Below are 453,643 nucleotides of genomic sequence, written 5' to 3'. Positions count from 1 at the left end.
TTCATTTTGCAGCGAACAGTCAGGAGCCTATCCAGCTCCTGATTCCGCGGTCAACCCTCGCCGGGAAACCCGGGCCCATCGTCCGCTCCGCCGCCCGCGACCGGGGGAACGAGAGCGGGCGGTTCGTTCGAACCGCCCGCACTCCCTGTATTCGCGCGCGCGATTGTCCGCGCGCGTGCCGGGGCCGAGATCGTCGAAGAGGCGCCGGCTCAGCAGTCGAGATGACGCGAATCGTCGCTTCCCGCCCGCAAATACCGACAAGTTGCGTCCTCTCGACGGAAGGCGAGCAGAGCGAACACGCGAACAGGGCGAACACGCGAACAGAGCGAACACGCGAACGGGACGAACACGGGAACGGGCCCGGATGCCACGCGGCATCCGGGCCCGTTCGGGCAGGGCTTCGACTACGCCGCGGCGCCGTCGGCGACCGCCGTCGCGTGCGCGGCGCGGAGCGCGGCACCGAGGTCGGCGTCGACGTTCGTCCAGTACTGGAAGAACCGCTCGCGGATCTCGTCGATCGTGATCGAGGCCGCCTGGCCGGCGAGCGTCGCCTGCAGGCGGAGCTTCGCCTCGGCCGAGTAGACCTCGCGGTAGAGCGTGCCCGCCTGGCCGAAGTCGCTGTCGTCCGAGCGCAGCGTGTACGCGGCGCGCACGAGCTCGCCGTCGCTCTCCCAGCCGCCCTCGGCAGCCGCCTCGGCCGACGCCACGGGGCCGCCGAACGAGTTCGGCGCGTAGACCGGCGTGGTGGGCGTGTTGAAGGCGTGACGCTGGGCGCCATCCTGCGAGTAGTTGGCGACGGATGCCGCGTGCGGCGCGTTCACCGGGATCTGGTTGTAGTTCGTGCCCACGCGGTAGCGCTGCGCGTCGGGGTAGCTGAACACGCGCGCCATCAGCATCTTGTCGGGGCTGATCGCGATGCCGGGAACGGTGTTCGCGGGCGAGAACGCGGCCTGCTCGATCTCGGCGAAGAAGTTCTGCGGGTTGCGGTCGAGGGTGAGCGTGCCGACCGGGATCAGCGGGTAGTCCGCGTGCGGCCAGACCTTGGTGAGGTCGAACGGGTTGAACCGGTAGGTCTTCGCGTCGTCGTAGGGCATGACCTGCACGTGCAGGTCCCACTTGGGGTGGTCACCCGCCTCGATCGCCTCGTGCAGGTCGCGGCGGTAGTAGTCGGCGTCGGCACCGGCGATCGCCTCGGCGCTCTCGGCGTCGAGGTGCAGGTCGCCCTGCTGCGAGCGGAAGTGGTACTTCACCCAGAACTTCTCGCCCGCGGCGTTGATCCACTGGTAGGTGTGCGACCCGAAGCCGTGCATCTCGCGCCACGACTTCGGCAGGCCCCGGTCGCCCATGAGGTAGGTGACCTGGTGGGCGGACTCGGGCGAGAGGGTCCAGAAGTCCCACTGCATGTCGGCGTCGCGCAGGCCCGACCCCGGCAGGCGCTTCTGCGAGTGGATGAAGTCGGGGAACTTGATCGCGTCGCGGATGAAGAACACGGGGGTGTTGTTGCCGACGATGTCGTAGTTGCCCTCGGTCGTGTAGAACTTCACCGAGAAGCCGCGCACGTCGCGCCAGGTGTCGGGCGAGCCCTGCTCACCGGCGACGCTCGAGAAGCGCAGCAGCGTCTCGACGGTCGAGCCGGGCTGGAACACCGCGGCACGCGTGTAGGCCGAGACATCCGCGGTCACCTCGAAGCGACCGAACGCGCCGCCGCCCTTGGCGTGCACGATGCGCTCCGGAATCCGCTCGCGGTTGAACTGGGCGAGCTTCTCGACGAGGTAGCGGTCGTGCAGCACCGTCGCGCCGTCGGCGCCGATCGTGAGGGAGTGGGCGTCGCTGGCGACCGGGGTTCCGGTCTGCGTCGTGGTGGGCGTCGTGGTGGGTTCCGACATGGCGTCCTTCTCTCTTCGTTCTTTCTCTGGGGTCGCCGGCCCGGGGGCCGACGGGGCGCTGGTAGGGAAGCGCCCGAGTTTCAGGGCACGCCGGATCGACCCGGCGCGGGGTGTGGAGTGTCGACTGCGGGTGCGAGGGTGCCGGTGCGACCGGCGATGGTCAGCTCAGCGCGCCGCTCGCGCTGCACTCGGGGCAGAGGCCCCAGAAGGTGACCTCCGCGGTGGCGATGCTGAAGCCGTGCGTCTCGCTCGGCGTGAGGCATGCGGCCTCGCCGACGACGCAGCCGACGTCGAAGACCTTGCCGCAGCCGGTGCAGACGAGGTGGTGGTGGTTGTCGCCGACGCGGGTCTCGTAGAGCGCCGGCGAACCGGCCGGCTCGATCTTGCGGAGCAGCCCGGCCTCGGCGAGCGCGCCGAGCACGCCGTAGACGGCCTGCCGGGACGTCGTCGGCAGTGGCCCGGCGACGCGCGTGAACACGTCGTCGGCATCGAGATGCTCGCCCGGCCGGAATGCGTCGAAGACCGCGAGACGCGATTCGGTGACCTTGAGCCCTGCACCGCGAAGGCGTGCAGCGACCTGCTCGCGCTCCTCGGTGGCGTTCGTGCTCATGTCTCGAGCGTAGCAGTTGTCTTGATTCAATCAAAACAACCGAGCCGTCGTCAGCTCTTCCCCCGACCGCGCGAATGCCGCATGATGGCTTCCACCCGCAGATCGAAGGAGATCGCAGCATGGCCCGGAGCACGTACCCCGACCTCACCGTTCCCGACACGTCGATCTACGACTACCTCTTCGGCGGGCTCACCGACGCCGAGCTCGACCGGGTGGCGCTCATCGACGGCACGAGCGGCGCGGAGACGAGCTATCGCCAGCTCGTCGGCCAGATCGGGCTCCTCGCCGGGGCGCTCGCAGCCCGCGGCGTCGGCGTCGGCGATGTGGTCGCCCTGCTCTGCCCCAACGTGCCCGCGTTCGCCACGGTCTTCCACGGCATCCTGCGCTCCGGCGCCACCGCGACCACGATCAACTCGCTCTACACGCCCGAGGAGATCGCCAACCAGTTGACGGATGCCGGTGCCACCTGGTTCTTCACCGTGTCCCCGCTCCTCCCGGGCGCGAAGGCCGCGGCAGCGCGCCTCGGCATCGCCGACGACCACCTCGTGGTGCTCGACGGCGCCGAAGGGCACCCGTCGCTGCGCGACCTGCTCGGCGAGGGCAACCCGGCGCCCGAGGTCTCGTTCGACCCGGCGACCCACCTCGCCGTGCTCCCCTACTCCTCGGGCACGACCGGGCGCCCGAAGGGCGTCATGCTCACGCACGCGAACCTCGTCGCGAACATCGAGCAGGCGCGCGGCTCCATCGGTCTCGTGGCCGACGACCGCGTGCTCGCGGTGCTGCCGTTCTTCCACATCTACGGCATGACGGCCCTCTTGAACTACGCCCTCAAGCTCCGGGCCGCCCTCGTGACGATGCCGAGGTTCGACCTCGTCGAGTTCCTCCGCATCATCAGCGAACACCGGGCGACCTGGGTGTTCATCGCGCCGCCGATCGCGGTGGCGCTCGCGAAGCATCCGCTCGTCGACCAGTACGACCTCTCGAGTGTGCGGGTCGTCTTCTCGGGTGCGGCTCCGCTCGACGGCGCCCTCGCCGAGCTCGTGGCCTCCCGCATCGGCTGCACGGTCGCCCAGGGATACGGCATGACCGAGACGAGCCCCGTCACGCACGTGATCCCCACCGACCGCGACGACCTCGACCGCTCGTCCATCGGCTTCCTGGTGCCGAACACCGAGGCGCGCCTCGTCGACGTCGAGACGGGCGTCGACGTCGAGACACCGGCCGACGACGGCACGAGCGAGCCCGGCGAGCTCTGGATCCGCGGCCCGCAGGTGATGCAGGGCTACCTCGGCAACGCCGCGGCGACCGCCGAGATGCTCGACGACGACGGCTGGCTGCACACGGGCGACATCGCAACGGTGACCGCCGACGGCGTCTACCGCATCGTCGATCGCCTCAAGGAGCTCATCAAGTACAAGGGCTACCAGGTGGCGCCGGCCGTGCTCGAGGCGGTGCTGCTCGGCCACCCGGCGATCGCCGACGCCGCCGTCATCGGCGTGCTCGACGCCGACGGCCAGGAGGTGCCGAAGGCCTTCGTCGTGGTGCAGTCCGGCGCCGACCTCGACGCCGACACGGTCATCGCGCACGTGACAGCACACGTCGCGCCGCACGAGAAGGTGCGCGTCGTCGAGTTCATCGAGGTGATCCCGAAGTCGAGCGCCGGCAAGATCCTGCGCAAGGACCTGCGGGCGCGCGAGCAGGCGGCCACCGCCTGAGCCGTGAGCGAGCGGATGCCTCGTGCTTCGGTGGGCGCGCGGCATCCGCTCGCTCGCGCGCTCGCCCGACGACCCCGATCGCGCCGACGACCGCGATGATGGAACGATGACCGCCACCCTCTCCCCCGAGCTCGAAGCGACGCTGCGCGAGATCTTCGAGCGCCGCGACCGCGCGAACATGCAGCCGACGATCGACGAGTTCCTCGCCGTGCTCGCCGACCACCCCGGCGACCCGTACGTGCTCTACGAGGTCGGCGGCTCGTACGACACCGCGGGCGAGGAGGAGACCGCGCTCGGGTACTACGAGCAGGCGCTGGCCGCCGGACTCGCCGGCGACCCGCTGCGTCGGTGCCTGCTGCAGTACGGCAGCACGCTGCGCATCCTCGGCCGCATGGACGACTCCCTCGCCGCGCTCGACCGGGCGCGCGCCGAGTACCCCGACTCCGAGTCCGTGCGCCTGTTCCACGCGCTCGGGCTGCACGCCGCGGGCCGCAGCGACGCCGCGGTCGGCGAGCTGCTCGCCTTCGCCGCCGATACGGTGCGCACGCCCGACGTGCTGCGGTACGAAGCCGCACTGCGCGGCAACGCCGGGTACCTGCTGGCACTCGACGAGGAGCGCAGCGGGGCCTGATCGACAGAGCCCTGTGCGCAGACGGCCGACGTAGGGTGGGAACGAGTACCGCCCGAGCTCAGAGGAGGTCGTCGTGGCGACGATGACAGCACCGCAGGCCACCGTCGGCGAGGTCATGGCCGACCTCGCCGCCCTCGAAGACCCCAAGGTGCGGGCGGTGAACGAACGCCACGGCGACGACCACGGCGTGAACCTCACCAAGCTGCGCGCGGTCGCCAAGCGGGTCGGCACGCAGCCCGAACTCGCCCGCGATCTCTGGGCGACGGGCGACACCCCGGCCCGACTCGTGGCGCTCCTCATCAGCCGCCCGAAGCAGTACAGCGCGGCCGAGCTCGACGCCATGCTCCGCGAGGCCCGCGTGCCCAAGGTGCACGACTGGCTCGTCAACTACATCGTCAAGAAGAACCCGCACGTCGAAGAGCTGCGCGTCGCCTGGTTCGACGACGCCGACCCCGTCGTGGCGAGCGCCGGATGGGCGCTGACGACCACCCGCGTCGCGAAGTCGCCCGAGGGGCTCGACATCCCGGGGCTGCTCGACCTCATCGAGGCGCACATGAAGCAGGCTCCCGACCGCCTGCAGTGGGCCATGAACGAGACCCTCGCGAACATCGGCATCCACCACCCCGAGTACCGCGCACGCGCGCTCGAGATCGGCGAGCGCCTCGAGGTGCTGAAGGACTACCCCACCCCGCCGAACTGCACCTCGCCGTTCGCGCCGATCTGGATCAACGAGATCGTCCGTCGGCAGACTCGCTGAATCGGGGGCACGGACAGGCGGCGGGAACTAGTTCGCGTCGGTCGGCCCGAGAGCGGCGCGGGCGGCGAGGACCGCGGGGACGTGTTCCTCGGCCCATTCCCTCACGGCGCGGAGCGGCACCAGCAGCGAGCGGCCCAGCTCTGTGAGCTCGTACTCGACATGAGGGGGGTTCTCGTCGAATACGGTTCGGGAGACCAGGCCGTCTTCCTCCAGAGACCGGAGCGTTTCCACGAGAACCTTCGGTGTGATCCCCTGGATTCGGGTCGCCAGCGCGGTGAATCGCATCGGCCCGTGTTCGAGCGCGTTGACGATGAACACCGTCCATCGTGCGCCGATGCGCCGCAGCACGATACGCGATGGGCAGCTCGCGGACATGATGTCGTACGCCATAGGGAACCCCTCCGGTTACGTTGAAGTCACCAGTTACCTTTCCATAGCGTCGAGTGCATCACACCCGATCGGAGCAGAACATGACTGGAAGATTCGCCAACGACACCGTCCTCGTCATCGGCGGAACCCACCGCTTGGGCGCTGCCATCGCGGCGGCCGCAGACGCGGAAGACGCACGCGTGACCGTTTCATCGCACGCGCCACGTGACGAGAGCACACTGCACATCGACCTGCGCGACGAGGCGTCCGTGGCTGCGGCCGCGCAGCGCATCGGCCCCATCGATCACCTGATCTCGACCGCCAGCATGACCTACAGTGCGCCGATCCGCGAGATGGAGCTCTCGCGGGTGCAGGAGGCGATGGCGGCGAAGATCACCGGCCCCCTCCTGCTGGCCAAGCACTTCCAGATCCGGCAGTCGCTCACCCTCTTCTCCGGCCAGGTCGCGTGGCGTCCCGGTTCCGGGAGTTACGCCACTGGAATCACCAACGGCGCCATCGCGTTCGCAGCCCAGCACCTGGCCGCCGAACTCGCTCCGGTGCGCGTGAACGCGATCTCTCCGGGGATCATCGATTCAGGTCTGTGGGATGCCCGCGGTGCGGAGAAGGCGGCGTTCCTCACGGCAGCCGCCTCCAGGACGCTCGTCGGTGGCACCGGAACCGTCCAGGACATCGTCGATGCCGTGCTGTGGATCATGTCGGCCCCGTTCTTCACCGGCGAGACCCTGCGGCTCGACGGCGGACGCCGGTGACGCTCGCCGCTCCAGCTGCACCGGAGCGGGCCGCTTCAGCGCTCGGGGCCGTGTTCCGTCGGTTCGGGCAGCACCCAGCGCTTGGGGCGATCGTCTTCGACCGGTTGCGCCCGGCCGCGGATGTAGAACATCACGAGGGATGCCGCGATGAGCGCGGTGCCGAGCGGCAGCACGAGCTGCCGGATCACGTTCAACACGAGCTCGACGATCGAGAGGAACGTCTGCCCGACCTCGGGCTCGGTCTGCGGCGAGACGACCGAGTACATCAGTGGTGGCACGAGCAGGATCATCAGCGCACCGCCGACCGACAGCCCGATCCCCCACCACAACGTTCGCTTCGGCATGCTGTCCTGCATCGGACCTCCTCGTTCGGTGGCACACGCTACCAAGGAATGTCCACGACGCCCGCGACGGTTCCACAGGTCGCGGATGCCGCGGCATCCGCTCGCCCGACGGCCCCTCAGTACTGCAGCAGCGAGAAGATCTCGTAGCGGTCGCCGAGCGCCTCGCGGCCGCCGAGTCCCTCGAGCTCGAGCGCGACCGAGATGCCGGCCACCTGCCAGCCCGCCCGTTCGACGAGACGGGCCGCGGCGGCGACGGTGCCGCCGGTCGCGAGCACGTCGTCGACGATGAGCACGCGGGAGCCCGGTGGCAGCTCGCCCTCGTGCACCTCGAGCGCCGCGGTGCCGTACTCGAGCGCGTAGTCCTCGCGCAGCACCGCGCGCGGCAGCTTGCCGGCCTTGCGGATGGTGAGCACGCCCGCACCGCAGATCGCCGAGGCGGCGCCCGCGATGAGGAACCCGCGCGCCTCGACGCCGCCGATGTCGTCGAACCGGCCGGCGAACGGCTCCGTCAGCGAGGTGCCGAGCGCGTGCAGTGCCGGTCCGCTGGCGAACACCGGGGTCAGGTCGCGGAACGTCACGCCGGGTTCGGGGAAATCGGGGATCGACGCGATGAGGCTCGAGACGAGCTCGCGTGCAGACTGCTCGGTCACCGCCCAAGGCTACCGCGGAGCGCTGGTGCGGGTTGAGCCTGTCGAGGCCGGGGACGGTCTCGACCGGCTCGACCCGCAGGGGAATCGCTCGACCCGCAGGGGAATCAATCGTTCGTTCGATGCCTCGGCTCAGGAGCGGCTGCGAGGATGGAACCATCCCCCGAACTCTGGAGCATTCCGTGTCACCGAAACGCCTCTATCGCGCCCTGGCCTTCGCCGAGGCCGTCACGTGGACGATCCTGATCGTCGCGATGATCCTGAAGTACGCCGCCGGCGTCGAGTGGGCGGTGCTGGTCGGCGGGTCGATCCACGGCTTCGTGTTCCTGTCGTACGCGCTCACCGCGGTCATCGTCGGTGTCAACCAGCGCTGGAACGTCGGCCGCATCGCCTTCGCCGTGCTCACCGCGATCGTGCCCTACGCGACCATCCCGTTCGACCTGTGGCTCGTGCGCAAGGGCCACCTCGAGGGCGACTGGCGCCGCGAGAAGACCGACCACCCGGCCGACTCCAACTGGGTCAACGGGCTGCTGCGCTGGTTCCTCGCGCGCCCCGTGCTGCTCATCTCGCTCGCCGTCGTCGGCATCGTCGTGGTCTTCGCGGGCCTCCTCGTGATCGGCCCGCCCGGTGGCCGCGAGGCCTGACCCGTTCCGAGAGCGCAGAATGGTGACATGCCCATCCTCAACAAGGACATGTCGGTCTGCATCTCGCTCGCGGGCCGGCCGTCGAACCTCGGCACCCGGTTCCACAACTTCCTCTACGACGAGCTCGGGCTGAACTTCGTCTACAAGGCGTTCACGACCGACGACATCGAGGGAGCAGTGCGCGGCGTTCGCGCGCTCGGCATCCGCGGATGCTCCGTGTCGATGCCGTTCAAGGAGGCGGTCATCCCCCTCGTCGACGTCGTCGAGCCCTCGGCCGCGGCGATCGAATCGGTCAATACGATCGTGAACGACGGCGGCGTGCTGACCGCGTCGAACACCGACTACGAGGCGATCGCGCAGCTCATCGCCGAGAACGAGCTCGACCCGGCGCAGCGCGTGCTCGTGCGCGGCTCGGGCGGCATGGCGAAGGCCGTGGTCGCGGCCTTCCGCGGCGCCGGCTTCGACGACGTCACCGTGCTCGCGCGCAACGCGTCGCTCGGCCCGGCGCTCGCCGAGCAGTACGGCTACGCGTGGACGGCCGCCGACCCCGAGCCCGGCGCCGACGTCATCGTGAACGTCACCCCGCTCGGCATGCAGGGCGCGGATGCCTCGGCGCTCTCGTTCTCCGAGGAGCACCTCGCCGCGGCATCCGTCGTCTTCGACGTCGTCGCATTCCCGGCCGAGACGCCGCTGGTGTCGGCCGGTCGGGCCGCCGGCAAGCTCGTGATCAGCGGCGCCGAGGTGCACGCGATGCAGGCCGCCGCGCAGTTCGAGCGCTACACGGGGGTTGCGCTCACGCGCGAGCAGATCGAGCGCGCCGCCGCGTTCTCACGGGCGGAGTAGCCCGCCGCGCGGGTCGAGGAGACGGCGCCGGCGCCGTCTCCTCAGCCTGCGGTGCGGTCAGTGGTGCACGCGGTTGACCAGCGCCGTCCAGACGAGGGCGGTCGTGGAGCACACGAGCAGCGCCACGAACACCCACGGCAGGCCGCCGAGCCCGATCACTCCGAAGAGGATGGCGCCGAGGAGCGCCCCGCCGCCGATGCCGGAGTTGAACGCCGTCGTGTAGAAGGAGGCTGCGGCGTCGCGGATGCGCGAGGACGCCGAGTGCAGCAGGCGCGTGTTGAGCATCGGCGGGAGGGCGCCGAACGCCGTTCCCCACAACAGGAAGCAGGCGATGCCCACACCCGGCACCTGCGGGAAGAGCGCGAGCCCCGCGACGCCGAGCATCGTCGCGACGAGCGCCACCACGAGGCCGACCGTCGGGCGACGACCGAGCACGGTGCCGGCGAGCAGCAGGCCGACTGCGCCGGCGATGCCGTAGGCGAGCAGCATCGGGCTGATCGCACTCGGCGCCATGCCCATGACATCGGTGATGAACGGCGCGACGTACGTGTAGAACGTGTAGGCGCCGACCATCGTGACGGCGGTGATGAGGCAGACGACGAGCACCGGCACGAACGTGGCATCGCTGCGCAGACGCAGGGGCGCGGCATCCGCTTCACCGGCGTGGTGACGCACGGGAGGCAGGAAGCGCCACACGAGCAGCGCCCCGAGCAGGGTCAGCGCGCCGATGCCGGCGAAGGCGAGGCGCCAGCCGAACGCCTGGCCGAGTGCGGTGCCGAGCGGCACGCCGAGCACGAACGCGAGCGAACCGCCCGCGACGCTGATCGAGACGGCGCGGGCCAGCTGTTCCTTGGGCACGAGGTGACCGGCGTAGGCGCCGACGACCGACCAGAAGAGACCGTGGGCGGCGCCGCCGAGGATTCGGGTGGCGAGCACCGTGCCGTAGTTCGGCGCGAGCGCGGTGAGCACGCAGCTGACCGCGAGCACCGCGAGGCTGATGACGATGAGCGTGCGGCGCGGCACCCGCTTCGTGAGGCTCGCGAGCGGCACGGTGAGCACCACGACGGTCGCCGCGAAGACGGTGACGAGCAGGCCGATGAGCGGCTCGCTGACCTGGAGCTCGCGACTCATGTCGGGCAGCAGGCCGGTCGGGATCATCTCGATCGTGACCGAGAGGAAGACCGCTGCGGCGAGCACGATGAGGCCCAGCCAGGGGAAGGGCGGCATCACGGCCGGTGTGGAGGAGGTGGAATAGAACGGAGTGGACGGCGTCATGGGATACCTGAACGAAGGGCGTTCCCGCGGGCGCGGGGCGGGGCTCCGCGAGCGCAACGGCGGGTCGACTGCGCGCTGATGTGCGCGCCCAGGGCCGCCGGGAATGCGACGACCACTCAGCATTCTACCGGTTCGCCGTTCAGCAGCACAGGATGCCCCGTGGCATGCGCCGGTTCAGCCCAGCAGGGTGCCCGTCGGCGACTCGACCGGGGCGCCCGGCCCGAAGCCCGTGCCGCGCAGCGCCAGCTCGGCCGCGAGCCGATCGACCGGTCCGACGCCGATGCCGAGCACGCCCAGCAGGTCGCGCAGCATCGTCGCGGATGCCACGGGGCCGTCCGCCACCGATCGTGCGCTGCGCACCACCGTCGTCAGCGCCCGGACCTCGAGCGCGCGGGCGCCCTGCGACCGTGCGATCGCGAGCGACTCGTCGAGCAGGGCATCGGCCGCCCGCGTGAACCCGAGCCGCCCCGACGGATGCTCCGCGGCGAGCGTGAGCAGTGCCTCCGCTCGACGGCGGAGGAGCTCGGCGAGGTACCACCGGTCGCCCGTCGAGGCGACCGCGGCGAGTGCGGAATCGATGATCACGACCGCTCGCTCCGTGTCGCCGCAGGCGGCGGCGCCCTCCGCTGCCAGACCGAGGTGGTACGGCCGCCCGAAGCCCATGCCGTCGGCGAGCAGGCGCTCGACCGACTGCTGCACCTCGGCCGCCGCCGGCGCGGGATCGGGTTCGTCGAGCCGCGCCCATGCGTCGAACGCCCGGGCGATCGCCGCCCAGCGCGGGTGCTCGAACTCGGCCGCCCCGGCCAGCTCGCTCGCGTGATGCTGCACCCGTCGCCGTTCCCCGCGAAGCTGGTGCACCGCGACGACGGGCCAGAGGCTGCGGCAGACGACGCCTGCCGTGCCGGTCTCGTGCGCGAGACGGAGTCCGTCGTGCGCGAAGCGCTTGGCATCGTCGGCCGAGCCGACGAGCCAGCTCGCGACCGCCGCGCTGGATCGACCGAGCACCGCAGCCTCCGAGCGTCGGTGCGGCCGCTCGCCGCTGGCCGAGTCGGATGCCGCGGAGGAGGCGGTCACCGCCGCCACCCGGCCGGCCTCGAGCGCGAGCGCCGGCGAGCCTTCGGCGAGCAGCGTCAGTGCACGGGCATCCGCGAGCTGGAGAACGAGGGCGGGATCCTCGACGCCGACAGCCGCCTCCTCCACCGCGACGAGTCGCGCGGAGGCGGCGAAGAAGTCGCCCGCCATGAACGCGACACTCCAGAACAGGTGGCGCGCCAGGACGACCTCGGGGCCGCGACCGACGGCATCGGCGAGCACCTCCGCGGTGTCGACGGCATCGGCGACCACCGATGACGTGGGCCCGTGCTCCTCGAGCAGCGCCGCCACGAGGCAGAGCTGCAGTCCGAGCCGTGCTGATGCCGGCACGACGGCCCCCGCCGAGTCGGCGACGGCGATGCCCCGGCGCGCGAGGTCGAGCGCCGTGCCCGGGGCGAGACGGCGGCGCGCGGCATCAGCGGCTCGCACGTAGTGCACGACGGCGCGCGCGGGATCGCGCCCGAGCTCGAAGTGCTCGGCCGTTGCCCCGGCCCATGCGACGGGCATCGCCACCGCCTCGTGCCGCACCCCGATCGCGCGGTGCACGGCCACCCGGGCCGCCCCGCCGAGCTGATCGTGCACGACGTCGCGCACGAGCCCGTGAACGAATCGGTAGCGTTCGCCGATGCTGCCGTCGGCCCAGCTCATCGGCTCGGCCTCGACGATGATGCCCGTGCGGTCGGCGAGGTCGGCGAGCGCGAGCGCGACATCGACCTCGCCGACCACCCCCCGGTGCGCGGCGGCCGCGAGCGCCACGAGCCCGGCCGCGACCTCGACGACCGCGAAGTCGACGCCGCACGCGGCGGCGGCATGGAGCAGGTCGAGGTCGCCCGGCCGCAGCTGCCAGAGCCGATCGGCGATCAGACGCCGCACCCCGTCGGGGATTCCGAGAGCGGCGATCGGCGCGCTCGTCTGCAGCATGCCGTCGGCTTCGCGCAACGCCCCCTCGCTGACGAGCCGATCGGCGAGCATCGTGACGAACAGCGCATTGCCCTCGGTGCGTTCGAGCACCTCCGCTGCGAGTGCGGCCGACGGCACGCCGGGCGAGAGTCGCGCGGCGAGCACGCTCGTCACGGCGGTGAGACCGAGCGGCGGGAGCTCGAGGTGCTCGCACCGCCGCAGTGCGCTCAGGCTGCCGATGACGGCGCCGAGCGAATCCCCGGAGGCGCCCGTCGGTGCCGGGCGATAGGTGGCGACGAGCAGCAGCCGTGAGCGGGTCGGCCGCTGCGCCAGGTGCGCGAACAGGTCGATCGTCGAACGGTCGCCGGAGTGGAGGTCCTCGATGACGATGACGACGGGGGCGACGACCGCCATCGCGTCGAGCACCTCGGCCGCCTCTCGCATGAGCCGGCCGGCCGGCCGGTCGGACACACGACGCCGGAGCGCATCGAGCGCCGACGACTCGACGATGCCCGACATCTGCAGCAGCCAGGTCGGCGCGAGCTTCCACAGGAGGTCGCGGAACCGTGCACCGTTCGGGCCGCGGCAGATCGCGGAGAACGCGTCGAGGAACGGCAGGTACGGCTCGCCGCCTCGCCCGTCGACGCACCGGCCCTCGCCGATGGCGACCGGGTCGTCCGCTGAGCGTCCGTCGATCGCGCGCATCCCCGCGAGGAAGTCGTGCACGAGGGTCGTCCTGCCGGCACCGGCCTCGCCTGCGACGAACCCGACCGTGCGAGCGCCCGAGCGAGCGGAGTCCCACCATCGCGAGAGCTCGGCGAGTTCGATCGCGCGGCCGGCCGCAACGGGCTCGACGTCCGTGGACTGCGGAGAGGTCGTCACCGGCGCCGTGAACCGATAGCCCCGCCGGTGCACGGTCGCGATGCAGCGCGGGTCGCTCGGGTGCTCGCCGAGTGCACGCCGCAGTTCGGCCACGCACACCGCGACCGACTCGTCGCTCGTCGTGCCGTCCCACACCTCGTCGATGAGCTCGGCCTTCGTCACGACCTCACCGGCTCGCCGGAGCAGCAGGAGGAGGACCGCGGCGGTCTTCGGCCGCAGCCGCAGCCGCGCCTCACCGCGGATCAGGCGGCCGCTCGGCGGTTCGAAGCGGTGCTCGGCGAAGTAGTACGCAGCGGGCGTGACGAATGACGCAGGTTCGCCGAGCTGTCCGGTCATGCGCCATCCGTTCGTCCGCGCGGATTTCCGAAACCGTCTGCTTGAAGGGTAATTGAAGGTTTCCTTCAGGACACGGCACCAGTTGTGGGGTCGACTTGGGGTGGCCCGGTGCGTCGCAGCACCCGCCGCCTACCCGAGTGATGACGGAGGACCGCCATGTCTGCAGGACGCACCACGGTGAAGACGGTGGCGGTCGTCGCCGCACTGGCGCTGGTCGCGACGGGAGCGATCGCCGCGACCGGTGGATTCGGCGGGGGCGCGGAACCCGGTGAACCGCTCGCACGCGAGTCGATGCTCACGCCCGACGAACTCGGCGACGGCACCTTCGACGGACTGCAGTACGCCGATCCATCCGACGGGCTCGCGCTCATCGACGCCCCCGAGGCGTCCAGCGACGGCAGCGCCCAGCTGTCGTACCCGATCCTCGTGCCGCAGGGTCGCGGCATGACCCCGGAGCTCTCGCTCGACTACACCTCCGCCACCGACTCGAGCTGGGCTGGCGCCGGGTGGGACCTCGGCGTCGGCACCGTCGAGGTCGACACGAGTTTCGGCGTGCCCTACTTCGATCCGGCCAAGGAATCGGAGTCGTACTCGCTCGACGGCTCGATGCTCGTGCCGAACGCGCTCGGCGACACGTGGGAGAACCGGATCGCCGACCGCCAGGACTTCACCCGACAGGTCGAGACCGAGTACGAGCAGATCATCCGCCACGGCGACGGCCCGAAGAACTACTGGTGGGAGGTCCGCGACAAGATGGGCGGCATCCGCTGGTACGGCGCCGTGCCCGACGCCGGCGGCCCCATGGGCGGCCCCCTCGGGGTCACCGACGGCTCCGAGGACCCGGGCCCCAACACCAGCGCGCTCGACCCCGACTCCGTCGTCGTCGACGACGACGGCAACATCGTCAAGTGGCTGCTGTCGGCGCAGCGCGACGTCGGCGTCAACATGTTCCGCTACGACTACGACCTGCTGACCTATCGATTCGACGAGGCCGACGGCGTCTGGGTGGCGGATGCCGCGTGCGTCGACGACGTCGACACTCTCTGCGCGCGCCACACCTACCTGCGCAGCATCTTCTACACCGAGGCAGCAGAGGCGTCCGACGAGAACCACCCGGTCGAGGGGTACCACGAGGAACCGCCGTACGAGATCCGCTTCGTCCGGATGACGGAGCGCACGAACCCGTCGACGAACCTGCCGTACGGGCTGCGCATGGACACCACGATCGACGCGACGGGGCGCTACCTCGACCTGCTCGCCGAACAGCTCGCGAGCGTCGAGGTCTGGCACGGCGACCTCGAGGTCGACGGCGGGCGCGTCTACGACAAGCTCGCCACCCGCTACGACCTCGGCTACGCGACCGGACCGTTCGGCAAGACCCTGCTGTCGACCGTGACCCAGGGCGCCGGCACCGCCGCCGCGGTCACCCACACCTTCGAGTACTTCAACGAGGTGCAGGACGGCCCCGATTCGTACGCGGGCTTCGCGACCGACCCGACGTGGGACACGGGCGCCACCGGCGATGCCGACGACATCGGCGACCGCGCGTTCCTCGACGAGAACATCTCCGGCGGCGCACTCGGCGGCGCGGAGTCGAACTCCGCCGAGGGGCACGTCTACATCGGCTTCAACCCCGCAGTGCCGCAGAAGGTCGGCTCGTTCGGCGCCTCGATCCAGATCGGCGGAGGCCAGACCGACGGCATCGAGGAGCTCATCGACCTCAACGGCGACGGGCTGCCCGACAAGGTCTGGAAGCAGGACGGCCAGGCGACCGCGAGTTCGGTCTGGTACCGGCTGAACCTCGGCGGACCGAGTGGCGAGCAGAAGTTCAGCGAACCGATCGCGCTGACCACCCTCAGCGGCAAGGGACTCTCGCGCGACCACGAGTTCCAGCTCCAGGTGGCCCTCGAGGCCCACATCATCGTGACCGCCTCGTTCGGCGTCGGCGGAGCCGTCGCGTGGGGCGACGTGTACTTCACCGACGCGAACGCCGACGGGCTGCCCGACCTCGTGCACGAGGGCGCGGTGTACTTCAACCGGCTGACGAGCGGGGTTCCCACGTTCCTCGCCGGCAGCACCGGCACCCCCGTGCCGCTGGCCGACGGCGGCATGGCGCCCGAGGTGAACAGCACCGAACTCGATCTCCTGCAGCAGCGCCTGCAGGCGGCATCCCCGCCCATCGACACCGTGCGCCGCTGGATCGCGCCGTTCGACGGCACGGTCTCGGTCGAGGGCGCCGCCGTACTCGACCCCGCCGAGAGCGCGGAGACCGACGACGGCGTGCGCGTTGCCATCCAGCTCAACGAGGGGCAGGAGTTCGCCGAGACCCTCGCCGCTGCCGGGGACCAGGCATTCGACACGCCGACCGCGCTCGACGTGCAGCGCGGCGACCGCATCTACTTCCGCGTCGGTTCGCTCGACAACGGTGCCCACGACGAGGTCGCCTGGTCGCCGCAGGTGGTCTACACGGCGATCGACGGCGCCGCCGTCGTCGACGAGGGCTCGGTCGACCCGGTGCCCGACGACACCACCGAGATCCCGCTCGATGTGAACGGACTCTCGCAGACCTCGTACAACGCCACCGCCGACTTCACCCTGGCGGGCCGGCCGAACACCCGCGTCGTCATGCCCTACGACGGCACCGTGCGGTTCACCACGACCGTGGTGAAGTCGAAGGCGACGAGCGACGACCTGCGCCTCGTGCTCGACCGCACCGATGCGGACCCGCTGGAGGTGATCGAGGTCGACATCCCCGATGCCACCGGCACCCCCGAGGGCGGCGGCGCAGCCGTGCCCATCGTCGACGGCGTCATCCCGGAGGACTTCGTCGGCACCATCGAGTTCCAGGCGGATGTCTCGGTGTCCGGCCCGGTCGCGGCCGACCCCGACGTCGCCGGCGACGAGCCCGAGACCGACAGCCTGCACACGCACCTCGCGGTCGACTCCACCATCGACCTGACCGCGATCTCGTGGAATCCGGCGATCCACTACACCGCCGCGACCGACGAGGACGGCGACCCGATCGAGGTGCAGAAGACGATCGAGGGCGTGCTGACCGACACCAAGCGCGTCGAGCTCGCCCCCGAGATCGAGCAGTACCCGAACCGCTCGACCGCGCAGGTCTCCACCGGCTGGGCGGCCGACGAGACCGCCGGCTACGACGAGCTCCGCATCGAGCACGCCGTGCTCACCCCGGTCGCCGACGAGCTGCCGAGCCGTGACGTCGTGCTCACGATCAAGACCCGCGACGGGCTGGGGTGGAAGAAGTCGGTGACGCTCGCGGCGTCGGCCGAGGAGACGGTCGTCGACCTCACGGATCCGTTCGGCGACGACGACACGATCGGGCTCGAAGACGGCGAGGAGTACTGGTTCGAGCTGAGCGCGCGCGAACCCGCGCTCTCCGACTCCCTCTCGCAGGAGGCCATCACGGTCACGCTCGGCGAGGACACGGCGTCCCCTGACGTCGTGACGCCCCCGGTCGCACTCACGTGGACCGGCCGGCAGGGCATCTTCCCGCTCGCGTACCGGGGCTGGGGCGTCGCCGGCTACACGGCGAGTGAGGCTTTGGCGACCACCCTCATCGACGAGGACGCCTTCGTCATCGACGAGGACGCGCAGCAGGCCACCGAACCGGCCGGCGGTTTCGACGACCTGTGCACCGGCTCGGTCACCGAGTGCGAGGCCGAGCCCGACATCGACCCGTCGTACGCGTACCTGCCGCTGCTGAACCCCGATTCGCTCGGCGCCGAGGCCGACCCGATCGACGCACCGCAGTGGCGCGGAACGCGCGACAACCTCGCCGCGTCCGCCGACCGGATGCGCTCGTCGCGGCTCGCATCCGACACCGTCACGCTCGGCCTCGACGAAGGCGGGGCCGCCGACGGCGTCACCCGCATCTCGGTCACCGGCCCCTCGCTCTCGCTCGCCTTCGGATTCGGTCCGCTCGGCGGGTCGGTCGGCGTCGGCCCGAGCTGGAGCCTCGTCGACTACGAGGACCTGAACGGCGACGGCTACCCCGACGTCATCACGCCCGAGCAGGTGCAGTACACGAGCCAGCGCGGCATCCTCTACAAGTCCGTGGACGGGCCGAGCGAGCGACGCGACCTCGTCAACCAGGACCTCACCATCAACGCCTCGGGCGGCCTCGACGCCGGCCTCGTCGACATCGCGGCCAACAACAAGGGCAAGACGAACACGACGCAGGGCAACGCCGCCTCGAAGGGCGGCAAGGCGGCCGACAGCGACCCGGGACTCGGCGCCGGCTTCGGCCTGAGCATCGGCGGCGGCTTCGACCTCGGGTTCACGAACCCCAACGAGTCGGGCCCCTCGGGCGGGCCGCTCTCGGCGGACTACGGCCCACCCGCCGAGGCATCCGAGATCCCGCAGAGCGGCGACGACACCGCGCCGATGTCGCAGGAGCTCGCCGACGTCAACGGCGACGGGCTGCCCGACGTGGTCTACACGAACCCGAGCGGCGTGTTCGTGCGCTACAACCTCGGCTACGACTTCGCCGATGCGGCGCTGCCGCTCGCGACCGGCGGGTTCAATACCCAGGAGTCGATCGGCGGCCACGCGTCGGCCGGCTTCTCGACGCCGTGGGGCGAGTTCTCGGGCGGGCTGTCGTTCAACTGGAACTACGACATGGCCCGGTTCGCGTGGATCGACGTGAACGGCGACGGCATTCCCGACCGGCTGCACAAGGCATCGGCCGGCGGGCAGCCGACGGTCGAGTTCGGCACCGGCTCGGGCCTCGCTCCGGCGGTCGACTTCGGCGACTTCGCGCAGGCGTCCGGAGTCGGCGTCGCGGATCTTGGCGCCTCGCCGCAGGTCTCGTACGACCGCTCGCAGGGCATCGGCGGCGGTGTCGACTTCACGGTCTACGCCGGCCCCCTGTGCTTCGTCGCGTGCTACCTGGTCGTCAACCCCGGCGCGTCGTACCAGAACTCGGTGAGCTTCTCGGAGGTCACGCTCGAGGACATCGACGGCGACGGCTTCGTCGACTCGCTGGCCTCGACCGACGACCACGAGGTGAGCGTGCAGCGCAACACCACAGGCCGCACCAACCTGCTCTCCGCAGTCACCAACCCCCTCGGCGGCACCGTCAGCCTCGACTACGAGCGCTACGGCAACACCGTCGACCACCCCGACTCCACCTGGGCGCTCAGCCGCGTCGAGGTCGACGACGGGCGCACGGGCGACGGCGTGGATGTCTCGGTCTCGACCTTCGACTACGAGAACCCGCGGTTCGACCGGCTGTTCCGCCAGAGCCTCGGCTTCTCGAAGGTCACCGAGCGGGAGCTCGACCCGAGCGACGCCGCCCAGCGGATCACCGAGACCGAGTACCTCAACGACAACGTGTTCGTCGCGGGCCTGCAGACCTCGATGACCGTGCGCGACGGCAGGAACGACACGAAGCTCCGCGCGGCGACCCTCGACTGGGGCATCCGCGACGTGCAGGGTGTGCCCGGCGGCTTCGACCCGCTCGCCGAGGCCGATCTCGTCGACGTCGCGACGGCGATCCCCGCGTTGAGCGGCACCGAGTCGCTCACCTGGTCGTTCGCACCGCTCGTCACCGACAGCGAGGAGCGGTACTTCGCGGCCGACGGCACGACCGTCGGCAACGAGACGAGCGTGAGCTTCGTCTACGACGGCCTCGGCAACGTGCTCGAGCAGCTCGACGAGGGCGAACTCGAGACCGACGCCGACGACGTGCTCACGGTCACCGACTACTCCGACTGCCTGATCTCGGCCTCCGAGGTCGAGCTCGACGGCAACGGCGACTACGACACGGGCGTCGGATGCTTCGGCGAGACCCCGTTCTACCCGATGCCGACCGAGGAGCAGGCTTCGCCGATCTTCTCGCCCGACGTCTGCCCGACGTGGGTGAGCGTGCCGGCCGTCATCACGATGTACGACTCCGACGGCGGCATCCTCCGGCAGCGCGACGGGCGCGACTCGGTCTGCGACAACCAGTCGGTGACGCTCCTCGAGGAGCGCATCAGCGACGACGAGTCCGCCGTGACCGAGTTGCAGTACGACGCGTGGGGCAGCTACAACCGCATCGTCTACCCCGAGGGAGAGGGCGGCGTGCGCTACGCGGTCGAGTACATCTACGACACGAATGTGGGCCATGCGAACATCGCCGAGGTCACCGAGTACGACTTCGACAGCCAGGACGAGGTCGACGTGTTCCTCGACTACGAGGCGGACACCGACCCGGATCCGCTCCGCACCGGCATGACCTCGTTCGCGACCTTCGACTGGAGCTCGGGCAAGGTGGCGAGTCGCACCGATGCGAACGACAACACGACGTCGTACACCTACGACGACCTGTCGCGTCTCGCGTCGATCAGCAACCCGCTGCAGGCCGGCGCCGTGACGTTCGAGTACCACCCGAGCGCCCCGGGCTACGGCTATGCGATCGCCCGGCACGCCGATGCGTTCAACGACGACCCGATCGAGACCGTGCAATTCGCCGACGGCATCGGCCGGATCACCCAGCAGAAGCGCGACGCGCGGGCCGTGAACGCCCAGGGGGTCCCCCTCGAGGGCCGGGTGGTCAGCGGCGCCGTCGTGTACGACCTGTTCGGCCACGAGGCGGAGGTCTACCGGCCGACGTTCGACACGGTCGCGCAGACCGTGTACGAGACGGCGACGTCGCCCGCCCCGACGAAGACGACGCACGTGTTCAACCTGCTCGACCAGGAGACCGAGCAGATCGAGCCCGGCGCGCGCGTGACGGCGACGACGTACGGATTCGGCGACGCCGAGCTCGGCGGTGACGCAGTCGCCGTGCAGCAGGCCGCGAGCACCGACCCCCGCGGCCGGGTGACGACGACCTTCACCGACATCCGCGGCAACGAACTGCAGATGGACGACCAGCCGCTCGACCCGGCCACGCCGAACCCGCTCGACCTGCTGCCGCCCAAGACGGCGACCTACGAGTACAACCCGCTCGGCGAGCTGCTCCAGGTCGTCGACGTGGCCGGCAACCCGACCACCCACACCTACGACGGAGTCGGCAACAAGCTGACGACCGACACCCCCGACGGCGGCCTGGTCGAGACCTGGTTCGACACCGAGGGCAAGGTCATCAAGGAGGTCTCGCCGACCCTGCGGGAGGAGGACGTCAAGACGACCTACCACTACGAGCTGCAGAACCTCGTGAAGGTCGACTACCCCGAGGACACGCCCGACGTGACGTACACGTACGGCGAGGCCGGAGCCGCCGGCAACGGCGCGGGCAGGATCGTGCAGATCGACGACGCCGCCCGCGTGGTGACGCTCGAGTACGACGCGCTCGGCAACACGACCAACCAGCTCAGCGAGATCAAGCTGCACAACTGGCAGGCGGGCGACGAGAAGTTCCAGTGGACCACCGAGTGGGTCTACGACGGGCTCAGCCGCATCTCGACGATGACCTATCCCGACGGCGAGGTGCTGACCTACGACTACGACGCCGGCGGTCTGACGAAGTCGGTCGTGGGCGACGAGCCCGGCCTCGTGCGGGTGCCGCAGCTCGACGCCGACGGCAACCCGATGTTCGATGCCGACGGCAACCCGCTCTACACCGACGAACCGACCACCTGGCACTACGACTACGTGACCGACCGTCGCTACGACGAGTTCCTCGCGCCCGCGGCGATCGACTACGGCAACGGCGCGACCACGTCGTGGACGTACGAGCCGCTCACCCGCTGGCTCAGCAACGTGCGCACCGTCTCGGCGGATCGCCCGTTGAAGGGCAACCCCGTCGCGTACCGCGAGGTGCAGGATCAGTCCTACGGCTACGACGCGGTCGGCAACCCGAAGACGTACTCCAACAACGTGCCCCCGACCGTGACGAACCTGTTCGGCAGCCCGGTCTCGATGACGTACACGTACGACGCGTACGACCGGCTCACCTTCACTTCCGGCTCCGCCGCGGTGTGGAAGAACACGCGCAGCTTCACGTTCGACCTCGATTTCGACGACGCAGGCAACGTCGAGCGGAAGATGCAGGTCGACAAGCTCGGCAGCAAGGTGCAGGCCGACACCTCGTACTCGTTCACCCGCACCTTCGATGCCGACGGCCCGCACCAGGTCAGCACCCAGGGGCAGGACACCTTCCACTACGACGCCGACGGCGAGCTCATCCAGATCGTCAACGGCACCGGCAAGAAGGCGAAGATCACCCGCGAGATCACGTGGAACTGGGCGGGCAAGATGGAACTCGTCGACGAGTACGGCGAGACGACGGAGTACGCGTACGACGATGCCGGCCGGCGGGTCATCGAACGCGGCCCGAACGGCGAGACCGCGTTCATCAACCCGTGGGTCACCGTGCGCAACGGCAACGAGCTCACGAAGCAGATCTGGATCGACGACGAGTTGATCGCGCAGCAGCGCGACCCCGGCGACGACCCGTACTCGGCCGAAGGGCAGCGGTACTTCCTCCACAAGGACCTGCAGGGCAGCACCAACGTCGTCACCGACGCGATCGGCCAGGCGTTCCAGCACCAGGAGTACTTCCCGACCGGCGAGGTGTGGATCGACGAGCACTCCACGGTGTACCGCACCGCGTACCAGTACGCCGGCGCCTACACCGACGAGCGGCGGAGCCTGATCGACTTCGGCGAGCGCTGGTACGACGCCAGGCGTGAGCTGTTCCTGACGGTGGATCCCGCGTTGAGCGAGCCCTTCAGCATCATCGAGGCTCCCGAACTGCAGGCCTCCTATGCCTACGCGGGGTCGAACGCGATCAGGTACACCGACCCGAGCGGTGCGCTCTTCACCATCGCGAAGGCCAACGACATCGTTCGGGCGGCGTGGGACAAGAGCGACGCCGCCGGCAAGATGTCGGGCTTCGGCGCTCTCGGACCGGTCGGCTCGTGGATCGACGCCGGCACGGCGAACCACCTGCCGACATCGTTCGCCACGCTCGGAGCGGGCATGGACCGGGCAGCCGCGAAGAAGTGGCAGGACACCGCCGAGATGTTCGAACCGAACCCGCTCATCGACATCGATCCGGGCGAGGGCACGGTGAAGTTCGGTGCGCCCTACGGCAAGCGGGCGAAGTTCGGCGGCACGGATGCCGCGGCCGCCGCGACCCCGGTCGGCACCGCCACTGGCAACGCGACGTCGGGCGGCACTCCGTCGGTCAACAGCAGCCAGAGTTCGAGCGCGGCGGGCACCTCGAGCGGCGCCGGCGGCATCGCGAAGGCGTCGGGCACGCCCAAACCGCTGCCGGCAACGCCCACGAAGGCGAAACAGAGCGCACCGACGAAGAAGGCGCTGCCGACAGCGCCGACGAAGAACGGCACGCAACCCTCCGCACCGAACTCGACCGGCAGCTGAGCGGCGACTACGGGGAGGACCCACCGGCCGTGCTCGACTGAGCACGGCCGGTACACTTGCAGGGTCAGGCATTCGCCCCGCGGCATCCGCCCGCCGCCGTTCTCTGGAGCTCGCCACTCGTGACCACTGAAGCCACCGCCTCCCCCGCTGCTCCGACGACTCCGGTGCTCGACACCGTCGAGGTCGCGGCGACCACTCCCGAGAAGGAGCAGCCGTACGCCGCCCTGGGCCTGAAGCCCGACGAGTACGAGCGCATCCGCAACATCCTCGGCCGTCGCCCCACGAGCGCCGAGCTCGCGATGTACTCGGTCATGTGGAGCGAGCACTGCTCGTACAAGTCGTCGAAGATCTACCTTCGCCAGTTCGGCAAGAAGGTCACGCCCGAGATGAAGAAGAACCTCATGGTGGGCATGGGCGAGAACGCGGGCGTCATCGACGTCGGCGAGGGCTGGGCGGTCACGTTCAAGATCGAGAGCCACAACCACCCGAGCTACATCGAGCCGTTCCAGGGCGCCGCGACCGGCGTCGGCGGCATCGTGCGCGACATCATCTCGATGGGCGCCCGCCCGGTCGCCGTCATGGACGCGCTGCGCTTCGGCGCCATCGACCACCCCGACACCGCGCGCGTCGTGCACGGCGTCGTCTCGGGCATCAGCTTCTACGGCAACTGCCTCGGCCTGCCGAACATCGGCGGCGAGACCTGGTTCGACCCGGTGTACCAGGCGAACCCGCTCGTCAACGCCCTCGCGGTCGGCGTCATGCGCCACGAAGACCTGCACCTCGCCAACGCCAAGGGCGCCGGCAACAAGGTCGTGCTCTTCGGCGCGCGCACGGGCGGCGACGGCATCGGCGGCGCGTCGATCCTCGCCTCCGACAGCTTCGACGAGGGCGGCCCGACCAAGCGCCCCGCGGTGCAGGTCGGCGACCCGTTCGCCGAGAAGGTGCTCATCGAGTGCTGCCTCGAGCTCTTCGCCGGCGACCTCGTCGAGGGCATCCAAGACCTCGGCGCGGCCGGCATCTCGTGCGCGACCTCCGAGCTCGCGTCGAACGGCGACGGCGGCATGGCCATCGTGCTCGACGACGTGCTGCTGCGCGACCCCACGCTCACGCCCGAAGAGATCCTGATGAGCGAGAGCCAGGAGCGCATGATGGCGATCGTGCGCCCCGAGAAGCTCGACGGCTTCCTCGAGGTCGTCGAGAAGTGGGATGTCGAGACGAGCGTGCTCGGCGAGGTCACCGACACCGGCCGCCTCTCGATCATGTGGCACGGCCAGGAGATCGTGAACGTCGACCCGCGCACCGTCGCCGTCGACGGCCCGGTCTACGAGCGCCCCGTCGCCTACCCCACCTGGATCGACGCCCTGCAGGCCGACACGGCCGCGAAGCTCGACCGCCCGGCGACGCCCGAAGAGATCCGCGAGCAGTTCCTGAAGCTCGTCGGCTCGGCGAACCAGGCGGACGCCGCGTGGGTCACCAACCAATACGACAAGTACGTGCTCGGCAACACCGCGCTCAGCTACCCCGACGACGCGGGCATGGTGCGCGTCGACGAGGAGTCGGGCCTCGGCGTCTCGGTCGCGACCGACGCCAACGGCCGCTACTCGCAGCTCGACCCGCGTCAGGGTGCGAAGCTCGCCCTCGCCGAGGCGTACCGCAACGTCGCCGTCTCCGGCGCGGTGCCCGCCGCCGTCTCCGACTGCCTGAACTTCGGCTCCCCCGAGAACCCCGAGGTCATGTGGCAGTTCTCCGAGACCGTCGAGGGCCTCAGCGACGGATGCCTCGAGCTCGGCATCCCCGTCACAGGCGGCAACGTCTCGTTCTACAACCAGACCGGCGACGTGCCGATCCACCCGACGCCCGTGATCGCCGTGCTCGGCGTGATCGACGACGTCGCCCGCCGCATCCCCTCGGGCTGGCAGGACGACGGCCACAACATCTACCTCCTCGGCGACACCGCGCTCGAGCTCGACGGCTCCGCGTGGGCCGGCGTCGTGCACGGCCACCTCGGCGGTCGCCCGCCGGCGGTCGACCTCGCCGGCGAGAAGCGCCTCGCCGAACTGCTGAACGCCGCGGCGATCGAGGGCCTCATCGACTCGGCGCACGACCTCTCCGATGGCGGTCTCGCGATCGCCCTCGCCGAGGCGGTCGGCCGCTTCGGTCTCGGCGCCCGCGTCGTGCTCGACGAGGTCGCCGGCGACGCCGGCATCGACCTCGCGACCGCGCTCTTCTCCGAGTCGACGGGCCGCGTCATCGTGACGGTGCCGCGCGAAGACGACGTGAAGTTCCGCGGCCTCTGCGACGGACGCGACTACCCCGTGCGCCGCATCGGCGTGACCGACGCCACCTCGGGCGCGCTCGAGGTGCAGGGCCTCTTCACGGTCTCGATCGACGAGCTGCGCGGCATCAACCGCGCGCCGCTCGCCGACGCGTTCGGTCCGATCGTCGGCTACTGACGCCGGTCGAACCGCTCGTCGAGTAGCGAAGCGCATCGAGACCCCATGACCGAGTCCGAGTCGTACACCGAGGCGTACGCGGCATCACATGGCCGCTTCGCGGTCATCCCGGCGGCGTATGTCGTGCTCCGGCGCGGCGACGAGGTGCTGCTGCAGCTGCGCCGCGGCACGGGCTACTTCGACGAGCACTGGGCGTGCGGAGCGGCCGGCCACGTCGAGCAGGGCGAGTCCCTGCTGGCCGCCGCCGTGCGCGAGACCCGCGAAGAGCTGGGGGTCGAGCTCGACGAGTCGGCGCTCACCGTGCTGACCGTCATGCACCGCACCGGCGGCGCACCGCACCGGGCGATCGAGGAGCGCATCGACGTCTTCTTCAGCGCGACCGCGTGGCGCGGTGAACCGACGCTCATGGAGGACAAGGCGGTCGAGCTCACCTGGTTCCCCCTCGAGGCCCTGCCCCACCCGGTCGTGCCGCACGAGCTCGCGGTGCTCGAGGCGCTGCGCGACGGCCGCCTCTCCCCCATCACGCCGTACGGGTTCTGATCGTGGCATCCGAATCGTGGCCGCTCGCACTCATCTGGGTGCCGGTCGCGGTGTTCGCGCTCGCGATCGTGATCGGCATCGTCGTGCGCTGGATCCGCGCGCCGCGCGGTACCCGCTCGCGCCTGCGGCATGCGCTCGGGCCGCTCATGAGCGCCGGCGAGAAGTACCAGGAGCTGCACACCGGCCAGCGCGGGCTGCAGGACTCGATCATCGAGTCGATTCAGGAGCAGGAGTCGCACGGCTCGGGGCGCGGTACGGGTGACGACGATCAGCCGGGTCTGCGAGCACCATGAGGAGCCGGAGCATCGGTCATGGCGAGCGGGACCGTGTCGCACTGCGCCCGGTGCTCCGTGTCGGCGTGAGCGCGAGCGGATGCCGCGTGAGTCGCGGTAGCCTGTCGGCCACGGGTCGGTGCAACGACTGACCGACGGACGTATGGGAGCGAGACGATGGACGGATTCTTCGGATGGAACCTGCTCGCACTCATCGTCGGCATCGCCTACCTCGCCGCCATCGTCTGGGTCGTATCGCTGATCTTCCGGAGCGATGAGTTGAACGAACTCGAGCGCTGGGTCTGGGTGATCGCGGTGATCTGCTTCCCGCTCGTCGGCTCCATCGTGTGGTTCGCCGCCGGGCCGCACCCCTTCGGCATCCGCATCAGCCGCGACCTGCGATAACCCATGGAGTTCGACACTGTGCTGCCGCGTTCGGCGAGCGCCGGCGTGCTTGCGGAGATTCTGCGGCTCGCCTCACCGAACAGAGTGAGTGCGACGGGAGTTTCGCAGCATGGAGACCGCCATTTCCAGTTTCACGCGGAACTCGATGTCCATGCACGAGAGTGGCAGATGGTATCCAGCTTCGGCAAGGTCTATTCGTACCGCAACGGAACCGTGTCAATGCCGCCTGACCCTCCCCGCCAATTCGAGTTCGGGCGCGGTATGCCCCATGAGATTGGGATCCTGTGCCCCGACCAGCTGCTGCTTTGGGGGCGTCGAAGCGAGAGCTTCTACCCGGTGCTGGCGCAGGAGATCGGATCGCACTCGATTCTGCTCACGTTCGAGCACATCGATGACCCCGCATTTCGCTCCACGATGGTCATCGACCGTCGACTCGGCGTGATCCGTAAGACCGCCATGCTCGGCGACCTCACCATCCTCACCGATGTTCGGATCGACCAACCCATGACCTGGGCGACGAACTTCCAGTTCGCTCCGATCACGGACTGGATCCGACCCGACTACTGAGTGGCGCCGCTCCCGCTCGCTCGACGTCACTCACCCTCAGCGGGCACCGGCCACCGCATGCGACGGAGGACCTACATTCGACCCAGCTGGTCCGGGCTCAGCAATGCCGGCACAAGGATCAATCCGGACACCAGCAGGATCGAACCGACAACCAGCCATTGGACGCCACGAGTTCGGACCTCTGCGCGCGTCTCGTTCGGAAATGCGGAGCTGTCCTCCGCCCGCCCAGCCGTCGCAATGCGCACCGAGCCACGGGCCACCGCCACGAGCCCTGCCACCGTCAGCAGGATCGTCAGCACCCATTCGGCCCAATCCTCGATCACGCGTCCACCCTGCACTGTTCAGCTGAGGCTTCGCTGATCTCGGTCTCGGTCTCGGTCTCGGTCTCGGTCTCGGACGATCCCGGCGGGTGGTCCCATCGGCATCGGCGTCACCCGCGACCTCCGGGAGCCCCGCGCACGCCGGTCCAGAGGGCGGCCCACTGCGGGCCGGTGAGCCGGCTCGGCAACACATCCGCGGCAACGCCGACGGAGTGCAGCAGCGCGCGAACCCGCTCCGCGGGCACCGGCCGCGAGGTGCGGCGGAGGATCTGAGCGAGCCCGCGCCCCTTCCCCCGGTAGACCTCGGCGACGAACGCCTGATACGCGGCACGGTCGGCAGCCGGCACAAGCGGCTCGGAGCGCCGCTCGATCGTGAAGACCCCGCCGTCGACCGACGGTGACGGCTTGAACGCCCGCGCCGGCACGCGCTCGTGCAGCCGGAACGTGAACCACGGGTCCCACTGCGCCGTGAGCAGGCTCGAGCCGCCGACCCCGCAACGACGCCGCGCGACCTCCCACTGGGTGAGCAGGATCGCGTCGGTCCAGCCTCCCCGAGCGAGGAGGGAGCGCATGATCGCCGTCGTCAGGTGGAACGGCACGTTGCCGACGACGGTGTGCTGCGCGGAGGGATACCGCCACGCGAGGGCGTCGGCCTCCACGATCGACACGTGCGCTTCATCCCCGAACTCACGACGGAGCGAGTCGGCCCGGCGCCGGTCGATCTCAAGCGCGGTGAGGGGCCTGCCGAGCGCGGCGAGTTCGCGCGTGATCGCACCGCTGCCGGCGCCGAGCTCGACGATCGGGCCGCGCGTCGCGGCCGTCAGCGCGACGAACCCTTCGACGACGCGGCGATCGACCAGGAAGTTCTGGCCGAGTTCGTGCCGGCCGCCGAACGCCGGCGGGGCGAGTGAGGAGGCCGGAGCCGGCGCTCGACGGGAGCGGGCGGACCGCCCGGAACGGGAGGCAGAAGACGAGAAGGGAAGGGAAGAAGGGTTGTGCGTACGCAATGAGAACTCCGCTGGCGAGGATCGTCAGCCGGGCGCGCCGAAGGGGCACCGCGGCCAGGGTCTTTGGCCGAGGCGGAGGGACGCGTGAAGGTTCGGTCGCTCCGCCTCAGGCGGTGCGGGGCCGAATGATCAGAGCGGAGAAATTGCAGGACACGATCGTCGACACTAGCAAACGGTGCCGTTCAGCGCAGCAGTGAACTGCTCAGGCCCCCGACGGCGGATCCGCGAGCAGCTCCACCCGGTCGGCGAGAGAGCGACCGAGCGGCGGATCCACCTCGGAAACGGGGTGGTGAATCTGCCGCCCTTCGCCAAGCGCCGAGACGGCTTCACGAACGGCGAGGCGTCCGTACGGAACATGAGTGACTGCCTCAGGTCCCGCACGGACGCCTCCGCCTGCCGCTAGCGCGCGTTCAGCGTGAACCGCACGGTCGTGGCGTTGCCCGAGACGTCGTACACCACGAGCGTGTTCTCCCCGCTCACCGCACCGAAGACACCGGGCACCACGAAGTTGAGGTCGGACCAGGCGTTGTTCGTCAGATCCTTCGCGACCCCGTTGAGGGTGAGGCGGTCGACCTTCCCCGCATCGTTCAGCTTGAACGACACCTTGCCGTAGGTGCCGTCGGCGCCCACCGTGAACTCCTCGCCCGACTTCACCGTCACCGTAGGAGCAGTGGAGTCGAGGATGAACCGCACGGTCGTGGCGTTGCCCGAGACGTCGTACACCACGAGCGTGTTCTCCCCGCTCACCGCACCGAAGACACCGGGCACCACGAAGTTGAGGTCGGACCAGGCGTCGTTCGTCAGATCCTTCGCGACCCCGTTGAGGGTGAGGCGGTCGACCTTCCCCGCATCGTTCAGCTTGAACGACACCTTGCCGTAGGTGCCGTCGGCGCCCACCGTGAACTCCTCGCCCGACTTCACCGTCACCGTAGGAGCAGTGGCATCGACGACAGCAGGCGTGACCGTGAGGTCGCGGAGCCGTCCGAAGTTGTCGAACGACCCGAAGCCCACTCGGCCCTTACCGAACGTGAGATCGTTCGCGGTCAGCAACGGCGTATCAAGCCCGTCGACGTAGACGGCGATGTCGCCGCTGTCCGCACATCGAACGACACGGACGTCGTGCCACTCCTCGTCGGTGACGGCCGGCGGCGCGCCGATCGAGCCATCCCACTGCTGATCGATCCGCTCGCGATCGGCGTTATCGACCTTGAAGATGCCGTTGTGGGCATAGATCGTATTGTCCTGCGAGAGGTGGGCGTAGTAGTACTCCGTGTCGGACTGCCAGCCGAACACCACGATGACATCGCGGTTGTTCACCGACGCCGGCGCATCGAGCCGCACCTGCGCAGCGAGATCGAACGAACCGAGCTCCGGGCCCTCGCTGAGCACGGCGTACTCGAATGGGCGACGGATGCCGTCGTTCGGGTTCGTACCGGCCTCAGCGAGGATGACCTCGTCGCCGGGGAACTGCCACTTGGCGGGAGTCCGTGGCGCCCAATCGTCCGCAGAGGTCACATCGGTGATGGGAGTGCCGGCAGGTGCGCACGTGGGCGGAGCCGGAGTCTCGGGCGGTGTGGCGGCGAACAGCGCGTACTGCGCGGCGATCTGCTCGGCTGTCGGCACCACGTCGAGAAGCATCACGTTGTCCATCCGTCCGTTGAACGGGTTGGCCTCTCGGGTGTTCTGGGGAAAGCTCCCGCCGATCTTGATGCCTGCTGGCGCGGTGTCTGACGTGGGTCCCGATCCCCATGGGTTGGACGCCGTGTAGTCGCCCTCGAGTTCCTCTCCGTTCATGAACAGCCGCATCTCACCCGCGGCGAAGTCGAAGGTCGCGGCGAGGTGAACCCACTTCCCCTTCTGCAGGATCTCGTCCCACGGTTTCTCGGCCGCGAACGTCCATGAGCCCGCACCGTCGAGGCGACGACCGAGCGCGACCAGCTTGAGCTCGCCGTTCACGGTGATCACCTCCAGAAGGGCGCGCACAGCGTGGCCGTCCGACGTGCCGGTGAGCACACCCGCCAAGCCGATCGCGTTGTAGCGGTCGTCCGGGTTCGCGCTCCCCGAGTTCAGCGCCGGATGATCGCCGGTGGGCTTGAACCATCCCATGACGGCGGCCTGGTCGGTGCCCGCGAGCGCTTCGAGCGTCTGCACGCCGGAAGCGTCGTACACGCCGGCCTTCCAGTCGTCGTTCGACGAGGTTCGCGGGCTCATCTGCTGGGTCTGCAGTGCCTCGCCCGCCCCCGGGTATGCCCGGTCGGCGACTCGCATCTCCACCCCGCCGTTGACGAGCGAGATGTTCGTCCCCGACCATCCCTGGTCGGCCTCGACCGTCGGGTCACCGGCGGCGGGGTGATCGAAGTCATAGTGCGCAACGAGGTTCGGGGCGAGTTCCGGAAGGGCGAAGGGCGACGACGGTCCGATGTTCCTGGCACCCGTGACCTTCCAGATCTTTCCGTTCGCCTTCGCCACCAGGTAGAGCTCCCCATCGGCATCCGCGCCGAATCGCAAGTCGACACGCGTGTCGCCGACCAACTCCTGGAACGTCGTCTCCTGACCGTCGTGGAAGACGCGCAGCTCCTCGATCGTCGCGAGGTCCGCGATGTCTCCGTCGTTGCGCACCATCTGATCGGCCTGTGCCGACAGCACCCATCCGCGAACGAGGTCGGTGAAGAGGTAACGACCCCGCAGTTCGGGGATGTCGCCGCGGTATACGAAGCCGCCGTTCACGGCGACGCCGGCGTCGCCGGTCTGCCCGGGGTCGCGGTTGTGGTCGTATGCGGCCACCGGGTAGGTGTAGCCGTACTGTGCGTCGTCAGCCGGCAGCGGGAAGATCTGCCGGTTGTCTGCGAGGAACGAACCCTCGCGCTCGGACCAACCGAAGTTGTCCCCCGGTTCGACCGCGTACACGGACTCCACCTGCCATTCGCCGATGTGAGCGAGGTACATCGTGTGGTCACCGGCCGGGTCCCAGCTGATCCGGTGCGGGTCGCGCATGCCGATGGCGTAGATCTCCGGCAGGGCACCGGCCTCGTCGACGAAGGGGTTGTCGCCCGGCACGCCGTACTCGCCGTTCGCGCTGCTGTCGCCGGAAGGGTTGATGCGCAGGATCTTGCCCTGCGGCGTCGCGAGATCCTGCGGGTTGCCGTTGCCGACGCCATTGCCGCCGTCGCCGACGAGCACGTAGAGGTTGCCGTAGTCCGCGTCGCCTGGGTCCACAGTGGGGTTGAAGGCGATCTGCTGCACGGTGTGCACCCGACCGGCGAACGGGATGCGCATGACCTCCCGATGGGTGCCCTCGAAGGTCGCCGCCGACGGGTCGTTCGCCGTCCACTCGGTGATCACACTGTGGAAGGCAGTGTTGCCGAACCCGGGGAAGTCGGGCGTGTCCTCCGTGAGGGCGCTGCCGCCCTCGGTGTGCACGGTGTAGAAGAGGCCGTTCTCGCCGAAGTCCGGGTGGAACTCCGCCGCCCCGAGGCCTGTGCCCAGTCCGGCGCTGTTGTGGAAGTTGTCGATGAACTGGTCGCGGACGTTGAGATAGGGGACGTACTCCCCGGTCTCCTTGTCGACCAGGTAGAGGATCGCGTTGTTGTCGGGCACCATCAGGCGGCCTGAGCCGTCCGGCACCTCGTCGAGGTGCGTGATCCTGTTGTGCCGCACCAGTCGCTGGTCCTGCGTCGCGGGAGTCGTCTGCGACGGTGGAAGCTGCGCGAGCTCGGTCACCTCGATGCCGAGCACGGAGCGCGCGGGATCGGGGAGGGGGTTGAGCAGCGGATCGGGGGCCTGCGTGCCGCCGGGGGCGCAATCGGCGGGGTTGCCGGTCGCGATTGCGAGGTTCTCGCGGGCAGTGTCGATGGCGACGTCGTCGAGCATGAGCCGTCCGGCGCTCGACGCGCCGTTCTTCCAGAAGAACCGGTCGAGCGCCCCGTTCACCGCCTGACGGAATCCGAACTGCTGCTCGGTGCCTTCGGGGAGACGGGTGACCTCGGTGTACGGTCCACCCTGGCTGTAGACCGTGACCTTGTCGGCCGCGTTGTCGGCGACGATCCAGACGCACTGCCACGTGTCGCGCGACCAGGCTCCGACGGGCTTGAAGGCGCCCGCGTCGCGGACGAGCATGACGTCGCTGTTCTGGTTGTTGATGTACGCCCGGCTGTTCGGGTAGTCCGTCGGCGCGTCCACGTCGGTGAGCCCGAACGAGGTGTCCACGCTGCCGGTGCGCATGAAGCGGAAGAAGAGGGTTCCGGTGGCGCCTTCGGCGATCGGGGGGATGGCTCGATACGCCTGCTGCGTCCCGCCGACGGACTCGAGAACCTGATTGTTCCCGTTGAGCGGATCCGCGATCACTCGTGGTGCACCGGATGCCGTCCAACCGTCCTGACCGTGGAGCGCGGTGCGCTCGTACTGCTCGAAGTCGAGCACTTCGGTGAACGGCTCCGCTGCCGAGGCTGGGCCGCCGGTCAGCACGGAACTGAAGACGGCCATCGCTGCGACGACTGCGACGGCCCGTCGCGCACCTGCCGATCCGGAGCGTTTGGCTTTCGACGGCCTGCTCATGTCTGTCCATCGCATGGTTCGTTCGTGCATCAGAGACCTCTCAACGTCGTCGTCGGTGGCGTGCCGATGTGATGTCGTGCCACTCGCCCGGGCGGCACTGCAACGGACGAGATGTGAGACAGTTGTGCACGCGGCTACGAAAGCGCTTACGTAACCGCTTTCGTCAACCTACAACGAAGAGAGTGAAAGTGGCAAGGATCGCCGCCTTCGCGCGTGCGATCAGCGGGCGGCGAGCGACCTCGCAAGCGAAGCGCCCGCGGCGTGCAGCCATCGCGCCGGTTCGGCGAGCGCGGCCGAGGTGGAACCAGCGAGCTCGGAGAGCGAGACGGATGCCGCGAACGACGAGGTATCCGCGTCCGGGGTGATGCGACCAGCGACGAGGAGGGCCGTGGCACCTGCTGCACGGGCGGATGCCGCGACGTGCGACGGCACCTTGCCGGCGGCGGACTGACGATCGAACGAGCCCTCCCCCGTGACGACGAAGGATGCGTCGGCCAGGGCCGTGTGCAGGCCGACGAGTCCTCCGACCTCCGCCGAGCCCGCGACGAGCCGCGCTCCCCATGCGAGCAGCCCGAACCCGGCGCCACCCGCCGCACCCGCTCCCTCGGCGAAGGGGTCTGCAGGCAGGAGTGCGGCGAGGCGCGCGAGTCCCGCATCGGCGCGCACGACCTCGCCGGAATCCAGCCCCTTCTGCGGGCCGAACACGGCGGCCGCGCCGCGCTCGCCGAGGAGAGGATTCGTCACGTCGCTGAGGACGATCGCACCTGCGGCCGGCAGCGGCAGGAGGCCGCTCAGATCGACCGCAACCACGTCCGCCAGGCCTCGGGCGCCTTGGACGATGGCATCACCCGCCGCATCGGTGAACCGGGCACCGAGCGCCGTGAGGAGCCCTGTACCGCCATCGGTCGAGGCGCTCGAACCGATGCCGAGGACGACGCGCGACGCCCCCGAGCCGAGCGCCGCACGAATCGCCTGGCCGAAGCCGAGGGTGTGGGCGTCCATGCCAGCCCGCCGGATGCCCAGCATCTCGATCCCGCTCGTCGACGCCAGCTCGACGACCGCGGTACCGCCCGGCGCATCCGGCGTCGCCGGTAGCAGGAGCCATGAGGCGGCGGTCGCCCTCCCGTCCGGGCCCGTCACGACGACCGGCACCCGGATCGCACCGTCGACCGCCGCGGCGAACGCATCCACGGTTCCTTCTCCGCCGTCCGCCATGGGCCGGAGCATCACGCGATCGGCTGGGAGGACCGACGCCCAGCCCGCGGCGAGCGCGGCGGCGGCATCGGCGGCCGCTATCGAGCCCTTGAAGCTGTCGGGCGCGAACACGATCGATGTCAGCGACATCCGGCGCCGGCTCGGGTTCCCACGCACGCGCGGGCCATCAGTCGGCTCGGGCCGAGCCGCCGGCACGTGCCAGTGAAGGCGAGATGGTCGTGGCGAAGGCGTCCGCCGTGCGGCGCACGACGGACGCCGCGTCGGCCGCCCAGATGTCGGCGTTGAAGATCTCGACCTCGATGTCGCGGTCGTACCCCGTCGCGATGACTGCCGCCGTCAAGGTGCTCAGGTCGATGACGCCGTCACCGGGATAGTGCCGGCTCAACAGCACGTCCGCCGGAAGCGGCGTCTTCCAATCGCAGACCTGGTACGTGGCGATTCGCCCCTCGCGTCCCGCCCGGCTGATCTGCGCGAGCACGTCGGGATCCCAGAAGATGTGGAAGGTGTCGACGGTGGCACCCACCACGCGCGGATCGAAGTCGGCGGCGATGTCGAGCGCCTGGCCGAGGGTCGACACGACGCAGCGGTCGGTCGCGTACATGGGATGCAGCGGCTCGATCGCGAGCGTGACACCGGCGGCGGCGGCATCGGGCACCAGTTCGCCGATCGCGTCGCGCACCCGCTCGCGCGCGCCGGCGAGGTCACGCGAGCCGTCGGGCAGCCCACCCGCGACCAGCACGAGAATCGCCGTCGACCCCTCGGCACCGGCCGCCGCCAGGGTCGCGGCCTCCTCGATCGCGACTCGGTTGTCGGCGAGCGACGCACGACGCGCCGGCCCCTCTGGCATCGTGAAGAACCCCGACCGGCAGTGGGTCGTGAAACGCAGCCCGGAGTCGGACAGCATGGATGCCGCCGTGGCGAGGCCGACCTCCTGCACCGGCTCGCGCCACAGGCCGATCGCCTGCACCCCGGCCTCGGCCGTCACACGGAGGGCGGTCGGGAGATCGGCGTGCTTGATGGTGGCCTGATTGATCGACAGGCGCGGGTCGACGGCGCCGTCGTGGGATGCGCTCATGCGGATGCCCCCGGGGTGTCGACTCCGTTGCAGCGCAGCATCCCGTGCCAGCGGGCGGCCGCGAGTTCCGGCCGCTCGAGCGCACCCGTGGCATTGGCGAGTTCGACGATGCGCGAGAGGTGCGGCAGGCTCCGTGCGGAGTGCAGACCGTTGACCATCTGGAACGCGGCCTGGTGGCCGTTGAGCCACGAAACGAAAGCGACACCGGTCTTGTAGTAGAACGTCGGTGCGGCGAAGATCTGTCGGCTGAGTTCCTCGGTGGGACCGAGAATGGCGAGGTAGCGGTCCGAGTCGCCTGCGTCCAACGCCTGGATCGCCGCCGAGGCGACCGTGGTGAGGGCGGCGAATGCGCCGAGCAATGCATCGGAATGCTGTCGGGGCGAGGCGGGGTCGCGCTCGGGCTGTGGTGCATCGGGCACGTCCGAGCCGCCGATGAGGCCCACGTAGTTGAAGTCGTCGCCCGTGAACATGCGCACGCCCTCGGGGAGACGCTCGCGCACCGACACTTCGGATGCAGCATCCAGCAGGCTCATCTTCACGCCCGAGATCTTGTCGGCGTTCTCCCCGATGATCTCGAGAAGCACATCCGCCGCGACGCGCCGATCGGACGAACCGAAGTAGCCCTCGAGCAGCGGGTCGAATGCGGTGCCGAGCCAGTGCAGGACGACCGGCGTGGTGGCCGAAGCGAGCACGCCGCGGTACACCCGGCGGTAGTCGTCGGCCGACTGCGCTGCACGTGCGAGGTGGCGCGATGCCATCAGCACCGGCCCGGCGCCCTGTTCCTCGGTGAAGTGCAGTTGCGTCTTGTAAGCGTCGATCACGGCGCTCACCGAGATCCGCTCGTCGTCGATGTGGTCGGTGTTGACCCCGACGACGACCGAGCCGCCCTCCTCACGCGCGACCTGCGCGGAGCGCGAGATCAGCTCGCGGGTAGCCGCGGCATCCAATCCCATGTTCCGCTGCGCGGTGTCCATCGCATCCGCGACGCCAAGGCCCCACGAGTACACGTGCCGACGGAACGCGAGTGTGGCGTCCCAGTCCACGTCAGCGGGCCGGCCCGGAGTGTTGTCGGCGAAGACCCGTGGCACGACGTGTGCCGCGGCATACGCGACGCGGCTCCGCAGTGCGCCCGTGGGCTTGGTGTGCCCGGGGGCCTCCGCGAGAGGGACCGCGGAGGTCGCGCCGTTGGAGGAGATCAGCGTGAGGTTCGTCATGCGCGTCAATCCAGCGAGAGCACGGTCAGCTCGACCTTGCGTCCCTCACGCGCCGACTGCAGGCCGGCTTCGGCCAGCTGTACACCGCGGGCGCCGGCGAGCAGGTCGAACTCGTAGTCGGTGCCCAGGACGTAGGACATGAGGAACTCCTCCCATTGCTGGCGGAACCCGTTCTGGAAGACGTCGTTGGTGGGGACGTTCGCCCAGTCCGCGTCGTAGTCGTGATCGTCGGCGAGGTCGGGGTTCCACACCGGCTTCGGGGTGGCGTTGCGATGCTGGATCTTCGCGCCGAACAGCCCGACGACCGCCGACCCGAGCGTGCCGTCCACGTGGAACTCGACGAGCTCGTCACGGTTGACCCGCACGGTCCACGACGAGTTGATCTGCGCGATCGTGCCGCCCTCCAGCTCGAAGATGCCGTATGCCGCATCCTCGGCGGTGGCCTCGTACGGCTCGCCGTTCTCGTCCCAGCGGGTCGGAATGTGCGTCGATGCCTGCGCGTAGACGGTCTCGACCTTGCCGAACAGGTTCTCGAGCACGTAGTTCCAGTGCGGGAACATGTCGACGATGATGCCGCCGCCGTCTTCGGCACGGTAGTTCCAGCTGGGGCGCTGGGCGGGCTGCCAGTCGCCCTCGAAGACCCAGTAGCCGAACTCGCCGCGCACGCTCAGGATGCGGCCGAAGAAGCCGGAGTCGATGAGGCGCTTGAGCTTCTGCAGGCCCGGCAGGTAGAGCTTGTCGTGCACGACGCCGGTCTTCACGCCGGCCTCGCGGGCAAGACGCGCGAGCTCGAGCGACTCGTCGACGGATTCGGCCGTGGGCTTCTCGGTATAGATGGTCTTGCCGGCGGCGATCGCCTTGCGCAACGCGGTGGCTCGAGCCTTGGTCACCAGGAAGTCGGCATAGATCTCCCAGCGCGGGTCGGCCAGCGCGGCATCCAGATCCGTCGTGTAGTCCTCGATGCCATGCTTGGCGGCGAGTTCGGCGAGCTTCCCCGGGCTACGGCCGACGAGCAGCGGCCTGACCGTGACCTTCGTGCCGTCGGGGAGCTCGATGCCACCCTGGTCGCGAATCGCGAGGATCGAGCGCACGAGGTGCTGACGGTAGCCCATGCGGCCCGAGACGCCGTTCATGATGACGCCGATCTCGCGCGTCTCGGGAAGGGATGCCTCGGTCGAGGCTGTGGATGGGACTGACATGTCGTTCCGTTCTTCCGTCGTGAATTGATGTTCGGGGGCGCTACAGCGCCGCGCCGGGCTGCTCGGTGACGTCGCTGCGGGCTGAGGGCTGACCGCCCAGGTAGAGATCGGCGAGATTCGGATCCGCGAGCAGCTGGGGCGCCGGGCCTGAGATGTGCACGCGGCCGAGGTCGAGGACGCAGCCGATGTCGGCCGTCTCCAGTGCCCGGCGTGCGTTCTGCTCGACGAGGAGCACGGCCGTACCGGCATCACGCATGCGAGCGACCTGCTCGAAGACCTTCGCCGTCGTCTTCGGGTCGAGGCCCATCGACGGCTCGTCGAGCAGCACGACCTTCGGGCTCACCATGAGTGATCGGGCGAACTCGACCTGCTTCTGCTGGCCTCCCGAGAGGAGTCCTGCGAGCTGCTTCCATCGTTCCCCCACGATGGGGAACAGATTCTGGACGAACTCGACGCGCTCCTGCACGACGATCGGGTCCTTGACCGTGAACGCCCCCAGCATGACGTTCTCGCCGACGGTCATCTCTCGGAACACGCTGTGCCCCTGAAGGACGTGGGCCAGCCCATTCTGCAGCATGGTCTGCGGCCCGTCACCCGTGACATCCTGCCCATCGATGCGGATGCTTCCCGACCGGGGGATCAGCATGCCGCTGGCCACCTTCAGCACCGTCGACTTGCCGGCGCCGTTCGGGCCGACGAGACAGACGACCGAGGCAGGGGGCACTTCGACTGTCAACCCGCGCAGGACGAGCGCGGCGCGGCCGTAGCCCGCCTCGATGTCCCGCAGTTCGAGAAGGTTCTTCGACTCAGACTCCAAGGTAGGCCTCCAGGACTCGCGGGTCGCGCTGGATGATCGCGGGTGCGCCTTCTGCGATCGGACGACCGCGGTCGAACACCACGAGGTGATCGCACAGGCTCATGACCATCTCCATGTTGTGCTCGACGATGATGAAGGTCTTGCCCTCGGCGTTGAGCTCACGCACGAGGGTCGAGATGCGCCCGATGAGCGCGGGGTTGACGCCTCCCGCGGGCTCGTCGAGCATGATCGTGTCGGGATCGCCCATCAGGACGCCCGCCAGCTCGAGCAGCTTCTGCTGGCCATAGCTGAGGTTGCGCGCTTCGGCATGCTCGAGGTGATCGATGCCGACTCGCCGCAGCCATCCCCTCGCCCGTTCGAGCTCCTCCGGATCATGGGCGGAGTGGAGTTGGCGCGCGATGTTCGTGTGGCGCACCGCGACGAGCAGGTTCTCCATGACCGTCATGCGGGGAAAGATCCTGCACAGCTGGAAGCTGCGTCCGATCCCGGCGCGCGCGATGCGATCGGGCGACTGACGCGTGATGGCACGGCCGCGATACGTGACGATTCCCGCATCAGGCTTGATCATGCCCGTCACGCAGTTGAAGAAGGTGGTCTTACCGGAGCCGTTGGGTCCGATCAGGCCATTGACCTTCCCCTCCTGGAACTCCACCGACGCGCCATCGACGGCGGTGACGCCTCCAAAGGACTTGGTCATCTCGATGGTGCGCAGGTTGCCTTTCGTGGCCGCCTGGTCTTCTTGACGGGCGTTCATGACGTCTCCTCTCCGGACGCGTCGGGGGTTCGGGACTCCTGCTTCGCGCTGCGAGCGCGATTCTGATCGAGCAGTTCTGCGGCGGTGACCTCGCGGATCGAGGCCTGCGAGGACGACCGCGTGAACAATCCCTTCACGGCCGGGATGATCCCATCCGGCATGAAGAGGACGACGATGCCGAGCAGGAGTCCGGTCGCGACCAGGTGGAACTGCGTTTCGCCGAACTCGAGTTTGAAGTACTCGAGCGCGAGGCCCACGACCACGGCACCCAGCAACGGCCCGAACAGATTCCGCACGCCTCCGAGCAGCGCCATGAGCACCATGTACGAGCCGATCAGGATGGAGAACTGGAAGATCGGATCCAGATCGCCGAACCACAGTGCATAGAGTCCTCCGCCGAGCGCCACGAAGACCGCTGACAAGACGTAGGCGATCAGCTTGTAACGCGTCGTCGGAACGCCGAGCGACTGAGCCTTGTCCTCGTCCTCGCGAATCGACTTGAGCGCGGTCCCGAACTTCGAGCGATCGATGATCCACCAGACGACGAGAGCCAGGGCGAGGAGTGCAGCGAACAGGTAGTAGAAGACGCGATGATGCTCCGGCCGAAGAAGGTCGGGGAATGGGCGCGGAACGTTCAGGCCGTCAGAGCCGCCCGTGACCTCACGCCAGCCCTGGAACACCAGGAGCATGATGAGCACGAACGCGATCGACACGATCACGAATGATGCGCCCCGCACTCGCAAGGCCGCGATGCCGATCGGAATCGCGATGATCGCGACCAGCAGCGACGCGACGATCCAGGCGACGAAGCTCGGAAGTGCCAGGTACTTGATCGCCAGCGCGGTCCCGTAGGCACCCAGCCCGAAGTAGGCGGCGTGCCCGAGGGAGATGTAGCCCGTGAACCCTCCCATGAAGTTCCAACCCGTCGACAGCACGGCGTAGTTGAGGATCACGACGCCCGCGGACAGGATGTACGGATTCGGTGCGATCGAGGGGAATGCCAGGACGAGGGCTGCTCCGACGAGCAGGAGCGCGACGCTCACCCACCGTGACCAGGTGGGTCGCACGGGGGCGGATGGTGGGATCACGACCGTTTCGGTGATCACGGGGCCTGAGCTAGAAGCGCTGGGCAAGTCGACCTCCGAAGAATCCTTGCGGGCGGAACATGAGGGTGAGGAACAGCGCGACGTAGAAGACCGTCTGCGCCCACGTCGACCCCAGAGGAAGCTGAAGCAGGCTCTGCGCGACGCCGAGGACGAGAGCCGCGATCGCGGCGCCGGGGATGCTGCCGAGACCGCCGACGACGATGATCGCCATCAGGGGCCCGATCCAGTGCCAGTGCAACGAAGGGTAGATCGTGGCGTCGAGCGAGAGTGCGGTGCCACCGATCGCGGCAGTTGCGAGACCGAGGCCGAAGCCGTACCCCGCGACGCGCTCGGTGTTGATCCCGACGAGCCGCGCAGCCTCCGGATGCTGGATGGTCGCCCGCAGGGCCTGTCCGAATCGCGTGTACTTCAGGACGACGAAGAGCAGTGCGAGCGACAGCGCCGCCAGTCCGAAGGCGATGAGCTTGACGACCGGCACCTGCGCGCCGAAGAAGTTGAGGCTCTCGCTCGCGTAGGGCAGGGGGATGCGCCGCTGGGTTCCCGAGAAGATGAACCCCAGCCCTCCCTCGATCACGAGGGCGACAGCGAACGTGAGGAGCACCGACATCATGGTCAGGGTGAGGGGCTTGAGCCTCGAGACCAGCAGTCGCTGCGTCAGGAGACCGGCGACGAAGAACAGGGGCACGGTGACGATGAGCGACACGAGCGGGTCGATGCCGGTCTCGCGGTTGAACCACCATGCGAGGTAGGCGGCGAGGATGAGGAAGGCCGAGTGCGCGATCATGACGACGCGCATGATGCCGAAGTAGAGCGTGAGGCCCGCTGCCAGGAGGGCGTAGAGCCCTCCCAGCAGCACGCCGAGGATCACGCTTTGCAGCAGGAGGGATCCACTCACGATGCGCCGGTCACCAGGTCGGCTTCGGGAAGAGGAAGTCCCCTTCCTTGACGTCCTCGGGGAGGACGATCAGGATCTCGCCGTCGATCCACTGCTGGATGAGGTGAGCGCCATTGGGCTTGCCTGTCTCGTCCCAGCTGAGCGGTCCGACGACCGTGTCGACAGTGTTGTCGTGCAGCCAGTCGATGAGTTGCTGCTGGCACTCGCCCTGTTCGGCGCAGCCGACGGCTTCCACCGCGGCGGCGACGACCTGGCCGGTCGTGTAGGCGTTCGCCTCATCCTCCGCCGGCGGATTGCCGTGCATCTCGGTGTACTTCTCGACGAATTCGACGTTGCTCGGGAACTCCGACGTCGGCGAGTATCCGGTCGGCGCGAGGATGCCCTCGGTCGCGTTTCCGATGGCGGCGGCGAACTCCGGGTTGGTCGGCGCAGTGGAGAACGCGGCGAGCTCGGGCTGATAGTCGAGCTGCTGCAGCGCGATGATCAGGTTGACGGCATCCTGATACTGCGTCCCGCCGATCACCATGTCGGCGTCGGACTGGGCGATCTTCGCCGCGATGGTGGAGAAGTCCGTCGTGTTCGGGGGGTAGACCTCGTCGACCAGGACCTCGACGCCGCCTGCCTCGAGCTTGTCTCGAAGCCCGTACGCCGTGCCCTGTGCGAACGGGTCGTCCATCGCCGCGACGGCGACCGTCTCGGGGCGCTCCGTCTCGGGAAGTGCGAGCAGGTAGTCGGCGAGGTTGTTGTAGTGGTCGTCGGCCACGGCCGGCGCAGCATAGAAGAGGTTGTCGAAGCCCTGCTCGAAGACCTCGGCGGCAGCGCCGGCAGGCTCGACGAACAGCATTCCGTACTCCTGGGCGACCCGCGCCGACGGGACGACGAGGCGGGTCGAGAACGGTCCGAAGACGAGATCGACGCCGTCCTGCGCGATCAGCGACTCGTAGTCGGAGACCACACGGTCGGCGTTCGACTGGTCGTCGAGGATCTTCAGCTCGACCTGACGGCCGAGAAGGCCACCGCTCTCGTTGACGATGTCGCGCCAGGCCTCATAGCCTCGCTCCACCCCCTTGCCCGGCTCGGAGAAGTCACCCGTGAGCGGCAACGAGATTCCGATGACGATCGGGTCCTCGGAACCTCCCCCTTCCGGCTGCTCACTCCCTCCGGAGCAAGCCGAAAGTACGATTGCGGCAATCGATGCCATGGCAATCGCCGCGGCGATCTTTCGACCGTGAAGTGGTGCGGTCATCCGAGCCTCCTACGTCATCGTAGCGAAAGCGCTTGCGTAAGCGCTTTCGTCACTATAGTTGGAGGAAAGAGCGAGAGCAACCCGCAGCGCATCACTGCTTCGGTTCGCTCCACGGAGGGGGTTACGTGAAGCGTGCAGGCGCGCCGCGGCTGATAGACGTGGCCAATGCTGCGGGGGTCTCCCTGGCGAGCGCGTCGCGCGCCATGACCGGCAGCCCGGGTATTTCGCCCGAAGGCGCCGCCCACGTCCTCCGCGTCGCCGAGCGCCTCGGCTACGAGCCCAACCTGCACGCCCGGGGCCTCGCGGGCGGGCTCGTGCCGACGATCGGTCTCGTCGTGCACGAGATCGGCGATCCGTACTTCGCCGACATAGCCAGCGGCGTGATCCGCAGCGCGACGCTGGAGGCCCGGTCCGTCCAGATCGCCCAGGCCGAGCGCACTCCCGCCAGCGAACTCGCTCAGGTGAAGGCTCTGCTGCACCAGCGCGTGGGGTCGATCATCATCGCCGGCTCGGGCTACTCCGACTTCGCCCGGGAACGACCGATGGCGCAGGTACTCACCGACTTCACGCTCGCGGGCGGCCGAGTCGCGGTCATCGGGCGCCACCACCTCCCGGTGGACTCCGTGCTTCCCGACAACCACGGCGCGGGTGTCTCGGTGGGAAGGCACCTGGCCGAGCTCGGCCACCGCCGGATCGGCGTCGTCGCCGGGCCGCTCGACCTGAACACGGTCGCCGATCGCATCGCGGGGCTCCGCGAAGGCACGCGCCTCGCCGACGTGGAGCTGACCGTCGTGTCCCACGAATTCACCCGCGAGGGCGGCATCGCCGGCGCTCGCGAGCTGCTCGACACCGATGTCACCGCGATCGTCGGACTGAACGACGCGATGGCGATCGGCATCCTCCGCGAGCTGCGCCAGCACGAGATCCGGGTCCCCGAGGATCGATCCGTCGTCGGATTCGACGACATCTCCGTCGCCGCAGACGTGGCTCCCGCGCTCACGACCGCGCGCATCCCCATGTTCGACATGGGACGCCACGCCGTCGCCCTCATCGTCCGCGCGGCAGGCGACGAGCCGCGCACGATCTCCACCACGCACGAACTCATCGTCCGCCGGTCGTCGGGGCCGCCGCCGGGATCGTGAGCGCGGGGCGGAATCGCGACGGCGACAGGAACCGCCCATCAGCGCGAAACTCTGAAAGGCGGCACTCACGCACCCGACGGCGGGTTCGCGAGCAGCTCGACCCGGTCGGCGAGGTAGCGGTCGAGCGGAGTGAGCGAATCGGGCAGCGACGGGCTCCAGCGCACGAACAGTTCGTCGTCGACCACCACGAGCGGTCCGGATGCCCCTGCGCGCACGAGCTCGGCCGGGTCGACCGGCACGGCGCCGAAGTTCACGGTCTCACCCTCGGCGAAGCCGCCCTTCACGGCGGCTGCGGCGTAGGCGCGCTGCTCGGCGATCGCCGCGGCCGGGGTGCTGCGCCTCACGGGGCGTTCGGCGCGCACGACCCGGCCCGTCGCGAAGAGCTGCCCGTCGGCGTCGACGAGCAGCACCCCCAGGCGCCACACCCGGCCGATCGGCGTCATCCGCGCCGCGCGCGGGATGCCGAGGGTGCGCCGCTCGGGCACGTACTCGGCGAGCGCCTCGTCGCGAGCGCTGTGCCTGCCGAGTTCCGCCGCTGCGGCAGAACCGGCAGCGGCGAGCGCCTGCAGCACGGCCGACGACGGCGACGAATGAGCCGGCACGGGCGCCGGGGCATCCGTCATCGTGATCGCCCGATCAGCTCGAGCAGGGCGAGTCCGTACGCCTCGGCCACGTCGGGATGCTCGAAGCGGCGCGTCTCGCCGCCGAGCTCGATCTCGACCTCGAACGCGTCGTCGAGACGTCGCAGCGCGCGGAACGCCCCGCGCAGCAGTTCCCGCAGCTGGTCTTCGCGCGGCAGCCACACCGCGTCGCCGACGGACACCGAGTCGAGCGCCCATTCGGTCGTGCCGTTGAAGCCGAGGATCGTGTCGGTCGGAAACTCCTGCGGCTCGATCGTCATCTCGCTGACCGTGAAGACGTCGGCCTCGATCTCGGACTCGACGGCGCCGGGCACGTGGAGCTGGAACCGGTCGCCCGACTCCGGGTCCCACGCGAGCCCGGCCTCCCGCAGCGCGAGGGCGAGCTCGCGACCGATCACGAGGCGCTCGCCGGCACCGCGACGCTGTAGTCGGCGTCGACGAGGATCGGCATGTGGTCGGACGACCCGCGCGCGAGCGTCTCGACGCCGGCGATGTCGAGCCCGACCGACGTCGCGAGGTCGAAGTGCCCGCGGAAGAACTTGTACCTCGTGTAGGTGCGCTTGTCGCTGAGCGTCAGGTCGTAGCCCGAGTCGCGCACCTTCTCGCCGAGGTTCTCCTTGAAGATCGGGTAGTTGTAGTCGCCGACCATGAGCGTCGGCAGACCCGGACCGAGGAACTGCAGCTCGCCGAGCGCCGACTTGATCTGGTGCCGCCGCAGCGAATTCAGCGCGGTCAGCGGCGCGGCATGGAACGAGGCGACGATCAGCTCGCGCTGCGCCTCGTTGTCGTAGAGGCGCACGCCGATGAGGCGCTCGTGCGCGGGCTGCAGCAGCCGGTCGTGCAGCGACTTCTTGAGCGCGAACGCCTGGATGCGCACGGCCCGGAACCGCTCGGCGTCGTAGTAGAGCGCGAGGCCCAGCCGGTTGCGCTGGGTCGCGTCGGCGAGCTGCAGGTCGTGGATCTGCTGCGGCAGGTCTTGCGTGTCGCACTCCTGCAGGCACAGGATGTCGGGCGCATAGCGCTCGACGAGCCCGACGAGTTCACCGCTCGCCCGGTGCTTGCGAAGGTTGTAGCTGATGACGCGCATGATTCGATCAGCCTACGTCTCCCTGCTCCTCAGGTCTCCAGATTTCCGGATCAGATGGGCCGACGTCCCGGCGCGACCCCGACGCGCACGTGCAGGCCGGTCGCGGCCTCCTCGAGCGCGAGGTCGAGTTCGGCGAGCGGATGTGTCACACCCACGAGTTCGTCGAACGGCAGCGACTGCCACGACCGCTCGAGGAACCCGACCGCACGCTCGAGCTGACCCGCCGTGTAGTTGTGCACGCCGGTCACGGTGGCGAGTCGGCGCACGATCGTCTCGGGGTCGAGTGTGACCTCGGAACCCGGTGAGACGCTGCCGACGAGCACGGCGACACCGCCGACTCCGACGACGTCGAGCACGGTGCGCACCGCCGCAGCGCTTCCGGATGCCTCGATCGCGACGAGCACCTCCGGCAGGCCCCGCTCGGCGAAGCCGGCGAGCACGGTGTCGAGTCGTTCGGGTGCGGCGCCCCGCGCGAGCGGGTCGGCCGTGACGACGCCGAGCCGTCGGGCGAACGCCCGCCGCGAGGCATCCGGATCGGCGACGACGACCTCGGCGCCGGCCTCGACGGCCATCGCGGCGACGGAGAGTCCGATCATGCCGGCCCCGGTGACGAGCACGAGGGCGCCGTCGAGCTCGACCTTCGCCTCGGCGGCGTCGAGGGCGGCGACCGCGGTCGCCGTCGCGCACGAGGCGGGCGCCGCGATGGCCGCCGGCAGCGACTCGCTGACGCGCACGGTCGCGGTGCCCTCGCGCAGCTGCACGTGCGTGGCGAACCCGCCAGACAGCTCCCAGCCGCGGTGCACGCGCTCGTGCCCGTACTTCGCGAGCGTGCGGCACTTCTGCGTGAGCCCCCTGCGGCATCGGTCGCAGTCGCCGCAGCTGACGGTGACCGACCAGACGACGCGGTCGCCGAGTTCGAGCGGCGACCCGTCGGCCCGCACGGCGCCGTCGCCGACGGCGACGACGCGGCCGACCTGCTCGTGCCCGAGCACGAGCGGCGCGGGGGCCGAGCGGTGGCCGCTGACGGTGTGCACGTCGGAACCGCAGACGGTCGCGAGTTCGACCTCGACGAGCGCCTCCCCCGGCGCGAGCCGCACGCCTGGCGCCGCGAGCGCCTCGTGCGGGCGCCCGGGTTCGTACCAGACCATGGCGACCGGTGAGGGCTTGACGATGACGTCGAGGTCGCCGACCCGCACGACGGTGTGCATCGACATGGCGCTACTCGCCGCGGAGGCCGAGCAGCGCGGGCAGCTCGACGATGGACTCGATGACGGCGTCGGCGCCGGCCGCCTCGAGGGCGTCGCGGTCGTGGGCGCCGCTCAGGACGCCGACCACGAACCCGGCGCCCGCGTTGACGCCCGATGCGATGTCGCTCACGGTGTCGCCGACGACGACCATCGCGTCGACCGCGCTCGCCCCCGTGCGCAGCAGCGCGGTGAGCGGCATGTCGGGGTGCGGGCGACCGCGACCGGCATCGGCCGGCGACAGCAGCAGGTCGGCCAGGTCGTGCCAGCCGAGCGCGTCGATGATCGCGGTGCGCGTCTCGGGCGAGAACCCGGTCGTGAGCACGACAGATGCCCCGGCACCCCGCAGCTCCCTGATGACGCCGGCCGCACCCGCGATCTCGGCGACGCCCTCGCTCGCGACGAGCTCGGCGTACGCGCCCTCGAAGGCGGCGTTGCCCCGTTGCGCGGCGTCTTCGTCGCCATCGGCGAGCACGCGGAACACCTCGATCTTCGACTGGCCCATCGTGTCGCGCACGTACTGCAGCGCGGCGTCGAAGGCATCCCCGGTGGCGATGCCGCTGCGCTCGGCGGCCAGGGCGAACGCCCGCTCGACGACTCCGTCGTCGGCGACGGTGGTGCCGGCCATGTCGAGCACGATCAGCTCGATGTCACCGGACTCCTCGTCGTCGTCGAAGTCGTCGTCCTCGAACTCTTCGACCTGTTCCTCGAGCTCCTCGGCGGCGAGCGCACGTGCGTCATCCGCACCGTTCTCGGCGAGTTCGGCCAGCTCGTCGCGCTCGGCGAGTTGATCGTCGGAGAGGTCGACGGAGGTGTTCGCGGTCATGATGCGCCTTTCTGCAGGGTGATCGTGGGTGCCGAGGCGAAGCCCGGCTCGTCGGCGGTGATCGTGACGTCGCCGGAGAACCCGGCGACGACGTGCTCCGACAGCCCGAGGCCCGTCGTCATGCCGATGCCGGTGGTCGCGCTTGCGAGGTGCACGCCGGGTTCGACCTCCTCGATGAGGAAGTCGTCGGGCCCGCTCGCGTAGACGCCCTGCCACCGTTCGACGACGCGCAGCTCGTCGATGCCGAAGAGCAGGCGGGTCTCGTCGAGCATCGACTCGAAGGCGAACTCGGGCTGGAAGGGAGCGACGGTGGCGCCCCGGGAGTGGGTGTCGCCCACGATGAGGGTGCCGTCGGGAAGCCGCGTGTACATCTGGTTCAGGTCGAGCGCTGCGAGGTCGGGCCGCTCGGCGTGCAGCCGCGCGCGGAGCGCCGCGGCCGCCGGCGTCGCCGAGAAGGCGCCGTAGCGCACGAGCGACCACCCGGTGAGGAGCGGCGCGGCCAGCGGCATCCGCAGTTCGGCGGAGACCCGCATCATGTCGAGCGAGCACCGCACGATGCCGTGGCGTTCGGCGACCTCGGGGTAGAGCAGGTCGATGTCGTGGTTCACCGCCACGACGACTCGGCCGACGTCGATCGGGCCGCGGCTCGTCTCGACCCGGCCGGGGCGCACGGCGCCGACCGTGGTGCGACGGCGGAACTCCACGCCCTCCCGTTCGAGGTGCGCGGCGAGTGCGGCGACGGCCTGACGGGGGTTCGCCTGCAGGTCGCGCGGGAGGAACGCGCCGCCGATGGCCGTGCCCGGGGCGAGCGGCATCCGCGCTTCGGCCTCGACCGCCGTGAGCAGCTCGACCTCGTCGCCGCGCGTGCCCGCAAGATCGCGGAGCACGGCGAACTCGTCGTCGCGGCGAGCGGCCACGAGGGTGCCCGACTCGCGCAGCCACACGCCGGCATCGAGGGCGAGCCCGAGCCACAGTTCACGAGAGGTGAGCGCGAACTCGCGGGCGAGCCCGGCCTGCGGGGTGAAGCACAGGTGACCGAAGTTGCGCACGGATGCCCCGGACGGCTCGCTTCCCCGCTCGATCACCACCACCCGCTGCCCGCGACGATGCGCGGCGAGTGCGGCCCCCAGGCCGACGATCCCCGAACCGACGACGGCGACGTCGAAGCCCGCCGCGCCTGCCACGGCGCTCACCGGAACACCCGCCGCATCCACATCGCGATGCCCTCGACGATGAGCACGGTGACGAGGATCATGAGCACGATCGCGGTCACGACCGCGTAGTTCGAGCCCTGGCCGGCGTTCAGCAGGTAGTAGCCGATGCCGCCGCCGCCCACGATGCCGAGGATCGTCGCCGCACGGATGTTGGTGTCGAGCAGGTAGAAGCTGTGGCCGATGAGCGCCCGCGTGCCCTGCGGCAGCGTCGCCGACGCGTAGACCTGGCCGCGGCTCGCGCCGGTGGCGTGAAGCGCGCGCTCGGGCCCCGACTTCACCTCTTCGAACGAGTCGGCGATGAGCTTGCCGAGCAGGCCGATGCCTCCGAACGCGAGGGCGAGCGTGCCCGCCTGGCTGCCGAGGCCGGTGATGACGATGAGCACGATCGCGAGGATCACCTCGGGGATGCCGCGGATGACCACGAGCAGGAGCCGCATCGAGGTGCGCACGGTGCCGTTCGGGGCGACGTTGCGGGCGGCGAGCGAACCGACGAACACCGAGACGACGAAGGCGAGCAGGGTCGCGGCGAGCGCGATGCCGATGGTCTGCGCCATCGCGCCGAACATGGTGGCGGCGTCGTAGTTGCCGAAGCTGGGCGGCCAGAACTGCACGGCGATCGCGGGGACCTTCGCCCAGAACGTGACGAGGTCGCCCCACTGGATGTTGCAGACGAGCACGCTGCCGACGACGACGGCGAGCGCGACCCAGCCCCAGACGGTGTTGCGGATCCGCACGGCGTCCCACGGGCGGCGGAGCGCCGCCTCGAGCTCCGCCGGGCGAGGAGCCGACGATCCCGCCGGTCGAGTAGCCGACGAAAGAGGCGTGTCGAGACCCGCCGACGAGGTCTCGATACGGCGCTGCGCGCCTACTCGACCGGCGAAGCGCACGACCCGGTCGCCGAGGCCGCGCCCCGTCGGCGTGCCGCCGAGCATGGCCTGCCGCACGACGCTCGAGACGATCTCCATCACGACGCAGAGCGCGAACATCACGAGCGCGATACCGAGGCCCTCGGAGTAGTTCAGCGACTTGAATGCGAACGACATCTCCATGCCGAGGCCGACGACGCCGACGTAGCCGAGCACGACCGAACCGCGCAGGTTGATGTCGTTGCGGTGCAGCACGGTCGCGACCCACGACGGGAGCACCTGCGGCAGGATGCCGCTCGTGAACTCCTGCAGCTTCGAACCACCGGCGGCGCGGATGGCGCGGCGCGGGCCCTCGTCGATCTGCTCGATGGCGTCGGCGAAGAGCTTGGCGATCATGCCGATCGAATGGATGCCGATCGCCAGGATGCCCGGCAGCGAACCGAGCGAGAACATGAGCACGAAGACCATCGCGAGCACGACGTCGGGGATCGCACGGGTCAGCACCGTGACGAAGCGGCCGAACGCCTGCCAGCCCCGGCCCGGCGTCGTGTTCGACGCGGCGAGGTAGGCGACGGGCACCGAGATGACCGCGGCGAGCAGCGTGCCGCAGAGCACGAGCCCGATCGTGAGCGCGGTCAGGTAGAGGAGCTCCCCCGGCTCGGGGAAGGTGATGGGGCCGACGCGGGCGAAGAACCGCTCGGCGTTGCCCCAGCTGTCGATCATGCTCGGGATCGAGATGCCCGAGTCGGCGAGGGCGATGACGGATGCCACGACGATCGCGCCGAGCGTCAGGATCGCCGCGATGCGCTCCGGTGAGACGCGGCGGCGGGGCGCCCGTTCGGCGATCGAAGGCGAGGGCGGCGGTGCCGACGGGGTCGGCGGCGTCGCGGTGGCGAGGCTCATGAGCGCAGCGCGCCGTCGGCGAGGCGGGTCTCGGCAGCGGCGTCGACCGCGGCATCCGTGAGCTCGATCTCGATCGCCTCGAGCTCGGTGGTCGACGTGGCGACCCGGCCGTAGATCTCCATGACCTGGGCCTTGGAGAGCCCCTCGGCGGGGGTGTCGAGCACGACCTCGCCGTGGCGGAGGCCGACGATGCGGTCGCCCCACGAGAGCGCGAGGTCGACCTGGTGCAGGCTGCAGACGACGGTGAGTCCCTCGTCCATCGCGATCTCGCGGATGAGCGACATGACCTGCTCGCTCGACTCGGGGTCGAGTGAGGCGACGGGCTCGTCGGCGAGGAGGATCTCGGGGCCCTGCATGAGGGCGCGTGCGATGGCGACGCGCTGCTGCTGGCCGCCCGAGAGGGTGTCGGCGCGCTGGTAGGCCCGGTCGAGCAGGCCCACCCGGTCGAGATGGCCGAGCGCGGTGAGCTTCAGTCGCCGCGGGTAGCTCCAGAGGCCGATGCGCGGCCCGCGGAGCTCGGAGAGCGCGCCGGTCAGCACGTTCTCGAGCACGGTGAGCGAGGGCACGAGGTCGAACTGCTGGAAGACGAAGCCCATGCGGCTGCGCAGGGCCCGGAGGCGCCGCCCCGAAAGGCGCGGCACCTCCTGGCCGAGCACGCGCACGGAACCGGAGGTCGGGCTCTCGAGCCCGTCGAGATGACGCAGCAGCGTCGACTTGCCCGATCCCGAGAGCCCGAGGAGCACCACGATCTCCCCCCGCGCGACCGTGAGCGACGCCCCCTGCAGCGCCACGGTGCGGCCGAACTCCTTCGTGAGTCCGGTGACGTCGATGACGACTCGATCCTCGATGCCGACTGGGGTGCTCATGCGGTGCTCCGTGTTCCCTGTTCCGTGCTTCTTCGACCGTGGTCAGTGCCGAGGCGTCAGCCCTGGCACTGCTCCGCGTTGGTCTGCTCGCAGATGTCGCGGATGGTGTCGTAGTACGCGTCGTCCACCGGCGAGGTGGCGAAGAAGACGCTGCGGAACGCATCGCTGTCGGCGCTGTCGATGCCGGCGGCGATGATCTCGTCGATCGTGACCTCGCCGAGGATGTCGGTCAGCTGGGTCTGCAGCTCTTCGGGAAGCGTGTTCGAGAGCACGATCGGAGCGCCGGGGACCATGGTCTCCGCGACGATCTCGACCTTGTCGCTCTTGGCGACCTCGCTGTCCTCGGCGAAGCCGGCCTCGCACTCGACGCCCTCACCGGTCTTGGTGACCGAGACGTCGTGCTTGCCCGCGAACACCGGGGTGACGTCGGTCTCGGGGTCGATGCCCTCGTTCAGCAGGTTGTAGCTCGGGAACAGGTAGCCCGAGGTCGACGACGGGTCGACGAAGCAGACCTTCTTGCCCTTGAAGCCGGCGAGGTCGGTGATGGCGCTGCCCTTGGGCACGATCGCCTGCGAGAAGTAGCCGGGCTCCTGGCCCTCTTCGGTGATGATCGAGGAGATCGGGGTGAGCGCGGCGCCGTTGTTCGTGGCCGTCACATAAGTGAAGCCCGAGAAGGAGGCGACGTCGATCTTGCCGGCGACGGCGGCCTCGATGAGCGCGGCGTAGTCGGTGGACTCGTGGTACTCGACCGTCTTGCCGGTCTCCGCCGCGATGTAGTCCATGAGCGGCTGGTAGTTCGTCTCGGTGTCGACCGAGTCGGGAACGACGCCGAAGACGAGCGTGTTCTCGTCGACGGCGAACGTGCCGCCCGAGGCATCCGCTACGGCGTCGTCGGCCGTGGAGGGCGACGAACAGGCGGCGAGGCCGACGGTGAGCAGGGCCGCTGCGGCGATCGCGGGCCAGGCCTTGGTGTTGAGCTTCATCGGAAACCTTTCGTGACCGCTGCGCCCGGTGCAGGCGCATGCTGTGTGTTCCGATGGCTCAACGTAGGCAGCTGCCGCCAACACCGGGCGGCGGCGTGGTTACCGGAAGGTGAACCGCGCGCGGCGTTCTCGGGACGGCATCGGCCGCGCCCGACTGCTCGTCGTGTGACGATGCGTTGCGCCCGGTGACGCGGGCGCGAGCAGCCGACCTCCATCGCCCCATATCGTGCGGGCATGACCCTCCTCGACGACACCACCACGACCGCCTTCCCGCCCGCCGAGCGCGCGGAGCGACTCGCCGCAGCCGGCGCAGCCTGGGCCGACCGCATCGAGCGCAACCCCGATGCCGCCAACCTCACCTACACCGTCACGGGCCGGGGCACCGGTGCCGTCGCGAGCGCGATCACGGCCGGCCGCCACCGCTTCGAGGTCGACGAACCCGCCGCGCTCGCCGGCGACGACGTCGCCGCGAGTCCGGTGGAATACGCCCTCGGCGCGCTCATCTCCTGTCAGATCGTGGTCTACCGGCTGTACGCCGGCGCACTCGGCATCCAGCTCGACGACATCGAGATCACGGCCGAGGGCGACCTCGACGCGCGCCGGCTGTTCGGCATCGACGAGTCGGTGCGGGCCGGCTTCAACCAGGTACGGCTCACCGTGAAGCTCCACGGCCCCGAGAGCGCCGAACGCTACGAGACGCTCCGCGAGACCGTCGACGCGCACTGCCCGGTGCTCGACCTCTTCGCCAATCCGGTGCCGACGACCGTGGTGCTCGGCTGAGCGTTCGCGAAGCGCGCTCGCCTCAACGGCGGATGCGTCCCGGCCCCATCGCGGCGCCGAGGCCGACGACGATGATGCCGGCGAAGAGCCACCCGTAGCGGCCCGAGACGACGCCGATCACGGCCAGCACGATGCCGACGGCGACCACGATGCGCGACAGGATGCGGCGCACCTTCGGCCGGGCGAAGAACCGAGGCTGCTCGGCGGGCTCGCTCATGCGCCGACGGTGAACGTCGTGCCGGTGGCGTCTTCGGCGAAGGCCCAGAAGCGGGCGCCGATCGCGGCATCCGTCGACGTGCGCGTGGGGGTCTGCAGGGCGGGCGGGCCCTTCGTCGTCCAGCGTGGCCCCCAGAACTGGCCACCCTCGACGCCGGGCGCGGTGAGTGCGTGCAGCGGCACCTCGGCGCCGCGATGCTTGCCCTGCGCCCACGCCGCCTGCAACGCGTCGCGGAACCGCTTCGCGGTCGACGGCTCGTTCACCCCCGGCACGCGCGGCGTTCTGCCGCCGGTCGAATAGCCGGGGTGGGCGACGATGCTCGCGACAGGTGCATCCGCTGCTCGAAGCCGCCGGTCGAGCTCGAAGGCGAAGACCTGCGTCGCGATCTTCGACTGCGCGTAGGCGCGCCAGGAGTCGTAGCCGCGCTCGAGCTGCTGCAGGTCGTCGATGCGGAACGTCGAGAGCCGGCTCGACAGCGAGCCGAGCGTGACGATGCGCGCGCCCGGTGCGAGGTGCCCCAGCACCTGCGCGAGCAGTGCGAAGTGACCGAGCACGTTCGTCGCGAGCACGAGCTCGTTGCCGTCGGGCGACTCGAGCCGGGTGGCCGGTGTGTGCACCATGCCCGCGTTGGCCACCACGCCGTCGAACGACGGGCGGTGCAGCAGGCGAGCGGCGCCGGCGCGCACCGAGGCGAGCGAGGCGATGTCGATGACGAGCGGTTCGACGGATGCCTCGGGGCGCGCGCCGCGGATCGCGGCCATCGCCGCCTCGAGCCGTTCAGGGCTGCGCCCGGCGAGCACGACGTGCGCGCCCGCGCCCGCGAGCCGCGCCGCCGTGAAGAAGCCGAGCCCGGCATTCGCGCCGGTCACGAGGTACCGTTTGCCCGCCTGCGACGGCATCGCCGCCGGGTACCAGCTCACAGCCCGGGGCTCACAGCTCGTCGGCGGTGTCCGAAGCCGCCGCGCCGTTGGCGAGCTCTTCGTGGTGCTGGATCACCTCGGCGACGACGAAGTTGAACCACTTCTCGGCGAACGCCGGGTCGAGGTGCGCGTCGATCGCGAGGTTCCGGAGCCGGGCGATCTGGCGCCGTTCGCGGTCGGGGTCGCTCGGCGGCAGACCGTGCGTGGCCTTCAGCCGGCCGACCTGCTGGGTGAACTTGAAGCGTTCGGCGAGCAGGTGGATGAGTGCCGCGTCGATGTTGTCGATGCTGGATCGGATGCCGAGCAGCTCGCTCATGGCAGCATCACGTTCGTCGAAGGCCCCGTCACTCATGCTTCGAGCGTACTTCCATCCGAACCGCCCGGTCCTCCAGGTAGTGCTGCTCGATGAGGTTGCCGGTCATCGCCGCGGCCGCCCGGAACTCCTCCCCGGCGAGCTCGTGGTCGCCCGCGCGCCCCAGGAGGTGGGCGCGAACCGCACGCACCCGTCCGCTCACAAGCGGATCCTCCGAGAGCCCGTGATCCCGGTCGAGATCGTCGAGCAGGGCGAGGCCGCGTTGCGGGCCGTAGGCGTGCGCGACGGCGACGACCCGAGAGAGGCGCACCGGGGCCGTGGGTTCGAGCTGTTCGAGCCCGAGGTAGAGCGCGGCGATCTGCGGCCAGTCGGTCGCGTCGTCCGAGGCGGCCTCGACGTGCACGGCGGCGATCGCGGCCTGCAGCTGATAGGTGCCGATGCTGCGGCGGCGCCACGCGCGCTCGATGAGCGCCTTCCCCTCGGCGAGCATGTCCCCGTCCCATCGCCCGCGATCCTGCTCGGCCAAGGGCACGAGCTCGCCAGACGCACCCGTCCGCGCCGCTCGTCTGGCCTCGGTGAGCAGCATCAGCGCCGTGAGCCCCTCGGGCTCGGGTTCTCCCGGCAGCATCCGCTGCAGCATCCGGGCCAGGCGGATCGCCTCCTCGGTCAGGTCGCGGCGGCCGAGCTCGTCGCCGGAGCTGACGGTGTAGCCCTCGTTGAAGATGAGGTAGAGCACCCGCATGACCGCCTCGATGCGAGCACGGCGGTCGCCGTCGGGCGGCAACTCGAACCGCGCCCCCGCCCGCTTCAGCTGCTGCTTCGCCCGGCTGATACGCACGGCCATGGTCGCTTCGGAGACGCCGTAGGCGTGTGCGACCTCCGCCGTCGTGAGGCCGCCGACGGCGCGCAGCGTCAACGCGATCTGCGAGGCCGCGCTGAGCGCCGGGTGACAGCACAGCACGAGGAGATGCAGGCTGTCGTCGTGATCGACGACCGCGGGCCCCGGCGCGGTCGGGTCGACGAGCGAGGGGTCGGATGCCGCGGCCGCCTCTTCGCGGCGATGCGCAGCCTGCTCGGAGCGGAGCAGGTCGATCATCCTGCGGTAGGCGACGCGGATGAGCCAGCTCCGGGGTTCGTCGGGAACGCCCTCGGCCGGCCACTGCCGGCTCGCGGCGATGAGCGCCTCCTGCACGGCGTCCTCGGCCACGTCGAAGCGGCCGAATCGTCGCACGATCGCGCCGAGCACCTGCGGCGCCTCGGAGCGCAGCAGGTGCTCGACCTCCCGGTCGCGTGTCATCAGGCGAAGTCGTCGCCCATGATCGGGCGGATCTCCATCGGCTCGCCGAGCATCTCGACCATTCGGCTGACGATGTCCCGCGCGCGTTCGAGGCTCGCGACGTCGATGACGGCGAAGCTCGCGAGCACCTCCTTCAGCTCGGCGAACGGCCCGTCCGTGGCGACGACGCCAGACTCGGTCTTCCGCACCGTGGTGGTGACGGCGGGATGCCCGAGGCCCTCGCTCGTGACGAACTCGCCGGTCGCCCGCAGTTCGGCCTCGAACTCCTGGTAGATCGCGAACGCGGCGAGCGCCTCCTCGGTCGGGGCATCGGCGGTCGCCGCATCCCAGCTCGCGGCCGGGGTGTAGCTCAGCACGAGGAACTTCATGATGTGTCCTTCCAGACGGCGCGGTCGACGCCACGCTATTCGAATCGATGATGGGGATCGAGGGGTCACGCGGCACGTCGGAGTCTCAACGCGACCACCGTCGTCCATGTGAAGGCGACGACGCCGGTGAGCGCGACCTGCACGCTCGCACTCTCGGGGGTGACGGGCAGCAGCATCACCAGTGCGGTCACGCCATTGCCGATGGCGGGCCAGACGGCGCGGCGACGGATGTCGCGAACGAGCAGCACGATGCAGGCGACCGCCAGGGCGGTGAACGCGATCGCGGCGGCCGCCGAGTGCACGACCGAGTGCCACGACATCGGCACGATTCCCTGCGGCGCTCCGAGCGGGAAGCCGAGCTGCGGATCCATCGTGAAGCACCCCGCCGCGATGAACCCGGCGCCGAAGATGCCGATGAAGAGCGGCGCGGCACGCCGGCCCAGCCCCTCGATGACGACCCGGCGATGCACGACCGCGAGGGCGATCACGCCGAGGCCCGTGAGCACGAACGTCGCGATCTGGATCCACCCGAGCGACCCGGTGGAGAGCTGGCTGATGGGGTGCTGCCGGAGGTCGAAGCCGGGGCGCGTGAGCATCTGGATGATCGCCGAGGCGTAGAAGAGCGGACCGGCGAGCGCGGCGGCCACGGCGAGGCGGCGAGTGGACTCGCGGCGAGCAGCGGTCGGCGACTCGGTGCGTGCCTGGTGATCGAGGTGTGCGGTCATGGTGTCCTCCCGGTGTGTTCGGAATCGTTCCTGTACCGCTACCTCGGAGCCACCGGCACCGTCTTGACATCGCCCGGGGAGATTCGTTTCGGGAAGATCTCGGGCTCGGATGTCAAGGCCGGGTCGCCGGCTCCGAGGTATCCGTGACGGCGCAGACCGATGCGCCGCGAACGAGAGGAACGACCATGGACGACGACACTGCGACCTCCGACGCGAGCGACATCGACGCCTTCGGCCTCGTCGAAGAGCAGGAGCCCTCGCTCGTGGTGCGAGCGCTCGACCGACTCGTCGGCACCTGGACGGTGACCGGCGGCGCAGAGGGCACGGTGCGCTACGAGTGGATGCCGGGCGGCCACTTCCTGCTGCAGCACGTCGAACTCGCCCAGTTCGGGCTGCCGATCACGGGCCTCGAGGTGATCGGCCACCTGCACCCGTTCGGCGAACCCGCCGGCGCCGACGTCGTCTCGCGCTTCTACGACTCGGCGGGCAACACGCTCGACTACGTCTACGAACTCGTCGGCGACATCCTGACGATCTGGGGCGGCGCGAAGGGCAGCCCCGCCTACTTCCAGGGCACGTTCAGCGCCGACGACCAGGTCGTCGACGGCGCCTGGGTCTACCCGGGCGACGGCGGCTACCCCTCGACGATGACGCGCGCCTGATCGCGCACTGCGGGTTGAGCCCGTCGAAACCCATCCCGGGTCTCGACAGGCTCAACCCGCACCGGGCTGGGACCGCAGCGGCTCAGGCGCCCGCCGCCGCCCGCTCGAGCATCGGCTTCGTCGCGAGCAGCCCGAGCCACACGACCCCGATGCCGGCCGCGAGCACGCCGGCGATGACCGCGAGCGAGAGCGGCGCGACGATGATCGCCGCGCCCGTGAGGGGCAGCATCACGACGGCCGCGGTCACCGCGGAGCCGATCGCGGTGATGCGCAGCGGCGACATGACCGCTCGACGCCGCGCCGAGTCCATGGTCGGCGTCGGCATGCCGAGCATGTCGAGCGAGCGGTAGAGCTCCCCGCGATCGAGGATGCCGGCCGCCTGGTTCACGCCGACCGAGCTCGCAACCATGAGGAACGAACCGATCACCGTGATGAGGATGCCGGTGCGGATGTCAGCGAACAGCTGCATCGACTGGGCGTCACCGGTCTCGCCGAACGAGCCGAGCAGCGCGATGCCGGTGCCGGCGAACACGGCCATGAAGCTCGTCATCGCGACGCCCGAGACCTGGCGCCATGCCGCCTTCGGCGACTCGAGCACCGAGCGTGCCGCGAGGAGTCGCGCCGGCGTCTTCGCGCGTCGTGCCTGCGACTGCGCGACGAGGCGGATCACCCACGGGCCGATGAGGTTCAGCACGGCGATGGTGCCGCCGAACGCGAGCCCGAGCATCGCGAGGATGACGAGCACCGAACCCGCCACCTGCAGCACGGCCATCATGAGGAACGCGAGCGCGATGACCGCGACGCCGATGACGATGCGCAGCCAGTGCAGTTTCGGGGCGTCCTGCTTCGTGCGCACGCCGAGCGGCGAGATGACGACCTGGCGGAGACCGAGCACGGCGCTCGCCGCGGCGAGCAGCACGACGCCCGTGAACACCGCGGCGAGCGCGGGCAGGCCGAGCAGCACGCCGTCGACACCGAGCGCCTCGCCGCGGAACGGGATGAGCGCGATGAGCGGCACGAGGAGGAAGTACAGCACCACGCCGGCGAGCGCGCCGACCGCGGCGAGCACGACCGACTCGAGCACGGCGAGGGCCGAGACGGTCGCCGGGGTCGCGCCGAGCAGACGTAGGGTCGCGAGCCGGTCGTCACGGCGGCGGGCCGAGAGCCGAGCGGCGGCGCCGCCGAGCGAGGCGAGCGGCACCACGAGCAGCACGAGGGCGATGACCGCGAGCGCCTGGTAGGTCACGCCGAAGTCGTCGGTCCACGTCCAGAACGTCTGGGCGCCGCCGAGCACGACGAGCAGCAGTGACGTGACGATCGCGAAGGCGGTGACGGGCAGGAGGCTCGCCGCGGCGCCGGCGGATCCGGGCCGGGCGAGCAGCCACGCGACGCGGGCGATCACGCGGCGACCCCGGGCACGCGCTCGCCCACGATGCGGCCGTCGCGCATGTCGACGATGCGGGAGCACCGCCCCGCGACATCCGCGTCGTGCGTGACGACGACGAGGGTGCGGCCCTGACCGGTGGTCGAGTCGAGCAGCGCCTGCATCACCTCGGCCGAGGTGGCCGAGTCGAGCGCGCCGGTCGGCTCGTCGGCGAAGACGACGGATGCCCCGGTCACCTGCGCCCGCGCGATCGCGACGCGCTGCGCCTGGCCGCCCGAGAGCTGGCCGATGCGGCGGTCCTCCATGCCGGCGAGGCCGAGGGCGGCGAGCCAGCCGCGCCCGTACTCCTCGGCGCGGGCGCGCGGCATGCCGTTCAGCATGAGGGCGAGCGCGACGTTCTCGACCGCCGTGAGCTCGGGAATCAGGAGTCCCTGCTGGAAGACGAAGCCGTACGCCTCGCGGCGCAGCCGCGAGCGCTCGCGCTCGCTGAGGGCCGTGACGTCGACCCGCCCGGCGCCCGACTGGAAGCCGACCGTGCCGGCATCGGGGCGGGTGATGCCGGCGAGGCAGTGCAGCAGTGTCGTCTTGCCCGAGCCCGAGGCGCCCATGATGGCGATCGCCTCCCCGGTGCGCACCTGGAGGTCGACGCCCGCGAGGGCGTGCGTCTGGCCGAACGACTTGCTGAGGCCGGATGCCTCGATCACGAAGGAACTCATACTCTCGAGCCTGCCGGGGCGGGCCGGGGCGGCGCGTCGGTCGCGCGCCGTATTCGCGCGGCCCCGCGTCATCCTCCCGGATGACGGCGCCCGCCGGGCAGACGGATGCGGCGCGGCATCCGACCCCCACCGGATGCCGCGCCGCGGCTTGATGCCCGTTCGATCAGCGGGGCGTGGCCCGCCGGATCACGAGGTACCCGCCGATGGCGCAGACCACCGCCAGCCCCAGGACGATGCTGAAGCCGCCCACGATGCCGATGCTGCCGAACCATTCGAACAGGGCCATCCAGCTGCCGCTGAACGTGAAGATCGCGATGAAGGCCAGGAACAGGGCGATCGCGCTGAACGTCACGATCATCATGCCCCGCATGCGCCAGCGCATGTACACCGTCGTGACACTCGCGCCGATGAACAACACGAGCAGCTGCATCGCCAACGTCGAATAGAAGTCGGTGAGCCACCCCTGCTGCCCGTACCAGAGCGAGTCGAACATGGCGATGCCGATGCCCCAGCCGTTCGTCGCCTTCTCGATCTGCACGAGCGTGGCGATCGCAACCGCGTTCAGGAACGAGACGATGCCGAACATGGCGCTCGTCCCGAGCCAGAAGTCGCGTCGGGTCGTGCCGAAGCCCAGTGCGAACGAGAACGTCAGGCCGATCGCCTGAACACCGACGACCACGAGGTACCACTGGGGCGAGAGCACCGCCCAGCTGTAGCGCATGCCCCTGGCCATGTCGTCGGCCGGCCCGCCCGCACCCGTGATGATGAGCCCGACGATCATCATGACCGCCCAAGCGGACCCGAGGATGATCCACGGGATCCCGAAGAACACCGAGGGGTTGATGGCGTGCAGGCGAACGATGCGCCAGATCTCGTGGGCCCGCGAGCGGGCTTCGGTGCGCACGATCGGCTGATCGATGACGGCACTCATGCTGCGACCTCCCGGTCGGTCGTGTCGGCACTCAGGTCGGTGCCGGTCATGTGGATGATGAGCTGCTGGAGCGAGACGGGTGCGAGTTCGAGTCCGAGCTCAGCGGCCTTGATGCGCTCGCCCTGGTCGAGACGGCCGTCGATGGTGGCGGATGCCAGTCCGCCGAGGCCTTCGCGCCCGATGACGGGCCGATCGGCCACGAACGACTCGACCGCGGCTCGCGGACCCGCGACGGTCGTCGCCGACCCGCGCAGTTCGTCGGCGTCGCGATCGAAGAGGATGCGGCCCTGGTCGATCAGGATGACGTGCTCGAGCAGGTTCGCGACCTCGTCGATCAGGTGGGTCGAGAGCACGATCGTGCGCGGGTGCTCCGCGTAGTCCTCGAGCAGGCGATCGTAGAAGATGTGGCGGGCCACGGCGTCGAGCCCGAGGTAGGGCTCGTCGAAGAACGTGAGCGGCGAGCGGCTCGCGAGACCCACGATGACGCCGACGGCTGAGAGCTGGCCGCGCGAGAGCTTCTTGATGTAGCGGTTCAGCGGCAGGCGGAAGTCGGCGATGAGCTGCTCCGCGAACGCGGCATCCCAGTTCTCGAAGAACCACGGCGCCGCCTTGAACACGTGCGCGGCCTTGAAGCTGTCGGGGTAGCGCTGCGACTCGGCGATGAAGCACATCTGGCGCAGCACGTCGGCGTGTTCGGCGGGCTCGCGGCCGAAGACGTCGAGCGTGCCCCCATCGGGGAACAACTGGCCGGTGAGCAGCTGCATGATCGTCGTCTTGCCCGCCCCGTTCCGCCCGAGGAGGCCGTAGATGCGGTTCTCCTCGAGCGTGAAGTCGACCGCGTCGACGGCCGTGAACGAGCCGTAGCGCTTCGTGAGGCCGGTGGCGCGCACCACTGTGCCGGTCATGAGTTGATCCTTTCCGCGCGGAGCATGCCCGCGAGTTCGTCGATGCCGATGCCGAGCTTCTCGGCCTCGATGATGAGTGGTCTGAGGTATTCGGCGGCGAAGCCCGCCCGCCGGCGCTCGATGAGCCGTTCGCGGGCGCCGGTCGTCACGAACATGCCGATGCCCCTTCGCTTCTCCACGATGCCGTCGTCGACAAGGCGGGTCACCCCCTTCAATGCGGTGGCCGGGTTGACGCGCAGGAACGCCGCGAACTCGTTCGTCGAGGGGATCTGGCCACCTTCCGGCAGCGTGCCCTCGATGATGTCGTTCTCGATCTGTTCTGCGATCTGGATGAAGATCGGACGCGATTCGTCCATACCCGCCCAACTGTCTGCCGTGTTCCTGCTGCGCCGAACCTTGGTTGGTTCATTACTTGTGTAACTAACCAACCATGCTCGTGCGCGCCTGTCAACCCCGAGTTCTGTCGTGCAGGCACGCGCGCCAGCCCGCCAGCCGGTCGAGTAGGCGCGCCAGCGCCGTATCGAGACCGCCACGTGGTCTCGATACGCTCCTGCGTCGCTACTCGACCGACGAATTTCCCGCCCGGCGCGGCAGGCGCAGGCGGCCCTGCGCGAGCAGGATGCCGAGGAGCACGAGCACGGCCCCGATCGGCTCGTGCCACGAGAAGCGCTCGCCGAGCAGCAGCACCCCGAGGGCGACGCCCACCACGGGCGTGACGTACGTGACCGTCGACGCGTTCGTCGGGCCCCAGGCCCGCAGCACGTTGATGTTCCAGATGTAGGCGAGCCCGGTGCCGAGCACGCCGAGGGCGAGCAGCGAGCCGACGATCGCGAGGTCGAGCTCGACCGGCTGCCAGGCGATCACGGGGGTCAGCACGAGCATGATCGCGCCCGCGATGCCGATGTTGAGGAAGGCGAACGTCGCCGGCGCGATCGGCCGCGTGCTCAGGAACTTGCGGGTGTACCCGAACGTGAAGCCGTAGCAGACGGCCGCCCCGAGGCAAGCGAGCTGACCGAGGAGGCTGCCGGTGAGCGCGGCGTACTGCCACGGACCGATGATCACGACGACGCCCGCGATGCCGACGAGCACCCCGGCCCACTGCGCGGCGGCGAGCTTCTCGACGCGGAACGCGAGGGTCGCCATGAGTGCCGTCGTGATGGGGGTGACGGCGTTGTAGATCGAGGCGAGGCTCGACGAGACGTGCAGTTCGGCCCAGGCGAAGAGCATGTGGGGCACGACGCATCCGCTGATCGCGATGACCGCGAAGTGCAGCCACACGATCGGCTGCCGCGGCAGCACCGGCCCGCGCTCCCCCGCCGGCGACGTGACGCGCGGCCGCATGACGAGCACGATGACCCCGAGCGTGAGGCCGCCGAGCACGAGTCGCGACCATGCGACCTGCGTAAAGGCGACCCCCTCGAGGGCGACCTTCATGAAGAGGAAGCTGGCACCCCAGACCACGCCCATGCCGAGGAACTGCAGCCACGTCGACAGCCGGTTCGGCTGCGACGAAGCGGATGCCGCGGCGACGGCGTTCGGTGCGGTGCTGGTGCTCACCGGTCGAGCGTACGCCCGGCCACCGACCACCCGACACGGCTGCCGGGGTGCTTGTCCGGAATCCGCCGAAGCTCGGCAGCCGCGGCATCCGCCCTCGGTCGCCCGCCCGGATTCCCCGGTGCGTCGGCACCGTCGCGACCCTAGTCTGGAAGCCATGACCAGCCATTTCGATGTCGTCGTCCTCGGCGCGGGTCCCGGCGGCTACGTCGCCGCGGTGCGCGCCGCCCAACTCGGCCTGAGCGTGGCCGTGATCGAGGAGAAGTACTGGGGCGGAGTCTGCCTCAACGTCGGGTGCATCCCCTCGAAGGCGCTGCTGCGCAACGCCGAGCTCGCCCACATCTTCCACGACCAGGCCGCCACGTTCGGCATCTCGGGCGACGTGCACTTCGACTTCGGCGTCGCGTTCGACCGCAGCCGCCAGGTGTCGGAGAAGCACGTCAAGGGCGTGCACTTCCTGATGAAGAAGAACGGCATCACCGAGTTCGACGGGCGAGGCTCGTTCACCGGCCCCAACGCGATCGACATCGCGAAGTCCGACGGCACGACCGAGCAGGTCACGTTCGCGAACGCGATCATCGCGACCGGCTCGCGCGTGCGCCTGCTGCCCGGCGTGCAGCTCTCGCAGAACGTCGTGACCTACGAGTCGCAGATCCTCACCCGCGACCTGCCCCGCTCGATCGCGATCGTCGGCGCCGGGGCCATCGGCATGGAGTTCGCCTACGTGCTGAAGAACTACGGCGTCGAGGTCACGGTCATCGAGTTCCTCGACCGGGCGCTGCCGAATGAAGACGTCGAGGTCTCGAAGGAGATCACCCGCCAGTACCGCAACCTCGGCGTGCCGATCCTCACGTCGACGAAGGTCGGGTCGGTCGTCGACAACGGCGCGTCCGTCACCGTCTCGTACACCGCGTCCAACGGGCAACCGGGCACGCTCGAGGTCGACAAGGTGCTCATGGCCGTGGGCTTCGCGCCGAACGTCGAGGGCTTCGGCCTCGAGGCGGCCGGCGTCGCCCTCACCGAACGCGGCGCGATCGGCATCGACGAGCGCATGCGCACGAACGTTCCGCACATCTTCGCGATCGGCGACGTCACCGCGAAGCTCATGCTCGCCCATGTCGCCGAGGCGCAGGGCGTCGTCGCCGCCGAGACCATCGGCGACGCCGAGACCATGGAACTGGGCGACTACCGAATGATGCCGCGCGCCACGTTCTGCTCGCCGCAGGTCGCGAGCTTCGGGCTGACCGAACAGCAGGCCCGCGACGAGGGCTACGACGTGGTCGTCTCGAAGTTCCCGTTCAGCGCCAACGGCAAGGCGAACGGGCTCGGCGAGCCCATCGGGTTCGTGAAGCTCGTCGCCGACGCGAAGCACCTCGAGCTGCTCGGCGGCCACCTCATCGGGCCCGACGTCTCCGAACTGCTGCCCGAGCTCACCCTCGCGCAGAAGTGGGACCTCGGCGCGCTCGAGCTCGCACGCAACGTGCACACCCACCCCACCCTGTCGGAGGCACTGCAGGAGACGTTCCACGGCCTCGCGGGGCACATGATCAACATGTAGAACCGGGTGATCGCCAGTCGCTGCTCGCCGAGGAACACGGGGCGCACTGGTCAGTCCGCCTTGCAGGACGACCTCGACCAGGTTCGGCACTGTATCCGTGCCGCACCAGTGTCGGACACGACGGCACTACCTCCCATTCGCGGCCGACGTCACACGGCTCAGGCAGCCGGTACGGTTGCGCCTATGGAACCCGACCAGCAGATCCTCCTCATTTCGATCGCCAGCTGGGCCGCGGCCGCGCTCGGCCTCCTCATCGCTCTGCTGCTGACGTACGTCGTCATCAGGCAGGGAGTGTTCCACGGGCTCCGGGCTCACACGCGCTGGATCGACGAAGGCAAGCGTTGACCGCGGGCGCGAGCCTCGAAGCCTACCCGTGACGTGCCGGTCGAAAGTCCACGTGAAGCGACGAGTTGGCCTCGCGTCAAGCCGGAACGACGCCGGACCAACCCAGGTCCTGTCGCGCTAGCCGAGGCGGAGGCCGAACTTGTCAGCCTCACCCGCGACAAGGAACGGGCGGCCGCCCGGTTTGTCTTTTGGCAGGTTGATCCAGCCCCAGAGTATGAACGATGCGCCGGCAAGATCGGCGATGTCATCGATCTTCTTCGCCGTCATGACCTGCTCGAGCACCTCCTTGGTCATCAGAAGGTTCGGTAGCCCCTTGGCGGTGTACAGCCACGCGCCGCCTCGGTCGTCGGCTTCGCCTGCGAAGAGCACGGTTCCCCAATAGAGATGCCGGCGACGGTGGTGTTGCTTCGTGACCTGGTTGAGCTCGACGCAGTAGCGGTGCACAGTCGTCGTCGTGTTGTCCTCGAGCCTCAGCTCGTAGTCGCTGTCGGCGAAGTCGGGTCGGTGGAGGAGTGCACCGAGGAGGCTGCTCATCTGGATCGTTCCGAGCGTGCGTCCCGCCTCGCCATCCTTGCTGTAGCGCCGCGCGTTCCCGGCGCCTTCCTCGGCTTCAGGATCATGTTCGACGTGGTCCTGAGCGGCACCCCGGGAGCGATCCGGCACCAGACGAACGATGCCGTCCTCTGCTTCGCGTCGTGCCGCTTCAGCGAGGTCGGCATGATCCGTCTCGCCGGCGCTTGTCGCGAGCGTGCAGCCATCCTTGTGTGGGCGCGCGCCGAAATAGTACGAGGTTCCGCTGAGGCGCTTCCGAACGAAATAGGCGGCGGCCTGACATTCTTCGCACTCGAGCTCGCCACGGTACCGGGCAAGCACGGCGGTCGGAAGCTTCGCGAACTCCTCAGCCCCGTAGCCGCGCCCGGTCGGTGTGTGCTTCGCGCGATCCATGTGTCTGAGCTACCCCCATGTTCATGTCCCCTGCCTGAACGTGCCAGCATGCCACCCACCACCGACATGAGGCTCGCCGCCGGCGGCTCGAGCAACGACGAATCGCCCCCTTCTCGGCTTGCGGCAAGAGCGATCGCGTGTCGCGACAGCCGGCGCATGTCGATGCCACGGCGCCGCGTTCCGGCGTTGCGCCGCGGCATCCGCTCGGTTCGACTGAGATCATCGGCCCATGTCGTCAGTGGCGGGCCTGCTCATTCCGGACAACCGGCGGAACCCTGCGGTCGAGCTGCTCGACCAGCTCGACCTCGATCACGGCGACGTGCGTGCCAAGCGCACGGGCTTCGTGATCATGCTGCTCCTCTCGGCGGTCATCGCGATCGCGGGCATCATCGGCGACTCCACGGCCACGGTCATCGGGGCGATGATCATCGCCCCGCTCTCGACGCCGATCCTCGGCATCGCGGCGGGCATCGTGACGGGCCGGGCATCACTCGTCGGCCGCTCGGTGCTCTGGCTCGTCGGCGGCATGGTCGCCGTCGTCGTGCTCGGCATGCTGCTCTCGTACACCCTGCCCGACCCCCAGCAGCTCACGACGAACCCGCAGGTCACGAGTCGCACGGCGCCAACCCTCATGGACCTGCTCGCCGCGTTCGCGACCGGCCTCGCCGGGGCGTTCGCGATGTGCCGGCGCGACCTCAGCAACATCCTGCCGGGCGTCGCGATCTCGATCTCGCTCGTGCCGCCGCTCGGCGTGGTCGGCGTGAGCCTCGGCCAGGGGCAGTTCGACGCGGCCTTCGGCGCCTCGATGCTGTTCCTCTCGAACGTCGTCGCGCTCATCATCGCCGGGTCGCTCGTCTTCACCCTCGCCGGCTACCCGCGCGACCCCGAGGCCGTCGTCGACGCGAACCGCCGGCGCGCGTACACGATCGTCGGGGTGCTCACCGCGGTGGTCGCGATCCCGCTGGTCGTGAACTCGCTCATCATCGCGTTCGTCGCCTCGTGGACCGTGACCCTGCACTCCGTCACGAACGACTGGCTCGACGGCACGAAGGGCGCCTCGATCACGGGCGTCAGCTGGAACGGCCTGCAGGCCACGGTCGGGGTCGAGAGCCCTGGCGGCGAACTGCCGCCGCTCGAGACGTACAAGGACGATCTCGCCGGCAAGCTGCCGTCGTACGTCTCGGTGAGCCTCGACGTGAAGTCGGGCAGCCAGGTCGAGGTGCGCTGAGCGGGGCTTCACCCCCGGCACGAACGACGAGGGCGGATGCCGCAGCGTGCTGCTGCGGCATCCGCCTCTTCATCGACGACACGGCACGGGCAGGCGTTCCCGCCGCGTCGAAGTGGGTTCCCGGCGACGAGTGGGACTTCTCGCCGCCGGGAGGTTCTCAGTGCTGCGTCGCCTTCTCGGCTCCCACGCCGGTGAGCGAGCGCACCTCCATCTCGGATTGCTTCGCGGGGTCCTCCTTCTTCTTGTCGAGCACCGTGCCCAGCCAGCCCAGGAAGAAGGCCAGCGGGATCGAGACGATGCCGGGGTTCGAGAGCGGGAAGATCGCGAAGTCGATCGACTCGGTCTTCAGCATCGACGTCTCGGAGCCCGAGACGACCGGCGAGAAGATGATGAGGATGATCGCCGACGCGAGGCCGCCGTACATGCTCCAGAGTGCGCCCTGCGTGGTGAAGCGCTTCCAGAACAGCGAGTAGACGATCGTCGGCAGGTTCGCGGATGCCGCGACCGCGAACGCGAGCGCCACGAGGAACGCCACGTTCTGGCCGTTGGCCCCGATGCCGCCGATGATCGCCACGATGCCGATGATGACGACCGTGCGACGAGCGACCTTGACCTCGGCGCCCGGTGCCGGCTTGCCCTTCTTCACGACGCTCGCGTAGATGTCGTGGGCGAAGGAGGCCGCCGCCGTGATCGTGAGGCCCGCCACCACCGCGAGGATCGTCGCGAACGCGATCGCCGAGATGAGGCCGAGGAGCAGCGGCCCGCCGAGCTCGAACGCGAGCAGCGGGGCTGCTGAGTTCGGGCCGCCGGGTGCTGCCGCGATGACGTCGGCGCCGACGAGGGCCGCTGCGCCGTAGCCGAGCACGAGGGTGAACACGTAGAAGATGCCGATGAGCCAGATCGCCCAGACGACCGACTTGCGGGCCTCCTTCGCGGTGGGCACCGTGTAGAAGCGCATGAGCACGTGCGGCAGGGCCGCGGTGCCGAGCACGAGCGCGAGGCCGAGCGAGAGGAAGTCGACCTTCGCGATCTCGGAGACGCCGTACTTCAGGCCCGGGTTCAGGATCTCGGGGTTGCCCGTCGCGGCGACCGCGTTGTCGAGCAGGGTCGAGAAGTTGAAGCCGTTGATCGCGAGCACCCAGACGGTCATCACGCCGGCGCCTGCGATGAGCAGGATCGCCTTGATGATCTGCACCCAGGTGGTGCCCTTCATGCCGCCGATGAGCACGTAGAGGATCATGAGCGCGCCGACCACGGTGATGACGAGCGCCTGGCCGAGCTGGTCTCCGACGCCGAGGAGCAGCGAGACGAGACCGCCGGCTCCGGCCATCTGGGCGAGCAGGTAGAAGAAGCAGACGACGAGCGTCGTGGTCGCCGCCGCGATGCGCACCGGCTTCTGCTTCAGTCGGAACGAGAGCACGTCCGCCATCGTGAACTTGCCCGTGTTGCGGAGCAGCTCGGCGACGAGCAGCAGTGCGACGAGCCACGCCACGAGGAACCCGATCGAGTAGAGGAACCCGTCGTAGCCCGTGATCGCGATCGCGCCGACGATGCCGAGGAACGACGCCGCCGAGAGGTAGTCTCCGGCGATCGCCGAGCCGTTCTGACCACCCGTGAACGAGCGGCCGGCGGCGTAGTAGTCGGCAGCGGTCTTGTTGTTGCGGCTCGCGCGGAACACGATGATCATCGTGATCGCGACGAAGGCGCCGAAGATGGCGATGTTGAGCCAGGGCTCGCCGGGCGAGGAGCTCGCGGCTTCGAAGTGCAGCATCAGCGGGTCGCCTCCTCTGCGGTGAACGTCGCGCCCGTCTCGATCTCATGGCGGATCTCCTCGGCGATGGGGTCGAGCTCCTTGTTGGCGTAGCGCACGTACCAGGTGGTCACGGCGAAGGTCGTCACGACCTGCGCGAGACCGAGCAGGATCGCGACGTTGATGCTGCCGAACACTGGCGTCGACATGAAGTCGTGCGCGTAGCCGGCCAGCAGCACGTACGCGAGGTACCAGACGAGGCATGCGGCCAGCACGGGGAAGACGAACCTCCGGTGCTTCGAACGCAGTCGCTGGAACTCTTCGGATTGTTGCACCGCGCGGTAGTCGACGGGTGGGGCCGTCGCGGTCTCCGCGCTCAGGGCTTCGTTGCCCATGGCGAGTCTCCTTCGGGGTCGTGGCGGGGCGGGGGCCCGGCCGCCTGCAGGATGCAGTGGGGCAACTCTCGCGCGCTCGCGCGTCGGCGTGGGGTCGGTACCGTTCGTCGTCGCCGAACGGCGTTCACGGTGCGACGAACGGCGGATGCGCGACGACGAGCGAGCGGCCGGGCGCGAGCGGTTACGCTGTCGTGCATGTCCGAGTCGATGCTGCTCGCCGCCGCCCTCGGCGTGGTCGGCGGGGCACTCGCGGTCGGACTCGTCGTGTTCCTGCGCCGCATCGTGCTGAGCTCGAAGGAACTCGGCACCGACGCCGAGCAGGCGACCTACCAGACGCTGCACCTCGCCTCGCAGGCGGCGAAGCACCTGCGAGGCGGCATCGACGAACTCGACGCGGCACGGGCGGGCAAGCACCTCCGTGCGCTGCTCGGCTGCGACAGCCTCGCGATCGTCGACCGTTCGGGCACGATCGCGATCGACGGCGATGAGGCCGTGCGCGCCGTCGCCGAGCGGCTCGCCGCCGCGGCCATCGCCGGAGGACGTCAGCAGGTGCAGCGCCGCATCCCGATCGGCGCATGGGAGACGGATGCGGTCGTGGCTCCCATCCTCGGCAGCACCGGCGCACTCGGCGCGATCGTCGCCTTCGCCTCCCCCGTGCGGGCCGGCCTCGTGCGTGCGACCGGCGAGGTCGCCGACTGGGTGGCCGCGCAGGTCGAGCTCGGCGAGCTCGACGCGTCGCGCGCCGCTCTGGCGGAGGCCGAGGTGCGGGCGCTGCGCGCGCAGATCAGCCCGCATTTCATCTACAACTCGCTGAACGCGATCGCCTCGTTCATCAACACCGACCCGGCGCAGGCGCGCGAACTCGTGCTCGAGTTCGCCGACTTCACCCGGTACTCGTTCCGCCGGCACGGCGACTTCACGACCGTCGCAGAAGAGCTGCGCTCCATCGACAGCTACCTGCGCCTCGAGCGCGCCCGCTTCGGCGAGCGCCTGAAGGTCACCCTGCAGATCGCCCCCGAGGTGCTCTCGACGGTGGTGCCGTTCCTCTCGATCCAGCCGCTCGTCGAGAACGCCGTGCGGCACGGGCTCGAGTCGAAGGAAGGTGGCGGGCGCATCACGATCACGGCCGCCGACTCCGGCGCGTTCGCCGAGATCACCGTGGAGGACGACGGCGTCGGCATCGACCCTGAGGTGCTCGCCGCAGTGCTCGCCGGCGGCCCGGCGGACGCCGAGCACGTGGGGCTCCGCAACGTCGACGCACGCCTGCGACAGGTCTACGGCGACGAGCTCGGACTCGTGGTCGAGACGGGCGTCGGCGTCGGCACGCTCGTGCGCATGCGGGTGCCGAAGTCGGGGCCGCGACGCCCCTCGTCGGCCGGAACCCCCGATGGGAGACTTGAGCCATGATCTCCGTGCTCATCGCCGACGACGAGCAGCCCGCCATCGACGAGCTCGCCTACCTGCTCGGGCAGGACCCGCGCATCGGCGTGATCCACCAGGCATCGTCGGGGTCGGAGGCGATCCGCCTGCTGACGCGCGAACCGGTCGACGCCGCGTTCCTCGACATCCACATGCCCGGGCTCACGGGATTCGACCTGGCACGGGCGCTCGCCAGGTTCGAGCACCGCCCCGTGCTCGTCTTCGTCACCGCCGATGAAGAGGGCGCGCTCGAGGCGTTCGACCTCGCCGCGGTCGACTACCTGCTGAAGCCCGTGCGAACCGAGCGGCTGCACCGCTCGGTCGGCCGCATCGTCGAGGCGCTGAAGGCGGGGGCCGCCAGCCAGACCGCGGCCGGGGCGACGCCCGAACCCGAGATGATCGCCGTCACGCTCGGCGGCACCACCCGCATGATCCGCCGCGACGATGTGCGCTACGTGCAGGCGCAGGGCGACTACGCCCGGCTGCACACCGAAGAGGCGAGCTACCTCGTGCGGGTGCCGCTCAGCGACCTCGAGCGGCAGTGGGCCGACTCGGGCTTCGTGCGGGTGCACCGCTCGTACCTCGTGTCGCTCGCGCACCTCAGCCGCATCCGGCTGGGCTCCGACCACCCGAGCGTCACGGTCGGCCAGGCCGAGCTGCCCGTGAGCCGGCGGCTGCTGCCGGCGCTCCGCGACCGGCTCGACCAGACGATCATCCGCCCGAGATCATGAACGACGAGCCCGCACCCGGACGGGTTCGCGTCACCGCTCCGCGACCGGGCGGGGGCGGGGCATCCGCTCGCCCATCTCCGCCGCACGGCGCCGGGCCGACGAGCGACATCGCGGGGGTCTACGTGCGCTCGCTCATCCGCTCGCAGTTGCGGCTCGCGGTCGTCTTCGCCATCGGCTTCGCGGCGGCCACCGCGCTCTTCGTGCTCGCCATCGCGCTCGTGCCCGACCTCGACTCGAGCTTCGTGTTCGGCGTGCCGGCGTCGTGGCTGCTGCTCGGCGTGGGCATCTACCCGCTGACCCTGACGGTCGCCGGCCTCTACGTGCGCGCGGCCTCGCGGAACGAGTCGCGCTACCGCTCGCTCACGGAGGCGGAGTGAACCCCGTCATCGGCTACGCCGCGATCGCCGCCGTCGCCCTCACCTCGGCGCTGATCGGCTTCTACGGGCTGCGGGTCTCGCGCACGACGAGCGACTTCTACGTCGCCTCGCGCACCGTGCGGCCGTGGTGGAACGCCTCGGCCATCGGCGGCGAGTATCTCTCGGCGGCCTCGTTCCTCGGCATCGCCGGACTCATCCTGCTGCAGGGCGCCGGTGGGCTGTGGTTCCCGATCGGCTACACGGCCGGATACCTCATGCTCCTGCTCTTCGTGGCGGCGCCGCTCCGCCGTTCGGGGGCGTACACGATCCCCGACTTCACCGAGGCACGCCTCGAGTCGACGACGGCCAGGCGCGTGACCTCGACGCTCGTCATCGTGATCGGCTGGTTCTACATCGTGCCGCAGCTGCAGGGCGCGGCCCTCACCGTGCGCATCACGACGGGACTGCCCTCGTGGGTCGGCTCCGTCGCAGTCGCCGTGCTCGTCGCGGTCATCGTCGCCGCGGGCGGCATGCGCTCGATCACCTTCGTGCAGGCCTTCCAGTTCTGGCTGAAGCTCACCGCGCTCGCGGTTCCCGTCGTGGCGTTGCTCCTCATCGTCGGCGGGGGCGAGCCGCCCGCCCGGCTCACGCCCGCCGAGGCGTTCCCTCCGGCCGCCGGCCCGGGCGACCTCGACGTCTACCGCACGGTCTCGCTCATGGTGGCGCTGCTCCTCGGCACCCTCGGGTTGCCGCACGTGCTCGTGCGCTTCTACACGAACCCCGACGGCGTCGCCGCCCGCCGCACGACCGTCATCGTGCTCGCCCTGCTCTCGGTGTTCTACCTGTTCCCGACCGCGTTCGGTCTGCTCGGGCGGGCCTTCGCCCCCGACCTCGCGGCGCCAGGCGAGGCCGACGCGCTCATCCTGCTGCTGCCCGGCCGACTCGTGCCGGGCATCTGGGGCGAGCTGCTCACGGCTCTCGTCATCGCGGGTGCGTTCGGCGCCTTCCTCTCGACCTCGTCCGGGCTCGTCGTCTCGCTCGCCGGCGTGATCAGCCAGGACCTGCTCGGCGGCAGCGTGCGCGGCTTCCGCATCGCGGCCGTCGTCTCGTCGCTGATCCCGCTCGTCGTGGCGCTCTCAACGGAGTCGGCCGGTCTCGCCGGCAGCGTCGGGCTCGTCTTCGCGTTCACGGCGTCGACCCTCTGCCCCATGCTGATCCTCGGCATCTGGTGGCGAGGGCTCACCGCGCGAGGGGCGATCGCGGGCATGCTCACGGGCGCACTGCTCTCGGGGGCCGCCATCCTCGGCGGCCCGCTGCTCTCGGCTGCGGTGCCCGCGCTGCGCCCGTTCCTCGAGCAGCCCGCCGCATGGACCGTGCCACTCGCCGTGCTCGTGACCGTGCTCGTCTCGCGCGGCGACCACCGGGGCATCCCGCGCGGCACCGACGCGTTCCTCACCCGACTGCATGTTCCGGAGCGGCGCGTGCACTGACTCCGGCGACCGAGGCACCGACGCGTGCGCCCGATCCACGCCGCAGCACGAGCAGGTGCGCTGACCGACCTCGCCGAATATGCTGGTCGCCATGCTTCGGGGGAATCGCATGCTCATCGCCGGTCTCACCGGCCTCATCGCCGCAGCCGTCATGACGACGGTCGCAATCACACCGGCGTCGGCCGCCACGACCGCGAGTTGGGCGGCCTGGGCGCCGCTCACCGGCGCCGGCGGTGCCTTCCAGACCACGATGACGCTCGCGGGGCAGCCCGCCCTCGCCGCCTCGGTCACGAGCGACTCACGGGCCGGTCAGGTGGGGGTCATCTCCGGAGCATCCGCTTGGCTCTCGCAGGGCACGCCTGTCGGCGCGAAGTACGGGTCGAGCCAGAACCAGCCCTACCTGAACCTCCGCCCGAAGGCCGACACGCCTGCGGGCGCCTCGACCACGACGTACTCGTTCCCGACGCCGACCCCGTCGTCGAACTGGACCTTCGTGCTCGGCGACATCGACGCCGACCAGGTGCGCATCGCTGCCGTCGGGGCCGACGGTGCGGCGCTCACGGCCGAAGAGCTCGGGTTCCAGGGCGGGTTCAACTACTGCGCTCCGGGCGTCGTCGGCAAGCCCTCGTGCACGGGCGACGCGACCGACGTTCCGAGCTGGGATCCCGCGAAGCTCACGCTCACGGGCAACGCGGCCGCCGCCGACACGAGCGGGGCATCCGGGTGGTTCGAGCCCTCCGTGCCGATCAGCTCCCTCTCGTTCTTCTTCACGCGTCGCTCCGGCCTGCCGGTCTACCAGACCTGGTTCGCCTCGCTCGCGCGCGACATCACCGGCACGGTCACCGACGCCGGCACGGGTCCGGTCGACGGGGTCGCCCTCAACCTGATCGATGGCGATGGCACCGTCGTCGGCACCACGACCACGGCCGGCGGCGGCCTCTACGACTTCCCGGGCTTCTTCGCGACCGACGGGTACACCGTCGAGGCGGTGCTGCCCGCCGGCAAGATCGCGGTCGACGCCTCCCGCAAGCCGGCCGATCTGTCGACCGCCGACGCCGTGGTCGACTTCGAGATCCGCGACATCGTGCCGGTCGCCGTCTCGGGCAACGTCTCGGATTCCGAGGGCAACCCGATGTCAGGCGTCACCGTCTCCATCGGCGATGTCACGACGACGACCGACTCGAACGGCGACTACCTCTTCGACACCGTGCCGCTGGGCACCTACACGGCGACGATCACGACGCCCGAGGGATACACCATCACGACGAGCCCTCCGCCGTTCGCCGTGCCCGACGGCGTCGAGACGCCGATCACCGATGTCGACTTCGTGGTCGCCGCGAACCCGTCGCTCTCGGGCACCGTCACCGCCGCAGGTGCCGGAGTGCCCGGCGTCACCATCACCGCGACCGGCCCGGGCGGCACCCTCTCGACCGTCACCGGCGCCGATGGCAGCTACCGCTTCCCGCTCCTTCCGGCGGGCGAGTACACGATCGAGATGACGACGCCCGATGGCTCCATCGCGGTGGGGCCCGCGACGCGAAGCGAGTCGGTGGCGGCAGATGACGTGACCGGCGTCGACTTCGCCCTCGCGAAGACCGGCAGCATCGAGGGCGCGGTCGCCACCGACGACGGCACCCCGTTCCCCGGCGCGACCATCACGATCACCGGCCCCGACGGGTCGACGCCGATCTCGAGCGGGCCCGACGGCACCTACGCGGCTGACGCGCTGCCGCCGGGCGAGTACACGTTGACCATGACCGTGCCCACCGGATACACCGCGGTCGGCCCCACGACGCTCACCGTCACCATCACCGAGGCCGGCGAGGTGTTCAGCGACCGGGACTTCGTGCTGCTCGCGGATGCGCCGACCCCGACCACGCCGCCGACCCCGCCGCCCAGCACGCCGCCGGCAGGCGGCTCGACGCCCGCAGGCACGCTGCCGGCCACCGGCGTGGACCCCGCCTTCGGCCTCGCGGCTTGGATCGCCCTCGGCGCCCTCGCCGCCGGTGCCTCGGCGATGGTGACGCCCCGCCTGCGCCGCCGCACGATGCGCTGAGCCGAGCGCCCGCCCGAGAGACGACGAGAGCCCCCGGGTAGACTCGCCCGGTGCTCCTCGCCGTCGCCGTCTCCGTGCTCGTCGGCGCACTGGCCCAGCGCATCACGGGAATGGGCTTCGCGCTCATCGCCGCACCCGCGCTCGTGATCCTGCTCGGCCCGTTCGACGGCGTCGTACTCGTGAACCTCTGCGCCGTGCTCTCCTCGCTCCTCATCCTGCCGAGGGTCTGGCGACACATCGAATGGCAGCGATTCGGATGGCTCGTCGTGCCGGCGCTCGTCGGCACCGCTGTCGGCGCGCTCGTCGCTGCGCGCCTGCCGGGGCCGGTGCTCCAGCTCGGTGTCGGCGTGCTCGTGGTCGTGGCGCTCACCGTGTCGCTCGCCGTCACCCGCACCGACCACGTCGCGACGGGTCCCGTTCCGGCGATCGTGGCCGGCGCGGCATCCGGATTCATGAACGCGTCGGCCGGCGTCGGCGGCCCGGCGCTCAGCGTCTACGCGGTCGCGACGCGCTGGCCGCAAGCGGGGTTCGCCGCCACCGCCCAGCCCTACTTCGTCGTGATCGGGGTGGCCTCCCTCGTCGGCAAGCTCGGCGCCACCGGCTGGGCGCTGCCCGAACTCGAACCCGGCGCCTGGCCGCTCGTCATCGGCGCACTGCTCGTCGGCCTCGGCCTCGGCGAACTCCTGCACAAACGCATCCCCCACCACGCGGCGCGCATCGCCGTGATCGTGATCGCCTACGCCGGCGGCATCGCCGCGATGGTCGACGGTGCGCTGAAGCTCTGGGGCTAGCTGCGCTCACGCACCTCGACCGGCCGGTCGCCGTATTCGGCGAGTCGCGCCTCGAGACCGGCCCGCACCTCGGGCCATTCGTCGATGATGACGGAGTAGACGGCACTGTCGCGCCAGCTGCCGTCAGCTCGGCGCTTGTGCCGTCGCAGCACCCCGTCGAGCCGGGCCCCGAGCCGCTCGATCGCGGCGCGCGAACGCGCGTTGTTCGCATCGGCCTGGATCTTCACCCGGCCGAACCCGCTGCGGAACGCGAGGTCGAGCAGCAGCAGCTTCACCTCGGGGTTCACCGCCGTGCCCCAGACGCCCGGGTCGTACGCCGTCCACCCGATGTGGGCCGACTCGTTCGACAGGTCGAAGTCGGCGAGCTTCGTCGCCCCGACCACCCGCCCGTCGTCTGGGCCGCCGCGCAGGCGCACCGTCCACGGCATCGCCGCCTCGCCGGCCGAGTAGTAGTCGCGCGCGAACGTGTCGTAGGCGTCGGCATCTGCGGGCTGCCCTGCCGGGCCGCCACCGTAGCCTCCCGCGAAGACCTCGGGTCGGCAGAGCGCTCGGTACAGCTCGGGGATGTCGGCGACATCGAACGGGCTGAGGCGGATGAATCGGCCGACGAGCTCGTCGGCGGTGGGGCGCTGCGCAGTCACCGTTCGAGTGTGCCACGCGCCGGTAGCGCGCACGTGACCGGTCGGCGACGACATCGTCGCCCTGGGTCGCAACCCTTCCCTTCGACTTGAGCCGCCCCTACGATGACGGGAGCAAGACCACGACGAACGAAAGGTGGGGGGCCATGGGTTCTCTGGACGACATCACGAAGAAGGCGCAAGACTTCATCGAGGAGAACAAGGACAAGATCGCCGACGCGCTCGACAGCGAGCAGGCGGAGGACATCAGCGACAAGCTGCTCGACGGGGTCACGGAGGCCGCGAAGAAGGTCGTCCCCGAGGAGCACCACGACAAGATCGACGGTGTTCGCGAGAACATCGACGGGGCCGTCGGCACCGAGAAGTAGTCGACCGGGTTCGAAGGGGGCGGATGTCACGGACATCCGCCCCCTTCGTCGTCCCCGCCCGGCTCGGCGACGCGCCGGAGTGCGCGCTCGCTTGCCACCCGGTGGCCGGGTTGCCACGATGGAGAGGGCGAACAAGCCCACGAAGGGGGAACTTCACTCAATGGACCACAAGCCGGCCACGGACACCATCCGGGCACAACAAGCGGCGGCACTCGCGCAGCTGCCGTTCGACGACACGCGCGACTTCGACGATGCCGATCGCGGCTTCATCGCCGCCCTCGAGCCCGGTGTCGTGCGAAACGACGCCGGCGAAGTCGTGTGGGACAACGACAGCTACGCGTTCCTCGAGGGCGAGGCGCCCGACACGGTGCACCCGAGCCTCTGGCGGCAGTCGCAGCTCGTCGCGCGCCAGGGTCTCTACGAGGTCGTCGAGGGCATCTACCAGCTGCGCGGCATCGACCTCTCGAACATGACGATCGTCGAGGGCGACACGGGCATCATCGTGATCGACCCGCTCATCTCGACCGAGACCGCGGCCGCCGCACTCGCGCTGTACCGCGCGAACCGCGGCGACCGCAAGGTGGTCGCCGTCATCCACACGCACTCGCATGTCGACCACTTCGGCGGCGTGTTCGGCGTGACGTCGCAGGCCGAGGTCGACGCGGGCACCGTGCAGATCATCGCCCCCGAGGGATTCGTCGAGCACGCGGTCGCCGAGAACGTCTACGCCGGAACCGCGATGGCCAGACGCGCCGGCTACATGTACGGCGCCGCGCTCGAGCGCGGGCCGCAGGGCGCCGTGGGCGCCGGCCTCGGCCAGACCACGTCGACCGGTGTCATCGGCATGATCGTGCCGACCCTCGAGATCACCACGACGGGCGAGACGCACACCGTGGACGGCGTCGAGATCGAGTTCCAGATGGCGCCCGGCACTGAAGCGCCGTCGGAGATGCACTTCTACTTCCCGCGCTACCGCGCACTCTGCATGGCCGAGAACGCCACGCACAACCTGCACAACCTGCTGACGCTGCGTGGTGCGGTCGTGCGCGACCCGCACGTGTGGTCGCAGTACCTCACCGAGGCGATCACCCGCTACGCCGACCGCACCGACGCCGTGTTCGCGTCGCACCACTGGCCGACCTGGGGCCGCGAGAACATCGTCGAATTCCTGTCGGTGCAGCGCGACCTCTACGCCTATCTGCACGACCAGACGCTGCGACTCGTCAACAGCGGCTACACCGCTGCCGAGGCGGCCGAGATGTTCGAGATGCCGCCGGCGCTCGATCAGGCCTGGCACACGCGCGGCTACTACGGCTCGGTGAGCCACAACGTCAAGGCCATCGTGCAGCGCTACCTCGGCTGGTTCGACGGCAACCCGGCACGCCTCTGGCCGCACCCGCCGGCCGCGATCGCCACCCGCTACGTCGACGCGATCGGCGGCATCGACCGTGTCGTCGAGCTCGCCCAGGCGGCGTACGACGCCGGCGACTTCCGCTGGGCGGCGACCCTGCTCGACCACGCCGTCTTCGTCGACGAGCACCACGAGGCCGCTCGGGCGCTCTACGCCGACACGCTCGAGCAGCTGGCCTACGGCTCCGAGAACGGCACGTGGCGCAACTTCTTCCTCTCGGGCGCGACCGAACTTCGCGTCGGAAACTTCGGCACGCCGACGAAGACCAGTGCCCCGTCGATGGTGGCCCAGCTCAGCCCCGAACAGCTGCTCGACTCGATCGCGATCAAGGTCGACGGCCCCAAGGCCTGGGGCCTCGACCTCGCGTTCGCGATCGTGCTGACCGACCTCGACCGCCGGTTCCGGGTCACGCTCCGCAACGGCGTGCTGATCTACCTCGAAGACGGCGCGGGCGACGTCGAGCTGACCCTCAGCCTCACCAAGGGCCGCCTCCTGGCCCTCCTCGGCGGCGACTCCACCTCGGGGGGCGTCTCGACCGAGGGTGACACCTCGGTGCTCGAGCGCCTGCTCGGAGTCATCGACCCGGGCGACGAGGCATTCGCCATCGTCACCCCGTAGTACGCGCGACGAACGACGAGCAACGCCCGGCCGGGACATCCCGGCCGGGCGTTCTTCGTTCCGCCGCGTCAGCGAGTGCCGTGCCTCAGCGGGTGCCGAGCCTCAGCTCGGCTCGGCTCCGTCGCCGGCGCACGAGCACGAACGCCACGAGCGCCAACCCGCCACCGGTGAGGAGCAGCGCCCACGTCAGGCGAGCGGCGAGCGCGTCGCCGTCGAAGCCCGTCGCGGGCAACGGCGGGGCGAAGCGGTTGTCGACCGTGATGGTCACGATCTCGTCGCCGCCCACAACCACCGGCGTCGCCTCGGTCGCGCTGACCGTGACCTCGACCGCGCCGCCGTCGTCGACCTCTTCAGCCCAGCACTCCGCGCCGACCGGCAGTTCGTCGAAGCGCTTCGTCTCGCCGGCGGTGATCGTCACCAGTTCGGCGTCGAGCGCGACGTACGGGTCGTTCGCCCCCCGATCGAGCACGCAGGTGAGCTCGATCTCGAAGGACTTGCCCGCGGCCTGGTCGACCGCGCCGCTCACCGTCTTCTCGAGCTCGATGCTGCCCGAGTCGAAGGTGTTGGTCGCCGTGATCGTCAACAGCTGCGCCGTGTCGGATGCCTCGACGATCGCCGCGTTCTCGTATGAGTCGAAGTCGACCGCCGCGCTCGACGCGCCGCCCGCATCCGTCTCGGTCGCGAAGCAGTGCGTGCCGCCCGGCAGGTGCACGGGATCGCCGTTCGCGTCGACGACCTCGATCGTCTCACCGGCCGTGATCTCGATCGCGCCGTCGTAGAGGGTGACGAGCTCGCCGTCGACCTCGACCTGGCAGGTGAGCTGCACCGTGAACACCGCATCGGCGACGTACTCGGCATCGGCCGCTTCGCCGTCGACCTCCTTCGCGAGCTCGACGGTGCCGAGCGAGAACTCGTTGACGAACCCGGCGGTGACGACGGTCTCGACGCCCGCCTCGGCCTGGTCGGCGATGGTCACCGTCACCGGCGCCGCCGGGTCATCCGCGTGGCCCGCATCCGTCTCGGTGACGACGCACTCCGCTCCCACTGGGATGCCGGTGATCGTCTGACTCCGGAACGGCCCGTCGCCGCCGTCGCTCACCACGACGAGCTCCTCGTCGACCACGGTCGTGTCCTCGTAGGTGCAGACGACCTCGAAGACGTACTCGCCCTCGGAGAAGTCGCCTGCTCCGGGGCCGGACATCGACTTCAGCACGTCGAGCGACCCGGTGCGGAACTCGTTGTCGATGTCGACCCGCACGGGGTCTTCGGCGGAGGCGTCGCCGACGACGATCGGCATCTCGGGCGACACCGACGACGCGGTGGCACCGCCGTCGTCGATCTCGGTGACGTCGCACTCGGCCCCGGTCGGCAGGTTCTCGACGAGCCACACGTCGCCCGGGGCATCCTTCGTCAGGGTGTGCGTGCCGTCGTAGACCGTGTCGGGGTCCGCGGCCGGAAGGGTGCAGACGAGCCGCACCTCGAAGTCGCCGAAGCTGCCGCCCCATGCGTCGGCACCGGTGCCGGTGACCGACTTCACGATCTCGACCGAACCGACGGAGTAGCTGTTCGTCACGGCGACGAGGGTGACCGCCTGGCCGGTCTCATCATCGGGCAGCACGGTGAACTCGGCCGTCGTGACGTCGCCGAGATCGTCCTCCACCCCGTCCTGCGTGACGACGATCGACGAGTCGGCCCCGGCCTGATCGGTCTCCTCGACCGTGCAGACCGAACCCACCGGCAGCGGCTCGAACGGCAGGGACTCGCCGGCCGTCAACTCGAAGTCGACGTCGAACACCGTCTCGCCCTCGAACACGCAGCTCGCGTTGAAGCGGTAGACCGTTTCGTAGACGATCTCGTCGCCGTCCTGGTTCTCGGCGCCGCCGTTGTCGACGGCCTTGCTGACGGTGAACCCGCCGAGCTCGTAGGTGTTCGTGACGGTCACCTGCTCCAGCTCCGCGCCGTCGGGCGCCGGGTGATGGATGTCGGTCCGGGACGTCAGGTCTCGGCGCGCCGTCACCTCGCCCGAGCGGCCGTCGGCACCGGCTGGGTCGTACGTGACCGTCGAGCCCTGTGCCGCGATCTCCTGCACGGTGCACTCGGAGTACATCGGCAAGTTCGTGCCCTCGCCGAAGACGACCTCGGTACCATCGGCCGGCACGGTCACCGGAGACGGAGCGTTTCCGTCGCCGTCGCCGAGCGTGACCGGTTCACCCCCCGACGTGCACTGCACGTCGAAGTCGTATGAGGCGGGCAGCGGCCACTCGGCGGGCCAGTCGTCGGGGACGACGACCTCCTTCTCGAGTGCGATGTCACCGGTCGGCACGGCCACGCCCGAACGCACCGGCTCGACCGGACCCTGGTAGATCTCCTCGGCATTGAACTCGGCACGTGAACCGGCCGCGACCGCGTTCCACGCGATGGGGAGGCCGCCGTCCACCGCGGCGGGGTTCGAGTACGGGGTCTGCGTGTCGAAGGTGAGCCCGCCGGACGCCCGCGGCGAGAGACCTCGCCCGTCGGGCCAGCTGACGACGACCTTGATCGCCCTGGCCTGGGCGAGCTCGGCCGCCGGCGTGGCGTCGGTGAACTCGATCCAGTCGCGCGTGCTCACATCGCCGTAACAGGGGTCATCGGTCGGCATCGACGTCGTGCGCGTGCTGAACTCGATGTCCGCCGCGTTGCAGGCGGTCGCGGGAACCGTCGTCAGGTAGTAGCTCCTGAACGAGATGGTGGGGTCGAGGACGGTGACGTTGCCGAGGAAGACCGGCGACCATTCGGAGCCGCGGTTCGTGCCGATGGTCACGCCGGTGTCACCGATCGCCGGCAGCACGTCGATTCCGCCGATCGACTCCACGGGGACGTTGCCGAGGTTCGTGAAGGCGATGGCCCACCGTTCGATGCCGCCGGGGCGCGTGATCGGAACGCAGTTGCTGAGGTAGAAGCCGGGGATCAGGGCGTTCGGCTGGGCGCATGCGTCGGCCGAGTCCGGGTCGGTCGTGTCGAGCACCCCGAGGTCGTCGTAGTTCGGGTCGCCCGGCGCGGCCCCCGGTACTCCGGCACCGAGGCCTCGCACGCCCTTCTGCAGCGCGATCGGGGCCGCTGCGGACGGGTTGACCGTCGTGTTCGCCGCGCAGTCGTCGACGACCTGCGTCGCGGGCACCGGCTGGGCGAACGCCGTCGATTCGCACGTGTCGAAGGTGCGGTCGCTCGTCGCCGAGATCGTGTTGCCGACCGGGGTCCCCGGCGCGAGGCCGGGTCGGAACTGCAGTGCGGCCGAGATCACGAGCACGTCGCCCGGTTCGAAGACGAACCCGTCGGGCACCGTGATCGTCACGACGCCGGTGGTGGTGTCGAGCTCGCCCGAGAACCCGCTCGCGTCGAGCTCGGTTCCGTCGCCCGCCGTGAGCGTGAACCTGAACACCGGGTCGGCACCCGGCACCGCGACGAGCATCGAGCCGGTGGCGTCGGTCGCGACCTGGTCCGTGAGCTCGAGACCGGTCATCGGCCAGTCGCCGGTGTTGGTGACGGTCATGCGGTACGGGATGGCTCCCGTGGGCGGGAACTGCTGCGACGCCGCGCCATCCGAGCCGTTGCCCGGGGTCTTCTCGACCTTGATCGCGTTCTGCAGGTGCAGTAGTTGCGTGACGTCGGAGGCGTCGTCATCGGCCTCCCAGACCGTGCCGCCGTCATCGATCCAGGCTCCCGTGCCGTGCACGTCGACGACATCGGTCATGGTGCCCGCTGCGTCTTCACCCGGGGCCGTCGGCTGGCCCGGTTGCGTCGTGGGCACCGGCACGGTGTCGACCTCGCCGGCCGGCCCGTGATGCAGGAATTCCAGCCGGTCTGCCGTGAAGGCGATCGGCACGACCGGGTTGATCGGGTTCTCCCAGTTCGACGAGTCGGCGTCGACCCGCACGTCGAACCGGAGCCCACGCACCTCGGCGTTGGAGACGCCGCCCGGGAGCACCGGGTCGACCGTGCCGTCGGAGGCCGCATTCTGCCACTCGCCGACGACCCAGCAATCGGTGAGATCGGCTGAGCCGTCACAGGTGTAGCCGAGCTCGCCGGTGCCCGCATCGAGCGCCCAGTCGACCCCGGCGAGTGCCGAGACCCGCAGCTGGTGCAGGTTCGGCGGAAGCGTCTCAGTGGGGAACGAGGCGAACTCGAAGGCGTTCCAGAAGGTCGCCTCCGCATCTGTGATCGTGAGCACCTTCGTGCGCACGTTCCCTGTCGGCTGGCCGGTGAGCGTCACGGTGTAGCCGTCGCGCGGCTCGTTCTCGTAGCGCGAGGCTGGGTCGATGCTCTTCTGCGCGACCACGCCGTAGCTCGCCGCGACGAACGGGAGGGTGTCGGTGGCGGTGCCGGATGCCTCGTCGATGGCGGGGTTGTCGCCCGGCCGCGTGACCTCGGCCCCGGCGACGTTGGTGGCGAGGTCATCGGTCGTCACCGGGTCGGCGGGAGCGCTGCGCTCGAACCTGCGGAGCTGGTAGGTGAGCACGACCGTGCTCTGCTCCGTGCTCAGGATCGAGACGCCGTCGGGGTCGGTGTGCAGCACCTCGATGCCGATGACGTCGGTGAGCTGACTGTGCCCCAGCGCGAGCGCGTCCTCGATCGAGATCGGCGGGTCGACGATGCCGCCCTCGCGCGTGAGCGTGACCGTCGACTGGGTCGCCTCTGCCGGCACGGAGATCGAGGCGATGCGGTAGAGGTTGAGGTACTCGTACGCGTCGGTCGCCGAACCGGGTGCCGGGTCGGAGATCTGCAGGGTCGCCACTGCGGTCTCGGTCTCGTTGCGGGCCGTGATCGTGGCGTTCACGAGCGGGTAGCTGGCCTGCGGTTCGGTCGCAGGGGGGATCGGCAGCGAGTCCTGATCGAAGGTCTTCGACACCGAGACGTTGACCGTCGCATCGAGGATCGTGATCAGGTCGGCGTCGCGCTCATCGATCGGCGCGGGACCGTCGCCGACGAGGCCGGCGGTGTTGTTCACCACACCGGGCTGGCCCGAGTTGAAGTCCTCGCCGTGCAGCGTGCCCGTCACCGGTCCGCCGTCGCTGCGCTTGAAGTCTCGCAGCTCGAACACGAGGTCGAGATTGCGCGTGTGGCCGTACGATGATGCCACACCCGACCCTTCGATCGGCCCGGTGCCGTCGCCGCGGTGCGATCCCTCCTCGTAGGTGAGACGCACGGCGCGGGTGCTTTCGACCTCCTCGTCCGAGAGGGTGTATCCGGGGAACGCCCCGTCGCACGCCGTACCGTCGCCGCACGCGGCGGCCGTGACGTCGTCCCACGTACCGGTGTCGCCGTTGAAGAGTTCGACGGCGGCGATTCGGTCGAATTGCATCGCCGGGTCGGTGGTCGAGTCGATCGCGCCGATCTCGACGAGGTTCCAGGCGTCGAACGTCGACTGCGCGATCGCCGCGTCGCTGTAGTCGGTGCCCGCGGTCGGATCGTCGGTGATCGCGACCGAGTCGAACGGCAGGCCTTCGGTCGACCACGAGATGCGGGCCGTGCGCCGGTCCTCGGTGAAGGCGAAGAGGGGATCGGCCGGGTCGACGATCCAGTGCTTCTCAAGGAGGTCGGGCCCTGGGCCGCCGCCGTCGATCGGCTTCAGGTCGATCTGGTCGCCGTCGGTCGCGGTGTTGTCCTCCGGGCTCGCGTCGTTCGGGTTCTCGACGGCGGAACCCGCGGTGTTCGCGACCGTCAGCGGGTCGGCGGTCTCGGCTGCGTCTGCGACCGACCCGGTGGTGCCGTCGCGGAACTGGTCACGGGTCTCGACCGTGATCGTCGGCGTGACCTGGAATCCGGGCGGCAGCAGCTCGCCGGGCTTCGGGGTGTAGACGAAGCGGATGCCCTCGATGTCGTCCTGAAGGTCGGCGGGAATCGCCACGACCAGGTTGCCCTCGCCGTCGAGTTGCCCGCCCGGGAGGTCGACCCATTCCTCCCCGTTCCAGTACTGCACCTGAAGGTCGGCATTCGCCGGCACGCCGGCGACGATCCGGCTCGCGTCGAAGGTGTTCCAGAAGGGCGTCACCGGGTCGCCGGGCTGCGGGTTCGGCGGGTCGCTCACGATGAGGTACTCGGAGCCGATCGTCGACGGGTTCGGAGCCTGGTTGTTGACGGTGCCGTGGAAGCTCACATCGGTGGTCGAGCCGGGCACGGCCCAGATCTCATCGCGCGCGATGTTCTTCTCGATCGTCGTCGAGACCCGGCCGGGCTGCCGCGTGATGTCGGCCGAGTCCTCGTCGGTGCCCGACAGGCCGACCTCGTCGGTGACGGTCGTCGTCGTGTCGTTGGTGCTCACGACGTCTTCGGTGTCGACGGGCTGGGCCGTCACGGTGAAGGGCAGGGTCGCGGCCGCGTTCTGGATGATCGGCCCGGTGAAGGTGACCGTGAAGCCCACGACGCCATCCTTCGTCGGGTCGGGCAGGGTGTTCGGGGCATCCGCGTCGAGGGTCTCGTCGGTGCCGTCGTCGTAGACGTACGTGACGGTCGCGCCGGTGGCGTTCGGCGGCCACACGACGCCGTCGGTGAACCCGTCGAAGTCGAGGCCCTGCTCACCGAGGTCGGGCGAACCGGGCGTCGGCTCCTGGACGACCATGGAGGTGACGGGGCGGAAGCCGTTGGTCGACGTGATCGTCGCGGTGGTCTGCTGACCGGCGAGCAGATTCGGGTTGGCGAACGACTTCTCGGTGTCGACGAACGGCCCGGTGTTCGAGACGACGGCGTCGCCAGGGGCGGTCTTCGGTGTGCTCGAGTCGCCGTGCACGACGATGTTCGACGACGCGGTGTTCGGCACCGTCACCGACTGGTCCCTCGGAATGCTCTCGACGGTGTCGTTCGTCTCGGCGCCGATGCCGATGGAGGCCTCCTCGCCGGCGGGCGTCGGCGGCAACTGGCCGGTCGTCGAGCTGAAGGTGAACCGCAGTCCCTTCACATCCGAGAGCGGATCGACGTCGGGGATGTCCGTGAAGTCGGTCGGGATCGGCCCGGTCGCGTAGGCGACCTGCCAGTCGCCGTTCTCGTCGAGCCATTCGATCTCGACCTGGTCGGCACCCGCCGGTGGGGTGATCGAGGTGATGCCGGTGAAGTCGAAGGAGGAGTCGAACGGGCTCGAGGCCCCGTCGGCCGGGTCCTGCACGACGATCTCGTCGACCGATCGGTTCGAGGCGTTTCCGCCGCCGATCGTGTAGTCGACGGGCTGGCCGGGCAGCGCGGGGATGCCGGGCGAGCCGTCGGTCTGGTGGTCGTCGACCGACTTCTGCACCGTCGAGTCGAGCACCTCGGGCACCTCGAGCGTGATCGTCGCCGAGGCATCCTTCGGCAGCGCGTTGGTGCCGGTCGCCGAGGCCGTGTTCACGATGCTCGCACCGTTGTAATCGGCGCTGATGTCGTCGGGTACCTGCACGAAGACCGTGATCGAGGCCTTGGTTCCGGCCGGCTGCCCGGTGCCGGAACCGCCCTGCGTGGTGAAGTCGACGGTGAAGTCCGAGGTGGCGTACTCGAGCGTGCTCGTGCCGCCGCCGCTCACGGAGACGGGGGGCGTCACTGAGGGGTCGAGGATCAGGGGCTCGGGCAGCGTGTCGGTGAGCTCCGCGTCGTAGCAGGTGGAGGCGAGGTTGCTGTTGCAGGTCAGCTCGATCGTGTAGCTGAACTGCTCACCCGGCTCGTACGGAGAGGTATCGGGGTTGACCGTCTTCGTGAGGAGGAAGACAGCGTCATCCGGTGCGGCGACGGCCGGCAGCACGGCCGGAGCCGTGAGCCCGATCGCGAACACGGCTGCCACGACGCCCGCGAGCGTACGACGTATGACCGACATCTACTCCCCCTCGCCCTCGGCCGTGCGGCCGCCCCCGGGCTGATTCGAGTACCCCCGAACGGGGGCACCCGATTTCGACCCTATCGAGCGTGAACGGGGAGAGGGAAGGGCTCGCCGACCGCCGTCGGCCCTCGGCGCGTCGGCGTTCGGCCCTCGGCGCGTCGGCGCGTCGGCGTCAGCCGAGCAGGTCGTGCAGCGTGACGATCTCGTCGCGGCCGGGGCCGACGCCGATGGCCGAGATGCGGGAGCCGCTCATGGCCTCGAGCTCGCGCACATAGGACTGGGCGTTCGCGGGCAGGTCGGAGAACTCGCGGGCACCCGAGATGTCCTCGGTCCAGCCGGGGAACTCCTCGTAGATCGGCTTCGCGTGGTGGAAGTCGGACTGCGAGACCGGCACCTCGTCGAAGCGCTGACCGTCGACGTCGTACGCGACGGCGACGGGGATGCGCTCGATGCCCGTGAGCACGTCGAGCTTGGTGAGCACGAAGTCGGTGACGCCGTTGATGCGCGCCGAGTAGCGGGCGATCGGCGCGTCGTACCAGCCGGTACGGCGCTTGCGCCCCGTCGTCGTGCCGAACTCGTGCCCCTGTTCGGTGAGGAAGTCGCCCCACTCGTCGAAGAGCTCGGTCGGGAACGGGCCGGCGCCGACACGGGTCGTGTACGCCTTGATCACCGCGATGACGCGGTCGATCTTGTTGGGCGCGATGCCCGAACCGGTGATCGCCCCGCCGCTCGTCGCGTTCGACGAGGTGACGAACGGGTAGGTGCCGTGGTCGACGTCGAGCATCGTCGCCTGGCCGCCCTCGAAGAGCACCGTCTCGTTGCGCTCGAGCGCCTGGTGCAGCAGCAGCGCGGTGTCGGTGACCATCGGGCGCAGTCGGTCGACGTACGCCAGCATCTCGTCGACGATCTCGTCGACGGAGATCGCCCGACGGTTGTAGATCTTCACGAGCAGGTGGTTCTTCTGGTCGAGCGCGCCCTCGACCTTCTGCCGCAGGATGTTCTCGTCGAACAGGTCCTGCATGCGGATGCCGACGCGGTTGATCTTGTCGGCGTAGGCCGGGCCGATGCCGCGGCCGGTGGTGCCGATCTGGCGCTTGCCGAGGAAGCGCTCCGTCACCTTGTCGAGCGTGCGGTGGTATTGCGTGATGAGGTGGGCGTTGGCCGAGATGCGCAGCTTCGAGACGTCGACGCCGCGCGCCTCGAGGCCCTCGAGCTCTTCGAAGAGCACCTCGACGTCGACCACGACGCCGTTGCCGATGACCGGGGTGACGCCGGGTGTCAGGATGCCCGACGGCAGCAGGTGCAGGGCGTACTTCTCGTCGCCGATGACGACGGTGTGGCCGGCGTTGTTGCCGCCGTTGAACTTGACGACGTAGTCGAGGCGCGAGCCGAGCAGGTCGGTCGCCTTGCCCTTGCCCTCGTCGCCCCACTGTGCACCGATGAGTACGGCCGCGGGCATGTCAGTCCTCTCCTGCCGCCGCGTCGGTCGCGGCGGGTTCTGCAATCGGGTCGCCGACGATCGCCTCAGCGGATGCCGCGGGCTCGAACAGCACCGCAGCACCGCCCACGATCGTGATCAGCTGGGTCGGCGTGAACTCGGAAGCGATGCGCGCCGGGGCCTCGGGGTCGGCGGTGGCGAGCTCATCGGCGAGTCGGGCGGCGCGCTCGTCGAGGCCGAGGCCCTCGGCGGCACGGCGCTGGGTGTCGAGGGCGCGCAGATAGGCGCGGTTGGGCTCGTCGGACCACGAGACGGGGTCGCCCGGCTGCCAGCCACCGGCGGTGAGCTGCTCGCGGGCGAGGTCGGCGGCGACGGAGGCGAAGGCGTAGGACTCGATCGTTCGCCCCTCGGAATCGGCGAGGTCGGCGAGCTCGGTCCAGGCGAGCGGCGACGACGGATGTCCCGTGACGACCGCCGCGACGGACGCCCGATCGCCGTCGGCGATCGCCTGGCGCACCTCTGGTTCATCGGCGAGCGAGGCCTCGGGCTCCGGTGCTGATTGGTCTGGAGTCACACTCAACCTTATCGCGGGGGCACTCGCGGGTTGAGGAGGTGCGAAGCGGCTTCTCGAAACCCACGAGGGGCCGGACCATTCGGTCCGGCCCCTCGCGGCGAATCCGCTCGGACTGCTACTGCACGACGTTGAGCGCGTTGATGTTGCCGGCTCCGTAGAAGCCGTTGCGCTCACCACCGGTGCAGACGGCCGGCCATCCCGGGCGCGGTTCGAAGACGCCGTCGGGGCACGGCAGCGACTCGGAGGTGCGCTCGAGCAGCGAGGCGAGTGCGCCCGGCTTCATGCCCGGGTGCGCCGACACGGCGAGCGCCGCGACGCCTGCCACGTGCGGGCCAGCCATCGAGGTGCCCTGCTTGTAGCCCCAGCCGCCGCCCGGGTAGACGGTCGAGAGCACGCCGTCGGCGGGGGTCGGGGAGACGCCGCCGGTGCGGAAGCGGGTGTCGCCGCCGGGAGCCGTCACATCGACGACGCCCAGGCCGTACGACGAGTAGTAGCTCTTCTGCTCGTTCGGGCCGACGGCCGAGACCGTCACGACACCCGGTGCCTCAGCAGGCAGGTCGCGGCATGCGCCCGTGATGGTGCGATCCTCGACCGGGTAGCTGCCGTCGTTCGGGCTGCTCGAGTCGATGAACTTGTGCTGCAGGTCGACGTTGCTGTTGCCCGCCGAGGCCACCGTGAGGGTGCCCTGCGCCGTGGAGTACGCGAGTGCGCGCTGCACGGCCTGCCAGACCGGCCGCTGACGCGGGTCGTTCACGCAGTTGAACTCCCACGGGTCGATGAAGTAGCTGTTGTTGGTGACGGGCATGTCGTGGTCGGCGGCCCAGAGGTAACCGCAGATCGCGGCCTCGGGGTAGATGAAGCCGTCGTCGTCGACGACCTTGACCGAGGCGACCTTCACGCCCGGGGCGACGCCCGCGATGCCGACGCCGTTGATGGCGGCGGCGATCGTGCCGGCGACGTGCGTGCCGTGGTCGGAGGTGGTGGGGCTCCATGCCGCTTCACTCGTGTCCGCCACGCCGCCGATGCACGAGGCGCTCTGGTCCTTCGCGACCTGCGTCGCGAGGTCGGGGTGGGTCGCGTCGATGCCCGAGTCGAGCACGCCGACCACGACCGACGGGTCGCCCGTCGTGATCTCGTGCGCCTTGTCGACGTCGATCTGGGTCATGTCCCACTGCAGGCCCCAGTACTGCTCGCCAGTCGGGTCACCGGCGGCTTCGACCGCGGATGCGTCGAGGGCGACGGACTCCTCGTCGTCGACGAGCGTCGTGCCGAGCCCGTCGGTCGAGGCGACGGACTGGACGCCCGCCCCTGCGACGGCGGTGGTGAACGCCGTGTTCGTCGAGCGCACCACGAGCACGCCGATCTGGTCGTACGAGGCCACGACCGTGCCTCCGGCAGCGGCGACGCGTGCCGCCGCCTTCGCGACGCTCTTGCCCTGCGGCGCGAGCACGAGGTAGCCGGTCTCCGGCCCGGTGGCCGCGGCAGGCGCCGCCACTGCGGGTCCCGCAGCTGCCCCGATGAGGCCGATCGCCAGGGCGGCGGCTGAGGCCACCCCGACCAGTCTGGATTTGTTCATCCCTGTCTCCGTTCGACACGAGTGGAGTACCGCCGGCCGGGTCGGCAGGCGGACCGGCCCGTCCAGAGGGTGCGACGAGCGGAGGCAACGTTGATGCCGCGCGGCCGGTGGCGCGAGTCTATTGCCGAAGGTGCGGCAGGGCTAGCGCAAGGCGACGACGCACCGCGGTCGAAGGGCGCGACCGGCAAGTAGGCTGGTGGGCATGTCGAAAGTCCTCTCCAGCCTGCCCGTCGGCGAACGCGTCGGCATCGCCTTCTCCGGCGGCCTCGACACCTCGGTCGCGGTCGCGTGGATGCGCGAGAAGGGTGCAGTGCCCTGCACCTACACGGCCGACCTCGGCCAGCCCGACGAGCCCGACGTCGAGGCCGTTCCCGGCCGCGCCATCGAGTACGGCGCCGAGATCTCGCGCCTCGTCGACTGCCGCGCGGCACTCGTCGAAGAGGGCCTCGTCGCGCTGCAGTGCGGTGCGTTCCACATCCGCTCGGGCGGCAAGGCGTACTTCAACACGACCCCGCTCGGCCGCGCGGTCACCGGCACGCTGCTCGTGCGCGCGATGCTCGAAGACGGCGTCGACATCTGGGGCGACGGCTCGACCTACAAGGGCAACGACATCGAGCGGTTCTACCGCTACGGCCTCATGGCAAACCCGCGCCTGCGCATCTACAAGCCGTGGCTCGACGCCGACTTCGTCACCGAGCTCGGCGGCCGCGCCGAGATGAGCGAGTGGCTGCAGCAGCGCGACCTGCCGTACCGCGCCTCAGCCGAGAAGGCCTATTCGACCGACGCGAACATCTGGGGCGCGACGCACGAGGCCAAGGTGCTCGAGGAGCTCGACGCCGGCATCACCACGGTCGAGCCGATCATGGGCGTGAAGTTCTGGGACGAGTCGGTCGAGATCGCCACCGAAGACATCACGGTGCGCTTCGAGCAGGGCCGTCCCGTCGCCCTCAACGGCGTCGTGTTCGACGACGCCGTCGCGCTCGTGCTCGAGGCCAACGCCATCGGCGGCCGTCACGGCCTCGGCATGAGCGACCAGATCGAGAACCGCATCATCGAGGCGAAGTCGCGCGGCATCTACGAGGCACCGGGCATGGCCCTGCTGCACATCGCGTACGAGCGCCTGCTCAACGCGATCCACAACGAGGACACGATCGCGAACTACCACAACGAGGGCCGCCGCCTCGGGCGCCTCATGTACGAGGGCCGCTGGCTCGACCCGCAGTCGCTCATGCTGCGCGAGTCGATCGTGCGCTGGGTCGCCTCGGCCGTCACGGGCGAGGTGACGCTCCGCCTGCGCCGCGGCGACGACTACACGATCATGAACACGACGGGCCCCTCGCTCAGCTACCAGGCCGAGAAGCTCTCGATGGAGCGCGTCGGCGACCAGGCCTTCGGCCCCGAGGACCGCATCGGCCAGCTCACGATGCGCAACCTCGACATCGCCGACTCGCGCGCCCGCCTCGAGCAGTACGCGCACCTCAACCTGGTGGGCGGCGCGACCGCTGCGCTCGTCGGCGACCTCTCGGTCGGCGACGCCGCGCAGATCCTCGCGGGTCCGGCCGAGTCCGACCTCGAGGCGGCGACGGATGCAGCGAACGAGGCCTCCGCGTTCGACCTCGGCACCGACTGAGGCGCGCGAGCCCGAGGCGCGAGATCACTCGGGCGAGCCGTCCCCCCGGGCGGCCCACCCGAGCTGTCGATCGCTTCCCCCTGCTGATCGACCGCCGAGCCGGGCAGTAGCTCAGCTCGGAGGACGTTCCCCGGTGCAGCCGTTCTCGGCGAAGTCGGGGTCGCCGCGACCCGCGAACCAGGTCGGCGTGCCGTGGTCGTCGTACCAGAATCCCGGATAGACGTCTTCTTCGTCCTGGTGCTTCGCGTGCGCCTTGACGACGGCGATCTTGTCGGTCTCGATGTAGACGAACGGGTTCTTGGCGCTGTGCGTCGCGTGGCAGTACGGCACCTTGTGGTCGCCGTCGACCGGCGACGTCGCGTTGGCGGCGACGCCGGCTCCGAGCACGCTGAGCGCGATGAACGGCACTGCGGCGAGCCCTGCCGTCAGACGGCGTGTGCTGGTGGACATCGGTTGAGTCTCCCCTCGACTCGGGTCTCGGGTGCCGCTGCCAGAGGGAGCGACGCACCCGGTGCGAGTGCCGACGTCGCCGGTACCGCGCACACCTGAAGGGTAGGCCGATGCACGGTGGCGGGCGTACCCCAAACCGGGGGACACGCCCCGGGTCAGGCGGCGGTCTGCTGGTGCGCCGCCACCCGCCACGAGCCGCCCTCGATGAGGTAGGTCGTCGACATGCGGAGGTTCACGGTGTCGTCGCCCCGGCGCGCCTCTGCACGATAGACGAGGATCCCGGCACGATCGCCGAGCCGGATCACCGCCGGCTCGTGCAGGTGGTACTCGTCCCACGGCGGCGCGCTCCGCATCGCCGTGAGGATCTCGTCGCGCCCGAACGCGGCGCCGTCGACGATCATGAGTGCGTCGCGGGTCATCGCGCGCTGATAGTGCTCGCCGCCCCGGCCCTCGACGATCGCCCGCCATCCGGCGTGTTCCTCGTGCATGAGTCGAGCGGGCAGATCATCGGTGATCTCGGTCATGCCCCAACGGTAACCGCGATCGGATGCTGCGGGAAGAGGCCGCGCGAAGACGACGGTCAGAGCCAGCCCTTGCGCTTGAAGAGTCCGTACAGCACGCCCGCGAAGGCGAGCATGAGCGCGACCGCGAACGGATAGCCCCACGGCTTGTCGAGTTCGGGCATGTGCGTGAAGTTCATGCCGTAGATGCCGGCCACGAGCGTCGGCGCGAAGATGATCGCGGCCCAGCTCGAGACCTTCTTGGCCTGCTCGCTCTGGGCGACGGCGGCCTCGGAGAGCACCTTCGTCTCCTCGTTCTGCCGCTGCGCGACGAGCGTGGAGTGCACCTGCAGGGCGTTCTGCAGCAGTTGGCGGAACGTGTCGCCGCGCTCGACGATGCGGATGACGTGGTCCTTCACGTCGCGCAGGTACCGCTGCAGCTCGAGGTCGATGGCGTACTTCTCGAAGCCGCGCTCGAGGGCGTCGAACATGCCCACGAGCGGCCGGGTGGCGCGCTGGAACTCCATGACCTCGCTCGCGAGGTCGTAGATGCGCCGGGTGACCTCGGGATCGCCCGAGAAGAGCTGCTCCTCGATCTCGTCGATGTCGTTCTCGAGCCCGAGGTCGACCGGCGAGTACTCGTCGACGACCTCGTCGAGCACGGCGTAGAGCACCGCCTCGGGGCCCTTCGCGAGCAGTTCCGGCGCGGACTCGAGCCGATTGCGCACGCGCGCGAGGTTCGGGGACTCGGCATGGCGGATGGTGATCGCGAAGTCGGGTCCGATGAACACATGCAGCTCGCCGAACTCCACCTGCTCCACCTCGTCGAGGTAGCGCGCAGGGCGCAGCACCACGAAGAGGGTGTCGCCGTAGCGCTCGAGCTTGGCCCGCTGGTGGCCCTTGCGCGTGTCCTCCACCGCGAGGGGGTGCAGGCCGAACTCCTGCGCGAGCGCATCGAGTTCGGCGTCGGTCGGCCGGTAGAGCCCGATCCACGCGAAGCCGCCGTGCTCGGCGCGCCGCTCGAACGTCTCGTCGAGGGACGTCGGGGTCGCGACGCGCGTGCCGTCGCGGTAGATCGCGTTGTCGATGACCGTCATCGGGCCCAGTCTGTCAGGCATCTGCCGGTTGAGCTCGCCGAAACCCGGTCGTGAGCGGGCTCCGGTTCCGGCAGGCACAGGTTTCGGCGGCTCAGGTTTCTACAGGCTCAGGTTTCGACGGGCTCCGGTTTCGACAGGCTCAACCTGCAGCGGGCGGCACAGCATGCGTCAGCACCCACGAGTGCATGGCGATCGCAGCGGCGGCGCTCGCGTTGAGCGAGCGGGTCGAGCCGTACTGCGTGATCTCGACGATCGCGTCCGCCGCTGCGGTCGCCTCGGGCGAGAGCCCCGGTCCCTCCTGGCCGAAGAGCAGCACGCAGCGCTCCGGCCACGCGAAGGCTTCGATCGGCACGGAGCCCTCGACGTTGTCGACGGCTATCACGGGCACGGATGCCTCGTGCGCCCACTCGGCGAAGGCCGCGACATCCGGGTGGTAGACGACGTGCTGGTAGCGGTCGGTGACCATCGCGCCCCGCTTGTTCCAGCGGCGACGGCCGATGATGTGCACGGTGTCGGCCGCGAAGGCGTTCGCACTCCGCACGATCGAGCCGATGTTCATGTCGTGCTGCCAGTTCTCGATGGCCACGTGGAACCGGTGCCGATGCTCGTCGAGATCGGCGACGATCGCGTCCATGCGCCAGTACCGGTACCGGTCGATGACGTTGCGCGTGTCGCCGTGCTCGAGCAGCTCGGGGTCGAAGTGCGGCTCTTCGGGCCACTCGGCCTCGCCGCCCGGCCACGGCCCGACGCCGTGGGTCAGCACCGGCTCGACACCGCTCGACTCATCCGGTTCTGCATCCACCCTGCCACGCTATCCGCCTTCGGGTCCCGCTAGCGCACCTGGTCGGTCGGGCGCACCAGGATCTCGTTGACCGAGACGTGCTCGGGCTGGCCGAGCGCGTAGACGATCGCCGCGGCGATGTCGTCGGGCCGGAGCGTGCGCATCGACGCGGCGATGTCGGCCGCCGCGGCCTGCATGGTCGGATCGGTGATGTGGCTCGTGAGCTCGGTGTCGACGAAGCCCGGTTGGATCACGATCACGCGAACGCCCTGACGGGTGACCTCCTGACGCAGCGACTCCGCGAATGCGCCGATGCCGAACTTCGTGGCGGCGTAGACGCCACTGCCGAGGGAGGCCGACCGTGCGGCGGTCGACGACACCTGCACGACCGCACCCTTCGTCTCGAGGAGGTGCGGCAGCGCGGCGTGCACCGCGTACATCGAGCCGAGCAGGTTCGTGTCGACCATGCGCTGCCACTCGCGCACGTCCGCCCCGAGGATCAGGCCGCTCTGCATGAGCCCGGCATTGTTCACGAGCGCGTCGAGCCTGCCGAAGTGGCCGACCGTCTCGGTGACGGCGCGCTGCACCGACGCCGAGTCGGTGACATCGAGCTGCAGGGGCACGACCTCGCCGGACGCTTCGTCGACGAGGGAGGCGAGCCGGTCGATGCGGCGGGCGCCGATGGCGACGCGAGCGCCGGCCCTCGACAGTGCCAGGGCGGTCTCCCGGCCGATGCCGGATGACGCCCCCGTGACGAGGACGACCCTCCCCTCGAGCGGGCGTTGCGCCTCGAGCGTCTCTTCGGAGTTCATTGCGGATCCTTCCAGCGGAGTGTTCTTCGGCGACGCGGCTACGCCGACCTGCCTTCGAGTGCGACGTTCGGGCGGCCACCGGCATCGATCCAGTCCTCGTATCGGGTCGTTGCGATCGTCGCGTCGGGGCCGGGAAGCAACTCGCGCTCCTCGAGGTCGGTGCCGAAGTAGCGGGCTAGCGGGTCGACCTTCACGTCGCGCAGGTCGTTGCGATCGCGCAGCCGACGGCGGACGAGTTCCTCGAGCCGGAACTGCTCGGGGCCGGCGAACTCGAGGACCCGGTTCACCGGTGCCCCGACGGCGACCGTCGCGACGGCGGCGGCGACGTCGTCGGCGGCCATCGGCTGGAACAGCGCCCGGGAGAGCCGCACGACGTTGCGGCTCGTACCCGCATCGGCGATGTTCGCGATGAACTCGAAGAACTGGGTCGCGTGCACGATCGAGTACGGACGACCCGACTGTCGGATGAGCCGCTCCTGCGCCGCCTTCGCGGCGAAGTACCCTCCTTCGGTGCGGGCGAGCCGGTCGGTGCCGACGACGGAGAGCGCCACGTGGTGGGCGACACCCGCCGCGGCGCCGTAGGTGAGCAGGTTCAGCGTCGAGCCGTAGAAGAACTCGTTCGCGGCCGCCTCGTCGAGGTAGTCGGAATTGGAGACGTCGATGAGCACCTCCGCACCGGCGAGTGCTTCCTCGAGCCCCTCGCCGGTGTAGGAGTTGACGCCGGTCGCGCGCGACGCCACGACGACGTCGTGGCCGGCGCCGATGAGCCGCGCCACGAGTCGGGTGCCGATGAGACCGGTGCCGCCGATGACCGAGATGCGCATGGCGGGCTACTTCACCGGCGCCGACTGGCCTGCGAGCCAGTCGCTGAACCTCGTCGTCGAGAGCTGCGCGCCCTCGCTCAGGGGCACGAGTTCGGTGCCGGTGAGCTTCGTGCCGAAGTACGGTGCCTCAGGGTCGCCGATGACGGTGCGGGGGTCGGCCTTGGCTGCCATGCCGACGCGCACGAACTCGTCCTGGCCGAAGCGCTCGGGCCCGCCGATCTCGAGGGTGCCGTTGATCGGGTCGCCGGCGGCGACGCGGGCGACGGCGGCCGAGACATCCGCTGCCGCGATCGGTTGCATGAGTCCCGTGCTGAGACGTGCCACGCCGTCGACGGTCGCCTCGTCGGCGATGCGTCCGACGAACTCGAAGAACTGCGTCGCGCGCACGATCGAGTACGGCTGCCCCGACTCCTCGATGAGCTGCTCCTGCGCGACCTTGGCGCGCAGGTATCCGCTGTTCGGCAGGAGTTCGGCGCCGACGATCGAGAGCGCCACGTGATGGGTCACGCCGGCAGCACCTTCGGCTTCGAGCAGATTCGAGGTCGACGTGGTGAAGAACGCGAGCACGTCGTCGTCGGCGAACGACGGCGAGTTCGACACGTCGACGACGACGTTCGCGCCCACGAGCACTTCGGCGAGGCCCTCGCCGGTGATGGTGTTCACGCCCGAGTTCGGAGAGGCGGCGACGGCTTCGTGGCCGTGCTCGATGAGGTGTTCGACGACCTTCGAGCCGATGAGGCCGGTGCCTCCGATGACGACGATCTTCATGACTGGTGCCTTCCGTCAGGGCAGCGGTCATTCCGCTGCCGTCACGAACTCTGACCGGACTCCCATCCGATCTGTGACGAGTGTGAGTGAATTCGCCGTCGCCGCCCTCTGTCACCACTCGGTCGGCGTGAGGAGCACCTTTCCGCGCAGTGCCCCGGCCTGAGCCAGCGTGTGCACCCGGGCAAGGTCCTTCAGCGGGTGGCGAGCGCTCACATCGAGGTGCAGTTCCCCTGCATCGACCAGGTCCGCGAGCCGAGCGAGCTGGGCGGCATCGCTGCGTGCGAAGACGCTCACGGTGCGAATCCCCGTGCCTGCGGGCGCGACGCCCGGTGTCGTCGTCGAGACGAACGCGCCGCCCGGCTCGACGAGCGCGACGAGCGCCGCGGTCTCCTCGGGCGTCGTTCGCACGAGATTCACGACGACGTCGACCGGCCGGCTCATCGTGTCCACCACGGAGCGTTCGGTGTAGTCGATCACCTCGCTCGCACCGTGCGCGAGCACGGCGTCGCGGCTGCGCGCACCGGCCGTCGCGATCACCGTCGCACCGGCCCGTGCGGCGAGTTGCACGACGAAGGCGCCGACCCCGCCGCCGGCACCGTTCACGAGCACCGATTGGCCGGGGCGCACACCGGCCGACTCGACGGCTTGCCATGCGGTGAGTCCGCTCGACGCGAGCGAGGCCGCGTCCGGCAGGGGAACGGACTCCGGAGCCGGGGCGAGCGAATCGGCCGGCACGGTGACGTATTCGGCCGCCGCACCCGGGGCGGTCATGGACAGGAACGCGATGACGTTCCGGCCGACGAGGTCGCCGGCCACACCCGGTCCGATGGCGACGACGGTGCCGCTGAGGTCGATGCCGGGAGTGTGGGGCAGCTCGATCGGGAAGGCGTTCGCCAGGGCGCCGGTGCGGATGGTCGCGTCGACGTGGTTGAACGTGGTGCCCGCGACTCGCACGAGGGCCTCGCCGGGGCCGGCGACGGGACGGGGTACCTCGACGGTTTCGAGCACGGTCGGGGTGCCGTAGGCGGAGTATCGGATGGCGCGCATGATGCGGTTCCTTTCGTCTGGATGGTTCGTGGATGATCAGGCGGCGAGCCGCGGGTAGTCGGTGTACCCGCGCTCTCCACCGCCGTAGAGAGCGGACAGGTCTGGCGCGTTCATCGATGCTCCGGCCCGGATGCGGGCGGGCAGATCCGGGTTCGCGAGCGCGAGGGCACCGACGCTCACGACGTCGGCGAGTCCGTCGCGCAGGTCCTGCACGCGGCGGTCGATGTCGGCGCCGGCTCGGTTGAGCACGAGCCCTCCTGCCCAGCGATCGCGGATGTCGCGCAGCAGCACCTCGTCGCCGAGATGCACGACGTGCAGGTAGGCGAGCCCGAGCGGAGCGAGCGCGTCGACGAGCGCGCCGTAGATCTCGGCGACGTCGTCCTCGACGATGTCGCCGAGCGGGCTGCCGGGGCTGATGCGATAGCCGACCCGGTCGGCACCGATCTCCTCGGCGACCGCGGTCGCGACCTCGACCGGAAAGCGGACGCGGCCCGAGATGTCTCCGCCGTATCCGTCGACGCGGCGGTTGGCGTTGGTGCTCACGAACTGGTGCAGGAGGTAGCCGTTCGCGCCGTGGATCTCGACGCCGTCGGCTCCGGCGTCGACCGCGAGACGGGCGGCATGCCGGAAGTCGGCGATCGTCTGCTCGAGGTCGGCTCCGCTCATCTCACGCGGCAGGGCCATGGGCTGCGGCCCGGCCGCGGTGAACATGTCGCCCTGTGCGGCGATCGCCGATGGGGCGAGTGGAGCCCGGCCGTGCGGCGTGTTGGAGGGGTGGGCGACTCGGCCGACGTGCATGAGCTGGATGACGAGCGTCGATCCAGCCTCGTGGACCGCGGTGGCGACGTCACGCCAGGCCTCGGCCTGGGCCTCGTTGTGGATGCCGGGCGTCGCCAGGTAGCCCTGCCCGTCTTCCGACGGCTGGGTCCCCTCGGTGATGAGCATCGCGAGCGACCCGCGCTGGGCGTAGTAGGTCTGCGTGAGCCTGGTCACGAGCCCGTCGCCTGTGGCCCGGCTCCGGGTCATCGGTGCCATCGCGAGGCGGTGGGCGAGCGGGATGCGGCCAAGTCGCGTCGGCGCCCACAACGCCTGCGTGGTCTCGATGTCTGTCTTCGTCATGACACTCCTTCGAATTCGAATTACTTGCTACGAATTCGAAACAGTGATGCTCGTTCGATTATTTCCAATTCGAACGAACTTCTTCGTAGGATCGCGTTATGTCCGCCCCAACCGTGCCTCCTGCGCTGCCTCCCGAGTTCGGCGTCTACTTCTCGCTCCTCGAGGTGAGCTCCCTCGTGCAGCACGGCGTGGCACGACAATTGCGCGATGACGGCGGTCTGAGCTTCACGCAGTTCCAGATCCTCGCGATCCTCGGTGAGGACGCATCGAGGCGGAGCACGATGACCGCACTCGCCGACCGGCTGGTGCACAGCCGCAGCGGTCTGACCTACCAGGTCGATCGACTCGAGCAAGCCGGACTCGTGGTGCGCGAACCGTCCTCCGACGACGAGCGAAGCGTCAACGTGATCCTCACTGCGGAGGGCGTCGCCCGGCTCGAACGCGTGCTTCCCGGGCACATCGAGGTCGTCCGAGCGGTGCTCGTCGATGCGCTGGACCCGACGGACCGCGAGGAGCTCTCCCGACTGCTCGGTCTCGTCTCGGCGGTCATGCGCGCGCAGCCGCCCCGGTCGGCAGCGGGTGGCGCCGGGAGGAACGCGCGCGGCTGACACGCGCATGAGGAGTCGCCGGGTATCAGCAGATGTCGGGGCGTCGACGGTTCCAGTGCGCGAGCTTCGCAGGCGCCGTCGAGAGCCAGAGTGCACCGATCGGCTCCGCACCGTCGAGGCTCAGCACTCCCACCACCTCGCCGCCGTCGCGGCGGAGGGCGATGCCGGAGCGCCCGCTGACGTGCACGGGTTGCAGCGAGACATCCGCATACCGGGTCAGCTGCGCACCGAGCGCGCGGATCACGCGGACGCGGCCGCAGAGTTCGCCGCCGGTCTCATCGCCGGAGTCGACGATCAGCACGACATCGCGGTGCAGCACGCTCGAGAGTGCGACCTCGTCCCGTCGTTCCCATGCGACGAGGAGACGAGCGGCGAGGTCATCCGGCGGCACGAGCGGTCGCAGCCCCGAGTTTGCCGGGGTTCATCATCCACAGGACCTGATCGATGCCCTGTGCACCGATCACCAGGGTGATCACGGCGAAGGTGGCGCCGTCCTTCGAGAGCATCACCGACGCCTGGCCGTTCGTCTCGGCCTCGATGATGTCCACGCCGTTCCAGAAATGCGTGTGGAAGGCGCGCACGAACTTCGCGACACGCTCGCGACCGACCACGGGGAACTTGGAGGCGCGCACGACCCCGCCGCCATCGGTGTACGACACGACGTCCTCGGAGAGCAAACGCTCCAGCTGCACGAGGTCGCCGGTCTTCGCCGCGGCCAGGAACGCGGTGAGGAGCCGCCGCTGTTCGGACTGGGGCACTTCGCGTCGGCGTTCACCGGTGAGGTGCTTCCGCGCACGCGAGACGAGCTGGCGGGCCGCAGCCTCGGAGACCTGCACGATCTCGCAGATCTGCTCGTACGGGTACGCGAACGCCTCGCGCAGCACGTAGGCGGCCCGCTCCGTCGGGGTGAGGCGCTCGAGCATGACGAGCACGGCGAAGCCCAACGCCTCGGCACGCTCGGCGCCGAGCGTCGGGTCCGCGCTCGTATCGACCGGCTCGGGCAGCCACGGGCCGATGTAGGTCTCACGCTGGCTGCGCGCCGACTGCAAGGCGTTGATCGCAAGGCGAGTCGTTGCCGTCGCGAGGAAGGCCGGCGGGTCCTGCACGACCGTGCGGTCGGTGCCCTGCCATCGCAACCACGCCTCTTGCACGATGTCCTCGGCCTCGCTGGCGCTGCCGAGCATGCGGTATGCGATGCCGAAGAGCCGCCCGCGCACGGCTTGGAAGGCGGCGAGCGCCTCGTCGAGGTTCGCTTCCATGTTCTGATCCTGTCAGTCGGTGGAGGACGACAGCAGTCCTTTCCAACTGAGACCGGAGAGCCCGCGCAGTTGTGACGAGATCCGCGAGATTCCATTCAGGATCTCTGACATGCATCGCGTGGTGCGGGTGCGCGGGACCGGCAGTCGACCGCGCACCCGGCAGCGATTCACGAACGCCGCCTACGCGGCCACTCGATTGCCGCTCACCTCGCGCACGGCGTCGAGGATCGTGGCGGCCACCGCCTCGGGCTGCGAGACGCTGACGGCGTGGGAGGTACCCGTGAGCTCGGTCGTGCCGCGCGAGCCCGCGCGCTCGGCGCCCGCGCGGTGCACGGCGACCGGGATGTTGCGGTCCTCGCTGCCGAAGACGTGCCATGACGGGCGGTCCTTCCAACCGGGAATCGTCGCCTGCACGGCGTCCGTCAGCGCCGCCTCGGTCACCGGACGCTGGGTCGCACCCATCAGGCCCGCGACCTGCACGGGCACGTCGGCGGCGAACTGGTCGTGGAAGGCGGGGCGGCGGATCACGAACTCGTTGCCGCCCGTCGAGATGGGGCGCGCGTCGAGGGCGTCGCCCAGCGTCGAGCCGGGCTCGCTCGCCGAGAGCGAGAAGGCGCTGTCGCCGGGTTCTGGCACGAACGCCGCGGCGTACACGAGGCCGGCGACCTGGTCGTTGCCTGCGGATGCCTCGCTGATCACGAGGCCGCCGTACGAGTGGCCGACGAGCACCACGGGCCCGTCGATCGAGGCGATGACATCGCGCACGTAGGCGGCGTCACCGGCGAGGCTGCGGAGCGGGTTGGCGACCGCGACCGAGGTCATCCCCTCGGCGTAGAGCGCCGCGATGACGCCGTTCCAGCTGGCGGACTCGGCGAAAGCGCCGTGCACGAGCACGACGGTCGGCTTCTGATCTGACATGGCTGTTCCCCTTCTCGAACCGCATCCACCCGGTGCGGACGCGATATCAGCTCAGACCGGGCACGGCGGCGGATTGTGACCGGGACCGGGTTTCGGGTCGCCGCGTCACAACTCGCACGTCCACTCGGTCATTGCTCGTGACAGGCTCGGCCGAGCCGTGAGGCAAGAGCGGGAGCACCGGGTTTCAGGCGGCCTCTCCGGAGGTATGCGCCAAGCAGAGCACGGCTGGTCCCACCCGCCGCCGATGCCTGTCACGACCAGTGTTTCGGACAGAGGAGGACGCGATGAACGCAGGCAACGACATCGGGCCGATCGAGTATCCCGATTCGGCCGGCTACCCCGATGGCACCGGTTTCCTCGACGAGGGCACGGTGGCCGTCATCGACGAGGCGACGGCCCGCACCGTCCACGAGGTCGACCGACCCTCGGCGGACACCGAATCCGAGATCCGGGTGCTGCACCACGTCGATGAGCGGGTCTACGCCGCGACCATCGACGGCAGGCAGATCGCGAGCTTCCGCTACGACGTCGCGGACGACCGCATCATCGTGCTCACCACGACCGTCGTGCCCGAGTTCCGCGGGCGCGGCATCGCCGACGACCTCATCGCGGACGCGCTCGACGACATCCGCGAACGGGGGCTGCGCATCACCGTGCGGTGTCCGGTCGTCGCGGCGTTCATCGCCGAGCATCGCGAGTACGCAGACCTGTTGGGACCGAACCGGGCGAGCACATAGGCGAAGTGACGCTCGTTCATGGGCTCCGGTGCGTGAACGAGCTCGACCCGGTGGGCACGATCGCCCACCGGGTCGTCATCGTGCTCAGGCGCGGCCGAGGGCCTTCCGGAGCACGTGCACCGCCTGCTCGACCGCTGCCGTGACGGCGGGCGAAGGGCGGAGCGGGTTCAGCATCATGAAGTCGTGCAGCGTGCCGTTGTAGCGCACGCTCGTGGTGCGCACGCCGGCCTCGGAGAGGCGCCGCGCATACGCTTCGCCCTCATCGCGGAGCACGTCGTTCTCGTCGGTGATCAGGAACGCCTCGGGGAGGCCCGTCAGCTGCTCGATGGTCGCGCGAAGCGGCGAGGCCGTGATCTCCGCCCGCTTCGCGACATCCGGCAGGTAACTGTCCCAGAACCACGCCATGGCTGCGGCCGACAAGTACGGGCCGTCGGCGAACTCGCGGTAGCTGTCGGTGTCCTGGGCGGCGTCGGTCACGGGGTAGTAGAGCGACTGGTGCACGAACGACACGTCGCCGCGCTCCTTCGCGAGGATGGCGACCACCGCGGTCATGTTCCCGCCGACCGAGTCGCCGGCCACGGCCAGACGCGTCGCATCGAGCCCCTTCTCGGCGCCGGAACGCGTGATCCACTGGGCGGTGGCGTACGCCTGTTCGATGGCGACCGGATGCTTCGCCTCCGGCGAGCGGTCGTACTCGACGAAGACCACCGCGGCGTCGACCCCCACGGCGATCTCGCGCACGAGTCGGTCATGGGTCGCTGCGTTGCCGATGACCCAGCCACCGCCGTGGATGTAGAGGATCGTCGGCAGCAGGCCGGTCGAGCCGACCGGCTTGACGATCCGCACCTGCACGTCGCCGACGGCGGCGGGGACGGTGATCCACTCCTCGTCGACATCGGGCTTCGCGATCGGGGCGGCCTGCAGGTCGTCGAGGACCTTCCGGGCGCCGTCCGCGCCGAGCTGGTAGAGGAACGGGGGTGTCGAGGTCGCGTCGGCGATCGCCTGCGCCTCGCTGTCGAGAACGTGCGTGTTCATGATCGGTGCCCTTCAGATCGAGTCGGTCGTGTGACCGGGCGCATCCGGCGGATGCCCCTGCCCACTACGACCGGGCGGCGCACCGCTCTGTGACGCCGCGGGCGCAGCGGAGCCGGCCCCACCGCCCGAGCGTCACAACCGCGCGCCCTGTCCGGTCGAAGCTCCTGACGGGTTCCGTCGGAACCTGCCGGCCCAAGACACCGCTGAGATCCGATGCAACGAGAAGGAGCACACCATGAGCGCGACATGTCGACTCGAGCCGCTGCGACACGTCGAGACGACGCACCTCGACGTCGCCTACTTCGAAGCGGGGCCCGAAGACGGGCAGCCGGTACTGCTGCTGCACGGATTCCCCTACGACATCCACAGCTACGTCGACGTGGCACCGAGCCTGGCCGCCGCAGGCTTCCGCGTCATCGTGCCCTACCTCCGCGGGCACGGCGACACCCGCTTCCGCACCACCGACGTCCCACGCAGCGGGCAGCAGGCCGCACTGGGACAGGACGTCATCGAACTCATGGACGCCCTCCGGATTCCCGAGGCGATCCTCGCGGGGTACGACTGGGGCGGTCGCGCGGCGTGCGTCGTCGCGGCACTCCGGCCCGAACGCGTCACCGCCCTCGTCTCCGTCAACGGATACCTCATCCAGGACATCAGCGCCTCGTTGCAGCCCATTCGCCCGGAACTCGAGGCGGGCTTCTGGTACTTCTTCTACTTCCTCACCGAGCGCGGCCGCGCCGGATTGACCGAGAACCGTCGCGGAATCGCGGAGGTGATCTGGCGACGCAACTCCCCCGACTGGGATTTCGACGATGCTGAACTCGACCGTGCCGCGTCGGCATTCGACAACCCCGACTTCGTCGATGTCGTGATCCACTCCTACCGGCACCGGCTCTTCCACGTGCCAGGCGCACCGGAGTACTCCCGTCTCGAGGCGCAGTTGGCGCAGCTTCCCTCGATCACCGTGCCTGCGATCACGCTCGACGGACTCGCCGACGGCAACTTCCCTGCACGAGACGCCGCCACCGCCGGCGCTCGCTTCGTCGGCCCGCACGAGCATCGACAGGTGCCGCACGCCGGCCACAACCTCCCGCAGGAGGCGCCGCTCGCGTTCGGGGAAGCGGTCCACGACGCTGCAGCACTCGCAGCCCGGCGGCCTGCCGCGTAGCTCGCGGCTCTCAGCTCGACCATGGCGCACACCCCATCTCGGCCGACCATGTCGAGCACGGCGCGGTGTCTCCGACCACGACGTGTCGGAGACACCGGCGAAGAGGAGGAACACCATGACGGCGACGACAACGGGAGTGCACGAGCGGGCGGGAATACGAGAGTGGTCTGGGCTGGCGGTCCTCGCACTCGCGGCCCTGGTCGTCGCCATCGACACGTCGGTGGTGCTGCTGGCGTTGCCGAGCATCGCGGCGGATCTGGACGTCGACGCCAGCGAGCAGTTGTGGATCGTCGACGCGTACGGGTTCGCCCTTGCAGGATTCCTCGTGGCGTTCGGGAGCCTCGCCGACCGATTGGGGCGGCGCCGGATGGCAGTGATCGGCGCCGCGACGATCGGGGTCGCCTCGGCCGTGGCGGCGTTCGCGCCGTCGCCCGAAGTGCTGATCGCCGCGCGTGCGATCACCGGCATCGGGGCCGCGGCACTCACTCCATCGCTGTACGGACTGCTGACCGGGCTGTTCCGCGACGACCGGCAGCGGTCGGCAGCTCTCGGCGTGTTCATGACCTGCCTCATGGGCGGCATGATCATCGGACCGCTCGTCGGCGGCGTCATGCTGAGCTCGTTCCGATGGGGATCGGTGTTCCTGCTCGCGGTGCCCGTCATGGCGCTCGTGCTCGCGATGTTCCCGTTCCTGGTTCCGGAGCGACGTCACCAGACGGGCGCGAACGTCGGAGCGGCTGTCGATGCCGGGCAGCCACGACGCGGGGTCGACTGGGTCAGCGTGCCACTCTCCCTCGCGTCGATCCTCCCAGTGGTGTACGGCCTCAAGGAGTTCGCGCGAGCCGGCATCCAGTGGAGTCCCGCTCTCGCGATCCTGCTCGGCGTCATGTTCGCGGCGGTGTTCATCCGACGTCAGCAGCAGCTCGACGGCGACGCACGCCGGGCGCCATTGCTCGATCTGACGATGTTCCGCACCCGCGGCTTCGGACTGGTGCTGTTCAGCCTGTTCGCGATGACGATGCTCACGGGACCGATGATGATGCTCAACACGCAGTTCTTCCAACTGGTCTCGGGAGTCGACGTGCTCGCAGCCGGCATCCTCACCGTGCCGCCCGCGATCGTGAGCATCGCCGGGTTCATCGTGATGCCGTTGATCGCGCGGCGCATCCGGCCAGGAATCGTGATCAGCGCCGGGCTGGCGCTGACCGTCGTCGGCCTCGTCGTCATGACCCAGGTCAGTCCGGCGAGCGGACCGTGGCCACTCGTCCTCGGTTTCAGCATCGTGAGCTTCGGCGCCACCCCGCTGCCCACGCTCGGCACCAACCTGATCATCGGATCCGTACCGTTGGAACAGGCTTCATCCGCGGCATCCACCTCCGAAACCAGCGGGCAGCTCGGATACGCGCTCGGGATCGCCGTGATCGGGAGCATCGTGACCGCGGTGTACCGCCTCGGCTTTCCGCCCATTCCCGGCCTGAGTCCTGCTGACCGTGCCATCGCTTCGGAGAGCATCGCCCGAGCCGTCGAGCTCGCGACGTCGTCGGGTGATGACGCACTGCGCGCCGCAGCGGCGACCGCCTACAGTTCCGGCATACAGACGGCGGCGCTGATCGCCGCCGCGATCATGGCGGTCCTCGCCGTGATCACCGCCGTGAAATTGCGCCACATCGAACCGTTCGGGCGTTAGCGTCGAGAATCCCGACATGACTCCGACCGACAAGGGAAGCGGCACCGTGCCGCCACGAAGCACGACGAAGGAGAACGAATCGTGAAGTACCTGATCCTGATGCACGTGGACCCCGAGGTCATGGCCTCGCTGAGCCTCGAGCAGCAGCAGACCATCGGCGACGGCCACCAGGCGTTCATGGCGAAGACCACTGAGACGGGAGAGATGCTCAGCACGCACGCGCTCGGCGCCCCGAGCCAGACGAAGGTCGTGCGCAGTCGGAACGGCCGACCGGAGACCGTGGACGGACCGTTCGCGGAGACCAAGGAGTTCATGGGCGGGTACTACCTGCTCGATGTCGAGTCCGAGGAGCGCGCGATCGAACTCGCCAGCGAGCTCCCCGATGCGAGCATCGACGGTCTCGCCCTCGAGATCCGGCCCGTGATGTTCTCGGCCGGAGCAGACGTCTGACGCACGCACCGGATGAGGACCTGCTGCGCGCTCACGCGCCGCAGGTCCTCGCCGCGCTCCTGCGCCGTTACGGCGCGGGTCAGCTGGACGTCTGCGAGGACGCCGTGCAGGAAGCCCTGCTCGCGGCGCATCGCCAATGGCCGCGCGACGGCAGACCCGACGACCCGTTCGCCTGGCTGCTGACGAGTGCGCGTCGACGCATGATCGACCGCATCCGGAGCGACCACCACCGGCGCGACCGGGAACTGGCCTACGCCGAGCTGTGGCAGCCGCTCGCCGACGCATCGACCGTTCACGCCGACGAGAGCATCTGGCTCCTCCGGTTGTGCTGCCATCCCGCTCTCAGCCGCACCGCGCAGGTGACGCTGACGCTCCGCGCGGTCGCCGGCCTCACCACGGCGCAGATCGCCCACGCGTATCTGCTCCCCGAAGCGACGATCGCCCAGCGCATCAGCCGCGCCAAGGCCGGCATCCGCTCAGCTGGAACGAACTTCCCACCGCCGCTCGGGCCCGGCGATCGTCTCGACCAGGTGCTCGATGTCATCTACGTGATGTTCACCGAGGGGCACACCTCCAGCTCCGGCACCGATCCCAGCGACATCCGGCTCAGTGACGAGGCGATACGACTGGGGCGACTCGTCCACGAGGTCCAGCCCGACCACGTCGAGACGGCCGGATTGCTGTCGTTGATGATCCTCACCGACGCCCGACGTGCCGCGCGCACCGACGCTCGCGGTGCACTCATTCCGCTGGACGAGCAGGATCGCTCGCTCTGGAATCGTGATGCGATCACCGAGGCGACGAGCATCCTCGACGAGTCGCTGACCAGAGGCACGCCCGGCCCGTATGCGATCCAGGCCGCCATCGCAGCGCTCCACGACGAGGCCCCCAGCACCGAGACCACCGACTGGCCGCAGATCCTCGCCCTGTACCGCCTGCTCGACTACACCACCCAGAACCCGGTCGCCACGCTCAACGGTGCCGTGGCGGAGGCGATGGTGCACGGTCCCGAAGCCGGGCTGTCGACCATCGATGCGCTCGTCGACCTCGGACGGATCACGGATCGCAAGCGGATCGCCGCAGTGCGAGCGCACCTGCTCGAGCGCGCAGGCAGGACCGCGGAAGCCATCGAGGAGTACCGTGACGCTGCACAGCGGACCCTCTCGATCCCCGAACGCGACTACCTGACCGCCCGCGCAAGGCGACTCGAGTCCTGAGGTGCATGCGGTCGTCGATCCGGGACTTTTCGGTGCGCCGAAATCTTGATAGGTTTTCGGTATGCCGAAAACGCTCGACGACGAGACGACCACGAACGAACCAGCACCCGAGGGCGAGTCCGCCGGGCAGCACGGGCGCGCGACATCCGTGCCCCGCGTCGCGTGGCTGATCGGTCCGGCCCTCGTCGCCGGTGTCGCCTACCTCGACCCCGGCAACGTCGCGAGCAACATGACGGCCGGCGCCCAGTACGGCTACCTGCTCGTCTGGGTGGTCGTGCTCGGCAACGTCATGGCGTGGCTCATCCAGTACCTCTCGGCCAAGCTCGGCATCGTCACCGGCCGGAGCCTGCCCGAGGTGCTGGGCGGCACCATCCACAACCGCTGGGGACGCCGTGCCTACTGGCTGCAGGCCGAGCTCGTCGCGATGGCGACCGACCTCGCCGAGGTCATCGGCGGCGCCGTCGCGCTCAACCTGTTGTTCGGCGTGCCGCTCGTGTGGGGCGGGCTCATCACGGGCGCCGTCTCGATCGGGCTGCTCGTGCTGCAGTCGCGGCGCGGGCCGCGCACCTTCGAGTTCGTCATCATGGGGCTGCTCATCATCATCGCGATCGGCTTCACCGTCGGCGTGTTCGTGGCACCGCCCGACCCGGCCGGCCTCCTCGGCGGGCTCGTGCCGCGCTTCGCGGACGCGAACTCGGTGCTGCTCGCCGCGTCCATCCTCGGCGCCACGATCATGCCGCACGCGATCTACGCCCACTCCGCGCTCAGCCGCGACCGCTTCGTCACGCGGCGCGCCGCGTCGCTGTCGAGTTCCCCGTCGGCAGCGACGCCGAAGCCCGCGTGGCACGGCTTCGGCATCAGTCGCCGCTCGGAGGCGCCCGAGCTGCTGCCCGGCACGGCGACCGACGTGCCGACCGGGCTGCTGCTGCGCGCGACCCGGTGGGATGTCTCCATCGCGATGGCGATCGCCGGCACCGTGAACCTCTGCATCCTGCTGCTCGCCGCCGTCAACCTCGCGGGCGTCGAGGGCACCGACAGCCTCGAGGGCGCCTACTCGGCGCTCGGCGTCGCGCTCGGGCCGGTCATCGCGACCCTCTTCGCCGTCGGCCTGCTCGCCTCGGGCCTCGCGTCGACCTCGGTCGGCGCCTACGCCGGCGCAGAGATCATGCACGGGCTGCTGCACATTCGGGTGCCGCTCATCTTCCGCCGGCTCGTGACCCTGATCCCGGCGCTCACGATCCTCTGGCTCGGGTTCGACCCGACCATCTCGCTGGTGCTCAGCCAGGTGGTGCTCTCGTTCGGCATCCCCTTCGCCCTCATCCCGCTCGTGGCGCTCACCGCGAAGGCCGGCGTGCTCGGTCGGTGGAAGAACCACTGGGCGACGACGTCGGCCGGCATCGCGGCATCCGTGTTCCTGATCACCCTGAACGGCGTGCTGCTCTGGCTCGTGTTCACCGGGGCCTGACGAGGGGCCCGCTACGTCGTGGGCACCCGGCGCGGCGGGCGGGCTCCCGATAGTCTGGGGCCGATGCCCAGCAGCAAGAATCCCGCGGTCGAGGACTACCTCAAGACGGTGTACTCGCACACCGAATGGCAGCCCGACCCCATCACGCCGTCGGTGCTCGCCGGCAAGCTCGGGGTCGCCCCCTCGTCGGTCACCGAGATGGTGAAGAAGATGGCCGCGCAGGGCCTCGTCTCGCACGTGCCCTACGGCGCGGTGCGCCTCACCGAGGCCGGCGCCGTGCAGGCACTCGCGGTCGTGCGCCGCCACCGGCTCATCGAGACGTGGCTCGTGCAGGAGATGGGCTACGGCTGGGACGAGGTGCACGACGAGGCCGAGATCCTCGAGCACGCCATCTCCGACCGCCTGCTCGAGGCGATCGACGCGCGACTCGGCCGGCCCCTGCGCGACCCGCACGGAGACCCGATCCCCACCGCCGACGGCTCGATCGCCGCCGAACCGTTCGTGCGCGCCGACGAGGCCGCCACCGGGCATCGCGGACGCGTGATCCGCATCAGCGATCGCGACCCCGGCCTGCTGCGCGACCTCGAGGCCGCCGGCGTGCACCCGGGGGTGGAGCTCGAGATCGAAGCCCTCGACGGCGACTCGAACGCCCGCGTGCGCATCGCCGGCGAGACCCACGAGCTGCCGAACGGCGCTGCCAGCGCGATCTGGCTGACCGCGTGACCGGCGAGCACACGCCCGAGGTGCGACCGTTCCTCGTCGACCTGCGCGGCGTGGTCGACCTCCTGAGCCGGCACATCTACTCGGGCCCGCACGTCTTCCTCCGCGAACTCATCCAGAACGGCCGCGACGCCATCACGGGTCGCGCCGAGCACGAGGGCCGGCAGGATGCCTCGTGGGGCGTGCGCATCCACCCGCCGACGGCCGACCAGCCGGCGCTCCGCTTCGAGGATGACGGCGTCGGCCTCACCGCCGACGAGGTCGGCGAGTTGCTCGCCACGGTCGGCCGCAGTTCGAAGCGCGACCTGTTCGACCTGCCCCGCGCCGGGTTCCTCGGCCAGTTCGGCATCGGACTGCTCAGTTGCTTCATGATCGCCGACCGCATCGTCGTGCGCTCCCGCTCCGCACGCGGCGGCGACCCCGTCGAGTGGGTCGGCAGCACCGACGGCACCTTCACGGTGCGGGTGCTCGAGGGCGACGAGGCATCCGGAGTCGCCGTCGGCACCACCGTCTCGCTCGTGCCGCGCGCCGACGAGGCCGAGCTCTGCTCACCGGCGAGCCTGCGCGAGCTCGCACGCCGGTACGCCGAGTACCTGCCGATCCCGATCCTCGTCGGCACGGGCGATGGGAGCTTCGACGGCATCGGCCGGCCGGCGGTGTTCGCCCTCACGGGCGAGGCGCGCGCCGAGGCCCACGGGGGCATCGCCGAACTCGGGCGCGAGGTCGTCGGCGGGGCGCCGTTCGAGGTCATCGAGCTGCACTCCACGGCCACCGACACCCATGGCACCGCCTACGTGCTGCCGTTCCCGCCGACGCCGGGCGCCCGACAGGCGAACCGCGTCTACCTCGGCGGCATGCTCGTCGACCCCCGCGCCGACGAACTGCTGCCCGACTGGGCCTTCTTCGCGCGAGCCGTCGTCGATTCGAACGGACTGCGGCCCACGGCGTCGCGCGAGCACCTCATCGAGGACGAATCGCTCGAGGCGACCCGGGGCGAGCTCGGTGCCGCGATCCGCGCCTGGGTGATGCGGCTCGCCGTCGAGCGGCCCGCCCGTCTCGCCGAGTTCGTCGGCATCCACCACCTCGGGCTGAAGTCGCTGCTGCTGCACGACGACGAGCTCGCGGGCTTCATCACGCGCTGGCTCACCGTGGAGACCTCGGTCGGCGTGATGACCATCGACGAGCTCGTGCGGGCCCACCCGCACGTGCGGTTCACCGAGACCGTCGACGAGTTCCGTCAGATCGCGGGCATCGTGCCGGCGTCGCGCGCCGTGGTCAACGGCGGCTACGTGCACGAGGCCGACATCCTGCGCCGCCTGCCGCTGCTGTTCGAGGGCGTCACGGTCGAACGGGTGACCGTCTCGGGCGAGCTCGACTCGCTCGACCCGCCGCCGCTGGCCGATCGCGCGACGGCACTCGCGCTCGAAGCCCGGGCCGGTGCAGTGCTCGCCGAGGTCGGCTGCGAGCCGAGCGTGCGCCGCTTCGCGCCGAGCGACCTCGCGAGCCTCTACCTCGCAGACGCCGAGGTGCTGCGCTCGATCACCCGCGGCGCAGCACGCGACCTGACCGGCCCGCTCTGGAGCGGGGTGCTCGGCAGGATCGACGAGAGCATGCCGAGCCTCGCGAGCGGCGGCGGCGCTGCCCGTGCGAAGCTCTGCCTCAACTGGGACAACGCCCTCGTGCACACCCTCGCCGGCGATGTCGACGACGCCGTGTTCGACCGCACCATCCGTCTGCTGTACGTGCAGGCGCTGCTCGCCGGCCATCGACCACTCCGTGCGAGCGAACGGGCCATGCTGACGGGCGCGCTCACCGACCTCGTCGCCTTGAGCCTCGCCCGCTGACCGGGCCCGCCCGGACCCTCGATTCATACCCCCGATTCAGACCTCCGATTCAGACCCCCGATTCAGACCTCCGACCATCGACCGCCTAGGGAGAACCGTGTCCGAAACCATCCGCATCGACGAACTGCTCGAGCAGGTCGACCAGACGCCGTTCGGACCCGAGGAGCGCGCCCTGATCGACGAGGCGATCGCGCTCGCGGTCGAGTCGGGCGACGAGTTCTCGGAGTATCGCGCGCGCATGCGGCTGGCGTCGTCGGCCAACATGACCGGCGACACCGACGCGCTGCTGAGCTCGTTCGCCTGGTGCCTCGGCAAGCACGACGCCGACGCGGCCCGTTTCCCCGCGAAGCCGGACGACAGCGCCACCGACCTGCTCTGGCAGTACAAGTGGATGGCGGGCACGCTGTCGGCGAGCCCCGCGTTCCCCGCCGCCGACATCCGCGGTGTGCTCGACGACATGCAGTCGCGGTACGAACGCGCCGGCGTCGGCCAGAGCGGGGTCGCGATGGCGCGCTTCGGTGCGGCCTTCGCCAACGGATGGCTCGACGAGGCCGCCGAGGCCTACCGCGTGCTGACCACCACCGAGCGCGACGACTACAGCCACTGCGACGCCTGCGTGCGCAGCGAGAGCGCGGCCTACCTCGCCGCGACCGGACGCGAAGACGAGGCCATCGCCCTCTACGAGGAGATCGTCGATGGCGGATTCAGCTGCGGCGAGGAGCCGGAGCACGCCCTCTCCGACGCGCTGCTGCCGTACCTCCGCGCCGGCCGCCTCGACCGGGCGAAGTCCTTCCACCTGCGCAGCTACCGCGACGCCCGCGGCAACGCCGACAACATCGGCATCATCGCGAACCACCTGGCCTTCTGCGCGATCACCGGCAACGAGGCCCGCGGCCTCGCGATGCTCGAGCGCCACATCGCGTGGATCGCGCACGACCGCCTCAACCAGCGCGCGCAGTTCAGCGCCCTCGCCGCGACCGGCCTGCTGCTCGACACCGTCGTCGACGCCGGACACGGCGATGCCGTGGTGCGCGGCGCCGACTCCGCCGAGCTCGAGCCCTTCTTCGGCTCGCACTCGGGGCCGTGGACCGCCGCCGAGCTCAGCCCGGTCGCGTGGGCCGCGGCTGCCGCCATCGGCGACGAGTTCGACCGTCGCAACGGCAACCGGCACCTCGCCGATCGGCTGCAGGCGACGCGCGCCCTCCGCACCGAGCGTTACGACGTGGCGATCACCGGCGAGACGTTCGCGGCTCCCATGCCCGTCGCCGCAGCCGAACCGGTCGACGCCGGCGGCTGGGTCGACCGCGCCCGTGAACTCGCCGCGCTCGGCGAGATCGACCGGGCGCTCGCAGCGGCCGAGCGCGGACTCGCCGCACTCGAGGCGGATGCCGCGGATGCCGCGCCCGAGCAGGGCACCGCCGAGGCATCCGTCGCCGATGCCCGCCGGGCCGAGCTCGTCGGAATCCGCCTGGCGGTGCTCGTCGGCGCCCAACGACCCGAGGAGGCCGAACAGGAGCTGCCCGCCCGCATCGCCGCGTTGCGCGCCACGGGCGACGAGTCGCTCGCCGATGCGCTCGCACGCCACGGCCTCCTGCTCGCCGGCTCCGCCACGGCGGCCGACCTGCCGGCGCTCGAGCAGGAGCTCGGCGCCGCGCTGCAGTCGGGAGCCGATGACCTCGCCGCCCGCGTCGCCCTGCGCATCACCGCGGTGCGTGCCGAGGCGGGCGACGTCGAGGGCGCCGGCACGGCGGCCGATACCGCGATCGCCGTGCTCGACCGGGCACCCGAGCCCGAACCGATGCTCGTCGGCGCGGCCTTCCAACTGGCGGCCTACCTCGCAGCCCAGGGCGACGAGCCCGCGACCGCCCTGCCTCTCCTCGACCGCGCGATCGCCGCCGAACCGACGCGGGTCCGCCGCGCCGAATCGCACCGGCTGCGCGCCCGACTGCTCGCCGGCGGCGGCGACCTCGAGGCGGCCCTCTCCGCATCGGAGGCGGCGCTCGAACTCGACCTCGCGGTCGACGCGCGGATGCGCGTCGTCGAGGACTGCCAGCTCTCCGCCGCGATCCTCGACGACCTCGCGCGGCCCGACGATGCCGTCGCCAGGCTCCGGCTCGCGGTGCAGCACGCCGAGCTCGCGGAGTCGCCCGGGCTCGTCGGCGTGCGCTACGGCCTCGGCCGGCAGCTCCTCCGCGCCGGTCGCTCCGGCGAGGCCGTCGAGCTGCTGCAGGAGGTCTACGAAGCCGAGGATGCCGCGGGCGCACCGCCGGCCGCACGCGCCGAGACCCTGCACCTGCTCGGCACCGCGCTTCGCGGCGAAGAGGAGTTCGCCGCGGCATCCGGTGCCTGGCACGCCGCCGCCGACCTGTTCGAGGAGGCCGAGGCGTGGCCGGGCGCGGTCGCCGTGCTGGCCGACCTCGGCCGTCTGTTCGCGGGCCTCGGCTACGCGGAGGAGGCGATCGAGGTGCTCGAACGCGCCGTCGCCGATGCCCGCCGCGACCCCGAGACGGTCGCCTCGCTCGCCGATGCGCTGCACCTGCTCGGCCAGGTCAGCCTCGAGCACGGCGAAGCGACCGGTCTCGACCGGCTCGACGAGGTCGCCGCGCTCGCCCGCGAGCACGGCGCGGACTGGTTGCTCGCCGATGTCGTCGACTCGCGTGCGCGCGGCCTCGCCGCGCTCTCCCGCCCCGAGGAGGCCGTCGCGACCGCGTTGACCGCAGCCGAGCTGTTCGAAGCCGTCGGCGCGACGCGGCCGGCCGGCGGGTCGATGCTGTTCGCCGGCCGAGTGCTGCAGTCGGAGGGCCGCCACGACGAGGCGCTCGTGCTCATCGGGCAGGCGATCGAGCGGTTCGACGGGCAGGCCGACGCCGTCTCGCTCGGCCGGATCGTCCTCGCCGACTCGCTCGAGGCGCTCGGACGTCTCGCCGAGGCCGCCGAGGCGCGACGCCTCGCCGAAGAGGCCTGATCGGCTTCGGTCGATCGCCGCGGCGCACCACGACCGGTGCGCCGCGGCGGGCCCCGCGGAATGCTGCATGATCGGGAGGCGAGCCTGCCCGACATCCGCTCGACATCGTGCCGTGACCTGCGCGCTCTAGGCTGGGAGCATGTCACGACGTGAAGAAGTCGAGTGCTGGCTGACCGACATGGACGGCGTGCTCGTGCACGAGAACCACGCGCTGCCGGGCGCCGCCGAGCTGCTGCAGCAGTGGGAGGACGCGGGCACGCCGTACCTCGTGCTCACGAACAACTCGATCTTCACCGCGCGCGACCTCTCCGCCCGCCTCCGCTCCTCGGGCCTCAACGTGCCCGAGGACCGCCTCTGGACGAGCGCCCTCGCGACGGCCGACTTCCTGAAGTCCCAGCTGCCGGGCGGCACGGCCTTCGTGATCGGCGAGGCCGGCATCCTCACGGCGCTCCACGACGCCGGGTTCGTGATGACCGAGACCGCGCCCGACTTCGTCGTCGTCGGCGAGACCCGCAACTACTCGTTCGAGGCGATCACCAAGGCGATCCGCCTGATCGGGGCCGGCGCCCGCTTCATCGTCACGAACCCCGACGCGACGGGGCCATCAGTCGACGGTCCGCTGCCCGCGACCGGCGCGATCGCCGCCCTCATCACGAAGGCCACGGGCAAGGAGCCCTACGTGGTCGGCAAGCCCAACCCGATGATGTTCCGCTCGGCGCTCAACAAGATCGGCGCGCACTCCGAGAACACGGCGATGATCGGCGACCGCATGGACACCGACATCGTCGCGGGCATCGAAGCCGGCCTGCACACGATCCTCGTGCTGACCGGCATCAGCGACCAGGCCGAGATCGAGAAGTACCCGTTCCGGCCCGACGAGATCCTCGGCGGCGTGGCCGACCTCGTCGAGAAGGCGCCGGTCGAGACCGAGCTGTAGGGCCGCTCGGCGAGACGAGGAGACCATCATGATCGAGCTGACCGACGTCGACTACGACGAAGACGGCGAGCTGGTCGCCGCGACCGTGCTGCCGGGCGACCGTCAGGTGGCCGTGCTGTTCGCGGTCGACGACGAGCCGGTCGAACCCGCCGAGATGCGCGCCATCGTCGAGCGGGCGCTCAGCCTCCCGACCGCCGACGACCTCGCTCGCATCGACGGCGAAGTGGTGCGCGAGCTCACCGATTCGGCGTACGAGGGAACCGGACACGCGGTGACGGCCGACGACTTCGACCTCCTCGCCCGCGAACTCGAGCTGCAGGGCGTCATCGTCTCCGCCGACGCCACGCTCGTGCTCGTCTACGAGGCGCCGAGCCAGTACCCCGACATGGTCGTGTACTGCCAGCTCGACGAGCAGCTCGCGATCGACGACCTGAGCGTCGCAGAGGCCGATGCAGACGAGGACGAGGACGAGGACGACGACGGAGTCGAGTCCGTCGAGTTCGACTCCGTCGACGCCCTCCTCGACGCCATCAGCACCGAGCCGCGACCCGACGCCGACTAGGCCGCATCGCGCTCCGCCGCGGGCCGCTCCGCCGCGGGCCGCTCCTCGGGTTCGGCGTCGAGCCGTTCGCGCACCTCGGGATCGAGGTCGAGTTCGGCGGCGCCGAGCACCTCCTCGAGCTGCGCGACGCTCGACGGACCTGCGACGGGGATCACGGGCACCTCGCGGCCGAGCAGCCAGGCGAGGGCGACCTGGTTCGGGGTCGCGCCGACCTCGCGGGCGACGTCGTGCAGCAGCTGGATGCGCGCGACGGTCGTCGGGTGGTTCACTCCGCCCCAGAGCGGCTTGTCGCTTCGCGTCAACGCCCCCTGGTGCAGCGGCGAGTAGGCGGTGACCGCGAGCGGCGGGCGCCCGTCGACCCCGGTCGACGCAGCATAGCTGAGCAGCTCGGGCGTCACGAAGTTCTGCCGGCCGAGCTTCGGCTGCGGGTAGACGTAGCTGTACTGCTGCTGCACGAGGCCATAGGGTGCGACGCCCTGGCGCAGCGCCTCCTCGCGCGCCTCGACGACGCGCCACACGGCGACGTTCGAGATGCCCGAGGTGCCGATCAGCCCCTCCTCCTGCAGCGCGCCGAATGCGCCGACGGTCTCGGCGAGCGGCGTCTCGAGGTCGTCGACGTGACCGTAGACGACGTCGAGGTGGTCGACTCCGAGGTGCTTCGCGCTCTCGCGCGCCTCCCGGCCGATGACCTCGGCACCGAGGCCCTGGAAGTTCGTCGGCTCGGTGTTGGAGAGGGGCAGCGCCGGGTCCTTCTTCGCCGCGCCGAGCTTCGTGGCGATGCGCAGCCGGTCGCGACCGCCTCGGCTCGCGAGCCAGCGGCCGATCACGTCTTCGCTGTCGCGGCCGTGGCCGTCGTCCCAGAAGCTGTAGTTGTTGGCGGTGTCGATGAACGTGCCGCCCGCCTCGACGAAGCGGTCGAGGATCGCGAACGAGGTGGCCTCGTCGATCCTGGTGCCCATCTGCATGGTGCCGAGGCAGATCGTCGAGACGTCGAAGCTCGTCGTGCCGTTGCCGATCGTGCGGTATCGCATGGTTCCTCCGTGACGTGGTGGGGTGACGGGATCGAGCGTACGAACCATTCGGCTCGGTACTACACTCCAATCAGCGGATGCTTCACCAGACCAATTCGCGACGGGCAGCGCAGCCCCCGACCGGCGAAGAACGGAGGCGGGAATTGCGATCAGGCCCGATTCTCGCCTGGGAGACCCTGCTCGACCTCGGCCCCGGCCCGGCGCCGCTCCGCGATCGTCTCGAACGGGCGATCCGCGATGCGGTGCGCTCCGCACGGATTCCGCCCGGCGCCGACCTCCCGCCGAGCCGCGCGCTCGCCGAGGCGCTCGGGATCTCCCGCTGGGTCGTGACCGAGACCTACGGGCAGCTCGTCGCCGAGGGGTTCCTCGAGGCGCAGGTCGGGTCCGGTACGCGGGTGCCGGCGCGCCGGCGGCATCCGCTCGCGCCCGGGGCGCACGACGTGCGAACGGTGGACCGCGAGCCGGCCGTCGTGCCGCTTCGGGCGGAGTACCGTCGGCCGCGCTTCGATCTGGGACCGGGAGTGCCCGACCTGCGCCACGTGCCTCGAGCGAGGTGGGCAGGCGCGGTGCGACGCGCGCTCGACCGCCTCCCCGATGCCGAGTTCACCGTGGTCGACCGGCTGGGGCATCCGCTCGCCCGCACGGCCGTCGCCGACTACCTCTCGCGATCGCGTCGCGTGAATGCCGCCCCCGACGACATCGTGATCACGCACGGCGCGACCGATGCCATGGCCGGGGTCGCCGCGGGTCTCCGTTCGGCCGGCCACACGGCGCTCCTCGTCGAGGACCCGAGTTGGTCGCGGCTGCGTGAGATCGCCGCCGCGACGGGACTCACCCCGGTGCCGGTACGAGTCGACGCCGCCGGGGTCGACGTCGACGCGCTCGTCGACGCCGCCCGGCGCACCGGCGCACGCGCGGCGCTCATCACGCCGGCCCACCAGTTCCCGCTCGGCGCGGCGCTGTCGCCCGCCCGGCGTGAAGCGATCGCGCAGTGGGCCCGCGAGGTCGACGGAGTGCTGATCGAAGACGATTACGACGCCGAGTTCCGCTACGACCGCCGGCCGATCGCGGCACTGCAGGGGCTCGCGCCCGAGCACGTCGTGCTCGTCGGCTCCCTGTCGAAGTCGATGGCCCAGGCGTTCGGGCTGGGCTGGGCGGTCATGCCGCACGGGCTCCGTGAACGCGTGCAGCTCGCCGATCGAGCGCGACCGTCGGCACTCGACCAGGTCGCGCTCGCGGAGTTCATCATCGCCGGCGACCTCGAGCGGCACCTGCGTGCAGCTCGTGGCCGGTTCCGTCGACGTCGCGCGGCCCTCCTGGCCGCGTTGGAGCGCGAGCTCCCCGGCCTCGCCGTCACCGGCATCGCCGCCGGCATGCACGCCGTGCTGCAGCTGCCGCCCGGAATCGACGCCGGCGCGGTTCGACGCGCGGCGGCTGACGCGGAGATCGCCGTCTCGGACCTGACCGGGTACCGCGCATCCGGCGCGACGCCGAACGTCGAGGCGCTCGTGATCGGCTACGGCAACCTCTCCGACGTGCTCGTCGACGAGGCCGTCGCGCGGCTCGCCGGCGTCATCCGCTCGCTCGCCTGAACCGGCTGCGGCGCACGGGTTCGGCGCGAACCTCGCCGTCTCAGTGCCCGCACTGATCAGACGCCCGGGCCGACCCCGAGGCAGAGGCCCGAACCGGTCCGTAGCGTCGCACGGGTTGCGTCCGGCTCTCCACCGAGAGCGACTGGTTTCCCCTGCACAGCGAGCACCGCCCGGTGACCCCGGGCCCGTTGACCCTACTCGACGAAATCAGCTCGAATCATGCGAACCTCCCGAACGACCCTCCGTCGCGCGCTGCTCGGCTTCGGCGTGCTCCTCATCGCCTCGACCTCGGTCCAGGTGTCGGCCGTCATCTCGCACGGCATGTTCGATCGACTGGGCCCGCTCGGCGTGAGCGGGCTGCGCTTCGCGATCGCGGCGGTGCTCGCCGCAGTACTCATCCGCCCGCGACTGACCGGCAGGACTCGCGCCGAATGGCTCGCCCTCCTCGCCTACGGCACGTCGATCGCGGCGATGAACGTGTGCTTCCACGTCGCACTCGAGTTCGTGCCGCTCGGGGTCGCGATCACCGTCGAGTTCCTCGGGCCCTTCCTCCTGGCCGCCCTCGGGGTGCGGCGACTTCGCCTCGTGGTCTTCCCACTGCTCGGCCTCGGCGGAGTCGCCCTCATCGCCCGCCCGACGCCCGAGGTGAACCCGATCGGCCTGATCGCCGCCGGCGTGGCGGGCGTCTCGCTCGCCTCGTACACCCTGCTCGCCGAGCGCATCGGGCGCACCGCGCCCGCCGATCGTCCGCGTTCCAACCCGCTGCACGACCTCACGATCGCCGTCGTCGTGGCGGCGGTGCTCACGGCTCCGTTCGGCGTCGCCGCACTGCCCGCGGTCGAGACGGGCGATCTCGCACCGCTCGGCGTCGCCGCGGTGCTCGGCGTGCTGATCGCGTTCGGCTGCGACATGCTCGCGGTGCGGCTGACGTCGGCCCGCACGGTCGCCGTGCTCTTCTCCTTCGACCCGGCCCTCGCCGCCATCATCGGCATGCTGCTGCTCGGTCAGCTCCTCGACCCGCTCACCATCGCGGGCATCGTGCTCGTCTGCGTCGCCGGAGCTGCGACGATCCACCTCGCGAGTGCTGCGCAACGGCCGGCAGCTGACGGCTGACGGCTGATCAGTCGCCGAAGCCGGACCAATAGCGGCCCTGCTCCTTGCCGCGCTCGACGTCGTTCATCGCATCAGCGGCCTCGCGATTCGCGCCGCGCGTCTTCTCGGAGTGCCGCCGCAGCGAGAACACCCACTGCGTCACACCCCACAGCACGGCGATGACGACGATGCCCAGCCAGAAGGTCCAGTCCATGGTCGTCTCCTTCCCGGGGCCTCAGACGAGACCTCAGACCATCCATCCGCCGTCGCGACGGCCCTGATCCTTGAGACGCTCGGCCTCGGCCTTCGCCTCCTCGCCGTCGGGCTCGGCACCGAGCCGCTTGCCGGTGATGCGAAGGAACACGATCGCGAGCACCGACGCCACGGCGACCACGATGATGACGACGATCCCGATCCAGACGGCTCCGTCCATGTCGCCCCCTCCGATATCCGTCACTCTACGCGCGGTCGGGGCGTTCCGGTCGGGCGATTTCGAACCGGGCTGGGGCGCGCCCGCTAGGCGAGTCGGGCGACGGATGCCGCGACGCCCGCCCAGAACCGCTCGACGTCGAGTCCGACCGCGACCCACGCGTTGGGCTCGCGCCCGAGCATGCCGTCGAGGTCGACGCTCGTCGCGCCGGCCGTCTCGGTGCCGGCGAGCTCGACGTCGAGTCTGGCCCGCCGCACCTCGACGCAGCCGGGGTCGGCGAGCACCGCGACGGCGACGGGGTCGTGCAACGGCCCGTCGGGCATGCCGAAGACCTCGTCGTTCGTGCGGCAGAAGAAGTCGAAGAGCTCGGCACCGAACGCCGCGGTACCCGTGCCGAGCGACGAGATCTGCTCGCGCACGGCCGGCGTGACGAGTGCCAGGTGCGTGACGTTCAGCCCCACCATCGTGAACCGCACGCCGCTCGTCACGACGAGGTCGAGCGCCTCGGGGTCGACGAGGGCGTTGAACTCGGCGTACGGTGTCGCGTTGCCGCGCTCGGTCGAGCCGCCCATCCAGACGATCTCGCGGATTCGGCCGGCGAGCTCGGGCCGATCGCGCAGCAGGATCGCGACGTTGGTGATCGGTCCCGTCGCGACGATCGCGACCGGCTCGGCCGACGATTCGAGCACGTCGGCCATGAGCTCGGTCGCGGTACGTGGATCGAGCGGCACGGTCGGGTCGGGCAGTTCGGGCCCGCCGAGCCCGTTCTCGCCGTGGATCCACTCGGCGGTCTGCAGCGGGCGAACGAGCGGTCCGGCCGCGCCCGCCGCGACCGGCACGTCGGTCACCCCCGCGACCGAGAGCGCGATGCGGGCGTTCCGCGTCGTGTGCTCGAGCGGCACGTTGCCGCCGACGGTCGTGACGGCGACGAGCTCGAGCGTCGGATGCCCCGCGGCGAGCCAGAGCGCGAAGACGTCGTCGTGTCCGGGGTCGCAGTCGATGATCACGGGGAGGGGCATGCAGGTCTCGTTCTCTCGTCGGGTCGGCAGATGGTCGGAGGTAACCGGCTGAGGTGGGTTACTCGGCGTGGGCGGCCGCTCAGCCGGCGACGCCGGCCGCGGCGAGCACGACGGCGCGGGGGGCGTAGGAGTCGACCGTGCCGCGCGTCTGCACGGCGAGGGCACCGGCCGCGACGGCGATGCCGAGCGCCTCGGGCAGGGAACGGCCCTCGGCGATGCAGGCCGCGAGCGTTCCGGTGAACCCGTCGCCGGCCCCGGTCGTGTCGACCGCCGTCACGCGCGGCGCTGCCGTGACCCACGAGCCGGTCGTGTCGGCGGCGACGGCACCGGCCGCGCCGAGCGTCACGACCACCGAGCGGGCGATGCCGCCGGCAGCGGATGCCGCGACGACCCGCCACGCGTCGAGGGTCGCGCCGGCCGGGGCATCCGTGCCGATGCCGACCGCCCGAGCCTCGTGCTCGTTCAGCACGAGCGGATCGGCGGCGCCGAGCGTGGCCGCGGAGACCGGCGTCGGCGGCGCGAGGTTCAGCACGAAGCGCGTGCCGAGCTCGATCGCGACCTCCGCGAGGCGATCGATGGTCGCCCCGGGGAGCTCGCCCTGCGTGAGCACGACCGCCGCAGCGGCGACCCGATCACGGGCGGCGTCGACGACGGCCGGGGTGAGGGCGAGGTTCGCACCACCGGTGATGATCACGGTGTTCTCGCCCGAGTCGGCGACCGTGATCTGGGCGGCGCCGGTCGGGGCTTCCGGGATCCGCCGGAGCGCATCGACCGGTAGCCCGAGGCGTTCGAGCGTTCCCTGCGCAAACGCCCCGTTCGCGTCGTCGCCGATGCAGGCGATGAACTCGACCGGCACGCCGGCGACGTGCACCGCGACCGCCTGGTTCGCACCCTTGCCGCCGAGTGCGACCTGGAAGCCGTGCGCGCGGATCGTCTCGCCGGGCTCGGGGAACGCTGCGACGTAGCTCGTCGAGTCGACGTTCAGCGAGCCGACGACGACGACCCGGCCACGGGAGTCGCCGTCATCGGAGGTCATGTCGTCAGGCCGTCGGGCCGGGGCCCATGATCGACGCGGTCAGCGGTTCGCCGCCGGCGCGATTGGCGAAGCAGTAGTAGGTGCGCTGACCCTCGGCCCACTGCTCCTCGGTCACGGGGAAGCTGCCCTGCACCTGCAGGTCGGGAATGCCGGCGACGAGCGCGGGGTCGAAGACGCCGACCGCGCGACACAGTCCGGGCATCTGCTCGGCGAGCGCGGCCTCACCCGGGAAGGGTGCCGCCTCGTCGCCCGGCAGTGTACCGCGATACACGAGCTGCGCGGCGTGCGGCGTCGCGCAGTCGATGACGGTGAACTCCTCGGCCCAGACCGACTCGAACGGCTCGATGCACTCGCCGCCGAAGAGGGTGTCCCACGCGTGCGCACCGGCGGGCTGCGGGGCGGTCGGCGCGGCGACGGGCGTCTCGGAGGTGCTCGCGGACGGGCTGTCACTGGCCTGCCCGCCTCCCCCACCGGCGAGCTGGGTGCCGAAGAAGTAGAGCCCGGCGAGCACGAGCAGCGCGACGAGTCCGCCGGCGACCCAGATCAGCGTGCGCGTGGTGCGGCTGCCGCCTGTCGGGGGCTTCGAGGCGCCACCGCCGGCACCACCGCCGGCACCGCCGCGGCCGGGGCCGTCGTTGCCGGCCGTGCCTCCGACGCCTCCGGCACCGCCATTGCGCTGCGGACCGATGCCGCCGCCGGAGCCCTGCGACGGGGCCGCCGCGAAGCCGGATGCCACGGGCTGCCGGCCGCTCGGAGCGCCGAACGGATCGCTTGGGGCCGCCGAGGCTGCGGCGGCCCCGCCGAACAGCGCGCTCAGCTCGTCATCGTCGGACGCCTCGTACGCGTGCCGCTGGTCGGACTCCGCCGCTGCTGCGGGGAGACGGAGGTCGTCGCCATACGGCGCCGTGTCGTCGGGGCCGGGTGCCGTGTCGCCGGGTGCCGTGTCGCCGGTGAACGACCACTCCGGATCGGTTGTCCCGACGCCGGCTTCGTCGTCCCACGCGGGCTCCGCGTCGTCGGCCGCGAACAGGTCGGTCGGGGCCGGGCCCTCGGCCGCGGCGTCGCCCAGGAACGCGGTCGCCACCGAGACGGGGGTGTCCTTCGGGTCTTCGGCGTTCGGATCCGGCGTCAGATTCCAGAAGTACCCGGTGTCGGCCATCTCACGTGCGATCGACGACTCGTCGTCGGCGCCTTCAGCCTCGATGCCGTCGTGCCCGGGGGCGGGGGCGGGCTCGTCATCGTCGCGAGCGCCCCGGAAGAATCGACCCCGGATGCCGGAGGACGCCCGGTCGTCCGCGACCGGCGCGGGAGGTTCGGAAACGTCATCGTCATCGTCATCGTCATCGTCGCCGAAGCCCAGCCCGAGCGCGTCGAGACCCGTCGGCCCGGCCGGGGCCACCGGGGTGGTGCCACCCGGAGGGAGTGTCGGCTCCGCGGAGCGGGAACGTGGTGCACCGCCGCCGAGCGACGCGAGCAGGTCGTCGACCGGGGCCGGCGGCTCTCGCGTCGGGTCGTCGTCGCCTCCGGTCGCCGAGGCGAATGCCGGGAACGGGGTCGTGTTGAACGCACTCGCCTCGCGAGCGGGAACACCGACCACGGCGTCCTCCTGCGCTGCGGCCGTGCCGCGCACCTCGAGGAAGGGGAACCCGCTGCGGGCCTCGGGTTCGGTCCGGGGCGCGGACTCGGGCGCGACCGAGCTCGCGCCACGCCCGAACTGCGGCACCGGGGGTTCCGCCGGTGCCGGTGCCGTCTGCGCCGACGCCGACGCCGCTGCTGCGGCTGCGGCTGCTGCTGGCTGGATCGGAATCGCCCGGGTGGCGGTGAGTGCGGCGAACGGATCGGTGGTGTCGGCGGCGAATGCCGCGAACCGGTCGCGCTCGGGACGCGGCTGCTCGAGCGGCGCCTCGGGGGCGACCTCGGCAGCCGGAACAGCCGGCCGGATCTGCTCGAACGGGGCCGCCGGAGGCACCGGGGCGACCGGAGCCTCCATGCGCACCGGGGCGACCGGAGCCTGGACCACGGGCGGAACCGGGGCCGCAGACGGCTGCTCGGGTTCCTGGAGCGCCGCCCACAGTTCGTCGTCGAACGGCGAGGCCGGTGACGCCGACGACGTGACCGCCGGCTGGGTCGCAGGGCCACGGGTGTCCCACGCGGCCGGCGCGGTCGACGATGCGGTCGGATGCACCGGCACGACGGGCGCGGCCGGCGGCTCGGGTGCGACCGGTGCTGCCGGCTGCACGGGGGTGAACGACTGCCGTGCCACGGGCGGGGGCGCGAAGCCGGCGAAGGGCGACTCGGCCGGAACCGACGACTCGGCCGGCGCTTGCGGGGCAGCCGGAGCCTGGGCGGCGGCCGGAGCCTGCGGCTCGGCGGGCAGCGTTGCTGAGGCCACGGCGCCTGGGTTGTCGCTCGTCGGCTCGGAAAGGCTCCGGAACGCCGCCCGGATCGCGTCTTCGGAGGAGAGTTCCTCTTGCGAGCCCCAGGTGAGTGCGAACGGCGCGGTCGGCGTGACCGGCCCGGGCGGAGTCGTCGGCATCGCCGGGGCAGCGGTCGGAGCCGCGGGCGCGACCGGCGCAGCAGGAGCGACCGGCGGCCACGCGGCGGCGGGTGCGGCGGGCGCGGCGGGCGCGGCGGGCGCGGCAGGCGCGACCGGCGCGACCGGCGGCCAGGCGGCGGCCGGCGCCGCGGGCGCCACGGGCGCGGCAGGCGGCCAGGCGGCGGCCGGCGCCACGGGTGCGACCGGCGCCACGGGTGCGACGGGCGCAGCGGGCGCGACCGGCGGCCACGCAGCGGCAGGCGGCACGACCGGCTGCACGGCCGCGGGCGGCTGCACCGGCGCGACGGGAGAGGTCGGGGCAACCGCAGGCGTGCCGACGGGCGGCTCGACCGCGGTCAGGTGCACCGGGGCGCCCGCCGGCGGCTGATGCGGCAGGCCGACCGCGAACGGCGGGGTCCACGACGGCGTCGGCGAACCGGCCGCATCGGTCATCGGCGCATGCTGCTGCGGCACCTCAGGGGTGCGCGGAGCCGGGGAACCGACGACGGGAAGCGCGCTCGTGGCGGGATCCGCTCTGGGTGCCGGCGCCTCGGAGAACCAGTCGAGCACCTCTTCACGGCGTGGGGCCGGGGTGCGCGGTGCGGCGGGAGGAGTTGCCTGCTGCGCCGGCAGTGCCGGCTGGACGGGCGGTGCGACGGGCGGTGACGGGACGTCGCGGCGCGGCGCATCGCCGCCCGCCAACTGGGCGAGCAGCCAATCGGCTCCGTCGCCCCCCAGACCCTGCCCGTCGCCGCTCATCAGGCCAACCCCAGGTCTTCCAGCCCGATGGCGTACAGGTAGGGCACGCCTTCGGCCTCGATGACCTCGCGGGCACCGGTCGCCCGGTCGACCACGACGGCGACCGCCACGACCTCCGCGCCGACCTTGCGGAGCGCCTCGATCGCCTTGATCGGCGAACCGCCGGTGGTCGAGGTGTCTTCGAGCACGATCACGCGCTTGCCGGCGAGGTCGGGACCCTCGACCTGCTTGCCGCGACCGTGGTCCTTCGGCTCCTTGCGCACGACGAAGGCGTCGTAGGCGAGGCCCTGGGCCGCGCCCTGGTGCAGGATCGCCGAGGCGATCGGGTCGGCGCCCATGGTCATGCCGCCGACGGCGACCACGTCGGGCACATCTTTGATGAGATCGATCATGACCTGACCGATGAGCGGAGCGACCCGGTGGTCGAGACTCACCTTGCGGAGGTCGACGTAATAGGTCGCCTTCTTGCCACTGGTGAGGGTGAAGTCCCCGTGGAACACGGCGTCTGCCGCGATGAAGTCGATCAACTGGGCGCGCACGGCGTCGATGGGCTGAGGCTCTCGGAGGGTCACCCGAATACTCTACGACCCGCTTGCCTGAGAGGAAGGGGCGGATTCTGCGACGGGCGACGTCGGCGACGACGCATCCGCTCGCCGTTCGCCCTGGGAACGGCGCCGGCGACCACCCCAGAACGAGCGGGGCGTGCCCGGAACGAGTCGGGCCCAGAACGGCGGCGTCTCCTCCTCGACGAGCGCTGCGGGCACGTCGATGTGGAAGTCGGCGATCTCTTCCGCGCCCTGATGCACGACCCGGTAGAGCGCCGTGCCGATGAGCACGCCCAGCGCGATCGACATGATCGAGACGAGTGCTTCGGCGAAGTCCTCGTAGCCGCGCGTGGTGCCGATCGCCTCGGTGAGACCGACGAGACCGGCGGCCCCGGGCACCAGCAGCCAGAACGCCGGCAGGAAGGTGAGCTGCGACGGGGCGCCCTTGCGCAGCGTCGCGATCCACAGCACGACCGGGGTCATGGCGAGGGCGCCGATGAACCCGCTCACGGATGCGCCGATCAGCGCCCCGCCCACGACCTGGCCGGTGTAGGCGACGAGCAGCACGAGCAGCACCCATCCGAACGTGTGCGGCGGGGCGGAGAAGTGCAGGTAGTTGCCGATCGCGAAGAGCAGCACTCCGAACACGGCGACCCACCAGGGGAAGGCCTCGCCGGAGTCGAGCGGCACGTACGAGGAACTGGCGACCCCGACGAGTGTGCCCGCCGCGAGGATGCCGAAGGCGAGCAGCGAGAGCTGCACGAGCCCGAACACGAGACGGGAGGCGCCCGCGAGCATCTGGCCCGCGGCGAGCTCGACGACCGCGGTCGTCAGCACCCCGCCGGGCAGGAACGTCGCGAGCGGGGCGATGAGCAGCCTGATCGGGTCTCCCACTGCGAAGTACGGGGCGATCAGGAACACGGCCGTGGCGCAGGCGAACGCCGCGAACACGGGGAAGACGATCTGGAGCGTCGGCGAACGCACGAGCTTCGCGACGCCGATGAAGGCGCCGAGCACGAAGGCGACGACCGCGCCCTGCCAGGTCGGCGCGAGCAGCAGCGCGAGCCCGGTCGTCAGCACGGCGTGGCCGAAGGTGCGCACGAGCCATCCGTGCGACGGTTTCATCGCACCGATCTCGTTCAGCCGCGAGATGCCGTCGAGCGGGGTGATCTCGGCGCGACGGGCGACCTCGATCAGGCGGTAGAGCGCCGCGATCTGGTCGAAGCGGAACGAGGCGTTCACCGAAGACCGGATCGCGACCCTGCCCTCGTTTCCCGCACCCGTCTCGATGAGGATCACGGTCGGCAGCACCACGATGTCGGTGTCGTCGCGCCCGTAGGCGCTCGACACCGTCACGAGCGTGTCGCGGATCTTGTCGGTCGAGTCGGCGGCCGCGTTCATGCCCTCCGCGAGTCCGAGGAGGAACCTGCGGAGCAGCGCCTGCTCGGCCGCCTCCGCCATCAGACGATGACGAAGGAGAGCGCCACGCCCACGAGGATCGCGACGACGACGTAGACGAGGTTCGGCAGCTGGAACGAGTGGTCGAAGACGAACTTGCCCATCTTGGTCGTGCCGGTCTGGTCGAACGCGACCGTCGCGACCTGGCTGCCGTTCGCGGGCAGCGTGTAGATGCCCATCGCCGCCGGCCAGAGCCCGACGAGGAGCGGGGCGGGCAGGCCGATCGTGATGCCGATCGGCACGATCGCGTTCGTGGCGCTCGACTGGCTCGTCGTGAGCATCGCGACGAGGAAGAGCGCGAGCGCGAAGAGCAGGGCGCCGAGGAACGCCGTCGACCCGGAGACGAGCGAGCCGAGACCGTCGACGATGAGCGTGTTGTTCGCGGCGACGAACGTGTTCGCGAGCCACGCGATGCCGAAGAGGGCGATCGCGCCGACCATGCCGGCCGGGAAGGTCGACTGCTTCGGGACATCCGCTGCCTTGACCTTGCAGGTGAGGAAGATGAGCGCCGCGATGACGCCCATGATGACCTCGATGATGACGGTGATGCTGACCCGCACCGGGTCGCCCGCGTCATCCGTGCCGATCACCGGGCGGAGACCCTCGAACAGGCCGAACAGCACGATCACGCCGACGCCGGTGAGGAAGATCGACGCCGAGAGCACGGCGCTGCGCGGCAGCTTCTTGTCGGCGTCGACCACGACGGCCGGCTTCACCAGGTGCTCGGCGAGGCGGCGCTGGAACTCGGGGTCGTCCTCGAGCTCCTTGCCGTGCTTCACCATGACGAGCGCGGCGATGCCGAGGCCCACGATCGAGGCCGGCCACATGATGAGCAGGAGCTTGCCGAGGTCGACGCCCTGCGGCGCGAGCAGCACGACCATCGACGCGGTGGCCGCGGAGACCGGGCTGCAGAGGATGCCGACCTGCGAGGCGACGGCCGAGACGGACAGCGCCCGCTCGGGCCGGATCTTCTGCTGGTACGACACGTCGTAGATGACGGGCAGCAGCGGGTAGAAGATGTTGCCGGTACCGGCGCCCACGGTGAAGAGGAACGACATCGCCGGCGCCAGGAAGACGACCGACTTCGGCCGCTTCTTGATGACCTTCGACGCGACCGACACCATCCAGTCGATACCGCCGGCGGCCTGCATGACGGATGCCGCGGTGATGACGGTGATGACGATGAACACCGCGTCGACCGGGGCGGCGCCCGGCGCCTCGCCGAAGACGAAGACGAGTACCGCGACGCCGACGAGCCCCCAGACGCCGAGGCCGATCCCGCTCGTGCGGGTGCCCATGTAGATCGCGAGGACGACGACGATCAGTTCGGCGACGAGGATCCAGACGTTGTCGTTCACGACGAGGGGCCCTTCACGATGGGGCCGGTACTGGCGAGCACCTGCGTCGGGAGCGGCGTCTCGACGATCCTGCCGTCGATCGCCTCGACCCTGAGGGCGAGCGGATCCTCGACGGGGCTGATCGCCGTCACGAACTCCGAGCCCTCGAAATGCAGCGACTGCAGGTTGCCGACCGCGTAGCCCGTGGCGAGCTCGCCGCTGAGCAGGGAGGCGTGGAACAACGGCTGGCGCTGGTCTTCGGCGTCGTAGTGCGGGCAGAAGCTGCCGTGCAGGAAGCCGAGGCCTTCGGGCAGCACCTGCAGGGTGGGCCCGTAGCTGTCGGTGGTGCCGCCCTCGAACCAGCAGATGCCGCCGGCCGAGCCGCCGGTGAAGACCGTGTTCGAGTTCGGGTCCTCCCACATCTCGCGCATGATCTCGTCGAGACCCTGGCGCTTCCAGACGTCGAGCATGTTGGCCGTGTTGCCGCCGCCGACGTGGATCACGTCGAAGCCCTTCACGAAGCCCGCGAGGTCGTCGACCGCCCGGTGGAAGAGGGGCAGGTGATGCGGTGCGCAGCGGTCGGAGTCGTACGTCGTGTAGAAGCTCACGATGTACGCGGCATCATCGCCGGTCGCCGTGCCGACGAAGAGCACGCGCGGGCGCTCCTTGCCGGTGAGCTTCAGGATGTAGTCGTGCGTCGGGTCGGCCCGCCGCTCCATCATCGCCTTGCCTGCGCCGGTCGCAACCACATGCGCCATCGTTCCCCCAAACGTCGAACCTTCGGGCACACGCTAGCGGGAGATCGTCGGCGGTGTCGGGAGGCGCGGCGGCCGAGTCGGGAGGCGCGGCGGCACGCATCGGGATCCCCCCAGTACATCCCGATACGCATGACGAAGGGCCGCCCCGCGGGGTGTCCCTCCCCCGCGCGGCGGCCCTGCGATCGGGCCGCGCATGCAGCCCGGTACTCGGGCAGCGCAGCCGGTCGAGGATTGCCCCTCACCGGCGCGGCGACCCGGGTGCTCCGGGGAACGGACCCCCGGAATTCGCGGACCTAGACGGTGCGCGCGAACGTCTCTCGCGGCTGACGACGGTAGCCGTCACGAGCGGTGACGACGATCGAGCCGATGATGGCGACGACGGAAACGGCGCCGAGGAGCACGAAGACCATGGTGATTCCTTTCGAAGTACGAGCGGGAGATCGAGCGATCGATGCCCCATTGCACGAGTTCGATACGTCAATTGAATCGCGAATGATAGTGCAGCACAAGCTCACGATTCTACAATAACAATGTAGGCTGGCTACATGGACGTTCGACGACTGGACCTGCTTCGAGAGCTCGCGGAACGCGGCAGCGTGACGGCGGTCGCCGAGGCCACCGGCCGCACGCCCTCGGCGGTCTCGCAGCAGCTCAAGGTGCTCGAGCGCGAGGCCGGCATGCCGCTCACCGAGCGCAGTGGCCGCGGCGTCGTGCTGACGAGCGCCGGCCACGCCCTCGCCCGCAGCGCCGCCGATGTCGCCGTCGCCCTCGAACGTGCCACCGCCCTGTGGGACGAGTTCCGCAACCACCCGAGCGGCGAGGTGTCGCTCGTCACCTTCCCGACGGTCGGCGCGACGCTCCTGCCCGCCGTGCTCACCGACCTCGCCGAGGTCGCCGGGCTCGTCGTGCGCGCGACCGACCTCGACCCCGAGGCGGCCGAGTTCGCCGACCTCACCTCCGACTTCGACATCGTGCTCGCGCACACCATGCCGGGCGTGCTGCCCTGGGGCGGCCGCGGCCTGAAGGCCGTGCCGCTGCTGACCGAGCCGCTCGACATCGGCCTGCCCGCCGACCACCGTCTCGCCGGGCGGGCGCACCTGACCCCCGCCGACCTCGTCGACGAGACCTGGCTCGGGGTGCCGCCCGGGTTCCCCTTCGAGCGCATCCTGCACGCGATCGAGCAGCAGGCAGGGCAGCGGGCCACGGTCAGCCAGCGCTTCAGCGACATGCGCATCATCGAGGCCTTCATCGAGGCGGGCCTCGGCATCGCCTTCGTGCCGCGGTTCACGAGCGGCGCCGTGCCCGATTCGATCGTATTGAAGCCGCTGCGCGGCGTGGCATCCGCTCGGCAGATCGTGGCACTGGTGCGGCCGGATGTCGCCGAGCGCCTCGCCGTGCGCACGGTGCTCGACGTGCTCGTGGCGCGCGCCTCGCGGCTCGAGCAGGCGCACGCCGCCGCCTGAACCCTCCCTTCCCGCGACGGTTTGCGCCCTGGAGTGCATCTGCGGCCCGTCCTCCACGCCGCAAGGCGTCGTCGGAGGTGCCAACGAGGGCGAAGTAGACTCCACGTCCATGAGCGACGAAGCGATCCTGTTCGAGGTCTCCGACGGGCTCGCCCGCCTCACCCTCAACCGCCCGAGCCGGCTGAACGCCGTCGACCCCGAGGCGATCGGGCGCTGGCAGGCGCTCGCCCACGAGATCGCCGAGCGCGACGACATCGGCGCGGTGCTCTTCGACGCCAACGGTCGCGCGTTCTGCGCGGGCGGCGACGTGCGGGCGATGTCGGAGCTCGCGGCCGCGGCCGAGTCGAGCGGCGCGGAGTCCGCGTCGGCCACGATCACGGCGCTCGCCGACGCGATCCACGACGGCCACCGCACGCTCCGCGAGAGCTCGAAGCCGATCGTCGCAGCGGTGCAGGGGCCGGTCGCCGGCGGCGGACTCGGCTTCATGCTCGTCGCCGACCTCGTCATCGCCTCCGAGCACGCGACGTTCGCGAGCCGATACGCGGATGTCGCGCTCACGCCCGACTGCGGCGTCAGCACGCTGCTGCCCGAGGCCGTCGGCACCCGTCGCGCGCTCGAGCTCACGCTGACCTCGCGCACGCTCACCGCCGCCGAGGCACTCGACTGGGGACTCGTCACCGAGGTCGTCGCGCCCGACGCGCTCGAGGCCCGGGCGCGCGAGATCGCGCAGAGCTGGATCGACGGGGCGACCGCGGCCTTCGGACAGGCCAAGCGCCTCGTGCGCTCAGGGCTGACCCGCGACTTCCAGACGGCGCTCGACGACGAGGCGCGCACGATCGGCGCCGCCTTCGCTACGCCCGAGGCCGCCGCCCGCATCGCGGCCTTCGGGCGGTCGAGCCGCTCGAACTAGCTCGACGGCGCGCGAAGCGCCTCGGCGACCTGCTCGACCGTCGGCACGCCCGCGAGGCCGGGCGGCGTCGGGTAGACCCGGCACGCGAGCGCATCGGTCGCATCCTTCGAGGGGAAGAGATCCCGTCCGTCCACGGCGATGGTCGGCGAGCCCGCGAACGGCGTCTCGCGAGCCGCTTCGGGCGTCGTCAGCAGCACAAATCCACCGGCACCTCGGCGAGCCCAGCTACGTCGAGCGCCACTCTGGCGGTAGCCCCCGCCTTCGCTGTGTTGGGGCAGTCGTCGATGTGGAGGATCTCTACGCGCACGACTCCATTCTTCTCGCCCGGCCTCAGTCGTGCTGCGGGAACCCCAGGTTCAGCCCGCCGTGGCTCGGGTCGAGCCAGCGCGAGGTGACCGCCTTCTCCTGCGTGTAGAAGTCGAAGCCGCGCGCGCCGTAGGCCTTGGCGTCACCGAACAGCGAGTCCTTCCAACCGCCGAACGAGTGGTACGCGACCGGCACCGGAATCGGCACGTTGATGCCGATCATGCCGACCGTCACCTCACGCTGGAACCGTCGGGCGGCACCGCCGTCGTTCGTGAAGATCGCCGTGCCGTTGCCGTAGGGCGAGGCGTTGATCACGTCGAGCCCCTCCTGGTAGCCGTCGACGCGCACGATGCCGAGCACGGGCCCGAAGATCTCGTCGCGATAGACGGATGACTCGAGCGACACCTTGTCGACGAGGGTCGGGCCGAGCCAGAACCCGGCGTCGTCCCCGTCGATCGGCGTCTCGCGTCCGTCGACCACGACCGTCGCTCCATCGGCGGACGCCACGTCGAGGTAGCCGACGACCTTGTCGCGGTGCTCGCGGGTGATGAGCGGCCCCATGTCGCAGCCGCGGGTGCCGTCGCCGGTGGTGAGCCGCGACATCCGCTCGCTGATCTTGGCGACCAGCTCGTCGGCGACCGAGTCGACCGCGAGCACGACCGAGACCGCCATGCAGCGCTCCCCCGCCGAGCCGAAGCCGGCGTTGACGGCGGCGTCGGCGGCGAGGTCGAGGTCGGCGTCGGGCAGCACGAGCATGTGGTTCTTCGCACCGCCGAGCGCCTGCACCCGCTTGCCGTTCGCGGTCGCGGTCGCGTAGATGTACTTCGCGATCGGCGTCGAGCCGACGAACGAGATCGAGCGCACGACGGGGTGCTCGAGCAGCGCGTCGACGGCCACCTTGTCTCCGTGCACGACGTTCAGCACGCCGTCGGGCAGTCCGGCCTCCTGCATGAGCCGGGCGAGCCAGATCGCGGCGGACGGGTCCTTCTCGGAGGGCTTCAGCACGACCGTGTTGCCCGTCGCGATCGCGAGCGGGAAGAACCACAGCGGCACCATCGCCGGGAAGTTGAACGGGCTGATGATGCCGACGACCCCCACGGGCTGCCGCATCGAGTACACGTCGACGCCCGTCGAGACGTTCTCGGAGTACTCGCCCTTCGTGTAGCCGGGCATCGCGCAGGCGAGCTCGACGACCTCGAGCCCGCGGGCGATCTCGCCGGCGGCGTCGGAGAGTACCTTGCCGTGCTCGCTCGTGAGGATCGCGGCGAGCTCGCCGCTACGGGCGTTCAGCAGCTCGCGGAAGGCGAACATCACCTGCTGGCGCTTGGCGATCGAGGTGTCGCGCCACTTGGGGAACGCGCGGGCCGCCGCCTGCACGGCGGCGTCGACGTCGTCGGTCGAGGCGAAGCGCACGCGCTTCTGCTCGACGCCGCGGGCCGGGTTGTAGACGGGTCCGCTGCGGGCTCCGTCACCGGCGACGGATGCCCCGTCGATCCAGTGCTCGATCGACGCGAGTGCTCCATCGAACGGCTGGGTCTCGACGAGCGACGCGGCCTGCGCGGCGCTCCGGTCCGTCCGGTCGTTCTGGTCTGCCTGGTCTGTCTGGCTCATGGGTCAGCCCTCTCCTTCGAGTGCGGTGCGGAGTACGTCGTCGTAGATCACCATCGCGTCGGCGACCTCGTCGGCCGTGACGACGCACGGCGGCACGACGTGGATGCGGTTGTCCTGCACGAACGGCAGGAGCCCGCGCTCGATGAGCGCGGACTTGAGGCGGCCCATCGCGGCCGCCGGCAGCGGCTCGCGGGTCACCGGGTCGGCGACCAGCTCGATCGCCCAGAACACGCCCTCGCCGCGCACCTCGCCGATCGCGGCGTGCCGCTCGGCGAGCTCGGCGAGCGCCGGGCCGATGATCGTGGCCCCGATCTCGCGGGCGTTGTCGACGATTCCCTCCGACTCCATCGCATCGAGGGCGGCGACGATCGAGGCCATCGCGAGCGGATGCCCCGAATAGGTGAGGCCGCCGGGGAACACCCGGTCGTCGAACGTCGCGGCGATCGGATCGGAGATGATCACACCGCCGACGGGCACGTAGCCCGAGTTCACGCCCTTGGCGAAGGTGATGAGGTCGGGCCGCACGTCGTAGCCGTCGAAGGCGAACCATCGGCCGGTGCGGCCGAACCCCGCCATGACCTCGTCGAGGATCAGCAGGATGCCGTGCCGGTCGCAGAGTTCACGCACACCGGCGAGGTACCCGGGCGGCGGCACGAGGATGCCGGCGGTGCCGGGGATCGTCTCGAGCAGGACCGCCGCGATCGACGAGGGCCCCTCGGCCTCGATCACCCGGCGAAGGTGCTGCAGCGCCCGCTCGGATTCCTGCTCGGGCGTCGTCGCCCAGAACTCGGAGCGATAGAGGTAGGGGCCGAAGAAGTGCACGTGTCCGCGCGCGAACTCGTTGGGGATGCGGCGCCAGTCACCCGTCGAGACGATGGCCGCTCCGGTGTTGCCGTGGTACGAGCGGTACGTCGAGAGCACCTTGTCGCGCCCGGTGTGCAGGCGCGCCATGCGGATGGCGTTCTCGTTCGCGTCGGCGCCGCCGTTGGTGAAGAAGACCTTGCGGAACCCGGATGGCGCGCGCTCGACGATGCGCTTGGCGGCCTCGCCGCGGGCGAGGTTCACGATCGACGGGGCGACCGTGGTGAGCAGCTCGGCCTGCTCCCGGATCGCCTGCACGACCGACGGATGCTGATGGCCGATGTTGACGTTCACGAGCTGGCTCGAGAAGTCGAGGTACTCGCGGCCCGAGTGATCCCACACCCGGCTGCCGCGACCGCTCGCGATCACGAGGCTCGACGGATTCGCCTGCGCGGACCAGGAGTGGAAGACGTGGTCTCGGTCGAGTTCACGGGCGAGGTCGTCGAGGCCCTCGGTGAGGCTGCCTCCGGTGTTCGTGTCGGTCATGGCGTCGGGGCCCTTTCCTGTCCGTTCCGTCTCGGTGATCGGGGTGGTGATGGATGCCGCGCGACCGGCCGGGACGCACCGGCCGCGCGGCATCCGCTCGCTAGTTGCCGCCCTCCTCGAGCGTGACCTCGATGGGTTCGAAGCCCTCGCCGGTGAGGTCGATTCCTTCGCCCTCGAGCTCGTCGAGCGCCTGCTGGATCCAGTCGTTCGTGTACGCGGTCGACGGCGGCTCCTCGGTGATGAGGTGCGCTCCCGACTCGTTCACGGCCGCGAGGGCGCCGGCGACGGTCTTGTCCCACGCGTCCTGGTCGATGATGCCGATGCCGTCGGGCGACGGCCAGATGAGCTCGTTCGTCTCGTTGACCATCCAGAGCTCGTGGCTCGGGCCCCATCCGGAGCCCGCGGCGATCGTGATGTCCGACGCCTCCTGGGGGTTCTCGGCGGCGTAGACCCAGCCCTTGATGACGGCCTTCAGGAACTTGACCGTCGTGTCCTGGTAGTCGGTGTCGTCGGCGAGCCGTGCAGTGTCGGCCCAGATGGCGTCCTGGAGCATGGCGCCCTCGGTGTCCTCGTAGCTGATGACGTTGAAGTCCTCGGGCTGGTAGAGCTCGCCCGTGTCGGGGTTCACCGTCTCGAGCAGCTGCGCGTACTCGTTGTAGGTCATCGCCTGGGCCGCATCGATGTCGCCCTGCAGGAAGGCGTTCATGTTGAAGTCCTGCGTGATGATCTGCACGGTCGTGGCGTCGAGGCCCTCCGCAGCCATGGCCGCGAAGATCTCCCACTCGTTGCCGAAGCCCCACGAACCGATCTTCTTGCCCTCGAAGTCGGCGACGGAGTCGATGCCCGAGTCGGCCATCGAGACCTGCAGCGTTCCCGACCTCTGGAAGATCTGGGCGATGTCGGTGAGCTCGGCGCCCTGCTCGATCGAGCCGAGCACCTTCGGCACCCAGGCGATCGCGTAGTCGACGTCGCCGTTCGCGAGGGCGTCCTGCGGCACGATGTCGCCGCCCGAGGGGATGATCTCGACGTCCAGCCCCTCCTCTTCGAAGAAGCCCTGGTCGACGGCGGCGAAGTAGCCGGCGAACTGGCCCTGCGGCAGCCACTGGAGCTGGAGCTTCACGGGGGTGAGGTCGCCGTCGCCGCCTCCGTCGGTCTCCCCGGTCCCGCCGCCGGATCCAGAACATGCGGTGAGTGCGAGCGCCGCCGCGAGGGCGAGCCCGCCGATCGTCGCGAGGCGACGTCTGCTGTGGTTCATGTCAGTCCTTTCGTGGTTCTCGGTGCGTGCGGTGGTGCGGTGGTGCTGGTTCCGCCGGGCACGGGCCGCGGTGGTCGGGGTCAGGGGCGTCGTCGCGCCTGGGGTGTGTGGCGCTGCAGCAGTCGTTCGAGCGCGAGCGTCGCGAGGTAGAAGAGGAGCCCGAGGGCGATGGACGCCAGCACGTACGCCCAGGCGCGTGCGTAGGCGCTCGATGCGGCCGAGGTGGAGATGAGTCCGCCGAGGCCGCCGCGCGGGCCGCCGAAGTACTCGGCCACGAGGGCGGAGATCACGGCGAGCGACGAGGCGATGCGGATGCCAGTGAGGATGAATGGCCGTGCGGTCGGCAGCGTGAGCGTGCGCAGCACCTGGCCGGAACTCGCCGCGTAGGCCTTCATCAGGTCGCGGTGCACCGGCGTCGTCTGACGGAACCCGCGCAGCGTGTTGATGAAGACCGGCACGAACGACGCGATCGCGGCGATCGCCTGGCGGCCGAACTGGCTGTCGGCGCCGAACATCGAGTTGAGCACGGGGGCGAGTGCGACGATCGGGATGACCGCGAGCGAGGCCACGACCGGGGCGCTCATCTGGTCGATCGGCCGCCACCGCGCCGCGACGGCGGCCAGCAGGATGCCGAGGATCGACCCGACCACGAGGCCGACCAGCGCGTTGGTGCCGGTGATGAGCATCGCCTGAGCGATCGAGGGCCAATAGGCGATGAACTCCTCGATGATCGAGGCCGGGCTCGGCAGCAGGTAGTCGGAGACGCCCACCACACTGACGAGGAACTGCCACGCGCCGAGCACGATGAGCCCCACCGCGATGGGCGCGACGATGCGCAGCGTCGTCTCGGTGCGCGGACTCATGCGCGCGGGGCGGGCCCGTCGCCTCGTACCGGTCGGTGCGGCGGTGGCGCTCATCAGCGCATCTCCACTCCGCGCGGGCCGGTGCCGACGGGTGCGCCGCCGTGCAGCGCCTCGCGCACCGCGGTGACCATGTCGAAGAACGCGCGCTCCTCGCGGAGCTCATCGGTGCGGGCCGCGCGCTTGGCATCGGCGCCGAGGCGCATCGGCACGATCTCGCGGATGCGGCCGGGGCGGGGCGACATCACGACGACCCGGTCGGAGAGGAATACGGCCTCGGGGATCGAGTGGGTCACGAACACGACGGCCGCACCCGTCTCGGCCGAGATGCGCACGAGGTCGGACTGCATCTTCTCGCGCGTCATCTCGTCGAGGGCGCCGAACGGCTCGTCCATGAGCAGCAGTCGCGGCTGCTCGGCGAGCGAGCGGGCGATCGCGACGCGCTGCTGCATGCCGCCCGAGAGCTGGTCGGGGTAGCGGTCGGCGAAGTCGGCGAGCCCGACCATGTCGAGCAGTTCGGCCACGCGGGCACTGCGAGCAGCGGATGCCACGCCGTGCAGTTCGAGCGGCAGCGCGACGTTGCCCGCGACCGTGCGCCACGGCAGGAGCCCGGCCGACTGGAACGCGATGCCGTACTCCTGGTCGAGGCGCGCCTGTCGTGCGCTCTTACCGAACACCGCGAGCGTGCCGCTCGAGGGGTCGTCGAGGTCGGCGACGAGGCGCATGAGCGTCGACTTGCCGCAGCCGCTCGGACCGATGAGCGAGACGAACTCGCCCGCGGCGACCGTGAGGTCGATCGAATCGAGCGCCTGCACCTGGCCGGTGCGGGTCTCGAAGACCTTGTCAACGCCGCGCACCTCGACGGCGGCGGTCGAAGCTGCGGGGGCGGTGACCTGGGGCTCGCTCATGCGGCCTCCTCCGTTCGTCGGTAGTTCCTGAGGATCACGCCGAGCAGGGCGATCGAGCCGGCGGCCACGAGGCCCAGCACGATCGCGCCGAAGATCGGCGCCCACGCCTTGGCCGGGTCGCCGGAGGCCTGCCCGGCGAACTGGATGAGGATGCGACCGATGCCGCCCTGCAGGCCCGTCGAGACCTCGGCGACGACCGCGCCGATCACGGCGTTGGCCGCGCCGAGCCGGAGAGCGGGCAGAAGGTAGGGCACGGATGCCGGGAACCGCAGCTTCACGAGCGTCGTCCAGTAGCCCGCCGCATAGGTCTGCATGAGCTCCTCGTGGATGCGGTCGGGCGATTGCAGCCCCTTCAGCGCGCCGATGGCGATCGGGAAGAACGCGAGGTAGCTCGCGATGAGGGCGACCGACATCCAGTCCTGCCACTCGAACGAGCCGATCTCGACGCGGGAGCCCCAGCTCTTCACGACCGGCGCGAACGCGATGAGCGGCACGGTCTGGCTGATCACGATCCACGGCAGCAGGCCCCACTCGGCGAGGCGCCAGCGCTGCATCACGAGCGCGAGCCCGATGCCCACGACGACGCCCACGAGCCATCCGGCCGCGGCGATGCCGAGCGTCGTGAGCGCGGCCAGCGCGACCACGCTCCAGAGCGGCAGCGCGCCGTCGGCCCGGGTGACGGGTGCGGCGAGGCGAGCGCCCATGTCCCAGATGTGGGGCATCGCGAGATCGGTCGTGCGCGGCAGCACCCTGAGGCCGCCGAGCACGACGCCGTCGGCGGGCCCGAGCAGCTTGTAGCCCTCCCAGATGAGCGCGATGACGAGGATGCCGGCGAGCCCCCAGGCCCAGCGGCCGAGCTCGCGGCCCGCCCGCCCCGGGCGACGCGGCGCGCGCGGGCCCGACGCCGGCGCCGCGGCATCCGTCGCCCTCGTCTCGCGCACGCCGGTCTCGATCATGCCTTCGCCGTGAGGTGCTCGGAGAGCGCCGGGATCACGGTCTCGCCGTAGACCCGCAGCGTCTCCTCCTTGTTGTCGTGCTGGAGGTAGCCGGCGAACTGGTCGACGCCGAGCGCCTTCAGCTGCTCGAGCTTCTCGATGTGCTGCTCGGCGGTGCCGAGCACGCAGAACCGGTCGACGATCTCGTCGGGCACGAAGCTCGTGTGCACGTTGCCGGCGCGACCGTGCTCGTTGTAGTCGTAGCCCTCACGGGCCTTGATGTAGTCGGTGAGCGCGTCGGGCACCGCGCCGTGCGCACCGTACTTCGTGACGATGTCGGCGACGTGGTTGCCGACCATGCCGCCGAACCAGCGGCACTGCTCGCGCATGTGCTCCCAGTCGTCGCCGATGTACATGGGCGCGGCGACGCAGAACTTGATCGACATCGGGTCGCGCCCGGCGGCCTCGGCCGCGTCGCGCACGTGCTTGATCATCCAGGCGGCGATGTCGACATCGGCGAGCTGCAGGATGAATCCGTCGCCCACCTCCCCCGTCAGCTTCAGCGCCATCGGGCCATACGCGGCGACCCACACCTCGAGCTCCGAGCCGTGGCTCCACGGGAACTGCAGCTGCGAGCCGTGGTACTCCACCGGGCGCGAGTTCGCGAGCTCGCGGATGACGTGGATCGCCTCGCGGAGCTCGGCGATCGTCGTCGGCTTGCCGTTCGTGACACGCACGGCGGAGTCGCCGCGACCGATGCCGCAGATCGTGCGATTGCCGTACATCTCGTTGAGGGTCGCGAAGATCGACGCCGTCACCGTCCAGTCGCGCGTCGCCGGGTTGGTGACGAACGGTCCGACCTTGACCTTGCGGGTCTCGGCGAGGATCTGGCTGTAGATGACGTACGGCTCCTGCCAGAGCAGGTGCGAGTCGAAGGTCCACACGTGCGTGAACCCGTGGTTCTCGGCGAGCTTCGCGAGCTGGATGGTGCGCGATGCCGGGGGGTTGGTCTGCAGGACCGCTCCGAATTCCATCCGTGCTCCCTTTCGTCGTGTCGGGTCAGATGAGGCGTGCGCCGGCGAGGTGCCGGGTCAGATCAAGTACTGGCTGAGGCCCCGCTTCAGGAACCGGCCGTCGCCCTTGGCGCCGAGGTACTGGTCGCCGTCGACGATGACCTTGCCCCGCGAGAGCACGGTGTCGACGTGGCCGTCGATCTCGTAGCCCTCCCACGCGGAGTAGTCCATGTTCATGTGATGGGTCTTGTCGAGCCCGATCGAGGTGTGGCCGTTCGGGTCGTAGACGACGATGTCGGCGTCGGCGCCCGGCTGGATCACGCCCTTCGTGCCGTACAGGCCGAACATGCGCGCGGGAGTGGTGCTCGTGAGCTCGACCCACCGCTCGAGCGTGATCTCGCCGGTGACGACGCCCTGGTACATGAGGTCCATGCGGTGCTCGATCGAGCCGATGCCGTTCGGGATCTTGCGGAAGTCGCCGAGGCCGAGCTCCTTCTGGTCCTTCATGCAGAACGGGCAGTGGTCGGTCGAGACCATCTGCAGGTCGTTCGTGCGCAGCGCCTGCCACATCGACTGCTGGTGGCCCTCTTCGTGCGAGCGCAGCGGGGTCGAGCACACCCACTTCGCGCCCTCGAAGTGACCCCACTGCTCGCTGGATGCGCCGAGCTGCTCCTCGAGCGAGAGGTAGAGGTACTGCGGGCAGGTCTCGCCGTAGACGTTCTGCCCCTTGTCGCGCGCCCAGGCGAGCTGCTCGACGGCCTGCTTCGCCGACACGTGCACGACGTAGAGCGGTGCGCCGGTGAGCTTCGCGAGCATGATCGCGCGATGCGTCGCCTCCTCCTCCATCTCCCAGGCGCGGGCGACGCCGTGGTAGAACGGGTCGGTCTTGCCCTGCTCCACGAGCTGGGCGGCGAGCACGTCGATCGCGGGGCCGTTCTCGGCGTGCATCATCGTGAGCATGCCCGTGTCGCGCGAGACCTGCATGGCCTTCAGGATCTGCGCGTCGTCGGAGTAGAAGACGCCCGGGTAGGCCATGAACATCTTGAAGCTCGTGATGCCCTCGTCGGGCAGGCGCCGCAGCGTCGCGAGCGATGCCTCGTTGACGTCGCCGACGATCTGGTGGAATCCGTAGTCGATCGCGCAGTTGCCCGCGGCCTTCTCGTGCCATGCGGCGAGCCCGTCTTCGATGCGCTGCCCGTAGGTCTGCACGGCGAAGTCGATGATCGAGGTCGTGCCGCCCCACGCGGCCGCGCGGGTTCCGGTCTCGAAGGTGTCGGATGCCTCGGTGCCGCCGAACGGCAGCTGCATGTGGGTGTGGGCGTCGATGCCGCCGGGGATGACGTACCGGCCGGTGGCATCGATCACCCGGTCGACGGATGCCGCGACATCCGTGCCCAGGATGGTCGAGCCCGGCTCGAGCACGGCGCGGATGGTCTCGCCGTCGACGAGCACATCGGCGGCGGCGCGGCCCGTGGCACTCACGACGGTGCCGCCGGTGATGAGGGTGGTGGTCATGCTCGCTCCTTCGCGTGGCTCGTCGGACTACGGCTTGGGGATGGAGGTGTAGGAGTCGGGCCGGCGGTCGCGGTAGAACTGCCAGGCGTTGCGGACGCCCCGGATCATGTCCATGTCGAGGTCGCGCACGACGACCTCCTCGTCGGTCTCGGAGCCGTACCCGCCCACGATGTTGCCCTGGGGGTCGCAGAACTGGCTCTTGCCGTAGAAGTTCACCGCCAGGTCGCCGTACTCGTTGTCTTCGAGGCCGACGCGGTTGGCCGCGGCCACGAAGTAGCCGTTGGCTGCGGCGGCGGCCGGCTGCTCGATCTCCCAGAGCCGGTTCGAGAGGCCGGGCTTCGTCGCGTTCGGGTTGAAGACGATCTGCGCGCCGTTCAGGCCCAGCTCGCGCCAGCCCTCGGGGAAGTGCCGGTCGTAGCAGATGTAGACGCCGATCGGGCCGACGGCGGTGTTGAACACCGGGTAGCCGAGGTTGCCGGGGCGGAAGTAGAACTTCTCCCAGAACTTGTCGAGGTTCGGGATGTGGTGCTTGCGGTACGAGCCGAGGATCGTGCCGTCTGCATCGACGACGACCGCGGTGTTGTAGTAGACGCCCGGCTGCTCCTCCTCGTAGATCGGCAGCACCATGACCATGCCGAGCTCCTTCGCGAGTGCGGCGAAGCGCTGCACGATCGGGCCGTCGGCGGGTTCGGCGTAGTCGTAGTACTTCACGTCTTCGGTGATGCCGAAGTACGGGCCGTAGAAGAGCTCCTGGAAGCAGATGACCTGGGCGCCCTGCGCCTTCGCATCACGGGCGAACTGCTCGTGCTTGTCGAGCATGGACTCCTTGTCGCCGGTCCAGGTCGTCTGCGTGATGGCCGCTCGGACGATCGTCATGTTGCCTCCTGAGTCGGTCGGCGTCGTTGCCGTGCACTCGATGGGCGTGGAACAGAGGTGCTCACCGGGTGGTGCTGTGACGCCGAGGCTGTGCTGCGGACTGCGTCGTCCGGAGCTTCCGAACGGGTGCGCGACCCGTTCTGTTATTGTTCGGCGTGAACATTTCTCTTGTGTTTCACACTGTGACGTTGTGGTTACTTATCTTGTCCCTCACGTCGTGAGGAGGCAATGGTCGTGTCAGGTATTCATGTGAATGGATCTCGGATGACTGCGATTCGACTCGAGGGCGCGGAGCTCATCGCGCTCGCGGAGTTCGGCGAAACGACCCCGCGCGGCATCGCCGGGGTGATCGCGCGGCTCGTGAACTCGGGCGAGCTCGCCGCCGGCACCCGGCTGCCGACCGTGCGCGAACTCGCGAGCGAGCTCGGCGTCAGCCCCGCCACGGTGAGCCAGGCCTGGCAGGCGCTCTCGCGCACGGGGCTCATCGAGTCGCGCGGGCGGGCCGGCAGCTTCGTGCGTCCGCTCTCGCAGGGCTGGCTCGCGCCCCGCATGCGCGGCATGGCCGCCCCGAACGATCCCGTGCGCCTCGATCTCTCACGCGGCACGCCCGACCCGCTGCTGCTGCCGGCGCTCGGCCCGGCGCTCTCGCGGGTGTCGGCGCGCGCCGAGACGGGCAGCTACCAGGCGGAGCCCGTGATCCCGGGGCTCGCGGCAGTGCTCGCCGACTCGTGGCCGTCGGAGGTCGAGACGATCATGGTCGTCGACGGCGCCCTCGACGCGATCTCGCGCACCCTCGACGAGCTCGTGCGCTACGGCGACCGGGTCGTCGTCGAGAGCCCCGGCTTCCCGCCGTTCCTCGACCTGCTCGACCTCCTCGGCGCCGAGGCCGTGCCGGTCGCGGTCGACGAGGCGGGCATGACGCCCGAGGGGCTCGCCCGGGCGTTGCACCAGCAGCCGGTCGCGGTACTGCTGCAGCCCCGGGCGCAGAATCCCACCGGGGCGTCGATGACGGTCGGCCGTGCCGAGGCGCTGGCGCGGGTCATCCGCTCGGCCGAACGCGCGGGCGATGTGGTCGTCATCGAAGACGACCACTCGGGCATGATCTCGACCGCCGGCGACGTGACGCTCGGCACGTGGCTGCCCGAGCAGGTCGTGCACGTGCGCAGCTTCTCGAAGTCGCACGGCCCCGACCTGCGCATCGCCGCGGTCGGCGGGCCGCGCGACCTCGTCGACCGCATCGCCGCGCGGCGCATGCTCGGCCCCGGCTGGACCTCGCGGATGCTGCAGACGATCCTGCTCGACCTGCTCACCGACGGCGCCTCGCTCGACGCGGTCGCCGAGGCGCGGCGCCAGTACTTCACGAGGCAGCGCGCTCTCGGCGATGCGCTGCGATCGCGGGGCGTGCCGGTCGCCCCCGCCGACGGCGTGAACCTGTGGATGCCCGTGCTCAGCGAGCGGTCGGCGCTCGTGCAGCTCGCGGCGTCGGGCGTGCGGGTCGCGGCGGGCACGCCGTTCCTCGCCGCTTCGGGGAACGGCACGAGCACCACCGGGAACGGCCGCTCCCGGCCCGGCGGTGACTACGTGCGGGTGACGGTCGGCATGGTGCGCGACGACGTCGACGAGGTGGCGGATGCGCTCGCGACGGCGGCGCAGCACGTGGTCGCGGGCGGGTACTGACCGGGCGCCTCCCCGACGCGGCATCCACGGCGAGCCGGCGTGCAGGAGCCGCCCGTCACGCCTTCGCGCTGCTCGGCACCCGTGCGTAGTGGTCGGCGCTCATCGTCAGCTCGGCCCGACCGCCCGTGATCGAGCGCAGGTCGAGCACGTAGCGCCCGAGTTCGGCCTCCGGCACGTTCGCCACGATGCGGGCGCGGCCGTCGCCGACGACCTCGGTGGCGCTGACCCGCCCGCGGCGACCCGAGAGATCGGTCAGCACCGTGCCCTGCAGGTCGCTCGGCACCGTGACGGTCACGAGCGACACGGGCTCGAGCAGCACCGTGCCCGCTTCGGCGAGCGCCGCCTTCGCGCCGATCGAGGCCGCGGTGCGGAACGCCATGTCGGAGGAGTCGACCGAGTGCGACTTGCCGTCGACCAGCTCGACCCGAACGTCGACGACCGGATGCCCCTGCGGACCGCCTGCCGCGAGGGCATCGCGTGCCCCCTTCTCGACGGCCGGGATGTACGAGCGCGGCACCGCCCCACCGACGACGGAGTCGACGAACTCGAAGCCGCCGCCGAGCGGCAGCGGCGAGACCCGCAGCTGCACGACGGCGAACTGGCCGTGCCCGCCCGACTGCTTCTTGAGCCGCCCCTCGACCTCGGCCCTGCCCGCGATCGTCTCGCGGTACGCGATCGGCGCCGCCGCGGTCGTGACGTGCACGCCGAAGACGCGCGCGAGCCGCTCGACGGCGACGTCGAGATGCGTGTCACCGAGGCCGCGGAGGATCGCGTGGCCTCCGGTTCGGTCGATCACGAGCGTCGGATCCTCGGCGACGATGCGGCCGAGGGAGGTCATGAGCTTCTCGTCGTCGGACTGCGTGGCCGGCGTGAGGCTCAGCGCGAAGACCGGCTCGCGATGCGGCAGCGGCGCGGGCTCGGCACTGCCGCTCGCGCGAGTCCAGAGCAGGGTGCCGGTCGGCGACCCGGTGAGCTTGGCCACTGCACCGACCTCGCCGGCCCGAAGCGCATCGGCGGGCAGGTGCTCCGCCCCGCGCAGGCGGAAGAGCCCGTGCAGGCGCTCGTCGGCGCCGGTCGTGGCATTGACCAGCCGATCGCTCGGGTGCACGACGCCCGAGAGCACCTTGAACATCGACACCTGCCCGACGAACGGGTCGGCGACGGTGCGGAAGACGTGCAGCACGGTGTCGCCATCGGGGTTCGGCGCCACGGCGACCGCGGTGCCGCCCATCACGATGCGGCTGTCGTGGTCGAGCGCCGACGGCGCGAGCGCGCACACGAGGTCGGCGACCCGGTCGACGCCGGCGCCGGTCAGCGCCGAGCACACGACCACCGGGATCGCCCGGCCCGCCGCGACCTCGCGTGCGAGCGTGCGTTCGAGATCGGATGCCGCGGGCTCGCGCCCGTCGAGGTACGCCTCGAGCTGCTCGTCGTCGTGGGACACGATCTCCTCGGTCACCTCGACGTGCAGCCGGTGCTCCTCGGGCTCGACCGCGGCGGGCAGCGCTTCATCGCGATGATGGCCCGTGTCGTCGTAGACGAGAGCCTGCTCGCTCAGCACGTCGGCGAGCGCGGTGAAGTCGTGCTCCTCGCCGAGCGGCAGCTCGAGCGCCACGAGTCGGTCGCCGAACACCTCGCGGAGCTCCCCCAGCACCCGACGGAAGTCGGCCCGCGCCTTGTCCTCCTGGGTGATGACGACGATGAGCGGCACCCCGGCCGCCTGTGCGGCGGCCGCCGCGAAGCGCGTGCCGGCGGTCACGCCGTCGACCGCGCTCACGGTCAGCAACGCGGCATCCGCCACCGCGAGCGCCGTGTCGAGACCGCCGACGAAATCGGGGTGGCCCGGCGCGTCGGCGAGGGTCATCGTGTGCTCGACGCCGTCGGGTGCCGCCCAGCCCAGGTGGGCGAGCGAGAGCCCGAGGGTCATGCCTCTCGCGATCTCCTCGGGCTCGTGGTCGCCGGTCGTGGTGCCCTGCTCGACGCTGCCCGCCCTCGGGATCGCGCCGGCGCGCAGCAGCAGCGCTTCGAGCAGGCTCGTCTTGCCGGAACCTGCGGCGCCCACGAGGGCGACGGTCCGGTGGGTGGGGGTCGATGCCGAGTTCATGTGGCCTCCCGCGCCGGTGCGGTGCTGTCCGTCCCATCGTGTACCCGGCGGGCCGCGAGCGCCAGCCTTCTGCGGGCTCGACCCGACGAAACGGCGGTCGCCGCGTGTACCCGGCGGGCCGCGAGCGCCAGCCCTCCGCGAGTCGGCGCGGCTCAGCTCGCCGGCAGGAGCCTGACCCCGGCGCGGTCGAGCTCGAGCATCGCCGGCGAAGCGGCATCCGCATCGGTGACGACTCCCGCCACCTCGTCGAGGGGCAGCACCCGATACGTCGAGGCCGCACCGATCTTCTCGGTGCTCGCGAGCACGTAGGTCTCGGCGGCCGAGCGCGCGAGCGCGCGCTTCATGGCCGCCTCCTCCGCATCGCCCGTAGTGAGGCCGGCCTCGGCGTGCACCCCGGTGACGCCGAGGAAGAACAGGTCGGCGCTCACATCGCGCAGGGCCTCGACGGCGATCGCGCCGCACGTGACCATCGAGTGCCGGTAGACGCGGCCGCCGATGAGCTGCAGTTCGATGTGCTCGTGCTCGGCGAGCGCCACGGCGATGGTCGGGCTGTGCGTGATGACGGTCGCGTGCAGTGAGCGCGGGAGCGCACCGACGAGGGCGAGCGTGCTCGTACCGCCGTCGAGCAGCACGGTCGCGCCCGGTTCGATGAGTGCGGCGGCGGCCGCGGCGATGCGGTGCTTGCTCTCGGGCTCGATGCGGGTGCGCGCCTCGTAGGGCGAGGTGGCCGGCGAGGCCGGCAGCGCTCCGCCGTACACGCGCTGGCAGAGGCCCGCCGCCGCGAGTTCGCGGAGGTCGCGGCGGATCGTGTCCTCGGAGATGCCCAGATCGGCCGCGGCATCGGCGGCCACGATGCGGCCGTCGCGCTGCAGCAGTTCGAGCAGCAGTTCACGGCGTTGCGCGGTCAGCATGCACGTTCCTCCTTGTTTCTACACATTCTTGCACGTTATGGTGTCGAGCATGTCGAAACCACTGCTCATTCTCATCGCCGGCCCCTACCGCTCGGGCACCGACGGCGACCCCGCCCGCATCGCCCGCAACCTCGAACGCCTCGAGCAGGCCTCCTGGCCGATCTACGAACGCGGCCACGTGCCGATGATCGGCGAATGGGTCGCGCTCCCCATCCTGCGCGTGGCGTCGACGGATGCCTCGGGCCACGACGCATCCGCCGGCTCATCGCCCGTCGAGGGCGACGTCATGTACACGACCGCCCACCGCCTGCTGCAGCACTGCGACGCCGTGCTGCGCCTCGAGGGCGCCTCGCACGGCGCCGATCAGGACGTGCGCATCGCGGAGGCCAGGGGCATCCCGGTCTACCGCTCGATCGACGAGATCCCGGTGTTCGCGGCCGACGCCGCGGCCTGACCTCTCGCAGAACCCACGAGTCGTGTGCGAGTCGGAATCGGGCTCGCACACGGCCGTAGGGTTGAACGGTGCAGATCACGGTGCTCGCGGGCGGAGTCGGAGGCTCGCGCTTCGTGCGCGGCGTGCGCGAGGAGTGCGCGCGGCGCTGGCCCGACGGGCACGGGGGCACCGAGGCATCCGTCACCGTGATCGTGAACACCGGCGACGACATCTGGCTCGCCGGCGTGCGCCTCATGCCCGACTTCGACTCGCTGCTCTACTCGCTCGCGGGCGTCAACGACACCGAACGCGGCTGGGGCCGGGCGGGCGAGACCGAGCGCGTCGCCGCAGAGCTGCGTGAATGGGGCGCCGGCTGGCCGTGGTTCACCCTCGGCGACCTCGACCTCGGCACGCACCTCGCGCGCACGGCCTGGCTCCGCGACGGCGCGACCCCGTCGGAGGTGGCGCACCGTCTGCAGCAGCGCTGGCCGCTCGGCGTGCACCTGATTCCCGCGACCGACACCGAGGTCGACACCGACGTGCTCGTCGCCGACCCCGACAAGCTCGACGGCGAGCGCGAGATGCACTTCCAGGAGTGGTGGACGCGCTACCGCGCCACGCTGCCCGCGATCGCGTTCCGGCAGCGGAACATCGAGACGGCCCGGCCGGCACCCGGGGTCGTCGAGGCGATCGTCGGGGCCGACATCGTGCTCATCGCCCCGTCGAACCCGGTCGTCTCGATCGGCACCATCCTGTCGGTGCCCGGCATCCGCGAGGCGCTCGCCGAGACCTCGGCGCCCGTCGTCGGCGTCTCGCCGATCATCGGCGGCAAGGTCGTGCGCGGCATGGCCGACGCGTGCCTGCCCGTGATCGGCGTCGAGACGAGCGCCGAGGGGGTCGGCCGGCACTACGGCTCGCGGTCGACGGGGGGCCTGCTCGACGGCTGGCTCGTCGACGAGACGGATGCCGCCGCGCTCGCGCCCCTCGAGGCGATCGGGCTCACCGCGGCATCCGTGCCCCTCTGGATGCGCGATCTCGACACCTCGGCCGATCTCGCCGGTGCGGCGCTCGACCTCGCGGTCTAGGATTGAGCCGACCCGCCGGTCTGGATCTGATCGGCGTGTGCGGCCCGGCATTGGGCTGCGAGTCCCCGACGACGTCGGTGCCCTACTCGCACGCCACCCGGAGGCCTGATGCCCACGTTCCGTCCCCTCTTCATCGCCGCGCCCGTCGCCGCCGTGCTCCTGCTCGCCGGGTGCGCGACCGGAAGTGCCGCCGGCCCCGCCGACGCGGATGCCGCGCCCGACGCCGCGGCATCGGGGTTCCCGCTCACGATCGACAACTGCGGCACCGAGGTGACCTTCGCGGCGGCGCCCGAGCGGGTCGTCACGATCAAGTCGTCGACCCTCGAGCTGCTGCTCGCCCTCGGCCTCGAAGACCGCGTCATCGGCTCGGCCTTCAGTGACGGGCCGGTGCCCGAGTCGTACGCCGACGCCGCGTCGGGCATCGAGTCGCTCTCCGACAAGGTGCCGTCGCAGGAGGCGACGCTCGCGGCAGAGCCCGACCTGGTCTTCGCCGGCTGGGAGTCGAACCTGTCGGCCGAGGGCGCCGGAGACCGCGAGACGCTCGCGAAGCTCGGCGTCTCGACGTACGTCGCGCCGGCCGCGTGCAAGGGCGAGGGCTACATGCCGAACCCGCTCACCTTCGACGAGGTGTTCCGCGAGTTCGAGGAGGCGGGCGACATCTTCGGCGTTCCGGATGCCGCGGCCGACCTGGTCACGACGCAGCGGGCCGAGCTCGACGCGATCGAGCCGAACACCGACGGCCTCACGGCGCTCTGGTACAGCTCGGGCGACGAGACGCCGTTCGTCGGCGCGGGCATCGGCGCACCGCAGATGATCATGGAGGCCGCCGGCCTCGAGAACATCGCGGCCGACGTCGAGGACACATGGACCTCGATGGGCTGGGAGGCGATCGTCGCCGCGAACCCCGACGTCATCGTGCTCGTCGACGCCGCGTGGAACACCGCCGAGCAGAAGATCGCGCACCTCGAGTCGAACGCGGCGACGGCGGCCCTCCCTGCCGTTCAGGCGAAGCGGTATCTCGTCGTCGACTTCCCGGCGACCGAGGCCGGCGTCCGCAACGTCGGCGCGGTCGCGTCGCTCGTCGAGCAGCTCGGGGCGCTCGGCTGATGAAGACCCCGCTGGTTGAGCAGTCTCTGCGGGTTGAGCCTGTCGAAACCGCCCCCGGGGAAGGTTTCGAGACGCTCGCTGCGCTCGCTCCTCAACCCGCGAAGCGGCGGCGCGGCCGCACGGTGCTCTGGGCCGTCGCACTCGGCGCGGCGCTCGTGGCATCCGTCGTCGCGGCGGTCACCATCGGGCCGGCCGGACTCGCTCCGAGCGACGTGGTCGCGAGCGTGCTGGCGCACCTCGGCATCGGTGAACCGACGCTCAGCCCACTCCGTGACGGCATCGTCTGGGAGCTGCGGATGCCCCGCGTGCTCACCGCCGCCGCGGTGGGCGCCGGTCTCGCGCTCTGCGGTGCGGTCATGCAGGCGCTGACGCGCAATCCGCTCGCCGACCCGTACCTGCTCGGCCTCTCCTCCGGCGCCTCGGTCGGCGCGGTCGTCGTGATCGTGCTCGGCGTCGGACTGCTGCTGCCGCTCGCCGCGTTCGCCGGCGCCCTCGCCGCCCTCATCGCGACGCTCGCCCTCGCGGGTGCGGCGGGGCGGGGCGGGGGCCGCGGCCCGGGCGGCGGGCTCTCCCCCACCCGCACGGTGCTCGCCGGGCTCGCCGTCTCGTCGATGTTCGGCGCGATCACGAGCCTCGTCATCTTCTGGAGCGCCACCGGCGACAGCTACCGCGAGATCCTCAACTGGCTGCTCGGCTCGCTCGCCGGCACCGACTGGGTCTCGGTCGCGATCGCGGGCGGGGCGCTCGTGGCCATCGGCATCCCGCTCATCGCGAGCGCCCGCACCCTCGACGCCTTCGCGTTCGGCGACGCCGCGGCATCCGCGCTCGGGGTGCACGTCGGCCGCAGCCGGGTGCTGCTGCTCGGCGGCACCGCGCTGCTCACTGGGGCGCTCGTCGCCGTGAGCGGATCGATCGGCTTCGTCGGGCTGATCCTTCCGCACGGCGTGCGCCTGCTCGTCGGCTCGCGCCACCGCGCGCTGCTGCCGCTCTCGGCACTCGCGGGCGCGCTGTTCCTGGTCTGGGCCGACACCGCCGCGCGCACGCTCTTCGACCCGCGGGAGCTCCCCGTCGGCATCATCACGGCGCTCATCGGCGGACCAGTCTTCGCCCTGCTCCTCATGCGACGGAGGGTCTCGTGACCGACGGGCTCGACCTCTCCCGCGTGCGCTTCTCGCGCACCGGCCGCCTCATCGTCGACGACGTCGACGTCACGGTGCCCGCGGGCGCCCTCGGCGCGCTGCTCGGCCCGAACGGCGCAGGCAAGTCGACCCTGCTGCACCTCATCGCGGGCATCGAGCGAGCGGATGCCGGTGCGCTCGCGTTCGCCGGCAGCGACCTCGCCGCACTGCGCCGACGCGACCGGGCGCGCCGCATCGCCCTCGCCGAGCAGGAGACGCACGATGCCCCCGAGCTGCGCGTGCACGAAGTCGTCGCGCTCGGGCGCACCCCGCACCTCGGCCCGTGGTCCGGCCTCGGCGAGCACGATCACGCCGTCGTCGCCGAATCACTCGCGGTGCTCGGCCTCGAGTCGCTCGCGCCGCGCGAGTACGCGACGCTCTCGGGCGGCGAGCGCCAGCGGGTGAACCTCGCCCGTGCACTCGCGCAGGAGCCCGAGCTGCTGCTGCTCGACGAGCCGACCAACCACCTCGACGTGCGCGCGCAGCTCACGAGCCTCGAGCTGCTCCGCACGCTCGCCGCCTCGGGGCGCACAGTGCTCGCCGCGCTGCACGATCTCGGCCTCGCGGCTGCGTACGCGGATCACGTCATCGTGCTCGACGGCGGGCGGGTCGTGGCATCCGGCGACCCGGCCGACGTGCTCGAACCGGGGCTCATCCGCGAGGTCTGGGGCGTCGAGGCCGAGGTGCTCGCGCATCCCTCGACGGGGCGGCCGATCATCGCCTATTCGGGTGTCTCGTCGGCGCGCACGCCCGAGGTCGCGCTCGACCCACGCACCTGACGCACCGGGCCGAGCACCGAGTGCCGAGTACCGACGACCTACTGCGGCGCGTCGATTCCTGCACGGTCGCGGGTGTTGCGTGCGATCTCCTCGGTCGCGTCCGCGATCCGGCGCAGCGCGCCGATGACGCTGATGCCGCCGAAGAAGACGCACAGCGCGATGCCGGTCAGTAGGAACTCCATGCGGCGAGCATAGGGGGCGATCGGCGTTCCACTTCGGCTCCGGCGCACGCGACGGAGCATCCTCGACGTGAGGAGATCCCCGCAAGGATGTCCTCGAAGGGTCGGTACCGAAGTACCGAAGCACCGAACGCCTGAGGGCATCACGAAGGAGTCAGCGCCGTCACCGTGATCCTGCTCTCACGCGTGAAGCGTTGGGGGCACCGCCACCGGGACAGCTGCGCGGGCGGGCTATACGGGAATCGGCCTGCCGGGTGCCCCTCGACGCTACGTCTCGTACACGAGAACCGGTGACGGACCGGCTTTCGGACAAGAGGTGGGGTGGAGCCGCGGCGCGGCACTACGCCATGATTGGTCCGGCGCGTTCTGATGAGCGTTGACGCATCTGCCGTAGGTGACTCGGCCCGACTGGATGAGGACCGACGTGGACGTTCTGCAAGCCCAGGCCGACGTGAGGCGTATCTACCGTGGCGGCTTCTCCGGGCCGCTCGTCTCCGCGATCATCTGGGCCGTCGCGGCTGCGGTCTTCTTCTGGGTTTCACCTGCCGCCGGCATGGCTGTGCTGTTCTTCGGTGGCATGTTGATCTTCCCGTTGGCAGCGCTCGTCCTGAAGTTCATGGGTGGCCCCGTTGCGCTCCCGAAGGGTCATCCCTCTGCCGCTTTGGCGATGCAATCCGCCTTCACCGTGCCGCTCGGACTCCTCGTTGCGATCGTGCTCGGCAAGTACGAGCCTCTTCTCTTCTTCCCGGCATCGCTCATCATCGTCGGCGCGCATTACCTCGTGTTCATCTCGCTCTACGGCATGAGGCTGTTCGCAGTTCTTGCAGGTGTGCTCGTTGCGCTCGGCGCGATCACCCTGTTCTTGCTGCCCAACCTCGGCGCAGTCAGCGGGTGGATCGGCGCCGGCATCTTCCTCGTCTTCGCCGTGTTGCTGTTTCGGGCTAGGGACATCGCTCGCAAGCCCCCCGCCCGCAGGCGGATCGCCATCCGGTCCTTAGGGGGCTGAGTCATTCGATCACGATCTCGACGGGCATGTTGCCCTGGGTCGCGTTCGAATAGGGGCAGACCTGATGCGTTGCGTCGATCAGCGCTCGGGCGGAACCTTCCGCAATGTGCTCGGGCAACTCGACCCGAAGGACAGTTGCAAGTGCGAAGCCCGAGCCGCCCACCCTTGGAACCAGGCTCACTTCCGCGGTGACTGCCACGTCGCGGGCGTCGATCGCCATGCGCTTCGCCACTATCCCGAGCGACGTCGAGAAGCAGGCTGCGTACCCCGCAGCGAACAGCTGTTCTGGATTCGTTCCCTCACCAGTACCGCCCATCTCATTCGGCATGGCGAGCATGACGTCGAGCCGGCCGTCTGATGTGACGGCACGGCTGTCCCGTCCCGAAGACGTGGCTACGGCGGTATATATCGCGTTCATGGGGGTAGCTCCTCAAGTTGTATTGGCAGCAATTTAGTTGTACACAACTCAAATGTGTGCTGTCAAATGGACGTAAGATGCTCCCCATGGGAGTCCTGCCCGATGATCTAGCCTGCTTTGCGGTGCATGTCGCTGCACGAGAGCTCGACAACGCCTACCGGCCCGCGCTACGCGAGTTGGGGCTCACGTACCCGCAGTACATGGCCATGCTCGTGTTGTGGGATCGCGATCCACAGACGGTCAAAGAACTCGGCGCCGCGCTGCGATTCGACTCTGGCACGCTGTCACCGCTGCTGAAGCGGCTCGAGGCGGCCGGTTTCGTGACGCGCGAGCGCAGTACCACCGACGAGCGATCCGTGCTGGTACGCCTGACCACACGAGGCCGCAAGCTCGAGGAACGGGGGGAGGATCTCGTGGCAAAGGTCTTCAGCACGTTCCACTACAGCGACCGCGATGCCGACCATCTGCACGAGGAGATGCGCAAGCTCGTCGCCGCCCTTGATGAACGCGCCGCGGAGCTTGGGCCCGGAGCGCGAGGATGATGAGGCCTTCGTCGCTCGAGGAGCGCAGGCGGGCCGAGCTGTTCCCAGTCCATTCGAGTGCCGGACGAACGTTCGACCACGTAGACGCGGGGTAGACACCCGCCGTCACACAGCGCGGGCGTGTGCCGCGCAGAGCGTATCGGGCAGCGAATGCAGCTCGTTCTCGTTCGACAACGGCTGGGTCCGCGTGCCATTCCACGCCCGTGCACTGGTGAGGTCGTCGGTAGGGCCGCCGACTCCTGGCGGGCAGGTACGGCGAGTAGTCGACGTTCCCGGTGCCGGGATCCGTTCGATCCGGAGTGCTCGCCGTGAGACTTCTTGTCTGAACAGGTTTCTCGATTGGTGTCGGATTCGCGCGGAGTCGTTCGTTGACTTCATGAACGGCCCCCAACGTGGGTGCCGAAGTCATGGAGAACCAGGCCGATGAAACTTACGACGATCACGCAGCTCACTCTGGACGGAGTAACTCAGGGCAACGGCGGCCCAACTGTTGAAGACCTCGAGGGAGGATTCGAACGCGGAGGATGGGCGAGGGGAGCGGGTGACGACACGACCCGCGACCACATTGCCGCGACGTTCCAGCGGGCCGACGCGTTCCTCTTCGGCCGCCGAACATACGACATCCTCCACGAATTCTGGGGCACCATCGAGGACCTGAAACGACACCCGATTGGAGTGGTGTTGAACTCGAAGCCGAAGTACGTGGCATCCAGAACACTGACGGAACCGGAATGGCCGAACACAGCGGTCCTCGGAGACGACCTCTTCGCCGCCATCACGGACCTGAAAGCCAGCGGCGACGGCGAACTGCAAGTACACGGAAGCAGCCGTCTCATCCAGTGGCTCCTCGAGAAGGACCTCGTCGACGAAATGGAACTCATCATCATCCCCGTGGTCCTGGGGCAGGGAGCCCGACTCTTCGCAGACCCAGGTCGAGACATCGCGATGAAGCTGGTCGACTCGCGTTCCGATTCGAAGGGAGTGATGATCCAGACGTATCGGCCCACTGGCCGTCCCAACTACGCAACCTTCTGATGCCGTCCGATCGACGTACACGGCGTGAAGCTGATCCGCGTCCGGGACGGCAGGATCGTCGAGGCGCGCGGCCACGTGAAGGCCTGAGGAAGCCCGCCGTGAAGCGTGACCCCACTCCGCCCCACCTGCACATCCGGGGATCGCTCCGTGTCGGATATGCCTGAGAGGCTGTAGACATGGCGGTCATCGACGACGTTCACGCGCTGGGCGCAGAGTTGGAGCGCTCCTACCATGCCTACGTGCGCGGGCGATTGAAGTTCCGCGTCGGTCGGATGGTCTACGTCGCGTTCTCACTCGACGAGAAAGTGATGGGGTTCGCCTTCCCGAAGGAGGAGCGGGCAGCACTCGTCGGGGGGAACGCGCGCAAGTTCCAGATGCCCTCGGACTCGGATCTGCGCTTCAACTGGGTCCACGCCGATCTCGCAGTCCTCGAGCCGGCCGAGGCCCACGAGCTCGTCGTCGATGCTTGGCGCATGGTCGTCCCGGCGAAGATCTCGCGCGCCTACGACCTCGCGCATCCCGCTGGCCCGCAATGACACTGACGCGCGACCTGAGTGGGAGCGCTGACACAAACCGAAGGAGAGGATCTTCAGATGCAGTACCTCGTTTCCGTGATCGACGATATGAGCACTCCCGGCAGTTCGGACAAGCGGCCGGGGATCAGCGCGTTCAACGAGCGTCTCATCGCCGACGGTTACTGGGTGTTCGCGGGTGGCCTCGCGAACCCTGACGCGGCCACGGTCATCGACAACCGGGGCGAGCAGCAGGTGATCAGCGACGGACCCTTCGTGGAGTCGAAGGAATACCTCGCCGGCCTCTGGGTGTGGGAGGCGCCCGATCTGGATGCTGCGCTCACCCTCGCCGCAGAGGCTTCGAAGGTCTGCGACCGGAAGATCGAGGTGCGACCGTTCGCGTGAACGACGCCGAGGACGCGATCACCCGGGCATACCGTGACGAGTGGGCCCGGGTGGTCGCCGGCTTGACCAGACGCTTCGGCAACCTCGACCTCGCCGAGGAGGCCGCGGCCGAGGCCTTCGCGACCGCCGTCGCCCGGTGGCCGGCCGACGGCGTGCCACCCAATCCAGGCGCCTGGCTCACCACTACCGCGAACCGCAAGGGCATCGATCGACTGCGGCGCGAGAACCAACGCGACGCCAAGCACAAGGAGGCTCTGATGGTGTCCGACAACGCCCCAACCGAGTCGAACGGGGTCATCGAGGACGACCGGCTCCGGCTGATCTTCACCTGCTGTCATCCATCGCTCGCGATGGAGAACCGGGTGGCGCTGACCCTGCGCATGATCGGCGGCCTGACCATGCCCGAGATCGCCCGCGCATTCCTTGTCCCCGAGAACACGATGGGACAGCGGATAACCCGCGCCAAAGCCAAGATCAAGGCGGCTCGCATCCCATACCGGATACCGTCTGCGGCGGATCTCCCGGGCCGCGTCTCCGGAGTGCTCGCGGTGCTCTTCCTGGTCTTCAATGAGGGCTACCTGGCGACCGGGCCAGGCACCGGCCCGGTACGTGCCGACCTGACGGCCGAGGCGATCCGGCTCACTCGCCTGGTCCGTGCCCTCATGCCTGAGGACGGCGAAGTGGCTGGATTGCTGGCGCTGATGCTCCTCACGGAAGCCCGCCGTACCGCCCGGATCTCGGTAGACGGGGAACTGATTCCGCTCGATGAGCAGAAACGTGGGGCCTGGAACCCGGCACTCATTGCTGAGGGTCATCGGCTGGTGCGCGAGCGCCTGACCGCCGCCGCCGCCGGTCAGGTTCCCGGTCGCTACCAGATCCTCGCGGCGATCGGCGCGGTGCACACCTCCGCCCGCGACATCCGCGACACCGACTGGTCACAGGTCCTCGCCCTTTACGATCAGCTCGTGAACGTCGACCCGTCACCGATCATCGCCCTCAACAGGGCCATCGCGGTGGCCGAACTCGACGGCCCCGAAGTGGCACTTGTTATCGTCGATCGCCTCGAAACGGAATTGAACGGGTATCACGCCTTCCATGCCACGCGAGCCGAACTGCTGCGCCGGCTGGGACGCAGCCAAGATGCCCGCGCCGCGTATGACAAAGCCATCGATCTGGCGGGCAATACCGCCGAGACCGCGAACCTGACACGCCGCCGGGACCAGCTGCAGTAGTGCAAACGGCTACGGACTGCACTCGTCGATTCGTCCGTCCGCTCAGGATTCCTGGGCGGGGCAAGGCGGCACCGTCGTTGAGTGCACGTCCGTAAAGGGATCCGCTTGGGGGACGCGGCGTCAGAGACCGTCGGAATGGATCTCGCGACCAAGCACCTCGGCGAGTCTTCCGCGCGCGATCTCGAGCGTGTCGCTCGAGAATGCTCCGTCGTGGGTCGTCACGGTAAGCAGATCCTCGGTGACCTTCCACGTGCCTTCGACCCGACCGTCGATCAGTACCGGATTGGCGCCGCGGGTGATCTCTCCACGCCGGTCAGGCGGGACGATGTGCACGTCAGCAGTACCCGCGCCGAGGAGCCACGGATCGAGTCCTGGCAGCAGATGCATGACGCCCGATGCCGGCTCCGACGCCAGCTCGTCGACATGGTCTGCATGACAGAGCAGCGCATCGCCTTCGACGTCGATCGTGACGATCTCGTCCTCCAGCATGCGTACGATCCAGCCCGCGATGCGCTTGCGGCCGGCGCTGAGGCCATCGCCGAGCCAGTATTGCAGGTGGTCGGCAGACGCGGGCCCGTAGGCGGAGAGGTACGCGCGGACAGCCCGCGGCCCGGCATCCTCGGGTTCCGGAATGCCCGACCAACCGAATGCGACCGTCGGCGACTGCAGCATCAGCACGCCGTCCCGCGATGGGGCAATACTGAGGTCGCCCTGCCATGCGAAGGGCTTGAGGAACGTGCATGACTTATCAGTGAGTGCCCCGGTGAGGTGCGAGAATCGCGCGTCACGAACGACCACGTCGGCCAAATCGCGCTGGCTGAGAGGACCGGATGACAGTGCGTCGCGCACGACCGCGCGGAGCACCGGCCAGTCCGCGGGTTCGAGGCGGTAGAACTCGCGCCAGCTCTTCAGTTCCCACTGTCGCCCAACCGCTCGGAGCGCGAGATAGATTCCAGCGTCTTCGGGAACGAGGTAGTTCATCGATCCGCGGAACGCGAATGTCTTGACGAGATGTCCCTCCGCGAACGCAGCCGCTACAGCTCCCAGATGCGGACGTCGCATTCGCGACCCGATCGCGAGCTCGGCGTCTCCCGACCATGACGGCACCGCAACCAGCCGTCGAACCACTTCCCCTACGGAGGTGGCGCCTGGACCGTTCAGAAACTGACGCCGCAGCCGCCACGAGTGGATCTCCCGCCATCCGATCGCCCCGACCATGACGACAAGCTAACCACCGCTCACGAGCAGGGACCGTCTTCACATCGCGCCACAGACGACAACCGACGTCGCGTTGTATCGGTGACTGGACAACCGATTGCCGGTTCGCTCCCGCGGCAGCCGATGTCGCGTAGGCGGATCCGTCTACAGGCGCGATGACCGACCGGCATCCGCGCACTGGCCGACGGCTTCGGCATGGCGACACGCAGCCCCGAGTCGCTACCTCGGCGTGCCGCGACTCCAGCCCGGCTTCCGGATCAGTCGGTCATCATGCTCGTGGCGACGGCATTGTTCGGCGAACGCGCGCGCCTTCTCTCGATCGGTGGCGTAAGCCGCGCACTCGTGGTCGCTCAGGGCGTAGTACTCCTCATAGTCCGCGGCACTATTCGACACCGGGATCGACAGGTATGCCGTAGATGACTGCTCCTCCACGCCCAGGGAGTATCGGTCGTCTCTGTCAAAGAAGGAGGCCACGAACTTCATCGCTTGAACGTACCGCCTACCCACTCGGCCCGCTGAACGCGGGATTGGCCAGCGACTCCCGCTCGATGGTGGACCGTCTTGCGGGCGTCACTCGCCCGGCTTTCGGTTCCGTGGACGATGTGGCTGGAGCGGGCCCACAATGGCACTGTGATTGATCCGCAACCTTCGATGTGCCTCACCGAGGAGACCGTTGCCCTTGTCATGCACCTGCTGATCTCTGGAGAAATATCGCGGCCCGTCGCATGTCGATTCGTCGCACCCTGGGTCGAAGGAGATCTACCGACGAGTGGCAGGGCGCACGCCGGCGCTCAGTATGTGCACGGATTCGACCTCGTGAGCGACGGGGGAAGTTGCCTTTGGCATGCGCCCTCGCTCGACGATGATCATGACTACATGTTTGATCGAGATGAGATGGTTCGCCGATGCGAGGCATGGTTGGCGAAGTCACAGCTCACGCAGCACCAGCAGTGACGCGCTCGCCATGAGGGATCAGCCTACGGGCTGCCATCACGGCACGATTGACGGCTCCTCTCGACCTCTTCACGAGCGACCGATATTGCATCCCGCTCGTGAGGCTCAGATCACTCCTGCCGTCGGCGGCATCCAGAAACACCTCCCACGCTTGAAGCTTCCGCTCGATCAGTGCCTCGAAATGAGCAGGGTCCAACACGAGATCCCGGTACCCCCAGATCGCGGTCACTGAGGGTGCGTTCAGAACTTCCGTCACGCCAAAGAGCCAGGATGCGGGGAGGCTTTGCGCCTCGACGGCAAACAGAGGAAGTGGGAACCAATTGGGCCGACCAGATTCGTCCAGAATGAGGACTTTCAGGCCCATCGGTCGGATCAGCGCCACCGCAAGCGGGCTGTATCTGCGGCCGACTACGAGTCGATATCTCGTCATATCATGCGAGTGGTAGGCGGTTCGGGCATCCTCCGGAAGGTCAGCTCCGCTGTCGCCCATCGCAGTTAGCTTCATCCGCCAACAACGTAGTCCTTGAAACCTTGACCCTGCATCGTGAAGGCGAACGCGCCAGCGCCCCTCCGCGCGCGTAGCCTGAGGGGATGACGCGAACGGCCTACGAGGCGCAACCCCGCGACGAACTGATTGCGGGCATCGTCGAGGAGTTCCTGCACCACGCCTCTCGGGGCCCCCGGCTCATCGCGGTCGAGGCGGCCGCGACGGCCGATGCCGATGCCGATGCCGCACGCTTCGCCGATGACCTTGCGGCAGCACTCACCGCGCACGGGCAGACCGTCATCCGCGTCTCGGTCGGCGTCGCCGAAGAAGCCGCGTTGCGCGCCGATGTGGTGGGGCCCTTCCGCGCGGGCGCCCTGCCCGGGGCATCCGACGACACCGTGCTCGTCGCCGACGGCCGGGGCCTGCTCGACGACGCCGTGCGCGGCATCTGGCACTTCTCGGTGTGGCTGCTCGCGGGCGACGAGCTGCCGCACTCCGGCGCATCCGTCATCGTCGACGTCACCGACGATGCCGCACCGACCCGCTTCTTCTACGACTACTGCGCGCTCCCGCCGAGCGTGAACCGGCCCGGCCTGCGCTGACCCGGTAGCTCCCGCACTGTCGTCGCCCCGGTCGACGTCAACCCGTTGCCGCCGACCCCGCCGAGGTCTACGGTGAGGTCATCTGCCAGGTTGTACCCAATTCGGGGGGTTCCATCATGGTCAACGTCGTCCGCCGCCGCACCGCGCTTCGTCGCCTGAGCGCAGCGCTCGCCGCAACGCTCGCGGTCGGTGCGCTCGCCGCCGCCGCTCCGGCTTCCGCGCAGCCGGCCACCGCGGGCCTGGTCGCCGCCGGGCGCCCGGCGCCGCCGGCGCCGTCGACCTCGACGGGCTTCGGCGGCGCCGTGTCATCCGTCGACTCGGAGGCGAGCGCCGTGGGTCTCGAGGTGCTGCGCAAGGGCGGCAACGCCGTCGACGCCGCCGTGGCCACGGCTTCCGCGCTCGGCGTCACCGAGCCCTACAGCGCGGGCATCGGCGGCGGCGGCTACTTCGTGTACTTCGACGCGGCGAGCGGCGAGGTGACCACGATCGACGGGCGGGAGACCGCGCCCGCGACGATGCCGACCGATGCGTTCATCGATCCCGTGACGGGTCAGCCGTACCCCTTCGCCGCCGCCGTGTCGTCGGGACTCTCGGTCGGCGTGCCGGGCACGCTCGCCACCTGGGAGGCCGCGCTCGCCCGCTACGGCACCGAGTCGCTGCACGACATGCTGAAGCCGTCGATCCTGCTCGCCACGCGCGGGTTCCGGGTCGACGAGACGTTCGCCCAGCAGACGGCGGCCAACCAGGCCCGATTCGCGGCGTTCCCCGCCACGGCCGAGCTGTTCCTGCCGAACGACGCACCACCGGTGGTCGGGTCGACCTTCACGAACCCCGACCTGGCGAAGACGCTTCGACAGATCGCGGTGCACGGCACCGACGTCTTCTACGAGGGAGCCCTCGCCGACGAGATCGCTGCGATCGCGCAGGATCCGCAGGTCGATCCGGCGGCGACGCTGCCCGCGTACCCGGGCTTCCTGACGGCCGATGACCTCGCCGACTACGAGGTGCTCGAGCAGGACCCGACGCACCTCGAGTACCGCGGACTCGACGTCTACGGCATGGCGCCGTCGTCGTCGGGCGGCACGACGGTCGGCGAGTCGCTGAACATCCTCGAGAACTACGACCTCGCGGGCGAGCAGACGCCGCAGGCCCTGCACCTCTACCTCGAGGCCACCGCCCACGCCTTCGCCGACCGCAACGCCTACGTCGGCGACCCGGCCTTCGTCGACGTGCCGACCGAGACCCTGCTGAGTCAGGACTTCGCCGACGCACGAGCCTGCGTGATCGACCCGGATGCCGCATCGGTCAAGCCCGTGGCGCCGGCGCCGCTGGACGCGGCGGGCTGCGAGCTCGCCGCCGCCGCCGACCCCGTCGACACCGAGAACATCTCGACCACCCACCTCTCGGTCGTCGACCAGTGGGGCAACGCGGTCTCGTACACGCTCACGATCGAGCAGACGGGCGGCTCGGGCATGACCGTGCCGGGGCGCGGATTCCTGCTGAACAACGAGCTCACCGACTTCAACTTCGTGCCGAACCCCGCCGACCCGAACACCGTCGAGCCAGGCAAGCGCCCGCGCTCGTCGATGTCGCCCACGATCGTGCTCGACGGCGGCGACGTGCGCTACGTGGTCGGCTCGCCGGGCGGGTCGACGATCATCACGACCGTGGCGCAGGTGCTCGTGAACCGCATCGACCTCGGTATGAGCCTGCCCGAGGCGGTCGCGGCACCGCGGGCGTCGCAGCGCAACACCGCGAACGTCTCGGCCGAGCAGGCGTTCCTCGACGCCTTCGCTGCCGAACTCGCACCGTACGGCCACACGTTCGGACCGCCAGCCGAGATCGGTGCGGTGGCGGCCATCGAGGTCGACGCCGACGGACTCATGACCGCGGTGGCCGAACCCGTTCGGCGCGGCGGCGGCACCGGGTTGGTGGTCGAACCGGCTCCCTGAGCTCGAAATCAGGAGAACGCCTCGAGCTCAGGACGGGAACACGAGTTCCTTCCTGCTCCCGAGTCGTCGTCCTGAAACGAATGCGCCGAGGTCAGAGCGCCCGCAGTCGCGGCGCGAGGTCGCGCGCGAAGAGCTCCTGGAATCGCGCCTGATCGTGACCGGGCGCGTGGAAGACGAGGTGGTTGAAGCCCCAGTCGACGTACTGCTTGATGCCGGCGACGACCTCGTCGGGGTCACTGCCGACGATCCAGCGCTTGGCGATCTGCTCGATCGGCAGCGCGTCGGCGGCCCGCTCCATCTCGACGGGGTCGGTGATGTCGTGCTTCTGCTCGGGGCTGAGCGACAGCGGCGACCAGAACCGCGTGTTCTCGAGCGCGGCCGTGGCGTCGGTGTCGTACGAGACCTTGATCTCGATCATGCGGTCGAGCGCGTCGTACGAGCGACCGCCGGCCGCGACGCCTTCCTTCACGGCTGGGATGAGCTGCTCGGTGTAGAGCTCCATGCCCTTGCCGGAGGTGCAGATGAATCCGTCACCCGCGCGCCCCGCGTACTTCGCGACGGTCGGACCGCCGGCGGCGATGTAGACGGGCACCGGGACATCCGGTCGGTCGTAGATCGACGCGTCGTGGGTCGAGTAGTACTCGCCCTCGAAGCTCACCTGCTCGTCGTCGGTCCAGAGCGCACGCATGAGCCGCACCGACTCGCGGAGCCGCGCGAAGCGCTCGCGGAACTCGGGCCACTGCTGCTCGCCCGCGCCGCGGAAGCCCGTGGCGATCTCGTTCAGCGCTTCGCCGGTGCCGAAGCCCGCGATAATGCGCCCCGGGTACAGGCAGCCGAGGCTCGCGAACGCCTGGGCGAGCACCGCCGGGTTGTAGCGGAACGTCGGCGTCATGACGCTCGTGCCGATCTTGATGGTCGAGGTGCGCTCACCGACGGCGGCCATCCAGGTGAGGGAGAACGGCGCGTGCCCGCCATCGTGCCGCCACGGCTGGAAGTGGTCGCTCGTGAACACCGACTCGAAGCCGTTGGCTTCGGCCGCGACCGCGATCTCCACGAGCTCGCGCGGGGCGAACTGCTCGGCTGAGGCCTTGTATCCGAGGGTGAGCGTCATGCTTCGATCCTCGCACGCCCCGCGGGGCTCGGTGCCAAAAGGGACGGAGCCGGCTCAGGGAAGCAGCGCGAACAACAGCACCGACGCGAACGGCAAGATGATCGGCACGGCCGTCACGACGAAGACGCCCAGGCAGATCAGGAACGCCAGGAGCGAGATGCCGTAGCCACGATACGACGAGCGCTGCAACTGCCTGCGGGCACGAAGGGAGACGATCATGCCCGCGATCGCCGGGACGACCGCGATCGGGCCCGCGAAGAGTGTTGCGAGCGCGACGAGGGCGATCACGATCGAGACCACCGCGCTCCCGGCGACGGCACCGGCATCGGCAGCGGCGGGCATCGACGCATCGTGTGCTGCAGCGGCCTCGGAGAGCGACGGCGTCGCTGCCGACCCGGCCGGCGGCGGCACGGTGTCTTCGACGTCTTCGGCGTGACCCATGCCCCGAGACTAGGGAGCGCCGGCACCGCCGCGCAACGGAATGCCTGCAGCTGCAACCCGCGTCAGCGGCCCGACGCCGAGCTCGAGGGCTTCGGCGAGCGCGTCGATCGTGTCGACGTCACGCCGGAGGCCTGCGGATGCCTCGAGCTCGACGAACCCGGCAGCGGCATGCCGCGCCGCCGAGTCGGCGCCGAAGTGCGGTGCGAGCTGCACGCCCGCCGAGGCCGTCGCGAGGGTCGTGCCGGTGCCGTCGGCGTCGCGCACGAAGGCGAGCGGATGCCGCGACGCAGACTCGAGCGCCGCGTCGAGTTGCTCGGGCGCGAGGGCCGGCAGGTCGCCGAGCAGCACGGCCACGGGGCGGAGGTCCGCCTCGTCGTCGCCCACCCGGGCATGGGCGATGGCGTGCGCGATCGCGCGGGTCAGCCCCCGCGGCGCGTCGGCCGGCTCGGGCAGGAACTCGGCCGCGCCGGCGAGCGAGGGGTCATCGCCGACCACGATGACGCGGGCGACCGTGCGAGCGGCGAGTGCCGCGGCGATCGTGTCGAGGGCGAACGCCCGGGCGAGCGCCTCGCGCTCGGCCGGCGACACGGCCGCGGCGAGCCGCGTCTTGGCGCCGGCCGGCGCCTTCACGGGGATCACGACGGTCCAGGCGGGGGTCGCGGCCGAGGCCGGCCCCGCGGCATCCGCTGCGCTCGTCATGCCCGGAGCCCGGGAAGCACGTCGCGACCGAAGACCTCGAGGAACGCGGCCTGGTCGCGGCCCGCGTTGTGCAGGTAGATGCGGTCGAAGCCGAGGTCGAGGTGGCGCTGGATGTCGGCGCGGTGCACGTCGGGGTCGGCCGAGACGACCATGCGGCCGGCGAAGTCCTCGGGGCGCACGGTGCGGGCGAGCTGTTCGAACTCGAAGGGCGAGCGGATGTCGCCGCGCGGGATGCGCAGCCCGCCGTTCGGCCACTCGGTGAGCGCGCCGCGCATCGCCTCCTCATCGGTGGGCGCCCACGAGAGGTGCAGCTGCAGCACCTTCGGCATGCGCGCGGCATCGCGCCCGACCTCGCGCGCGCCCTCGCGGAACCGGGTGAGCAGGGCCGCGAGCTTCTCGGCGGGGGCGCCCGTCGTGATCATGCCGTCGACGGTGCGACCCGCGCGCTTGGCGGTCACCGGACCCGATGCCGCGACGAGGATCTCGGGCGCGACGGCCGGCATCGTCCAGAGTCGGGTCGCCTCGAGCTTGAAGTGCTGGCCGGAGTGACGCACGTCGCGGCCGGCGAGCGAGCCGGCGAAGAGCTTCCTGATCAGGTCGACCGCCTCGAACATGCGGTTGATGCGGTCGGGCGCCTCGGGCCAGTACGGGCCCACGACGTGCTCGTTGAGCGCCTCGCCCGAGCCGAGGCCGAGCCAGTGGCGACCCGGATGCATCGCCGCGAGCGTCGCGCTCGCCTGGGCGACGACGGCCGGATGCATCCGATACCCCGGCGTCGTCACGCCCGGGCCGAAGTCGCCGCGCGTGCGTTCGCCGATGGCGCCGAGCACGCTCCACACAAACGAGGACTCGCCCTGCGCGGGAATCCACGGCTGGAAGTGGTCGCTCGCCATGACGCCGCGGAACCCGTGCGACTCGGCGAGCGCGCTGAGCGCGACGGCCTCTGCAGGCGGGAACCGCTCGAGCATGGCGGCGTAGCCGATGTGTGCTGACACGTCTCCATCTTCGCGTGTCGGCGGGGTGTCTGCCGCCGGAGGGTCACTCCGCGGCGGCCAGCGGCCCCTCGGACTGCGCTTCGTCGAAGCCGTCGCGATACCCCTCGTTGTACGCCTCGTCGGCGCCCACGCGGAAGAGGTCGCGCTCGGCCGGCCGCTGGATCGACCGTGCACCCGGCAGGTCGAGATCGCCCACGAACTGCCCGAGGCCGCGCACGACCGCGATTGGCACGCCCGACGACTTGCCCTTCACGAGCTCGGCGGCCCCGGCGATCTCGTCGGCCACGCACGGCATGGTGACCGAGAGCGGCTTGCCCGAGGCATCCGTCGACCCGCGCAGGTCGTCGAAGACGTGCACGCCGGCCGCGCCGATCGCGAGGTCGGTCTGGCCCTCGCGCCACGGTCGGCCGAGCGTGTCGGAGAGGATGACGCCGACGTGAGCGCCGGTGAGCGCACGGATGCCGGTGGCCAGCGCCCGCGCCGAGGCATCCGGATCGACCGGCAGCAGCAGCACGGTGCCGTCGGGTGCGTTCGACGCGTCGACACCGGCCGCCGCGCCGATGACGCCCTGCCGGTTCTCGACGATGCGGGTCACGCCGCCCTCGTACTGGCGGGTCGCGACGACGCGGACGGTCTCGTCGGTGATGGCCTGCTCTCGGTCGGCCGCCTGCACGACGCGCCCCTCGGCCTTCGAGACGATCTTCGAGGTGATGACCAGGATGTCGCCGTCTGCGAGGTCGGTCGCGTCGACGATCAGCGCGGCCAGGTCGGCGCCCTGCTCGATCTCGGGCAGGCCCTCGACGCCTTCGATGCTGAACTTCACGGCCACCCCCTGGCTCCATGGATACTGACTCGATCCTTGCAGCTTCCGTGGTGCCGCTGCCAGAATTCGGCCATGGCGCACGAATCCGAAGCCGCCGACGACGACGTGGAACCCGCCCGCGCCGATCCCGCCGACGTCCACGGCGAGCACACCGAGACCCGGCGGGAGACGTACGGCGAGCGTCTCGACCGCAAGTGGAACGATGTCCTGCAGGAGCTTCGCGCAGTGCAGGCCGGCACGCAGATCATCACGGGCTTCCTGCTCGCGGTGGCGTTCCAGCCGACGTTCGCCGAGCTCGAGCGCTACGAGCTCGCCCTCTACCTCGTGCTCGTCGTCCTCGCCGCGACGGCGACGATGCTGGGTCTCGCGCCCGTGATCCTGCACCGCGAGCTCACCGGACAACACCAGAAGGAGCGGGTCGTGCGGATCGCCAACCGCATCCTGCTGACGCTGCTCGTCGTCGTCTCGTTCCTCACGGCGGGCGTTGCGAGCCTCATCTTCGACGTGGCCGTGAACCAGGTCGCGGGGTTCATCGCGCTCGGGGTCAGCCTCATCCTGCTCGCGGTGTTCTGGATCGTGGTGCCGCGGGTCGGTCGTCCATCGCTGCGGGAGCGGCTGCGCCCCTGACTCACCCGGGCGCGGAATCGGCCACGGCGCCGAATCGCGTCGGTGCCGCCGAATAGGCTGGGACCATGCGCATCGCCACCTGGAACGTCAACTCGATCCGCGCCCGCGTGGCGCGCACCGTCGATTGGATGGTGCGCGAAGACGTCGACGTGCTGGCGATGCAGGAGATCAAGTGCAAGCCCGAGCAGTTCCCGATCGAGGCGTTCGAGGAGGCGGGCTACGAGGTCGCGATCCACGGCCTGAACCAGTGGAACGGCGTCGCGATCGCGAGCCGTTCGCCGATCGGCGAGGTCGAGACCTCGTTCCCCGGCATGCCCGGCTTCCTCAAGGGGCTCGAAGGCCCCGACCAGCCGCAGGAGGCGCGCGCGATCGGCGCGACGGTGAACGGCGTGCGGGTGTGGAGCCTCTACGTGCCCAACGGCCGCTCGCTCGACGACCCGCACTACACGTACAAGCTCGACTGGCTCGCGGCGCTCACGGAGTACACGCGCGCCGAGACATCCGCTCGGCCCGAAGTGCCGTTCGCGCTCATGGGCGACTTCAACATCGCACCGCTCGATGAAGACAACGGAGACCCGGCCGTCGTCGAGGGGCAGACGACCCATGTGTCGCCGGCCGAGCGGCAGGCGTTCTTCACGCTCGAGAACGCCGGTGTGACGGATGTCGTGCGCCCGCGCATTCCCGAGGGCTACACCTACTGGGACTACAAGCAGCTGAAGTTCCCGCGCAACGAGGGGCTGCGCATCGACTTCATCCTCGGGTCGGCGGCATTCGCCGAGGCCGTGACGGACGCCTCGATCCACCGCAACGAGCGCAAGGGCGACGCCCCGAGCGACCACGTGCCGGTGCTCGTCGACCTCGCGATCGGCGATGATGACGACGATCGCCCGATGATCTTCTAGGCGGTCGACTCGGGCGTCTGCGCCCCGCCGCGCCGCGGAGAGCCGTGCCATCCGTTCGATACAGGCTTTTGTGAATACACGATCTGCTGTATCGTCACCGGCGTGACCGAGCACCTCGTGACCGAAACGGCGACCCTGACCCACACCGCGGCGCTCGCGCGCCTCGGGCACGCGCTCTCCGACGAGACCCGCGCCCGCATCCTGCTCTCGCTTCGTGAAGCGCCCGCCTACCCGTCGGACCTCGCCGATTCGCTCGGCGTCTCCCGCCAGGTGATGTCGAACCAGCTGGCCTGCCTGCGCGGCTGCGGGCTCGTCGAGGCGGTGCCCGACGGTCGTCGCACCTCGTACCGGCTCGCCGGCGAGCACCTCGCACCGGCGCTCGGCGACCTGCTGCGGCTCGTGCTCGTCGTCGACCCGGCCTGCTGCTCCGGCGACGAATGCACGTGCGCATGACCGCCGTGCCGCAGACGCCCGGCCCGAGCACACCGCGCCCGCGCATCCCCGGCACGCTCGCCCCCGGGCGCCGCGCCGTGCTCGTGCGACGCATCCGGCTCATCGTCGCGGCGACCATCACGTACAACGTGATCGAGGCGATCGTCGCCCTCGTCGCCGGCTCGGTCGCCTCGTCGGCCGCCCTCATCGGCTTCGGCCTCGACTCGATCGTCGAGGTGCTCTCGGCCGCCGCAGTGGCCTGGCAGTTCGCCGCCCCCGACCCCCACAAGCGCGAGCGCGTCGCCCTGCGCCTCATCGCCGTCTCCTTCTTCGGCCTGGCGCTGTTCGTGTCCATCGACGCCGCCCGCGCGCTGCTCGGGGCCTCGGAGCCCGAGCACTCCCCGATCGGCATCGTGCTCGCCGCCGTGAGCCTCGCCGTCATGCCGCTGCTGTCGTGGTTCGAACGCCGCACCGGCCGCGAACTCGGTTCCGCCTCCGCCGTCGCCGACTCGAAGCAGACGCTGATCTGCGCCTACCTCTCGGCGGCGCTGCTCGCGGGCCTGCTGCTCAACAGCCTGCTCGGCTGGGCGTGGGCCGACTCGGTGGCCGCACTCGTCATCGCCGCATTCGCGGTGCGCGAGGGCATCGAGGCCTGGCGCGGCGACGCGTGCACGGTGCCGGTGTCGGTGCTCACGGGCGAACGCGAAGCCGAGGGCAACGAGCACGACGACTGCTGCTGACCGGGCGGGGCGGCGCCGGTGGCGCCCGCGCCCTGACGCGCCCGCTCCCCGGCGCTCCCGTCAGCGGGGCGCCCGCACCGCGAGCTGCGCGCGGAGCTCCTCCTTCGCTCGCTGGTAGCGACCCCGCACGGTCGACGCCGGCATGCCGAGCAGCCGGCCGATCTCGACGAGCGACCAGCCGTCCCAGTGCACGAGGGTGACGATCTCGGCGAGGTCGGGATCGAGCCGCTCGAGCAGATCCCGCATCGCGACGACGTCGGCGGGATCCTCGACCGAACGGGTCGTCAGCACCTCGCGGAGGGCGTCGCCGAGACGCTCGCGCCGCGCCTCGCTGCGGGCCGCGTTGCGGAGCACGTTCCGCGCGACGCCGAACAGCCACATGCGTGCGGGCTCGACCTCCCGCGGGAGCTCCGACCTGCGGCGCCAGGCGATCAGCATCGTCTCCGCGAGCAGGTCGGCACCGTCGGCACCGACCCGGCGTTCGAAGTACGTGAGCAGGTCGGGGGAAGCTTCGGCCATGAGCGCCGCGTAGTCGCGTTCGTCGCGCGACCGGCTGCGGCCGATCACTCGTCGACCCCGGTGCACTTCTCCTGGCCCAACCAGCCGACGCCGACCATCGGCAGGCCTCGACCCTCGACGTACTCCGTCATCCGGTTCTGGATCGCGCTCTTGACGGCCATGTTGTACTCGACGTCGGCGTCGTAGTTCTCGGTGCCGTACCCGAACCGGGTCCTCGAGCCGTCGTCCTCCTCGATGAAGTTCTCGTCGACGGCTCGGCCCGAGACGATCGCGTTCTCGACATCGGCTTCGGTGAAGAGGTCCCCGGCCCGCAGGTAGTCGCGCACCGCATCGGCCGCCCGCGGATCCGCCTCCACACCGTCGGGGCGAGCCGGGTCCGGACTGTAGGTGACGTCTCCGAGGCGCAGCTCGCAGGCGCCGCCGCCCGGCAACGAGTAGGTGACGACCGCATCGGGCTCCTCGGCCCACGCCTGCCACTCGGTGGTCGTGCTCGTGCTCGTGCCCCAGAACTGCGACCAATCGACCATGGTCGCGGCGAACGCCGCACCCGCTCCCCCCACCAGCAGCACCGGTGCCAGCACGGCAGCCGCGAGAGCCGCCCGCCGCCGATGCGACGGCCGGTCCGGCGCCATCGCCGACTCCGCCATCGCCGCAAGCCGGGAACGCACCTCGGGTGTCAGCCCGGTGCTGGGGCGAGCCGCCGCACCGAGCATCCGGTCGAGATCGGGATCCTCATCGAGCCCGCGCAGTCCATCGGTGTTCGTGGTGTTCATCGCCACGTCTCCATTCGTCGAATCATGCCCTACCCAGGTCATGTCCGGCATCGCGCGATTCGTCCGTCTCCCAGCCTGCGACGATACGCTCGAAGGCGTGACCAGCTCCCCCGACCGCTTCGCCGACGGCCCCTTCACGGGCGTGACGCTCGGCGGCCGATACCGCCTCGACGGGCTCATCGGCCGGGGCGGCATGGCGAGCGTCTATCGCGGCGAAGACCTGAGCCTCGGCCGCTCGGTCGCCGTGAAGGTGTTCGCCGAAGCCGCCGAGGGCATCGACGACGCGGCACGCCGGCGCTCCGAGACGGCCCTGCTCGCGAGCGTCGAGCACCGCGCGCTCGTGCGCCTCTACGACGCCGCGCACGACGGCGCGATCGACCGCGAGTACCTCGTCATGGAACTCGTCGAGGGCCAGGACCTCCGCAAGGCCCTGCAGCACGGCCCGGTCGGCACAGCGGAGGCCGCGGGGCTCGCCGCCGACCTCGCCGAGGCGCTGCACGTGATCCACGCGCGCGGCATCGTGCACCGCGACGTGAAGCCGGGGAACGTGCTGCTGGCACCGTCGCACCTGCCCACTCGCAGCTGGGACGCGAAACTCGCCGACTTCGGCATCGCCCGCCTCATCGACGATGCGCGCCTCACCCGCACCGGCGCCTACGTCGGCACCCCCGGCTACCTCAGCCCCGAGCAGGTGAGCGGCCGCGCGCCGGGCGTCGCGTCCGACATCTACTCGCTCGGGCTCGTGCTGCTCGAGGCGCGCACCGGGCGGCAGGCGTTCCCCGGCCCGGCCGTCGAAGCGGCGGCGGCACGCCTCGTGGGCGACCCCGAGATCCCCGCACTGCTCGGCACCGAGTGGGTGGAGCTGCTCCGCGGCATGACCGCCCGAGAGGCATCCGATCGACCGACGGCGCTCGACGTCGCGATCGCGGCCGGTCGGCTTCCGAGCGTGCCGGAGCCCGCATCGGCGGAGACGAACCGAGCGGATGCCGCGACGACCGTGCTGCACGAGGCATCCGACGCCCCCACCCTGGTGCTGCCCGCTTCGCGCACCGCCGCGGCCTCGTCGGCCGCGACGACGGCCGTGCTCGGCACCCCTGAGGGTGCCGATGGGGCCGTCGCCGCTCGGGCTGTGGCGTCCGCGTTCGAGCCGGCGCCGACCCCCTCGCGCCGCTGGGTGCGTCCGGCGATCGCCGTCGGGCTGCTCGTCGTCATCGCGATCGGCATCGCGTTGCTCGTGCCGCCGGTGGTCGCGAGCCTCACCGGGCCGCAGCCCGTGCCCACCGAGACGCTGCCGACCCTGCCGGGCGAGCTCGGCGTGCATCTCGAGCAGCTCGAAGAGGCGGTGACGCGATGACGCGCGCACGACTTCGCACCATGGTCGGCGCCGGACTCCTCGCCGGGTCGCTCGCGTTCGGGCTGGCCGCCTGCGGTCAATCACCTGAGGCGGTCAGCGCCGATCTCCACTCCTCGGTCGTGCAGGTCGCGAAACGCGCTGCCGACGGCGACTACCTCGGCGCGATCGCCGCCCTCGCCCTGCTCGAGAACGACGTGACCGCGGCCGTCGACTCGGGCACCATCGGCGAGCAGCAGGCCGCCGACATCCGCGAGGCCATTGCGCTCGTGCAGGCTGATCTCGAAGCCGCCGAGGTCACCGATTCCGTCACGCCGACCCCCACGCCGACCGAGGACGACGACGACGACAACGACAACCGCGGCCCGGGCAACAACAACGGCAACAACGACAAGAAGGACAAGAAGCAGGACCAGGGCGACGACGACTGAGCGATCGCCCGTGACGGCGGGGGCGATCGAAGTGCGTAGCATCGGGGGATGCCAACACTCACGGTTCCCGGTGCCGAACTCCACTACGAGTCGGCGGGCCACGCCTCCGCGCCCGCCCTGCTCCTGATCCCCGCCGGCATCGCGACGCTGCGCATGTGGGACGAGCAGATCGACGCCCTCGCCGAAGACCACTTCGTCGTGCGGTACGACCCCCGCGGGTTCGGCGGCACGCACCACGACGAGTCGGTGCCGTTCGCGAACCACGCCGACGCGATCGCGGTGCTCGACCACCTCGGCGTCGCCGAGGCGACCGTCATCGGCGCGAGCCGCGGCGGGCGCATCACGCTCGACACCGCACTCGCCTTCCCCGACCGCGTCCGCGGCGTCGTGACCGTCGGCTCGGAGCCGGGCGGATTCCCCGACCTGCCGCTCACCGATGAGGAGCAGCGACGGTTCGACGAGATCGAGGCGATCGATCCGGCGGTCGATGCGGCGCTGCTCATGCGCCTCGAGGCGGCGGTGTGGGCTGTGGGGCCGCTTCGCTCCGAGGCGGAGCTCGACCCCGGGTTCGTGCGACGGGCGTACGAACTGAACGCCCCGAACGCCGCCCACGCGACCGACGACGGCACCATGCTCCCGCTCGAACCGCCGGCGAACGAGCGGCTCGGCGACATCCGGCTGCCCGCGCTCGTGACGGTGGGCGAGTACGACGTCAGCCCGGTGCTCGCGGCGTACGACCACCTGCTCGAGCACCTGCCGAACGCGACGGGTGCTCGCTTCGCCGACACGGCGCACCTGCCGAGCGTCGAGCGCTCCGAGGAGTTCACGCGCGTGCTGCTCGACTGGCTGGGCGAGCACGAGCTCTGAGCGATACGGCGCGCGGCGTCAGCGCGAGCGCTGCGGCGCTCGGCGTCAGCGGCGCCCCGTGAACCGATCCATCGAGCGGTACACGCCGAAGCCGTCGCCGACGACGCGGTCGAAGACGCGCGTCGGCAGCAGACCACGCAGCGCGCGTGAGAAGCGAACGCTCCTCGGCAGCTCCAGCAGGGGCCTGCCCTCGAGCATCGCCCGCCACACGCGGTCGACGACGTACTCGGGCTCGAGCACCGGCGCGAGCACCGGACCGCGGGCACCCGCGAACATACCGGTCGCGATGTAGCTCGGCGTGACCGTGGTCACCTTCACGTTGCCGTGGTCGGACTGCTCGAGCTCGAGTCGCAGCGAGTCGCTCCAGCCGATGAGCGCCGCCTTCGACGCGGCGTAGACCGCCATGCGGGGGTTCGCGAGGGTGCCTGCAGCACTCGCGACGTTCACGATGCGCGCCGCACGATACGCGTTCGAGATCATGCCGGGTAGGAACTCGCGCGCGATGTACATCGGCGCGAGCGCGTTGACCTGCATCGTCGTGCGGGTGTCGTCGCCGTTGTCGGTGTTCCAGAAGTAGCGGTTGCCGCGCACGATGCCGGCGTTGTTGATGAGCACGTCGGGGTTGCCGACCTCGCGCCGCACGCGCTGGGCGGTCTTCGCGATCGCTCCGAGGTCGCCGACGTCGACGACGAACGACTGGATGCGGGTGCGCCCGCGCGAGATCGCGCCGAGCTCGTCGACCGTGCGCGCGAGCGCCGCCGCGTCGCGGTCCCAGAGGGTGACGGATGCCGCGTGCTCGGCCACCGCGCGTTCGGCGTACATGCGGCCCATGCCCCCGGCCGCGCCGGTGATCAGGACCCTCGCGCCGCGCACCGTTCTCGTCATCCCACCATTTTCGCCCACCACGGGGCATCCGCTCGCCGCGATCAGTCGAGGCGCTTGCCCATGCGCACCGAGGTCGTCTCGTAGCCGAGCGACTCGTAGAGGCCGCGTGCCGTCGCGTTGAACGCGAAGACGTTGAGGCCGATCGAGTGGGCGCCCTGCGCCCTGGCGTGCTCCTCGGCGAGGCGCATCGCCTCGCGCCCGAGACCCCGGCCCCGGTGCCCGGGTTCGATCAGCACGTCCCAGATCCACCACGACCGGTCGTCGCCGCTCGTGTCGGGGCCGATCCAGAGGTAGCCGACCGCGACGCCCTGGTCGTCGACGACGTCGAAGACCTCGTGACCGGGTGTCGGCGCGCCACCCGGGAACGATTCGGCCATCCCCTCCGCGGCATGCCTCAGGGCCCATTCCTCGGACCTGCCCATCGCGATGAGATCGCGGGCGTACTCGCCGGCACTGCGGTCGATCCACTCGGGAAGCCGGGCGCGGTCGAGCGGTCGGAGGGAGGCGGTCATGGGCGAAGCCTGTCACACTGCGCCGCGAGAGGGCGGATCCGACCGCCGTGCACCCCTCCCCTCGCGATCGGCGTCGTGGCACCATGGGCGGATGACCGACGACGTTCGACTCCGACTGAAGACCGAGGCCGAGACGGCCGCCTGGCTGCCCGTCGCGATGGCGGCATACGAACAGGCGCGGCAGCGCGCCGGCGAGAACGCCGAGCAGGCGGCCGTCGGCCGGCGCGCCTCGGAGGACCAGTACTTCCCCGACGGGCGGCTCATCGACGGGCATCTGCTCTTCACCGTCGAGGCCGACGGCGAGGACGCGGGCTGGCTCTGGATCGGCCCGATGAGCGAGCCGGCCAACTGGTACATCTGGGACGTCGCGATCCACGAGACGCACCGGCGCCGGGGGCTCGGCAGCCGCGTGATGCAGCTCGCCGAGGAGGTCGCGCGCGAACAGGGGGCGGTGAACCTGCGCCTGAACGTCTTCGGGTACAACACGCCGGCGATCCGCCTCTACGAGTCGCTCGGCTACGAGACGGCGGCGATCCACATGCAGAAGGTGCTCTGACGAACGAGCGGATGCCGCGGCATCCGCTCGATCGGCGGAATCGCGCCCGGCCCGCCCGTCAGTCGGCCAGGCGGATCACCTCGACGCGGTCACCCGGCCCCACGATGACGAGCACGCGCTTCGCGGCGACGCCGTCGAGCGCGGCCACGATCGCACGGGGATCGGGGCGCGCAGCGGTCTCGACCTCGATGGGCGGCTCAGGCTCGGCCCCGGTTGCAGGCCCCACCTCGGCCTCGGTGCCGGCCGCGGCGACGTCATCCGCCTCGGCACTCCGCCAGACGGTGACGGAGGCACCCGTGGCGCGGATCGCCTGTTCGACCTCCGTTGTCTCGCCGCCGGCCACGAGGATGACCCGGCCGACCCGCTGCTCGGGAGCGAGCCCCGCTGCGGCGATCACCGAACGGTCGCGACGCCACACGGCGAAGTGGTAGCCGAACACGAGCACGGTGGCGACGAGCAGGCCGAGCGGAGCGCGTATCTGGTCGATCAGGCTCGCGCCGCTCGTCGAGGCGAGCCCGAATGCGAAGAGCTGGAAGCCGACCACGAGCAGGGTGATGAGCGCGACGATCGCGCTCAGTCCGAACACGGCCACGAGGTAGATGCGGCGGCCGGGGTAGGCGATCTCGGCCGGTTCGGGGCGCTCGGTCGGCCGCCAGCTGAACCACCAGACGGGCCCCCCGACGACGAGCGCACTGATGCCGCCGAGGAGGAGGGAACGGGTGTCGGATGACGCGAACGGGTCGACGAGCGCGGCGAGCACGCTGTTCACGATGATGCCGATGCCCGTGGCCGCGCCGACGAGGCCGACCCCCGACATGACGAGCGTGCTCGCCCGGCGCGTGCCGTCGGACCGGACGGCGGCGATCCGACGGTGGTAGGTCCACACCGTCGCGCCGACGAGCGTCCACGCGAGCGCGGCCCCCAGCGGACGCAGGATCTCATCGGAGGGCGCACCGGCGTCGAATGCGACCCGCAGCCCGACCCAGAGCGTCGTGCCGAGTCCGACGAGCATCAGCAGGCCCGCGGCCATCACGCCGACGACCACGAGGGCCACGGCGGAGAGGCCCGTGTCGAGTCGCCTGGCGCCCTCGCGGTGCCAGTGCCACCACCAGATCGCCGTGCCGACCACCGCCCAGATGAGCCCGTCGACCGGCAGCTGCCACCACGGGCTGCCCGCGATCGTGGTCTGGGAGATGCCGCGGATCGCCGCGTCGAACAGTGCACCGAGGGCGTTGACGGCCCCGCCGGCACCGACGACGAGTCCGATGACCGATCCCGCGACCGCGGGCACGGTCTGCAGCCGGATCGGATGCTTCACCGGATGCCGCCACATCCACCGGTGCCACACCCAGACGAGTGCCCAGACGAGGAAGGCGGCGAAGGTGCCGGGTCGCCAGTCGCCGTCGAGGAGGGACGCCGCCGTGCCGACGAGCGTCGAGGTCGCCACGATGAGTGCCACGGTGTACATCACGGTCACGTAGAGACCCCAGCCGAGCGATGCGCGCTCGGCGCCGTCGCGCAGCCGGCGCCAGACCGACCACCACAGCACGGCAGCGAGCGGCCCGCCGATGAGCGCGAACGCGAGCGAACGGGCGAGGTCGACGGTGCCGCCGAACACCAACTCGGTGCTGACGCCGAGCAGTCGCTCGAGGAGGCCGGCGACGCCGATCGCGACGATCGTGACGAGTGCGAAGAGGAGCGAGTAGACGATCAGTCGGCGAACGGTGCCCTGCGCGGAGCTCATCACTCCACCACCCCGGGCTCGCAGATCGTGAGCGGCCAGGGCGTCGATTCGATGAGCCAGCCGTCCCCGCTCCTGACGAGGTCGAACTCGGCCTTCTCCTCGTAGCTCGAGGAGTCGAACGGTCCGGCGTCGTAGGTGGTGGTGATGAGCACCTGCACCTCGGCGGTGTCATCGCGCTGCGTCGTCGAGACATGGGTCACGCGCAGGTCCTGGGAGTATCCGCCGTCGAACTCGCGGCAGGGGTCGCCGAGCTCGGGGACGAGGTACTCGATGGCAGCGGCCTCGTCGCCGTCGATCACCGCGGCCGAGTACCGCTGCACCACGCCTTCGGGCGTGGACTCGTCGAGGAGCTGGGGCGTGCCGCGGGTGAACACCACGACGAGGGCGACGACGACGAGCACGCCGATGACGGAGAGGATCACGATGAGCGTACGATTCGGCCTCGTTGCAGGCTCCGCCGGGGGTTCGACCATGCACACATCATGGCCTACGCCGGCCCGCGTCGACTATGACGATCTCGGAGGCGTCACCAGGGCTCGCCGGCGGCGGGAAGCAGGGTACGCACCTTCTCGACGGCGTCGGGGAAGCAGGCGTCGAGCACCTCCGTCGCCGAGACCTCGTCGCCGTAGTCGCCCGTGAGTCGCAGGCCGACGATCGTGTTGATCAGCATGCCGGTGGCGATGAACTCGCGGGCCTGCTCGGGCGTGAACCCCGCCTCGTCGCGGAGGAATCGCCAGATGCGGCTGAACCCGGCGCGGGCGACGCGGCCGATCTGGGGTTCGCCTCCGAGCGCCGTGGAGTTCGCGACGACCGGCAGCATGCCGCGCTCGACCAGGAGCTCGGTGTATGCCGTGCCCATGCGCTCGCCGACCCCCTCCGGCGCCCCCGGCAGCGCTGCCCGGAACACGTCGATCATGCGGTCGTACGCGCGATCGATGACCTCGATGAAGAGCTTCTCCTTCGTGCCGAAGAGCCGCACGACGTAGGGCTGGCTGACCCCGGCGGCTCGAGCGACCTCGTCGGTCGTGGTGCCGACGTAGGTCTTCGCACCGAAGACCGCCGTGGCGGCCTCGAGGATGAGCTCGCGGCGGTCGGCCGCCTTCATGCGCGGAGCCGTGGGAGCCGATTCGACCGTCATGGTTGACATGTTATCAGTCGATTACTACAGTTCGAAGTAATCATCCGATAACAACAAGGAGCGCCGTCGTGTCCACCACTCTCGATGCCGCAGTACGCCCCTCCACGCGTCGTTCCGGCGCCCGACGACCGGGTCCGCTCTGGCTCGTCCTCCTCGCCACGGCGCTGCCGATGTTCATGGCGACGCTCGACAACCTCGTCATGACCAACGCGCTGCCCGTGCTGCACGCGGAGTTCGGGGCATCCGTCGAAGAGCTGCAGTGGTTCATGAACGCGTACACGCTCGCGTTCGCGAGCACGATCCTGATGGCGGTCGCCCTCGGCGACCGATTCGGGCGACGCACCCTCTTCATCATCGGCATCGCGGTGTTCACGCTGAGCTCGGCACTCGCGGCCCTCGCCACCGATCCGGGCCAGCTCATCGCCGCCCGAGCCGCGCAGGGCTTCGGCGCCGCCGCCATCATGCCGCTCTCGCTCACCCTGCTCGCCGGCGCCGTGCCGTTGGCGCGGCGCCCTCTCGCCATCGGCATCTGGGGCGGAGTGGCGGGCCTCGGCGTCGCCACCGGACCGCTCGTCGGCGGCGCGGTCATCGAGGGCTGGGCCTGGCAGGCCATCTTCTGGATCAACGTGCCCGTCGGCGTCGTCTCGATCGCCCTCGTGCTGCTCGCGCTGCAGAACAGCTTCGGCGCCCGGCTCCGCGCCGACGTCTTCGGCCTCGCCCTCTCGGGGCTCGGCCTCCTCGGCCTCGTCTACGGCATCGTGCGGGGCAACGAGGCCGGCTGGTCGAGCACCGAGGTGCTCGGCAGCCTCATCGTCGGCGGCCTGCTCCTCGTCGGCTTCGTCGTCTGGGAGTCACGCGCCTCGGCGCCGCTCCTGCCGCTCCGCCTCTTCCGCGATCGCAGCTTCACGGTCGCGAACCTCGCGGGGTTCGGCTTCAGCTTCGGCGCGTTCGGGTCGATCTTCATCCTCATCCAGTTCCTGCAGGTCGTGCAGGGCGCGACCCCGCTCGAGGCTGCGGTGCAGACCTCGCCGTGGACGCTCGCCCCGATGGTCGTCGCGCCGCTCGCCGGAGCGTTCGCCGGGCGCATCGGCACGCGCGCCCTCATCGTCGCGGGCCTCGCAGCCCTGTCGGCGGCGCTCTTCTGGCTGACGGGCCTGCTCGACGTCGACACCGAGTACTCGGCCTTCGTGGCGCCGTTCATCCTCGCCGGCGTCGGCATGGGCCTCGTGTTCGCCCCGTCGGCGACGGCCGTGCTCGCGACCATGCAGCCCGACGACCACGCGAAGGCCAGCGGCACGAACTCGATGCTCCGCGAAGTGGGCGTCGCGCTCGGCATCGCCGTCTCGACGGCGGTCTTCACCGGAGCCGGCGGCGCACTCACCCCCGCCGACTACACCGTCGGCGCCGAGCCGGCCGTCGTGGTCGGCGCATCGGTGCTGCTCGCCTCGGCGCTCATCGCCCTGCTGCTGCCGGCCGGGCGGGCGACGCCTGCAGCGACCGGCGCGCCGATCCGCGAGGCCGCCCTCGTGCACTGACGGCCGTCAGACGACGAAGTCCCCACCGGCAGCGCCGCGTGGGGACTTCGTGCGAGTGGTCTCGTCGACGACTCAGTAGGACGTGACCGCGGGGGTCGCCGCAACGAACGCGAAGGTCGCGATGAAGATGATGATGTAGAGCACGATCGATGCGAAGCCGATGATGACGGCAGCGAGCGCGAGGCCGCGGCCGCGTTCACCCGACTTCTTCACCTGACTCAGGGCGATGAACCCGAGCACGATGGCGACGATGTTGGTGCCCAGGAGCGAGAGCACGAAGCCGACGATCGCGAGGACGTTCCACTTCTCGGCGGGCGCCGACGGTGCGGACACGGGGGCGGGAGCGGGAGTGGTCATGTGGGAGGTTTCCTTGCTCTAGGGATCGACGATCTGCCGAATCGCATCCTGACAGCGCCCGAGAGCCGGCGTCAATGGAGAGGGGTGCCCATGTCCCAGCACGCGACTCGGTGCGTCACAGCATGACGTTTCGATTCACCGCTGCGCGCGGAACACCGCACGATCCTCGGGGGCGAGATGTTGTGTGGCGTACGACAGCATCGTTCGAGGCATCCGCGCGCATGCGACGGGGCCTCGGCATCTGCCGGGGCCCCGTCGGGTCGTCGCGGGTCACCGGAGTCGGTCCGATGATGCGCCGTGCTCGAGCTCGTGCTGACGAAGGGACTCGGCGGCGGCCAGAGCCTCCCCGTACTTCGTCAGACGCACCCCCTGCGCTTCGGCCGCCGACGGGCCGACGTCGGCCCGAGCCTCCGACTGCTTCGCACTGCGGATCCCCTCGACGCTCGACGGCGACGGGCCGGCGAACGAGCGAGACTCGGCCTGCTTCGCACTGCGGATCCCCTCGACGCTCGACGGCGACGGGCCGGCGAACGAGCGGGACTCGGCCTGCTTGGCACTGCGGATCCCCTCGGCGGTCGCGAACGACTGCACGGAGGTCGCGCCGGCGTGGAGCTCGGCACGCATCGCGTCGGACTCTTGTCGGGCCGACTGCTGGAGCTCGTGCTGCGACTGCGGCACGTTCCCCGGCTCGACATCGTCGCGCACCCCTGCGCATGCACTGAGTACGACGAGGAGCGCCACTGCACCGATGGCCGCCGACCCCGTCTTCGTGGTGTTCATGATCCTGTCCTTCCACTCGGGTTCAATAACTGAATATCCCTCACGATAGGAACGCCCGAGCGGGGCGACATCCGGACCCCCACTGGACCGCCGGTCGACATCGGCGCGTTCCGCACACGTGCCCGCACCGGCACGACTCAGGGGCTGCACCCGCTCCGATGCAATCGCGCCCAGGCGGGAGCCGACGGGCCTCCTGCGCGCCGCAGCGATCTCAGCCGCGAGATCTTGCGCTCACGCAAGAATCCCGCGCCGGGGCACAACCAATCGCAGAGCCTCGGCTCGTAGCCTTGAAGGGCACGGCGATTCGCGTCGCGCGCATCCATTCGCAGCACTCACCCCTCATCGAGGATCGGAGGTTCACATGTCGAGCAACACCACGATCGACGCCATCATCGGCGAACCCGAGGTTCTCGAGGACGCGGTGACCGCCGCCGACCTCGCGCTCGCCGAAGGCGTCGAGACGGATGCCGCGTGGCTCCGCCTCAAGGAGTCGGCGACCGCCCTCCAGTCGCTGCAGGTGAAGGACGGCTCGGTGCCCGAGGCATCCGACCGTGCAGAGGCATCCCGTCTCGTCGACGCGATCGTCGAGTCGATCGAGGCGCTCGCGCCGCGGTTCCCGCACGAGGCCGAGTACCTCGCGGCATCCGTCGTCGACTTCCGTCGCTGGCAGGCCGAGGGCTTCGGCGTGCCCGACTTCCTCGACTCGCTCGTGGCGTTCCAGCCGCAGCGGCACCGCATCGACGGCATCCGCCACCTCGTCGTCTTCCCCATGTACACGCAGAACGGTTCGCAGGACCGGCACGTCGAGGCGCTCGTCGTCGAGACGATCTGGCCCGAGTTCATCGCGGAACTCGAGGCCGGCGACTACGGCAACAAGCTCTTCGTGAGCCTGCGCCTCGTCGACTTCACGCCCGGCTACGACACGAACTCGGCGGTGCTCTTCCCCGAGACGGTCGCGATGCGCGAGATTCCGACGTTCACGTGGGGTGCGATCTTCCAGGACCGCGAGGCAGCGCGCTACCGCAGGGTCGTGCGCGCGGCATCCGACATCACGAAGCTCGAGCTGCCCGCCGACGCGGCGGCGCTGCTCGACGACCAGGAGCTCGCCGAGCGCACGTTCGTGATGTGGGACATCATCCACGACCGCACGCACATGCGCGGCGACCTGCCGTTCGATCCCTTCATGATCAAGCAGCGCATGCCGTTCTTCCTCTACTCGCTCGAGGAGCTGCGGTGCGACCTCACCGCGTTCCGCGAGTCGGTGAAGATCGAGCGCGGCCTGAACGCGCGCCTCGCCGCCGGCGAGGAGCTCACCGAGGTCGAAGAGCAGATGCGCTCGACCGGCAAGCTCGTGCAGTACGCGGTGATCTTCGACCGCATCTTCCGCTTCGCCATCACGGGTTCGCGCGTGCGCAACTACGACGGGCTCGGCGGCCAGCTGCTGTTCGCGTGGCTGCACCAGAAGCACGTGCTCGACTGGACCGACGTCTCGCTCAGCTTCGACTGGGACGCCGTGCCCGACGCGGTCGTCGAACTCGGCGACGCGATCGACGAGCTCTACTGGAAGTCGATCGACCGACCGAAGACGGTGCACTGGCTCGCCGCCTACGACCTCGTCACGAGTGTCGTGACGCCGAACCCGGCGTCGGTGTGGGCCGAGGGCCTGCCCCGCGAGGTGCTCGCCGGCCCGCCCAAGGGCTACACGGACCTCGTGATGGACGACGAGTTCCCGCTGTCGATGTTCTACGAGGCCCTCGACAAGAAGATGAAGCCCGTCATCGAGTCGACCGTCGGCATCACGGCCGCCGACGCCTGATCGCCGCACCGATTCAGGACGACGTACGCTGCTCAGGACACGATCATGGATTCCGTCCTGAGCAGCGTCCGTTCGCCTGATTCCGAGAGCTCGAAGTGGAGCCGAACATGACCGACCAGCCCGCCGACGCCCCCGGCCTCTCCGACGCCACCGGCCTCACCGGCCGCACCGTGCTGATCGCCGGCGCGACGAGCGCCTCCGGCCGGGCGGTCGCCCGCGCACTGCTCGACGCCGGGGTCCGCGTGGTCGCCGTCGGCACCGACGACAGCCGCCTCGAGACGCTCGAGGCCGAGTTGCCGGGCGTCATCGGCGAGCGCGCCGATCTCACCGACGGCGACGACGTGCTCGAGCTCGCGATGCGCGTGCACGCGCGGGTCGGCGACCTCGACGGCGTCGTGCACCTCGTCGGGGGCTGGCGCGGCGGCGGCGGCATCGCCGGGCAGACCGAAGAGGACTACCGCGTGCTCGAACGTTCATTCACCGCACTCCGGTACGTCAGCCGCGCCTTCTGGGACGACCTCGTCGCCTCCCCCGCCGGCCGCATCGCGATCGTCTCGTCGACGACGGTCGAACGCCCCACCGCGGGCGGCGCGAACTACACCGCCGTCAAGGCGGCGAGCGAGTCGTGGATGCGCTCGCTCGCGCAGGGCTTCGGCAAGGCGGGCGACACCGCCGCGGCCGTCACCTTCCGCGTGCAGGCGCTCGCCGGCCTCGAGGAGCGGCTCGCCGCCGAAGTCGTCGAGCTCTGGGCTGCGGATGCCGCGGAGCTGAACGGGCGCGTCGAGACGCTGTCGGCCCAGGCCTGAGACCGACCCGCCGGCGCGGCGAGGTCAGCTACCGGGCGACGTCTCGGCGTCGGGCGTCTCGGCGTCGGGCGTCGCGGTCGGCGGAGGCGGCGGCGCCGCCGCGGGCGGCACGATCGGGTGCGACTGGTCTTCGCGAACGGCCTCGCCGAGGCATCCGTCGTTCTCACCGCCGTCGCCCTCGAGTGCGAGCCGCCATGCGGCCTCGCCGTCGGCGGTGAGCCCCTCGGGCATCGCCGGAGCCGTCGACGTCGGGTCGCGCGGTTCGGTGGTCCACCATTCCCACTCGCGGTACTCGTGGCCGGCCTCGACCATGCACTCGCGCACGAGCTGCTGGAAGCCGAGCCAGGCCTGCTGCTCCTCGGGCGTGGGCACCGGGTCGGCGATCGGCGGGTTCGTCGGGCCGGGCGTGGGCGTCGGCGCTGGAGTCGGACGCGGAGTCGCCCTCGGCGGCGACGTCGGGCTCGGCAGCGGAGCGTCGTCGGTGTCGGCGCCGTCGGCCGGGGCCTGCGCTTCGCTGCCCTGCGCCTCGCCTGCGTCGACGTCGAATGCGTCGGAGTCCGTTGCGACGGGGTGCGGCGAGCGCGCGTCGTAGAGCACCGGCGCCCCGGTTGTCGCGGCGGCGACGCCGATGAAGATCGAGCCGATGAAGAGGGCCGCGACGGCAGCACTGAAGAGGACGGTCTTCCGCATCGGGCACCTCCCGCCGCGATTCGGGAACGACCACTCGGCCGCTCGGGCGTGTCCGAGCCATGCTACACGCCCCCCGAACGGGGGACGAACCCGTGAAATCGGCCGATGAGCGGGAGAACTACCCGACCGGCGGCCCTGACTCCGTGATCTCCTCGGGGCTCTCAGGTGACTCGTCGGTCGCGACATCCGCCGGCGACCCCTGCCGGCGACTCAGCCACAGGAACGGCACGGCGAGCGCCTGGATGCCGCCGCTGACGAGCAGCGAGCCTGGGTACCCCCAGAGGTCGGCCGAGCGGCCGAGCACCGGCTGGATCACGGCGCCGCCCGTGCTGCCGAGCAGCGAGTCGAACGAGAGCACGGTCGCGCGCTGCTGCGACGGGATCATGTCGTTCAGGTACGCCTGCTGCACCGGCCCGGCGGCCGCGTCGACGAGCCCCCACACCGTGAGGAGCACCAGCGCGATCCAGAAGTTGCGGTTCACTCCCAGTGCGAGCAGCACGAGGCTCGACACGACGAGGCTCAGGATGATGGTCGTCGTGCGCTTGCGGAACCGCCGGCGCACCCACGGAGCCACGAGCCCGCCGATCACCTGCGACCCCGAGAGGATCGCCGCAGCGAGACCCGCGATCGAGTAGGCGCCCGTGTCGCCCCAGAGCTCGACGAGGTACGGCTGCAGCGCGTAGAAGACGTAGAAGCCGACGCCCGTCGTGAAGAACGACGCGAACATGACGTAGCGCACCGGGCGCCGCCCGAGCCCGTACTTCACCGAGGCGTTGAAGACCTCCTTCGTCGCGCGGATCGGGTGCGCGCGTCCGGCCGGCGTGAACCCGAGGTCGTGCATCACGATGGCCGCGACGACGAACATGACGATGAGGATGCCGGCGCGGATGAGGAACGGCACCCCGAGATTCGTCGCCTGCGCGACCACACCGCCCAGGATCGAGCCGATGAACATCGCCGCGCCCGCGAGCGCGAGCCCTCGCCCGAAGACCCGCTCGAGCCCGCCCGTGTAGCCGGTCGCGGCGAGCGCGTCGACGAGCCAGGCCTCGACGGCGCCCGAGAAGAAGGTGAAGCCGAGGCCGAGCAGCACCGAGACGATCGCCCACATCCAGAACGGCGAATGAGCCACCCAGAGCAGGTAGTACAGCACGGTCGTCACGGCGAGCGTGACGGTGCCGAGCAGGTACGAGACCCGCCGCCCGAGGGTGTCGGCGACGACCCCCGTCGGCACCTCGAAGATCACCATGCCCACCGAGAAGAAGGCGTTGGCGGCGAACGCCTCGAAGTTCGTGAGGCCGGCGTCGAGCAGGAAGAGCGTGTTGACGCCCCAGATGAAGGAGGCGGCGAGGGTGTTGCCGATGAGCAGCGTGAAGTACGCCGCCTGCACCCGGCGCGCAGCCGGGTTCGGTGCCGTCTCCTCACGCGTCGCGCGTTCGGCCATGCGACACATCTTGCTCGTTTCGAGCGCGCACCGCCACGGTCGGCGGCGCGGTGCTCGACGCGGCATCCGTCACCCCGCTACGCTCGCGGCATGATCCGCTTCCTCATCCGCACGCTGATCTCCCTCGTGACGGTCGCCATCGGCCTGCTCGTCGCCTCGTGGATCCTCCCGGACTTCCACATCGAGTGGGGCGGGTTCCTGATCGCGATCGTCGTCTTCACGATCGCACAGGCGGTGCTCGGCCCGTTCATCTTCAACGTCGCGCGGCAGCACGCTTCCGCGATCCTCGGCGGTATCGGGCTCGTCTCGACGTTCGTGGCGCTCCTGATCGCATCGCTGTTCCCGGGCGGCATCACGATCGACGGCTGGGTGACCTGGGTGCTCGCGACCCTCACCATCTGGATCATCACCGCGCTCGGCACCTGGCTCCTGCCCCTCATCTTCCTCAAGGAGAAGGCGAAGGGCGCCAAGGCCTGAGCCGCGGCATCCGCCGGGCCCAGACCTCGTGCGCGCAGTGAGCGCGCCGGCTCAGTGCATGTTGTCGTTGCCCGACTCGTGCACCGCCCTGCCCCAGCAGCCGGCATCCTCCCAGCGGTAGGCCGCGCCACCGGCGGCGTTGCCGTGGAGCGCGAGCGTCCACTCGGCCCGCTCGGCTTCCGTGAGGTCGAGTGGCTGGGCCTCCGACCCGTCGGGGTTCCACCACTCGAAGTAGAGGTACTCATGCCCGGCCTCGGCCATGCAGTCGCGTACGCGCTGCTGGAACTCGAGCCAGATCTCGCGCTCGGTCGCCGCTTCAGGGTCGACGGGCGTCTCGGGGGCGCCGAGCGGCTGCCCGGCGGCGCGCGCCTCGGCCTCGGCCTTGTCGCCCGCCTCGGCGCAGCCTCCGCCGGGGTTGTAGATGTCGGGCCCGTAGAGCGCCTTGGTCCAGAGGATCGTGGCCTCGTAGTCGAGTCCGGTCGGCTGCGGGCTGCCGCCGAGCCACCACTGCCACTCGAGGAAGTCGAAGCCGGCGTCGGCCATGCACTCGCGGATGACGACCTGCTTGCCGAGCCACTCCGAGCGGGCTTCGGGCGTCACGAACTGGTCGCTCAGCGGGTCGAGGTAGGGGTTGTAGTCGGCAGCGTTCGTATCGATGCCGGATGCGGCCGCGACCTGCGAGGTCTGGCCGGTTCCGGCGGGTGCGGCAAGCGCCGTCTGCTCGGGCCGTGGCTCGGCGCTGTCGTCGATCTCGGAGGAGACGGACTCGGCCTGGGCCTGCGGCTGGCCGGCGGTGTACGCGGCCGCGCCGAGCGCGACGACGGACGCCCCGCCGAGCACTGCGCCCGTGATCGCGGCGATCGCGGCGATGCGTTGCACGTTCATGCAATGGTTCCTTCCGGGTCGATCATGGGCGAGCGATGCACCCGCTCGGGTCGTGCGGCCCACAGGGCCTTGGCCGACGGCAGCCACCAGGCGGCCATCGAGACGAAGAAGAGCACCCCGGCGGCGGACAGCACGCGATTGATGAGGATCGCCTCGACGAGCGCCGAGGTGTAGAAGGTGCTGAGTGTGGTGCTCGTGGCGATGAGCGTGTACATGCCGAAGCGGAGCAGCACGTAGCTCGCGACGGCGAGCCAGAGGGCGCCGAGCCAACGCGCCTCGGGCACGAGCGTCAGAGCCGAGCCGATGAGGGCGAGACCGAGACCGACGACCCCCGCGGCCACGAGATCCCAGGCTCCGACCCACGAGCCGTCGAGCATCCCCGCGCCGACGCGCACGACGATGAGCACACCCCACGCGAGCAGCATCGCCGTCGCGACGTGCGCGAGCGCGGGCAGCACGAGGGGGAACGTGCCCCGTGGCGCCGTCAGCGAGGCGCCGCGAAGCCTGGCGACCCGCCACGCGAGGTCGGCGGGAACACCGCGGATCGCACGGCCGACGATCGAACGACCGGCACCGGCCGCATCGCCCGCTGCCGCACGCTCCTCGAAGACGTCGGACTCGAGTTCGGCGAGGCGGTCGGCGGCGACCTCCTCGGGCAGGTCGCGCGTGTACCAACGCCCCCACGCGAGCACGGCACGGTCGCTGCGGTGCAGGGCACGGTCGCCGCCGTGCATGGCGCGGTCGCGCGTATGAGCGGATGTCGCGAGCTCACGCTCCTCGAGCGCACCGTCGATGCGCTCGGCGGTCATGCGAAGGCCGCCTTCGCCGGGGCGGCGGCGACGACCCGCCGCGCCTCGAGCTCGGTGCGGTACGCGAGTTCGCCGGCACCCGTGACGCGATACAGGCGGCGTCGCGGGCGCCCCTCGGCCTCACCGATCGCGGCATCCTCCCAGACGGATTCGAGCAGACCCCGTTCACTCAGGCGGGCGAGCGCCTTGTAGAGCGTGCCGTGCGCGGTGAGCGCAGCGGCATCCGATCGCTCGGCGATGCGCTTCGCGAGCGCGAAGCCGTAGAACTCGCCGGCGTCTCCTTGGAGCTCCATGCCTGCGGCGAGGATGTCGACCTCGAGGTCGACGAGCCGTCCTTCGCGTCTGCGTGCCATGGGAAGAGAATAGGAAGATATCTTCCCCGTGGCAAGACCTCGCCCGATACTGAGCAGGATTCGGAATTCGGCGCCCCTCGGGTTAGCCTGCTCGTCACCATCCGCGAACCCGACGCGGATCCGTACCGGGAGCCCCCACCCATGCGCAAGCGCACCGTCGCGCTCATCGTCGTCGCCGCCGTCATCCTCGCCGTGCTCGGCGGGGTCTACTGGGCGGGTCGCCACCTCTTCTACGAACCCACCGCGAGGGGCGTCGACTCGATCGTCGCAGAGCTCGACGGCGAGCGCGTGCTCGGCGTCTTCGCCCACCCCGATGACGAGCAGACCGTCAACGGACTGTTCTTCCGCGCCCACCAGGGCGGCGCGTACACGGCGATGATCACGGCGACCCAGGGCGAGGCCGGGCATCAGACGCCCGTCGTCGCACGGCAGGAGGATCTCGGCGACATCCGCAAGGCCGAAGCACTGAAGAACAGCTTCAACCTCGGCGTCGACCGCCATGTCGTGTGGGACTACCCCGACGGCGGCGTGCCCGAGGCCGACGAAGACGAACTCGTCGCGCGCGTCGTCGCCGAGATGAAGCGGGTGCGCCCCGATGTCGTCGTCGGCTTCTGGCCCGAGAGTGGCGCCACCGGACACAAGGACCACATGCAGATGGGCCGGGTGACCGAACTCGCGATCGCCGAGCTCGAGGCGGCGGGCGGTTCGTATACCGGGCCGAAGCACCTCGTCTCCACGATCAGCCCCTCGGGCGCACTCTCGGTCTTCGGGGGCGAGGCCGGCGCGTTCGTCGTCGCCAACCAGCCGAAGCCCGAGTACGCGATGAGCGCCGAGGTCGCGAAGAAGCACGAGGGTTGGACGATCCACGCCTCGCAGTCGAATTACATGCAGGAGTCGTACATCCTGCCGACGTGGCTCATCTACATGCTCTGGGACCAGGAGTTCTACCACGTGCGCGATCTCGAGGCCGAGCCGCTCGGTTGAGCCGGAATCGCAGGCCCCGACGCCGGAACCGGCACGGCGTGCAGCGGGGTGCTGCATGTCGCGGCCGGGCGAATCACTCTCGCGTCTGAGCCCTGACCCATTCGTCGAACTCGGGGTCCTCACGCTGCGTGGGCATCACGTTCTCGAGCGCCGACGACAGGCTTGATTCACGAGCGCCGCTACGCCCGTCGTCCATTCGCAGCAGTGCCTCCGCCCGTGCAAAGTAGGCCTCGTGGTGGTTTCGCTTCACGTAGCCCATGTCGCCGCGTCGGAGCGACTCCATGATCCCCTCACGACTCAGGAGCGTGTCGAGCAGGGCCCAGCCCGCATCGTTCATGCGCTCCACCATGTCGGTGACCGCATCCGTGGCGGATGCCTGGTCGGTGACCACCCACCACGAGTCGACACCCTCTGGAGCGCCCGTCGGGTGCAGCCTGTCACGGTACATCCCCATCGAGTCCGTGATGGTCTTCGGCGTTCCCCGTCCGAACTGGTGTCGTCGCCAGCGCAACCACGGCTCTGGGGCAGCCGCGATGTTGACCACGCAGCGAAGGCTTTCGGACGTGCTCCCAGACGACGACTGGACGTTCACGACCACCCAGTCTCCGGCCGGATTCGACTTTCGCCACGTCGGAGCGGACCCCGTGTACCCATGGCGACGCGCGACGGGGCCGAGCACGTCACGAAGGGCTGTCTTCAGCGCATGTTGTGCAGTCACGAAGACACGATGGCACAGGGCAGAGCCACGCCGGAACGCCGCACAGAGCCATGGCCCCTCCCGCTTCCTTCGCTCCGCCACGATCGCCCCGCCGCCGCGCCCCGCCACCGCCGCGACCCGCTTCCTTCACCCCGCCACGATCGCCCCGCCGCCGCGCCCCGCCTCCTTCGCCCCACCACCTGTGGAGAACTCCCACCCGGCGGCTCCTGTGGAGGAGAAGTCGGTCGAAACAGCAGGTGAGCGGGCGTTTTATCGGTCGTTCGAATGTCGGTGGGTGGTGGCAGTGTGGTCGACATGGCAGGCATTCCCGAGGCGCTCGAGCAGGTACGCTCGGCGCTTCATGCCGCGCTCGATCTCGACCCACCGCGGGGGCTCGGTGATGACGAACTGCTCGTCGCAATGGGGGCGCTCGAAGGCGTCGGGCGGTTGCTCGACGCGCACCGTGCCACCTTCGCCGGTGAGGTCGCCGAACGCAGCCGGGTCGAACTCGGCGCCGGGCGCCTGTCGACGCGCAAGGGGTGCCGGTCTGCGGCCGAACTGATCGAACGGGTCACGCAGGTCTCGGGCACCGAGGCGCGCCGCAGAGTCTCGGTCGGTAGGGCGACCCTGGCCGATACCGGCCTGACCGGGCAGCCCGTGCCGGCGGCGCATCCGCACGTGGCCGCTGCACTCGTCGCAGGCTCGCTCGGCCTCGACGCGGCAGCGACGATCGTTCGGGAACTCGGTCGCACCCGCACCGTGGCCGACCCCACGCGACTCGCTGTCGCCGAGCGTGAGCTCGTCGACCAGGCGACCGGCACGGGTGACGCGGCACCGGTGCGTGCCAGCGCCGACGAGCTCGCCGTGCAGGCCCGCGCGTGGGCGGCCTTCCTCGATCAAGACGGCCCCGAACCCGACGACGAACGCGCCATGCGTCGGCGCGGGTTCCGCGTCGGGCGCGCACGCGACGGCCTCATCCCGATCACGGGCGAACTCCTCCCCGAAGTCGCCGCGAAGCTGAAGCGCCTCCTCGACGCACACCTCTCGCCCCGCAGCGGCGGCGGATTCCTCACCGACGCCGAGCATGCAGACCTCGCCGTGCAGGCCGAGACCCGCACCACCGAGCAGCAGCGCCACGACGTGCTCGCCGCGATCATCGACACCGCCGCCCGCTCCGGCGAACACCCGAGCATCGGCGGCGCCGCACCGACCGTGCTCGTCAGCGTCCGCGCCGCCGACCTCGAGGCCGGCTCCGGTGCAGGCCACGCCGACGGTGCCGAACTGCCGATCTCGCTCCGCGCGGTACGACACATGGTCTGCACCGGCGGCATCCAGACCGTCGTGTCCGACGACATGGGCCGCATCATCCGACTCGGCTCACCCGAACGCTGCTTCACGCCGCATCAGCGCCGCGCGATCACCCTCCGCGACGGCGGCTGCCTCATCCCCGGCTGCACCGTGCCCGCCGCGTGGTGCGAGATCCACCACGTGGTGCCCGACGCCTACGGCGGCCCCACCCATACCGACAACGGCGTGCTCCTGTGCTGGTTCCACCACCGCACGATCGACTCATCGGGGTGGGGCATCCGCATGCGACGCGGGGTGCCCGAGATCCGGCCACCCGGCTGGCTCGACCCAGGCGGCCGCTGGCGCGCGACGACCACCTCGCCCACTCGCATCGCCGACCGGCTCGAACTCGACCACGCACCACCCGAACGCAAGACGGCCTGACACGCGACCCGTGGCCGCGTGAACGATCAGGGTGTGATCAGAACCGGCGCGTGAACGGCGAGGGCTTCCGCATGCGCACGAGCAACACGATCGGAATCAGCACGTACGGCAGATTGAACGCCAGGAACTTCACGGGGTTCGTCGTCTGCCACTCGGGTTCGCCGAAGAACTCGACGCCGAACACGATGATGCCCGTGATGGTCGAGATCATCGTCGCGTAGATCACGCTCGGCAGCTGAATCCAGTTCCACCCGCGAATCAGCGAGATGACGAGCAGGATGTAGAACGGCATGTAGACGAACGCCGAGAGCCCGGTGACGATGCGCATCCACACCGGCGGCTCCATGAACAACGGGTCGGTGTCGCTCGCGTACCAGTAGTTCGAGTTCACGAAGAAGTTCGCCGACGGCTGCGAGATGTCGACGCCGAGGGTCGGCAGCATGTCGCTGATCAGGCTGGTGATCGTGAAGAGCGAGAAGACGACGATGAAGAACCAGTCGAACGGACGTTCACGCAGCGGCAGGTTCGGCACGGGCCCCGGTTCGGCGGTCATGGATCGAGAGCGTAGCGGCGAGCGCGGCATCCGCGCAGCGGCGACGGTGTGGCATGATGATTTCATCAATCCATAAACCCACGGAGATGCCGATGCTCTCGGACCCCAACCGCCCGCTGTACGAGGTGAAGGCCGGCCTCTTCAAGGGCCTCGCCCATCCGATCCGCATCCGCATCCTCGAGGTGCTCTCGACCGCGCCCGAGGCATCCGTCTCGGAGCTCATCGCGGCGACCTCGCTCGAGGCATCGCACCTGTCGCAGCACCTTGCGGTGCTCCGTCGCAATCGGCTCGTCGTGGCCGACCGACGCGGCAGCCTCGTCTACTACCGGCTGGCCTACCCCCAGGTCGCCGACCTGCTGCGCGTGGCTCGCGCGCTGCTCGGTGAGATCCTCGAGACCACCCAGCGCCAGCTCGTCGACCAGGGCGGGCTGCCCGAGATCCCGCCGGTGAGCGTGCCGGCATGAGTTCGACGCCGTCCGGCCTGCCCGCCACCGGGTCGACGACGGCCTCCGCGAGCCCGTGGCGACGGGCGGCGCGTCACCTGCGCAGCCTCGCGCCCGCGGCATCCGACTACCGCGACCTCCGCCGCACCTGGCGAGGCGATCTGGCCGCCGGCGTCACCGTGGGCATCGTCGCGTTGCCGCTCGCGCTCGCGTTCGGCGTGAGCTCCGGCGCCGGCGCCGAGAGCGGCCTCGTGACGGCGATCGTCGCCGGGTTCGTCGCCGCGGTGTTCGGCGGGTCGAATGTGCAGGTGTCCGGTCCGACCGGCGCCATGGTCGTCGTGCTCGGCCCCATCATCGCCGCGCACGGCGCGGGTGTGCTCGCGGTGGTCTGCCTGTTCGCGGGCCTCATCGTGCTCGCCGCCGGCGTCCTGCGCCTCGGCCGGGCGGTGACCTACATCCCGTGGCCGGTGATCGAGGGGTTCACGCTCGGCATCGCGGTGATCATCTTCCTGCAGCAGGTGCCCGCGGCGCTCGGCGTCGCCCCCGGACCCAGCCCGAACGCCGCGCTCGCCGCCGCCGAGGCGATCCCCACGGCCGCGTGGCCGGAGCTCGGATGGAGCCTCGGCATCGTCGCCGTGGTGGCGGCGATCATGCTCCTGGCGCCGCGCATCCATCCCCGCTTCCCCGGCTCGATCGTCGCGATCGTCGCGGTCAGTGCGATCGCGGCCGGCTTCGGTCTGCCGGTCGACACCATCGGGGAGCTGCCGGCCGGCCTTCCCGCGCCCACACTGCCGAGCGCCGACTGGACGACGCTCGCAGGCCTCGCCGGCCCGGCGTTCGCCGTCGCCGCCCTCGCTGCGATCGAATCGCTGCTGTCGGCGCGCGTCGCCGCCTCGATCTCCGACACCGGCGCGTACGACGCCGACCGCGAACTCGTCGGCCAGGGCCTCGCGTCCGTCGCTGCGGGCTTCTTCGGCGGCATGCCGGCGACCGGGGCGATCGCCCGCACCGCGGTGAACGTGCGCTCGGGCGGTCGCACCCGGCTGGCTGCGATCACCCACGCGGTGCTGCTGCTCCTCGTCGTCTCGTTCGGCGCGACGGTCGTCGCCGAGATACCGTTGGCTGCACTCGCCGGTGTGCTGATGGTCACGGCGTTCCGCATGATCTCGATCGCGACGGTGCGCACCATCGTCGGGTCGACCCGGGCCGACGCGATCGTCTTCGGCGTCACCGCGATCATCACGGTGAGCTTCGACCTCATCTACGCCGTGCTCATCGGCATCGCCGCCGCGGCGTTCTTCGCCCTGCGCGCACTCGCCCGCTCGAGCGGCGTGCACCGCGAGGAGTTGCCGGGCCCGGCAGAGCCCGGCGACGAACGCATCGCCCTGTTCCGACTCGAAGGGGCGCTCTTCTTCGGCGCCGCCGAGCGCATGCTCGAGCGCGTGGGCGACATCCGGGGCATCGAGGTCGTCATCATCCGGATGTCGCAGCTGCAGATCCTCGACGCCACCGGAGCACAGGTCATCACCGAGCTCATCACCGCGCTCGAACGGCGCGGCGTGACCGTGCTCGTCAAGGGCATCCAGTCGCGGCACCTGCGTCTCGCCGAGCGAGTGGGCGTGATCGCCTCGCTCCGGCACCAGAACCACCTCTTCGACGAGCTCGCCCCCGCGGTCGAGCACGCACGGAGTCACGTGCGTCGAGCGCCGCGCTGATTCTCCGTCGCATGGCGGATCCCGCCGCTCCTCCGCGTCGATAACGTGGACGGATGACCGAGAACACCGCTCCGCCCGTCGTCGAGGGCGTCGAGTGGGTCCGCCCGCGACCGGGCCGTCGCGCCATCCGCAACGACGTGATCCTCGCCCTGGTGCTCGCCGTCGGCACGGCCGCAACGGTGGTGCTCTACCGATTCGCGGGCTGGGGCAAGGGCGACGCGGAGGGTGATGGCGCCCCGTGGTGGGGTTCGGTGCTCTGGGTGGCAGCCATGACCCTGCCGCTCGCGGCACGCCGCCTGCAGCCCGAGATCGTGGCGCTCGTGGCATCCGTCACCTTCATCGTCGGCGGTGTCGTGCCCGTCGGCGACGCGCTCTTCAGCAACATCTGCCTGTTCGTCGCGATCTACACGGTCGGCGCGTGGAGTCGCAGCCGCCGCCGGGCGACGATCGTGCGCGGCGTCATCGTCGCCGGCATGTTCGGGTGGCTCTTCTGGGGCCTCGTCTACTACTCCGCCGTGCAGGACTACCTGCCCGACTTCTCCCGCGACGGAACGCTCTCGCCCTACCTCGCGTACGGCCTGATCAATGTGCTCACGAACCTGCTCTACTTCGGCGGCGCGTGGTACTTCGGCGACACCGCCTACCGCTCGGCGCGGTCGCGTGCCGAGCTCGAGCAGCGCACCGCCGAACTCGCGTCGGAGCGCGAGCGCACCCGTGCGCAAGCCGTCGCCATCGAACGGCTGCGCATCGCCCGCGAGCTGCACGACGTCGTCGCCCACCACGTCTCGGTCATCGGCGTGCAGGCGGGCGCCGCGCGACGCGTGCTCGCGAAGGACCCGGCCGCGGCGACCGCCGCGCTCTCCTCGATCGAGTCGAGCGCCCGCGATGCCGTCGACGAACTGCACGGGCTGCTCGGCACCCTCCGCGGCGATGCGGAGACGGGTGCGGTCCCGGTGCTCGACGACGCCCTCGGCCTGGCCGACGGCGAGCGCGAGCCGGCGACCACGAGCACCTCGACGCGGGGCATCGCGCGCCTCGACGAGCTCGTCACCGAGAGCGCGGCCGGCGGCCTGCCGACGACGCTCGCGATCGTCGGCGACCCGGTTCCGGTCTCCGCGGTCGTCGACCTCAGCGCCTACCGCATCGTGCAGGAGGCGCTCACGAACGTGCGCAAGCACGCGGGTGCCGCCGCGACGGCCGAGGTGCGCGTGCGTTGGGCCGACGCGTCCGTCGAGATCGAGGTGACCAACACCGGCCCCGTGCTGCGACCGACGAACGACACGGCAACGGATGCCTCGAGCCGCCGCCTCGGCCAGGTGGGCATGCGCGAGCGGGTCGCCGCGGCCGGCGGTCGCCTCGAACTCGGACCGCGATCGCGCGGCGGCTACCTCGTGCGCGCCGAGTTCCCGCTGCGCCGGGCCGAGGAGGTGCCCGCGTGAGCATCAGGGTGCTCGTGGTCGACGACCAGTCGCTCGTGCGCGGCGGGTTCCGCACGATCCTCGACTCCGAAGACGGCATCGAGGTCGTCGGCGAGGCCGCGAACGGCGAGGAGGCGATCGCCGCGGTCGCGGCACTCTCGCCCGACGTCGTCTGCATGGACGTGCAGATGCCGGGCATGGACGGACTCGAGGCCACTCGGCGCATCACCGCCGACGAGGCATCCGCTGCCGCCGTGCTCGTGCTCACGACCTTCAATCGCGAGGACTACCTGTTCGCCGCCCTCGAGGCGGGGGCGAGCGGGTTCCTGCTGAAGAACTCGAGTCCCGAGCAGCTCATCGAGGCGGTGCAGGTCGTCGCGCGCGGCGACGCGCTGCTGTCGCCGGATGTCACGCGGCGGGTGATCGAGGCCGTGGCGAGCCGGGCGAGTGCTGAGCCCGCTGCGCTCGCGCCGGCGGCCGATCACGAGCCGAAGCCGGCGCCCGAGCTCGAGACGCTCACCGACCGTGAGCGCGAGGTGCTCGAGCAGCTCGCCGCCGGCCTCTCGAACGCCGAGATCGCCGAGCGGCTCTGGGTCGGCGAGGCGACGGTGAAGACGCACGTGTCGAAGGTGCTCATGAAGCTCGGGCTGCGCGACCGCGTGCACGCCGTCGTGTACGCCTACGAGCGCGGGGTCGTGCGGGCCCAGCGCTGATCGCTCCGTCAGCCGACGGCGTGGGGCGAGCGCTGCGCGCCGGTCGCTCCCGGCTCGGCGGCGTCGCTCCCGAGCGCCACGACGGCGTTCGCGGCATCCACGTGCACGATGCGCGGTTCGAACGTGCGCGCGTCGGCGTCGTCGAACTGCGCGTAGGAGATGAGGATGACGAGGTCGCCCTCGTGCACGAGATGGGCCGCGGCGCCGTTGATGCCGAGCACACCGGATCCGCGCTCGCCCTCGATGACATAGGTCTCGAGTCGGGCGCCGTTCGTCACGTCGACGATCGAGACCTGCTCGCCGCGGAGCAGGTCGGCGGCGTCCATGAGGTCGCGGTCGACCGTGACGGAGCCGACGTAGTGGAGGTCGGCGTGCGTGACGGTGGCGCGGTGGATCTTCGACTTCAGCATGGTCCGGAGCACGACTGCCAGCCTACGGATGCCGCATCCGCTCCCGGACACGGAGATGCCATGCTCACCGGAGGTGCCAGCGACCCTTCTGGATCGCCCCTGACTGGCATACTCGCTGCATGATCGACTCGCCGCCGTCTGCCGAGGGCACCACCGCTGAAGCCGGTTGGTATCCAGACCCCGAGGCATCCGACATGCTGCGCTGGTGGGATGGCGGCGCATGGTCGGAGTCGGATTTCAAGCTGGCACCGAGGCGTGTACGCACGACAGCGATGGGGTCGCTCGAGGATGCGGCGGCACCGCCGTCAACCGAAGGACGAGCGGAGGCCGACTGGTATCCGGGCCCCGCGACACCAGGGGTCCTCCGCTGGTGGGACGGCGCGTCATGGTCGGAAACCGATACCAAGCTCGCCGGTGAGGAGGGCTACCCGCGGTGGCATCCGGACCACTACCGGCAACGCATCCGGTCCGCACTCGAAACGATCTTCATCAAGGTCGCAGCGCGAACCTGGTGGAGATGACCCTCAGTCGAGCTCGCGCAACTGCGCCGTGCGCTCGCTCGGGGTATCGCCGGTGTTCACGGTGCCGCGCGGTTCGATGAGCATCGCCGAGACCTCGCCGTCGGCGCGCGGGCAGTGCTCGACACCGCGCGGCACCACGTAGACGTCGCCGGCGCCGAGTTCGACGTCTCCGTCGCGCAACTGGATCACGAGTCGGCCCGAGACCACCATGAAGAACTCGTCGGTGTCGGGATGCGTGTGCCAGGTGAACTCACCCTGCGCCTTGAAGACCTTCACGTCGTAGTCGTTCACGCTCGCGAGGCGGTGGGGCTGCCAGTGCTCGTCGAAGGAGTCGAGGGCAGCCTGCAGGTTGCGCACATCGCGCTCGTTGGGCACTTCGTCGGTCATCGCGTCATTCTCCTCTTGACGCGGGCGCGCGGTCGACGTAATGTAAGCGAATCATTAATTAAGGAGTTGCTTACATGCAGCAGGGGCCCGACGAGCTCAGCCTCGTGTTCCAGGCGCTCGCCGATCCGACGCGACGCGAGATCCTCTCGCGACTCCGCGGCGGCCCGACGACCGTCGGCGAACTGGCCGAGCCCTTCGCGATGAGCCGGCCCGCGGTCTCGCAGCACCTCAAGGTGCTCGAGCGCGCCGGGCTCATCGAGCGAACCGCGTCGGCCCAGTGGCGCACCTGCACCCTCCGCACCGAACCGCTCGACGAGGCATCCGCCTGGGTCGAGCGCCACCGCGGCGAATGGAATGCACGATTCGACCAGCTCGACGAGCACCTCCGCACGAGGAAGGGAACGACCGATGCCTGAACAGACCGGCACCGCGACGAAGCAGTTCACCATCACGCGCGTCTTCGACGCACCCCGCGACGCCATCTGGCGCGCCTGGACCGACCCCGACGAGGCATCCGCCTGGTGGCACCCCGAGGGCGTCGTGACCCCGCGCGAGACCGTCGAGCTCGACGTGCGCCCCGGCGGGCGCTACCGCTACACGATGATCGCCCCCGACGGCTCGGAGTATCCGACGGCGGGCGTCTACCGCGAGGTCGTCGAACCCGAGCGGCTCGTCTTCACGTGGGGCATGCCGGGCGACGACGAAGCCCCGCTCATCACCGTGACGCTGGCGGAGGTCGGCGAGCGCACCGAGATGACGTTCCACCTCGTCGGCATCGCCGGGGTGCCCGGCGACGAGAACGTCTACGACGGCTGGGCGAGCGCCTTCGACGTGCTCGACGCGCGACTCGACGCACCGCTCGACCGCCCGCTCGACGACGGAGGGCAGCGCTGATGGGCCGGCTCACGGTCGAGCAGATCGTCAGCGTCGACGGGTACGCGGCCGACCTCGACGGCGGCCTCGACTTCATCGGCGCCGCCCGGGGCGGCAACCCGAACGACCACGACCAGCTCGCGTTCCTCGCCGACGTCGATGCGATCCTGCTCGGCGCGAACACCTACCGGATGTTCGCCGAGTACTGGCCGGTCGCCGACCCCGAGGTCGAAGTCGTCGCCGAGCCGATCAACCGCCTGCCGAAGTTCGTGATGTCGAACGCCCTCGAGAGGGCCCCGTGGGGCGACGGGTCGATCGAGATCCTCCGCGGCGCCGCGACCGAGGCCGTCGCCGACCTCAAGACCCGACACGAGCACATCGTCGTCTGGGGCAGCCTCACGCTGGCCGATGCGCTCTTCCGGGCCGGGCTCGTCGACGTGCTGCGCCTGCGCGTCGTGCCGGTGCTGATCGGCGCCGGTCGCCCGTTCACTCCGGCAGACCTCGGCGATCGCCCGCTGGAGCTCGACCACGTGGCCTCGCACCCGAGCGGGCACCTCGGCCTGACCTACCGTCTGAGCTGAGCCGGGCCAGCCTACCGGCGCTCGGCTGACGCCTCGTCGGCGGTGCGGGACAGGGCGTCCGCCGCGTCGCCCGCGGCATCCGGCTCATCCGCCTCATCCGCGTCGGTTGCGCCGGCCTCTGGCCCTGATGGCGCACCCTCCAGGTACTCCGCCGTCAGCAGTCGGTAGGAGCGCGTGCCGAAGGCGAAGAGCGCGAGCACGACCATCGCGAGCCCGCTGAAGAGGAACACCAGGGCGATGCCCCGGGCGTCGCCCTCACCGAGCAGCCAGCCCCAGGTCGCCTGCCCTTCGGCGGACTCCATGTAGGGGATGATCCAGAACTCGGCGATCGGGGCGATGAGGAAGGCGGTGATCGGAGCGGCCGCCGCCTCGAAGGCCTGCGCGAACCCGAACACCCGGCCCTGCCTGCGGAACGGCACGACCTTCTGGATCACCGTCTGCTCCGCGGCCTCCACGGCGGGGATGAGGGTCATGTACAGCCAGATGCCGACACCGTAGAGCACCCACCACTCGCGGATCGTGAACAGGGCCCCGAGCAGCCCCATGCCGATGACGACGAGCAGCATCGTGCGGATCGGATTGCGCCCGAGGCCCCACTTCGCGATCACGATGCCACCGATGATGAATCCCGAGGAGGAGATGCCGAGCACGATGCCCCACGCCTCGACGGGGAACAGGGTCAGGCCGTACGGATCCATGAGTGCCAGGTAGACGCCGCCGATGAGGTTGTTGAACGTCGAGAACACGATGAGCGCGAAGAGGCCCGGCGCTCCGCGTATGGCGGCGATGCTGCCGCGCAGGTCGATCGCGGGCGAGTGGTCCCGGTCGACGACCGGGTGCGCCTCGGGAATGCGCACGAAGAAGAGGTGCACGAGGGCGACCAGGGTGGCCGCGATGGAGATCGCGAGCGTCCACCCCATGCCGAGCATGCCGATCGCCAGCCCGCTGAAGACGCTCGTGACGAGGAATGCGAGCCCCTGCACGGTGCCCACCATGCCGTTGGCGTTCGCGTGCCGCTCCTCGGGCACGAGCAGGGTCACCGTCGTCGACAGCGCGATGTTGCGCATGTTCTCGACGACGGCGCCGAACAGGATGATGCCGGAGAACAGCCAGAACCACGGGCCGCCGAGATCGAGCAGGGCGGACTCGGGTTGCACCAGGTAGAGCACGCCGGCCACCGTGAACGAGCCGAGGGACACGAGGCTCGAGAACACCATGACGCCGTGCTTGCGGTGCCGGTCGACGATCGTGCCGAAGAAGATCGAGAAGAGCGCGATGAGCAGCATGTACGCACCGCCGATGACGCCCGTCGCGAGCACCGACCGCGTCTCGAGGTAGACCCAGAAGGTGAGCGCGAACCAGAGGAAGCTCGTCGTGACGTTCGCGATCATCGTGTTCACGAGCACCTGCACGAAGGTGCGCATGCCACCGGGCGGCGGCACGACGGGTGCGGGCGACCCTGGCGCAGGCGACCCCGCGGCGGGCGCCGCCTGCAGCGCCTCGCCCGGTCCGGATCCGCCGGGCTCGTCGGTCACCCTGCGAGGATAACCAGCCCCCGCGACATCCGGAACCCCCTCGGCCGGAAGGGCCTCAGCCGACGCGCGCGACGCGCGAGGCCACGACCTCGGCGGCGAACGCCGTCGCGAGCCGGGCGCAGCGCGCCGCGGATTCCTGCTCATGCACGAGGGCCGCCTCGACCAGCTGCTGCTTGTCGAGGCCGGCCGCGGCGAGCGCGGCATCGTCCCACTTCTCGAGGTCGAGCGCGCCCGCCTCGGGGTGGAACTGCACCCCGCGTACATGACGGCCGAGCCGGAAGGCCTGGTTGACGCACGCCTCGCTCGAGGCGAGCAGCACGGCGGCATCGGGCAGGCGCGTGATCATGTCCTCGTGGTTCTCGATCACGTGCGCGACGGGCGAGAGCGGTGACAGCACGGCGTCGTCGGCCCCCTGCTCCGTGACGAAGACGGGGGTCGCGCCACGCTCGGGGGTGCCGTAGGCGGCACGCACCTCGCCGCCCGCGACATGGGCGAGGATCTGCGCGCCGAGGCAGACCCCGAGGGTCGGGATATCGCCGGCGATCGCCTCGGCGGCGAGCTCGCGCTCCCGGGCGAGCCATGGGGCGCGATCGTCGTCGTCGGGCATGAGCCCGCCGCCGAGCATGATCAGGCCGTCGAAGGAGCCGAGGTCTTCTGGCAGCCCCTCCTCGCCGACGACCACGACGAGATCGACCCCCGCCTCCTCGAGCCACGGCCGCATGCGCCGCAGGCTGCTCGGGCGGGAGTTCACGACCACGAGCACCCTCGGGCCGTCATGCACTGTCACCATCTGCGCTCTCGCTCTCTCACGCCTCGACGGGTCGGCTCGCGCCGGCTCCGGTGAAGCCCAGGTAGTCGTCATCGGATGCCGCGACCACACGCAGCACGTTCCCGGTGCCGAGCTTGCGCAGCTCGGCCTCGGTCCAGCCGCGGCGGGCCAACTCGGCGAACAGCACCGGGTAGCCCGAGACGTCGTCGAGCCCGTCGGGCATGTCGTCGGTGCCGTCGTAGTCGCCGCCGAGGCCGACTCCGTCGATGCCCGCGACGTTGCGCACGTGCTCGACGTGGTCGGCCGCGTCGGCGACGGTGACGGGCGGCTTCGGTCCCGTCTCCCCCGCGTTGACCCAGTCGCGGCGGTCGGCCGTGAGGAACGAGGGCACGAAGGTGACCATGTAGACGCCGCCGCCGTCGGCGACCCGCCGGATGATGCGGTCGGGCATGTTCCGCGGATGCGGGTTCAGGGCCGCGGCACTCGAATGGCTGACGAGCGTCGGCCGGGTCGACGTGTCGAGTGCCGCGTCGGCCGTGGCGACCGACACGTGCGCGAGGTCGACCAGCATGCCGATGCGATTCATCTCGGCTACGACCTCGCGGCCGAACTCGGTGAGCCCGCCGTGCCGCGCCTCATCGGTCGCGGAGTCCGCCCAGTCGCTCGTCGAGGTCCAGGTGAGCGTCATGTAGCGCGCGCCGAGTCGGGCGTACTCGCGCAGCACCGCGAGCGAGCCGTCGATCTGACCGCCGCCCTCGACACCGATCATCGAGGCGATCCGGCCCGCGGCCATCGCGCGTCGGGCCGCCTCGGCGGTCGTCGCGAGCTCGAACGTCTCGGGGTAGCGGGCGGCCATGCGGTGCACGAAGTCGATCTGCTCGAGCGTCGCGCGCACAGCGGCGGCCCCCTCGATCGCCGAGTCGACCCACACCGACCAGAACTGTCCGGCGACGCCGCCGTCGCGCAGCTTCGGGATGTCGGTGTGGAGGAGGGTCGGCTCGGTGCCGTCGAGTCCCTCGACCGAGTACCCGCGCTCCGCGCGCGCCGTCCACGGCAGGTCGTTGTGCCCGTCGAAGACGGGGATCTCGAATCGCTCGTACTGCATGTCGCCGTCCTCAGTGCTCTCGGGAGATCAGGTGGGTCTGGAGCCGGGCCGTCAGCTCGGCGTCGAAGGTGCGCTGCACGCCGTCGAGCTCTGCGACCGCGACGGCCGAGCGCGTGCTCGAGAGCAGCCAGATGTCGTCGGCCGAAGCGAGCTGCTCGACGCGCACGGGCTCGCGGTGCGTCTCGTGGCCGAGCTCGGCGAGCAGTTCGATCGCGCTCGCGAGGGTGGTGCCCGCCAGGATGCCGTCGTCACTCGGCGGGGAGACGAACCGATCGCCGAACCGCAGCAGCACCGTCGACGAGGGTCCTTCGAGCACGAAGCCGTCGCTGCTCGTGAAGATGACATCGGCCGCGCCGCGCCGCGCCGCTTCGCGCAGCACCGACTTGTTCACCGCGTACGACAGCGACTTCGCTCCCTGCAGCAGCCACGGCGAGGTGCGCGCGACGTCGCGGCGGTACCCGCGGTCGAGCGTGACGACGGCGACGCCCTGTTCGCGCGGCACGGTGAAGTCGGCGGCGTCGGCGAGGTAGACCCAGCCCACCGGCACGCCGGCGCCCTCGACTCCGCGCGTCATCACGAACTTGACGAAGCCGTCGGCGGGGCTGTCGTGCGCTGCGATCGCGGCGTGGATGGCGTCGCGCCACACGTCGAGCTTCGGCGCGGGCAGGTCGAGCATCGCCGCGGAGCGGGCGAAGCGCTGCAAGTGGTCCTCGATCGCCTGCGGACGGCCGCGGTGCACGCCGAGCGTCTCGAAGACGCCGTCGCCGCGCGTCGCGCTGAGGTCGCGCACGTCGAGCTGCGGCGCGTCGACGTCGGCGCGGTGGAACGGAGTCCCCACGACCGGGCCGCCCTCGGCCGCGTCGTCGACCATGAACAGCACGGCAGCGGATGCCCCGGCTCGCGTGTCGTTCGGCGAGGCGCGCTCATCGGAGTCGAAGCGGCGCTCGAGGTTCTGCTCGATCCAGGCCAGGTCGACCTCGAAGCCGATGCCGGGCCCCGTCGGCACCTTCACGATGCCGTCGCGCGCGGTCACGGCCGGCACGATCACGTCGCGTGCGTAGTACTTGTCGGACCCCGAGACATCCGAGGGGTAGCTGAAGTGCTCGAGGGAGGAGAGGGCGAGGTTCGCGGCTCGCCCGATTCCGAACTCGTGCATGCCGCCGCACCACACCGGGATGCCCGCGCCACCGGCGAGGTCGTGCGCGGCCTTGGCGACCGTCAGTCCGCCCATGCGGGAGACCTTGATGTTCAGCACTCGGCCCGAACCGAGCGCGATCATGGTGCGCAGGTCGTCGAGCCGCACGACGGACTCGTCGAGGCAGACGGGCGTCTCGATGCGCTCCTGGAGGCGCGCATGGCCGACGAAGTCGCCGGGCGCGAAGGGCTGCTCGATCATGCTGAGCGCCTCGGCGTCGAACCCGGCCAGTCGCTCGATGGTGTCGTCGTCGCTCGAGTAGGCACCGTTCGCATCGACGTGCATCAGGAGGTCGGGGAACGCTCGGCGCACCTCGCGCACGGGGGCGAGGTCCCAGCCCGGGGCGATCTTCAGCTTCACCCGCCCGTAACCGGCGTCGAGCTGCGCCGCCACCTGCGCGAGCAGTTCGTCGATGGTCGGTTCGATGCCGAGCGAGACACCGGCGGCGACCTCGGTGCGGGTGCCGCCGAGCGCCTCGGCCAGCGGGACGCCGCGCGACATCGACCAGAGGTCCCACGCCGCCCCGGCGAAGCCCGCCTTCGTGAACTCGTGGCCGCGGATCTTCCGCCAGAGCGCGTCGACCTCGCTCGGGTGCTGCCACTCGGTATCGATCACGAGCGGCACGAGATAGCTGGTCGCGATCGACCAGGCCGTCTCGGTGTTCTCGGCCGTGAAGTACGGGTCGCTCGGCGAGGCGATCTCGCCCCATCCGGTGGCACCGGTGTCGTCGGTGAATCGCACGAGGATGTGCTCGAGGCCGGTCTTGCGGTGCGAACTCGTCTGGAAGCCGTGCACGAGGGGCAGGCTCACCTGGAAGAGTTCGATGCGGGTGACCCTCATGGTGCGTCCTCGTCGTTGCGGTGGTCGAAGTACAGGTTCATCTCGTGGTTCAGCTCGTCGCGCGTCGCCAGCCGTCGACGGGCGCCCTTCGCGCTCGCGGTCGTGAGCGTGCTGAGCAGGTGGCAGACGGCGGCGACCGAGGTCGGCGAGTCGGCATACGACGCGGATCCGGTCTGCAGCACGATGAGCGAGGTCGCGAACGGCGCGAGCGGCGCCTCCTCGCTGTCGGTGAAGACGACGAGTTGGCCGCCCGCCTCGCTGAAGAGCCGGCCGAGCGTGACCGTCTCGCGACGGTAGCGGCGCAGCGAGAAGAGGATGAGCACGTCGGTCGAGCGCACGTCGCTCAGCACGTCGAGCGGGTTCAGCGCATGCCCGTCGATCAGGTAGACGTTCGGCACCGTCGCGGCGAGGTCGGCGTTCAGGAGCGCGGCGTATGCCGCCGACTTGCCCTCGCCCGCGATGAACTTGCGGCGTGAACCGAGGATGATCGCGGCCGCCTGCGGCACGGCCGCGCTCGCGCGGAGGTGTGCGAAGGTGCTCTCGAGCGAAGCCGCCTCGGTCTCCATCACGCGGTCCTGGAGCCCCTCGGCCGAGAGGTTCTTGCGCATGCGCATGCCGAACCGGGCCTCGGGCGAGCTCAGGGTGCGGTTGAGTTCGTGCTCGAGCTGATCGTGCTCGAGCTGCTCGTCGCTGCGTGCCTGCATCGTCATCGGTGCCGCCCGCCTGCTGTCGCCGGCACGGCGAGGTAGGCCGAGGCACCCGAATCGATGCGCTGACAGCTCACGAGTACGAAGCCCTGCTCGTGCAGGTGCTGCATCGTGTCGTGCAGCCGGGCCGTGCCCGCTTCACCGGTCGGGACGACCACCCATCGGCCGGCCCCTTGGGCGATCGCCGCACCCGGCTCCGCACCCGCGAGTGAGGCAGGGGGTCGCTCGGCGCGAGCCTCGGCGTAGGGGTCGGCACCTGCCGCCAACGGCCAGTCGACGAGCAGCCGATCGGTGCCGGGGCGCCCGTAGTAGTCGCGCACGAATGCGGCGCTGTGCGCCCCGAGGGTGTCGAAGTTGAAGTGGGCGTTGCGCCCGAGGGCGGGGTCGAACGCCCAGCGCATCGTCGAGACCCCCGAGGCGAGCACGACCTCTCGCTGGCGCAGCTTGAGCAGCCGTCCGACGCCGCGGCCCTGCGCGTGCTGCTCGACCACCGCGGCCTGCGAGTAGTGGAAGACGCCCGACTCGTCGGACCCGAGGAATCCGTATGCGAAGCCGATGAGCTCGCCGTCTGCCGACCGTACGCCGATCGCCGACCCGCCGTTCCGCACGAGCGCGCTCAGCAGGTTGCTGTTCAGCGCGAGCTCCTCCGAGGAGTAGCCGAAGACGCGTCGGTACAGCGCACTCGCCTGCTGGAAGTCTTCGTACTTCGAGAGCTCATGGGTGGTGAGCGGCTCGCCCATCCCACGGTCTCGCGCCTGCGCCTCGGTCACGCTGTTCATTATACGAATCATATAATTGACACGTCCAGCGAAATCACCACGCGTTTCGCCCGGAATTCTTCGACCATGGCTCGACGGTGTTGCTACCATATGCTTCATATCTTCGACAAGGAGCGACATGACGCCAGCAGAGGTCGGGGCAGCGGTGGATGCCGCGTGGCACACGGTGCTCGAGCGCCTGGAGCAGCTCGTCCGCATCGAGACCCCCTCGTTCGACGCGGCGGCGAGCGCACGCATCGCCCGGTTGCTCACGGAGTGGTTCGAGCCGCTCGCGAGCGAGGTGCGAGCCCTCGTCACGGAGGCGGGCACGCACCTCGTCATCGAGGTCGCCGGCACGAGCGACGAGCCGCCGCTCCTGCTGCTCGGCCACTCCGACACGGTGTGGGACCACGGCGCACTGACCGGCGACGTGCCGTGGTCGGTCGACGGCGACGTCGTGCGCGGCCCGGGCGTCTTCGACATGAAGAGCGGGCTCGTGATCATGCTCACGGCGCTCGAGATCCTGCGGGATCGCCCGAGGCGCACGGTGCGGATCCTCGTCAACTGCGACGAGGAGGTCGGCTCGCCCACCTCGCAGGAGCTGGTGCGCACGGCGCTCGACGGCGTTGCCGGCGTCATCGGCTTCGAGTCGCCGCACCCCGACGGCGCATTCAAGGTCGGGCGCGCGGGCAGCACGCGGCTGCGGCTCGAGGTCGAGGGCAGGGCGGCGCACGCGGCGCTCGACCCCGAGATCGGCGTCTCGGCCATCGACGAACTCGTCGACCAGTTGCTCGTCGTACGCGAGATCGTCGCCGAGGCCTCCGCGACCAACCCGGTGCTCTGCAACGTGGGCACGATCAGCGGAGGCGCGAGGGCGAACGTCGTGCCCGACGCGGCCTCCGCCGAGATCGGGCTCCGCTTCGTCGACGGCGAATCGGAGCGCCACGTGCTCGACGCGCTCGCTCGGCTCGACCCGATCCGTTCGGGCGCGGTCGTGCGCGCGGTCGTGCTGACGAGCCGCCCGGCATGGCAGGCGGGCGCAGGCGACGAGGCACTGCTCGAGGAGGTGAGGCGCGCGGCATCCGCTCTCGGGCAGTCGGCGAGCGGCCGGCCCGCCGCCGGAGCCGGCGACACGAACCTCGTCGGCTCGCTCGGTGTCGCGACGATCGACGGATTCGGCCCGCGCGGCGGCGGCGCGCACGCGGTGACCGAGCATCTGCTGCTGTCGTCGCTGCGGGAGCGCATCGAGCTGCTCACGGCGGTGCTCGCCCGCTGAGTCCCGCTCACCAGCTGCGTTCCTCACCGGGCGCGGCCGGCAACGGCACGTCGGCGGGGCGCATCACGTAGACCACGCCGCCGCTGCCGCCGGTGCTCCGCACCCAGGCGCGTTCGAACGCCCCGCGCGGATAGCTCCGGCGAACAGCCGCCTTCTCAGGCGCCGCAGGGTCGTTCACGACGACGTCGCCGTCGACCGTGAACCCCGCGATGACGAGCAGGTGCCCCTCGGTGACGTAACCCGCCTCGGGGAGCTCGTCGCGAGTGAACCCGACCGAGGCGACGAGCGGGATGCCTGCGGCGATGAACCGTTCGGCCTCGTCGAGCGAGCGCAACCGGGTGACGAACGACTCGATCCCGTTCCGTGCGGCGAACGCGGCGTTGAACGACCAATTGCCCGTGCCGGCGTAGTCGTGGTCGTAGCATCCGGCGGCAGCCCAGACGACCTCGGGGTCGCCGTTCGGCGCCTCGATGCCGACCAGGGCCTCGCCCGAGGGCAGCCGGTCCCAGAAGCCGAGCACCATGGCGGTCGAGGTCGGCGAGCACCAGGCCTCGCCGCCCCCGCCGAGCTCGACCTGCGCCCCGCGGTGCAGCTGCTGCGAGAACCGCGGCACGTCGAGCGCGATGCCGCGGGCGCCGCCCCGGTCGGCGCCGTCGTGCTCGGGCTCGGGCGTCGAGTCGTCGATCGCCGAGACCATCGCCCCCACCATCACGAGCGAGGCATCGGCTTCGACGTCGTCACCGCGGGCGAAGGTCACGCGAAGCCGGTACGCCGTGAACGCCCGGCCCTCGGCGGCGACGAAGGTGTCGGCGTGCACGGATGCATCGGCGCCTCGCTGCCCGGACACCGTCGTGCGCCGGATGCCCCGCGCTGCATCGTCGCGCTCCGTCCACCGCGCGAGCACGAACCAGTCGGTCCACCCTCCGGCGTTCCGGGCGCTGAGCTCGAGTTCGATCCACGTGCCCGGCGGGGTGATCGCGTGCCACGACAGGATCGCCTCGGTCGACGGGAACGGCACCTCGACGGCATCGGAGCTCCACCGGCTCGGCGACGTCGACACCGACACCGACACCGACGAGTCGGCTTCATCAGCACGCGTCGGCCTCAGGCGTTCCGCGTCGTCGACGACGGTGCCCGCGTGGGTTCCCCGGGAGAACCCGGTCGCCCCGCGCACCGCGCTGAACTGCACGTGCCGTGCCATGAGATTCCCCGTCTCAGCCGTGCAGGAGATGGTCGCGGATGACGTCGCCGGCCTCGCGCATCGTCGCGAGCGCCTCGTCGCGATGATCGGAGCCCCGCTCCCAGTTCGCGAGCACCGAGTACGCCACTCGACGCTTCGGCGACATCGCCACGCCGACGTCGCCGCGCACGCGGCTCGTCGTGCCGGTCTTGTTCCACATCCAGATGTCCCGGTCGTAGAAGTAGTGCGCGAGCGGGTCGAGGCCCCACGCAGACGCCACCATCGAGCAGTCCATGCCCGCGCCGAGCCATCGGCGCAGGGTGTCGCACCCGGCCTCGGTCAGCACCTCGTTCTTCGCGACCCGAGCGACGAAGTCGGTGAGCTCCCGGGCGCTGCCCGTCGAGAGGTTCGGAGGAAAGCCCGTCGGGATCGGCCAGCGCACGATGTCGTCGAGCGAGGAGTCGGTGTAGCCGAGGGCCGCGGTCGACGCGTGCACCGCGTCGAGGCCGACCCGGCGGCACATCGTGTTCGTGGCCGCGTTGTCGCTCACCGCGCCGATGAGCGCGCAGAGGTCGTAGATGCTGAGCGTGTCGGCCTGCAACAGGTACCAGAGCCCCGAGTTGTCCATCCACTCGCTCGGGCGGCGGGTCACCGGCTCGTCGAGTCGCAGCTCGCCGCGCTGCTCGAGTTCGAGCAGCGCGTGCAGCAGGAACACCTTGCCGATGCTCGCCGTGTCGAGGGCGAGGTGCTCGCCCTGCTCGAAGAGCACCTGGCCCGAGTCGAGGTCGACCGCCTTGGCCGACCAGGTGATGCCCGATCCCGTCGCGAACTCCATGCGCTCCCCCGTTCCGCTCTGCGTCATGCCCGTGCCTCGGTCTCGAGCACGCGTCCGGCCGCGAAGGCACCGAGCTCCAAGGTCGTCGGCTCGCCGCGCCCCTGCACGATGATGCGGTCGTTCGCGAGATCGGCCACGGTCGTCGTGAAGGTCCAGAGGCCGGTCGAGCGGTTCAGCACGCCGTCGGACCGGAGCGCCGCGAACACCGACTCCGCGTCGAGCACGGCGCCCTGCCGGCCGGCCCGCCGTTCGTCGAGGTGCCCGCTCAGGCGTTCGCCACGGGTGCGGCTCTCGACGAGCGACTCGTCTCCCGCCGCCGGCTGCATGCCCGGCCCCGGCTCGCCGACGAACCGCAGGTGGTTCGTGTGCCAGAGACAGGGGGCGTCGGCCGAGGCATCCGTCGTCACGACGACGCCCGCGGCGTTCTCGATCATGACGGCCCGGCCGGTCCCGCGGTCGCCGATGTTGAACGAGAAGCCGCCGGCGCACGGCACGGACCGGACGCGGTCGATCGCCTCGCTGCCCGAGCGGCTCCGTTGCGCATGTCGGGCGACGAAGTGGCGTCCGGCGCCGTTCGCATCGGGATCGACGACGGGCAGGTGGTCGAGGCCCCACACCGTGCCCGCCTCCGTTGCCACGAAGGAGTTGGCGGGCAGGAAGCCCGGGTACCAGACGACCGTCATGCTCGGGTCGCCCTCGACGACGAGGGTGACGAGGCACACGTCATCGGCCGAGTCGCCTGCGCCATCCTCGTTGTGGCCGACGACGAGGGCATCGGATGTCGCGACGGACACGTCGCTGCATCCGGTGCCGTCCCGCCCGAGGTCGCCGCGGAGGTTGTAGACCCACAGGTCGAACGCGGGCACGCCCGCCCCCTCGGCGAGGAGGTCGAGCTCACGCGACTCCACCGGGCAGAGCCGGCGCGTGGACGCCTCGATGCGCCGCATGCGCTCGCCCACGACCTCCCGCTCGACGCGGGTCATGAGCGCCGACCACTGGGCGTCGGCGCGCGAGCGGATGTCGCGGATGCGCTCGGCGAAGTGCGCGCCGAGCTCGCGGAAGACCGTCTCGCGGTCACCCGTGACGACGACCCAGGGCAGGCCCGACACCGGGACGTTCTCGTGGACGGTCACTCGCGGATCACCGGGCCGTCTCGAGCACGCCCTCGCGGCCCACGATCTTCGGTGCCGCGGCGAGCAGCTTCCTCGTGTACTCGTGCTGCGGGTCGAGGAGCACCGTCTCGGTGGCACCCCGCTCGACGATCTCGCCGTGGTACATCACGGCGACGGTGTCGGCGATGTTCCATGCGAGACCGAGATCGTGCGTGATGACGAGCGCGGAGAGGCCGAGCTCGTCGCGCAGGCGGAGCAGGAGCGCGAGGATCTCGCCTCGTGCCGAGGCGTCGAGCGAGGCGACCGGCTCATCGGCGATGAGCATCTGCGGGTTCATCGCGAGGGCGCCCGCGATCACGACACGCTGGCGCTGCCCTCCCGAGAGCTCGTGGGGGATGGCCTCGAAGAAGTGCTCGGGCGGCATCAGCTCGGCGTTCTCGAGGCTCGCGGCGACCTGTGCGCGTTCGTCGCCCGGATAGCGCTGGATGCGGAGCCCCTCGGCGACCGACTCGTAGACGCTGAGCTTCGGGTTCAGGGCGGCCGACGGGTCCTGCAGGATGAGTTGCACCTGACGGCGGAACTCGCGCAGCCGCTTCGTCGAGCGCCCGAGCGGCTTGCCGCGGAAGAGCACCTGCCCGCCCTGGTCGGGCGCCTCGAGACCGAGGAGCGTGCGGGCGAGCGTGGTCTTGCCCGAGCCCGACTGCCCGACGAGCGCGACGATCTCGCCCTGACGGCACGCGAGGTCGACCCCGCGCACCGCCCGAACGCTCTTGCCTCGCGAACGGAACGTCACGCTGAGGTTGCGGGCCTCCAGCAGCACCTCGCCGGTCGCCCCTGCGCCGCTCTTCGTCGGTGCGGGCATGGGCGCCGAGGCATCCGCTGCGCCGATCGCGTCGATCGAGCCCGTCGCGACCGAGTCGGTGCGGCGCGTGACCGGCTTCAGCCGCGAGGCCGGGTCGCCGATCGTCGGAAAGGCGTCGGCGAGCTGCTTCGTGTACGCCTCGCGCGGTTCGGTGCAGATCTGCTGCGATTCGCCGACCTCGACGAGCTCGCCGTTGCGCATGACGGCGATGCGCTCGCACGCGGTGGCGAGCACCGAGAGGTCGTGGCTGATCATGAGGAGCGAGATGCCCCGACGGGTCACGAGGTCTTTCACCACCTCGAGGATCTGCCCCTGCACGATGACGTCGAGCGCGGTGGTCGGCTCGTCGGCGACGATGATGTCGGGCTCGCACGCGAGCGCCATCGCGATCATGATGCGCTGCTTCTGGCCGCCCGACAGCTCGTGCGGGTACGCGGCCGCCTTCGCGATCGGCAGGTCGACCTGGTCCATCAGTTCCGCGAGGCGCGCCTTGCGGGCCTCGGCGGTGCGCCACCCGTCCTTCACGTGCAGCTCGAGGGCCTCGATGATCTGCTGGCCGACGGTGCGCACGGGGTTCAGCGAGTGCATCGCCCCCTGGAAGACGATCGCCACCTCCGACCAGCGCAGGGCGCGCAGCTCGCCGAAGCTCAGTTCGGCGACGCTGCGGTCGCCGACGCGCACCTGGCCGTCGATCACGGCGTTGTCGGGAAGCAGGCGCAGCGCACTCATCGCGAGCGTCGACTTGCCGGAGCCCGACTCGCCGGCGATGCCGAGCGTGCCGCCGGCGGGCAGCGAGAGGCTCACGCCCCGCACGGCGGCGATGTCGCCGCGACCCCGCGACGCGGCCGTGCGATAGGTGATGGAAACGTCGTCGAAAACGAGATCGGGCATGCTCAACGGCTCCTGAGGGTCGGGTTCACGATGGCTTCGAACGCGCGCCCGACCAGGGTGAACGCGAGCACCACGAGCACGATCGCGAGGCCGGGGATGACGACGTACCACCAGTAGCCGCTCGTCGCGGCCGAGACGTCCATCGAGTCCTTCAGGATCGTGCCCCACGACTGCTGGGTGGGGTCGCCGAGGCCGAGGAAGGCGAGCGTCGATTCGGCGATGATCGCCGAGCCGACGGTGAGCGTCGTGTTGGCGAGCACGAGCGGCAGCACGGCGGGGAAGAGGTGCTTGCCGATGATGTGCCAGTGCCCGGCGCCGAGCACCTGGGAGCGCTCGACGTACGGACGCGCCTCGACCGCGAGCGTCTGGGCTCTCACGAGTCGGGCGGTGGCCGCCCATGAGGTCACGCCGATCGCGATCACGATCGTGAGCACGCCCCGGCTCAGCACCGACGACAGCACGATGGCGAGCACGAGCGAGGGCAGCACCAGGAAGAAGTCGACGAAGCGCATGATGATGCCGCCGGTGACCCCCGTGAAGTGACCCGCGGCCATGCCCACGAGGGTGCCGATGATCATCGACATCGCCGTGGCGGCGACGCCGACGAGGAGCGAGGTGCGAGCACCCCAGATCATGCGCACCCACAACTCGCGACCCTGGTGGTCGGTGCCCATCGGGTGCTCCCACGACGGCGGCGCGAAGCGCGGCTGATCGGTGAGCTGGGTGACGTCGAGCATCGAGCGGTCGGCGATGACCGGGGCGAGGATCGCGAGGAGGATCACGACGCCGAGGAAGATCAGCCCCGACATGCCCGAGGCGCTCGAGCGGAACTCGCGCCACAGCTTCGCGGCGGACGCCCGACGCCGGCGGCTCGCGACCTGCCGGGTCGTCATCTGGGCAACCGGCCGTGCCTGTTCGGTGGTGCTCATGCGCGCCTCACTCTCGGGTCGAGCTGCCGATAGATGAGGTCGGCGATGAGATTCATGACGATGATGATCGTCGAGAAGACGACGAAGGTGCCCTGCAGCAGGGGCATGTCGGGGCCGCTGATGGCCTCGTAGGTGAGCTTGCCGAGACCGGGCCAGGAGAAGACGGTCTCGACCGTGACCGCGCCGGCCACGAGACCGCCGATGTGCATGAAGACGAGGGTGACCGTGGGCAGCAGCGCGTTCGGCACCGCGTGCCGGCGCCGCACGAGGTCGTCGCGCAGGCCCTTCGCGCGGGCGGTCGTCAGGTAGTCGGACGACTTCTCCTCGAGGAGCGAGGCGCGCATGACCATGAGGTACTGGGCGAAGACGACCGCGACCATCGTGACCACGGGGAGCACCATGTGGCGGGCGACGTCGACGACGTAGTCGAAGGTGCCCGGCTCGACGCCGGGGCTGACCATGCCGCCCGTCGGGAACCAGCGCAGGGTGCCGCCGAAGATCATGAGGAGGATCAGCGCGAGCCAGAACGTGGGCACCGACCACAGGGTGAGCGAGGTGCCGGTGGCGATCTTGTCGAAGAGCGAGCCGCTGCGCCAGGCCGCGCGCTGGCCGAGCCACAGCCCGAGCGCGATCGCGATGATCGCGGAGGTGCCGGTGAGCAGGAGGGTCGGCCCGAGGTACTGCCCGATCAACTCGCTCACCGGGGTGCGGTACACGTAGCTCTCGCCGAGGTTGCCGCTGAAGATGTTGACGAGGTAGTCAAGGAACTGCTGCGTGACGGGCTTGTCGAGGCCGTACTGCCTGCGGAGCTCCGCGATCTGCTCGGGGCTCATCGGGCGTTCCTGCGCGATGCGCCGCACCGGGTCGCCCGGCAGCACTCGGAACGCGAAGAAGCCGAGCAGCACGACCATGACGAGGCTGATGAGCGCCCCGCCGAGCTTGGTGCCGAAGTAGCTCAGGAACGACGAACGCGTCGGCGATGCCTCCGCGAGCTTCTCGTCGTGCACCTCCGCGTTCACGGGGGTGATCGTGTCTGTCATTGCGCTCCGTCTCCTTCTTCCTGCGCCCGACGTCGGTCGCCCGGTCGGATGCCGCGGTGAGCGGCACCCGACCGGGCAGTGCGAGAACGCTACTCGCGGTCGCCCGCGGTCTTGCGCCGTCGCACGATCACGATCGCGACGACACCGGCGGCGACGACGAGCACGCCGAGGCCGATCCAGAGCGCGGCACCCGGACCGGACTGCTCAGCGGCCGACGAAGCCTCGTCGACGACGGGCTCCACCGTGTAGTAGCCCCAGTAGCCGGCCTGGTTCGCGATGATGCCGTTGTCGGCGGGCTGCGTGGTGAAGCCCGTGAAGCGGTCGGAGCGGTAGGCCTCGAGCGACTGGCCGTACCAGAGGGTGATCTGCGCGACGTCCTCGTAGTGCATGCGCAGCATGTCGTGCACGATCTCGGCGCGCTTGGCCTCGTCGAGCTCCGAGTGCTGCTCGGCGTAGAGGGCGTCGAACTCGGGGTTGCAGTAGCCGTCCTGGCTCGTGGCGCCGTTGCCCTCTGCGTCGGGACGCGAGGAGCACAGGTTGATGCCGAGCTGGTAGTCGGGGTCGGGGTTGACGCTCCACCCGGAGAAGTACATGTCGTAGTCGCTGACTGCCGTGCGGTCCGAGATGGTGTCGCTGTCGGTGGTCTCGAGCTTCAGCTCGACGCCGATGTCGGCCATCCAGGGCACGAGATACTCGGACGCCGACATCTCGACGATGTCCTCGGCGTCGGCGAGCAGGCGGATCGAGAGTCGGTTGCCGTCCTTCTCGCGGATGCCGTCAGCGCCGGCGACCCAGCCCGCGTCGTCGAGCTTGGCCATCGCGGCGTCGGGATCGAACGACACGATCGCCTCGTCGTCATCGGGCAGGTGCCACTTCTCGAACGCGATCGGGATGAAGCTCGTGGCGGGAGCGCCGTAGCCGCCCAGCACGTTCTTCAGCAGCGACTCCTGGTCGATGCCGAGGCGGATCGCCTCGCGCACGGCGGGCTCCTTGAGCGCGGGGCTGCCGGTGCCGTAGGCGACGCCCTCGGGCGTCTCGGCTCCGGCGTTCACGCTGAGCGAGGTGAAGCGACGGCCCGTGCCGGCGTGGGTCGTGATGCCCTCTTCGCCTTCGAGCGCCGTCATCTGGGTGTCGGTGAGCCCGGTGACGAGGTCGACCTCGCCGGCGCGCAGCGCCTGGATCTGGGCATCGGAGTTCGTGTAGTAGATGTACTGGATGCCGTCGATCTTGGGGGCGCCCCGCCAGAAGTTGGGGTTCGCCTTGAGGGTGATCGACTGGTTCGCGGAGTAGCTCTCGAGCGTGTACGGCCCGGAGCCCACGACGTCGGCGTCGTTGGTGAACGTCGTGGGGTCGTCGACTTCGGACCAGATGTGCTCGGGCAGCACGGGGATCTCGGTGCCGGGGTTCGGCGCCTGCGGCGTCTTGAGGTTGATGACGACGGTGAGGTCGTCGGGCGTCTCGACGCTCTCGAAGTTCGCCACGAGGTTGCCGTTGGCGGTGCCGAGCATCGGGTCGTTCATCATCGACTCGTACGTGTACTTGACGTCGGCGGAGGTGATCGGCTCGTCGTCGGACCACTTCATGCCCTCGTGCAGGGTGAAGGTCCAGGTCATGCCGTCGGGGCTGGCCTCCCACTTCTCCGCGAGGCCCTCGGTCGGGGAACCGTCTTCGGCGTCGTTCTGCACGAGGCTCTCGTAGACGTACCGGATGATGTTCGTCGGCGTCAGGTAGATCGAGATGAACGGGTTGAAGGTGTCGACGAAGCCGGCCGTCGCGATGCGCAACGTCTTGGCGTCGGCACTCTCCGACGCCGAGGGGCTCGCTTCAGCGACGACCGGTGCCGCGAACGCGGTCGCGGCCGGGCCGATCGCGAGACACGCCGCGAGGGAAACCGCGGCGACGGTGGACAACCGGCGTCGCGCCTTTCCGTTTCTGGGGGCTGGTGTAGCACGCATACGTTTCATATTCCTTCGCTGATGAGTCGGACATGTGATGCAGAACTCGGATCTCTAGCAAGGGAACATGATGAGGAGATGAATAGTCAACAACGAAGATACGATTCGTATCGGAATTTACCGAACGGCAACAATCCGCATGATCTGTTCCGGGTACGGCGATAATCCGAGATACACGCGCTCTCATCGGAAAATTGCCACTCTCATGGCATCACAATCAACCCGGAGCACATCTGCCGCGCATCGCGGAGGGGGCTGCTCGATCCTCAGGTCGGTCGAGCCGGGCTCCATTGCTCCAGGCTGAACATCTGAACCCTATCTCATGCGTCGAGCGAGACGAACCCGCCGAGGCCCTCGCCGGTTCCGAGCACTATCGTGGAGCGCATGAGCGACCCGGCCGCGACACCCCGTCTCGACAACGACATCGACCAGCGCATCGTCTCGGCGCTCGCCGCCGACGGACGGACGACGCTCTCGACGCTCGCGACGCTCACCGGCCTCTCGACCTCGGCCGTGCAGTCGCGCGTGCAGCGCCTCGAGCAGCGCGGCGTCATCACCGGCTACCGTGCGGTCGTCGACCCGGATGCGGTCGGGCTGCCGGTCTCCGCCTTCCTCGAGATCTCCGTGCTCGACCCCGCGACGGTCGGAGACCTCGGCGACCGACTCGGCGCCTACCCCGAGATCGAGTCCTGCTACGCGATCTCGGGCGACGCCGGCCACCTCGCGGTCGCCCGGGTGGCGACGACCGCCGACCTCGCCGACCTGCTCGTGCGCCTGCGCACCTCCCTCCCCGCACAGGTGCGCGCGACGATCGTGCTGCGCACCCTCTTCGAGGCCCGCCCGCTCATCCGCTCGGCCTGAGCCCCCACTCGCGGCGAGCGCCTCCCCCGCACGGTTGAGTCGGGAGCGGTGCGGCGTCCGAGAACCCGCCGCACGACGGATGCCGCGAGCGCGCGACATCCGTAGCGTGTGGGCATGCTCGAACTCCACGACGTCACCAAGCGCTACGGCGAGCGCCTCGCCCTCGACCACGTGAGCTTCACCGTCGGCGACGGCCGGCTCACCGGGTTCGTCGGCGGCAACGGCGCCGGCAAGACCACGACGATGCGCATCATCCTGGGCGTGCTCGCGTCCGACGGCGGCACCGTCGCACTCGGCGGCCAGGCGCTGACGAGCGCCGACCGGCGTCGCTTCGGCTACATGCCCGAGGAGCGCGGGCTCTACCCGAAGATGCGCGTGCTCGAGCAGACGGTCTACCTCGCCCGGCTGCACGGCTGGAGCGCGGCCGCCGCGCACCGCAACGCCCTCGAGCTGCTCGAGCGACTCGGCCTCGGCGAGCGCACGAACGACACGATCGAGTCGCTCTCCCTCGGCAACCAGCAGCGGGCCCAGATCGCGGCGGCGCTCGTGCACCGCCCCGAGGTGCTCGTGCTCGACGAGCCGTTCTCGGGCCTCGACCCGATGGCCGTCGAGACGGTGCAGGGCGTGCTGGCGGATGCCGCGGCATCCGGCGCCCCCGTGCTCTTCTCCTCGCACCAGCTCGACATCGTCGAGCGGCTCTGCGACGACCTCGTCATCATCGCGGGCGGGCGCATCGCCGCGGCCGGCAGTCGTGACTCCCTCCGTGCCGAGCACGGCTCCGACCGCTGGGAGCTGCTCACCTCTGGCGATCTCGGGTGGCTGCGCCAGCAGCCCGGCATCCGCGTCGCCGACTTCGACGGCGGCTGGGCCGTCTTCGAGGCCGAGTCGGATGCCGCGCGGCAGGCCGCCCTCGCCGAGGCCGTCGCCCGCGGCGACGTCATCAGCTTCACCCGCGAGCACACGACGCTCGCCCAGATCTTCACGGAGGTCGTGCAATGACTCTCGACACCAGCGCGTCGCGCACCAGCAGCACCGACGACGACCGCCGCGCACCCGGCTTCGTCGAGACCGTCAGGCTCATCTCGGGGCGCGAGATCACGATGCGCATGCGCAGCAAGGCGTTCCTCATCTCCACGGGCGTGCTCATGCTCGCCGTGCTCGCCTCGGTCGTGCTCGGCAGCATCTTCGGCTCCCAGTCCGAACTGCCGAAGGTGGCGGTGGTCGCCGGCGCGACCGACGTCGTCGAGGGCAACCCGGCGCTCGAGGCGGTGCCCGCCGCCGATCAGGACGCCGCGGAGCAGATGCTGCGCGACGGCGACGTCGAGGCGATCGTGGCCCCCGCGGCATCCGAACCGCTCGGCATCGTGGTGCTCGGGCTGGAGTCGACGCCGAACGAGGTCGTCTCGGCGCTCTCGGTGAGCCCGACGGTCGAACTGCTCGACCCGGCCGCGGTCGACCCGATGCTCGCGTACTTCGTGGCGTTCGGCTTCGGCATCGTGTTCTTCATGTCGGCGCTCACCTTCGGCACGACGATCGCGCAGTCGGTCGTCGAGGAGAAGCAGACCCGCGTCGTCGAGATCCTGCTCTCGACGGTGTCGGCGCGCGCGCTGCTCACGGGCAAGGTGATCGGCAACAGCCTGCTCGCATTCGGGCAGATCCTCGCGATCGCGGTGCTGGCACTGCTCGGGCTCATGCTCACCGGCCAGCGGGTGCTGCTCGGCGGGCTCGGCCCGTCGGTCATCTGGTTCATCGTGTTCTTCGCGATCGGCTTCGTGATGCTGGCCGCGCTCTTCGCGGCGACGGCGGCGCTCGTCTCGCGGGCCGAGGACATCGGCACGGTCACGACGCCCGTGACGATGCTCGTGATGATCCCGTACTTCCTCGTGATCTTCTTCAACGACAACCCGACGGTGCTCGCGATCATGAGCTACGTGCCGTTCTCGGCACCCGTCGGCATGCCGATGCGGGTCTTCCTCGGCACCGCGGAGTGGTGGGAGCCGTTCGTGTCGCTCGCGATCCTGCTCGCCACCGCGGCGCTCGCGGTCGTGATCGGCGAGCGCATCTACCGCAACTCGCTGCTGAAGACGGGCGCGCGCGTGCCGTGGGGCGAAGCACTGAAGGGGTGAGCACGGGGCTCTCCTCCTTCTTCACACGCACCACCCGCCCGCCCGCACGAGGCGCGAACGGACGCGTGTTGTCGGAATCCAGCACCCGATTCCGACAACACGCGTCGTCTCGAGCGCGCGACGCGGAGCATCCGCGGCAGTGCGAGGATGGTTCAGTGACTGAACAGCTCCACGACACCACCGTCCGCGGCTTCGCCTCCGACAACTACTCGGGCGTGCACCCCGAGGTGCTCGCGGCGATCGCCGCCGCCAACGACGGCCACCAGGTCGCCTACGGCGAAGACGTCTACACCGAGCGCCTGCAACAGGTCTTCGCGCGGCACTTCGGCGAGGGCGTCGAGGCGTTCCCCGTCTTCAACGGCACCGGCGCGAACGTCACCGGGCTGCAGTCGATGCTCCCCCGCTGGGGCGCCGTGATCTCGGCGAGCACCGCGCACATCAACTCCGACGAGGGCGGCGCGCCCGAGCGCGTCGGCGGCATCAAGCTGCTCACGGTTCCCGCACCCGACGGCAAGCTCACGATCGACCTCATCGACCGCGAGGCATGGGGCTGGGGCGACGAGCACCGCGCCCAGCCGCTCGTGGTGTCGATCACGCAGACCACCGAACTCGGCACGGCGTACACCGCCGACGAGGTGCGCGCGATCGCCGACCACGTGCACGAGCGCGGCATGGCCCTGCACATGGACGGCGCCCGCATCTCGAACGCCGCGGCATCCCTCGACCTCCCGCTCCGCGCCTTCACGCGCGACGCCGGGGTCGATGTGCTGAGCGTCGGCGGCACCAAGAACGGCGCGCTCGGCGCCGAGGCCATCGTGGTGCTGAACCCCGAGGCATCCGTGGGCCTCAAGTACCTGCGCAAGCTGAACATGCAGCTCGCGTCGAAGATGCGCTTCACCTCGGCCCAGCTCATCGCGCTCTACGAGGGCGACCTCTGGATCGACAGCGCCCGCCACGCGAACGCCATGGCCCGGCGCCTGCGCGACGCGCTCGACGCTGGCATCGCGGCCGGCGAGCTGCCCGGCCTCGGCTTCTCGCAGCAGACCCAGTCGAACGGCGTCTTCGCGACGCTGCCGGCGGGCGTCGCCGACCGGCTGCGCGAGCGGTTCCGCTTCTACGACTGGGATGCCGCGCGCGGCGAGGTGCGCTGGATGTGCTCGTTCGACACGAGCGAGGCCGACATCGACGCGTTCGTCGCCGGCATCCGCGAGGAGCTCGCCACGGCGTAGCGCCTGGCTGGTAGCGCCTGGCGGGCCGAGCCGGTCGGGTCGCTCCGACCGGCTCGCCCCCGACGCTACTCGGGCGCGAGCACCTCGGTGTCGCGGTTGAGCGAGCGCTTCTGGAAGTAGTCGCGCGACCCCGGGAAGAGCGCCCACACGAACATCAGCACCACGCCGAGCAGGAGCGAGCCGATGCCGACGATGAAGGCGCCGCCGACGCCGGCGAGCTGCGAGTAGCCGTAGTCGGGGTCGAGCATGTCGATCGCCGACTGCACGAACGCCCACGCCATGAACAGTCCGCCGAGCAGCGGGAAGACGAGACGGTAGAACACGTTCCGCCGGCTGGCGAAGAGGGTGCGGCGGAAGTACCAGACGCACGCGAAGCTCGCGATGGCGTAGAAGAACGCGATGGCGAGACCCATCGAGAGCAGCGAGTCGGCGAGCACGTCAGTCGAGACGAGGTTCATGCCCGCGTAGTAGACGATCGCGATCACGCCGACGAGCGTCGTCGAGAACGTCGGCGTCTTCGATGCCTCGCTCACCTTCGCGAAGCGGGCGGGCAGCGCCTGGTAGACGCCCATGGCGAAGGTGCCACGGGCGGTCGGCAGGATCGTCGTCTGCGACGACGACAGCGCCGAGATCGCGACGGCGATCACGAGGAACCAGCCGAGCGGACCCATCGCCATGCCGGCGAGCACCGAGAACACGTCGTCGGCGTGCGCCTCGTTCGCGAGTCCCGTGCCGGTATCGCCGAGGCCGGCGTACATCATGGCGACAACGGTGATGCCCACGTAGGTGATGAGCAGAATGACCGTCGTGAGGGTCGCAGCGCGACCTGGCGTGCGACGCGGGTCCTTCGTCTCCTCGGTCAGGGCGAGGCAGGTGTCCCAGCCCCAGTAGATGAAGAGCGCGAGCAGGATCGCCTGCACCATGCCGGTGCCGTCGGCGAGGAACGGGTTGAACCAGTCGAGCGACACCGGGGTCGGGTCCGGGGCGCTGCCGTTGAAGAAGCCGATGAGGCAGCCGACGACGAACACGGCCATCGCGAGGTACTGGATCACGAGGAGCACCTGCTGCATGCGCTCGCCGATCTCGACGCCGCGCAGCGACACCCAGGTCATGGCCGCGATGATGACGCAGCCGAAGCCGGTGACGATGAGGCGGTTCTCGGCGAGCGAGCCGTCGCCGATCAGGGTGAGCAGGTACACCGATGCGATCTCGGCGAGGTTCGCCATGACGAGCACGCCCGCGACGGCGATGCTCCACCCCGCCATCCATCCGGTGCGCGGGCCGAACGCCTTCGCCGCCCAGGTGAACACCGTGCCGCAGTCGGGCACGTCGTTGTTGAGCTCGCGGTAGGCGAAGGCCGTGAACAGCATTGGCACGAAGGCGAGGATGAACGCGATGGGCGCCTGCGCACCGACGGCGATGATCACGTAACCGAGGGTCGCGGCGAGCGAGAACAGGGGCGCGGTCGAGGCGATGCCGATGACGGTCGAACCCCACAGTCCGAGCTTGCCGATCGCGAGGCCCTTCGTGGGCGCGGGATCGATGGCGGGTGCTGTGCCGACCGTTGGAGTGCTCATCAGGTACCTTCTCGCCCTCGAGGATGGAGACGCGTGCGGGCGGGGCCGACAGGCGCGAGGTCCAAGTGTACACAGACCGACCAGACGGTCGGTCACGGATGCGTCGTCACGATCGCGTTCGCGCGGGAGGACCTCTCAGGCCGCGTCGCCGCCCGACTGCATCGCCTCGAACGAGACGATCAGCTCCTCGACGTGCTCGACGGTGAGCACGTCCTCGCCCACCGGCAGGTCCATGAGCGCGTTGTGGTTCATGCCATCGCCCGCGAACAGCACCATGCGCGCGAGGCGCTCATCGCCCGTTGCAGCGGCGAGCACGTCGAGCCACCCGCGGCGGCACTCGCGGAGCACCTCGAGGGCCGCGTCGTCACCGGTCTGCGCGATGCGGTACGCGGCCTCGATGAGAAGCTCGAGCTCGCTGTCGCGGTCGAGCGACGACACGATGTAGTACCGCACCACGCCCTCCGGCGCGGTGCGCATCTCGTCGGCGTCTCGGCGGGCCTGCGCGCGCAGCTCGATGAACAGCGCCGCCTGCAGGGCGCTCACCGAGGCGAAGTGGTGCAGCGCGCCCGACTTCGAGAGGCCGGCCCGACTCGCCACGCCCTCGAGGGTCGCACCGCGGATGCCGCGCTCGACCATGAGATGCGTGTAGGCCGAGAGCACTCGGGCGGCCGGACCCTCGAGGGTGATCATCCGCCCATCGTACGAGGGCGGCGACGCGTGCCGATCCAGCCCGAGCGCCCGGCCCTGACCGGTGACCGCGTCATCGGGGGACTTTCTGGGAATGCCTCACAGGTCTATGCGTTGCAATGGACTGGGACGACGGCGCCCCGTTCCTGTTCCCCCTCTCGAAAGCTGGCGCACCATGACGCTCGTCACCGAACTCACATCCCGCAAGGCCGACACGACCGCCCCGCTCATCGACCCGCTGGTCGACCGCTGGAGCCCCCGCGCCTTCGACCCGAACGCGGTCGTCGACGCAGAGACCCTGCGCACCGTGCTCGAGGCGGCCCGCTGGGCGCCGTCGGCGAACAATTCGCAGCCCTGGCGCTTCATCGTCGCCCGCCGCGGAACCCCCGCGTTCACGACCGCGCACGACGCGATGCAGGGCTTCAACCAGGTCTGGGCCGACTCCGCGGCCGCACTCGTGCTCAACATCGCCGAGACCGCGGACGCCGAGGGCAAGCCCCGCCCGTGGGCACGCTACGACCTCGGCCAGGCCGTCGCGCACCTCACCGTTCAGGCGCAGCACGAGGGTCTGCACACCCACCAGATGGGCGGCTTCGACGCCGCCGCGCTGCACGCCGCGTTCGACCTCGCCGACAACCTCGAGGTCGTCTCGATCACCACGATCGGCGTGCTCGGCGACGTCGACGCGCTGCCCGAGGGGCTCCGCGAGCGCGAGAGCGCCCCGCGCCTGCGCAAGCCCCTCTCGGAGCTCGTGCTCGTCGGCGAGTAGCACCGAAGATCCTCGGCCCGAGCGCCGCGAGTCGAGATCACGACTCGCGGCGCTCGATCGTGCGGCGGCCGGATCGCGTCGGGTCGTCGAGTACGCGGGTGAGCCCGGTCCCCCGCCGAAACGATCTTGACACCCCGCGTGCCCCCGGGTTAGCCTTCCCGCAACCGTTCTGACAGCGTTGTCATGCAGAGTTGTACCGACATGACTCCTGTCGATCCACACGTGGCACCCCGAAGGCCGCTGAATCCAGGAGACACCATGGCCCGCTCCGCCCCCACGCCCGCTCGCCACGCGACGACGCCCCGACGGCGCCGCGCCGTCGGCCTCGCACTGGCGGCGGCCCTCGCCGCACCGCTCGCCGCCCTCGCACCCGCCGCCCTCGCACCCGCAGCCCAAGCATCCGCCGCTCCCGTCGTGCAGACCGCCTTCGGCGCCCCAGACGAGATCGCGGCCGACTACTACGCCGCTCTGCTGCGCCACACGCGCTGGGTCAACACGGTATGGGACCCGGCGATCAACGCGTACCAGTTCAAGGACTTCAACTTCGCGGTCGTGCTCGGCAACGCCGTGATCGTCACGCACGGCGAATACGACGCCGAGATCACCGGTATCTCGAAGGACCAGCTCACTCAGCGCACGATCGACACGATCCGCTACTACGCCGCCAAGAACCGCTTCGTCGACCCGAACGGCACCTGGGGCAAGAAGATGTTCTGGGACTCCACGTTCCAGTCCTACTTCCTCGACGCGGGACGCGTGCTGTGGGATCAGCTCGACGCCACGACGCAGGAGAACCTCGAGACGATCGCCGTCGGGCAGTCGGCCTACACGTCCGACCTCGACTACGGCAACGACCCGCTGTCGGGCTCGTGGACAGCCGACTGGCCCACCGGCAAGCACGAGGGCGACACCGCGCAGGAGGAGGCAGGCGTGTACACGCAGGCGCTCGCGCCCGGTCTCGCCTGGGCACCCGGCCATGCCGATGCTGCTCGCTGGAACAAGCAGCTCGGCGACTGGGCGCGCAACGCCGCCGGCCAGCCCACCGCCGACCTCAACAACCCCGCCGTCGTCGCCGGGAAGCCGGTGTCGACGAACACGCTGCAGACGATCTACGACACGTACCTCGTCGAGAACCACGGGTCGTTCGGCCCGCACTACCAGTCCGACATCTGGCGCTCGGGCGGGCGCAACGCGATCCAGTTCATCCTGAACGATCAGCCGATCCCCGAGTACCTGAAGCACCAGCCGAACTCGGCCGAGCTCTGGCGGTCGATCAAGATGGTGATGTCGAATCAGGGCGAACCGTTCATGCCGATGGTCAACGACCGCGAGTACCTCTATGGCCGCGACGTGATCCCGATGGCCTTCCTCGGCCAGGTGCTGCGCGACCCCGACGCCGTGCGCGCCGAGGCGAACATGGCCGCGTCGCTCGAGGCCTACCAGGCGTACGCGCCGGTCGACCGGCTCGCCAAGTTCTCGGGAGAGCCGAAGTACGAACCCGAGGCGCGCGCCGAGATCGCGATCTCGTATCTGCTGCACGTCGAGGCCGCCGAATCGGCGGAGGGGGTCGTTCAGGCTGCACCGCAGGACGAGTTCTTCGCCCGTCTCGCCGGCGTGCGCGACTTCGGCGCCGGCCCCGGCCTCACGGTGCAGCAGTCCTCGAACGCGTGGGCGGCGGCATCCAGCAAGAAGGGCTTCCTGAAGTTCCCCTGGGTTCCGGGCCATGACTCGTGGCTGTTCGCGCTGTCAGGCGCGACGCCGTACCTGTACCCGAACTCCGCAGCGACGGTCGCCGACCGGCACACGAGCACCTATACCGGCCCGCGCGACGGCTTCGAGGGCACGGCATCCGTCTTCCGGATCGGCGACGGCTACGCGGGCCAGGTGACGCTGCCGAGCGGCGCGGCGCTGTACGCCTCGACCGGCGCCGGCTGGCAGGACGGCACCGTCTCGGTGCGCAACCTCGACCTCGGCGGCTACAACGGCCTCGACGGGTCGCGCACGTATTACACGGCCGAGGGGTCGGCCACCGACACCCTGCCCGTCGTGACGCCGCCGAACCCGGCCGATGCGAACGCCGCCCGCATCGACGACCTGTCGTTCGACCCGGTGTCGGCGCGTTTCGTGCGCATCCAGGGCCAGCAGGGCAACGCCCGCTACGGCTACTCGCTGTACTCGGTGCACGCGTATGGCACGGATGACGAGGCCACGACGGACCTGGCCGCCGGGCGCCCCGCGACCGCATCGAGCGAGGACCCGGCCCGCCGGGCCTCGACGGTCACCGACGCCGACCCCGCCACTCGCTGGGCCGTCGCCATCGCCGAGCGCACGCGTGCGGACTCGTGGATCCAGGTCGATCTGGGCGCAGAGAAGACCATCGGTTCGGTGCGTCTGGCCTGGGAGGCGAGCGCCGGTGAGCGCTATCTCGTGCAGACCTCGTCGGACGGCCAGACCTGGACCACGCAGACCGCTTACACCGGCAGTGCCGACGCCAACGTCGCACGCCTCGACACGGTCGACCTGACGCCGGCGGGCGCGACCGCCCCGGCTCCGGTCGAGGCGAGATTCGTGCGCATGCAGGGCGTGCAGGGCGACCCCGCCTACGGTTACTCGCTCTACACGATGCGCGCGCTGACGGCGACCGGCGTCGACGCCGCCGCGGGCAAGCCTGCGACGGCATCGAGCTCGGACTCGGGGCGCGCCCCGTCGAGCGTGACCGACAGCGACCCCGCCTCGCGCTGGGCCGTGTCGCGTGCCGACCGCACCCGGGCCGACTCGTGGATCCAGGTCGACCTCGGCGCTCCCACCGCGATCACGCAGGTGCAGCTGGGCTGGGAGGCATCGGCCGGTCGCGAGTACCGCATCCAGGTGTCGGCCGACGCTGAGACCTGGCAGGATGCCGCGAGCTTCCGCTACACCGGGGACCAGGTCACCACGACCGAGGGGTCGTGGCTCAACGTCGAGGGCACGGCCGGCTACGTCGTGCGCGGCGGGCAGGCCCCGATCACCGTGTCGAGCGAGAAGGAGGGGCTCAACACCGTCCGCCTCGGCGGCGGCGACCGTCCGATGCTCGTCGAGATGGTGCCGGGCGACGCCGAAGCGACGGCCGCGCAGGATGCCGCGCCGCATCCGAGCGCCGATGGGCTGCTCGTGAGCTCGCTCGACGGCTACCTCACCGCCTTCAACCTCACCGGCGCCGACGTCACGACCGACGTCACGGTTCCCTACGAGGGCGACACCGTGGCGCTGTACGCCGGCGATCAGGTGCTCGGACGGGATGCCTCCCACCTCACCGTCACGGTGCCTGCGGGCGACGCCGTCGTGCTGGCTCCGCGCGCCACGGTTCCGACCGCGGCCGCGCAGGCGGCCGGCGTCTCGGTATCGGTGCTCGACGGCCGCACGCTGCGTGTCGCGAGGCTCGACGGCGGGGATGCCCGCGGCGAGGCAGCCGGCATCGCCGCCGCGCGGACGCTCGATGTGACGAACGTCGAGACCGGCGAGACGCGGACGCTGCCCGTGGGCAAGCCGAAGGTCGCGGCCGCCGCGTCGTTCCCGGGTGCGACGCCGTTCCCGGTGCCCGACCTGGCGCTGAGCACGCTCACGTTCCCGGCGTCCGTGCTGCCCGAGGGCATGAACTCGCCGCAGCGCGCCGTCGACAACGACACCCGCACCGCGTGGACCCCGGGGGCGAACGGCCGCATGGTCACCGACCTCGGTTCGGCGCAGCCGATCGGCACGGTCACCACGCAGTGGAACGGCGATGGCGCCCCGGCGGCGACCGTGTCGGTGAGCGACGACGGCATCACGTTCCGCGATGTCGGGTCGATCAAGGCCGGCGCGACACGCGGTTCCGTGGTCGTCGAGGCGACCGCGCGGTACGTGGCGCTGACCACCGAGTGGGCCGAGGGCGGCCCGAGTCTGATCGCGCTGCGCGTGCTCGTCCCGGGGGCCAAGTGAGCCGGTGAGCTCGCGGGCGAACGGCGACAGGAGCGCCGCGAGTCGAGATCACGACTCGCGGCGCTCGGTCGTGCGGCGGCCGGATCGCTCAGGCGTCGACCGGGTCGACGATCGAGATCGGCCGCGTCGGCGGCTCGTGCCGCACCGGCGGCATCGCCGCGATCACGCGCTTCAGGCGCCACGCGGCGAAGACCGCGAGCACGCTGAGGGCGAGGTGCATGCCGAGGAACACGTCGCCGAGTCCGGCGCCGAGCAGCACCCCGGCGACGAGGGGTCCCGCCGCGGTGAACGCCGTCTGCAGGGCCGACATCGCGCCGAGCGTGCTGCCGACCATGCCCTTGCGTGCGAGCGAGGCGATGAGCGGGTTCAGCACCGGACTGTAGATCGTCTCGCCGACCGCGAAGATGCCGTAGGTCATGACGAACATCGCCGATGCGACGCCGGGCGCGAGCTGCGCACTCGCGAGCACGAGCCACGCGACCACCCAGATGCCGCCGACCGCCATGAGCAGGGCTGGCGCGCTGACCTTCGCCGTGAGCCGCACGACCACGACCTGCAGGGCCACGATCACGATGCAGTTCACGGCTGCCGCGGTGCCGACCGCCACGGGGTCGACCTCGAGCACGGTGATGCCGAATGCGGGGATGCCCGACTCGAACTGCGCGTAGAACCCGAGCGCGAGCGCGATCATGATGACCGAGGTCCAGCGGAGCGCGGGGTTCGCGAGCACCAGGCGGAAGGCACCGGGGCGTCGCTCATCGCTCAGGCCCGCGACCGCCTCTGCGCCGAACTCCGAACCGCGGCGCGCCCCCCGACCGGCGAGCGCGATGATCGCCGACGACACCGCGAAGCCGGCGGCGGCCATGAGGAAGCCGACATCGAGTCCGTCGTGCCTGCCGAGGTCGATGATCTGCCCTGCCAGGAACGCGCCGGCGGCCATGCCGAGCGCCTCTCCGGTGAACTTGTACGCGAAGACCTTGCGTCGGTCGTCGGTCGACGACCACTCGAGCGCGAGCACCTGCTTGGCGGGAACCGCGGCGGCCAGGCCCAGGCCGAAGAGGAGCATGCCGCCGAGGAAGACCGCGGGGCCGTCGGCGAAGATGAGCGAGGCGGCGCCGACGGCACCGAGCAGCTGCGCGACGACGGCGACGTGCACCGGGTTGTACCGGTCTGCCAGCCTGCCCGCGATCGGCGCGGCGACGAGCGCGCCCACCGAGAAGAGCGACGATGCGGCCGCCGCGACGAGGGCGCCCCAGCCGCGCGTGTCGGCCGCGTAGGCGTACTGGTACGGGAGCACGGCGCCCCAGCCGAGCATGCCGATGCTCGATGCGAGAATGAGCAGTTTCGCGCGCATGGGCACGCCACCTTTCCGGGAGTCGAGGGTCTCGAGTGAGACGGATGCCTCGCCTGCGCGTCGTCGGAGGGGAAGCGATGATTCGAACACGAACTATTCGATATCGAAATATTAGCACTCGAAATAGCGTGCGAGAATGCCCTATGGCCAAACGCACCCCGTCAGCGCAGGAACTGCACCGCCGCGCCGTCGCCACCTACGTCGCCGCGGGCGGCGAGGAGTCCGTGCAGCGGGTCATCACCGCCGTGCAGGGGCTCACGAAGAAGCTCGACCAGTGGTACGTCAGGCAGCTCACCGACCTCGACGTGAGCTCGGGCGAATGGGCTGTCGTCACGTCGCTCGCCAAGGCCGGAGAGGCCCTCACCCCGAGCCAGCTCGCCGAACTCACGAACGTCGCGCCGTCGTCGATGACGCATCGCCTCGACAAGCTCGCCGAGCGCGGCCTCGTCGAGCGCGCGGCCGATCCCGACAACCGCACCCGCATCCTCGTGAGCCTCACCGAGGAGGGCTGGGGTCTGTTCAGTCAGGCGATCCGCGACTCCGACGTCGTCGAGTCCGACGTGCTGCAGGATCTCGGCGACGCCGAACGTGCCGAGCTCGCACGCCTGCTCGAGGTCGTCATCGCGCGCCTCGACGACATCGACGCCTGACCAACCCGCACGGAGATGCCGTAGCCGGCATCACCGACTCGTCAGTCGCCGACCCGGTCCCGCAGATGCGCACGCAACTGCTCGACGACGAGTTCGTGATCGGCCAGCTCGGGCAGCCCCGATACGCCGACGGCGCCGATGACCCCGACCTCGCGGATGCGGATCGGCACGACCCCGCCGTGCGCCGCGAACTCGCGCGGGTCGAGGCGGGCGTGCACGTCGAAGTCCTCGCCCTTCGCGCGGAACTCCTCGCCGACGAGCATCGAAGCCTGCCCGTACCGCTCGACGACCCGGTGCTTGCGATCGAGCCAGGCGTCGTTGTCGGCGGTCGCGCCCGGCAGGGCGGCATGGAACACCCGCTGCGAGCCGAACCAGATCGCGATCGCGACCGGATGCCCCGCCTCGGCGGCGGCAGCTCGCAGCTTCCCTCCGACCACCCAGGCGTCGTCGAGGGTGAACCGGTCGAACTGCAGTTCGGAGGCTTCGGCGACGAGCCGTTCGAGGAGCTCGCTCATGGCCGCAGCAGCACCTTCGTCGCGCGTCGCTCGTCCATCGCGGCGTACGCCTCCGCGGCCTCGGCGAGCGGCAGCTCCAGGTCGAACACGAGCCCGGGCTCGATCGCCCCCGACCGCACATCGGGCAGCAGCTCCTCGATGTAGCCGCGCACGGGCGCGACCCCGCCGTTGACGCCGACGTTGCGGTTGAAGAGCGGGCGCACCGGCAGCTCGGGCCCGCCGTTCGGCGCACCGACGTACCCGACCATGCCGCCGGGGCGGGTGGAACGGATCGCCTGGTCCATCGACTCCTTCGTGCCGACGCACTCGAGCACCCGGTCGGCGCCGATGGCCCCGGTGAGTTCCTGCACCCGGGCCACGCCCTCGGCCCCGCGCTCCTCGACGATGTGCGTCGCGCCGAACCGGCGGGCGAGCGCCTGCCGCTCCGGATGCCGCGACATCGCGATGATCGTCGTGGCGCCGAGTCGCTTCGACGCGATGATCGCGCAGAGGCCGACCGCGCCGTCACCCACGACGGCGACCGAGTCGCCCGCCGAGACGCCTGCAGAGACTGCGGCGTGGTGGCCGGTGCCCATGACATCGGCGAGGCTCAGCAGACCCGGCACCTCGTCGTCACCGACCGGGCCGGGCACGACCACGAGCGTGCCGTCGGCGAGCGGCACGCGCACGCGCTCGCCCTGGCCGCCGTCGGCGAAGCCGCCGACGCGGTCGTCGGAGCCCCACCATCCGCCGTTCAGGCACGAGGTCGAGACGCCGTTGCGGCAGTTCGCGCACGTGTTGTCGCACACGTAGAAGGGGGCGATCACGAAGTCGCCGACGGCGACCACCGCGACCTCCTCGCCGATCGCCTCGACCACGCCGATGAACTCGTGCCCGATGCGATGCGGCTCGTGCGTGGGCGTCACGCCCCGGTACGGCCAGAGGTCGGAGCCGCAGACGCACGCGGCGACGACCTTCACGATGGCGTCGGCACCGGTGGAGAGCACCGGGTCGGGCACGGTTTCGACACGGATGTCGCGGGGCGCGTGGATGACGGTGGCGAGCATGCTCCGAGCCTACGCGCGCTGCCCCCGGCTGCGGCGGTCGAACCTGCCCGGACTCACACGTGCGGCACGAACTCCTGCCAGGCGAGCCGCTTCTCGCGCCTCGGGTCGAGCTCGATGCGGTCGAGCCGGTCGAAGACGAGGGTGCGCCTGACCACCTCGTCGTAGCGCGGCCAGTCGTCGAGCGGGGCGCCGGATGCCGCGAGCGCGACCCAGTGCGCCTGCATGCGCCGCCCGACCGAACGGAACATGCGACGCCCGCCGAGCAGCGTCAGCCCCGCACCGGTCAGCGTGTCGAACTTCTCGAAGAGCGCGAAGAGCTCGAGGCCGTGGGTCGCGTCGAGACCGAGGAGCCGCGGCATCCGCGGGGCCGCGTCGAATCGGTACATGTGCGTCGGCGCGTACCGCGCATGCCGCTCGGCCACCTTCACCGACGGGAACCAGAACGTGAAGTCGCCGGCGAAGTCGGCCGCCGGCCGCCGCTCGGGAAGCCCCGGATACTGGCGCTTGATGGCCTTGCGCGACTTCTTCCTCGTGTTCGCGAAGATCGCGCGGATGCGCGGCTTCGTCGTGGGCAGGATGCTGATGCGCCCCTCGAAGAGCGAGCCCTCGCGATCGTTGGTGCCGATGATGAGCGGCACCCGGTGCGCGAGCCCGTCCCTGAATGCGTCGAGCGGGCGGTGCGGCAGGAACTCGCCGTCGATGACGGGCGCGAGGCTGATCGTGCCGGGATTCTCGTCGGGGGTGCGGATCGTGAGTGCGGTCGTCGCCTCGGCGAGCTGCATGGCGTCTGCGCCGCACAGCATCGCCGCGGCATCCTCGACCGATTCGCTCTCGAGGTCGTCGTCGTCGACCACCCGGCTCAGCAGCTGCACGTACTCGCCGGCCCACCTCGCCGTCGTCTCGGGCAGGTAGACGGCGTTCGCGGGCGAACTCTGCGCGATCGCGCGGGCGAAGAGCCCCTCGGCCGCGGGCACGGTGAGCAGCGTGGTCACCGAGTTCGCCCCGGCCGACTCGCCGAAGAGGGTCACGCGGTCGGGGTCGCCGCCGAACGAGCGGATGTTGGTGCGCACCCATTCGAGGGCGGCGACCTGGTCGCGGAGTCCGAGATTCGCCTCGATCGGGCGCTCGGGCGTCGAGTAGGCGCGGAAGTCGAGCCAGCCGAGGGCTCCGAGCCGGTAGTTCATGCTGACGTAGACGATGCCGTGCTCGCGCACGAGCCGTTCGCCCTGACGGGGGTACTCCCCCGAGGAGCCGACGCTGTAGGCGCCGCCGTGGATGAACACCATGACCGGGCGACCGGGCGACCCGACCGTCTCGGCCGCCTCGTCGGGCGCGATCACGTTGACGCTCAGGCAGTCCTCGCTGCGCACGAGGCCCGGCGCCGCGCCGATGAACTGGCCCTTCCGCTTCTGCGGCGCCACCGGGCCGAACTCGGCGGCGTCGCGCACGCCGTCCCAGCCCGACGCCGCCCGAGGGGCACGGAAGCGGGCATCGCCGCCCGTCGACGCCGCATACGGGATGCCCCGCCAGCAGCGCACGCCGTGCCGGCGCACTCCTCGCACCGCGCCCGTCTCGGTCTCGACGACGAGCGCGCGCTCGGTTCCCACTCCAGCCCCCACCAGCATGTGCCGGAGCCTACGCCCGCCTCATGAACGGACGGGGCGGTCTCAGGCCGCTGCGGGCGGAGCCGTGGCCCTCGCCGACGTTCGCGCGGGCGATGGCACGAGCATGCGCAGCGCCCAACCGAAGAGCACGAAGATCACGCCGACCCCCGCTGCGAAGAGCGCGACACCGAACGAGACGACCGAGGTGAAGAGCGAGGCCCGCAGGAACGACGCGTTCATGACGGTGTCGCGCACCGGGTCGTCCTGGTCGAGCTCGGCGTAGGTCTTGCCGCCGCTCGCCTCGAGGGCGTGCGCATTGATGACGCCTGCCTGGATGAAGGCGTCGATCGGTCCGTCGACGGTCTTGCCCGCGAAGTACGGGGAGTCGTCGGGGATCGTGATGTTCTCGGCTCGGAGCTGGTTCGAGACCCCGATCCAGGCGAGGATCGCAACGACGATCAACAGGATGCCGCCGATCACGCCGGCCAATCCGATCAATCGGATGCCTCGTCGCTGGCCGTGCGTCAGCACGACCTCGCCGATGTCGTCTCCGTTCACTGCAGACATGTCGCCTCCCCCGGGATCGAACTGCTGTCGCCACAGTAGCGCTGCGAGTGGCGGCGGCGGAAGAGCCGGCCCGGGCGATTGGCGGAATGTCGGCCGTCTCCAACAGAATGCTGAAGTGATCAGCGCGAAGACGTTCTGGGGTGCCCTGCCCACCGAGGGCCGGTGGCTGCTGTCGACCGTCGCCATCCAGACGCTCGGCCGGGGGCTCACGCTGCCGTTCACGATCATCTACCTGCACGAGGTGCGGGGCTTCGACCTCGGCCTGTCGGGCGCGCTCATGAGCCTCATCGCGGTCGTCGGGCTCATCGTCACCGGCCCCGGCGGAACGCTCATCGACCGCTTCGGCGCGAAGGCCGTGCTGCTCGCCGGCCTCGTCTCGATGATCGCCGGCTGCACGCTGCTCGCGTTCGCGACGCATCCGGCCGTCGCCGCCGTCGCCCTCGTGCTCATCGGCGTGAACTTCGGCGTCTCCTGGCCCGGGTTCAACGCGCTCATCGCGGCGGTCGTCTCGGGCGACCTCCGGCAGCAGTACTTCGGCGTGAACTTCGCGCTCGTGAACCTCGGCATCGGCGTGGGCGGCATCATCGGCGGGTTCTACGTCGACGTCGACTCCCCCGAGACGTTCACCGTGATCCTCCTCATCGACGCTGCCAGCGCGCTGATCCCCATGGCGCTGCTCCTCGGCCCGCTCCGCCATGTGCGCACCCAGGCCGAGCCGACCGAGGAGTCGGCCGCGGCGGGCGGCTATCGCGAGATCCTCCGTCAGCCCGCCGTGCTGTGGCTCACGCTCCTCACGTTCATCGCCATGTTCATCGGCTACGGCCAGATGGAGGCCGGCTTCCCGGCCTACGCTCGGCAGGTGGCCGAGGTCTCGACCCGCGTGATCGGGCTCTCGTTCGCGGTCAACACCGCGGTCATCGTGCTGCTGCAGTTCACCGTGCTCGCGAAGATCAGCGGCAAGCGGCGCACGCGGGTGATGTGGGTCATGGCCGGCGTCTGGGCGCTGTCGTGGCTGATCCTCGGCGCAGCGGGGCTCCTGCCCGACACCCTCGCCGCGGCGATCGGCGTGCTCGCGTTCATGGGCGTCTTCGCGTTCGGCGAGACCCTGCTGCAGCCGACCGTGCCGGCGATCTACAACGACCTCGCCTCCGACCACAACCGCGGCCGCTACAACGCGATCAACTCGGCGGCCTTCCAGGGCGGAGCCATCGCCGGGCCGATCGCCGCCGGCCTGCTGCTCGACCACGATCTCGACGCCGTCTACATCGCCGTGATGGTCATCGGCTGCCTCGGCATCGGCGCGCTGGCACTCGCCCTCGAGCGACGCATCCCCGCGAGCGCGAACGGCGTGCGAGCTCCCCAGCCCGAGAGCGACGTCGCCGTCGAGTGACAGCAGAACGCGGCATCCGCTCGATGTTTCGAACGGATGCCGCGTGGTGTTCGCTTAGTCGACCGGGACCTCGGCTCGCGCCACCGAGAGCGAGTCGCCGTCAACGGCGAGCCCGACCACGACGGTGTCGCCGTCGCGCACCTCGCCCGTGAGCAGCGCCCGGGCGAGCCGGTCGTCGATCTCGTGCTGCATGAGCCGGCGCAGCGGCCGCGCGCCGTACAGCGGGTCGTACCCGCGTTCGGCGAGCCACGCCCTGGCGTCGGGAGTGACGCCGAGCTGCAGTCGCCGCTCGTGCAGACGCGCCGAGAGCCGGTCGATGTAGAGGTTCACGATCTCGCCGAGCTCGGCCTCGCTGAGCGCGGAGAACACGACGATGTCGTCGAGCCGGTTCACGAACTCGGGCTTGAACGCCTGCCGCACGGTCTGCAGCACGGCCTGCTCCTTCTCGTCCCAGCTGAGGCTCGGGTCGACGAGATACTGCGAGCCGAGGTTCGACGTGAGGATCAGGATGGTGTTCCTGAAGTCGACCGTGCGGCCCTGGCCGTCGGTGAGACGCCCGTCGTCGAGCACCTGCAGCAGCACGTCGAAGACCTCGGGGTGCGCCTTCTCGACCTCGTCGAAGAGGATCACCGAGTAGGGGCGCCGACGCACGGCCTCGGTGAGCTGGCCGCCCTGGTCGTAGCCGACGTATCCGGGCGGCGCGCCGACGAGTCGGGAGACCGAGAACTTCTCGCCGTACTCCGACATGTCGATTCGCACCATGGCGTGCTCGTCGTCGAAGAGGAACTCGGCGAGCGCCTTCGCGAGCTCGGTCTTGCCGACGCCCGTCGGGCCGAGGAACAGGAAGGACCCGGTCGGCCGGTTGGGGTCGCTGATGCCGGCGCGCGAGCGGCGCACCGAGTCGGCGACCGCCGCGACGGCGCGCTTCTGCCCGATGAGGCGCTTGCCCAGCTCCTGCTCGAGGTGCAGCAGCTTCTCGGTCTCGCCCTGCAGGAGCCGGCCGACGGGAATGCCGGTCCACGCGGCGATCACCTGGGCGATGTCCTCCTCGGTGACCTGCTCGTTGACCATGCGGGGCTCGTCGGGAGCCTGCTCGGCCTGCTCGGCCGCCTCGAGGTCGCGCTGCAGCTTGGCGATCGTCTCGTACTCGAGCTTCGATGCCTTCGCGTAGTCGGCCTCGCGCATGGCGCGGTCGCGCTGGGTGATCGCGTCGTCGAGCTGCTTCTTCAGGTCGCCGACGCGGTTCAGCGACATCCGCTCGCGCGCCCAGCGGGCCTCGAGGCCTGCGAGTTCGCGCTCCTGCTCGACGAGCGTCTCGCGCAGCTTCGCGAGCCGTTCCTTCGACGCGTCGTCCTTCTCCTTCTTGAGGGCGAGCTCCTCGAGCTTCATGCGGTCGACCTGGCGCTTCAGCTGGTCGATCTCGACGGGGCTCGAGTCGATCTCCATCTTGAGGCGCGACATGGCCTCGTCGACGAGGTCGATCGCCTTGTCGGGCAGTTGCCGGGCCGAGATGTAGCGGTTCGACAGGGATGCCGCCGCGACGAGCGCCGCATCGGAGATGGTCACCCCGTGATGCGCCTCGTAGCGCCCCTTGAGGCCGCGGAGGATCGCGATCGTGTCTTCGACGCTCGGTTCGCCGACGTACACCTGCTGGAAGCGGCGTTCGAGCGCGGCATCCTTCTCGATGTATTCGCGGTACTCGTTGAGCGTGGTCGCGCCGATGAGCCGCAGCTCACCGCGGGCGAGCATGGGCTTCAACATGTTGGAGGCCGCGACGGAGCCCTCGCCGCCGCCCGCACCCATGAGCAGGTGCAGCTCGTCGACGAAGGTGATGATCTCGCCCTCGGCGTCGTTGATCTCCTTGAGCACGGCCTTCAGCCGCTCCTCGAACTGGCCGCGGTACATCGCACCTGCGACGAGCGCGGAGATGTCGAGCGAGATGAGCTGCTTGCCCTTCAGCGACTCGGCGACGTCGCCCGCGACGATGCGCTGGGCGAGTCCCTCGACGACGGCGGTCTTGCCGACGCCGGGCTCGCCGATGAGCACGGGGTTGTTCTTCGTGCGTCGCGTGAGCACCTGGCTGACGCGGCGGATCTCGGAGTCGCGCCCGATCACGGGGTCGAGCTTGCCCGCCTTCGCGATCTCGGTGAGGTTGACGCCGTACTGTTCGAGCGCCGACTTCTGCTCTTCCTGCGTGCTCGGCGCACCCTGCATGTTGGCCACAGGCTCTCCCTTCGTTCAAAACTTGAGTGTACTTAACTCAACTTTGGCGAGAGGGCTGGTATTCCGGCTTCCGCGCCGAATCTCCCCACCGATCACGCTAGACGGATGCCGCGTGGCGCGCCAGCAGCGGGTGGTGCCAATCTGCTCGACCGGCCCGCGTGGACCTAGCGCCGGCGAACGAGCGCACGGATGGTGATCGCGATGCCGACGGCGCACCACGCGATGAGCACCACGAGGTCTCGGCCGCTGGCCTCGAAGCTGTCGGCTGAGAGCCCTGCCCGCAGCAGGTCGGCCCCGGGGCGCAGCGGAAGGAAGTCGTGCACCGTCTGGAACCACTCGGGAAGCTGGCTCGCGGCGAACGTGATCGGCGAGAACAGCAGCACGAAGAACACGAGCACCTGGGAGACCAGCTGCGCCAGCATCGGCTGGAGGCTCACGGCGATCGCGTAGCCGACCGCGGTCGCCATGACCGTGATGAGCACCGCCGCCGCGATGAGCAGCGGCCAGTTGAACGAGAAGTCGAGGTCGTACCTGAGCCACCCCACGACGATGGCGACGGCGACACTCGGCAGCGCGATGATGAGCCACACGGTGAGATCGGCGACGAACAGGAGCGGGCGAGCAAGCGGCAGCGCGCGCATGTAGTCGAACGTGCCGTCGGCACGAGCACGGGAGACCCCCTGAGGCACGATCACGAGCCCGATGGTCAGGAGCAGGACGGTGGGCGCACCCGTGGCGAGGAACATCGCCGTCGCCGAGTCGATGTCGGGGATGAGGAAACCGAACCCGATGATGATGCCCGCGGCGAGGAGGGCCTGGATGATGATGACGAGCGGCAGCAGGCTGCCGATCTGCGCCAGCGTCCAGCGCAGCAGCGTGATGTAGCTGGTCCAAAGGCTCACGTTCACGCGCTCGGGTATCGACCGCCGTGCCGGGTCGAGTTCGGCGGACGCCGTGTCGATGCGCAGCTCAGACATTCGGGGCCTCCTGTGGGGCGGGAGTGGTCATGGCGTGTGGCGCGGCGACGTCGCTCTCGTGCGAGGTGAGGGCGAGGTACGCGTCCTCGAGGGTGGTCGGCCCGAGCGAGTAGCCATCGAGCCGGTTCTGGGCCCGCAACGCCGTCGCCCACGTGACGGCCGGAGCCGCTTCGCTCGCGGGAACCGTCAACAGCACCCGCCGGCCCGTGCGCACGAGACGCAGCGGGGTGATCGGAAGGCCGCGGCCATCCCCGGTGGGGTCGGACCCGCCGAGCGGAAGCTCGAGTTCGAGGCGGAGGTCGCCGTCATGCGAGCCACGGAGCTGCGCGGGCGACCCGGAGGCGATCACCTTGCCGCGGTTCAGGATGACGAGGTCGTCGACGATCCGCTCGGCCTCGACGACATTGTGGGTGACGAGCAGCACGCCGGCGCCCTCGTCGCCCCGCCGGCGAACGGCGTTCCAGAGCAGGCGTCGCCGCGAGGCGTCGATGTCGTTGGTCGGCTCATCCAAGACGAGCAGCGGAATGGGGGCGACGACGGTCATCGCGAAGGCCGTCAGGCGCCGGATGCCTCCTGACAGGCCCCGACCCTCGGGCAATGCACGCTGATCGAGCCACTGCACGATGTCCAGCTCCTCGGCCAGCCCGGTCGCGGCGGCTCGTGCGTCCCGATTCGACAGGCCGCGAATGCGGCCGGCGATCTCGATCGCCGTTCGCGGTGTCAGTCCGTCGATCGGGGCTTGTGCCTGGGGCTGCATCGCGACGTGACGTCGCACGGCGGCCGGGTCGGCGACCGCGTCAGTGCCGACGACGCGGATGGTGCCGGCATCCGGCCGGAGCAGTCCCACGATCTGCGAGACGAGGGTGGTCTTTCCGGCACCGTTGTGGCCGAGCATGCCGACGACTTCGCCGGGCCGCACTCGCAACGACACATCGTCGTTCGCGACGGCGGTGCCGAACCGGCGGGTGAGGCCGGCGACGTGCAGGACATCTTGGTCCATGAGTTCTCCAAAATACTGTCAGTATCTGAATACCGATGGTATTCAGATACCCAAAGGATGTCAATCCTTCGGTCGCGCCGTATGATCTGTGCATGGCCGCCCCTGCTTCCCCCCGCTCCCGGCAGGAGAGCCAGCGACACACGCGCGACGCACTGGTGCTCGCGGCGCGCGCGGTGTTCGCCCGCGACGGATACCACGGCGCGAACCTCGAGCTCATCGCTCGTGAGGCAGGCTTCTCCAAGGGCGCGGTGTACTCGAACTTCGACGGCAAGGCCACGCTCTTCCTCGCGGTGATGGATGCGAACCTGGAGACGGCGCTCGCCGACGGCTCGTGGGATCTCTTCGAGCAGCCCGACGACCCCGACTCCGGCCGTTACGGGAGCGACGAGGTCGTCGAGGCGATCCGCGGCTTCGCACTCGCGACGCTCGAGTTCATCGCGACAGCCGCACGCGACGAGCGCCTCGCGACCGAGCTGGCGAAGCGAATGGCGCTCCTGACCGACGCCTACATCGTGATCGCCCGGGAGTCCCGCCCCGATGACGAGGTCCTGTCCTCGAACGAGGTCGGAGCGTTGCTCGCGGCGCTCGACCAGGGTGCGGCGCTGCTCACCCTCAGCGGCAGCGCCGCACTCGACCAGCGTGTGGCCCGCGCCGGCATGCGGCGCCTGCTCGACCCGAGCCGCGCGGGCGGATACGAAGACGACGGCACCGCGACCGGACCTGCTTTGCACGACCGGGTCATCCAGCGCAGGATCGCCGACTCGATCGAAGATCAGCTGTCGTCCGAGGAGCGGCGAGAATAGACACCCTTCGCCGTCTCGCCAACCCGCCGTGCGGGCGCACCCGGAGTGGCGTCGTCAGCGCACGACCTCGACGGCGACCACCGTCGTGCGCACGACCCCGGCGGGCGTCGGCGACTCGAAACGCACCGGCATGCCCGGATACGCCCGGGCGAACCAGAAGGTCTCGACCGCGGCATCCGTCTCATCGGGGTCGCGGGTGTCGTAGCGCAGGCATTCGAGCCGCCCGATCGGCAGCTCGAGCGTCTCGTCGCTCAGCATCGTGGTGTCCGCCGGGAAGGCTGCATGACCCTGCAGCTCGAGCCAGGTCACCCGGCCGCTCACGACGTCGCCGTCGACCCCTCCGCCGGGCGCGACGCGCCAGCGTTCGAGCGTCGCGCCCTCGTCGTCGCACCGACTGAACCGGTTGATGCGCTCGAACGTGACGCCGTCGGGTTCCTCGACTCGGATGCGGATCGTCTTGCCGGAGCCGCTCGCGTCGCGGATCTCGTCGGCGGTGAACGGCGTCGGCAGCACGCCCGGCCCGAGCACGTGGGGGTCGCTCATGCACGACATTCTGCGTCATCGACCGTCATCTCGACAGCGTCGCAGCCGATTCAATGCGTACTCATACGTTGATCCGGCATGCTCGAAGTCCGACCCCGAGGAGCAGCAGTGCAGAAGCGCACGAAGATCATCACCGTCTCGATCGTCGCCGGCGTGCTCGTGCTCGGCGCGACCGCCGCCATCGCAGGACCGATCGTCTACCGCGACCTCATCGTCGGCGAGGCCGAGTCGGCACCGTCGGTGACGGCGGCGCCGTCCGCGACGGCCGAGGCGGGCACCGAGGCATCCGATCTCACCGGCGAGTGGATCGTGGCGGACGGGTCATTCGCGGGCTACCGCGTCGACGAGGTGCTGAACGGCACCGACGTGACGGTGACCGGGCGCACCTCCGACGTGACGGGCTCCTTCACGGTCGACGGGCTGAGCCTGACCTCCGCCTCGCTCGAGGTCGACGTCGCGTCGATCGCGACCGACTCGGGCAACCGCGACGAGTACTTCCGCTCGACCGCCCTGCGCGTCGACGAGTTCCCGACCGCAACCTTCGTGCTGACCGAGCCGATCACGGTCGACGCGGCGCCCGTCGTCGGAGAGGTGCAGACGGTGCAGGCGACCGGCGAGCTCACCCTCGCGGGCGTCACGCGGGCGGTCACCGTCGACCTCGACGCGGTCTGGAACGGCAGCGACGGCCAGGTCGCCGGCAGCATCCCGATCACCTTCGCCGACTTCGGCGTCGAGGCGCCGAACCTCGGCTTCGTCTCGGTCGAGCCCGAAGGGTCGATCGAGTTCTCGCTGGTGCTCGCGCGGGGCTGAGTGATTCAGGACGCGAACGCGACCCCGCATCGGCGCCACGTCGGCGCCACGCTCATCGCACCCACGGCGGGGCGACCGGGGCCGCGTCGCTGCCCGGAATCGAGGCCAGGGCGCTCGGGCTCCCGCAGACCAGGAACTCGCAGTCGCTCGACGCGATGACGGTGCGCACGACATCGGCCGGCACGATGACGGTGTCACCGGCAGTGACGGCGAACTGGTCGGACTCGGAGTGGAACGATGCTTCGCCGGTCAGCACGGTCCAGATCTGCTCGGAGTCGATGATGTGCCGTGGACCCGGTTGACCCGCGGACATCCGGACTCGCCACAGGCTCGTGCGGTTGCTTCCACCCACGGTCGGGGATGCCAGGGTCTCCATCGCCGAGGTCGCGGTTCCCGATGAACGAGTTTCGGTCGAAGCCACTCGAGTGATCGACATGGGACGCCTCCTTAGACAACATCGTTGTCTAGATGGTAAACGTCGTTGTCCAACATCCGCAAGTGCGAGAGAATCGGCTCATGGCGCAACACCCTCCCGGCGAATTGCCGATCCTCCTCATCGGGTCGTTTCGCGAGGTCATCGACGAGCTGCACGAGCAGCTCCGAGAGCTCGGCTTCGAAGACCTCCGGCCGCTCCATGGGTTCGCGTTGCAGTCGATCGCCGAAGGCGGTGTGTCGATCAGCGAGTTCGCGCGGCGACTCGGCGTGACGAAGCAGGCCGCGGCCAGGACGGCCGCCTCGATGGAGTCGCTCGGTCTGGTCGACCGCCACGTCGATCCCGATGACGCACGGGCATCCGTCATCACTCGCACCCCGCGTGCGAACGACTTCCTCGCGGCGAGCGGACGCCTCCTCGGCGAACGGGAGACGGAGTGGCGGCGGCAGCTCGGCGCCGACCGTTACGACACCATGATCAGCTGCCTCCAGCAGTTGCGCGCCGCAGAGCCGTTCACGGCCATCCCGGGATGGCTCGGTCGGACGACGCGGATCTGAGCGCACGATTGGGAACCTGAATGCACCGATGCGGCACGGCTCATTCCGGTCGCGGAGCACGATCGGCGGCGGACACTACGCTCGACTCCATGGAATTCCACCGGGATGCTGCGACTGAGGCAGAGACCGCTCGGTGGCAGGGGCATCCTCAGGGGAGACCCGGCTGGACCCCGACGAGGGACGGCAGACGCCTCTTCTTCCAGGCCGTCGACGGCCCTGGGCCGACCGTCGTCTTCGAGGCCGGCATCGCATCGACTCGTTCGATCTGGGGACTCGTTCAACCGGCCGTCGGAGGCGACGCACGGTCCGTCGTCTACGACCGCGCCGGACTCGGCCTGAGCCCGCGGGCCACGGGATCGCGCCGGCTCCACGAGCTCGCTGATGACCTCAACGATCTGCTCGATCATCTCGACGGAGAACGCGAGAGCGATGCCGGCTTCGTGCTCGTCGGACACAGCTGGGGCGGCCCGATCGTGCGCCTCGCCGCATCCGTTCGGCCCGAGCGCATCCGCGCTCTCGTGCTGGTCGATCCGGCGGATGAGGACTGCGAGCTCTACTACTCGCCGGCCACCGAACGGGCTACTCGGATTCAGAACGCCCTGTTTCCCGGGCTCGCCCGCATCGGTCTCCTGAGATGGGTGTACGGGCTGACGGCCGGCTCCCTCCCGTCGCAGATCCGGGCGGATGTGCGACGGGAGATGTACACGCCCGGGGCGGTCGCAACCCAGATCGCCGAATCGACATCGATGTCGGACGACCTCCGGGAGCTGCGGGCGGCATCCATCGACGTTCCCGCGATACCGCTGACGATCATCTCGGGAGGGAAGAGCGCCGGCGTGGGAGCGGAGGGGCGTCGCCAGCTCATTGCCGCGCATCGTGCTCGTGCGGAACGCGCCGAACACGGCCGGCATGTGATCGCCTCGCGTTCCGGCCACGTCGTCATGCTCAGCGAGCCTGAGGTCGTCGCGGCCGAGATCCAGCAGGTTCTGCGCGCATCATCGCGATGACGAGACCGCGCCGGCGGCATCCATGCACAGGAATAGACCCCGCCGCCCGGTCGTTCCACCTGACGTGCAACGCTTCGGAACGCTCTCATTCGGACACTACGGCCCGCTCGGCGGCGGCCGCGAACTCTCGGCCGCCGACTCCATGCTGCAGGCGATCGACCTCGCCCAGGGCATGGACGAGCTCGGCGTGAACGGCGCGTACTTCCGCGTGCACCACTTCGCCCGCCAACAGGCGTCGCCGATGCCGCTGCTCGCGGCGATCGCAGCGCGCACGCAGCACATCGAGGTCGGCACGGGCGTCGTCGACATGCGCTACGAGAACCCGCTGCACCTCGCCGAGGAGGCGGCGGCCGTCGACCTCATCTCGGGCGGCCGGCTCGCGCTCGGCGTCAGCCGGGGATCACCCGAGACGGTCGTGCGCGGCTACGAGGCGTTCGGCTACACCGGCTCGGAGGACCCGCGCGGCGCCGACATCGCCCGCGCGCACTTCGACCGGTTCCTCGAGGCCGTCGAAGGCGCGGGCATCGCCGAAGCGGATGCCTCGTCGCCGTTCGGCGGCGGCGCGAGCGGCCTGCAGCGCATCGAGCCGTACTCCCCTGGCCTGCGTTCGCGCATCTGGTGGGGCGCCGGCAACAGCGATTCGGCCGAGTGGGCCGGGCGCCGCGGCGTGAACCTCATGTCGTCGACGCTGCTCACCGAAGACCGCGGCCTGCCGTTCGACGAGTTGCAGGCGCAGCAGATCCAGACGTTCCGTGCAGCCTGGCGCGAAGCCGGCCACCCCGGCGAGCCGCGCACCTCGGTGAGCCGTTCGATCTTCCCGATCACGACCGCGGAAGACGAGCTCTACTTCGGCGGCCGCCAGGACGGCGACGGCGTCGGCTACATCGACGGCATGCGCTCGACGTTCGGCAAGACCTATGCCGGCACCCCCGACAAGCTCGTCGAGCAGTTGCTGCGCGACGCGGCGATCCGCGAGGCGGACACCCTCATGCTCACGATCCCGAGCCAGCTGGGCGTCGAGTTCAACCTGCGACTCATCTCCGCCTTCGCCGAGCACGTCGCGCCGAGCCTCGGCTGGGAACCCGCCAACCGCTGACCGAACCGTGACGGCGGCACTCAGCCGAGCCTGCCGAAGTCCGTGGCGAACCAGCGGCCGATCGAGGCATCCGGGAACTCCCGCCGCCGATACGTGCCCGGCACGCGCTCGACGCCGGAGATGCGGTCGAAGCGGAATGTGCGCCACTCGTCGCGGTCGAGATCGAAGCCGACGAGATACCAGCGTCCCGCTCTGAGCACGTGCCGATACGGGTCGACGAGTCGTGCAGACGAGGCCGCGTTCCCGTCGAGGTAGGCGAACCGGATGCGTCCGGCCGCCGCCACGGCGTCGGCGACGATGCCGACGTCCTGCGCCGCGACGGCGTGGTCCTCTTCGAGCACCTCGGTGGCGAGGTCGATCGCGTCGGCGCGACGGCGGAGCCCGGGCGGCAGCACCTGCTCGAGCTTCGCGAGGGCGACCTGGGCGCTCTCGTCCCCCTGCAGTCGCGGCGCGATCAGACGCAGGCCCGCGACGATCGCCGCGATCTCGTCGGCGGTGAAGAGCAGCGGTGGAATCGTCGCGCCCGCGCCGAGCCGATACACGCTCCCGGGCCCGGGCTTCGCCGTGATCGCGTAGCCCAGCCCGCGGAGCCGATCGACGTCTCGCCGCACGGTTCGCGCGCTGATGCCGAGTCGCTCGGCGAGCGTGGCCGCACTCCAGTCGGCACCTGTCTGGAGCACCGACAGCAGGGTCAGGGCGCGCGCGGTCGGATCGCTCTCCATTCCTCCATTCTGCGGGCAATGGCGGACATGATCCGTCCGCCACCGTCGCTACCTTGGGTCGATCATGTACGACGAAGGGACTCGAATCATGCGAATCGCCGTCACCACCCCGACCGGCAATGTCGGCCGCCACGTCGTCGCCATGCTCGTTCGGGCGGGAGTGCGACCCGTCGTGCTGGCACGCGATCCCGAGCGGCTCGACCCCGAGATCCGGCCGCTGGTGGACGCGGTGGCGGTCGACCAGTTCGATGCCGGGTCCGTGAGCGCAGCGACATCCGATGTCGACGCGCTCTACTGGGTCGACCCGCCCGCGGCGAGCGCCGATCCGCTCGACGACTACCGCCGCGCCACGGCGAGCGCGGTGCGCGCGGTCGGGGACAACGGCATCGCGCGGGTGGTCTTCCAGAGCAGCGTCGGAGCCGAGAAGCGCCGCGGAGCCGGCGAGATCGACGGCCTCGCCACTACCGAGATCGCGCTGGATGCCACCGGAGCCGATGTCACCCATCTGCGCTGCGGGTACTTCTTCAGCAACCTGGAACTCCAGCTCGACCAGGTGCGGTCGGGCAGCCTGCAGATCGTCCTTCCCGTCGATCATCCGATGGCCTGGGTCGCGCCGCGCGACATCGCCGAGGTCGCGGTCACCCGACTGCTCTCGACGGAGTGGCACGGCCGGCACGTCCAGGCCGTGCACGGACCGGAAGACCTCTCCTGGCGACGGGTCGCCGAGATCGTGTCGGCTGCGACCGGTCGGTCGCTCCACGTCGAACGGATCCCAGATGAGGCGATGCGCGACGGGATGCTCGGCGCCGGGATGCCCGACACCCTCGTCGACGCACTCATCGGCATGTCCACCGGGCTCCGCGACGGCTTCGTCGCCGAGCAGCCGCGATCCGTGCAGAGCACCACGCCGACGACGCTGGCCTGCTGGGCCTACGACGTGCTGCGGCCGCGGCTCCGACGAGCGGCCGGTGGCGAGCTGGGTGCACGCTGACGGCCCGCGCGAACCATCTCAGCCCGAGGTCGGCCTCGTTCCGTCCGCGATCAACCGTCGCACAGCCGAGACCGCGTCGGCGTCGGCGAGCGCCCGCGCGCCCATCGGGAGCAGCACGAGGTGGTGATACGCCTCTGAGCCGCGGGAGAGCCGCCCGGCGATGAGCGCTCGCTCCCATACGAGCACGCACTGGAGGAAGACGGGGTCGAGCGTGTAGCGCGCCCTCGGCGTCGTGAGGGTGCCGCGCACGGTCATGCCGGGCACCTCGTCGACGCCCGAGAGCCGCTGCAGTGCGCCGAGCACGCCTCCGGCCGAACGTGCGACGACTGGCCGACGGCGAACACGCGGAGGAAGAGCTGCGTCGCGAGTTCGCCCGCGTCGGCCGATTCCAGGCCGGCCAGACCCGGGTAGAGCGGCGGTTCGGTCGGTGCCGCCTCCGCGCGAGTGAAGATCCCCATGAGCCGACGATAGTCAACGATCGCGCCGCGCGGGCGTGGCGCGCGAAGCGCAGAACGGGAAGCCCTGGGAGGCGCGGGTACCGTGCCGGAACCCCGCCGTCGGGCTTGCGACGACGGCGAGGCCCGGGGATCGGTCGACGCGACCTAGCCGACGCCCTCGAGCGCGTCGGTCTCGGTGTTGCCGATGTTCGCGATCACGTCGGGGCGGCGCTTGGCGAGGTGCAGGTACCAGGCGAGCGCGGCGATCATGGTGATGAGGAACAGGTAGGGGATGACGTTGAGCGGCCACGCCGGCACCGGCCACACGTTCGCGAAGAACACGTAGACCATGGCGACGACGGCGACCGTGGCGCACACCCAGACCAGGCCGTTGCGCATCTGCTCGCGGCGCGTGTAGACGACGCACGCGATCGCGACGAGGGCGTAGGCGACCATGTAGCCGTAGGTGCCGTAGGTGTCGACCCACACGACGATGTCCATCGGGTGCACGCCGATCGCGAGCAGCAGCACGTCGAGCACGATCGCGGCGGGGCCGGCGACGAGCAGCACGCGGTGCGGCGTGAGGTGGCGCTCGTGGGTGCGGCCGAAGCGCTCGGCGACGACGCCCTCCTTGCCCATCACGTAGATGATGCGGCCGACGACGTTGAGCGGGGCCACGACGACGGCGAAGAACGAGGCGCCGACGCCGAAGGTGAGCACGGGGCCGAACCAGGCCGGCATGCCGATCTGCGCCGAGATCGCCTCGAGGGGGCTCGCGACCGTTGCCAGGTCGTCGCCGAGGATCGCGATCTGCGTGTAGGCCGAGAAGACGTAGAGCACGCCGACGCCGAGGGCGCTCCACATGATCGCCCTTGGGATCGCCTTGTACGGGTTCTTCGCCTCACGGCCGAGGGCATCGGCCGACGAGAAGCCGACGAAGCCCAGGATGCCGAGCACCATGCCCGCGGCGACGCCCTGGAAGGGCACGCCTTCGAGCGAGAACTGCGCCGGGTCCCAGGCGTTCGGGCCGGCCCACACGAGGGCGAGCACGAGCAGCACGAGGATGATCGCGACCGAGACGAGCTCGAGCACGAGCGAGACGCGTGCCGAGAGGCGGATGCCGCGGATCGTGAAGAGCGTCGCGAGCCCGCCGAGCACGATCGCGAGCGTGATCTGCGCGAACACGCCCTCGAACGGCACGCCGATGAGCAGCAGGAACTGGTTGAAGTACGAGACCGACCCGCCGAGCGAGCCGGCGGCGATGCCCCAGCAGCCGATGAGCAGCGCGACGCCCGCGAGGTAGGCGCCGAACGGGCCGAGGCCCTTCGCGACGTAGGTGTAGAGCGAACCCGCCGACGCGTGCTTCTTGGCGAACACCGCGACGCAGTAGCCGACCGCGAGGATCACGATCGTGGCGAGCACGAACGAGAGCATCGTGCCGTTGCCGGCGCCGATGAAGATGCCGGCCGCGGTGAACGCGATGACCGCGCTCGGAGCGATGTTGGCGATGGCCTGCGCCGCGAGCTCGGGCCCGCTCATGACGCCGCGGCGGAGCCCGGCGTCGGTGGGGGCGTTGGCCCGGGCGGCCGGCGCTTCGGTGGTGGGGGTGGTCATGGGGGAACTCTCCAGTGAGTCGGGTGCTGCAGCGGTCAGGGGATGAGGAGCGTGCGGAGCGCTTCGCCGGATTCGAGGTCGTCGAACGCCTCGGCGGCCTCGGCGAGCGGGCGGCGCGCCGAGATCAGCGGGTCGAGCTTCAGCTGGCCGTCCATGTACCGGTCGACGAGCGCGGGGATGTCGATGGAGGGACGCACCGAGCCGTAGTTCGAGCCGAGGATGCGCTGGTCTGCTTCGGCGAGCACGAGCGGCTCGAAGGAGGCCTTGGCGCCGGTCGGCGGCAGGCCCACGATCACGGCAGCGCCGCCGAGGCCGAGCATGCGGATCGCCTGCTCGGTCGTCGAGGTGCGCCCGATCGCGTCGAACGCGTAGTCGACGCCGTCGGGGATGAGGGTGAAGAGCGCCTCGACCGCGTCGACCTGCGAGGCGTCGATCTGGTCCGTCGCGCCGAACTGCACGGCGAGCGCGGTCTTGTCGGCGCGCACGTCGATGGCGACGATCCGCTCGGCGCCCGCGAGACGGGCGCCCTGCACGACGTTCAGGCCGACCCCGCCGCATCCGATGACGACGACCGTCGAGCCGGGCTCGACGGCGGCGGTGTTGAGCACCGCGCCCACGCCGGTCGCGACAGCGCAGCCGACGACGGCGACGACGTCGAGCGGGGCGTCGTCGCGCACCTTCACGGCACCGGATGCAGGCACGACGACCTCCTCGGCGAACGACGAGACGCCGAGGTAGTGGTGCAGCGGCTCCTCGCCCTGCGAGAGGCGCGAGGTGCCGTCGAAGAGCACGCCCTTCGGCGCGACGACCGTGGCGACCTTCTGGCAGCGGGCCTCGTGGCCCGAGCGGCAGTATCGGCACTCGCCGCACGGCGGCACCCACGAGAGCACCACGTGGTCGCCGACGGCGAGCGACGTGACGCCCTCGCCGAGTTCGACGACCACGCCCGACCCCTCGTGACCCATGACGAGCGGAGCCGGGGCGTCCCATTCCCCTCGCTTCACGTGCAGGTCGGAGTGGCAGACGCCCGCCGCCGCGATCTTGACGCGGACCTCGCCGGCCTTGGGGGCGGCGAGCTCGACATCGGCGACCTCGATCGGCGTCTCCGGTGCGCGGAAGACGATGGCTTTCATGATGCTCCCTTGGATCAGTGCTGGGGGTACGCCCGATGCTAGGCAGGCTCGACGCCTCGAGTCACTGCGAAGAATGTCGAGTGACGAGCGGATGCCGCGGCATTTCGTACACTCGAAGGCATGGCCCGTGACGTGCTCTCGATCGCCCGCGTGCTCGGTGGCGAGCTCATCGGCGACGCCATCGCGCCCGCGACGCCCGTCGACGCCGCCCTTCGACTCGAGGAGTTCAGCGTCGTCGGGCATCCCGGCTTCGCGACCCTCGTCGTCGCCGGCGCCGAACCGCTCGCGTCGGCGCTCACCGCCGCAGGGCCGCGCTCCGACGCGCTGCGCGGTGCTGTTCTCGTCAGCCACGGGGCGACGCGGGTGCTCCGGCGCGCGGTCGAGTCGACAGGCGCCACGGCGATCGTCGGTGCCGAGGCATCCGACGCCGTGCTGCATCCGCTGCTCGTCGCCCTGCTCGCGACCGACCAGGCGGCGGAGGACCGGCTCGTCACCACGGGAACGAAGGTGCTCACCCAGGTCGCGCGGCGCGGCGGCGTGGGCGCCGTGGTCGCCGAACTCGCCCGGCGCATCGACGGCTGGGCGGTGCTGCTCGACCCGCACGGACAGGTCATCTCGACCGCCGGCGCGGGCGGGCTCCACGTGCAGGACGCGGTCGCCGTCGCGTTCAGCCGGCCGGTGAGAGTGCGGCATCCGGGACTGCAGGTGCACCCCGTCGGCACGGGCGAAGACCTCAGCGCCTACCTCGTCATCTCCTCGCGTGAGGCGTCGATGAGCCGCGGCCGCGACCTCGCCTCGCAGGCGGCGGCCCTGCTCGACCTCGTCCTGCGCACGCACGACCGCACGACGACCGAGCGGCTCGGGCGCGAGGTGATGATCGACACCCTGCTCGATGGCGGCCCGGCCGCCGCGGCGCTGCTCCGCCGCTGGGGCGTGCACGAGAGCTCCCTCACCGGGTTCGCGCTCACGGCCCGCTCGAAGTCGGTCGACCTGGAACGGCTCGTGACGCGTTGGCTCGACGAGCTCGGCGGCGTGCACCTCATCACTGAAGAGCCGGGTCACCTGCTCGGCTTCCTCCGCGACGACCGCATCGACGACCTCGTGCGCCGAGTCGAGGACGTCACGGCCGATGCCCGCACACCGCTGCGCCTCGGGCTCGGCTCACCCGCGGCATCCGATGCCCTCGCCCGTACCGCCGCCGAGGCGAGGCAGGCACTCGACGTCGCCGTCACCGATGGCCGCACGGTCTCGCGCTATCGTGCGCTGCCGACCGTGGCCCTCGTGCTCGACCGGCTCGACGCCGACGACACCGCCCACCTCGCCGAAGTGCTCGATCCGTTGCGGGGCGACGACGGCCTGCACGGAGAGCTCACCCGCACCCTGCGCGCCTACCTCGCCGAGCACGGCTCGTGGGGCGTGGCCGCCGAGCAGCTCGGCGTGCACCGGCAGACCCTCACGAACCGCATCCACCGCGTCGAGGAGCTCACCGGCCTCTCGATGGGCAACCCCGACGATCGCACCGCCGCGTGGCTCGCGATCCGGGCGCTCGACCGCTGATCCGGCGTGGCGCCGGGTTATCGTCGAGGGGACATCGAGGAGGATCCATGCCACTGGAAGGCGAGTACGAGCCGGGCACGTCAGCTTGGGCGCGCAAGCAGGCCGAGGCGTTCGAGGCGTCGAACGGCCAGACGTCGAACACCCTCAGGGGCATGCCGATCATCGTGCTCACCACGGTCGGGGCGAAGTCGGGCAAGCTCCGCAAGACCGCCCTCATGCGCGTCGAGCACGACGGCGAGTATGCGGCGGTCGCCTCGCTCGGCGGGGCGCCGAAGCATCCGGTCTGGTACTGGAACGTGAAGAAGCACCCGCACGTCGAACTGCAGGACGGCGACGAGAAGCACGACTACGAGGCGCGCGAGCTCGAGGGCGAGGAGCGCGAGGTCTGGTGGTCGCGCGCCGTCGAGGCCTACCCGCCCTACGCCGACTACCAGGTGAAGACCGAGCGCCTGATCCCGGTGTTCAGGCTCACTCGCGTCGTGCTCTGAACGCTCCTCCCGCACCCACCGCCCGACGCTGGAGGACGACTTGCGCGTCAGAGGTCACGCGCGAGGCGTCCTCTAACGCGCAAGTCGTCCTCCAGCGCGAGACGGCATCGAGCGAGGCGAGCGGATGCCTCGGCTACAGCCAGCGCATCGTGAACGCCCGCGCGAGCACCGCACGCAGGGGCGGCACGGCGAGCGTGCGCACGGCGGCGTTGCGCACCCGCAGCCGCGCACCCGCCGCCGGCGCGCCCATCCGCATGTTGAACGCCGCCTGACGGATCGCCCGCGACGCCGATGACCGACGTTCGCGCTCGTAGCGCTCGAACGCCTCGTAGGGCGCGCCCGACTCCAGCGCGTGTTCGAGCTCGCGGTCGAGCAGCAGCGCGTCGAGCCATCCGAGGTTCATGCCCTGCCCGCCGATCGGGCTGATCTCGTGCGCCGCGTCGCCGGCGAGGGCGACCCGGCCGCGATGCATCCGCTCGGCCAGGTGCTGCCGCGCCTCGAAGACGCTCGGCTCGGCGGCGGCCTCGGCGTCGAACCGGCCGTCGACGCGCGAGGCGACGATCGTGGCCAGCTGCGCCGGCCCGGCCTCGCGCGGCGGTCGACGCACCCACGCGACCCACCGTCGACGCCCGCCCGGCAGCGGGAACGACTCGACCACGCCCGCCGGCTCGAAGTGCAGCAGCGCGGTCGCCGGCTCCCCGGTGTCGTCGCGGGTATCGCCCATCACGTAATGCGCACGGCCCGGCTTCGACGCCCAGCCGATGCCCACCAGATCGCGGATGCCGCTGCGCACGCCGTCGGCCCCGACCACGTAGCGGGCGAGCACGGCGACGGTCTCACCGGCCCGGTCGCCCGTCACTTCGACGTGCGTGCCGAGGTCGCGGAGCCCGCCCACCGTGACGCCGTGCGCGAGCGCGCCGGGCGCGAGCTCTGCGAGCCGGCGCTCGAGCAACGCCTCGGTCTCGAGCTGCGGCAGCGACCACACCGACCCCGCCCGCGCGAACGACATCGAGCCGAGCACCCGGCCCTCGCACGTGACGCGTCCGTCGCGGATCTCGACGCCCGACTCGCGCACCTCGGCCTCGAGGCCGACCCGGCTGAGCGCACGCAGCCCGGGCGGGTGGATGCCGATCGCGCGCGAGCGCCCCGACCGCTCTGTGCGCCGCTCGAGCACCGCGACATCACGACCGCGCTGCGCGAGCAGGCACGCGAGCAGCAGCCCGACCGGGCCGCCGCCCACGATGACGACGTCGTGCATGACGTCATGCACGCGGTCGGGCTCCGGGCCTGCGGATGCCTCAGGCATCCGCTCCCCAGACCACCTCGAGCCGCGAGGGGAATGCCCGGCGCACCGCCCAACCGTCGGGCAGCACAGGCGCGAGTTCGCCCGCGGTGTGGCTGCGGCGGATCGAGGTGAGGCCGTCGGGGCGGATGTAGGAGCCCGCGAGCAGGTTGCCCGCGAACGGCAGCGTGCCGAGCCAGAAGCCCGCGTAGCCGAGCCGGGTGCGCTCGATGTCGCCGTGCACCGCGAGGCCGCCCGAGCCGAGCAGCAGTTCGCTGTCGCGCAGCAGCGCCCCGAACTCGCGGCCGTCGAGGTGGTGCAGCACATGGTTCGAGACGACGAGGTCGAAGTGCTCGCCCTCGTCGACGAGGTCGCCGCTCATCGCCCGGCGGAGCGTCAGGCCTGGCGTCGAAGGCAGCGCCGACGCCCAGGCCATCGCCCGCGCGTCGGGGTCGATGGCGGTGATCTCGAGGCGCAGGCCGTCTTCGTCGGCCCAGCGCAGCAGGCGCCGCGGCAGGTCGGCGCTGCCCGAGCCGATGTCGAGCAGGCGAGTTCGCCAGACCGGCGAGAGCCGCGGCCGCACCCATCGCAGGTACACGGCGCGCTCCCCCGACACGACGGCGTTCACGAGCCGGAACCGCTCGTACGTCTTCGCGAGCATCACGGGGTCGGCGTCGGCCCCGTCCATGAGCTCCTGCACCTCGGCGTCGCGCGCCCGGAGCGACCTCATCCCGGCCCGCCGAGGAACACGACCGTCACACCCGAACAGTCAGGAGTGCCGACTCGACTGTCAGCCCCGGCCCGAACGCCATCGCGGCGACCCGGTCGCCGTCGGCGGCGGCATCCGAGTGCAGGATGTTGCGCAGCACGAACAGCACCGTCGCGCTCGACATGTTGCCGTAGTCGCGAAGGGTCTCGCGCGCCGGCACGAGCTGCGCCTCGGTGAGCACGAGCCGCGACTCGACCTTGTCGAGGATGCTGCGCCCGCCCGGGTGGATCGCCCAGTGCTCCACGGCGTCGGAGGCACCGTCGCTCGCGAGCGCCGACGCGAGCGCGTCGTCGTGCGCGAAGAGCGGCTCGAGCGCCCCCGTGATGTGGTCGTCGATGATCGCCGGGATGGCGTTCGAGAGCACCATCTCGAAGCCGTGGTCGCCGATCTTCCACGCCATGTCGCCCTCGCCGACCGGCGTGATGCGGGTGGCGAATCGGTCGAGGTCGAAGGCGCGCTCGCCCGGTTCGGTCGGCCGGGCCGTCACGATGCCCGAGCCCGCGCCATCGGCGAAGAGCGACGACGCCACGATCGTGTCGGGGTCGTTCGACGCGCGCAGGTGCAGCGTGCAGAGCTCGACCGAGACGACGAGCACGACCGCCGAGGCATCCGCCTTCGCCAGCTGCGACGCGATGCGCAGCGCTGGAATCGACGCGTAGCAGCCCATGAACCCGAGGTGGTACCGCTCGACGCCGGGGTTGAGCCCGAGGTCACGGGCGATCATGAAGTCGGGGCCGGGCGCGTAGAAGCCCGTGCACGAGACGGTGATGACATGCGTGACATCGGATGCCTCGATGCCCGGTGTCGCCTCGATGGCGGCGCGACCCGCCTCGACGTAGAGGCGCGTCGCGTGCTCGGCGTAGAGCTCGTTGCGCACCTTGGTGCCCGGCAGCAGCAGCTCTCCCGACTCGGCGTCGAAGAACACCGGGTCGTCGGGGTGCGCGTCCCAGCGCAGCTCGTCGAGCACCGAGTGCCGGCGCTCGATGCCCGAGACGTTGAACGAGGTGGCGACGATCCGCTGGCCCAGCCGGCCGAGGCCGGGCTGGGCCGCGAACACGTCGCGCACCTCGTCTTGCACGAGCACCGTCGCCGGTACCGCGGTGGACAGTCCCCTCAGGGTGACGGTCATGACTCAGCGCCGGCAGCCGAGCGGATGCCGTGACAGGACTCGCATGAGGCTCGCAGTCCCTCGCCGGTCAGGAGAGCAGCTTCGCCTTGGCGGCAGCGAACTCCTCGGGCGTGAGGATGCCCTGCTGCTGCAGCGCGGCGAGCTTCTGCAGCTCGGCGACGACGTCGACGCCGCCGGCCGGCGCCGCGGGAGCAGCCGGTGCTGCCGCCTGCTGCTGCGCGACGGCCTGCTGGGCCGCTGCATTCATCTGCGCCTGCTGCTGCTGCGCCTCGTACTGCTGCTGCTCGTACTGGTCTTGGGCCTTCGCCTGCTGGTGTCGCTGCACGCTGCCGCTGACTGCGGTGGCGGTGCCGGCGACGACGGCGGTGCGAGCGGCCATGCCGATCAGTCCCGGGCGTCCCATTCTTCTGAGCGGCATCTTCCTACTCCTCTTCTGCTTCGGCGAGCGCGGCGTTCACGACGGGCGCCGGGATTCGTTCGGTCTGCAACACGATGCCGCCCGACTGGGCGAACTTCGACGCGAGCCGCTTCGCCCACACGAGCTCGATCGCAAGCAGTGCGCCCGAGGTGCCGGGCGGAATGCCCTGGCCGAGTTCGTGGGCGTCTTCTTCGGCCACGAGGCCGATCGCCTCGAGCTCGACGGTGCCGAACCCGTACTCGTCGCTCACCTGATCGAATTCGGTGATCAGCACCGAGCCGTCGAGTTCGCGCGAGATCACGAGGAAGTCGAGCAACCGGATCTCACCGCCCTCGACCAGTTCGCCGATCGCCTCGAGGGTGCCCGGGTCTGGGCGGTCGCCCTCGAACCCCACCAGATACAGCTCTACCGGGCCGTATTCGAACTCCGCCATGATCTCCCCAATCTCACGTGGTTGCAGACTACGCGCGCGCAGGCCTCGAACGCCAGAGCGGCGCGGTGAATCCCCGCGGAACGTCAGGTTCGCTCCGGATGCGGGTCTCCCGACAGCCGTCGCAGCGGCCCCGAGCGTTCGTCGGGTTCGAGCAGCAGCGCCCGCACGAGCAGCGTCAGCGGGATGCAGAGGATCGCCCCGATGGGCCCGATCACGAGCGTCCAGAACACGACGGAGAAGAAGGTCAGCGTGAGGCTGAGCCCCACCGCGTCGCTCACGAACTTCGGCTGCACGAGCACCTGCAGCACGACGTTGATGACGCAGTACGCGGCCACCACGGCGAGGGCGAGCGGCCACCCGCCGACCACGAGCGCGAGCACCGCCGGCGGAATCAGGCCGATCACGAAGCCGATGTTCGGGATGAAGTTCGTGACGAACGCGAGGATCGCCCACACGATCGGGATCGGCACGCCGATCCACCAGAGGAACAGGCCGTCGAGCACGGCGACCACGAGCCCGAAGCTCGCGTTCACGACGTAGTAGCGGCGCACGCCCGAGAAGTAGCGGGCGCCGATCCGGTCGCCAGCCGGGGTGCCGAAGACCCGGTCGCCGCGGCTGAGGCTCGAGGCATCCGCCGCCATGAAGATGACGTAGGCCAGCACGAAGAAGAACGCGGTCGCGGCGCCGAGCACCGCATCGGCGACGCCTGCAGCGAAGGTGAGCAGCGTCTTCGGGTCGATCGCGGCGGCCGCCGAGCTGGCCGCCTCGCTCGTCATGCCGAGCGACGTGAGCCAGTCGTACACGGCCTGCACGGTCGTCGCCAGCTCGTCGGCGTAGTCGGGCAGCATGCCGATGAACTGAGCGGAGGCCACGACGAGCAGCGTGCCGAGGATCGCGAGGATCAGGTACGCGACGACGATCACCGCGGTCGTCGCGAGCCAGCTCGGCCAGCCCCGACGCTCGAGCGGCCGGCGCACCGGGTGGGCGATGATCACCACGACCGCGGCGACCGCGGCGGGGGCGAGGATGTCGCGGGCGAACCAGACCCCGGCGAAGACGATGCATGCGGCGGCGATCGTGATGAGCACTCGGGTGCCGTGGGCGAGGCCGCCCGCGGTGGCACGGGCCGGCGGCGAGGGCGGCTCGGCCGCGGGAGGCCGCGCCTGCACGGGCTCGGCGACGTCCGTGGCCGTCGGCGCTGCCGGTGCCCCGCTCAGGGCTTCGGCCGGGGCTTCGGCCGGCTCCCCGACCGGCGCCTCGGTGGCGGAGGGGTTCGGCCCCGCGGCATCCGTCATCAGAAGCTTCCGATGCCCTTGCCGATCATCACGACGCCGATCACGAGGAGCAGCACCGCCATGACGGTCGCATTGTTCTGCACGAGCCAGCCGCGGAGCGACTCGAGCGGGCCCGCCATCTTCTCGGAGGCGAGGAGGTACGCGATCACGGGCACGGCGACCGAGCATGCGGCGATGATCACGAAGATCACGATGACGAGCGTGATCTCGCCGCCGTTCAGGCCCGCGGTGCCGATCAGCACGCCCGCGCCCGCCGCCATGAGGAGGTTCTTCGGGTTGACGGCCGAGAGCAGGAAGCCGAGCACCGCTCCGCGCATCGTGGTCATCGAGTCGATCGCCGACATCCACTTCGGCAGCGCCGCCGCCTCGCCGTCCTTCGGTCGCCCGCGCCACTGCTTCAGAGCGAGGAAGAGCAGGCCCGCGCCGAGGAGGAGCTTGATCACGCCGGCGATCGGCTTCGAGGCATCGGGGTCCGCCGCGGGGATGATCGAGGCGAGCAGGGTGAACACGACGACCGCGACGACGATGCCGAGCACCCAGCCGAGCATGAAGCCGACGCTCGTGCCCTTCGCCTTCGGCGAGAGCAGCATGAGGATCGCCGCGATGATCGGGATCGGGCTGATCGCGATGCCGAGTGCGAGCGGCAGGATGCCGCCGATGACCTCGCCCATGTGTGTACTCCTGTCTGGCGGCGATGCCGCCGTCGTCTACTGCTGCTGCGGTGCGCTCGAGAGCACCGCGATCGCGGCTCGGTTGGTGTCGAAGATGCGGCGGTCGCCGAGCAGGCCGAGATCGGTCAGCCGCTCCCTGGCGTCGGGCCGCACGCGGCTGAACCCGAGCTCGATGCTGCGGGCGTCGAGCCAGGCGACGAGCGCCGTGAAGCTCTCGGCACCCGTCACGTCGACGTCGGTGACGGCCTCCATGTCGATGACGACGTGCTGCACCGTACCCTCGGGCACGGCCTTCACGGCCTTCTTCACGGCGTCGTCGAAGACCGAGCCGTTCGCGAAGAACAGCGGCGCAGCGAGGCGGATGACGATCACGCCCGGCGCCGTCATGGTGCCGGGGGGCGCCTCGCCGAGGAGCGACTGCGTGGGCGAGTCGCCGGCGGCGAGCACGTCGATCGGCGGGTTCGCCGCCCGCTTCGCGAGGTTGATGAGCGCCAGCACGAACGCGACGAGGATGCCGGGGATCGATCCGACGAAGAGCGTCACGAGGAAGCAGACGGCGGCGACCGCGAACTCGAAGCGGTCGACCCTCCACAGCATGCGGAAGTCCTTGATGCCGAGCAGCGGCAGGATCGCGACGCCGACGATGGCGCCGATCGCGGGCGACGGGATGTCGGCGAGCAGGGCGGTGCCGAAGAGCAGCAGCAGGAGCGTGCCGACGGCGAGCACGAGTGACGGCAGCTGCGTGCGCGAACCCGCCTGGTCCATCGCCGCCGTGCGCGAGGTCGACGATCCCATGGCGAAGCTGCCGCTCGCGCCGGCGGCGATGTTGCCGAGGCCGAAGGCGAAGAGGTCGCGGTTCGGCCGCGTCGAGTAGTTGCGCTTCTCGCCATAGGAACGGGAGACGAGCAGGCCCTCGGCCGTCGTCACCATCGTGAGCGCGATCGCCGACGGCACGAGCATGAGCCACATCGACCAGTCGATGACGGGCCAGGTGAACGCGGGCGGACCTGCCGGCACCTCGCCCAGAACGTCGACACCGGCGTCGTCGAGATCGGCGAGCACGACCGCGATCGTCGCGACGACGAGCACGATGAGCGCCCACGGCACGAGCCGCAGGTATCGCTGGCCGACGATGAGCACCGCGACCGAGAGCGCCGCGATGACGAGCGACCACGGGTTGGTCGTGCCGAGTCCGGTCACGAGCCCGCCGACCTTGTCGACGAACTCGCCGCCCGAGTCGATCTTCACGCCCAGCATCTTCGCGATCTGGCTCACGAGGATGTCGAGCGCGAGACCGCCGACGAAGCCGACGAGGATCGGCTTCGACAGGAAGTTCGCGATGAAGCCGAGCTTGAAGACCGACATGAACACGAAGAGGATGCCGCAGATGATCGCCTGCGCGAGCGCCAGTGTCGAGTAGTCGGCGCTGCCGGCGGTCGCGAGCCCGCCGAGGGACGAGGCGACGAGGGCGGCGGCCGCGGCATCCGGTGACACGACCAGCTGTCGCGACGAGACCACCAGCGCGTAGATGACGGTCGGCACGATGAGCGCGTACAGGCCGGCGGTCGGCGGCAGACCGGCGATCTGCGCGTAGCCGATGTTCAGCGGGATCGCGATCGCGAGCAGGGTGACGCCCGCGGTCAGTTCGCGTACGACGTTCCTCCTGCTGAGTCCTGCCAGCGGTTTCTGCACCGGTCCCCCTCCGTTTGCTCACAACGACACTAGCGAGCGGATGCCTCCCGGCGCCGCTCGCCTCGCACCGCGTCGTGTCAGCGCCGTCAGTCGGCGCCGGCGGGCGCCGAGGGGGTCGGTGCGGCCTCAGGGTCCTTCTTCGGCGGCAGGATCCGGAACTCCGGCGCGCCCGTGACGAGGAGCCAGGCCGGCAGCACGATCACGCAGAGCATCGGCAGGATCGTGATGTCGCCGGCGACGGCGACGCCCACGAAGATCGCGATCCAGCCGTCGCGGGTCACGACGAGCAGCACGCCGACGATCGCGCAGCCGACGGCGAGGCCGAGCGGAAGCGACGGGATCAGCGCGTGCCCGAGCATGCCGAGCGCCACCGCGATGAACGTGGCGGGGAACACGCGACCGCCGCGGAACAGGGAGCTCGCCGCGATGAGCAGCGCGAGGATCTTGATGCCCGCGATCGCGGCGAGTTGCGGCGCGTCGTAGGCGGTCGGGTCCTCGAGCAGGTCGCCGATCTCCTCCAGCCCCTTGAACATCGTGATCGGGCCGCCGAGCAGGCCCAGGAGTCCGAGGAGCAACCCGCCGGCCGTGGCGATGAGCACCGGATGCCGGAGCGAGTGCATCGCCCGGTAGATGATCGGGAACGCCGCGAGCATCGCGAGCCCGATGACCGCGGCTGCGGTCGCGACGATCGCGCCGGTGAGGAGGTCGAGCGCCTGCGGCGCACCGTAGGGCGGAAGGGAGAACGAGAAGATCGGCGCGCCGACGAGACGCATCGTGAACGCACCGGCGCCGGCGGCGACGAGTGGAAGGAACAGGCGGTCCCACAGCGCCCCGCCCGACTTCAGCGCCGCGACGATGCCGGTGAAGACGAGTGCGGCGGCCACCGGTGTTCCGAAGAGAGCGCCGATCGTGGCCGACGCGGCGAGCAGCACCGTGAGCTGCTTCGGCACCGACGGGATGAGTCGTGCAATGAGCGCCACCATGAGCGCGGTGTTGACGGCGATGATCGGGTTCTCTGGGCCGAGGCTCACACCTCCGGCGAGGGCGAGCACCGTCACGATGAGCAGGCCGGGCAGGTTCTTGAGCGGCTGCGGCTCCTCGACGAGCTCGGTGGTCGCCGAGTCGGGGCCGCCGTGCCCCGGCACGAACCGCAGCACGAGCCCCACCGCGAGCCCGGTGAGCGTCAGGACGAGCACGATCCACCAGCCCGACGGGTCGACGCCGAGTGCATCGGGCAACGCATCCCAGAGCGCCGACTGCAGCACGGCGGCGAGCCGGTCGAGCCCGAAGAGGATGAGCGCGGAGATCACGCCGATCGCGAGCGCCGGAATGGCGAGGAGGAGCAGGCGCTTGGGGGTGACCGCGGGGTCGCGCGGCGGGGTGGCGAGGCTCACGATCAGATCCTGTCTGCGGGGGTGAGGGGCGTGGCGGGCACGTCGCTCGTCACCACGGCGTCGAACGAATGGGAGGCCAGCGCGTCGGCGACGGCATCGACGACCGCGGAGCGCACGGCGACGCCGTGCAGGGGGTGGTGCCAGACCTGGAGGTGGAGCACCGTGCGCGTCGGGGTGCGCGCGATGGTGCGCACGACGAGCGGCTCGTGGCGGTGCACGCCCGTGGCGGCGGCGGCGGCGTCGATCGCGACGGCGCAGACCTCGTCGAGAGAGGGCGTCGCGGTTCCGGTCGCGACGCGCACCTCGACGGTGCTGCGGCGAGCGCCGTGGGCGGAGTTGTTGACGAGCGGGTTCTGGAGCACCTCGGCGTTCGGCAGGTGCACCGTCTGCCCGTCGACCGTGCGCACCACGACCGCGCGGCCGTTGAGCTCCTGCACGATCCCGACCGTGCCGTCGCTCTCGATCTCGTCGCCGATCGCGATCGGCCGGCGGGTCTGCAGCACCACGCCCGCGGCGAAGTTGTCGGCGATGCCGCGCAGCACCAGCACGAGCACGACGCCGACGATGAGCGCGACGGCGATGAGCGGCTGGATCGACGCACCGAAGAAACTGAGCGCGATGCCGACACCGAGCAGGATGATGCCGTAGTTCACAACTCGCACGATGAGCGTCTGCACCGCCGGAGTGAGCGCGGGCACCTTGGCGAGGAGGCTGCGGGTGCCCTTGCGGGCGAGCACGGCGAGCACCCAGGTCGCGATCGCCGTGAGCAGGGCGAAGCCGAGGCTCCATCCATCGATGTCGAGCGATGCCACCCAGTCCGCCACGTTCCCCTCCCGATGCGAGAGTACCGGCGCGGGTGCCTCGCCGCAGGGATGCACGCCGTCGATGCCGGCCGACACCCGCGCGAGCGACCGCCCGCGCGCCATCTGGACGCGCGACCGTGCCGCGCGATAGGTTCGCCTCAGCGGCGCTCTATGGGGGGCGTTCATTCACAGTGAAAGGCTGCACACGCACATGAGTTTTTGGGAAAATTTCTGGGAGCTGATCTGGTGGTTCATCTGGGCGTTCGCGTTCATCGCCTACCTCTTCGCGCTCTTCGCGATCATCGGCGACCTGTTCCGCGACCAGAAGCTCAACGGCTGGTGGAAGGCGGTGTGGATCATCTTCCTGATCTTCGTGCCGTTCATCACCGCGCTGGTGTACCTGATCGCCCGCGGCAACAGCATGGCCGAGCGCTCGCAGAAGGAGTACAAGCAGGCGCAGGCCGCGACCGACGCGTACATCCGTCAGACCGCCGGCTCCGCCAGCCCGTCCGATGAGATCGCGAAGGCCAAGGCCCTGCTCGACTCCGGCAGCATCACCCAGCAGGAGTTCGACCTCCTGAAGGCCAAGGCGCTCGCGCACCCCACGCAGACCGTCTGATTCCAGACCTGCAGCTGAGAGGGTCGGATGCTTCGGCATCCGACCCTCTTCGCGTCCGCAGCGCCTCGTGCGGCGAGCTTCGGATACCGGACGAGAACTGACCGGATGGGTCCGTAGGGTCGGTGGCATGACTCACGACAGCACCGAGATCCGGCCCTTCCGCATCGACATCCCCCAGGCGCAGCTCGACGAGTTGAACCGCCGTCTCGCCGACACGCGCTGGCCCGACGAGCTGCCGGGCGTCGGTTGGTCGTACGGTACGCCGACCGGCTACCTGCAGGGGCTCGCCGACCACTGGCGAACCACGTACGACTGGCGCGAGCACGAAGCGGCGCTCAACGGGTTCCCGCAGTTCACGACGACGATCGACGGCCAGAACGTGCACTTCCTGCACGTGCGCTCCCCCGAGCCCGATGCCATGCCGCTCCTCATCACGCACGGGTGGCCGGGTTCGATCGTCGAGTTCATGCAGATCATCGGACCGCTCACCGACCCGCGCGCCCACGGCGGCGACCCCGCCGACGCCTTCCACGTCGTGGCCCCGTCGATGCCCGGGTTCGCCTTCTCGGGCCCGACCCACGAGACCGGCTGGGACATGTCGCGGATCGCCCGCGCGTGGGTCGAGCTCATGGAACGGCTCGGCTACGAGCGCTACGGCGCCCAGGGCGGCGACACCGGCGCGGTGATCTCGCCGATGCTCGGAAGGCTCGCACCGGAGCACGTCATCGGCGTGCACGTGAACGGCGGTCTCGGCTTCCCCTCGGGGGATCCTGCGGAGTTCGCGGCGATGAGCGACGCCGAGCAGGCCCGGCTCGCCGCCATGCAGCGTCAGCTGGAGGAGGGCGCCGGCTACGCGATCATCCAGTCGACGCGGCCGCAGACGATCGGAGTCGGGCTCTCGGATTCGCCCGCCGCTCAGCTCGCGTGGATCGTCGAGCGATTCGCGGAGTGGACCGACCCCGCAGCCGAGCTGCCCGAGGACGCCGTCGACCTCGACCAGCTGCTCACGAACGTGAGCGTCTACTGGCTCACGGGCACCGCGACGTCGGCCGCCCGGCTCTACCGCGAGGGGCGCGCCAGTTGGGGACAGGAGACCCCGCCGAGCCGTGTCCCCTCAGGGGTCGCGGTGTTCCCGGGAGACTTCGGAATCCGCGGGGTCGCCGAGCGCGAGAACAACGTGGTGCACTGGTCCGAGTTCGAGTGCGGGGGCCACTTCCCGGCGATGGAGGTCCCCGACCTGCTCGTCGGCGACATCCGCACCTTCTTCCGCGGGCTCCGCTGAGCGGGCTCCGCAGAGCGCGGCGGCGCCTACGGCTGCGGCGACACCACCCGCGACTTCTCCGGGATCGGCGTCGCCGCGGCATCCGTCGTCGACTGCCCGTGCATGGCGCCGGTGTTGCGGAGGAAGACGATGATCCAGCTGAAGATCAGCACCGCCGCGACGAGCTCGACCGCGGTGAGGTTGTAGTACCCCGTCGCGAAGAAGACGGCGAGCACGACGATCACGCCGACGTAGACGTAGCCGAGCAGGATGAACACCTTCGGCATCGACGGGATGAACCAGCGCAGTCCGATCACGAGCACCGCGAAGGCGATCGCCATGCCGGTGGCGACCGTGTTGTGGATTTCGAAGAACCGGTCGACCGGGAAGATGCCGACGCAGGCCAGGAAGATGCCGATCAGGATCAGGCCCACGCGCACGACATTGCGACCGCGCAGCTCGGCGCGCGTCGTCGTCGGCACCGCGGCCGTCGCATAGCGCGCGATCGTCGTGACGATCACGCCGGCGATGATGAGGGTCAGGTTGAACGCGAGCGCCGAGATGTCGTTGGTCATGCCGAGCGCGCTCAGGTTCATCTGCCACCAGAGCGGATCGCTCGAGCTCAGCATGCTCGCCAGCGCACCCACCACGAGGAAGAGGGCGAGCACGAACGAGAGCAGCATCGGCGTGAGGTGCGCCGCGGAGAGGAACACTGCGTAGGCGGTGACGGCCATGCCGACGCCCGCGAGCACGGCGCCGGGGATCGTGAAGACGACCGCGCCCTGGAAGCTCTGCTCGAGCAGGTCGGCGAGGCCGATCCAGCCGAGCAGCGCGATGAAGGCGTGGGCCAGTGCGATGGCGGTGAGGTCGAACCAGTGGATGCGCGCGCCGGGCGCGTCGAGGCCCGGCAGCACGGCATCGGCGAAGCCCGCGGCGCTGCGCGTGCGCAGCGCGAGACGGCCGAGGAGGAAGGCGATGAGGGTGGCGACCGCCGAGCCGAACGCGACGAACTCGCCGAGCGAGCCCTGGCCGGCGATCGGCAGGTCCTTGCCCATGAACACCAACCAGGCGACCGATCCACCGATGACGAAGACCGCCGCGCCGATGAGCAGTGCGATCGACTCGAGCGACTCGGCGTTCGCCGCCGGATGCCGCAGCACCCGCCCGATCGACGTCGGGGCGATCGTGATCGACGCCGGCTGCGGCGGCGGCGCGATGGTCGCGGTGTTTCGGCTCACTGGCACTCCTCGAGATGCGCACCGCGTGCGGTTCCGGCTGTGCCGACGACGACGGTGATTCGGCATCAGCATGCCAGCGATCGGGGTCGCCGCCCAAGCACGACCCGCCGACGGCGCCGCTCAGCCCTTGATGGGGTCGAGCACCTCGAGCATCGAGCCCTGCACGAACCCGGCCCACTCGTAGGCCGCGCGCAGGTAGTCGTCGCGCGTCTCGTCGGCATCGGCCTCGTCTTCGTCGACGATGCCGACCCGCTCGGCGAGGATGAGCCGCAGGTCGGTGAGGAAGGTCAGCCAGCCCCACGCCTCGGACTGGTCGAGCTCGATCTGCACGACACCGCCGTGCTCCTCGACCGCGGTGGCGTCGCGCACCCGCTGGGCGGCCTGGCGCTTGCCGTCGACGAGGCTGTCGCGCGTGTAGCGGGTGTAGTCGTGCGCGGCATCGTGATCGTCGGGGTACGCGTTCGGCAGCAGCCGGCCGAGGGCAGGGTCGTCGGCCTCGCCGAGCAGCAGCACCGAGTCGACCTGGTCGGCGAGCTCCGAGAGCAGCATCGCCTCTTCGGTCTCGAGCACGATGCGCACGCCCTCGCCGCCCCCGAGCCCCGCGACGATCACGGCTCGACCCGTTCGACGGTGGCCTGCAGGCCGTAGCCGTGCATCGCCTGGGCGTGGCGCTCCATGGCCTCCCGGTTGCCGGTCGCCACGTAAGCGCGGCCCTCGGTGTGCACGAGCAGCATGAGCCGCTCGGCTTCGGCACGCGGGAACCCGAAGTAGCTGCGGAAGACGTAGCTCACGTAGGTCATGAGGTTCACGGGGTCGTCCCACACGACCGTGCGCCAGGGCAGCTCGACCGAAGCGCGCACGGCGTCTTCGGTGTCGAGTTGCTCGAGCGTCGAGGTCATGCTCCAAGCCTGACACGATGTGCGCCCGCCCGCACCCCGTCGGCGTCGGCGTCGGCGTCGGCCGATGCCGGCGGGCGGGGCGGGTACACGAGCGTGACCAGCACCACCGAGATGATCATCAGCAGGAACCAGGACACGAGCTTCGACGGCGACACGAGGTGCCAGCCGTCGAGCTGGTCGGGGTAGAGCCAGGCACCCGCCCACGTGCCGATGTTCTCGGCGAACCAGATGAAGAGGGCGACGAGCACGAAGCTCAGGAGCACCGGCATGCGCGGGGTGCGCCGCCAGACCCGGAAGTGCATGACGGTCGGCCACCACACCACGACCACCGCCGCGACGAGCACCCAGCGCAGGTCGATGATGAAGTGGTGCGTGAAGAAGTTCGCGTAGATCGCCGCTGCGACGACGACCGTGAGCCAGCGCCGCGGGTACCGCGTGAACCCGAGGTCGAAGAGCCGGTAGACCCGCACCATGTACGACCCGACGGCCGCGTACATGAAGCCCGTGAAGAGCGGCACGCCGGCGATGCGCAGCACGCCGTCTCCGTCGTACGACCACGAGCCGACGTCGGTCTTGAAGATCTCCATGACCGTGCCCGTGATGTGGAACAGCACGATGACCCAGAGCTCGCGCCCCGACTCGAGCCGCGTCGCGACCATCACGACCTGGATCACGACGGCGGCGATCGTGAGGGCGTCATTGCGCGCGAGCGCCGCGTCGTCGGGGTACCAGAGCCGGGCGGCGACGATCACGGCGAGCAGGGCGGCGCCGAAGACGCAGGCCCAGGCCTGCTTCGCGCCGAACACGAGGAACTCGATGAGCCCGGCACGGATGCCGCGTTCCGACGCTCCCGCGAGCAGGCGATGCGCGCCGCGGTCGAGGGCCCGCTCGACCGTGGTGAGCTGCCGCTCGTGCTCCCGGCCGGCCCCTCCGGGCTGACCGGTCACGACAGGTGCCTCCTCGGTCATGTCGCGGCCCTCCGTGAGGCCGTGACCGTGAACTTCGGGTTCCGGGCGATCTGCCGGGTGCGCCCGACGACCCGCTCGAGGAGCGGCCGATAGGCGAGGTGCGAGTTCCAGACGCACCAGAGCTCGCCGCCGGGGGCGAGCACGCGCGCCGCGTCGGCGAAGAGGTGCGCGGCGATGCCGGTCGAGATCGCCGCGTCGCTGTGGAACGGCGGGTTCAGCACGATGAGGCGCTCGCTCGCGTCGGCGAGCCCTTCGAGGCCGTCGGCCCGGGTGACGTGCACGCGGTCGGCGACCCCGTTGGCCGCCGCAGTCAGTCGAGCGGATGCCGCAGCCGATGCCGAACGATCGGTCGCGGTGACCTGCAGCCCGGGTCGCGTTCGCGCGAGCCACGACGCCACGACGCCCGTGCCGCACGCGAGGTCGACGGCGGTGTCAGCATCGGGAACCGCGTCGCCCAGTTGTGCGAGCAGGAACCGGGTGCCGATGTCGACCCCGGTCCCGGCGAAGACGCCGCCGTGCGCGACGACCGTCAGGCCGAGGTCGTCGTGTCGCGTGCTGCGCGGCCAGCCGGGTGCCGTCTCGGCCGTCTGGGGCGTCGTGCCGCCCGGATCACGCGCAAGCAGCACGCGCGACTTCTGTCGGGCGCGGCTCACGTCGACCCGCCCGAAGCGGCGACCGAGCACGTCGTTCATCGCGAGCGACATGTGCTTGATCCGGCCGCCCGCGACGACCACGACCGCGGGGTCCGCGTGCGCCGCGATGAGCTCCGCCACCTCGTCGAGCCGGTCGAGCGAGCGCGGCAGGCGCATGAGCACGAGCCGAGCGCCCGTGACGAGCTCGGGGCCGAGCGGAAGCGAGCGCACCTCGCCCTCGAGGCCGAACCGGCCCGCGTTGGCGGCGAGCGCCCGCTCCCCCGTCACGAGGTCCTGGTGCACGCGGATGCCTCGCGCGCCGGCGTCGGCTGCGGCGAGCGCGAGCGCCCCGTACGAGTCGTCGATCACGACGATCTCCCCCGGCCCCGCCTCGCCGATCAGCGCAGCGGCCTCGTCGAGGATCAACCGGTCCGCGGCATCCGATGCCTCGAGCCCCGGACCTTCGACATCGGGGTGACGCCGCAGGGCGTCGAGGTCGATCGGCATCCCCCAAGGGTACGACGCGTCGAATCGATGTCATCTTCCTCTCCCGTTCGCAGCATCCGCCGGACTAGCCTGTCGAATGTCGACATGACTTCTGGGGGTCCGCCTTGACCATCGAAACTCAGCACAGCGCGCCGCAGGAGCACGCCGTCGAATGGTGGGCGCTCGCCCCCGACGACGTGATCGCGCAGGCGAAGACCGAACCGTCACGCGGGCTCCCCGCGGCAGAGGCGGCGAAGCGCCTGGCGGAGGCCGGGCCCAACGCGCTGCACAGCGCACCGCCGCCGAACGTCTGGCGCATCGCGCTCAGCCAGGTGCTCGAGCTCATGACGCTCATGCTCATCGCGGTGACGATCGTGTCGCTGCTCATCGGGCAGGTCACGACGGCGATCATCGTGGCGGTCCTGGTGCTGTTCAACGTCATCACCGGCACCCAGCAGGAGGTGAAGGCCCGCCGCAGCGTCGACGCGCTCGCGAAGCTGCAGACGCCGAAGGCACGGGTCATCCGCGATGGCGTCCTGCTCCAGATCGACGCGACGGGGCTCGTGCCCGGCGACATCGTCGAGCTGGAATCCGGTGATCTCGTGCCCGCCGACGGACGGATCCTCCGGTCGGCGAACCTCGAGACGCAGGAGTCCTCGCTCACCGGCGAGTCCCTGCCCATTCCGAAGGGTCCGGCCGAGAACACCGCGGGCACCGCGCTCGCCGACCGCACGTCGATGGTGTTCCAGAACACCTCCGTCACCCGCGGCACGGCGCGCATCGTCGTCGTCGAGACCGGCATGCGCACCCAGATGGGTCGCATCGCCTCCTTGCTCACGCAGGTCGGCGACAAGAAGTCGCCCCTGCAGCTCGAGCTCGACGGACTCACGAAGGTGCTCGGCATCATCGCGTGGAGCGCCGTGCTCGTCATCGTCATCATCGGCTTCGCCCGCGGGCAGAGCCTCGACGAGCTGCTCTTCCTCGCCACGGCCGTCGCGATCTCCGCGATCCCGACCGGCCTGCCGGTGTTCGTGCAGAGCCTGCTCGCGTGGGGCGCCTCGAAGCTCGCGAAGGAGCGTGCGATCGTCACGTCGCTGAACGACGTCGAGACGCTCGGCGCGACGAGCGCGATCTGCTCCGACAAGACGGGCACCCTCACCCTCAACAAGATGACGGTGCGCACCGCGTGGCTCGGCGGCAGCACCTACCGGGTCACCGGCGAGGGCTACTCGTTCGAGGGCAGCGTGCTCGGCACGTCCGACGAACCGCTCGACGCGCCGACGCTCGGGCTCGCGATCGGCCTGCCGAACGACGCGACGGTGTCGGCCGACGGCGAGGTCGTGGGCGACCCCACCGAGGCCGCGCTCGTGGTGCTCGCCGCGAGGCTCGGCATCGACGCCGATCAGGCGCGCAAGGACTACCCCCGGCTCGCCGAGGTGCCGTTCGACTCCGACTACAAGTTCATGGCGACCCTGCAGCGCATCCCCTTCCGCGGCGAGCAGCGGCTCGTGCTCATCGTGAAGGGCGCACCCGACGTGGTGCTCGGCCGCTGCACGACGATGCTCGACGAGAAGCGCGAGGTCGTGCCCGTGGCATCCGACTCGGCCACCACGGAGCTCGAGCGCATGTCGGCCACCGGCCTCCGCACGCTCGCGATCGCCGCACGGTTCCTCGACGACGGCGATGAGGGCCGCATCGCGGCCGACCCGATGAGCTGGGTCTCCGACCTGGTGCTCATCGGCATCGTCGGCATCGTCGACCCGCTGCGCACCGAGGCGAAGGACGCGGTCGCGGTGGCGCACAACGCCGGCATCGACGTGCGCATGATCACCGGCGACCACGCCGTGACCGCCGGGGCGATCGGCGCGGAGCTCGGACTCGGCACCGGGGCCGTGAGCGGCGCCGACCTCAAGCAGATGGACGACGTCGAGCTGGCGGGTCGCCTGCCCGACCTGCACGTGTTCGGCCGGGTCACGCCCGACGACAAGCTGCGGCTGGTGCGCCTCCTGCAGGCCGACGGCGCCATCGTCGCGATGACCGGCGACGCCGTGAACGACGCGGCGGCGATCAAGCAGGCCAACATCGGCGTCGCGATGGGATCCGGATCCGAGGTGACGAAGCAGGCCGCGAAGCTCGTGCTCACCGACGACAACTTCGCGACCCTGGTGCACGCCGTCGAGATCGGCCGCATCGTCTACTCGAAGATCACTGCGTACCTGCGCTTCCAGATGACGCAGCTCCTCAGCCTGATCATGCTGTTCCTCGCCGCGAGCGCGTTCTCGATCGCCGAGGGCGTCGCGCTGTTCCCCGCCCAGGTGCTGTTCATCAACTTCTTCGTGGCCCTGTTCGCGGTGTTCGCGATCGCCGCCGACGCGAACCCGCCGGGCATCATGAACCACCCGCCGCGCGATCCGAAGGTCGGCGTCGTGAACCCCGTGTCGCTCGTGGAATGGCTCGTCTACGGCGCCGTCATCTTCCTGATCGCCCTCGTGCCGCTGCTCTGGGGGCCCGACGCCCCGAGCCCGGTCGAGCCGACCGCGTCGATGACGATGGCCTACGTCGTGCTCGGCTTCGCCACCGTGCTGAGCGCCCTGCTCATGCGCCGCACGCCCGAGTCGGGCCTGCTGGCGCCCATCGCGGCCGTGGCGAAGATCCTGGTCTGGCCGGTCCTGCTCATCATCGCGTCGACCGAGATCGGCGTGCTCCAGCGGATGCTCGGCACGGTGTCGCTGACGGGCTGGCAGTGGCTGGAGTGCATCGGGCTGACGCTGATCCTCCTGGTCGTCGTCGAGGGCGACAAGTGGTTCCGGCGTCGCCGGCTCGCGCGGCGCTTGGCCGGGTCTCCCGTCGCCGCGACCACCGGCATCCGCTGAGTTCGGCGGCACCGTGGTCGGTCGGCTGGCGGCACTGCAGTGCTCGAGCCGCGACCTCCCGCCGTTTCCTCGCTGGGTGCGGCTCCCTGCTGGGTTTGCTACCCTCGGTGCCGCATGCAGGACGCACGGGCCGGGGGACGACGGGCGGCGCGACATGAGGTCGCGACGCCCGTGACGCGTCCCCGGCGATCGACGGCGAGAAGCGCGCGTCCGCGCCGCCGATCGCTCACCGCAGCCGCCACGCTCTCGGTGCTCGGCCTGCTCGCCGGGCTCGCCCTCGCACCGTTGCCGCAGCCCGGCGGCCTGTTGCCGTTCGCCGCGGCGGATGCACCGCACCTCGGCGAGGTGCAAGACCTCAGGGTCGCGTCGGATGTCTCCGCCCCGACCGTCTCGCACGAGTCGTACGTCGCGACCACCGGCGCGCAGACGCTCGTCGCCGGCGGCACGAACGTCGACTGGGCCAAGCTCGTGCTCGTCGAGGGCGAGTGGCCGCTGACTGAAGAGAACGTCACCTTCATGATGCGGTGGATGCGTCAGGAGAACGGCGCCGACAACTGGTGGAACCGCAACAACCCGCTGAACAACGGGCAGGGCTCCGGCGGCGGATCTGGTCTCGGCAGTTACCCGACCCTCGTCGAGGCCGCGTACTACGCCGCCGAGAACCTGCAGTCGGGTCGCTACCCCGAGGTCGATGCGGCGCTCGCCAGCGGCGACTCGGCCGATGCCACCGCGCAGGCGATCTGGGCATCGGCGTGGGCGTCGAGCCATTACGGCTACGGCACCCACTGGAGCTCGCGCCCCTACGAGGTCATCGAGGCGCCGGCCTCCGCCTGGGGTCGCTGAGCAGCCGTCCGACGGCCGAACGCCCGCCCGAAGAGCGACCAGAGCAGCCAGCCGAGCCCGGCGGTCGCGACGATCGCGAGGAGCACGAAGATCGTGAGCGGCACGGGCTCGCCGCCGAAGAAGACGAGGCCGACCGGTCCGGGGCCGATCAGCAACGCCACGACGAGCACGGCGAAGTAGACGGCTCCGTTGACGAGGAGCTGGAGCACGAGACCGATGGCCGCCGCAGACCAGGTCACCGCGTTCGGTGCCGGGATGCCGCGGCGGCGCAGTGCCGTCACGCTGCCGATGATGCCCGCGGTGAATGCGGCGACGCCGATGAGCATCGGCAGGATGACGAGCCACGGCTGCTCAGCGAGCACACCGCCTCCGACGAGCGTCGCGAGGAAGCCGACGAGTGCGGCGCCGCCGAGGCCGCCCGTGACGAGGCCGACGGCAGTGAAGACGACGAGCACGCCGACGAAGACGAGCGCGGGCAGCACGCCGATCACGAAGCCGAGGGTGATGAGCGGCAGCGCCCAGACGCCGACCGGTCCCGCGGACCGCGCGACTGCCGCGGAGGGAGGAGCCGCCGGAGCGGCGATCACTCGCGTTCCAGCGGGCGCCACACGACGACCGCGTTCTCACGGCGCACGCGGGTGCCGGCCTTCATCGAGATGACCTCGCCGGCCGAACCGGCCGCGAAGACGCGACGGCCCGGGCGGTTCAGCATCTCGTCGGCGAGCGCGCCCTCGAGTTCGCGCACGCGGGCGCGCAGGGTCGCGACCTCGTCTTCGAGGCCGAGTACCCGGCGGATGCCTTCGAGGCTCACGCCCTCGCTCGAGAGCTGGGCGATCTCGCGGAGCTGCACGACGTCGTGCATCGAGTAGCGCCGCGACTTGCCCGCGGTGCGGGTCGGCGAGACGAGCCCGAGCCGGTCGTACTGCCGCAGCGTCTGCGGGTGCATGCCCGCGAGCTCGGCCGCAACGGAGATGACGAAGAGCGGGCTCCTCTCGTTCATCTCCACGGCCTAGCCCTTCGCCTTCGCGAGCAGGTCGTCGCGGGGGTTCTCGTCGGGCAGCAGCGCGGCGAACTCCTCGAGCTTCGCCTCCGCCTCCTTCGAGAGGTGCGAGGGAACGGCGACCTGCACGACCGCGAGGAGGTCTCCGGTGCCCTTCGACGTCTTCACGCCGCGGCCCTTGACCCGCAGCACCCGGCCGCTCGGCGTACCGGGAGCGACCCGCACCTTCACGGGGTCGCCACCGAGCGTCGGCACCTCGACGGTCGCGCCGAGCGCCGCCTCGGTGAACGTGACGGGCACGGTGACCCTGAGATTCAGGCCATCGCGCTCGAAGACCGGATGCTTGCGCACCGTCACCGTCAGCACGATGTCGCCGGGCTCACCGCCGTCAGGCGAGGGCTGGCCCTTGCCCCGCAGGCGGATCTTCTGCCCGTCGGCGACACCCGCCGGGATGCGCACCGTGATCGGCTTGCCCTCGGCGGTCTGCAGGGTGATCTGGTCGCCCTTGGTGGCGGTGACGAAGTCGAGCGTCGTCGTCGCCGTGACATCCCGCCCCTTGGTGGGGCCGCCGGCGCCGCGGTAGCCGCCCGTCGGCTGGCCGAAGCGGCCGCCGCCGAAGAGCCCGCCGAGCAGGTCGTCGTAGTCGCCACCCTGCTGGAACGTGTACGACTGGCCGCGGCCTCCGCCGCCCTGGCCGAACATGCCGCCGAAGACGTCTTCGAAGCCGCCGTTGCCGCCGGCGCCGCCGGGCGCGGTGAATCGAGCGCCGGAGCCCATGGCCCGCACGGCGTCGTACTCCTTGCGCTGCTCGGGGTCGGCGAGCACGGAGTGCGCCTCGCTGATCTCCTTGAACTTCGCCTCGGCGGCAGCGTCACCGGGGTTGGAGTCGGGGTGGTACTTGCGTGCGAGCTTGCGGTACGTCTTCTTGAGTTCCGCGTCGCTCACGTCTTTGGAGACGCCGAGCACCTTGTAGAAGTCCTTGTCGAACCAATCCTGACTGGCCACCGGCACCTCCTCTCTCGTATCTGTCTGAAGTCTGTCTTGAGTCTGTCTGAAAACCGTGTCGGCCGGTCCGCGACATCCGCGAACGGATGCCGCGGGCCGGCCGAGTCGGGTCTACTGCGGGGTCTTCACGACGACCTTCGCTGCGCGGAGCAGCGTGCCGCCGAGGGTGTACCCGGTCTCGACGACGTCGGCGATCGTGTCGATCTCGACGTCGGCCGACGGCTGCTGGAAGATCGCCTCGTGCCGCTGCGGGTCGAACGGCTCGCCGACCTCGCCGAACGACGAGAGGCCGAGCTTCTCGACCGAGCCGCGCAGCTTCGCCGCGATGGTCGCGAACGGAGCGTCGCCCTCGAGGTCTCCGTGCTTCTCGGCACGGTCGAGGTCGTCGAGCACGGGCAGCAGCACGGCCACTGCCGCGCCGACTGCGCGCTCGCGCTCGAGCTCGCGGTTCGCCTCGGTGCGCTTGCGGTAGTTGGCGTACTCCGCAGTGATGCGCTTGAGGTCGGCCAGGTGCTCGTCGCTCGGATCCTGCACCTCGGCGTTCGCCGCGTTCAGGATGTCGTCGACCGTGAGCACCTCGTCGTCGTCGGCCTCAGGGGCCTGCCCCTCGGGGGTGACGGATGCCGCGGCATCCGTCACCTCGTCGGTGGCACCGGCGTCGGGGTCGGGGACTTCGGGAGTCTCCTTCTCGTCTGCCATGGCTACTTCTTCTCTTCCTCGTCGTCGATGACCTCGGCGTCGACCACGTCTTCGTCGGAGGACTGGTCGCCCTCTGCACCCGACGCGTTCGCGTCTTCGCCGGCCGCGGCTGCGGCATCGGCCTGCTGGCTCTGCGCGTAGATCGCCTCGCCGAGCTTGCCCTGCGATGCGTTGAGCTTCTCGAAGGCCGACTTCACGGCCTCGTCGTCGTCGCCCGCGAGCGCGGTCTTCAGCGCGTCGACGTCGCCCTGCACCTCGGACTTGACGTCAGCGGGGAGCTTGTCTTCGTTGTCCTTGATGAGCTTCTCGATCGAGTAGACGAGCTGCTCGGCCTGGTTGCGGGTCTCAGCCGACTCGCGACGCGCCTTGTCTTCGGCGGCGTGCTCCTCGGCCTCGCGCACCATGCGCTCGATGTCGTCCTTCGGGAGGCTCGAGCCGCCCGAGATCGTCATGCGCTGCTCCTTGCCGGTGCCCTTGTCCTTCGCGGACACGTGCACGATGCCGTTGGCGTCGATGTCGAACGTGACCTCGATCTGCGGGATGCCCCGCGGCGCCGGCGCGATGCCGGTGAGCTCGAAGGTGCCGAGCGGCTTGTTGTCGCGGGTGAACTCGCGCTCGCCCTGGAAGACCTGGATCGCGACCGACGGCTGGTTGTCGTCGGCGGTCGTGAAGGTCTCGCTGCGCTTGGTCGGGATGGCCGTGTTGCGCTCGATGAGCTTCGTCATGATGCCGCCCTTGGTCTCGATGCCGAGGCTGAGGGGGGTGACGTCGATGAGGAGGACATCCTTGCGCTCGCCCTTGAGGACGCCCGCCTGGAGGGCGGCGCCGACGGCGACGACCTCATCGGGGTTGACGCCCTTGTTGGGCTCCTGGCCGGTCTCCTTCTTCACGAGCTCGCTGACCGCGGGCATGCGCGTCGATCCACCGACGAGCACGACGTGCGCGATGTCGGAGAGCTTGACGCCCGCCTCGCGGATGACGTCTTCGAACGGCTTCTTGGTGCGGTCGAGCAGGTCGCTCGTCATGTTCTCGAACTCGGCGCGGGTGAGCGTCTCGTCGAGGTTCGCGGGGCCGTTCTCGGTGAGCGAGAGGTAGGGCAGCTGGATGGACGCCTTCAGGTTCGAGGACAGTTCCTTCTTGGCCTGCTCAGCGGCCTCCTTCAGGCGCTGCTTGGCGATCTTGTCGTTCGAGACGTCGACGCCGGTCGACTCCTTGAACTTCTTGATGAGCCAGTCGACGATGCGCTGGTCCCAGTCGTCGCCGCCGAGGCGATTGTCGCCGGCGGTCGCGCGCACCTGGATCGTCGAGAAGTCGTCGTCCTTGCCCACCTCGAGGAGGGACACGTCGAACGTGCCGCCGCCGAGGTCGAAGACCAGGATGAGCTCGTCTTCCTTGCCCTTGTCGAGGCCGTACGCGAGTGCGGCCGCGGTGGGCTCGTTGATGATGCGGAGCACGTTGAGGCCCGCGATCTCGCCGGCCTCCTTCGTGGCCTGGCGCTCGGCGTCGTTGAAGTACGCGGGAACGGTGATGACGGCGTCGGTGACGGTGTCGCCGAGGTACTGCTCGGCGTCTCGCTTCAGCTTCTGCAGGATGCGCGCCGAGATCTCCTGGGGCGTGTACTGCTTGCCGTCGATCTCGTCGGTCTTCCAGTCGGTGCCCATGTGGCGCTTGACCGACGCGATGGTGCGGTCGACGTTGGTGACGGCCTGGCGCTTCGCGGTCTCGCCGACGAGCACCTCGCCGTCTTTCGTGAATGCGACGACCGACGGAGTGGTGCGCAGACCCTCCGCGTTCGCGATGACCGTGGGCTCGCCGCCCTCGAGGACCGCGACGACCGAGTTGGTGGTGCCGAGGTCGATTCCTACTGCACGTGACATGTGTTTCTCCTTCTCCCCGCCCGTGTGCCCGGGCCGCGCGGGAGCACCGCACGACGCATCGAACAACGAGCCGGATACCGGTCCGACCCTTGCTGGCCCGCAACCGAAGTACCTGAGGCAAGACTTGAGCCTTGCCGACTCAAGCTTCTCAACACCCCGTGAACGTGTCAAGTCGAGGCGGTGAAACTTGAGTGTACTTGACTCAACTCACAGCCGAAGCCCAGTATTCCCGGCCGGGGGCTACCGGAGCGGTTCGCCCGTCCCTAGAGTTTCGCGCAGGCGTTCCACGTGGAGACGACGAGGGGAAGCGATCGTGAACCGGAGACGAATGCAACTGGTGGGCGGCCTGACGGTCGCACTCGCGGTGGTCGGGGGCCTCGGTGCGACTGGGGCCGTCGCGGCGCCCGGATCACCGAACGGGCCGCGCTACACCGCGGGCGCGCAGGGTGCGGGCGACGCGTACTTCCCGAACGCCGGCAACGGCGGCTACGACGTGCAGCACTACGACCTCGGCGTCACCTACACGCCGCCCGCAGCCTCTCCTGCGCCGCTCGTCGGGCAGTTCGAGGGCACCGCCACGATCGACCTCGTCGCCACGCAGGACCTCGACCGATTCAACCTCGACCTCCGCGGCATGACGGTCAGCTCGCTGACGGTGAACGGCAAGCCCGCGACATCCGTCACGCCGCCGGCGACCGGGGCCGTCGTCGACGGGGCCGCGTACTGGCACGTGCAGAACGACGAGGAACGCGTCTGGGAGCTCACCGTGCAGCCCCGTCCGAAGCTCAAGGCGGGCCAGACCGCCCGTGTGGTCGTGGAGTACGGAGGCCCGACGACGCGGCCGCTCGACATCGAGGAGGCGCTCTACGGCTGGGTGACCACGCGCGACGGCGCCATGGTCGTCAGCGAGCCAGAGGGCTCGATGACCTGGTACCCCGTCAGCGACCACCAGACCGACAAGGCCAGCTACAGCTTCGAGATCACCGTGCCCGAGGGCAAGGCCGCCGTGGCGAACGGCGTGCAGCCGAAGCCCGAAGTGACGGCCGACGGCTGGACCACCTGGTTCTGGGACGCGCCCGACCAGCAGGCCAGCTACCTCACGACCGCGTCGGTGGGCGACTTCGACGTGCGGGACACCTACTTCTCGGCGAGCGGTGTGCCGATCATCGACGCGGTCGACACGAAGCTGACCGCCGCTCGGCTCGCCACCACGAACGCCAGCCTGTCGCGCCAAGTCGAGATGATCGACTTCTACGAGCAGTACTTCGGGGGCTACCCGTTCGTTGCCTACGGTTCGATCGTCGACGACGACACCGTCTTCTACGCACTCGAGACGCAGACCCGTCCGGTCTACTCGCGCTCGGCGAACGAGGGCACCGTGGCGCACGAACTCGCCCACCAGTGGTTCGGCAACACGGTCAGCCCGGAACGCTGGCAGGACATCTGGCTCAACGAGGGCTGGGCGACGTACGCGTCCTGGATGTGGGACGAGAGCGACGGCGGCGCGACCGTGCAGGAGTCGTACGACGACTGGTACGAGTCCGAGGATCCCGGCGACGAGTACTGGGACCTCCAGATCGGCGACCCGGGCCCGCTCGGTCTGTTCCAGGGCCCGGTCTACGACCGCGGCGCCGGCACCCTGCACGCGCTCCGCGTCGAGCTCGGCGACGACACCTTCTTCGCCGGCACGCGGCTCTGGCTCGAGCGCTACGACGACTCGGCGGGCACGGCCGAGGACTTCCAGGCGGTCTTCGAGGAGGTCTCGGGCACAGACCTCGACGACTTCTTCCAGACCTGGCTGTACAAGCAGGCGAAGCCGCCCGCCACCTGGACCACTCCGTAGGGGGATGCCTCGCACGAGCACGAATAGGGTGGGACTCGTGCGAAGAGCTTCCGGGATGGTGCTGGCGTCGAGGGCGGTCGCGGCCGTCGGACTCGTGAGCGTCGGCGTGCTGCATGCCATCTGGGCGAGCGGCGCGAGCTGGCCCGCGAAGAGCCGAGCCGAGCTGGCGGACGCGACGGTCGGATCGACCTCCGCCCAGCCTGCGCCCGTCGCGACCGCGGCGGTGGCGGCGACGGCGACCGTGGCCGGCATCGTCGCCGGCGGAGCGCTCGGCGATCGCCCGATCGCCGTGCTCGCCCGGCGCGTTGCGGGGGTGGCACTCCTCTCCCGAGCCGCGGCCGGTGGCGTCCTCGCCGGCAAGGCGCTCGGCCTGCCGGACCCGAGCGAACGGTTCCGCACGCTCGACGCACGCTTCTACCGGCCGCTCTGCCTCGTGCTCGGGGCCGCGGCGCTGGTGGGCGCTCGTCGGCGCTCGTCGGGCTGACGGCGACGACGAGACCCGAGTTCACGCGGTGATCAGCCGAGCGCTGCACCCTCGGCCGACGCCGAGGGCTTCGGGTCGGGGAGCCGCCGCATCCGCAGCGCGTTCGCGATGCCGAGGAGGCCGGCGAGGATCGGCACGAGCAGGGCGATCTGCAGGGCGATGAAGCGGGAATCGGTGTTGATGCGCAGGATCTCCGCCTGCACCTCGGGCGTCTGACCGACGAGGAGCTCCTCGAGCCCGGTGTTCGTCATGATCTCGGCATCCTCCTCGAGCACCGACGAGACCTGCTGCTGCTCGTCGGGGCTGAGCACCGAGCTCGCCTCTGCGCTCGCGGTGAACGTGAAGGCGAGCGTCGCGAGCATGATCGCGCCGGCGAAGGCGAGCCCGAACGAGAGGCCGAAGGAGCCCGCAGCAGAGTTCACGCCGGCAGCCTCGCTGACCCGTTCGTCGGAGATCGGCGAAAGCGTGTAGTTGTTCAGCTGGGAGACGAGCAGGCCCAGTCCGCAACCGGCGATGATGAGCGGGATCGTCAGATACCAACCCGAGTCGGCGATCGGCACGATCGGCACGAGGATGACGATGCCCACGACGACGAGGGCGAATCCCCAGAGGATGATGTTCGCCGGGCGCCGCTTGAGTCCGCGACCCGCGAGCAGCGCCACGACGAACATGCTGAGCGACAGTGGCGCGATCGACAGCCCCGCCTGCAGTGCGTTGTACTCGAAGACCATCTGCAGGTAGATGGGCAGCACGATCATCGTGCCGCCGAGGGCGATCTGCTGCAGCAGCTGCCCGCTCGCACCCGACCTGAACATCTTCGACTCGAAGAGCGTCGGGTCGAGCAGGGTCGGCTTGCCGCGGCGTTTGCGACTGCGCAGCCAGAACACGAGCAGGCCGAGTCCGAGCACGCCGATGCCGATGATCAGACCGACGTACCCGCCGCCCTCCTGCCACACGAGGATGCCGGTGACGACGCCGCCCATGCCCACGATCGACAGCATCGCCCCGACGAGGTCGATCGAACGGTCGCCGTGGTACGGCACGTCCTTCACGAGGCCGATGCCGGCGAGCACGACCGCGATGATCACCGCTTCGAGTGCGAAGCCGACCCGCCAGGAGAGGAAGGTCGTGATGAACCCGCCGAGGAGCGGTCCGACGGCGGCGGCGATGGCGGCGGATGCCCCCACCAGCGCGTACACCCGGGTCTGGTGCGCGCCCTCGAAGTTGCCGTGGATGAGCGACTGCATCGCGGGCAGCAGCAGTGACGCACCGATGCCGCCGATGAACGCCCAGAAGATGATGATCGCCGTGAGGTCCTGCGCGAAGACCATCGCGATCGCGCCGATCGCGTAGCCGAGCAGACCGAGGATGTAGGCGAGCTTGCGCCCGATCAGGTCGCCGGTCTTGCCGCCGATCAGGATGAACGCGGCCGAGACGAGTGCTTCGAGCGCGATCGCGCCCTGCACGCCGCTCACCGTGGTGTCGAGATCGCGCACGACTGCCGAGATCGACACGTTCATGAGCGAAGTGTCGACGACCAGCACGAACATGGCCATCGCGAGCAATATGGCGAGACGCCCGTTGAACCGCCCCCCGGGGGCCCCGTTCGGTTCCATGGCTCACTGAATCACATCGTGGCTCCCAGCGGAAGAGCCCGTTCACGACCCGTTCCCTTTCAGGAGCTACGATGCGGCCATGTTGAAGCCGTCCTCCGACGACACCGCCGGCCGTGTCGTGCACCTGCTCGAACGATTCGACACCGCGGAGAACGCACCGGAGGCGCTGTGGTTCCCGAAGCGGATGCGCACCCCCGGCCGGGTGATGTTCGCACTCGCCGGCCTGGTCGCGACGGCGGCCGCCGCCGTCGCTCTCGTGCTGCTCTGGACCGACGAGACACCGGGTTGGTGGTTCAACCTGATCTTCACCGTCATGATCAGCGGTATTCCGATCACCCTGTGGGCGATCCTGATCGGCTCGATCCAGGAGGCCGGCACCGAGCGTGCGATGCAGGAGACCTGGCAGGAGCACCGGCACCACGCTCGAGCCGAGCAGGGCAGCGTGACGGATCGGCGGATCGCGCTCTCCGACGACGGCTCGGTCTCCTCCTTCGACCTCGTCGTGGCGCTCGGCAACGCGGGAACACTGCGCGGGACCTGGCGGCCGCGCACCTCATCGGGCCGCCCGTTGCTGCAGACGCAGGTGCCGGGGGTCGGCACGGAAGTGCGGGTCTGGCGCATCGCCGATGCCGGCGCCGATCCGAGCGCGAGCCCGGTGGTCATCGAGGTCGCCGACCCGACGGTCGTCGTGCCGCGCTGAGCCCGAGGACGTCGCCGGAATCCGGGTACCGCGTCGGCGAGAGTGCCGACGCAGCGCAGCGGCCGGTCAGCGGTGCGTCGCTGACGCCGCCTTCGACGTCGTCTCCCGCTCGACCGCGGTCTCGATGAGCGCCCGCATCGCCGCCGGGATGCGGGACTCGTCGAGGGCGTCGATCATGAGCGGTGCGAACCGCGCCTTGCGCCCGGCGTGGGTGCCGAGGAACCGGCGGAGCTGCGCATCAGTGGCCCGCCCGCGCTGTGCGGGCTGATGCTGGAACCCGCGGAAGCGCGCGATCTCGCCGTGCTCGGCGAGCAGTTGCTGCATGCGGTCGACGCCGAGCGCACGGATCAGCTCGCCCTCGAGGTCGGGGTCGCACGCGAAGAATCCGAGCCCGGCGAGCTCGTCGAGCGTGGCCGCCGAGCCGAGGTCGGCATCATCGACGGCGCGTCGCACGTACCCGATCTCTGCCGCGTCGAACAGCCCGAGCACGCGCGGCCGTGTTCGTCGACCGGCGATCTCCCCGAGGTGGTGGTGCAGATTCGTCACGCCGTCCATCGAGACGACTCGCACACCCGCCGAGGCGAGATCGTGCCCGAGCCGCGCCGCGAGCGCCGCGACCGCGAGCCGGTCGCTGTTGCCTTCGACCAGCACCACGGTGACGGATGCCTCGTGCCCCACGTCGCCCTGCATGGCGCCGACCCTACCGCGGCCCACGGGAGGACGGGCGTTCGACGACCCGGGCGGGACCGAACACTGGACGCGACGGACGAAAGGCCCTAAGCTGCCGAAGCTGCCGTTTCGCGCAGCACCCGCTCCGGTGCATCCGGTGAAGAAAGGAGTCGATCATGGCTGTCGTTGTCGTGAACCTCCACGTTCCCTTCACTTGCGAGGCCTCCACCCGCTAAGCGGCCCGGTGGCCTCCGCGACCTTCGGAGATCCACCTTGCACATCACCTCGTCTCTCGACGAATCCGCCGTCGTGCGTGCGCACGCGGCATCCCCTGCCTTCACGACCCCGCGATTCGACGCGGGCGACCTCGCCTTCCAGACCACTGAGCCGGGCGAGGGCCAACGCTGGTCGACCTGGCCGGCCACCACTCCGCTCGAACGCGGCCCGCAGCCGCGACCCGATTGGCTCGTCACGGATGCCGCGGCGATCGACACCGAACTCGGTGTCGTCAAGACCGGCAAGGAGGCCGACCTCTACCTCATCGAACGCGCGGTTCCCGATGCCGAGCCCGGCACCCTCGGCAGGCACGTGCTGCTCGCCGCCAAGCGGTACCGCGGCAGCGAGCACAGCGACTTCCACCGCTCGACCGTCTACACCGAGGGCCGCAGCACCCGCCGCAGTCGCGACGCCCGCGCGCTCGCGAAGGGCACGACGTTCGGCCGCGCAGTCGCTCGCGTGCAGTGGGCCGCCGCCGAGTTCGAGGCTCTGTCGCGACTCACCGAGCTCGGGGCATCCGTGCCCTACCCGGTGCAGGTGAGCGGCACCGAGGTGCTCATGGAGTTCATCGGCGACGGTCGTGTCGCAGCCCCGCGCCTCGCGCAGGTTCGCGCCACCCCCGACGAGCTGCGCGAGCTGTTCCACCAGGTCGTCGAGTTCATGCGCACGCTCGCTCGCTCTGGGCTCGCGCATGGCGACCTCTCGCCGTACAACCTGCTCGTGCACGACGGCCGCATGGTCGCGATCGACCTGCCACAGGTCGTCGACGTGGTGTCGAATCCGCAGGGCTTCGACCTGCTGCATCGCGACTGCCGCAACGTCTGCGACTGGTTCACGCGGCAGCGCCTCGAGTGCGACGCCGAGCAGTTGTTCGGCGAGCTGATCGCGGAGGTCTACAGCTGAGCCGCGGGCGTTCGGGGCTCGTCCTCTCAGGGCTACCCCTGAACGCGGGTCACGATTCGAGCACACCCGTTGCGAATGGGAAGATATGTTCCTATTCTCTGGATCATGGCATCTCGAACCGAAATCCTCGCGGCGATCGCCGCCGGCGCACTCGCCCTCGTCCTGACCGGGTGCGGCGCGAGCGCACCCGAAACCTCCGCCTCCGGCGCCGCCGCAGAGACCGTGGCGAGCGTCGAACCGTCGGCACCTGCGGCCGAGACGCCGGTCGACCCTCCGGCCGCCGGGCCGAGCTGCGACACCGTGTTCACCGACGCCGAGTACACGCGCCTCGCCGAAGACGGTCTCAGCCTCAAGGAGGAGGACCCGTACCTGCTCGGCCCCGTCATGGAGCGCATGGCCGACGAGGGCGCACTCATCTGCGTGTGGACGAAGCCGAACAGCGATGTCTCGGTCTGGTATGCGCGACTCGAGGTGGGAGACCAGGGCCAGGCCTGGCTCGACGAGCTTCAGGCCGAAGGCTGGCTCGAGGACACCCACCAGGGCGACGGCAGCTACCAGGCCCCGGCAGACTACGACGCGAACTACCAGCCCTCGGTGATGCTCCAATCCGGCGTGCTGCACTTCGGCAGCTACAACCCGATCCTCCGAGAGGTGCTCGAACTGCAGTAGCCGACTCACGGCTCGCGGCCGCTCAGGCCGCGAGCCGTGAGCGGTGGGGTGCGATGCAGCGATACAGTGCCCACGGGTCGATGAGGACCCCGGCTCGTGCGAGCGTGCCGACCGGGCAACGCCCGGCGGCGGCATCCGCCACCCGCTGTTCACCTGAGAGAACGAGACTGCAGCCATGACCGACCCCGACGCGCCGCGCTCGCCCGAAGCGCCCCGCAACTTCCCGCCGTCGCATCTCACCCCTGCCGACGGCGCCGCGGCGACGATCGGCGTCGCGACCGGGCAGGTCGAGGCGGTGGCCGAGGCCGGCGCCCGCAAAGGCCGCATCTTCGCGTGGGGCCTCTGGGACTGGGGATCGGCGGCGTTCAACGCGGTCGTCACGACGTTCGTGTTCACGGTCTACCTCACGAGCGAGTCGTTCGGACCGAAGGGCACCGTCGAGGCGCAGCTCGGCTGGGCGCTCGCGATCGCCGGCCTGCTCATCGCGCTGCTCGCACCGATCACCGGTCAGCGCTCCGACACGAGCGGTCGCCGCAAGTTCTGGCTCGCGGTCAACACCTACATCGTCGTGGCCATCACCGTCGCGATGTTCTTCGTGCAGCCCGGCCCCGAGTACCTGATGCTCGGCCTGTTCCTGGTGGCCGCCGGCAACGTCTTCTTCGAGTTCGCGGGCGTCAACTACAACGCGATGCTCGTGCAGGTCTCGACGCCGCGCTCGATCGGCAAGGTCTCGGGGTTCGGCTGGGGCATGGGCTACGTCGGCGGCATCGTGCTGCTGCTCGTCGTCTACTTCGGCTTCATCCAGCCCGAGGTCGGCCTCTTCGGCGTCACCGGCGACAACGGCATGGACGTGCGCGTGACGATGCTCGTCTCCGCCCTGTGGTTCGGCCTGTTCGCCCTGCCCGTGCTCTTCGCGGTGCCCGAGTACCGCAACCCCGCCGCCGTCGAGCGCGAGAAGATCGGCTTCTTCGCCTCGTACGCCCGCCTCGGCCGCGACATCAAGCGGCTCTGGAAGGAGCAGCGCAACACGGTCTGGTTCCTGCTGGCGAGCGCGGTGTTCCGCGACGGGCTCGCGGGCGTCTTCACGTTCGGCGGCGTGCTCGCGGCATCCGTCTTCGGGTTCTCGGCCGGCGAGGTCATCATCTTCGCGATCGCGGCCAACGTCGTCGCGGGCATCTCGACGATCGCGGTCGGCGCGCTCGACGACAAGCTCGGCGCGAAGCCCGTGATCATGGCAGCCCTCATCGGGCTGGTGGTGAGCGGGCTGCTCGTCTTCTTCCTGCACGACGGCGGCCAGATCGTGTTCTGGACCGCGGGGCTCGCGCTCTGCCTCTTCGTCGGCCCGGCCCAGTCGGCGAGCCGCACGTTCCTCGCCCGGCTGATCCCCGCCGGCCGCGAGGGCGAGGTCTTCGGCCTCTACGCGACGACCGGACGCGCGGTGAGCTTCCTCGCGCCGACCGCCTTCGCGCTCTTCGTCACGATCGGCGGCGAGCCGTACTACGGCATCCTCGGCATCGTGCTCGTGATCGCGCTGGGCCTCGGGCTGCTCATCCCCGTGAAGGCGAACGCGCCGACGAGGTAGCGATCAGTCGCCCGCCCGCGCACGCAGGCGGGCGACGATCTCGTCGAGCATGCGGCTCACGATGCGGGTCATGTCGACGGCGTCGGGGTTCAGGAGCCACTGCACCTGCAGGCCGTCCATGACGGCGATCAGGGCGGAGGCCGAGTCGGAGAGGTCGTCGGGATCGGTGTTGCCGGTCACCTCGCCGAGCACGCCCGCGATCTTCTCGCGCAGCACGTCGAGGCGCACCTGGAAGTACTCGTGCGCCGGATGCCCGTCGGTGACCGACTCCCCCGAGAGCACGGAGTAGGCCTGCACGACGCCGCGGCGGTGCGTGTTCTCCTCGACCGTGTCGACGAGGTGCTGCAGGAACGCCGGGCCCTCGGTCTGCGCTCGGGCCGGCACGCCGGCGACCTCCTCGCCGTCGCGGTACTTCAGCATCGCGACGAGCAGCCCCTCCTTGCTGCCGAAGTGGTGCAGCACGCCGGCGTGGGTCATGCCGGCCTGCTCGGCCACCTCGACGAGCGCGCCCTTGTTGTACCCGCGAGCGCCGAAGACGTTCATCGCGGCCTTCAGCACGGCTTCGCGGCGCTCGGTGGTGCGGGCCTGCGGGCGAAGGGCGCGCTCGGCGGCCGGCTTGCCGCGCACGTCGTCATGGGCTGTGGCCACGGGGTTCCCTCCTGTGCGGATGCCTCGCAGCCCCGCGTCTCGCTCGATTGCAGCATTCCACGGCGGAGCCGGCGCTGCACGCGCTCTGATGCGCCGACTGGCCGCGCCTAGTCGCGCGGCCAGTCGGCGATGAAGCGGGAGAGCAGGCGTGCGAACTCGGCGGTCTCCTCGGGGGTGAACGCGGCGAGCGCGGTCTCGACGGCCCCGCGGCGCGTGTCGCGCGCGCTCTCGAGGAGCTTCCGGCCGGAGGCCGTGAGCACGAGGGCGCTGCGGCGGGCATCGGATGGGTCCGCCTCGCGGCGCACATGCCCCGCCTCGACGGCCGCCTGCACGAGCCGGCTCGCCCGCGGCTGATCGACGCCGATCGCCTCGGCGAGCTCGCTCACCGACGGCGGGTGCTCCGCACCCTCGAGGGCATCGAGCAGGCGGAAGCGAGCCGCGTGTGCGAGCGCGTGCCGGCCGGGGCCGCCACCCGGGCCGCGGCCGCGACCTCGGCCGCCCCAGCCCTCCGGGCCTCCGCGCCCGCCACCGCGGCGGCCTCGATGACCGTCGTGCTCGGCGTTCTCGTCGTGCTCGTCGTGCTCGTCGTGCTCGTGGGGATCGTGGTCGGGGTGCCGGGGGCGCTCCCCCGACCAGGGCCCGCCGTGCCCGTGCCCGTGCCCGTGGTCGCCGCCGTGCCCGTCATGGCCCTCCTGGCCGAAGTGCTCGGCCCGCCGCTGCAGCCGCCGCCGCTCCTGGTCGCGCCGCATCGTGACGAGGGCCTGCTCGATCGACGTGATCGGGTCGTTCGGGGCGGAGCCCGCGGCATCCGACCCTGAGTGTTCTCCGGGAGGGACTTGACTCGATGCGTTCATGTATGTCAGTGTACATATGCATGCTACAGTGCATGCAATTGATCGGGTGCTCCACCCGGGTCGCAGCGAACGCCGACTGAGGCGACGCCGCCCGAGCGCACCCGCCCCCTGCGGGCGAGCCTCCAGCGCCGCCTGCGACACCGACGCGCTCCGCGTCACGAAAGGAACACCCATGACCACCCCCGACAACACTCAGAACACCGACGACAACTCCGCGAGCCCCCGCCCCTTCGGCTTCTGGCTCCGGGTCATCGACCGCCGCCTCGACGAGGCCATGCGCGACCTCTTCGCCGAAGAGGGCATCACGCGGCGCGACTGGCGCCGACTCAACCTGATCGCCGGCACCGTCGCCGACCCCCGCATGAGCGAGAAGCTCGCAGCGCACCCCGAGCGCGTCGAGCCCCTCGTCGGCCGCGGCTGGGTCGAGGGCGAGCCCGGCGCCTGGCGCCTGACCGAGGCCGGTGAGGCCGCCCGCGCATCACTGCACGAGCGCGTCGCAACACTCCGCGCGAAGGTCGCCGGGGCCGTCAGCCCCGAGGACTTCGCCACGACCATGGCCTCGCTCGAGGCGATCGCCGGCGAGCTCGGCTGGGTCGAAGGCGAGCGGATGCCGCGTCGACACCACCGCGGCTTCGGCCGGCGCCATGGCGGCGAAGGCTTCAGTCGACGCCACGACGGCGAGGGCCACGGCGAGGGCCACGGCCGACGCCATGGCGACTGGCACGGTCGCGGCCACGGCGAGGGCCACGGCCCGTGCGGCCACGGCCACGGCGCTTCCCGCAACGACGTGCATGTCCACGTGCACGTGCACGGCGATGCCGGTCAGCACGGCCACCCGCACGAGCGCGGTGACCACGGGCGGGGCGGGCACGACCGCCACGGCCACGGCCGCAACCGCGGCTGATCGATCGACCGATCCACACCACGAGGGACCCGCCACCGGCGGGTCCCTCGTCTGCTGCGACATCCGTTCGTTCGCCCTCAGCGCTTCTCGGCCTCCGACCCCGAGAGTCGCTGCGCGATGTAGATCGGGATGATCGAGACGAGCACGAGCACGACCGCGATCACCGAGACGATCGGCGCCTGGTTCGGCCGGAACATGTTGTTCAGGATGAAGATGGGCAGCGTCGTCACCCCCGAGCCCGCCGTGAACGTCGTCACGATGATCTCGTCGAACGAGAGCGCGAAGGCGAGCAGGCCGCCGGCGAGCAGCGCAGAGCGCAGCTGCGGGAAGGTCACGAGCCGGAACGTCGTCCACACCCCGGCCCCGAGGTCGGCGGAGGCCTCCTCGAGGTTCGTGCCCTGTCGGCGGAGCCGCGCGATCACGTTGTTGAACACCGTGACGATGCAGAAGGTCGCGTGCGCGATCACGACGGTCCAGATCGAGAGCGGCACCCCCATGATCGTGCGGAAGAAGTTGTTGAGCGCGATACCGGTGATGATGCCGGGCAGTGCGATCGGCAGGATGACGAGCAGGCTGATCGCCTCGCGCCCGAAGAACTCGAAGCGCTGCAGGGCGAGCGAGATGAGCGTGCCCAGCACGAGCGAGATGATCGTCGCGATGATCGCGATCTGCACGCTCGTCGCGACCGCCTCCATGGCGCCGGCACTCTGGAATGCGCGGCCCCACCACTCGAGCGTGAAGCCGGGCGGCGGCCAGGTCAGCGACGTCGACGTCGAGAACGAGTTCACGAGCACGACGAAGAGCGGCACGTAGACGACCAGCAGGATCACGCCGGTCACGATGCCGAGCGTCGTGCGTGAGAGTCGGGAGAGTCGCATCCGTCGCCCCTAGAGGTTGTCGAGCGCGCCGGTGCGACGCACGAGGAAGAGGTAGCCGAAGATGATCACGATCGGGATGAGCGCGATCGCCGAGGCGAGGGGCAGGTTGTTCGCCGCGCCGACGTTCGTGTAGACGAGGTTTCCGAGCATCTGGTTCGCGCCGCCGACGATGTTCACCGTGATGTAGTCGCCGAGCGAGAGCGCGAAGCTGAAGATCGTGCCCGCGATGATCGCCGGAAGCACGAGCGGGAAGACCACGAGCCGCAGCGTCGGCCAGGTGCGCCCGCCGAGATCGGAGGAGGCCTCGAGCAACGAGTCGGGCACCCGCTCGAGCCCCGCGTAGATCGGGAGGATCACGTAGGGCAGCCACAGGTAGGACAGCGTGATGATGGTCGCGGGCAGCCCGTAGCCGGGTGTGCTGCCGCCGAACGGCGCGAGCAGCCACTCGAGGATGCCGTCCTGCGAGAGCACCGAGCGCCACGCATAGGCCTTCACGAGGTAGCTCGCCCACAGCGGCGTCAGCACCGCGATGAGCAGGATCCGCTGCATCCGCGGGGTCGCCACCTTCGCCATGAAGAATGCGATCGGCAGCGCGAGTGCCACGTCGATGAGGGTCACCGCGAGCGCGACGCCCAAGGTGCGCAGCGTCACCGTCTGGTAGAGCGAGCCGGTGACGACCTCGATGATGTTGTCGAGGGTCCACTCCTGGGTGATCTCGCCCGTGAAGCTGTCGACCGACCAGAACGCCGTGACGAGCAGCAGCACGAGGGCGACGATGTAGACGATGCCGAGCCAGAACAGCGGGGCGCTGAGCAGCAGCCCGAGCCGGGCGCGGGGGTGCGTGCTGAGGAAGACGGAGACCCGGCGGGCCGGGGTCTCCCTCGGGCGGGGCACGGTCGCGTGCGTCAAATGCGTGTCCTGTCAGGTCGAATGAGCGGATGCCGCGGGCCGGGGGATCCCTTGCGAGGTCTCCCTCGGCCCGCGGTGGGCGGGGTCAGCCCTTGATCTCCTGCCACGCCTGCGTCCACGCGGCGTAGTCGGTGCACTTCACGTCGGTGCGCCCGTCGAGGCACTCCTCGATCGGGGTCGACCAGTACCAGATCTGCGATGCGTAGTCGGCGTCGCCGGCGTGGTACGCCTCGCAGTCCTCGCGGTACTCGCAGGCCTCGTCGCTCGAGGGGGCCTCGCCGAAGTACGACGTGGCCGCCGCGTTCGCCTCAGGGCTCGCGATGTAGTCGAGCCAGGCGTAGGCGCAGTTCGGGTTCTTCGACTCCGACGCGATCATCCAGGTGTCGGACCATCCGGTCGTGCCCTCTTCGGGCAGCACGACGTCGGTCGGGACGCCCTCGCTCTCGAGCACGTTCTCGATGACCTGCCAGCTCGTGCCGACGACGGTGTCGCCGGTCGTGAAGGCCTGGATCTCCTTGAGGTAGTCGGACCAGTACTCGCCGATGTTCTCGCGCTGCTGCTTCAGCAGATCGACCGCTGCGGCGAGTTGCTCCTCATCGAGGGAGTAGGGGTTCTCGATGCCGAGCTCGGGGTTGTGCGCCATGAGGTAGACCGCGGCATCCGCGATGTAGATCGGCGAGTCGTAGGCCGTCACCTGGCCGGCGTACTCGCTCGAGCCGTCGAACACGACGTCCCACGAGGTGGGCGCGGTCGGGAAGACCTCGGTGTTGTACATGAGCAGGTTCGCGCCGTAGCCGTGGGGCACGCCGTAGGCCACACCGTCGACCGAGTTCCACGCCTGGTCCTTGAGGAACGGGTAGATGTTCTCGTAGTTCGGAATGAGGTCGGTGTTGACGGGTGCGACGTCGCCCGCGGCGACGAGGCGGAGGGAGGCGTCGCCCGATGCGGAGACCACGTCGTAGTCGCCGGTCTTCATGAGGTTCAGCGCCTCATCGGAGGTGCCGAAGGTCTTGGTGGTGACCTCGCAACCGGTGTCCTCCTCGAAGGGCGTGACCCAGTCGACGGCAGGGTCGTTCGTGCCGTCCTCGACGTAGCCGGGCCAGGCGAGCAGCGAGACCTGACCCTCCATCTCGCCGAGTTCGGTGGCGGCCTCGCCGCCGCCGTCACCGCCTCCCGACGTCGTGCCGCAGGCGGTGAGCATCGCGATCGAGGCGATCGCGAGGCCCACGGTCGCGCCGCGGCGTGCCGTGTGCGTGGTGCGCTTCATGGTTCTCTCCTCTTCCTGGTGTGCTGTGTGGTGCCGAGTGGTGCTGGTCGCTGGTGGTGTCTCAGCCGGAGATGCCCGGCAGCACCTCGATGCCGAGGGGCACGACGTCGTCGTCATGCCACGAGACGACCACGCGGTCGCCGCGCTCGTCGTCGTGCAGGCGGCCCCGGTCGTTCTGCTCGAGCACGGTGACCCGGGTGCCGTCGTCGAGGTCGACGACGAGACGCACACCACTGCCGAGGTAGATGGCCTCGACGATGGTGCCGGGAACGTCGACGACCCCGGGTTGGTGGAGGCCGGCACTGGAGACCGTCATCTTCTCGGGGCGCACGGAGTGATGGCCGTCGCGGCCGAGGATCGTGCGCGACCGCTCGGTGTCGAAGAGGTTCGAGGTGCCGACGAAGTCGGCGACGAAGCGCGATGCGGGGCGCTCGTACAGCTCGGCCGGGGTGCCGAGCTGCTCGATGCGGCCGTCGTTGAACACGGCGATGCGGTCGGAGAGGGTGAGTGCCTCCTCCTGGTCGTGCGTGACGAAGATGAAGGTGATGCCGAGCTCGCGCTGGATCTGCTTCAGCTCGACCTGCATCTGCTCGCGGAGCTTGAGGTCGAGGGCGCCGAGGGGCTCGTCGAGCAGCAGCACTTTCGGCTGCACGACGGTGGCCCGCGCGAGGGCGACGCGCTGGCGCTGCCCGCCCGAGAGCTGCGAGGGCTTGCGGCCGGCCATCTGCTCGAGTCGCACGGAGGCGAGGGCCCGGAGCGCCCGCTCGTTCCGCTCCTTGCGCCCGAGGCCGCGCACGCGAAGCCCGTAGGCGACGTTGTCGAGCACGCTCATGTGCGGGAACAGCGCGTAGTCCTGGAACACCGTGTTCACGTCGCGGTCGAACGGCGCCCGCTTCGTGACATCCTGCCCGAAGAGCTCGACCGTGCCGCCCGTCGGCTGCTCGAAGCCGGCGATGAGCCGCAGCACCGTGGTCTTGCCCGACCCGGAGGGCCCGAGCATCGAGAAGAACTCGCCGGCGCCGATCTCGAGGTCGACGTGATCGACCGCGGTGACCGCGCCGAACTCCTTGGTGAGTGCGGTGAGGCGGATGGCCGGCTGCGTGTCGGTCATGGACATCTCCTTCGATGCGACCTCAAACATCTGAAACCAGATGTTCGTCTGTCCAGAATCATATGACTCCAGATGTAAATGTCCATACCCCCGTGTTACGGTCATGTCACGGATTCGCCGAGACAGACGCGGGAGGTCGGATGCCGCAGGCCACCAGCCGCTCCGATGCGACGCGCGCGGTCGTGTTCTCGCCCCTCGAAGGCGCCGGTCGCGCAGAGCTCGTCGAGCAGCGACTGACGGATGCGATCGTCGCAGGCGTGCTGCGCGACGGCGAGCGACTGCCCAGCGAGTCGGAGCTCGCGAAGAGCCTCGGCGTCGCCGTCGTCACCGCCCGCGAGGCGCTCGTCGCCCTCCGCGACAAGGGGCTCGTGCTCACCCGGCGCGGGCGCGACGGCGGCAGCTTCGTGACCCACGACCGCGACGCCTCGATGCGCATGATCGACGCGCGCGTGCGAGCCCTCAGCCGCATCGAGCTTCGCGACCTCTCGCTGCACTACGCCGCGATCGCCGGCATGGCGGCAGAGGTCGCGGCCGACCGTGCGAGCGATGACGACCTCGCGAGCCTCGTCGAGATCGACGCGCGCGCCGACCTCGGCTCCGCCGGCGGCGCCCGGCGTGCGGTGGGTCGCTTCCAGCTCGAGATCGCTGCGGTGAGCCAGTCGCCGCGGCTGGTGCACGAAGAGCTCCGCCTGCAGGCGGAATCCGGACCGCTGCTCTGGCTGTGCCTGCGCGAACAGGCGTATCGTGACCGCAGTAGGCAGGCACGGGTCGAGGTGATCGAGTCGATCCGCGGCGTCGACCCGGCACGCGCCCGACGTGCGACGACCGAACACATCGCATCCGCCACAGAGTGGCTCATCGACGAGAAGGCCCGGCTCGAGTCCCCCGAGCAGGGTCAGCAACCGGCACCGCGTGCCGAAGACCGGAGAGGCTGAGGCCATGACCGCCACCGTCGTCAACGCTGCCGACACCATCGCCCACCGCATCGCCGCGACGATCGACCCGCTGTTCGCACTGATCGACACCTGGCGCGACGCGCTCGAAGCGCACCTCGCGGAGGTCGCCGAGCCGAACGCCGCCGACCTCGACCCCGTGATCTCGGCGCTCGTCCGCCCCGCACTCGACGACTCGAGCGGCCTCATCACGGGTGCCGGCTTCGTGGCCGCGCCCGGCTTCCTGCCCGACGCACCCTGGCACCTCGCCTGGTGGCTGAGCGGCACGAACACCTTCCGCGCCGCCGCCGACGGAGGAGTGCGCCGGCTCGAGGCCGAGAGCGACCCCGACGCCGAGCAGTTCCGCGACTACACGACGCTCGAGTGGTGGCGCACCCCCGCCCGCACCGGCACCCGCCACCTCACCGGCCCCTATGTCGACTACCTCTGCACCGACGACTACACGGTCACGATCACCACGCCCGTGACGGTCGACGGCGAGATGGCCGGGGTCGTGGGCACCGATGCCTACGTCGCCCGCATCGAGCAGGAGCTGCTGCCGGTGCTGCGCGAGTCGGGGCATCCGTGCACGCTCGTGAACGCCTCGGGGCGCATCGTCGCATCGACCGATTCACGGCACGCGACGGGCGCCCTGCTCCGGATCGAAGGGCTCGCGTCCGTGCTCGCACCGCTGCACGAGCACCAGGGCCAGGCCGCGGCGGGGGTGCTGTCCGGCGGCCAGTTCGTCGTGCCGTGCGGCGACACGACCCTCGCCCTCGTGTTCGCGACCGCCTGATCGGCCGTCGAGGTCACCCGCGACGAGATCGTCAGGCGGCGAGGTCGTCGACGTCGGCGAGCCGCGCGACGAGCGCGTCATCCGCCCCGGCGGCGCGCAGGCGCGCAACGAGGGCGCGGCGCGCGAAGACATAGGGCTGGTTCGAGTCGCCCATCACCGAACGGGTGTTGGCGGCGTCGAGCAGCGCGGTCGCCTCGAAGGCGAACTGCTCAGGGTCCTCGTCGGCGCCGACCTCTCCCTGAGCGACGGCGTATCGAAACGATGCGGCGAGGTAGTTGCTCCAGTCGGTGAGCGCCATGGCGAGCGCGTCGCGCACGGGCCCCGGCTTCGCGTCGAACTCGGCTGCCGTCGCGGCGAAGAAGCATCCGCCCGTGAACACGCGGTCGCGAGAGTACGCGATCCAGCCGTCGAGCAGCGCGACGATTCGGCGGATGCCTCGCGGCTCGTCGCGTGCCGGCTCGATGACGCTCGCGACGAAACGCAGGCGGGCCGCTTCGACAGCGGCGAGCTGCAGGCGCTCCTTCGTGCCGAAGAGGGTGGCGACGCCGCTCTTGCTGACCCGGGCCGCGTCGGCGAGGTGGCCGATCGACAGGCCGTCGAGACCCTCGACCGATGCGAGGTCGACGGCGTGGTCGAGCACGAGGCGCCGCGATGCGTCGCCTCTGACCCGTCGCCCGTCGGTCTCGTTCATCTCTTGATTGTACGCACGATCGTTCGTATAGTGTGCGTACGACCGTTCGTATTGTGAGGAGCACCCATGTCCGCAGCGTCCGCCATCGCCACCGGAGTGCGCGCCGCGGCGCGCGTCTCCCCCGACCTCGGCGCGGCCCTCGCGCTCCCGCTCTTCCGGCGCGTCGGCAAGCGCGCACCCGTCGTCGCCACCGACCTCGCGACCCACCGCGCCGCCCGTCGCGGCACCGTGCGCATCCCGGGCATCCGCGGCACGGGCGTCGATGTCGTCACCTACGAGTGGGGGGCGGGTGAGCGCACCGTACTGCTCGCGCATGGTTGGCAGTCGCGCGCCAGCATGTTCGCCCCGCTCGTTCGCGAGCTCCGCAGCGAGGGGTTCCGGGTGCTCGCGTTCGACGGGCCGGCGAACGGCGACTCGCCCGGTCGCCATACGTACGTCGTCGACCACCTCGATGTCATCAACGAGTTGACCCGGCGCGAAGGAGCGTGGCATGCGATCGTCGGGCACTCGTTCGGTTCACTCGCCGCGCTCATGGCCGTGCACGAGGGAGTCCCGGCGACCCGGGTCGTCGGCATCGCCAGCGCAGCCGACCCGCGTGTCTTCGTCGACGGCTTCGGCACGATGCTCGGCCTCGACACCCCCACTCGCGACGCCCTCGCCGCGCGGTACGCCGCCCACGACTTCAGCGGGCGGCCCGACCCCTTCGAGCGCTATTCAGCCGTGCGGCATCCGCTGCCCGCCGGCACGCCACTGCTGCTCGTGCACGACCGAGGCGACCTGCGCATCCCGTTCAGCGAATCGGAGCGACTGGCCGCGGCGAACGGCGGGCGAGCCCGGCTGCTCGCGACGGCGGGACTCAGTCACAACCGGGTGCTGAGGGCCGACAGCACACTCGACGCGGTGATGGAGTTCCTGCTCGCGAGCGACGTGTCGCTCGCCGAGTCCGAGGCGACACGGGCGACCGCGTGACGGTCGACGGAGCTCGATGACGCCCGCCCGCTGACCGCCGCCCGCTGACGCGGTCAGCTCGTGATGAGGGCGAGCAGCACCGCCAGGCGATCCTCGCCGTCACCCGGAATGCGTCGGGTGCGCTGCAGCATCGTCAGGCCGTGCAGGCTCGCCCACAGCACCTCGGCGAGCGTGTCGGGCTGCTCGGTGAATGGCGCGACCGCGGCGCGGATCTCGGAGAAGCCCGCGACCAGTTGCGGCAGTGTGCTCGCGTCGGCGAATGCGAGACCGGAGCCGCGCACGAACATCGCGTCGTACATGGCGGGATGCGCCGCGGCGTAGCCGAGATAGGCGCGGCTGAGCGCCTCGAGCGCCGCCGCGGGGCGGGATTCGCTCGCGCGAGCCTGCGCGAGCGCTTCGGCGATCTCACCGAAGCCCTCGACCGCGACCGCGTCGATCACCGCATCCATCGACTCGAAGTGCGAGTAGATGACCGGCTGCGTGTAGTCGATCGCATCGGCGAGCCTGCGCGACGTCACCGCTTGCCAGCCTTCGGCCTCGGCGAACTCCCTCGCGGCCGCGAGGATCGCGCCCCGCCGCTGCTCGCGTCGCCGTGCCATGCGTTCACTCGTTGCCACGATCCGACACTAGCGCTCGGTCGAAAGGAATGCTAGCGTCGCAATAAATCTTTCATCGAAAGGAATCACATGGATCTCGCACAGTTCACCCCGGCGACCTGGATCGGCGCCTCCCTCGCGCTCGTCGTCGCCGCGGGCATCATCTGGGTCGGCATCTCGTACATCGTCTCGCCGACGGCCACCTCGCAGGGCTTCGGCTTCACGACTGAGATCACTCCCGAGGTGACGCCGTGGCAGCACATCAAGGGCCCGCGCGATATCGTCTCGGGGCTCGTCGTCGTGGCGATGCTCGTGTTCTTCGGGCCGGCGGCGGCGGCCGTCATCCTGCTCGTCGAAGCGCTCATCCCGATCGGCGACGCGCTCATGATCTTCCGCAACCACGGCCGACCGGCGGTCGCGCTCGGCGTCCACGCCTCGACGGCGACGGTGATGATCGTCGCCGCCGTACTGCTGTTCTTCTGAGAGCCCGAGAGCTCAGTCGCCGCGTGAGCCGGCGTCGGTGACACCGACATCCGTGCGGTGGAACTGGTGGAACGAGCGCGACGCCGTCGGCCCGCGCTGCCCCTGGTAGCGGTTCGCGTACTCGGCAGAACCGTACGGCCGCTCACTCGGCGACGACAGGCGGAAGAAGCACATCTGGCCGATCTTCATGCCCGGCCAGAGCTTGATCGGCAGGGTCGCCACGTTGCTCAGTTCGAGGGTGACATGCCCGGTGAAGCCCGGGTCGATGAATCCCGCGGTCGAGTGCGTGAGCAGGCCCAGCCGGCCGAGCGAGCTCTTGCCCTCGAGGCGGGCGGCCACGTCGTCGGGCAGCGTCACGGCCTCGTACGTCGAGGCGAGCACGAACTCGCCCGGGTGCAGGATGAACGCCTCGTCGGGCCGCACCTCGATGAGGTGGGTCAGCTCGGGCTGGTCTTCGGCCGGGTCGATGAACGGGTACTTGTGGTTGTCGAAGAGACGGAAGTACCGGTCGAGGCGCACATCGATCGACGAGGGCTGGATCATGCCCGGTTCGTACGGGTCGAGTCCGATGCGGTTCGCGTCGAGTTCGGCCCGGATGTCACGATCTGAGAGCAGCACGCTGCCAGCGTAGCAACGCACTTGCTAGGATGACTGACGTTGCCCCTGCAGCCGCTTCGACGGCCGACGGGATGCCGCATGCGGATGTAGTTCAATGGTAGAACTTCAGCTTCCCAAGCTGATAGCGCGGGTTCGATTCCCGTCATCCGCTCCACCGCTGGAAACCACGCTACGGCTGCAGTTCGCCGAAATAGATGAGGTCGCCCGACACCTCGTTCTGCACCGCGAACCGACCCCCGGCGACGGCAACGGTCGGTACCTGAATCGCGAATCGGCCAGTCGACGTCACTCCGGGCTTCATGGCCACCGTGGGGGTTCCGATCCAATCCTCCGTGAGGACCACGGTGCTGTCGTCGTCATTCCAGATGTCGTAGATCTGCCCGTCGGAGCCGACGAAGACGGGCTGCACGGACGTGGGCATTCCAGGCCGTCCTTCATCGGCATCGGTGATGTTCTCGTTCATCTCGGTGGTCATCCGGCCCGCCACGTACTGCCACCCGTCTTCGACCTGGTTGTCTGCGTTCTCGGCGATCACGGCTTCGGTGGCGTCAGCCTGAGGTTCTGTGATGGTGGCATCCCAGTAACTTGCGGGGGTCGTCCGCGCGTAGGTGCCGAAGGCGTAGGGCCTGCTCGCTGTCCCGTCGGGCGCCCTGTCTTCGACGATCTCGGGCGTGGGCGTGGGCTCCGCCGTGACTGCCGGTGTTTGCGCTTGCGGTTCAGGGCCGGCTTGGCAGCCGGTGAGCGCGAGGGCAAGAACGAGCGGCATGAGGAGGAGGCGACGGTTCATGCTGGGGAGCATATCGGCGACGGGCCGGGGCAACGGACGGCCCGTTGGGCCGAGAGCGCGGATTCGATTCCCGTCATCCGCTCCACGTGTCATCGGGCCGGCGAGCCGGCCGACCCACTCGCCGCCATCGAGAACGTGTCGAGGGCGGCCGTCAGCGCTGCGATGGAGTTCGACCCACCGTGGCCCTCGGTTTCGATGATGGTGAGGGTGCTCGCGGGCCAGTCGTGGTGGAGCCGCCAGGGAGTGATCGGCGGCCCACTGATATCGCGGCGTCCGTGCACGAGTGCTGCAGGGATGTGGGCGATGCGGTCGATGCGAGCGAAGATGGAACGATTCTCTGGAAGGAAGCCGTCGTTGCTCCAGTAGTGCGTGACGAGGGTGGCGAACGCTTCTCGCTCCGACGGGTCGGAATGCCCGGTTCCCCTGGCCTCGGGATGGTCGAGGGAGACGTGCACGCCCTCCCATGTGTCCCACGCTCGCGCGGCGGCTTCTCGTTCGCGCGCGTCATCGGAGGCCAGCCTGCGAGCGTAGGCGTCCACAACCCGCTCGCCTTCGAGCCGGCCCGAGGAACGTTCGAACGCCGCCCACTCCTCGGGGAAGACACGGCCCACCCCTTCGGTGATCCAATCGACTTCCTCGCGACTGGTGGTCGTCACCGCCATCAGGGCGAGAGCGCACACCCGTTGGGGATGCTCCTGCGCGTAGGCGAGCGCGAGGGTGGTTCCCCACGAGGCACCAGCAATGACCCATCGCTCGACGCCGAGGGTTTCGCGTACTGCTTCGATGTCTGCGATGAGCCGCTGCGTGGTGTGCGCGCCGAGGGTACTTCTGGCGTCGAGGATGTTCGGGAGACTCTTCCCGCTGCCGCGTTGGTCGATGCCGATCAACCGATACCGGTTCGGATCGAACATGCTGCGGAACCAACCGTTCCCCAGTGATCCGCCGGGGCCACCGTGGAGCCAGAGGGCGGGTGTACCGGCTGCAGAGCCCGACTCCTCCCAGTAGATGGACGCGCCTCCGGCGCCATCGACGAACCCGGTCGTGTGCGGAGCGGGGTGCGAGTGAGTCATCGGCCCAACCTACCCAGGCCTGTTCCTGCGTTGCGTGCATCGGTCACCACGAGCCGCGGAACCGAGGAGCGGCATCTGGTCGGCGCCTCGGGCCGTCGCCTCCGCACGCGCACCACGGCATGGCAGAAGGTCGGAATCATCGCTGCGGCGGCCCTCGCACTGTCGGCGGCGCTCTACTGGATCGGAATGGTCGCCACGGCGATGTTCGCCGCAGCCTGACCGTCGAGGGACTGGCGCCGCCAATCGCGATGAACGTGCGACATCCGCGACACGGCATCCGCACCCGCGCGCGCCTACCCCCCAAAGGGGGTGGTTCCAGTGATAGCCTCGAGCCACCATCACGGGCGGCGGCGACTGCGATTCGGGTTCGCAGCCTCCTCACTACCGGTCGTGGTGGACGGACGGAGAGCAGGAGGGGGCCAACCGCTCTTCGCCCCTGAGTGACGCGTGCGCTCGTGCGTGCGCCATCGGTGCGACCGCGACCCTACCCGCGTAGGTCATCGATGGCCGGGCTGGTGAGACCCCTTCACCGGCCCGGCGGCCCCATCCCCGCCCCGCTCAGCCCCGCCCTCCAGCCGGCGCCCGCTCTGGTCCGTGTCGGCGGCCGGGTGCAGACTGGCAGCATGTGCGGACGATTCGCGAACGACGCCAAGATCGACGAGCTGATCCAGGAGTTCGTCGCCGAGGGCGGCGACTACCGCGACTGGCGGCCCCAGTTCTCCATCGCGCCGACCGAGGTCGTGCCCATCGTGCGCGAGCGCAAGAACAGCGAGACCGGCGAGGTTCGGCGTTCGGTCGACCCGGCGGTGTGGAACTTCCGGCCGTCGTTCATGAAGGAGTCGAAGCGCCCGCAGTTCAACACGCGCATCGAGACCGTCACCACCAACGGGTTGTGGAAGGGCGCGTTCGCGTCATCCCGCTGCCTCGTGCCGATGCGGGGCTATTACGAGTGGACCGGCGAACCCGGCAGCAAGCAGGCCTGGTTCCTGCACGGCGATCAGCCGCTGCTCGCCGCTGCCGGCATCTACACGGCACGCAAGGTCGGCGAGGAGTGGGAGGTCTCGACATCGATCATCACGCGCGAGGCTCGGGATGCCTCGGGCGAGGTGCACGATCGCATGCCCGTCTTCCTCGCCCGCGACGCATGGAACGACTACCTCGCACCGGTGAAGCTCGACGACGCCGGCAAGGCCGAGATGCTCGCACTCATGACCGCCGAGTCCGAGCGCGTCGCCGCGTCGATCTCGAACTACGAGGTCGACCGCCGGGTCAACAACTCGCGCGCCGTCGACCCGGCCGACCCGACGCTGATCGTGCCGCTCGGCTGAGGCGTCAGTACTTGCCGCCGAGCGCCTTGTTCTTCAGCGCCTCGAACTCGCCGTCGGTGATGAGCCCCTGCTCGCGCAGCGACTGCGCCTTCGCGATCTCCTCTGCCGGGTTCGCGAACGACATCTTCCGGATCTCGTCCTCCGAGTACTCCTCGTACTCCACCTGCTTGCGAGCCGAGCGCTCGGCCATGCCCTTGCCCCGGGCGATCAGGTAGACCAATGCCGTCACGAACGGCACGAAGACGAGGAAGATCACCCACAGGGCCTTGAACCAGCCGTTGAGCTTGTGGTCGCGGAAGATGTCGATCAGCACGTAGACGAGCACGAACAGGTAGGCGACGTAGGCGAACACCCAGAAGCAGAACCAGAACCAGTCCCAGATGCTGTTGAGGAAGAACATGGTGATCGCCTTTCGACCGTGCCGGCTTCGCCGACGCGCGGAGTCGGCGCCGTGCCGGCGCCGATGATGAATCTGTCGCCAACCTAGCGCAGGCGCGGCCGCACGCTACAGAAGCCACGCGCGGCCCGCGGATCAGACCGTCGTGGCGGGCTGCCGCGCCGCCGCCGGCAGCTCGTACGACGGAAGCCCGCGACGGCGGATCAGCCACTCGGCCACGATCAGGTTCGGGATCCAGCAGAGGAACGGCACCGCCGCATAGGCGTTCTCGAACGCGGCCTCGAACTCGAAGTCGCCGGGCAGCGCCTGCACGCCGAGCAGCACGCCGATCCAGAGCCGCAGCGTGACCGCCGCGTAGGTCAGGGCGAAGTTGCGCATCATCCAGGCGCGGTGGCTCGCGACATCCCCCGCCCTGATCGAGCGGTAGGCGCGCCAGCCGGTCACGATCCAGAGCACCGCGAGCGCGCCGAACCCGAAGAACCCCACGAGGCCGGCCGAGTTGAAGGGTGCCATGACGAGCCCGGCGACGCCGGCGATCAGCACGGCGACGAGGTAGCCGCGCCCGGTCCATCGATGCACACGCGGATGCCGCACGCGCAGTCCGCGCCAGAACTGCAGCGGGCCGACGATGAGGGCGACCCCGCCCGCGACGATGTGCGCGTAGAACGCGAGCTGCACGAACCCGGGCTGACGGTCGTAATTGGGGGCGAGGCCTGCACCGTCATCGGAGAGCGCCGACAGTGACGCGGTGAGATAGGGCACGACGGCGTAGACGGCGATCGCGAGCGACGACAGCAGCACCCACGTCCATGCGGCTCGCGTCGCGACCGAGCCGCCGACGCGGGACGGCGGCTTCCCTCCTCCCGGCGCTCGCGGCGAGTCGGATGCGGATGCGGCTGCTGGGGTCCTGGTTCCGGTGCTCATGCGGCCCAGCATCGCGACCTGCGCGATGCGCCGTCATCGGGCGCTCCCCCGGATCCTGACGGGTGGAAACCCCCGAGTGCGAGCTACACCTCGGACGCCGCCTCCAGCCGACCCGATTCCACGGCCGCGACGAACGCTCGGTAGTCACGTTCGTTCTGGTCGGCGTACGCCACCGCGAAGTCGGCGATGGCCTCGTCGAAGCGGTCACTGCCACCGAGGTAACCGGCGATCGCGACCCGGTCGCCCGATCGGGCGTGGGCTCGCGCGAGCGTCTCGCCGCAGACCCGCGCATACAGCTTCGCGCCCGACGGCACGCTGGCCTCGATGTCGAACGAACCCTTCCAGTCGTGCAACTGGCGCAGATAGAAGTCGCGATCGACCCCGTCGTGGCCGGTGGCGCGCTGCCAGCCGAGGAAGATGTCGCTGGCCGCCTGCATCGTCCTCTGGCCGCGTACGACGCGTTCGCCGTGATGGTCGTACGCACTCGGTGCGAGGAAGCGCTCGAGCACCGATGCCTGCGCCTCCTTCGCCTGGAGCAGCAATGGATCGCCATCGTCACGGCCCCGCAACAGCACGATCCATGCCCTGGTGCCGACGCTGCCGACACCCACGACCTTGCGGGCCATGTGCAGGTAGGTGAACTCCTCGAGCGGATGTCTCGACAGCGGCAGCGTCGTGCGATAGTCGCGCAGCAGATCGCGCATCGCCAGCTCGTCGTCGGCGCGCGTGCGGCCGACCGGCGCGAGGTCTTCGACCGGCACGATGAGCGGCGGGTCCCCGGCGATGCGCAGCTCACCGTCGATGACGCGCACGAGCTTCGAGAAGGCCTTCATGCTGTCGCGGGTCCTCGCCTTCGCGAGGATCGAATCGGTGCGCTTGACCTGCTCCTTCTCGGCGTGGCCGGAGAGCCGCTCGGTACGCACCCACTCGGCGAGCGTGTCGGCATCGAGGCGGTCGTACCAGGCGTCGAGCACGCGGGACTCGGCCGCCCGATGCATCCGCTCGCGATAGCCGCGCACGGCCGCGATCGTCACCTCGCGGCGTTCGGCACCGGAGAAGCCGCGCGAGCGGCAGCCGATCTCGAAGCTCGCAGCGAGCCGCTTGAGGTCCCACTCCCATGGCCCCGGCAGCGTCTCGTCGAAGTCGTTGATGTCGAAGACGAGCTTGCGCTCGGGCGAGCCGAAGACGCCGAAGTTCGACAGGTGCGCGTCACCGCAGATCTGCACCGTGATGCCCGAGTCGGCCGTGCGCGCGAGGTCGGCCGCCATGATCAGCGCCGCCCCGCGGTAGAACGTGAACGGCGAGACCATCATGCGCGCGTGACGGATCGGGATGAGCTCGGGCACGCGGCTCGTCGCCTGTTCCTCGAGCAGCGCCACCGGGTCGGGTCGGTCGGCGGTCGGCGCCCAGTTCGCGTGGTCGGGGCGTGGCGAGCGCCGGCGCGCGGTGCGCCCCCACTCGGCCCGAGCCGCGAAGTCGGTCGGATCGGGCAGCGGTTCGGGCGGCGGCGCAGCGGCCCCGCGGGCCGTTCCGACGGCATCGGATGCCTCGTGGTGCGTGTTCATGGTGCTCCCCCGTTCCTCGTCGTTCCCGCCCGGCTCACGTCACAGGCGGGGCATCCGCTTTCTCCGGCTTCCGGCCAATGACCTCGTTGGGGATGCCCCGCGAGAAGAAGAGGGCGAAGAACGCGATCACGATGAGCGCGAAGAACGCGGTGTGCAGCGAGGAGATCTGGGAGTCGGTGTAGATGCGGGTGAGCTCGGCGCTCTCGGCCGCATCGAGGCCGGCCTCATCGGCGATGCCGGCGACATCGGCGGCCGGGAGGATCGCGACACCGGACTCGGTGCCCTCGCTGACCAGCGCCTTCGTCTCGGCCGAGAGCTCGCTGGATGCCACCCCGAGCGCGAAGGTCGAGGCGAGCGCGCCGATCAGCACCGAGCCGATGAGTGCGGTGCCGAGCGAGGAGCCGAGGTTCTGGAAGACCCCTTGCAGGCCGCCGACCTCGCTCGTCTGCGACTCGGAGACGCTCGACATGTTGACATTGCCGAGCTGCGAGGCGAGGAGACCGAGCGCGGCGCCCGCGACGAACATGCCGAGCCCGAAGGCGAAGCTCTGCAGTTCGAGGTCGACCGAGGCGAGCAGCAGGATCGAGCTCAGCACGAGCGCGATCTGGCCCACGCGCACGATGCGCCGCGGCGACCACAGCCGCGAGAGACGCGTGCCGACGATCGAGAAGAGGATGAGCGAGATCGACAGCGGGAAGATCTTCAGGCCCGTCTCGAGCGCGTCGAGGCCGAGGGTCATCTGCAGGTACACGGGCACCATGAAGAACAGGCCGGCCGTGATCGCGTACTGCGCCCCGAGCACCGCGAGGCCGCTGCGGAGCCGGGTGATGCCGAACAGCGCGACGTCGACGAGCGGCTGGCGACCGGCGGCCGAGAGGCGGCGTTGACGCCGCACGAACAGCGCCAGGAGCCCGGCGCCGGCGACGATCAGCCACGCGCACAGCGAGATGCCGAGCGGGGCGATCTCGACCCCGCCGATCTCGGGCGAGTGCAACGGCGTGATCCAGCCCCACGTCTTGCTCTGCAGCATGCCGAGCACCACGAAGACGAGCCCGATCGCCGAGAGCAGCACGCTCCAGACGTCGATGTGCGCGGCCTGCCGCGCAGTGCGGTCCTGGATGACCCGCGTGAACAGCACGACGAAGAACATGATGACGACCTCGCCGATGAACACGTAACGCCAGCTCGCGTAGGTCGTGAGGAAGCCGCCGATGAGCGGGCCGGCGGCGACCGCGGCGCCCGACACCGCGCCGATGACCGCGAAGGCGGTGATGCGGTCGGTGCCCTCGTAGTTGTCGGCGATGAGCGCGGCGACCGCCGGGATCACGAGCACCGCGCCGACGCCCTCGATGATCGACCAGCCGAGGAAGAGCACCTGCACGTTCGGGCTGAGCGCGGTCATGAGCGAGCCGAGCGCGTAGATGCACGAACCGATGACGAACGCCCGGCGCCGCCCCCACACGTCGCCGAGCTTCGCGCCGAGCAGCATGAGCGCCGCCATCGTGAGCGTGTAGAACGTGATCGCCGCCTGCATGGCCGTGACCGTGGTGTCGAGGTCGACGACGACGGTCGAGATCGACACGTTCATGACGGTGCCGTCGAGCACCATCACGAACTGCGCGGCCCCGAGGATCGCGACAACGGACCACTTCTTCATCTGATCCCCGCTTCCGACGACACGACGTGGAACGTGCGGTCGGGCGGGCCGTTCGACCCGGCGACCTCCGGCAAGGTGCAGCCGAGGTCAGTATGGCACCGGATGCTCCGGCGCGGGCGTGTTTGCACCCCTGCGAGACGGTGCGTCGTGGTCGGCCGTCAGGCCGGTACCGTGCTGCCCATGAACGGCTCGTAGTGGTATCCCTCGGCGCCGAGGATCGCGACCGTCGACTCCGGCACCTCGAGGAAGGCGCCGGGCAGGTCGTTGAGCGGCTCGGAGACCACGACGCGCGCCCGCTGGCCGAAGAGCTTCAGGCGCGGGAGATCCGGGTACATCTCCTGCAGCGTCGGGATGTCGACGGAGTGGAAGAGCGTGCGCGACCTGCCCTCGGAGGAATACCGGAACGCCCAGATCGTCGCACCGTCGGCGAGCGCGATCGTGCCCTGCATCGGGTGGTCGACACCGCGCGCCCGACCGATCTCCTCGACGAACTGCACGGCCTTCCTCATGCCGGCGATCGGGTCGTCGAGGAGGCCGAACGTGAGGGCGAGGTGGAAGAGCACCTCGGAATCCGTGGTGCCCTGGATGTGCGGGTAGAGCGAGCGGTCGACGGCGAAGGTGAGATCGCGCTTCAACTCGTGGAACCCGTGGATCACGCCGTTGTGCATGAACAGCCAGTTGAGATACCGGAACGGATGACAGTTGGTGCGCTGGATCGGCGGCCCGGCGGCCGCGCGAACGTGACTGAAGAACAACGGGCTCTCGACCGCGTCGGTGATCTCGCGCAGGTTCTCGTCGTTCCACGCAGGTTCGACGCTGTGGAAGATCGACGGCAGGCTCCCCTCCGTCGAACCGACGGGATACCAGCCGAATCCGAACCCGTCGCCGTTGACCGTCTCGGCACCGAGCGGCGAGTCGAGCGACTGGGCGACGAGCGAATGCTGCGCGTCGAGGATGACGAGCGATGGTTGGAGCGGTTCTCCCGCGTAAGCGAGCCAACGACACATGGGACTCAACCCCCTCGTCCGGCATCTGAGTCCGGACGCCGCCAGCCTAGTGCCGCCCCGACGATTCCTCACCTGCTGCGTGCGAGTTGCCCTCCGCACGGGCGGAGACCGTCGCCGCGCTCAGCCCTCGGGCGCCGGTTCGGCCGCGGGATCCGGTGTCGGACACTTGGCCAGTTCCTTCATCTTGGTCGTCGCCTGCTCGAACGACCACGGCAGTTCGACGAGCGGCTGCTCGTGCTCGGCGGCCGGCGGAGCCTTGGACGCGAGCGACGCGAGGGCGAAGGCCGCCTCTCGGACGAAGGCGCCACCCGAGGTCGAGTTGTTCAGCGCGATGACGACGGTGAGCCCGGTCTCGGGATCGGTGAACGCGGCCGTCAGCGCGCCGGGCGACTCGCCGGCGAGACCGCGCATCGGACCGTACTCCGCACCACCGAGCCCCCAGCTCTGCCACGCGGGAGCCTCGCCGCCCAAGGGGATGGGCGTCCACTGCGTGCGTGCCGTCGCCTCGTCGAGCAGCGCACCCGTCGCGAACGCGGCGCTGAGACGACGCACGTCGTCGAGACTCGACACCGCGCCCGCCGCGCCGCCGCCCATCGAGCTCGACTGATCGGAGTCATCGCGGATGACGGCGCAATCGGCCTCGCCGTTCGTGGCGAGTGCGGCCGAGAAGGCGCCGAGGGCGTCGTCGAAGTCGGTGTCGGTCGGCGACGGCAACGACGTGTCCTCGAGCCCGAGCGGATCCAGGACGTATTGCGCGGCGAGATCGTTCCATGTGCGGCCCGTGCTGCGCTCGAGCGCCATCGACAGCAGCAGCACTCCGGTGCGCGACTCGGTCCATTTCTCGCCGGGAGCGCCGACGCGCGGCAGCGCGAGCCCGCTCGAGAGGAGCTCGTTGGCCGGCCAGACGCGCTCGGGATTCGACACGAAATGGCTCTTCAGCCCCGGGTAGTAGTCGGCGACGCCCGAGGTGTGGGCGCAGAGCTGACCCAGCGTGATGCCGTCGAGACCGGGCACCCAGTCGACGTACGTCGAGACCTGGTCGTCGAGCGCCACACGGCCTTCCTCGACGAGGCGCAGCAGCACGGTGCAGGTCACCTCACCCGTGAGCGTTCCGAGGTGGAACTCGGTGCCGGCGCTGACCGGTTCGGACTTCTCGCCGAAGTCGACGGTGCCCGAGTTGCCGGTCCACTCGCCCGACCAGGGCGACCACGCCCCTGCCACGCCGCCGCTCGAACCGCTGAGCCTGACGGCTTCGTCGAGCACCGCCTGCAGTTGGTCGGAGAGCTCGCTGTCGAAGGCGGCGTCGACGGGATCGAGCCCCGCCAACGGGTCGACGGCACCGCCGGTGCATCCCGACAATCCGAGCGCTCCGACGAGCAGTACGACGAGAAGCCCCCGCCTACGTGCGACCTTGGTCTGGCCAGCCACCTAGCTCCCCTCAGCCGTGTGTCCGGTGAAATTGTAACCCGGCCAGGGGGCGATGCCCGGACCGGGCGCTCCGCGGCGCGGGGTCGAGGGCGCTCCGTGGCGGCTGCCGCGCGGCGGATCAGCGATGCGGCACGGTGATCTCGCGATCGGCGCCCGACATGAACCGCTCGACGTTGCGATCGACGATGATGTCGCTCGGCCGCAGCGGACGCTCGAGGTAGAGCCCCTCGAGCGACGTCAGACGACTCAGCGCCACATACGTCTGCCCGGGGCTGAAGACCCGCTGGCCGAGGTCGACGATCGCCGTGTCGTAGCTCGCGCCCTGCGACTTGTGGATGGTCACCGCCCAAGCCAGTTTCAACGGGAACTGCGTGAACTCCGCGACGATCTGCTTCTCGAGCTTCTTGCGGATCGGATCCCAGGTGTACTTGTACTTCTCCCAGGTGACCTGCTCGACTTCGTGCTCCTCGCCGCCGACGTCGACGCGCACGACGCGATCGAGTGAGGTGACGGTGCCGATCGTGCCGTTCACCCAGCGCTGGCCCTCGGGCCCGATCGCGGTGTCGTTGCGGAGGAACATGACCTGCGCACCGAGCTTCAGCTCGAGGTTCTCATCGGCGGGGAACGCCCGGCCGCCGAAGTCGCCGTTCACCTCGGCCTCGTTGCCCTGCGACTGCCCCGGCAGCCGGTGCAGCTGCGTGCGGTTGATGCGGTTGACGGTGTCGTTGCGGGTGGCGAGGGTGATGGCACCCTGCTCGGGCAGCGGCCGCCGCGCGCCGACACTGTTGAGCACACCCGCGATCTCGGCCGTCACCATCCCGTGCCGCACCGCGTTCAGCATGTGCTTGAACTCGTCGTCGTGCTGGCGGTGGATCTCGCCGAGCTCGAAGATGCGCAGGTCGGTCTCGCGCCACACCTTCGCGTCGAAGAACCACATCGAGTCGTAGGTGTCGGCGAAGTAGGCGCGCTCGTCGGCGTCCCCCGGCACGGGTGCGAGCTGGTACGGGTCGCCGAACAGCACGACCTGCGCTCCCCCGAACGGCTCGAGGGGGCGCTGCCTGGCCTGGCGGAGCGACCGGTCCATCGCGTCGAGCAGGTCGGCGTTGACCATCGAGACCTCGTCGATCACGAGCGTGTCCATGGCGTTCAGGATCTTTCGCACCGTGTCGTTCTGCTCGATGTCGTGGTCGGCGATGACCCCGATCGGCAGCCGGAAGAGCGAATGGATCGTCTGCCCGCCGACGTTCAGCGCGGCGACGCCCGTCGGCGCGCAGATGACGATCTGCTTCTGCGTGTTCCAGTTCAGATGGTTCAGCAGGGTCGACTTGCCGGTACCGGCGCGACCGGTGACGAAGACGTGCTCGCGCGTGCCCTCGATGGCCTGGAACACCGCGGCCTGTTCTCGGCTGAGGGTGACGTTCTGCACAGGGGCGCTTTCGATTCGGCGAGCGGATGCCGCGGAAGACGACGCGCGGCGATCCCACTGTAACCGGCCGCTGCGGGCGCCGAGCAGAGCTGTGGACATCCTCAGTTCCCGCCGTCGGCGCCCCGTAGACTTGTGCGGGTGGGGAGCTCCGGGGTGCGCGGCAGTCGAGTCTCGCCGTTGTCCGTCGCCGGGTGGCTCGGACTCGCGGTGCTCCTCGTCGGCGCCTTCATCGCCGCCCTCGGCGCCCTGAACCAGACGATCTACGGCTCCTCGAGCTTCATCGAGCGCTACCTCTCGGCCATCGCCAACGACGACATCGCCGAGGCGTCCACGACCCCCGGTGTCGCCCTCGACGAAGCCGAGCTCGCCGAGCTCAGCCTGCCCGCGAACGTCTCGACCGCGATGCTGCGCACCGGTGTCATCGAGTCGGGGCCTGAAGACGTGCGCATCATGAGCGACGTCGCCCGTGCCGACGGCACGCACACCGTGACCGCGAGCTACCGTCTCGCCGAAGCGATCGTGCAGTCCTCGTTCGACGTGCGCCCGATCGAGCCGCTCTACGGCGTGCTGAACCGCTGGGAGTTCGCGGTCAGCCCGCTCGCCGTGATCGACGTCACCGCCGCGCACAACCCGACGTTCACGGTCGGCTCGCTCACCCTCGACTCACGTGCCCTGAAGTCGGGCGACGAGCTCGCCGCCTTCACCCAGGTGACTCCCTACATCGCGATCGCACCGGCCGTCTACGAGTTCTCCTACAGTTCGGAGCTGCTCGAGGCCGTGCCCGTGCCGCTGCAGGCCGACGCCTCAACACGCGCCGCCGTCACCGTCGATGCGCAGCCGACCCCGGCGTTCGTCGAACGGGTGCAGTTCAAGGTCGACGACTTCCTCGCCAAATGCGCCGCGCAACCGGTGCTGCAGCCGGCCGAGTGCCCCTTCGGCATCGAGATCGACGACCGGGTCACGGGGGACCCCGAGTGGAGCATCGTCACCTCGCCGCAGGTCACCCTGACGCCCGGCGAGTCGTCGTTCGACATGCCGCCCACCGAGGGCGTCGCCCACATCACGGTCGAGGTGCAGTCGCTCTTCGACGGGCACTACTACACGCTCGACGAGGACCGCCCCTTCACCCTCGCCCTCTCAGCGACGATCACGCCCGACGACACCATCGACATCCGGCTGAAGTAGCACGGCTACTGCGGGCGGTCGTGCTCGGCGATCGCCGCGAGCTGCGCGTTGTACGCCTCGAGCTCGGCATCGCCGGTGCGGTCGGCGTGGCGGTCGCGCCGCTTCGACTCCTTCTCGTCGCTGCGCGCCCACTGCACGGCGACGGTGATGGCGAGCGCCACCGTTGGGATCTCGCCGATCGACCAGGCGATGCCGCCGCCGAGCTGCTGGTCGACGAGCGCGTCGGTGCCCCAACCCATCGCGCCGTACCAGTCGGCCAGGAGGAGCCCGGTGCTCGACATGATCGCGAGACCGAAGAACGCGTGGAACGCCATGGTGCCGAGCAGCAGCAGCAGTCGGAACGGGTACGGCAGGCGATACGGCACCGGGTCGATGCCGATGAGCGACTGCACGAACAGGTACCCCGTGATGAGGAAGTGCACGATCATCCACTCGTGCCCGATGTGGTCGAACATCGTCCAGCGGAAGAGCGGCGAGTAGTAGAAGACCCAGAGCGAGCCGACGAAGAGCAGGGCGGCCACGATCGGGTTCGCGATGAACCCGGCGAACCTCGAGTGCACGCCGAGCAGGATCCACTCGCGGCCGCCGCGGCTGCCGTCCTTCCGGGCACGGATGGCGCGGGCCGCGAGCGTCACCGGTGCGCCGGGCACGAGCAGCACCGGCACGGCCATCGTGAGCACCATGTGCGCGAGCATGTGCGCCGAGAAGAGGTACTGCTCGTAGACGTTCACGCCGCCGTTGGTGATGTAGACGAGCAGCAGGAGGCCCGAGACCCAGAGCACCGTGCGGTAGATCGGCCAACGGTCGCCGCGCTTGCGGAGGCGTCGCACACCGGCGATGTAGAAGAAGATGCCGAAGCCGCATGCGAGCAGCCAGATGAGATCGGGGTTCCACTCGGTGAAGAACCGCGTCCAGTCCGGCCACGGCGGCAGGGGCTCCCCGGTGAGGATCTCCGCAGGCGTGCGGGCGAGTGAGCCCGCCTCCTCTTCGGAGACCGGGGTGGCCGTACGGGCGAGCGCGGCGGCCGCGCCCGAGGCGAGCCCCATGAACGCGAGCTCGGCGACGACGAGCCACCAGAACGAGCCTCGAGACCGGTCGCCCCGCGACATCCGCCCGATCAGGAACCGGCGCTGCGCGGCGCCGAAGAGTCCGAGCGCGATGAGCGCGACCACCTTGACGACGACGAGCATGCCGTAGGGCGTGAACAGCTGGTCCCAGTCGCCGATGCGGAGCGCGGCACTCGCATAGCCCGAGAGCGCGACGACGATGAAGCTGATGAGCGCCACGGTCGAGTAGCGCGCGAGCACGACGGGCAGTCGCTTCTCGCCGAGCTCGCCCTTCAGCAGCACGATCGTGACGAGTCCGCCGAGCCACACCGAGGCGAAGACGAGGTGCAGGCCGAGCCCGGTGACGGCGGCGGCGTGGCCGGCGGCGCCCGCCGCGTGGCCCTGCTGCGCGAGCGGCACGAGCGAGGCGACCGCGAGCACCGTCACGAACACGAGTGCGGTGTGGTTGCGCACGGCGAAGCACAGCACGGTGACGGCGGCCGCGACGAGCGTCGTGGTGAGCCAGGCCTGCCCGAGCTCGATGGTCGTGACGAACTGGCCCAGCTTCTGCCCGAACGCGTCGCTCAGGTCGAACGGCACGCTCGTGACGAGCAGGAAGGTGAAGAGGCCGGTCGCCGCGCTCGCGACCGTCATGACGGCAGCGGATGCCGCGGCGACATCGAGCGCCAGGTCGAACTCGCGTCGCTTCGGGCTGAGCGCCCAGACCGCGAGCACGAGGGCGCCGATCATGCCCGCAGCGCCGAGGTTCACGAAGAGCTTCGCGACGGGCACGCCGAAGCGGGCGAGGGGCCCGGGGTCCTGGATCAGCTGTTCGGCCGCGCCCCCGCCGTAGGCGAGGCCGGCGAATGTCGCGGCGAGGGCGACGGCGATGAGTGCGGCAGGGCCGAGCACTCGAACGGAGCGGGGCACCGAACCAGCCTAGACGGCCGTGCCCGTGCGTCCGCCCAGAGCGGGCGCCCGGCGGAGACGACGAAGGGGCGCACGGCTCACGCCGTACGCCCCTTCGGGAAGTCGCAGTTACTTCGCAGCAGCCTTGAGCTTCGAGCCGGCCGAGACCTTGACCGAGTAGCCGGCCGGGATCTGGATCTCGGCACCGGTCTGCGGGTTGCGGCCCGTGCGCGCAGCGCGGTGCGTGCGCTCGACGGCGAGCCAGCCCGGGATGGAGACCTTGGTGCCCGAGCCGACGGACTCGGCGAGCGCCTCGAAGAGGCCGCCGAGAACGGCGTCGACGGTGGCCTGGCTCTGTCCGGTCGACGCTGCGACCTTCGCGACGAGCTCGGTCTTGTTGAGCGACTTGTCAGCCATTGAATGTCCTCCTCGGACGTTCGCTGTTCGGTACAGCATTTGGTGAGTTCCTGGGAACGATCGTTCAACCGCCCCCGGTGGCCGATCAGGCCGCCTCGAATGTAACAGAGTTCCGCGGAATCCCGCGGATTTCCGGCCGTTTCGAGCACCTTCGCTCCGGCGTGTCGCGCGATACTCGATCGATTCGCGTCTCGCCGGACGGCGCCGGGTACGCGAGAGGGGCGCCCGGGGAGACCCCGGACGCCCCTCTCGGTGAAGCGTGAAGCTACGTGACTACCAGCTCGACTTGGTGATGCCGGGCAGCTCGCCACGGTGCGCCATGTCGCGGAAGCGGACACGCGAGACACCGAACTTCGTGAGCACACCACGGGGGCGGCCGTCGATGGCGTCACGCGAGCGCAGGCGAACCGGCGACGCGTTGCGGGGAAGCTTCTGCAGGCCCTTGCGAGCGGCCTCACGGCTCTCGTCGGTGCCGTTGGGGTCGACGAGCGCCTTCTTCAGCTCGAGGCGCTTCGCGGCGTACCGCTCGACGATCACCTTGCGCTGTTCGTTGCGCGCGATCTTGCTCTTCTTCGCCATTCTTAGCGCTCCTCTCGGAAGTCGACGTGCTTGCGCACTACAGGGTCGTACTTCTTGAGCACGAGGCGGTCGGGGTTGTTGCGGCGGTTCTTGCGGGTCACGTAGGTGTACCCGGTGCCGGCGGTCGACCGAAGCTTGATGATCGGCCGGATGTCCTGTGCCTTCGCCATTAGAGCTTCACCCCACGTGCCTGCATGTCCTTGACCACTGCCTCAATGCCACGAGCGTCGATCACCTTGATGCCCTTGGCGGACACGTTGATGGTGATGCTGCGACGCAGCGACGGCACGAAATAGGTCTTCTTCTGCACGTTCGGGTCGAAGCGGCGCTTCGTCCGGCGGTGCGAGTGCGAGATGTTGTGCCCGAAGCCGGGAACGGCTCCAGTCACCTGGCACACTGCTGCCATTGGTTTCCTCCAATACCGAGGGGCGGATGCCCCTCCCAAGGTCTCTTGTCTGCTGACCTTCCCCATGCGGAAGCCCGCGATTTCTCGCGTGGTTTCGATGGGGAGTGTCGCGGCATGGGCAGTGGAAGTGCCCAGCCAACGAGCCAGCTTACCAGATCGGGCAGGGACAACCGCACACGAGCCCGAACCGAGCGGATGCCGCAGGCCCGTCGTCACTCGGTGGGCGCGGGCTCTTCGCCGATCGTGCGACGCGAGAGGAGTGCCGCCAAGAGGAAGCACAGCGCGCCGAGGAGGGTGCCGAGGTTCGCCCAGAACATGCTCGTGAGCGTGCCGGTGTCGGGATCGACGTAGGCGCCGACCGCCGAGACGGCGAACGCGATCGAGCCGAGCATGTTGAGCCACGTGCCGTGCCAGGTGCGGGCGTCGCGGTCCCAGAGCTGGCCGCGATCCTTCGTCGCCATGATCGCGAAGGCGCTCGCTGCGAGGAATGCGACCGAGCCGAACGCGTCGGGCCGCCAACCCGCACCGAGCTTCGTCGGGTCTGCGACGGCCGCGGCGAGCGCGACCGCGGTGCTCACGTTGAAGCAGAGCGTGCCGGCGAACTGCACCGCCGCTGCCCACCAGTCCCAGAAGTCGGCGTGGCTGGTGCCGCCTCTCGGAACGCGGCGGCCGCTGAGGCTCAGCTGGATGAATGCGGCGAGCGTGAAGAAGACCGAGCCGACGAAGAAGGTGATGCCGACCCCGACGCCGCCCACCCACTCCGCGTAGAACGGGATGGCGCCGACGAGGAAGCAGAGGGAGCCCACGGCGAAGCCCCAGGCCTCCCGACGCAGCCGCCGAGGCCGGGGTACGCGGGCGCCGATGCGCTGCTCTGGAGCCGCCATGCTGCAACTCTAGCCATCGATCGATGAGCGGCCGGGAACGCTCGGCGAACGCAGCCCGACGGTTCCCCGTCGTATCGGTCTCACTCGATCTGCACTATTGACGCCCCTCGCCGAGGGGGGCCACACTCGGAGTTTGGGCCGTCTTCTGGGGGTCGACACCCACTCTGCCGTCTCAGACGCGCCCATGTTCATGCACGACGAAGCAGAACGCGGGGGGACCACCATGACCGATCTCAAGCCACGATCCCATTCGGGCAGCGGCAGCAACGAACCGATCACGCCGGATCGTTCGCGACACGCGTTCGCCGGAATCGGGGATCGCAACCAGCTGAACCCGATCTTCGCGCGGGAGGGCGAGGCGACGGACTTCCCGCTGGACCGGATTCCCGACGGCGAGTCACTGCCCGAGACCGCATACCAGATCGTCCACGACGAAGCCATGCTCGACGGGAACGCACGCCTGAACCTGGCGACGTTCGTCGGCACGTGGATGGATACGCACGCGACCCAGTTGTACGCGGAGACCGCGGACAAGAACATGATCGACAAGGACGAGTACCCGCAGACCGCCGCGATCGAGACGCGATGCTGGAAGATGATCGCGAGCCTCTGGAACGCGCCGAGCGCGGAGGGCGCGATCGGCACCTCCACCATCGGTTCGTCCGAGGCGTGCATGCTCGGCGGTCTCGCGCTGAAGCGCCGCTGGCAGCAGAGGCGCCGCGCCGAGGGCAAGTCGACCGAGAAGCCGAACCTCATCCTCTCGAGCGCGGTGCAGGTGTGCTGGGAGAAGTTCTGCAACTACTGGGACGTGGAAGCGCGCTACGTGCCGATCAGCGACGAGCACAAGGTGCTCGACGGCCACGACCTCGACAAGTACGTCGATGAGAACACGATCGGCGTGGTCGCGATCATGGGCGTGACCTACACCGGCATGTACGAGCCGGTCGCCCAGATCTCGAAGGCACTCGACGCGATCCAGGAGAAGACCGGGCTCGATGTGAAGATCCACGTCGACGGGGCTTCCGGGGGCATGGTCGCCCCGTTCCTCCAGCCCGATCTCGAGTGGGACTTCCGCGTCGACCGGGTCGTGTCGATCAGCACCTCCGCCCACAAGTACGGGCTCGTCTACCCGGGACTCGGGTGGGTGGTCTGGCGCACGGTCGATGACCTGCCGAAGGACCTCGTATTCGATGTCACCTACCTCGGCGGCCACATGCCCAGCTTCGCGCTCAACTTCTCTCGACCGGGCGCGCAGGTCCTGCTGCAGTACTACCTCTTCCTCCGCCTCGGCTGGGACGGCTACCGCAAGGTGCAGCAGGCGTCGCAGGATGTCGCGGTGTACCTCTCGGGCGAGATCGCGAAGATGGACGCGTTCGAACTCTGGAACGACGGCACCGACATCCCGGTCTTCGCGTGGCAGCTCAAGAAGGGCCACACCGAGAACTGGAACCTGTACCACCTCTCGGAGCGTCTGCGCCTGAAGGGCTGGCTCATCCCCGCGTACCCGATGCCCGACGACATCTCGGACCTCGTCGTGCAGCGCATCGTCGTCCGCAACGGACTGAGCCGGAACCTCGCCGAGTCGCTGCTCCTCGACATCCAGGAGGCCACCGAGTTCCTCGATGCCCTCGAGTCGCCCATGCCGATCGAGGGCCAAGTGTCCTCCTTCACGCACTGAGGTGACTCATGACCGACATCACCGAGCGGGGAAGCAGCCCGGCCGGGTCGGCAGCGCCCAAACGCGCTGACGGCACCGTCGCGCCGTCGCCCGGGCATGTGAAGGCGCATCCGTTCGACACGGTCCCGCACAAGCCGGCGATCGGCGCACCGGGCGTGACCTCGCAGAAGTTCATGTCGCTCATGCAGCTGGCGATCCTGACCGTCGTCGCGGTCGCCTCCCTGCGGAGCCTGCCCGCCATGGCCGGCTACGGACTCGGGTCGATCACGCTGTTCATCATCCCCGCGATCTTCTTCCTCGTGCCGACGGCGCTCGTCGCGGCGGAGCTCGCGACCGGGTGGAAGGGCGGCGTGTTCACGTGGGTGCGCGAGGCGTTCGGCGGCAAGTGGGGATTCCAGGCGATCTGGCTGCAGTGGGTGCAGAACGTCGTCTGGTACCCGACCCAGATCGCATTCATCGCGGCGTCGCTCGCGTTCGTGTTCCTCGATCCGAACCTCGCGAACTCGGGGCTCTACACGGCGATCGTGATCCTGGTGCTGTACTGGTTCTCGACGTTCATCACCCTGAAGGGCGGCAACCTCTTCGCCAAGGTCGGCTCATGGAGCGGACTCGCCGGAACGATCTTCCCGGGCCTGCTGCTGATCATCTTCGGCATCATCTGGGTGTCCACCGGCCAGACCAGCCAGATCCCGCTGACGGCGGCATCGGTCATCCCGCCGTTCACGGGGCTCGCCTCGATCGTGCTCATCGTGTCGAACGTGCTCGCGTACGCCGGCATGGAGGTCAACGCGGTGCACGCGAACGACCTGAAGAACCCGGGCAAGGAGTACCCGAGGACGGTGCTCATCGCGTCGATCCTGATCCTCGGCATCTTCATCATTCCGACGATCGCGATCGGCCTGGTCGTGCCGTCCGACAAGCTCGGGCTCACGACCGGCATCAACCTCGCCTTCCAGGCCTACTTCGACGCCTTCGGGGTGTCGTGGCTCACGCCGGTGCTGTCGCTGCTCATCGCGCTCGGCGCGTTCGCCTCGGTCGTGACCTGGATCGCGGGTCCGTCACGCGGCCTCCTCGCGGCTGCGCGCAGCGGGTACCTCCCGGTGTTCCTCCAGAAGCGCAACAAGGCGGGCGTGCAGGTCGGCATCCTCACCGTGCAGGGCATCGTCGTGACGCTGCTCGCGTCGTTGTTCCTCTTCGTGCCGAACATCAACACGGCGTTCATCCTGCTCGTCGACATGGCGGCGGCGCTCTACCTCATCATGTACATGATGATGTTCGCCGCGGCCATGCGGCTGCGGGCGAAGCAGCCGCACGTCGTGCGCACCTACCGGGTGCCTGCGATGTACGTGGTCGCGACCATCGGGTTCGTCGCCTGTCTGGCGGCGTTCATCCTCGGCTTCATCCCGCCCGAGGGCTTCGGCGGCGGTGCTCCCGGTTGGACCTATCCCGTGCTCGTCGGAGTGGTCGTGCTCGCGCTGGGCGTGCCCCCGCTCATCTTCTATGCAGCGCGGAAACCGTCATGGGACCAGCGCACCGCAGACGAGAAGTCGACGTTCGACGACGTGCTCGTGAATCCGCCCGCCGCCGCGAACGCGGCGGATGCTCCGGCGACACCGGGGGCCGCGGCCGGTGGGGCGCCGCCGGCGGGCTAGCTGCACTCGCTGCACGACGAAGGCGGGTGAAACAGCGGGGGCGGATGCTGCGGCATCCGCCCCTTCTGTTCACCCGCCTGTTCGCGTGGCGCTCTCGAGCTACTTCGTCAGCGTGTCGACGTAGTCGCGGTTGTCGGCGATCCACTGCTCGACGACCGGCGCGTAGTCGTCGGAGTCGGCGTCGCTGTTGAACATGGCGTTCTCGAGCGAGAAGAGCAGCTCCGAATCCATCTGGAAGTCCTTCAGCCAGCCGGCGAGAGTCGGGTAGTTCTCCTCGAAGCTCTTGCCGCCGAAGGAGTGGATGCCCTCGGCATCGCCGAGCGTGCCCTCGGGATCCTCGAGGTCCTTCAGCGGGAACGCGTCGTAGGCCCAGTGCGGGCGCCAGAGCGTCACGGCGATGTTCTCGCCGTTCTTCGTGGCCGCCGTCAGCTCGGCGAGCATCGCGGGCGTGGAGCTCGTCACGTAATCCATCGAGTCGAGGCCGTACGTCGGGATGACCTCATCGGTCGTGACCCGGTTCAGGCCCGAGCCCGGCTCGATGCCGACGAGCTGGTTGCCGAAGAGATCGGCGTTCGCGGCGAGCTCCTCGAGGGAGTCGATCGGGGCGTCCTCGTTCACCGCGATGGTGAGCTTGGCGTCCTCATTCCATGCGCCGAGGTCGACGAGGTCGTCGCCGTACTGCTCGATGTAGTCGGCGTGGGTGATCGGCAGCCACGTGTCGAGGGTCACGTCGTAGTCGTCGGTCGTGAGACCGGTGTAGACGGGCGCGGGGTCGGCGTACTCGAGCGTCACGTCGTACCCCTGCTCGGTGAGCACGGCCTTCCAGAGCTCGCTCGCGGCGACTCCCTCGTCCCAGCCGTTGAACACGGCGATGGTGACGTCCTTCTGGTCGCCGTTCTCGAGGGTCTCGGCTTCGGCGCCGGCGGCGCAGCCGCTGAGTGCCAGAGCGGAGACCGCTCCGAGTGCAAGTGCTCCGGTGAGCATGCGCTTCTTCATGTGTTCCTTTCCTCCCGTGTGCTGTGGCACGGGTGTTGGGGAGCGTCGCGCGAGTCCGCGCGACGAACGTTCGCGGCGGGTCAGGCGGTGGCGGATGCCGCGGGCAGGCGTTCCGCCTCGGGGCCGAGCGGCTCCGAGGCATCCGTCGACGGCGCCTGCTTGCGCGGTGCGCCGGGCTTCCGCGGCGTGCCGAGCGCGCCGGTGACCCGGTCGAGGATGATCGCGAGGATCACGACCGAGAGTCCGGCTTCGAAGCCGAGGCCCACGTCGATGCGGGTGAGCGACTGCACGACCTCTCCGCCGAGTCCGCCGGCGCCGACCATGCCGGCGATGACGACCATCGAGAGCGAGAGCATGATGACCTGGTTGACGCCGGCCATGATGCTCGGCATCGCGAGCGGCAGCTGGATCTGGCGGAGGATGCGCCACGGCGAGGAGCCGAAGGCCTGGCCGGCCTCGACGACCTCCTTGTCGACCCCGCGGATGCCGAGCTCGGTGAGCCTGACGCCGGGCGCCATCGCGAAGATGATCGTCGCGACGATGCCCGGCACGACCCCGACCCGGAAGAGGATCAGCGCCGGGATCAGGTAGACCATGGCCGGCATCGTCTGCATGAAGTCCAGGATCGGCCGAATGATCTTCGAGGCGACATCGGAGCGGGCGGCGAGCACGCCGAGCGGCACCGAGATCACCACGGCGATGAGCGAGGCGACGAGCACGAGGGCGAGCGTCGACATGGCGTTGTCCCACTGGTCGACGCCGACGATCACGAGCAGGCCGAGCGCCGTGCCGATGGCGAGCTTCCAGCCCTTCGCGAGCCAGGCGACGGCCGCCAGCACGAGGATGACGATCCAGAAGGGCGGGGTCTGCAGCACGAAGTCGACGACGTCGTAGAAGCCGGCGAAGATGTTCCGCACGACGGTGAAGAACCCGCCGAAGACGTCGGTGATGAAGTCGATGACGGCGTCGGCCCAGTCGCCGAGCGGAAGTCGGAAGTCGTTCATGCCGGGCTCCTCTCCCCCGCGGCATCCGCTCGCGTGGCTTCGGCGCGGATGTCGACGGCTTCCGCCGCTGCTGCCGCCACGGCGCTGGCGTCGGCCGCGTCGGCGATCGCGGTGTCGGGCCGTGCCGTGCGGTGCAGCGTCGCGGTGATCACGTCGACCGGGATCGTCGCGGGCGTCTCGATGACGGCGTGCTCCCCCGTGTTCGACGAGACGTTGCCGAGCGCGGCGAGCAGGGTGACGCGGGGCACGGCGCCGAGCAGGCGTCCCTGTTCATCGACGACGGCGAGCGGCAGTTGGCTCTCGACGGCGCTCTCGAAGAGTTCGGAGAGGTGCTCGTCGGCGGCGACGACGGGGTGGTCGTCGCTGATCGCCGGCTCGAGGGACCGCTCGCCGCGCTGCACGAGGCGCAGCACGTCGCGGTCGTGCACGACGCCGAGGAGGCGCCGGCCGCTGCCGACCACGAAGACCATCGAGGTCTGCAGGTCGCGCATCGCCCGAAGTGCTGCGCGCGGGCCCGCCGAGGCGGTGACGACGGCGCGCGGCGCCTCCATCACGTTGCCGGCGGTGAGCACGCGCGAGCGGTCGACGTCCTGCACGAACTGGGCCACGTAGTCGTCGGCGGGGTCGGTGAGGATCTCCTCGGCGGTGCCGAGCTGCACGATGCGGCCGTCGCGCATGACCGCGATCCGGTCGCCGAGGAACATCGCCTCGTTGAGGTCGTGGGTGATGAAGACGATCGTCTTGCCGAGCTCCTGCTGCAGCTCGACGAGCTGCTCCTGCATCTCCCTGCGGATGAGCGGATCGAGCGCCGAGAACGCCTCGTCCATGAGCAGGATGTCGGTGTCCGACGCGAGCGCCCGAGCGAGCCCGACGCGCTGCTGCATGCCGCCCGACAGCTCGGAGGGCATCTTGTCGCCCCAGCCGCCGAGGCCGACGCGCTCGAGGATGTGCTCGGCGCGTGCACGCCGTTCGGCGGCGGGGACGCCCTGGATCTCGAGGCCGTACGCCGCATTCTCGAGCACGCTGCGGTGCGGCAGCAGCGCGAAGTGCTGGAAGACCATGGAGACGTGGCGGCGGCGCACCTCGCGGAGCCGCTTCGGCGACATCCCCGTGATGGTCTCCCCCATCACCGTGACGGTGCCGTCGGTCGGTTCGAGCAGGCCGTTCAGGGTGCGGATGAGCGTCGACTTGCCCGAGCCCGAGAGTCCCATGACGACGAAGATCTCGCCGCTCCGCACGTCGAAGTCGGCGTCGATGACCGCGGCGGTGCCGAGCGATGCGAGCTCGGCACGACCGGCCCCGGCGCGAAGGCGATCGAGCGCCTCCCTGGGCTTGCGCCCGAAGAACTTGGTGAGGCGACGAACCGAGAGCGCCGGCGATTCGGCCTCGCGTGCTGGTGTTTCGGACATGGACAGGCTCCCGGAGCGCACGCCGAACGCCGCGCACGTTGGACGTGCGCGGTCAGGAATCGGGAAGGGCTGACTCGTGGGTCACGGCCGGGTTGACGGCGATCCGGATGTCTGGACTCAAGCCCCGGTCTGATGCAGGGCGAAACAGGACTTCCATGCAACCGGCCATCGGGGCCGGGTGCCACGCCGCCGAACCATACGATTCTGCATGCCGTTTTCGGAATGCAGAAGCGCGGACTGGGCGATTCGGTCTTGCAGGACCGTGTCCACCGTATCGAGGTCGTCCATGCAACCCAAATCGTGCCGTGTGAAATCCACCCTGATCTGGGTTTTCACACGAAGCGTCGGCGCTACTCCCCCGCCGCCTGCAGCTTCGTGCAGTTGGCGCACAGGCCGAAGACGTCGACGACGTGCGCCGCGCCGGTGAATCCGTGCTCGGCAGCGACCGTCTTCGCCCACGCCTCGACCTCGTCGGCGGCGATCTCGACGGTCAGCCCGCAGTTGCGGCAGATGAGGTGATGGTGGTGCCCGGTCGTGCTGCACGCCCGATAGAGCGCTTCGCCGTCGGGCGACTGCAGCGAATCGGCTTCGCCGCTCGACGCGAGATCGCCGAGCGCACGGTAGACGGTCGCGAGCCCGATCGGGGAACCGCTCGAATGGAGGGTCGAGTGCAGCGCCTGCGCGCTGATGAACCCCTCGGTGCCGTCGAGTGCTTCGCGAACGGCTTCTCGCTGCCAGGTGTTGCGCTTCATGCGATCCGTGCGTCCTCCGCGGTCTCCACCGGTATGGAGACTCGGTTCAACGGTAGCGCGCGAAGCTTGGAGATCCCCAGTGCGAGCAGGAAGAAGGCCGTTGCAGCGAGTGCGATCGCGGGGCCGGCCGCGATCTCGAACATCCGCGAGGAGATGACGCCCAGCACGCCCGCCGCCGCGCCGATCACCGGGGCGGCGAAGAGCAGGCCCCGGAACGAGCGCACCATGAGTCGGGCGGCCGCCGCCGGCGCGGCGATGAGCGCGATCGCGAGGATGGCACCGACCGCGGGAAGCGAGCTGACGACCGACGCCGCCGTGAGGCCGAGCACGAGCAGTTCGATCGGCCACTCCCGGTATCCGGCGGCGCGGAACCCATGCGGATCGAACGTCGAGAACGCGATCTCCTTGCCGAACAGCGAGATGCAGAGCACCGCGACGATGCCGACACATGCCGCGAGCAGAATGTCTCCGTCGCTCACTGTGAGGATCGAGCCCATGAGCAGGGATTCGGCGCGCACGGGCAGCCCGGGGATCAGTGCCTGAAGCAGCGCACCGGCAGCGAACCCTCCGGTCAGCACGATGCCGGCCGCGACCTGCGCCCCCTGGCGACGCACGCGGGCGATGCCCGCCATGACCGCGACGAGCAGGACGGATGCCACGGCCGCGCCCGCGGGCACGCTCACGCCGAGGGCGGCCGCCGCCACGGCGCCGGGGTAGGTGCCGTGCGTCAGCGCCTGCGCGAAGAAGGTGCGGCGCCGCACGACCACGAGGCTGCCGACGAGCCCGGCGCCTGCGCCGATGATGATCGCGGCGATGAGCGCTCGTTCGAAGTACCCCATCAGTGCCCCTCCCCCGCCGGTCGAGCCTCGGCCACCCCGACCTCCGGTCGCGGAGCGGCAGGCGAGGAAGACCGCGTGGCGGGACCCGCCGCCCGTCTCGCCCGGCGGCTCCGGCCGAACATCGAGGCGACGAGCAGCACGAGCGCGTAGCCGACGACGAAGACGGCCACGACCGTGCTGCCCGCCGGCACGTCGACGCCGGCGCCGACCGAGATCGCGAACCCGAGGGCCAGGCCGAGCCACGCCGCGACGGCCGCGAAGACCGCTGCCGCGGGGAAGAGCCACCACAGCCGTGCTGTGGCGAGTCGCGACACCGCGCCGGGAACGATGAGGAGTGCGAGCACGAGGAGCGTGCCGATCGTGCTCGCCGCGGCCACGACGACCAGCGCGATCGCCGAGTTGAGCACGAGGTCGAGCACGAGCGCAGAGTCACCGGCGGCGCGGCTCCCCTTCGCGTCGAACGCCCGGTACAGCTGCTGCTTCAGGGTGACCAGCACCATGACGAGCGCGATGAGGCTCACGGCGACGAGCGGGAGCACCTCGTCGGGCGGGATCGTCAGCACACGGCCGAAGAGCAGCGCCTCGAGCTCGCCGGCGTAGTCGTCGCTGCGGGAGACCACGATGACGCCGACGCTGAAGGTCGCCGTCAGCACGATCGCGATCGCCGCGTCGGACGTGATGCCCGCGCGGTCGAGCCAGGTCAGCGCGAGCGCGCCGGCGAGAGCGGCGATCGCGGCACCGGGCAGGAGGCCGGCGCTGCCGCCCACGGCGAGCCCGATCGCGAGCCCCGGGAAGACGGCGTGGGTCAGGCCGTCGCTGATGAACTCGAGCCCCCTGAGGTTCACCAGCACGCCGACGAACCCGGCGACGACCGCGAGCACGAGCATGACGAGGAGCGCCCGCCCCATGAAGGGGATGGCGAACGCGCCGAACAGTGCGTCGGTCAGTGGCATCCGTCACCGCCCGGCCGCCTCGAACCGATGTATGTCGCGGTCGGCATTCAGTGGCCCTCGTGCCCGGGAACGACGAGGGTGTGCTCGTCGATCTCGACCTCGACGCCCTCGAAGCATTCCTGTACGTTGCCGAGCGTGAGCACGTCGTCGACCGGACCGCTCGCGAGCTGCGTGCGGTTGACGAGCACAACCGAGTCGCACACTCGACGTGCGAGATCGAGGTCGTGCGTCGAGACGAGCACGGCGACGCCGCGGGACTTGAGCGCGCGCAGGGTGTCGACGAGCGCGTCGCGATTGGGCTGATCGAGGCCGTTGAAGGGCTCGTCGAGCAGCAGCAGGCGAGGATCGGAGGCCAGTGCTCGGGCGAGGAGCCCCCGCTGGCGCTGCCCGCCCGAGAGCTCGCCGAACGGCCGCTTCGCGAGCTCGGCGAGGCCGACCGTCTCGAGCGCGTCGCGCACGGCGGCCCGATCGGCACGGCCGGGCCAGCGGAGGAGCCCGAGTCCGCGGTAGCGACCCTGCATCACGACCTGCTCGACACTGATCGGGAAGTCGGGGTCGAGGTCGGCCGACTGCGGCAGGAATCCGACCATGCCGCTTGCGGCATGCGATTGTTCGGCGGCGGCATCCGGCGTGCGCGCACCGAACTCGATCGTGCCGGCCGTGCGCGGCACGAGACCGAGCACGCCCTTCAGCAGGGTCGACTTGCCCGCACCGTTCGGACCGATGAGCGCGACGGCCTCACCGGGCGCGATGTCGAGGTCGAGTCCGCTGACTCCCGTGCCTCCGGGGTGGGTGAACGCGGCGCCGCGAAGGCGCAGCACGGGGGAGTCGTTCATGGCTGTCATCCTTGCAGTGCCTCGGGCAGCGCGGTAGGCGTGACGCCCCACGATTCGAGGATCAGTCGCGCATTGTGCAGCTGGCTGCCGAGGTACGTGGCACCCTCGCTGCCCTCGACGCCGAGCGAGTCGCCGTACAGCGCATCGGGGCCCGAGTACACCGTGACGCCGGCCTCGGCGGCGATGGTCTCGGCGGCCTTCGGCGAGATGGAGGCCTCGGAGAACACGGCCGTGGCGCCGGTCGCCCGGATGCGGTCGACGAGGGCGTCGATCTCGGCCGCGCTCGGCTCGGCGTTGTCGTCGAAGCTCGGGATGACGCTGCCGACGAACGTGACGTCGTAGGCGTCGATGAAGTAGGTGAACGCGTCGTGGTTCGTCACGAGCAGCCGTTCGGCGACCGGCACGGTCTCGACGTTCTCGCTGATCCACTCGTCGAGCGCGTCGAGCTTCGCCAGGTAGTCGGTCTCGTTCTGCGCGATGGCGGCGGCATCGACGCCCGGCACCTCCGCGAGCCCGTCGGCGATGTTCTCGACCATGTGCTCGGCGAGCTCGGGGTCGGTCCAGATGTGGGGATTGCCCGCGCCGTGGTCGTGGTCGGCCTCGTCGTGCTCGGCGTGGTCGTCCTCCGCGGCATCCGTCGCCTCGGCTTCGTCGTGGACATCGGCTTCGTCGTGCGCATCGGCTTCGTCGTGCGCATCGGCTTCGTCGTGCGCCTCGCCGTCGTGGTCGTCGGTGCCGTGGAGCTCGATGCCGGTGCTCGCGTCGATGAGCACGCCGTCGAACCCTGAGGCCTGCACCGCGTCGTCGAGCCAACTCTCGAGCCCGCCGCCGTTGACGACGAGGGCGTCGGCCCGCGAGAGTGCGAGCAGCTGCGCCGCCGAGGGGTCGAAGCTGTGGGCGCTCTGGCCGGGGGAGAGGAGCTGGGTGACTGCGGCGCCGTCGCCGACGAGTTCGCGGGCGAAGTCGCCGACCTGGGTCGTCGTCGCCACGATCTCGGGGCCGTCACCAGAGGCACCGGATGCCGCGGGTGCCGTGCACCCCGCGAGCGCCACGGCCGACACGGCCAGCACCGCGCCGCCGGCGAGGGTCGCGGGCAGTCGACGGAAGGCACTGGTTCGAGTGGTCATGTTTCCACCGTAGGTCTTATTGATAATGATTGTCAAAACCATGAAGCGACCGATTCGGACACAGTGAGTGAACATCGGCGCGCGATCCCCGCATTCCCGAGTCATCCTGTGGACAGGTCTGGCGAGTGTCGCACCGACGTGCGAGAGTGAAGCACGTGGATACGACGACAGCTCCTCTCACGTTGCATCCGTTCACCGTCGCCGATGCCGAGCGCGTGCTCTCGGGCGAGGTGGACCCCCACGACGGATGGGAAGGCGCCTACGCCTTCACCGACGAGCCCGAGCTGCTCGCCGAGTACCTCCGCACGGTGCAACAGAACGGCGATCCGACGCCCTTCGGCCCCTACCTCGTTCGTCGAGGCGAAGACGGCCCGGCCATCGGGGGAGTGAACCTGTTCGGTCCGCCCGGCGACGACGGAGCCGTCGAGTTCGCATTCGGCCTCGTGCCCGCGGTGCGCGGCCAGGGCCTGTCGACGCACACCGTCGCCGCCGTCGTCGAGCTCGCTCGAAGCGCCGGCGTCGTGATCCTCCGCGCCGAGGCCGAGGTGCCGAACCTGCCCGCTCGGCGCGCGCTCGAGGGCGCCGGATTCGCGCAGTCGTCGCGCACGGCAGAGGCGATCACGTACGACCTGCACCTGTAACCTCGTACGGAGGTTTCGACAGGCTCAACCCGCAGGGTCTCTGTTGGTCGAGCTCGTCGAGACCCGACCACGCCTACTCGAGCAGCAGCGCCGGCTCCTCGATGATCGACGCGACATCGGCGAGGAATCGCGAGGCCACGTCGCCGTCGACCACGCGGTGGTCGAACGAGGCGCCGATCGTCGTGACGAATCGCGGTCGCACCTCGCCGTCGACGACCCACGGCTTCTGCTTGATCGTGCCGAGCGCGATGATCGCCACCTCGCCCGGATTCAGGATCGGGGTGCCGGTGTCCATGCCGAAGACGCCGATGTTCGTGATCGTGATCGTGCCGTTCTGCATCTCGGCGGGCTGCGTCTTGCCCTCGCGCGCCGTCAGCGTGAGCTGCTCGAGCGCCGTGGCGAGCTCGACCATCGTCATCGCCTGGGCCTCCTTGACGTTCGGCACGATGAGGCCCCGCGGCGTGGCCGCGGCGATGCCGAGGTTCACGTAGTTCTTGACGACGATCTCGGTGTCGGTCCACTGCGCGTTGACGGTGGGGTTTCGACGCACGGCCCAGATCATCGCCTTGGCCATGATGAGGAGCGGCGAGATGCGCACCCCGGCGTAGTCGGGGGAGGCCTTCAGTCGCTTGAGGTACTCCATCGTGCGACTCGCGTCGACGTCGACGAAGACGCTGACGTGCGGCGCCTGGAAGGCGCTCTGCACCATCGCGCTCGCGATCGCCTTGCGCACGCCCTTGACGGGGATGCGCTCCTCACGGGCCTCGGGGCGCTCGGGCGTCTGGATGTTGCGGAACACGCTCGCCTGGCTCGCCTCGCGGATCACGTCGTCGCGCGTGATGTCGCCGATCGGCCCGGTGGGTGCGACGCGCGAGAGGTCGACTCCCAGGTCCTTCGCGAGCTTGCGGATCGGCGGCTTCGCGATCACCGGAAGCTGGGGTGCCGGACGCGACGGGGCGGCGACGGATGCCGCGGCACTCGCTGCGGCCGCAGGAGCCGTGCTCACCGGTGCAGGCGGGGGAGTGGGGGCGGCGAGACGCCCGTGCGCCCCGTCGGGCGTGACGTGCCGCCGGCGACGCGTCGCCGCAGGACCGGAGCTGCCGTGCCCGACGAGCACCGCGCCGCTCTCCTCGACGGCGTCGGCGACGGGCGCCGGTGCGGCAGGAGTCGCTGCGGCAGGAGCCGCGGGAGCGGACGGCGTCTCGGCCGTGCCCGATGCGGGCGCGGCCGGCACGGCAGGGGCGTCGGAGGCGAGCCCCGCGGCATCCGTCTGGATCACCAGGATCGGCGTGCCCACGTCGACCGTGTTGCCCTCTTCGACGAGCAGTTCGGAGACGACGCCCTCGAACGCGCTCGGCAGTTCGACGAGCGACTTCGCGGTCTCGATCTCGACGAAGACCTGGTCGAGGCTGATGCGATCGCCCGGTGCGACACGCCACTGCACGATCTCGGCCTCGGTGAGGCCCTCGCCGACATCGGGGAGGGGGAATCGGATCTCGCTCATACTCTTTACCCTCGCAGTCGGTCTATGCCGTCATCGTCATGTCAATGTCCGCGCGCCGCGCGCCAGATCAATACGCCAGGGCTCGGTCGACCGCCTCGAGCACTCGGTCGGGACTCGGCAGGTACTCGGTCTCGAGCGCGGCAGGCGGGAAGGGCGTGTCGAAGCCCGACACGCGCAGCACCGGCGCCTCGAGCGAGTAGAACGCCCGCTCGGCCACCGTCGCCGCGATCTCGGAGCCGACCGAGACGTTGCCGTACGCCTCCTGGGCGACGACGAGGCGCCCGGTGCGGTGCACCGAGTCGAGCAGGGGCCCGTAGTCGATGGGGGAGAGCGAGCGGAGGTCGACGACCTCGATGCTGCGCCCCTCGGTGGCGGCGATGTCGGCCGCCTGCAGCAGCGTCGCGATCATCGCGCCGTGGCCGACCACCGTGACATCGGTGCCCTGGCGCATGACGCGGCTCGCGTGCAGCGGCAGGCCGGCGTGGTCGAGGTCGACCGGACCCTTCGGCCAGTAGCGGCTCTTCGGCTCGAAGAACAGCACTGGGTCGTCGGAGCGGATCGCCTCCTGGATCATCCAGTAGGCGTCGTGCGGGTTCGACGGGCTCACCACGCGCAGGCCCGGGGTGTGCGCGAAGTACGCCTCGGGGCTCTCTTGATGGTGCTCGATCGAGCCGATGTGGCCGCCGTAGGGCACCCGGATCACGACGGGCATCGAGAGGGAGCCGTCGTGGCGCACCGTCTGGCGCGCGAGCTGGGTGGTGATCTGGTCGAACGCGGGGAAGATGAAGCCGTCGAACTGGATCTCGATGACCGGGCGGTAGCCGCGCATCGCGAGGCCGATCGCGGTGCCGACGATGGCCGACTCGGCGAGCGGCGTGTCGAGGATGCGCTGCTCGCCGAACTCGGCGGAGAGCCCTTCAGTCACGCGGAAGACGCCGCCGAGCGGGCCGATGTCCTCGCCCATGAGCAGCACCTTCTCGTCGGCGCGGAGCGCCTCGCGAAGGCCGGCGTTGATGGCCTTCGCCATCGACAGCGTCTGCACGCCGCGCACGGGAGCCTCGCCGGTCGAGGGCGTGTCGCTCGCGACATCCGTCACGTGGTTCTCCTCTTCGGTGCGGGCGCTCATGCTGCGCCCCCTTCCGGGTTCTCGAACGAGGTCTCGAAGTTCTCGAGCCATGCGGCCTGCTCGACCATGAGGGGGTGCGGCTCGCTGTAGACGTGCTCGAAGATCGCCTCGCGCGTCGGCGCCTGCAGTTCGAGGGCGCGGCGACGCAGGTCCGCGGCGATGTCGTTCGCCTCGGCGTCGACGTCGGCGAAGAACGAAGCGGATGCCCCGCGGCCCTCGAGCCACGTGCGGTAGCGCGTGATCGGGTCGCGCGCCTCCCAGTAGGCCACCTCGTCGTCGGTGCGGTACTTCGTGGGGTCGTCGGCGGTGGTGTGGGCGCCCATGCGGTACGTCACGGCCTCGATGAGGCTGGGGCCGTCGCCCGCGCGCGCCTCCTCGAGCGACTGGCGGGTGACCGCGTAGCTCGCGAGCACGTCGTTGCCGTCGACGCGCACGCCCGGCATGCCGAAGCCGCCGCCGCGCAGCGACAACGGGCTGCGCGACTGCCGCGCGACCGGCACCGAGATCGCCCACTGGTTGTTCTGGATGAAGAAGACCTGCGGCGTCTGGTAGCTCGATGCGAAGACGAGCGCCTCGTTCGCGTCGCCCTGCGAGGTCGAGCCGTCGCCGTAGTACACGAGCACCGCGGCATCCGTCTCGGGGTCGCCCGTCGCGGTCGCACCGTCGAACTGGAGGCCCATCGCGTACCCGGTCGCGTGCAGCGTCTGCGACGCGAGCACGAGCGTGTAGAGGTGGAAGTTGCCGTTCTCCTCAGGGTTCCACCCGCCGAGGGTGGCGCCGCGCAGCAACGCGAAGATGCGCGCGAGATCGAGCCCGCGGATCATGCCGACGATGTGCTCGCGGTACGACGGGAACAGATGGTCCTGCGGGCGGGCGGCGTGCGCCGAACCCACCTGCGCGGCCTCCTGCCCGTGACTCGGCACCCACAGGGCGAGCTGGCCCTGCCGCTGCAGGTTCGCGCCGGCGACGTCGATGCGGCGCGAGACCGCCATGTCGCGGTAGAAGCGCTGCAACTCGGCGTCGCTCAACGCCTCGACGAGCGGGAGATAGGCCTCGGCCTCGGGGGAGGGACGAAGTTCGCCCTCATGGGTCAGGAGCTGGACCGTCGGCGCGGTGAACTCTCTTTCGCGGGCTGCCACCGTTCCACGCTACCCGCTACTGCGGGTGCCCTTCTTGTGAGCCCGGTACAAGCTCACCCAGAATCGTGAGGAGGATGTCCACAGATTCCGCTTCGCCGATCGAGATGCGGATGCCGTCGGGGGCGAAGGCGCGCGTCACGATTCCGGCGTCGAAGAGACGCTCGGCCACTGCGGTCGTCGCCTCGCCGGCGGGCAGCCAGACGAAGTTGCTGCGCGCGGGCGGCACCGGCCAGCCCTGCGCCACGAGCGCCGCGTGCACGCGATCGCGCCGATCGGCGATCGCGCCGACCCGCTCGAGCAGCTCGGCCTCTGCGACCGGCTCGAGCGAGGCGATGGCAGCGGATGCCGCAGCAGCCGTGACTCCGAGGGGGATCGCCGTGGCGCGGGCGGCGTCGAGCAGTTCGACGGGGCCGATGGCGTAGCCCACACGGAGGCCGGCGAGGCCGTAGGCCTTCGAGAAGGTGCGGAGCACCACGAGGTTCGGGTAGCGCCCGATGAGCGTCGCGCCGTCGACGGCGTCGTCGGCGCTGCCGTCGCCCCGCACGAACTCGGCGTACGCCTCGTCGAGCAGCACGAGCCGGTCGGCGGGCACCTTCGCCATGAACGACTCGAACTCCGCCGCGGTCACGACGACCCCCGTGGGGTTGTTCGGCGTGCACACGATGACGACGCGGGTGCGATCGGTGATCGCGGCGGCCATCGCGTCGAGGTCGTGGCCGTGGTCGGCGCGGTTCGGCACCATCACGCTCGTGGCACCCGCCACCGTGACGAGACCGGGGTAGGCCTCGAACGATCGCCAGGAGTAGACGACCTCGTCACCGGGCGCGGCGGCCGCGAGGATGAACTGCGCGAGGAGCGCGACCGAACCCGCGCCGACGAGCACCTCGTCGGCCGTCACGCCGAAGCGCTCGGCGAGCCGCTCGCGAAGGGCGAGCGCCGTGGCATCCGGGTACCGATTGATGTCGTGCGCGGCGGTCGCGACGACCTCGACGACCGAGGGCAGCGGCCCGAACGGGTTCTCATTGCTCGACAGTTTGAAGCCGTCGGCGGGCGCGGGGCGCCCCTGTCGGTACGGCGGAAGGGCGGCGATCTCGGGGCGCAGGCGTACGCGCGCCCCCGTGGGCTCCGGTGCGGTCACGATTTCCACCGTACTCCTTCGCTCCCAGCTGGCCCGTCTGACAGAGTGGACGCATGCGGTTCATCGTCAAGGTCATCGTCATCGCGCTCGCCCTCTGGCTCACGACACTCATCGTGTCGGGCGTCAGCGTCGTGCCCTACGAGGACACCCAGCTCGCGACGGTGCTCACCTACCTGCTCGTCGCGCTCATCTTCGGCCTCGTGAACGCCATCATCGGCAACTTCATCAGGATCGTCGCATTCCCGCTGTACGTGCTGACGCTCGGCCTCATCTCGTTCATCGTCAACGGGCTCCTGCTGCTGCTCGTCGACTGGATCAGCGACCTCATGGGCTTCGGCCTCGTGGTCGAGAGCTTCTGGTGGGGTGTGCTCGGCGCACTGGTGCTCGGTCTCATCAGCTGGCTCATCGGCCTGGTGCTTCGACCGGTGTCGAAGGGCTGAGCTCGCGGGTCGCGACCCACCGACTCATCTCGCCCGACCCGTCGCCGGTGAACCGGGCGACCTGCTCGCGGAACGCCACGAGTCGCTCCTCCTCCGAGGCGTCGATGAGCGCCGCGGTCTGCCGGTAGCGGAACAGCTCGTGGGCCGGCACCGCGGCGTCGTACTCGGCACCCGCCTCGAGCACGCTCCGTGAGACGGTGAGGCGGTCGGGCGACGGGTGCCCCCATCCACCGGTCGCGGGAACGAGGTCCTCCTCGTGCTCGATCGAGAGCAGGGGCGTGCCCTCGGGGAGCTCGGCGGAGGCGACCGGGCCGCCGGCGCTCACGACCGCGACGACGTTCAGTTCGGGGTCTGCTGCGAGGCCTGCGGCGGCGGCACCACCGCCCGAGTACCCGATCGGCACGATCGGGTCGCCCGGCTTCGCCCCGGCCTCCGCGAGCGCCAGGCGGGCCGCCCGGTCGACCGCCGCCGAGTCCGCGCCGGCGAGGCGCAGCGCATCGATGGCCGAGTCGTCGGCGATGCCGTGCACGTTGCTCGTCATGTCGTTCGTCTCGGCACCGGCCGTCGTGGTGAAGTCGACCGTGCCGCCGATGTAGACGACCCATCGCGGATCGGACGCCTCGCCGTAGCGCTCCACCCGGATCTGCGCGTCGGCGTCGGAGGTCGGGATGCGGTCGACGAGGTCGGCGATGCCGGTGGGGGCGGAGACCGGGGCGCCGAACGGTTGCCCGTCGGCGAGGGCAGTCCGACCGGCAGCACGATGATCTGCACGCCCGTCTCGGCGTTCTCGCTTCACACTCACCGGCCCGTCGACGAGCACTTTGCTGCCGAACGCGGCGCCGACCAGCCCCGTGGCGCCGAGGAGCAGCGACGCGGCCTCGGGCGCGCGGATCTCGGCACCCGCGGCGACAGCGAGCCCCTGCGGCACTCGGAGCCCGCCGGCGACGATTTCGTCAGCCGAGTCCGCTGCGGTGCAGACCGCGCGTACGAACGCAGGGGCGGAGAGCATGCCCTGCTGTTGGGCGAGCCACGTCTCGGCCGGGACGTGCCAGCCGAGTGCCTTCGCGCCGGCGATCGCGCCCGCCACCACACCACCAGCGATCAACGTCGAGGGGAGCACTGCCACGCCGCCCAGGAGCCACGCCAGCGAGCCGCCGGCGACTCGCCAGAGCGCCTCGACGACGCCTTCGGCCGCACCGTAGCGCTCGGCGCTCTCGATCAACGCCTCACGCAGTCGCCCGGCGTACTGCGTGGCCTCGTACAGGCGTGCACTGGCGTTCGCGATGCCCCATGTCGGTGAAGAGAGGTCGGAGGTGCCGGCCGAGGGTTCCGAGAGGTCGAGTTCGATGAGGCCACGGCTGATGACCCGGGCGCGTTCGCGCCACTCCGCCACGACCGCTTCGGTGGCGCCGAGACGGGAGGCGTCGGCGAACAGTTCGTCGGTCGCGACGGAGGTCGACCCGCCGCCGCTGACCGTCAGCGAGTCGTCCACGATGCATCGCTTCGCGTGATCTGCACGTGCTGGTCGCCCAACGCGGCGCGTTGCAGGTCGAGCTGGTGCTCCATGCGTCGGATGCGGTCGACGAGCGCGCTCTCGGCGTCGACGAGCCCGTCACGGGCCGCGAGTACACGGGCGCGGAGGTCGTCGAGACCTCGCACGTACCCGTCTGCCGCCGACGATCGCCAGGCTCCGCTGGATGGTGGCACCAACCGATGCACGGACTCGTTCACCTCGGCGAGCAGCGACCGGAGCATGAGCAGGTGGGCGCCGGCGTCGTCGATGCGTTCCTGCGAGACAGCGGTGCCCTTCAGGGGAAGCGCGTACGGGTCGGAATCGAGCATGCGACGAGTGTCACCGAACCGCGAAATCGCCGGAGTCGACGGCGGCCAGGCGGTGAGCCCGGCGACGAATACCGTGCCTGTGCAGGAGGAGTGACCGTCTCAGTCGGCGAGCACCGCGTCGAGCGCGTGCACGCCGACCCGGCCGAGACGCCCTCCGGTGCCGATCGTGTCGACGATCGCGGTGCCGAGCACGAGCGCCCAGCCGCGGGCGCGGTCCCACATCGCGTCATCCGTCGCCCGAAGCCGGTCGACCTCGGCGCGGAAGATCGCGCGCGCCGGGGCATCGAAGGTGAGCCAGGCCGTGGCGAGATCGCCGGCCGGGTCGCCGGCGCAGACATCGCCGAAGTCGACGACCGCGGCCAGGTCACCGGATGTCGCGAGCACGAGGTTCGCCGGATGCAGGTCGCCGTGCAGCCACACCGGCGGGCCCGACCATTCCGCCGCGGCCAGTCCACGGTTCCAGATGGCGCGGAGCGCCTCGATTTTTTCGGGTTCCGCCGCGAGTCCGCGCTCGAACCTTCCCTGCACGACTTCGTCGCGCTCGGCGAGCGGCACGCCGCGATAGGGGTTGGCCGGTGCTCCTGCAGGCGCGGGGACGCCGAGTTCCGCGACGAATGCCGCCAGCGACGCCGCAGCGGCGGCTCGCGCAGGGGGCTCCACGTCAGCCGCACTCACCCCGTCGAACCACGGCAGGATGCTCCACGGGAAGTCGAACCCGAGTTCGGGAGCCGGGCGGCCGATCCGCACGGGTGCCGGCACCGGCACGGTGACGCGCGAGGCGATCTCGGGCAGCCAGCGCTGCTCGTGCAGCACGAGACCGGCGGCGATCGTGCGCCGCGGCAACCGCACCAGGTGGTGCTCGCCGAGGCGGAACATCGCGTTGTCCCATCCGTTCGCAACCAGCTCGATCGGCGCAGCGAGGTCGGGGTGCTGCGCCGCCACGAGCGCCCGGGCGAGCGCCTCGTCGACGGGGATATCGGGCTCGGGGGCATCCGTCATCGCGCCCTCCCCGTCTGCTCTCCTCGCTCGACCGCCCAGCGTACCGCCCCCGAACTGGTGCTGTGCGATGGCCCGATGTCGTCCACAATGGAACCCATGACGCGAGCGGATTCCGCGGGGGACGACGCGCCTCCATTCCGGGTGTCATTCGTGTGCACGGGCAACATCTGCCGATCGCCGATGGCCGAGGTCGTGCTGCGCGCGCATGCCGAGCGCGCCGGGCTCGGCGACCGCCTGTCCATCGAGTCCGCTGCGACCGGCGACTGGCATGTCGGCGAACCCGCCGACCGGCGTACTGTCGCTGCCCTCGAACGCGCCGGCTATGACGGGAGCGGTCATCGGGCGCGCCAGTTCGAGGCGACCGACTTTCCACGGCTCGACCTCGTGGTGGCCTTCGATCGCGGGCAGGCGCGGATCCTGCGCAACTGGGCGCCGGGCGCGGCCGAGCAGGCGAAGGTGCGGATGCTGCTCGAGTTCGGGCCCGATTCGGCCGAGCTGCAGGACGTGCCCGACCCCTATTACTCCGACGAACCGATGTTCGATCGAGTCCTTGAGATGATTGAACGGTCGACGTCGGCACTCTTCCGGCAACTCGCACCAGCACTCAGACAAGGAATCCGATGACTTCGCTGCCTCCCCAGCCGCTCAGCCCCCTCGACGGTCGCTACCGCTCGGCGGTCGGAGAGCTCGGCGAGCACCTCTCCGAGGCCGGCCTCAACCGGGCGCGCGTGCACGTCGAGGTCGAGTGGCTCATCGCCCAGACCGACCGCGGCTTCTTCGGCTCCTCGCCGCTCTCCGACCACCAGAAGGCGAGCCTGCGCCAGGTCGTCGCCGACTTCGGCCAGGCCGACATCGACGAGCTCGCAGGCCTCGAGGCCACCACCCGGCACGACGTCAAGGCCGTCGAGTACTACGTGCGCCGCCGCCTCAGCGACCTCGGCCTCGATGCGATCGCCGAGCTCACGCACTTCGCGTGCACGAGTGAAGACATCAACAACCTCTCGTACGCGATCACCGTGCGCGACGCCGTGCGCGACGTGTGGCTTCCGAAGTACCGCGGCGTCATCGAGACGATCGAGGCCCTCGCCCGCGAGCACCGCGACGCCTCGATGCTCTCGCGCACCCACGGCCAGCCGGCGACGCCGTCGACCATGGGCAAGGAGCTCGCGGTCTTCGCGTACCGCCTGCGCCGCATCGAGCGCCAGATCGAGGCGACCGAGTACCTCGGCAAGTTCTCGGGCGCGACCGGCACGTTCTCGGCGCACGTCGTCGCGGCACCGGATGTCTCGTGGCCCGAGGTCTCCCGCGAGTTCGTCGAGTCGCTCGGCCTCGCCTGGAACCCGCTCACGACCCAGATCGAGTCGCACGACTGGCAGGCCGAGCTCTACGGCAAGGTCTCGCACGCCAACCGCGTGCTGCACAACCTCGCGACCGACATCTGGACCTACATCTCGCTCGGCGTCTTCCGCCAGATCCCCGCGCCCGGCGCGACCGGCTCGTCGACGATGCCGCACAAGGTCAACCCGATCCGCTTCGAGAACGCCGAGGCGAACCTCGAGCTCTCGAGCGCCGTGCTCGACTCGCTCGCCGCGACCCTCGTGACCTCGCGCATGCAGCGCGACCTCACCGACTCGAGCGCGCAGCGCAACATCGGCGTCGGCTTCGGGCACTCGATGCTCGCCCTCGACAACATCCAGCGCGGTCTCGGCGAGATCGACCTCGACCTCGTGGTGCTCGCGGCCGACCTCGACGGCAACTGGGAGGTGCTCGGCGAGGCGATCCAGACGGTGATCCGCGCCGAGGTCGTCGCCGGTCGCTCGACCATCGCCGACCCCTACGCGATGCTCAAGGAACTCACCCGCGGCAAGCGGGTCGGCGCCGCCGAGCTCGCGGAGTTCGTGAACGGGCTCGAGATCGGCGACGACGCGAAGCAGCGCCTGCTCGCGCTCACGCCGCAGTCGTACACCGGCATCGCCTCGGAGCTCGTCGACCGCCTCGGCTGACGCCGCGCCGCGGCATCCGCTCGCTCGGGTGCCGCGGTCGCTGCGTCGCAGGATCCTCCGGGCGACCCGCCGGATCGCCGCGGCGCGCCGCTCGAATCTTCCTGCGACTCGGCGATGCCGAGCGAGGCGGGTCAGTGACCGGGCGTCTGCGGCGCGGCAGGGCCTTCGCTGTCGTCGGGCGTCTCGCCCTCGATCTCGGCAGCTTCTTCGGCGTTGGGCTTGATCGCCATGGAGAGCAGCGCGAGCGTCATGAGCACGGCGATGAAGGCGATGCCGGCGACGATCAGGGCGAGCGTGAGGTCGCGTGCGGTGACGAGCACCACGACGCCCGTGAAGACGGCGGCGATCGCGGCGCCGCCGACGTACTCGATGGGGCGGAGCATGTCGCGCCGGCTCGGCTTGTACTCACCGGGGGTGTTGGTCACGAGGTCTGCTCCGTTCCGCGGGCGTCGGGCGCGCCATCCGCTGGGCTGGTGGCCCACTTCAGCGAGAACCCGCCGATCACGAGGTACACGCCGAGGATGACGAGGTAGCCGCCGAGCAGGCCGACCGCGGTGACGGCGTCGAGCGGGATGACGAGGAACACGAGCGCGAGGATCGCCGTGAAGGCGCCGGCGGCGATCCAGTCGCGCGCGGCCGGGGTGCGGCCGCGGGCGCGGAGGCCGGCGAAGAGTTCGAGGATGCCGGTGACGGCAGCCCAGACGCTCACGAGGTAGAGCAGGAACGGCAGCCCGCCGGGCACGGTGAGGGCGAGCAGGCCGGCCGCGACGGTCACTACAGCGGCGATCACGAAGAACGAGCGGATGCCGCGCTCCTCGGTGAACCGCATCGACAGCGCACCCGTGATGAGCCCCGACACGACGGCCCAGAGGCCGAAGACGAGCAGGCCGAACTCGGGGGAGTGGTTCTGCGAGAAGGTGATGACGGCGGCGGGCACGAGTGCCAGGATGCCGCGGACGACCGGGACGACCCAGTACCGGGCACGCTCGGGAGCGGCGGCGATGGCCACGACGACCTCTTTCACATCGGTTGGGGTACCGATCCATCCTACGTTGGCGGCGCGGGCGCCGAGTCCGGTTCAGATGCAGCAGCCTGGGCCGATGCCGGGGCCGGCACCGATGCGTCGGGTGCGTTCCGGGCGACGAGGGCGGTGCCGAGCCGATGCAGCTCCTGCCGGAGCGACTCGGGCTCGACGACCTCGAGGTACTCGGCCCAGCCGGCGAGGCCGCGCGCGATGATGACGTCGGTCGGGGCGGTCACGACGACGCGGGAGCGACCCGGGTCGAGCGGCGCCTCGGCGACCGCTCGCTGGCCGAACTGCGTGTGCAGCAGCGGCACGATGCCCGAGTCGACGATGACCGTCGCGGTCGCGGCGGCACGCTGCTGTTCGACCGCGGCGGTGACGCGCTCCCAGACCTCTGCAAGGTCGAGGTCGTCGGGGCGTTCCGCCGGTTCGCCGGTTCGCACCGCATCGAGCATCCGGTCGACGCGGTAGGTGCGTTCGGCGCCGTCGACCCCGCCGAGCAGGTACCAGTGCTCCTGCCTCTGTACGAGCCCCCATGGGTCGACCGTGCGTTCGGCCGGCTCGCGGTTCCATGCGGCGTAGCGGATGCGGAGTCGCACGCGGTCGACGATCGCCGCTTCGAGCACCGGCAGCAGGGCGGGACGTTCGGGCGAGGGCCGGCCCCACTCGCCCGGGTCGATGACCACGGCTTCGGCCGCCGCCTCGGCGTCGGTGCGGAAGGTCTCGGGGAGGGCGCGCACGAGCTTGCGCAGCGCCGCCTTCGCTTCGGGTGCGACGGATGCCGCGGGGCCGACGAGCAGGAACAGGGCGCGCGCCTCGTTCGACGACAGGCCACTCAGGTCGGTGCGGGCTCCGCCGAGGAGCTGCCACCCGCCACCACGACCGGCCTGCGGATACACGGGGATGCCGGCCGCCGACAATGCCTCGAGGTCGCGTCGGGCGGTCGCGATCGAGACCTCGAGCTCGTCGGCGAGCTGCGCGGCGGTCACCCGACCCCGCGCCTGCAGGGTGAGGAGCACTGCCACGAGGCGATCTGCGCGCATGACTCCATTCTCGCGAATAAAGTAGTCAACAGGTGAGCACTTCTGCGTTCGAGACTGGTCTCAGCACTTCGAACCACATGCAAACCGAAGGGAAGCAACTCATGCTCAGGGGATTCGCCACCGTCAGCTACTACGCCGTCGACCTCGAGGCGGCCACCGCCTGGTACGCCGAGGTGCTCGGCATCGAGCCGTATTTCCGCCGGCCGGGCTACGTCGAGTTCCGCGTCGGCGACTTCCAGCACGAACTCGGCATCATCGACGGGCAGTACCGCCCGACCACGTCGGATGTCCCGGCCGGCGAGATCATCTACTGGGCGGTCGACGACCTGCCGGGCACGTACGAGCGACTGCTCGAACTCGGTGCCACGAGCTACCAGCCGCCGATGGAACGAGGCCCCGGCTTCACGACGGCGTCGGTCGTCGACCCGTTCGGCAACATCCTCGGCGTGATGTTCAACCAGCACTACCTCGACGTGCTCGCCGGGCGTTCGCCGGTCGAGTAGCGAGCGCCAGCGAGCGTATCGAGACCCCGGCAGGTCTCGATACGGCCGCGGCAGCCTACTCGACCAGCGAGAACCGTCAGAGCGAACGCAGGATGTCCTCCACGCGAGCCTTCGCGTCGCCGAAGAGCATCTGCGCGTTGTCGCGGTGGAAGAGCGGGTTCGCCACCCCGGCGTAGCCGGCCGACATCGAGCGCTTGAACACGATGACGTTCGACGCCTCCCACACGCGAAGCACCGGCATGCCGGCGATCGGGCTGCCCGGGTCCTCCGCGGCAGACGGGTTCACCGTGTCGTTCGCGCCGATCACGAGCACGACCGACGTCTTCACGAAGTCGTCGTTGATCTCGTCCATCTCCTCGACGATGTCGTACGGCACCTTCGCCTCGGCGAGCAGCACGTTCATGTGCCCCGGCAGTCGGCCGGCCACGGGGTGGATGCCGAAGCGCACCTCGATGCCGCGCTCGCGCAACCGGCTCGTGAGCTCGGCCACCGGGTACTGCGCCTGTGCGACGGCCATGCCGTACCCCGGCGTGATGATCACCGACCCGGCGTCGCGCAGCAGCTCCGCGGCATCCGCTGCCGTGACCTCGCGGATCTCGCCCGCCTCCTCGCCGTCGCCCGACGAGGTCGGTGCGGCGATGCCGAAGCCGCCGGCGATCACCGAGATGAACGAGCGGTTCATGGCCTTGCACATGATGTACGAGAGGTAGGCACCCGAGGAGCCGACCAGCGCACCGGTGACGATGAGCAGGTCGTTGTTCAGCAGGAAGCCCGCCGCAGCCGCCGCCCAGCCCGAGTAGCTGTTGAGCATCGAGATCACGACCGGCATGTCGCCGCCGCCGATGGAGGCCACGAGGTGCCAGCCGAGGGCGAGGGCGAGCGCCGTCACCGCGACGAGCAACCACAGCTCGGGGGTGATGACGTACCAGACGGTGAGCACGACGAAGGCGACGAGCGCACCGAGGTTCAGCACGTTCTTGCCGGGCAGCATGAGCGGCGCAGACGACATGCGCGCCGAGAGCTTCAGGAACGCGACGATCGAGCCGGTGAAGGTGACGCCGCCGATGAAGACGCCGATGAAGACCTCCGCGTGGTGGATGTCGAGGAGGGCCCCGCTCATGCCGGTGACCTCGAGTGCGCCGTTCCAACCGACGAGCACCGCGGCGAGGCCGACGAAGCTGTGCAGCAGGGCGATGAGCTCGGGCATGCCGGTCATCGCGACGACACGCGCCCGCCAGAGCCCGATCGCGCCGCCGACGAGCACGGCGACGACGAGCAGGATGAGTCCGGTGGTCGCCTGCGGCGAGCCCCAGGCGTCGGCGAACGTCGCGTACACCGTGGCGACGAGCGCGATGGCCATTCCGGCGATGCCGTAGCCGACACCGGCTCTGGCGGTGTCGTGCCGGCTGAGCCCCGCGAGGCTCATGATGAACAGCAGCGCCGCGACGATGTAGGCGGCTCCGGCGATCGACGCCGGGGTCAGCAGGGTCGTGGCCTCTGCGGCGGTCACGAGATCAGCCACGTTCGGCTCCAGTCTTGGCGTTGTCGGCAGCTCCGCGCGAGAACATCGCGAGCATGCGTCGGGTCACGGCGAAACCGCCGAAGATGTTGATGCTGGCCAGCAGCACGGCGACGGTTGCGATGATCTGCACGGCGAGCACATCGCTCGTGATCTGCACCATGGCGCCGACCACGATGATGCCCGAGATCGCGTTCGTCACGCTCATGAGCGGCGTGTGCAGCGCGTGCGCCACCTTGCCGATCACGTAGAAGCCGACGACGACCGCGAGCACCAGCACCGTGAAGTGCTGCGGCAACGGGGGCGGCGCGATCGCGTTCACCAGGAAGAGCGCCGCGATGCCGATCGCGACGAGCACGACCCGCTTCACGGGCGACATCGGCCGCTTCGGTTCCGGTGCGGCTGCGGCATCCGTCGCCCCCGAAGCGGATGCCGCGGCTCCCGGTGCCGCTGAAACCTGCACAGGAGGTGGCGGCCACGTGACGGCCCCGTCTCTCGCGACCGTCACCGATCGCTGCACGACATCGTCGAAGTCGAGGGCGAGCTCGCCGTCCTTCGCCGGGGTCAGGAGCTTCACCAGGTTCACGACGTTCGTGCCGTAGAGCTGCGACGCCTGCGTGGGCAGGCGCGAGGCGAGGTCGGTGTAGCCGAGGATCACGACGCCGTTCGGCGTGACGATGCGCTCGCCCGCGACGGATCCCTCGACGTTGCCGCCCATGCCCGCCGCCATGTCGACGATGACGCTGCCCGACTTCATGCTCGCGACGTCCGCCGCGGTGATGAGTCGCGGCGCCGCGCGGCCCGGGATGAGGGCCGTCGTGATGATGATGTCGACGTCGGCCGCCTGCTCGGAGTAGATCTCGGCGGCGCGCCGGTCGTAGTCCTCGCTCGTGGCCTTGGCGTAGCCGTCGGTCGACTGCTCGACCTCGACCTCGACCTTCAGGTACTCGCCGCCGATCGACTTCACCTGGTCGGCGACCTCGGGCCGCGGGTCGGTGGCGCGCACGATCGCGCCGAGGCTCGACGCAGCGCCGATCGCGGCGAGACCGGCGACACCGGCACCCGCGACGAGCACCTTGGCGGGCGGCACCTTGCCGGCCGCGGTCACCTGGCCGGTGAAGAATCGGCCGAATTCGTGCGCCGCCTCGACGACGGCGCGGTATCCGGCGATGTTCGCCATCGAGCTCAGCACGTCCATCGACTGCGCGCGCGAGATGCGCGGCACGGCGTCCATCGCGAGTGCGGTGACGCCGCGAGCGGCGAGCGCCTCGAGCAGCTCGGGCTTGAACGCGGGTGCAAGCAGGGCGATCAGCGTGGCGCCCGGCGTCAGTTGTGCGATCTCGGCCTCGGTCGGCGCGTTCACCTTCAGCACGAGGTCGCTCGCGAACGCGGCGACGCCGTCGGCGAGCTCGGCGCCCGCCGCGACGTACGCGGCGTCGGGGAACGCCGACCGCGCGCCTGCTCCGGCGTCGACCACGACCTCGTAGCCCAGGGCGATCAGCTGCTTCACGGTCGCCGGGGTGGCGGCGACGCGGGTCTCGGGTCTCTGTTCGGTGACGACCCCGATGCGCGTCATGCGGTACTCCTCATTCGTCTTCTCCATCGAAGCGGTGCAAGCCCGGTCGCTTGCGCTCGCTCAGCGTAGAACGCGAGCGGCGATGATCGGGAGGATTTCGCCGGAATCGAGGGCGAAGGAACTGCGGTTCTTTCGTGCGGCGGAAATCCGCGCGTCCGATGATCGATCGAGGCGTTCTAGTATCGGACGAGCACAGTGATGCCGAGAGGCATCAGGAGGGCGGGGCGATGGTCACCGACGACGCCACCCGAGCCGGGTCGCAGACGCTGAGCCGCGGCATCCGTATTCTCGAGGTCCTGGCCGACGCCGACCGCGCACTCTCGATCGATGAGGTCGCGGCAGCGCTCGGCGTGCACCGCTCGGTCGCCTACCGGCTCGTGCGCACGCTCGAGCACCACGGCCTCGTCACGCGCGACGCGGCGGGTCGCCTCACCCTCGGCACCGGGCTCGCGGCCCTCGCCTCGGGTGTCGCCCGCGACCTGCAGCACCTCGCGCTGCCCGAACTCAATGCGGTCGCCAACGAGCTCGGCATGACCTGCCTGCTGGCGGTGCTCGTCGACGCCGAAGAGGCGGTCACGCTCGTGAGCGCCTCGCCGCGGCAGTCGGTCGCGGTGGTGTCGTATCGTCCGGGCCACCGGCATCCGATCACGCGCGGCGGGCCCGGCAAGGCGATCCTGCTGAGCCTGCCCGAGAGCGCGTGGCCGGCCGAGGTGCCGGTCGGGCTGCGCGACGAGATCGCCGAGAGCCGTCGGCGCGGCTACGCCCTCAGCCACGACGAGGTCGTGCCGTCGCTCGCGTCGGTCGCGGTGCCCCTCGTGCTGCCGGGGCAGCCGCCGGCGTCGATCGCGGTGATCCACGTCTCGTTCTCGCAGCCCGAGTCCGAGATCGCCGACCGGCTGCGGCTCGCGGCCGAGGCGGTCACGCGCGCCTACGGCGCCTGACCGCCCGCTCGCGAACGCTCACCGCGCGAGCATCTGCCCCGCGAAGAACTCGCCGAGTTCGGCGGTCGCCGACAGCGGCAGCACCTGCGCGACGTACCCGTCGGGTCGCACCACGACGACCGCGCCGGCGCGCGAGATGCCGCGGTCCTCGAAGATGTCGGTCGGGCACCAGAAACTCGGGGCGGCGGCGAAGACCTTCTCCCAGTCCATCAGGCCGAGCGGCCCGCTCTTCGGGCGGAACAGCTCGGGGGCACGGGTGATGTCGATCGCCTCATGCGGCTGCTGGTAGATCACCTTGACGTCGAACACGGCGTCGACGTCGGCGCCCTCCGGGGTGAAACGCGCGAACGGCGCGTCGGGCGACGACATCCGTTCAGCCCATTCGTTCAGAGCGGATGCCTCGCCCGCACCGGGCGCGTCGGCGAAGGCGTACACGCGCCAGCGGCCGTCGGCCTTCGCGTGGTGCCCGAGGTGCACGACGTTGCCGTCGCAGACGAACGACACCTGCGACGACTTGAAGCGCTTGCCGATCGGGAACCCGGTCGCGAGCTCCTGGTGCTCGGCGTCGCCCGTGATCATCGACGGCCCGTACTGCGTCATGAAGCCCGACGGGAACTCGGCGGTGCCGAGATAGAAGGTCGCGAGCTCCTGCGGGTCGGAGATCTCCTCGGGCTTGCGCGCCATGAGCGACGACCACTCGCGGTCGAAGTCGATGAGCTGCTGGGCGACGGGCTGCCGCTCGGCCGAGTAGGTCGAGAGCAGCGACTCGGGTGCGAGCCCCGACACCACCGAGCCGAGCTTCCAGCCGAGGTTGAAGCCGTCCTGCATCGACACGTTCATGCCCTGACCGGCTTTCGCGCTGTGCGTGTGGCACGCGTCACCGGTGAGGAACACGCGGGGAGAGGCATCCGCCTCATCGCTCGAACGATCGTCGAAGTGGTCGGTGACCCGGTGCCCGACCTCGTACACACTGAACCAGGCGACGTCGCGTACGTCGAGCGTGTACGGATGCAGGATGTCGTTGGCCTTCGCGATGATCGCCTCGATGGGGGTCTTCCGCACCTCATGGTTGTCGTCTTGAGCGACCTCGCCGAGGTCGATGTACATGCGGCTGAGGTACCCGCCTTCGCGGGGGATGTGCAGGATGTTGCCCGCGACCGAGTTGATCGCGCACTTGGTGCGCCAGTCCGGGAAGTCGGTGTTGACCACCACGTCCATCACGCCCCAGGCGTGCGCCGAGATGCCGCCGAGGTGCTTGCGCCCGATGGCCTCGCGCACGCCGCTGCGGGCGCCGTCGCACCCGGCGACGTACTTGGCGCGCACGGTGCGCTCTTCGCCGGCGCGCTCGCCCGCGACGTGGCGCAGGCGCACCTCGACGGGGTATTCGCCCGCCTCGGGCGTGCCGGCCTCGTGCACGGTGAGCCCCGTGAACTCGACACCGTAGTCGGGCGCGATGCGCCCGGGGCCGTGGGCGGCCGCTTCGGCGAAGTAGTCGAGCACGCGCGCCTGGTTCACGATCAGGTGCGGGAACTCGCTGATCTTGTAGCCGTAGTCTTCGGTGCGCGAGGTGCGGATGATGTTCTGGGGCGCCTCGGGGTCGGGCCCCCAGAAGTTCATGTAGCCGATGTTGTAGGCCTCGGCGATGATGCGCTCGGCGAAGCCGAACAGCTGGAAGGTCTCGACGCTGCGCGGCTGGATGCCGTCGGCCTGGCCGAGCACGAGGCGGCCGTCACGACGCTCGACGATGCGCGTCGTGACGCCGGGGTACTGCGAGAGCTGCGCCGCGAGCAGCATGCCGGCTGGGCCCGAGCCGACGATCAGCACGTCGATCTCGTCGGGCAGCTCCGCGGGGCGATCGATGCCGACGCCGGCCGCGGGCTGCACTCGCGGGTCACCGGACACGTAACCGTGGTGGTGGAACTGCACAGCTTCTCCTCACTGCTCTGTGGGCACGTCTCGGCAGGCCGTCGGCCAGTGCGTCGCGTGTTCGATAATAGAATGCGTCATTCTCATATCGCGCACTCATCATAAGCCTGCCTTCGAGGGCGGGCAAACACCGCAGAGCTCACCCGGTGTCGGCAGTACTCGCCATACGGACCCCGGTGATCCGCGGCCACCAGCACCGCACGGCCGCGCGATAGCCCCGGAACTCGTCGCCGAAGCGTGCCTCCAGATCGGACTCCTCGTGCGGCCGCACGGCGTAGTTCCACACGAGCGAGCCGAGGATCGCGTACACGACGACCAGCCAGGAGGAGAGGATCAGCCCGACCGCCACGCCCTGGACGATCCCCGAGAGCGCCATCGGATTGCGGACGTACCGATACGGGCCTGCGATGACGAGACGGTTCGGCATCGCCGCCGGCAGCGGCGTGCCGTCGCCCCTCGTCGACATCGCCGCGGCCGACCAGATTCCCAGCGCGCTCGCGATCACCAGCACCACGAGCCCGGCGATCCGGATGAATGGGGGGAACCCGGCGCCGAGACCCCATCGTTGCTCGAGGAAGTCGATGACGAGCGGGCCGACGACGAGGAACAGGCCCCAGAACACCACGATCTGGGCTGCGGTGCGAGCCGCATGCACCGCGACGCCGCCCCGGGCATCGGCCGGCGCGAAGGCGAAGGGGCCGACGAGGATCCACTCGGTCGGCACCCGCCCGAGGATCAGGAGACACAGGGCCAAGACCGAGGCGCCGGCCGCTGCGGCCATGAAGAGCACACCCCACCCTGCTTCGGACGTGAGAGTCGCGTATCCGGCCAGGGCGACCGTGACGGCGATCGTCCATCCGGTGGCCACGACGGCGGCGAACCGGAGCCCGAACGCGGCCGCCGCCGAGGCGCCAACGAACAGCGGCACGTCGAGCAGCGCGACCACGACGGGGTCGAGCCCGCCGAGGGTCGCCTCGCGCACAGCAGGAGACAGGAACACGGCGACCCACCACACTGCGCCGGCGATCGCCTGCACGGCGAAGTACCTCCGACCCCAACGCATGGCCAAACGGTAACACCGTCGGAGCAGGCGCGGAGCACGCCGGAATCGCCCGGGCGCGTCTGCGGCCGAGGCTAGGATTCGAGCGTGACTCCGCCGAATGAACGACCGAAGATCGTCATCACCCGTGTCGACACGGCCCCAGATGATCTCGTGGCGCAGCTGCCCATTCATGCCGAGCTGGTGCGGATCCTGCCCGGCTCCGATCGGCCCGACTACACCCTCGCCATCGCGAAGAAGCCGATCCACTTCCACACCACCGTGGCGGCCCTCGAGCAGGCCGGCGTCGACCCGAGCGCGGCCGACCCGCAGATGATCCGCGTGCACGACGACGGCTCGGCCGACCTCGTCGTGTTCGGACTGGTGCTGTGCGCCCGTGTGGCGGGCGAGACGATCCACCTCGCGATGGAGGACTTCCCGGTCAACATCGCCTACATCATCGACAACACGCAACTCGGCGACGCTTCGGTGGACTTCTCCAAGAGCTACTTCGCCGCGATCGGCTTCGTCAGCATGGATGCATCCGGCCCGCCCGTGTCACCCGCGTAGCGTCGAGACACCGACGAGGGGCCCTCGGCAGCAGCGTCCGTCCGGCGCCGGCGGGCCGCGGCGACGCGATCGATCACGAGTCCGATCACGAGCGCGAAGGCGACCCCCAGCACGGCGCTGAGCAGCGGCTTGCCCTCGAGCCACTGTCCGGCCAGGATTCCGATGCCCGCGCTGTAGAGGGCCCAAGTCACGCCGGCGACGGCGCTGATGGGCAGGAAGCGGCGCCAGGGATAGCGCAGCGCACCGGCCGACATGTTCACGACCACACGGCCGACCGGGATGTAGCGTGCCCCGAGGATGACCGGCGTGCCGCGGTGCACGAGCGCTCGCTGCGCTCGAACGAAGGCCGCCGAGACCCGCGGACCTCGCATCCAGCGGAACCGCGTCGTGCCGACCGCACCGCCGATCGCGTACGCGATGTTGTCGCCGATCGTCGCGCCGACCGCGGCGACGAGGCACAGCAGCAGCACTGTTGCGGGGTCGCCGGCAGACGCCGCGACAGCGGCGGCGGCCACCAGCACCATCTCACTCGGGATGGGCGGGAAGAAGCCGTCGATGACCGCCGTCGAGAACATGACGAGGAGGAGCCACGGCGAGGCCGTGGCCTGCAGGATGAAGTCGTTGAGCATGTCCACATCTCGACGCTACGAACGCCATCCTCGTCGGCGCGTCCCTCGGCGGTATCGCCCGCGTAGTACTTCGGAGTGATCTCGACGGGTCACGCGGTACCCGCGTCGTACGGTGCCCCGATGCTCAGCCGAGCGGGATCTCGGTCAGTGGCGACCCCGTGTCCACGTACAGCTTCCCGTTCGGGATGAGCGCCTGACGGATGTTGGCCACGGCCGGTGCGTACAACCGCGCGTGGCGGCCGTCGAGCGCACCGACCCGGCAGGCGAACGCGAGATCGAACGGCGGCGTGCCGGGTTCCAGCTCGAAATCCTCCACTGCTGCGCACATCGTCGAGAGCAGGCCGGAGTCGATCTCCTCCCGGCAGTTCGCACGGGTGAGCCTGATGCCGGTCTCGGAGCGGTCCAGCACGAGCACGTGACCGTGCGGGCCGACGCGCGCGGCGACCTCGCGCGCGGCGGACCCCGGCGCACCGCCGATCTCGAGCACGCGCATGCCCGGGTGGAGCGGCAATGCGTCGACCACACGGCGCAACCGGTCCGAGAGCTCGCTCGCCATCAGTTCCTCCTCCGTGCATTCTTGCGGGCGCGCAGAAGCGCGAACACTCCGAGCGCGATGAGCACGCCGACCAGGGCGAGCGCGAGCGGCCGCAACGTCTCCGCCCACGGCCACGCCTCACCCTCGAGCGCCAGGCCGTCGATCGGATACTCGAGCACCTTCGCCGTCCACTCGGCGGTGGCCACGTCGGTCGTTCGCGCGAGGTCCTGCAGCACGGCGTCGAAGGCGAAGCCCGACCGGTGATGGGGGTACTGCACCGGTTCCATCCCGGGCACGGCCTCGTGCTCCGTCGTGCCGGGAACGACGAGTCGATCGAGCCCGACCCCCGAATCCGCACGCGGCACGAAGGTCAGACCGTGGCGGGACTGCACGGGCCCGTCGCCCACGGCGACCGTGCCCACTGCGAGTGACTGCCCGTAGGTGTCGAAGACCGAGGCGAGTTCGATCTCGCCGACGCCGTCGGTGAGTTGGACCCCGATCCGCGGTCGGTCCCAGCCGAACGCGGTGTTGAACGCGACCACGGCATCGGATGTCTCGAGCTCCGCCTGCTCCATGGGCGCCGCGCCGTCGGGGTCGAAGTGCGGCCACTCGATCGCGCGGGCCGCGTCAGCCGCGGCATCCGCACCGATGAGTCGATCGACGACGTGGAGGGTGCCATCGATGCCCGACAGGATGCCGGCGGTGCTGACGACGTCGCCGTCGTCGACGTACCGCGTGCCGCGCTCCCAGTCGACGGCCGGATACGTGCCTTCCCAATCGTCGAGGCGCAGCCAGTGCGCGGTGGCCCGGTGGCCGTCGAGCAGCCCCGCCGAGGCGACCACGGCGGCACCGTTGCAGATGCTGAGGAGCAGCGCACCGCCGTTCGCCTGGGTCTCGAGCCAGTCGGTGACGGGCCTCGTCGTCGGCCGGCCGACATCCGGCATTGCGGGCACCACCACGAGGTCTGCAGGCCCGCCCATCTCGTCGAGTTCGGCGAAGGTGAGGTCGGGCACGAGGTCGAGCCCGCCGGTCAGCGGCACCGGGTGCGCACCGGATGCCACGGTGTACACGTTGAACGCCCCGGTCCTCGCGAGGATCTCGTACGGGGCGAGCGTGTCGGACACGACCGCGCCGTTGTCGCCGACGACGACGACCGCCGTGGGTTTGGCCGGGTCGTGTTCGACCGGTGCGGGCGGCTGGGAGGCGCCGTCGGTTCGCGGTTCGTTCAGGGCGAGGGCGTCGAAGACGGCCGGAGCGCCGAGGGTCGCGGGAAGCGCCACCGCGGCGAGCACGAGCACGAAGGCTCGGAGGAAGGCACGCATCGAGCTCACCACCCGTACTCGTGCCGGCGGCGCAGCATCGCGATCACCATCGCCGGCAGCATCAGCACGTGGGCGGCGGTCATGAACGCCATGGCCGACAGGGCGCCCACCCAGTGGAACGGCAGCAGCACCAGGAACGGCAGGTACATGGCGGCGACCATCTCGCCGATGGCCGGCAGGCCATGGCCGCGGATCCGCATCCACACGGCCATGCCGATCGACATGTCGGTGGCCATCACCAACGCCTCCGCGGTCGTGTTCTCGTCGAGCCCCGGCCACGCCCAGTCCCACACGGGGCCCAGCACCACCATGCCCAGCACCATGGCGATCACCATCTCGACGCCGTGCAGCGCGAACCGCCCCACTGACGGTCGGTGCAGCGTCGTCTCTTCGTGGTCCATTTCGACTCCTCTTCGGGATTCCAGTGTTCGGACACTGGGAATCCTTCGCCGTGAGCAGGCGTGCGTCAGGTGCTGAAGGTCACGCCTCGGGTCACGTACGGCGGGTGACCCCGCAGACTTCGGGCGGAGTCGTCAGAGGATCTCGAGGTCACGCGCGCGGAGCGCCGCCTGCGTGCGGTCGCGCACCTCGAGTTTCGCCAGCACGCTGGTGACGAGATTCTTCACCGTGCCCTCGGCGAGAAACAGGGCGCCGGCGATCTCGCGGTTGCTGCGGCCCTCTGCGAGCAACCGCACCACGTCGACCTCTCGCTCGGTGAGCGGATGCTCCGGCGGCGGCGCATCCTGCGGCATCCGCGCCACCCGTGCGACCACCTTCGCGGCCACTGACGGCTGGAGCACGGATTCGCCTCGAACTGCCGCGCCGAGCGCTTCGACGAGCCTCGCCGAGCTCACGTCCTTGAGCAGGTATCCGACGGCGCCGGCACGCAGCGCGGCGAACACGTCCTCATCGTCGTCGAAGGTGGTCAGGGCGAGCACCCGAACGTCGGGTTGCTCACGACGAAGGCGCGCGGTTGCGGCGATGCCGTCGAGCACCGGCATCCGAAGGTCCATCAGCACGACGTCGGGATGCAGCAGGCTGCTGCGCCGTACGGCTTCCTCGCCGTTGCCGGCCTCGCCGACGACTTCGATTCCCTGCTGCACCTCGAGCAGGGTCGTAAGCGCCTCACGGAAGAGCGCCTGGTCGTCGGCGACGAGCACGCGGATCGTCATCCCGGCACCTCCACGGTGAGGCTGAGTCCGGTGGTGCCGGCCGGCTCCACCGAGATGCGTCCGCCGAGGTTCGCCATCCGCTCGCGCAGGCCGGTGAGCCCGAAGCCGTCTCCCGGCTTCTCGGGAAGGCCCCGACCGTCGTCGCGAACCTCGAGCCTGACGTGATCCTCAGCGGAGAAGTCGAGGACGACCGTCGTGCTGCTCGCGTCGGCGTGCTTGCGAACATTGGTGAGACCTTCCTGAGCCGCCCGGAACAGCGACTCGTCGACGTCCGCGCGGATGGTCCGGGCCTGCCCGAGCACCTCGACCTCGGTCGGCACGCCCGCCTCGGTCGCCTCCTCCGCGAGGGTCTGCAGTGCCTCCGGAAGCGCGGGACGATGTTCGCGCAGGGCCGCCACCGAACGCCGGACCTCGGCGAGGGCCTGACCCGACTGATCCTGCGCCGTCGCCAGCATCGCGTCGAGCCGCTCCGGCTCGGCGGTGCGGATGACCGCGCGAGCCGCCTCGAGCTGCATCTGCACGACGGTCAGATGGTGTCCGACACCATCGTGGATGTCGCGTGCGAGCCGGTTGCGCTCCTGGATGACGGCCAACTGCTCGGCCTGCGCGGCGTAGCCGCGCAGGCGCTCGTTGGCATCGGCGAGCTCGGCCCTCGCCGCCCGCTCCCGCACCAGGAGCCAGGTCACGATGAGCGTGAACGTCGTGACGGCCAGGGTGCCGAGGCCCTCGCGCATTCCGCCCTGCCAGTCCATCCCCAGATGCACGAACGGGATGATCGCGGCGACCACCGCCGCGGCCGGCAGTGGAAGGAGCAGGACACTCTGGGAGACGAGCACCACGAGCAGCAGGATCGAGCCGATCGCCGCGCCCGAGAGCGAGAACACCACGAAGCCGAGGGGCAGCTGCACGGCGACGTACGCCACCGCCCACCAGATCGAGCGGTCCTGAACGAATCGGAACCCGAAGATCGCGAGCACGGTGAACGCGAGTCCGACGAGCATGGTGGGCAGCAACTGCTGCTCGAAGCTCGCGGACCCGAGCGGCAACGTCGCGTACGCGACGACGGTGAGGATAGCCAAGGCCCACTGCACTGTTCCACTGTGAGGGCGCTCGGCCTCACAGGTCAACCCGTGCTGGGCGCCCCGACGGGCGCGCCGTCGTCTCCGAGGTGGTCGGTCACTCACCTCGGATGTCGCGGGGTCGGTCAGTGCCTGCCGGCGTACCGGGCCGCGCCGACGATGACGGCAAGCGCTGCACCGAGCGCGGTCACCAACGGCACGGCGACCACGGCGAGGGCGACCGTGTTGGGGCGGAACTTCAGTCCGTCGGGACCGCCGATGTACGCCCCGATCGGCACGGAGTAGCCACCACCACCGCCACCGCTTCCCTCACCTCGTCCGGCCGGGGTCTTCTCCGATGCCGGCATGTCGCCGGAGCCCTCGCCCCCGCCGAAGCCGAAAGCCACGAGTGCCACGGGCACGAGTTCGCGCCCGTCTACCGTGGTCTTCTCGCCGTATGCCACCTTCGCGCCCCACGCGGGCACCGATTCCGCCAGGTTCTCGATGATCTTCGCCATGGCTCGACGGTACGCGCGATGTCCCCGCGCGGCTAGACACGAAGACGTTCGTCCACGTCGGATGGCCCGCATGACCAGAGTCGCCGGCGTGAGAAATCACCTGCCCGCACGCATGCGCTCGATTCCTAATCGGGGGCGCCGGGCGCGTCTCGGAAGTAGCGAACGGACACCGTCGCGACGATGACCTCTGATTCACCGGATGCGACCAACTCGGGAAGTCGATCAAGCAGATCGCCGTCATCCTCGTGGACGACGTCGTTCGCGAGCCATCCCTGTACCGGAAGGTCGTCAACGGTCGAGGGTTCGTCGATGAGCTCGCGTGAAACGTCGACGAGGACGGTGTATCCGTCGGCCTGGATCCGATCGCTGACGAAGTACTCGCCGTCCCAACGTTCGGTTGCAGGGGCACCAAGCCCTGCGCCGAGCTGCTGTATCGCTGTATCGAGGTCGACGGTGACGTCGTCGGCTGGCGTGTACACGACACGCTCGACGGCGAAGCACTCGTAACCCTCCACATGTCGGTCATCCAGGCCGTCACGATCACTCGTCGGCGAACCGCACGCATCCACCGTGCGGTGCGCGGCGCGAGTGAACCCGGATGGGGCCGTGAAGTCGAAGCCGGCAAGCGCCCGGTGGCCGTCATCTCGGGCCTCTGCAGCGCCGGCCAGCTCAGCCTCGTTCGGAGCTCGGCTGCAGCCGGATACCCCGATCGCGAGAACACACACGATCAGGGCAGGGATACCCTGGCGCCGCACTCGCGCGAGGACCCTGGAGCACGATTGCTCCGACACGTTCGTGAGCACGTTCGCTCAGCCCGCGTGGGCAGGAATGTCGAGGTCGAGTTCGACGAACGGGGTGACGAGTACCGTGAACTGCTCGGGGGTCAGCCGCCGGCGCGTCACGATCGCGCGCGCCGCCGTGGAGATCGCCGTCCGAGCATCCGAGTGGAGCCCGATTCGATGCTCATCGAGTTCGTCGGCACGGGGAAGCAGCGCTGCTCGAATCCGATGATCGAGCTCGGAGTTCGCGCTCGCAGACGGACCCGCCGCGTCGCTCGCCTCATTGCCACCCTCGCCCAAGAGGTCGAGCTGGCTTTCGAACGCCGCTTCGAGGGCCGCCGCAGGCAGCGCCGTCGCCGCATCGACGAACCGCGTCGTCTCGGTGTCCAGCATCAGTTCGTCGCCCCCGGAGTCATACGTGCGATCGTATCGAGGTCATGACGGATGACTCGAGCACGATCTTCCTCCCTCCGTCACGACGAAGTACTGTTCGAGCGCCTGGCCTGCTTGATTCATCGTCACCATGCATGCGTCCCACGCGCCGCGGCGCCGGTCAGAACTCGATACCGACGTCGCGATACGCGCCGGTCAGAGACGACCTGGTCGGGCAGGAACGACATCAGAGATCCTCCCTCGACTCCACTCGGTATCCGAAGGCACGAGCCGCCTCGAGAAAGGAGTCGAGGTCGGCCGCTTCGCGGAGCAGCTCACCCAACTCCCCCTCATTCTCAGCCATCCGGAAGACCGCGGTCGCGAAGGGGTGCGTCACCGGCGCAGTGCCGGGCAACGGCGGCGGCGACGACGTGCTGACCAGGATGCCGCTCTCTTCTCGAAGCTCGAGCGCGAGTTGATCACCGGCGAACACCTGGTAGCGCCCCGGTGGCTCGAGTTGGGTCATTCCGCTCCGTCCGATCGGTAAGGGCACGGGGAGGCGTCCCCATGCGCGTGTTGCTCACCGGCGCGAGCAGGAACATCGAGGCCGACCTCGACGAACGGGGTGACGAGCAGTGCGTATTGCTCGGGCGTCAGCTGGGCGGACTTCTCCACCGCCCGTGCGGCGATCACTACTGCACTCTTGGCGTCGGAGTGCAGCCCCAGCCGGAAGTCATCCAGCTCGTCGGCCCGCGGCAGCAGCGCCTCGCGCACCGCATGCTCGAGCTGCGAATTGTCGATCGCAGACAACGTCAACGCGCGCGATGCCTCCTTCCCACCGGCTCGGCGCAGCGAAACCGCGCGCTCGAAGGCCGCGGCGAGCGACACCGGCGGGAGCGCGCAGGCCCGCGCGATGAACGACCGGGTGGATGTCTCGAGCACGATGTTCCTCACTCCGTCACGTCGACGAGCGTCATGCGGCTGATCTTCGCGAAATTCGGAGTGTAGAACTCCCGACGAACCGCGCCCGTGCGCTTGTCGCCCGAGATCGCGGGCGGGTGTTCGACGAAGTACCGTTCGAGCGCCTGCCGTGCTTCGTGGATCGTCATGGTCCTCGTCTCCATTGCGACAGAGAAGTGACACGGCCCGTGGGAATTGGTCATCTTCCGCGGGTGTAGGTTCCGCGCGGAGATGTCGCCATTGCGCCGAACCCACGACATTTGTCCGGGGTGGAGTGAGCGGGATTCCACGGTAGGTGGCAATTTCCTACCCGTGGCCGGCGTCGTCGAATAGCCCGTCCCGCCCAAAAGCAAATCCACTACGGGGCAACCTGGTCTGACGTCTGCCAGTACGGCAGGAGCACGGCGATCCAGACGCCGGCCGCGGCGATGAGAGACAGGAAGGCAACAGCTGATCTGCGCGGCCGCGAAGTCACGCGCGGCCGCGAAGCCTCCCGCCCGATCGCGACCATAGCGGAAATCGTGAGCACGAGCGCAACAAGCGGTGGGATGACTGCGCCGAAGGGGATCCAGATGAGGATCCAGGTCGCGGCGTAGAGCGGCAACGCCAAGAGCACCGACGAGACGATGACTGTCCAGGCGATCGCAGTGCTGTCCTTGCGGGGCGTGTTGGCGCGCACCTGGTTGCGGCCCGTGAACGGTGGCATGGCAGTCACGCTACTTGAACCGCCGGAATGACCAGTACGTGACAGGTACTCGTGGAAGTGACACGACTCGCCCGTTGGCCGATCGGCATCGAACGGTGCCCTGCGAGATGCGTCAGCTTGGTTGCAGTTCGGCGATTGCAGACCTGAGGTGCCCGGGATCGAGGCCGAGCGCCCACTCGGTGGCGTCGGTGACGAAGCGGGTGTATGCGTCATGCTCGAAGGCGCCGACGTCGTTCACGTAGGCTCCGTAGCCGTCGACGGCGATGAAAATTCGAATGCACGCGTCGAACGGATCTGCGCTGAATTCGCCCGTCGCGACGCCGGCCTCGATGAGTTCGAGCAATCGCGCGCGGTCGAGTGCCTCCTGTTCGACGAGCGCGGCGGCGAGAGCGGGAGTGAACCGGCAGAGGTGACGCGCATTCAGCCAGAGCCTGGCGATGTCGCGACCCTCGGCGCTCTCGACGTGCTCGACCATTCGCGCGAGTCGCTCGAGCGGCGCGCCGTGCTCGGGCACCATCGCGTCGCGCTCATCTGCGACGGCCTGCACGAACGCGGCGATGACGAGGTCTTCGGCGACTGGGAAGTAGTGGGTGATCAGGCCCGGCCGAACGCCGAGTCGCTCGGCGACGGCGCGGAGGGTGATGCGCTCGAGCCCATCGGCGAGCGCTACCGCGGCGGCTTCGCGCACGATCTCGGCTCGGCGCTCGCTGGGTCGCTTTCGCGAGCGCACAACCGGAGCACTTGACATCATGCGGCTCATGTTATTGGATGAGCGACCAATAGCCAATTGGTCAACCGACCAATAGCGGTGACGCCTTGGACGATCGACGTCACCGGGCTCCAGAACTCCGAGAGGATCCTCGTGCCAACCAGCACCGACCCGGCAACGTCGCCGGCCTTCGTCGACACCGCAAGCCGCCCCGAGACGCGAGGCATCGAGCTGGTGAGCCCGTCCGACCGGCACGGCCGGGCCCGCGATCTGTTCTGGGTGTGGGCCGCACCCAACGTCAGCGTATTGAACTTCACCATCGGCGCGACGATGATCCTGCTCGGCCTCGAGCTCTGGCAGGCGATCCTCGTCATCGTCGCCGCCTCGCTGCCGTGGGTGTTCCCCGGCATCCTCGCGATCGCCGGTCCCGCCGCCGGAACCTCCGGCTCGGTGATCACCCGCGCGCTGTACGGCGTCATCGGCAACAAGCTCGTCGTCGCGTTCACGGGCTGGCTCATCTCGGCGGTCTTCCTCGCCCTCAACTGGCTGGCGTCCTCCTTCATGGGGGCGGACCTGCTCGCCCGGTCGGGGCTCACCGACCCAGTACTGGGGCCTGTGGTCGTCACAGTCGTCGTGTCGGCGATCACGGTGCTCGTCGCGGTCTACGGGCATGCGCTCATCATCAAGAGCTACTCGGTGATCACCATCGTGCTGCTCGTGGTCTTCCTGGCCGTGACCGCATTCATCCTGCCTCACGTCGACTGGAGCTACCGGGCGGCGGAGCCGCTCGACGGCGTACCGCTCTGGTCGGCGATGACGATCGGCTTCACGATCCTCGCCTCGACGCCGCTCTCGTATGCCAACAGCCCCGACATCGCACGCTACCTGCCGCGCTCGACGAGGCCCTCGCACATCATCGCCGCGACCGCCCTCGGTGGCGCCCTGCCCTGCATCTTCTTCACGATCGTCGGCGCCCTACTGGCCACCGCCGTCAGCGATACGGCGATGGCCGCCGGCATCGAGACGGCCCTGCTCGACCTGCTGCCGGGATGGCTCGGCCCGATCTTCATCCTGGGGGTCATCGTGAACACCGTCGCCCTGAACGGCATGACCACCTACACGTCCAGCATGGCCCTGCAGGCGGTCGGCGTACCGATCCGCCGTATACCCTCCGCCATCGTCGTGGGCGCCATCGGTACCGCCCTCACGCTCTACCTGGTGATGTCGACGAACCTGCTCGACGCGGTGAACCTCATGCTGCAGTTCCTCGTGATCGTCTCGGCCCCTGCGATGGCGATCTTCACGACCGACATCATCGTGCGCCGCAACCGCTACGACGGATACGCGCTCTTCGATGAGGATCGCGGTGGGCCGTTCTGGTACACGGGCGGCTGGAGCATCCCCGGCATCTGCGCTGTCGTGATCGGTGGGCTCGCCACCGCGCTCTGCTTGTCGACCGACATCTGGTCAGGTCCGATCTCCGAAGCGATGGGATACATCGACCTCTCGGTGCCGGCCGGCATGATCGTGGCCGCGGGGGTCTACCTCGGTCTCTCGAAGACCTCACTCGGACGGAGCGCACTCCGATGAGCGACGCGGATGGCTCTGGCGACCCGGATGCCGCGAACGGCTCGATTCAGGCGGACCGCGTGACCGGCCCCCACCCCAGCCGATATCCCGGCGCCGCCGCCGGCCGACCGAGTCTCGCCACCTGGCAGGATGCCCCGGACAATCGCTGGGCATTCGCGCACCTCGGTGAGCTGGTGCCGACCGCGACCGTCGCACGCAACGTGCCGGCCGTGCCGGCCGACGCCACGGTGCGGCTCGACGCGCTGACGCCCGCACTGCCAGATCTGGAGGCGCGGCTCGAGCAGAGTTTCACCGATGCGTTCCTCGTGTTGCGCGGCGAAGAGGTGCTTGCGGAGTACTACCGGCCGGGCTTTGCTCCGGACGCTCTCCACCTCGTGATGAGTGTCTCGAAGTCGCTCTGCGGGCTCGTCGTCGGCGCGCTCATCGACGAGAGCCGCATCGACCCCGAGCGGCCGGTGACCGACTACGTTCCCGAGCTCGCCGGCTCGGTCTACGACGGGCCGAGCGTCCGGCACGTGCTCGACATGCAGATCGCCATCGACTACGACGAGGACTACACGAATCCGGCCGCCGAGGTGCAGGCGCATGACCGCGCAGCGGGCTGGCGTGCCCGATGCGCCGATGACCCGGACGACACGTACTCATTCCTCACGACGCTCCGTGGCAGCGGTTCGGTGGGTGAGTTCCAGTACTGCTCGGCGAATACCGACGTACTCGCCTGGGTCATCGAGCGGGTCACAGGTCTGCGCTACAGCGACGCACTGTCGGTCCACCTCTGGTCGAAACTCGACGCCGATCAGGACGCCACGATCACCGTGGACACGGCCGGCTTCGGCTTCGCGAACGGCGGAGTCTCGTGCACGGCGCGTGACCTTGCACGGGTCGGCCGACTCATGCTCGATGGCGGGCTCGCCCCCGGGGGCCGGGTCGTGTCGGAGGAGTGGGCGAGCGCGGTCCTCGACGGCGGTGACCGCGAGGCGATGACGTACGAGGGTTTCACCACGGCGTTCCCCAACGGTTCGTACACGCGCCAGTGGTGGTGCATGGGCAACGAACGCGGCAACGTGAGCGGAATCGGCATCCACGGCCAGAACCTCTGGCTCGATCCGCAGACGGATTCCGTCATCGTGAAGCTCTCGACCTGGCCCGACCCCGACTCGGCGTTCTGGCACGGGGTGCAGAGCGAGTTGCTGCTCGACGTGAGCGAGGCGCTCGACTCATTCGGCTAGGAGAACGCGGAATGGGCGTGCCACGATGTGCGTGGGGAGGGATCACAGTGGGCGAGGTCGCGTACGGGTCATTGGCGTCGGTGTATGAGTGGCTGGTACCGGATGCCAAGGCGTCCCCGGCGGGCAACGCGCAGGGGTTCGAGATGGTGACGGCTGGGCTCGCCCCGGGGGCACAGGTCTTGGACTGCGCCTGCGGGATCGGGTTGCTGGCGGTGGGGCTGGCTGAGGCCGGGTTCCGGGTCACCGCGTGCGATGCCAGCCCTGCGATGGTCGAGCGGACCGAGGCGCTGGCTCGCGCTCACGAGGTCGAGGTGTCGACGCGGGTATGCCGCTGGGACCAGCTACCCGATCAAGGCTGGCAGGACCGGTTCGACGCTGTGTTCTGCGTTGGGAACTCGCTCGCGCACGCGGTCGGACGCAGTGGCCGGAGCGCCGCACTCGACGGCATGGCATTCGTGTTGGCGACGGGTGGGGTGTTGGCACTGACCTCCCGCAACTGGGAGCAGATCCGCTCGGCAGGCAGCAGGCTGGACGTCTGGGACCGGCTCGTGGAACGTGCCGGCCGCAAGGCAGTGGTGGCGTACTCCTGGCAGGTGCCGCCTTCATGGGACGCCGAACACCACCTCCAGATCTCCGTGGCAGCGCTCGAGGATGGTGACCAGCTGCAGGTGACGACCGAACTGCTGCCGATGTGGCCCTTCCGCCACGAGGAACTCCTCGCCGATGTCGCGGCCGCAGGTCTCGATCTCGCAGGGTCCACGTACGACGCGACCCAGCCGCAGTATCTCGTCACCGCTCAGCGACGCACAGCGTTGCCGACCTGACTCACATCTTCTGGCGGAACCTGCAGGAGGAACGCTGTTGTGTGGGTCCACGCCGAGATGTCCCTATGGCGCCGAATCCCACTGCATTTGTCCGGGACGGCGGATCCGCCGACCGGTGGATGCGCGCATCGGTCGGCTGGAGGGCTGCGCGCATCGGTCGGCCGGGGGCTGCCGACGAGCGGGCGAACACGGCAGGCTCGGAGCATGGACATGAGGGCGCCCGCGGGGGGCAGAACGAGCGGAGTGAGCACGGATGTCGCGGTCCCGGCATCGAACAAACTGCTCACGGGTCATGAGCATGGGTGGATCGTCGAGTCGGCGCACTCCACATCAGAGGGTCGGGTTCTTTACGTGCGATGCGCCGAGTGCGGAGTCAGACGGATCGACGTGGAGCAGCACCCGGACGCTCCGCCCACGGTGCTCAGCGTTGAGTTGCGCCAGCCTCCCGACGGCGCCACGCCTCGTGGATGCCGCGACGTCCGGGGCGGCTGGGCTCACACGTAGATCGCGACGAGCTTGCCGAGGGACTCCTCGAGGCCCTTCTTCGAGAGCGCGAGCTGTTCGGGGTCGATGTAGCCGAGTTCGGTGACGGTGAGTCGCGTCACGTCGTCGCCGATCGGCTCGAACGTGATGACGTGCCGCACGTCGCGCGGGATGCCCGCGGCCCCGATGGTCGCGGGGTCGATCGTGGTGCCGTGCTCGTCGGCGATGTTGTGGATGAACTCGAGGCGGTGCGGTGCGTCGACGAGCGTATACGCCCAGGTGCTGTACAGCGCCGGGAACCCCCAGTCGGGGGCGCTCATGCACACGAGGGACGTGCCGCCGACGCGCACGTCGAGCTCGGCGACCGTGCAGGTGAAGCCGTTCGGGCCCCACCAGCGAAGCACGCGGTCGGGTTCGGTCCACGACTTCCAGGCCGCCTCGATGGGGGCGGGGATGTCGCGGCTCACGACGAGATCGTGCGTCTCGTGCTGGGTCGTGTCGTTCATCGTGACTCCTCCGCTCCGGGCCGCCGCCGCGGCATCCGTTTCACTTCGATGATCGAAGCGTAGATCACTATGATGATCAAAGTCAATGCCGTAGACTCGACGCATGAAGCGAGCTGAAGGGCGGTCTACCTGCCCGACCAACTTCACCGTGGAGACCTTCGGCGACAGCTGGTCGCTGCTGATCATGCGCGACCTGCTCACACTCGGCAAGCACACCTTCGGGGAGTTCCTTCGGTCCGAGGAGCGCATCGGTCCGAGCGTGCTCGCCGACCGCCTCGCCCGACTCGAGCGCAGCGGAATCATTGTGCGCACCCCGAGCGAGACGGATGCTCGCAAGGTCACCTACTCGGCGACGGAGCGCGGCATCGCGGCGATCCCGCTCCTGTACGAGGCGGCGCGATGGGGCATGGGCGGCGTTCCCATCGAGGAGGACGATCCGTGGGAGGCGGTCATGGCGATGGACCGCCACGACGTGCTCGACGCGTGGCAGCAGGCCGTGCGCGAGGGTGGTTCGCTCCTCGGAGGCGCGGATTGCGCGTTCGCGCGGCTGAGCGCCAGGGCACGCGCGGTCGTGTGACGGTGACGCATCGCGGCGGAGCGCCAGCGCGCACGGTCGCGTGACGGCGACGGGGGCGGTGACGCGAGCAACACCCCGGGTCAGAGGCTTCGATTCTCATCGACTTGTCAATGTGCCAAGTGCGTGACCAGTCATCGAGAAAAGGACAGGTTGCGCGAGAACCTACAAGCGTGCCGCTACCCCTGCACCATGTCCGCGAAGCGCGAGAAGTGGCCGTGGAACGCGACGGTGATCGTGCGAGTGGGGCCGTTACGGTGCTTGGCCACGATGAGGTCGGCCTCGCCGGCGCGCGGGCTGTCGCGCTCGTAGGCGCTCTCGCGATGCAGCAGGATCACCATGTCGGCGTCCTGCTCGATCGAGCCCGACTCGCGCAGGTCGCTGATGGCGGGCATCTTGTCGGCGCGCTGCTCGGGGCCACGGTTCAGCTGCGACAGCGCGATCACGGGCACCTGAAGCTCCTTCGCGAGCAGCTTCAGCGCACGCGAGAACTCCGACACCTCTTGCTGGCGGCTCTCGACGCGCTTGCCGCTGGTCATGAGCTGGAGGTAGTCGATGACGACCATCTTCAGCCCGACCTTCTGCTTGAGGCGGCGGCACTTCGCGCGGATCTCGACGAGCGTCATGTTGGGGGAGTCGTCGATGTAGAGCGGTGCGTCGTTGATGCGGCCGCGGGTCGCCGCGATCGTGGTCCAGTCGCGCGAGTCGACCGTGCCCTTTCGCATCATCTGCAGCGGCACGGATGCCTCGGCGCTGAGCAGACGCATCGCGATCTCGCTCTTGCCCATCTCGAGTGAGAAGAAGACCGACGGCTGGCCGTTCGTGATCGACGCGGCCCGCGCGAAGTCGAGCGCGAGGGTCGACTTACCCATGGCGGGTCGCGCAGCGACGATGATCATCTGGCCGGGGTGGAAGCCGTTGGTCAGGTCGTCGAGGTCGGCGAAGCCGGTCGGCACGCCAGTGAACTTGCCGTCGGTGTGCTTGGCGGCCTCGATCTCGTCGATGGCGACCGTCACGGCTTCGGAGAGCGGCACGTAGTCTTCGGTCTCGACCGAGCCGGTCACGGCGTAGATCTCGGCCTGGGCGTTGTTGACGAGGTCGGTGACCTCGCCCTCGCCCTGGTAACCCATCTGCACGATGCGGGTGCCGGCCTCGACGAGGCGGCGCAGCATCGCGCGCTCGGCGACGATCGAGGAGTAGAAGCCGGCGTTCGCCGCGGTCGGCACGATGCTCGTGAGCGTGTGCAGGTACTCGACGCCGCCGGCGCGTTGCAGGTCGCCGGTCTTCGTCAGCTCGTCGGTGACGGCGATGACGTCGGTGGGCTCGCCGTGCGAGTAGAGGGTGAGGATCGCGTTGAAGACGACCTCGTGCTTCGGCACGTAGAAGTCGACGCCGCGAACGGTCTCGATGACGTCGGCGACGGCGTCTTTCGAGAGCATCATGCCGCCGAGCGCGCTCTGCTCGGCGAGGAGGTCGTGGGGAGGAACGCGTTCGCCCCGTCGGGCGTCACCGTCGTCAGCCGGTTCAGCGAGCCCGATGTGCGCGATCGACAAGTTCATGACCTCCGGTTCGGCTCGGACGGGCGAGCGACCCGCGCCCACGACCCAGTGTCCCGGAGGCCGCCGACATGGCGGGCCGAGCAGGATGTCAGAAGGGGTGGAATGGACGCTGCTTCACGATAGGGAAGCCTGTGCACACACACAACCCAGCCTGTGGATAACTCTGGGGACAATCTGGGCGAAACGCCGTGGAATGTGTGCACTACGCCTGTGGATAACTGTGGAAACTCGGTGAATTACATGGGTTGAATTTCGATCTGACCTGCGATTTTATCTACTCACACCTGTGGGGGAAAACTTCTTTGGAAGCGCACTCCACATGTGTGTCCACCTGTGTACAACCATCACAGCGAACATTGATCTCGACTTGCGCGCACCACCGCCGCGGGTGTACGGGGAGAACGCGAAAACGGCGGCCGGGCCGAAGCCCGAACCGCCGTTCTCGTGGTGCGTCGCGAGTTACTTCGCGGCAACCACCTGAAGGGTGATCGTCGCCGAGAGCTCGTCGTGCAGACGAACCGTCGCCTCGTGGTCGCCGACCGCCTTGATGGGGGTCGTGATCTCGATCTTGCGCTTGTCGAGCTCGCCGAGACCGGCGGTCGCGACGGCAGCCGCGACATCCGAGGTCTTGACGGAGCCGAAGAGGCGACCGCCCTGGCCGGCCTTGACGGCCAGCTTGACCTTGGTCGACTCGAGCTTGGCCTTGACAGCCTGTGCGTCTTCGAGCGAGTGCAGAGCGCGAGCGGCGCGAGCCGCCTTGATCTGCTCGACCTGCTTCTCGCCACCGCGCGACCACGCCACAGCGAAGCCCTGGGGGACGAGGTAGTTGCGAGCGTAACCGCTCTTGACCTCGACGACGTCGCCGGCCGTGCCGAGGCCGGTGACCTCGTGCGTGAGAATTACCTTAGCCATTGTCGTGCTCCTTAGCGGCCAGAGCCCGAGTAGGGCAGAAGGGCCATCTCGCGTGCGTTCTTGACGGCACGGGCGATCAGGCGCTGCTCCTGCACGGAGACACCGGTGATACGGCGGGCGCGGATCTTTCCACGCTCGGAGATGAACTTGCGGAGGGTCGCGACGTCCTTGTAGTCGATGACACCGACCTTGATGGACTTCGCCGGGGCGGCGTTCTTCGCGCCCTTCCCGCGGGTCGGCTTGCGGCGATCGCCGCTCGACTTTCCAGCCATTGTCTTTCCTGTCTATTGAAAACGATTCGAGCGAGCGGATGCCTGGGGCATCCGTTCACCGGCCGCTGCGCTACTGGAGCGCCTGGGCCTAGAAGGGGGTCTCGTCGCCGTAGCTCGTACCGGGGGTGTTCCAGACGTCTCCGCCGCCGCCGCCCTGAGGGGCTGCTGCGGGAGCGCTGGGTGCCCACGGCTCGTCGGCACCGGCGCCGCCCCCGAAGGAGCTGTTGCCGCCGCCGACACCACGGTTGGACTGTGCGCGCGTCACGGACGCGGTGGCGTAGCGCAGGCTCGGGCCGATTTCATCGACCTCGAGCTCGATGGTGGTGCGCTTCTCGCCTTCCTTCGTCTCGTAGGAACGCTGCTTGAGACGCCCGGAAGCGATGACCCGGGATCCCTTGGTGAGTGAACCGGCCACGTGCTCGGCGAATTCACGCCAGACGCTCGCGCGCAGGAACAGCGCTTCGCCGTCCTTCCACTCGTTCGCCTGACGGTCGAACGTACGAGGAGTGGAAGCGATGGTGAAGTTGGCAACCGCGAGGCCGTTCTGCGTGTAACGCAGCTCGGGATCTGCAGTGAGGTTGCCCACCACGGTGATGATGGTCTCGCCGGCCATGAGGACTAGTCGTCCTTCTTGGCCGTGGCGGGAGCGGCGGCGACCGCAGCGGCGGGAGCGGCGGCGACAGCGGCAGCAGGAGCTGCAGCCTTCGCGCCGGCCTTCGCCTGAGCGGCGGCCTTCTTCGCGGCCTTCGCCTCCTGGGCCTTCGCGTGAGCGGCGACCTGTGCGATCGCCTCTTCGGCGCGGAGGACCTTGGTGCGCATGACGGCCTCGCTGAGGTTCAGCTGGCGGTCGAGCTCATCGGTGGTCTTGGACTCGGCGGTGAAGTCGACGACGGCGTAGATGCCCTCGTTCTTCTTGTTGATCTCGTACGCCAGACGACGACGTCCCCAGATGTCGACCTTGTCGACGGTGCCGCCATCATTACGGATGACGTTGAGGAACTTGTCAAGGCTGGGAGCAACGGTGCGCTCATCGATCTCGGGATCGAGGATAACCATCAGCTCGTATTGGTGCATGACTAACCCACCTCCTTCGGACTCAAACGGCTACAGGATCTCTGCAGCAGGAGGGTTGTGCATACGTCACGCCATGGAGGCCGCACATTCGCGGCACACGGGCAACCTAGACAGCATAGCGGATGCCCCGCACCCGCGCCATTCGGCCCCGGGATGGCATCGGGCCGGGCGTCAGGCCCAGGCCCGGTCGTCGAACTCCGGCCTCGGGCCTCCGGTGCCTCAGACCTCGGGCGCCTTCTCGCCGGCGGAGACCGGCCACCACGGGGCATCCGCGCCGAAGCGAACGACCGCGAGGCCGCTCTTCGCGCCCGGCTTCACGAACATGCCCTCGAGCCGGCTGCCTGCCTGCGGCACGCCGGGCGCGGCAGCGGCCTTCGCCGTCAGCACGAGTTCGGTGCCGACGGGGATCCCCTCGGTCGCCGACGCGGCCACCGCGGTGATGTCGATCTCGGTGTTCTTCGGCGTCGCGGCCTTCTTCTGGTTGACGACGCGCACGGTCGCACCGGTGACATCGGCTGCGAACTCGGGCGCTCGCGTCGACGGGTCGAACCGCGACAGCCGAACGGTGCCCGCGATCGAGCGAACGAGCGCGATGACGCCGCCCGCGAGCACGAGTCCGCCCGCGATGCCCCAGAACCAGCCCCAGAAGCCGATGGGCTCGGGTGCATCGAACGAGGCGCGATCGGTGCTGGTGTTGAGGTAGACCGTCACATCGCCGAGTTGCTCGTCATCGGTCGAGAGCGTCTCGCGGTACTGCTGACCTCCGTATTCGAACTCGACGACGAGCGCGCGCACGTTCTCCATGTGACGGTTCCGACGCGAGCCCTGCGTCTGCAGGATCGTCGTCTCCTCGACCGCGACGGCAGCGACCTGCTCGGTGTGCTCGGTCGCCTGCGCGATGACCGGGCCGACGAAGGTCGTCGACCAGATCCAGATGCCGAACACGAGCAGCACGGCCCAGACGATGTGGCGGCGAACCCTCGACTTCGTGTAGGTGGAGAGATGGGCGCGGTCGGTCGTCGTCATGGTCATGCGTGTGTTCCCCCGGAGGTCGGTGCGGTGTCGTCCGCGCCGATCATAACGACTCCGGATTCCCGCTCCGCGCGCCTGTGCACAAACCCGGCGTCAGGCGTCGCGCGACGCCCACCAGGCGAGCAGTCGCTCAGTCGCGGCATCCGGGCCGATGGGGCCCTCGTCGAGGCGCACCTCGAGCAGGTACCGGTAGGCCTCGCCGACGACGGGGCCGGGCGCGACGCCGAGCAGCCGCATGATGTCGGCGCCGTCGAGCTCGGGGCGCACCGCGGCGAGTTCCTCCTCCTCGGCGAGCACGGCGATGCGCTCCTCGAGGTCGTCGTAGGCGAAGGCGAGCTGGTCGGCCTTGCGCCGATTGCGGGTCGTGACGTCGGCACGGGCGAGGATGTGGAGCCGCTCGAGCTGGTCGCCGGCGTCGCGCACGTAGCGGCGCACGGCCGAGTCGCTCCACGCGCCATCCGTGTACCCGAAGAACCGCAGGTGCAGCTCGATGAGCCGCGAGACCGCGGCGATCGTGTCGTTGTCGAAGCGCAGGGCGCGCAGGCGCTTGCGGGCGAGCTTGGCGCCGACGACGTCGTGGTGGTGGAAGCTGACGGCACCGCCCGCCTCGAAGCGCCGGGTGGCGGGCTTGCCGATGTCGTGCAGCAGCGCCGCGAGGCGCACGATGAGGTCGGGGGAGTCGAGCACGCCGCGCTCGATCTCGTAGTCGATCGCCTGGTCGAGCACGGTGAGGCTGTGCTCGTAGACGTCCTTGTGGCGGTGGTGCTCGTCGCGCTCGAGCGAGAGCGCGGGCAGCTCGGGCAGCACGCGTTCGGCGAGGCCCGATTCGACGAGCAGTCGGATGCCGCTGCGCGGGGTCCGCGACAGGAGCAGCTTCGTCAGCTCGTCGCGCACGCGCTCGGCCGAGATGCGGTCGATCTCGGCGGCGAGGTCGGTCATCGCCTGCTCTGTGGCCGGCTCGACCGTGAAGCCGAGCTGGGCGGCGAAGCGCGCGGCGCGCAGCATCCGCAGCGGGTCGTCGCCGAACGACTGCTCGGGGGCGGCCGGGGTGCGCAGCACCTGTGCCACGAGGTCCTCCACGCCGCCCGACGGGTCGACGAGTTCGAGCTTCGGCAGGCGCAGCGCGAGGGCGTTGACCGTGAAGTCGCGTCGGGTGAGGTCGTCTTCGAGGCTCGAGCCGAACACGACCTCGGGTTTGCGTGACGCACCGTCGTAGGCGTCGGCACGGTACGTCGTGATCTCGACGGTCTCGCCGGCGATCTTCGCGCCGATCGTGCCGAAGGCGCGGCCGATGTCCCAATGGGCCTCGGCGATGGGCTTGACGATCGCGAGGATCTCGTCGGGCGTGGCATCCGTCGTGAAGTCGAGGTCGTTGACGGGCCGTCCGAGGAAGGCGTCGCGCACCGGCCCGCCGACGAGGGCGATCTCGTGCCCCGCCGCCTCGAACGCCGCCGCGAGTCGCGAGACGGTCGGCGAAGCCGCCAGCTCGCCCAGCCGGTCGAGGGCTGTCGCGACACTCTGCATGCCCCTATGTTAAGCGCCGCGCGACGGATGCCTCGGCCCGCACGCAACCCGAAGCGCCTGTGGATGCCGAGCAGATGCCCGGGTGCCACGCCGTAGAATCGCCAGCATGGTGCCCGAGTCGAACCCTGCGCGCCGCCGGTGCTCACGGGTCGAATCGACGGAGAGCGCCCGGCGGCCCGCGTCGACGGCGCACGCGAACCGGTTCCACCGACGCGGCTTCACGGCCTTCGGTTCGGCGATCGCCACGGCCGCGACGGTCGCGCTGCTGGCATCCGCCCCGCTCGCTGCGAATGCAGCGGTCACCGGCGCATCGGCGGCGGTGACAACCGGGACCCGTGCCGCGTCGGCCGAGTCGCGCTCCGACTCCGGCTCCGGCGTCGTGCTGCGCGTCGCGCCGACGGTGGCGACGAGCATCGCGCCCGACGCGCCCATCGGCCTCGAGATCGAGGTCGAGAACGCCACGGCGGACCCCATCCCGGCGGGCGCCCTGCAACTCTTCCGATCGGCGACTGAGATCGACGACACGGCCGAGCTCGATGCGTGGCTCGCCCAGGCGCCCGGCCCCGACGCTTCAGCGGCCGACGCCGCCGCGACTGAGGCGACCGCCATCGACGGCGTCGAGGTCGCCGAGGTCGAGTCCTCGATGATCGCCGCCGGCGCGGTCGAGGTCGTGTCGATCACGCTGCCGCCGGCTGCCGTCGACGAGATCGACGGGTCACCGGTGCTCGGACTCGGCGTGGAGCTGCACGTCGACGGCACGCTCATCGCATCCGCCACCGACGCCTTCGCCAGCACGGCAGCACCGACCACCGGCCCGACGGCGATCGCAGTCGCGGTTCCCGTGACGGTGCCGGCATCCGCGACCGGCCTGCTCGGAGCAGACGACCTCGCCGCATGGACCTCGCCGTCCGGCCTCCTGTCCCGCCAGCTCGACGCCGTCGAGGGCCACCCCGTCGCGATCGGCATCGACCCGCGCATCATCGCGTCGATCCGCACGCTCGGCACCTCCGCGCCGAGCACCGCCTCCGCATGGCTCGAGCGCCTTGCGGCGCTCCCCAACGAGATATTCCCTCTCGCGTATGCAGATGCGGATGTCGCGGCGCAGGCGCAGCTCGGCCTGCCCGCTCTGCTCGCTCCGACGTCGTTCTCCGACGAGCTCGATCCGGCGGACTTCGCGGGAGGCGCCGACGCCGGAGGCGACGAAGCCGATGAAACCGACGGCACCGACGAAGCCGGCACGACGGCGCCCGACGACACCGACCCGACCGCCACTCCGGTGCCGACCGAACCGCCGACGGGTGAAGTGCCGTCGACCGAGGAACTCCTCGAGTGGCCGTATACCCGAACCGACATCGGCTGGCCCGCCGACGACACGGTCGCCGCCGGGGATCTCGCATTCCTCGCCACCGCGGGGCTGACGACTTCGATCCTCGCCCCGGGCAACGTCGTTGCCGGCGAGCAGTGGGCCAACTCGGCCTCGAGCGTCGACGGCTCGACCGCCGTCGTGGCAGATGCACGGCTCACGCCGCCGCTCCGCGCGGCATCCGAGGCCCTGAGCGACACGGAGTGGCGCGCTGCGGCGGGCCAACTCGGCGCCGAACTCGCGCTGCTCGACGGCAGCGGCGACCAGCCCGTCGCGTTGCTCGCGACGCTCGATCGCGGCGCCGGGGCGCAGTCGGCACGGGTCGCCGCCACCCTCGACGCACTCGCTGACAACCCGCGCGTGGCTGCCGCGTCGCTCACCGAAGCCATCGGAGCCCCTCCGGTGGCCCGCGAACTCGTCGACGAACCCGAAGACCGCCAGCGCATCGACAACGTCAGTCGCATCGTCCGCACCGACGCGAACCTGACGGCCTTCGCGACGGTGCTCGACGATCCCCGTGAGCTCACGGGTCCCACGCGCCGCGACGTCCTCGCCCTGCTCGACGTCGACTGGCTCGACGATCGCCCCGCCTGGGACGCCGCAGTCGGCGAGTGGCTCGTCGCTCAGCGCCGAACGCTCGATGCGGTCTCGATCATCCCCAGCAGCCCCATCAACGTGGTGTCGTCCGAGACGGGCGTGCCCACGACGATCCTGAACGCGCTGCCCTACCCCGTCACCGTCGTCGTCGACGTCACGCCGTCGAACGGCCGCCTGGTCGTCGAGGACCAGGTCACCGTCACGGTCGACCCCGAGTCGCGGAGCACCGTGAAGGTGCCCGTGGCAGCCGGCATCGGCAACGGCGAAGTCACGCTCACCGTGTCACTGAGCTCACCCGAGGGCGTGCCGGTCGGCAGCCCCGTCTCGATCCCCGTCAACGTGCAGGCCGACTGGGAAGGCCTCGGCGCCGCCATCCTCGGCGCCATCGTCGTCGTCTTCTTCGGCGTCGGCATCTGGCGCAACATCCGTCGCCACCGCAAGAAGCGGGCCGAGGCCGCCGCGACCGCTGCAGCGAGCGAGACGGATGCCGTCGCCGAGACGAATGCGTCCGACGCGGCCGACACCTCTGAGGTGACGGACACCTCAGGCGCAGCGGATGCCGGCGCGCCGGTCGAGGCCGCCGACGAGACGCCTGCAGGCGAACCCACGACCGACGAACCGGGAGACGAGCGCCGCGATGGCTGAAGACCGTATCGGACGCGCGAGCGCCTTCCTCGCCTCGGGCACGATCGTCTCCCGCATCCTCGGGTTCGTGAAGACGATCGTGCTGACCGCCACGATCGGCATGGTCGGTTCCGGTGCCAACGCCTTCGCGATCGCGACGCAACTGCCGAACACCATCTACGCCATCGTCGGCGGCGGCGTGCTGTCGGCGGTGCTCGTTCCGCAGATCGTCCGGGCGAGCCGCTCGCCCGACGGCGGTGAACGGTACATCAACAAGCTCGTCACCGTCGCGCTGGTGATGCTCGCGGGCGTCGCGATCATCGCCACGCTGGCCGCGCCACTGCTCACACTCCTGTACGGTCCGAGGCTCGACGATGAGACGCGCCAACTCGCGACCCTGTTCGCCTTCTGGTCACTGCCGCAGATCTTCTTCTACGGGCTCTACTCCGTGCTCGGCGAAGTGCTGAACGCCCGTCGCTCGTTCGGTCCGTTCACCTGGGTGCCGGTCATCAACAACCTCGTCGGCATCGCCGGAATGCTGGTCTTCGCGTTCATCTTCGGGGCCGACCCGACCGGCGCGCGGGCCCCGTCCGAGTGGACGGGCGGCATGATCGCCCTCCTCGCCGGTGCCACGACGCTCGGAGTCGCCCTGCAGGCCTTCACGCTCTTCTGGTTCTGGAAGCGCATCGGCCTGCGGTTCCGCCCCGACTTCGGCTGGCGAGGCGTGGGCCTCGGCGCCGCCGGGAAGATCGCGGGCTGGACCTTCGGCATGCTGTTGCTCACGACGTTCGCCGGCATCGTCGAGACCGGCGTCAGCGGCGACGCAGCCGACACGGGCGATCCGTCCGTCGCCGCCCTCAACAACGCATGGCTCATCTTCATGCTGCCGCACTCGGTGATCACTGTCTCGATCGCGACGGCCTACTTCACCCGCCTGAGCGAGCACGCTGCCGCTGCAGACACCGACCGGGTGCGAGCCGACCTCTCGAGCGCCTTGCGCGGCATCGGCTCGATCATCGTGATCGCCGCTGCGGTCATCATGGTCGTCGCCTACCCGTTCGGCGCGGTCTATGGCCTGGGAGATCTGGAGAGCATCGCCGCGTTCGGCAACATCGTGATCGCGTACCTCATCGGGTTGATCGGCTTCTCGGCACTGTTCGTCGTGCAGCGCACGTTCTACGCGCTCAACGACACCAGGACCCCCTTCTTCTTCACGCTCTTCCAGGTCGTGCTCTTCACCGGCGGCGCGCTCTACGCCGGCACTCTGCCGACCTCGCAGATCGCCGTCGCGATCGCGCTCACGACGACGATCGCCGGTACGGCGCAACTCGTGCTCGCGGCACTGCTCCTGCGGCGCAAGCTGCGCGGCATCGACCTGCGGCACGTCCTCGCCTCGTACCTGCGGTACCTTGCCGCTGCGGTCGTTCCCGTCGCGGTCGGCATCGGAATCCTCGTGCTGCTCGGCGGAACCACCGAAGGCGGTTTCGCGCTCGCGACGCGTGCCGGAGCGATCGTGTCGATGATCGTGATCGGCACGGCGATGTCGCTCCTCTACTTCGCCACGCTCTGGTTCGCACGCGTGCCCGAGTTCCGCGGCTTCGCGGAGGCGATCATCGTCAAGCTCCGGCGCCGCTGAGCACCCGGCATCCGTCACACGCTGGATCGCGCAGCTCCCGCGGAATAGTCGCCGCTTAGACTGTGTTGAGCATCTCGTGGCATCCGATTCGTTGAATGCTGCGAATCACCAGCAACGACGGGAGCGGGCTTGCGCGACATCATCATCATCGGTTCTGGACCGGCCGGTTTCACGGCTGCGATCTACGCCGCTCGCGCGCAGCTGAAACCACTGCTCATCGCGAGTTCGGTCGAGATCGGCGGCGAGCTGATGAACACGACAGAGGTCGAGAACTTCCCCGGCTTCCCCGAGGGCATCATGGGCCCCGACCTGATGACGAAGCTCCAGGAGCAGGCCGAGCGATTCGGCACCGAGGTCGTCTACGACGACGTCGTCGAGCTCGAACTCGACGGCCCGGTCAAGCGCGTCAAGCTGGGCAACGGCGACGAGCACGAGGCATCCGCGATCATCTACGCGACCGGTTCGGCGTACCGCAAGCTCGGCCTTCCCGAAGAAGAGGTGCTCTCGGGCCACGGGCTGTCGTGGTGCGCGACGTGCGACGGATTCTTCTTCCGCCAGAAGACGATCGCCGTCGTCGGCGGCGGCGACTCGGCCATGGAGGAGGCGACGTTCCTCACCCGCTTCGCCGACAAGGTCTACGTGATCCACCGTCGCGACACTCTCAAGGCGTCGAAGATCATGCAGCAGCGCGCCTTCGACAACGAGAAGATCGAGTTCATCTGGAACGCAGAGGTGGCCCGACTGCTCGGTGAAACCGCCGTGACCGGTGTCACCCTGCGCGACACCGTGACGGGCGAGGAGCGCGACCTCGAACTCGACGGCCTCTTCGTCGCGATCGGCAACGACCCGCGCACGCACCTCGTGCACGGCAAGCTCGACCTCACGAGCGAGGGCACCATCGCCGTCGACGGGCGCACGTCGAAGACCAACATCCCCGGCGTGTTCGCTGCCGGTGACGTCATCGACCCGCACTACCGCCAGGCGGTCACCGCAGCGGGTTCGGGCACGGTCGCAGCACTCGACGCCGAGCACTACCTCGCAGCGCTCCCAAAAACGCCTGAGGCCGGAACGGACTTCTCGGTCGCCGAGGCCGAGTTCGCCGCGGTGAACTGAGGCCCGGGGCATCCCGGACTCAGTCCTTCCCTCCTCTTCCCTGAACTTCTGATTTCCACCAAAAGGAGAACGCAATGACTGCACGTGCAGTGACCGAGGCCACCTTCGAGCAGGAGGTCCTCAACAACGAGAAGGCCGTGCTCGTGGACTTCTGGGCCGAGTGGTGCGGCCCGTGCCGCGCCGTCAGCCCGATCCTCGACCAGATCGCGACGGAGCACGCCGACAAGCTCGACATCGTCAAGCTCAACGTCGATGAGAACCCCGGCCTCGCGATGAAGTACCAGATCACCGCGATTCCCGCGTTCAAGGTCTTCGAGAAGGGCGAGGTCGTCAAGACCGTCATCGGCGCCAAGCCGAAGCCCGCACTCGAGGCCGACCTCGCCGCCTACATCTCGTAGTCGGCGGTCGAACTCCAGACCCGTCCGGCGAAAGCCGGGCGGGTCTTTCGCGTCTCCGGGCCCGACACCCAGAAGGAGCGGATGTCGCAGGCGCGCGACCCCGAACGACCGCCCGGAACCCAGCAACTACCATGGAAACCCTGAACAGAACGGAAGCAGCGCAGTGACATCTGACGGCGTCCCCCAGCGGACCGGCAACAATCTCGACCCTTGGTACGCGAATTACGCCGAGCGAGCCGCCGGGCTGGCCGCCTCCGAAGTCCGAGCCCTGTTCGCCGTCGCCTCGCGACCCGAGGTCGTCTCGCTGGCCGGCGGCATGCCGTACGTCTCGGCGCTGCCGCACGAGCTCATCACCTCCTCGATGGAGAAGGTCATGCGCGAACGCGGTGCCGTTGCGCTGCAATACGGCTCTGGTCAGGGGATTCCCGAACTGCGCGAGCAGATCCTCGACGTGATGGCGATCGAGGGCATCCACGGCAGCGTTGACAACGTCGTGACGGCGACCGGCTCGCAGCAGGCGCTCGACCTCGTCGCGAAGCTCTTCATCGATCCCGGAGACGTGATCCTCGCCGAGTCGCCGAGCTACGTCGGCGCGCTCGGCATCTTCCGTTCGTACCAGGCGAACGTCGCCCACGTCGCGACCGACGAGCACGGGCTGATCCCCGAGGCGCTGCGGCAGACGATCGCGGCGCTCCGCGGCCAGGGCCGTCGCATCAAGTTCCTCTACACGATCCCGAACTTCCACAATCCGGCCGGCGTCACGCTCTCCGCCGAACGGCGGCCCGAGATCCTCGAGATCTGCCGCTCGAACGAGATCCTCGTGCTCGAAGACAACCCCTACGGTCTGCTGCACTTCGACGAGCCCGCGCCGAATGCCCTGCGCTCGCTCGACCCCGAGGGCGTCATCTACCTCGGCTCGTTCTCGAAGACGCTCGCGCCCGGGTTCCGGGTCGGATGGGCGCTCGCACCGCACGCCATCCGCGAGAAACTCATCCTCGCGGCGGAGTCCGCGATCCTGTCGCCGAGCTCGTTCAGCCAGATGGTGGTGTCCGAGTACCTGGCCACCGCCGATTGGCGCGCGCAGATCGACACCTTCCGCGGCGTGTACCGCGAGCGGAAGGACGCGATGATCGAGGCGCTGGGGGAGTACCTGCCGCAGCTCAACTGGACCAACCCGAACGGTGGGTTCTACGTCTGGGTCACGATGCCCGACGTGCTCGACTCGAAGCAGATGCTGCCGCGCGCAGTGAAGGAGCTCGTGGCGTATACGCCCGGCACGGCATTCTTCGCCGACGGTCGCGGACGGCATGCCATGCGCCTGTCCTTCTGCTATCCGACGCCCGATGCGATCCGGCTCGGCATCCGTCGCCTCGCGACCGTGATCAACGGTGAGCTCGACCTGCTCGACACCTTCGCGGGCACGGGTCCGCTCCAACTGCCACCGAGTGCGGGTTACGACTCCGCACCGCCGTCCGACCTGAAGTAGTGGAGAAACACCTGATCATGAGCGATTCTTCCGGTCTCTACGTCGTCGTGCTTGCCGGAGGCATCTCGCACGAACGAGACGTCTCCCTTCGTTCAGGGCGCCGAGTGGCCGACGCGCTCATCGCCGCGGGTCACCGCGTCGTGCTCCGCGATCCCGACGCCGGCCTGCTCCCGTTCCTCGTGAACGAGCGGCCCGACGTCGTATTCCCCGCACTGCATGGATCCAGTGGTGAAGACGGTTCGCTCCTCGAACTGCTCGCCGCGATCGGTGTGCCGACTGTCGGTTCGTCCGGTGCGGCGTCGCGCCGTGCCTGGTCGAAGCCCATTGCGAGCTCGCTGCTCGCCGCCGCCGGCGTTGCCGTTCCCGAGTCGATCGTGCTCTCCCACGAGGCCTTCAGGGAGCTCGGAGCATCGAGCGTGCTGAAGGTCGTCCGTTCGGCACTCGAGGGCGACCTCGTCGTCAAGCCGGCGTCCGGCGGTTCGGCTCAAGGCGTCACGATCGTCGAAGACACGAACGACCTGCCGCGCGCGATGGTCGAAGCCTTCACCTACGACGACGTCGCCGTTGTCGAGCGCCGCATCCACGGCACGGAGATCGCGGTCGCGGTCGTCGACACCGGCGACGGCCCGCGCGCCCTGCCTGCGGTCGAGATCGAACCCACCGCAGGTGTCTACAGTTTCCAGGCCCGGTACAACGCGGGGGAGACGACGTTCTACGCACCATCACGACTCGGCGACGCAGCAGTGACGGCGGTGTCGGAAGCTGCCGTGCTCGCACACCACACGCTCGGGCTCCGCGATCTGTCGCGCGTCGACTTCATCGTCGATGACAGCGGCCGCCCCTGGTTCCTCGAGGCGAACGTCATCCCCGGTCTCACCGAGACCTCACTCGTGCCGCTCGCCATCGACGCCTCGGGCTCGAGTGCCGCCGCGATCTACGGTGCACTCGTGGAGGCGGCACGCGCTCGCTCCAACTGACGTCGCAACGTGAGAGAGGGTCGGTCCATTCGGACCGACCCTCTTCCACGTTCGGATCAGTGCAGGTTTCGCGCCGATCGCCCGGTTCGAATCGCCTGATTTCGGTTCGTCAGAACGGATTCTCCGGACGACATGCGATCACACGCCGTCGAGATTCTCGCCGAGGTCAGTGAGGATCCGACGCAGGTCCTGAACGGTAGCGAAATCAACGGTGATCTGGCCTTTTCTCGCGCCAAGAGCGATCTTCACGCGGGTGTTCAGGCGGTCGCCCAAGCGAGTGGCGAGGTCTTCGAGGAAGTCCTGCCGTTTGCCGGCAGCGGGCTTCGGACGCGACATCTTCGGTTCCTTGGTCGCCACGGCCTCCGCGGCACGCACCGACAGTTCCTCGTTCACGATCTTGTCGGCGAAGCGCTGCATCTCGACGGCGTCATCGCCGATCGACAGAATCGCGCGAGCGTGGCCGGCGCTCAACACCCCCGCCGCGACCCGGAGCTGCACCGGCTCGGGGAGACGCAGCAGACGGAGCGTGTTCGAGATCTGCGGGCGCGAGCGACCGATGCGTGAGGCGAGCTGTTCCTGCGTGATGCCGAAGTCGGACAGCAGCTGCTGGTACGCCGATGCCTCTTCGAGCGGGTTCAGCTGGGAGCGATGCAGGTTCTCGAGCAGCGCGTCGCGCAGCATGTCCTCGTTCGCCGTGTCCTTCACCACCGCCGGGATCGAGTCGAGGCCTGCGGCCTTGGTGGCGCGAAGGCGCCGCTCGCCCATGACGAGTTCGTACTTGCCCGCGAGCTCGGGGTGGCGCCGAACGACGATCGGCTGCAGCACACCGAACTCGCGCACGCTGTGCACGAGCTCCGCGAGGTCATCGGGGTCGAAGACGCTGCGCGGCTGGTGGGCGTTGGGAAGGATGTCGTTCGGGTCGAGTCGGGCCAAGTGGGCGCCAGGAACGGTGACGAGTCCCTCTGCCGAAGCGGCCTGTTCGACCACCGCGACCGCAGTGGGCTGCTGCGCATCGGACTCGGGGAAGAAGACGTCGACCGGGCGTGCTCGTGTGGTGTCGTCGCCACCCGGGATCAGTGCACCGATTCCACGTCCGAGGCCGGTTCGTTTCGTTGCCATCAGTTCGACTCCTCGGGTGTTGCTGCGCCGCGACGAGCGATCTCGGCGGCCGCCTCTCGATACGACAGGGATCCGGTCGAACCGAAGTCGTAGCTGATCACGCTCTGACCGTAGCTCGGCGCCTCCGACACGCGGACCGATCGGGGGATGATCGTCTCCAACGTTTGAACGGGGAAGTGGTCGCGCACCTCCTGCGCCACCTGCTGGGCAAGGTTGGTACGCGAGTCGTACATCGTCAGCAGGATCGTCGAGAGGCGAAGCTCGGGATTGAGGTGCTTCTCGATCAGTTCGATGTTGCTGAGCAGTTGGGAGAGGCCCTCGAGTGCGTAGTACTCGCACTGAATCGGGATGAGCACCTCACGAGCTGCGACGAACGCGTTGATCGTCAGGAGACCGAGCGACGGCGGGCAGTCGATGAAGACGTAGTCGTACGGGCGCTCCATCGTGGCGAGATGTGCATCGAGCGCCCTGCGCAGTCGCTGTTCACGCGCAACGAGCGACACCAGCTCGATCTCAGCGCCAGCGAGATGGATGGTCGCCGGAACGCAGTCCAGCAACTCGTGCTCGGTCGACGGCTGCACGACCTCAGCGAGTGACACGTCGGAGACGAGCACCTCGTAGACGCTCTTGCGTTCGGATCGGTGATCGACGCCAAGTGCTGTCGACGCATTGCCCTGCGGATCGAGGTCGATCACGAGCACTCGGGCGCCGGCACGGGCGAGGCCGGCAGCGAGGTTCACAGCGGTGGTCGTCTTGCCGACGCCACCCTTCTGATTGGAGATCGTCAGCACGCGAGTCGACGGTGGCAGCGGGAGTACCGCTTCATCGAGCGCGATGCGCCGACGGGTCTCGTCGGCGAGTTCGTAAGCCAGGGGAGTTCCTCCGTGATCTGACGATGTTTCACGTGAAACATCGGGGGCTTCGGTTGGTTCGTGGGGTGCTGGCGGCGCTGTGGACGGGGCAACGGGAGCGATGGCATCGGCGATCAGCACGGGGTCTGCAACGGACGGCGATGCCTGTGCGACTGCGGCGATCTCGTGCGACGCGGCCTGCTGACCATCTGGTGCGCCCTGCACAGCACCCTCCAGATCTTCCGGCGCAGCACCCTGTGGCGCAGTGGCCACGGACGCCGTGCCGGTCGTGGCCGGCGCTGGAGAGTCTTGTGCCGTGGTCGCAGCACCGGTGCGAGCGGGGTGCAACGAAGAGGCCGTATCGGCAGCGGCGTCTCCGACGATCTCGCGGATCAGGTCCTCGAGCAGCCGGTCGGGGCCGGTGGGGTGATGCTCCGTGGCGGTCTCTGCGGGATCGACGTCGGCAGTGAGCGCCGCGGCCGTCGCGGCATCCCAGTCGATGCCGCGCGACACCGTCTCGTGGGCGGACGGCGCCTCGGTTCGTGCAGTGGATTCGCGGACCGGGTGGTCTTCTCCAACAGACGGCGGCGCGGTCGACGCGTCTGCTTCACGATCCGCGATGCGGACCGCCGCCGCCTCGACTGCCGAAGACGACCCACCTTCCGGTCGGTCAGTCGCGGCGGGTGCGGCATCGAAACCGTCCGGGGAGGCGCCGAGCCGAGCCTCGGGGCTCCATTCGACGAACTGCTGCGGGTCGGATGCGGGCGATGACTCGCCCTGTGGCCGGTCTACGTCCGTCGGCCCAGGAGGGGGCGGTGGGGTGGATCTGACGTGTGTGGTGCCACCTGCGAGCTCATCGGGGGCGGGCTGAGGGCGCTTGCGGTGAAACCATCCACGTCCCCCGCCCTGTGCCATGCCGATGCTCCAAATCCTTGGTATTCGAGAGATTCGCCGCATTCTGCGGTGTCCTCGATCCGAGAGTCAAGCCTAACCGGCGCGACCGACTCTCAAGTTGAAACACGAGCGAACTCCGCGAGATCCGAACCGATCGTCCGCGGCAGGGACGGGTCAGCCGCCCCTTGCGCGCTGCCTGTACGGTTGCCTGCATCTCTTCGCGGTGTTTCACGTGAAACATCTTGTTCGCTTCATGCCGGTGGCGCGGGTCTGCTGCTCGAGAGAACAGTGCGATCGGCGACAGCAGAGACGAAGCGAACGCACGCGCTCGGGATCGAGGTCATGACTACTCCACCGGGATGTGAAGCCAGCCGCGAGGGAGCGGTACCCCGAGGGACAGGTGTTGCCGATCCCGAATCGGCCAGAATTCGCCGATGGCTCGAGGGGGACAGCACTCCACCGGCACCGCCGCCCTCTTCTGCCCGCTGCCTGCTGCCCGCACCCCGCACCCCGCACCCCGCAGGCCGTTGCCGTTGCCGTTGCCGTTGCCGAGCCGAGCCGCTGTTCCCGCGATCGAGACCACGCGAGTCGGCTCGCTCGCCCCTGCCACGAGGGGGGCCTGGTCGACCGCGATGTTTCACGTGAAACATCGCGATACTTCACCCCTCGTGCCCCTCGAACCCTCTCCGATGGCGCGAGCCGCCGGAGTCCCGATTCTCTCCGGCCGGACGGCCACTGATCCGAGACCAGGCGACGAGCGCGCCATGGCGGCTGCGCCGCCCCCACGCGAGCCACCATCACACACCGCGATTCCGTGACCTCGCGCGTGACTCTGCGCCCGGGCACCACCAACAGGAGCCGACTGGCGGGAGCGGCACGACCAATGATCAGAAGCACCGACCACGTCCACTGACGGGGATCGCGAGAGGGGAGAGGGAACGAATCCACCTGCACGACGGGCGGGGAGGACGAGGGTCATCTCCCGCGCCAGTCGGCCACGGGAGGCGTCACCGCGGTCATACCTCGACGGGCCGGCTCGACCCTCGACGCCGGCAGGGAGCGGAAAGCGCGGTGCCGGGTTCTCTGCCGAGGAACAACCCGCGGGACTTGGGTTCGGCCCCAAGGATACGGAACATGCGCGGCGGGATCTCGGCTCCGGAATCGAGGCGCTTGGATCGTGCTGCGGAAGCCTGGTCAACGGAGAGAGGTGCAGGCCGGCGGTTGCGTAGGCTTCGACACGGATCGCGTCGGGTCTCGGGGTGGTCGAACTGTGTCTTGGGTCCGAGGGCGGATCCAGCCTCGGCGAATGCGCCCTGGGAATCGGCGAGCGTGATTCGCGCCCGAGACCGCCGGGCGTAGGCCGACGAGTCGAGGCTCGGCAGCGCGCGGCGAGATCTCGGTCCCAGGCATGCGGGTGCGGAGACCGGGCTTCCGCGTGCGGAGACCGGGCTGCGGGATGAGCGTCCGGTCAACGCTCCGGCGGGATCCGGCCGTGGGACTCGGGGAGCTCCGCCCGAAGCGTCGGTCCGAGGATGAGACCGTGAGACCTCGGGCATGGCTGCAGGCCGCGACCAAGCCCGGCTCCAGGGATCGAAGCTCAGAATCAGCCAGCGAATCCCCAGTACTGGAATCGGCTGCGGGTCGCGAACTGCGGGTTGTGGGTTCGCCTCGGCGAAGCATCTGGACCTGGGTCTGATCTGGTCTGATCTGGTCTGATCTGATCTGATCTGATCTGATCTGAGAGCAAGGGTCCCCACAGCACATCATCTGGAGCCACGATCGGGGACTACGCGTCGAGCCTCAGGTCTTGGGCACTCGTCGAGGTCGGGGGATCGAGCTGCGGGTCTCGGTCCGCAAGAGCTCGGCCGGGGACCGGGAGTTGGAATCGGTATGGGGGAGCGGGCCACGAGCTTCGCGTCTCGGACAGCGGGATCCCGAGCGGGGGACGGCGGGTGTGTGAGGGATGACGCGGGGCCCAAGACCCGGTGCCGAGCCGCGGGGAAGGCGCGGCCTCGAGCATGAGGAGCGGTGGCGGATCGACACGGCAACTGGATGCCCGCGCGTGACGGGATGATGCAGTCTCGCTCGGCTCGCGGCCGGAATATTGGGACACGCCGCCCCTGGGCGGCGGGCCGCGGCACCGCTGATCACGATCACTGCGCGGGTCCGATGCAGACCGCACCCGCATCGAGATGTCGTGGTGCACCGCGCGGTGGACCACGTTTCAGGTGAAACGCACCGCTGCGGTTCCGGCCCTGCGCCCGCGGTTCCGGCACAGCGTTTCACGTGAAACGCACCGCCTTGGCTTCCGGCAGTCACGCCTGCCGCGATGAACGGATGGACGGTCGGCTTCCGCATCCTCGTCCGGTCGCGCCGGACGGGAGCCTGGCGGAGACGCCCGCGCCTGCATGCCGAATCGATCGGGCAGGTGCGCGTTGCGGCATCTCGGATCCTCCGACTCGCGCACTCTTCCCGACCGGGCGGGTCGCGGGGAACCCGAGGGAACGTTTCGGGCGAGACGAAAGAATGCAACGCAGGCGCCGGCGCCTGCAGACGACCACGCCATCGACACCCACCCGAGCATGGCGGTGAGTCGCGACACCGATGTTTCACGTGAAACACCGTGCGAACCAGAGTGCCGCCGGGGGAGTCGCGACATCGTGGCGAACCGCTCACCCGCGGAACGGGCTCGCGCTCCTCGCCGTTCGCGGGAGCGCCGCAGCCTTCGGGTCCGGGGACACGCGCTCGCGCCAGAGGACCTGGTGCAACCTTCATCCCCCTCGCCCGGCTCCGAAACCTGGGGGCGATGCCGACCTGCCCTGACTCGTCGCGTCGAGCGGGTACTGGCTGAGTTGGCCGACGCACCGCTCTCTCGTTGTGATCCCCCGAGGTCGCCTCACGGGCTCTGAGGTGCGTCATGGGACCCACAGAGACGGACATGTCTTGTGCTGCGGACTCCGATCTGAGCACGGAAGCCGCATCGGCTGCACACCCGGCACGACAGCCTCGTCGCGCCCGGGACGGCACCACGACCGGCAGTGACGGCACCGGTGAGCACGCTCGGTCTCGCCGAGAGGGCACGTGTGGCTGTGGGGGACTCGATGCGAAAGGCCGAGCCCATCCCGCGAGCACGCGGCCACGACTCGACCGGGCACCTCCGCCGAACAATGCCTACGCGCGGACGGTGGCCGGCAGCGCCGGCCCTGGCCAGTGGACACCAGCCATCAACGTCGGTGTGGCACGATCACGAGCCGCACCCGACCGAGAACGATGGGTCGCGTCGACTGGCATCCACCATGAGCGCGTCAGCACGATGTGCTCCTCGCCACCAGAGCGAGCCTCGTCGCGGCGCACCGCACGCGGGGCACACACTCACACCGACGCATCGCCGGTCACCGACCGCAACGCAATGCGAAGTGCGCACCCAGGAGATCGGGGCAGGGTCCGTTCAGCCCGCGGTGGCGCGGAACACCCTCGTGACCTCGGAGACGACGCCCTCGCCGAGCACGAGCACCTCCACGTCGTGCAGCTGGTACTTGCGGATGACCTTCTCGGCCGCGCCGATCTCGCCGTCGACTCCAGCGCCCTTCATGAGCACGAGCTCGCCGCCGGGGCGCAGCAGGGGAGCGGTCACGGGGATGAGCGTGCGGAGCGCGCTCACCGCGCGGGCGGTCACCTGGTCGAGCGAGTCGAAGAGCTTCGATTCCTCAGCGCGGGCGCGCACGACCGTCACGTTCGAGAGGCCGAGCTCGTCGGCCTGACGCTCGAGCCACGCGACACGTCGCTCCATCGGCTCGATGAGGGTGAACGAGACATCCGGTCGCATGATCGCGAGCACGATGCCAGGCAGGCCGGCACCGGATCCGACGTCCCCGACCCGCCCGGGCCGCAGCAGCGGCGCGACCAGGGCACTGTTCAGGATGTGTCGGGTCCACAGGCGCGGCAGTTCGAGCGGGCCGATCAGGCCGAGCTCTTCGCCGTGGCGCGCGAGGGCGTCGGTGAATGCCCGACCACCCTCGATGTGCTCACCGAAGAGTTCAGCGGCCGCGGCCGGTTCGGGTTCGAGTCCGTCGATCATCGTTTCACGTGAAACGTCAGCCAACGCGAGTGATGACCGTGTGACGATCCGAGCCTTCGCCGCGCGACTCCGAGTGGAGACCGCGCTCGGCGACGAGATCGTGCACGAGCTTGCGCTCGTACGACGACATCGGAGGCAGGGATGCCTCGGCGGCACCGCCCTCGATGCGCTCGGCCGCGCGCTCGACCAGGCCGGCGAGCTCGTCGCGGCGTGCGTCGCGCGAACCGCCGATGTCGAGGATCAGGCGCGAGAACGCACCGGTCTTGGTCTGCACCGCGAGCCGGGTGAGCTCCTGGAAGGCGCTCACCGTTTCGGGCTTCGCGAGCAGGTTCAGGTTCGCACCTTCGCCTGCGTTGACCGAGACGTAGGCGCGGCCGTTGCGCGCGTCGATGTCGATGTCGCCATCGAGATCCATGATGTCGAGCAGCTCTTCGATGTAGTCGGCGGCGATGTCGCCCTCTTCCTCGAGCTGCGAGGTGGAGCGATCAGCGGCGTCGTGCTGTACGTCGGTCATGGGTTACTTTCCCTGCTTCTTCGCGCGAGCCTTGCTCACGGGCTGCTGGCGCTGAGTCTTCTTCGCCTCGGGCGTTTCGATCTCGGTCTGGGTCTTCTCTTCGACGACGAGCTTGCCCTTGCGGGCGAGGCGCTCCTCGCGTGCCTTCGCAGCTTCACTGCCGGGCGTCGGCATATTGCGGATGACGACGAACTGCTGACCCATGGTCCAGAAGTTCGAGACGAGCCAGTAGAACATGACGCCGATGGGGAAGGCGACACCCGAGAACGCGAACACGAGGGGGAGCAGGTAGAGCATGATGCGCTGCTGGCGGAACATCGGGCTCGCCTTGGTCTCGGGCGACATGTTCTTCGAGACGATCTGCAGCTGGGTGATGAACTGCGACGCGGTCATCAGCACGATCATCGTCGCGGCGATGACCATGACCTGCCAGGGGTACTCGCCGTTCATCGCACCGATGAAGGTGCCCTTCAGGGGTGCGCCGAGGATCTCCGAGTTCGCGAACGAGTTGGCGAGGTCCTGCGTGAACACGCCGACGCCGGCCTTGTCGTGCTGGGCGTCGTTGAGCACCGAGAACAGGCCGAAGAAGATCGGCATCTGCAGCAGGAGGGGCAGGCACGAGGAGAGCGGGTTGGTGCCCGTCTTCTTGTAGAGGTCCATCGTCTCGCGAGACATCGCCTCGCGGGAGAACTGGTCCTTCTTGCCCTTGTACTTGTCCTGGATCTTCTTGAGCTGCGGCGCGACCTCGAGCATGCGGCGCTGGCTCTTGATCTGCTTGACGAAGATCGGGATGAGCGCGGCCCGCACGACGATGACGAGACCGACGATCGACAGCACCCACGTCACACCCGCATCGGGGTTGAGCCCGAAGAACGTCCACATGGAGTGGAACGCGACGAGGATCAGCTCGATGACCCATTTGATGGGCCAGAGGATCAGGCTGAAAATATCAGGCATTGAGTGGGTCAGTCCTTTCGGAACACGGTGGAGGAGGAAAGTGCGAGGGCCGCGTCATCGCGGCGGGCGGGGCTCGGGAGCCGAGGCGGCCGCTGCACGCGAGTCGACGTCAGCGTCGACGGATGCACCGTGGCCGGCGGAACCGGAGGCGTGATCGTGCGCGTGGCCGGTCGCATCGAGTTCAGCGGATGCCGCGGCATCCGCCCAACCGGCGGGGATGACCCACCCAAACCGGGTGACGCGATACCGGGAGTGCTTCGCAGCGCGGACGTCGTCGATGCCGCCCGCCGACCAGGGGTTGCACCGGACGATGCGCCACGCAGTGAGGGCCGAGCCGACGAGGAGGCCTCGCTGCTGCACCGAGCCGAGACCATAGGCCGAGCACGACGGGTAGTACCGGCAGACATCGCCGTACAACGGCGAAATCGCGGCCCGATAGCCGCGAATGAGGAGGACCCCGGCGTTGCGGGGGATGAGCGCGGTGAACAGGACGGCGTTCTTCACGCTATTCGCCCTTCTCCTGCGCTGCGGCGGCCGGCACGCGTGCACGGCGGCGTTGGAGGGCGCCGAGTACCTCGGCGCGGATCTCGTTCCAGTCGGCGAGGGACGCCGAAGGCAGTGCTCGCACGACGACGTCGACATCGGAGATGCCGTCGCCGAGTGCCTCGTGGCAGACGGCCTTCAGCCGGCGGCGCACCAGGTTCCGGCGGACTGCGCCGCCGACCTTCTTCGAGACGATGAAGCCGAAGCGTGCGTCGGTGCCCGACTCCCGTGAGCGCACATAGCTCACGGTGTGGGCACCGGCGACCTTCGCACCTCGGCGCACGATGACTCGATAGTCGTCGGCGCTCGTGATGCGATTGGCTTTGGCGAGCACCGAAGAACTACGCGGAGAGCTCGGTGCGACCCTTGCTGCGGCGTGCCGACAGGATGGCACGGCCAGCGCGGGTGCGCATGCGAAGGCGGAAGCCGTGCTTCTTGGCGCGACGACGGTTGTTCGGCTGGAAAGTACGCTTGCTCATTCTTCTTCTCCGGCGTTCGGATCTCCTCGCCGAAATTCGCTGGTTGCGTGGTGGCGGGAAAACTGGGTGCCCGTGACGGGCTGGGGTCAACTGATTAAAACTACGGCCTCGAGGGCTCGGGGTCAAACCGAACCGAGATCGATGCGGCCGCAGTCCAAAAGAGACAGTATCGCTCGAACCTCAGGATCGCCTGTGGAATGACACGCCGGCTCTGTCGAATCCCTCAATCGGCATTTGTCGGGAGCGCCTTCCTCGGATAGCGTTTGACACCAGTTATCCCCAGCTTGGTGCGCGGATTCTCGGGCTTCTTCCGAAATCTCCCCACAGGCCGTGGACAACGCAGAGAACATGCGCCTCGCGCCGCTTGCTCCGTCGATCGGGGGATCGATGAGCGGCCAGACGATGGCTACCGAATGAATGCGGGGAACGATGACAGAGCAGCCCATCACGGATACGTGGGCGACGATCCTCGATCGGCTGTCAGACGACGACGCGATCACCCCGATGCTCCAGGGATTCCTGAACCTGGTCGAACCCAAGGGCATCGCGGCGGGCACCTTCTATCTGGAGGTGCCGAACGACTTCACCGCGAGCATGCTCAACCAGCGCATGCGAGTCTCGTTGCTGTCGGCGATGAGCGTGGTCGAGGCGCCCTCGCCCGTGACCTCCTTCTATGTCGTCGTCAATCCCGAGCTCGAGGAGGCGAGGGCCTCCGAGCCGCTGTCTCCGTTCGTCGACGAGGCGATCGATCCGGTCGAATTGCCGGCGTCGCCGCAGTCGGTCTTCGAGAACACGAGCCCCGTCGCTTCGCGTGACACGAGGCTGAACCCGAAGTACGCGTTCGAGAGCTTCGTCATCGGCCAGTCGAACCGCTTCGCGCACGCGGCCGCGGTCGCCGTCGCCGAAGCACCGGCGAAGGCGTACAACCCCCTCTTCATCTACGGCGACTCCGGGCTCGGCAAGACCCACCTGCTCCACGCCATCGGCCACTACGCGATGAGCCTGTACCCCGGCATCCGCGTGCGCTACGTGAGTTCCGAGGAATTCACGAACGACTTCATCAACTCGATCGCCAACAACCGCGGTTCCCTCTTCCAGCAGCGCTACCGCAACATCGACATCCTGCTGATCGACGACATCCAGTTCCTGCAGGGCAAGGCGGAGACGCAGGAGGCGTTCTTCCACACCTTCAACACGCTGCACGACCACAACAAGCAGGTCGTGATCACGAGCGATGTGCCGCCGAAGCACCTCACGGGGTTCGAGGACCGCATGCGCAGTCGCTTCGAGTGGGGCCTCATCACCGACGTGCAGGCGCCGGACCTCGAGACGCGCATCGCCATCCTCCGCAAGAAGGCGCAGTCCGAGCGGCTCCAGGTGCCCGACGACATCCTCGAATACATGGCGTCGAAGGTGTCGAGCAACATCCGCGAGCTCGAGGGCACGCTCATCCGCGTCACCGCCTTCGCGAGCCTCAATCGCACACCGGTCGACATGCCGCTCGTGCAGACGGTGTTGAAGGACCTCATCACGGATGACTCGGACAACGTCGTCTCGCCGGTGGACATCATCACCGCGACCGCCGACTACTTCAAGCTGACCGTCGACGACCTCTACGGTTCGAGCCGATCGCAGGCGGTCGCCACTGCGCGTCAGATCGCGATGTACCTCTGCCGCGAGCTGACGAGCCTGTCACTGCCGAAGATCGGCCAGTTGTTCGGCAATCGCGATCACACCACCGTGATGTACGCGAACAAGAAGATCTCGGAGCTCATGAAGGAGCGACGCTCGATCTACAACCAGGTCACCGAGCTCACCGCACGCATCAAGCAGGTCAGCCGCTACCGCTGAGGCCGGCCGCATGCTCGGTTCCGACCGGCTCAGGTTTCGACAGGCTCAACCAGCACAGGGGTGTTCGGCGCGCTCGAAAACGGTCGGAATCGAGCTCTGCAGGCCCTCTGCAGGCCTCCGACGCCCGATTCCCACAGTTGTGGAGAACCTGTGGATTGTTAACGAGCAACCGCCCAGCGCCTGTTGAGACAGGGTGCTCGCCTGTGCAGAACAGTGTCATGCGTTCGGCATCGGAGCGAGGCATCCGCTCACGAACCCACACACTGTGCACAGATCGGATGCCTCCGGATCGGCACGGTTCCGCGGGTCTCCGAACACCATCCACAGTTTCCACAGCGGTTAACACTGTTAAGAGTTAAGGGTTTAAGTGGGGATTCCCACAACCTTGTGAATCGGCGCGCCTCGAGCGGCGGTCTCCACGAGCGGTTCGTGCTCGATTCGCCCTCGTCGGAGGGAACTGTGCGGATAGCATGGGAGCCACCCAGCGACATCCACGACGGGAGTACCGTGAAGTTCCAGGTCAACCGCGACGTCTTCAGTGAGGCCGTTTCCTTCGCCGTCAAACTGCTGCCTCAGCGCACCACGCTGCCGATCCTCTCGGGCGTGTTGATCCAGGCGAACGACGACGGCCTCGTGCTCTCCTCGTTCGACTACGAGGTCTCCTCGCAGACCGAGATCCAGGCCGACGTCGAGGAGCCCGGCACCGTGCTCGTCTCCGGCCGACTCCTCGCCGAGATCGCCGGCCGCCTGCCGAACGCTCCCGTGCGCGTGTCGACCGAAGAGAGCCGCATCTCGGTGAGCTGCGGCTCGGCGAGCTTCACCCTGCTGTCGATGCCGGTCGAGGAGTACCCCTCCATTCCCGAGATCGGCGAGCAGTCGGGCGTCGTTCCGGCTGAGGAGTTCGCCGCGGCCGTCGCGCAGGTCGCCGTCGCCGCATCGCGCGACGACGTCACCCCCGTGATCACCGGCGTGCAGCTCGAGGTGCGCGAGAACAACCTCAGCCTCGTCGCCACCGACCGCTACCGCGTCGCCGTGCGCGAACTCGACTGGGACGGCGGGGGCGTCGCGAGCGAGGAATCCGTCACGGCACTCGTGCCGGCGCGCACCCTGCAGGAGGTCGGCAAGACCTTCGGCCACTCCGGCACGATCTCGGTCTCGATCACGAGCCGCGACGACCGCGAGCTCATCGCCTTCAGCGCCGAGAAGAAGACCGTCACGTCACTGCTCATCAAGGGCAACTTCCCGCCGGTGCGCCGGCTCTTCCCCGAGACGGTCGACAACTACGCGGTGGTCAACACGGCTGAGCTCATCGAGGCGACCCGCCGTGTCGCCCTCGTGCTCGAGCGCGAGGCCGCACTTCGCTACAGCTTCACGGCCGACGGCCTCACCCTCGAGGCGATCGGCAGCGAGCAGGCCCAGGCCTCCGAATCGATCGACGCGATCCTCACGGGCGACGACACCGTCGTCTCGCTGAAGCCGCAGTTCCTGCTCGACGGCCTCGGCGCCGTGCACTCGGAGTTCGTGCGCGTCTCGTTCACGAAGACCGAGAACCCCAACAAGCCGGGCCCCGTGCTCATCACCAGCCAGTCCTCGCGCGAGCAGGCCGGCGCCGACAGCTACCGCTACCTGCTGCAGCCGAACCTGCTGCTCCGCTAGTCCGTCGTCACGGGCCGGGCCCGTCGTCGGCGGTGCGGGGTAGCGTGGTCAATTGCGAATCCGTCGGCTCCGGGGCATCCGGATGCCCCGCTGCTGAAGGGAGCCCAGCATGCACGTCGCCCGGCTCTCACTGACCGATTACCGCAACTACGCGCGTGCCGAGCTCGAACTCGGCCCGGGTGCGACGGTGCTGGTCGGGCGCAACGGTCAGGGCAAGACCAACCTCGTCGAGGCGATCGGCTACCTCGCCACACTCGGATCGCACCGGGTCTCGGGGGACCAGGCGCTCATCAGGGCAGGTGCCGACGCCGCGATCGTGCGGGCGCTGCTCTCGCACGGCGACCGCGAGCTGCTCGTCGAACTGCAGCTGAATCGCCAGGGCGCCAATCGGGCCCAGCTGAACCGCTCGCCCGTGAAGACCCGGGAGCTGCCGCGCTATGCGCACAGCGTGCTCTTCGCACCCGAAGACCTCGCGATCGTGCGCGGCGAGCCCTCGGTGCGCCGGCGCATGCTCGACGAACTGCTCATCCAGCGCACCCCGCGCCTCGCCGGGGTCATGGCCGACTACGAGCGGGTGCTGAAGCAGCGCAATTCGCTGCTGAAGAGTGCGCGGGCCCGCGGTCTCGCGGTCGACAAGTTGACCACGCTCGACATCTGGGACGAACGCCTCGTCGTGCTCGGTTCCGAGCTCATCGACCAGCGGCTCGCGCTCGTCGACGAGCTCCGCGAACCGCTGGCCGCCGCCTACCGCGCCATCGTCGACGCCGATCACGGGCCGGGCATGACCCCGTTGCTCTCGATCGACGGTGCAGACCCCGACTCCGATCCCGAGCAGGTGGTCGACGCGGCCGCCTCGACGGCCGGCACCCGCGAGCGATTCGCCGAAGCGTTGCGCGTGCTGCGCCCGAAGGAGCTCGAGCGCGGAGTCACCCTCGTCGGCCCGCACCGCGATGACGTCGTGCTGCTCCTCAACGGGCTCCCCGCGAAGGGCTACGCGAGCCACGGCGAATCCTGGTCGTTCGCACTCGCGCTTCGCCTCGCCTCGGCCGAACTGCTGCGGCGCGACTCGATGACCGGCGACCCCGTGCTCGTGCTCGACGACGTGTTCGCCGAGCTCGACCGACTGCGGCGAGAACGGCTGGCCCAGGCGATCGCAGGCTTCGAGCAGGTGCTCGTGACGGCGGCCGTGCTCGAAGACGTGCCAGCCCCGCTCACCGCCCGCATCGTGCACATCGCGGCCGGCCGCATCGTCGACGGCGAGGGCGAGCTCGGAACGTCACCATCGCCGACGCTGTCACCATCACCATCACCATCCGAGCCCGAGCCCGAGCCCGAGCCCGAGCCTGAGTCCGAGGCTGAGACCGCGACCGAGCCCGAGGCCGCCGATGTCTGAGGCCTCCCGCGTCTACCAGCACTTCCGCGAGATCTTCGGCGGCGAGCCTCGCACGCGCACCGGGCGCCCGGGCCGGGTCCGCACTCGCGAGGCATCCGGCAGCGAGCCGTTCAGTCCCGGTCGCGACCCGAAGCCGCTCGGCGACACCATCGACTCCCTCAGTGCGCAGCTCGGCTGGAGCGGACCGTTGTCGCAGCACGACGTGCTCGCGTCATGGGCCGAGATCGCCGGTGAGGAGACTGCGCGGCACACCGAGCCGATCGCGATCGAGGGCGGCGTGCTGCAGGTGCGCTGCGAGTCGACGGCATGGGCCACGCAGCTCCGCATGATGCGTACGCAACTGGTCACCGAGATCACCACGCGATTCCCCGGAGCCGGCGTCGACACGATCCGCTTTCAGGGGCCGGATGCCCCCACCTGGAAAAAGGGTCCCAGATCGGTTCCAGGGCGTGGTCCGCGCGATACCTACGGCTAGGCAGGCAAATTCGGTCACTGGGAATCTGAAATCGCCCCAGAACGGCGCTTCGAGGCTTGCGTCGACCCTCGATTTGATAGGATCGAGAGTCGCCAGAATGACGGTCAGGAGCCCGATTCACACATGACAGCGGAACCGACGAAGCCCCAGCAGACACCGGCTTACGGTGCTGATGAGATCCAGGTACTCGAGGGGCTCGAAGCGGTTCGCAAGCGGCCGGGTATGTACATCGGCTCGACGGGCCCACGAGGCCTGCACCATCTCGTCTCCGAGATCGTCGACAACTCGGTCGATGAAGCGCTTGCGGGCCATGCCACCACCATCGACGTGACGATCCTGCCCGACGGCGGTGTCCGCGTCATCGACGACGGTCGCGGCATCCCCGTCGACATCCACAAGACCGAGGGCCGCTCGACGGTCGAGGTCGTGCTGACCGTTCTCCACGCCGGCGGCAAGTTCGGCGGCGGCGGCTACGCCGTCTCCGGCGGGCTGCACGGCGTCGGGTCATCCGTCGTCAACGCGCTCTCGACCAAGCTCGACGTCGAGGTGCGCCGCCAGGGTCACGTGTGGCGCCAGTCGTTCAGTGTCGGCGTGCCCGACGCCCCGCTCTCGAAAGACGAGGCGAGCGACGAGACCGGCACGATCATCACGTTCTGGCCGAGCCCCGACATCTTCGAGACCGTCGAGTTCGACTACGAGACGCTCCGCAGCCGCTTCCAGCAGATGGCCTTCCTCAACAAGGGTCTGCGCATCACGCTCACCGACGAGCGCAGCGGCCACGTCGAGATCGACCCCGAAGACACGGCGGCGAGCGAGGCGGATGACGCGACTCCCGGTCCCCGTACCGACACGTTCCTCTACGAGCGCGGCCTCGTCGACTACGTCGAGTACCTCAACCGTTCGAAGAAGTCCGACCTCGTGAACGAGGAGATCATCTCCTTCGAGTCGGAGGACACCGATCGCAAGATCGCGCTCGAGGTCGCGATGCAGTGGACGACGTCGTACACCGAGTCGGTGCACACGTACGCCAACACGATCAACACCCACGAGGGCGGCACGCACGAAGAGGGCTTCCGTGCGGCACTCACGACCCTCGTCAACAAGTACGCCCGCGAGAAGGGCATCATCAAGGAGAAGGACGACAACCTCTCCGGCGACGATGTGCGCGAGGGCCTGACCGCGGTCATCTCGGTGAAGCTCTCCGAGCCGCAGTTCGAGGGCCAGACGAAGACCAAGCTCGGTAACACCGAGGCGAAGTCGTTCGTGCAGAAGGTCACCTCCGACCAGCTCGGCGACTGGTTCGAGCGCAACCCCACGGTCGCGCGCGACATCATCCGCAAGGCGATCCAGGCCGCCACCGCCCGCATCGCGGCGCGCAAGGCGCGCGAGGCGACCCGGCGCAAGGGCCTGCTCGAGTCGGGCGGCATGCCCGGAAAGCTCAAGGACTGCTCGTCGAAGGACCCGTCCGTCTCCGAGATCTTCATCGTCGAGGGCGACTCGGCCGGCGGCTCCGCCGTGCAGGGCCGCAACCCCGAGACGCAGGCGATCCTGCCGCTGCGCGGCAAGATCCTGAACGTCGAGAAGGCCCGCCTCGATCGTGCGCTCGCCAACAACGAGGTGCAGGCGATGATCACGGCGTTCGGCGCCGGCATCGGCGAGGACTTCAACACCGAGAAGGCGCGCTATCACAAGATCGTGCTGATGGCCGATGCCGACGTCGACGGCCAGCACATCACGACGCTGCTGCTGACGCTGCTGTTCCGGTACATGCGCCCGCTCATCGAGCTCGGCTACGTGTATCTCGCGCAGCCGCCGCTCTACCGCCTGAAGTGGACCAACTCCGACCACGAGTACGTCTACTCCGACAAAGAGCGAGATGCGCTGCTCACCGCCGGCGTCGCCGCCGGCAAGCGCATCCCGAAAGACAATGGCGTGCAGCGCTACAAGGGTCTCGGTGAGATGAACCACCAGGAGCTGTGGGAGACCACGATGAACCCCGAGACCCGCACGCTGCTGCAGGTCACCATGGACGACGCGGCCGCCGCCGACGAGATCTTCTCCACCCTGATGGGCGAAGACGTCGAGAGCCGCCGCAACTTCATCCAGAAGAACGCGAAGGACGTGCGTTTCCTTGACATCTGATGTGATCAACCCCGGCGGCGACGACACGGTCGAGGGCCCCGGCATCCACGGCAGGATCGATCAGGTCGATCTGCAGCTCGAGATGCAGCGCTCGTACCTCGACTACGCGATGAGCGTCATCGTCGGGCGCGCGCTGCCCGACGTCCGTGACGGCCTGAAGCCCGTGCATCGCCGCGTCATCTACGCGATGTACGACGGCGGCTACCGCCCCGACCGGGCGTTCTCGAAGTGCGCCCGCGTCGTCGGCGACGTCATGGGCCAGTTCCACCCGCACGGCGACACGGCGATCTACGACGCCCTCGTGCGCCTCGTGCAGCCGTGGAGCCTGCGGTACCCGTTGGCGCTCGGCCAGGGAAACTTCGGCTCGCCGGGCAACGACGGCGCGGCCGCCCCGCGATACACCGAGACGAAGATGGCTCCGCTCGCACTCGAGATGGTGCGGGACATCGAGAAGGAGACCGTCGACTTCCAGGACAACTACGACGGTCGCACGCAGGAACCGGCGATCCTGCCGGCGCGCTTCCCGAACCTGCTCGTCAACGGCTCGGTCGGCATCGCGGTCGGCATGGCGACGAACATCCCGCCGCACAACCTGCGTGAAGTGGCGTCCGGTGCCCAGTGGTACCTCGAGCACCCCGAGGCCTCGCGCGAGGAGCTGCAGGAGGCGCTGATCCAGCGCATCAAGGGCCCCGACTTCCCGACCGGCGCGCAGATCCTCGGTGTCAAGGGCATCAACGACGCGTACCGCACGGGCCGCGGCTCCATCACGATGCGCGCGGTCGTCTCGGTCGAGGAGCTCCAGGGCCGCACCTGCCTCGTCATCACCGAGCTGCCGTACCAGGTCAACCCCGACAACCTCGCGATCAAGATCGCCGACCTCGTGAAGGACGGCAAGGTCGGCGGCATCGCCGACATCCGCGACGAGACCTCGGGCCGCACCGGCCAGCGCCTCGTCATCGTGCTGAAGCGCGACGCGGTCGCGAAGGTCGTGCTGAACAACCTGTACAAGCACACGCAGCTGCAGGACAACTTCGGCGCGAACATGCTCGCGATCGTCGACGGCATTCCCCGCACGCTCTCGATCGACGGGTTCATCGCACACTGGGTCGACCACCAGATCGAAGTGATCGTGCGTCGCACGCAGTACCTGCTGCGCGAGGCCGAGGCTCGCATGCACATCCTGCGCGGCTACCTCAAGGCGCTCGACGCGCTCGACGAGGTCATCGCGTTGATCCGTGCATCGGCGACCGTCGACGACGCCCGTGACGGGCTGAAGAAGCTGCTCGAGATCGACGATATCCAGGCCGACGCCATCCTCGCGATGCAGCTCCGTCGTCTCGCGGCGCTCGAGCGCCAGAAGATCATCGACGAAGCCGAGTCGATCCAGGCCGAGATCCTCGACTACCAGGACATCCTGGCCCGGCCCGAGCGCCAGCGCACGATCGTCTCCACCGAGCTCGCCGAGATCGTGGCGAAGTACGGCGACGAGCGTCGCACGCACATCATGCCGGGCTTCGATGGCGACATGTCCGTCGAAGACCTCATCCCCGAAGAGGAGATGGTGGTCACCGTCACGCGCGGCGGCTACGTCAAGCGCACGCGCAGCGACAACTACCGCTCGCAGCACCGCGGCGGCAAGGGTGTCAAGGGCGCGCAGCTGCGTGCCGATGATGTCGTCGAGCACTTCTTCGTCACCACGACGCACCACTGGCTGCTGTTCTTCACGAACATGGGCCGTGTATACCGGGCGAAGGCGTACGAGATCCAGGAGGCCGGCCGCGACGCGAAGGGCCAGCACGTCGCGAACCTGCTCGAGATGCAGCCCGACGAGCAGATCGCCGAGATCCTCGACATCCGCGACTACAGCGTGGCCCAGTATCTCGTGCTGGCAACGCGCGACGGCCTCGTCAAGAAGACCGAGCTGACCGCGTACGACACCAACCGCTCGCGCGGCGTCATCGCGATCAACCTGCGGGAGGGCGACGAACTCGTCTCGGCGATGCTCGCGGACGAGCACGACGAGATCCTCCTCGTCTCGAAGAAGGGCATGTCCCTGCGCTTCGAGGCGACGGATGAAGCGCTCCGGCCCATGGGTCGCTCGACCTCGGGTGTGAAGGGCATGTCGTTCCGAGCGGGCGACCAGCTGCTCGAGGCATCCGTCGTCGCCGCCTCGCTCACCGACGGTGCCGAGGTCGACGAGGCCGAGGCGACCGCAGGAGACGACGCCAGGTACGTCTTCGTGGTCACCGAGGGCGGCTATGCCAAGCGCACCGCGGTCGACCAGTATCGCCTGCAGAACCGAGGCGGACTCGGTATCAAGGTCGCCAAGCTGAACGAGGATCGAGGCGACCTCGCGGGCGCCCTGATCGTCGGTCGCGACGACGAGGTGCTTGTGGTTCTTGCCAGCGGCAAGGTGGTACGCTCTGACGTCGCCGAGGTTCCCGCCAAGGGCAGGGACACGATGGGCGTCGTGTTCGCGAAGTTCGCGAACGACGACCGGATCATCGCCATCGCGAAGAATTCCGAACGGAATCTCGTGGAGGAGGCCGCAGAGTCCGAAGCGGCCGAGCCCGCGCGAGAGGAGTAACCCTACATGAGTAGCGTCGCCGAGAAGTTGGCCCGCAAGTCCAACCGGAAGACCCCTGCCAAGCAGGTGCGCCTTCGCCTGGTCTACATCGACTTCTGGTCGGCGGTGAAGCTGTCGTTCCTCGTCGCGGTCTGCCTCGCGGTCGTCAGCATCGTCGCCACCTTCCTCATCTACACGGTGTTGAACTCGACCGGCATCTTCGGCAAGATCAACGAGCTCGTGCAGGATGTCGCGGGCACCGGGGGCGACCTCACGTCGATCCTGTCCCTCGGCAACGTCATGGGCTTCGCGGTCGTCGCGGCGCTCCTGAACCTCGTGGTCACGACGGCGCTCGGCGCCATCATCGCCGTGCTCTACAACCTGAGTGTCAAGATCACGGGCGGCATCCTCGTCGGATTCACCAACAACTGATGCCGTCCTCGGCCCGATTCGGAGATTTCCACCGCGTCCGGTAGTCTTTCCTCTGGCCGAAATTCGGGGATATAGCTCAGGCGGTTAGAGCGCTTCGCTGATAACGAAGAGGTCCGAGGTTCAAGTCCTCGTATCCCCACTGTGAACAATTCAATATGAAGAACGGATGCCTCGGCATTCGCTCGGGGCCTTAGCTCAGTTGGTAGAGCGCCTGCTTTGCAAGCAGGATGTCAGGAGTTCGAATCTCCTAGGCTCCACAGTTCCCGAACGCCGGAATCTCGCGCACGACCGCGGAGTTCGGGCGTTCTTCATCTCTCGAGCCCAACGGACAACCCCGGGACTCGGGCGTATTGCTAACCTCGATCCGATGATGTCTGTTGGAGCGTGGCTCGTCATCGACGCTGTCCTCGACAATGCCATCTCGAGTGCGCTTCAGTCGGGCGGCGATGGCGAGGCCATCGCGCACGCGGAGTCCCTCCGCGAACGGGGGTGGGCACTGAATGCGACGCACCCGCTCCGTGGGGAGGGTCCAGCCGGCTGGCCGCCACGGACTGCGACGTTCGCTCTCCGATTGGACGACGCGGATCTCGCGTTCGTGCTGACCCAGGTCAGCGCTGCTATCGGTGTGACCCAACGGATCATCTCCTCGGACAAGATTCACCCGCATGTCCGAGCCGAGCAGGAGCGCAGCCTCGTTGACCTTGAGAGCGCGCGTGCAGAACTCATCCGTGCGCCCGGCCCGTAGCGCAGTGGCGCGCTGGACGGCGCAAGCAGGATGTCAGGAGTTCGAATCTCCTCGGCTCCACATCACGCCCGGTATCGGTCCGGATCAAGTTCCCAGTCGCGCATCAGCGGCGTCCGCCCGTCGTGCATCCGCGAATACTCCGCCAGCGCCTGCGCCTCCACCTGCAGAGGGTCATCTCCGTTCGCGAGGCGCCCGATGATCGGCGCCATCCACTCCCAGTCGCGCTCGACCAGACGCAGGGACCATGTCCCGAGGAACTCTTCGGCGGCACAGATGTTCGCGAAATTGTCGGGACCGTGGCGCTCACCGGTCGCAACCAGTCGTTCCGCGAAGGCGACCCACACGAACTCGTTGATGTAGGTTGCCGGCGACCAATCGCCGAGCACGGTGAACGCGACCGGTCGGATCACGAAGTACTCCTCACGCTGCGGATTCACCAGGAGCCTACTGAGGTGACGTGCCCGCTGCGCTCATCGCCGCGTCTCACACCAGCCGCAACCAGCGTTCGATGAGCGCGACGATCTCGTCGCGATGCGCGTCGATCTCGGCTGGGTCGAGGGCGATCACTCCGCGGTCGGCCGCCGCCCAGCGCACGAGCCCGGTGTCGTCGTCGAAGCTGAACCCCTCGGAATCGACGATCTTCACGCCTCGGTGCATCACGATGCGCACCTTTCCACGCGGGTCGGTGCCGACCGTCACCCGATCGACGCCGTCGAGCGCGTAGTTCGGGCCGTTCCACTTGATGTTCTCCACGGCGCCAGCAGGCGCGACACCGCGGATGCCGTCTCGGAGCCGCGCGAGCGTGTCTGCGAGATCAGAGGGCAGGCCGCCCAGATACCGATCGACTTCGGGTGACGCAGCGATCAGGTTCGACGCCTCGGCCATCGTGACGCTCCGTTCGTTCGGTGCCTCGACCATAGCGGCGCCGGGCGGGCGCGTCGATGCCCCCGCTACAGTGTGCTGATGGACATCCGCATCGCTGCGTACGGGGTCATCATCCGCGAGGGCCGGATTCTGCTCTCGCACTGGAACGAGCACGGCCGCTCCGGCTGGACATTGCCCGGCGGCGGCATCGAGGGCGCCGAGCACCCGGTGGTGGCGGCTCGGCGGGAGATCTTCGAGGAGACGGGGTACGAGGCATCCGTCGACCGTCTGCTCGGCATCGACACCATGGTGGTGCCGACGTCGAAGCGTCACTCGGGGGCCGCGCCGCTCTACGCGATGCGCGTCGTCTATCGGGCGAGCGTGGTCGGCGGTGAGCTCCGCAACGAGGTCGACGGCTCGAGCGACGAGGCGCGCTGGTTCGCGCTCGACGAGGTGCCGCGCCTGAAGCGCGTGAGCCTGCTCGACATCGCACTGCGGCTGAATGCGGCCGAGCCGGCCGATGGTGTGCCGCCTTCGGGTCGGGAGTAGGAGCGGGCGCCGAACCGCGTTGAGCGTGCGGGAGACGCACCCGCGGCCGTGTCGCCGACGTTCCGACCGTCGAGGCCGAACCGTTCGCGACACGGCCGCGGGTGGCCGAGCTCCCCGCGGGTCGGCATCGTCGCGCCTGTCGCGATGCCGACCTGCGGGGGCCTGGCTGGTGTCGTGGTGTCGATGTTGCGCATGGTCGCTCAGATCAGCGGCTGTGCGATCAGGGTGATGCGCCGGAACTCGTCGGCCTGCAGGCGGGCTGCGGCGTGTTCGTTCCTGCGGCGCTCGGCGGTCGCCGAGTGCGTGCGCTGCTCGTCGCGCCGGCGGCTCCAGGAGAGGAGCGCGTGGGCGGCACGGCGTGCGACGCGATCGCTGAGCTGTCGCGCGTCGGCGCGAAGCGTGACGGTCTGCACCTGTGCGGTGCGGCCGGCGGAGATGGTGCTCGTATTCACGGTGATTCCTTCGATGTGTGTTGTGTGTTGTGTGTTGTGGTGGTGCGGGTCGTGCGGGTGGTGCGGGTGGAGCAGCGGCCGATCCGGTCGAGACCGTTCGATCACGGGATCGGGCCGACGTGGTTCCGGAGGTCGGTGGACGGATGCCGCGACGGCGGGATCCACGGAGTCCTCCGGGCGTGCGGGCGCGCCGTGGCGCTCGATGACGAGAGCCGGGTCGCGTCTCCGGGCAGGGCGTGAGCCGGGACATCCGCTCGCTCGGTGGAGAGCGGCCCACGACGAGGTCGTGGACGGGATGCGCGGCAGGAGCCGCTGGGTCACGCCCGAGGGGCGGAGTGGACGATCAGGCGCGAATGCGCGAGACGTCGGGGCGAACTGCTAGCAGGCCCGAGACACGAGGAGGACTCCCGTGTGGGCCGCAGTAAATGCTGGCGTGAAGATGTGCTTCATCATGGGTATCAACTCCTCTCTGCTCTGCAAGTTCAACAACGATTTTCGACACTAGCGGGAGACTCACGCCAACCGCAAGGTGTTTTCACAGATTCGTCGAGAATCAGGGTCTGCACTGACCGAGAGCACTCGCGGAGACGACGATGGCCCCGCCTGAATCAGGCGGGGCCATCGGAAATTCGTGCTGGTCAGACTGTGGTGCTCGAACCCGCGGGGGGCTCGTCGTCGGCGACCCAGAGCTCGTCGTCGGCCCGGAAGGTCTGCCAGACCGCGTACGCCACACCCGCTGCGGCGACGATGCCGGCGCCGATCGCGAGGTAGGTGCCGAAGCCGGGGCCGCTCTTCTCCTTGACGACGACGTCGGCACGGGGCGAGACACGCTCGAGGGCGCGGCGCACACGGGCGTCGTTGGCGATGTCGCCGATCGAGAGCACGGAACCCAGCGCGGTGCCGACCGTTCGCTCCATCGTGTCGCCGGCGGCGCGCGCGACGGTGCCGGCGCGCTGCACGTTGGGGCGGACATAGCTGTCGTACCCGGTGCGGACCCGGGGCACGACCTCTTCGCGCGTGAGGTGGCCGAGTTGCCGGCTGGCCTCCCGAGCGACTGCGTTGGCGTGCTCGAGCACGGCCTGCTGGTTCTCCCAGAGATCCCCAGCGTTGCTCTGCAGTCGCTTGAGTTCCTTGCGGCGCTTGCGTGACAGGCTCATCTCGACCTCCATCGATGTGCAGCGAACCACTCCATCTTGCCACCGAAACGGCTGGAAGCGAGGTGGGAGTCCGAATCCGGCATGCCGCTTGACGAATCCACCCGTGACAGAATATGAGGATGCCGATTCCTACCGCAGTCGCGACGCTCAACACCAACCACGGACCGATCAAGGTCGACCTCTACGGCGACCACGCCCCGAAGACGGTCAAGAACTTCGTCGGCCTCGCCACGGGCGAGATCGAGTGGACCCACCCCGCCACCGGTGAGAAGTCCACCGCGCCCCTCTACGACGGCGTCATCTTCCACCGGATCATCCCCGGCTTCATGATCCAGGGCGGCGACCCGCTCGGTCAGGGCGTCGGCGGCCCCGGCTACCAGTTCGACGACGAGATCAACTCCGACCTCGACTTCACCGAGCCCTACGTGCTCGCAATGGCCAACGCCGGCATCCAGATGGGCCGTGGCACCAACGGCTCGCAGTTCTTCATCACCGTCGGCCCCACCACGTGGCTGCAGGGCAAGCACTCCATCTTCGGCAAGGTGACCGACCCCGCGAGCCAGGCCGTCGTCGACAAGCTCGCCGCCGTGGCGACCGACGGTCGCGACAAGCCGCTCGAGGACATCGTCATCGAGAGCATCACCGTCGAGCAGGTCTGACCCGGAGGTGAGCGACTCGGGGCCAGATCGGGCGAACTTCTGCTACAGGCATCCTGATCGGCAGAGCTACATCCTCTGCCAGCGGTGCGGGCGTACGATCTGCCCCGAGTGCCAGACCCAGGCCCCGGTCGGGGTCATCTGCCCGGAGTGCATGCGCGAGCAGCGCGCCAGCGCCCCGCGCACCAAGCCGGCCGTGCTGACGCGCATGCGTTCGGCCGCCGGTCGAGGTGCACCCGTGGTCACGTATACCCTCATCGGAATCTCCGTGTCGGTCTACCTGCTGCAGATGATCCCCGGCCTCGGTGTCACTGGAGCGATCCGCTACGCGGGCCTCTACTCGCACCCGGGCTACCTCGAGCCCTGGCGCATGATGACGTCGGTGTTCGCACACGGCAGCATCCTGCACCTGCTGCTCAACATGTACACCCTGTGGATCTTCGGGCAACTGCTCGAGGGCCTGCTCGGCAGGTGGCGCTACCTCGCGCTCTATCTGCTGTCCGGCCTCGCCGGCTCCGTGGGCGTGCTCTGGCTCGCACCGCCGAACATGCCGGTCGTCGGGGCATCCGGTGCCATCTTCGGGCTCATGGGTGCATTCCTCGTCATCCAGCGCCGACTCGGCGGTCAGGCGACGCAGTTGTTCGTGCTGCTCGGCATCAACCTCGTCATCGGGTTCATCCCGGGCATGAACGTCGCCTGGCAGGCGCACCTCGGCGGGCTCGCCGCCGGAGCCCTCATCGGCTTCATCCTGGTCGAGACCCGCAAGCGGTCGCAGCGGCGCCTGCAGGTGTGGCTCCTGGTCGCCGTTGGCGTCGTGCTGCTGCTGCTGAGCCTGCGCTACTTCCTCTTCCCGATCGCCTGACGCCGTTCGAAGTTATCCACAGCTCTCTCCACAGCTGGGGAGAGTTACACCGATGTAATTGTCGTCATTACGGGGGACACGGGGGATTCCGGTTCTCCACACCCTGTGGAGAACTCTGCATCGAAGCCGCACGTGCAGCCATGAGGCGGCACGAACAGCAGAGGGGCGGATGCCGCAGCATCCGCCCCTCTCGTGTGCTTGTCGCGCCGGCTAGCGCCAGCGGGTGGTCATGAGGAAGCCGATGAAGGCGATGCCGAAGCCGATCAGGATGTTCCACGATTCGAGGCTGGCGATCGGGTACGCACCCTGGCTCACGTAGAACACGATGATCCAGGCCAGCCCGACGAGCATGAAGCCGAACATGACGGGCTTGAACCACACCGGGTTCGGAGCCTCTTCGCCGCTCGCCTGTTCTGCGCGCGCGGGCTTCGATGATTTCGTACGTGCCATGCGGGTGATTCTAGCCGAGGGAAGGCCTGCGAACACATTCGGTTCACTGCTCCGCGGGCTAGAATCGCCCTCATGTCCGAGTCCCAGGCCGATACGCGGCATGCACGCCGCTCGTCGGAGGGCGGGCGTCCCCGTGTGAGCGTCGTCGGGGTGCTGGGCGAGCTGCTGCTCACCGCCGGTGCGTTGATCCTGCTGTTCCTCGGGTGGCAGCTCTGGTGGAACGACGCGATCATGGCCGAGCAGCAGTCGTCCGCGGCATCCGAGCAGAGCAGCAAGTGGCTCGAGCAGGCTCGCGCGAGCCAGGGCGCCACGCCTCCGCCCGACCCTGCCGACTACGGCGCACCCGTCGTCGACGCGACGGAGTACGGCAACGGCGAGGCCTTCGCGGTGATGTACGTGCCGCGTTTCGGCGAGGACTCGCAGCGCAACGTCGCCCAGGGCTATGGGCTCGATGTGCTGAACAGCTTCGACCTCGGCGTCGGGCACTACCCCGACACGCAGATGCCCGGCGAGGTCGGCAACTTCGCGATCGCGTCGCACCGGAGCGCCTACGGCGGCGGCATGCACGAGATCGAGCAGTTGCAGCTCGGCGACGCGATCTACATCCAGACCAAGGACGGCTGGTACACCTACCGGTTCCGCGACTTCGAGTACGTGACGCCCGAGACGGTCGACGTGCTGGCTCCCGTGCCGCATCACCCCGACCTCGCGCCGACCGACCGCATCGTCACGCTGACGAGCTGCAACCCGCTGTACTCGACCGCCGAACGCATCATCGCCTACGGCGTGCTCGAGTCGTGGCAGCCGAGTGCGGCCGGCGCGCCTGCCGAGATCGCGCCGATCGTCGCGAAGTGGGGGGACTGAGACATGTACGGTGCGCTCTGGAGGGTGCTGCCCGGCCCGGTGTGGCTGCGCGTCATCCTGATGCTGCTGCTCGTGGTCGCCGTCGTGTTCGCCCTGTTCACGTGGGTGTTCCCGTGGGTCGACGGCATCCTGAATCCGATCAACGTCACGGTGGAGTGAACTGACACATGGAGAACCCCCCGGCCCGCATCCTCGTCATCGACAACTACGACAGTTTCGTCTACACGCTGAACGGCTATCTGCAGGAGCTCGGCGCAGAGACCGAGGTCGTGCGCAATGACTCGTTCGACGTCGCCGACGTCGCCGCACGCATCGCCGAGTACGACGCCGTGCTGATCTCACCGGGGCCGGGCAAGCCATCGGATGCCGGTGTGTCGATCCCGGTCGTCGAAGCCGCCCTCGCCTCGGGCCAGCCGATCCTCGGCGTGTGCCTCGGTCACCAGGCGATCGCCGAGGCGTTCGGTGCTGTCGTCACGAACGCCGAAGAGCTCATGCACGGCAAGACCTCGCTCATCACCCACGACGACAGCGACTTCTACGACGGGGTGCCCCAGCCGTTCACGGCGACCCGATACCACTCGCTCGCCGTCGTCGACGGCACGGTGCCCGCCGAGCTCATCGTGACGAGCCGCACCCAGGGCGGGGTCATCATGGGACTGCGGCATGAGAGCGCCCCGATCTTCGGCGTGCAGTTCCACCCCGAGTCGGTGCTGACCGAGGGCGGCTATCGCATGCTCGGCAACTGGCTGGCGGTCGCGGGCATGCTCGAGGCGCGCGAGCGGGCCGTGGGCCTGAGCCCACTCGTGCGGGCGACTGCCGGCTGAGGGGTCATCGAGGGTCGCGGAGGCCCCACTCGAGCCTTCCGGTTGTTCGCTGCCCTCCCGGTGAGTGAGGTCAGCCCGCGCAGTAGGTCAGTTCGACCGTGGAGTGCTGCGGCACGTCTCCGGGCGGGAGCGACTGCTGCGTGACCGGCGAGCCGGGCTGGGACGGGCACGAGCTGTCGGGCTTGGGAACGGCCGTGAGCTGCAGGTTCTCGGCCGCGAGGTACGAGGTCGCCGCCTCGAGCGTCTGACCGGTCACGTCGGTGAGGGTGACGGTGCCGCTCGAGATGCGGAAGTCGACCGTCGAACCGACCTCGACGGCAGCGCCCGCCTCGGGCGAGGTGCCGAGTACGGTGTCGGCCGGGACGGTCGGCGAGGACTCCCTCGTCTCGACCCCCGCCACGAGGTTGAGTGCCTTGAGGTCGGCCTTCGCCTGTTCGAGGGTCTTGTTCCGGAGGTCGGGCACGGCCACGGCCTGCTTGCCGGTCGAGACGAACACGGTCACGGCGGTGCCGTTGTCTACGATCTCGCCCGCGGGCGGATCCGTGTTGATCACCTGGCCGGCGGGCACGGTGTCATCGGTCTTCTCGACTGATGTCGCGGGCAGCCCGAGTTCCTGCAGGACGTCGACGGCCTCTTCGTAGGTGCTCCCGGTGAGCACCGGGATCTCCTTGACGTTCGACGGCAACTCGGCCGTCGGTTGGAGATTGAAGGCCCAGTACATGACGGCGATGACGATGACGATGACGCCGATGATGCCCGACCAGATCCAGATCGCCGGCGGCCGGCGCTGGGTTCTGGTCATGGTCTCGTCTTCGGCCAGCTGGCGGAGGGCCAGTTCGGAGCTCGAGAGCGAGCCGGTCGGCGCTCCGAAGAGCATCGCGGCCTGGTCGGGCTCGCGGTGCACGGGAACCTGACCGGCAGCCGCGGTGTCGACGTCGGCGCGGAACTCGGCGGCCGTCTGGTAGCGCTGGTCGCGGTTCTTCGCGAGAGCGTGGAGCACCACCGAATCGAGCGCGGGGGAGACCTTCGGGTTGACGACGCTCGGCTTGACCGGGCGCTCGCTGACGTGCTGGTAGGCCACGGCAACCGGAGTGTCGCCGCGGAACGGCGGACGACCGGTCAGCATCTCGAACAGCACCACGCCGGTCGAGTAGAGGTCGGTGCGGGCATCGACGGTCTCGCCCTTCGCCTGCTCGGGCGAGAAGTACGAGGCGGTGCCGAGGATCGCCGTGGTCTGCGCCACCGTCGTCGACGAGTCGGAGACGGCGCGCGCGATGCCGAAGTCCATGACCTTCACCTGGCCGGCGGTCGTGATCATGATGTTGCCGGGCTTGATGTCGCGGTGCACCACACCTGCACGGTGCGAGTACTCGAGCGCGGTGAGCACACCGTCGATGACCCGCACCGCCGCGGACGCCTCGAGCGGGCCATCGTGGATGATGTCCTTCAGCAGGCGGCCTTCGACGAACTCCATGATGATGAACGGCAGCTGCACCTCCTGCCCGGCGGAGTCGATGACCGTCTCCTCGCCGGCGTCGAAGACGCGCACGATCGTCGGGTGGGCCATGCGGGCTGCCGACTGCGCCTCCTGACGAAACCGCATTCGGAACGCCGGGTCGGTCGCGAGCTGCGGCTTCAACAGCTTGATCGCGACCTGACGCCCCAGCCTCGTGTCGGTGCCGACGTGGACATCGGACATGCCGCCGCGCCCGATGAGGGCGCCGACGCGGTATCGCCCCGCGAGCACTCGTCCTTCATCGTTCACGTGCGGTCCTGTTCCTCTCGTCGAAATCCTCGGCTCGGCCTACTGGTCGGCCGGGAGCACGGTCACCGTCGTCGACGGCGATGCCGGTGACGCGACGGATCCGCAGTAGTAGACGAAGGTGACCGTGAGGTCGCCGGCCGTCTCAGGGGTCGTGGTGAGCACCGTCGAAGTGGCGCCACCGGCCGACGGCTGCGCCGTCGGAGCCCCGGTGCCCTGAACCGTCACCTGGTATCCCGACAGGGTCTGACCGCTCGGGCAGCTCTGCGCGTCCCACGAGACCGTGAACGGCTGGTTGCCGCCGGCAGGGATCTCCGTCGGGTCGACACGCGGTGCCGACGACGGAGCTCCCGGTGTCTCGAGGGCTGCGTAGTACGTGATCGTGACCTCGGACCCGATCGGCAGGTTGCCGGTCGGGTTCACGTCGAAGACGCGCCCGACATCGTTCGCGTTCACGGCGGGCTTGCCCTCGACTGCATTGACCACCATCTCGAGGTCCTGGAGCTTCGCACGCGCCTCGTCGACGGTGAGGCCGAGATAGTCTTCGCGGTTGACCTGCGCGCTCGTGGGCGCCTCGCTGGTCGGCGGTGCGCTCGTCGGCGGTGCGCTCGTCGGAGTCGACGGCTTCGCCGACGTCGACGAGGGCGTCTTCTTGTCGTCGCCGTTCAGCGCGAGCGCGATGATCGTGCCGATCAGCACGATCGCGAGCAGCGCGATCAGCACGATCAGCGGCCAGGTCCAGGGGCTGCGCTTCTTCTCTTCGGCGGGTTCTTCGTCATCGCCGGGGACTCCGCCGGCGGCCGGCAGCACCGTGGTGGCGGCCGTGGCACCGGCCGCGGGCATGAGCATCGTCGCGGCGGTGGCACCGGCGGCGCCCAGCACCGCGGGCACTGCAGCGGCGGCCGCCTGCACGTCGCCCCGTCGAAGCGCCGTCGCGGCACGCGCGAGATGCGCGGCCGACTGCGGCCGGTCGGCCGGGTTCTTCGCGATGCATCCGTAGACCAGGTTGCGCACCGGCTCGGAGACCGTGACCGGCAGGTCGGGCGGCGTCTCGTTGATCTGCGCCATGGCGATCGCGACCTGCGACTCGCCCGTGAACGGGCGGCGGCCGGCGAGCGCCTCGTAGGCGACGATGCCGAGCGAGTAGATGTCGGTGGTCGGCGAGGCCGGGTGACCCGACGCCTGCTCGGGCGAGAGGTACTGCACGGTGCCCATGACCTGGCCCGTGGCCGTCAACGGCACCTGGTCGGCGATGCGCGCGATGCCGAAGTCGGTGATCTTGACACGGCCGTCGGGCGTGATGAGCAGGTTGCCGGGCTTGATGTCGCGGTGCACGAGACCCGCGGCGTGCGCGGCCTGCAGTGCCGCAGCCGTCTGCGCGACGATGTCGAGCACCTTGTCGGTCGAGAGCACGTGCTCCCGCTCGAGGATCGTCGACAGGGCCTCGCCGGGTACGAGTTCCATGACGAGGTAGGCGCTGCCGTCCTCCTCGCCGTAGTCGAAGACGTTGGCGATGCCCTCGTGGTTGACGAGTGCGGCGTGACGGGCCTCGGCGCGGAAGCGCTCGAGGAAGCCCGGGTCGCCCAGGTACTCGTCTTTCAGGATCTTGATCGCGACCTGGCGACCGATGACGAGGTCTGTGGCCTGCCACACCTCGCCCATCCCGCCGATCGCGATGCGGGACTGCAGTTCGTAGCGCCCTCCGAAGGTGAGCCCTGCGCTCGGTCTCATTTGTTCAGCACCGCCTCTAGTACCTGCTTTGCGATGGGTGCGGCTATGAGATTGCCGTACCCATCCTGACCAAGTCCCCCGCCATCCTCCACGAGCACTGTGATCGCATACTGAGGATTGTCGGCGGGGGCAAAACCGGTGAACCAGAGAGTGTAGGGGTCGCTCTCGCCGTTCTCCGCTGTACCCGTTTTACCGGCCACGCTGACGCCGTCTATTCTTGCATTACTCGCGGCCCCGTTCTCGACGCCGTTGACCATCATCTGCACCATGGTGTTCGCCGTCTCCTCGCTGATCGCACGGCCGAACTCCTGAGCCTCGAACTCCTGCAACGGAGTGAAGTCGGGCGCCGTGATCTGATCGACCAGGTTCGGGTTCATCACGATGCCGCCGTTGGCGATCGCGGCCGACACCATGGCCATCTGCATGGGCGTCGCGCGCACCTCGTACTGGCCGAATGCCGTCAGCGCGGTCTGGGCCTCGTCGAGTGCGCGGGGGTACACGCTCGCCTCGGTGGCCGTCGGGATCAGGAACTCGTTGTTGAACCCGAACTTCTCGGCCTGTTCGCGGATCGCGGCGTCGCCGAGTTCAATGCCGAGTTCGGCGAACGGGATGTTGCATGAGAGCCGAAGGGCGGTCGCGATGCTGACGGTCTCGCCGCCGCCGCAGTCGCCGCCCTCGGTGTTGCGCACGACGGAGTCGGTGCCCGGCAGCGTGAAGGAGGTCGGGTTCGGCAGCTGGCTCTCGGGCGTGTACTTGCCCGACTCGAGGGCCGCGGCGACGGTGACGAGCTTGAAGACGGACCCGGGCGGGTTCATGTCGCCGCCCGTCGCTCGGTTGAACAGCGGGTCGGCCGGATCGGCGAGCAGCCCCTCGTAGGTGGCGGTGACCTCCGCCGAATTGTGCACCGCCAGCGTGTTCGGGTCGTACGTGGGCTTCGTGACCATCGCGATGATGCGACCGGTCGACGGCTCGGTGACGATCACGGCTCCGGTGTAGTCGCCGAGGGCGTCCCATGCGGCCTGCTGCGCGACCTCGTCGATCGCGACCTCGACGGAGGCGCCCATCGGGTCCTGCCCGGAGATCAGGCGGTTGATCGAGTCGAAGAACTGGCTCGACGACTGACCGCTCAGGTACTCGTTGACCGAGCGCTCGAGGCCGGTCGCCTCGCCGTTGACCGGGAGATAGCCGGTGACCGGCGCGTACAGGGGACCGTTCGAGTAGATGCGCTGGAACTTGTAGTCGTCGGCGGACGGCTCCGAGAATGCGATCGGCTCCCCGCCGACGAGGATCGGGCCGCGTTCGATCGAGTAGCTCTCGTACAGCGTGCGGGAATTGCGGGCGTCGGCGTTGAGGGCCTCGGCGCGCACGTACTGGATGATCGTCGACGAGACGAGCAGCGTCAGGAACATGAGGAACGCGACGATGGAGACGCGCTTGAGTTCGCGGTTCATCCGTCGATCACCAGCCTCGGATGGTTGCGGACCGTGTCGGAGAGCCGCAGCAGCAGCGCGACGATGATCCAGTTGGCCACCAGCGACGAACCACCGGCGGCGAGGAACGGGGTCGTGAGGCCGGTCAGCGGGATGACCCGGGTGACGCCTCCGACGACGATGAAGACCTGGAGCGCCACGACGAACGCGAGCCCCACGCCGAGGAGCTTGCCGAAGTCGTCCTGACCGGCGAAGCCGATGCGGAACCCGCGCGCCACGAAGAGCAGGTAGAGCGCGAGGATCGCGAAGATGCCCGCGAGGCCCAGCTCTTCACCGAGGCTCGCGATGATGTAGTCGCTCTGCGGCACCGGGGTGAGGTCGGGTCGGCCCTGGCCCCAGCCGGTGCCGATGAGGCCGCCGTTCGCGAGCCCGAAGAGCCCCTGCACGAGTTGGTAGCTGCCGCCGATCTCGGCGCCGAAGCGATCGTCGCTGAACGGGTCGAGCCAATTCGCGAAGCGGTTGCCGACGTAGTCGAGCGTCTGGCTCGCGATGATCGCGCCGCCGATGAAGAGGCTCAGCCCGAGCACGACCCACGACAGCCGGCTCGTCGCGACGTAGAGCATCACGAGGAAGAGCCCGAAGTAGAGCAGCGCGGTGCCGAGGTCGCGCTGGAACACGATGACGGCCATCGACAGGGCCCACACGATGAGGAGCGGGCCGAGGTCGCGTGCCCGCGGGAACTGCATGCCGAGGAACTTCGTGCCCACCATCGACAGCGAGTCGCGGTTGCGCACGAGGTAGCCGGCGAAGAAGACGGCCAGCGCGATCTTCGCGATCTCACCGGGCTGGAAGGTCGCGATGTCGCCGATGCCGATCCACACCTGGGCGCCGCCGCGCTCCTGCCCGATGCCCGGGACGAGCGGCAGGATCAGCAGCACGATGGCGACGAGCCCGGCGAGGTAGGTGTAGCGGAACAGCACGCGGTGATTGCGGATCACGAGGATCGTCGCGATCGCGCAGATGATCGCGATCGCGCTCCACGCGATCTGGCGCACCGCGGCGCTCTCCCAGCCGACATCGCCGTAGGCGATGTCGATGCGGTAGATCATGGCGATGCCGAGGCCGTTCAGCACCGTCGCGATCGGCAGCAGGAACGGGTCGGCGTCGCGCGCCACGAAGCGCATCGCGATGTGCAGCCCGAACACGAGCAGCGAGAGGCCGGCGCCGAGCAGCACGAGCTGCGTGTCGACGTGACCGAGCGCCCCGAGCTGCACGAGCACGATCGCCGAGGCGTTGATGAAGCACGCCACGAGCAGCAGCCAGAATTCGAGGTTGCGCAGCTTCTGCGGCATCCGGATGCGACGGACGCCCTCTGGCGGCGTGGCGGTGGGCACCGCGGACTGGAGGTCACTCAACGGATTCCTCCAATCGCTGCACGATGCGGTATGCCTCGGCGTAGGAGCCCGCGCTGATCGTCTGCTGGACCCGCTGCTGGTCGTAGGTGCGCAGCTCGGCGACGTCGAGGTCGGTCTCGGTGAACAGTTCGTGCAGCGAGATCGGTCCCAGGTTCTGCTGGATGCCCTGGTAGATCGCGACCCTGCCGTTCGACTCGCCGACGTAGAACCGGGTCTGCGTCCACTGGTAGCCGAGCGCGAAGGTCGCCACGATGGCGCCGATCAGCAGCACGATCCAGAAGCCCCACACCCAGCGGCGGCGGCGGCGACGACGAGCGTCCTCCTCGATGATCTCGTCGAAGAAGTCCTCGGAGTCGGGCTCGAAGTGCGTCTCCTGCACCGGGTGCGGACGGAACGGAGTGAGACGGATGCCGCGGGGCCGCACCGGTTCGGCCGCCTGGCCGAACGCCGGCGGTGCCGCGGCCGACCCGACGATGAGCGGCGGGGTCGCCGGTGCGGGCGGCTCGCCGATGTCGAGGATGACGACGGTGACGTTGTCGGGGGCGCCGCCGTCGAGGGAGGCCTTGACGAGCCGATCGGCGACCTGCTTGGCGCCGGCGTCAGCCGACATGATGTCGTGGATGTCGTCGAAGGAGGCGACGCCCGAGAGGCCGTCGGAGCAGAGCATCCAGCGGTCGCCGTCGCGGGTGTCGAGCACCAGCGCGTCGATCTCGGGCGAGGCCTCGACGTCGCCGAGCACCCGCATGAGCACCGAACGACGGGGGTGCACCATGGCCTCTTCGGCGGTGATGCGGCCGGCGTCGACGAGACGCTGCACGAACGTGTGGTCGGTCGAGATCTGGCTGAGCTCACCCGAACGCAGCAGGTAGATGCGCGAGTCGCCGATGTGCGAGATGACGACGCGGTCGCCGACGAGCAGCACGGCGCTCACCGTCGTGCCCATGCCGGTCAGCTCGGAGTGATCGGCGACGGTTGCGGCGAGCTGCCGATTGGCCGCGATGAGGGCGCCCTCGAGGGATGCCGAGGCCTCGGTCGTGTTGTCGTAGTCGACGTCGGCCTCGGCGATGCGCCGCGTGGCGATCGCGCTCGCGACGTCGCCGCCCGCGTGGCCGCCCATGCCGTCGGCCACCACGAACAGCCGGCGCCCGGCGTACCCGGAGTCCTGGTTGTTCGAGCGGATCCGCCCGACGTGCGAGACCGCGGCGCTCGCCTTGATGTTCGCCATGGCTACCGCCGCAGCTCGAACGTCGTCGCTCCGACCTTCACGGTGGCTCCGAGCGGGATCGGGGTGGGCACGGTCACTCGGGAGCCGTTGAGGAAGGTGCCGTTGGTCGAATCGAGGTCTTGCAGCATCCAGCGGCCGTTCCACTGCATGAGGCGCGCGTGGTGGGTCGAGGTGTAGTCGTCGCGGATGATGATGGCCGAGTCGCTCGAGCGCCCGATCGTGATCTCATCGTGGCCGAGCGGGAACTCGGCGCCGTTCTTCGCCCCGCTCGTGATGACGAGTCGGGTGGCGTTCTCGCTCGAGGCGAGCTCGCCGGCAGTGCCGCCGGTCGCCGCGGGGCGCGAGACGGGCGCGGTCGGTGCTGCGGCCGCCGCCATCGGGGCGCTCGGGAACGCGGATGCCGCGGCCGGCGCGGCCGCAGGAGCGGCCACCGCGGTCTCGGGCTGGAGCTTGCGCACGCGCTGGCCGAACAGGTCGCTGCGCAGCGCGTAGACGATCGCGAAGATGAACACCCAGAGCAGCACGAGGAAGCCGAGCTGGAGCACGAGGAGGGTGAGTTCGCTCATTCGCCGGGCCCCCAGAACCCGCCCATGTCGTGACGTTCGGTGGCCGGGTCGGGGCGGCCGCGGGAGCCCGTGTTCGTGTTCGATGCCTGCGCGAGCACCCGGAACGTGATGCGGGAGCGGCCGATGCCGATGACCGAGTCGGGCTCGAGGATGGCGTCTTTCACCGGGGCGCCGTTGAGCTGGGTGCCGTTCGTCGAGCCGAGGTCGCGCACGCGCGCGCGGCTGCCGTCCCACTGCACCTCGGCGTGCCGGCGCGACGCGCCGGAGTCGTCGAGGGTGACATCCGCCTCGCTGCCGCGGCCGATGACCGTGCGCCCCTTCATGATCGGGTAGCGCTTGCCGTTCACGTCGAGCACGGGGGTCCAGGCGACCTGGCCCTTCACGTTCTGCGAATCGACCTGCACCATGCCCACGGCGAGGCTCTCGTCACGCTCCAGCGAGAGGGTGATGCCGCCCGCGAACTGGAAGCGCTGACTCGCGGCGTGCTTCTGCACGAGGTCGACGAGTTCGTCGACGAGCGCCGGCCCGAGGCCGGACATGCGGGCGTAGTCGTCGGGTGCCATGCGCACGACGAAGCTGTTCGGCACGAGCACGCGGTCGCGCGAGACGACTGCAGCCTTCGTGTCGATCTCCCGCTTCAGGGCAGAGGTGATCTCGACGGGTTGCAGCCCCGAGCGAAAGGTCTTCGCAAACGCGCCGTTGACGGCACGCTCGAGACCTTTCTCGAAGTTGTCCAGTAGGCCCACAGGTCTCCCGCTCCAGATTCGCACCGACGTCGCCGTTTCTCACCGACGCCGTCGTGACTTGTGACATGGTAGCCCGAAGGGCTGGGAAGACTCGTGATCAGTCGATCTGGATCGCCGAGTCGGTTTCGTCGACGTCGAGCGACAGGGTCGGGATCGACGCCGTGAGCAGGGTTCCGTCGGCTCGGCGCGAGCCGGTCACATCGCGCATCGTCGGCGCTCCGAATCGACGCGGACCCTGCCCGTCGAGCGGCACCGAGACATCCGATTCCGCGGTCACGACCACCTCGGCACCGCGCACCCTGACCCGTGCCTCGACGCCCGCCTCGACGGCGAAGGAGATGGACTCGGGGTCGAGGGTCACGCGCAGCCGCGTGCCGCGGAGCGTGACGCGGAACGTCAGCCGCTGCCAGCCGTCGGGCAGGCGCGGGTCGAACGCGAAGACCCCGTTGTGGTCGCGGAAGCCGCCGAAGCCCGAGACGAGGGCGCTCCAGACGCCGCCGGTCGAGGCGACGTGCACGCCGTCGGCTGTGTTGTTGTGCAGGTCGGCGAGGTCGACGAAGAGCGCCGAGCGGAAGTACCGCATCGCGAGTTCGTGGTAGCCGACCTCGGCCGCGATGATCGACTGCACGACCGCCGACAGCGTCGAGTCGCCCGTCGTCAGCGGGTCGTAGTACTCGAAGTTGGCGCGTTTGGCCTCGGTCGAGAAGCGATCGCCCTGCAGGTAGAGGGCGAGCACCACATCGGCCTGCTTCAGCACCTGGAAGCGGTAGATGACGAGCGGGTGGTAGTGCAGCAGGAGGGGGCGCCGGTCGTCGGGCGTGTTCTCGAGGTCCCACAGCTCCTTCTGCAGGAACGCGCTGTCCTGCGGGTGGATGCCGAGCTGCTCGTCGAACGGGATGTGCATGTGCGCCGCCGCACGCCGCCAGCTCGCGACCTCGGCCGGCGTCACCATGAGGCGCTCGACGAGGCGGTCGTAGGCCGCCGGGTCCTGCACCTGCAGGTCGTCGACGGAGGATGCCGCCGCGGCGAGGTTCGCCCGCGCCATCACGTTCGTGTAGAGGTTGTCGTTGACGACCGTCGTGTACTCGTCGGGTCCGGTGACGCCGTGGATGTGGAACACGTCGTCGGCGTTCGAGCGCCAGAACCCGAGGTCCTCCCACATGCGCGCCGTCTCGACGAGGATGTCGATCGCCCCCCGGGCGAGGAAGTCCTGGTCGCCGGTGGCCCTGACGTACTGGTTCAGCGCATAGGAGATGTCGGCGTCGATGTGGTACTGCGCGGTGCCGGCCGCATAGTACGCGCTCGACTCCTGGCCGTTGATCGTGCGCCAGGGGAAGAGGGCCCCGTGCTGGTTCAGCTCGAGCGCCCGGGCACGGGCGGCAGGAAGCATCCGCTGCCGGAATCGCAGCACGTTGCGCGCCACGACCGGCGCCGTGTAGCTGAGGAACGGCATCACGTACACCTCGGTGTCCCAGAAGTAGTGGCCGCCGTAGCCCGACCCCGAGACGCCCTTGGCGGCGACGCCGTCGCCATCGGTGCGCGCCGTCGCCTGGGCGAGTTGGAAGAGGTTCCACCGCGCGGCCTGCTGGATCGCGGCCTGCCCCTCGATCTCGACGTCGGACCGCGCCCAGAAGTCGTCGAGCCACGACCGCTGCTGCTCGAACAGCTCGGCGACGCCGAGTTCGGCGGCGCGGTCGAGCGTGCGGTCGCACCGGTCGACGAGCTCGCGCGTGGGTACGGTGCGGGCTGTGTGGTAGCTGATGGTCTTCGTCACCCGGATCGGCTGGCCCTGCTTGGCGTGCACCCGGTAGATGTGCTTCGCGAGGTCGTCGCCGATCGAGCTCGACTCGCTGAACTGGTTCTCGGTCGCGATCTGGTGCTCTGCGCCCACCGCGATCGTCATGCCCGAGTTCGTGGCCTGGTACCCGAGCATGTAGCGCCCGCCCTCGGCCCGCTTCACCCGCGGTTGCAGCACGCGCTCGTTGAACATCTCGGCCTTGCGCGGGTCGAAGCTGCCGGTGGCCTCGGGCACACCCGAGCGGTACTCGTCGCGCCCGTCCTGACGGTTCAGGATCTGGCTCGAGATCGTCACTGCGGCGTCGGCGTCGAGCAGCTCGACCTCGTAGTCGAGCACGGCGAGGTGGCGGTCGGTGAAGCTCACCATGCGCCGGCTGGTGATGAGCACCCGCTTGCCCGACGGCGTGCGCCAGACGATCGACCGGCTGAGCGCGCCGAGCCGGAAGTCGAGCCGGCGCTCGTAGGAGAGGAGTTCGGCGACGGTGAGCACGAGCGGCTCGTCGTCGACGTAGAGCCGGATGACCTTCGCGTCGGGGGCGTTCACGATCGTCTGGCCGACGCGGGCGAAGCCGAACGCCTCTTCGGCGTGGCGGATCGGCCACGTCTCGTGGAACCCGTTCACGAAGGTGCCGTGCATGTGGCCGTCGCGGCCCTCCTCGACGTTGCCGCGGAGGCCCAGGTACCCGTTGCCCACGGCGAAGATCGTCTCGGTGCGACCCATGTCGGCGTCGCCGAACTCGGTCTCCACGAGCGCCCATTCGTCGATGGGGAAGCGCGTGCGGTTCAGCGGGTCGTGGTCGGCGAACCTCATTCGCGGTCCTCTCGGGGGGTGTCGTTCGCGGGCGCGTCGGCGTTCGCGGGAAGCAGGGGGATCAGCTCGTCGAGCTCGTCGACCACGATGTCGGCGCCGAGCGCTTCGAGCGTCGCCCGCCCGACGCCGCGGTCGACGCCGATCACGACGCCGAAGTCGCCGGTGGCGCCGGCCGTCACGCCTGATTCGGCGTCTTCGACGACGGCGCACGCGGTGGTCGGCACGCCGAGCAGCTCGGCCGCGTGCTGGAAGGTGTCGGGGGCCGGCTTGCCGGGGATGCCGTCGCGCGCGGCGACCGCGCCGTCGACGACGACCTCGAAGCGATCGGCGAGCCCCGCCGCCGCCAGCACCGATGGGGCGTTCTTCGAGCTCGAGACGACGGCCACGAGGCATCCGTTCGCCTGAATCGCGTCGAGGAACGCGACGCTCGCCGGGTACGCCGCGACGCCCTCTTCGGCGAGGGTCGCGTTGAAGGCCTCGTTCTTGCGGTTGCCGAGGCCGTGCACGGTGTCTTCGCTCGGCGCGTCGGTCACGTCGCCTTCGGGCACGCGGATGCCGCGGCTCTCGAGCAGGCTGCGAACCCCGTCGTAGCGGGGCTTGCCGTCGATGTACGAGAAGTAATCGGCCTCGGTGTACGGCGCGGCGCCGTGCTGCTCGAGGAACGGCGTGAAGAGTCGCGCCCACGCGTGCATGTGCACGGTCGCGGTCGGCGTCAGCACGCCGTCGAGATCGAAGAGATAGGCACGGATGCCGCTGAGGTCCTGCCTGGAGTCGCTGGGGGGAGTCAAAGGGGCGGTCCTTTCGTCGCGACGGTCGGGGCAACGGAACCCGCAGATCGATGCTATTCCCGGGTGGCGGGGCAGCGCGAGGTGTGAGCCGGACTCGGAGGAATCATGGAGGCGCGGGCGGCGGCGTTGAGGTCCGAACGAACACGGCTGCGGATATACGATCCGCCACCCCGCGCCACGGGTATTTCGCCCGGCGCGCCCGATCGTATATCCGCAGTTGTGTCGGGCGGGAGGCATCCGTTGCACTCGAATGGCTTTGCGGGGCGCGAGATGTTAGTCTCTCGTGGTTGGACGCACTGAGGTGCGACCACACATGCGCGAGTGGCGGAATTGGCAGACGCGCTGGCTTCAGGTGCCAGTACTCGCAAGGGTGTGGGGGTTCAAGTCCCCCCTCGCGCACCACCATCGAACCGGCCCGGGTCTCACTGAGACCCGGGCCGTCTTCGTTCTCGGCCCGCCCTCGTTCTCGGCTCGGCAACTCGTGCGCATTCCGAGCTTCGCAGCCTGGCGCGCTTCGTCAGACCCGCATGTCACACTTCGCGCGCGGGGGCGTCTTTCTCTGGAGAGGCCGGCAGCAGGCGGGCCTCACGAAGAAAGGCACGCCCGCATGGCGACTCCCGTCACCGCACTCGACCAGCTCAACCTCGCGTTCGCCGACCGGTTCAACGCGCGCGACCTCGACGGACTGATGGCCCTCAACGTCGACGACGTCGTGTTCGTGCCGGCGCCCGGGCACGCCGTGCAGGGCGAAGAGTCCGTGCGTGGTGCGCTCGAGCAGTTCCTCGGCCTGAACCTCCCGATCACGATGACGGTCCGTCACGTGTTCCAGAGCGGGAGCACCGGCCTCGCGATCGCCGACTGGACGATCACGGGAACTGGTCCCGACGGCGCCGAGATCGCATTGGCGGGCACCACCGCCGATGTCGCCGTGCACGACGAGCAGCACGGATGGCGCTACGCCGTCGACAACCCGTTCGGCACCGCCTGAACCTCCATGACTGCAGGAGGGCCGGCCGCTGGGGGAACAGGGCCGGCCCTGCTGCCGTAGGGAGCGCCGTCAGAGCGCTTCCGACATCCCGGATTCCCGGCACTCGGCGAGCGTCTTGCGTGCGCGGGAGATGCGCTGCCGCGCCGCGGCCGGCGTGATCTCGAGCCGTTCGGCGATCTCGGGGGCCGACAGCTCGTCGACGACGCTCAGGAGCAGCGGCTCGCGCAGCGAATCGGGAAGCGCTCGGATCGCGTCGAGCGCGCCGTCGAGGATCACGCGCAGCTCGACGTCGTCGGCGACGCTCGCATCACCGGGCAGGTCGGCGTCGAGCGCCGCCACCGGGCGACGGGCCCGCTGGCGGGCGAGGTCGGCCGCGGCGTTCCGCGCGATGACATCGAGCCACGAGCACATCTGCCCGGGTCCCGGCTCGTGCAGCTGCTCGATCGAACGCCAGGCCCGGAGCAGCGCCGTCTGCGCGACATCCTCTGCATCGTCGGGCGCGACGCCGAGCGAGATGCTCCGTCGCCGGAGCCGGTCGGGCTCGGCGGCGATCATCGCGGTGAGCGAGGCGCGACGTCCGTCGTCGCGCCTCGCGTCACGCACATCGTCGCGCGCATTCGGAACGTGCTCGGTCATGCCTCCGAGGTTAGCCGTCGGTCGACAGCGTGTACTCGCCGTCGGCGCAGCCCGTCACGATCCATCCACCCGGCACCTCGGTCGTCTCGAGCTTCGTGATGCCGGTGACCTCGACGTCTGGCTCGGCCGTGCCGGGGACCCACACCTCGAGGTCGCAGCTGCGCTCGGCAGCTGTTCCCGTGAGGTCGACGACGGCGCCCTCGGCCTCGAGCGAGGTGAGCACGCCCGGTGCCGACTGCGGGTAGGCGCGGCTCAGGATCTCGAGGAGGCCGGTCTTCGGCGGGGCTTCGCCGCCCGTCTCGCACTCCTGCATCATGAGCGCGTTGCCGTACGGGCCGATGCCGTTCTGCGGGTCGCCGCAGGCCTGCTTCCAGACCCAATATGCACTGCCGAGCATGCGCTCGTCTTCAGTGTCGGCGTAGCGGTTCAGGCGTGACAGCGAGTCGGTGTCCTCGCCCCAGTTGCTCGCTTCACTGCCCCAGTAGCCGTACTCGCCCGACCACAGCGGGACGCCGTAGATGTCGGCGACGCGCTGCGCGAGCGCGAACTGGCGCTCGATGCTCACGATCGGCGGAATGCCGAGGTCGCGGTCCATCGTGATCGACTCGGCGTAGAGGTGCGGCGAGAAGACGATGTTGTCGTCGTCGGTGAAGCCGGGAGTGGGGCCGGTGTCGAAGCCGAGGCCCGACCACAGGATGCTCGGCTCGAAGAACACGATCTGCGGGGCGCCGGCCTCACGGATCTCGTCGATCGCCCGGTCGTAGAGCCTTCCGAGCTGGTGCGAGGTCGTCACGGGTGCGGTCTCGCCGAAGCCGGGCTCGTTGATGAGGTCGAAGCCCGCGACCATCGGCTCGTCGGCGAACTCGGCGGCGAGCCTGCCCCAGGTCTCGGCGAACGCGGTCTGCACGCCGTCGGTGTCGAAGTAGAAGTTCTGGAACGCACGGTCGCCGGCGGGGGAGATGTCGCGGCCGGTGAACTGGCAGCGCGGCGCGTCATCGGTGATCGTCGCCCACTCGGGAGCGCCGTCGTAGCCCCACATCTCCTCGGTGCCGGGGCGGCAGACGGTGCCCTCCTCGGTCGGGCCGTTCCACCAGCCGTCCTGGTGCATGTCGAGCACGGTGTAGATGCCGTGCTCCGTGCCCCAATCGACCGCATCCTCGATCTTCGCGAGGTACTCGGGGTCGAGGGTGCCGCGCTCGGGCTCGAGGGCCGACCACGAGATGTTGAGGCGCGCGACGTTGAAGCCGTACTCGGCCATGCCGGCGTAGTCGTCTTCGGTGAGCGGCCGGGTCGCGGGCACATCGGCCTGGTGCTGGTAGAAGTCGACGAGCTGGTTGACGTTCGCGCCGCGCAGCAGCACCTGGTTGCCGGCGCCGTCGGTGATGATCGAGCCCTCGGCACGGAGGAACCCCTCAGGGGGAGCCGTCTCGCCGGCCGCACCGGCCGCGTCGGCACCGGCCACGTCGGTGCTGGGCAGCAGGAGGGCCGCACCCATCGCGACCACGGCGATCGACGCGACGACGAGCTGCGGTGCACGCGACGCGGCGCGTCGGGCTCGCACCCGGTCGACGACGAGGGCGCTCACGCCGACGATCCAGCCGGCGCAGGCGCCGAACGCGAGCCCGTCGGCGACGGTCACGTACGCCGCCATCAGTGGCCAGATGTCGCCGGCGAAGCCGCCGTCGACGATGAGGGCGACGACTGCCTGCACGAGGCCGACCAGACCACCCGCGACGAGTGCTGCGAGCCAGCCTCCGAGCACGCCCGGCACGCGCGTCCGCAGCCAACCGAGGCTGAGCGCGGTCGCGCCTGCGATGAGCACGACGGCGACGAGCATCGAGAGGATGCCGCGGTCGGGCCGTGCCACCGGGATTCCGTCGGCGTAGACGGCGCCCGTCCACCACAGGCCGGCGAGGAGCGGCGTGACCGCGGCGAACAGCACGGCCGCCGGCCAGATCGACCCGCGTTCGAGCGTCTGCCGCGTCGTCGGGCCGCCGAACCAGCGAGCCAGTGCGGCGACGATGAGGGCCGCGGGCACGGCCTTCGCCGTCACGAAGCCGGCCGCCCAGCCGGCGACCGCGAGGTCCCACGTCATGACGAAGCACGCCGCCGCCTGCGCGAGCAGCACGGCGAGCACGACGCCGGCCGTGAGCGTCCAGAACCGGTCGCCTGCGCGAACCGCGGCCCACCAGACCACACCGAGCACTACGGGCACGAAGACCAGGTACGGGGCGAACGGCCAGACGCCGGCGCTCGCCTGCGGAATCGCACCCGACCAGCCGACCAGCGCGAGCAGCCCGGTGGGGTCGGCGACGGCCTGGATGACGATCAGGATGAGCATGGATGCGACGGCGACGAGGGGGCGACGAACGCCCGGGCGACGCTCGGGCGCGGCCTCGGGGGTCGAGCGATCCGCCTGATCGTTCGGCTGCGTCGTGGGGGCGTCGTGCATCGGGAACCTCGCTGTCTCCAACTGGGTCGCTTGACCCAGTTCGGCCAACACTAGCTCCCAACGGCGGCCCGGGGAAGAGCCGTTCGATCACGACACCGCATCGAAGCTGACCGCCGCCGGATCGGAGATCAGTCCACGACGCGGATGCCCAGGTGATTCGCGAGCGTGGCCGCGAGCAGCGCGACCTGCATGCCGTCCATCGTGGCGCCCTTCAAGCCCTCGATGCCGGCGATCGCAGCGAGGTCGAGACCCCGCAGATCGACGTCGGTGAGCTTCGCGCCGGTCACGTCGAGCGATCGCACGTCGCACTGCTCGAACGCGACGCGTTCGGCCTTGGCATTGCCGAGGTCGAGCTCCTCGATGGTGCAGTCGGTGAAGCGGATGTCGCGGACCTCCGACCCCCGCAGGTTCACGAAGCCGAGCTTGCAGCCGACGAAGCGCACCGACTGCCAATGGTTGTCGTAGAACTCGACCGACCCGATGCGGGAGCCCGAGACGAGCACGTCGCGAAGGGTCGCGCGGGGTGCACGCAGCACCGGGGCTTCGAGCCGCTCGATCACGGTCTCGGTCAGCACGGCCCCGCGGAGCAGCGCATCGTGGGCGAACACCCCGACGAGTTCGCACTCGCCGATCGCCACCCCGGTGAGGTCGCGTTCGGAGAGGTCGCCGCCGCGGTAGCGCCGAGCCTCGACCCGGTCGCCGGCCGACAGCTCGCCGATCTCGCCATCGACGAGGTCGGCGAGCACGATCTCGTCGAGGCGGGGCGGTTTGGGTCGAGCGTCTTTCGGCATGGCGTCCTCCGTCGGCGGCCCGATCGCGGGCCGCATCGAGGCTAGCGCCCGGCGCCGACAGTACGGCTTCTACGATGAGGGGATGCGTCGTACCCTGTTCGTCATCGGCGGCATCCTGCTGAGCTGGGTGCTCGGCGCGGTCGTCGTGCGCCTCGGCCTCGACTGGGCCGACACGTTCCCCTACAGCGAGGCATCCGAGTGGCGCTACCTCGGCGTCGCGATCGCGGCGCTCCTCGTGGCGATCGGCGGTTCGGTGGCGACGGTGCTCCTCGCGCGGCGGCGACGCCGGCGCGACTCCGCGACGCGGGACTGAACGGATCGATCGGCGCCGACCGGGGCTACGCGGCAGGCTGCGCGATCGGCAGTACCTCGGTGTTCGGCAGGCCCGCGAGCAGCGCGCCGGTGACCAGCAGCTTCGAACCGCGGATGCCGCTGCCGACGATGAGCCGCTCGTGCGCGGCGACCGACTCGTCGACGAGGATCGGCCAGTCGTCGGGCAGGCCGAGCGGCGTGATGCCGCCGTACTCCATGGCGGAGCGTTCGACCGCGGCCTCCATCGGGGCGAACGAGAGCTTGCGCGCGTCGAGGTACCGGCGCACCGCGCCGTTCACGTCGAGTCGGTCGGCGCCGCGCACGAGGCACGCCGCGAACCAGGTGCGTTCGCCGCGCCGGGCCTGCACGATCACGCAGTTCGCCCCGTCGCCCATCGCGATCTCGTAGTGCTCGCAGAAGGCGGCCGTGTCGGCGAGGCCCGGATCGATCGCGGCGACCAGCACGCCCGAGGCATCCGCTGCCTGCATCGCACCGATCGCGGTGGCGGTCGGCGCGGCGAGCAGGGCGGGGGAGTCGGCGGCGGGCGTGAAGTCGAGCGTTCCGAAGCGCATGGAGAGCAGCGTACGACGGCTGCCGAGCGGATGCCGCGTGCAGGGGTTCAGCCGACCGCGGCGGTTCGTTCGCTGACTCGTCGTCCGGCCTCGTCGATCGCGACCTGCAGCGCATCATCGGCGTCGACCACGATGTCGGGGACGACGCCGACGCCCTCCCAGTTCGTGCCGGTGATCGGGTTGACGGCGCGGGCGAACGGCACGGTGATCTCGATCGTGTCGGAGATCGGGATGAAGCGGGTGGGGTGCGCCCCGCCGCCCGTCGCAGCGCCGACGATCGTGGCGCGACCGATCGCCTGCAGGTCGTAGCCGAACTGCTCGGCACCCGAGAAGGTGGCCCCGCTCGTCAGCACGAAGACCTCGCGGTCGAGGTAGCGGGGTCCGGCCACGTCGGCGAGCGTCCAGTACTGGCGCAACGATGCGCCCTCGCGTTCCTGCACGGAGCTCAACTGCGTCTCGTCGTCGGCGGTGAGGTGGCTGATCCACGACTGCACGGCGTTCGGCGAGCCGCCGAGGCAGGCCCGCAGGTCGAAGACGAGCGCGTCGGTGCGGGAGACGAGTTCCATGGCGGCGGCGATCGCCGGTCCGGCGAGCGAGGCGTCCACGATCATGCGGAGGTCGATGAGGCCGATGTTGCCGTCGAGCCGCTCGACCTTCGCGATACCCCAGTTGTCGTCGCGGAACTTCGCGATGAGGGCGGCGACGACCTCCTCCTGGCTCCGCCCCGCGTTCTCGGCGGGCGGTTGGATCCGCGCCCGCACCCGCAGGTGCTTGTCGTTCGTGCGCGACTGCAGCTCGGCGGTCAGCCGAGCGCAGAACTCCGCCTCGTCGAGCCCGGCGAAGGATCCGGCCCGTTCCAGTTCGCGGATCGCGGCGCCGGTGGTGTCGGCGACCTCGGGGAAGACGTAGAGGCGTTCGAGGTGGCCGAGCGCGGCGTCGACGAGCTCGGAGGTCGAAGGTTGCGTGGTTCCCATTCCGGCATCGTATGGCGACGAGCCGGGGAGGTCACCCCTCCGAGAGATGAGACGGTGATGGGGAGCGGTCGCCCACTCCCCATCGCCGTGCGTGCAGTTCCTACGCTGCCGACCAGCCGCCGTCGCTCGCGAGCACGACGCCGTTGATGTTCACACCGTCGTCGCTGAGCAGGAAGGTGATCGATGCGGCGAGGGCCTCGGCCTCCGCGGCATCCGGAAGGATCGCCATCGCCTGGCGCACGCGCTCCGCGCCGAGCGGGGAGGCGAAGGTCGCCTCGATGTTCGTGATGGTCGCACCGGGGGCGACCGCGTTGACGCGCAGGCCGCTCGGGCCGTACATGAACGCCGTCGACTTCGTGAGGCCGACGACCGCGTGCTTCGACGCGGTGTAGGCGACGCCCGCTGCCGAGCCGCGCAGCGCCGCCTCGGAGGCGGTGTTGACGATCGAGCCGGTGCCGCGGGCGAGCATGACGGGCACGACGGCGCGCATGAGCTTCATGGTGCCGTCGACGTTGACCGAGAACACACGCTTCCAGACGGCGTCGGTGAGCTCGCCGATCGGCGTCATGTCGTCCATGATGCCGGCGATGTTCGCGAGGCCGTCGATGCGGTCGCCGGCTGCGGCAACGATCTCGGCGACCTTCGTGTCGTCGGTGATGTCGGCCACGAGGGTCACGATCTCGGCACCCTCGTGCTCCGAGGCGAAGTCGTCGAGGCGCTCCTGCGAGACGTCGACGGCGATCACGCGGCCGCCTTCGCGGGCGACGCGCGATGCCGTGGCCCGGCCGATGCCCGAGCCGGCACCCGTGACGATGACGGTCTTGCCGGCGAAGCGGCCCTGGTCGAGGCGCTCGACCCACTCGGGGCGCTCGACCTCGGGTGCCGCACCGGCGTCGGCCGACTCGGTGGTGGGCTCGGGCGCTTCGACGGAGGCATCCGCTGCGCCGGCCGGCACCTCGCCGGCTGCCGCGCGCGCGACGAGCTGGTCGACCATCTCCTGGCTGAACTGGCCCTTGCTGAGCTTGACGAGTCGCTTGATCGCGAGTCGCTGCACGGGCTTCAGCACGTCGGGGTTCTGGCCGGCCTGCGCGAGCAGGTCGCGGATGATGGGGCCGCCGACCGGGTGCTCGAGCCAGGTCTTGATCGAGTCGTCGCCCGAGAGGGTCTTGGGGGTGTTCATGGCGTGTTTCCTTCTCTTCGATGTCGTGCGAAGCCCATACCGGACATCCTTGTCCGGTAGTAAGGTAACATCCGTGCCTGAACGTGGGAAGGGAATCCACGAGGCCGCCCGCAAGGCCAATCGCGGTCCGAGCGCCGGCCCCGGGAATCGGCGCGCGATCATCGCCGCCGCGCGAGAGGTCTTCGCGGCCGACGGACTCCAGGCGCCCTTCAACGCGATCGCCAAGCGGGCCGGTGTCGGCCAGGGCAGCCTCTACCGCCACTTCCCCGACCGCCTGGCGCTCGCGGTCGCGGTCTTCGACGAGAACATCGACGAGCTCGAGGCCGCCGTCGAGCCCGAGAACGCGACCCTCGACGACCTGCTCGAGGCGATCATCGGGCAGGCGGTCGTCTCGACCGCGCTGATCGACCTCATCTGGCAGCACCAGCACGACGCACGCGTGGAGCACCTCGGCTCGCGGCTCGCGGCCATCGTCGGCGGGATCGTCGCGCGCGAGCGCACCGCCGGGCGCGTCGGCGACACCGTCGAAGACGCCGACGTGCTGCTCGCCGTCTCGATGCTCGCCGACCTGCTCGCCCGCACCGAGGCCGAGAATCGGCGACCCGTCGCGCAGCGCGCCTGGGCGATCTTCCACGCGGCGTTCGCGCCGCGCTGATGCGAGCGGTGCGCCTCAGGCGGTGACGGATGCGTCGGCGTCGGCGTCGTGCTCGACGGGGTGCGTCTCGGCCGAGGCCGCGGCATCCGCTTCTTCGCTGTCGTCGGATGCGGCGCGGCGCCCGGTGGCCGCGACGATCGCCGCGACCGCGCCGACGACGAGGCCGAGCAGCGCGCCCGTGATCGCGGAGACCACGACGTTCGCCGCGAGCGTGCCGAGGTACGTGCCGAGATCGGCGTGCACCATGAAGCTCGTGAACACCCCGCGCACGAGGTTGCCCGCGACGACCGCGACGGTCGTCACCCAGACGCCGCGGCCGAACGCGCGGCCGGGGCCGGGGGCGGGAGCAGCCCGGCGCTTCGGCGCCCTGAGCAGGACCAACGCGGTCACGAGCATGACGACGACCCCTGCGACATCCGCGAACCAGAAGGCCCACGTCGTGTCGCCGAGCGGCATCAGCCGCAGGGCGGGGATCAGGTAGGGCAGGCCCGCGGCGGCCGGCACCGCGAGCAGTGGGACGTACGTCGTGAGCACGCCGGTGATCGGCCAGATGCCGACGAGGATCGCGAGCGCGACGAGCGTCGCCAGCACCGACCAGTCGACTCGACGAAGGAGATGTGGGTCAACTGTCCTAGTCGGCATGCGATCGATGATAGCCTCCCCCTCACATGCGTCAAGGAGGACCGGATGTTCGCCGCTCGAAGCACCATCGCTGCAGGGTTGGGAGTGCTGCTCGTCGTGGGCGGCGCAGCTGCGGCGATGCGCACTCCGGGGCCGGCGGCGGCCGACTCCTTCATCACCGACGGCGACGGTCGGGCTCTCGTGCAGCACGGCTTCTCCACAGCGAGCAGCTCGAAGAGCGTTCCCGACGGCATGCCCGACTTCACCGAAGACCAGCTCGTGCAGGAGCAGGCCGACATGGGCACGAACTTCGTGCGCTTCCTCATCTCGTGGCGCAAGGTCGAACCGAGCCCGGGCGTCTACGACCAGGGCTACCTCGACGATGTCGAGGAACGGGCGGGCTGGTACGAGGAGCGCGGCTACCACGTGATGCTCGACATGCATCAGGACCTCTGGGGTTCCGGCATCACGCCCGAGGGCGACAACGGCAACGGCGCACCCGAATGGGCGACCTACCTCGACGGCTTCCCGGTCGCCCACCACGACCAGTGGGAGCTCTACTACCTCGAGCCCGGCGTGATCCACGCCTTCGACAACTTCTGGAACACCACCGGCGAGCACCCCGAGCTCACCGATCACTACGCCGGCGCCTGGCGCGCCGTCGCCGAGCGCTTCGCCGACAACGACGCGGTGGTCGCCTACGACCTCATGAACGAGCCGTACGGCGGCACCGTGCAGGGGCCCGCGTTCGAGGCCGGGCCGCTGACCGCGCTGTACCAGAAGACCGTCGACGCGATCCGCGAGGTCGACCAGGACTCGTGGGCGTGCCTCGAGCCCCAGGCGCTCGGCTTCAACTGGGGGCTGCCGAGCGCGCTCGGCGCCGTCGACGACCCGCGCGAGGGCGACCCGCGCATCGCCTTCTGCCCGCACCTCTACCCCCTGCCGATGGATCTCGGCGACGGCTTCAGCGGCCCCTCGCGCGACATGGTCGAGACGACGGTCGCCGCGTGGCGCTCGAACACGCTGCGCACGGCCGAGGCCCTCGGCGGCGTGCCGATCATCCTCGGCGAGTTCGGCCTCGACACGACGCTGCCCGGAGCGCTCGACTACGTCGACCTCGTCTATTCGACGTCGGATGCCTCGGGCATCGGCATCGCGTACTGGTCGCGCGACCCGGGGTCATGGGGCCCCTACGAGGTCGACGGCACCCCGCGCAACCTCATCACCGTGCTCGACCGGCCCTACCCGCGGGCGATCGCCGGAGAGCTGCACACGTGGAACTCGGAGCCCGACTCGCTCGAGATCTCCGTCACGCCGGACTCCGGTGACGGTGCGGAGCCGAGCGAGGTCTACCTGCCGGCGGCGGGCTTCCCCGACGGCGGCGTCGTCGAAGGTGGCGAGGTCGTCTCGTGGGACCCAGAGCTCCGCATCCTGCGGTTCACGATCGACGGCGACGACGACGAGCGGACCGTCGTCGTGCGACCGAGCTGACCGAGGGCAGGTTCAAACCTTCGTTGGATGCGGCACGGGACCGGTTCGGAGGAGTATCGAGGTGAGGCTCGATCACCTCGCCAACTTCTCGAAGGGAACCGCCATGCAGAAACTGTTCTACGCAGCGTTCGCGTACATGATCCTCGGTGTCGGCTCCGGCCTCTTCTACCGCGAGTTCACGAAGGCCAACGACTTCCCCGAAGGACAGTTCACCCAGCTCGGTCTCGTGCACACGCACCTACTGACGCTCGGCTTCATCGTGCTGCTCATCGTGCTCGTGATCGAGAAGGTCTTCGTGATCTCGAAGAGCCACCTCTTCGAGTGGTTCTTCTGGGTCTACAACGCGGGCGTGCTCGTGACCTCGGCGATGCTCACCTGGCACGGCTCGCTCACGGTCATGGGCGAGGAGTCGACGTCGGCGATCGCCGGCATCGCGGGCCTCGGCCACATCGCACTCACCGCCGGCATGGTGCTGCTGTTCCTCGCACTGCGGAGCCGCATCGTGGCGCCGAAGGACGCGGCGTCGGTCGCGGCGGCTCCCACCGCATAGCCCGAGCGGCCGCGTGGCTGTCAGCTGCGTGCGTCACACTGGAGCCGTGATCGCCGACCATGCCCTCAGCTGGCGGCCGCGGCATCCGACGGACCTGCGGCAGACGCTCGGCGCGCTGCGGCGCGGCGGCGGCGACCCGGCGTTCACAATCGACGCGAGCGGCGCGGTGTGGCGCACGACGCGCACCGTCGAGGGCGACGCGACCCTGCGGTTGAGTCGGGCCGATGCCGAGACGCTGCGCTGCGAGGCCTGGGGCCCGGGCGCTGGGGCCGCGGTCGCGCAGGCGCCCGAGCTGCTCGGCGACGCAGACGATCCCACCGGGTTCGAGCCCGGACTCCCGCTGCTCGACGACGCGCATCGGCGCAACCCCGGCCTGCGCATCCCTCGAACGGCGCAGGTCTTCGAGGCGCTCGCCGCGACGATCCTCGAGCAGAAGGTCATCACGCTGCAGGCCCACGATTCGTGGCGCCGACTCGTGACCCGGTTCGGGTCGCCCGCGCCCGGGCCCACCCCGCGGCCGATGCGGGTCGTGCCGTCGCCCGAGGCGTGGCGCACGATCCCGAGCTGGGAGTGGCACCGCGCCGGCGTCGACCCCAAGCGGGCGCGCACCCTGCAGAACGCGGCGGGCTACGCCGACAGGCTCGAGGCCGTCGTCGCGATGAGTCCGGCGGATGCCGCGGCTCGCCTCACCCTCATGCCGGGCGTCGGCCCGTGGACCGTCGCCGAGGTCGCCCAGCGCGCACTCGGTGATGCCGATGCGCTCTCGGTCGGCGACTACCACCTCGCGAACTACGTCGGCCATGCGCTCGCGGGGCGCGACATGACCGACGACGAGATGCTCGAGACCCTCGAACGGTGGCGCGGTCACCGCTACCGGGTGGTGCGCCTGCTCGGCGCGGCTGGGGTGCCGGGGCGCCCGCGTCGAGGGCCGCGCATGGCCTTCGTCGACCATCGGGCGATCTGATCGGGGCGCTGAGCGGGCCGCCGGTCTCCCGGGGGATGTTCCCTTGACGCATAGGACACGCATAGGCTCAGCAATTACCGTGCCCTGAGGCCGAACCGGCTTCTCCCGATTACGAAGGACAAACACCGTGAATACAACAGCCTCCAAGGTCAACGTGCCGCTGATCCTGCTCTGGGTCGCGGCATTGGCGCTGATCGGCGGGGGCTACTGGCTCCTGAGCTCGTCGACCGCAGCCCAGGTCGAGTTCTACACCTCGGGCTCGCAGGACGTCGCCGGCCTGCTCGGCGCGCAGTCGAACACGACGATCGCGGGCCTGCTGCTCGCCGTCGGCGCACTCGCCGTGGTCATCGCACTCGCGGTGCACGCGCTCGCGCACGTGAGCGCCCGCTCCGCGTCCGCCGAGGTCGCAGCGGCGTTCGCCGCTGAGGACGCCGCCTTCGAGGCTGAGGTCGCCCGTGCCGACGCCGAGGCCGACGCTGAGCTCGCCCGTGCCGACGCAGCGGCGGATGCCGCCGTCGCGCCGGTCGCCGAGGCGCCCGCCGTCGTCGAAGAAGAGATCGTCGTCGAGGAGATCGTCGTCGAGGAGACCGTCGCCGACGAGGCATCCGCCGCGGCGGACAAGGCCTCCGACCAGAAGTAGCCCGCCCTCAGCCGGCCGAGCGCTCCGTCTCGGCCGGCCGAGCGCGACCCCACTCGACGAGCGGCTGCAGCAGCTCGATGAGTTGGAGCCCCGCCGTGCTCGGCGTGTAGGTGATCGTCACCGGCGTCGTCGCCCGCACGTGTCGTTCGAGGATGCCCTCGACCTCGAGCTCCTTGAGCCGCGCGGCGAGCAGTCGGTCGGAGATGCCCGCGACGGCGTCGCGGTACTCCGAGAACCGGCGGGCCCCGCGCACGCCCGCGAGCAGGATCGCCGCGTTCCACTTGCGCCCCGCGAACTCGACCGTCGTCTGGAAGCGCCGGCACTCCGCCTCGTCGATGTGGCCGAGGTCGTGCAGGCGCGCGCGCCGCTCGTCGAGCATCGCGACGGTCGCGTCATCCGTGTCAACACTTACCATAGGTAAGTAGCTTACTCCCGGAATGCACCCGTGTCATCCGTGGTTCAGGATGGGGGAGTGGCGCAGGATGCCCGTGCGCCCACGACGATCGGAGCACGATGCACTACGGCCACGAACTGCAGTTCGGCACCTTCATCACGCCGAAGAACGACCCACCGCAGTTCGCCGTGCGACTCGCCGAACTCAGCGAGGCATCCGGCTACGACCTCGTCACGTTCCAGGACCACCCGTATCAGCCGGCGTTCCACGACACGCAGACCCTGCTCACCTGGGTCGCCGCCCGCACCGAGCGCATCCACCTCGCCGCCAACGTCACGAACCTGCCGCTGCGACCCCCGGCCGTGCTCGCCCGCGCGGCCGCGAGCCTCGACCTGCTCTCGGGCGGGCGCTTCGAGCTCGGCCTCGGCGCCGGCGGCTTCTGGGACGCGATCGAGGCGATGGGCGGCCGAAAGCTCACCCCCGGGCAGGCGGTCGACGCGCTCTCCGAGGGCATCGACGTGATCCGCGGCATCTGGGACCAGGGCGAGCGCGCCAGGTTCCAGATCGACGGCACGTACTACCGGGTCGACGGCGCGAAGCGCGGGCCGGCGCCGGCCCACAACATCCCGATCATCATCGGCGCCCTGAAGCCGCGCATGCTGCGCCTCATCGGGCGCAAGGGCGACGGCTGGCTGCCCTCGCTCGGGTACATGCAGCCCGGCGACTACGCGGCGGGCAACGCCCGCATCGACGAGGCCGCGATCGCGGCCGGACGCGACCCCCGCGAGATCCGTCGGATGGTCAACATCGGCGGCCGGTTCGGCGGCGCGGGCGGCGGATTCCTCAACGGCCCGGCCGCGCAGTGGGTCGAGCAGCTGCTGCCCTACGTGATCGACGACGGGGTGGGCACCTTCATCCTCGCGAGCGACGACCCCGGCACGATCGCGCACTTCGCCGAGGAGGTCGCGCCGGCCCTTCGCGAAGCGGCGGCGCGCGAGCTGCGAACAGCGGATGCCGCGGCATCCGTGGACTCGATCGCGCTGTCCGGCGGGGGCCCTTCGACGGGCTCGGGGACCAGCGTTGTGCGCAACTCGACGGTGCGCGCGAAGCGGCGCGACGGCATCGACTACGACGCGGTGCCCGCCTCGCTCGCGGCGGACGCGATCGAGCCCGGCGACTCCGGCTACGTGCGCGTGAAGTCGACGTACATGCGCGGCGGCGCCCCCGGCCTCGTGCTGCGACCGGCCGATGCCGGTCAGGTCGCCGAGGCGGTCGACTTCGCGCGGGCGAACCCCGACGTGCCGCTCGGCGTGCGGAGCGGCGGTCACGGCATCAGCGGCCGCTCGACGAACGACGGCGGCATCGTCATCGACCTCTCGCGGCTGAACGCCATGGAGGTGCTCGACGAGGCGAACCGGCTCGTGCGCGTCGAGGCGGGTGCGCGCTGGCAGGACGTCGCGGCGTTCCTCGCACCGCACGGCTGGGCGCTCTCGTCGGGCGACTACGGGGGAGTGGGCGTCGGCGGACTCGCGACGGCGGGCGGCATCGGCTGGCTCGTGCGCGAGCACGGGCTCACGATCGACCACGTGCGCGCCGTCGAGATGGTGCTCGCCGACGGCTCCATCGTGCGAGCGGATGCCGCGCAGCATCCCGATCTCTTCTGGGCCGTTCGCGGCGCCGGGGCGAACATGGGCATCGTCACCGCGTTCGAGTTCGAAGTCGACGAGGTCGGAACGCTCGGCTTCGCGCAGCTCGCGTTCGACGCGAGCGACACCGCCGGGTTCCTGCAGGCCTGGGGCGACTGGGTCGTGGACTCGCCGCGCGACGTCACGAGCTTCCTGCTCATGGGCGGCGCCCGCCCCGGTGAACCGCCCGTCGTGCAGGTGATGGCGGTGATCGACTCCGAGGACCCCGATACGGTCATCGCGAGGCTGCAGCCCCTCGCCGAGGTCGCGCCGCTCATCGGTCAGGACGTGCGGCTCACGACGTACGAGTCGATCATGGCCAACGCCGCCGACGGCAGCCACGGCGCCGAGGGCGAGCCGACCGCGCGCACCGGCCTGATCGGCCGCATCACCCCTGAGTTCGCGGCCGACGCCGCGCGATTCGTCGCGAGCGGGGCGACCTACTTCTTCCAGCTGCGCGCCGTCGGCGGCGCCGTGCACGACGTACCGGCGGATGCCACGGCGTTCGCCCATCGATCGGCCGAGTTCTCGGTCGTCGCCTTCGGCTCGAGCCGGCACCGGACGAGCGAGCGGTGGAACGAGCTCTTGGCGTCGCATTTCTCGGGCTCGTATGTGAGCTTCGAGACCGAGCTGGGCCCCGAGCTCGTGGCGGCGGCCTACCCGCCGGCGACGCTCGAGCGGCTGCGAGCGATCAAGCGCGAGGTCGACCCGGGCAACGTGTTCCGCGACAACACGAACATCGAGCCCGCGTGACCCGATTCGTCATCTGCGGAATCAAACTGCGGCGCACGCGTTGCAACCGAGCATGACGAACATCGCACCCACCCGTATCGGAATCATCGGCGCCGGCAACATCGGCGGCACGCTCGCCCGGAGGCTCGTCGAGCTCGGCCACCACGTCACCATCGCGAACTCGCGGGGCCCCGAGACCCTTGCCGAACTCGTGGCGGAACTCGGTCCCAACGCGACGGCGGGTACGCCCACCGAGGCCGCAGAGGCGGGGGAGTTCGTCATCGTGACGGTGCCGCTCAAGGCGTACCGCGACATCCCGGTCGAGCCGCTCGCCGGCAAGATCGTGATCGACACGAACAACTACTACTGGGAGCGCGACGGCCGCATCGCCGAGCTCGACTCGGGTCAGGCGACGGTCTCCGGACTCCTGCAGGCGCACCTGCCCGAATCGAAGGTCGTCAAGGGCTTCAACAACATCGCCGCCGCCGCGATCCTCACCGACGGCACCCCGACGGGTACGCCCGGCCGCCGGGCACTGTCGACTGCGAGCGACTTCGACGACGCCGCGGAGCTCGTCACTGCGCTCTTCGACGACCTCGGCTTCGACTCCGTCGTGTTCGGTCCGCTCGCCGAGAGCTGGCGTGCAGAACGCGACCAGCCGGCGTACGTCACGCCGCAGAACCGCGAAGAGCTCGTGGCGAACCTCGCGCGTGCGGAGCGGCTGCTCGCGGCGTGATCACGCGGCTACGGGGGTTTCGGCAGGCTCAACCCGCACACCTCGCTCTGCGGGTCGAGCCTGTCGAGACCGCTACTCGAGCCATTCGGTGATGAACGTCGGGCTCGCGTGGATGTGCGTCGAGATCATGGCCTCGGGGCCGATGACCACGAACTTGTGGGGAATCTGCGCCGGCACGACGAGCACCTGACCGCCCACGGCCTCCAGTTGTTCATCGCCGACCGTGAACAGCGCCCGCCCATGGCGGATGACGAATGTCTCGGAATACGGATGCAGGTGCAACCGCGGCCCCGAGCCGTCCTTCGAGCTGTACGTGAGGATGAGCGACACGTCGGAACCGATCGAGGCGCCCTCGATCGACTCGTGCCAGTAGACGTCGTCTTCGGCCGTGCCGCTGCGCTGGTGCATCAGAACCATGGTGTGCTCCTCGCTTTCGCGAGGCACACGGTACACCCGGCGCCGCCCGGCCGCATGCCTCGCGATGCGAGGCGGCGTTCAGAGCACCCGGTCGAGCACCGGGTGCAGGTGACGCGTCATGAGCACCGTCGCGGCGTGCCGGGCTCCTGCCCCGAGGGCGTCGCCGAGCGAGGCGCCGTCGAGGCGGGCGTCGAGCACTCCGGCCATGAACGCGTCGCCGGCTCCGTTGGTGTCGAGCACCTCGACGGGCACGGCGGCGACCTCCGTCTGCAGCATCCGCCCGTCGTCGGAGGCGCTGATCGCGATCGCGCCCTGCGCGCCCAGCGTGCAGACGACGACGGATGCCCCGCCGCGCACGCACTGCTCCATGAACGGCCGCGGGTCGGCGCCGATGCGGTCGGCGTTCATGAAGATCCAGTCGGCGGCCTCGATGAACGGGCGGTGGAAGTCTGCGCTGCCGTCGTAGTCGTGGATGTCGGTCCAGATCGGCCGGCCGGTCGCCCGCGCCGCGCCGATGAGCCCGCGTGAACGCTCCGAAAGGTCGAGCACGATCGCCGGGGCATCCGCCATCGCCTGCGTCAGGGCGGCCGACGGCGGCGTGCCCGGATCGGCCGGCGCGCTGAGGTAGAGCGAGACCCGCTCGCCCTGTCGCGTCATGAGGTTCAGGTGGCTCTCGGTGCGTGCGGCGGCGAGGCCCGCGAGCGCGACCCCGGACGCCTCGAGCGCGCCCCGCACGCGTCGGCCCTCGTCGTCGTCGCCGAGGAGGGTGTGCAGCAGCACGGGCCGGCCGAGGCCCGCGAGTCCGAGCGCCTTGCCGGCAGAGGTGCCGCCGATCGTCTCGTAGTCGTCGAGCGCGAACTGCATGTGGGGCACGGGCTCGGGCAGGCGCTCGAGGTAGACGATGCGATTCCAGGCGGCCGGGCCCGAGATGACGATGGGTGCGCTCATGGTTGGCCAGCGTAGCGGCGAGGTCCCGGGGTACGTCGCCCAACTGATAGCGTCGCAGCCGTGAATCCGACGAGCACTCTCGCGATCGACGCCGGCCAGTCGGGCATCAAGGTCAGACACACGGATGCCTCGGGCTCCGGTGAATGGTCGGCGCCCGGCATCCGCACCGACCTGCCGCTGCTGCCGCAACTGGCGCGCATCATCGAGCAGGCGCACGAGGGCGGTCGCACCGCCGAGCGTGTGGGGCTCGGCGTCTCGGGGCTGACCGACGACGAGGTCGACGCAGGTTACCTGCTCGCCGCCGCGGCGCCGATCGGCGCTCGAAGCGTGCATCTCGCCCACGACTCCATCACCGCCTACCTCGGTGCGCTCGGCGACGAGCGCGGCGTCGTCGTCGCCGCGGGCACGGGCGTCGTGACGCTCGCGGTCGGCGCGACCGACATCGCTCGCGTCGACGGGTGGGGCTACATCATGGGCGATGCCGGCAGCGGGTACTGGCTCGGCCGGGCCGGACTCGAAGCGGTCATGCGCGCCCACGATGGTCGCGGCGCCGCGACCGCGCTGAGCGAGGTCGTGCGCGCGGACTTCCCCGACCTCGAAGCGGCCTACATCGAGCTGCAGGCCGACACCGGGCGCGTGCAGCGCATCGCCTCGTACGCACGTGCGGTCGCGGACGCCGCTGCCGACGGTGACGCGGTCGCCGAGTCGATCATCACGAACGGAGCTCGCGAGCTCGCGGCATCCGCGTTCGCCGGGCTTCGCCGCGTCGGCGAATCGGTCGTTCCCGATTCGCACGTGCGGGGGGTCGGCGGACTGTTCCTCGGCGAGGTGCTCGGGCGCGAGTTCGTCGCCGCGATCCGCGCCGAGATCCCCGGAGCCGACATCCGGCTCGGCGAGGCGCACCCGCTCGACGGCGCCGCGGCGCTGGCCGACGTCGCGCCGACGAGCGCGCTCGCGGCGCACATCGCGGTCGCGCGCGTCTGAGACGCGACGCAGGGGCGCCCGCGGCGCAACCGCAGACGCCGCCGTCCGTGCGTCAGCTGCGGGTGAGGTACGCCTCGATGCGATCGAACGCGCCGTTCCAGACCTGGAACTGGAAGAAGTCGCGCAGCTCGGGGGTCGGGAAGCCGGTCTGCTCGACGGTCACGAGCGTGCCGCCGTCATTGGCCTCGAATGTGACCACGACGTGCGTCGTCATGCTGGTGCCGTCGGGTTCGCTGCCGGTGGATTCGGTGACGAGTCGGTGCGGGCGATCGATCTCGAGGTAGGTCTGGACCTCGCGGAACAGGGTCTCCCGATTCGGACCCCAGACCGCGGTCTGCGTGCCTCCGACTCGCAGGTCGACCTCGATCTCGACGATGCCCGGCTCCTCGTCGAGGATCGAGAACCAGATCTTCTGCTTCTCCGCATCCGTGTACGCGTCGAAGACCTGTTCCGGCGTCGCCGGCAGCTGGCGTTGGAGCCGGAGGCCGATCGTCTCGTTCGTTTCCGTGTCGCTCATGATTCCGTTCCTTTCGCGAGGGTGAAGTAGGCATCGAGGCCGTCGAGGCGGCGAGCCCAGAGCCGTTGATAGAAGGTGATCCATGCCATGGCGTCATCCAGTCGTTCGGTGCCGAGGGTGACCTGTCGCACACGCCCGACCTTCTCGGTCGCGACGAGCCCCGCGGCCTCGAGCACGTCGACGTGCTTGCGGATGCCGGTGAGGGTCATGCCGCTCGGTTCGGCGAGCTCGGTGATCGTGGCGGGGCCGGCACCGAGCCTGGTGAGGATGCCGCGCCGGGTCTCATCGGCGAGGGCGCCGAAGGCCCGGTCGAGCATCGACGGATCGAGTGCAGTTTGCTGAACCATGTGGTTCAGTGTAGAACACTGAACCGAAAAGTTCAATAACCGAGTTCGCGGGTCGATGGCGAGCGCCAGCGAGCGCATCGAGACCTGGTGCGGGGTCTCGATACGGCGCTGGCGCGCCGACTCGACCGGCGACGGCTACATCGTGTCGAGGATCGCGACGAGGTGCTCGAACGTCGTGTTCGGGTTCACGATCGCGAAGCGCGTGTTCGGCCGGCCCGCGTGCGAGCTCGGTGTCACGAACGCCCGCTGCTCGTCGAGGAGTCGCGCCGACCACGCGTCGTAGTCGGCCTTCGTCCAGCCGTCGCGCTCGAACACGACGACCGAGAGCTGCGGCGACCGCACGAGGCTGAGCCCCTCGCGGCTTCCGATCTCGTCGGCGATGCGCTGTGCGAGCGCGATCGAGCTCGAGATCGCCTCGCGGTACGCGGTGCCGCCGTACGTCGCGAGCGAGAACCACAGCGGCAGTCCGCGTGCGCGCCGCGTGAGGTGCGCGGCGTAGTCCGACGGGCTCCAGTCGCCGCCCTCGGTGAGGGTGTCGAGGTACTCGGCGTGCTGGGTGTGCGCGCGGCGGCCCTGCTCGGGGTCGCGGTAGATGAGGGCGCACGCGTCGAACGGGGCGAACAGCCACTTGTGCGGGTCGACGATCACCGAGTCGGCGTGCTCGACGCCCGCGAACCGGTGCCGCGCGAGCGGCGAGAGCATGCCGGCGAGCCCGTATGCGCCGTCGACGTGGAACCAGAAGCCGAAGTCGCGCTTCAGCTCGGCGATCGAGGCGAGGTCGTCGACGATGCCGAAGTTCGTCGAGCCGGCGGTCGCGACGACGGCGAAGACGGATGCCCCGTGCGCCTCGAGTGCGGCACGCACGTCGTCGCCACGCAGCATGCCGTCGCCGGAGGGGGTCACTGGTACGACGTCGACGTCCATCACCCGGGCCGCCGAGGCGATCGAGGAGTGCGCCTCTGCGCTGCACACGATCTTCCAGCGACCGCCGGGCGGCGCGGGCACCGCGGCATCCGCTTCACCGTCGCTCAGCCGGTGACGCGCGGCCTCGCGCGCGGCGACGAGGGCCGAGAGGTTGCCGAGCGTGCCGCCCTGCACGAAGACGCCGCCCGAGCCCGCGGGCAGGCCGAACTCGCGGCCGAGCCACGAGAGCACCTCGTTCTCGGCGTAGACCGCTCCGGCGCCCTCGAGCCAGGATCCGCCGTAGAGGGCGCTCGCCGAGACCACGAGGTCGAAGGCGGTCGCGGCCTTCGTCGGCGCCGTCGGGATGAAGGAGAGGTACTGCGGATGGTCGGTCGTGATGCAGGCCGGGGCGAGCACGTGCTCGAAGAGCGCGAGAGCCCGCGCCGCGCCGATGCCCTGCTCGTCGATCGTGCGGCCCGCGAGGCGGCGCAGCTCGGACTCGGTCACGGGCTTGTCGAGCGGGGTGTCGTCGCTCAGGATGCGGCGGCGCGAGTACGCGAGCACGAGGTCGACGAGGTGGCTCGTCTCGTCGCTGGTCGAGTGCATGCGGGTCGCGGGGTCGCGCGGCTCGTTCGCGTCGAGGTCGAGTTCAGTGCGGTGCATCCGGATGTCCCTTTCGGCTCGGCCGAACCGGGTCGCCGGCGGGCCACGGGAAAGTTTCACATACCTCGGCGCAACCGCAAAAAAGCCTCACGATTCCTGCGTCGCGCGCCGCTTCCATGCAGAAAGCGGCGCGCGAACGCAATGGTTGCTACTGGTGACGCAACGCCGCCTGCAGGTGCTCGTCGGGGTCGACGAGGTGGTTGTGGTCGTCGACCCCGAGTGCCACCTCGGCCCACTGCAGCGTGCCGCTGAAGGCGCCGCCCCACACCTTGTAGCCCTCGTACGCCGGCATGCCGGTGTCGCAGCCGGTATCCATGCCCTCGTCGAACGAGAAGTAGAGCGCGTGCGTGTGCTCGACGCGCCCGGTGCCGACCGCCTTGCCGTCGATGAAGAGCGACACATCGCCGCCCTTGCCGATGCCGCCGCCGTCGTAGGCGAACTCGACCCGCACCTGATGCTCGCCGGCGCCGATCGCGGTATCCGACAGGGTGGTCGAGCGCTGCAGGCCGCAGTAGTTGTAGTGGAAGCCGAGCTTGCCGTCCTCGGCGAAGAACGACCAGCCGCCGGTGCGGCCGCCTTGTGCGACGATCGCCCCCTCGAGCGCGCCGTCGTCGGGCACGACCACCTCGGAGGTGACCGAGAACGAGCGGTTCTTCACGTTGATCGCGACGTTCTCGCCGAGCCGCACCATGCCGGGGTAGAGCCGCAGGCGATCGCCCTTCGCGAGCGTCGGCCGGCCGGCGATCTCGGGGTTCATGCGCTCGGCGGCGCGGTCGTCCATCGGGAACACGTTGTGGCGCGCCGCCTCGATGAGGAAGAGCCGCTGCAGCTCGGCGAGCTTCTCGGGCTGCTCATCGGCGAGGTTCTTCGCCTGCGTCCAGTCGGTCGTCGTGTCGTAGAGCTCCCACACGTCGAGCGAGAAGTCGGGGGCCTTCGACACGACGTCCCAGGGGGTGCGGTGCTTCGTGACCGCGGTCCAGCCGCGGTGGTAGATGCCGCGGTTGCCCATGAGTTCGAAGTACTGCGTCGTGTGGCGTTCGTCGGCGGATGCATCGTCGAAGCTGTAGGCCATCGAGACGCCGTGCATCGGCTCCTGCGTGACGCCGTTGAACGTGTGCGGCTCGGCGAGGCCCGCCACGTCGAGCACGGTCGGCGCGAGGTCGATGACGTGGTGCCACTGCTCGCGCACCTCGCCCTTGGCGGCGATGCGGCTCGGCCAGTGCACGATCGTGCCGTTGCGGGTGCCGCCGTAGTGCGAGGCGACCTGCTTGGTCCACTGGTACGGGGTGCACATCGCGTGCGCCCAGGCGACCGAGTAGTGGTTGTACGCCTCGGGGCCGCCGACCTTGTCGAGGTGCTCCTTCCAGAAGTCGACGGTCTCGAACTGGCCGCCGCCGTTGGAGGCGGTCGTCAGCATGTAGGCGCCGTTGATGCCGCCCTCGGCCGACGCCCCGTTGTCGCCGATGATGTAGTAGATCAGCGTGTCCTCGAGGATGTCGAGCTCTTCGAGCGCGTCGATGAGGCGGCCGGTGTGGTGGTCGGCGTACTCGAGGAAGGCCGCGTAGACCTCCATCTGGCGGGCGAGCACCGGCTTCTGCTCGTCGGGCACGTCGTCCCAGGCGGGCAGGCCCTCCGGGCGGGCCGTCAGCTCGGAGTCGGCGGCGATGACGCCGAGCTCCTTCTGCCGGGCGAAGGTCTGCTCGCGCTGCGCATCCCAACCGAGGTCGAACCTGCCCTCGTACTTGGCGATCCAGTCCTTCGGCACGTGGTGCGGGGCGTGCGTCGCGCCCGGCGCGAAGTACACGAAGAAGGGCTTGTCGGGCGTCAGGCTCTTCTGCTGGCGCACGTAGTCGATCGCCTTGTCGGCGAGGTCGGGCATGAGGTGGTAGTCGGGGTCGGTCGGCGGCTCGATCGTCGTGAGCCCGTCGATGAGCGCCGGCGTGTACTGATTCGTCTCGCCGCCGATGAAGCCGTAGAAGCGCTCGAAGCCGCTCTGCGCGGGCCAGTGGTCGAACGGGCCGGTCGGGCCCGACTCCCACACCGGCACCTCGTGGCACTTGCCGAACTGCGCCGTGTTGTAGCCGCTCTGGCGGAGGATCTCGGGCAGCGGCACCGCGGTGTTCGGGCGCGTCGAACGGTAGCCCGGTGCGGGCGTCGCGGTCTCGGTGATGTGGCCCATGCCGACGGCGTGGTGGTTGCGACCGGAGAGCAGCGCGGCCCGGGTCGGCGAGCAGAGCGCCGTGGTGTGGAATCGCGAGTAGCGCAGGCCCTCGCCGGCGAGGCGCTCGGCGGTGGGCGTGTGGATGGGACCGCCGAAGGCACTGGATGCCCCGAAGCCGACGTCGTCGAGCAGGATCACGAGCACGTTCGGCGCCTGAGCCGGTGGCCTCGCCGGCTCGATCGGCGGGAACTTCTCGTCGAGCTTCTTCGCGTCGTACGCGACCGGCCCCTGGTACGGGCGGTCGGGTACGGGAAGCACGGATCCCGGTCGGACGTCGTTCATCTGTTCCCCCTCATGCGCGGCGTCCTTCGTCGCGCTCCTCGATCATCGCAGCCGTGGCGCGCATGAGGGGGAGTGCCGCTCAGCGGCGCACGAACTCCCGCACGAAGTCCTCGTCGACGCTTACGCCGAGGCCGGGGCCGGTCGGCACCGTGAAGTCGCCGTTGGGCGCGACCTCGAGCGGGGTCGTGAGGATCCGGTTCGCGACCGGCAGCGTGAGCGGCTGGTACTCGAAGGCGAGCAGCGACGGCGAGCTCGCGGCGACGTGGAGGCCGGCGGCCATCGCGATGCCGAACGCGGCGGAGTGATGCGGTGCCACCTGCGCGTGGAAGGCGTCGGCGATGGCCGCGATCGCGAGGCCCTCGGTGATGCCGGTGCGTCCGATGTCGGGCTGGGTGAGGCCGACGGCGCGGCGGGTCAGCCAGTCCGTGAACTCGAATCGACTGCGCATCGCCTCGCCGACGGCGACCGGGGTCTCGATGGATGCCGCGAGGTCGCGGTGGCCCTCGACGTCTTCGGGAGCGAGCGGCGCCTCGAAGAACCAGGCGTGGCGTTCGTCGAGTTCGCGGCCGAGGGCCTTCGCCTCTCCGAGCCGGTAGCTCCAGTGCGCGTCGAGTGCGACCTGGAGGTCGGGGTGCGCGCCGCGCACGGCGTCGTAGGTCGCGAGGTCGGTGCGGAGGTCGGTGCCGAGGTGCATCTTGAACCGTCGCACGCCCGCCTCGACGAGCACGGCGGTCTTCGCGGCGATCTCGGCGTCGTCGGCTCCGCGCACGCCTGACACGTAGGTCGGCAGCACGTCGGCGAAGCGCCCGCCCGCGAGCTCGGACACCGACAGGCCGGTCGCCTTGCCCCAGAGGTCCCACAGCGCGATGTCGACGGCGGCCATGGCATCGGCCTGGTGCCCCGTGAGATGTCCGCGCTCGCGCATCGACTCCGACATCCGGTGCCAGAGGGTGCGCACCGAACGCGGGTCCTCGCCGATGATGAGCGGGGTGAGCAGGTGGTCGACGATCGCGGCCGCGACCTCGGGAGCGACGGGGGCGAGCCCCTCGCCCCAGCCCACCAGGCCGTCGTCGGTCTCGATCTTCACGATGAGCGTCTCGTAGCCGGGGGAGTAGAGGCTCCGCCACGGCGGCCGGATCATGTAGCCGCGGTGCTCGACCGCCGCCTCGCCGGCGTAGGAGTCTTCGGCATCCTCCTTCGAGATGAAGAGGGGGAACGTTTGGACGCGCGCGATTCTCACAGGGTCTCCAGTGACGAGAGGGATCGAGAACGCCGCCGACGGATGCCGCGGCGTGGGGTTCAGGTTGGGAGCGCCGCGAACGCCGTCGCGGCACCGGGGATCAGAGTGCCGCGAACGCCGCCGCGGAGTGGGAGGCGCTGTAGCCGAGGGCGACGGAGATCTCGTCGGCCGCCTCGATCACCTGCAGCGCGATCTCCTGATGGGGGGCCTGCAGGTCGAGCACCGAGAGGGGGCCGCTCGCGGAGAGGCCGGCGACGATCTCACCGGCGCGGTTGCGGATGGGTGCGGCGATGCACGCCCGTCCGAAGGCGAGCTCTTCGATCTCGGTCGCGTACCCGCGGCTGCGGGTCTCGTCGAGGGCGACCTGCATGGCGGCGCGGTCGACGATCGTGTGCGGGGTGTACCGCTGCGGCGTGTTCGCGAAGTACTCGTCGACGAGCGCCGAGGGCATGCCCGACAGCAGCGCCTTGCCGAGGCCCGTGGCGTGCAGCGGGGCGGTGCGGCCCGCCATCGCGAACGACTTCGGTGCGAGCGCGCCCTCGAAGTTGCAGAGGTAGGTGAAGGTGAAGCCGCTGAGTTCGGCGACGTTCACGCCGATGCCGAGCCGGTGCGCGAGGTTCTGGGCGATCTGACGGGACGCGCGGAAGATCGGCGAGCCGTTGAGGGCGATCGTGCCGAGGGAGACGGCGGCCGGGCCGAGCCGGTACAGGCCGGTCCGGTCGTCCTGGACGACGAACCGCATGCGGTCGAGCGCCGACATCATGCGGGACACGGTGGACTGGCCGAGGCCGGTGAGCGCGCAGAGCTCCGACACGCGGAGCTCGCCGGACTCCTCGGTGAAACAGGCGAGCAGGGACATAGCCCGTTCGACGGTCTGTGTGCCGCCGACCGATTCCGATGCCATCGGGACTCCTTCTCAATGCAGTTGCCGAGCGTGGTTGCATACCCGCTCGGGCTGCGCCATTGCCGTCAGTGTAGTGAGCGGAATCGGTCGAGGCAATCCAAATATGGGTGAGTCATGCATTTAGTGGATTTAGCATCCGCATTGTGGTTTACTGGCCGCACGTCAGCGTTGACCACTTGTGACGACGACGCACAGGGGCCCCATCAGGGGTCGCCACCTCTCGGGAAGTGAACGCAATGCAGCAAGCCATCCTCGACCGGCCCGCGATACGCGAGACGACCGAGCCGCGATCCGGGCGGCGCACGACACTGGGCGCGAAGGATCGCACCTTCGGATTCATGATCGCACTCCCCGCGGTCCTGCTCTTCCTCGTGATCGCCATCTATCCGCTCGTCTCGAGCATCGGCACGAGCCTCTACGACCAGTCGCTCCTCCGACCCGATCGCACCTTCGTCGGCTTCGACAACTACACGGCGATCTTCGGCGAGTTCATGGCGCGCCTCGGCACGACGCTCACCTTCGCGACGCTCGCGACGATCTTCCCCGTGCTCCTCGGCGTGGCCCTCGCCGTGCTCCTGAACGCACGCATGCGCGGACGCAACATCCTGCGCGGCACCCTCATGCTGCCGTGGCTGCTTCCCGGCGTCGTCGTCTCGTTCCTCTGGGCGTGGATCTTCAACGACAGCTACGGCGTGCTGAACCACCTGCTGACCATGGTGGGCCTGCCCGAGGTGAGCCTGCTCGGCAACCCCACCGGGGCGATGGCGGCGGTCGTCATCGCGAAGACGTGGCACTCGTTCCCCTGGATCATGGTCGTCGCCCTCTCGGTGCTGCAGACGCTGCCGGCCGAGCAGCTCGAGGCCGCGACGATCGACGGGGCGACGCGCTCGCAGCGCTTCCGCTACATCTCGTTCCCGCACATCGTCGGCCCCGTCGCGCTCGTCGCGACGCTCGAGTTCATCTACAACTTCGGCAACTTCGACACGATCTTCGTGATGACGGGCGGCGGGCCCGGGGATTCGACCACCACGCTCGCCGTCAGCCTCTATCAACTCGCGTTCGGCAGCTACGAGCTCGGCAAGGCATCCGCAATGGGTGTGCTCTGGCTCATCCTGCTCGCGATCATCTCGAGCGCATACCTGCTGCTCAACCGACGTCTGGAGAAGCGATGAGTCACGGCCGCGACATCGGAGAGGCGATCATCCGCCCGAGGCTGTCGATCCCCGGGCGCATCGGGCTCATCCTGCTGGCCCTCTTCGGGCTGCTGCCGGTCTACTGGCTGACGTCGACGGCCTTCATGAAGAAGGAGGCCGTGTTCGCGCTCGACCGGCCGCTCTTCCCGGTCGACCCGACCCTCGAGAACTTCGTCGGGTTCTTCCAGAACGATGCACTGCTGCAGAACCTCGCGAACAGCTTCATCGTCTCGACGGGCACGGCAGTGCTCTCGGTGCTCGTCGGCGGCATCATGGCCTACTCGCTCTCGAAGTTCCGGTACAGCGGGCGCAACGCGATCATGTTCATGTTCCTCATCGGGCAGCTCATCCCCGGGGCGCTGCTGCTCATCTCGCTCTACCTCATGCTGAGCTCGGCGGGTCTGCTCTACACCTACACGGCGCTCATCATCTCGTTCACCACGTTCACGTTGCCGCTCGTGGTCTTCCTGCTCAAGGGCATCATCGACGGCATTCCCGACGACATCCTCGAGGCGGCCAAGGTCGACGGACTCTCGCGCATCAAGACGATGTTCCAGATCGTCTTCCCGCTGATCGTGCCCGGCCTCATCACGGCGGCGATGTTCGCCTTCATGCGCGGCTGGAGCGACCTGCTCTTCGCGCTCACGCTCGCCGGACCCGACAAGCAGACGCTGCCGGCCGGCCTCACCCAGGCCTTCATCCGCGAGGGCACGGCCGACTGGCCGGCGCTCATGGCGGCATCCCTCATCACCTCGCTGCCGCTCGCCATCATCTTCATCCTCCTCCAGCGCTACTTCGTCTCCGGCCTCGCGTCGGGGGCCGTCAAGGGGTAGCCCCGTGATCCACAGCACCGCACCGAACACACATTCCGACGAAGGAGCAGTCCCCATGAACCTCTCGACCTCGCAGCTCAGCCGCCGCGCCTTCCTCGGCGGCGGCACGGCACTCGCCGCGTTCGGCGCCCTCGCGCTCGCCGGGTGCGCCACGCCGGCCGCGCCGGGCGCCGGTGCCGGCGCGAATGCCGCGACCAAGGCGAAGACGATCAACTTCTACGGCAACTCGCTCGGCGAGGAGGCGCTGAAGCCCGCATGGGAGGCGATCCTCAAGGACTTCTCCGCGGAGGAGGGCGTCACCGTCTCGCCCGTCATATACCCCTACGACCAGGCGGCGACGCAGCTCGCCCTCACCGGCCGCTCCGGCAAGCTCATGGGCGTCGGCCAGTCGGGCGGATGGCAGGTGCTCACGCCGATGAACGTGCTCGCCGACCTCACCGACCTCGCCAAGGGGCTCGGCATCCCGCAGGGTGTGCTCGAGTCGTACACGATGGACGGCAAGCTCCTCGTGCTCCCGCTCACGGCGTCGGGCATCGGCATCATCACGAACGGCGAGATCGCCAAGAGCGTCGGCATCAAGTCGGGCATGACCGTCGAGCAGTTCGCGACCGCGCTCGAGAAGATCAAGTCGCAGGACTCCTCGCTGATCCCCTACGCGGCGGTCACGAAGAACCCCGACCTGAAGGATGCCGCGCACTGGATGTGGGGCTGGGGCAGCCCGGTCGTCACCGACGACTTCGAGTGCACGATCGGCGACAAGGAGAGCGTCGAGGCGATCACCTGGTACAAGGCGCTGCAGGACGACGGCCTCACCCAGACGAACGTGGCCCGCAGCGACGCGCGGATCCTGTTCGCGAGCGGGCGGGCGGCCCTCTACGACGACGCCCCGCTCGCCTCGACGTTCGTGAAGACGAACGGTGCCGCGCAGAACATCATCGACAACATCAGCGCGATCGCGCGGCCCACCGCCGGCGGCAACCCCTCGTACAACCGCGCCTGGGGCGGCGGCCTGTTCGCGAGTGCAGGCGAGGGCGAGCTCACGAGCCGCGACTTCATCACCTACGCCGCGACGGACATCGACGCCGCGACCGCGCAGTACGAGCAGTCGGGAGTCGCACCGGCCGCGAAGTCCGTCGCCGACCAGATCCCGGCGCTCGCCGCCGACGAGTACCAGACCACGTTCCGCACCGAGGTGTCCGAGCACGCACGCGGCGCCGCATGGGACCGCGTGCCCGTGACCGCGCAGATCGACACTGCCATCGGCGCGGGTGTCGCGAACATCCTCGCCGGCCAGGTCGACGTGCAGTCGGGCCTCAACTCCCTGAAGAAGGAAGTCCAGGACCTGCTCGACTCGAACGCGTAGCGCCTCGACGCCGGCCGCCTGCGGAGGGACCCGCGGGCGGCCGGCGTTCGGCGCGCCCCGAGGCATCCGCTCGAGACGGATGCCTCGCGACCGCCGCGCGCTCAGGCCAGGCGGTCGTCGGGGAGCGCGAAGAAGTCGGCCGCGTCCTGCCGCGCCATCCGCTCGGAGGCCTCGGCGACGGGGCCGTCGAGGTGCCCGTTCGCCCGCACGCTGAGCCGCCTCGGGCCGGTGAGCGCGTGGTAGACGGCGAACTGCCCCCGCGGGTCCACGGCGGGATCGAGCACCGCCGCTGCCACATGCACCGGGATGCGGATGCGCTGCGCCGCCACGGCGGCGTCGAAGTAGCCGAGCACCGGGCGCACCTCGGGGTGCTCGGCCAGGTGCCGGCGCACGGACTCGCCGCTGCCGGTGCACTGCCGGGTGAGGCGGATCGCGTGGTGCCCGAAGCTCGGCACGTCGAGCGAGGCGCGCCGGAAGCGGGCATCCCACGGGAGCGCCATCGCCCCGATGCCGCCGCCGAAGCTGCCGCCGCTGAAGTCGAGCGCCCCGGCGACGCCGGGGGCGGCGTCGAGCAGCACGGTCGCGGCGCGCCAGACGTCGGCGGCGGCGAAGCGGTGCGAGTAGGTGTCGCGGTGCGCGATGCCCGCGAGCACGTGCTCGTCGGGGAGCGCCGGGAAGCGACTCGAGGTGTTCGGCACCGTGCCCGGTGCGGCGGGGAAGATCGCGGCCGTGTCTGCGGGCACCTGGTCGGGGTCGGGGGCCGCGCGGCCGCCGTAGCCGTGTCCGATCACGAGGCCGCGGCGCACGATCGAGGCGACGCGCGGCACCATCAGGAACGCCACGGTCGGCTCATCGGCCGATGACGCGAACCGGATCTCCATCACGTGGTGCGTCTCGGTGGCGTCGAGGTCGCGCACGCGCTCCCACGCGACGGATCCGGTGCCGAACTCCTCGAACGTCCCTCGCCAGAACTCATCGAAGTCGGCGGGCTCGGCGGGCCGCTCAGCCGGCGTCAGCAGCGCGGTCAGCGAGTACTCGGTCAGTTCCTCTGGTCGGTTCGGGGTCACCGCGTGTTCCTCTCAGGACGAGTGCATGGTCGACGCTACCGGCGCCGCTGGTCGCATGACCATTGACACTGTCGCATATCGCATGCATCATGTGCATCATGGATTCAACGCAGAACCCGGAGATCAACGACCATTCAGGGGCCGATCACGGCCCGGGGCTGTGGAGCCGGCGTTCGGCGCTCCAGCTGCTGCTGGCCGCGGGCGTGCTCCCGGTGGTCCTCGGTGCCGATGCCGAACCCGCCGCGGCGGACCCCGGGTTCAGCAGCGTGAGCGGCTCGTACGCCGACGCCCTGCGCCGGTTGGAGAAGCCCGACCTGTCGTTCACCCGCGTGGCCCAGCTCGTCGGGCGCAAACACCGGATGACCTTCTTCCAGGCCAAGTGGGACGGCGGCGAGACGATCGTGCGCGATCTCGAGATCAAGCACGACGGTCGGTGGCTGTCGCTGACCGATCCCGAGCACCGCTTCGACGAGCAATGGGTCGTACTGGCGGGCACGCTGCCCTCCGGCAGTGCGCCCGAGCTGTACGGGCCGCTGCAGCCCGCCTGGCTGGGCTTCACCTCGTATCGCCGCCTCGGCTCCCAGGCGATCGAATTGCGCACCAGCACCGACGACGTGGAGCTCATCGTCAACTGGCGGCTCGACGGCGATCATCCCGAGGCGCACTACGTGCTGCGGGCCAAGAAGGCCGGCGACTACCTCGTCGGCTACCAGAGCCAGGATGCCAAGTCGCTCGACGACCTCGACGAGGTGCTCTGCGGGTCGTACCAGCACGCGCTCTCCGTGGTCGACGGCTCGGCCCCCCTCGGCGCATGGGAGCTGTTCGCGCCGATGGCGCTGACCCAGTACTCCGTCGCCGACGTCGCCGTCACCTCGGGGGTCTACCTGCCCGCCGAGGTGGCCGAGTTCGTGCACGAACGCCAGCTGATGTCCGATCGGCAGCCCTACGGGATGAGCCTGCGCAACGACAGCCTCGACCTCGTGCCGAGCATCTACGCACCGCAGCCGGGTCTGCGAACCGCCATGGCGGCCGGTGATCGGCGCGGCTTCGCCTTCGGTCTCGCGGCTCGAGCCGGCACCCTCTACGACACCTACACCGAGTTGTGCCGGGGCGAGTACGGACTGAAGGCCTACCGGCACAACGTCTACGACCGCTCGCTGACCGACGCCGTCCACACGATGACCGAACTCATCGCGATCGAGCCCGACGGCGACGACTCGGTCGACTACATCCCCTCGTACTCCGGCTGGTGGAACCGCGGCAAGGGGTTCGTCGATGTGGAGAACGAGGACGCGGTCCGCGCCGCGGCCAGTGGCGTGCTGCTCTCTGCCCACTACCTGACCGGCACCGCGGACGGAACCCTCTACGACCGGCGCGCCAGGCCGTCGATCGAGTACCAGCTGTCCCGCAAGGGGATCGGGCACTCGCCCGTCATCGGCGGCTCGGTCTACAACGACAAGACGCAGTACCGGATCGGCCGGATCCCCACCGACGCGGTGAACCTGACTGCGCTCTCCCAACTCACCCACGGCCGCAATGCGGGCATCCAACGGCTCGCGGTGCAGGCCACCAAGGCGGGAGTCGTCGGGCAGAGCCGCGCTCCGTTCGCGACCGCACTGGCGACCTACCAGCTCACCGGGGATCCGGCCTACCTGACCGAGGCGACCCTGATCGCCAAGCGCTACGTGCGGGAGGAGATCATCACGCCGTATCGCGGCAACGGGCAGCCTCCCGGCGGGTTCGCCTACAGCTTCTCGAAGTACTGGGTGGACCTGCTCGTGCTGTTCGAGCTGACCGGGGAGGACGAGTTCCTCGACGGCGCCTATCGGGAGGCGCAGCGATTCATCACCCAGACCGCGGTGCGGCCGGTGCCGAACACGACGGTCACGGTGCCCGAGGGTCATGTCGTCATGCAGCAGTACGACTGGGAGTCGCGGAGCTCCCTCCCGTCGTACCCGACCACCGAGGTGGCGTCCGAGACCGTCCCCGCCTGGTACGTCTCCGCGACCGGGCTCACCTTCGAGGCGCTGTCGTCGTTCAAGCTCGGGGTCAGTTCGCTGACCGACCCGGGCGGCGGATACGTCTTCAACCCGTGCTGGGCCGGCGCGCTGCTGCGCCTGGCGCATCACACCGGCGACCCGCTGCTGGCCGACGTTGCGCACAACATGGTGATCGGCCGGTTCACCACCTACCCGGGCTACTACAGCCGCCAGTTCCAGGTGGCGCAGATGAAGCCCGACTTCGCGACCAGCGGTCCGGTCGGCATCACCGGGTACTACTTCCACCACGCACCCGCCCAGCTCGGCCTCGCGATGGACTACCTGATCAACGAGAGCTTCTACCGCAGCGACGGCAAGATCGACTTCCCGCACGTGTTCGAGGCCGACTTCGCCTACTTCAAGTACTTCGCCTACGGCCACGCCCCCGGCACCTTCTTCGGCGAAGACGGCGTGTGGCCCTACTTCCCGGCCGGCCTGGTCTCCCTCGACAACCCGTTGGTCAACTGGATGGCGGGTGTGGGGAACGATTCGCTGTATGTCAGCCTCACCAACTCGGCGGCGGGCGCGCAGTTCGTGGTCGTCGACCTCACGGGTGAGCTGACCGGGCTGACGGGGAGCGATGCTCCGGTCGTCGAGGTCGTGGCGGCCGACGGCACTCGCACGTCTCAGACCGCTGCCGGCGGCCGCATCAAGGTGCGCGTGCCCGGACACGGGCTGGTCGCACTGGTCGTTCGCGAGGTCACGGTGGAACGGCCGGCACTGCCGTTCGACGACATCGTCGATCACGGCCCAGACAGCTTCCACGAGGTCGACACCGACCCGGCGACCGACTACGGCCTCGCACGTGGCGTGCTGCTGGTGCGCCCCGACCGCCCCGGCTACGACGCCTACGTGCAGATCGACACCGAGAAGCCCGCGACCCTCAGCTATCGGATCGGCGACGGGCAGGCGAAGGAGGCGCCGCCGAAGGGCTACCCCTACGAGTGGACGATCCCCGTCGATTCATCGGCCGACGCCTTCAGCTACACGATCAGCGCCGGCTCGGTGACCACCGAGGAGGTCGCACTGCGTCTGCCGAGCCGCATCAGCGGCGCCGACTCCGGCGTGGCCGGAGACGTGGTCGCGCAGGCCACCAGCACGGCAGGCGACCGGGTTCCGCTCGTCATCGAGGTGCGCAACCCGACCGATGAGCCGTTCGCCGGGGACGTGGACGTGAGCCTGCCTGACGGCTGGCAGCTCGACGGCGCTGCGCCGTCCGTCTCGGTCGACGCGCAGGGATCCACCCGAGTGGAGTCGGCGGCGATCATCGCGTCGGGCGCCAGTCCGGGCGAGGTGAGAATCGAGGCATCCGTGTCGGCTGCCGACGGCGACCCGGTGGAGCTGCGGCCCGCGGCGATCGAGGTCATCGACCGGCGCAGGTTGGTGTCGCTCACCACCGACACCGCCATCGTCAGCGGCCCCGGCGAGACCGCGCGGCTGACCGCCCTGGTCATCAACACCGGCGTCACCCCGCTGCGCGCCACGCTCGCCCTCTTCGGCGCGACCGGGTGGAGCGTCGGCCAGAAGGAGGTGGTGGTCGAGGTGCCCCCGCGCTCCGACCTGACGCACACCTGGACGGTGACGGCCGGATCGGCCGTGGCGCCGGGGTCGACGAACCGGTTCGAGGCACGGCTCGACGGCACCCTCCGCCGCGGCGTGCTCGTGCGGGTCGCCGACGAGGGCGTGATCGCCCACACGCAGTCGCCGTGGCCCGGCTACCTGGAGACCGGCCTGTGGTACCCGAGCGGCCTGGCCGGGTGGAACGGCACTCGAACCCGCTACAGCGACGTCGACTCGATCGGCAGCACCGTGACCTGGCAGGTGGACCTGCCCGAGGCCGGCGAGTACCGGGTCTCGGTCTGGTACCCGACGAACCCGACGACGACGACCTCGGCGGCCTACATCGTCGAGCACCAGGCGGGCAGCACCGAGGTCGTCGTGAACCAGACCGAGGGAGCGGCGGCCTGGCGCCCGCTCGGCACGTTCCGCTACGCCGCCGGTGCGGTCGGCGTCGTGCGCCTGGAGGTGCGCAACGCCGCCTTCCACCGCGTCAGTGCCGCGCAGTTCGTCCGCGTGGGGAACTGACGGCGAAACCCCGCCGGCCGAGTGCGTGCGCACCGGTCGGCGGGGTCATGGCTCACGGCCGGCGGGAGCGGCTCAGAGCCAGCGGTCGCGCAGCGCGGGTTTCAGCCAGGCGGCGGGGGAGGAGATCGAGAGGCCGCCGTCGACCGGGATCGTCGTGCCGGTGACGAACGACGCGGCATCCGAAGCGAGGAAGGCGACCACGGCGGCGACCTCCTCGGGCCTGCCGATGCGGCCGAGCGGGTAGCCCTCGCTCTCGCCGGTCTCGGTCGCCGAGATGCTCCCGGGCGCCACGGCGTTGACCCGGACCCCGTGCGGGCCGTAGTCGAGCGCCAGCTGCCGTACGAGGCCCTCGACGCCCGCCTTGGCGGCGGCATAGGCCGGCAGGCCCGGCGCGGCGAGGGAGGCGTTGACCGAGGTGACCGCGACGATCGACGAGCCGGGCGCGAGGCGCGGGAGAGCCGCGCGAGACACGAAGAACGCCGAGTCGAGCGTCGCCCCGAGGGCGCCGCGCCAGTCGTCGTCGCTCGTGGCGTCGGCCCGGCCGATCGGCATGCGGGCGGCGGCGAGCACCACGACGTCGAGCCGGCCGAGCGTCTGCTCGGCGTCGGCGACGGCCTGCGCCGCGGCATCCGCTCGGCTGCAGTCGGCGGTGAGATACCGCTCGAAGACGGGGTCGACGGATGCCTCGAGCCCCACTCCGACGACCGCGTCGCCCTGCTCGGCGAAGGCCCCGGCGATCGCGAGTCCGATGTCGGAGCCGCCGCCGATCAGCAGTACGCCGCGACGGGTCACACGCGCACCGCGGTCGGCAGGGGCGGGAGCTCGAGCTCTTCGATGACGAGGTCGACGGCGGCGCGGCTGCCCGCGTCGAGGCGAGCGGCCGGGTAGCGCACGGTGGCGTGGTCGATGATGCCGCGCGCGACGAGCACCTCCTTGTGCACCGCCCACGCGATGCCGCCCTGAAGCCCCACCAGCACGAGGGGGAGCATACGGCGGAACCCGGCGCGCGCCTCCTCGACGCGCCCCGCGACGAACAGTTCGAGCACCGGGGCGAGCAGGTCGGCGAACTCGCAGGCCGGCATCGTGCCGATGGCGCCGCGCGCATACTCCTCGAGGCAGAACTGCGCGTTCTGCCCGCCGAGCACCGCGAAGTCGGCGTCGCCGATCGCCTCGACGACCGCGCCGACCTTCGGAGCGGTCGGGGGCGCCTCGATCTTCACCGAGTCGACGCCGTCGAGGCGGGCGAGTTCGGCGATGAGCGACGGGGGCATGGCGACGCCGGTCACGCCGGGGGCGTCCTGCACCATCACCGAGAGCGAGGTGGCCGCGGCGACCTCGCCGTAGAAGTCGATGAGGCTCGCAGCCGGCGGCTTCACCATGAACGGCGGCAGCACCATGAGCGCGTCGGCGCCGCCCTCCTGGGCGATGAGCGACTGCTCGATCGAGGTCGCCGTCGAGGTGCCGTTGACGCCGGCGATGACGGGCACGCGGCCGTCGACGAGCTCGACGACGTCGGAGAGGATGGTGCGTCGTTCGACTGCGGTGAGCGCGAACCCCTCGCTCGCCATGCCGAAGACGGCCACGCCGTCGACGCCGGAGGCGAGCTGGAACTCGACCAGTCGTCGCAGACTTGGGCGGTCGAGTGCGCCCGATTCGTCGAACGGGGTGGCAAGAATCGGCATCAAGCCATGGAGCTTCGGGGCCATTGGCCAGTTCCTCACTTCAGCGTCGTTGCTTCTGCCAGTCTCGCAACTGACATTCATATTGTGAGATAGCCTGCCACATATCGGGTAACACCACCACCGGAGGAAGACACGGATGTCGCACTCAACGCCCTCGCGAAACGTCGAGATCATCTCCGCCGAGCGATACGTCCAGGCCGAGTCGCCCCGCTGGGACAGTCGGGACGGCGGTCTCGGGTGGATCGACATGTCGACCGGTTCGTTCCACCGCGGGCGGCTCGACGGGGGAATGGTCGTGCCGGGCGCCGCCGTCGCCGTCGGCGCGAAGGTCGGCGCGCCCGTGCCGCTCGCCGAATCCGGGGCCGGCTGGGCCGTCGCCGTCGATCGCGGCGTCGTGCACGTGGGCGACGACGGGGTCGTCTCGCCGATCGCCGTCGACATCGCCTCGGGCGACGACTACATGAACGACGGCGGCTGCGATCCGACCGGTCGGTTCTGGGTCGGCAGCCAGTCGATGCCCCGACAGCCGCACTGCGCGCTGTGGAGCATCGACCCCGACGGCGTGGCGACCGAGCGGCTGGGCGGCGTGACGGTCTCCAACGGGCTCGCCTTCGATCGCACCGGCGAGACGCTGTACTACATCGACACGCTGCCGCACCGCAGCATCGAGGCCTTCGATGTCGCGCCCGACGGCACGCTCGGCAATCGGCGAACGGTGTGCCGGGTCGAGGGCGGCAACCCCGACGGCATGGCCATCGACCTCGAGGGAATGCTCTGGGTCGCGGTCTGGGATGCCGCGGAGGTGCGTCGCTACTCGCCGCACGGCGTGCTGCTCGAGACGATCGGGCTCCCGTCGAAGCGGCCCACGGCCGTCGCGCTCGTCGACCGGCTGCTCGTGATCACGACGGCGAGCATCGGGCTGTCGGATCCGGGCGACGCCGACGGCGCGCTCCTCGGCGTGGAGGTCGAGGTCGGCGGGGCGCCGTCGCTGCCGTGGCGCGGGAGCCCGCCGCGAGCCCGTTCCAGCGCCATCGCCTAGAAGCGGCGACCCTGCTGGGTTGCCAATCTCGCATCTCCGATCTAAACTGACTAGTCAGTACAAATCCGAAGGATGCATCGTGTCGATCATCGTGCGGGCGCACGAACTCGCCCTCCACTCCAAGCGCGGCCCCGTCTACGGCCCCGTGAACCTCGTCGCCGACCGCGGCCTGACCGTGCTGCACGGCCCCGCCGGCAGCGGCCGCACGTGCCTGCTGCTCACGCTCGCGGGCCGTATGAAGCCCTCGAGCGGCACCGCGGAGGTGCTCGGCTACGAGCTGCCCCGTCGTGCCCGACCGGTGCAGCGAGCCACCGCGATCGCGGGGTTCCAGGGCATCGACACCCTCGAGGAGTCGGTCACCGTCGGCGCCGCCATCCGCGAGCGTGCCGCGTGGATCTCGCCGTGGTGGGCGATCGTGCGCCGCACCGACGACGCCGAGCTCCGCCGCGTGCTCACTCCGGTCTTCGGCGAGGTGCCGCTGCCGTCGACCGACACCGTCATCTGGGACCTCGACGAGGTGCAGACCGTGCTGCTGCGCATCGCCCTCGCGATGATGAGCGAGCCCGAGATGCTCTTCTTCGACCAGATCGAGCAGCTGCAGTCGCCTGCGGCCCGGCGTGCGCTCTGGCAGCGCCTCGACGCGATCACCCGAGCGGGCACCGCCGTCGTGGCATCCGCTGCTGCGCCCGACACCGCCATCTGGAACGAGCTCGGCATCGCCCCGCTCGCCTTCGACCTCACCATCACCGCGCCCGAGGTTCCGGCAGCCGCCGACCCCGACGCCCTCGACCTCATCCTGGAGCACGCCTGATGTTCGCCTTCCTCTCCTCCGGCACCGAGCTCCGCCGCTTCGGCAAGGGCACGCTGCCCAAGATCGCGCTCGTCGTGCTCCTCTTCATCCCGCTCATCTACGGCGCGCTCTACCTCTGGGCGTTCTGGGCCCCGACCGACGAGATGAAGAACCTCCCCGTCGCCATCGTGAACGAGGACACGGGCGCGAGCAGCGACGGCGAGGCGATCACCGCGGGTGACGACCTCGTCGACGAGCTCACGAGCCGGGCAGACCTCGACTGGCAGGTCACCGATGCCGCGGACGCCACGACCGGCGTGACCGACGGCGACTACTACTTCGCCGTCACGATCCCGACAGACTTCTCGGCCAGCGCCGTCTCGGTCGGCACCGACGACCCGAGGCCCGCGACCGTCGAAGTCGAGTACAACGACTCCAACAGCTTCCTCGCCTCTACCCTCGGTCAGCAGGCCATGGTCCAGTTGCGCGACACCGTGGCCGAGCAGGTCGGTCAGCAGACCGCCGACGCGATGCTCATCGGCCTGAACGACGCCGGCGCGGGCATCCGCTCGGCCGCTGACGGCGCGAGCACCCTCGCTGACGGCATCGCGACCGCGAACGACGGCGCAGGCCGCCTCGTCGTCGGCCTCGGCGACCTCGCCACCGGCGCCGACGCGATCGACGCCGGCGCGGTGCAGCTCGCCGACGGCACCGGCACCCTCGCCGACGGTCTCGAGCAGCTCGCCTCGGGCGCCGGCACGCTCTCGGCCGGGGCGACCCGGGTGTCGGATGGCGCGGCCGAACTCTCCGGCAAGGTGGCCGACGCCGCGAGCGGCGCCGCCGTGCTCGCCGAGAAGGCGCACGGTCTCGCCGACGGTGCGACCGGAATCGCGACGAAGACCGGAGAGCTCACCCAGGGCACCGCCCTGCTCTCGTCGAGGATCGCGACCCTCGAGGCCGACCTCGCGGGGGAGCAGGCGGACTCCGTCGACGTGACCGCCCGCCTCGCCGAGATCCAGGCGATCGCCGCCGGCGTCGACGGCGCCGCCCAGGCCGCACTGCCGACCGTGCAGGGGTACGCGGGACTCAGCACCCAGTACGCCGGGGCCGTCGACCAGCTGTCGGCCGGGCTCACCGCCGGGTCGCCGAAGGCCGCCGAGCTCGCCGCCGGCGCCGCCCAGGTGAGCGACGGCGCGTCGACCCTCTCGACCAAGTCGGGCGAAGCGGCATCCGGAGCCCAGACCATCGCGAGCGGCGCCGCCGCCCTCAGCTCCGGCACCGACGACCTCGTGAGCGGCACCGGGCAGCTCGCCGACGGTGGCACCGCGCTCGCCTCGGGTGCGACGAAGCTCTCGGACGGCAGCCGAACCCTCGCCGACGCGCTCGGCGAGGGCGCCGAAGCGGCTCCGCAGATGAGCACCGCCGACATCGAGGCGAAGGCCGCCGTCTCGGCCGCGCCGGTGCAGCTCGATCAGAGCTGGCAGAACGAGTCGAAGAGCTTCGGCGAGGGCTTCGCACCGTTCTTCATCGCGCTCGCGGCCTTCGTCGGCGGGCTCATCACGTGGCTCATCCTGCGCGCACTGCCGACCCGGGCGCTCGCAGCCTCGGCGAGCGGACTGCGCGCCGTGATGACCGGGTTCCTGCCGGCGATGGCGATCGGCCTCGGCCAGGTCGTGATCATGGTGCTCGTGCTG

General features: G+C 69.9%; 436 protein-coding genes, 4 tRNA genes and 1 pseudogene (1 of these 441 running past the window's edge). 169 read left to right on the top strand and 272 right to left on the bottom strand.

All coding sequences use genetic code 11. From position 1 onward, the window contains the following. Nucleotides 1–404: 404 nt before the first annotated feature. The gene (locus JOE59_RS17780; protein WP_204462901.1) at nt 405–1,886 is read right to left on the bottom strand and encodes a catalase; all 1,482 of its coding nucleotides are present in this window, start codon (nt 1,884–1,886) and stop codon (nt 405–407) included. A 160-nt stretch (nt 1,887–2,046) separates the two neighbouring features. Next, on the bottom strand, nt 2,047–2,496 hold the full coding sequence (locus tag JOE59_RS17775; RefSeq protein WP_204462899.1) for a Fur family transcriptional regulator: 450 nt from the start codon (nt 2,494–2,496) through the stop codon (nt 2,047–2,049). A gap of 119 nt (nt 2,497–2,615) precedes the next feature. Here JOE59_RS17775 and JOE59_RS17770 point away from each other — a divergent pair, with 119 nt between their 5' ends. The 3 genes from JOE59_RS17770 to JOE59_RS17760 all read left to right on the top strand — a co-directional run bounded on the left by JOE59_RS17770 (nt 2,616) and on the right by JOE59_RS17760 (nt 5,599). Further along, nucleotides 2,616–4,211, top strand: a complete 1,596-nt coding sequence (locus JOE59_RS17770; protein WP_204462896.1) for an AMP-binding protein — start codon at nt 2,616–2,618, stop codon at nt 4,209–4,211. Nucleotides 4,212–4,233: 22 nt separating this feature from the next. Then, nucleotides 4,234–4,842 carry a tetratricopeptide repeat protein gene (locus tag JOE59_RS17765; RefSeq protein ID WP_307837112.1) on the top strand — a complete coding sequence of 203 codons (609 nt, stop codon included), beginning with the start codon at nt 4,234–4,236 and terminating at the stop codon, nt 4,840–4,842. Between the two features lie 82 nt (nt 4,843–4,924). After that, complete coding sequence (locus tag JOE59_RS17760) at nt 4,925–5,599, top strand: DNA alkylation repair protein (protein ID WP_204463471.1); 675 nt, start codon at nt 4,925–4,927, stop codon at nt 5,597–5,599. A gap of 27 nt (nt 5,600–5,626) precedes the next feature. Here the strand turns inward: JOE59_RS17760 and JOE59_RS17755 are convergent, their stop codons facing one another. Further along, nucleotides 5,627–5,989 (bottom strand): winged helix-turn-helix transcriptional regulator, encoded by a 363-nt coding sequence (locus JOE59_RS17755; RefSeq protein WP_204462894.1) that lies wholly within the window; start codon nt 5,987–5,989, stop codon nt 5,627–5,629. Nucleotides 5,990–6,069: 80 nt separating this feature from the next. Between JOE59_RS17755 and JOE59_RS17750 the strand changes: the two genes are divergently transcribed. After that, the gene (locus tag JOE59_RS17750) at nt 6,070–6,738 is read left to right on the top strand and encodes an SDR family oxidoreductase (RefSeq protein WP_204462892.1); all 669 of its coding nucleotides are present in this window, start codon (nt 6,070–6,072) and stop codon (nt 6,736–6,738) included. A 35-nt stretch (nt 6,739–6,773) separates the two neighbouring features. On the opposite strand, the gene JOE59_RS17745 is transcribed toward JOE59_RS17750, so the two are convergent. After that, entirely contained in the window at nt 6,774–7,082 is a 309-nt protein-coding gene (locus JOE59_RS17745; protein WP_204462890.1) for a hypothetical protein, read from the bottom strand. 116 nt (nt 7,083–7,198) lie between these two features. Next, nucleotides 7,199–7,732: an adenine phosphoribosyltransferase gene (locus tag JOE59_RS17740; RefSeq protein ID WP_204462888.1), complete on the bottom strand. Its 534-nt coding sequence runs from the start codon at nt 7,730–7,732 to the stop codon at nt 7,199–7,201. A gap of 179 nt (nt 7,733–7,911) precedes the next feature. On the opposite strand from JOE59_RS17740, the gene JOE59_RS17735 reads away from it, so the two are divergent. Both JOE59_RS17735 and JOE59_RS17730 read left to right on the top strand, forming a co-directional pair. After that, the gene (locus JOE59_RS17735) at nt 7,912–8,373 is read left to right on the top strand and encodes a DUF3817 domain-containing protein (protein ID WP_307837111.1); all 462 of its coding nucleotides are present in this window, start codon (nt 7,912–7,914) and stop codon (nt 8,371–8,373) included. A 27-nt stretch (nt 8,374–8,400) separates the two neighbouring features. Then, nucleotides 8,401–9,216 carry a shikimate 5-dehydrogenase gene (locus tag JOE59_RS17730; protein ID WP_204462884.1) on the top strand — a complete coding sequence of 272 codons (816 nt, stop codon included), beginning with the start codon at nt 8,401–8,403 and terminating at the stop codon, nt 9,214–9,216. Between the two features lie 57 nt (nt 9,217–9,273). Here the strand turns inward: JOE59_RS17730 and JOE59_RS17725 are convergent, their stop codons facing one another. Together JOE59_RS17725 and JOE59_RS17720 are read right to left on the bottom strand one after the other, a co-directional pair. Beyond that, nucleotides 9,274–10,491: an MFS transporter gene (locus JOE59_RS17725; protein WP_204462881.1), complete on the bottom strand. Its 1,218-nt coding sequence runs from the start codon at nt 10,489–10,491 to the stop codon at nt 9,274–9,276. Between the two features lie 174 nt (nt 10,492–10,665). Beyond that, nucleotides 10,666–13,701 carry an ATP-binding protein gene (locus JOE59_RS17720; protein WP_204462879.1) on the bottom strand — a complete coding sequence of 1,012 codons (3,036 nt, stop codon included), beginning with the start codon at nt 13,699–13,701 and terminating at the stop codon, nt 10,666–10,668. Nucleotides 13,702–13,857: 156 nt separating this feature from the next. On the opposite strand from JOE59_RS17720, the gene JOE59_RS17715 reads away from it, so the two are divergent. The 6 genes from JOE59_RS17715 to JOE59_RS17690 all read left to right on the top strand — a co-directional run bounded on the left by JOE59_RS17715 (nt 13,858) and on the right by JOE59_RS17690 (nt 27,274). Continuing rightward, complete coding sequence (locus JOE59_RS17715; RefSeq protein ID WP_204462875.1) at nt 13,858–23,037, top strand: toxin TcdB middle/N-terminal domain-containing protein; 9,180 nt, start codon at nt 13,858–13,860, stop codon at nt 23,035–23,037. A gap of 119 nt (nt 23,038–23,156) precedes the next feature. After that, on the top strand, nt 23,157–25,490 hold the full coding sequence (purL, locus tag JOE59_RS17710) for a phosphoribosylformylglycinamidine synthase subunit PurL (protein WP_204462873.1): 2,334 nt from the start codon (nt 23,157–23,159) through the stop codon (nt 25,488–25,490). Nucleotides 25,491–25,535: 45 nt separating this feature from the next. Beyond that, nucleotides 25,536–26,030 (top strand): NUDIX hydrolase, encoded by a 495-nt coding sequence (locus JOE59_RS17705; protein ID WP_204462871.1) that lies wholly within the window; start codon nt 25,536–25,538, stop codon nt 26,028–26,030. A gap of 2 nt (nt 26,031–26,032) precedes the next feature. Further along, nucleotides 26,033–26,323: a hypothetical protein gene (locus tag JOE59_RS17700; RefSeq protein WP_204462868.1), complete on the top strand. Its 291-nt coding sequence runs from the start codon at nt 26,033–26,035 to the stop codon at nt 26,321–26,323. 156 nt (nt 26,324–26,479) lie between these two features. After that, on the top strand, nt 26,480–26,707 hold the full coding sequence (locus JOE59_RS17695) for a PLDc N-terminal domain-containing protein (RefSeq protein WP_204462866.1): 228 nt from the start codon (nt 26,480–26,482) through the stop codon (nt 26,705–26,707). A 3-nt stretch (nt 26,708–26,710) separates the two neighbouring features. Beyond that, nucleotides 26,711–27,274, top strand: coding sequence for a hypothetical protein (locus tag JOE59_RS17690; protein WP_204462864.1), 564 nt, complete (start codon nt 26,711–26,713; stop codon nt 27,272–27,274). Between the two features lie 71 nt (nt 27,275–27,345). On the opposite strand, the gene JOE59_RS17685 is transcribed toward JOE59_RS17690, so the two are convergent. From JOE59_RS17685 to JOE59_RS17630, 12 genes are all read right to left on the bottom strand, one after another. Then, nucleotides 27,346–27,597 (bottom strand): hypothetical protein, encoded by a 252-nt coding sequence (locus tag JOE59_RS17685; RefSeq protein WP_204462862.1) that lies wholly within the window; start codon nt 27,595–27,597, stop codon nt 27,346–27,348. Nucleotides 27,598–27,704: 107 nt separating this feature from the next. After that, complete coding sequence (gene erm, locus JOE59_RS17680; protein ID WP_374191140.1) at nt 27,705–28,454, bottom strand: 23S ribosomal RNA methyltransferase Erm; 750 nt, start codon at nt 28,452–28,454, stop codon at nt 27,705–27,707. A 546-nt stretch (nt 28,455–29,000) separates the two neighbouring features. After that, nucleotides 29,001–33,083, bottom strand: a complete 4,083-nt coding sequence (locus tag JOE59_RS17675) for a PQQ-dependent sugar dehydrogenase (protein WP_239560368.1) — start codon at nt 33,081–33,083, stop codon at nt 29,001–29,003. Nucleotides 33,084–33,374: 291 nt separating this feature from the next. Then, entirely contained in the window at nt 33,375–34,493 is a 1,119-nt protein-coding gene (locus tag JOE59_RS17670; RefSeq protein WP_204463470.1) for a glycerate kinase, read from the bottom strand. A 43-nt stretch (nt 34,494–34,536) separates the two neighbouring features. Beyond that, nucleotides 34,537–35,445, bottom strand: a complete 909-nt coding sequence (locus JOE59_RS17665) for a sugar phosphate isomerase/epimerase family protein (RefSeq protein ID WP_204462856.1) — start codon at nt 35,443–35,445, stop codon at nt 34,537–34,539. Beyond that, nucleotides 35,442–36,659 (bottom strand): dihydrodipicolinate synthase family protein, encoded by a 1,218-nt coding sequence (locus JOE59_RS17660; protein ID WP_204462854.1) that lies wholly within the window; start codon nt 36,657–36,659, stop codon nt 35,442–35,444. The genes JOE59_RS17665 and JOE59_RS17660 overlap by 4 nt, the downstream gene beginning before the upstream one ends. Nucleotides 36,660–36,664: 5 nt before the next feature. Further along, complete coding sequence (locus tag JOE59_RS17655) at nt 36,665–37,858, bottom strand: Gfo/Idh/MocA family protein (RefSeq protein ID WP_204462852.1); 1,194 nt, start codon at nt 37,856–37,858, stop codon at nt 36,665–36,667. A gap of 40 nt (nt 37,859–37,898) precedes the next feature. After that, complete coding sequence (locus JOE59_RS17650) at nt 37,899–38,675, bottom strand: ABC transporter ATP-binding protein (RefSeq protein ID WP_204462850.1); 777 nt, start codon at nt 38,673–38,675, stop codon at nt 37,899–37,901. Next, complete coding sequence (locus JOE59_RS17645) at nt 38,665–39,429, bottom strand: ABC transporter ATP-binding protein (protein WP_204462842.1); 765 nt, start codon at nt 39,427–39,429, stop codon at nt 38,665–38,667. Before JOE59_RS17645 ends, JOE59_RS17650 begins: the two co-directional genes overlap by 11 nt. Continuing rightward, nucleotides 39,426–40,535 carry a branched-chain amino acid ABC transporter permease gene (locus JOE59_RS17640; RefSeq protein WP_307837110.1) on the bottom strand — a complete coding sequence of 370 codons (1,110 nt, stop codon included), beginning with the start codon at nt 40,533–40,535 and terminating at the stop codon, nt 39,426–39,428. The genes JOE59_RS17645 and JOE59_RS17640 overlap by 4 nt, the downstream gene beginning before the upstream one ends. 10 nt (nt 40,536–40,545) lie before the next feature. Further along, complete coding sequence (locus tag JOE59_RS17635) at nt 40,546–41,430, bottom strand: branched-chain amino acid ABC transporter permease (RefSeq protein WP_204462840.1); 885 nt, start codon at nt 41,428–41,430, stop codon at nt 40,546–40,548. 10 nt (nt 41,431–41,440) lie between these two features. Then, complete coding sequence (locus JOE59_RS17630) at nt 41,441–42,631, bottom strand: amino acid ABC transporter substrate-binding protein (protein WP_275581258.1); 1,191 nt, start codon at nt 42,629–42,631, stop codon at nt 41,441–41,443. Nucleotides 42,632–42,834: 203 nt separating this feature from the next. On the opposite strand from JOE59_RS17630, the gene JOE59_RS17625 reads away from it, so the two are divergent. After that, the gene (locus JOE59_RS17625; RefSeq protein ID WP_307837109.1) at nt 42,835–43,818 is read left to right on the top strand and encodes a LacI family DNA-binding transcriptional regulator; all 984 of its coding nucleotides are present in this window, start codon (nt 42,835–42,837) and stop codon (nt 43,816–43,818) included. 65 nt (nt 43,819–43,883) lie between these two features. On the opposite strand, the gene JOE59_RS17620 is transcribed toward JOE59_RS17625, so the two are convergent. From JOE59_RS17620 to JOE59_RS17580, 9 genes are read right to left on the bottom strand one after another with little or no spacing between them, the layout of a single operon-like run. Then, nucleotides 43,884–44,441: a hypothetical protein gene (locus JOE59_RS17620; protein ID WP_204462834.1), complete on the bottom strand. Its 558-nt coding sequence runs from the start codon at nt 44,439–44,441 to the stop codon at nt 43,884–43,886. After that, nucleotides 44,438–44,857 (bottom strand): pilus assembly protein CpaE, encoded by a 420-nt coding sequence (locus JOE59_RS17615; protein WP_204462832.1) that lies wholly within the window; start codon nt 44,855–44,857, stop codon nt 44,438–44,440. The genes JOE59_RS17620 and JOE59_RS17615 overlap by 4 nt, the downstream gene beginning before the upstream one ends. After that, complete coding sequence (locus JOE59_RS17610; RefSeq protein WP_204462830.1) at nt 44,854–45,546, bottom strand: endonuclease/exonuclease/phosphatase family protein; 693 nt, start codon at nt 45,544–45,546, stop codon at nt 44,854–44,856. Before JOE59_RS17610 ends, JOE59_RS17615 begins: the two co-directional genes overlap by 4 nt. A gap of 50 nt (nt 45,547–45,596) precedes the next feature. Further along, a complete protein-coding gene (locus JOE59_RS17605; RefSeq protein WP_204462827.1) occupies nt 45,597–46,760 on the bottom strand; it encodes an alcohol dehydrogenase catalytic domain-containing protein in 1,164 nt (387 codons plus the stop codon). Between the two features lie 4 nt (nt 46,761–46,764). Next, a complete protein-coding gene (locus JOE59_RS17600; RefSeq protein WP_204462825.1) occupies nt 46,765–47,616 on the bottom strand; it encodes a phosphonatase-like hydrolase in 852 nt (283 codons plus the stop codon). Then, nucleotides 47,613–48,809 carry a TIGR03364 family FAD-dependent oxidoreductase gene (locus JOE59_RS17595; RefSeq protein ID WP_307837108.1) on the bottom strand — a complete coding sequence of 399 codons (1,197 nt, stop codon included), beginning with the start codon at nt 48,807–48,809 and terminating at the stop codon, nt 47,613–47,615. The genes JOE59_RS17600 and JOE59_RS17595 overlap by 4 nt, the downstream gene beginning before the upstream one ends. After that, complete coding sequence (gene phnE, locus JOE59_RS17590) at nt 48,806–50,599, bottom strand: phosphonate ABC transporter, permease protein PhnE (RefSeq protein WP_204462817.1); 1,794 nt, start codon at nt 50,597–50,599, stop codon at nt 48,806–48,808. The genes JOE59_RS17595 and phnE overlap by 4 nt, the downstream gene beginning before the upstream one ends. Then, nucleotides 50,596–51,465, bottom strand: a complete 870-nt coding sequence (gene phnC, locus JOE59_RS17585; RefSeq protein ID WP_204462815.1) for a phosphonate ABC transporter ATP-binding protein — start codon at nt 51,463–51,465, stop codon at nt 50,596–50,598. The genes phnE and phnC overlap by 4 nt, the downstream gene beginning before the upstream one ends. Before the next feature lie 56 nt (nt 51,466–51,521). Beyond that, on the bottom strand, nt 51,522–52,448 hold the full coding sequence (locus JOE59_RS17580; RefSeq protein ID WP_204462812.1) for a phosphate/phosphite/phosphonate ABC transporter substrate-binding protein: 927 nt from the start codon (nt 52,446–52,448) through the stop codon (nt 51,522–51,524). Between the two features lie 234 nt (nt 52,449–52,682). Between JOE59_RS17580 and JOE59_RS17575 the strand changes: the two genes are divergently transcribed. Then, nucleotides 52,683–53,228, top strand: a complete 546-nt coding sequence (locus tag JOE59_RS17575) for an OsmC family protein (RefSeq protein ID WP_204462810.1) — start codon at nt 52,683–52,685, stop codon at nt 53,226–53,228. A 22-nt stretch (nt 53,229–53,250) separates the two neighbouring features. On the opposite strand, the gene JOE59_RS17570 is transcribed toward JOE59_RS17575, so the two are convergent. From JOE59_RS17570 to JOE59_RS17545, 6 genes are all read right to left on the bottom strand, one after another. Then, on the bottom strand, nt 53,251–53,445 hold the full coding sequence (locus JOE59_RS17570; RefSeq protein ID WP_179551361.1) for a hypothetical protein: 195 nt from the start codon (nt 53,443–53,445) through the stop codon (nt 53,251–53,253). Continuing rightward, complete coding sequence (locus JOE59_RS17565; RefSeq protein WP_307837107.1) at nt 53,442–54,365, bottom strand: SDR family NAD(P)-dependent oxidoreductase; 924 nt, start codon at nt 54,363–54,365, stop codon at nt 53,442–53,444. Before JOE59_RS17565 ends, JOE59_RS17570 begins: the two co-directional genes overlap by 4 nt. 10 nt (nt 54,366–54,375) lie before the next feature. Next, entirely contained in the window at nt 54,376–54,717 is a 342-nt protein-coding gene (locus tag JOE59_RS17560) for a chorismate mutase (RefSeq protein WP_204462808.1), read from the bottom strand. Further along, nucleotides 54,710–55,975 carry an RNA polymerase sigma factor gene (locus JOE59_RS17555; protein ID WP_204462806.1) on the bottom strand — a complete coding sequence of 422 codons (1,266 nt, stop codon included), beginning with the start codon at nt 55,973–55,975 and terminating at the stop codon, nt 54,710–54,712. Before JOE59_RS17555 ends, JOE59_RS17560 begins: the two co-directional genes overlap by 8 nt. After that, nucleotides 55,975–56,343, bottom strand: coding sequence for a YciI family protein (locus JOE59_RS17550; RefSeq protein ID WP_204462804.1), 369 nt, complete (start codon nt 56,341–56,343; stop codon nt 55,975–55,977). The genes JOE59_RS17555 and JOE59_RS17550 overlap by 1 nt, the downstream gene beginning before the upstream one ends. 65 nt (nt 56,344–56,408) lie before the next feature. Continuing rightward, nucleotides 56,409–57,068 carry a DUF998 domain-containing protein gene (locus JOE59_RS17545; protein WP_204462802.1) on the bottom strand — a complete coding sequence of 220 codons (660 nt, stop codon included), beginning with the start codon at nt 57,066–57,068 and terminating at the stop codon, nt 56,409–56,411. A gap of 185 nt (nt 57,069–57,253) precedes the next feature. Between JOE59_RS17545 and JOE59_RS17540 the strand changes: the two genes are divergently transcribed. Continuing rightward, nucleotides 57,254–57,730 (top strand): hypothetical protein, encoded by a 477-nt coding sequence (locus tag JOE59_RS17540; protein WP_204462800.1) that lies wholly within the window; start codon nt 57,254–57,256, stop codon nt 57,728–57,730. Nucleotides 57,731–57,812: 82 nt separating this feature from the next. Here JOE59_RS17540 and JOE59_RS17535 read toward each other — a convergent pair whose 3' ends face one another. The 6 genes from JOE59_RS17535 to JOE59_RS17510 all read right to left on the bottom strand — a co-directional run bounded on the left by JOE59_RS17535 (nt 57,813) and on the right by JOE59_RS17510 (nt 63,160). Further along, entirely contained in the window at nt 57,813–59,132 is a 1,320-nt protein-coding gene (locus JOE59_RS17535; protein ID WP_204462798.1) for an FtsX-like permease family protein, read from the bottom strand. Further along, nucleotides 59,129–59,830, bottom strand: a complete 702-nt coding sequence (locus tag JOE59_RS17530; RefSeq protein ID WP_204462796.1) for an ABC transporter ATP-binding protein — start codon at nt 59,828–59,830, stop codon at nt 59,129–59,131. Before JOE59_RS17530 ends, JOE59_RS17535 begins: the two co-directional genes overlap by 4 nt. 163 nt (nt 59,831–59,993) lie before the next feature. Next, nucleotides 59,994–60,761 carry a hypothetical protein gene (locus JOE59_RS17525; protein ID WP_204462794.1) on the bottom strand — a complete coding sequence of 256 codons (768 nt, stop codon included), beginning with the start codon at nt 60,759–60,761 and terminating at the stop codon, nt 59,994–59,996. Beyond that, nucleotides 60,758–61,666, bottom strand: a complete 909-nt coding sequence (locus JOE59_RS17520; RefSeq protein ID WP_204462792.1) for an ABC transporter ATP-binding protein — start codon at nt 61,664–61,666, stop codon at nt 60,758–60,760. The genes JOE59_RS17525 and JOE59_RS17520 overlap by 4 nt, the downstream gene beginning before the upstream one ends. Next, nucleotides 61,663–62,022: a GntR family transcriptional regulator gene (locus JOE59_RS17515; RefSeq protein WP_204463466.1), complete on the bottom strand. Its 360-nt coding sequence runs from the start codon at nt 62,020–62,022 to the stop codon at nt 61,663–61,665. Before JOE59_RS17515 ends, JOE59_RS17520 begins: the two co-directional genes overlap by 4 nt. Before the next feature lie 202 nt (nt 62,023–62,224). Beyond that, entirely contained in the window at nt 62,225–63,160 is a 936-nt protein-coding gene (locus tag JOE59_RS17510) for a DMT family transporter (protein ID WP_275581256.1), read from the bottom strand. 217 nt (nt 63,161–63,377) lie between these two features. On the opposite strand from JOE59_RS17510, the gene lpdA reads away from it, so the two are divergent. Both lpdA and JOE59_RS17500 read left to right on the top strand, forming a co-directional pair. Then, nucleotides 63,378–64,778, top strand: a complete 1,401-nt coding sequence (lpdA, locus tag JOE59_RS17505) for a dihydrolipoyl dehydrogenase (RefSeq protein WP_204462788.1) — start codon at nt 63,378–63,380, stop codon at nt 64,776–64,778. A gap of 183 nt (nt 64,779–64,961) precedes the next feature. Next, on the top strand, nt 64,962–65,123 hold the full coding sequence (locus JOE59_RS17500; protein WP_204462786.1) for a hypothetical protein: 162 nt from the start codon (nt 64,962–64,964) through the stop codon (nt 65,121–65,123). Nucleotides 65,124–65,240: 117 nt separating this feature from the next. Here the strand turns inward: JOE59_RS17500 and JOE59_RS17495 are convergent, their stop codons facing one another. Then, complete coding sequence (locus JOE59_RS17495; RefSeq protein ID WP_204462784.1) at nt 65,241–66,068, bottom strand: hypothetical protein; 828 nt, start codon at nt 66,066–66,068, stop codon at nt 65,241–65,243. Between the two features lie 229 nt (nt 66,069–66,297). Here JOE59_RS17495 and JOE59_RS17490 point away from each other — a divergent pair, with 229 nt between their 5' ends. Continuing rightward, entirely contained in the window at nt 66,298–67,296 is a 999-nt protein-coding gene (locus tag JOE59_RS17490) for a TIGR00341 family protein (protein ID WP_204462782.1), read from the top strand. A 157-nt stretch (nt 67,297–67,453) separates the two neighbouring features. On the opposite strand, the gene JOE59_RS17485 is transcribed toward JOE59_RS17490, so the two are convergent. Both JOE59_RS17485 and JOE59_RS17480 read right to left on the bottom strand, forming a co-directional pair. Beyond that, nucleotides 67,454–69,067, bottom strand: a complete 1,614-nt coding sequence (locus tag JOE59_RS17485) for a monocarboxylic acid transporter (protein ID WP_204462780.1) — start codon at nt 69,065–69,067, stop codon at nt 67,454–67,456. Then, complete coding sequence (locus JOE59_RS17480) at nt 69,067–69,441, bottom strand: DUF485 domain-containing protein (RefSeq protein ID WP_204462778.1); 375 nt, start codon at nt 69,439–69,441, stop codon at nt 69,067–69,069. Before JOE59_RS17480 ends, JOE59_RS17485 begins: the two co-directional genes overlap by 1 nt. 195 nt (nt 69,442–69,636) lie before the next feature. Between JOE59_RS17480 and JOE59_RS17475 the strand changes: the two genes are divergently transcribed. The 6 genes from JOE59_RS17475 to JOE59_RS17450 all read left to right on the top strand — a co-directional run bounded on the left by JOE59_RS17475 (nt 69,637) and on the right by JOE59_RS17450 (nt 76,284). Continuing rightward, entirely contained in the window at nt 69,637–70,848 is a 1,212-nt protein-coding gene (locus tag JOE59_RS17475; RefSeq protein WP_204462776.1) for a sensor histidine kinase, read from the top strand. After that, nucleotides 70,845–71,591, top strand: coding sequence for a LytR/AlgR family response regulator transcription factor (locus JOE59_RS17470; protein WP_204462774.1), 747 nt, complete (start codon nt 70,845–70,847; stop codon nt 71,589–71,591). The genes JOE59_RS17475 and JOE59_RS17470 overlap by 4 nt, the downstream gene beginning before the upstream one ends. Further along, nucleotides 71,588–71,968, top strand: a complete 381-nt coding sequence (locus tag JOE59_RS17465; RefSeq protein ID WP_204462772.1) for a DUF485 domain-containing protein — start codon at nt 71,588–71,590, stop codon at nt 71,966–71,968. The genes JOE59_RS17470 and JOE59_RS17465 overlap by 4 nt, the downstream gene beginning before the upstream one ends. Beyond that, entirely contained in the window at nt 71,965–73,437 is a 1,473-nt protein-coding gene (locus JOE59_RS17460; RefSeq protein ID WP_204462770.1) for a sodium/solute symporter, read from the top strand. The genes JOE59_RS17465 and JOE59_RS17460 overlap by 4 nt, the downstream gene beginning before the upstream one ends. Before the next feature lie 91 nt (nt 73,438–73,528). Continuing rightward, entirely contained in the window at nt 73,529–75,493 is a 1,965-nt protein-coding gene (locus JOE59_RS17455; protein ID WP_239560366.1) for an MSCRAMM family protein, read from the top strand. Nucleotides 75,494–75,543: 50 nt separating this feature from the next. Then, the gene (locus tag JOE59_RS17450; RefSeq protein ID WP_204462768.1) at nt 75,544–76,284 is read left to right on the top strand and encodes a sulfite exporter TauE/SafE family protein; all 741 of its coding nucleotides are present in this window, start codon (nt 75,544–75,546) and stop codon (nt 76,282–76,284) included. Here JOE59_RS17450 and JOE59_RS17445 read toward each other — a convergent pair. Further along, entirely contained in the window at nt 76,281–76,925 is a 645-nt protein-coding gene (locus tag JOE59_RS17445; protein WP_307837106.1) for a GNAT family N-acetyltransferase, read from the bottom strand. The two genes, JOE59_RS17450 and JOE59_RS17445, sit on opposite strands and share 4 nt — an antisense overlap. Before the next feature lie 143 nt (nt 76,926–77,068). Between JOE59_RS17445 and JOE59_RS17440 the strand changes: the two genes are divergently transcribed. Together JOE59_RS17440 and JOE59_RS17435 are read left to right on the top strand one after the other, a co-directional pair. Continuing rightward, on the top strand, nt 77,069–77,290 hold the full coding sequence (locus JOE59_RS17440; protein WP_204462764.1) for an Rv0909 family putative TA system antitoxin: 222 nt from the start codon (nt 77,069–77,071) through the stop codon (nt 77,288–77,290). Between the two features lie 160 nt (nt 77,291–77,450). Beyond that, on the top strand, nt 77,451–79,319 hold the full coding sequence (locus JOE59_RS17435; protein WP_204462762.1) for an alkyl/aryl-sulfatase: 1,869 nt from the start codon (nt 77,451–77,453) through the stop codon (nt 79,317–79,319). Nucleotides 79,320–79,404: 85 nt separating this feature from the next. Here JOE59_RS17435 and JOE59_RS17430 read toward each other — a convergent pair whose 3' ends face one another. The 4 genes from JOE59_RS17430 to JOE59_RS17415 form a co-directional block, all read right to left on the bottom strand. Beyond that, entirely contained in the window at nt 79,405–87,132 is a 7,728-nt protein-coding gene (locus JOE59_RS17430) for a DUF5979 domain-containing protein (protein WP_204462753.1), read from the bottom strand. A gap of 175 nt (nt 87,133–87,307) precedes the next feature. Then, nucleotides 87,308–88,594 carry an adenylosuccinate synthase gene (locus JOE59_RS17425; protein WP_074259638.1) on the bottom strand — a complete coding sequence of 429 codons (1,287 nt, stop codon included), beginning with the start codon at nt 88,592–88,594 and terminating at the stop codon, nt 87,308–87,310. A gap of 1 nt (nt 88,595) precedes the next feature. After that, nucleotides 88,596–89,147, bottom strand: coding sequence for a DUF3151 family protein (locus JOE59_RS17420; protein ID WP_307837105.1), 552 nt, complete (start codon nt 89,145–89,147; stop codon nt 88,596–88,598). A gap of 115 nt (nt 89,148–89,262) precedes the next feature. Next, nucleotides 89,263–90,723, bottom strand: a complete 1,461-nt coding sequence (locus JOE59_RS17415; protein ID WP_204462749.1) for a S8 family peptidase — start codon at nt 90,721–90,723, stop codon at nt 89,263–89,265. Between the two features lie 202 nt (nt 90,724–90,925). On the opposite strand from JOE59_RS17415, the gene argG reads away from it, so the two are divergent. Continuing rightward, on the top strand, nt 90,926–92,353 hold the full coding sequence (argG, locus tag JOE59_RS17410; RefSeq protein ID WP_204462746.1) for an argininosuccinate synthase: 1,428 nt from the start codon (nt 90,926–90,928) through the stop codon (nt 92,351–92,353). Nucleotides 92,354–92,464: 111 nt separating this feature from the next. Here argG and JOE59_RS17405 read toward each other — a convergent pair whose 3' ends face one another. The 9 genes from JOE59_RS17405 to JOE59_RS17365 form a co-directional block, all read right to left on the bottom strand. Continuing rightward, nucleotides 92,465–92,803, bottom strand: coding sequence for a hypothetical protein (locus tag JOE59_RS17405; protein WP_204462744.1), 339 nt, complete (start codon nt 92,801–92,803; stop codon nt 92,465–92,467). A gap of 155 nt (nt 92,804–92,958) precedes the next feature. Next, nucleotides 92,959–93,327 carry a nuclear transport factor 2 family protein gene (locus tag JOE59_RS17400; RefSeq protein WP_056012179.1) on the bottom strand — a complete coding sequence of 123 codons (369 nt, stop codon included), beginning with the start codon at nt 93,325–93,327 and terminating at the stop codon, nt 92,959–92,961. Between the two features lie 56 nt (nt 93,328–93,383). Further along, the gene (gene corA / locus JOE59_RS17395) at nt 93,384–94,400 is read right to left on the bottom strand and encodes a magnesium/cobalt transporter CorA (protein WP_204462742.1); all 1,017 of its coding nucleotides are present in this window, start codon (nt 94,398–94,400) and stop codon (nt 93,384–93,386) included. Nucleotides 94,401–94,539: 139 nt separating this feature from the next. Further along, on the bottom strand, nt 94,540–95,202 hold the full coding sequence (locus tag JOE59_RS17390) for a TrmH family RNA methyltransferase (protein ID WP_204462740.1): 663 nt from the start codon (nt 95,200–95,202) through the stop codon (nt 94,540–94,542). A 29-nt stretch (nt 95,203–95,231) separates the two neighbouring features. Beyond that, a complete protein-coding gene (locus JOE59_RS17385; protein WP_204462738.1) occupies nt 95,232–95,993 on the bottom strand; it encodes an SDR family oxidoreductase in 762 nt (253 codons plus the stop codon). A 38-nt stretch (nt 95,994–96,031) separates the two neighbouring features. Further along, nucleotides 96,032–96,817 (bottom strand): SDR family oxidoreductase, encoded by a 786-nt coding sequence (locus JOE59_RS17380; protein ID WP_204462736.1) that lies wholly within the window; start codon nt 96,815–96,817, stop codon nt 96,032–96,034. Between the two features lie 6 nt (nt 96,818–96,823). Next, nucleotides 96,824–97,585, bottom strand: coding sequence for an SDR family oxidoreductase (locus JOE59_RS17375; RefSeq protein WP_204462734.1), 762 nt, complete (start codon nt 97,583–97,585; stop codon nt 96,824–96,826). 111 nt (nt 97,586–97,696) lie between these two features. Further along, a complete protein-coding gene (locus tag JOE59_RS17370; RefSeq protein ID WP_204462732.1) occupies nt 97,697–98,632 on the bottom strand; it encodes an NADP-dependent oxidoreductase in 936 nt (311 codons plus the stop codon). Nucleotides 98,633–98,668: 36 nt separating this feature from the next. Next, nucleotides 98,669–99,751 carry an alkene reductase gene (locus JOE59_RS17365; protein WP_204462730.1) on the bottom strand — a complete coding sequence of 361 codons (1,083 nt, stop codon included), beginning with the start codon at nt 99,749–99,751 and terminating at the stop codon, nt 98,669–98,671. A 98-nt stretch (nt 99,752–99,849) separates the two neighbouring features. On the opposite strand from JOE59_RS17365, the gene JOE59_RS17360 reads away from it, so the two are divergent. Further along, nucleotides 99,850–100,359: a MarR family winged helix-turn-helix transcriptional regulator gene (locus JOE59_RS17360; RefSeq protein ID WP_204462728.1), complete on the top strand. Its 510-nt coding sequence runs from the start codon at nt 99,850–99,852 to the stop codon at nt 100,357–100,359. Between the two features lie 25 nt (nt 100,360–100,384). On the opposite strand, the gene JOE59_RS17355 is transcribed toward JOE59_RS17360, so the two are convergent. The 3 genes from JOE59_RS17355 to JOE59_RS17345 all read right to left on the bottom strand — a co-directional run bounded on the left by JOE59_RS17355 (nt 100,385) and on the right by JOE59_RS17345 (nt 102,536). Further along, nucleotides 100,385–100,750, bottom strand: coding sequence for a sigma-70 family RNA polymerase sigma factor family protein (locus tag JOE59_RS17355; protein WP_204462726.1), 366 nt, complete (start codon nt 100,748–100,750; stop codon nt 100,385–100,387). Then, nucleotides 100,737–101,618 (bottom strand): RNA polymerase sigma-70 factor, encoded by an 882-nt coding sequence (locus JOE59_RS17350; RefSeq protein WP_204462724.1) that lies wholly within the window; start codon nt 101,616–101,618, stop codon nt 100,737–100,739. Before JOE59_RS17350 ends, JOE59_RS17355 begins: the two co-directional genes overlap by 14 nt. A gap of 180 nt (nt 101,619–101,798) precedes the next feature. Then, on the bottom strand, nt 101,799–102,536 hold the full coding sequence (locus JOE59_RS17345; protein WP_204462722.1) for an alpha/beta fold hydrolase: 738 nt from the start codon (nt 102,534–102,536) through the stop codon (nt 101,799–101,801). Between the two features lie 284 nt (nt 102,537–102,820). On the opposite strand from JOE59_RS17345, the gene JOE59_RS17340 reads away from it, so the two are divergent. Next, nucleotides 102,821–103,273, top strand: coding sequence for a GNAT family N-acetyltransferase (locus JOE59_RS17340; protein WP_204462720.1), 453 nt, complete (start codon nt 102,821–102,823; stop codon nt 103,271–103,273). Between the two features lie 84 nt (nt 103,274–103,357). Here the strand turns inward: JOE59_RS17340 and JOE59_RS17335 are convergent, their stop codons facing one another. Further along, the gene (locus JOE59_RS17335) at nt 103,358–104,308 is read right to left on the bottom strand and encodes an alpha/beta hydrolase (RefSeq protein ID WP_204462717.1); all 951 of its coding nucleotides are present in this window, start codon (nt 104,306–104,308) and stop codon (nt 103,358–103,360) included. A gap of 235 nt (nt 104,309–104,543) precedes the next feature. Here JOE59_RS17335 and JOE59_RS17330 point away from each other — a divergent pair, with 235 nt between their 5' ends. The 10 genes from JOE59_RS17330 to JOE59_RS17285 all read left to right on the top strand — a co-directional run bounded on the left by JOE59_RS17330 (nt 104,544) and on the right by JOE59_RS17285 (nt 117,323). Beyond that, nucleotides 104,544–105,476 (top strand): alpha/beta fold hydrolase, encoded by a 933-nt coding sequence (locus JOE59_RS17330; RefSeq protein ID WP_204462715.1) that lies wholly within the window; start codon nt 104,544–104,546, stop codon nt 105,474–105,476. Between the two features lie 115 nt (nt 105,477–105,591). Beyond that, entirely contained in the window at nt 105,592–107,163 is a 1,572-nt protein-coding gene (locus tag JOE59_RS17325) for an MFS transporter (RefSeq protein ID WP_204462713.1), read from the top strand. An 81-nt stretch (nt 107,164–107,244) separates the two neighbouring features. Continuing rightward, entirely contained in the window at nt 107,245–107,613 is a 369-nt protein-coding gene (locus tag JOE59_RS17320; protein WP_204462711.1) for a YciI family protein, read from the top strand. After that, complete coding sequence (locus tag JOE59_RS17315; protein WP_204463464.1) at nt 107,610–108,830, top strand: RNA polymerase sigma factor; 1,221 nt, start codon at nt 107,610–107,612, stop codon at nt 108,828–108,830. The genes JOE59_RS17320 and JOE59_RS17315 overlap by 4 nt, the downstream gene beginning before the upstream one ends. Before the next feature lie 61 nt (nt 108,831–108,891). After that, nucleotides 108,892–110,295, top strand: coding sequence for an Nramp family divalent metal transporter (locus tag JOE59_RS17310; RefSeq protein ID WP_204462709.1), 1,404 nt, complete (start codon nt 108,892–108,894; stop codon nt 110,293–110,295). 63 nt (nt 110,296–110,358) lie between these two features. Then, the gene (locus tag JOE59_RS17305; protein WP_204462707.1) at nt 110,359–111,018 is read left to right on the top strand and encodes a metal-dependent transcriptional regulator; all 660 of its coding nucleotides are present in this window, start codon (nt 110,359–110,361) and stop codon (nt 111,016–111,018) included. Continuing rightward, nucleotides 111,015–112,859: an HSP90 family protein gene (locus JOE59_RS17300; RefSeq protein WP_204462705.1), complete on the top strand. Its 1,845-nt coding sequence runs from the start codon at nt 111,015–111,017 to the stop codon at nt 112,857–112,859. Before JOE59_RS17305 ends, JOE59_RS17300 begins: the two co-directional genes overlap by 4 nt. A 97-nt stretch (nt 112,860–112,956) precedes the next feature. After that, complete coding sequence (locus JOE59_RS17295) at nt 112,957–115,824, top strand: hypothetical protein (RefSeq protein ID WP_204462703.1); 2,868 nt, start codon at nt 112,957–112,959, stop codon at nt 115,822–115,824. Nucleotides 115,825–115,963: 139 nt separating this feature from the next. After that, nucleotides 115,964–116,761: an HAD-IIA family hydrolase gene (locus JOE59_RS17290; RefSeq protein ID WP_204462701.1), complete on the top strand. Its 798-nt coding sequence runs from the start codon at nt 115,964–115,966 to the stop codon at nt 116,759–116,761. Nucleotides 116,762–116,789: 28 nt separating this feature from the next. Beyond that, nucleotides 116,790–117,323 carry a hypothetical protein gene (locus JOE59_RS17285; RefSeq protein WP_204462699.1) on the top strand — a complete coding sequence of 178 codons (534 nt, stop codon included), beginning with the start codon at nt 116,790–116,792 and terminating at the stop codon, nt 117,321–117,323. On the opposite strand, the gene JOE59_RS17280 is transcribed toward JOE59_RS17285, so the two are convergent. Continuing rightward, nucleotides 117,320–118,354, bottom strand: a complete 1,035-nt coding sequence (locus tag JOE59_RS17280; RefSeq protein ID WP_204462697.1) for an aldo/keto reductase — start codon at nt 118,352–118,354, stop codon at nt 117,320–117,322. The genes JOE59_RS17285 and JOE59_RS17280 overlap by 4 nt on opposite strands. A 143-nt stretch (nt 118,355–118,497) precedes the next feature. On the opposite strand from JOE59_RS17280, the gene pdxR reads away from it, so the two are divergent. Together pdxR and JOE59_RS17270 are read left to right on the top strand one after the other, a co-directional pair. Next, nucleotides 118,498–119,946 carry a MocR-like pyridoxine biosynthesis transcription factor PdxR gene (gene pdxR, locus JOE59_RS17275; RefSeq protein WP_239560363.1) on the top strand — a complete coding sequence of 483 codons (1,449 nt, stop codon included), beginning with the start codon at nt 118,498–118,500 and terminating at the stop codon, nt 119,944–119,946. A gap of 219 nt (nt 119,947–120,165) precedes the next feature. Next, nucleotides 120,166–121,059: an EamA family transporter gene (locus JOE59_RS17270; protein ID WP_204462680.1), complete on the top strand. Its 894-nt coding sequence runs from the start codon at nt 120,166–120,168 to the stop codon at nt 121,057–121,059. A gap of 7 nt (nt 121,060–121,066) precedes the next feature. Here the strand turns inward: JOE59_RS17270 and JOE59_RS17265 are convergent, their stop codons facing one another. The 9 genes from JOE59_RS17265 to JOE59_RS17225 form a co-directional block, all read right to left on the bottom strand. Continuing rightward, nucleotides 121,067–121,252 (bottom strand): hypothetical protein, encoded by a 186-nt coding sequence (locus JOE59_RS17265; protein WP_204462679.1) that lies wholly within the window; start codon nt 121,250–121,252, stop codon nt 121,067–121,069. A 33-nt stretch (nt 121,253–121,285) separates the two neighbouring features. Continuing rightward, a complete protein-coding gene (locus tag JOE59_RS17260) occupies nt 121,286–121,471 on the bottom strand; it encodes a hypothetical protein (RefSeq protein WP_204462678.1) in 186 nt (61 codons plus the stop codon). Between the two features lie 83 nt (nt 121,472–121,554). Further along, nucleotides 121,555–122,487 (bottom strand): nucleoside hydrolase, encoded by a 933-nt coding sequence (locus JOE59_RS17255; RefSeq protein WP_204462677.1) that lies wholly within the window; start codon nt 122,485–122,487, stop codon nt 121,555–121,557. A 79-nt stretch (nt 122,488–122,566) separates the two neighbouring features. Continuing rightward, complete coding sequence (locus JOE59_RS17250) at nt 122,567–123,523, bottom strand: ribokinase (protein WP_204462676.1); 957 nt, start codon at nt 123,521–123,523, stop codon at nt 122,567–122,569. A gap of 4 nt (nt 123,524–123,527) precedes the next feature. Continuing rightward, on the bottom strand, nt 123,528–126,818 hold the full coding sequence (locus JOE59_RS17245; RefSeq protein WP_204462675.1) for a hypothetical protein: 3,291 nt from the start codon (nt 126,816–126,818) through the stop codon (nt 123,528–123,530). After that, entirely contained in the window at nt 126,818–127,390 is a 573-nt protein-coding gene (gene pyrE, locus JOE59_RS17240) for an orotate phosphoribosyltransferase (RefSeq protein ID WP_234980771.1), read from the bottom strand. The genes JOE59_RS17245 and pyrE overlap by 1 nt, the downstream gene beginning before the upstream one ends. A gap of 9 nt (nt 127,391–127,399) precedes the next feature. Next, nucleotides 127,400–128,824, bottom strand: a complete 1,425-nt coding sequence (locus JOE59_RS17235; protein ID WP_204462672.1) for a threonine/serine exporter family protein — start codon at nt 128,822–128,824, stop codon at nt 127,400–127,402. Beyond that, complete coding sequence (locus JOE59_RS17230) at nt 128,824–130,179, bottom strand: anaerobic C4-dicarboxylate transporter family protein (protein ID WP_204462670.1); 1,356 nt, start codon at nt 130,177–130,179, stop codon at nt 128,824–128,826. Before JOE59_RS17230 ends, JOE59_RS17235 begins: the two co-directional genes overlap by 1 nt. After that, nucleotides 130,176–130,916 carry a Type 1 glutamine amidotransferase-like domain-containing protein gene (locus tag JOE59_RS17225; RefSeq protein WP_204462668.1) on the bottom strand — a complete coding sequence of 247 codons (741 nt, stop codon included), beginning with the start codon at nt 130,914–130,916 and terminating at the stop codon, nt 130,176–130,178. The genes JOE59_RS17230 and JOE59_RS17225 overlap by 4 nt, the downstream gene beginning before the upstream one ends. A 545-nt stretch (nt 130,917–131,461) precedes the next feature. On the opposite strand from JOE59_RS17225, the gene JOE59_RS17220 reads away from it, so the two are divergent. Together JOE59_RS17220 and JOE59_RS17215 are read left to right on the top strand one after the other, a co-directional pair. Continuing rightward, nucleotides 131,462–132,379, top strand: a complete 918-nt coding sequence (locus JOE59_RS17220) for a LysR family transcriptional regulator (RefSeq protein ID WP_204462665.1) — start codon at nt 131,462–131,464, stop codon at nt 132,377–132,379. A gap of 109 nt (nt 132,380–132,488) precedes the next feature. Then, a complete protein-coding gene (locus JOE59_RS17215) occupies nt 132,489–133,289 on the top strand; it encodes an enoyl-CoA hydratase/isomerase family protein (protein ID WP_204462663.1) in 801 nt (266 codons plus the stop codon). Here the strand turns inward: JOE59_RS17215 and JOE59_RS19165 are convergent. From JOE59_RS19165 to JOE59_RS17165, 10 genes are all read right to left on the bottom strand, one after another. After that, nucleotides 133,286–133,486, bottom strand: a complete 201-nt coding sequence (locus tag JOE59_RS19165) for a hypothetical protein (protein WP_307837104.1) — start codon at nt 133,484–133,486, stop codon at nt 133,286–133,288. The genes JOE59_RS17215 and JOE59_RS19165 overlap by 4 nt on opposite strands. Before the next feature lie 133 nt (nt 133,487–133,619). Next, the gene (locus JOE59_RS17205; RefSeq protein WP_204462661.1) at nt 133,620–135,206 is read right to left on the bottom strand and encodes a CoA-acylating methylmalonate-semialdehyde dehydrogenase; all 1,587 of its coding nucleotides are present in this window, start codon (nt 135,204–135,206) and stop codon (nt 133,620–133,622) included. A gap of 3 nt (nt 135,207–135,209) precedes the next feature. Beyond that, nucleotides 135,210–136,553: an aspartate aminotransferase family protein gene (locus JOE59_RS17200; protein ID WP_204462659.1), complete on the bottom strand. Its 1,344-nt coding sequence runs from the start codon at nt 136,551–136,553 to the stop codon at nt 135,210–135,212. Nucleotides 136,554–136,653: 100 nt separating this feature from the next. Further along, on the bottom strand, nt 136,654–137,808 hold the full coding sequence (locus tag JOE59_RS17195) for an ABC transporter substrate-binding protein (protein WP_204462657.1): 1,155 nt from the start codon (nt 137,806–137,808) through the stop codon (nt 136,654–136,656). An 80-nt stretch (nt 137,809–137,888) separates the two neighbouring features. After that, nucleotides 137,889–138,725, bottom strand: a complete 837-nt coding sequence (locus tag JOE59_RS17190; RefSeq protein WP_204462654.1) for an ABC transporter permease — start codon at nt 138,723–138,725, stop codon at nt 137,889–137,891. Further along, nucleotides 138,725–139,576: an ABC transporter ATP-binding protein gene (locus tag JOE59_RS17185; protein WP_204462652.1), complete on the bottom strand. Its 852-nt coding sequence runs from the start codon at nt 139,574–139,576 to the stop codon at nt 138,725–138,727. The genes JOE59_RS17190 and JOE59_RS17185 overlap by 1 nt, the downstream gene beginning before the upstream one ends. Beyond that, entirely contained in the window at nt 139,573–140,532 is a 960-nt protein-coding gene (locus JOE59_RS17180) for an ABC transporter permease (protein ID WP_204462650.1), read from the bottom strand. The genes JOE59_RS17185 and JOE59_RS17180 overlap by 4 nt, the downstream gene beginning before the upstream one ends. After that, a complete protein-coding gene (locus JOE59_RS17175; protein WP_204462648.1) occupies nt 140,529–141,545 on the bottom strand; it encodes a TIGR03842 family LLM class F420-dependent oxidoreductase in 1,017 nt (338 codons plus the stop codon). The genes JOE59_RS17180 and JOE59_RS17175 overlap by 4 nt, the downstream gene beginning before the upstream one ends. A gap of 57 nt (nt 141,546–141,602) precedes the next feature. Next, entirely contained in the window at nt 141,603–143,039 is a 1,437-nt protein-coding gene (gene hydA, locus JOE59_RS17170; RefSeq protein ID WP_204462646.1) for a dihydropyrimidinase, read from the bottom strand. 27 nt (nt 143,040–143,066) lie between these two features. Then, nucleotides 143,067–143,915, bottom strand: a complete 849-nt coding sequence (locus JOE59_RS17165) for a nitrilase-related carbon-nitrogen hydrolase (protein WP_074259602.1) — start codon at nt 143,913–143,915, stop codon at nt 143,067–143,069. 264 nt (nt 143,916–144,179) lie between these two features. Here JOE59_RS17165 and JOE59_RS17160 point away from each other — a divergent pair, with 264 nt between their 5' ends. Continuing rightward, nucleotides 144,180–145,592 (top strand): aminotransferase class I/II-fold pyridoxal phosphate-dependent enzyme, encoded by a 1,413-nt coding sequence (locus JOE59_RS17160; RefSeq protein WP_204462643.1) that lies wholly within the window; start codon nt 144,180–144,182, stop codon nt 145,590–145,592. Nucleotides 145,593–145,647: 55 nt separating this feature from the next. Here JOE59_RS17160 and JOE59_RS17155 read toward each other — a convergent pair whose 3' ends face one another. Beyond that, nucleotides 145,648–147,696, bottom strand: coding sequence for an elongation factor G (locus JOE59_RS17155; protein WP_204462641.1), 2,049 nt, complete (start codon nt 147,694–147,696; stop codon nt 145,648–145,650). 152 nt (nt 147,697–147,848) lie between these two features. After that, complete coding sequence (locus tag JOE59_RS17150) at nt 147,849–148,607, bottom strand: DeoR/GlpR family DNA-binding transcription regulator (protein ID WP_204462639.1); 759 nt, start codon at nt 148,605–148,607, stop codon at nt 147,849–147,851. A gap of 49 nt (nt 148,608–148,656) precedes the next feature. Here JOE59_RS17150 and JOE59_RS17145 point away from each other — a divergent pair, with 49 nt between their 5' ends. The 5 genes from JOE59_RS17145 (at nt 148,657) to JOE59_RS17125 (ending at nt 153,189) form a co-directional block, all read left to right on the top strand. Beyond that, on the top strand, nt 148,657–149,061 hold the full coding sequence (locus JOE59_RS17145; protein WP_204462636.1) for a DUF4406 domain-containing protein: 405 nt from the start codon (nt 148,657–148,659) through the stop codon (nt 149,059–149,061). A 68-nt stretch (nt 149,062–149,129) separates the two neighbouring features. After that, a complete protein-coding gene (cofD, locus tag JOE59_RS17140) occupies nt 149,130–150,125 on the top strand; it encodes a 2-phospho-L-lactate transferase (RefSeq protein ID WP_204462634.1) in 996 nt (331 codons plus the stop codon). A gap of 108 nt (nt 150,126–150,233) precedes the next feature. After that, the gene (locus JOE59_RS17135; protein ID WP_204462632.1) at nt 150,234–151,232 is read left to right on the top strand and encodes a putative F420-0 ABC transporter substrate-binding protein; all 999 of its coding nucleotides are present in this window, start codon (nt 150,234–150,236) and stop codon (nt 151,230–151,232) included. Nucleotides 151,233–151,354: 122 nt separating this feature from the next. Next, nucleotides 151,355–152,371 carry a putative F420-0 ABC transporter permease subunit gene (locus JOE59_RS17130; protein ID WP_307837103.1) on the top strand — a complete coding sequence of 339 codons (1,017 nt, stop codon included), beginning with the start codon at nt 151,355–151,357 and terminating at the stop codon, nt 152,369–152,371. Next, entirely contained in the window at nt 152,368–153,189 is an 822-nt protein-coding gene (locus JOE59_RS17125) for a putative F420-0 ABC transporter ATP-binding protein (protein WP_204462627.1), read from the top strand. The genes JOE59_RS17130 and JOE59_RS17125 overlap by 4 nt, the downstream gene beginning before the upstream one ends. Before the next feature lie 38 nt (nt 153,190–153,227). Here the strand turns inward: JOE59_RS17125 and JOE59_RS17120 are convergent, their stop codons facing one another. Next, nucleotides 153,228–153,371, bottom strand: a complete 144-nt coding sequence (locus tag JOE59_RS17120; RefSeq protein ID WP_204462619.1) for a hypothetical protein — start codon at nt 153,369–153,371, stop codon at nt 153,228–153,230. Nucleotides 153,372–153,792: 421 nt separating this feature from the next. Here JOE59_RS17120 and JOE59_RS17115 point away from each other — a divergent pair, with 421 nt between their 5' ends. After that, nucleotides 153,793–154,374, top strand: a complete 582-nt coding sequence (locus JOE59_RS17115) for a DUF7010 family protein (RefSeq protein ID WP_204462617.1) — start codon at nt 153,793–153,795, stop codon at nt 154,372–154,374. Between the two features lies 1 nt (nt 154,375). Here the strand turns inward: JOE59_RS17115 and JOE59_RS17110 are convergent, their stop codons facing one another. Further along, a complete protein-coding gene (locus tag JOE59_RS17110) occupies nt 154,376–154,792 on the bottom strand; it encodes an organic hydroperoxide resistance protein (protein ID WP_179551435.1) in 417 nt (138 codons plus the stop codon). 86 nt (nt 154,793–154,878) lie between these two features. Between JOE59_RS17110 and JOE59_RS17105 the strand changes: the two genes are divergently transcribed. The 5 genes from JOE59_RS17105 to JOE59_RS17085 all read left to right on the top strand — a co-directional run bounded on the left by JOE59_RS17105 (nt 154,879) and on the right by JOE59_RS17085 (nt 158,518). Further along, nucleotides 154,879–155,334, top strand: coding sequence for a MarR family winged helix-turn-helix transcriptional regulator (locus JOE59_RS17105; protein ID WP_179551436.1), 456 nt, complete (start codon nt 154,879–154,881; stop codon nt 155,332–155,334). Between the two features lie 423 nt (nt 155,335–155,757). Then, the gene (locus JOE59_RS17100) at nt 155,758–156,369 is read left to right on the top strand and encodes a dihydrofolate reductase family protein (RefSeq protein WP_204462614.1); all 612 of its coding nucleotides are present in this window, start codon (nt 155,758–155,760) and stop codon (nt 156,367–156,369) included. A gap of 176 nt (nt 156,370–156,545) precedes the next feature. Continuing rightward, the gene (locus JOE59_RS17095) at nt 156,546–156,905 is read left to right on the top strand and encodes a hypothetical protein (RefSeq protein WP_204462612.1); all 360 of its coding nucleotides are present in this window, start codon (nt 156,546–156,548) and stop codon (nt 156,903–156,905) included. A 57-nt stretch (nt 156,906–156,962) separates the two neighbouring features. Continuing rightward, the gene (locus tag JOE59_RS17090) at nt 156,963–157,286 is read left to right on the top strand and encodes a YciI family protein (protein WP_204462610.1); all 324 of its coding nucleotides are present in this window, start codon (nt 156,963–156,965) and stop codon (nt 157,284–157,286) included. Then, entirely contained in the window at nt 157,283–158,518 is a 1,236-nt protein-coding gene (locus JOE59_RS17085; RefSeq protein WP_204462608.1) for an RNA polymerase sigma factor, read from the top strand. Before JOE59_RS17090 ends, JOE59_RS17085 begins: the two co-directional genes overlap by 4 nt. Before the next feature lie 120 nt (nt 158,519–158,638). Here JOE59_RS17085 and JOE59_RS17080 read toward each other — a convergent pair whose 3' ends face one another. From JOE59_RS17080 to JOE59_RS17070, 3 genes are all read right to left on the bottom strand, one after another. Beyond that, nucleotides 158,639–159,736 carry a DNA glycosylase AlkZ-like family protein gene (locus JOE59_RS17080; protein WP_204462606.1) on the bottom strand — a complete coding sequence of 366 codons (1,098 nt, stop codon included), beginning with the start codon at nt 159,734–159,736 and terminating at the stop codon, nt 158,639–158,641. Between the two features lie 219 nt (nt 159,737–159,955). After that, nucleotides 159,956–160,219 carry a hypothetical protein gene (locus tag JOE59_RS17075; protein WP_204462604.1) on the bottom strand — a complete coding sequence of 88 codons (264 nt, stop codon included), beginning with the start codon at nt 160,217–160,219 and terminating at the stop codon, nt 159,956–159,958. A gap of 451 nt (nt 160,220–160,670) precedes the next feature. Further along, complete coding sequence (locus JOE59_RS17070; protein ID WP_204462601.1) at nt 160,671–161,195, bottom strand: hypothetical protein; 525 nt, start codon at nt 161,193–161,195, stop codon at nt 160,671–160,673. Between the two features lie 86 nt (nt 161,196–161,281). Between JOE59_RS17070 and JOE59_RS17065 the strand changes: the two genes are divergently transcribed. Both JOE59_RS17065 and ggt read left to right on the top strand, forming a co-directional pair. Further along, nucleotides 161,282–161,779 (top strand): hypothetical protein, encoded by a 498-nt coding sequence (locus tag JOE59_RS17065; RefSeq protein WP_204462599.1) that lies wholly within the window; start codon nt 161,282–161,284, stop codon nt 161,777–161,779. Nucleotides 161,780–161,895: 116 nt separating this feature from the next. Next, complete coding sequence (gene ggt, locus JOE59_RS17060) at nt 161,896–163,731, top strand: gamma-glutamyltransferase (RefSeq protein WP_204462597.1); 1,836 nt, start codon at nt 161,896–161,898, stop codon at nt 163,729–163,731. A 91-nt stretch (nt 163,732–163,822) separates the two neighbouring features. Here the strand turns inward: ggt and fgd are convergent, their stop codons facing one another. From fgd to cofE, 5 genes are read right to left on the bottom strand one after another with little or no spacing between them, the layout of a single operon-like run. Continuing rightward, on the bottom strand, nt 163,823–164,842 hold the full coding sequence (fgd, locus tag JOE59_RS17055; RefSeq protein ID WP_204462595.1) for a glucose-6-phosphate dehydrogenase (coenzyme-F420): 1,020 nt from the start codon (nt 164,840–164,842) through the stop codon (nt 163,823–163,825). Between the two features lie 54 nt (nt 164,843–164,896). Next, entirely contained in the window at nt 164,897–165,283 is a 387-nt protein-coding gene (locus tag JOE59_RS17050) for a hypothetical protein (protein ID WP_204462593.1), read from the bottom strand. A gap of 9 nt (nt 165,284–165,292) precedes the next feature. Continuing rightward, complete coding sequence (cofC, locus tag JOE59_RS17045; RefSeq protein WP_204462590.1) at nt 165,293–165,982, bottom strand: 2-phospho-L-lactate guanylyltransferase; 690 nt, start codon at nt 165,980–165,982, stop codon at nt 165,293–165,295. After that, a complete protein-coding gene (locus tag JOE59_RS17040) occupies nt 165,979–166,977 on the bottom strand; it encodes a TIGR03557 family F420-dependent LLM class oxidoreductase (RefSeq protein ID WP_307837102.1) in 999 nt (332 codons plus the stop codon). The genes cofC and JOE59_RS17040 overlap by 4 nt, the downstream gene beginning before the upstream one ends. A gap of 43 nt (nt 166,978–167,020) precedes the next feature. Then, complete coding sequence (gene cofE / locus JOE59_RS17035) at nt 167,021–167,800, bottom strand: coenzyme F420-0:L-glutamate ligase (RefSeq protein WP_374191133.1); 780 nt, start codon at nt 167,798–167,800, stop codon at nt 167,021–167,023. Between the two features lie 72 nt (nt 167,801–167,872). On the opposite strand from cofE, the gene JOE59_RS17030 reads away from it, so the two are divergent. The 4 genes from JOE59_RS17030 (at nt 167,873) to JOE59_RS17015 (ending at nt 170,501) form a co-directional block, all read left to right on the top strand. Continuing rightward, entirely contained in the window at nt 167,873–168,427 is a 555-nt protein-coding gene (locus JOE59_RS17030) for a DUF6328 family protein (protein ID WP_239560362.1), read from the top strand. A 65-nt stretch (nt 168,428–168,492) separates the two neighbouring features. Next, a complete protein-coding gene (locus JOE59_RS17025; RefSeq protein WP_074259587.1) occupies nt 168,493–169,329 on the top strand; it encodes an exodeoxyribonuclease III in 837 nt (278 codons plus the stop codon). Nucleotides 169,330–169,431: 102 nt separating this feature from the next. Further along, nucleotides 169,432–169,782, top strand: coding sequence for an ArsR/SmtB family transcription factor (locus JOE59_RS17020; protein WP_307837101.1), 351 nt, complete (start codon nt 169,432–169,434; stop codon nt 169,780–169,782). Continuing rightward, on the top strand, nt 169,779–170,501 hold the full coding sequence (locus JOE59_RS17015; RefSeq protein WP_239560361.1) for a cation efflux transmembrane domain-containing protein: 723 nt from the start codon (nt 169,779–169,781) through the stop codon (nt 170,499–170,501). The genes JOE59_RS17020 and JOE59_RS17015 overlap by 4 nt, the downstream gene beginning before the upstream one ends. A gap of 60 nt (nt 170,502–170,561) precedes the next feature. Here the strand turns inward: JOE59_RS17015 and JOE59_RS17010 are convergent, their stop codons facing one another. After that, nucleotides 170,562–171,020, bottom strand: a complete 459-nt coding sequence (locus tag JOE59_RS17010) for an RNA polymerase sigma factor (RefSeq protein WP_204462584.1) — start codon at nt 171,018–171,020, stop codon at nt 170,562–170,564. Between the two features lie 44 nt (nt 171,021–171,064). Further along, nucleotides 171,065–171,793: a hypothetical protein gene (locus JOE59_RS17005; RefSeq protein WP_204462582.1), complete on the bottom strand. Its 729-nt coding sequence runs from the start codon at nt 171,791–171,793 to the stop codon at nt 171,065–171,067. A gap of 97 nt (nt 171,794–171,890) precedes the next feature. On the opposite strand from JOE59_RS17005, the gene JOE59_RS17000 reads away from it, so the two are divergent. The 3 genes from JOE59_RS17000 to JOE59_RS16990 are packed head-to-tail and all read left to right on the top strand — an operon-like array spanning nt 171,891 to nt 174,442. Beyond that, a complete protein-coding gene (locus JOE59_RS17000; protein WP_204462580.1) occupies nt 171,891–173,147 on the top strand; it encodes a serine/threonine-protein kinase in 1,257 nt (418 codons plus the stop codon). Further along, the gene (locus JOE59_RS16995) at nt 173,144–173,575 is read left to right on the top strand and encodes a hypothetical protein (protein WP_204462578.1); all 432 of its coding nucleotides are present in this window, start codon (nt 173,144–173,146) and stop codon (nt 173,573–173,575) included. The genes JOE59_RS17000 and JOE59_RS16995 overlap by 4 nt, the downstream gene beginning before the upstream one ends. Nucleotides 173,576–173,623: 48 nt before the next feature. Beyond that, the gene (locus JOE59_RS16990) at nt 173,624–174,442 is read left to right on the top strand and encodes an alpha/beta fold hydrolase (RefSeq protein WP_204462576.1); all 819 of its coding nucleotides are present in this window, start codon (nt 173,624–173,626) and stop codon (nt 174,440–174,442) included. 45 nt (nt 174,443–174,487) lie between these two features. On the opposite strand, the gene JOE59_RS16985 is transcribed toward JOE59_RS16990, so the two are convergent. Together JOE59_RS16985 and JOE59_RS16980 are read right to left on the bottom strand one after the other, a co-directional pair. Next, nucleotides 174,488–175,327, bottom strand: a complete 840-nt coding sequence (locus JOE59_RS16985) for an SDR family oxidoreductase (RefSeq protein ID WP_204462574.1) — start codon at nt 175,325–175,327, stop codon at nt 174,488–174,490. Nucleotides 175,328–175,368: 41 nt separating this feature from the next. Next, a complete protein-coding gene (locus JOE59_RS16980; RefSeq protein WP_204462572.1) occupies nt 175,369–175,839 on the bottom strand; it encodes a GNAT family N-acetyltransferase in 471 nt (156 codons plus the stop codon). Between the two features lie 91 nt (nt 175,840–175,930). Between JOE59_RS16980 and JOE59_RS16975 the strand changes: the two genes are divergently transcribed. Then, complete coding sequence (locus JOE59_RS16975) at nt 175,931–176,395, top strand: GNAT family N-acetyltransferase (protein WP_204462569.1); 465 nt, start codon at nt 175,931–175,933, stop codon at nt 176,393–176,395. Between the two features lie 58 nt (nt 176,396–176,453). On the opposite strand, the gene JOE59_RS16970 is transcribed toward JOE59_RS16975, so the two are convergent. Genes JOE59_RS16970 through JOE59_RS16960 form a run of 3 tightly spaced genes read right to left on the bottom strand, consistent with a single transcriptional unit; the run spans nt 176,454 to nt 179,286 of the window. Next, nucleotides 176,454–178,139 (bottom strand): DUF5671 domain-containing protein, encoded by a 1,686-nt coding sequence (locus JOE59_RS16970; protein ID WP_204462567.1) that lies wholly within the window; start codon nt 178,137–178,139, stop codon nt 176,454–176,456. Next, on the bottom strand, nt 178,139–178,612 hold the full coding sequence (locus tag JOE59_RS16965) for an LpqB family beta-propeller domain-containing protein (RefSeq protein ID WP_204462565.1): 474 nt from the start codon (nt 178,610–178,612) through the stop codon (nt 178,139–178,141). The genes JOE59_RS16970 and JOE59_RS16965 overlap by 1 nt, the downstream gene beginning before the upstream one ends. A 53-nt stretch (nt 178,613–178,665) precedes the next feature. After that, on the bottom strand, nt 178,666–179,286 hold the full coding sequence (locus JOE59_RS16960; RefSeq protein WP_204462563.1) for a TetR/AcrR family transcriptional regulator: 621 nt from the start codon (nt 179,284–179,286) through the stop codon (nt 178,666–178,668). A 59-nt stretch (nt 179,287–179,345) separates the two neighbouring features. Between JOE59_RS16960 and JOE59_RS16955 the strand changes: the two genes are divergently transcribed. Continuing rightward, a complete protein-coding gene (locus JOE59_RS16955; protein WP_307837100.1) occupies nt 179,346–180,812 on the top strand; it encodes a DHA2 family efflux MFS transporter permease subunit in 1,467 nt (488 codons plus the stop codon). Between the two features lie 72 nt (nt 180,813–180,884). On the opposite strand, the gene JOE59_RS16950 is transcribed toward JOE59_RS16955, so the two are convergent. After that, nucleotides 180,885–181,169: a DUF4190 domain-containing protein gene (locus JOE59_RS16950; RefSeq protein WP_179551461.1), complete on the bottom strand. Its 285-nt coding sequence runs from the start codon at nt 181,167–181,169 to the stop codon at nt 180,885–180,887. 270 nt (nt 181,170–181,439) lie between these two features. Beyond that, on the bottom strand, nt 181,440–181,949 hold the full coding sequence (locus JOE59_RS16945) for a hypothetical protein (protein ID WP_204462560.1): 510 nt from the start codon (nt 181,947–181,949) through the stop codon (nt 181,440–181,442). 361 nt (nt 181,950–182,310) lie between these two features. Between JOE59_RS16945 and JOE59_RS16940 the strand changes: the two genes are divergently transcribed. After that, nucleotides 182,311–183,765, top strand: coding sequence for a DUF6421 family protein (locus JOE59_RS16940; protein WP_204462557.1), 1,455 nt, complete (start codon nt 182,311–182,313; stop codon nt 183,763–183,765). Between the two features lie 107 nt (nt 183,766–183,872). Then, nucleotides 183,873–184,571 (top strand): SDR family NAD(P)-dependent oxidoreductase, encoded by a 699-nt coding sequence (locus JOE59_RS16935; protein WP_204462555.1) that lies wholly within the window; start codon nt 183,873–183,875, stop codon nt 184,569–184,571. Nucleotides 184,572–184,595: 24 nt separating this feature from the next. Here JOE59_RS16935 and JOE59_RS16930 read toward each other — a convergent pair whose 3' ends face one another. Continuing rightward, a complete protein-coding gene (locus JOE59_RS16930) occupies nt 184,596–185,261 on the bottom strand; it encodes a hypothetical protein (protein ID WP_204462553.1) in 666 nt (221 codons plus the stop codon). Between the two features lie 118 nt (nt 185,262–185,379). Then, on the bottom strand, nt 185,380–186,702 hold the full coding sequence (locus JOE59_RS16925; RefSeq protein WP_204462552.1) for an MFS transporter: 1,323 nt from the start codon (nt 186,700–186,702) through the stop codon (nt 185,380–185,382). A gap of 90 nt (nt 186,703–186,792) precedes the next feature. Between JOE59_RS16925 and JOE59_RS16920 the strand changes: the two genes are divergently transcribed. Next, a complete protein-coding gene (locus JOE59_RS16920) occupies nt 186,793–187,179 on the top strand; it encodes a phage holin family protein (RefSeq protein ID WP_204462550.1) in 387 nt (128 codons plus the stop codon). 51 nt (nt 187,180–187,230) lie between these two features. Here JOE59_RS16920 and JOE59_RS16915 read toward each other — a convergent pair whose 3' ends face one another. From JOE59_RS16915 to JOE59_RS16905, 3 genes are read right to left on the bottom strand one after another with little or no spacing between them, the layout of a single operon-like run. Further along, the gene (locus tag JOE59_RS16915) at nt 187,231–188,064 is read right to left on the bottom strand and encodes a hypothetical protein (RefSeq protein WP_204462548.1); all 834 of its coding nucleotides are present in this window, start codon (nt 188,062–188,064) and stop codon (nt 187,231–187,233) included. Next, nucleotides 188,061–188,873, bottom strand: coding sequence for a hypothetical protein (locus JOE59_RS16910; RefSeq protein ID WP_204462546.1), 813 nt, complete (start codon nt 188,871–188,873; stop codon nt 188,061–188,063). Before JOE59_RS16910 ends, JOE59_RS16915 begins: the two co-directional genes overlap by 4 nt. Beyond that, a complete protein-coding gene (locus JOE59_RS16905) occupies nt 188,870–189,226 on the bottom strand; it encodes a PadR family transcriptional regulator (RefSeq protein ID WP_204462544.1) in 357 nt (118 codons plus the stop codon). The genes JOE59_RS16910 and JOE59_RS16905 overlap by 4 nt, the downstream gene beginning before the upstream one ends. Before the next feature lie 141 nt (nt 189,227–189,367). Here JOE59_RS16905 and JOE59_RS16900 point away from each other — a divergent pair, with 141 nt between their 5' ends. Then, the gene (locus tag JOE59_RS16900) at nt 189,368–190,210 is read left to right on the top strand and encodes a PIG-L deacetylase family protein (protein ID WP_204462541.1); all 843 of its coding nucleotides are present in this window, start codon (nt 189,368–189,370) and stop codon (nt 190,208–190,210) included. A gap of 73 nt (nt 190,211–190,283) precedes the next feature. Here JOE59_RS16900 and JOE59_RS16895 read toward each other — a convergent pair whose 3' ends face one another. Then, the gene (locus JOE59_RS16895) at nt 190,284–190,889 is read right to left on the bottom strand and encodes a DUF4304 domain-containing protein (RefSeq protein WP_307837137.1); all 606 of its coding nucleotides are present in this window, start codon (nt 190,887–190,889) and stop codon (nt 190,284–190,286) included. Between the two features lie 333 nt (nt 190,890–191,222). Here JOE59_RS16895 and JOE59_RS16890 point away from each other — a divergent pair, with 333 nt between their 5' ends. Further along, a complete protein-coding gene (locus tag JOE59_RS16890) occupies nt 191,223–192,638 on the top strand; it encodes an HNH endonuclease signature motif containing protein (protein ID WP_204462537.1) in 1,416 nt (471 codons plus the stop codon). A 37-nt stretch (nt 192,639–192,675) separates the two neighbouring features. Here JOE59_RS16890 and JOE59_RS16885 read toward each other — a convergent pair whose 3' ends face one another. Continuing rightward, on the bottom strand, nt 192,676–193,191 hold the full coding sequence (locus JOE59_RS16885) for an EXPERA domain-containing protein (protein WP_204462535.1): 516 nt from the start codon (nt 193,189–193,191) through the stop codon (nt 192,676–192,678). Nucleotides 193,192–193,283: 92 nt separating this feature from the next. Between JOE59_RS16885 and JOE59_RS16880 the strand changes: the two genes are divergently transcribed. Genes JOE59_RS16880 through JOE59_RS16865 form a run of 4 tightly spaced genes read left to right on the top strand, consistent with a single transcriptional unit; the run spans nt 193,284 to nt 197,480 of the window. After that, nucleotides 193,284–193,655, top strand: coding sequence for an ArsR/SmtB family transcription factor (locus JOE59_RS16880; protein ID WP_074260238.1), 372 nt, complete (start codon nt 193,284–193,286; stop codon nt 193,653–193,655). Then, nucleotides 193,652–195,349: a SulP family inorganic anion transporter gene (locus JOE59_RS16875; protein ID WP_204462533.1), complete on the top strand. Its 1,698-nt coding sequence runs from the start codon at nt 193,652–193,654 to the stop codon at nt 195,347–195,349. Before JOE59_RS16880 ends, JOE59_RS16875 begins: the two co-directional genes overlap by 4 nt. Before the next feature lie 53 nt (nt 195,350–195,402). Beyond that, entirely contained in the window at nt 195,403–196,788 is a 1,386-nt protein-coding gene (locus JOE59_RS16870; RefSeq protein WP_204462531.1) for a sensor histidine kinase, read from the top strand. Then, nucleotides 196,785–197,480, top strand: coding sequence for a response regulator (locus JOE59_RS16865; RefSeq protein ID WP_204462529.1), 696 nt, complete (start codon nt 196,785–196,787; stop codon nt 197,478–197,480). The genes JOE59_RS16870 and JOE59_RS16865 overlap by 4 nt, the downstream gene beginning before the upstream one ends. Nucleotides 197,481–197,488: 8 nt before the next feature. Here the strand turns inward: JOE59_RS16865 and panD are convergent, their stop codons facing one another. Beyond that, nucleotides 197,489–197,902 (bottom strand): aspartate 1-decarboxylase, encoded by a 414-nt coding sequence (panD, locus tag JOE59_RS16860; RefSeq protein WP_204462527.1) that lies wholly within the window; start codon nt 197,900–197,902, stop codon nt 197,489–197,491. Nucleotides 197,903–198,009: 107 nt separating this feature from the next. Between panD and JOE59_RS16855 the strand changes: the two genes are divergently transcribed. Next, the gene (locus tag JOE59_RS16855; protein WP_204463460.1) at nt 198,010–198,411 is read left to right on the top strand and encodes a DUF2510 domain-containing protein; all 402 of its coding nucleotides are present in this window, start codon (nt 198,010–198,012) and stop codon (nt 198,409–198,411) included. 3 nt (nt 198,412–198,414) lie between these two features. Here the strand turns inward: JOE59_RS16855 and JOE59_RS16850 are convergent, their stop codons facing one another. After that, nucleotides 198,415–198,798, bottom strand: coding sequence for a cupin domain-containing protein (locus JOE59_RS16850; RefSeq protein ID WP_204462520.1), 384 nt, complete (start codon nt 198,796–198,798; stop codon nt 198,415–198,417). A gap of 74 nt (nt 198,799–198,872) precedes the next feature. On the opposite strand from JOE59_RS16850, the gene JOE59_RS16845 reads away from it, so the two are divergent. From JOE59_RS16845 to JOE59_RS16835, 3 genes are read left to right on the top strand one after another with little or no spacing between them, the layout of a single operon-like run. Then, a complete protein-coding gene (locus tag JOE59_RS16845) occupies nt 198,873–199,214 on the top strand; it encodes an ArsR/SmtB family transcription factor (RefSeq protein WP_204462518.1) in 342 nt (113 codons plus the stop codon). Beyond that, nucleotides 199,207–199,692, top strand: coding sequence for an SRPBCC family protein (locus JOE59_RS16840; protein ID WP_204462515.1), 486 nt, complete (start codon nt 199,207–199,209; stop codon nt 199,690–199,692). The genes JOE59_RS16845 and JOE59_RS16840 overlap by 8 nt, the downstream gene beginning before the upstream one ends. Then, entirely contained in the window at nt 199,692–200,252 is a 561-nt protein-coding gene (locus tag JOE59_RS16835) for a dihydrofolate reductase family protein (protein WP_204462513.1), read from the top strand. Before JOE59_RS16840 ends, JOE59_RS16835 begins: the two co-directional genes overlap by 1 nt. An 11-nt stretch (nt 200,253–200,263) precedes the next feature. Here JOE59_RS16835 and JOE59_RS16830 read toward each other — a convergent pair whose 3' ends face one another. The 6 genes from JOE59_RS16830 to JOE59_RS16800 form a co-directional block, all read right to left on the bottom strand. Then, nucleotides 200,264–201,676 (bottom strand): MFS transporter, encoded by a 1,413-nt coding sequence (locus JOE59_RS16830; RefSeq protein WP_204463459.1) that lies wholly within the window; start codon nt 201,674–201,676, stop codon nt 200,264–200,266. 166 nt (nt 201,677–201,842) lie between these two features. Beyond that, nucleotides 201,843–202,577, bottom strand: coding sequence for a type 1 glutamine amidotransferase (locus JOE59_RS16825; RefSeq protein WP_204462510.1), 735 nt, complete (start codon nt 202,575–202,577; stop codon nt 201,843–201,845). Between the two features lie 16 nt (nt 202,578–202,593). Beyond that, nucleotides 202,594–203,661: a dipeptidase gene (locus JOE59_RS16820; protein WP_204462508.1), complete on the bottom strand. Its 1,068-nt coding sequence runs from the start codon at nt 203,659–203,661 to the stop codon at nt 202,594–202,596. 10 nt (nt 203,662–203,671) lie between these two features. Then, nucleotides 203,672–205,696 (bottom strand): o-succinylbenzoate synthase, encoded by a 2,025-nt coding sequence (gene menC / locus JOE59_RS18890; protein ID WP_239560360.1) that lies wholly within the window; start codon nt 205,694–205,696, stop codon nt 203,672–203,674. After that, nucleotides 205,693–206,406 carry a MurR/RpiR family transcriptional regulator gene (locus tag JOE59_RS16805; protein ID WP_239560356.1) on the bottom strand — a complete coding sequence of 238 codons (714 nt, stop codon included), beginning with the start codon at nt 206,404–206,406 and terminating at the stop codon, nt 205,693–205,695. The genes menC and JOE59_RS16805 overlap by 4 nt, the downstream gene beginning before the upstream one ends. Next, entirely contained in the window at nt 206,403–207,182 is a 780-nt protein-coding gene (locus tag JOE59_RS16800) for a hypothetical protein (protein WP_204462506.1), read from the bottom strand. The genes JOE59_RS16805 and JOE59_RS16800 overlap by 4 nt, the downstream gene beginning before the upstream one ends. 118 nt (nt 207,183–207,300) lie before the next feature. On the opposite strand from JOE59_RS16800, the gene JOE59_RS16795 reads away from it, so the two are divergent. Beyond that, nucleotides 207,301–208,437 carry a M20/M25/M40 family metallo-hydrolase gene (locus JOE59_RS16795; RefSeq protein WP_204462504.1) on the top strand — a complete coding sequence of 379 codons (1,137 nt, stop codon included), beginning with the start codon at nt 207,301–207,303 and terminating at the stop codon, nt 208,435–208,437. 7 nt (nt 208,438–208,444) lie between these two features. Here the strand turns inward: JOE59_RS16795 and JOE59_RS16790 are convergent, their stop codons facing one another. From JOE59_RS16790 to JOE59_RS16760, 7 genes are all read right to left on the bottom strand, one after another. Continuing rightward, complete coding sequence (locus tag JOE59_RS16790; protein ID WP_204462502.1) at nt 208,445–209,638, bottom strand: C39 family peptidase; 1,194 nt, start codon at nt 209,636–209,638, stop codon at nt 208,445–208,447. Between the two features lie 13 nt (nt 209,639–209,651). Further along, complete coding sequence (locus JOE59_RS16785) at nt 209,652–210,479, bottom strand: serine hydrolase (protein WP_239560351.1); 828 nt, start codon at nt 210,477–210,479, stop codon at nt 209,652–209,654. After that, complete coding sequence (locus JOE59_RS16780; RefSeq protein ID WP_204462500.1) at nt 210,476–211,585, bottom strand: C45 family autoproteolytic acyltransferase/hydrolase; 1,110 nt, start codon at nt 211,583–211,585, stop codon at nt 210,476–210,478. The genes JOE59_RS16785 and JOE59_RS16780 overlap by 4 nt, the downstream gene beginning before the upstream one ends. A 7-nt stretch (nt 211,586–211,592) precedes the next feature. Further along, a complete protein-coding gene (locus JOE59_RS16775) occupies nt 211,593–213,317 on the bottom strand; it encodes an ATP-binding cassette domain-containing protein (RefSeq protein WP_204462498.1) in 1,725 nt (574 codons plus the stop codon). Nucleotides 213,318–213,319: 2 nt separating this feature from the next. Further along, nucleotides 213,320–214,246: an ABC transporter permease gene (locus JOE59_RS16770; RefSeq protein WP_239560349.1), complete on the bottom strand. Its 927-nt coding sequence runs from the start codon at nt 214,244–214,246 to the stop codon at nt 213,320–213,322. After that, nucleotides 214,243–215,286: an ABC transporter permease gene (locus tag JOE59_RS16765; protein WP_204462496.1), complete on the bottom strand. Its 1,044-nt coding sequence runs from the start codon at nt 215,284–215,286 to the stop codon at nt 214,243–214,245. Before JOE59_RS16765 ends, JOE59_RS16770 begins: the two co-directional genes overlap by 4 nt. A gap of 89 nt (nt 215,287–215,375) precedes the next feature. Continuing rightward, on the bottom strand, nt 215,376–217,196 hold the full coding sequence (locus tag JOE59_RS16760) for an ABC transporter substrate-binding protein (RefSeq protein ID WP_239560347.1): 1,821 nt from the start codon (nt 217,194–217,196) through the stop codon (nt 215,376–215,378). Nucleotides 217,197–217,625: 429 nt separating this feature from the next. Here JOE59_RS16760 and JOE59_RS16755 point away from each other — a divergent pair, with 429 nt between their 5' ends. The 4 genes from JOE59_RS16755 (at nt 217,626) to JOE59_RS16740 (ending at nt 221,457) form a co-directional block, all read left to right on the top strand. Next, entirely contained in the window at nt 217,626–218,102 is a 477-nt protein-coding gene (locus JOE59_RS16755) for an Lrp/AsnC family transcriptional regulator (RefSeq protein ID WP_204462492.1), read from the top strand. A gap of 114 nt (nt 218,103–218,216) precedes the next feature. Then, a complete protein-coding gene (locus tag JOE59_RS16750) occupies nt 218,217–219,101 on the top strand; it encodes an ABC transporter ATP-binding protein (RefSeq protein ID WP_204462490.1) in 885 nt (294 codons plus the stop codon). Continuing rightward, entirely contained in the window at nt 219,098–220,228 is a 1,131-nt protein-coding gene (locus tag JOE59_RS16745; RefSeq protein WP_204462483.1) for an ABC transporter permease, read from the top strand. The genes JOE59_RS16750 and JOE59_RS16745 overlap by 4 nt, the downstream gene beginning before the upstream one ends. 155 nt (nt 220,229–220,383) lie before the next feature. Next, complete coding sequence (locus JOE59_RS16740) at nt 220,384–221,457, top strand: threonine aldolase family protein (RefSeq protein WP_204462480.1); 1,074 nt, start codon at nt 220,384–220,386, stop codon at nt 221,455–221,457. A gap of 65 nt (nt 221,458–221,522) precedes the next feature. Here the strand turns inward: JOE59_RS16740 and JOE59_RS16735 are convergent, their stop codons facing one another. After that, nucleotides 221,523–223,034, bottom strand: coding sequence for an APC family permease (locus JOE59_RS16735; protein WP_204462478.1), 1,512 nt, complete (start codon nt 223,032–223,034; stop codon nt 221,523–221,525). 135 nt (nt 223,035–223,169) lie between these two features. Further along, on the bottom strand, nt 223,170–223,724 hold the full coding sequence (locus tag JOE59_RS16730; protein ID WP_204462476.1) for a TetR/AcrR family transcriptional regulator: 555 nt from the start codon (nt 223,722–223,724) through the stop codon (nt 223,170–223,172). Nucleotides 223,725–223,896: 172 nt separating this feature from the next. Between JOE59_RS16730 and JOE59_RS16725 the strand changes: the two genes are divergently transcribed. Together JOE59_RS16725 and JOE59_RS16720 are read left to right on the top strand one after the other, a co-directional pair. Then, nucleotides 223,897–224,490, top strand: coding sequence for a nitroreductase family protein (locus JOE59_RS16725; RefSeq protein ID WP_204462474.1), 594 nt, complete (start codon nt 223,897–223,899; stop codon nt 224,488–224,490). A gap of 258 nt (nt 224,491–224,748) precedes the next feature. Continuing rightward, complete coding sequence (locus JOE59_RS16720; RefSeq protein WP_204462471.1) at nt 224,749–228,447, top strand: discoidin domain-containing protein; 3,699 nt, start codon at nt 224,749–224,751, stop codon at nt 228,445–228,447. A gap of 88 nt (nt 228,448–228,535) precedes the next feature. Here the strand turns inward: JOE59_RS16720 and JOE59_RS16715 are convergent, their stop codons facing one another. Next, complete coding sequence (locus tag JOE59_RS16715; RefSeq protein ID WP_204462469.1) at nt 228,536–229,801, bottom strand: MFS transporter; 1,266 nt, start codon at nt 229,799–229,801, stop codon at nt 228,536–228,538. Between the two features lie 143 nt (nt 229,802–229,944). Between JOE59_RS16715 and JOE59_RS16710 the strand changes: the two genes are divergently transcribed. Then, nucleotides 229,945–230,451, top strand: coding sequence for a MarR family winged helix-turn-helix transcriptional regulator (locus JOE59_RS16710; protein WP_204462466.1), 507 nt, complete (start codon nt 229,945–229,947; stop codon nt 230,449–230,451). A 41-nt stretch (nt 230,452–230,492) separates the two neighbouring features. Here the strand turns inward: JOE59_RS16710 and JOE59_RS16705 are convergent, their stop codons facing one another. From JOE59_RS16705 to JOE59_RS16690, 4 genes are read right to left on the bottom strand one after another with little or no spacing between them, the layout of a single operon-like run. Next, a complete protein-coding gene (locus JOE59_RS16705) occupies nt 230,493–230,966 on the bottom strand; it encodes a heme-degrading domain-containing protein (RefSeq protein WP_204462464.1) in 474 nt (157 codons plus the stop codon). Then, complete coding sequence (locus JOE59_RS16700) at nt 230,963–232,012, bottom strand: zinc-dependent alcohol dehydrogenase family protein (protein WP_204462462.1); 1,050 nt, start codon at nt 232,010–232,012, stop codon at nt 230,963–230,965. Before JOE59_RS16700 ends, JOE59_RS16705 begins: the two co-directional genes overlap by 4 nt. Before the next feature lie 53 nt (nt 232,013–232,065). Next, nucleotides 232,066–233,637 (bottom strand): carboxylesterase/lipase family protein, encoded by a 1,572-nt coding sequence (locus JOE59_RS16695; RefSeq protein WP_204462460.1) that lies wholly within the window; start codon nt 233,635–233,637, stop codon nt 232,066–232,068. Nucleotides 233,638–233,679: 42 nt separating this feature from the next. Continuing rightward, on the bottom strand, nt 233,680–234,183 hold the full coding sequence (locus tag JOE59_RS16690) for an aromatic ring-opening dioxygenase LigA (RefSeq protein ID WP_204462458.1): 504 nt from the start codon (nt 234,181–234,183) through the stop codon (nt 233,680–233,682). Nucleotides 234,184–234,298: 115 nt separating this feature from the next. Between JOE59_RS16690 and JOE59_RS16685 the strand changes: the two genes are divergently transcribed. Beyond that, nucleotides 234,299–235,573 carry an MFS transporter gene (locus JOE59_RS16685; protein ID WP_307837099.1) on the top strand — a complete coding sequence of 425 codons (1,275 nt, stop codon included), beginning with the start codon at nt 234,299–234,301 and terminating at the stop codon, nt 235,571–235,573. Nucleotides 235,574–235,627: 54 nt separating this feature from the next. On the opposite strand, the gene JOE59_RS16680 is transcribed toward JOE59_RS16685, so the two are convergent. The 3 genes from JOE59_RS16680 to JOE59_RS16670 form a co-directional block, all read right to left on the bottom strand. Further along, nucleotides 235,628–237,796 (bottom strand): ATP-dependent Clp protease ATP-binding subunit, encoded by a 2,169-nt coding sequence (locus JOE59_RS16680; protein WP_204462454.1) that lies wholly within the window; start codon nt 237,794–237,796, stop codon nt 235,628–235,630. Between the two features lie 164 nt (nt 237,797–237,960). Beyond that, nucleotides 237,961–238,773 (bottom strand): ABC transporter permease, encoded by an 813-nt coding sequence (locus JOE59_RS16675; RefSeq protein WP_204462446.1) that lies wholly within the window; start codon nt 238,771–238,773, stop codon nt 237,961–237,963. Further along, nucleotides 238,766–239,773 carry an ABC transporter ATP-binding protein gene (locus JOE59_RS16670; protein WP_204462444.1) on the bottom strand — a complete coding sequence of 336 codons (1,008 nt, stop codon included), beginning with the start codon at nt 239,771–239,773 and terminating at the stop codon, nt 238,766–238,768. The genes JOE59_RS16675 and JOE59_RS16670 overlap by 8 nt, the downstream gene beginning before the upstream one ends. A 92-nt stretch (nt 239,774–239,865) precedes the next feature. Between JOE59_RS16670 and JOE59_RS16665 the strand changes: the two genes are divergently transcribed. Continuing rightward, nucleotides 239,866–240,576 (top strand): TetR/AcrR family transcriptional regulator, encoded by a 711-nt coding sequence (locus JOE59_RS16665; RefSeq protein WP_204462442.1) that lies wholly within the window; start codon nt 239,866–239,868, stop codon nt 240,574–240,576. Nucleotides 240,577–240,630: 54 nt separating this feature from the next. Here the strand turns inward: JOE59_RS16665 and JOE59_RS16660 are convergent, their stop codons facing one another. Next, nucleotides 240,631–241,119: a hypothetical protein gene (locus JOE59_RS16660; protein ID WP_239560345.1), complete on the bottom strand. Its 489-nt coding sequence runs from the start codon at nt 241,117–241,119 to the stop codon at nt 240,631–240,633. 108 nt (nt 241,120–241,227) lie between these two features. Here JOE59_RS16660 and JOE59_RS16655 point away from each other — a divergent pair, with 108 nt between their 5' ends. Then, nucleotides 241,228–241,929 (top strand): YceI family protein, encoded by a 702-nt coding sequence (locus JOE59_RS16655; protein WP_204462438.1) that lies wholly within the window; start codon nt 241,228–241,230, stop codon nt 241,927–241,929. 52 nt (nt 241,930–241,981) lie between these two features. Here JOE59_RS16655 and JOE59_RS16650 read toward each other — a convergent pair whose 3' ends face one another. Further along, on the bottom strand, nt 241,982–242,242 hold the full coding sequence (locus JOE59_RS16650) for a cupin domain-containing protein (RefSeq protein WP_204462436.1): 261 nt from the start codon (nt 242,240–242,242) through the stop codon (nt 241,982–241,984). Nucleotides 242,243–242,445: 203 nt separating this feature from the next. On the opposite strand from JOE59_RS16650, the gene JOE59_RS16645 reads away from it, so the two are divergent. From JOE59_RS16645 to JOE59_RS16635, 3 genes are all read left to right on the top strand, one after another. Then, nucleotides 242,446–242,919, top strand: a complete 474-nt coding sequence (locus tag JOE59_RS16645; RefSeq protein WP_204462434.1) for a MarR family winged helix-turn-helix transcriptional regulator — start codon at nt 242,446–242,448, stop codon at nt 242,917–242,919. Nucleotides 242,920–243,008: 89 nt separating this feature from the next. After that, nucleotides 243,009–243,926 (top strand): alpha/beta hydrolase, encoded by a 918-nt coding sequence (locus JOE59_RS16640; protein ID WP_204462426.1) that lies wholly within the window; start codon nt 243,009–243,011, stop codon nt 243,924–243,926. 64 nt (nt 243,927–243,990) lie between these two features. Continuing rightward, on the top strand, nt 243,991–245,022 hold the full coding sequence (locus JOE59_RS16635) for an LLM class flavin-dependent oxidoreductase (protein ID WP_204462424.1): 1,032 nt from the start codon (nt 243,991–243,993) through the stop codon (nt 245,020–245,022). Nucleotides 245,023–245,042: 20 nt separating this feature from the next. Here JOE59_RS16635 and JOE59_RS16630 read toward each other — a convergent pair whose 3' ends face one another. After that, the gene (locus tag JOE59_RS16630; RefSeq protein ID WP_204462422.1) at nt 245,043–245,744 is read right to left on the bottom strand and encodes a helix-turn-helix transcriptional regulator; all 702 of its coding nucleotides are present in this window, start codon (nt 245,742–245,744) and stop codon (nt 245,043–245,045) included. Between the two features lie 88 nt (nt 245,745–245,832). Here JOE59_RS16630 and JOE59_RS16625 point away from each other — a divergent pair, with 88 nt between their 5' ends. Then, nucleotides 245,833–246,735, top strand: coding sequence for an NmrA family NAD(P)-binding protein (locus JOE59_RS16625; protein ID WP_204462415.1), 903 nt, complete (start codon nt 245,833–245,835; stop codon nt 246,733–246,735). A gap of 18 nt (nt 246,736–246,753) precedes the next feature. On the opposite strand, the gene JOE59_RS16620 is transcribed toward JOE59_RS16625, so the two are convergent. The 4 genes from JOE59_RS16620 to JOE59_RS16605 all read right to left on the bottom strand — a co-directional run bounded on the left by JOE59_RS16620 (nt 246,754) and on the right by JOE59_RS16605 (nt 249,919). Then, nucleotides 246,754–247,038 (bottom strand): hypothetical protein, encoded by a 285-nt coding sequence (locus tag JOE59_RS16620; protein ID WP_204462413.1) that lies wholly within the window; start codon nt 247,036–247,038, stop codon nt 246,754–246,756. Then, nucleotides 246,987–247,193: a hypothetical protein gene (locus JOE59_RS16615; RefSeq protein ID WP_204462411.1), complete on the bottom strand. Its 207-nt coding sequence runs from the start codon at nt 247,191–247,193 to the stop codon at nt 246,987–246,989. Before JOE59_RS16615 ends, JOE59_RS16620 begins: the two co-directional genes overlap by 52 nt. Nucleotides 247,194–247,337: 144 nt before the next feature. Then, nucleotides 247,338–248,711 carry an APC family permease gene (locus tag JOE59_RS16610; RefSeq protein WP_204463454.1) on the bottom strand — a complete coding sequence of 458 codons (1,374 nt, stop codon included), beginning with the start codon at nt 248,709–248,711 and terminating at the stop codon, nt 247,338–247,340. A gap of 110 nt (nt 248,712–248,821) precedes the next feature. Further along, nucleotides 248,822–249,919, bottom strand: a complete 1,098-nt coding sequence (locus JOE59_RS16605; RefSeq protein WP_204462408.1) for an alcohol dehydrogenase catalytic domain-containing protein — start codon at nt 249,917–249,919, stop codon at nt 248,822–248,824. Nucleotides 249,920–250,039: 120 nt separating this feature from the next. On the opposite strand from JOE59_RS16605, the gene JOE59_RS16600 reads away from it, so the two are divergent. Further along, nucleotides 250,040–251,476, top strand: coding sequence for a PucR family transcriptional regulator (locus JOE59_RS16600; RefSeq protein ID WP_204462406.1), 1,437 nt, complete (start codon nt 250,040–250,042; stop codon nt 251,474–251,476). 47 nt (nt 251,477–251,523) lie between these two features. Further along, nucleotides 251,524–251,964, top strand: a complete 441-nt coding sequence (locus tag JOE59_RS16595; RefSeq protein WP_204462403.1) for a nitroreductase family deazaflavin-dependent oxidoreductase — start codon at nt 251,524–251,526, stop codon at nt 251,962–251,964. A gap of 133 nt (nt 251,965–252,097) precedes the next feature. Here the strand turns inward: JOE59_RS16595 and JOE59_RS16590 are convergent, their stop codons facing one another. The 10 genes from JOE59_RS16590 to JOE59_RS16545 all read right to left on the bottom strand — a co-directional run bounded on the left by JOE59_RS16590 (nt 252,098) and on the right by JOE59_RS16545 (nt 261,871). Beyond that, nucleotides 252,098–253,270, bottom strand: a complete 1,173-nt coding sequence (locus JOE59_RS16590; protein WP_204462401.1) for an FAD-dependent oxidoreductase — start codon at nt 253,268–253,270, stop codon at nt 252,098–252,100. Beyond that, nucleotides 253,263–253,976 carry a methyltransferase domain-containing protein gene (locus JOE59_RS16585; protein WP_204462399.1) on the bottom strand — a complete coding sequence of 238 codons (714 nt, stop codon included), beginning with the start codon at nt 253,974–253,976 and terminating at the stop codon, nt 253,263–253,265. The genes JOE59_RS16590 and JOE59_RS16585 overlap by 8 nt, the downstream gene beginning before the upstream one ends. A 25-nt stretch (nt 253,977–254,001) precedes the next feature. Continuing rightward, nucleotides 254,002–255,144, bottom strand: a complete 1,143-nt coding sequence (locus tag JOE59_RS16580) for a type III polyketide synthase (RefSeq protein WP_204462397.1) — start codon at nt 255,142–255,144, stop codon at nt 254,002–254,004. Nucleotides 255,145–255,211: 67 nt separating this feature from the next. Then, nucleotides 255,212–255,562, bottom strand: a complete 351-nt coding sequence (locus JOE59_RS16575) for an SHOCT domain-containing protein (protein ID WP_239560336.1) — start codon at nt 255,560–255,562, stop codon at nt 255,212–255,214. Nucleotides 255,563–255,566: 4 nt separating this feature from the next. Continuing rightward, nucleotides 255,567–255,995, bottom strand: coding sequence for a DUF6325 family protein (locus JOE59_RS16570; protein ID WP_204462394.1), 429 nt, complete (start codon nt 255,993–255,995; stop codon nt 255,567–255,569). 83 nt (nt 255,996–256,078) lie between these two features. Further along, on the bottom strand, nt 256,079–257,290 hold the full coding sequence (locus JOE59_RS16565) for an AI-2E family transporter (protein WP_204462392.1): 1,212 nt from the start codon (nt 257,288–257,290) through the stop codon (nt 256,079–256,081). After that, a complete protein-coding gene (locus JOE59_RS16560; protein ID WP_204462390.1) occupies nt 257,290–257,961 on the bottom strand; it encodes a GAP family protein in 672 nt (223 codons plus the stop codon). Before JOE59_RS16560 ends, JOE59_RS16565 begins: the two co-directional genes overlap by 1 nt. 36 nt (nt 257,962–257,997) lie before the next feature. Beyond that, entirely contained in the window at nt 257,998–259,653 is a 1,656-nt protein-coding gene (locus JOE59_RS16555) for a SulP family inorganic anion transporter (protein ID WP_204462388.1), read from the bottom strand. A gap of 86 nt (nt 259,654–259,739) precedes the next feature. Further along, nucleotides 259,740–261,047 (bottom strand): ion channel protein, encoded by a 1,308-nt coding sequence (locus JOE59_RS16550; RefSeq protein WP_204462386.1) that lies wholly within the window; start codon nt 261,045–261,047, stop codon nt 259,740–259,742. A gap of 2 nt (nt 261,048–261,049) precedes the next feature. Then, a complete protein-coding gene (locus JOE59_RS16545) occupies nt 261,050–261,871 on the bottom strand; it encodes a mechanosensitive ion channel family protein (protein WP_204462384.1) in 822 nt (273 codons plus the stop codon). 190 nt (nt 261,872–262,061) lie between these two features. On the opposite strand from JOE59_RS16545, the gene JOE59_RS16540 reads away from it, so the two are divergent. Together JOE59_RS16540 and JOE59_RS16535 are read left to right on the top strand one after the other, a co-directional pair. After that, nucleotides 262,062–262,469 (top strand): SHOCT domain-containing protein, encoded by a 408-nt coding sequence (locus JOE59_RS16540; protein ID WP_179551524.1) that lies wholly within the window; start codon nt 262,062–262,064, stop codon nt 262,467–262,469. A gap of 127 nt (nt 262,470–262,596) precedes the next feature. After that, nucleotides 262,597–263,751, top strand: a complete 1,155-nt coding sequence (locus tag JOE59_RS16535; RefSeq protein ID WP_204462375.1) for an epoxide hydrolase family protein — start codon at nt 262,597–262,599, stop codon at nt 263,749–263,751. Nucleotides 263,752–263,777: 26 nt separating this feature from the next. Here JOE59_RS16535 and JOE59_RS16530 read toward each other — a convergent pair whose 3' ends face one another. The 5 genes from JOE59_RS16530 to JOE59_RS16510 form a co-directional block, all read right to left on the bottom strand. Beyond that, a complete protein-coding gene (locus JOE59_RS16530) occupies nt 263,778–264,968 on the bottom strand; it encodes a DUF998 domain-containing protein (protein ID WP_307837098.1) in 1,191 nt (396 codons plus the stop codon). A 120-nt stretch (nt 264,969–265,088) separates the two neighbouring features. Then, a complete protein-coding gene (locus JOE59_RS16525; protein WP_056007400.1) occupies nt 265,089–265,580 on the bottom strand; it encodes a DUF2017 family protein in 492 nt (163 codons plus the stop codon). Then, nucleotides 265,577–265,867 carry an ATP-dependent Clp protease adapter ClpS gene (gene clpS / locus JOE59_RS16520; RefSeq protein ID WP_204462372.1) on the bottom strand — a complete coding sequence of 97 codons (291 nt, stop codon included), beginning with the start codon at nt 265,865–265,867 and terminating at the stop codon, nt 265,577–265,579. Before clpS ends, JOE59_RS16525 begins: the two co-directional genes overlap by 4 nt. Further along, nucleotides 265,864–266,835, bottom strand: a complete 972-nt coding sequence (locus tag JOE59_RS16515) for a DUF817 domain-containing protein (RefSeq protein WP_204462370.1) — start codon at nt 266,833–266,835, stop codon at nt 265,864–265,866. Before JOE59_RS16515 ends, clpS begins: the two co-directional genes overlap by 4 nt. Further along, a complete protein-coding gene (locus tag JOE59_RS16510; RefSeq protein WP_204462367.1) occupies nt 266,832–267,974 on the bottom strand; it encodes a class I SAM-dependent methyltransferase in 1,143 nt (380 codons plus the stop codon). Before JOE59_RS16510 ends, JOE59_RS16515 begins: the two co-directional genes overlap by 4 nt. A gap of 104 nt (nt 267,975–268,078) precedes the next feature. On the opposite strand from JOE59_RS16510, the gene JOE59_RS16505 reads away from it, so the two are divergent. Together JOE59_RS16505 and JOE59_RS16500 are read left to right on the top strand one after the other, a co-directional pair. Further along, nucleotides 268,079–270,826 (top strand): cation-translocating P-type ATPase, encoded by a 2,748-nt coding sequence (locus JOE59_RS16505; RefSeq protein WP_204462365.1) that lies wholly within the window; start codon nt 268,079–268,081, stop codon nt 270,824–270,826. A 114-nt stretch (nt 270,827–270,940) separates the two neighbouring features. After that, nucleotides 270,941–271,669 carry a hypothetical protein gene (locus JOE59_RS16500; RefSeq protein ID WP_239560334.1) on the top strand — a complete coding sequence of 243 codons (729 nt, stop codon included), beginning with the start codon at nt 270,941–270,943 and terminating at the stop codon, nt 271,667–271,669. Here the strand turns inward: JOE59_RS16500 and JOE59_RS16495 are convergent. From JOE59_RS16495 to dnaK, 5 genes are all read right to left on the bottom strand, one after another. After that, a complete protein-coding gene (locus JOE59_RS16495) occupies nt 271,627–272,256 on the bottom strand; it encodes a hypothetical protein (RefSeq protein ID WP_204462362.1) in 630 nt (209 codons plus the stop codon). The genes JOE59_RS16500 and JOE59_RS16495 overlap by 43 nt on opposite strands. Continuing rightward, on the bottom strand, nt 272,253–272,669 hold the full coding sequence (locus tag JOE59_RS16490; RefSeq protein ID WP_204462360.1) for a heat shock protein transcriptional repressor HspR: 417 nt from the start codon (nt 272,667–272,669) through the stop codon (nt 272,253–272,255). The genes JOE59_RS16495 and JOE59_RS16490 overlap by 4 nt, the downstream gene beginning before the upstream one ends. Before the next feature lie 9 nt (nt 272,670–272,678). Further along, nucleotides 272,679–273,674: a DnaJ C-terminal domain-containing protein gene (locus tag JOE59_RS16485; RefSeq protein ID WP_179551529.1), complete on the bottom strand. Its 996-nt coding sequence runs from the start codon at nt 273,672–273,674 to the stop codon at nt 272,679–272,681. 111 nt (nt 273,675–273,785) lie between these two features. Continuing rightward, entirely contained in the window at nt 273,786–274,373 is a 588-nt protein-coding gene (locus tag JOE59_RS16480) for a nucleotide exchange factor GrpE (protein ID WP_204462358.1), read from the bottom strand. 2 nt (nt 274,374–274,375) lie between these two features. Next, nucleotides 274,376–276,250 (bottom strand): molecular chaperone DnaK, encoded by a 1,875-nt coding sequence (dnaK, locus tag JOE59_RS16475; RefSeq protein WP_204462356.1) that lies wholly within the window; start codon nt 276,248–276,250, stop codon nt 274,376–274,378. Between the two features lie 313 nt (nt 276,251–276,563). Between dnaK and JOE59_RS16470 the strand changes: the two genes are divergently transcribed. Beyond that, the gene (locus tag JOE59_RS16470; protein ID WP_307837097.1) at nt 276,564–278,093 is read left to right on the top strand and encodes a M1 family metallopeptidase; all 1,530 of its coding nucleotides are present in this window, start codon (nt 276,564–276,566) and stop codon (nt 278,091–278,093) included. Nucleotides 278,094–278,130: 37 nt separating this feature from the next. After that, complete coding sequence (locus tag JOE59_RS16465) at nt 278,131–278,577, top strand: DUF3995 domain-containing protein (RefSeq protein WP_204462349.1); 447 nt, start codon at nt 278,131–278,133, stop codon at nt 278,575–278,577. Nucleotides 278,578–278,609: 32 nt separating this feature from the next. Here JOE59_RS16465 and JOE59_RS16460 read toward each other — a convergent pair whose 3' ends face one another. Beyond that, entirely contained in the window at nt 278,610–280,193 is a 1,584-nt protein-coding gene (locus JOE59_RS16460; RefSeq protein WP_204462348.1) for an MFS transporter, read from the bottom strand. Nucleotides 280,194–280,272: 79 nt separating this feature from the next. On the opposite strand from JOE59_RS16460, the gene JOE59_RS16455 reads away from it, so the two are divergent. After that, on the top strand, nt 280,273–280,893 hold the full coding sequence (locus JOE59_RS16455) for a hypothetical protein (RefSeq protein ID WP_239560333.1): 621 nt from the start codon (nt 280,273–280,275) through the stop codon (nt 280,891–280,893). 66 nt (nt 280,894–280,959) lie between these two features. Here the strand turns inward: JOE59_RS16455 and JOE59_RS16450 are convergent, their stop codons facing one another. Beyond that, entirely contained in the window at nt 280,960–281,583 is a 624-nt protein-coding gene (locus tag JOE59_RS16450; protein ID WP_204462347.1) for a TOPRIM nucleotidyl transferase/hydrolase domain-containing protein, read from the bottom strand. Nucleotides 281,584–281,835: 252 nt separating this feature from the next. Here JOE59_RS16450 and JOE59_RS16445 point away from each other — a divergent pair, with 252 nt between their 5' ends. The 3 genes from JOE59_RS16445 to JOE59_RS16435 all read left to right on the top strand — a co-directional run bounded on the left by JOE59_RS16445 (nt 281,836) and on the right by JOE59_RS16435 (nt 284,992). After that, nucleotides 281,836–282,741 carry a serine protein kinase RIO gene (locus JOE59_RS16445; RefSeq protein WP_239560332.1) on the top strand — a complete coding sequence of 302 codons (906 nt, stop codon included), beginning with the start codon at nt 281,836–281,838 and terminating at the stop codon, nt 282,739–282,741. Between the two features lie 105 nt (nt 282,742–282,846). Next, the gene (locus tag JOE59_RS16440; RefSeq protein ID WP_204462346.1) at nt 282,847–283,410 is read left to right on the top strand and encodes a hypothetical protein; all 564 of its coding nucleotides are present in this window, start codon (nt 282,847–282,849) and stop codon (nt 283,408–283,410) included. A 175-nt stretch (nt 283,411–283,585) separates the two neighbouring features. Then, entirely contained in the window at nt 283,586–284,992 is a 1,407-nt protein-coding gene (locus JOE59_RS16435; protein WP_204462345.1) for an MFS transporter, read from the top strand. Nucleotides 284,993–284,995: 3 nt separating this feature from the next. On the opposite strand, the gene JOE59_RS16430 is transcribed toward JOE59_RS16435, so the two are convergent. Further along, nucleotides 284,996–285,640, bottom strand: coding sequence for a TetR/AcrR family transcriptional regulator (locus JOE59_RS16430; protein ID WP_204462344.1), 645 nt, complete (start codon nt 285,638–285,640; stop codon nt 284,996–284,998). Nucleotides 285,641–285,747: 107 nt separating this feature from the next. Beyond that, the gene (locus JOE59_RS18885) at nt 285,748–286,026 is read right to left on the bottom strand and encodes a MarR family winged helix-turn-helix transcriptional regulator (RefSeq protein ID WP_234980824.1); all 279 of its coding nucleotides are present in this window, start codon (nt 286,024–286,026) and stop codon (nt 285,748–285,750) included. Between the two features lie 9 nt (nt 286,027–286,035). On the opposite strand from JOE59_RS18885, the gene JOE59_RS18880 reads away from it, so the two are divergent. Next, nucleotides 286,036–286,458: a hypothetical protein gene (locus tag JOE59_RS18880; protein ID WP_239561250.1), complete on the top strand. Its 423-nt coding sequence runs from the start codon at nt 286,036–286,038 to the stop codon at nt 286,456–286,458. Between the two features lie 208 nt (nt 286,459–286,666). Then, nucleotides 286,667–287,398 (top strand): MarR family winged helix-turn-helix transcriptional regulator, encoded by a 732-nt coding sequence (locus JOE59_RS19015; protein WP_204462342.1) that lies wholly within the window; start codon nt 286,667–286,669, stop codon nt 287,396–287,398. 77 nt (nt 287,399–287,475) lie between these two features. Here JOE59_RS19015 and JOE59_RS16415 read toward each other — a convergent pair whose 3' ends face one another. From JOE59_RS16415 to JOE59_RS16400, 4 genes are all read right to left on the bottom strand, one after another. Beyond that, nucleotides 287,476–288,276 carry an ABC transporter permease gene (locus JOE59_RS16415; protein ID WP_179551541.1) on the bottom strand — a complete coding sequence of 267 codons (801 nt, stop codon included), beginning with the start codon at nt 288,274–288,276 and terminating at the stop codon, nt 287,476–287,478. 9 nt (nt 288,277–288,285) lie between these two features. Then, on the bottom strand, nt 288,286–289,185 hold the full coding sequence (locus JOE59_RS16410; RefSeq protein WP_218889904.1) for an ABC transporter permease: 900 nt from the start codon (nt 289,183–289,185) through the stop codon (nt 288,286–288,288). Nucleotides 289,186–289,270: 85 nt separating this feature from the next. After that, nucleotides 289,271–290,452, bottom strand: coding sequence for an ABC transporter substrate-binding protein (locus tag JOE59_RS16405; RefSeq protein ID WP_179551542.1), 1,182 nt, complete (start codon nt 290,450–290,452; stop codon nt 289,271–289,273). A gap of 61 nt (nt 290,453–290,513) precedes the next feature. Continuing rightward, nucleotides 290,514–291,563 carry an ABC transporter ATP-binding protein gene (locus JOE59_RS16400; protein WP_204462340.1) on the bottom strand — a complete coding sequence of 350 codons (1,050 nt, stop codon included), beginning with the start codon at nt 291,561–291,563 and terminating at the stop codon, nt 290,514–290,516. Between the two features lie 140 nt (nt 291,564–291,703). Between JOE59_RS16400 and JOE59_RS16395 the strand changes: the two genes are divergently transcribed. After that, nucleotides 291,704–292,498 carry a FadR/GntR family transcriptional regulator gene (locus tag JOE59_RS16395; RefSeq protein ID WP_204462338.1) on the top strand — a complete coding sequence of 265 codons (795 nt, stop codon included), beginning with the start codon at nt 291,704–291,706 and terminating at the stop codon, nt 292,496–292,498. 4 nt (nt 292,499–292,502) lie between these two features. After that, nucleotides 292,503–293,291, top strand: a complete 789-nt coding sequence (locus JOE59_RS16390; protein WP_204462335.1) for a PDC sensor domain-containing protein — start codon at nt 292,503–292,505, stop codon at nt 293,289–293,291. Nucleotides 293,292–293,322: 31 nt separating this feature from the next. Here the strand turns inward: JOE59_RS16390 and JOE59_RS16385 are convergent, their stop codons facing one another. Beyond that, nucleotides 293,323–293,982, bottom strand: a complete 660-nt coding sequence (locus JOE59_RS16385; RefSeq protein WP_204462333.1) for a TetR/AcrR family transcriptional regulator — start codon at nt 293,980–293,982, stop codon at nt 293,323–293,325. 66 nt (nt 293,983–294,048) lie between these two features. Between JOE59_RS16385 and JOE59_RS16380 the strand changes: the two genes are divergently transcribed. After that, on the top strand, nt 294,049–294,951 hold the full coding sequence (locus tag JOE59_RS16380; RefSeq protein ID WP_204462331.1) for an alpha/beta hydrolase family protein: 903 nt from the start codon (nt 294,049–294,051) through the stop codon (nt 294,949–294,951). A 53-nt stretch (nt 294,952–295,004) separates the two neighbouring features. Here JOE59_RS16380 and JOE59_RS16375 read toward each other — a convergent pair whose 3' ends face one another. Beyond that, nucleotides 295,005–295,568 (bottom strand): TetR/AcrR family transcriptional regulator, encoded by a 564-nt coding sequence (locus JOE59_RS16375; protein ID WP_204462329.1) that lies wholly within the window; start codon nt 295,566–295,568, stop codon nt 295,005–295,007. A gap of 69 nt (nt 295,569–295,637) precedes the next feature. Between JOE59_RS16375 and JOE59_RS16370 the strand changes: the two genes are divergently transcribed. Next, nucleotides 295,638–296,030 (top strand): DUF4267 domain-containing protein, encoded by a 393-nt coding sequence (locus JOE59_RS16370; protein ID WP_204462327.1) that lies wholly within the window; start codon nt 295,638–295,640, stop codon nt 296,028–296,030. Nucleotides 296,031–296,042: 12 nt separating this feature from the next. On the opposite strand, the gene dcd is transcribed toward JOE59_RS16370, so the two are convergent. Then, nucleotides 296,043–296,648 (bottom strand): dCTP deaminase, encoded by a 606-nt coding sequence (gene dcd, locus JOE59_RS16365; protein WP_056007332.1) that lies wholly within the window; start codon nt 296,646–296,648, stop codon nt 296,043–296,045. Nucleotides 296,649–296,728: 80 nt separating this feature from the next. On the opposite strand from dcd, the gene JOE59_RS16360 reads away from it, so the two are divergent. Continuing rightward, nucleotides 296,729–296,802 (top strand) — tRNA-Gly (locus tag JOE59_RS16360). A 15-nt stretch (nt 296,803–296,817) separates the two neighbouring features. Here the strand turns inward: JOE59_RS16360 and JOE59_RS16355 are convergent. After that, on the bottom strand, nt 296,818–297,435 hold the full coding sequence (locus JOE59_RS16355) for a hypothetical protein (protein ID WP_204462325.1): 618 nt from the start codon (nt 297,433–297,435) through the stop codon (nt 296,818–296,820). A gap of 89 nt (nt 297,436–297,524) precedes the next feature. Further along, a complete protein-coding gene (locus tag JOE59_RS16350) occupies nt 297,525–298,505 on the bottom strand; it encodes an alpha/beta fold hydrolase (protein WP_204462318.1) in 981 nt (326 codons plus the stop codon). A gap of 30 nt (nt 298,506–298,535) precedes the next feature. On the opposite strand from JOE59_RS16350, the gene JOE59_RS16345 reads away from it, so the two are divergent. Further along, the gene (locus JOE59_RS16345; RefSeq protein WP_204462316.1) at nt 298,536–298,724 is read left to right on the top strand and encodes a hypothetical protein; all 189 of its coding nucleotides are present in this window, start codon (nt 298,536–298,538) and stop codon (nt 298,722–298,724) included. Nucleotides 298,725–299,128: 404 nt separating this feature from the next. After that, nucleotides 299,129–299,833 (top strand): SOS response-associated peptidase, encoded by a 705-nt coding sequence (locus JOE59_RS16340; protein WP_204462314.1) that lies wholly within the window; start codon nt 299,129–299,131, stop codon nt 299,831–299,833. A 4-nt stretch (nt 299,834–299,837) separates the two neighbouring features. Here the strand turns inward: JOE59_RS16340 and JOE59_RS16335 are convergent, their stop codons facing one another. From JOE59_RS16335 to JOE59_RS16305, 7 genes are all read right to left on the bottom strand, one after another. Beyond that, on the bottom strand, nt 299,838–300,233 hold the full coding sequence (locus tag JOE59_RS16335) for an SHOCT domain-containing protein (protein WP_204462312.1): 396 nt from the start codon (nt 300,231–300,233) through the stop codon (nt 299,838–299,840). Between the two features lie 132 nt (nt 300,234–300,365). After that, the gene (locus JOE59_RS16330; RefSeq protein ID WP_204462310.1) at nt 300,366–301,154 is read right to left on the bottom strand and encodes a DUF2306 domain-containing protein; all 789 of its coding nucleotides are present in this window, start codon (nt 301,152–301,154) and stop codon (nt 300,366–300,368) included. Between the two features lie 83 nt (nt 301,155–301,237). After that, nucleotides 301,238–302,719 (bottom strand): DUF2252 domain-containing protein, encoded by a 1,482-nt coding sequence (locus tag JOE59_RS16325; protein ID WP_204462308.1) that lies wholly within the window; start codon nt 302,717–302,719, stop codon nt 301,238–301,240. Nucleotides 302,720–302,753: 34 nt separating this feature from the next. Beyond that, nucleotides 302,754–304,376, bottom strand: a complete 1,623-nt coding sequence (locus JOE59_RS16320; RefSeq protein WP_204462306.1) for an MFS transporter — start codon at nt 304,374–304,376, stop codon at nt 302,754–302,756. A 158-nt stretch (nt 304,377–304,534) separates the two neighbouring features. Next, nucleotides 304,535–305,383 (bottom strand): class II glutamine amidotransferase, encoded by an 849-nt coding sequence (locus tag JOE59_RS16315; RefSeq protein WP_204462304.1) that lies wholly within the window; start codon nt 305,381–305,383, stop codon nt 304,535–304,537. A gap of 120 nt (nt 305,384–305,503) precedes the next feature. Further along, nucleotides 305,504–306,811, bottom strand: a complete 1,308-nt coding sequence (locus JOE59_RS16310) for a serine hydrolase domain-containing protein (protein WP_204462302.1) — start codon at nt 306,809–306,811, stop codon at nt 305,504–305,506. A gap of 118 nt (nt 306,812–306,929) precedes the next feature. Next, nucleotides 306,930–308,237: an ATP-dependent DNA helicase gene (locus JOE59_RS16305; RefSeq protein ID WP_307837096.1), complete on the bottom strand. Its 1,308-nt coding sequence runs from the start codon at nt 308,235–308,237 to the stop codon at nt 306,930–306,932. A gap of 138 nt (nt 308,238–308,375) precedes the next feature. On the opposite strand from JOE59_RS16305, the gene JOE59_RS16300 reads away from it, so the two are divergent. Next, a complete protein-coding gene (locus JOE59_RS16300) occupies nt 308,376–309,422 on the top strand; it encodes a hypothetical protein (RefSeq protein WP_204462298.1) in 1,047 nt (348 codons plus the stop codon). 5 nt (nt 309,423–309,427) lie between these two features. Here the strand turns inward: JOE59_RS16300 and JOE59_RS16295 are convergent, their stop codons facing one another. The 6 genes from JOE59_RS16295 to JOE59_RS16270 all read right to left on the bottom strand — a co-directional run bounded on the left by JOE59_RS16295 (nt 309,428) and on the right by JOE59_RS16270 (nt 313,663). Continuing rightward, nucleotides 309,428–311,398 carry a bifunctional copper resistance protein CopD/cytochrome c oxidase assembly protein gene (locus tag JOE59_RS16295; protein ID WP_204462296.1) on the bottom strand — a complete coding sequence of 657 codons (1,971 nt, stop codon included), beginning with the start codon at nt 311,396–311,398 and terminating at the stop codon, nt 309,428–309,430. Nucleotides 311,399–311,506: 108 nt separating this feature from the next. Further along, nucleotides 311,507–311,794: an HU family DNA-binding protein gene (locus JOE59_RS16290; RefSeq protein ID WP_056007305.1), complete on the bottom strand. Its 288-nt coding sequence runs from the start codon at nt 311,792–311,794 to the stop codon at nt 311,507–311,509. Nucleotides 311,795–312,067: 273 nt separating this feature from the next. Next, complete coding sequence (rpsN, locus tag JOE59_RS16285; protein WP_056654699.1) at nt 312,068–312,373, bottom strand: 30S ribosomal protein S14; 306 nt, start codon at nt 312,371–312,373, stop codon at nt 312,068–312,070. Nucleotides 312,374–312,375: 2 nt separating this feature from the next. Beyond that, entirely contained in the window at nt 312,376–312,543 is a 168-nt protein-coding gene (gene rpmG / locus JOE59_RS16280) for a 50S ribosomal protein L33 (protein ID WP_022892462.1), read from the bottom strand. Beyond that, complete coding sequence (gene rpmB / locus JOE59_RS16275) at nt 312,543–312,779, bottom strand: 50S ribosomal protein L28 (RefSeq protein WP_056654700.1); 237 nt, start codon at nt 312,777–312,779, stop codon at nt 312,543–312,545. The genes rpmG and rpmB overlap by 1 nt, the downstream gene beginning before the upstream one ends. Nucleotides 312,780–312,991: 212 nt before the next feature. Further along, nucleotides 312,992–313,663 carry a YrhK family protein gene (locus tag JOE59_RS16270; protein ID WP_204462295.1) on the bottom strand — a complete coding sequence of 224 codons (672 nt, stop codon included), beginning with the start codon at nt 313,661–313,663 and terminating at the stop codon, nt 312,992–312,994. Between the two features lie 223 nt (nt 313,664–313,886). On the opposite strand from JOE59_RS16270, the gene gad reads away from it, so the two are divergent. Both gad and gadC read left to right on the top strand, forming a co-directional pair. Further along, entirely contained in the window at nt 313,887–315,341 is a 1,455-nt protein-coding gene (gene gad, locus JOE59_RS16265; protein WP_204462294.1) for a glutamate decarboxylase, read from the top strand. Between the two features lie 8 nt (nt 315,342–315,349). Beyond that, on the top strand, nt 315,350–316,993 hold the full coding sequence (gene gadC, locus JOE59_RS16260; RefSeq protein ID WP_204462293.1) for a glutamate/gamma-aminobutyrate antiporter GadC: 1,644 nt from the start codon (nt 315,350–315,352) through the stop codon (nt 316,991–316,993). A gap of 99 nt (nt 316,994–317,092) precedes the next feature. Here gadC and JOE59_RS16255 read toward each other — a convergent pair whose 3' ends face one another. The 8 genes from JOE59_RS16255 to JOE59_RS16220 form a co-directional block, all read right to left on the bottom strand. Then, the gene (locus JOE59_RS16255; RefSeq protein WP_204462291.1) at nt 317,093–317,989 is read right to left on the bottom strand and encodes a glycine betaine ABC transporter substrate-binding protein; all 897 of its coding nucleotides are present in this window, start codon (nt 317,987–317,989) and stop codon (nt 317,093–317,095) included. Nucleotides 317,990–318,069: 80 nt separating this feature from the next. Then, nucleotides 318,070–318,993, bottom strand: a complete 924-nt coding sequence (locus tag JOE59_RS16250) for an ABC transporter permease (RefSeq protein WP_204462290.1) — start codon at nt 318,991–318,993, stop codon at nt 318,070–318,072. Next, on the bottom strand, nt 318,990–320,402 hold the full coding sequence (locus JOE59_RS16245; RefSeq protein ID WP_204462289.1) for a quaternary amine ABC transporter ATP-binding protein: 1,413 nt from the start codon (nt 320,400–320,402) through the stop codon (nt 318,990–318,992). Before JOE59_RS16245 ends, JOE59_RS16250 begins: the two co-directional genes overlap by 4 nt. Nucleotides 320,403–320,752: 350 nt before the next feature. Beyond that, nucleotides 320,753–321,154: a Fur family transcriptional regulator gene (locus tag JOE59_RS16240; RefSeq protein WP_074260409.1), complete on the bottom strand. Its 402-nt coding sequence runs from the start codon at nt 321,152–321,154 to the stop codon at nt 320,753–320,755. Then, nucleotides 321,151–321,993, bottom strand: a complete 843-nt coding sequence (locus tag JOE59_RS16235; RefSeq protein WP_204462288.1) for a metal ABC transporter permease — start codon at nt 321,991–321,993, stop codon at nt 321,151–321,153. Before JOE59_RS16235 ends, JOE59_RS16240 begins: the two co-directional genes overlap by 4 nt. After that, a complete protein-coding gene (locus tag JOE59_RS16230) occupies nt 321,993–322,946 on the bottom strand; it encodes a metal ABC transporter permease (protein WP_204462287.1) in 954 nt (317 codons plus the stop codon). The genes JOE59_RS16235 and JOE59_RS16230 overlap by 1 nt, the downstream gene beginning before the upstream one ends. A gap of 47 nt (nt 322,947–322,993) precedes the next feature. Next, nucleotides 322,994–323,782 carry a metal ABC transporter ATP-binding protein gene (locus JOE59_RS16225; RefSeq protein WP_204462286.1) on the bottom strand — a complete coding sequence of 263 codons (789 nt, stop codon included), beginning with the start codon at nt 323,780–323,782 and terminating at the stop codon, nt 322,994–322,996. Between the two features lie 5 nt (nt 323,783–323,787). Further along, nucleotides 323,788–324,909, bottom strand: coding sequence for a metal ABC transporter substrate-binding protein (locus tag JOE59_RS16220; RefSeq protein WP_204462285.1), 1,122 nt, complete (start codon nt 324,907–324,909; stop codon nt 323,788–323,790). Between the two features lie 155 nt (nt 324,910–325,064). On the opposite strand from JOE59_RS16220, the gene JOE59_RS16215 reads away from it, so the two are divergent. Next, nucleotides 325,065–325,550, top strand: a complete 486-nt coding sequence (locus tag JOE59_RS16215) for a GNAT family N-acetyltransferase (protein ID WP_204462284.1) — start codon at nt 325,065–325,067, stop codon at nt 325,548–325,550. Nucleotides 325,551–325,623: 73 nt separating this feature from the next. On the opposite strand, the gene JOE59_RS16210 is transcribed toward JOE59_RS16215, so the two are convergent. The 4 genes from JOE59_RS16210 to JOE59_RS16195 form a co-directional block, all read right to left on the bottom strand. Continuing rightward, nucleotides 325,624–327,054 (bottom strand): dihydrolipoamide acetyltransferase family protein, encoded by a 1,431-nt coding sequence (locus JOE59_RS16210; protein WP_204462283.1) that lies wholly within the window; start codon nt 327,052–327,054, stop codon nt 325,624–325,626. Nucleotides 327,055–327,121: 67 nt separating this feature from the next. Next, nucleotides 327,122–328,081, bottom strand: coding sequence for an alpha-ketoacid dehydrogenase subunit beta (locus tag JOE59_RS16205; RefSeq protein ID WP_239561171.1), 960 nt, complete (start codon nt 328,079–328,081; stop codon nt 327,122–327,124). Nucleotides 328,082–328,176: 95 nt separating this feature from the next. Further along, on the bottom strand, nt 328,177–329,319 hold the full coding sequence (locus tag JOE59_RS16200) for a thiamine pyrophosphate-dependent dehydrogenase E1 component subunit alpha (RefSeq protein ID WP_204462281.1): 1,143 nt from the start codon (nt 329,317–329,319) through the stop codon (nt 328,177–328,179). 16 nt (nt 329,320–329,335) lie between these two features. Beyond that, nucleotides 329,336–330,460, bottom strand: coding sequence for a histidinol-phosphate transaminase (locus JOE59_RS16195; protein ID WP_374191139.1), 1,125 nt, complete (start codon nt 330,458–330,460; stop codon nt 329,336–329,338). Nucleotides 330,461–330,510: 50 nt separating this feature from the next. Between JOE59_RS16195 and JOE59_RS16190 the strand changes: the two genes are divergently transcribed. After that, nucleotides 330,511–330,897: a phage holin family protein gene (locus JOE59_RS16190; RefSeq protein ID WP_074260418.1), complete on the top strand. Its 387-nt coding sequence runs from the start codon at nt 330,511–330,513 to the stop codon at nt 330,895–330,897. On the opposite strand, the gene JOE59_RS16185 is transcribed toward JOE59_RS16190, so the two are convergent. The 3 genes from JOE59_RS16185 to JOE59_RS16175 all read right to left on the bottom strand — a co-directional run bounded on the left by JOE59_RS16185 (nt 330,860) and on the right by JOE59_RS16175 (nt 333,738). Continuing rightward, complete coding sequence (locus tag JOE59_RS16185) at nt 330,860–332,389, bottom strand: serine/threonine-protein kinase (protein ID WP_204462278.1); 1,530 nt, start codon at nt 332,387–332,389, stop codon at nt 330,860–330,862. The two genes, JOE59_RS16190 and JOE59_RS16185, sit on opposite strands and share 38 nt — an antisense overlap. After that, nucleotides 332,374–332,739 (bottom strand): hypothetical protein, encoded by a 366-nt coding sequence (locus tag JOE59_RS16180; RefSeq protein WP_204462276.1) that lies wholly within the window; start codon nt 332,737–332,739, stop codon nt 332,374–332,376. The genes JOE59_RS16185 and JOE59_RS16180 overlap by 16 nt, the downstream gene beginning before the upstream one ends. Nucleotides 332,740–332,838: 99 nt before the next feature. Continuing rightward, complete coding sequence (locus JOE59_RS16175) at nt 332,839–333,738, bottom strand: aminoglycoside phosphotransferase family protein (RefSeq protein WP_204462274.1); 900 nt, start codon at nt 333,736–333,738, stop codon at nt 332,839–332,841. 96 nt (nt 333,739–333,834) lie between these two features. Here JOE59_RS16175 and JOE59_RS16170 point away from each other — a divergent pair, with 96 nt between their 5' ends. Together JOE59_RS16170 and purB are read left to right on the top strand one after the other, a co-directional pair. Next, a complete protein-coding gene (locus JOE59_RS16170) occupies nt 333,835–334,362 on the top strand; it encodes a low molecular weight protein-tyrosine-phosphatase (protein ID WP_204463446.1) in 528 nt (175 codons plus the stop codon). Continuing rightward, nucleotides 334,359–335,741, top strand: a complete 1,383-nt coding sequence (purB, locus tag JOE59_RS16165; protein ID WP_204462271.1) for an adenylosuccinate lyase — start codon at nt 334,359–334,361, stop codon at nt 335,739–335,741. The genes JOE59_RS16170 and purB overlap by 4 nt, the downstream gene beginning before the upstream one ends. 131 nt (nt 335,742–335,872) lie before the next feature. Here the strand turns inward: purB and JOE59_RS16160 are convergent, their stop codons facing one another. The 3 genes from JOE59_RS16160 to JOE59_RS16150 are packed head-to-tail and all read right to left on the bottom strand — an operon-like array spanning nt 335,873 to nt 337,808. Further along, on the bottom strand, nt 335,873–336,166 hold the full coding sequence (locus tag JOE59_RS16160) for an ABC transporter ATP-binding protein (RefSeq protein ID WP_204462263.1): 294 nt from the start codon (nt 336,164–336,166) through the stop codon (nt 335,873–335,875). Further along, nucleotides 336,163–336,750, bottom strand: a complete 588-nt coding sequence (locus JOE59_RS16155) for an HdeD family acid-resistance protein (protein ID WP_204462261.1) — start codon at nt 336,748–336,750, stop codon at nt 336,163–336,165. The genes JOE59_RS16160 and JOE59_RS16155 overlap by 4 nt, the downstream gene beginning before the upstream one ends. 38 nt (nt 336,751–336,788) lie before the next feature. Then, entirely contained in the window at nt 336,789–337,808 is a 1,020-nt protein-coding gene (locus JOE59_RS16150) for a helix-turn-helix transcriptional regulator (RefSeq protein WP_204462258.1), read from the bottom strand. Between the two features lie 101 nt (nt 337,809–337,909). Between JOE59_RS16150 and JOE59_RS16145 the strand changes: the two genes are divergently transcribed. After that, nucleotides 337,910–338,311: a VOC family protein gene (locus JOE59_RS16145; RefSeq protein ID WP_204462256.1), complete on the top strand. Its 402-nt coding sequence runs from the start codon at nt 337,910–337,912 to the stop codon at nt 338,309–338,311. Nucleotides 338,312–338,387: 76 nt separating this feature from the next. On the opposite strand, the gene pntB is transcribed toward JOE59_RS16145, so the two are convergent. Both pntB and JOE59_RS16135 read right to left on the bottom strand, forming a co-directional pair. Further along, nucleotides 338,388–339,737 (bottom strand): Re/Si-specific NAD(P)(+) transhydrogenase subunit beta, encoded by a 1,350-nt coding sequence (pntB, locus tag JOE59_RS16140; protein WP_239561168.1) that lies wholly within the window; start codon nt 339,735–339,737, stop codon nt 338,388–338,390. 88 nt (nt 339,738–339,825) lie between these two features. Beyond that, nucleotides 339,826–341,406, bottom strand: coding sequence for a Re/Si-specific NAD(P)(+) transhydrogenase subunit alpha (locus tag JOE59_RS16135; RefSeq protein WP_204462254.1), 1,581 nt, complete (start codon nt 341,404–341,406; stop codon nt 339,826–339,828). A 227-nt stretch (nt 341,407–341,633) separates the two neighbouring features. On the opposite strand from JOE59_RS16135, the gene JOE59_RS16130 reads away from it, so the two are divergent. Continuing rightward, nucleotides 341,634–342,347: an IclR family transcriptional regulator gene (locus tag JOE59_RS16130; RefSeq protein ID WP_204462246.1), complete on the top strand. Its 714-nt coding sequence runs from the start codon at nt 341,634–341,636 to the stop codon at nt 342,345–342,347. Nucleotides 342,348–342,365: 18 nt separating this feature from the next. Here JOE59_RS16130 and JOE59_RS16125 read toward each other — a convergent pair whose 3' ends face one another. Further along, nucleotides 342,366–344,273 (bottom strand): FAD-dependent monooxygenase, encoded by a 1,908-nt coding sequence (locus JOE59_RS16125; RefSeq protein ID WP_204462244.1) that lies wholly within the window; start codon nt 344,271–344,273, stop codon nt 342,366–342,368. A gap of 139 nt (nt 344,274–344,412) precedes the next feature. After that, nucleotides 344,413–345,336 carry a methyltransferase family protein gene (locus JOE59_RS16120; RefSeq protein ID WP_204462242.1) on the bottom strand — a complete coding sequence of 308 codons (924 nt, stop codon included), beginning with the start codon at nt 345,334–345,336 and terminating at the stop codon, nt 344,413–344,415. A gap of 84 nt (nt 345,337–345,420) precedes the next feature. Here JOE59_RS16120 and JOE59_RS16115 point away from each other — a divergent pair, with 84 nt between their 5' ends. Beyond that, nucleotides 345,421–345,882 (top strand): hypothetical protein, encoded by a 462-nt coding sequence (locus JOE59_RS16115; protein WP_204462240.1) that lies wholly within the window; start codon nt 345,421–345,423, stop codon nt 345,880–345,882. Here the strand turns inward: JOE59_RS16115 and JOE59_RS16110 are convergent. The 14 genes from JOE59_RS16110 to JOE59_RS16045 all read right to left on the bottom strand — a co-directional run bounded on the left by JOE59_RS16110 (nt 345,819) and on the right by JOE59_RS16045 (nt 354,621). After that, entirely contained in the window at nt 345,819–346,511 is a 693-nt protein-coding gene (locus JOE59_RS16110) for a DedA family protein (protein WP_239561167.1), read from the bottom strand. The genes JOE59_RS16115 and JOE59_RS16110 overlap by 64 nt on opposite strands. A 124-nt stretch (nt 346,512–346,635) precedes the next feature. Beyond that, entirely contained in the window at nt 346,636–347,067 is a 432-nt protein-coding gene (locus tag JOE59_RS16105) for an SAM-dependent methyltransferase (protein WP_204462236.1), read from the bottom strand. Next, the gene (locus tag JOE59_RS16100) at nt 347,067–348,368 is read right to left on the bottom strand and encodes a DJ-1/PfpI family protein (RefSeq protein WP_204462234.1); all 1,302 of its coding nucleotides are present in this window, start codon (nt 348,366–348,368) and stop codon (nt 347,067–347,069) included. Before JOE59_RS16100 ends, JOE59_RS16105 begins: the two co-directional genes overlap by 1 nt. 5 nt (nt 348,369–348,373) lie before the next feature. Further along, the gene (locus JOE59_RS16095) at nt 348,374–348,769 is read right to left on the bottom strand and encodes a hypothetical protein (RefSeq protein WP_204462226.1); all 396 of its coding nucleotides are present in this window, start codon (nt 348,767–348,769) and stop codon (nt 348,374–348,376) included. A 132-nt stretch (nt 348,770–348,901) separates the two neighbouring features. Next, the gene (locus JOE59_RS16090) at nt 348,902–349,540 is read right to left on the bottom strand and encodes a response regulator transcription factor (protein WP_204462224.1); all 639 of its coding nucleotides are present in this window, start codon (nt 349,538–349,540) and stop codon (nt 348,902–348,904) included. After that, nucleotides 349,537–350,619, bottom strand: a complete 1,083-nt coding sequence (locus tag JOE59_RS16085) for a sensor histidine kinase (RefSeq protein WP_239560326.1) — start codon at nt 350,617–350,619, stop codon at nt 349,537–349,539. Before JOE59_RS16085 ends, JOE59_RS16090 begins: the two co-directional genes overlap by 4 nt. Before the next feature lie 125 nt (nt 350,620–350,744). Beyond that, on the bottom strand, nt 350,745–351,116 hold the full coding sequence (locus JOE59_RS16080) for a hypothetical protein (RefSeq protein WP_204462222.1): 372 nt from the start codon (nt 351,114–351,116) through the stop codon (nt 350,745–350,747). 125 nt (nt 351,117–351,241) lie between these two features. Next, complete coding sequence (locus JOE59_RS16075; protein ID WP_204462219.1) at nt 351,242–351,919, bottom strand: hypothetical protein; 678 nt, start codon at nt 351,917–351,919, stop codon at nt 351,242–351,244. A gap of 6 nt (nt 351,920–351,925) precedes the next feature. After that, nucleotides 351,926–352,288, bottom strand: a complete 363-nt coding sequence (locus JOE59_RS16070; RefSeq protein WP_204462217.1) for a hypothetical protein — start codon at nt 352,286–352,288, stop codon at nt 351,926–351,928. A 226-nt stretch (nt 352,289–352,514) separates the two neighbouring features. After that, complete coding sequence (locus JOE59_RS16065; protein WP_204462215.1) at nt 352,515–352,793, bottom strand: hypothetical protein; 279 nt, start codon at nt 352,791–352,793, stop codon at nt 352,515–352,517. Beyond that, nucleotides 352,790–353,209, bottom strand: coding sequence for a hypothetical protein (locus tag JOE59_RS16060; RefSeq protein ID WP_204462212.1), 420 nt, complete (start codon nt 353,207–353,209; stop codon nt 352,790–352,792). The genes JOE59_RS16065 and JOE59_RS16060 overlap by 4 nt, the downstream gene beginning before the upstream one ends. 8 nt (nt 353,210–353,217) lie before the next feature. Further along, nucleotides 353,218–353,376, bottom strand: coding sequence for a hypothetical protein (locus JOE59_RS16055; RefSeq protein WP_204462210.1), 159 nt, complete (start codon nt 353,374–353,376; stop codon nt 353,218–353,220). 209 nt (nt 353,377–353,585) lie between these two features. Continuing rightward, nucleotides 353,586–353,933: a hypothetical protein gene (locus tag JOE59_RS16050; RefSeq protein WP_204462208.1), complete on the bottom strand. Its 348-nt coding sequence runs from the start codon at nt 353,931–353,933 to the stop codon at nt 353,586–353,588. A gap of 112 nt (nt 353,934–354,045) precedes the next feature. Continuing rightward, entirely contained in the window at nt 354,046–354,621 is a 576-nt protein-coding gene (locus JOE59_RS16045; RefSeq protein ID WP_307837095.1) for a TetR family transcriptional regulator, read from the bottom strand. Nucleotides 354,622–354,795: 174 nt separating this feature from the next. Here JOE59_RS16045 and JOE59_RS16040 point away from each other — a divergent pair, with 174 nt between their 5' ends. From JOE59_RS16040 to JOE59_RS16030, 3 genes are read left to right on the top strand one after another with little or no spacing between them, the layout of a single operon-like run. Then, a complete protein-coding gene (locus tag JOE59_RS16040) occupies nt 354,796–356,232 on the top strand; it encodes a purine-cytosine permease family protein (protein ID WP_204462206.1) in 1,437 nt (478 codons plus the stop codon). Next, a complete protein-coding gene (locus JOE59_RS16035; RefSeq protein ID WP_204462199.1) occupies nt 356,229–357,461 on the top strand; it encodes a serine hydrolase domain-containing protein in 1,233 nt (410 codons plus the stop codon). Before JOE59_RS16040 ends, JOE59_RS16035 begins: the two co-directional genes overlap by 4 nt. Nucleotides 357,462–357,508: 47 nt before the next feature. Then, the gene (locus JOE59_RS16030; protein ID WP_204462196.1) at nt 357,509–358,285 is read left to right on the top strand and encodes a class I SAM-dependent methyltransferase; all 777 of its coding nucleotides are present in this window, start codon (nt 357,509–357,511) and stop codon (nt 358,283–358,285) included. A gap of 494 nt (nt 358,286–358,779) precedes the next feature. Here JOE59_RS16030 and JOE59_RS16025 read toward each other — a convergent pair whose 3' ends face one another. Next, nucleotides 358,780–359,274 (bottom strand): SRPBCC family protein, encoded by a 495-nt coding sequence (locus JOE59_RS16025; RefSeq protein WP_204462194.1) that lies wholly within the window; start codon nt 359,272–359,274, stop codon nt 358,780–358,782. A gap of 103 nt (nt 359,275–359,377) precedes the next feature. Between JOE59_RS16025 and JOE59_RS16020 the strand changes: the two genes are divergently transcribed. Then, nucleotides 359,378–359,851 carry a winged helix-turn-helix transcriptional regulator gene (locus tag JOE59_RS16020; protein ID WP_204462187.1) on the top strand — a complete coding sequence of 158 codons (474 nt, stop codon included), beginning with the start codon at nt 359,378–359,380 and terminating at the stop codon, nt 359,849–359,851. Between the two features lie 176 nt (nt 359,852–360,027). Here JOE59_RS16020 and dnaB read toward each other — a convergent pair whose 3' ends face one another. From dnaB to JOE59_RS15985, 7 genes and pseudogenes are all read right to left on the bottom strand, one after another. After that, nucleotides 360,028–361,401: a replicative DNA helicase gene (gene dnaB / locus JOE59_RS16015; RefSeq protein WP_074260984.1), complete on the bottom strand. Its 1,374-nt coding sequence runs from the start codon at nt 361,399–361,401 to the stop codon at nt 360,028–360,030. Between the two features lie 465 nt (nt 361,402–361,866). Further along, nucleotides 361,867–362,319 (bottom strand): 50S ribosomal protein L9, encoded by a 453-nt coding sequence (rplI, locus tag JOE59_RS16010; RefSeq protein WP_056007140.1) that lies wholly within the window; start codon nt 362,317–362,319, stop codon nt 361,867–361,869. Between the two features lie 11 nt (nt 362,320–362,330). Further along, nucleotides 362,331–362,591 carry a 30S ribosomal protein S18 gene (gene rpsR, locus JOE59_RS16005; RefSeq protein WP_022892391.1) on the bottom strand — a complete coding sequence of 87 codons (261 nt, stop codon included), beginning with the start codon at nt 362,589–362,591 and terminating at the stop codon, nt 362,331–362,333. A gap of 88 nt (nt 362,592–362,679) precedes the next feature. Then, nucleotides 362,680–363,204, bottom strand: coding sequence for a single-stranded DNA-binding protein (locus JOE59_RS16000; protein WP_056007138.1), 525 nt, complete (start codon nt 363,202–363,204; stop codon nt 362,680–362,682). A 101-nt stretch (nt 363,205–363,305) separates the two neighbouring features. Then, nucleotides 363,306–363,665, bottom strand: a pseudogene (gene rpsF / locus JOE59_RS15995) (30S ribosomal protein S6); the annotation flags it as partial. A gap of 219 nt (nt 363,666–363,884) precedes the next feature. Continuing rightward, nucleotides 363,885–364,697, bottom strand: coding sequence for a hypothetical protein (locus tag JOE59_RS15990; RefSeq protein WP_204462184.1), 813 nt, complete (start codon nt 364,695–364,697; stop codon nt 363,885–363,887). Nucleotides 364,698–364,790: 93 nt separating this feature from the next. Then, the gene (locus JOE59_RS15985) at nt 364,791–366,221 is read right to left on the bottom strand and encodes a CCA tRNA nucleotidyltransferase (RefSeq protein ID WP_204462182.1); all 1,431 of its coding nucleotides are present in this window, start codon (nt 366,219–366,221) and stop codon (nt 364,791–364,793) included. A 106-nt stretch (nt 366,222–366,327) separates the two neighbouring features. On the opposite strand from JOE59_RS15985, the gene JOE59_RS15980 reads away from it, so the two are divergent. The 6 genes from JOE59_RS15980 (at nt 366,328) to JOE59_RS15955 (ending at nt 374,415) form a co-directional block, all read left to right on the top strand. Further along, nucleotides 366,328–368,826: a DUF6049 family protein gene (locus JOE59_RS15980; RefSeq protein ID WP_204462180.1), complete on the top strand. Its 2,499-nt coding sequence runs from the start codon at nt 366,328–366,330 to the stop codon at nt 368,824–368,826. Then, nucleotides 368,819–370,441, top strand: a complete 1,623-nt coding sequence (murJ, locus tag JOE59_RS15975; RefSeq protein ID WP_204462178.1) for a murein biosynthesis integral membrane protein MurJ — start codon at nt 368,819–368,821, stop codon at nt 370,439–370,441. The genes JOE59_RS15980 and murJ overlap by 8 nt, the downstream gene beginning before the upstream one ends. Nucleotides 370,442–370,570: 129 nt before the next feature. Continuing rightward, nucleotides 370,571–371,554: a thioredoxin-disulfide reductase gene (gene trxB, locus JOE59_RS15970; RefSeq protein WP_204462176.1), complete on the top strand. Its 984-nt coding sequence runs from the start codon at nt 370,571–370,573 to the stop codon at nt 371,552–371,554. Between the two features lie 74 nt (nt 371,555–371,628). Next, nucleotides 371,629–371,952 (top strand): thioredoxin, encoded by a 324-nt coding sequence (gene trxA / locus JOE59_RS15965; RefSeq protein WP_056007113.1) that lies wholly within the window; start codon nt 371,629–371,631, stop codon nt 371,950–371,952. 163 nt (nt 371,953–372,115) lie between these two features. Continuing rightward, nucleotides 372,116–373,438, top strand: coding sequence for an aminotransferase-like domain-containing protein (locus JOE59_RS15960; RefSeq protein ID WP_074260456.1), 1,323 nt, complete (start codon nt 372,116–372,118; stop codon nt 373,436–373,438). 17 nt (nt 373,439–373,455) lie between these two features. Then, entirely contained in the window at nt 373,456–374,415 is a 960-nt protein-coding gene (locus JOE59_RS15955) for a D-alanine--D-alanine ligase family protein (RefSeq protein ID WP_204462174.1), read from the top strand. Nucleotides 374,416–374,553: 138 nt separating this feature from the next. Here the strand turns inward: JOE59_RS15955 and JOE59_RS15950 are convergent, their stop codons facing one another. From JOE59_RS15950 to rpmH, 8 genes are all read right to left on the bottom strand, one after another. Then, entirely contained in the window at nt 374,554–375,534 is a 981-nt protein-coding gene (locus JOE59_RS15950) for a ParB/RepB/Spo0J family partition protein (protein ID WP_204462165.1), read from the bottom strand. After that, nucleotides 375,534–376,406: a ParA family protein gene (locus JOE59_RS18870; RefSeq protein ID WP_275581252.1), complete on the bottom strand. Its 873-nt coding sequence runs from the start codon at nt 376,404–376,406 to the stop codon at nt 375,534–375,536. The genes JOE59_RS15950 and JOE59_RS18870 overlap by 1 nt, the downstream gene beginning before the upstream one ends. A gap of 4,321 nt (nt 376,407–380,727) precedes the next feature. Beyond that, on the bottom strand, nt 380,728–381,357 hold the full coding sequence (gene rsmG / locus JOE59_RS15940) for a 16S rRNA (guanine(527)-N(7))-methyltransferase RsmG (protein WP_204462160.1): 630 nt from the start codon (nt 381,355–381,357) through the stop codon (nt 380,728–380,730). Between the two features lie 16 nt (nt 381,358–381,373). Further along, nucleotides 381,374–381,871 (bottom strand): Jag family protein, encoded by a 498-nt coding sequence (locus JOE59_RS15935; RefSeq protein WP_074260459.1) that lies wholly within the window; start codon nt 381,869–381,871, stop codon nt 381,374–381,376. 3 nt (nt 381,872–381,874) lie between these two features. Further along, a complete protein-coding gene (gene yidC / locus JOE59_RS15930) occupies nt 381,875–382,828 on the bottom strand; it encodes a membrane protein insertase YidC (RefSeq protein ID WP_179551613.1) in 954 nt (317 codons plus the stop codon). A 54-nt stretch (nt 382,829–382,882) separates the two neighbouring features. Continuing rightward, a complete protein-coding gene (gene yidD / locus JOE59_RS19160; RefSeq protein ID WP_204463495.1) occupies nt 382,883–383,332 on the bottom strand; it encodes a membrane protein insertion efficiency factor YidD in 450 nt (149 codons plus the stop codon). Between the two features lies 1 nt (nt 383,333). Continuing rightward, nucleotides 383,334–383,705 (bottom strand): ribonuclease P protein component, encoded by a 372-nt coding sequence (gene rnpA / locus JOE59_RS15920; protein ID WP_074260462.1) that lies wholly within the window; start codon nt 383,703–383,705, stop codon nt 383,334–383,336. A 7-nt stretch (nt 383,706–383,712) separates the two neighbouring features. After that, nucleotides 383,713–383,850, bottom strand: a complete 138-nt coding sequence (rpmH, locus tag JOE59_RS15915; protein ID WP_055854070.1) for a 50S ribosomal protein L34 — start codon at nt 383,848–383,850, stop codon at nt 383,713–383,715. A 417-nt stretch (nt 383,851–384,267) separates the two neighbouring features. On the opposite strand from rpmH, the gene dnaA reads away from it, so the two are divergent. The 10 genes from dnaA to JOE59_RS15865 all read left to right on the top strand — a co-directional run bounded on the left by dnaA (nt 384,268) and on the right by JOE59_RS15865 (nt 395,110). Beyond that, nucleotides 384,268–385,701 (top strand): chromosomal replication initiator protein DnaA, encoded by a 1,434-nt coding sequence (gene dnaA / locus JOE59_RS15910; protein ID WP_374191132.1) that lies wholly within the window; start codon nt 384,268–384,270, stop codon nt 385,699–385,701. Between the two features lie 507 nt (nt 385,702–386,208). Next, nucleotides 386,209–387,357 (top strand): DNA polymerase III subunit beta, encoded by a 1,149-nt coding sequence (gene dnaN, locus JOE59_RS15905; RefSeq protein WP_179551615.1) that lies wholly within the window; start codon nt 386,209–386,211, stop codon nt 387,355–387,357. Between the two features lie 109 nt (nt 387,358–387,466). Beyond that, nucleotides 387,467–388,750 carry a DNA replication/repair protein RecF gene (gene recF, locus JOE59_RS15900; protein ID WP_204462150.1) on the top strand — a complete coding sequence of 428 codons (1,284 nt, stop codon included), beginning with the start codon at nt 387,467–387,469 and terminating at the stop codon, nt 388,748–388,750. Further along, on the top strand, nt 388,743–389,225 hold the full coding sequence (locus JOE59_RS15895) for a DciA family protein (protein ID WP_179551617.1): 483 nt from the start codon (nt 388,743–388,745) through the stop codon (nt 389,223–389,225). The genes recF and JOE59_RS15895 overlap by 8 nt, the downstream gene beginning before the upstream one ends. A gap of 123 nt (nt 389,226–389,348) precedes the next feature. Then, nucleotides 389,349–391,367 carry a DNA topoisomerase (ATP-hydrolyzing) subunit B gene (gene gyrB, locus JOE59_RS15890; RefSeq protein WP_204462148.1) on the top strand — a complete coding sequence of 673 codons (2,019 nt, stop codon included), beginning with the start codon at nt 389,349–389,351 and terminating at the stop codon, nt 391,365–391,367. Nucleotides 391,368–391,449: 82 nt separating this feature from the next. Continuing rightward, entirely contained in the window at nt 391,450–393,954 is a 2,505-nt protein-coding gene (gyrA, locus tag JOE59_RS15885) for a DNA gyrase subunit A (RefSeq protein ID WP_204463443.1), read from the top strand. Nucleotides 393,955–393,960: 6 nt separating this feature from the next. Next, a complete protein-coding gene (locus JOE59_RS15880) occupies nt 393,961–394,365 on the top strand; it encodes a DUF3566 domain-containing protein (protein ID WP_074260467.1) in 405 nt (134 codons plus the stop codon). Nucleotides 394,366–394,430: 65 nt separating this feature from the next. Next, nucleotides 394,431–394,504: transfer RNA gene (locus JOE59_RS15875), tRNA-Ile, on the top strand. Between the two features lie 45 nt (nt 394,505–394,549). After that, a tRNA-Ala gene (locus JOE59_RS15870) sits at nt 394,550–394,622 on the top strand. A 314-nt stretch (nt 394,623–394,936) separates the two neighbouring features. Then, nucleotides 394,937–395,110 carry a hypothetical protein gene (locus JOE59_RS15865; RefSeq protein ID WP_204462146.1) on the top strand — a complete coding sequence of 58 codons (174 nt, stop codon included), beginning with the start codon at nt 394,937–394,939 and terminating at the stop codon, nt 395,108–395,110. A gap of 62 nt (nt 395,111–395,172) precedes the next feature. Here the strand turns inward: JOE59_RS15865 and JOE59_RS15860 are convergent, their stop codons facing one another. Beyond that, complete coding sequence (locus JOE59_RS15860) at nt 395,173–395,547, bottom strand: hypothetical protein (protein WP_204462144.1); 375 nt, start codon at nt 395,545–395,547, stop codon at nt 395,173–395,175. 46 nt (nt 395,548–395,593) lie between these two features. Then, nucleotides 395,594–396,028, bottom strand: a complete 435-nt coding sequence (locus JOE59_RS15855) for a DUF1801 domain-containing protein (protein ID WP_204462142.1) — start codon at nt 396,026–396,028, stop codon at nt 395,594–395,596. 45 nt (nt 396,029–396,073) lie between these two features. Here JOE59_RS15855 and JOE59_RS15850 point away from each other — a divergent pair, with 45 nt between their 5' ends. Next, nucleotides 396,074–396,523, top strand: coding sequence for an NUDIX hydrolase (locus tag JOE59_RS15850; protein ID WP_204462140.1), 450 nt, complete (start codon nt 396,074–396,076; stop codon nt 396,521–396,523). 200 nt (nt 396,524–396,723) lie between these two features. On the opposite strand, the gene JOE59_RS15845 is transcribed toward JOE59_RS15850, so the two are convergent. Together JOE59_RS15845 and JOE59_RS15840 are read right to left on the bottom strand one after the other, a co-directional pair. Beyond that, nucleotides 396,724–396,975 (bottom strand): hypothetical protein, encoded by a 252-nt coding sequence (locus JOE59_RS15845; RefSeq protein WP_179551622.1) that lies wholly within the window; start codon nt 396,973–396,975, stop codon nt 396,724–396,726. Nucleotides 396,976–397,613: 638 nt separating this feature from the next. After that, a complete protein-coding gene (locus JOE59_RS15840; RefSeq protein ID WP_204462138.1) occupies nt 397,614–398,132 on the bottom strand; it encodes a hypothetical protein in 519 nt (172 codons plus the stop codon). A gap of 119 nt (nt 398,133–398,251) precedes the next feature. Here JOE59_RS15840 and JOE59_RS15835 point away from each other — a divergent pair, with 119 nt between their 5' ends. Together JOE59_RS15835 and JOE59_RS15830 are read left to right on the top strand one after the other, a co-directional pair. Further along, nucleotides 398,252–398,791, top strand: a complete 540-nt coding sequence (locus JOE59_RS15835; RefSeq protein WP_204462136.1) for a peptidylprolyl isomerase — start codon at nt 398,252–398,254, stop codon at nt 398,789–398,791. Nucleotides 398,792–398,942: 151 nt separating this feature from the next. After that, the gene (locus tag JOE59_RS15830; RefSeq protein WP_239560324.1) at nt 398,943–399,650 is read left to right on the top strand and encodes a rhomboid family intramembrane serine protease; all 708 of its coding nucleotides are present in this window, start codon (nt 398,943–398,945) and stop codon (nt 399,648–399,650) included. A 210-nt stretch (nt 399,651–399,860) separates the two neighbouring features. Here JOE59_RS15830 and JOE59_RS15825 read toward each other — a convergent pair whose 3' ends face one another. Further along, complete coding sequence (locus JOE59_RS15825; RefSeq protein ID WP_374191131.1) at nt 399,861–400,202, bottom strand: cell division protein CrgA; 342 nt, start codon at nt 400,200–400,202, stop codon at nt 399,861–399,863. Between JOE59_RS15825 and JOE59_RS15820 the strand changes: the two genes are divergently transcribed. From JOE59_RS15820 to JOE59_RS15810, 3 genes are read left to right on the top strand one after another with little or no spacing between them, the layout of a single operon-like run. Then, nucleotides 400,173–400,964 (top strand): class E sortase, encoded by a 792-nt coding sequence (locus tag JOE59_RS15820; RefSeq protein ID WP_204462118.1) that lies wholly within the window; start codon nt 400,173–400,175, stop codon nt 400,962–400,964. The two genes, JOE59_RS15825 and JOE59_RS15820, sit on opposite strands and share 30 nt — an antisense overlap. 3 nt (nt 400,965–400,967) lie before the next feature. Beyond that, on the top strand, nt 400,968–401,123 hold the full coding sequence (locus JOE59_RS15815; protein ID WP_200802717.1) for a hypothetical protein: 156 nt from the start codon (nt 400,968–400,970) through the stop codon (nt 401,121–401,123). Nucleotides 401,124–401,131: 8 nt separating this feature from the next. Beyond that, the gene (locus tag JOE59_RS15810; protein ID WP_204462116.1) at nt 401,132–401,788 is read left to right on the top strand and encodes an anthranilate synthase component II; all 657 of its coding nucleotides are present in this window, start codon (nt 401,132–401,134) and stop codon (nt 401,786–401,788) included. A 70-nt stretch (nt 401,789–401,858) separates the two neighbouring features. Here JOE59_RS15810 and pknB read toward each other — a convergent pair whose 3' ends face one another. The 9 genes from pknB to JOE59_RS15765 form a co-directional block, all read right to left on the bottom strand. Beyond that, complete coding sequence (gene pknB / locus JOE59_RS15805; protein ID WP_204462114.1) at nt 401,859–403,553, bottom strand: Stk1 family PASTA domain-containing Ser/Thr kinase; 1,695 nt, start codon at nt 403,551–403,553, stop codon at nt 401,859–401,861. A gap of 39 nt (nt 403,554–403,592) precedes the next feature. Beyond that, nucleotides 403,593–405,281 (bottom strand): protein kinase domain-containing protein, encoded by a 1,689-nt coding sequence (locus JOE59_RS15800; RefSeq protein ID WP_204462111.1) that lies wholly within the window; start codon nt 405,279–405,281, stop codon nt 403,593–403,595. After that, a complete protein-coding gene (locus JOE59_RS15795; protein ID WP_204462108.1) occupies nt 405,278–406,732 on the bottom strand; it encodes a peptidoglycan D,D-transpeptidase FtsI family protein in 1,455 nt (484 codons plus the stop codon). Before JOE59_RS15795 ends, JOE59_RS15800 begins: the two co-directional genes overlap by 4 nt. After that, nucleotides 406,729–408,063, bottom strand: coding sequence for an FtsW/RodA/SpoVE family cell cycle protein (locus JOE59_RS15790; protein ID WP_204463442.1), 1,335 nt, complete (start codon nt 408,061–408,063; stop codon nt 406,729–406,731). Before JOE59_RS15790 ends, JOE59_RS15795 begins: the two co-directional genes overlap by 4 nt. Before the next feature lie 55 nt (nt 408,064–408,118). After that, nucleotides 408,119–409,351, bottom strand: coding sequence for a PP2C family protein-serine/threonine phosphatase (locus JOE59_RS15785; protein ID WP_204462106.1), 1,233 nt, complete (start codon nt 409,349–409,351; stop codon nt 408,119–408,121). Nucleotides 409,352–409,353: 2 nt separating this feature from the next. Beyond that, nucleotides 409,354–409,917 (bottom strand): FHA domain-containing protein FhaB/FipA, encoded by a 564-nt coding sequence (locus JOE59_RS15780; protein WP_204462104.1) that lies wholly within the window; start codon nt 409,915–409,917, stop codon nt 409,354–409,356. After that, a complete protein-coding gene (locus tag JOE59_RS15775; protein WP_204462103.1) occupies nt 409,914–410,663 on the bottom strand; it encodes an FHA domain-containing protein in 750 nt (249 codons plus the stop codon). Before JOE59_RS15775 ends, JOE59_RS15780 begins: the two co-directional genes overlap by 4 nt. A gap of 97 nt (nt 410,664–410,760) precedes the next feature. Then, nucleotides 410,761–413,271 carry a glycoside hydrolase family 65 protein gene (locus JOE59_RS15770; protein WP_204462102.1) on the bottom strand — a complete coding sequence of 837 codons (2,511 nt, stop codon included), beginning with the start codon at nt 413,269–413,271 and terminating at the stop codon, nt 410,761–410,763. Then, nucleotides 413,268–414,059, bottom strand: coding sequence for an HAD family hydrolase (locus JOE59_RS15765; RefSeq protein ID WP_239560323.1), 792 nt, complete (start codon nt 414,057–414,059; stop codon nt 413,268–413,270). Before JOE59_RS15765 ends, JOE59_RS15770 begins: the two co-directional genes overlap by 4 nt. A 315-nt stretch (nt 414,060–414,374) precedes the next feature. On the opposite strand from JOE59_RS15765, the gene JOE59_RS15760 reads away from it, so the two are divergent. After that, nucleotides 414,375–414,461 (top strand) — tRNA-Leu (locus JOE59_RS15760). Nucleotides 414,462–414,666: 205 nt separating this feature from the next. Further along, the gene (locus tag JOE59_RS15755; RefSeq protein WP_204462100.1) at nt 414,667–415,047 is read left to right on the top strand and encodes a YybH family protein; all 381 of its coding nucleotides are present in this window, start codon (nt 414,667–414,669) and stop codon (nt 415,045–415,047) included. Nucleotides 415,048–415,116: 69 nt separating this feature from the next. Here JOE59_RS15755 and JOE59_RS15750 read toward each other — a convergent pair whose 3' ends face one another. From JOE59_RS15750 to JOE59_RS15740, 3 genes are all read right to left on the bottom strand, one after another. Next, nucleotides 415,117–415,683: an RNA polymerase sigma factor gene (locus JOE59_RS15750; protein ID WP_204462097.1), complete on the bottom strand. Its 567-nt coding sequence runs from the start codon at nt 415,681–415,683 to the stop codon at nt 415,117–415,119. Between the two features lie 10 nt (nt 415,684–415,693). Then, complete coding sequence (locus tag JOE59_RS15745; protein ID WP_204462094.1) at nt 415,694–418,135, bottom strand: cellulase family glycosylhydrolase; 2,442 nt, start codon at nt 418,133–418,135, stop codon at nt 415,694–415,696. A gap of 128 nt (nt 418,136–418,263) precedes the next feature. Further along, on the bottom strand, nt 418,264–418,926 hold the full coding sequence (locus JOE59_RS15740) for a pentapeptide repeat-containing protein (RefSeq protein WP_204462091.1): 663 nt from the start codon (nt 418,924–418,926) through the stop codon (nt 418,264–418,266). An 82-nt stretch (nt 418,927–419,008) separates the two neighbouring features. Between JOE59_RS15740 and JOE59_RS15735 the strand changes: the two genes are divergently transcribed. Further along, nucleotides 419,009–419,239: a hypothetical protein gene (locus tag JOE59_RS15735; RefSeq protein WP_204462089.1), complete on the top strand. Its 231-nt coding sequence runs from the start codon at nt 419,009–419,011 to the stop codon at nt 419,237–419,239. Between the two features lie 25 nt (nt 419,240–419,264). Here JOE59_RS15735 and JOE59_RS15730 read toward each other — a convergent pair whose 3' ends face one another. The 3 genes from JOE59_RS15730 to JOE59_RS15720 form a co-directional block, all read right to left on the bottom strand. Continuing rightward, nucleotides 419,265–419,810: a YbaK/EbsC family protein gene (locus JOE59_RS15730; protein ID WP_204462086.1), complete on the bottom strand. Its 546-nt coding sequence runs from the start codon at nt 419,808–419,810 to the stop codon at nt 419,265–419,267. A gap of 47 nt (nt 419,811–419,857) precedes the next feature. Next, entirely contained in the window at nt 419,858–420,784 is a 927-nt protein-coding gene (locus JOE59_RS15725; RefSeq protein WP_204462084.1) for a S41 family peptidase, read from the bottom strand. Nucleotides 420,785–420,884: 100 nt separating this feature from the next. Beyond that, the gene (locus tag JOE59_RS15720) at nt 420,885–421,964 is read right to left on the bottom strand and encodes an SDR family NAD(P)-dependent oxidoreductase (protein WP_204462082.1); all 1,080 of its coding nucleotides are present in this window, start codon (nt 421,962–421,964) and stop codon (nt 420,885–420,887) included. 73 nt (nt 421,965–422,037) lie between these two features. Here JOE59_RS15720 and JOE59_RS15715 point away from each other — a divergent pair, with 73 nt between their 5' ends. Beyond that, nucleotides 422,038–422,619, top strand: coding sequence for a TetR/AcrR family transcriptional regulator (locus JOE59_RS15715; RefSeq protein WP_307837094.1), 582 nt, complete (start codon nt 422,038–422,040; stop codon nt 422,617–422,619). A gap of 15 nt (nt 422,620–422,634) precedes the next feature. Here JOE59_RS15715 and JOE59_RS15710 read toward each other — a convergent pair whose 3' ends face one another. Continuing rightward, on the bottom strand, nt 422,635–423,210 hold the full coding sequence (locus JOE59_RS15710) for a hypothetical protein (protein ID WP_204462079.1): 576 nt from the start codon (nt 423,208–423,210) through the stop codon (nt 422,635–422,637). A 96-nt stretch (nt 423,211–423,306) separates the two neighbouring features. Here JOE59_RS15710 and JOE59_RS15705 point away from each other — a divergent pair, with 96 nt between their 5' ends. The 4 genes from JOE59_RS15705 (at nt 423,307) to JOE59_RS15690 (ending at nt 426,885) form a co-directional block, all read left to right on the top strand. After that, the gene (locus tag JOE59_RS15705) at nt 423,307–424,731 is read left to right on the top strand and encodes a cellulase family glycosylhydrolase (RefSeq protein WP_204462077.1); all 1,425 of its coding nucleotides are present in this window, start codon (nt 423,307–423,309) and stop codon (nt 424,729–424,731) included. A 103-nt stretch (nt 424,732–424,834) separates the two neighbouring features. After that, a complete protein-coding gene (locus JOE59_RS15700; protein ID WP_204463441.1) occupies nt 424,835–425,281 on the top strand; it encodes a DUF2871 domain-containing protein in 447 nt (148 codons plus the stop codon). Between the two features lie 46 nt (nt 425,282–425,327). Beyond that, complete coding sequence (locus JOE59_RS15695; RefSeq protein ID WP_204462075.1) at nt 425,328–426,245, top strand: DNA-3-methyladenine glycosylase family protein; 918 nt, start codon at nt 425,328–425,330, stop codon at nt 426,243–426,245. A 127-nt stretch (nt 426,246–426,372) separates the two neighbouring features. Next, nucleotides 426,373–426,885, top strand: coding sequence for a hypothetical protein (locus JOE59_RS15690; protein ID WP_204462073.1), 513 nt, complete (start codon nt 426,373–426,375; stop codon nt 426,883–426,885). A gap of 7 nt (nt 426,886–426,892) precedes the next feature. Here JOE59_RS15690 and JOE59_RS15685 read toward each other — a convergent pair whose 3' ends face one another. Continuing rightward, nucleotides 426,893–427,300 carry a winged helix-turn-helix transcriptional regulator gene (locus JOE59_RS15685; RefSeq protein ID WP_239560321.1) on the bottom strand — a complete coding sequence of 136 codons (408 nt, stop codon included), beginning with the start codon at nt 427,298–427,300 and terminating at the stop codon, nt 426,893–426,895. A gap of 98 nt (nt 427,301–427,398) precedes the next feature. Here JOE59_RS15685 and JOE59_RS15680 point away from each other — a divergent pair, with 98 nt between their 5' ends. After that, on the top strand, nt 427,399–429,717 hold the full coding sequence (locus JOE59_RS15680; protein ID WP_204462071.1) for an LLM class flavin-dependent oxidoreductase: 2,319 nt from the start codon (nt 427,399–427,401) through the stop codon (nt 429,715–429,717). Nucleotides 429,718–429,757: 40 nt separating this feature from the next. Continuing rightward, complete coding sequence (locus JOE59_RS15675; RefSeq protein ID WP_275581171.1) at nt 429,758–430,432, top strand: NADPH-dependent F420 reductase; 675 nt, start codon at nt 429,758–429,760, stop codon at nt 430,430–430,432. A gap of 72 nt (nt 430,433–430,504) precedes the next feature. Here JOE59_RS15675 and JOE59_RS15670 read toward each other — a convergent pair whose 3' ends face one another. Together JOE59_RS15670 and JOE59_RS15665 are read right to left on the bottom strand one after the other, a co-directional pair. Beyond that, the gene (locus JOE59_RS15670; RefSeq protein ID WP_239560319.1) at nt 430,505–430,849 is read right to left on the bottom strand and encodes a cupin domain-containing protein; all 345 of its coding nucleotides are present in this window, start codon (nt 430,847–430,849) and stop codon (nt 430,505–430,507) included. Nucleotides 430,850–430,927: 78 nt separating this feature from the next. Beyond that, the gene (locus JOE59_RS15665) at nt 430,928–431,797 is read right to left on the bottom strand and encodes a carbohydrate kinase family protein (protein WP_204462066.1); all 870 of its coding nucleotides are present in this window, start codon (nt 431,795–431,797) and stop codon (nt 430,928–430,930) included. Nucleotides 431,798–431,857: 60 nt separating this feature from the next. Between JOE59_RS15665 and JOE59_RS15660 the strand changes: the two genes are divergently transcribed. Continuing rightward, on the top strand, nt 431,858–432,781 hold the full coding sequence (locus tag JOE59_RS15660) for a BadF/BadG/BcrA/BcrD ATPase family protein (protein ID WP_204462058.1): 924 nt from the start codon (nt 431,858–431,860) through the stop codon (nt 432,779–432,781). A gap of 52 nt (nt 432,782–432,833) precedes the next feature. Here JOE59_RS15660 and JOE59_RS15655 read toward each other — a convergent pair whose 3' ends face one another. The 6 genes from JOE59_RS15655 to JOE59_RS15630 all read right to left on the bottom strand — a co-directional run bounded on the left by JOE59_RS15655 (nt 432,834) and on the right by JOE59_RS15630 (nt 439,858). Next, nucleotides 432,834–433,298 (bottom strand): SRPBCC family protein, encoded by a 465-nt coding sequence (locus JOE59_RS15655; RefSeq protein ID WP_204462056.1) that lies wholly within the window; start codon nt 433,296–433,298, stop codon nt 432,834–432,836. After that, on the bottom strand, nt 433,295–433,645 hold the full coding sequence (locus tag JOE59_RS15650) for an ArsR/SmtB family transcription factor (RefSeq protein ID WP_056654864.1): 351 nt from the start codon (nt 433,643–433,645) through the stop codon (nt 433,295–433,297). Before JOE59_RS15650 ends, JOE59_RS15655 begins: the two co-directional genes overlap by 4 nt. Before the next feature lie 135 nt (nt 433,646–433,780). Further along, a complete protein-coding gene (locus tag JOE59_RS15645) occupies nt 433,781–435,211 on the bottom strand; it encodes a pyridoxal phosphate-dependent decarboxylase family protein (protein WP_204462054.1) in 1,431 nt (476 codons plus the stop codon). 148 nt (nt 435,212–435,359) lie between these two features. Further along, nucleotides 435,360–437,714 carry an arylsulfatase gene (locus tag JOE59_RS15640; RefSeq protein WP_204462052.1) on the bottom strand — a complete coding sequence of 785 codons (2,355 nt, stop codon included), beginning with the start codon at nt 437,712–437,714 and terminating at the stop codon, nt 435,360–435,362. 79 nt (nt 437,715–437,793) lie between these two features. Then, nucleotides 437,794–438,954 carry a mandelate racemase/muconate lactonizing enzyme family protein gene (locus JOE59_RS15635; protein ID WP_204462049.1) on the bottom strand — a complete coding sequence of 387 codons (1,161 nt, stop codon included), beginning with the start codon at nt 438,952–438,954 and terminating at the stop codon, nt 437,794–437,796. 100 nt (nt 438,955–439,054) lie between these two features. Continuing rightward, complete coding sequence (locus tag JOE59_RS15630) at nt 439,055–439,858, bottom strand: IclR family transcriptional regulator (RefSeq protein WP_204462047.1); 804 nt, start codon at nt 439,856–439,858, stop codon at nt 439,055–439,057. Nucleotides 439,859–440,196: 338 nt separating this feature from the next. Here JOE59_RS15630 and JOE59_RS15625 point away from each other — a divergent pair, with 338 nt between their 5' ends. From JOE59_RS15625 to JOE59_RS15615, 3 genes are read left to right on the top strand one after another with little or no spacing between them, the layout of a single operon-like run. After that, entirely contained in the window at nt 440,197–441,030 is an 834-nt protein-coding gene (locus tag JOE59_RS15625) for a carbohydrate ABC transporter permease (RefSeq protein WP_239560317.1), read from the top strand. Further along, the gene (locus JOE59_RS15620; protein ID WP_204462042.1) at nt 441,027–441,884 is read left to right on the top strand and encodes a carbohydrate ABC transporter permease; all 858 of its coding nucleotides are present in this window, start codon (nt 441,027–441,029) and stop codon (nt 441,882–441,884) included. The genes JOE59_RS15625 and JOE59_RS15620 overlap by 4 nt, the downstream gene beginning before the upstream one ends. A gap of 55 nt (nt 441,885–441,939) precedes the next feature. Beyond that, entirely contained in the window at nt 441,940–443,247 is a 1,308-nt protein-coding gene (locus JOE59_RS15615) for an ABC transporter substrate-binding protein (protein ID WP_204462040.1), read from the top strand. 101 nt (nt 443,248–443,348) lie between these two features. Here JOE59_RS15615 and JOE59_RS15610 read toward each other — a convergent pair whose 3' ends face one another. Beyond that, nucleotides 443,349–444,314: an acetylxylan esterase gene (locus JOE59_RS15610; RefSeq protein ID WP_204462037.1), complete on the bottom strand. Its 966-nt coding sequence runs from the start codon at nt 444,312–444,314 to the stop codon at nt 443,349–443,351. A 98-nt stretch (nt 444,315–444,412) separates the two neighbouring features. Here JOE59_RS15610 and JOE59_RS15605 point away from each other — a divergent pair, with 98 nt between their 5' ends. Further along, nucleotides 444,413–448,438, top strand: coding sequence for a golvesin C-terminal-like domain-containing protein (locus JOE59_RS15605; protein WP_204462035.1), 4,026 nt, complete (start codon nt 444,413–444,415; stop codon nt 448,436–448,438). Between the two features lie 72 nt (nt 448,439–448,510). Here the strand turns inward: JOE59_RS15605 and JOE59_RS15600 are convergent, their stop codons facing one another. Together JOE59_RS15600 and JOE59_RS15595 are read right to left on the bottom strand one after the other, a co-directional pair. After that, nucleotides 448,511–449,230 (bottom strand): SDR family NAD(P)-dependent oxidoreductase, encoded by a 720-nt coding sequence (locus JOE59_RS15600; protein ID WP_204462033.1) that lies wholly within the window; start codon nt 449,228–449,230, stop codon nt 448,511–448,513. Then, nucleotides 449,227–450,120: a dihydrodipicolinate synthase family protein gene (locus JOE59_RS15595; RefSeq protein ID WP_239560314.1), complete on the bottom strand. Its 894-nt coding sequence runs from the start codon at nt 450,118–450,120 to the stop codon at nt 449,227–449,229. The genes JOE59_RS15600 and JOE59_RS15595 overlap by 4 nt, the downstream gene beginning before the upstream one ends. A gap of 136 nt (nt 450,121–450,256) precedes the next feature. Between JOE59_RS15595 and JOE59_RS15590 the strand changes: the two genes are divergently transcribed. The 3 genes from JOE59_RS15590 to JOE59_RS15580 form a co-directional block, all read left to right on the top strand. Beyond that, nucleotides 450,257–451,159, top strand: coding sequence for an SMP-30/gluconolactonase/LRE family protein (locus tag JOE59_RS15590; protein WP_204462028.1), 903 nt, complete (start codon nt 450,257–450,259; stop codon nt 451,157–451,159). A gap of 79 nt (nt 451,160–451,238) precedes the next feature. Then, nucleotides 451,239–451,970: an ATP-binding cassette domain-containing protein gene (locus JOE59_RS15585; RefSeq protein ID WP_204462026.1), complete on the top strand. Its 732-nt coding sequence runs from the start codon at nt 451,239–451,241 to the stop codon at nt 451,968–451,970. After that, nucleotides 451,970–453,643 carry the 5' portion of a YhgE/Pip family protein gene (locus JOE59_RS15580; RefSeq protein WP_204462018.1) on the top strand. It continues 411 nt past the right edge of the window, so 1,674 of the gene's 2,085 nt are visible here — the first part of the coding sequence; the start codon lies at nt 451,970–451,972; its stop codon lies beyond the right edge, outside the window. The genes JOE59_RS15585 and JOE59_RS15580 overlap by 1 nt, the downstream gene beginning before the upstream one ends.

Origin of the sequence: Agromyces cerinus (assembly GCF_016907835.1) — a bacterium.
GTDB classification, from domain to species: domain Bacteria; phylum Actinomycetota; class Actinomycetes; order Actinomycetales; family Microbacteriaceae; genus Agromyces; species Agromyces nitratus.
Note: the sequence above shows the minus strand (reverse complement) of the source record. Positions and strands in the feature narration are given on the sequence as shown.

Coding starts and splice junctions, on each gene's coding strand:
- JOE59_RS15665 (WP_204462066.1), bottom strand. CDS start 431,797: ATGAGCGCACCCATCGTCATCTCGGGCCCGGCCGCCTGGAATCGCATC.
- JOE59_RS15770 (WP_204462102.1), bottom strand. CDS start 413,271: ATGAGGTTCGCCGACCACGACCCGCTGAACCGCACGCGCTTCCCCATC.
- JOE59_RS16670 (WP_204462444.1), bottom strand. CDS start 239,773: ATGGACCAAGATGTCCTGCACGTCGCCGGCCTCACCCGCCGGTTCGGC.
- JOE59_RS16490 (WP_204462360.1), bottom strand. CDS start 272,669: ATGAACGAGAGGAGCCCGCTCTTCGTCATCTCCGTTGCGGCCGAGCTC.
- JOE59_RS17050 (WP_204462593.1), bottom strand. CDS start 165,283: ATGGGTCACGCCGAAGACGTCGAAGACACCGTGCCGCCGCCGGCCGGG.
- JOE59_RS16990 (WP_204462576.1), top strand. CDS start 173,624: ATGCCAACACTCACGGTTCCCGGTGCCGAACTCCACTACGAGTCGGCG.
- JOE59_RS16610 (WP_204463454.1), bottom strand. CDS start 248,711: ATGAGCGGGCCCGAGCTCGCGGCGCAGGCCATCGCCAACATCGCTCCG.
- JOE59_RS17325 (WP_204462713.1), top strand. CDS start 105,592: ATGACGGCGACGACAACGGGAGTGCACGAGCGGGCGGGAATACGAGAG.
- JOE59_RS15685 (WP_239560321.1), bottom strand. CDS start 427,300: ATGGTAAGTGTTGACACGGATGACGCGACCGTCGCGATGCTCGACGAG.
- JOE59_RS16380 (WP_204462331.1), top strand. CDS start 294,049: ATGTCCGCAGCGTCCGCCATCGCCACCGGAGTGCGCGCCGCGGCGCGC.
- JOE59_RS16930 (WP_204462553.1), bottom strand. CDS start 185,261: ATGCGGAAGACCGTCCTCTTCAGTGCTGCCGTCGCGGCCCTCTTCATC.
- JOE59_RS17160 (WP_204462643.1), top strand. CDS start 144,180: ATGACTGCGATTCGACTCGAGGGCGCGGAGCTCATCGCGCTCGCGGAG.
- JOE59_RS16535 (WP_204462375.1), top strand. CDS start 262,597: ATGACTCACGACAGCACCGAGATCCGGCCCTTCCGCATCGACATCCCC.
- gyrB (WP_204462148.1), top strand. CDS start 389,349: ATGACAGCGGAACCGACGAAGCCCCAGCAGACACCGGCTTACGGTGCT.
- JOE59_RS17190 (WP_204462654.1), bottom strand. CDS start 138,725: ATGAGCGCCACCGCCGCACCGACCGGTACGAGGCGACGGGCCCGCCCC.
- JOE59_RS17570 (WP_179551361.1), bottom strand. CDS start 53,445: ATGAGCGAGCCCGCCGAGCAGCCTCGGTTCTTCGCCCGGCCGAAGGTG.
- JOE59_RS16600 (WP_204462406.1), top strand. CDS start 250,040: ATGGCCCGTGACGTGCTCTCGATCGCCCGCGTGCTCGGTGGCGAGCTC.
- JOE59_RS16975 (WP_204462569.1), top strand. CDS start 175,931: ATGACCGACGACGTTCGACTCCGACTGAAGACCGAGGCCGAGACGGCC.
- JOE59_RS17195 (WP_204462657.1), bottom strand. CDS start 137,808: ATGAACCACAGCAGACGTCGCCTCGCGACGATCGGCGGGCTCGCCCTC.
- JOE59_RS17520 (WP_204462792.1), bottom strand. CDS start 61,666: ATGACCGGCACAGTGGTGCGCGCCACCGGCCTCACGAAGCGCTACGGC.
- JOE59_RS17490 (WP_204462782.1), top strand. CDS start 66,298: ATGTCGTCAGTGGCGGGCCTGCTCATTCCGGACAACCGGCGGAACCCT.
- JOE59_RS16290 (WP_056007305.1), bottom strand. CDS start 311,794: ATGGCTGACAAGTCGCTCAACAAGACCGAGCTCGTCGCGAAGGTCGCA.
- JOE59_RS16025 (WP_204462194.1), bottom strand. CDS start 359,274: ATGAACGACACGACCCAGCACGAGACGCACGATCTCGTCGTGAGCCGC.
- JOE59_RS17705 (WP_204462871.1), top strand. CDS start 25,536: ATGACCGAGTCCGAGTCGTACACCGAGGCGTACGCGGCATCACATGGC.
- JOE59_RS16825 (WP_204462510.1), bottom strand. CDS start 202,577: ATGGTGACAGTGCATGACGGCCCGAGGGTGCTCGTGGTCGTGAACTCC.
- fgd (WP_204462595.1), bottom strand. CDS start 164,842: ATGACGCTCACCCTCGGATACAAGGCCTCAGCCGAGCAGTTCGCCCCG.
- JOE59_RS16960 (WP_204462563.1), bottom strand. CDS start 179,286: ATGTCAACCATGACGGTCGAATCGGCTCCCACGGCTCCGCGCATGAAG.
- JOE59_RS17455 (WP_239560366.1), top strand. CDS start 73,529: ATGCTTCGGGGGAATCGCATGCTCATCGCCGGTCTCACCGGCCTCATC.
- JOE59_RS16515 (WP_204462370.1), bottom strand. CDS start 266,835: ATGACCGAGGAGGCACCTGTCGTGACCGGTCAGCCCGGAGGGGCCGGC.
- JOE59_RS17120 (WP_204462619.1), bottom strand. CDS start 153,371: ATGGAGTTCCTACTGACCGGCATCGCGCTGTGCGTCTTCTTCGGCGGC.
- JOE59_RS17175 (WP_204462648.1), bottom strand. CDS start 141,545: ATGGAATTCGGAGCGGTCCTGCAGACCAACCCCCCGGCATCGCGCACC.
- JOE59_RS16985 (WP_204462574.1), bottom strand. CDS start 175,327: ATGACGAGAACGGTGCGCGGCGCGAGGGTCCTGATCACCGGCGCGGCC.
- JOE59_RS17425 (WP_074259638.1), bottom strand. CDS start 88,594: ATGCCCGCGGCCGTACTCATCGGTGCACAGTGGGGCGACGAGGGCAAG.
- JOE59_RS16945 (WP_204462560.1), bottom strand. CDS start 181,949: ATGAACACCACGAAGACGGGGTCGGCGGCCATCGGTGCAGTGGCGCTC.
- JOE59_RS16355 (WP_204462325.1), bottom strand. CDS start 297,435: ATGAACCGTCGCCTCCTCCTCATGCCGCTCGTTCTTGCCCTCGCGCTC.
- JOE59_RS15745 (WP_204462094.1), bottom strand. CDS start 418,135: ATGCACGACGCCCCCACGACGCAGCCGAACGATCAGGCGGATCGCTCG.
- JOE59_RS15735 (WP_204462089.1), top strand. CDS start 419,009: ATGCGTCGTACCCTGTTCGTCATCGGCGGCATCCTGCTGAGCTGGGTG.
- JOE59_RS16850 (WP_204462520.1), bottom strand. CDS start 198,798: ATGACCGACGAAGTGCCCAACGAGCGCGATGTGCGCAACCTGCAGGCT.
- JOE59_RS17695 (WP_204462866.1), top strand. CDS start 26,480: ATGGACGGATTCTTCGGATGGAACCTGCTCGCACTCATCGTCGGCATC.
- JOE59_RS17515 (WP_204463466.1), bottom strand. CDS start 62,022: ATGGACGAATCGCGTCCGATCTTCATCCAGATCGCAGAACAGATCGAG.
- JOE59_RS16840 (WP_204462515.1), top strand. CDS start 199,207: ATGCCTGAACAGACCGGCACCGCGACGAAGCAGTTCACCATCACGCGC.
- JOE59_RS15985 (WP_204462182.1), bottom strand. CDS start 366,221: ATGCAGAGTGTCGCGACAGCCCTCGACCGGCTGGGCGAGCTGGCGGCT.
- JOE59_RS17095 (WP_204462612.1), top strand. CDS start 156,546: ATGGCGGTCATCGACGACGTTCACGCGCTGGGCGCAGAGTTGGAGCGC.
- JOE59_RS16315 (WP_204462304.1), bottom strand. CDS start 305,383: ATGTGTCGTTGGCTCGCTTACGCGGGAGAACCGCTCCAACCATCGCTC.
- JOE59_RS16500 (WP_239560334.1), top strand. CDS start 270,941: ATGCAGGACGCACGGGCCGGGGGACGACGGGCGGCGCGACATGAGGTC.
- menC (WP_239560360.1), bottom strand. CDS start 205,696: ATGAGGGTCACCCGCATCGAACTCTTCCAGGTGAGCCTGCCCCTCGTG.
- JOE59_RS16330 (WP_204462310.1), bottom strand. CDS start 301,154: ATGAGCACCGGAACCAGGACCCCAGCAGCCGCATCCGCATCCGACTCG.
- JOE59_RS16335 (WP_204462312.1), bottom strand. CDS start 300,233: ATGTTCTTCCTCAACAGCATCTGGGACTGGTTCTGGTTCTGCTTCTGG.
- JOE59_RS15700 (WP_204463441.1), top strand. CDS start 424,835: ATGCAGAAACTGTTCTACGCAGCGTTCGCGTACATGATCCTCGGTGTC.
- JOE59_RS15705 (WP_204462077.1), top strand. CDS start 423,307: ATGTTCGCCGCTCGAAGCACCATCGCTGCAGGGTTGGGAGTGCTGCTC.
- JOE59_RS16035 (WP_204462199.1), top strand. CDS start 356,229: ATGAGCGACGCGGATGGCTCTGGCGACCCGGATGCCGCGAACGGCTCG.
- JOE59_RS15855 (WP_204462142.1), bottom strand. CDS start 396,028: ATGGTCGAGGCACCGAACGAACGGAGCGTCACGATGGCCGAGGCGTCG.
- JOE59_RS16050 (WP_204462208.1), bottom strand. CDS start 353,933: ATGCCACCGTTCACGGGCCGCAACCAGGTGCGCGCCAACACGCCCCGC.
- JOE59_RS17540 (WP_204462800.1), top strand. CDS start 57,254: ATGGACGACGACACTGCGACCTCCGACGCGAGCGACATCGACGCCTTC.
- JOE59_RS15950 (WP_204462165.1), bottom strand. CDS start 375,534: ATGGCAACGAAACGAACCGGCCTCGGACGTGGAATCGGTGCACTGATC.
- JOE59_RS17545 (WP_204462802.1), bottom strand. CDS start 57,068: ATGACCGCACACCTCGATCACCAGGCACGCACCGAGTCGCCGACCGCT.
- JOE59_RS15980 (WP_204462180.1), top strand. CDS start 366,328: ATGGTGCCCGAGTCGAACCCTGCGCGCCGCCGGTGCTCACGGGTCGAA.
- JOE59_RS17720 (WP_204462879.1), bottom strand. CDS start 13,701: ATGACCGGACAGCTCGGCGAACCTGCGTCATTCGTCACGCCCGCTGCG.
- JOE59_RS17105 (WP_179551436.1), top strand. CDS start 154,879: ATGGGAGTCCTGCCCGATGATCTAGCCTGCTTTGCGGTGCATGTCGCT.
- JOE59_RS17770 (WP_204462896.1), top strand. CDS start 2,616: ATGGCCCGGAGCACGTACCCCGACCTCACCGTTCCCGACACGTCGATC.
- JOE59_RS16320 (WP_204462306.1), bottom strand. CDS start 304,376: ATGAAGAAGTGGTCCGTTGTCGCGATCCTCGGGGCCGCGCAGTTCGTG.
- JOE59_RS15955 (WP_204462174.1), top strand. CDS start 373,456: ATGAGCGATTCTTCCGGTCTCTACGTCGTCGTGCTTGCCGGAGGCATC.
- JOE59_RS16110 (WP_239561167.1), bottom strand. CDS start 346,511: ATGCTCAACGACTTCATCCTGCAGGCCACGGCCTCGCCGTGGCTCCTC.
- corA (WP_204462742.1), bottom strand. CDS start 94,400: ATGACGGTCATCGACAACGCGATCTACCGCGACGGCACGCGCGTCGCG.
- JOE59_RS17745 (WP_204462890.1), bottom strand. CDS start 7,082: ATGCCGAAGCGAACGTTGTGGTGGGGGATCGGGCTGTCGGTCGGCGGT.
- JOE59_RS17070 (WP_204462601.1), bottom strand. CDS start 161,195: ATGAAGCTAACTGCGATGGGCGACAGCGGAGCTGACCTTCCGGAGGAT.
- JOE59_RS17350 (WP_204462724.1), bottom strand. CDS start 101,618: ATGGAAGCGAACCTCGACGAGGCGCTCGCCGCCTTCCAAGCCGTGCGC.
- JOE59_RS16120 (WP_204462242.1), bottom strand. CDS start 345,336: ATGCGTTGGGGTCGGAGGTACTTCGCCGTGCAGGCGATCGCCGGCGCA.
- JOE59_RS16820 (WP_204462508.1), bottom strand. CDS start 203,661: ATGCAGTACGAGCGATTCGAGATCCCCGTCTTCGACGGGCACAACGAC.
- JOE59_RS16255 (WP_204462291.1), bottom strand. CDS start 317,989: ATGAAGAAGCGCATGCTCACCGGAGCACTTGCACTCGGAGCGGTCTCC.
- JOE59_RS17030 (WP_239560362.1), top strand. CDS start 167,873: ATGGCGCACGAATCCGAAGCCGCCGACGACGACGTGGAACCCGCCCGC.
- JOE59_RS17155 (WP_204462641.1), bottom strand. CDS start 147,696: ATGAACTCGGCATCGACCCCCACCCACCGGACCGTCGCCCTCGTGGGC.
- JOE59_RS15800 (WP_204462111.1), bottom strand. CDS start 405,281: ATGAGACCGAGCGCAGGGCTCACCTTCGGAGGGCGCTACGAACTGCAG.
- JOE59_RS17400 (WP_056012179.1), bottom strand. CDS start 93,327: ATGACCGAGATCACCGATGATCTGCCCGCTCGACTCATGCACGAGGAA.
- JOE59_RS19015 (WP_204462342.1), top strand. CDS start 286,667: ATGACCACCCCCGACAACACTCAGAACACCGACGACAACTCCGCGAGC.
- JOE59_RS16250 (WP_204462290.1), bottom strand. CDS start 318,993: ATGAACGACTTCCGACTTCCGCTCGGCGACTGGGCCGACGCCGTCATC.
- JOE59_RS17655 (WP_204462852.1), bottom strand. CDS start 37,858: ATGTCAGTCCCATCCACAGCCTCGACCGAGGCATCCCTTCCCGAGACG.
- JOE59_RS17780 (WP_204462901.1), bottom strand. CDS start 1,886: ATGTCGGAACCCACCACGACGCCCACCACGACGCAGACCGGAACCCCG.
- JOE59_RS16480 (WP_204462358.1), bottom strand. CDS start 274,373: ATGGCAGACGAGAAGGAGACTCCCGAAGTCCCCGACCCCGACGCCGGT.
- clpS (WP_204462372.1), bottom strand. CDS start 265,867: ATGACCTCGACGCTCGAGCAACTCGACACCGAAGACGCCGTGCGCGCT.
- JOE59_RS17330 (WP_204462715.1), top strand. CDS start 104,544: ATGAGCGCGACATGTCGACTCGAGCCGCTGCGACACGTCGAGACGACG.
- JOE59_RS15790 (WP_204463442.1), bottom strand. CDS start 408,063: ATGCCGCAGAAGCTGCGCAACCTCGAATTCTGGCTGCTGCTCGTGGCG.
- JOE59_RS16340 (WP_204462314.1), top strand. CDS start 299,129: ATGTGCGGACGATTCGCGAACGACGCCAAGATCGACGAGCTGATCCAG.
- JOE59_RS16590 (WP_204462401.1), bottom strand. CDS start 253,270: ATGCCTGAGGCATCCGCAGGCCCGGAGCCCGACCGCGTGCATGACGTC.
- JOE59_RS16900 (WP_204462541.1), top strand. CDS start 189,368: ATGCGCAAGCGCACCGTCGCGCTCATCGTCGTCGCCGCCGTCATCCTC.
- JOE59_RS16460 (WP_204462348.1), bottom strand. CDS start 280,193: ATGGAACCGAACGGGGCCCCCGGGGGGCGGTTCAACGGGCGTCTCGCC.
- JOE59_RS17065 (WP_204462599.1), top strand. CDS start 161,282: ATGACGCGAACGGCCTACGAGGCGCAACCCCGCGACGAACTGATTGCG.
- JOE59_RS17135 (WP_204462632.1), top strand. CDS start 150,234: ATGCCCACGTTCCGTCCCCTCTTCATCGCCGCGCCCGTCGCCGCCGTG.
- JOE59_RS16130 (WP_204462246.1), top strand. CDS start 341,634: ATGGTCACCGACGACGCCACCCGAGCCGGGTCGCAGACGCTGAGCCGC.
- JOE59_RS16720 (WP_204462471.1), top strand. CDS start 224,749: ATGGCCCGCTCCGCCCCCACGCCCGCTCGCCACGCGACGACGCCCCGA.
- JOE59_RS16875 (WP_204462533.1), top strand. CDS start 193,652: ATGAGTTCGACGCCGTCCGGCCTGCCCGCCACCGGGTCGACGACGGCC.
- JOE59_RS15880 (WP_074260467.1), top strand. CDS start 393,961: ATGAGTAGCGTCGCCGAGAAGTTGGCCCGCAAGTCCAACCGGAAGACC.
- JOE59_RS15820 (WP_204462118.1), top strand. CDS start 400,173: ATGTCCGAGTCCCAGGCCGATACGCGGCATGCACGCCGCTCGTCGGAG.
- gyrA (WP_204463443.1), top strand. CDS start 391,450: ATGCAGCGCTCGTACCTCGACTACGCGATGAGCGTCATCGTCGGGCGC.
- JOE59_RS16640 (WP_204462426.1), top strand. CDS start 243,009: ATGGAATTCCACCGGGATGCTGCGACTGAGGCAGAGACCGCTCGGTGG.
- JOE59_RS16980 (WP_204462572.1), bottom strand. CDS start 175,839: ATGACCGCCTCCCTCCGACCGCTCGACCGCGCCCGGCTTCCCGAGTGG.
- JOE59_RS16100 (WP_204462234.1), bottom strand. CDS start 348,368: ATGCGTGCCTTCCTCCGAGCCTTCGTGCTCGTGCTCGCCGCGGTGGCG.
- JOE59_RS16350 (WP_204462318.1), bottom strand. CDS start 298,505: ATGACTCACTCGCACCCCGCTCCGCACACGACCGGGTTCGTCGATGGC.
- JOE59_RS16065 (WP_204462215.1), bottom strand. CDS start 352,793: ATGACCCAACTCGAGCCACCGGGGCGCTACCAGGTGTTCGCCGGTGAT.
- JOE59_RS16095 (WP_204462226.1), bottom strand. CDS start 348,769: ATGGACCACGAAGAGACGACGCTGCACCGACCGTCAGTGGGGCGGTTC.
- JOE59_RS17220 (WP_204462665.1), top strand. CDS start 131,462: ATGGACGTTCGACGACTGGACCTGCTTCGAGAGCTCGCGGAACGCGGC.
- JOE59_RS16220 (WP_204462285.1), bottom strand. CDS start 324,909: ATGACCACTCGAACCAGTGCCTTCCGTCGACTGCCCGCGACCCTCGCC.
- yidC (WP_179551613.1), bottom strand. CDS start 382,828: ATGCCTGATATTTTCAGCCTGATCCTCTGGCCCATCAAATGGGTCATC.
- JOE59_RS16580 (WP_204462397.1), bottom strand. CDS start 255,144: ATGACCGTCACCCTGAGGGGACTGTCCACCGCGGTACCGGCGACGGTG.
- JOE59_RS16805 (WP_239560356.1), bottom strand. CDS start 206,406: ATGACGATGCAGGCACGCAGCGACGAGCAGCTCGAGCACGATCAGCTC.
- argG (WP_204462746.1), top strand. CDS start 90,926: ATGTCGAAAGTCCTCTCCAGCCTGCCCGTCGGCGAACGCGTCGGCATC.
- JOE59_RS17620 (WP_204462834.1), bottom strand. CDS start 44,441: ATGACGGATGCCCCGGCGCCCGTGCCGGCTCATTCGTCGCCGTCGTCG.
- lpdA (WP_204462788.1), top strand. CDS start 63,378: ATGACCAGCCATTTCGATGTCGTCGTCCTCGGCGCGGGTCCCGGCGGC.
- JOE59_RS16765 (WP_204462496.1), bottom strand. CDS start 215,286: ATGACAGACACGATCACCCCCGTGAACGCGGAGGTGCACGACGAGAAG.
- JOE59_RS17385 (WP_204462738.1), bottom strand. CDS start 95,993: ATGAACTCCGAAGAGACGCTCGAGGCGCAACGCCCGCTCGAGGGGAGG.
- JOE59_RS16660 (WP_239560345.1), bottom strand. CDS start 241,119: ATGAGCGACCCCCACGTGCTCGGGCCGGGCGTGCTGCCGACGCCGTTC.
- dnaK (WP_204462356.1), bottom strand. CDS start 276,250: ATGTCACGTGCAGTAGGAATCGACCTCGGCACCACCAACTCGGTCGTC.
- JOE59_RS16240 (WP_074260409.1), bottom strand. CDS start 321,154: ATGAAGCGCAACACCTGGCAGCGAGAAGCCGTTCGCGAAGCACTCGAC.
- JOE59_RS16245 (WP_204462289.1), bottom strand. CDS start 320,402: ATGTCCGAAACACCAGCACGCGAGGCCGAATCGCCGGCGCTCTCGGTT.
- JOE59_RS16675 (WP_204462446.1), bottom strand. CDS start 238,773: ATGTCTGAGCTGCGCATCGACACGGCGTCCGCCGAACTCGACCCGGCA.
- JOE59_RS15990 (WP_204462184.1), bottom strand. CDS start 364,697: ATGACCATGACGACGACCGACCGCGCCCATCTCTCCACCTACACGAAG.
- JOE59_RS15605 (WP_204462035.1), top strand. CDS start 444,413: ATGGATTCAACGCAGAACCCGGAGATCAACGACCATTCAGGGGCCGAT.
- JOE59_RS17075 (WP_204462604.1), bottom strand. CDS start 160,219: ATGAAGTTCGTGGCCTCCTTCTTTGACAGAGACGACCGATACTCCCTG.
- JOE59_RS17605 (WP_204462827.1), bottom strand. CDS start 46,760: ATGTCGATGCACACCGTCGTGCGGGTCGGCGACCTCGACGTCATCGTC.
- JOE59_RS15650 (WP_056654864.1), bottom strand. CDS start 433,645: ATGGTTCAGCAAACTGCACTCGATCCGTCGATGCTCGACCGGGCCTTC.
- JOE59_RS17110 (WP_179551435.1), bottom strand. CDS start 154,792: ATGAACGCGATATATACCGCCGTAGCCACGTCTTCGGGACGGGACAGC.
- JOE59_RS15740 (WP_204462091.1), bottom strand. CDS start 418,926: ATGCCGAAAGACGCTCGACCCAAACCGCCCCGCCTCGACGAGATCGTG.
- JOE59_RS17440 (WP_204462764.1), top strand. CDS start 77,069: ATGGGTTCTCTGGACGACATCACGAAGAAGGCGCAAGACTTCATCGAG.
- JOE59_RS15625 (WP_239560317.1), top strand. CDS start 440,197: ATGATCGCACTCCCCGCGGTCCTGCTCTTCCTCGTGATCGCCATCTAT.
- JOE59_RS16225 (WP_204462286.1), bottom strand. CDS start 323,782: ATGAACGACTCCCCCGTGCTGCGCCTTCGCGGCGCCGCGTTCACCCAC.
- hydA (WP_204462646.1), bottom strand. CDS start 143,039: ATGACCACCACCCTCATCACCGGCGGCACCGTCGTGAGTGCCACGGGC.
- ggt (WP_204462597.1), top strand. CDS start 161,896: ATGGTCAACGTCGTCCGCCGCCGCACCGCGCTTCGTCGCCTGAGCGCA.
- JOE59_RS17610 (WP_204462830.1), bottom strand. CDS start 45,546: ATGCGCGTCATCAGCTACAACCTTCGCAAGCACCGGGCGAGCGGTGAA.
- JOE59_RS17555 (WP_204462806.1), bottom strand. CDS start 55,975: ATGACACGCGACCGGGAGGTCGAGCACCTGCTGCGCTCCGAGGCGCCG.
- JOE59_RS17145 (WP_204462636.1), top strand. CDS start 148,657: ATGTCGAAACCACTGCTCATTCTCATCGCCGGCCCCTACCGCTCGGGC.
- JOE59_RS16395 (WP_204462338.1), top strand. CDS start 291,704: ATGCCGCAGGCCACCAGCCGCTCCGATGCGACGCGCGCGGTCGTGTTC.
- JOE59_RS16970 (WP_204462567.1), bottom strand. CDS start 178,139: ATGAGCTCCGCGCAGGGCACCGTTCGCCGACTGATCGTCTACTCGCTC.
- JOE59_RS17310 (WP_204462709.1), top strand. CDS start 108,892: ATGCCGAAAACGCTCGACGACGAGACGACCACGAACGAACCAGCACCC.
- JOE59_RS16650 (WP_204462436.1), bottom strand. CDS start 242,242: ATGTCCGCGGGTCAACCGGGTCCACGGCACATCATCGACTCCGAGCAG.
- JOE59_RS16830 (WP_204463459.1), bottom strand. CDS start 201,676: ATGCGCACCTTCGTGCAGGTGCTCGTGAACACGATGATCGCGAACGTC.
- JOE59_RS16570 (WP_204462394.1), bottom strand. CDS start 255,995: ATGGCGGAGTTCGAATACGGCCCGGTAGAGCTGTATCTGGTGGGGTTC.
- JOE59_RS16625 (WP_204462415.1), top strand. CDS start 245,833: ATGCGAATCGCCGTCACCACCCCGACCGGCAATGTCGGCCGCCACGTC.
- JOE59_RS15895 (WP_179551617.1), top strand. CDS start 388,743: ATGTCTGAGGCCTCCCGCGTCTACCAGCACTTCCGCGAGATCTTCGGC.
- JOE59_RS17470 (WP_204462774.1), top strand. CDS start 70,845: ATGATCTCCGTGCTCATCGCCGACGACGAGCAGCCCGCCATCGACGAG.
- JOE59_RS15850 (WP_204462140.1), top strand. CDS start 396,074: ATGGACATCCGCATCGCTGCGTACGGGGTCATCATCCGCGAGGGCCGG.
- JOE59_RS17260 (WP_204462678.1), bottom strand. CDS start 121,471: ATGGACGGAGCCGTCTGGATCGGGATCGTCGTCATCATCGTGGTCGCC.
- JOE59_RS16540 (WP_179551524.1), top strand. CDS start 262,062: ATGAGTTTTTGGGAAAATTTCTGGGAGCTGATCTGGTGGTTCATCTGG.
- JOE59_RS16905 (WP_204462544.1), bottom strand. CDS start 189,226: ATGGCACGCAGACGCGAAGGACGGCTCGTCGACCTCGAGGTCGACATC.
- JOE59_RS16230 (WP_204462287.1), bottom strand. CDS start 322,946: ATGCCACTGACCGACGCACTGTTCGGCGCGTTCGCCATCCCCTTCATG.
- JOE59_RS17775 (WP_204462899.1), bottom strand. CDS start 2,496: ATGAGCACGAACGCCACCGAGGAGCGCGAGCAGGTCGCTGCACGCCTT.
- JOE59_RS15830 (WP_239560324.1), top strand. CDS start 398,943: ATGCGCGAGCAGCGCGCCAGCGCCCCGCGCACCAAGCCGGCCGTGCTG.
- JOE59_RS17235 (WP_204462672.1), bottom strand. CDS start 128,824: ATGGCGGAGGCGGCCGAGCAGGCGCTGCTCCGCAGGTTCCTCCTCGGA.
- trxA (WP_056007113.1), top strand. CDS start 371,629: ATGACTGCACGTGCAGTGACCGAGGCCACCTTCGAGCAGGAGGTCCTC.
- JOE59_RS16325 (WP_204462308.1), bottom strand. CDS start 302,719: ATGAACACGCACCACGAGGCATCCGATGCCGTCGGAACGGCCCGCGGG.
- JOE59_RS16020 (WP_204462187.1), top strand. CDS start 359,378: ATGAAGCGAGCTGAAGGGCGGTCTACCTGCCCGACCAACTTCACCGTG.
- JOE59_RS16450 (WP_204462347.1), bottom strand. CDS start 281,583: ATGCAGGGCGACGTGGGGCACGAGGCATCCGTCACCGTGGTGCTGGTC.
- JOE59_RS15840 (WP_204462138.1), bottom strand. CDS start 398,132: ATGAGCCTGTCACGCAAGCGCCGCAAGGAACTCAAGCGACTGCAGAGC.
- JOE59_RS16695 (WP_204462460.1), bottom strand. CDS start 233,637: ATGCTGGTGGGGGCTGGAGTGGGAACCGAGCGCGCGCTCGTCGTCGAG.
- JOE59_RS16560 (WP_204462390.1), bottom strand. CDS start 257,961: ATGGGCGAGGTCATCGGCGGCATCCTGCCGCTCGCACTCGGCATCGCG.
- JOE59_RS15725 (WP_204462084.1), bottom strand. CDS start 420,784: ATGGGAACCACGCAACCTTCGACCTCCGAGCTCGTCGACGCCGCGCTC.
- JOE59_RS16175 (WP_204462274.1), bottom strand. CDS start 333,738: ATGACGGATGCCCCCGAGCCCGATATCCCCGTCGACGAGGCGCTCGCC.
- JOE59_RS17150 (WP_204462639.1), bottom strand. CDS start 148,607: ATGCTGACCGCGCAACGCCGTGAACTGCTGCTCGAACTGCTGCAGCGC.
- JOE59_RS16750 (WP_204462490.1), top strand. CDS start 218,217: ATGCTCGAACTCCACGACGTCACCAAGCGCTACGGCGAGCGCCTCGCC.
- JOE59_RS16235 (WP_204462288.1), bottom strand. CDS start 321,993: ATGGGGTACTTCGAACGAGCGCTCATCGCCGCGATCATCATCGGCGCA.
- JOE59_RS17430 (WP_204462753.1), bottom strand. CDS start 87,132: ATGTCGGTCATACGTCGTACGCTCGCGGGCGTCGTGGCAGCCGTGTTC.
- JOE59_RS17675 (WP_239560368.1), bottom strand. CDS start 33,083: ATGGCCGTCTTCAGTTCCGTGCTGACCGGCGGCCCAGCCTCGGCAGCG.
- JOE59_RS17365 (WP_204462730.1), bottom strand. CDS start 99,751: ATGACGAAGACAGACATCGAGACCACGCAGGCGTTGTGGGCGCCGACG.
- rpmG (WP_022892462.1), bottom strand. CDS start 312,543: ATGGCGAAGGCACAGGACATCCGGCCGATCATCAAGCTTCGGTCGACC.
- rpsN (WP_056654699.1), bottom strand. CDS start 312,373: ATGGCGAAGAAGAGCAAGATCGCGCGCAACGAACAGCGCAAGGTGATC.
- JOE59_RS17690 (WP_204462864.1), top strand. CDS start 26,711: ATGGAGTTCGACACTGTGCTGCCGCGTTCGGCGAGCGCCGGCGTGCTT.
- JOE59_RS16770 (WP_239560349.1), bottom strand. CDS start 214,246: ATGAGCACCACCGAACAGGCACGGCCGGTTGCCCAGATGACGACCCGG.
- JOE59_RS17305 (WP_204462707.1), top strand. CDS start 110,359: ATGCCCAGCAGCAAGAATCCCGCGGTCGAGGACTACCTCAAGACGGTG.
- JOE59_RS16405 (WP_179551542.1), bottom strand. CDS start 290,452: ATGAAGCGCACCACGCACACGGCACGCCGCGGCGCGACCGTGGGCCTC.
- JOE59_RS17255 (WP_204462677.1), bottom strand. CDS start 122,487: ATGCCCCTCCCCGTGATCATCGACTGCGACCCCGGACACGACGACGTC.
- JOE59_RS16935 (WP_204462555.1), top strand. CDS start 183,873: ATGACCGACCAGCCCGCCGACGCCCCCGGCCTCTCCGACGCCACCGGC.
- JOE59_RS17715 (WP_204462875.1), top strand. CDS start 13,858: ATGTCTGCAGGACGCACCACGGTGAAGACGGTGGCGGTCGTCGCCGCA.
- JOE59_RS16205 (WP_239561171.1), bottom strand. CDS start 328,081: ATGGCGAAGGCCATCAACGCCGGCCTTCGCGAGGCGCTCCGCGCCGAC.
- phnE (WP_204462817.1), bottom strand. CDS start 50,599: ATGAGCCTCGCCACCGCGACGCCGCCGACCCCGTCGGCACCGCCGCCC.
- purB (WP_204462271.1), top strand. CDS start 334,359: ATGACTTCGCTGCCTCCCCAGCCGCTCAGCCCCCTCGACGGTCGCTAC.
- JOE59_RS16710 (WP_204462466.1), top strand. CDS start 229,945: ATGGCCAAACGCACCCCGTCAGCGCAGGAACTGCACCGCCGCGCCGTC.
- JOE59_RS15590 (WP_204462028.1), top strand. CDS start 450,257: ATGTCGCACTCAACGCCCTCGCGAAACGTCGAGATCATCTCCGCCGAG.
- JOE59_RS17665 (WP_204462856.1), bottom strand. CDS start 35,445: ATGAGCGCATCCCACGACGGCGCCGTCGACCCGCGCCTGTCGATCAAT.
- JOE59_RS15780 (WP_204462104.1), bottom strand. CDS start 409,917: ATGAGCGAACTCACCCTCCTCGTGCTCCAGCTCGGCTTCCTCGTGCTG.
- JOE59_RS17265 (WP_204462679.1), bottom strand. CDS start 121,252: ATGGACTGGACCTTCTGGCTGGGCATCGTCGTCATCGCCGTGCTGTGG.
- JOE59_RS17480 (WP_204462778.1), bottom strand. CDS start 69,441: ATGGGCAACGAAGCCCTGAGCGCGGAGACCGCGACGGCCCCACCCGTC.
- JOE59_RS17435 (WP_204462762.1), top strand. CDS start 77,451: ATGGACCACAAGCCGGCCACGGACACCATCCGGGCACAACAAGCGGCG.
- JOE59_RS16730 (WP_204462476.1), bottom strand. CDS start 223,724: ATGATCACCCTCGAGGGTCCGGCCGCCCGAGTGCTCTCGGCCTACACG.
- JOE59_RS16885 (WP_204462535.1), bottom strand. CDS start 193,191: ATGACCGCCGAACCGGGGCCCGTGCCGAACCTGCCGCTGCGTGAACGT.
- JOE59_RS15795 (WP_204462108.1), bottom strand. CDS start 406,732: ATGAACCGCGAACTCAAGCGCGTCTCCATCGTCGCGTTCCTCATGTTC.
- JOE59_RS15670 (WP_239560319.1), bottom strand. CDS start 430,849: ATGGTTCTGATGCACCAGCGCAGCGGCACGGCCGAAGACGACGTCTAC.
- JOE59_RS15835 (WP_204462136.1), top strand. CDS start 398,252: ATGCCGATTCCTACCGCAGTCGCGACGCTCAACACCAACCACGGACCG.
- JOE59_RS16575 (WP_239560336.1), bottom strand. CDS start 255,562: ATGCCGCTCAGAAGAATGGGACGCCCGGGACTGATCGGCATGGCCGCT.
- JOE59_RS17760 (WP_204463471.1), top strand. CDS start 4,925: ATGACAGCACCGCAGGCCACCGTCGGCGAGGTCATGGCCGACCTCGCC.
- JOE59_RS17375 (WP_204462734.1), bottom strand. CDS start 97,585: ATGAAGATCGTCGTCATCGGAGGCACCGGCCTCATCGGCTCGAAGGTC.
- JOE59_RS16645 (WP_204462434.1), top strand. CDS start 242,446: ATGGCGCAACACCCTCCCGGCGAATTGCCGATCCTCCTCATCGGGTCG.
- JOE59_RS16585 (WP_204462399.1), bottom strand. CDS start 253,976: ATGAGGTCGCTCCGGGCGCGCGACGCCGAGGTGCAGGAGCTCATGGAC.
- JOE59_RS16910 (WP_204462546.1), bottom strand. CDS start 188,873: ATGACCGCCGAGCGCATCGACGGTGCGCTCGAGGAGCGTGAGCTCGCG.
- JOE59_RS15825 (WP_374191131.1), bottom strand. CDS start 400,202: ATGCCGCGTATCGGCCTGGGACTCGGACATGAGGGCGATTCTAGCCCG.
- JOE59_RS16390 (WP_204462335.1), top strand. CDS start 292,503: ATGACCGCCACCGTCGTCAACGCTGCCGACACCATCGCCCACCGCATC.
- JOE59_RS16055 (WP_204462210.1), bottom strand. CDS start 353,376: ATGACGATCCACGAAGCACGGCAGGCGCTCGAACGGTACTTCGTCGAA.
- gadC (WP_204462293.1), top strand. CDS start 315,350: ATGACCGACATCACCGAGCGGGGAAGCAGCCCGGCCGGGTCGGCAGCG.
- JOE59_RS16835 (WP_204462513.1), top strand. CDS start 199,692: ATGGGCCGGCTCACGGTCGAGCAGATCGTCAGCGTCGACGGGTACGCG.
- JOE59_RS16845 (WP_204462518.1), top strand. CDS start 198,873: ATGCAGCAGGGGCCCGACGAGCTCAGCCTCGTGTTCCAGGCGCTCGCC.
- JOE59_RS16080 (WP_204462222.1), bottom strand. CDS start 351,116: ATGGCGAAGATCATCGAGAACCTGGCGGAATCGGTGCCCGCGTGGGGC.
- JOE59_RS17560 (WP_204462808.1), bottom strand. CDS start 54,717: ATGAGTGACGGGGCCTTCGACGAACGTGATGCTGCCATGAGCGAGCTG.
- JOE59_RS15615 (WP_204462040.1), top strand. CDS start 441,940: ATGAACCTCTCGACCTCGCAGCTCAGCCGCCGCGCCTTCCTCGGCGGC.
- JOE59_RS17245 (WP_204462675.1), bottom strand. CDS start 126,818: ATGAGCGGCGACGGGCAGGGTCTGGGGGGCGACGGAGCCGATTGGCTG.
- JOE59_RS17335 (WP_204462717.1), bottom strand. CDS start 104,308: ATGAACACGCACGTTCTCGACAGCGAGGCGCAGGCGATCGCCGACGCG.
- JOE59_RS17475 (WP_204462776.1), top strand. CDS start 69,637: ATGTCCGAGTCGATGCTGCTCGCCGCCGCCCTCGGCGTGGTCGGCGGG.
- JOE59_RS17250 (WP_204462676.1), bottom strand. CDS start 123,523: ATGACCTCCGATGACGGCGACTCCCGTGGCCGGGTCGTCGTCGTCGGC.
- JOE59_RS17645 (WP_204462842.1), bottom strand. CDS start 39,429: ATGAACGCCCGTCAAGAAGACCAGGCGGCCACGAAAGGCAACCTGCGC.
- JOE59_RS16700 (WP_204462462.1), bottom strand. CDS start 232,012: ATGCTCGCCACCGTCATCCACGCGCCCCGCGACATCCGTGTCGAAACC.
- JOE59_RS17575 (WP_204462810.1), top strand. CDS start 52,683: ATGACCCTCCTCGACGACACCACCACGACCGCCTTCCCGCCCGCCGAG.
- JOE59_RS16000 (WP_056007138.1), bottom strand. CDS start 363,204: ATGGCCGGCGAGACCATCATCACCGTGGTGGGCAACCTCACTGCAGAT.
- JOE59_RS16455 (WP_239560333.1), top strand. CDS start 280,273: ATGTTGAAGCCGTCCTCCGACGACACCGCCGGCCGTGTCGTGCACCTG.
- JOE59_RS17725 (WP_204462881.1), bottom strand. CDS start 10,491: ATGACGCCGTCCACTCCGTTCTATTCCACCTCCTCCACACCGGCCGTG.
- JOE59_RS17405 (WP_204462744.1), bottom strand. CDS start 92,803: ATGTCCACCAGCACACGCCGTCTGACGGCAGGGCTCGCCGCAGTGCCG.
- dnaA (WP_374191132.1), top strand. CDS start 384,268: ATGCGGGGAACGATGACAGAGCAGCCCATCACGGATACGTGGGCGACG.
- JOE59_RS16855 (WP_204463460.1), top strand. CDS start 198,010: ATGATCGACTCGCCGCCGTCTGCCGAGGGCACCACCGCTGAAGCCGGT.
- JOE59_RS17010 (WP_204462584.1), bottom strand. CDS start 171,020: ATGGCCGAAGCTTCCCCCGACCTGCTCACGTACTTCGAACGCCGGGTC.
- JOE59_RS16370 (WP_204462327.1), top strand. CDS start 295,638: ATGGATCTCGCACAGTTCACCCCGGCGACCTGGATCGGCGCCTCCCTC.
- JOE59_RS16665 (WP_204462442.1), top strand. CDS start 239,866: ATGGCCGCCCCTGCTTCCCCCCGCTCCCGGCAGGAGAGCCAGCGACAC.
- JOE59_RS16795 (WP_204462504.1), top strand. CDS start 207,301: ATGACGCCAGCAGAGGTCGGGGCAGCGGTGGATGCCGCGTGGCACACG.
- JOE59_RS16735 (WP_204462478.1), bottom strand. CDS start 223,034: ATGAGCACTCCAACGGTCGGCACAGCACCCGCCATCGATCCCGCGCCC.
- JOE59_RS17185 (WP_204462652.1), bottom strand. CDS start 139,576: ATGAGCGAGCCCCAGGTCACCGCCCCCGCAGCTTCGACCGCCGCCGTC.
- rplI (WP_056007140.1), bottom strand. CDS start 362,319: ATGGCTAAGGTAATTCTCACGCACGAGGTCACCGGCCTCGGCACGGCC.
- rpmB (WP_056654700.1), bottom strand. CDS start 312,779: ATGGCAGCAGTGTGCCAGGTGACTGGAGCCGTTCCCGGCTTCGGGCAC.
- JOE59_RS15720 (WP_204462082.1), bottom strand. CDS start 421,964: ATGAACACCCCCAAGACCCTCTCGGGCGACGACTCGATCAAGACCTGG.
- JOE59_RS17500 (WP_204462786.1), top strand. CDS start 64,962: ATGGAACCCGACCAGCAGATCCTCCTCATTTCGATCGCCAGCTGGGCC.
- JOE59_RS17090 (WP_204462610.1), top strand. CDS start 156,963: ATGCAGTACCTCGTTTCCGTGATCGACGATATGAGCACTCCCGGCAGT.
- JOE59_RS16925 (WP_204462552.1), bottom strand. CDS start 186,702: ATGGCCGAACGCGCGACGCGTGAGGAGACGGCACCGAACCCGGCTGCG.
- JOE59_RS16785 (WP_239560351.1), bottom strand. CDS start 210,479: ATGACGCAGAGCGGAACGGGGGAGCGCATGGAGTTCGCGACGGGATCG.
- JOE59_RS16725 (WP_204462474.1), top strand. CDS start 223,897: ATGACGCTCGTCACCGAACTCACATCCCGCAAGGCCGACACGACCGCC.
- rpsR (WP_022892391.1), bottom strand. CDS start 362,591: ATGGCTGGAAAGTCGAGCGGCGATCGCCGCAAGCCGACCCGCGGGAAG.
- JOE59_RS16070 (WP_204462217.1), bottom strand. CDS start 352,288: ATGCTGGACACCGAGACGACGCGGTTCGTCGATGCGGCGACGGCGCTG.
- JOE59_RS17180 (WP_204462650.1), bottom strand. CDS start 140,532: ATGATCGAGACCGGCGTGCGCGAGACGAGGGCGACGGATGCCGCGGCG.
- JOE59_RS15640 (WP_204462052.1), bottom strand. CDS start 437,714: ATGAACGACGTCCGACCGGGATCCGTGCTTCCCGTACCCGACCGCCCG.
- JOE59_RS17225 (WP_204462668.1), bottom strand. CDS start 130,916: ATGGCGCATGTGGTTGCGACCGGCGCAGGCAAGGCGATGATGGAGCGG.
- JOE59_RS16870 (WP_204462531.1), top strand. CDS start 195,403: ATGACCGAGAACACCGCTCCGCCCGTCGTCGAGGGCGTCGAGTGGGTC.
- JOE59_RS16880 (WP_074260238.1), top strand. CDS start 193,284: ATGCTCTCGGACCCCAACCGCCCGCTGTACGAGGTGAAGGCCGGCCTC.
- JOE59_RS16630 (WP_204462422.1), bottom strand. CDS start 245,744: ATGGAGAGCGATCCGACCGCGCGCGCCCTGACCCTGCTGTCGGTGCTC.
- JOE59_RS17755 (WP_204462894.1), bottom strand. CDS start 5,989: ATGGCGTACGACATCATGTCCGCGAGCTGCCCATCGCGTATCGTGCTG.
- JOE59_RS16190 (WP_074260418.1), top strand. CDS start 330,511: ATGCGGTTCATCGTCAAGGTCATCGTCATCGCGCTCGCCCTCTGGCTC.
- JOE59_RS17100 (WP_204462614.1), top strand. CDS start 155,758: ATGAAACTTACGACGATCACGCAGCTCACTCTGGACGGAGTAACTCAG.
- JOE59_RS17730 (WP_204462884.1), top strand. CDS start 8,401: ATGCCCATCCTCAACAAGGACATGTCGGTCTGCATCTCGCTCGCGGGC.
- JOE59_RS15750 (WP_204462097.1), bottom strand. CDS start 415,683: ATGACCGAGCACGTTCCGAATGCGCGCGACGATGTGCGTGACGCGAGG.
- JOE59_RS16800 (WP_204462506.1), bottom strand. CDS start 207,182: ATGAACAGCGTGACCGAGGCGCAGGCGCGAGACCGTGGGATGGGCGAG.
- JOE59_RS17525 (WP_204462794.1), bottom strand. CDS start 60,761: ATGAGTGCCGTCATCGATCAGCCGATCGTGCGCACCGAAGCCCGCTCG.
- JOE59_RS17465 (WP_204462772.1), top strand. CDS start 71,588: ATGAACGACGAGCCCGCACCCGGACGGGTTCGCGTCACCGCTCCGCGA.
- JOE59_RS15730 (WP_204462086.1), bottom strand. CDS start 419,810: ATGCGCTTCGGAACGCTCGACTTCACGCCCGCCGCCGACTCCCCCGCC.
- JOE59_RS16690 (WP_204462458.1), bottom strand. CDS start 234,183: ATGTCTGCAGTGAACGGAGACGACATCGGCGAGGTCGTGCTGACGCAC.
- JOE59_RS16565 (WP_204462392.1), bottom strand. CDS start 257,290: ATGACGGATGCCGCGGGGCCGAACCCCTCCGCCACCGAGGCGCCGGTC.
- JOE59_RS16145 (WP_204462256.1), top strand. CDS start 337,910: ATGCTCAGGGGATTCGCCACCGTCAGCTACTACGCCGTCGACCTCGAG.
- JOE59_RS17280 (WP_204462697.1), bottom strand. CDS start 118,354: ATGCGATACCGCACGATCGGCAACGGCACGACGAGCTTCGACGTCTCG.
- JOE59_RS15655 (WP_204462056.1), bottom strand. CDS start 433,298: ATGAGCGACACGGAAACGAACGAGACGATCGGCCTCCGGCTCCAACGC.
- JOE59_RS15645 (WP_204462054.1), bottom strand. CDS start 435,211: ATGCACCGCACTGAACTCGACCTCGACGCGAACGAGCCGCGCGACCCC.
- JOE59_RS16440 (WP_204462346.1), top strand. CDS start 282,847: ATGGCATCTCGAACCGAAATCCTCGCGGCGATCGCCGCCGGCGCACTC.
- JOE59_RS15755 (WP_204462100.1), top strand. CDS start 414,667: ATGGCGACTCCCGTCACCGCACTCGACCAGCTCAACCTCGCGTTCGCC.
- JOE59_RS17380 (WP_204462736.1), bottom strand. CDS start 96,817: ATGCGCATCTCGGTCATCGGCGGCACCGGTCTCATCGGCACCCGACTC.
- JOE59_RS16615 (WP_204462411.1), bottom strand. CDS start 247,193: ATGGGGATCTTCACTCGCGCGGAGGCGGCACCGACCGAACCGCCGCTC.
- JOE59_RS16150 (WP_204462258.1), bottom strand. CDS start 337,808: ATGCGCGCAGATCGCCTCGTGGCAGTGCTCCTCACCCTGCAGGCGCGG.
- rpmH (WP_055854070.1), bottom strand. CDS start 383,850: ATGAGCAAGCGTACTTTCCAGCCGAACAACCGTCGTCGCGCCAAGAAG.
- JOE59_RS16950 (WP_179551461.1), bottom strand. CDS start 181,169: ATGACCACTCCCGCTCCCGCCCCCGTGTCCGCACCGTCGGCGCCCGCC.
- JOE59_RS16790 (WP_204462502.1), bottom strand. CDS start 209,638: ATGGCACGGCACGTGCAGTTCAGCGCGGTGCGCGGGGCGACCGGGTTC.
- JOE59_RS16435 (WP_204462345.1), top strand. CDS start 283,586: ATGACCGACCCCGACGCGCCGCGCTCGCCCGAAGCGCCCCGCAACTTC.
- JOE59_RS16415 (WP_179551541.1), bottom strand. CDS start 288,276: ATGCGACTCTCCCGACTCTCACGCACGACGCTCGGCATCGTGACCGGC.
- JOE59_RS17285 (WP_204462699.1), top strand. CDS start 116,790: ATGATCGAGCTGACCGACGTCGACTACGACGAAGACGGCGAGCTGGTC.
- JOE59_RS16705 (WP_204462464.1), bottom strand. CDS start 230,966: ATGAGCGAGCTCCTCGAACGGCTCGTCGCCGAAGCCTCCGAACTGCAG.
- JOE59_RS15935 (WP_074260459.1), bottom strand. CDS start 381,871: ATGACCGACGTACAGCACGACGCCGCTGATCGCTCCACCTCGCAGCTC.
- JOE59_RS16180 (WP_204462276.1), bottom strand. CDS start 332,739: ATGCTCGATTCCGACCCGTACGCGCTTCCCCTGAAGGGCACCGCTGTC.
- JOE59_RS16775 (WP_204462498.1), bottom strand. CDS start 213,317: ATGCCCGATCTCGTTTTCGACGACGTTTCCATCACCTATCGCACGGCC.
- JOE59_RS16210 (WP_204462283.1), bottom strand. CDS start 327,054: ATGAGCGAGATCCGATTCCCCCTCCCCGATGTCGGCGAGGGCCTCACC.
- pntB (WP_239561168.1), bottom strand. CDS start 339,737: ATGAGCCTCGCGGGGCTCAGCCGGCACGACACCGCCAGAGCCGGTGTC.
- JOE59_RS17415 (WP_204462749.1), bottom strand. CDS start 90,723: ATGAACAAATCCAGACTGGTCGGGGTGGCCTCAGCCGCCGCCCTGGCG.
- JOE59_RS15785 (WP_204462106.1), bottom strand. CDS start 409,351: ATGGCGAACATCAAGGCGAGCGCCGCGGTCTCGCACGTCGGGCGGATC.
- JOE59_RS15630 (WP_204462047.1), bottom strand. CDS start 439,858: ATGGCATCGGAATCGGTCGGCGGCACACAGACCGTCGAACGGGCTATG.
- JOE59_RS17660 (WP_204462854.1), bottom strand. CDS start 36,659: ATGACGAACCTCACGCTGATCTCCTCCAACGGCGCGACCTCCGCGGTC.
- JOE59_RS17080 (WP_204462606.1), bottom strand. CDS start 159,736: ATGGTCGGGGCGATCGGATGGCGGGAGATCCACTCGTGGCGGCTGCGG.
- JOE59_RS17750 (WP_204462892.1), top strand. CDS start 6,070: ATGACTGGAAGATTCGCCAACGACACCGTCCTCGTCATCGGCGGAACC.
- JOE59_RS17005 (WP_204462582.1), bottom strand. CDS start 171,793: ATGAACACCACGAACACCGATGGACTGCGCGGGCTCGATGAGGATCCC.
- murJ (WP_204462178.1), top strand. CDS start 368,819: ATGGCTGAAGACCGTATCGGACGCGCGAGCGCCTTCCTCGCCTCGGGC.
- JOE59_RS17530 (WP_204462796.1), bottom strand. CDS start 59,830: ATGAGTTCCTTCGTGATCGAGGCATCCGGCCTCAGCAAGTCGTTCGGC.
- gad (WP_204462294.1), top strand. CDS start 313,887: ATGACCGATCTCAAGCCACGATCCCATTCGGGCAGCGGCAGCAACGAA.
- JOE59_RS16105 (WP_204462236.1), bottom strand. CDS start 347,067: ATGGCGAGCGAGCTCTCGGACCGGTTGCGCCGTGTGGTCGACGCATTG.
- JOE59_RS16135 (WP_204462254.1), bottom strand. CDS start 341,406: ATGACGCGCATCGGGGTCGTCACCGAACAGAGACCCGAGACCCGCGTC.
- JOE59_RS15810 (WP_204462116.1), top strand. CDS start 401,132: ATGGAGAACCCCCCGGCCCGCATCCTCGTCATCGACAACTACGACAGT.
- JOE59_RS16400 (WP_204462340.1), bottom strand. CDS start 291,563: ATGACCGACACGCAGCCGGCCATCCGCCTCACCGCACTCACCAAGGAG.
- JOE59_RS17215 (WP_204462663.1), top strand. CDS start 132,489: ATGAGCGACGAAGCGATCCTGTTCGAGGTCTCCGACGGGCTCGCCCGC.
- JOE59_RS16595 (WP_204462403.1), top strand. CDS start 251,524: ATGCCACTGGAAGGCGAGTACGAGCCGGGCACGTCAGCTTGGGCGCGC.
- JOE59_RS15680 (WP_204462071.1), top strand. CDS start 427,399: ATGCACTACGGCCACGAACTGCAGTTCGGCACCTTCATCACGCCGAAG.
- JOE59_RS16915 (WP_204462548.1), bottom strand. CDS start 188,064: ATGAACGTGCAACGCATCGCCGCGATCGCCGCGATCACGGGCGCAGTG.
- JOE59_RS16755 (WP_204462492.1), top strand. CDS start 217,626: ATGAGCGACCCGGCCGCGACACCCCGTCTCGACAACGACATCGACCAG.
- JOE59_RS15595 (WP_239560314.1), bottom strand. CDS start 450,120: ATGCCGATTCTTGCCACCCCGTTCGACGAATCGGGCGCACTCGACCGC.
- JOE59_RS16995 (WP_204462578.1), top strand. CDS start 173,144: ATGACGCGCGCACGACTTCGCACCATGGTCGGCGCCGGACTCCTCGCC.
- JOE59_RS17205 (WP_204462661.1), bottom strand. CDS start 135,206: ATGAGCCAGACAGACCAGGCAGACCAGAACGACCGGACGGACCGGAGC.
- JOE59_RS17485 (WP_204462780.1), bottom strand. CDS start 69,067: ATGCTGCACTTCGAAGCCGCGAGCTCCTCGCCCGGCGAGCCCTGGCTC.
- cofC (WP_204462590.1), bottom strand. CDS start 165,982: ATGACGAGCGCAGCGGATGCCGCGGGGCCGGCCTCGGCCGCGACCCCC.
- JOE59_RS16890 (WP_204462537.1), top strand. CDS start 191,223: ATGGCAGGCATTCCCGAGGCGCTCGAGCAGGTACGCTCGGCGCTTCAT.
- JOE59_RS16920 (WP_204462550.1), top strand. CDS start 186,793: ATGATCCGCTTCCTCATCCGCACGCTGATCTCCCTCGTGACGGTCGCC.
- JOE59_RS17370 (WP_204462732.1), bottom strand. CDS start 98,632: ATGCGCGCCATCCGATACTCCGCCTACGGCACCCCGACCGTGCTCGAA.
- JOE59_RS17360 (WP_204462728.1), top strand. CDS start 99,850: ATGTCCGCCCCAACCGTGCCTCCTGCGCTGCCTCCCGAGTTCGGCGTC.
- JOE59_RS16170 (WP_204463446.1), top strand. CDS start 333,835: ATGACGCGAGCGGATTCCGCGGGGGACGACGCGCCTCCATTCCGGGTG.
- JOE59_RS17200 (WP_204462659.1), bottom strand. CDS start 136,553: ATGACCGACACGAACACCGGAGGCAGCCTCACCGAGGGCCTCGACGAC.
- JOE59_RS17165 (WP_074259602.1), bottom strand. CDS start 143,915: ATGACGATCGTCCGAGCGGCCATCACGCAGACGACCTGGACCGGCGAC.
- JOE59_RS16965 (WP_204462565.1), bottom strand. CDS start 178,612: ATGGTCGAACCCCCGGCGGAGCCTGCAACGAGGCCGAATCGTACGCTC.
- JOE59_RS17025 (WP_074259587.1), top strand. CDS start 168,493: ATGCGCATCGCCACCTGGAACGTCAACTCGATCCGCGCCCGCGTGGCG.
- JOE59_RS17290 (WP_204462701.1), top strand. CDS start 115,964: ATGTCACGACGTGAAGAAGTCGAGTGCTGGCTGACCGACATGGACGGC.
- JOE59_RS17340 (WP_204462720.1), top strand. CDS start 102,821: ATGAACGCAGGCAACGACATCGGGCCGATCGAGTATCCCGATTCGGCC.
- JOE59_RS17630 (WP_275581258.1), bottom strand. CDS start 42,631: ATGGCATCGATTGCCGCAATCGTACTTTCGGCTTGCTCCGGAGGGAGT.
- JOE59_RS16605 (WP_204462408.1), bottom strand. CDS start 249,919: ATGAAAGCCATCGTCTTCCGCGCACCGGAGACGCCGATCGAGGTCGCC.
- JOE59_RS17015 (WP_239560361.1), top strand. CDS start 169,779: ATGACCGCCGTGCCGCAGACGCCCGGCCCGAGCACACCGCGCCCGCGC.
- JOE59_RS16715 (WP_204462469.1), bottom strand. CDS start 229,801: ATGCGCGCGAAACTGCTCATTCTCGCATCGAGCATCGGCATGCTCGGC.
- JOE59_RS16940 (WP_204462557.1), top strand. CDS start 182,311: ATGTCGAGCAACACCACGATCGACGCCATCATCGGCGAACCCGAGGTT.
- JOE59_RS16090 (WP_204462224.1), bottom strand. CDS start 349,540: ATGACGATCCGCGTGCTCGTCGCCGACGACCAGGCGCTCTTCCGTGAG.
- JOE59_RS16510 (WP_204462367.1), bottom strand. CDS start 267,974: ATGCCGATCGACCTCGACGCCCTGCGGCGTCACCCCGATGTCGAAGGT.
- rsmG (WP_204462160.1), bottom strand. CDS start 381,357: ATGATCGACGGACTCGAACCCGAACCGGCCGCGGCCGCTGAACTCTTC.
- JOE59_RS15815 (WP_200802717.1), top strand. CDS start 400,968: ATGTACGGTGCGCTCTGGAGGGTGCTGCCCGGCCCGGTGTGGCTGCGC.
- recF (WP_204462150.1), top strand. CDS start 387,467: ATGCACGTCGCCCGGCTCTCACTGACCGATTACCGCAACTACGCGCGT.
- JOE59_RS17270 (WP_204462680.1), top strand. CDS start 120,166: ATGCGAACCTCCCGAACGACCCTCCGTCGCGCGCTGCTCGGCTTCGGC.
- JOE59_RS15620 (WP_204462042.1), top strand. CDS start 441,027: ATGAGTCACGGCCGCGACATCGGAGAGGCGATCATCCGCCCGAGGCTG.
- JOE59_RS16385 (WP_204462333.1), bottom strand. CDS start 293,982: ATGAACGAGACCGACGGGCGACGGGTCAGAGGCGACGCATCGCGGCGC.
- JOE59_RS16745 (WP_204462483.1), top strand. CDS start 219,098: ATGACTCTCGACACCAGCGCGTCGCGCACCAGCAGCACCGACGACGAC.
- JOE59_RS16270 (WP_204462295.1), bottom strand. CDS start 313,663: ATGGCGGCTCCAGAGCAGCGCATCGGCGCCCGCGTACCCCGGCCTCGG.
- phnC (WP_204462815.1), bottom strand. CDS start 51,465: ATGAGCACCCCAGTCGGCATCGAGGATCGAGTCGTCATCGACGTCACC.
- JOE59_RS17495 (WP_204462784.1), bottom strand. CDS start 66,068: ATGGATCGCGCGAAGCACACACCGACCGGGCGCGGCTACGGGGCTGAG.
- JOE59_RS17550 (WP_204462804.1), bottom strand. CDS start 56,343: ATGAAGTTCCTCGTGCTGAGCTACACCCCGGCCGCGAGCTGGGATGCG.
- JOE59_RS17580 (WP_204462812.1), bottom strand. CDS start 52,448: ATGAAGCTCAACACCAAGGCCTGGCCCGCGATCGCCGCAGCGGCCCTG.
- JOE59_RS17600 (WP_204462825.1), bottom strand. CDS start 47,616: ATGACCGCGAACACCTCCGTCGACCTCTCCGACGATCAACTCGCCGAG.
- JOE59_RS17345 (WP_204462722.1), bottom strand. CDS start 102,536: ATGTCAGATCAGAAGCCGACCGTCGTGCTCGTGCACGGCGCTTTCGCC.